Source organism: Burkholderia sp. BCC1644 (genome assembly GCF_902833225.1).
Classification (GTDB): domain Bacteria; phylum Pseudomonadota; class Gammaproteobacteria; order Burkholderiales; family Burkholderiaceae; genus Burkholderia.
Genome location: NZ_CADFEI010000003.1, coordinates 1 through 453,939, shown reverse-complemented (window position 1 = coordinate 453,939; position 453,939 = coordinate 1). Strand labels below are relative to the sequence as shown.

The following is a 453,939-nucleotide window of genomic DNA, read 5'->3' as shown; positions in this document are numbered from 1 at the left end:
TCCCGAAGTATTCAGTGCTGGTCAACGTGCGCTACGCGGGCTTCATGGATGCGTTGCGCGATGCGCGTGCGCTGCTCGGGCACCAGCCGCTGTCGATCGAGACGGTCGACTCGAAGGTGCTGATGCTCGCGATGAAGGATTTCGTGTGGAGCAGCGTCGCCGAGTATTTCCCGCAGGACGACCCGCGGCCGACGCTCGGCATCAACCTGATCGAATTCAGCGGCGACGTTGCGGACGACGTCGATGCACGCGTGCGCGCGTTCGTCGAGCATCTGCGCACCGATACGAGCGTGGAGCGCCTCGGCCATACGCTCGCGGCCGGCGACGATGCGGTGAAGCGTGTCTATGCGATGCGCAAGCGCGCGGTCGGCCTGCTCGGCAACGTGCAGGGCGAGGCGCGTCCGCAGCCGTTCGTCGAGGACACCGCGGTGCCGCCCGAGAACCTCGCCGCGTACATCGCCGAATTCCGCGCGCTGCTCGACGGTCACGGGCTGCAGTACGGGATGTTCGGGCACGTCGACGCGGGCGTGCTGCACGTGCGCCCGGCGCTCGACATGAAGGACCCGAAGCAGGCCGCGCTGGTGCGGCCCGTGTCGGACGCGGTGGCCGAACTGACGCAGCGGCATGGTGGCCTGTTATGGGGCGAGCACGGCAAGGGCGTACGCTCCGAGTACGCGCCGGCGTTTTTCGGCGAGCTGTATCCGTCGCTGCAGCAGCTGAAGGCCGCGTTCGATCCGCGCAACCAGTTCAACCCGGGCAAGATCGCGACGCCGCCGGATCACACGATGCGGCTGCTGAAGATCGACGAAGTGCCGACGCGCGGCGACCACGACCGGCAGATCGACGAGCGCGTGTGGCAGAGCTACGGCACCGCGATGCACTGCAACGGCAACGGCGCGTGCTACAACTTCGATCCGGACGACGCGATGTGCCCGTCGTGGAAGGCGACGCGCGAACGCGTGCAATCGCCGAAGGGGCGTGCGTCGCTGATGCGCGAATGGTTGCGCCTGCAAGGACAGGCCGGCATCGACGTCGTCGCGGCGGCGCGGGCGCGGCAGCCGTTCCTGCGCGGGCTGGCCGGGCGCTGGCGCAACAGCCGCGCGGCGCGCAACGGTGACGCCGATTTCTCGCACGAGGTGTACGACGCGATGGCCGGGTGCCTCGCGTGCAAGTCGTGCGCGGGGCAGTGCCCGGTGAAGGTCAACGTGCCCGAGTTCCGCTCGCGCTTTCTCGAGCTGTATCACCAGCGCTACCTGCGGCCGCTGCGCGACTACCTGATCGGCTCGCTCGAATTCACGATGCCGTGGATGGCGCGCGTCCCCGCGCTGTACAACGGGCTGATGCGTGCGGGATGGGTGCGCACGCTGCTCGAACGGCAGGTCGGCATGGTCGACAGCCCGCTGCTGAGCCGCTTCGATCTTGCGGCCGTGATCCGGCAATGGAACGTGAAGCCGGCCGACCCGCATGCGCTTGCCGCGCTGAGCGACGCGCAGCGCGCACGCAGCGTCGTCATCGTGCAGGACACGTTCACGCGCTATTTCGATACCGAGCAATTGGCGACGCTGATCGAGCTGGCCGCGCGCACGGGCTTTCAGGTGTGGCTCGCACCGCTCGCACCGAACGGCAAGGCGCTGCACGTACAGGGCTTTCTGCAGGCGTTCGAGAAGGCCGCGATCCGCAATGCGACGCAGCTGGCCGCGCTGGCGCGCCCGGGTGTCGCGCTGGTCGGCCTCGATCCGGCGATGACGCTCACGTACCGGCAGGAATACCTGAAGGTGACGGGGCTCGGCGATGTACCGAAAGTTGCGCTGCCGCAGGAGTGGTTGCTGCACGCGCTGCCGGAAGCCGGCCCGCACGGTGCGGCCGGCGCGTACCGGTTGCTGCCGCACTGTACCGAGAAGACCAACGCGCCCGACAGCGGCAAGCAATGGACGCAGGTGTTCGCGCGGCGCGGGCTGCACTTGAAGGTCGAGTCGACCGGATGCTGCGGGATGTCAGGCACGTACGGGCACGAGGCGCGCAATCTCGCGACGTCGAAGACGATCTATTCGCAGTCGTGGGCGACGCACGTGGACGGGCCGGAGGACGAAGGCGAGGCGCTGGCGACCGGGTATTCGTGCCGCAGCCAGGTGAAGCGCATGTCGTCGAAGCAGGTGCGCCATCCGTTGCAGGCGCTGCTCGATCACGTACGGGCGGCGGGGTAACGATCGGGCGGCGCGTATCGCGTGGCCCGTGAGGGTGTATCGATCGAGCGTCGCGCGGCCATCTCCTTGCCGCGTTCGACGCATGTCGTGGTTCAGGCTTCGGCTTTCGCGGCCTTCCGTGCGCGCGGCTTTTCGGCCGCGGGAAACACGCCGACGCCGCGCGGCCGTTTCGGCTCGATCCGCATCTGCCGGATCACGCGCCGGAAATCGATCTCGTGCGCGGCCAGCGTGCCGATCAGTTTCGCGATGACCGCGAGGTGGGACGGGACGGTGCCCTTGCTCGAATAGTTCGTGATCGAACTTTCGTTCATCCGGATCAGACGGGCGAACTCGCGCGCCGTCAATTGGGCTTTCTTCAACTCCTGTTGAAATTCCGCATACGCCATTGCACACATGATGCTTCGTCTCCGTGAATCAGAAATCGGCCCGCGCGGCGCCGGCGCGGACGGGTGGCGTTCCCGTCGTGCCGGCGCCGCGGCGGGTTACATCTTCACCTGGTCGAGGAAGGTCTTCTTGCCGCCCTTGTAGCCGTAGATCGAGATGATCCCGTGCGTCAGGTCGCCCTTCGCGTCGAACGTCGTCGTGCCGATCACGCCGTCGTACTTCGTCGACGGCATTGCGGCGAGGATCTTCGCCGGGTCGGTCGAGTTCGCGCGCTTCATCGCGTCGACCGCGATGTAGACCGCGTCATACGCGAACGGCGCATCGAACTTGATGCCCTGGTTGAAACGCTTCTGGTACTTCGCGAGGAAGTCCGCGCCGCCCGGCATCTTCTCGAGTGCCGCGCCTGCCTGCGAGCACAGCACGTTGTCGGCCGCCGGGCCGGCAAGTTCGGCCAGCGAGTCGGTGCACACGCCGTCGCCGGACAGGATCTTCGCGCGCAGGCCGAGCTGCTTCGCCTGCTTCGCGAGCGGGCCGCCGGTTGCGTCCATGCCGCCGTACATGATCGCGTCCGGGTTCTCGCCCTTGACCTTCGTCAGGATCGCGCGGAAGTCGACGGCCTTGTCGTTGGTCGCGTCGTGCGACAGCACCTTCAGGCCGAGCGCCTTCGCCTTCTTCTCGAACTCGTTCGCGAGGCCCTGGCCGTACGCGGTCGAATCGTCGATCACCGCGACGCTCTTCACGCCCTTCGCCTGCGCGTAGCTCGCGAGCGCCGGACCCTGCTGCGCATCGGTCGCGACGACGCGGTAGGTCGTCTTGAAGCCTTGCTGCGTGTAGGTCGGGTTCGTGGCCGACGGCGAGATCTGCACGATGCCCGCGTCGCTGTAGATCTTCGATGCCGGGATCGACGTGCCCGAGTTCAGGTGGCCGATGACGGCGACGACCTTGTCGTCGACGAGCTTCTGCGCAACCTGCGTGGCTTGCCGCGGGTCGGCCGCGTCATCCTGCGCGTCGAGCTGCAGCGTGATCTTCTTGCCGCCGATCGTCAGGCCCTTTGCGTTGATTTCCTCGACCGCGAGGCGCGCGCCGTTCTCGTTGTCCTTGCCGAGGTGCGAGATGCCGCCCGTCGTCGGTTCGACGCTGCCGATCTTCACGACCTGGTCGGCCATTGCCGTCGATGCGGCCGCGAATGCGGCGGCAGCCAGTGCAACGGTGATCAGGGGTTTGCAGCGCATGCCGACAGTGCTTCGTTCCATCTGCCATCTCCGAATTGAATGTCTTTCTATTGACGTCTCGACCGGCCGGCCAGCGTGCCGGGGCGATCGGACGAGTCTCCATACCCATCACGGGCTTCACTTGCATGGCGTCCGCTGGTGTGACGGCAGCCCGGGCGAGCAGGCGAATCGTCGCCGGACGTCATGCAATTCGTATGAATATATATGAAGCCGATTTTGCGCGCTGCGGCGAATCGCGTCGCGGGCCGACGCCCGGATGTCGAAGGCTCCGGATGCCGGAAATCGTGCGCTGCGGCGGGCCGCAGGCTGCGGTTCGCTGTCGATGGCCTTACGGCCGTATCCATTATTCGGCCGGTCGCCGGGGCGAAGCCATGCACACTGATGCGCGGTCAATCCGGAACTGTTCGGTCGATTTGTCTGCACAGTTTGGTCACTCGCGAGTGCGTATCCGGTTTCGTCGGCTGGCTTCATCAACGGTTGTATTCGTTGTAATGCAACTAACGGTCAAGCCCGGCGGCGTCTGCGAATGGGCGCGGCCAACACGGCCCGGATGATCCATTCCGCTTCGCAGATACCGCAGTGCTTTTCGATCCGCCCGTTTCCGGATCGCCGGGCCGGCACGGACATTCGCCATGGTTGCGATCCTACGAACGTCCGCGGAATGCGACGAAGACCACGCCAGCAATTGCCAGCAGGCCACCGCATGCCGTCGCGATGCCGGGCCGTTCGCCCGTCAGCGCCATCGACAGCAGCGTCGCGACCGCCGGCGTCAGATAGAGGAAGTTGGCCGCGCGCGCCGCGCCGAAGTAGCCGAGCGCGAAGGTCCAGGTTGCATAACCCAGCGCGGCGGGAAATACGCCGAGCACGACGACGGCCAGCGCCGTATCGCGCGACCCGCCCGCGAGCGAGCCGAGCGCGCCGGGCAGCCAGGGCGTGAGCAGCACCGCGCCGGCCAGCAGCGTGTATGCGGTACAGGTCAGTGCGCCGTAGACGGGAATCAACCGCCGCTGCAACACGAAATAGCTGGCCGAACACAGCGCCGCGCCGAGAATCAGCGTGCTTCCCGAACCGAGCACGAGGCCGCCCGGCTGCCCTTGCGCGATCACCGCGATGCCGGCCAGGCTGACCAGCGAACCGAGCCATCCCCAGCGATTGAAGCGCTCGCGCAGAAACACGGCGGCCAGCAGCGCGGTGAAGATCGGCAGCGTGTTCACGATGAAACTCGCCGCACCGGCCGACACGGTCTGCTCGCCGGTATTGAGCAGTGCGTTGTAAAGCGCGATGCCGAGAAAGCCGCACGCGACGAAGCGCAGCGCGTCGCCTTTCGCCGGCAGTGGCGGTCGCCGCCATGCGAGCCACGCGATCACGAGCAGCGCCGCGGTCGCGAAGCGTGCCGACGCGAGCTGCAGCGGCGCGAGGCCGTGCAGGCCGATCCGGATGAACGGGAAAGCGGACGCCCACGAGACGATCGTGAACGCGACCGCGCCTGCCGCGACGAGCGGTTGTCGCGCGCCGCGCGACGTCGATGTGGAAAGGGTATTCATGCGCCCATGGTGCGGCGTGGCGAGATGTTAAGCTAGCGCACAGATCAACACCCGGATATGAATATGGCTCACAGCTCGGGTTCGCGTCGGGCGGCCGGTCCGGGGCGTGCGCGTCAGGTCGTGGACGCGCTGCCGGTCGCCGCGCCGGCGCCCGGGCCGAGGCCGCCGCTCGCGAGCCTGGAGACGGTCTGCACGGTGGCGCGCGAGGGTTCGTTTCTCGCGGCCGCCGATGTTTCCGGCGTCACGCACGGCGCGATCAGCCGGCGGGTCGCCGCCGTCGAAAACTGGCTCGGGATGGCGCTGTTCGAGCGGCATGCGCGCGGCGTGCGCCTGACGCCGGACGGGCAGCGCTTCGTCGGCCGGATCGAGCAGGCGTTCGCGATCATCGACGGCGCGGCCGATCAGTGGCGCTCGCCGCGTACGCCGCGACTGGTCCGGATGAGCGTGGTGCCCGCGTTCGCGCAGCTCTGGCTGTTGGAGCGGCAGCATGTGCTCGAAAGCGAAGCGCCCGCGCTGCGTATCGAGCTCGGCATCGAACTGCGCAACGTCGATATCGCCGGCGGCGAAGCCGATCTGTCGATCCGTTACGGGCGCGGCAACTGGCGTCAGCTCGAAACGCGTGCGTTCATGCCGGAGCGGCTGTATCCGGTTGCGCATCCGCGGCTTGCCGAGCAACTGGCGAAGGCGCGCCGCCGGGCCGGCGACGCCGCGCTGCTCGACATGCCGTTGCTGCACGATTCCGACGTGACGGGCTGGCGCACCTGGTTCGACGGGCTCGGCATTCCGTTCAAGCCGCGGGCGCAGGATCGTCGGTTCGAGGATTACAACCTCGTCCTCGCGGCGGCTGAAGCGGGGCTCGGCGTGGCGCTCGCGCGAACGCCGCTCGCGGATGCGTACCTGAAGCGCAGCGCGCTCGTTCGCGTCAGCCGCCATGAAGTCGATTCGCTGCTCAGGTATCACTTCGTGCATGCGAAGGGCGAGAATCGGCCGGAGGTGCTGGCGCTGATGGAGCGGATGGTGAAGGCGTTGGGGTAGGGCGCGCGGCATGCCGTGGATGCGACGGAGCGTGCTGTGCCCGTACCATTCGCTCGACCGCCGTCGCCAGATCGTTACAATGCAGCCGCGGAATACGGCGAGATCGCCGCAGTGCGGCAGAATCACACCTTTGGCCGGCGGCGAGCCAATCTCCAACAATGGCAGTACGGGTTCAAATTTGCAGAAAAGGGAACCGATGAATAGACCAGACAAGTCGTCGAAAGCGCGTGCAGCGCTGGATCAACTGTTTTCGGGCATGGCGCCTGCGGACGCGACGCGCTCATCGCCGCGCCCCGGCAATCCGTTCGAAGCGGCGGGCGACGAGGTGTCCAGTGCATCCGGCGGCCGCGTCGAAGTCACGCTGTCGACCCGGATCCAGTTGCGCGGCTATCCGAGCGCCGATGCGTTCATGAAGCGCATGGCCGAAGCATGGGGGCTGGAATGGGGGACGTACGACAGCATCCGGGCCGTGGCGACGCTGCCGGCCGGATGGCGCTCGCGCCGCCTTCCGGAAGTCACGCAGATCGTCGACGAACACGACGTGTTGCGCGCCGAGAGCAGCCTGCAGGGCGGCGAGATGTCGTATCTGAAAGTGCACCCGCGCTACTTCATCGACGCGCGCAAGCGCTTCGGCTGGAGCAAGTCGTCGAAGGCGTCCGACGATCCGGATCTGGACGGCCCCGACTGGAACTGCTTCGTGATCGACCGCGAAAAGTCCGTCGACATGCACGAACTCACGACGTCGTCGCTGAAAGCCGACATGGACAACGCTCGCGCGACATTGCTGAAATGGCTCGACGAGCACTATCCGAAGCATCGCGACCCGTTTGCGTACTGGTCGGATTGCGAGCGCCCTGCGTAATGCCGCACGGCGACTCCACGCATCCGCCGGTCGCGATGGTGGACGACCATTGAAACAAATCCGTCTGGCCCCGATGCTCTGGGCGGCGTTCGGTGCGGCGGTCGGATCGACCGTCATCGAGCTGCTGCTCTGGGCGATCGTCGGCGATGACGCCGTTCGGAACCTGCTTCGCGACGCGCGCCTCACGGCGGCCATCGTGATGGGGCGCAGCGTGCTCGGTGCGCCCGGCGGTTTCGATCCGCTGGTCATGGGTGTGGCGACACTCGTGCATGCCGCGCTTTCGCTGGCCTATGCAGCCGTGCTGGCGCGGCTGGTCCATGGATGGTCGCTGCGCGCCACGCTGCTCGCCGGCGGCGCGTTCGGCCTCATCCTGTACGGCGTCAACCTGTACGCCTTCACGGCAATCTTCCCGTGGTTCATCGCGGTTCGCGGCGCGATCACGCTGGTGGCCCATCTGGTATTCGGGGTCACGGCAGCGGTTGTCTACCGCGTCGCGGCTCGCCCGGCCATGCGCTGAGCCCGGCTGCGCGTGCCGAGGGTTGCGGCCACGGCCATTCGCATCCAGACCCCAGGAATAACCCGGCAGGCCGCATCGTTTAGCCGTCAGGAGACCCTGCACGACGACGCGGCGAGCCAAGACCGCCGCGCGATCGATCGTGTGCAAGCAAACCGGTGTACCGGGCGCCGCCAGCGGCACCGGGGATCGAGTGGTCGGGGGCAACAACGCAGGAGCCGATCATGTGCAACCTGTTTCGATCCGTGGCAGGCATCGTCTGTCTCGGTCTTTCCACGTCCGTCCTTGCGCAGATGATCGACGATCCGTCGGACAACGGCTCGAACTGTCGCGCGGTCGTCGCGCAAGCGGACATCGACGGCACGGCGCAGCAAATCGTCGGACGCGCATGCCTGCAAAGCGACGGCACCTGGCAGATCGTGCAAAGTGCCGACGGTAGCGTGCTGTGGTATCCGGTGGCAGCCTATCCGTATGACGACCCGTGGTACTGGGGGCCGCCGCTGTTCATCGGCGCGGGCGTGAGCTTCATCTTCGTCGATCGATTCCATCGCTTCCACCACTTCGATCACGTCGACCACTTCAACCCGATCGGTCATCGCCGCTTCGGCGTCCCGGTGGGCGCGGGCTTTCACCATGGCACGTTCCCGGTCGGTACGAGTCACGAATTCGGCGGCATGCACCGGTTCGGCGGCATGGGCGGGGCGGGAGGCATGCGGCGACATTAGGCCGGCAGTCGGAGGTTCTCGAGACCTTCCGGCAAGCCGTTCCGCTGCCGGCCCGATGCCTGTCAGTCGAGCTTGCCGCGCAGGTCGTCGAACGGGATCATCACGTGCGTGCGATACGCGGGCCGCGTCTGCAGGCGTTCGTACCACGCTTGCACGTGCGGTATGTCCGGCCGCGCGATGTCGAGTTCGAAGTAGCGATACAGATGCGTGCCGACCGTGATGTCGGCGAGCGTGATCGCGTCGCCGGCGAGAAACGGCTGCCCGGCCAGCACCGCGTCGAGCAGCCGGAAATGCTGCGCGCACTGCGCGATGCTCTGCTCGACGCGCACGGTGTCGCGCTGCTCGGGCGGCGTCCGGTAGTAACCGCGGAACACGCCATTGAGGAACACCGGTTGCAGCGTCGTCTGCGCCCAGTCCATCCAGCGGTCGGCGCGCGACTGTTCGGCAGGGTCGTCGTGCCAGAAGCCGGGGCGTCCGTAACGCGCGGCTAGGTAGCGCAGGATGCTGTGCGATTCCCATACGACGGAACCTTCGTCGTCGATCAGCGGCACGCGTCCGTGCGGATTCATCGCGAGAAATTCGGGCGTATCGAGCACGCCGAACCGGCCGCCGGCCGGTACGTGCCGATGCGCGAGCGCGAGCTCGTCGACGAGCCACATCACCTTCTGGACGTTGAACGCGTTGCGTCGTCCCCATACCGTCAGCATGCCGGCCTCCTTGCGTCGTGTGGAACCTGAAGCAGGACAGTGTAAACGCCGCAGGCGCGCACCGTGGTGCGCGCCTGCCAGCAGTCGTCGTGCGACGATGCGATCAGAACTTGTGGCGAATGCCGACGATCGCGAGTTCCTGCGTGTCGGTGCCGGAGTTCACGCCGTACGAGCCGACCGACGCGGCCGCTTTCACCGTCGCGCCGCTCGCGTTGAGCGTGTTGCCGCTCGCCTTCTGATAGCCGAACAGCGCATACAGGTCGGTGCGCTTCGACAGTGCGTAGTCCGCGCCGAGGTTGACCTGGTTGTAGTGCGCGGAAGCCGGGCCCGTCAGCGACGTGTAGTTATAGCCGACGCCCGCGCGCAGCGTCGGCGAGAACTGCCAGTTGAAGAACGCCGAACCGTTATTGAACTTCGCGTTCTGGCTGAACGCCGACAGCGTGTCCGCACCGTACTGCGTATTCGAATACGCGAGACCGAAGGTCGCCGGACCGGCCACGTACTGGCCGGCCACGCGCACGATCTGGATCGACTTCGCGCTCGAGAAGCCCTGGTTGATCACGGTGTTGAACAGCGTGTCCGAGCTGCTCGACCACGTGCGCACGCCATTGGCGACCGTCGTGCCGCCGTTTGCGTAGAAGAAGCCGGCGCCGAGCGACAGCGGGCCGTTCGCGTAGCTCGCGCCGAAGCTGTACGTGCGACCGTTGCCGGTCGAGCCCGCGACGCCGCCGAAGCCGTACAGGGCCGCGAACTGGAAGCCCGAGATCAGCGGGCTCGTGTACTTCACCGAGTTACTGACGCGCAGGCTGTTGTCGTAGTTGTCGAGGTCGCCCGGCGTCGCGAACACGCCGCCGAAATAGTTGTCCTGCGTGAGGCCCTGCACGAGATCGACGACCGGATCGTACTGGCGGCCGAGCGTCACGGTGCCGTAGGTGCTGCTCGCGAGGCCGACGACGGCCTTGCGGCCGAATTCGCGACCACCCTGGCCGAGTGCCCCGGTGCCGATGTTGAAGCCGTTTTCGAGCTGGAACAGCGCGGACAGGCCGCTGCCGAGATCCTCGATGCCGCGCAGCCCCCAGCGGCTGCCCGACAGGTTGCCGCTGCTGAACTTGACGAGGCTCGACGCGTTGCCGCCGGTCCCGTTCTGCGCGTTGTGTACGTACGCGATGCCCGCGTCGGCGATGCCGTACAGCGTGACGCTGCTTTGCGCGTGCGCGCCGGCGGCGTAGAGCGCGGCCGGCAGCGCGAGCAGTGCGAATGACCGGATTCGTTTCATTGTTGGATTCCCCCGTTGGTCGATTGGTCTGACGAGTCGGTGAACGATACGGACGGCGCATCGTCGAGGGAACCAATAAATTGTCGAATCGTTATGAAGCGGCGCGGAGATGGATGCGCGCGCAACGGGTGCGACGTCGGGAGCCCGATGTGCCGGACCTACGCGTCGTGCCGTCGCGACGCGTTTCGCAGCACGAGCGTCATCAGTTGCCGCCGCGACTCGACGCCGAGTTTCGCGAATGCGCGCTTCGCGTACGTGTCGATGGTGGACGTCTTGAGCCCCATCGATTGCGCGATCGCGGCCGACGTCATGCCCTGGATGAACGATGCGCACACGTGCATCTCGCGCGCGGTCAGCCGTTCCTGCCATTCGGGCAGCCATTGCGCGACGAGGTCGAGATCGAGTTCGTCGCGCGACGTGTCGTCGGCGCAGATCGCGCCGAGCAGCCGCTTGTGCGCGGACGCCATCGGCAGCACGACCTGCGACAGGTGCTTCAGCAGACTCAGCTCCTTCAGCGAGAACGGCGGCAACCGCCGCGAGCGCGCGATCGAGATCGAGTAGCGCGTGCCGCCCGTCACGCCCGCGATCACGCATTCGTCGTGAATGTCGCCGGCGTCGAAAAACAGGTGCCGGAGTTCGCTCGCGACGCGCTGCGCGGAGACCTGCAGCAACTGCACGTCGCTTTCGGTTTCGATCGCCGCGTACGTTGCATCGTCGCTCGCGTAGCTCCGGTAGTAGTGACGCATCACCTGCGCGACCAGCTCGGGCTCGCGGCCGAAGCTGCCGATCCAGCCGACGTTGCGCCGGCCCGCCGCCGCGCCGCGTTCGTAGTCGAGGTGCACGGCGTCGAAGTCGACGTAGCGCACGAGTGTGTCGTAGACGGCGCGCATGAACTGCGGCGTCCCGACCGCTTGCGCGATATCGCCCAGCGTTTCGGTCACGAACGCGACGTGGCTCAGCGGGAGATCGGGGGCGGGAAGCGCAGCGCTCATGGCGTCGGGTGTCGAAGATTTCAGGTGGCGCTACAGGTATCACGAATATTTTCGACTGCCTACACGGGAATCTACCCAAGCAGCCCCGCACGACGTCGCCGTTTGTCCCGGTTTTCGGGACTGACGCTGCGGGCCGCGATCTCTACATTGACCCTTGTGCCGAATACCGCTTGACGGCGTTGACGCGAGTCCGGACCCGGACCGGGCGCGACGGCCGATCCCCATCACAAGGAGAATCCCCATGCGTATCCCTATCCGTCGTCAACCGGCCCTGCGTGCCGCGCTCGTCACGTCGGCGGTGCTGGCTCTCGCGGCCAGCCTGTCCGCCCGCGCGGGCGACACCAACCTGAACGTGTACAACTGGTCGGAGTACGTCGCGAAGGACACGGTGCCGACCTTCGAGAAGCAGTCGGGTATCAAGGTGCGCTACGACAGCTACGACAGCGACGACACGCTGCAGACCAAGTTGCTCGCGGGCAGCTCGGGCTACGACATCGTCGTGCCGACGTCGAACTATCTTGCGCAGCAGATTCAGGCCGGCGTGTACCAGAAGCTCGACAAGTCGAAGCTGCCGAACCTCGCGAACCTCGACCCGGTGCTGATGAAGATGATCGCGAAGGCCGACCCCGGCAACCAGTACGGCGTGCCGTGGGCATGGGGCACGACGGGGATCGGCTACAACGTCGAAGCCGTGCGCAAGCGGCTTGGCGACAGCGCGCCGACCGACAGCTGGGCATTGCTGTTCGATCCGGCGAATGCGGCGAAGCTGAAAGGCTGCGGCATCTCGCTGCTCGATGCGCCGGACGCCGCGTTCGCGGCGGCGCTGCAGTACATGGGCAAGGATCCTGAGAGCAAGAACCCGGCCGACTACCAGGCCGCCTACGACGTGCTGAAAAAGATTCGCCCGTACGTGACGCAGTTCAGTTCGGCCGGCTATGCGGACGATCTCGCGAACAACGACGTGTGCGTCGTGCTCGGCTGGTCGGGCGACGTGAGCATCGCGCGGCGGCGCACGCTGGACGCGAAGCGGTCGTACGAGATCCGCTATGTGAATCCGAAGGAAGGCGGCCTGCTGTGGTTCGACGTGATGGCGATTCCGAAGGATGCACCGCACCCTGAGGCCGCGCTGAAGTGGATCAACTACATCGAGGATCCGAAGACCAACGCGGCGATCACGAACGAGATCTTCTATCCGAGCGCCAACAAGGCCGCGCGCGCATTCGTGACGCCGGCGATCGTGCAGGACCCGAGCATCTACCTGTCCGACGCGACGATCGCAAAGACATCGCTCGCGATGCCGCGAAGCGCCGACATCGCACGGATGCAGAACCGTTTGTGGCTGCAGCTGAAGTCGGGCGGTTGAGGGAGACGACGATGATCCGAATGCTCCCCGCTGCGCCGGCCGTGGCCGGCGCACGCTCCGATACGGCCGCGTTCGTGCGTATCGAAAACGTCGTGAAGAAATTCGGCGACAGCACGGCCGTCGACAACGTGAACCTGACGATCGCGAAGAACGAATTGTTCGCACTGCTGGGCAGCTCGGGCTGCGGCAAGTCGACGTTGCTGCGCATGCTCGCCGGGCTGGAAACGGCGACCTCCGGCAAGATCTTCGTCGACGGCGAGGACCTCGCGTCGCTGCCGCCGTACCGCCGCCCGGTGAACATGATGTTCCAGTCGTACGCGCTGTTCCCGCACATGACGGTCGAATCGAACGTCGCGTTCGGCCTGAAGCAGGAAGGCACGCCGAAGAACGAGATCAAGGAGCGCGTGGCCGATGCGCTCGCCCTCGTGCAGATGAGCAAGTATGCGCAGCGCAAGCCGCATCAGCTGTCCGGCGGCCAGCAGCAGCGCGTCGCGCTGGCCCGTTCGCTGGTCAAGCGCCCGAAGCTGCTGCTGCTCGACGAGCCGATGTCGGCACTCGACAAGAAGATCCGCCAGAAAACCCAGCTCGAACTCGTGAACATCATCGAGAGGGTCGACGTGACCTGCGTGATGGTCACGCACGACCAGGAAGAGGCGATGACGATGGCCAGCCGCCTCGCGGTGATGAGCGAAGGCAAGATCGTGCAGATCGGCGCGCCGGGTGAAGTCTACGAATTCCCGAACAGCCGCTTCTCGGCCGAATTCATCGGCTCGACCAACCTGTTCGAAGGCCGCGTGGTCGAGGACGAACCCGATCACATCTTCGTCGAGAGCGACGACCTCGAAGCGCGCATGGTCGTGAGCCACGGCATCACCGGCCCGCTCGGGATGCCGGTCGGCATCTCGGTGCGCCCGGAGCGTATCCACGTGTCGCGCGAGAAGCCCGGTTCGAAACACAACTGGGCGCGCGGCGTCGTGACCGACATCGCGTACATGGGCAGCTACTCGCTGTACCACGTGCGCTTGCCGAGCGGCAAGACGGTGGTGTCGAACCTGTCGAGCTCGCACCTGATGAGCGACAACGCGCCGGCGTGGAACGACGACGTGTTCGTGTCGTGGTCGCCGGCCGGCGGCGTCGTGCTGACGCAATGAGGACGACATGACGAAACCTTCCGTTTCCACCTTGTCGCGCTGGCTGCCGTCGGGCCGTAGCGTCGCGATCGGCGTGCCGTACCTGTGGCTCGTGATCTTTTTCGCGCTGCCGTTCGTGCTGGTGCTGAAGATCAGCTTCGCCGACCCGATGCTCGGCATCCCGCCGTACACGGCGCTCGCGCGGCTGGAGGCCAGCACGGTGCGGTTGGTGCTGTCGCTGAAGCACTACGCGCTGCTGCTGCAGGACGACCTGTACCTGAACACGTACGTCAGTTCGCTGAAGATGGCCGCCGCGTCGACGCTGATGTGCCTGCTGGCCGGCTACCCGATCGCGTACTGCATCGCACGCGCGGCGCCGGCGCGCCGCAACCTGCTGATGATGGCCGTGATGCTGCCGTTCTGGACGTCGTTCCTGATCCGCGTCTATGCCTGGGTCGGGATCATGAAGGACGACGGGCTGCTGAATCACGCGCTGGCGGCGCTCGGCATGATCGCGACGCCGCTGCGCCTGTATCACACCGACGCGGGCGTCTACATCGGGATGGTCTATTCGTACCTGCCGTTCATGGTGATGCCGCTGTACGCGCACCTCGTGAAGATGGACCTGACGCTGCTCGAGGCCGCGAACGACCTCGGTGCGACGCCGTGGTCCGCGTTCTGGCGCATCACGCTGCCGCTGTCGAGGAACGGCATCGTCGCGGGCAGCCTGCTGGTGTTCATCCCGGCCGTTGGCGAGTACGTGATCCCCGAACTGCTCGGCGGCGCGAACACGCTGATGCTCGGCCGCGTGATGTGGGATGAGTTCTTCAACAACATGGACTGGCCGATGGCGTCCGCGGTGACGGTGACGATGGTCCTGGTGCTGCTCGTGCCGATGGCGCTGCTCCATTACAGCCAGACTGAAGCGGAGGCACGACAATGACCCGGGCGAATCGCCTCCTGTCCGCGAGCGTGCTGGGCGCGGGCTTCCTGTTCCTGTACGTGCCGATCGTCAGTCTGGTCGTCTATTCGTTCAACGCGTCGAAGCTCGTGACGGTGTGGACCGGTTTCTCGCTGAAGTGGTACGGCGCGCTGCTGCACGATGACGAGCTGCTGACGGCCACCGCGTCGGTCGCGATCGGCACGTGGGCCGGTTTCGTGCTGGCCCGCATGGGGCGCTTCCGCGGCTTCACGCTGTATGCCGCGATGATCAACGCACCGCTGGTGATTCCGGAAGTGATCCAGGGCATCTCGCTGCTGCTGTTGTTCGTCGCGATGCAGCAGACCTTCGGCTGGCCGGCCGGGCGCGGCTGGCTGACGATCTGGATCGGCCACGTGATGTTGTGCCTGTCGTTCGTCGCGGTGATCGTGCAGTCGCGCGTGAAGGAGCTCGACCGCTCGATCGAGGAAGCCGCGCTTGACCTCGGCGCGCGGCCGGTGAAGGTGTTCTTCGTGATCACGTTGCCGCTGATCGCACAGGCGCTGGTGTCCGGCTGGCTGCTCGCGTTCACGGTGTCGATCGACGACGTGATCCTGTCCGCGTTCCTGTCGGGCCCGGGCTCGACGACGCTGCCGCTCGTCGTGTTCTCGCGCGTGCGGATGGGGCTGAATCCGGAGATGAATGCGCTCGCGACGGTGTTCATCACGCTCGTGACGATCGGCGTCGTCGTCGTGAACCGCGCGATGCTGGCCCGCGAGCGGCGGCAGGCGCGCGACGCGCGCGCGTGGCATGCCGCATCCGCGCTCGATTCGCCGGCTCCGTCTTCCGCCTTGCCCTTGCCGTCTGCCCGCCCGTCGGCCGCGCAGCCCCGGCATGCCCCCGCACCGCATCCCGTGAAGTGAATGACGACCAGGAGACTTTCCGTGAAAAAGAAATTGCTTTGCGCGCTGATCGCCGGCGCGCTGCCGGGGCTCGCCGCCGCCAATTCGAGCGCCGACCAGATCAGGGCGCTGCAACAGCAGCTCGCGGTGCTGCAGCGGCAGATGAGCGCGCTGCAGTCGCAGCTCGCCGCGAAACCGGCGGCCGCGCCGGTTGCGTCGAATGCGGCGTCCGCCGCGGCTGCGGCCGACCCGTCCGCGCCCGGCTACGGGCAGGCGCAGGCCGTGCTGACCAACGACGACGTGACGGAAATTCGCCAGCAGGTCGCGAACCAGCAACTGAAGGTCGATTCGCTGACCGATGCCGCCCGCACGGGCCCGATCGCGGGGCTGTCGGTGACGGGCTATCTCGACCCGACCTACCTGTACAACCGCGGCGGCGGCACGTCGTCGTTCCAGTTCGCGAATCATGAGAACGCATACACCTACTACAACAGCACGTTCGGCGACGTGTTCCTCGACATCAAGAAGACCTTCGGCGTCGGCCCGACCGCGCCGTCCGCGGAAATCACGCTGATGCCGAACCGCGGTGCAGGCTTGTCGATGATGACGGGCAGCGGCGCGAGCGGGCTCGACATCGTGAACACGGCGGTCGTCACGGTGCCGCTGTCGGGCACGACGTCGCTCGTCGGCGGGCTCGTGCTTGGCTTCGGCGGCTACGAGTACCAGCAGTCGAACCAGATGCTCACGCTCACGCACAACCTGCTGTACGACTTCTCCGACCCGGGCTCGTCGATCGGCGCGGGCGTCAACTACCAGAGCGCGGATGGCCACTGGGCGTGGAAGTTCTTCGTCGGCAACGAGCAGTTCCGCAGCGCGGGCGCGCTCACGCAGACGGGCGTCAACGCGCTCGGCGACCCGATCACGACCAGCAACAAGGTGCCGACCTTCACCGCGCGCGTCGACTATATGCACGGCAGCGCGCTCGACCTCGGCGGCTCGATCAACATCGGCCGCCAGACGCTGGTGAGCGCGGTCGATCCGACGACCGGCAACGTGCGTTACGGTGTCGGCGGCAATGCGCCGAGCGCGTACGGCGCGTTCTTCTTCGGCGAAGCCGATGCGACTTACACGGTGGCCGATGCGCAGTACAACGCGGAACTCGACTACGGCCAGCAGCAGCACGGCGCGTTCAACGGCGGGCTCGCGCAGTGGTTCGGGCTGTCGCTGCTCGCGCACCGCAAGTTCAATGCGCCGGTGGTCGGGCGCATGGGCGCGACGTTGCGCTACGATCTGCTCGTGAACCGGAAGAACGGCGGAGGCGGCTCGTCGATCGGCCTGAACGGCAACGGGATGGATCCATACAACGGCTTCGGCATCGACGCGGATTGCCTCGCGCAGTCGAAGGCGAACGGCGGCGTCGGCTTCGAGTGCAAGGGAGCGACACGGCAGGCGGCGGCGTTCGACCTGCTGTTCTACCCGACCCAGCAGGTGACGGTGAAGGTCGAATACCGGCACGACTGGGCGAGCAACAAGGTTTTCCTGCGTCACGACGGGTCGTATGCGAAGTCGAACGACCTGCTCGCGACCCAACTCATCTACGCGTTCTGACGCGACACCGTTCGCGAGTCTTACCTATGCTCAAGTTCAAGAACCAGCAACATGTTCAGTCGTACTATGCAGCGACGGTCAACAACCGGGTGCGTCATCCGGCGCTCGACGGGGCCGTGAATGCCGATGTGTGCGTGATCGGCGGCGGGCTGACGGGCCTGTCCGCGGCGCTCGATCTCGCCGAGCGCGGCCATTCGGTCGTGCTCGTCGAAGCGTCGAAGATCGGCTGGGGCGCAAGCGGGCGCAACGGCGGCCAGCTGATCGCCGGGTACTCGTGCGACATCGACACGTTTGCCGCCCATCTGCCGGAGGACGACGTGCGGCGTATCTGGGCAATGGGGCTGGAGTCGGTCGACATCGTCCGGCAGCGGGTCGAACGGCACGGTATCGATTGCGACCTGACCTTCGGCTACCTGACCGCCGCGAACAAGCCGCGCCATCTCGACGCGCTGCGCGCATGGCGCGATGCGGCGGCGAGCCGCTTCGGCTATCGCGGCTACGAGATCGTCGAGCGGGCCGACATGCAGCACTTCGTCGCATCCGACCGTTACGTCGGCGGCCTGCGTCACGAAGGCAGCGGCCACCTGCATCCGCTGAACTACACGCTCGGCCTCGCGCGCGCGGCACGCGAAGCCGGCGTGACGATCCACGAGGACACGCCCGCGCTCGCGCTCGATCGCGCCGCGCCGTACCACCGCGTCCGGTGCGTGCGCGGGCACGTGGATGCCCGCTATGTCGTGCTGGCGTGCAATGCGTATCTCGGGCAGCTGGCGCCGTCGGTCGCGCGCAAGATCATCCCCGTCGCGACTTACCTGGTTGCCACGGAGCCGCTCGGCGACGCACGTGCGGCGCAGACGATGCCGGCCGATGCGGCGATCAGCGACTGCAATTCGGCGCTCGACTATTTCCGGCTGACGCGCGACCGCCGGCTGCTGTGGGGTGGCAAGGCCAGCAGCTCGACGAACACGCCGCGCGACCTTGCGGCCGCGATGCGGCGCGACATGCTGAAGACGTTCCCGCAGCTTGCCGACGTGCGGATCGACTACGCGTGGGGCGGCCTGATCGACGCGACGATGAACCGCGCGCCGCATTTCGGCCGGCTCGAGCCGACCGTGTATTTCGCGCAGGGCTTTTCCGGGCACGGCGTCAACGTGACCGGCCTGGCGGGGCGGCTGATCGCGGAGGCGATCGATGCGCAGGCCGCGCGCTTCGACCTGTTCGGCCGGATTCGTCATCGCGACTTCCCGGGCGGGCGCATGCTGCGCGCGCCGATGCTGGCGCTCGCGATGGCGTGGCACCGGATGGCGGACCTGCTGTGACCCGCGCGGGCCGGCTCGACCGGCCGCGCGGCACCGAATCGTTTCGAACCCCTGATGCCCTGGAGGCAACCATGACCAACATCACGAATCTCGTCGACCTGATGCGGGCGCCGGCAAAGCTCACGCAGAGCCGCGTGCCGAGCGGGCTGCTGCTCGACGGCAACCCGATGCAGACGCTGTCGCATCACTACATCAGCCCGTGCGGGCAGTTCAGTTGCGGGATCTGGGAATGCACGCCCGGCCGCTGGACGATCGAGTACGACGAGTCGGAGTATTGCGAGATGCTGAGCGGCGTCGCGAGCGTGCGCGACGCGGACGGTCGCGAACGCGTGCTGCGAGCCGGCGACCGTTTCGTGATTCCGCCGGGCTTTCGCGGCACGTGGGAAGTCGTCGAAACGTGCCGCAAGATCTACGCGTCGCACGCACCGCAGGCTGCGCGGCCGGGCGTCTGACGCGGCCGAGTCAATCCAACCATCGAGATCAACGAGGAGCAACCCATGACCCAGGAATTGTGGCGTCTCAGCGCGGCGGAGATGGCCGCGCATGTCGCACGGCGCGACGTGTCGGCAACGGAACTCACGCGCAGCTGCCTGCAGCGGCTCGAGCAGGTGAACCCCTTCATCAACGCGATCGTCGACGTGATGGCCGACAGCGCGCTGCAGGCGGCGTCGGACGCCGATGCCGCGATCGCGCGCGGCGCGCCGGTCGGCCCGCTGCACGGCGTGCCGGTGACCGTGAAGATCAACGTCGACACGGCCGGACACGCGACGACCAACGGTGTGCGCGCGTTCGCCGACCTGATCGCGCAGGAAGACAGCCCGGTGACCGCGAACCTGCGCAAGGCCGGCGCGATCGTGATCGGGCGCAGCAACGCGCCGGCGTTTTCGTACCGCTGGTTCACCGACAACGAACTGCACGGCCGCACGTTGAATCCGTGGGATGCATCGCTGACGCCGGGCGGCTCCAGCGGCGGCGCGGCGGCGGCGGTGGCCGCCGGCATCGGCGCGATCGCGCACGGCAACGACCTCGGCGGCTCGATCCGCTACCCGGCCTACGCCTGCGGGGTCGCGGGGCTGCGGCCGAGCACCGGGCGCGTGCCGGCGTACAACCCGACACAATCGAAGGACCGCACGCTCGCGGTGCAGCTCGCATCGGTACAGGGCCCGCTCGCGCGGACGGTGGGCGACTTGCGTCTTGCGCTCGACGCAATGTCGGCCGGCGACGCACGCGACGCGTGGTGGATGCCGGTTGCGCCGGCTGCGCGCGAGGCCGCATTCCCCGCGCGCGTGGCGATGTGTGCCGAGCTGCCCGGCGTGCCGGCCGACCCGACGGTCGTCGACGCGATCCGGCAGGCCGCACGCTGGCTCGAAGACGCCGGCTGCATTGTCGAGGAAGCGACGCCGCCGCGGTTCGCCGAAGCGTGCGAACTGTGGCTCGACCTCGTGACCAACGAGGCGCGCAGCGGGCTCGGCGACGTGATCATGCAGCATGGCGACGCAGCGATCCGCACCGCGTTCGCGAGCCAGCGCAATCTCGCGGCGCCGCTGGATCTTGCCGGCTACATGAACGGCCTCGCGCGGCGCACGGCGCTGCTGCGCGACTGGCAGCAGTTCTTCGCACGCTATCCGCTGGTGTTGATGCCCGTGTCGTGCGCGCGGCCGTTCGCGGTCGACGCGGATTTGCAGGGCGATGCGGCGATGCGCGAGATCGTCGACCGGCAGGGGCCGCTGCTTGCAACCGCGCTGCTCGGGCTGCCGGGTTTGTCGGTGCCGACCGGCATCCGCGACGGCGTGCCGACCGGCGTGCAACTCGTCGCCGGACGCTTCCAGGAAGCGCTGTGTCTCGCCGCGGGCGAAGCGATCGAGGCGCGCGCGGGCCTTTTCACGCCGATCGATCCGGTTCGCGGATCGTGATGCGCGACCTGTCACGAGGAAACCCATGAATCAAACGACATTCGAAGACTGGCAGGCCCGCGCGGCCATGCTGCGGGTCGAAGGGCGCGCATTCATCGATGGCGAGGCGCGCGACGCGCATGCCGGCGCGACCTTCGCCTGTGTGAGCCCGATCGACGGGTGCGTGCTCGCGCACGTGGCCGATTGCGGCACCGATGACGTCGACCGCGCAGTCGCCGCCGCGCGCCGCGCGTTCGATGCGCAGGCGTGGGCCGGCCTGAATCCGCGGGCCCGCAAGGCCGTGCTGCAGCGGTGGGCCGCACTGATGCGCGAGCACGCGGACGAGCTCGCGTTGCTCGAGACGCTCGATACCGGCAAGCCGATCGCCGACACCACGGCGATCGACATCCCGGCCGCCGCGCATTGCGTCGACTGGTACGCGGAAGCGGTCGACAAGATCGGCGGCGAAGTCGCGCCGGCCGACCCTCATCTCGTCGGGCTCGTGACGCGCGAGCCGATCGGCGTCGTCGCGGCCGTCGTACCGTGGAATTTCCCGCTGCTGATGGCCGCATGGAAGTTCGCGCCGGCGCTCGCGGCTGGCAACAGCGTGGTGCTCAAGCCGTCGGAGAAATCGCCGCTGACCGCGATCCGTGTCGCGCAGCTCGCGTGCGACGCCGGCATTCCGGCCGGCGTGTTCAACGTCGTGCCGGGCGGCGCGGAGCCGGGCAGGGCGCTGGCGCTGCATCGCGACGTCGACTGCATCGCGTTCACGGGGTCGACGCGCACCGGGCGGCAGATCATGGCGTGCGCCGCGCAATCGAACCTGAAACGCGTGTGGCTCGAACTGGGCGGCAAGTCGCCGAACATCGTGCTGCCCGATTGCCCCGATCTCGACCGGGCCGCGCAGGCGGCCGCCGATGCGATCTTCTTCAATATGGGCGAAGTGTGCACGGCCGGCTCGCGCCTGCTCGTGCACCGCGACATCAAGGACGCATTCGTCGCGAAGCTGGTCGATGCGTCGCGGCGCTTCGCGCCCGGGCATCCGCTCGATCCCGCGGTGACGATGGGCGCGATCGTCGATCGCATGCAGCTCGACCGCGTGATGGGCTACATCGGTCTCGGGCGCGACGAAGGCCGCCTCGTGACGGGCGGCTCGCGCGTGCGCGAGGAGACGGGCGGGTTCTATGTCGAGCCGACGCTGTTCGAGGTGAAGCCCGATGCGACGATTGCGCGGGAGGAGATCTTCGGGCCCGTGCTGTCGGTGATCGCGTTCGACGATGTCGACGAAGCCGTACGCATTGCCAACGATACCGAGTACGGGCTCGCGGCGGCCGTCTGGTCGGCCGATCTGTCGACCGCGCATGCCGTCGCGCGGCGCTTGCGCGCGGGCACCGTATGGGTCAACTGCTACGGCGACGGCAGCGACGACATGAATTTTCCGTTCGGCGGCTACCGGCAGTCGGGCAATGGCCGCGACAAGTCGCTGCATGCGCTCGACAAATACACCGAGCTGAAATCGACGATCGTACGGCTGTAACGTCGCGATGCGCGGCACGCTTGCAAGAACGTGCCGCGCGAAACGCCGCACGGGTCAGTGGCGATCGTCGCCCGGCACGAACAGCCGCGGTTGCGCGGCGTTCAACGTATCGTCCGCTTCCGGCTGCCACGGGAAAACCCCGTCGCGGTCGGGCCACAGCAGCTGGACGCACGGGAAGTCGTCGTTGCCGTAGAACCAGCGGTTCCAGCCGAGATGGGCTGCGTAGTGTTCTTTCGCGACCGGCATCAGCAGCGCGTTCGCATTGCTGTAGACGGAATCCGTGACTTCGCCGACCGGTGGTGGCGTGCCGGCCGCGACCATGCGGTAGACGTCCCACAGTACGTCGTGGACGATGCGCGCCGGCAACGAGAACACGATGATTTCCGGGAAGCCGTGGTTGACCCACAACCCGGTCGTGAACGAGAAGCCCGGTTCGCCGCCTTCCGCAAACACTTCCGTGCGGAACCATCCGTGCTGGCGAATCTGATGCACGAAGCGTTGCTCGTCTTCCTCGAGCGCCGAATCGGGTGCATTCAAAGCAGTGGCGATATCCGGTCGCGTGGTCATGCGGGCTCCTTGGGTGGGCGTCGGTCAAATCCGCCGACAACCGATGTGCCGCCATGTTGCCATGGCCGTCGCGCTTACTGAACCGCTTCCTCCGTTTCGCCGAGGAACCCGCCGCTCTGGTGCGCCCACAGCGCCGCATAGATGCCGCCCGCGTTCAGCAGCTGCTGGTGCGTGCCTTCCTCGACGATGCGCCCTTCGTCGAGCACGATCAGCCGGTCCATTGCCGCGATCGTCGACAGCCGGTGCGCGATCGCGATCACCGTCTTGCCGCTCATCAGCGTGTCGAGGCTGCGCTGGATCGCGACTTCGACCTCGGAATCGAGCGCGCTGGTCGCCTCGTCGAGCACGAGGATCGGCGCGTCCTTGAGCATCACGCGCGCGATCGCGACGCGCTGCCGCTGGCCGCCGGACAGCTTCACGCCGCGCTCGCCGACCTCGACGTCGTAGCCGCTGCGCCCGTGGCGGTCGCGCAGCCGGTCGATGAACTCGGTCGCTTCGGCCCGCACGGCCGCCTCCTGCATCTCGCGCTCGGTCGCATCGGGCCGCCCGTACAGCAGGTTCTCGCGCATCGTGCGGTGCAGCAGCGACGTATCCTGCGTGACCATCCCGATCGCGCTGCGCAGGCTGTCCTGCGTCACGTGCGCGATGTCCTGCCCGTCGATCCGGATCACGCCGCCGCCGACGTCGTAGAAGCGCAGCAGCAAGTTCACGAGCGTCGACTTGCCGGCGCCCGAGCGGCCGATCAGGCCGATCCGCTCGCCCGGCCGGATCGTCAGGTTCAGCCCGTCGAACACCGTGCGGTCGTTGTCCTCGTGCGCGAACTGCACGTTGTCGAACACGATCCCGCCGCGCTGCACGGCAAGCGGCTTCGCATCGGGCGCGTCGACCACGCTGCGCACCTTCGTCAGCGTGTTGATGCCGTCCTGGATCGTGCCGACGTTCTCGAACAGCTCGGTCATTTCCCACATGATCCAGTGCGAATAGCTCGACAGGCGCAGCGCCATCGCGATCACGGCCGCGACGACGCCCGCGCTCGCTTCGCCGCGCATCCACAGATAGAGCGCGAGCCCGGCCGAGCCGACCAGCAGCAGCGTCGACAGCAGGTGGTTGACGATCTCGAACGCGCTGACGAGCCGCATTTGCGCGTCGCCGGTCGCCTTGAACGCTTCCATCGCGCGCCGGGCGTGGTCGGCTTCCCGCCGCGTGTGCGAGAACAGCTTCACGGTCGTGATGTTCGAGTACGCGTCGGTGATGCGGCCCGTCATCAGCGCGCGCGCGTCGGCCTGCCGGCTGCCGACGGCGCCCAGGCGCGGCACGAAATACGCGCACGCGGCGCCGTAGCCGAGCGCCCACAGCAAGAGCGGAATCATCAGCCGCCAGTCGAAGCTGGCCGCCAGCACCAGGATGCCGATCAGGTACGCGGTGACGCCGATCACGACGTCGACCGACATGAACAGCGCGTCGCGCACCGCGAGCGCGGTCTGCATGATCTTGGTCGTCACGCGGCCCGCGAACTCGTTCGCGTAGAACGACAGGCTCTGGTCGAGCATCAGCCGGTGAAACAGCCAGCGCAGCCGCATCGGGAAGTTGATCGCGAGCACCTGGTGCTTGACCATCGTGTGCAGCGCGATCAGCAGCGCGCTGCCGGCGAGGATCGCCGCGAAACCGACGAGCGTGCCGAAGTGGCGGCCGCCGAAATCCGCTGGCGTCGACGTCGACAGCCAGTCGACCACGTGCCCCATCATCGCGAACAGCGCCGCTTCATAGGCGGCGAGTGCGGCCGAGGTCAGCGCGATCAGCAGGATCCAGCTGCGTGCGCCTTTCGTGCACGCCCAGACGAACGAGAAGAATCCCTTCGGCGGCGTAACGGGATCTTCGAGCGGGAAAGTCGGCAGGCGACGTTCGAACCACGAATACATTGAGACTTCTCCTTGGTGCGGCCACGCGGGACGGCGCGACCGGTATTGCCTGATGCCTGTTTCATCTGCCGCGCCATTCGCGGCGCCGCCGGGTTGCACACGTGTTCACTGCGACCGGATCCACGCCTCGATCGGGCCGAGCGTACCCGGCGCATACGCGTGGCGCCCGAGCGCCATGTACAGCCAGGTCTTCCACGTCGGCCAGTCGGACTCGAGCTGATAGTCGAACCAGCCGGCGCGCAGCAAAGCATGCGTCGCACCGGGCACGACCACGATGCGGCGGTCGGGCCGGTTTGCGAACGCACGCACGTAGGTGCCCGCTTCGTCGACCGGATCGACGTTGCGATCCAGCGCGCCCCATACGGCCAGCACGGGCCCCTGCATCGTTGCGAGCGCCTGCGAAGCGTCTTCGCGGTAGTTGCGCGCGATGAAGCCGAAGCGGCGCGGCTCGATGTCGGGGCGCAGGCGCGGATCGGCCGGCGCGCCTGCCTGACCGAAGATTGCGTCGTTGCTGCGTCGCTCGGCGGCCAGTGTCGCATCGATTCGATCCGCCTGCAGGCCGGTTGCCTGGAGCTGCTGCCGCGTCAGATAGGTGCCTTGCCGGCGCCAGCTGACGGCGCCGCCGACGATCACCGAGAACGCGGGCCGGACTGCATTGGCCACGCGCGGAATAACCCAGCCGCCCTGGGAAAAGCCCAGCAGGCCGACTTTGTGCGCGGGGCCGGCGACGGCGCGCACGCGCGCCATCGCGGCGATCGTTTCGCTCGCGCGATCCTGCATCGACTGTGCGAGCCAGTCGCCGCCGCTGCGGCCGGTGCCCTGCTTGTCCCACGCGAATACGCCGATGCCGGCGTCGAGCAGGCTGTTGACGAGCGGCAGCATGGCATCGTCGGCGAAGCGCGTGCGCGGGCCGTCGCCGTGGACGAGCAGCACGATCGGCGCGTCGGCCGCATGCGCCGGCAGCGCGAGCGTGCCGACGAGATCGGCGCCGCCGGCGCGGAACGTGAGCGTCGACACGCGCGCGTCCTTCAGCTCGAAGTCGGCCAGGCCGCGCAGCACGAGCGCACCGGCGGCGGCGAGCACGAACAGGACGAGCGCGATACCGGCAATGACGATGCGTTTCAAGGGTCCCTCGTGGTGGTCGTGCAGAGCGAATGCCGCAGGCGGCCCGTGACAGGCACGATGCCTTGACGCCTGTGCTGCATCGCAATGATAATAGATCGACTAATCAGTCTAATAAATATTCGAGCCATCGTCGAGCACGGAGTTCCCGTTGAGAAAGATCGATCCTGAAAGAGTGGAAGCGAAGCGGCGCCAGATCCTGGATGCCGCGATCGACTGTTTCGCACGCGACGGCTTCCATGCGACGTCCACGGCCGCGATCTGCAAGGCGGCCGGGATGAGCCCCGGCAACCTGTTTCACTATTTCCCGACGAAGGCGGCGATCATCGAGGCGATCGCGCAGGACGACCAGCGCGAGATGGCCGAATTGTTCGCGCGGCACGCGCACGCCGACGACGCGCTGGCCGCGATCGAGGAGATCGCGCTGGCGTTGATGGAACTGTCGAGCGATCCCGTCTATGCGCGCATCAGCATCGAGACCGCGGCCGAGGCGACGCGCAATCCCGATGTTGCCGCGCTGTTCGCGGCGAACGAGGCGCAGGTGAAAGGGCGGATGGTTGCGCTGATCAAGCGCGGCGTGGCGCAGGGGACGATCGACGGGAGCCTGAAACCGGATCTCGTCGCGACGTGGGTGCTCGCGCTGGCGGAAGGGGCGGTCTGTCGCGTCGTGTTCGAGCCGGGATTCAAGCCGCGCGCGCATCGCGCGATGCTGCGGACGATCATTCAGCGGATGTTGCGGCCGCAGTGACGATTGCTGTCCCCGATACCGCCCGACATCCTCGTCGTCGCGCGTTTCGGTCTTCGTCTCATCTGCCCTTCGGCGTACCCAGGCAGCGCACGATTGCCGAGCGCAGCTTGTCGCTCGGCACCGGCTTGTGCAGCAGCATGAAGCCGCCGTGCTGCGACCGGCCGGGCCGGCGCGCGGTGGTGTCGCCGGTGATCAGCATCGCGGGAATGGCCGCGTTGAATTCTTCGCGAATCCGTGCGATTGCGCCGATCCCGTTCTCGTCGCCGCGCAGGTGCAAATCGCAGATCAACAACGTCGGGCGTACGTCGCAGGTCGCCAAAAGCGCGATCGCGTCGTCGACCGACGACGCCACGACGACGCGGTATCCCCAGCGGGTGAGCAGCATCGCCATGCCCGCGCGGATGGCCGATTCGTCGTCGATCACCACGACGAGGTGCGCCGCCGCCGCGGCCTCGTCGAACGCGAACTCGTCGACGGCGGCCGCAGGCGGTTTCACGACCGCGTCCAGTCGCGCCAGGCGCAGTTCGAAGCACGAGCCCTGCCCGGGCGCCGAGCGCAGCGCCAGCGGGCACTCGAGCAGCTCCGCGAGGCGCCGCACGATCGCCAGGCCGAGGCCCACGCCCTGTTCGTGGCCGCGGTTGCGGTGGGGCAACTGGTAGTAGTCGTCGAACACGCGGCTTTGCTGATCGGCGGGAATGCCGCGCCCGGTATCGATCACTTGCAGGCGGACATGCGTGTGCGTGCGCCGGCAGCCCACCACGATCCGTCCCGCGTCGGTATAGCGCACCGCGTTCGACAGCAGGTTGCGCGCGATCCGCTCGATCAGCACCGGATCGGAGTCGACGACGACGGTGCTGGGCACGTACGACAGGTGCAGCCCCTTCGCGCGCGCGTCGACGGCCACGTCCCGGCACACCCGCTCCAGCACCGAATCGATCGCGAACGGCCTGCGATGGACGGGCACGACCCCCGCATCGAGCCGCGAGATGTCCAGGATCGCGGTGAACAGCTCGTCCATCGCATTGACGGACTGTTCGATGCGTTCGACGAGCAGCGCGCCATCGTCGGGCATCGGCACGTGCCGCAATGCGCCGACGAACAGGCTCAATGCGTGGACGGGCTGGCGCAGGTCATGGCTCGCCGCCGCGAGAAAGCTCGATTTGACGCGCACGGCTTCCGCGGCGAGATCCTTCTGCTGCCGGAAGCGTTCGGCCAATTGAGCGGCCTGCTGGTGTGCGTGTTCGGCGGTCCGTTGCGCGTGGATGAGCTGCAACTGCATCTCGATCTGGTCGCGCAGCTCCTCGACCAGCCGGATGTAGCGCTCCGAATAGGCGTTCTCCTTGCAGTCGAGCAGGCAGATCGTGCCGAACGTCGTCGTGTCCGGCCAGCGGATCGGCAGGCCGAGATACGAGACCATGTTCACGCGCAGGTCCGGATTGTTTCGCCAGCGTTCCGATCGTCGCGCGTTCGGCACGACCAGCGAGCGGCCGCTCTCGATCACCGCTTCGCAATAGAGCCCCGATCCATGCAGCTCGGCCGATTCGCCCGGATAGAACGGGTTGCCTTCGGATCGGCTCGCCACCAGCACGCGGATGTCCTTTCCGACGTTGCGCATGATCAGCGCGGCCGGCACGCCGACGATTTCCGCGATCAGATCGACGAGACGCTGCCAGCGCGCGATCACGTCGGCGGCCAGGTCGAACGGGACGTCAGGGGCTGCCGGTACGACCGGTGGCGGGGCTTCGCGTGGTTCGTCGGCGCGCGTCATGCACGGGCTCCCCGGGCACCACGCCCCGGACCCGGGGCCCGCATGCGGTATCGCGACCCGGCCCGGCGGCCGGAGCCCATGCCGCGCCCGCCGATTGGCACGTAAATGCGCATGAATGTCTGCCTGAGATCGTTCAAGCGTGCGAAGTGAATTGCAATCGCGCGCCTCGCACGCGGGCGCACCGGGGAGTTGAGGAACGCGCCACGGTTCGCGTATCGGGGCAGGGTTGTCATCAACACGCCCCGTTTGCATCGAGGATGCAGAAAAATTTAGGCGATCCACGCCGGCAACGCAATTCGCGCGTCAGGTCAGATGAGTCCGGCCTTCCTGCCGACGACTGCCGCCTGCGTGCGGTTGATCACGTTCAACGCCTTGAAGATCGCGGTGATATGCGCCTTGACGGTCTTTTCCGACAGACCGAGCTTGTCGGCGATGACCTTGTTCGGCACACCCTCTGCAAGATAGCGCAGCACTTCGACCTGGCGGGGCGTCAGCAACGCGTCGCGCGAAATCGTCGCCGCCCCGGCACTGTCCGGCTGCAGTGTCGCGTGTTCGTCGAGTACGAGCGGTGGCACGTAACGCTCGCCGCTGAGCGCGATCCGGATGGCGGACAGCAGCGTATGCGGGCTGGCCGATTTCGGCACGTAGCCCATCGCGCCTTGCGAGAACGCGGTGCGCACGGCGCCCGGATCTTCCGACGCCGACAGCACGATGACGGGAAGCCCCGGGCGCATCTTCGCGAACGCGGCGAGCGCATCGATCCCGTCCATGCCCCGCAGCTTCAGGTCGAGCACGACGGCGTCGAGGTCGACGTGCAGGTCGAGCAGGCGCAGCGCGTCATCGGCGCTGCTCGCCTGAACGACGACCGTGTCGGCGTCTTCCTGACGCAGCAGCATCTCCACGCCGTCACGCAGGATCGCGTGATCGTCGACGATCAGTATTTTCATGGGCGCGATCGGCCGTGGGAAAGCCGACGCCAGTCCGATATGAAGGAACTGGATTGTACAAGACGTAAGTCGTAATACTAAGGTCCTGTTTATCCGGTGTTTTCCTTGCGTCGAACGTCGCGTTTACATTCGATTGAAAAAGACCGAGACTCCATCGCGGCAGTGGGTAATGACAGGTGATTCAGGAGGTGCGGCACAGGATTCGTCAGCGTATGTCTGCCGTTGAATGCCGCCTGCAACCTGCGTGTATCGCAGTGCGAAGCAAGCGTGTGGCGGAAGGCCGTGGAGAGTCGGCGCACCGGAGCAGTCGAATCGAATATTTCACATGAAATAAAAATGGTGAAACGGCATATTTTTATTTTCCATGTGTCATTCGATGGCGAGACCATTGATTTCGATTGCGCGTCAATCGATGCGGGCGACGAGCGTTGTCAACGGCAATGACGTAATTCAGGAATCGAACATGACGTATCCCTATCCCGCGCGCGATGCCGCACCGGTTGTGCCCCGTGGTCGAAGCGGACGGGTGCCATGAGCTTCGACGGCCTCTCGATCCAACAGCGGATGGGCATCGGCTTCGTGCTCGTCGTGATGCTGACGATCGTGGCGTGTGGAACGATCGTCCTCGAAAGCTACCGGCAATACCGGCAGGGGAGCCTCGATTTGCGCGATTTCGGGCGGGTCGAGCGCGTGATGGTCGCGGCGAACCTGATTTCGGCCGAACGCTGGCCGGCCAACAATCTGCTTGCGTTGCAGCGGCGCGACCCGGCGGCAGAGGTGCAGGCCGTCGGCGATGCGCGGATGCGCTCGAACCTGGCACTCGACGCGCTTCGAACGGACATCGCGCAGGCGGTGACCATCGAGGCACCCGAGCGGCGGACCACGTTGCGTGCGCTCGAGTCGATCCGCGCCGAACTGGACGGCGCCCGCGGCGACGTCGACGCGCTCGCGGCGCGGCCGCTGGCGGCGCGCGCGGTGTGGCAGGTCCAGTCTGCGCAAGACCGGATGTTCGCGGTCGCCGACGATCTCGCGTCGCTGGCCAACGGCGTCATGGCAGGCACGGCAATGCGCAATCCGGAGACGGCGGGTTCGTTGATGCTCGCGCATCTGCTTGGCGACCTGCGCGAATACACCGGCCGGCTCGGCTCGTTGTTCGTCGCGTCGCTGATCAAGCGCGAGCCGATCGGCGAAGAGCGGCTCGCGAGCATCCTCCAGATGCGCGGACGCATCGTGCAACTGCGCGCGTTGATCGCCGGCGCGATCGCGCCGCTGCTCGCCGACACGACGCTCGCAAACGACTTCGCACGGCTGAACGACACGCTGGACGGCAGCTTCATGCCGCTTGTCGCGGCGACGATCCGCGCGAGCCGGACGGGCGCGTATACGATGAGCGCCGAGGACTTCGCGCGGCGGATCATGCGCGATCTCGGGTCGTCGGAGCAACTGCGCGACCGCGTGATCGAAATGACGAGCGCGCGCACCGTCGAGCTGCGCGATGCCGCCCGCGTCAAGATGGCCCTGTCCGTCGCGCAAGCGGCGATGTGCACGTTGATCCTGTTCCTGCTCGTGCGCGGCACGCAGCGGACGCTGTCGAAGCCGCTCGCCGAGCTGAGTCGCCGCATCGTGGCGCTGAGCCAGGGCGATGTGTCGCCGATCGCCCGGGTGCCGGGCGCGAGCCCGGAGATCGGGCGGGTGAACGACGCACTGGACATGCTGCGCGGCGCCCACGTTCGCCGTGCGGTGCTCGAACGGCAGCGCAGCGACATGCTGACGCTGTTCTCGCATGACATGCGCGCGCCGCTCACGTCGGTCGTCGTGCTCGTGAATGCGCCCGCCGAATGCTCGCCCGGCTGCACGCTGCGCGAGCGCCTGCATGAAATCGGCCGGCTGGCGCGCCATACGCTGGCGATGGCCGACGGTTTCGCGCAGGTCTCGAGGGCGGAGGCGGGCGAGTGCGTGTCGGAACTCGTCAACGTCGCTGACCTGATGAATCAGGCACGGGACGAAATCTGGCCGCGCGCGCAGGAAAAGCGGATTACCGTCGAGGACGTGCCGCGTTGCGACGAAGCGCTCGTGCACGGCGACCCGGCACTGCTGTCGCGCGCGCTGGCCAACCTGCTCGGCAACGCCGTCGAATACAGCGCACCCGATACCCGCATCGAGTGTACGGTCGGACTGAGCACGGATCGCGCATCGGTGCGCTGCGTGATCCGCGACTACGGCTACGGGATCGCCGCCGGCGAGCAGGCGCATCTGTTCGAGCGTTATCGGCGCTTTCGCCTGCCAGGGCAGCCCGATACGAAGGGCGTCGGGCTCGGAATGGCGTTTGCCAAGGCGGTCGTCGATCGGCATCGCGGCGAGATTCGCGTGGACAGCGCCGCCTGGCAGGGCACGACGGTGGTGCTGAGCCTGCCCGTGGCCGGGGCGGGCGATGCAGCGGAGAGCTTGAACCGCGAGACGCTGGCCGATCTCGTGCCGGGCTGAGGTCCGGCAACGACGAGCCGGCCGGTGCGTTCGCCGGGCGCCCGGACGCTTCATCATGCCCCCAAAAAACCCCTTGACTGTCTATCTATGAGTAGATAAAGTTCGATCCATGGAAACGAAACCGACCGTCCGCGAACAGATTCTCGACCACGCGATCACGCTGATGATGCTGCGCGGTTACAACGGCTTCAGCTATCGAGACCTGTCCGACCTGGTGGGCGTGAAGACGTCGAGCATCCACTACTACTTCCCGTCGAAGGACGATCTCGTGCTGGAAGCGGTGGCGGTTTATAGCGACGAGGTTCTCTCGGCGATGCGGGCGATCGATCCGGCGTTGCCGGCCGACGTGAAACTGAGCCTGTACACGAAGTTGTTCGGCCGCACGTTGGGCGACGGCAACCTGATTTGTCTGTGCGGGATGCTGGCGTCCGATATCGAAACGCTGCCGGAGACCGTGCGGCAGGCCGTCCAGGCGTTCTTCAAGGCCAACGAGAGCTGGCTGGCGGAATTGCTGAAGCAGGGCGCGCAGGAAGGCACGCTGCAGTTCAGCGGCGAGCCCGACACGGCGGCGCGCACGTTGTACGCGGCGTTCCAGGGCAGTGTGCTGGCCAGCCGGCTGTTTCACACGCGGGCGCGTCTCGAGGATGTCGAGGCCGTCTGGAAAGCGCGGTCCTGACGGACGGCGCAAGCAGCAAGGCGGTTCGCCGCCTTTTTATTGAGGTTTGTTGTCTATCTGTTGATAGATAGATGATTGGCGCAGATGGGGCAACCCGCTGCATTTTTTGGGGACGTTTATCTATCTATGAGTAGATAAACAAGCGTGATGCAGTCGGCAAGGCTGCCGGCACGCGGTCCCCGGTTCGAAGGCTGTTTCATTCATTTGCTGAAAAGGAGTCTGTCATGTCGATCGAAAAAGTGCTGTACCGCGCCCATGCAAAAGCCACCGGCGGCCGCGACGGCCGTGCGACGGTGCCCGAAAGCGGTCTCGACCTGAAGCTGACCACGCCGCGCGAACTCGGCGGCGCAGGCGGTGCAGGCGCGAACCCCGAGCAACTGTTCGCCGCCGGCTACAGCGCGTGCTTCATCGGCGCGATGAAGTTCGTCGCGGCCCGCGACAAGATCGCGATGCCCGCGGACGCGTCCATCGAAGGCAGCGTCGGCATCGGTGCGATCCCGAACGGCTTCGGCATCGAAGTCGAACTGAAGATCTCGCTGCCGGGCCTCGATCGCGACGTCGCGCAAACGCTGATCGACCGCGCGCACCTCGTGTGCCCGTACTCGAATGCGACGCGCGGCAACATCGACGTCACGCTCACGCTTGCCTGATTCATCGCACTGCGAATCATCCATCGTCATTCACTTGCCAACACCAGGGAACACCATCATGAAGATCGTCAAGCCGCTGCTGATCGCCGCCGCCGTTGCAGCCGCGCTGTCCACCGCACCCGCCGCCTTCGCGGCCGGCACCGACACCGTCCGTCCCGATGCGAAGACGAGCGCGTTCCTCGCTGCGCTGAACGGCCAGAAGGGCCCGGGCCTCGAAACGCTGAGCCCCGCGAAGGCGCGTCAGGTGCTGGTCGACGCGCAGAACGGCGCGAAGGTCGATCTGTCCGGCATCGACGTGTCGAACCGCACGATCGAGCAGGACGGCCTGTCCGTGCCGGTCACGATCGTGCGCCCGCAAGGCGCGACGGGCACGCTGCCGGTGTTCGTGTTCATCCACGGCGGCGGCTGGGTGCTCGGCGACTTCCCGACGCACGAGCGCCTCGTGCGCGATCTCGTCGTGCAGTCGGGCGCGGTCGCGGTGTTCGTGAACTACACGCCGTCGCCGGAAGCGCATTACCCGGTTGCGATCAACCAGGCCTATGCGGCGACGAAGTGGGTGGCCGCGCATGGCGCCGAGATCGGTGTCGACGGCAGCCGACTCGCGGTGGTCGGCAACAGCGTCGGCGGGAACATGACGGCCGTCGTGGCGCTGATGGCGAAGGACAAGGGCGGCCCCGCGATCCGCTTCCAGGGCCTGATGTGGCCGGTCACGGACCACAACTTCAACACGGGTTCGTACAACGCGTATCAGCAGGGCCACTTCCTGACGCGCCCGATGATGAAGTGGTTCTGGGACGCCTATACGAAGAACGAAGCGCAACGCAACGAGATCTACGCGTCGCCGCTGCGCGCGAGCATCGCGCAGTTGAAGGGCCTGCCGCCCGCGCTGATCCAGGTCGCGCAGTTCGACGTGCTGCGTGACGAGGGCGAAGCGTACGGCCGCAAGCTCGACGCGGCCGGTGTCGACGCGACGACCACGCGCTACGACGGCACGATTCACGACTTCGGCCTGCTGAACGTGCTGGCCGACGATGCGCCGACGAAGGCCGCGACGAAGGCGATGGCGAATGAAATCGCGACGCGGTTGAAGTAACGCGGCGGGCTCGCACGCGTGCCGCAAGCGTCGCGGTGCGCGTGCGAACGATGCGGAGGCGGGGAGGCGGGCTGATGCCCGCCTTTTTCGCATGCAGCCGGCACGCGGGATCTATCGTTTCGACCCGCGCGTCTCATGCTGGCGATCGTCCGCTACTTCCCGTCCCGGTTCAGCGACATGATCCACTTCGCGAATCGCGCCGCATCGTCGGCCGAGATTGCGTTGGGCGGCATCGTCGCGCTGCCCCATTTGCCGGTACTGCCTTCGAGCATGCTTTTCTGGAGCTTCGCGAGCGCATCGGAGTCGTCGCGGTAGTGCGCGGCGATCGCGCGGAACGGCGGGCCGATTTTCGTCGTATCGAGCGTGTGGCATGCGCGGCAGGTCTGCTCGCTGGCCGACGTCGCGGCGTGGCCGGGCGTTGCCGCCGTCGCGAGTGCGAGCGCGCACAGCAGCGGGGCGGCGAAGGGTTTGAACATCATCGGGAAAGCGTCCTTGAACGTGAACCCGCCGGTCGCCCGGCGGGGATCGATACGATGCGATTCAACGCGCGCCGGACGGTCGCCCGCCCGGCCATTGCATGGCGCGACTCAACGCGGCGGCCACGGCTTCGCCGGCTTGCCGAGCACGGGCTCGCCGAGCAGCGGCGTCGACAGCGCATACGCACCGTTCTCCGTGAAGGCCCAGATGATGTTGCGGTCGTACTCGGTGTAGATCGCGAACACGCCCTTGCCGAGCGTATAGGACGGCAGCTCCTTCTCGTCCGCGAGCGCCGGCACGAAGTAGCCGGCAATCGTCGGCTTCGCCGGGTTCTTCACGTCGTAGATCTGCACGCCCGCGTTGTAGAACGAGTACGGGACGATGCCCTGACGCCACGTGCCGGGCTGGCCGATCGCGTTCGCGCGCTTCGGCCCGAAGTTGCCGCCGCGCTGGCAGAAGCTCGTGAACGGCGCGCCGGCCGGTACTTCCGGCACCGGCAGCTTGGCCGCGACCTTCAGGTGCGACGGGTCGCGCGCGTCGACGACGAAGATGTCCTTGTACGGCTCGTAGCAGTCGCGGTTCATCGGATAGCCGTTCGTGAGCACGTAGCCGGTGCGTGCGTACTGGCTCACGTCCGCATTGTCGAATTCGGTGCCCGCGAAGCTCGGCGGTGTGTTCACGTTACCGAGGACCTTCGGCTTCGCCGGGTCGCTCAGGTCGAACGCGTAGAAGCCGAGGCCACCCATTGCGCCGAAGCCGATCTTGCCGCCGTTCTCCAGCGGCTTCGGCAGGAAGATCGGGTTGCGCGAACCCATCCACGACGTCCGGTTGCCGGCGCGCGGATTCATCAGGTACGCCTGCTCGTGTTCCTCATTGCCGAGGATCTGGCCGGGCACCGCGATCTGCGACACGAAAGCGGGGTTCGCCGGATCCGACATGTCCCATACCTGGTAACCCGGCGAGTACAGGTAGTTCGGATACTCGGTCAGCGCATAGCTGTCGTCCGGCGCGGCCGCCACGATCATGTACTTGCCGCCGTAGTACTCGGGTGCGTCGAGCGAGCCGGAACCCTGCTGCTGGCCGATCGGCGCGTCGGGGTGGCGGTAGTCGGTCGTGCGCGTCGCGATCAGCTTCCACTGGCTCGGCAGCGGGCCGTCCATCTCGTACACGCGGAAACCCTTCAGCGAGTTGTAGCGGCGCTGCGCCGCGACCTTGTCGGGCTGGTCGATCTTCTCGGTCATCAGCCCGTAGCGGCCGATCTCGAACGACGCGACGAGCACCGGCTTGCCGAGCTTGCGGCTCCACGCGACCGTCGCGCCGCCGAGGTAGTCGTGTACGTTGTTCGGATCGAAGTGCTCGCTCGAACCCTTCGGCCCCCATACACCGCCCCTCGAGAATACGACCTTGCCGTGCGCGGGGTCGGTGACGTCCATGATGCGCAGGTAATCGCGATCGTGGATATACAGGTAGCGCTTGCCGTCGAAGTCGACGATGTTGTTCCATGCGTGGAAGGGCGAATCGACGCCCGGGTAGAACGCGAGCACCTTCACGTTCTTCGCATAACTCTTGCTGTCCCAGGTCGAAAGCTCACCGGGGAAGCGCTGCCCCTGGTGGACTTCGGGCGCCGCCTTCGGCCACACGAACCGGCCGGTGGCCGGGTCCATCCCGTAGTCGACGCCGGGCTTCAGCGGTACCGGCCGGCGCTCGGGCGTAAGGCGCAGCCAGCCGGCGAGATACGGATCGGCGACGGCAGGTGTGCCGGGCGTAACGGATGCGGCAACGCTTGCGCTCGTGGCGGCGGGGGCTTCCGCCGCCGGTTGCGCGGCGCTGGCGAGCGCCGACGCCGCGATCAGGATCGATGCGGCAGCGGGGCCGATGATCCGGGCCTGCGGAATATGTCTGTTGCGTGGTCGAAGCATGAATGTCTCCTTGTCATGATTGTGTCGTGGCGTCGCGAGCAGCAGGCAGGGCGGTCGCGGCGCGCGAATCCGGATTATCAGAACGCGTGACGAATCCCGATCTGGAACCCTGACGGGTTCTGGCCGCCGTCCGGATACACCTGGAACGTGACCGGATACGCGACGGGCACGCGATGCTGGCTCTTCACGTGCGCGGCGGTCACGTACAGGTCGGTGCGCTTCGACAGCCCGTAGATGTAGCCGATCACGCCACCCGTCGCGCTCGAGATGCTCGTGTTGTTGTCGTCGTGGCGATGGACGACGCTCAGGTACACGCGGTTGATGCCGTCGATGTTCCAGCGCGCGCCGATCTGCGCGTCCCAGCCCTGCGAGTTGAATGCGACGTACGGCGGATACGCGTAATAGCCGTTGTACGTGTGATAGATCACGGTCGGCTCGAAGCCACCGAAGCGGTACACGGCCGAGAAGTAGTTGTCGCGTGACGAATGGATCTGCGACGAGCGGAAGATGTCGCGCGTGTATTGCAGCTCGCTGACCGCACCGAGGAACAGCGGCCCGTTGCGATACTCGATGCCGGTGCTGAAGAAGCGCCCGGCGCGCGTGCCGTCGCCGAGCCCGGTCGTGATCATCACGCGCCCGGTGAAGCCGTGGAAGGTCGGTGTCTTGTACTGCAGCGCATTGTCGACGCGGTAGGTCGCGTAGAAGAACTGCATGTCGTTGACCATGCTGAAGTCGGCCGCCCACGTCGGGTCCGCATAGCCGGCCAGCCAGTACGACGGCGTGAACTGGCGGCCTATCGTCAACTCGCCCCAGTTGCCCTTGAGTCCGACGAACGACTGCCGGAACTGCGTCGACTGCACGCCTGTGTTCGCGGCAAACATCGGCTCGATCGTGAAGACGGCCTTGTTGCCGCCGCCGAGTTCCTCGACGCCGCTCAGGTTGAAGCGCGAATTGTTCAGACCGCCGCTCGACATCCGCGTGATGTTGCCGCCCGGGCCCGACGAAATCAGGTGCTCGATGTTCAGGTCCATGTAACCCGAGAGCCAGATGCGCGACTGCGCATGCGCACCGGCGCAGGCGAGCAGCATGACACTGGACGCGATCAGCTTCTTTTTCATTCGGTCTCCAAATAGTCGTCGTTGTTTTCCGGGGCGAAGCGGCTTGCGCCGTACGGGCATCGTGCGAGGCGATCCCGCGGGCGGCGGCCGGTTCGCATGACGCGAGCGGGACGCGGGCCGTGCCGGTTCATGAATCGTGTCTGTGTATACATGAACTGAGAAAAATTATACGCACGGACGTTGTTGAATCCGAAGCACTTCTTTTTTATACAAAACAGCGGTTTGGTTATAGCGGGTAGACCCGGATACGCGGTGCGGCGCCCGTCAGAACAGGTGTCGGATGCCGAGCGCCCAGGTCGTCGCGATGCCGCTGCCGCCGAGCCGGTCGTACATGGCGAGCGCATAGACGTCGGTGCGCCGCGACAGCGTGTAGTCGAGCCCGGCCGCGCCGGTATTGCGCGACACGGCCGTCCGTAATGCGGTGCGGCGCGTGTACGCCCATTCGGCGAGCGCAGCCAGCCGCGATGTGACGGGCACCGACATGCCGGCCTCGAACGTGTGCGAACCCGTGTCGGTCGCGGACGTCCGCGTGCCCTGTATCGCGCCGTACAGCGTGACGCGTGAAAACGCGTACGCGAAACCTGCGAGGTACGCGCTCTGCGTTGGCGCGGCCGCGCCTGCGGCGATTCGGGTTCGTTGTGCGGCAGCGACCGCCGTGAGCGGGCCGCTCGCGTAGCGCAGCGACAGACCCGCGTTGGCCGCGCCGCTGGCACCCGCAAGCCCGCCGGGCGCGTAGACGGCGCTCGTGGTCAGCCCGCCGACGGTCGGGCTCGTGTACTGGATCGCGTTGTTCCAGACTGTGTCGCCGGCGATCGTGCCGCCATACGACGCGACGAAGGTCTGCATCACCAGCGGCGAAAACAGGATCGATGCGCGGAACGGATTGACGGCCTGTTCGGCGAGATAGAGCAGGTTGGTCTGCCGGCCCAGCGTCACGGTGCCAAACGGGCCTTCGATGCCCGCATACGCGTTGCGCCCCCAGTACGGGTCGGCCGACGTACGGCCGATGCCGCCGTTGACGGGCTGGAAGAAGCTTTCGAGCACGGCGAGCGCGCGGTAGCCGCCGCCGAGATCCTCGACCACCCGCAGCCCCCAGTACGGCGCGGTGAGCCCGGGGCTCTGCATCGCGATCGCGGCCGGCGGGCCGCCGCTGCGTTTCGAGCTGGCGACGTCGAGCCCGATCAGGCCGTACAGCGTCGCGGACGATTGCGCGTGGGAGGAACGGCCGGCCAGCAGGCCGGCGGCCGCGCAGGACAGCGCGGCGATGCACAACGATCGGACCTTCATGATGGCGATCTCCGGGGCGGCGCGCAGCCGCGCGGCGAACGAAACGGCGCGGGGATGCGCCGCTCGCACCTATGCGGCGCGTACCGCGAATTCGACGGGCAGGCGGGAGAAGTGCTGCGCGAGGCTTGAGAGCAGCGCGTCGCGCTGGGCGAGCCAGGCGGCCGGCGAGCGCCCAGCAACATGCGGCGTGACGAGCACGTCGGGATGGCCGAACAGCGCGGCCGGCACGTCGGGTTCGTGCTCGAAGACGTCGAGCCCGGCGCCCGCGAGCTCGCCCGCATCGAGTGCATCGAGCAGCGCGGCCGTGTCGAGCACCGAGCCGCGCGCGACGTTGACGACGTAGCCGTGCGGTCCGAGCGCGCGCAATACCGTGCGGTCAACCAGATGCCGCGTGGCCGGGCCGCCGTGGCACGCGATCACGAGAAAGTCGCTGTCGGCCGCGAGTTGCACGAGATCGGCGTAGTAGCGGCCGGGCGCATCGTCGTGGGGGGCGCGTGCGTGATAACCGAGTGTCGTGTCGAAGCCCTGCGCGCGCGCGGCGATCAGCCGGCCGATGCGGCCCATGCCGATCACGCCGAGCGCGGCGCCGGTCAGCGTCGGTCGCGCCGCACGCGATGCGTGCCAGCGGCCGGCCCGTACCGCGCCGGTGAGGGGCGCGTAGCCGCGCGCGAGCGCAAGCAGCATGCCGATCGCGTGGTCGGCGACGGTCGCCGCATTGGTACCCGGCGCATGCGTGACGACGATGCCGCGCCGCGCGGCGGCCGCGACGTCGACGTTCTCGTAGCCCGCGCCGAATGCGCAGACGATTTCGAGTGCGGGCAGGCGTGCGATGCGCATGTCGTCGAGCCCGCAGGTGCCGTTGGTCACGACCGCGCGGATCGTGCCGGCTTCGGGCAGTTCGGCCGGCATCCCGTCCGGGTGATAGTGCAGCACGTAGTCGCGCCGCAGCGCGTCGAGCGTCATGTCCGGCAACGGCACCAGTGCGAGCACCGCCAGCCGCGCGGTCACGATTGCGTGCCCGCTGCGCCGGCCGGCACGACCTCCTTGACCGCGCCCTTCCAGCCGTTCGACGTGATGTCGAACACGGTGCCGTCGGGCATACGGTATTTCACTTCATAGAACACGTTCGGGTCCTGCTCGTGCCGGCCGGTCAGATAGGTGCCGCCGGCCGCTACGACGCGCTCGGCCGTCGCGTCGACGTTGTCCACCCACATCCCGAAGTGGATCACGCCGCGCACGTCCTTCAGCCCCGCATAGCCGGGCACCGTCTCGTCCTTGAAGTTCAGCAGCGCGACGTTGATCGTGCCGTCCGTCATGTAGATCCCGCGCATCGCGTTGCCCGCGCGGCGCATGCCGAACGCGCGCTCGAAGAATTGCGCGGCCGCTTCCGGGTCGTCGACCGAAAGCGCGATGTGGCGAAGCTTGTCCATGGGTGTCCTTGAAGAATGTCGGCGTGCGACGGATGAGTGCATGGGCGTGACTGTCGCGCAAAAATGCCTGGATTCTCATTGGGTATACTACGTAGTGATTGTGTATACACAAAACGAAATTTATATACCAGAATGGTCCTCGTCGCCGTTCGAACGGCGGAACACCGGCTCGCGCCGGCCGCTAGTCGTCATGCAGGGAGGCAGGGATGCACGCTTGGCAGGAACCGCTGGGAAATCTGTCGGAAGCGCTGAGGGCGCGCTTTGGGGAGATCGGCGCCGTCTGGGGGCAGGACATCGACGCGCACCGCGACTGGGTGATCGACACGTACACGCCGCTCGTCGCCGCGCGTGCCGCGACCGACCTCGGATGCGAGATCGAGCGCGACGTTCCGTACGGGCCCGATGCGCGTCAGCGTCTTGACGTGTTCGTGCAGCACGCGACCCGCCAGGGCGCACCGGCCGACGTCATGCTGTTCGTGCATGGCGGCGCGTTCGTGCGCGGCCGCAAGAGCATCAACGGGCTGATCTACGACAACGTGCCGCGCTGGTTCGCGCGTCACGGCTACGTCGCGATCAACGTCGAATACCGGCTGGCGCCCGACGCGCCGTATCCGGCCGGCGCGCAGGACATTGCGGCCGCACTCGACTGGACGCGCGCGCATATTGCGTCGTATGGCGGCCATCCGGGGCGGATCTTCATCGTCGGGCATTCGGCGGGCGGTGCGCATGTCGCGACGTATCTCGGCGATCCCCTGCTCGATGCACGGCGTGGCGAACGTGTGGCGGGCGCCGTGCTGATCAGTGCGCGGCTCGCGGCCGATACGCTGCCCGACAACCCGAACGCGGCGGGCGTGCTTGCGTACTTCGGCAGCGACCCGTCGCGCTACGCCGCGCGCTCGCCGCTCGCCTACGCGGAGCGCATCGACGCGCCGTTGATGATCGTCGTCGCCGAATACGAGAACCCGTATCTCGACGCGTACGGCGCGGCGTTCTTCGAGCGCGTCGCGCGTGCGCGGCAACGCGAACGCCGCCCGGGGCGCGCACCGCGCTTCATGCAGATGCCGCATCACAACCATACGTCGGTGGTCGCCCATTTCGATTCGGGCGAAACGCTGCTGGGCGACGCGATGCTGGATTTCTTCAGCTTATGCGCATGACTGCCCGCCGATCGGCTCATCCAACCGGAGACTCCCGCATGTCTGCCTTTGCCACGCCGCGCGTGTTCGCGCCCGTCCTCACGCCGTTCCGCGCCGACCTGTCGATCGACGCGCCGCGTTTCGTCGCGTTCTGCCGCTGGCTCGTCGGGCAGGGCGCCGGGCTCGCGCCGTTCGGCACCAACAGCGAGGCGAACTCGCTGAGTGTCGCGGAGCGCTGCATGTTGCTCGACGAGATCGCGGCTGCCGACATCGATCCCGCGCAGGTGCTGCCGGGCACCGGCGCGTGCGCGCTGCCGGACGCGATCGCGCTGACGCGCCATGCGGTGGCAACCGGCTGCGCAGGCGTGCTGATGCTGCCGCCGTTCTTCTACCAGGGTGTGAGCGATGAAGGATTGTTCGCGTACTACGCGGGCGTGATCGACGCGGTTGGCTCGGAGCAGCTGCGCGTGCTGCTGTATCACATCCCGCAACTGACGGGCGTGCCGATCACGCACACGCTGATCGAGCGGCTGGTGGCCGCGTATCCGCGCACGGTGGTCGGCATCAAGGACAGTTCGGGCGACTGGGCGAACACGGTGACGCTGCTCGAACGCTTTCCGGGCTTCGCGGTGTTCCCGGCGTCGGAGGCGCTGCTCGGTCGCGCGCTGCCGCTCGGTGCGGCCGGCTGCATCTCGGCGACCGCGAACCTGCAGCCGCACGCGATCGCGCAGTTGCTCGCGGCGCCGACGGTCGTCGAACGCGCGACATGGGAAGGGCGCGTGTCGACCGTGCGCACCGCGCTGCAATCGCCGTCGATGATTCCAGCGTTGAAAGCCGTGGTCGCGCATTTCACGCGGCACGGCGACTGGGCGCGCGTACGCGCGCCGCTTGCATCGCATGCAGCGGCCGACACGCGTGCGCTGCTCGCGCAGCTCGACGCGCTCGGCTTCACGATGCCGTCGATCGATGCGGCGCGCGCATGACGCGGCTCAACGCACCGCGCGGCCGCGCCGGTTTGCCGTCAGATCGATTCGCGCTCGTTGCGTTGGCGCTTGAGCCGGCCGAGCACGACGATCGACAGGCGCGCGGTGTGGTCGCGCATCGCGTTGTACGCGCGCTCGGGCTCGGCGGCGAGGATCGCATCGACGATCTCGCGGTGCTCGTCGGTGGCTGCCTCGAAGCGCTTCGGCGACGCGGGCTGCGCCGCGCGAAAGCCCGCGAGGCGCTGCCGCTGCACCGCGATGATCGACGCGAGCGACTTGCTTTGCGCGCCCTTGCAGATCAGTTCGTGGAATTCGCGGTTGAGCTGGAAGTAATCGGCCTCGTCGCCGCGCGCGATCGCCTCGTTCATCTCGATCTGCAGCTCCTCGAGCTGCTTCTTCTCGACGACGCTCATCCGCTGCGCGCTGAGCCGGCAGCACAGCGCCTCGAGTTCGCACATCGCTTCGAGCATGTCGGCGAGTTCGTCGAGGCTGAACTGCGCGACGACCACGCCCTTGCGCGGCGTCAGCTCGACCATGCCGCGTGCGGCCAGCTCGCGCAGCGCTTCGCGAATCGGCGTGCGCGACGCGTTGAACCGCTCGGCAAGCGCGATTTCCTCGAGCTTCTGGCCCGGTTCGAGCGTGCCGTCGATGATCTCGTCGAACAGCAGGCGATAGATCTTGGAAGAGAGCGTGGTCATCGTGTCGTGTGTGGTGTGGACATCGCGGTCGGCAGCGCCTGCCGGCCGGAACCCGCGCGGGACGCCTCGGCCGCCGGGCCGGCCCATTATGCGCCCGCCGCCGGAGCCGCTCAATTTGCGACGCGCGGCGCCGGACCGGACCCGCCGCGCAGTGTACGCGGAATTCGTTTCCGACCCGATAGGAGTATACGAGAAATATCAAATGAATACACGAGTGATCTATTGTATACGCGTCACTCGTCCCCTCCTGACGACGACAAAAGAGGACAACCGTGATCTGGTTCGGTATCGCAACGTATGAACTGAATGGCCGCGTCGCGGCGGGGCTCGCGATGGAAGGCGCGCTGTACGACGCGCAGGCCGTGCTGCAGCGGGCGGGCGGTGAGGACGCGCCGCTCGACGTCGACACGCTGGTCGCGGACTGGCCGCTGCGCGGTGCGCAGACCGTCGCGCGCCTCGAGGCGGCCGCGCGCGAGATCGCCGCCGGCCGGCTCGACGTGCAGCCGCTGGCAGGCTACCGGCTGCACGTGCCGTATGCGCCGCGGCGGATTTTCGCGGCCGCGTCGAACTACTACGAGCATGCGCGCGAGATGGGCACCGAACTCGCGCCGCGCGAGGAAAGCTCGCCGTACATGTTCATGAAGGCCGAGACGAGCGTGGTGCCGACGCTCGCCGACGTCGTGATGCCGCCGCAGGCCGAGCGCGTCGACTGGGAGGTCGAGCTGGCCGTCGTGATCGGCCGGCCGGGCCGCCACATCGCCGTGGAGGACGCGTTCGACTACGTCGCGGGCTACACGATCCTGAACGACGTGAGCGCACGCGACCTGAATCGCCGCACCGACTATCCGTTCAAGCACGACTGGTTTCGCGGCAAGAGTTTCGATACCTTCGGTCCGCTCGGGCCCTGGCTCGTGCCGCGCGCGTGCATCGCCGAACCGCAGAACCTGCGGATGCGGCTGGCCGTCAACGGCGAAACGATGCAGGACGGCAATACCGGCGAGATGATCTTCAGTATTGCGGAGCAGATCCATTACCTGTCGTCGATCCTGACGCTGCAGCCCGGCGACCTGATCGCGACCGGCACGCCGACGGGCGTCGGCATGGGGCGTGGCATCTATCTGCAGCCGGGCGACGTGATGGTCGCATCGATCGACGGCATCGGCTCGATCGAAAACCCGCTGGTGCGCGGGTAAGCCGCGCGTGCCGCGCCGGCCCGGCCCCGAACTCGACAAGACAGGAGGAGGACATGTTTGAGCGCATCCAAGCGCTGGCGCGCGGCGCGGTGCTGGCCGCGGGCCTGTGGGCCGCGGCCCCGGCCGCGCAGGCGGCCGACGCGGTACGCGTCAATCTCGCCTGGCTGCCGCAGGGCAGCACCGGCGGGATCCTGGTCGCGCAGGCGAAGGGCTTCTACAAGGACGCCGGCCTCGACGTGACGGTGCAGCGCGGCTACGGCGGCCAGCGGACCGTCAACGAAGTCGACGAAGGGCTGTTCGAGTTCGGTTACGGCGACCCGGTCAGCGTGATCCTGAATCGCGCGCATGGCGGCCATACGGTGCTGGTCGGCGCGATCAACACGCGCTGGCCGGGTGCGATGTGCTATCTCGAGCGGCCCGGCTTCAAGCCGAAGTCGCTGAAGGATCTCGCGGGGCTGTCGCTCGGCGGCGGCAACGCGTCGGCGGTGCAGAACATCGTGCCGGCATGGCTGAAGCAGAACGGGATGGCGCCCGGCGCGATCCGCCTCGTGCGGCTCGATCCGGCCGTGATCAATACCGCGCTGCTGCAGAAACGCATCGACCTGTCGGAATGCTGGGAGGGTGCGAGCCTGCCGGTGCAGGCTGCGTTTGCGCGGCGCGCGGGGCAGACACTCGGCAAGGTCACGTACCGCGATCTCGGGCTCGACATGCTCGGCAGCGGGATCGTGACGACCGATGCGTACGCTGCACAGCATCCGGACGTCGTGAAGCGCTTCGTCGACGCGACGTATCGCGGCTATGCGCTGATGCGCGACCGGCCGCAGGACGCGGTCGATGCAATCGTGTCGCGCAATCCGCTGCTCGACCGCACGATCCTGCGCGAGCAGATCGACGAGACCAATGCGTTGATTACCGACGACGCGTCCGGCCACCAGCTCGGCTGGCTGCGGCCCGAACGCATCGACGCGACGCTCGGCTTCGTGTCGCGCGCGTTTGCGCTCGGCACGACGGTCAAGGCCGGCAGTCTGTACACCAATCGCTTCGTCAAGTAACCCGATCGGGATCGCGGCGGCGGCAGCGAGCCGCCGCCGGCGATCCAACCCGGCCCGCGCGGCGCGTGGGCACACAGGAGAACGGTAATGAACAGCTTGCGTCCCAGGCGGCTCGGACACATGGTGCTGATGGTGCGGGATATCCATCGGTCTGCGAAGTTCTATACGGAAGTGATGGGCCTGAAGGTGTCCGACTGGATCGGCGACCAGATGGTGTTCCTGCGCGCGGGTACCGATCACCACGATCTCGCGCTCGCGCAGCTGCCGAAGGATTCGCCCGATTTCGATGATCTGCCGCGCTATTCGCGCCCGGGTCTCGAACATTTCTCGTACCTGGTCGACAGTGTCGAGGAGATGGAACGCTCGGTGAAAGTGCTGCAGTCGCACGGTGTCGAGATCGTGCGCGGGATCGGGCGGCACGGGCCCGGCAACAACCTGTTCCTGGTGTTCAAGGACCCGGACGGCAACAACGTCGAGGTCTACTGCGAGATGGAGCAGATCGGCGAACGCGATCCACGCGAGCCGCAGGTGTGGGAGCGCACGATCGAATCGTTCGACCAGTACCGCTTCGCGCGCTTCGTCGTGCCGCCGCCGCCGCATCTCGTCGCGGAGAAGTCGCGCGGCAATGCGCCGGCCGCACCGGCCGTGGCTGCCGCCGACGATGCGGAAGCATCACGCCACGCGCCGGAAGGAGACCCGGCATGAAGCGGCTGATCGAAGCGGCCGCGTTCTGGGCGGTCGTCGGCCTCACATGGGAATTCGGCGTGCGCTGGACCGGCACGCGCGAATACGTGCTGCCGTCGCTGTCGTCGGTGCTTGCGGCCGGCTGGGAGATGCGCGCGCAGCTGCTGGCCGACACGCTGACGACCGCATGGGAAGTGTTCGCGGGCTTCGCGCTGGCGGTGGCCGGCGGCCTCGCGATCGGGCTGCTCGCGAGCGCGTCGAACCTCGTGCGGCGCACGGTGCTGCCGTTCGTGACCGCGCTGCAGAGCATGCCGAAGATCGCGCTCGCGCCGTTGCTGATCGTCTGGTTCGGCTACGGCTTCGCGTCGAAGCTCGCGGCGGCCGTGCTGTTCGCGTTCTTCCCGATCGTCGTCGCGACGATGGGCGGCCTCGCGGGCGTACCGCGTCATCTCGACGAGCATTTCCGCGCGCTCGGCGCGTCGGCCGCGCACACGTTCTGGCACCTGCGCCTGCCCGCGGCGCTGCCGGCGTTGATGGACGGCCTGAAGATCGCGATGCCGCTGGCGGTGATCGGCGCGATCGTCGGCGAATTCATCGGTGCGGAAGCGGGACTCGGGCATCTGATCGTGTTCGCGACGTCGAATGCGCAAACGCCGCTGTGTTTTGCGGCGATCCTGATGGTGACCGCGCTCGCGATGCTGTTCTACGGTGCGGTGGATCTGGTTTCGCGTGCAGTTTGGTGGAGAGGAGTCACGGCCTGATGACGATCGTCAATCTCGCGCGTCCGGTGCGGCGCGCTTCCGTTTCCGAAGGCGCGACGGCGGCGCCCCTCCAGGACGACGCCCGCGCGGATGCGCTGATCGCCGTCGAGCAGGCCGGCAAGCGCTTCGCGGCGCGCGGCGGCGCCGATGCGTTCAGCGCACTGGAACAGGTATCGATGCGCGTGCAACCACGCGAGTTCGTGTCGATCCTCGGGCCGAGCGGCTGTGGCAAGAGCACGCTGCTGCGGATGGTCGCGGGGCTCGTGCCGTGCGATGCCGGGTCGATCCGCGTCGGCGGCACGCCCGTGGCCGGCCCGCATCCCGACATCGGTGTCGTGTTCCAGACCAGCAACATGCTGCCGTGGCTCACCGTCGGCGCGAACATCCGGCTCGGCGCGAAGCTGCGCAACCTGCCGCGGGCGCACGTCGACGCACGGCTGCCCGCGCTGCTCGACACGCTCGGCCTCGCGCAGTTCGTCGACCGCTACCCGCACGAGTTGTCGGGCGGGATGCGGCAGCGCGCGGCGATCGGCCAGATCCTGCTGCTGGAGCCGCGCGTGATGCTGATGGACGAGCCGTTCGGCGCGCTCGACGCACTGACGCGCGACCGGCTCAACGTCGAGCTGCTGCGCATCTGGCAGCAGAGTACGCTGACGGTGCTGCTCGTCACGCACAGCATTCACGAGGCCGTGTTCCTGTCGGATCGCGTGCTGGTGATGTCCGCGCGCCCGGGCCGCGTGCTGCACGACGTGAAGATCGACCTGCCGCGGCCGCGCCAGCCGGACGAGATCAAGCGCGACCCGCGTTATGGCGAGTATGTGGCGGAGCTGTCCGCGATGATGGGCGTCTACTGATACAGGGGAGAGGTACCGGCCGTGCATCTCCCGATGCACGCCGGACGTAAAGTTGTTAGGGTCCGTCATTCCCCTTTTTTTCGACGACGAAGCAGACATGGACGCGAATCCGCTCAGCGAGATCTCCCTGATCCGCCGGCTCAAGCTGAACCAGTTGATGATTTTCGAGCGTGTGCTGGAAACGCGCTCGGTAGTGCGCGCGGCCAACGAGATGCGGCTCACGCAGCCGGCCGTGACGAAGGTGATCCACGAACTCGAATCGTGCTTCGACGGCGCGCTGTTCTCGCGCTCGAACCGCGGCGTGGTGCCGACCGAGCTCGGCCTGCTGCTCGGGCGGCGCGTGAAGTCGCTGATGGCCGAGCTGCGCTACATGACCGACGAGCTGAACGATTTCCGGCTCGGCACGAGCGGCCACGTGATCGTCGGCACGCTGATCTCGGCGTCCGCGCGGCTGCTGCCGCGCGCGATCGCGATGTTGAAGGCGCGCACGCCGCACGTGCTGGTGACCGTGCGCGAAGGCACGACCGCGCACCTGTTCCCGGCGCTAGCCACCGGCGATCTCGACATCGTCGTCGGCCGGCTGCCGGAGCGCGAGCTGCCGATCGCGAGTGCGTTCCCGCTCACGCACGAAGCGCTGTTCGACGAATCGATGTGCGCGGTGGTCGGCAACGGCTATGGCCCCGTGCCCGATCCGGCGCCGTCGCTGCGCGAGCTGGTCGATGCGCCGTGGATCCTGCCGACGCCCGATTCGCCGTCGCGGCTCGCGGCCGAGCAGCTGTTTCGCGCGGCGGGGCTGCCGCTGCCGATCGACATCGTGGAATCGCTGTCGCTGCTCACCAACATCGGGCTGCTGCTCGACACGCCGCGCATCGCGCTGATGCCGCGCGTCGCCGCGCGGCAGTTCGCGCAGGCCGGGCTGCTGCGCGTGCTCGACCTGCCCGAAGCCGGCGCGTTCGGCACGGTCGGATTCTCGGTGCGCTCGAACAAGGAGCAGAGCGCCGCGTGCCGCGCGTTCGTCGAATGCCTGAAGGAAGCGGTGCAGGAGTGCCCGGAGGAAACCTGAGCGCCGGGCTGGAACCGTTGCGGCGCAAGGCTCGCACGGGTATTCCCGTTTAGCATAGCCAGCGCCGAATGTTTGATTGTCGCTTCTCGCGCGGCTTCCCTAGACTCCTGCTGACAGTCCATACGAGCAGGAGACGTTGTGAATCGAGAAATGACTGACGCCGCGCGCCCGCCGCGGTTGTTGCGACACTACATCGACGGCGCGTTCGTCGAGACCGCGCAGACCTTCGCGGATACGAGCCCCGTCGACGGCCGCGAAATCGCCCGCGTATGCGAGGCCGACGCGGCGACCGTCGACGCGGCCGTGCACGCGGCACGCGCCGCGCAGGCGGCCGGCTGGCGCGACACGACACCCGCGCAGCGGGCCGACTGGCTGCACCGGATTGCCGACGGCATCCAGGCGCGCTTCGACGATTTCGTGGCGGCCGAAGTGGCCGACACCGGCCGCCCGCTCGCGCAGGCCCGCTCGCTGGACATCGCGCGCGGCATCGCGAACTTCCGTACGTTCGCCGACCTCGTCCGCACGGCCGGCGACGACTGCTTCGAATCGCAGACGGCCGACGGCGCGCAGTACCTCAACTACGTGACGCGCAAGCCGCTCGGCGTGGTCGGGATCATCTCGCCCTGGAACCTGCCGTTGCTGCTGTTCACGTGGAAGGTCGCGCCGGCGCTTGCGCTGGGCAACTGCGTCGTGGCGAAGCCGTCGGAAGAGACGCCCGGTTCCGCGACGCTGCTGGCCGAAGTGATCGACGCCGTCGGCCTGCCGCGCGGCGTGTTCAACCTCGTGCATGGCCACGGGCCGGCCGCCGCTGGCGAATTCCTCACGCGCCACCCCGGCATCGACGCGATCACGTTCACCGGCGAATCGCGCACCGGCAGCGCGATCATGAAGGCCGTCGCCGACGGCGTGAAGGACATCTCGTTCGAACTCGGCGGCAAGAATGCAGCCGTCGTGTTTGCCGACGCCGATTTCGACGCGGCGGTGGACGGCATCGTCAAGTCGAGCTTCACCAACGCCGGGCAGGTATGCCTGTGCAGCGAGCGCGTGTACGTCGAGCGGCCGATCTTCGAGCGCTTCGTCGCCGCGCTGAAAACGCGCACCGAAGCGCTGCGCGTCGGCGCACCCGACGATCCCGCGACCACCATGGGGCCGCTGATCTCGCGCGGCCATCGCGACAAGGTGCTGTCGTATTTCCGGCTGGCCGTCGAAGAAGGCGTGACGGTCGTGACGGGTGGTGACGTGCCGGCGTTCGGCGATGCGCGCGACGACGGCGCGTTCGTGCAGCCGACGATCTGGACCGGGCTGCCCGACACCGCGCGCTGCGTGACCGAGGAGATCTTCGGGCCGGTGTGCCACGTCGCGCCGTTCGACAGCGAGGACGAAGTGATCGGCCGCGTGAACGACAGCGCATACGGCCTGGCCGCCAGCGTGTGGACGACGCACCTGGCACGCGGCCACCGCGTCGCGAAGCGGATCGAGACGGGCATCGTGTGGTTGAACGCATGGTTCGTGCGCGACCTGCGCACGCCGTTCGGCGGTACCAAGCTGTCGGGCATCGGCCGCGAGGGCGGCCGCCATTCCCTCGATTTCTACTCCGAAACCACCAACGTCTGCGTGAGGGTCGCATGAGCGAATTCGACCGGAATGCAGTGCAGGCGATCGCCGACACGTTGTGGGCGGCCGAGCGAGACGGCGTGCCGTGCGCGCCGGTACGCGACGCGATCGCGGCGCTTGGCGGCGATGCGCTCGATGCCGCCTATGCGGTGCAGCGCGCGAACACCGCGCGCAAGCGTACGGCGGGGCGCCGGCTCGTCGGCCGCAAGATCGGCCTGACGTCGGCGGCCGTGCAGAAGCAGCTCGGCGTCGATCAACCCGACTTCGGGATGCTGTTCGACGACATGGCGGTGGCCGACGGCGAAGAGATCGCGCTGGTGCGCACACAGCAGCCGAAGGTCGAGGCCGAGATCGCGCTGGTGCTCGAGCGCGACCTGCCGCACGAACGGCACACGATGGCGGACCTGATCGGCGCGACCGCGTATGCGCTGCCCGCGATCGAAATCGTCGGCAGCCGGATCGCGAACTGGGACATCCGGCTGACCGACACGGTTGCGGACAACGCGTCGAGCGGCCTGTTCGTGCTCGGCAGCCGGCCGGTGACAGTCGGCGCGTTCGATGCGATCCAGTGCGGGATGGCGATGGAGCGGCGCGGCGAGCCGGTGAGCGTCGGCGCGGGCGTCGCGTGCCTCGGCAATCCGCTGCATGCGGCGCTGTGGCTCGCGAACACGATGGCGCGCGTCGGCGCGCCGCTGCGGGCCGGCGACATCGTGCTGACGGGCGCGCTCGGGCCGATGGTCGGCGTGCAGCCGGGCGACGTGTTCACCGCGCGGATCGACGGGCTCGGCAGCGTGAGCGCGTATTTCTCCACCCAACCGGAGCGTGAATGATGAAAGACCTCGACAAGCTCGCCGTGGCCATCATCGGCTCCGGCAACATCGGCACCGACCTGATGATCAAGGTGCTGCGCCAGGCGAAGCATCTGGAAATGGCCGCGATGGTCGGCATCGATGCGGCCTCCGACGGCCTCGCGCGCGCCGCGCGGCTCGGGGTGGCGACCACCGCCGGCGGGATCGACGGCCTCGTCGCGATGCCCGGGTTCGCGAACGTGCGGATCGCGTTCGACGCGACGTCGGCCGGCGCGCATGCACGCCACGCGGAGGTGCTCGGCCGTCACGGCGTGCAGGTGATCGACCTGACGCCGGCCGCGATCGGCCCGTTCGTCGTGCCCGTCGTCAACCTGTTCGAACATCTCGACGCGCCGAACCTGAACATGGTGACCTGCGGCGGCCAGGCGACGATCCCGATCGTGCATGCGGTGTCGCGCGTCGCGCCCGTGCATTACGCGGAGATCGTCGCGTCGATCTCGAGCCGCTCGGCCGGCCCCGGCACGCGCGCGAACATCGACGAATTCACCGAAACGACGTCGAAGGCGATCGAGACAGTCGGCGGCGCCGCGCGCGGCAAGGCGATCATCGTGCTGAACCCGGCCGAGCCGCCGTTGATGATGCGCGACACCGTGTACTGCCTGACCGACGAACACGCCGACACCGCGGCGATCGAGCATTCGATCCGCACGATGGTCGATGCGGTCGCGAGCTACGTGCCCGGCTACCGGCTCAAGCAGGCCGTGCAGTTCGACCGCTATACGGCCGCGCAGCCGCTCGCATTCGACGCGGGCGAGCGCCGCACGGGGCTGAAGGTCAGCGTGTTCCTCGAAGTCGAAGGCGCCGCACATTACCTGCCGTCGTACGCGGGGAACCTCGACATCATGACGTCGGCCGCGCTCGCGGCCGCGGAACAGATCGCGGCCAGCCGCGTGGCAGCCTGACGGGAGATCGGCGATGACCGACCACACGAAGAAAATCCATCTGTCGGACGTGACGCTGCGCGACGGCATGCATGCGATCCGTCACCAGTATTCGCTCGACAGCGCCGTCGCGATCGCACGCGCGCTTGACGACGCGGGCGTCGACAGCATTGAAGTCGCGCACGGCGACGGGCTGTCGGGCTCGAGCTTCAACTACGGCTTCGGCGCGCATACCGACCTGCAGTGGATCGAGGCGGTAGCGGGTACGGTGAAGCGCGCACGCGTCGCGACGCTGCTGCTGCCGGGCATCGGCACCGTGCACGACCTGCGTGCCGCGTACGACGCCGGAGCGCGCATCGTGCGGATCGCAACGCACTGCACGGAGGCCGACATCTCGAAGCAGCACATCGCGTATGCACGCGAACTCGGGATGGATACCGTCGGCTTCCTGATGATGTCGCACATGACGTCGCCCGACGCGCTCGCGCAACAGGCGAAGCTGATGGAAAGCTATGGCGCGCAGTGCGTGTATGTGGTCGATTCGGGCGGCGCACTCGGCATGCGCGACGTTGCCGCGCGCTTCGATGCGCTGAAGGCCGTGCTCGACCCGGCCACGCAGACGGGCATGCACGCGCACCACAACCTGTCGCTCGGCGTTGCGAACTCGATCGTCGCGCTCGAACACGGCTGCGACCGCATCGATGCATCGCTGACGGGGATGGGCGCGGGCGCCGGCAACGCGCCGCTCGAAGTGTTCGTCGCGGCGGTCGACCGCCTCGGGCTGAATCATGGCTGCGACGTGAAGCAACTGATCGACGCGGCGGAAGACATCGTGCGGCCGCTGCAGGAGCGCCCGGTGCGGGTGGACCGCGAGACGCTCGCACTCGGCTATGCGGGCGTGTATTCGAGCTTCCTGCGTCACACGGAAGCGGCCGCCGCGAAATACGGGCTGTCGGCGTTCGACATCATGGTCGAACTCGGCCGGCGGCGCATGGTCGGCGGACAGGAAGACATGATCGTCGACGTCGCGCTCGACATGCTGAAGGCACGGGAGGCCGCATGACCGATCTCGACAGGCTGGCGGCTCGCGTCGACGACGCCGCGCGCCACGCGGAGGCGATCGCGCAGCTGACGACCGGCGCCGCGTTCTCGCTCGACGAGGCGTACGTGATCCAGCGTGCGTCGATCGAACGCCGCATCGATCGCGGCGAGACGATGGTCGGCGTGAAGCTCGGCTTCACGAGCCGCGCGAAGATGGTCCAGATGGGCGTCGACAGCCTGATCTGGGGCTGGCTCACGGACACGATGCTGGAAGAGGACGGCGGGCACGTCGCACTCGAGCGCTTCATCCATCCGCGCGTCGAGCCGGAAGTGTGCTTCCTCACGCGTCGCGACATCGACCGGCCGCTGACGCTGCTGGAAGTGGCCGGCTACCTGGAGGCCGTCGCGCCCGCGATGGAGATCATCGATTCGCGCTACCGCGATTTCCGCTTCACGCTGGAGGACGTGGTGGCCGACAACTGCTCGTCGGCCGGCCTGACGATCGGCCCGTGGAGCACGCGTTTCGACGGGCTGCGCAACGCGGGTGTCGTGATGCGGATCGACGGTCGCGTGGTCCAGACGGGCTCGACCGCCGCGATCCTCGGCGATCCGCTGCGCTCGGTCGTGCAGGCGTCGCACCTGATCGCGGCGAGCGGGCTCGTGCTGCCGGCCGGCTCGCTGATCATGGCCGGCGCCGCGACGGCCGCCGCCGCGTTACCTGCCGGCGCGCACGTGCACTGCACGGTGCATGGGCTCGGCAGTACCGAATTCACCACCACTCGACCATCATGAACCAAGACCAATCGATCCAGGGCCGTGTCGTGCCCGGCAAGGCCACGCCGCGCGGCCGCTTTCCGCACATCACGCGTGCAGGCGACTTCCTGTTCGTGTCGGGCACGAGTTCGCGGCGGCCCGACAACACGATCGCCGGCGCGTCGGCCGATGTGCTCGGCACCGTGCAGCTCGATATTCGCGAGCAGACGCGCACGGTGATCGAGAACATCCGCGACATCCTGCGCAGCGAAGGCGCCGACCTGTCGTCGCTCGTCGAGATCTCGTCGTTCCTCGTGAACATGAACGATTTCGGCGGCTACAACGCAGTGTATGGCGAGTATTTCGACGAGACCGGCCCGACGCGCACGACGGTCGCGGTGCACCAACTGCCGCATCCGCATCTGCTGATCGAGATGAAGGCGATCGCGTACGCGCCGAAGCGATGACATGCACGGCGGGTTGGCGTGACACGTCACCCGCCCGGAGGAGACAACCATGCTGAAGTACGGCAACCCGTTCAATTTCTTGCGCTGGATCGACGAGCATGCGCACTTGCTGAAGCCGCCGGTCGGCAACCAGCAAGTGTGGCAGGACAGCGATTTCATCGTGACCGTCGTCGGCGGCCCGAATCACCGCACCGACTATCACGACGATCCGTTCGAGGAATTCTTTTACCAGCTGCGCGGCAACGCGTACCTGCACCTGTGGATCGACGGCAAGCGTGAGCGCGTCGACCTGAAGGAGGGCGACATGTTCCTGCTGCCGCCGCACGTGCGACATTCACCGCAGCGCCCGGAAGCCGGCAGTGCGTGCCTCGTGATCGAGCGCCAGCGGCCGGCCGGCGTCGTCGACGGCTTCGAGTGGTATTGCGACGCGTGCGGGCATCTCGTCCATCGCGTCGAGGTGCAGCTCAAGAGCATCGTCGCGGATCTTCCGCCGCTGTTCGACGCGTTTTATGCGTCGGACACGCTGCGCCGCTGCGGGCACTGCGGCGACCTGCATTCCGGCAAGGCGGCCTGAGCCCGCCACGCCCCTACACCGACACAACGACGATGACACTTCGAATCGACATGCACTCGCACTTCTTCCCGGCGATCTCGCGGGAAGAGGCCGCGCGCCTCGACGCGCAGCGCGCGCCGTGGCTGCGCATCGACGCGGACGGCGAACACGGGATGATCATGACGGGCGAGCGCGCGTTCCGCCCGGTCTACCGCGCGCTGTGGGACCCGGTAGCGCGCGTCGCCGAGATGGACGCGCTCGGCATCGGGATCCAGCTGATGTGTGCGACGCCCGTCATGTTCGGCTACGACAGCGCACCGCACGATGCGCGCGACTGGGCAATGCGGATGAACGACCGCGCGCTCGAACTGTGCGCGCATGCACCGGGCCGGATGTTCGCGCTCGCGCAGGTGCCGCTGCAGGATGTCGAGCTCGCGTGCCGCGAAGCGACGCGCGCGCATCGCGCCGGCCATCGCGGCGTGCAGATCGGCAACCATCTCGGGCCGCTCGATCTCGACGACGACCACCTCGTCGCATTTCTCACGCATTGCGCGAACGACGGCATTCCGGTGCTCGTGCATCCGTGGGACATGATGACCGACGGCCGGATGAAGAAATGGATGCTGCCATGGCTCGTCGCGATGCCGGCCGAGACGCAGCTCAGCATGGTGTCGCTGATCCTGTCCGGCGCGTTCGAGCGGATTCCGCGCGCGCTGAAGCTGTGCTTCGCGCACGGCGGCGGCAGCTTCGCATTCCTGCTCGGCCGCGTGCAGAACGCGTGGGAGCAGCGAGACGTCGTGCGCGAGGACTGCCCGCATCCGCCCGTCAGCTATCTCGACCGCTTCCATGTGGACAGCGCGGTGTTCGATCGCGGCGCACTGCGCCTGCTGGTCGACACGATGGGCGAGGACCGCGTGATGCTCGGCTCCGACTATCCGTTCCCGCTCGGCGAGCAGCGGATCGGCTCGCTCGTCGAGCAGCATCCCGATCTGTCCGACACCGCGAAAGCGAAGATCCTCGGCGGCAACGCGTTGCGCTTCTTCGACCTGCCGCCAGCGGCGGCGTCGCGTGCAGCCTGACACCTTCAACGACATACGTCATTCCATAAGGAACACTGATTTCATGACCACACGCGAACACTGCGCCGCGCTCGATGCGGCCGACCCGCTCGCCCATTGCCGCGCGCGCTTTGACCTGCCCGCCGACACGATCTATCTCGACGGCAACTCGCTCGGCGCGATGCCGTCGAACGTGCCGGCGCGCATGCAGCGCGCGCTCGAACAGGAGTGGGCGCACGGACTGATCCGCTCGTGGAACGACGCCGACTGGTATCCGGCGCCGCAGCGCACCGGCGACAAGATCGCGAAGCTGATCGGCGCCGGCACCGGCGAGGTGATCGTCGCCGATTCGACGTCGGTGAACCTGTTCAAGGTGCTCGTCGCGGCCACGCGGATGCGGCCGGGGCGCCGCGTGATCGTCGCGGAGCGCACCAATTTCCCGACCGACGTCTATATCGCGGCGAGCGTCGCCGAGATGACGGGGTGCGAGCTGCGCTGCGTCGATCCGGGCGACATCGTCGAGGCGATCGACGACACCGTCGCGGTCGTGTCGCTGACGCACGTGAACTACAAGAGCGGCAAGCGTTACGACATGGCGGCCATCACGCGCCACGCGCACGAGGCCGGCGCGCTGAGCGTGTGGGACCTGTGCCACTCGGCCGGCGCGATGCCGATCGAGCTGAACGCATGCGAGGCGGACTTCGCGGTCGGCTGCGGCTACAAGTACCTGAACGGCGGCCCTGGCGCGCCGGCCTACGTGTTCGTCGCGTCGCGGCATCTCGCCGATGTCCGGCAGCCGCTGACGGGCTGGCACGGCCACGCGAAGCCGTTCGACTTCACGCACGACTATGCGCCGCATCCGGCGATCGACCGGATGCTGACGGGCACCGCGCCGCAGCTCGGCGTGATCGCGCTCGAAGCGGCGCTCGACGCGTTCGACGGCGTCGATCTTCGCGTGCTGCGCGACAAGAGCGTCGCGCTCGGCGACCTGTTCATCGCGCTCGTCGACCAGGAACTCGCGGGTCTCGGCTTCACGCTCGCGTCGCCGCGCGATGCCGCGCAGCGCGGCAGCCAGGTGTCGCTCACGCACGAGGAGGGCTATGCGATCGTGCAGGCGCTGATCGCGCGCAACATGATCGGCGACTTCCGCGCACCGGACATCCTGCGCTTCGGATTCGCGCCGCTGTATGTGCGCTACGTCGACGTGTGGGACACGATCGCCGCGTTGAAGGACGTCGTGACGACCGGCGCATGGCGCACCGATGCATTCCGCGCGCGCAAGTCCGTGACCTGACGGCCGGCGCGGTGCGCAGTACGACACAACAGATCGAGATCGAACGACGTCCCGCACGACGCAGGGCGCGTTCGGCGAAGGAGACAAGGCATGAACCAGCGTCAGGGATTCGACACGATCGTCGAACGTGAGAAGGGGTTGCATCGCGGGCTGTCGACCGCGCAGTTGTCGATGATCGCGATCGGCGGTGCGATCGGGACGGGGCTGTTCCTCGGCAGCGGTTTCGCGATCGGCTTCGCGGGGCCGAGCGTGCTCGTCAGCTATGCGATCGGCGCGCTGATCGCGCTGCTGCTGATGGGCTGCCTCGCCGAGATGACGGTTGCGCACCCGACGTCGGGCTCGTTCGGCGCGTATGCCGAGCATTATGTGAGCCCGTGGGCCGGCTTCCTGGTGCGCTATGCGTACTGGGCGTCGATCGTGTTCGCAGTCGGCACCGAAGTGACGGCGATCGCCGTGTACATGAAGTACTGGTTTCCCGCCGTGCCGGGCTGGTACTGGATCATCGGCTTCTCGGCCGCACTGATCGGGATCAACCTGGTCAGCGTGAAGGTGTTCGGTGCGGTCGAGTACGTGTTCTCGATGCTGAAGATCGCCGCGATCGTCGCGTTCATCGCGCTCGGCGCGGTGGTCGTGTTCGGTGCGCCGGCCGGTTCCGGCATCGGCTTCGCGAACTATACGGCGCACGGCGGGTTCTTCCCGAAAGGCGTGTGGGGGATGTGGGTCGCGGTGATCGTGTCGATCTTCAGCTACCTGAGCATCGAGATGATCGCCGTGGCGGCCGGCGAGGCACGCGATCCGCACAAGGCGATCACGCGCGCATTCCGCGCGACGATGTTGCGCCTGGTGTTCTTCTACCTGCTGACGCTCGCGCTGATGCTCGCGATCGTGCCGTGGACGGCTGCGGGTTCCGACGAAAGCCCGTTCGTCAAGGTGATGGCCGCGACGCACGTGCCGGGCGCGGCCGGCGTGATCAACTTCGTGATCCTGGTGGCTGCGCTGTCCGCGATGAACAGCCAGCTCTACATCACGACGCGGATGATGTTCAGCCTGTCGCGCGCGGGCTATGCGCCGAAGGCGCTCGGCCGGCTGACGGCGCACGGCGTGCCGGCTGCCGCGCTCGGGTTGTCGGCGATCGGGATTGCGCTCGCGACCGTGCTGAACGTGCGGTATCCGGACACGTCGTTCGTGATGATGATGTCGGTGTCGATGTTCGGCGCGATGTTCACGTGGTTGATGATCTTCGTCACGCACCTGTTCTTCCGCCGCCACCATCGCGGCCAGGCACTGGCGTTCCGGATGTGGGGCTTTCCGGTCACATCGCTGCTCGGCGCGACACTGATGCTCGCGGCGCTGGTCACGACATACTTCACGCGCGAATTCCGGATGACGCTGTTTTGCGGTGTGCCGTTCATGTTCGTGCTGTCGGTCGTCTACGCGGTGTGGTATCGCGGCAAGGGCGATGCGCCGGCGGGCGAACGCGAGGGCGTTCACGCGCCGGGGCAGTGACGGCGCGCGTCAATAGATCGCGTAAACCTTTCGCACCGGCTCGATGATGTCCCAGCGTCCGGTCCAGCCCGGCGGCAGGATCACGAGATCGCCTGCGCCGATTTCGACGACTTCGCCGCTCGCGTCGTCGGTCAGGTTCGCGCGGCCCGAGATGATGTACGTGAATTCGGTGTCGGGCCGGTCGACGACCGGCCAGCCGCCCGGCTGGCATTCCCAGATGCCGAGGTGACCGACTGCGTCCGGCGCGAGCGCTTGCGTGGCGACCTGCGGATCGCCGCGATCCGCGCCTGCGCGCCGGCCTGCGGCGGTCAGCGTGGCGGCGGCGATCTGACCAGCCTTGACGACGGTGAATGACTTCATCGGATGACGCTCCTGTTCAGTGGGCGCCGGTCAGCTTCTCGAGAAGCCGGGCCGTGCGCGAGGGTTGACGGGTCAGCTTCTCTTCGAAGTCGCTGAACCCGGCGGCCATCAGGCCGCTGTTGATGCCGAGCCAGCGCAGCGGTTCGCGCTCCCACGCCGGCGATCGATGGTTGACGAACGGCAGCCGGTTGACCGGTTCGTCGATGTCGAGGATCAGGTTCCGCAGCACGCGGCCGGCGAGGTTGCTGGTCGCGACGCCGTCGCCGACGTAGTTGCCGGCCCACGCGATGCGCGAGCGCTCGTCCATGCTGACGGTCGGGCACCAGTCGCGCGATACGCCGAGCGCGCCGCCCCAGCGGTGCGTGATCGTCGCGTCGGCCAGTTCCGGGAACAGTTCGACCATCGACGCGTGGATCTTCGCGTGCGCATTGCCGAGCTGGTCGCCGGTGTCGGACATCCGCGAGCCCCACTGGTACGGGGCGCCGCGCCCGCCGAACACGAGCCGGCCTTCTGCCGTGACCTGCCCGTAGATGCGCAGGTGTCGCATGTCGTTGAACGCGAGCCGGTGGTCGAGCCGCAACGTCTGTCGCAATGACGGCGGCAGCGGCTCGGTGGCGAGCACCAGCGAGTAGAGCGGAATCACGGAGCGGCGATGGTCGGCCTGCTGGCACGAGAACGCCTCGGTCGCGCGCACGACGGTGCGGGCGTTCACGCTGCCCGCGGCGGTGCGGATCAGGCCCGGCCCGATCGCCGTCACTTCCGAGCGTTCGTAGATGCGCGCACCGAGGCTTTCGACCAGCCGTGCCAGCGCATGCACGAGCTTGCCGGGATGGATCAGCGCGCAATGTCCGGTGTACAGGCCGCCGAGTACACCGCCTGCTCCGATCCGCGCCTGCGCCTGCCGTGCATCGAGCGCGTGCCATTGATCTGGCAGGCCGAAGCGCGCCGATGCATCGACCGCCGCCTTCACACGCGAAAGTTGCGCGTCGCTGCGGGCGAGCGACAGGAAGCCTTCCTTCTTGTAGTCCGCATCGATGTGTTCGAGCGCGAGGACCCGGCCGATCTCGTCGACGGTTTCGTTCATCGCCATCTGCAGTTGAAGCGCGCCGTCGCGCGACACCATCTGCGCGACCCGCGACAGCGAGATCGGGAAGATTGCTGACGCCCATCCGCCGTTGCGCCCCGATGCGCCGAACCCGACAACCTCGCGCTCCACCAGCGCGACGCGCAGTGACGGTTGCGCCTTCAACAAGTAGTAGGCCGTCCACAACGCCGTGTAACCGGCGCCGACGATCGCGACGTCCGCATCGACCTGGCCAGCCAGTGCGCTGCGCGCCGGCGCGGCCTGGTGCCAAAGCGGCTTCAGCGGCAATTTCAACAGTTCTGCTTCAGATTGCATGTCCGTTTCCCGGTTTCGATGGCGCGGAGCGCCTGTTATTTGCCGACGGTGCCGGTCGGTCGCGGTGCAGGTGCCGCATGATCGATCGACGGCGACCGCCCTGCACGAACCAGCTTCAGCACGCCGTACGCGATGACGATGACGGCGATCGCGACCAGGCACTGCGCGAGACTCATCCGCGTGGCCGGGTCGAGCGCCATGCTGACCAGTACCGCGACGATCGAGCAGGTGACGAGGATCGGCAGCCACGGGTGCAGCCACATCCGGAATTTCAGCGTGCCTTCGCGTTCCCACTGCTTTCTGAGCTTGAGCTGCGACAGGCAGATCATCAGGTACACGAACAGGAACACGGCCCCCGACGAATTCAGCAGGAACTGGAATACGGTGTCGGGCCAGAGCGCGGCGATCACGACGCAGCCATAGCCGACCAGCGTCGATGCAAGCACGCCCCAGCGCGGCACGCCACGGCGGCTCGTTTTCGACAGCAGCTTCGGCGCCTCACGGTTGGTGCTGAGCACGTACAGCAGCCGCGACGACGTGTAGAGACCGGCGTTCAGCACCGACAGCACGGCGACCAGGATCACGGCCGTCAGCATCGTTGCTGCGCCCGGGATGCCGATCCTCTCCAACGTCGCGACGAACGGCGACTTGCCGGGCACGATGTCGGTCCACGGCTGCGCGACGACGATGAAGAAGGTCGACAGCACGAAGAACACCAGGATGCGCGCCATCACCGTGTTGACCGCGCGGCGGATGTTGCGGGCCGGATGATCGGATTCGGCGGCCGCGATCGTTGCGACCTCGACACCCGTCATCGAGAAGATCACCGACACGACGCCCGAGAACAGCGTCAGTGCGCCGTGCGGCAGGAAACCGCCATGCGCGCTCAGGTTGGAGAAGCTGGCGGTGGAGCCGGGCCACAGCTTGAACACGTACGCGCCGGCAATCACAAGGAAGACGACGATCGCCGCGACCTTGATGCCCGCGAACCAGTATTCGGCCTCGCCGAACGAATTGACGGACAACTGGTTCAGTGACGTCATCATGACCATCAGCCCGAGCGAGATCGCCCACACGGGCATCTGTGGCAGCCAGCCGTGGATGATCTGTCCGCCGACCACCGCCTCGAAGCCGACCACGATCACCCAGAAGTACCAGTACAGCCAGCCGGTCGAGAAGCCGGCGAGTTCGCCGTACGCCATCCGCGCATAGTCGACGAACGAGCCCTTCATCGGGCGCGCGGCGGCCATCTCGCCGAGCATGCGCATGATGAGGCCGACGATCACGCCGGTGATGCCGTACGTGATGAAGGCGGCCGGACCGGTCGACGCGATTACCGCGCTCGAACCGACGAACAGCCCGGCGCCGATCACGCCGCCGAGCGCCAGCATGCTGATGTGGCGGGTCTTGAGTGCGCGTTTCAGGCGCGGATCGTGTTCCGTTTGAATGGGCATTGCCTGTCTCCGTCGTGACGTGTCTGTGCAGTCGTTGTCGACGGATACTAGGCAAGCGGCCGGCGTGTGCCTATGCGAAAAATGCTGGCGTCACGCAGCCGGTTTGTACAAATGTATGAAGCCAGCAGCCCTTTGCTGAGGGCGCTCCATGCCGGGAAGGTTTCAAGCCGTCCCTTTAACCGCTCAATGTCTGAGCGGGAAACAGCTTTGCGTTCCGGCCGGCCTGCAGTGCGATCCAGAACCGCGCGGTGCCGTTCGTGGTCGTCGGTTTGAGGCCCGTGAGCTGGTCGACGAGTTTCAACCGATAAACGAGCGTCTGGCGATGGATGCCGAGGTCGTACGCCGTGACCTTCCAGTTGCCGTCGTTTTCGAGAAACCGCATCAGCGTTGCGAGCAGCGCCGTTTCGTGCAGGCGGTCGTGCTCGATCAGCGGCCCGAGGTAGCGGCCGACCAGCGCGCGCGCTTCGGCGAGCGACTTGGGCGCCATGATCAGCCCGGTTTCGGCATCGCCGTAGCGCAGCACGGCGGTGTCGAGTTCCAGCGCCTGCGTCATCGCGAGGCGCGCCTGCCGTACGCTTTCGCGGAACCCGGTCGCGACCGCGATCGGGCCGCTGACGCCGATGACCGTACCGTCGCCGAGGTTGCACAGCAGCGCGTCGATCGTGTCGCGGTCGTCGCGGGAGAGCGCGAGCAGCACGTCGTCATCGAGCAGCAGCGGGGTCTTCTCCTGCAGGCCGGGCGCGTGGTGGATGTCGCCGGGCGCCCAGCGGCCCGTGCCGCCTGGCCGGATCGACAGGCACACGAGCGTGCCGGTCAGCCCGCGCCGCTCCAGCAGCGGCCGCACGAACGCAAAATCGGTTTCGTTGTCGAGCAGGCTGCGCAGCAGCGCTGCGCCTTCGTCGCGCTGCGCGTCGCGCGTGATCATCAGGCGTTCGAGTTCGACGCCGAGCAGGCCGACGAGCGAACGCACGAACAACGGGTCTTCCGGTGTGCTGCGGCCGGCGCGGCGGATGACCAGGTTCGCGCGTGCACGGCCGGCGAGCGGCACGCGCTCCGCATCGCGTGCATCGTGGGCGGAACGCGTCCCGCCGGTCGCGACGAGCGTCGCGCCGCTCGCGGCATCCTCGATGGTCAGCGCGAGCCCGAGGCTCGCCGCGAGCGCGGTGAGTCGCCCCGTGAAATCGGCCGCCTTGCGCATCGCGTCGGCATACGTCTCGAACAGCCGTTCGCTCGCCTTGAAGCTGTCGCGCTGAGCGCGCAGCACGCTTTCGATCACGTGACGCGACAGCTTCACGAATTCCAGCTCGAAGCTCGCGCGCAGCACCGGGAACATCAGCGCGTCCGCGGCATCCAGCAGCTTGCGCGACAGCTTCGGCGCATCGGCCTGCGGCGCAACGACCAGCGCGCTCGCATTCGTCTGCGCGATGCGTTCGAGCCACGCCACCTGGTCCCTCGGCGTGCGCGGCAGGCCGACGCCCGTCGTCATCACGAGGTTGCCCGCGCTGACCCAGCGCCACGGATCGGGAAGATCGACCGCGTGCGCCCACGTGATCAGCCGGTGCGTACCGGCGAGTCCGGCCACGCCCAGCAATCCCAGCGACGGGGTGTCCAGCAGTTCCTGCACGGTCATCATCGGCAAACTCCGTGGTTCGCGGGCCGGCTTGCCGGCACCCGAAAGTGCATGATGATAGTGGCTGTGTGCGGGCACGTACGACCGAGTGGGTTCACGCCACGAGCATTGTTGGTACGATCGCGCGTATGTCCACGCCGGCGCCGCAAGCCGCCGGCTCATCGGCCGCGCGGCTGCACGCAGGCTCGGCCACGTTCGGGAGAAGCGGTTCATGTTGCAGGCGTTCGCGGTCTTGCTGACCTTCCAGTGTCTCGGGGAAGGCGTGTCCTATCTGTTCGGCCTGCCGGTGCCGGGCCCCGTGATCGGCATGCTGCTGCTGTTCGGTTTCGTGATGCTGCGCCCGCAAGTGGCCGATGCGATCGAACCGACCGCGCTCGAGCTGCTGCGCCACCTGTCGCTGCTGTTCGTGCCGGCCGGCGTCGGCATCATGGTGTCGGCCGACCGCGTGCGCGGCGATGCGGTCGCGGTCGTCGTCGCGCTGGCCGTCAGCACCACGCTGGCGATCGCGGTGACGGCGCTCGTCACGCGCGCGCTGCTGCGGCGCCAGCGCCGCGCGGGCGGCAACGCGGAGGGCGTGCAATGACGGCCTTCCCGAAACTCGGCGCGATCTGGGTCTATCTCGCCGCGAGCCCGTTGCTCGGCCTGACCATCACGCTGGTCGCGTATCTGTTCGCGCAGGCCGTCTATGCGCGGGCGCGCTTCAACCCGCTCGCGAATCCGGTGCTGATCGCGGTCGCGCTGATCGTCGTGCTGCTGACGATCACGCACACGCCGTATCCGACGTATTTCGAAGGCGCGCAGTTCGTCCACTTCCTGCTCGGCCCCGCGACCGTCGCGCTCGCGCTGCCGCTGTATCGCCAGTGGTCGAAGCTGCGGCGCACCGCGCTGCCGCTGCTCGTCGGCCTGCTGGCGGGCTCGCTGACCGCGATCGTGTCGGCGGTCGGCATCGCCGCGCTGTTTGGTGCGTCGCACCAGACGATCGCGTCGCTCGCGCCGAAATCGGCGACGACGCCGATCGCGATGGCCGTCGCGGCGGAGATCGGCGGCATTCCGTCGCTCACGGCCGTGCTCGTGATCTCGACCGGGATCTTCGGCGCGGTGTGCGCACGCGGGATCCTCAATCTGCTGCGGGTCGACGAGCCGGCCGTGCGTGGCTTCGCGCTCGGCGTCGCGTCGCACGGGATCGGCACCGCGCGCGCCTTCCAGGTCAGCGAGGAGGCCGGCGCGTTCGCGGGGCTCGGAATGGGGCTGAACGGCGTGCTGACGGCCTTCGTCGTGCCGATCCTGCTGCCGATGCTGTCGCGCTGGATCTGAGCGGGCGCCGGCCGGCGCGGGGTATCGGTTTCCCTGATGGCGCGGAAGATTTGCCGAAAAGACGGCGCACACGGCGCGCATGTATCGTGGCCGTTATCGGGAGAATTCAGGAACGCACACGGACATTTGTGCAGTGATCGGCTAACGTTGCATCGGCGCCGTTGTCGCAAGCCGTCGCGTGCGCGCAGGTGTCCGACCCACAATCAACAATCGACAAGGAGATCCGGCCATGAAGCAGTCTCGCGTGGTTTCGGTGGCAGTAGCAGTAACGGCGTCGTTCGGTCTGTTGTTGACCGCCGTGCCGGCGGCATACGCGCAGGATCCGGCGTCCGCGCCGACACAGAAGCAGCTCGACAAGGCGCAGAAGAAGGCGGCGCGCAAGGCAGCCCGCGCGCGGCACGCGTCGGACCTGAAGGCGATCGGCACCGGCAGCGGCTACCGGTTGACCAACGACCAGAGCAACTATCCGCAGAACGCCGCGCAGAAGGCGCCCGCGACGAAGGCGGCGCCGGCCGCGCCGGCTTCGGGCCAGTAACGCCCGCCAGCCGTGCACAGGACGAACGGCGCCGGTTGAACCGGCGCCGTTCGTTCGTGTGCGCGACTGCGGGAGCGCGAGGCTGCCGCGTTACGACGCGAGCTTGCTCGCGATTTCCGCGACGTGCTTGCCCTGGTAGCGCGCGATGTCGAGCTCGTTCGCGCTCGGCTGACGGCTGCCGTCCGCGCCCGCGAGCGTCGTCGCGCCGTACGGCGTGCCGCCGGTGATTTCGCTCATGTTGACGAGCCCGCTGCACGCATACGGCACACCCACGATCACCATCCCGTGGTGCAGCAGCGTCGTGTGGAACGACGTGATCGTCGTTTCCTGGCCGCCGTGCTGCGTGCCGGTCGACGCGAACACGCTGCCGATCTTGCCGACGAGCGCGCCCTTCATCCACAGGCCGCCGGTCTGGTCGAGGAACGTGCGCATCTGGCCGGCCATGTTGCCGAAGCGGGTCGGCGTGCCGAAGATGATCGCATCGTAGTCGGCGAGTTCGTCCACCGTGGCGACCGGCGCTGCCTGGTCGACCTTCACGCCGATCGCGCGGGCCTGGTCGACGGGAATCGTTTCCGGCACGCGCTTGAGCGCGACCTCGACGCCGGGCACCGATTTCGCGCCTTCCGCGATGTGCTGCGCCATCGTTTCGACGTGCCCGTAGGACGAGTAGTAAAGAACGAGTACCTTGGCCATGTTGCGAATCTCCGATTAAAAGGGCCCCGCGTTCAGCGGGGCCCGGTTTCCCGAACGGGCGTTATGCCCACTCAGCCGTCACTTCGACCGGACGCAGGTCGAACACCAGCACTTCGGCATCCTTGCCGTCGGCGATCGTCAGCGCCTGTTCGCCGCGGATACGCGCGCCGTCGCCTTCGCCGAGCGTCACGCCGTTGACCGTCACGCTGCCGCGTGCCACATGCACGTAAGCAAAGCGGCTCGGGTCAAGTTCCAGCGTAGTGCTTTCATCGCCGTCGAACAGGCCCGCGTAAATCCGGGTGTCCTGCCGGATCTTCAGCGAACCGGCATCGCCGTTCGGCGACACGACGAGTGCGAGCTTGCCGCGCTTGTCGCCGTCCGCGACATTCGTCTGCTGATAACGCGGCTCGGCACCCTTTTCAGACGGCCCGACCCAGATCTGCAGGAAGTGGACCGGCGTGTCCGGCGAGTGGTTGAACTCGCTGTGGCGCACGCCCGTGCCCGCGCTCATCAGCTGCACGTCGCCCGGCACGATCACCGAACCGGTGCCGATCGAGTCCTTGTGTTCCAGCGCGCCGTCGAGCACGTACGACAGGATTTCCATGTCGCGGTGCGGGTGCGTACCGAAGCCGCGGGCCGGGGCGACGCGGTCATCGTTGATCACCAGCAGGTCGGAGAAGCCGACTTGCTTCGGATCGTAGTAATTCGCGAACGAAAACGTATGACGGGAGCTGAGCCAGCCATGCTCCGCACGGCCACGTTGGTTTGCTGCACGGATTTCGATCATGATTTTTTCCTTGAAGTCGCCGGACCTCGGAAGTGGGACCGGCCGTTCGTTGAGATGAATCTTAGGTCAATCGATTTGACAAATAAATCGCTGTAGAGATAATGACTGTCGCTATGGAGTGGACAATATGGAACTCAACGACCTGAGAATCTTCGTCGCGACCGTCGATGCGGGCAGCTTCACGGCGGCGGCCGACCAGCTGATGCTGTCCAAGCAGTTCGTCAGCCGGCGCACGATGGCGCTGGAGGCGTCGCTCGGCGTGCGGCTTCTGCACCGCAATACGCGCAATCTCGCGGTGACCGAATCGGGGCAGGAGTTTTATGCGCGCGCGCAGCGCATCCTCGCGGAGATCGCCGACGCCGAGCAGGCGATGTCGGTGCGCAGCACCGAGCTGCACGGCTCGCTGAAGATCAGCGCGCCGCTGTCGTTCGGGATCACGCACGTGTCGCCGCTGATCGCCGAATTCCTGTCCGCGCACCCGGCCGTGCGGCTGAACCTCGATCTGACCGACCGGCGCGTCGACCTGATCGGCGAAGGCTTCGACCTCGTGCTGCGGATCGGCTCGCTCGAGGATTCGACGTTGATCGCGCGCCCGCTCGGCGCGTGGCGGATGATCGCGTGTGCGAGCCCCGCGTACCTGAAGCGGCAGGGCGCGCCGCAGACGCCGGCCGACCTCGCTGGCCACACCTGCCTGCTGTACGGGCGCGAGCGGCGCGTCGGCTGGGAATTCCGCATCGACGGCGCGTCGCGCACGTTCGACGTGCAGGGGCCGCTCGTCGCGAACAACGGCGAAGTGGTGCGCGACGCGGCGATCGCGGGGCTCGGCATCGCGCTGCTGCCGCACTTCATCGTCGGCGCAGCGCTCGACAGCGGCGCGCTCGTGCCGGTGCTCGACGCGTTCGTGCCGCCGCCGATCACGCTCAATGCGGTGTTTCCGCAGCATCGCGAAGGGTTCGTCACGCTGCGCACGTTCATCGGATTTCTTGCCGAGCGGCTCGGCGACGCGCCGCCATCCGGTAAACGCGACGCGGGCCGGACGCGGTAGCGGGCCGGCGTGCGGCGAATAGGGCGATTATTCTCCGCAAAATATGCGGAGAATATTGGGCCATGCGGTGAATCGATGAGATAATCTCCGCATCATGAGCGGAGATTACACTTTCATCTGGGAGTCGGCCGACTGGCCGACGTGGCGCTTCGACCTCCCGGCACTCGCCACGCCACTGGCCGACGTCAGCCGTGCGCAAGGCATGCTGGCCGGGCGGCTGGCGGATCTCGGCCTGGCGCTGCGCGACGAGGCCAGCCTGGCCGCGTTGACGGAGGACGTCGTCAAGACCAGCGCCATCGAAGGCGAAACCCTGAACGTCGCATCGGTCCGCTCGTCGATCGCGCGCCGGCTCGGGGTCGACATCGGCGCGCTGGCGCCGGTCGACCGCCACGTCGAGGGCGTCGTCGACATGGTGCTGGATGCGACGACCCATGCGGCGGCGCCAGTCACCGAAGCCCGCCTGTTCGGGTGGCATGCGGCGCTGTTCCCGACCGGCTATTCCGGATTGTCGCGAATCACGGTCGGCGGATGGCGTACGGATGCGAGCGGGCCGATGCAGGTGGTGTCCGGGCCGATCGGCCGGCAGCGCGTGCATTTCGAGGCGCCGCCGGCCGCACGCCTGGCGCACGAGATCGCGCGCTTTCTCGCGTGGCTCAATGCCGAGCCGGCCGAGCCGTTGCTGATCCGGGCCGGCCTGGCCCATCTGTGGTTCGTCACGCTCCATCCGTTCGACGACGGCAACGGCCGTATCGCGCGTGCGCTCGGCGATCTGGTGCTGGCGCGCGCCGACCGGAGTCCGCAGCGCTTCTACAGCCTGTCGGCGCAGATCCAGCGCGAGCGCAACGCGTACTACGACGTGCTGGAGCGCACGCAACGCGGTTCGCTCGACGTCACGGAATGGCTCGCGTGGTTTCTGGATACGCTGGGCAGGGCCATCGATCACGCGCACACGACGCTCGACGCGGTGTTGATCAAGGCGCGCTTCTGGCAGCGATGTGCCGGCTTCGCAATGAACGCGCGTCAGGTCAAGGTGATGAACCGGCTGCTCGACGGCTTCGAAGGGAAGCTGACGACGACCAAGTGGGCGGCCCTCGCGAAGTGTTCGCCGGACACCGCGCTGCGCGACATCACGGAGCTCGTCGAACACGGCGTGCTGCGCCGTTCGTCGTCCGGCGGCCGGAGCACGAGTTACGAGCTGGCGCCGTTCGACGGCTGATAGCCGTTCGTGCGATCACCAGCGCGTGCGGCCCGTCACTGGCCCAAGCGATTGCCTGCGTCTGGCACTATCCCGCGCCTTTTTGTCTTCGAATACTGGATTCGCTGCCGGATGTCGCGCAGGCGCCGCCTGCCGCATCCGTGCACGGTCATTCCGTACGAACCCGCTTTCGAGGAGACACGCATGCTCAGGTACCTGATCGGCATCGGTATTCCGTATCTCGGCGTGCTGGGCGTGCTGCCCTGGGTGGCCGCGCAGGACCGCTACGTGCTGGGCGTGCCGTTCGTCTTCATGTGGATCTTCGCGTGGTTCGTGCTGACGTCCGGCTGCCTGTTCGCGTGCTGGATGCTGTTCGATCGCCGCGCGGGCGGCACCGCGTAGCGCGCCGTCGCTTCGTTGCGGCGCGCCGGCCGCAAGCGCTTTCCGGCGAACCCCACGCTTTCCGTCCCTTCGCAGAGGTGCGCATGTCAACGGTCGTCTTCGCCGCGCTGATCGCGCTGTCGCTCTATCTCGCCGTTCGATCCGGCCGCGGTCGCGGCAAGCAGAGCGTGCATGACTTCTTCGTCGCGTCGCGCCAGTTCGGCACGGCGCTCGTGTTCTTCCTGACCGCCGGCGAGATCTACAGCATCGGCACGATGGTCGGCTTCCCCGGCGGCATCTACGCGAAAGGGCCGACCTACGGCGTGTGGTTCCTCGGCTATATCCTGCTGGCTTACCCGATCGGCTATTTCGTCGGCCCGAAGATCTGGGAGGCCGGCAAGCGCCACAACGCGATCACGCTGCCCGACCTGTTCAAGGGCCACTACCGCAGCCGCGGGCTCGAACTCGTCGTTGCGTGCGCATCGATCCTGTTCCTGATCCCGTGGGGGCAGCTGCAGTTCACGGGGCTCGTCGCGGCGCTCAAGGGGCTCGGCTGGCATGTCGAGCCGCTGTACCTGATCCTCGTGTGTGCGGCGCTCGCGTTCACCTACATCGCGATCTCCGGCGTGCGTGCGTCCGCGTACATCGCGATCCTGAAGGACATCCTGATGCTGCTCGCGATCGTCGTGACGGGCATCGCCGTCGCCTGGCAGGTCGGCGGCGTGCATCCGGTGTTCGACGCCGCGAGCCGGCAGGTCAGCAACACGATGAGCGGATCGCAATTGCGCTTCTCGATGAGCACGATGCTGTTCCAGTCGCTCGGCTTCTACCTGATGCCGTTCGCCGCGCAGAATTTCTTCACCGCGCGCGGACCGAACGCGATCCGGCGCACGCAGGTCGTGATGCCGCTGTACATGCTGATGTATCCGTTCCTCGTGATCGCGTCGTACTACGCGATCACCGCGAACCTGAAGCTCGCGTCGCCGAACGACGCGTTCTTCGCCGCGGTCACGCACCTGCTGCCCGACTGGCTGATCGGGCTCGTCGCGGCCGGCGCCGCGCTGTCGGGGCTGCTCGTGCTGGCCGGCATCTGCCTCGCGATCGGGCCGATCGTCACGCGCAACCTGATGCCGAACCTGCCGGAGTCGCGCCAGAAGCGTGCGGCCAAATACGTGATCGTCGGTTACCTGCTGCTGTCGATCGCGACCACGCTGCTTACGCCGAACCTGATGCTCACGCTGATCAACACCACCTACTACGGCGTCACGCAATTCCTGCCGGGCGTGCTGATCCTGCTCGCGCGGCGCCAGGTGCGGCCCGTCGCGGTGGGCGCCGGGATGATCTGCGGCCAGGTGCTCGCGATGATCTTCTACGTGTTCCACGTCGATTTCGGCGGCATCAATCTCGGCCTCGTGTGCCTCGTCGTCAACGTACTCGTCGTCGCGGCCGTGCATGCGATGCTGCACGGCCGTCCCGTCAAGCAATACGCCGTATCCTGACGCAAAGGAGAACCGCCCCTCATGCAAGCATCCGCCACTCCGGCCGCACCCGTGACGGTCTTCACCGCGCGCCGCATCCTGACGATGAACCCGGCGCAGCCGTCGGCCACGCACGTGGCCGTGCGCGACGGCCGCATCCTCGCGGTCGGCGACGCCACCGACGCGGCTGCGTGGCAAGCGCGGTTCGGCGCGTGTACGGCCGACGACACGCTGCGCGACAAGGTGTTGATGCCGGGGCTCGTCGAAGGGCATTGTCATCTGATGGAAGGCGCGATGTGGGACGCCGTGTATGTCGGCTACTACGACCGCCGCGGCCCCGACGGCACGCTTTGGCCGGGCCTGCGCTCGCTCGACGCGGTGCTCGACCGGCTCGCCGACGCCGAGCGCGCGATGACCGACGACGGGCCGTTGCTCGCGTGGGGCTTCGATCCGATCTTCTTCGGCACCGCGCGGCTGGCCGTCCGCGAGCTCGATCGCGTGTCGGCGCAGCGGCCGATCGCGATCCTGCACGCGAGCGTGCACCTGATGAACGTGAACGGCGCGATGCTCGCGCGTGCGGGCATCGACGAGGACACCGATATCGACGGCGTGTCGCGCGACGCCGACGGCCGCCCGACCGGCGAGTTGCAGGAGTTCGCGGCGATGCTGCCGGTGTATCAGACGATCGGCGGCAAGCTGGCGATTTCCGCGAGCGAGAAGCCGCACGCGGTCTGGAATTTCGGGCGCGTCGCGCAGCTCGCGGGCGTGACGACGGCCACCGATCTCGTCAACGACCTGTCGGCCGACGGTAATCGCACGCTGCACGAGGTGACCGCCGATCCCGACTACCCGGTGCGGATCGTGCCGGCGTTCGCGCCGCAGCGCAATCCGGCGCGCTCGGCCGACAGCGTGCTCGCGGAGATCGAACGCAACACCGACAAGCTGCATTTCGGGCCCGTGAAGTTCATCGTCGACGGCTCGATCCAGGGCTTCACCGCGCGCGTGCGCTGGCCCGGCTACGCGGGCGGCCAGCCGAACGGGCTGTGGCTGATTCCGCCCGCGCAGATCGTCGACGTGTTCGAGCCGTTCCATCGCGCGGGGCTGCAACTGCACGTGCATACCAACGGCGACGAAGCGACCGAGGTCGTGCTCGATGCGATGACGACGCTGCTTGCGCGCCATCCGCGCCCCGATCATCGCCATACGCTGCAGCATTGCCAGATGGCGGACGCCGCGCAGCTCAGGCGCATTCGCGCGCTCGGGATGTGCGTGAACTTCTTCGCGAATCATCTGTACTACTGGGGCGATGCGCACTACAGCCAGACGATCGGCCCCGATCGCGCGAACCGGATGGACGCGGCCGGCTCCGCGCGGCGGCTCGGCATTCCGTTCGCGCTGCATTCGGATGCGCCGATCACGCCGCTGAATCCGTTGTTTACCGCATGGTGCGCGGTGCAGCGCGAGACGGCGTCCGGGCGTGTGCTGGGCGTTGGCGAGCGGTTGCCGGTGGACGATGCGCTGCACGCGATCACGCTCGGCGCGGCGTATACATTGCGGATGGATCATCTCGTCGGCAGCATCGAGATCGGCAAGTACGCGGATTTCGCGGTGCTCGACGACGATCCGTCGGTCTGCGCGCCCGCGCGTTTGAAAGAACTCGCCGTATGGGGCACCGTGCTCGGCGGGCGCGTGTTCCGGTCGCCGCGATGAGCGCGCGCACTGCAGTCGACTCGGCCGCGCGTGCACCGATCGACCTCGCGGTGATCGGCGGCTATCTCGGCGCGGGCAAGACGACGCTCGTCAACGCGATCCTGCAGGCGCCGCACGGCCGGCGCATCGCGGTGCTCGTCAACGATTTCGGCGCGGTGAACATCGACGCGCGGCTCGTCCGCGCGCGCGGCGACGACGTGATCGAACTCGACAACGGCTGCATCTGCTGCACGATCGGCGGCGCGCTCGTCGATGTACTGACGCGCGTCGCGACGCGCGACGTGCGGCCCGAACTGCTGCTCGTCGAGGCGAGCGGCGTGGCCGATCCCGCGAAGATCGCACAAATCGGACTACTGAACGGGGCGTTCCGGTTGACGTCGGTGCTCGTCGTTGCCGACGCGCTCGCGTGGCGCGACACGCTGGCCGATCCGCTCGTCGGCGCGATGGCGCAGCGCCAGCTCGACGGTGCGGGCGCGATCGTCGTGACCAAGCTCGATCTCGTCGCGCCGGCGCAGCGCGATGCGGTGCTCGACGATGTGCGCGCGTGCGCACCGACCGATATCGTCGTCGCGGCACGGCAGGGCGAGATTCCGCTCGCGTTGCTGTTCGACACGGCCGTGCCCGATCGCCGCGCGATGCCGGCTGACATCGCGCGTTTGCACCAGCCGATCGGTCATGCTGCGATGCCGGCGTTCGCGAGCGTCACTGTCGCCGTGCCGGACGTGCTCGACAAGGCGCGGTTGCGCACGTGGCTGAAGACGTTGCCGCGCACGATCCTGCGTGCGAAAGGGATCGTGCGCGTGGCCGACGCGGAAGGTGCGGTCGCCACGCGCGTTTGCCAGGTCGCCGCGCGGCGCCTCCGGTTCTCGTCGATGGAAGGCGAAGGGCGGGCGCCGCACGCGGGGGAGGGCGCGATGGTGTTCATCGGGATGTTCGATCATGCGACGGAAGCCGTCTTGCGTGACGGAATCGTGCAATGCAGCGTGGCTGCCGAAGCGGTTGCCATGACATCGAACGTCGATTGATCGGCGTCGCGCATTCGGGTTACGCTTCGGCGGGCGGCGGCATGCGTGGCATGCCGGGCCGGGCGTTTTTACCTCGAATGTCGCGTGCAGGTAGCTTCTACAGGCGCGCGACCCAGCGACGATCAAGCCGATGACCATCCAGAACCGATCGAATGCGCGCGGACACGCCGCGACTTCCGCATCTGACAAGCGGCGCACACACCTGCCATCCGTCGCGGCGGCCGCGCTGCTGACGCTGCTGCCGGTTGCCGCGCATGCGGCCGGCTTCGACTGCGCGAAGGCTGCTTCGCCGACCGAGAAGGCGATTTGCGCGGATACCGCACTGTCGAAGCTCGACGGCGACCTGTCGGCCGCGTGGAAGAAGGCGCTCGCAAAGGGCGGCGATACGGCCGCGCTGAAGGCCGCGCAACTGAAGTGGCTGAAGCAGCGCGACCAGTGCGGCAGCGATGCGCCGTGCCTTGGCGACCGCTACCGCGAACGGCTCGCGAGCCTCAACGGTACGCCGCTCGCCGCCGACCGCTGGCAGCAGACCTGGTACATGACGAGCGACAACCCGTCGTTCGGCGGCGTGCTCACGTTCACCGGCACGGCACCGCGCCTGCATTTCGAGCTGGGCGCGAACAACGGCGCGAATACCGGCGGGCTCGACGGCGACATCGTGCTGCACGGCGACAGCGGCACCTATCGCCAGGACAAATGCCGGCTCGATTTCGACCGGAAGGGCACGCGCATCCGCGTCACGCAACAGGGCGCCGATTTCGATTGCGGCGCGGGCGCGGGTGTCGTCTACGGGGGCGAATATGTGACTGCGTCGCAGTTTCAGGCCAAACCACCGGCCGACCTGCTGAGTCTCAAGGTCGTGACCGACGCGACACAGAACGCGACTGCGCACAAGCTGCTCGGCGCCGACTATCAGACGCTCGTCGACATGGTCAACTACAGCGCCGACGAGAAGGATCTCGACGGGCTCAACGCACACGTGACGTCGTACTGGGTGCGCGGCATCGCGACGACGAACGCGGCGATCGTGATGCGCCGCGGCACCGACCTGTGGATCGGGCTGCTCGTGTTCGATGCGAAGAACAACGTCCGGATGCGCTATTACTCGAACGTGCCGGCGTGGAAGAAAACCGTGCCGAAGACGATCAACGCGTGGCGCGACAATCTCGACAAGACGCTGCCGGTCGGCGTGATGCAGTAAGCGGGCGCCGCCGCCCGGCGGTGCTTCATGTCTTGCGCACGGCACGCACCTGCGCCGGCGGCGCGGCGGATTCCCGCGCGCGCAACTCGGGCAGCACGGCACTGCCGGGCCCCGTGGCGCCGTTCTCGAGCGCGTCGAGCAACGCATGCGCGGCCTGGCGCCCGATCGCGTCGGTGTCGACCCACATCGTCGTCAGCGGCGGCTGGATCTCGCGTGCGAGCGCGATGTCGTCGAACCCCGTGATCGACAGTTGCGCGGGCACGTCGATGCCGAGCGCCTGCGCTTCGAGCAAGGCACCGAGCGCGAGCGCGTCGTTGCCGCAGATCACGGCCGTCGGCCGCGTCGCCGCGTCGCTGCCGGCGATCGCGCGCAGGCTTGCTCGCCCGAACGCGATCGTTGCCGCGCCTTCGTGCTGATGCATGGGGCGCACCGCGAGGCCCTGCGTGGCCAGCGTGTCGTGAATGCCGCGCAGGCGGGCTTGTACGCGGTCGTTGTCCGCCGACGGCTGCATGATGATCGCGAAATCGCGGTGGCCAAGGTCGAGCAGGTGCGTGGTGAGCCGCGCGAACGCCGCGCGGTTGTCGAAGCCGATGCAGCAGTGCGGGCTGTCGTCGCGATACGCATAGGTGACGACGTACGGCACGCGATGCATCGCCAGGAGTTCGAACAATTCCGGCGGATACGCTTCGCCGACCAGCGACACGGCTTCCACGCCGCGCGACAGCATCGCGCGCACCTGCGCCAGCGCCTGCGCGGGATCGTAGTTCGAGCAGCCGAGGAACAGCGTGATGCCGTGTTCGGCCATGACCGTCTGCATGCCCGCGACCTGCGACGCGAACACCTGGTCGTCGAGCGTCGGAATGATCGCGCCGGTGATGTGCGTGCGCGTCGACGCGAGTGCGCGGCCGGCCGCATTCGGAATCCAGTTCAAGGTGCGCGCCGCGTCGCGCACGCGCTGCTGCACGTCGGCCGACACCTTGCCGGGGTCGTTGTACACGCGCGAGACGGTCGCGGTCGACACGCCGGCCAGTTTCGCGACATCGCCGAGCACCGAACGGCCGCTGCCGCGGCGCGCCCGCGACGCGCCACCGCGGGACGGGGGCGTGCTCATTGGCTGTCTTCCGGCGCGGTGGGCCTGCCTGCGCCGTGCGTTGCCAGTCGCGTCATTGTTTACCCTCGATTCATGATGGTCCCGCTTGCATCCTCATTCGATCCTGTGAGAATGTAAGCGCTATCTTCCAGCTGCTTCGTATTATGTCAGACATGGATCTCACCCGCATTGCGAAATTTTCCGAGACGACGGCCTTTTCGGCCATTTTGTCGGCCACAAATGTAAGCGGTTACATTCGGGCATGAGCGAGACCACTTCACCGCGTATCGCCGTCGTCGGCAGCGTCAACATCGACCTCGTCACGCGCGCGCCGCGCCTGCCGGTGCCGGGCGAAACGCTGCTTGGCACGGCATTCCAGACCGTGCATGGCGGCAAGGGGGCGAACCAGGCGGTCGCGGCCGCACGCCTGGGCGCATCGGTCGCGATGATCGGCTGCGTTGGCGACGACGCGTTCGGTGCGCGCCTGCACGGCGCGCTGGCGGCGGAGCGCATCGACGTGACGCATCTGCATCGGATCGGCGGCACGGCGACCGGCGTGGCGACGATCACGGTCGACGACGGCGGCGCGAACAGCATCGTCGTCGTGCCCGGGGCGAATGCGTGCCTCGATGCCGACCGGATCGACGCGGCGCGCGAAGCGATCGCGGGGGCGGCGCTGCTCGTGTGCCAGCTCGAAGTGCCGGTTGCCACCGTCGTGCGCGCGATGGCCTGTGCCGGTGCGCACCACACGCCGGTGCTGCTCAATCCGGCGCCCGCGCAGCCGCTGTTCGACGCATTGCTGGCACGGGTCGACTACCTCGTCGTCAACGAAACGGAAGCCGAGTCGCTGACCGGTATCGCCGTCGGCGACGACGCGTCGGCCGTGCGCGCTGCCGACGCGCTGTGCGCGAAGGGCGTCGCCAACGTGCTGGTCACGCTCGGCGCGCGCGGCGTCTGCTGGCGCGGCAGTGCAGGGAACGGCCGTCATCGGGCGATGAAGGTGGTGGCCGTCGATACGACCGCGGCCGGCGACACGTTCGTCGGCGGGTTCGCGGCGGCCCGCGCAGGCGGCGCGTCGATGGACGACGCGATCGGCTTCGGCCAGCGCGCGGCCGCCATCAGCGTCACGCGCTACGGCGCACAGACCTCGATCCCGACGCGCGACGAAGTCATGCGTATGGAGACCTGAATTCCGCACACGACGGAACGGCCGGAACCGGCCGATACCAGTGACATGGAGACAACCGACATGAACGAAAACCAACCTGTTCCGCTCGCGCCGCCACGCATCCGGCGCGGCCAACGCATCGCGCTCGCGCTGTTGATGGCGAGCGGGATCGTCAACTACCTCGATCGCGGCACGCTGGCCGTCGCGAGCTCGGCGATCCGTGGCGATCTCGGCCTGTCGCTCGCACAGATGGGGCTGCTGCTGTCCGCGTTCTCGTGGAGCTATGCGCTGTGCCAGTTCCCGGTCGGCGGGCTGGTCGACCGCATCGGCCCGCGCCGGCTGCTCGGCATCGGGCTGATCGTCTGGTCGTTCGCGCAGGCGGCGGGCGGCATCGTGTCGACCTTCGGCTGGTTCATCGTCGCGCGCATCGTGCTCGGCATCGGCGAGGCGCCACAGTTCCCGTCGGCCGCGCGCGTGGTCAGCAACTGGTTTCCGCTGCGCGCGCGCGGCACGCCGACCGGCATTTTCAACGCAGCATCGCCGCTCGGCACCGCGCTTGCGCCGTTGCTGCTGTCGATTCTCGTGGTGTCGTTCGACTGGCGCTGGGCGTTCATCGTGACGGGGGCGCTCGGTCTCGTCGTCGCGGTCGTCTGGTTCGCGCTGTATCGCGATCCGGTGCGCGCGCAACTGTCCGCCGCCGAGCGCGGCTATCTCGATGCCGACGCGCAAAGCGTGGCCGCGGCGCCGAAACTGACGTTCGCCGAATGGCGCAGCCTGTTCTCGCACGGCACGACCTGGGGGATGCTGATCGGCTTCTTCGGCTCCGTGTACCTGAACTGGGTCTACCTGACCTGGCTGCCGGGCTACCTGACGATGGAGCGGCACATGAGCCTGATCCGCACCGGATTCGCCGCGTCGGTGCCGTTCCTGTGCGGGTTCGTCGGTTCGCTGGTCGCCGGCTGGCTGTCGGACCTGGTCACGCGCCGCAGCCGTTCGCCGGTCGTGAGCCGGCGCAACGCGGTGGTGGTCGCGATGCTCGGAATGGTCGCCTTCACGATCCCGGCCGCGCTCGTGCAAAGCAACACGGTTGCGCTCGCGTGCATTTCGGTCGTGATCTTTCTCGCGAACGCGGCGTCGGCCTGCTCGTGGGCGCTCGCGACGGCAGCCGCGCCGCCCAGCCGTGTCGCGTCGCTCGGTGCGATCCAGAATTTCGGCGGCTTCATCGGCGGCGCGCTTGCGCCGATCCTGACGGGCATCATTGCGCAGAAGTGGTCGTTCGTGCCGGCGCTGCTGACGGCCGCGGCGATCGCGTTCGCCGGTGCAATGGCCTATCTGCTGCTGGTACGCAAGCCGATTCCCGAGCAGGCCGCGAACGCCGCGCCCGGACCGTTACCGGCGTGAGCCGCGGTCTGCTCCCCGCATTCACTGAAGCAAGGAGAAACAGATGCAACACCCGCAGCAATCGAACGTGACCATCGAGGGGATCGTGCCGGTGATGCTGACGCCGTTCGACGACGCCGGCGCGATCGACTACGCCGGGCTCGAGCGGCTCATCGAATGGTATCTGGCGCACGGCTCGGATGCGTTGTTCGCGGTCGCGCAATCGAGCGAGATGCAGTTCCTGAGCCTGGCCGAACGCGCGGAACTCGCGCGCTTCGTGGTCGATCGGGTGGCCGGACGCGTGCCCGTCGTCGCGTCCGGGCACATCAGCGACGATCTCGATGCGCAGGTCGCCGAGCTGTGCGCGGCGGCCGAATCGGGCGCGCAGGGCGTCGTGCTCGTGACCAACCGCCTCGATCCGCAGCGCAAGGGCAGCGCCGCATTGCTCGACCATCTGCACCGGCTGCTCGCGCGACTGCCGTCGGATCTCCCGCTCGGCCTGTATGAATGTCCGGCCCCTTACCGGCGGCTTCTTTCGGATGACGAACTGCGTGCATGCATCGACACGGGCCGGTTCGTGATGCTCAAGGACGTGAGCTGCGATCTCGACACGGTGAAGCGGCGTGTTGCGCTCGCCGCGGGATCGCCGCTGAAGATCCTGAACGCGAACGCCGCGATTGCGTGGGATGCGATGAAGGCCGGATCCGCCGGCTTCAACGGCGTGTTCACCAACTTCCACCCGGATCTCTACCGGTGGTTGCGCACGCAAGGCGACACGAATCCGGCGCTGGCCGATGAACTGTCGACGTTCCTGGTCGTATCGGCGGTGTCGGAGGCACTCGGCTACCCGGCGCTCGCGAAGATTTACCATCAGCGGATCGGGACGTTCGGGTCGATCAGGTGCCGTGCGATCGACTACGACGTGCGCGAGCGATTCTGGGCGCTCGACGCGGTGCTCGACAAGATCGTCGCGGGAACCGAGCATTTCCGCCGGCGGATCGCGGCGTAATGGGCGGTGGGGCGCGTCGGGCGGTGTCGACGGCGCGCCGGCATCGTCGTGGAGAACGTGTAGCGCACGCGCCGTCCGGGCCGCGTGCGCAGCCCGGCGTCGCAGCCTGTCGTGCCGTCATGCACGCCGTGACGCGTCACAAAGCCCTTGTTGCACCCAATTGTCCACTAAATTGAGACAGCGAATCATGTTTTGACGGATTGATGATTTCCGGTGAGACAGTAGACTGCACCCGTGCTTCGCCAGAACCGATTCGAAGCGCGCCGCGAGCGGCGCGACCGGACGGATTCTTCGGCAAGCTGGCCGCGGTATCGGCCAGCGATCCGATCGAGCGAGGAGTGGTCCGTTGCCGGCCACGTGCGCCGCTCCGGCGTGCCTCGGCAACGGCCGCATCAAACCGTCAATTCAAGGGTGATTGCTATGCGTTACGTTTCGCTGGAGTCGAAGAAGGACGAGCTGTTGCTGGCGGCTCGCGTGCTGATGATGATCCTGTTCGTGCTGTTCGGCTGGCAGAAGCTGAACGGCTTCTCGGGCACGGTCGCGTACATGGCGTCGACGGGGAACCCGGCGCCCGAACTGGCGGCCACGATCGCGGTGGCGGTCGAGCTGGCCGGCGGCGCGCTGATCGCGATCGGTTTCTATACGCGTCCGCTCGCGCTGGTGGTTGCCGCCTATACGCTCGCGACCGCGCTGATCGGCCATCGCTACTGGGCGCTGCAAGGGATGGAGCAGTACATGGCGACGATCAACTTCTACAAGAACGTGAGCATCATCGGCGGGTTGCTGTTGCTCGCGCTGACCGGGCCGGGGCGGTATTCGGTGGATCGGAAGTAAGGCAGGGCGAAGTTGCTGTCCGGTGTGACTCGCGCGGTGCACGGATGTGTACCGCGCGCTGCATTTTGGGGGATCGATGACGCGTGGCATGCGGATTCGACTGAAGCGGCGAGCATGACGCGCGTCGGCCGCAACGCTTCGTGTCTGTCGCGCAGATGTGTGCGCTGCCAAACTCGGCTATCCTCGGCACGTTCATCGTTCGAACGTCGAGCCGGACCTTCGAACGTGGATCGCGACCTCGCGCTGCCCCACGACACCCGAATCGCCGCTCATGCCAAGCCCAACTCCGTCGACCGAACTTCCCACCATCCTCCTCATCGGCGCTTCCGGCCTCCTTGGCCGCGCGGTTGCCGCATCGCTGGCCAGCGAGTCGTCGCTGACGCTGCTTGCAACGATCCGGAACCCGCAAAGCGCAGGCGCGAAACTTCTGGCATTGCCACCGGAAAACATCGCAGAGCTCGACGTCCTCGATCAACCGGCCCTCGAACAGCTCTTCGAAACCCGCCAACCGGCCGCCGTCATCCTCTGCGCCGCCGAACGCCGCCCGGACGTCTGCGAACGTGACCCGGCCGCTGCTCGCGCGATCAACGTCGACGCACCGGCCCGCGTCGGCGCGCTGGCCGCCCGATACGGCGCATGGACGCTCGGCATCTCGACCGACTACGTCTTCGACGGCAAGGCCGCCCCGTACACGGAAGACGCCGCGCCGAACCCGCTGAACATCTACGGCCGCACCAAGCTGGAAGGCGAGGCGGCACTCCTCGCGGCATCGTCGCTCTCCTGCGTGCTGCGCTTGCCGTTGCTCTTCGGTCCGATCGCCGACTGGAGCGAATCGGCGGTCACGAGCCTCGTCCCGGCGACCGTGGCATCCGCCCGTCCGGGTGCGCAAGCGGTCGGCATGGACGCGTGGGCGATCCGCTACCCGACCTACACGCCGGACGTCGCGAAGGTCATCCGCGACCTGACGCTGCGCCATCTCGCGGGCGAATCCGTCACGGGCATCCGTCACTGGTCGGGCGAGGAGCCGATGACGAAGCACGACATCGCGCAGCGCATCGCTGCCGCGTTCGGCGTCGACGCATCGCTCACGCCGATCGACCAGCCGGCCGACGCGACGCCGCGCCCGTACGATTGCCATCTCGACGCGTCGCGCCTGCGCGCGCTCGGCATCGACCATGCGACGCCGTTCGACGCGGCGTTGCGCACGGTCCTGCACGGCGCGCCACCGCTTCCGTAACGCCGCCACGACGCCGAACGGGCCGCCCCGAAGAATTGTGCGAACGCGGCCCCTATGCGATGCTTTCTCCGCGGTGCGCGGGGCATCGGCCATGCGCACCGCGCGACGCATGGCCGCCGCAATCCCGTCGCCCCCGGCACCCGAACCCGACAACAACCATGACGACCTCAGCTTCCCGCCCGCTGACCCGCCTGCGTGCCACGTTTCGCCAGTACTTCAGCCTGCGCGAAGGCCAGGCCGACCGCGAAACGATCGACCAGGACATCCGCAGCGGCGTCGGGCTGCGTGGCACGAACCTGTGGATCCTGATCTCCGCGATCTTCGTCGCGTCGATCGGCCTCGACGTGAACTCCACCGCGGTCATCATCGGCGCGATGCTGATTTCCCCGCTGATGGGGCCGATCATGGGGCTCGGCTACGGGATCGGCATCTACGATTTCGCGCTGATCCGCCGGTCGCTGAAGACGTTGGCGATCGCGACGCTGATCAGCCTCGCGACGTCGGCGCTGTATTTCTCGCTGAGCCCGCTGACGGGCGAACACTCCGAACTGCTCGCGCGCACGTCGCCGAGCATCTGGGACGTGCTGATCGCGCTGTTCGGCGGCCTCGTCGGGATGATCGGCGCGACCCGCAGCGAAAAGACCAACGTGATCCCCGGCGTCGCGATCGCGACCGCGCTGATGCCGCCGCTGTGCACGGCCGGTTACGGCCTCGCGCACGGCAGCCTCGCGTATTTCGCCGGCGCGTTCTACCTGTTCTCGATCAACTCGGTATTCATCGCGTTCGCGACGCTGGTGGTGACGTGGGTGATCCGCGCGAAGCCGGTCGCGCCGGTCGACGAAACGCTGCAGCGCCGCGTGCGGCGCGTCGTGCTCGCGGCGGTCGTGCTGACGGCCGTGCCGAGCGTGATCCTCGCGTACCGGCTCGTCACGCAGGAAGTGTTCAACGCGCGCGCCGAGCAGTTCATCAAGGCCGAGCTGTCGCTGCCGCTGTCGGTGGTCGCGAGCAAGCGCGTCGATCCGCGCGGCCGCGTGATCGAGGCGACGCTGGTCGGCCAGCGGGTCGACCAGGCGAAACTCGACCGGCTTGCGGACAAGCTGCCGGCCTACGGCCTGCAGAACAGCCGGCTTGTCGTGCAGCAGGCGGGCGACGAACGGATCGACACGGGCTCGCTCGCGTCGTCGCTGAAGGCGAGCATCGCGCAGGACCTGATCGCCGCGAACGACGCGACGCGCACTCAAATGGACGCGAAAGACCGGACGATCGCGCGCCTGCAGCACGAAATCGATGGCCGTGCGGCGCAGCAGGCCGAACTGTCGCGCGTCGCGCGCGAGCTGCGCACGCAGTATCCGCAGATCCGCGAGATCCTGTACGGCGCGACCGACGGATGGGACGCCGGCGCGAGCACGCCGGACGCGGAACCGTTCGTGACCTTCGTCGTGTCGACCGCGAAGCCGCTGGCGCGCGCGGATCGCCAGCGAATCGAACGCTGGTTGAGCGTGCGGCTCGATTCGCCGCGCGTGCGCGTCGTGACGACGGGGTGATGTCGACCCCATGCACATGACTTGTCGCCGTCGATCGAACCGGGAACGCCGGCCGGAGCGTCGCGCTCGCGCGGCGCTGCCCGGCATCCCGTCGCATACCTGCCCCGGAGCCACGCCATGCAACTGAAATGGCTCGAAGACTTCGTCGAACTGGCCCGCACGCGCAGCTTCACGCGCGCAGCGGAAAACCGCTTCGTCACGCATCCGGCGTTCGGCCGCCGCATCCGTTCGCTCGAGGAATGGGTCGGCACGCGGCTGATCGCGCGCACGAAGCCGCTCGAGCTGACGGCGGCCGGCACCGTCTTCCTCGATGCGGCATCGAATGCGCTCGACATCCTGCACGGCGCACGCACGCAACTGCAGGAAGCGTCGCCGGTGCTGGAGAACAACCTGCGGATCGCGACCGGCCGCACGTTGTCGGCCACCTTCTTCCCCGACTGGTACGACGAGACGGTTGCGCGCGCGGGCTTTTTCACGGCGACCGTCTCGACCGGCAGCGCGGAGGAAGCGATCCTGCAGCTCACGGCCGGCGAAGCCGACATGCTGATCGTCTATTCGAGCCCGCACACGCGGTTGCTGATCGATCGCGACCGCTTCGACTGGCTGTCCGTCGCGCGCGAGGTGCTGGTGCCCGTCAGCGCACTCGATGCGCGCGGCAGCGCGCGCTACCGGCTGCCGGCCGGGCAGGCGCCGGTGCCGTGGCTCGCGTTCGCGCGCACGCTGACGCTGCGCGCGGTGCTCGCGCGGCATCTCGCCGAAATGCCGAACCGCCCGACACTGCGGCCCGTGTACCAGGCCGACTCGTACGAAGCGATCCTCGCAATGGCGCGGCGCGGGCTCGGCCTCGCATGGCTGCCGCAACGGCTCGTCGCGGACGACGTCCGGCGCGGCGAGCTCGCGATCGTCGGCGGCGCCGACTGGCAGATCGGCTTCGACATCGCGCTGTACCGCCGCCGGAACGAACCGCACCCGGTGCTCGACGCGATCTGGCGCACCGCACCGTCACGCGACGACGACGGCGCCCCGGCCGCCTGAGCCGGCCGCCCGAACCGGGCGGCGCACGCGGTGCGCCGATCAGCACGCTTGCGTGCCGAAACGGCACGAACGCGCGCACCGCGTTGCCTACACTCCGCGCTTGACTGGCCCGAACGGCCGCCGGCAATCGCCGCGCGCCGTCTTTCAAAATCCTGACGGCCAGCATTTACCGGAGGAGCACAGGGATGACCCGCAACACGCACGCCGCGACGCCGGCCCCGCACAACCCGTGGCGCGAGATCTGCGCCGCGAGCATCGGCAACGCGCTGGAGTTCTACGATCTGCTGATTTACGGTTACTTCGCGATCGTCATCGGCCAGCTGTTTTTCCCGACCCACGACGCGGCGACTTCGCTGCTGCTGTCGGTCGGCACGTTCGGCATTTCGTTCATCACGCGTCCGCTCGGCTCGATCGTGCTCGGCAGCTATGCGGACCGCGCGGGCCGCAAGGCATCGCTCACGGTGTCGATCGGGCTGATGATGGTCGGCACCGCGATGATCGCGTTCGCACCGACGTATGCGCAGATCGGCATCGCCTCGCCGCTCGTGATCATCGTCGCGCGGATGCTGCAGGGCTTTTCGACCGGCGGCGAATTCGGCGCGGCGACCGCGTTCATGGTCGAGCAGGCCGACGCGAAGCGGCGCGGCTTCTTCGCGAGCTGGCAGATGTCGACGCAGGGGCTCGCGACCGTGCTCGCGGCCGGCGTGTCCGCGCTGCTGAGCCTGCTGCTGACGGCCGATCAGCTGCATGCGTGGGGCTGGCGCGTCGCGTTTTCGGTCGGGCTGCTGATCGGCCCGGTCGGCCTGTACATCCGCCGCAACATCGACGAACCGGTCGATTTCCGCCGGCTCGGCGAGCAAGGTCGCGCGAAGTCGCCGCTGCGCGACGTGTTCGTCCGCGATCGCGCGAACATGCTGCTCGGCGCGGGCGTCGTCGCGACGGCCACGGCCTTCAATTACGTGCACAAGCTGTACATGCCGACGTATGCGGTCAAGCAGCTGCATATCCCGGCCACGTCGTCGTATCTCGGCGCGGTCGTCACGGGCGCGATGCTGATGGTCGCGGCGCCGGTCGTCGGGCACCTGTCGGATCGCTTCGGCCGCATCCGCGTGATGCTGGTCGCGCTGATCCTGGTCGGCGTCACGACGTGGCCGCTGTTCGTCGCGCTGAACCGCTATCCGACCGTCGAAACGCTGCTCGCGGTGCAGGCGCTCGTCGGGCTGCTGATCGCGGTGAGCCTCGCACCGTTGCCGGCGCTGCTCGCCGACATCTTCCCGACCAGCACGCGCGGCACGGGCCTCGCGCTGTCGTACAACTTCTCGGTGACGCTGTTCGGCGGCTTCGCGCCGCTGATCGTCACCTGGCTGATCGATGCGACGCACAACAAGCTGGCGCCGAGCTTCTACGTGATGGCGACGGCCGTGCTCGGCATCACGTCGGTGATCTCGCTCGGCCGCCGGATGCGCGGTGCAGCGGCCGGTTCCGCACCGTCGACGCGCGCGACCGAGGCGTGACCGACCCGACACGAACCCGATTCGGGCGCGGCCGGCATGTGCCGGCCGTGCCTTTCCCGAACCCTGACGAATCCTTTCGACATGACTACGCTTGAAGCCATCCGCGCCGCGTTGCCGGCCTATCCGATCGAAGTGGCGTTCCCCGACATCTCGCGCTGGCGTGCGGGCAACGCGGGCATCGATTACCTGCATACGTTCGACAGCGGCAAGCCCGGCAAGCACGTGATGATCCTCGCGCTCACGCACGGCAACGAAGTCAGCGGCGCGATCGCGGTGGATGCGCTGCTGGCCGCCGGCCTGCGGCCGGTCGCGGGCCGGCTGTCGCTCGGTTTCGGCAACGTCGGCGCGTACGAGCATTTCAGCGCGGAGAATGCCGACGCGACGCGCTATCTCGATGAGGACATGAACCGCGTGTGGACGCCGGCCGCGCTCGACGGCACGCGTGACAGCCGCGAGCTGGCCCGCGCGCGCGCGATGCGGCCGCTGCTCGATACGGTCGACCTGTTGCTCGACATTCATTCGATGCACGAAGCATCGGCGCCGCTGATGATGACGGGTCCGCTCGACAAGGCGATCGCGCTGGCAGCGGCGATCGGCACGCCCGAGCACGTGATCGTCGATCGCGGCCATGCGAACGGCACGCGGCTGCGCGACTACGGCGGCTTCGGCGATCCGGCGAGCGCGAAGAATGCGCTGCTGATCGAGACGGGCCAGCACTTCGCCGCGAGCGCGCGCGACGTCGCGCTCGACAGCGCCGCGCGTTTCCTGCTGCATGCAGGCGTCGTCGCACGCGACGACGTCGCGGCGTTCCTCACGCAAGCCGCGCCGGTGCGGCAGAAGTTCATCGAGATCACGGAGCCGGTCGTCGCGCGCTCGATGGATTTCCGGTTCTCGCAGCCGTTCACGGGGCTCGAGGTGATCGAGAAAGCCGGTACCGAGATCGCGCGCGACGGCGATGACGTGATCGTCACGCCGTACGACAACTGCGTGATCGTGCAGCCGTCGATGCGCCATCTCGGCGTGAACGTCACGATGATGCGGCTGGGGCGTTTGCTCGACCGCTGATCCCGCCGGCCCCCTGCGGTCGGATTCATGCCCGGCGCAGCCGCCGGGCAACGGACGCCGCCGCATGCGAGCAGCTGCTTCTGGAAGTCTGGAAGAGCGGCACCCGTCGGGCCGATGCCTGATGGTCGGGGCGGGCTGATCGTAGCGGCCGCAGCGCGGGGCGCGTTCCACGATCCGCGGGGTTTTGATGCGCTGCGGCGGACAGTGCCCACGACGCTGAAAAGCCCGGGTCGAAGCGGGTTTCCGTTTGACACGGCGCGTGATCCGCGCCCACCGGGGCGGGCGGCATGCCCTGTCGTCCCGTCATCGAAAGGCGATACACTGCGCGGGTTCCCGATCCGGTCGGGAGCGTCGGGGGAGCCGGGCGAACCGGCGGCGACGGCGCGGATCGCGTCACGCACCCCGACTCATTCGAACAAATCGAGAGAGAAAGAGAGGGCCCATGCTGACACGTCTTCGTAACGGACTCGACCGCGCACGCGACCTGCGCGAGTCCGGACCCGCTTCAACCCTCTCGCTCCGGCCGACGGCATGCGAACTGGTCGACCTGAGCGCGAAGCGCGCGATCTGGCGCGTGCCCGTACCCGGCCAGGTCGACTGCTATCTGGCGGCCGAGCCGGGCGGGGTGGAGCGTTTCGTCGTCCATCTCGACGCCGAGGCGTTCTATCGCCGCTGGCTCGAAACGAGCCCGGCGTTCCCGAAACAGGATTCGCAGGACTGCGTACCGCGCCGGGCCATGCCGCTCGACAGCAAGTTCGCGATCGCCGCCAGCGCGTTCAGGGGCGGCCGCGACGCGCCGGTGGCGCTGCCGCCGGTCGGCTACTGGCCGGCGGGAAGCGGGTACGAAGTCGCGATGAGCGACGGCATGACGCGGACTTTCTGGCTGCTCGCCAATCGCGTGCGGTCGTTTCCGGTCAGCGTGGCCGACGCGACCTGGGCGACGATGCTGAGCGGCATGGCCGGCATCGGCGTGGCGCCGATCGCGTACAGCGCGCTGTTCGCCCGGGGCGTGCAAGCGCGTTAAGGGGATGCCGGGCACGGGCCGGCGATACGCGCGGCCCGCCGCGCATCGAATGCCGTCCCGCCCGATTTGACACCTGGCGTGCGCGCCGATTACAGTCGCGACGCGGGCCGGTGGGTCAAGCACACGCCCGGAACAGGCAGCCGATGTTCCAGGACCACGGGGCTACCCCGTGGATCAGATCGACACACCGATGCGTCGCAAGGGGACCGGTTGCGCGTTGCGTAACGTATCCCCTCGCAGCACCAGCCACGTTGACTCATCGTCCCGCCCATTCCTGGCCATGCACGCATCCCTGCGCGATACCACCCGCACGATTGCCGAGGCGATGCTCGCCGGCCCGCCCGAGCGAGGCGGCGTCATCGCGCGGATGGCGGCCGTGCTCGGCGACGCGCCGGCATGGGCGCATGAAGTCGCGGATGCATCGCTCGCGCGCTTCGGCGCGCACTGGGCCGGCGCCGACATCGATGTGCTTGCGGACGTCGTGGCCGAGGCGCCCGGATTCGTGCGCGCGTGGTACGGCGAACCTCGGCCGGTCGTGATTCGCGTGGTGCGGCGGCCGCCGGTCCAGCGGCCGTTGCCTGCGCCGCTCGCCGGTTGCGACGTGCCGCAATGGGCGACACCCGGCGATCTCGCCGGCTGGCTCGGCGTGAGCGCGCCGGAACTCGACTGGCTGTCCGATCACTGGCGCGTCGACGCGCGCAGCAGCGCGACACCGCTGCATCACTACACGTACGTCGCGGTCGACAAGCGCAGCGGCGGAACCCGGCTGGTCGAGATCCCGAAGGGAAAGCTGCGCGAAGCGCAGCGCCGCATCCTGCACGGGCTGCTCGACCGCATTGCGCCGCACGGTGCCGTACACGGTTTTCGCAAGGGGCACGGGATCGTGTCGTTCGCGGCGCCGCATGCCGATCGCGACGTCGTCGTGCGCTTCGACCTGGCGGATTTCTTCGTGTCGGTGCGCGCCTCGCGCGTCCATGCGCTGTTCGTGACGCTCGGGTATCCGGTCGAAGTCGCCCGCACGCTCACCGGGTTGTGCACGAACCGCGTACCGTCGGCGCGGCTGCTCGCGCGGGACCTGCGCGACCGGTTCGACTGGATCGGCCGCCAGCGCTATCGCGAACGGCATCTGCCGCAGGGCGCGCCGACGTCGCCGGCGCTCGCGAACCTGTGCGCGTTCCGGTTCGACATGCGGCTCGCCGCGCTCGCGCGTTCGCTCGATGCGACCTACACGCGCTATGCGGACGATCTCGCGTTCTCGGGCGGCGGCGCGCTGGCGCGCAACGTCGAGCGCCTGCAAATCAGGGTTGCCGCGATCGCGCTCGAGGAGGGCTTCGCGCTGCACCTGCGCAAGACGCGCGTGATGCGGCGCGGGTCGCGGCAGCAACTGGCCGGCGTGGTCGTCAACCGTCACCCGAACCTGGCGCGCGATGAGTTCGATCTCCTGAAGGCCACCCTGACCAACTGCATCCGGCGCGGTCCGGCTTCGCAGAATCGACGCGCGCATCCGGATTTCCGCGCGCATCTCGCCGGACGCGTCGCCCATGCCGCCGCGCTGAACGCGGCGCGCGGCGCGAAGCTGCGCGCGCTGTTCGACCGGATCGCATGGGATACCGGCGACGCAGGCCGGTAAGCCGCCCGCTCCGCATCGATTCCGTCGCACGACTTCTGCAACACGATGTCGCGCACTGCTATCATTCGCGCCATGCCGCGCCCGTGCCAGGGGCGGCGCCTGACTTGCCGCAGCCGTTCGCCATGCCTGTTCGTGCGCGACGTGCCGAGCGTCGCCGGCCCGGTCCTGCGTGTCGATGACGCACGACGTCGTTTAGTGCGCATCGCGCAAATCATGCCGGCTCGGGCAAACGATTCACATATTTGACAGCACCGATCGACGGAACTTCGTGGTAGGTTCGCGCATCGGAGTTTTTTGCAAAAACATGCCCAAAGAGGATGAATACATGACTCAGGCCCTACAGGAACTCGAAGCACAACTTCGGGACCTGAACATCAAGCTGTCGGATGCGAAGCAGAAGGAGAAGCAGGCCGCGCTCGCGGCATTCAAGGAACAGGTCGAGCTTTTGGGCATTTCGCAGCAGGAAGTGCTGAGCGCGCTCGGCTACATCGTCCAGCGAAAACGCAAGGCGCCCGCCAAGTACTACGATCCGACGACCGGCCGTTCGTGGTCGGGTCGCGGCCCTCGGCCGAAATGGCTCGAAGGCAAGGATCTCGATTCGCTCGCCGTCGACCGCGAGGCCAAGGCCTGGTGGCCCGGCGACGATCAGGGCTGAAGCAGGCCGCGCCGCAGGGCCACAGGGCGCCGTCCGGTTCGCGCCGGCGGGCCCGCCGGTAACACTCCGTCCGTCCGCAGTCTTTCATCCGGTGTCCGGCATGGCCGCGACATCGCCGGCTTCGCCGCCGACACCGGATCGACGTTTTCCCCGTTCATTGCCCGCCATGTCGCGCTTGCCGTTCCGGCAGCGGCGCCGATGCGCGCCCGCGTCCGTCGTTGGCGGGCACAGGCCTTAAAATGTCGCCGGACATTCGTGGCAGGACACCATGGCAGCAAACATGAAATCTTCGACGCTCGGCGGCCCGTCGGCCCCGCGCGTGGAGCAGGTCGGGTCGTATGCGTGGAAAGCGCTGGCCGGGTCGGCGATCGGCTATGCGATGGACGGCTTCGACCTGCTGATCCTCGGCTTCATGCTGCCGGCGATCACGGCGGCGCTGCATTTGACACCCGGGCAGGGCGGCGCGCTCGTCACGTGGACGCTGATCGGCGCCGTCGCGGGCGGCATCGTGTTCGGCGCGCTGAGCGACCGCTACGGGCGCGTGCGCGTGCTGACCTGGACGATCCTGCTGTTCGCGATCTTCACCGGCCTGTGCGCGTTCGCGCGCGGCTTCTGGGATCTGCTGGCCTACCGCACCATCGCAGGCATCGGGCTGGGCGGCGAGTTCGGGATCGGCATGGCGCTCGCGGCGGAAGCGTGGCCGGCGAGCAAGCGCGCCCGCGTGTCGTGCTACGTCGCGCTCGGCTGGCAGGCCGGCGTGCTGCTGGCCGCGCTGCTGACGCCGCTCTTGCTGCTCCACATCGGCTGGCGCGGCATGTTCCTGGTCGGCGTGCTGCCCGCGCTGCTCGCCTGGGCGATGCGCAACAAGCTGCACGAGCCGGAGGCGTTCGTGCAGCGCGCGACGCAGCCGAAATCCAATGCGTTCCGCATGCTCGTCGCCGACGGCCGCACCGCGCGCACGAGCCTCGGCATCGTGATCCTCTGTTCGGTCCAGAACTTCGGCTACTACGGGATCATGATCTGGCTGCCGACCTTCCTGTCGAAGCAGATGGGCTTTTCGCTGACGAAGTCGGGGCTGTGGACGGCGGCGACCGTCGTCGGGATGATGATCGGCGTGTGGGTGTTCGGGCAACTGGCCGACCGCATCGGGCGCAAGCCGACGTTCCTGCTGTACCAGGTCGGTTCGGTCGTCACGGTCATCGCGTATGCGCGGCTGACGGACCCTACTGCGATGCTGTGGGCCGGTGCGCTGATGGGCATGTTCGTCAACGGGATGGTCGGCGGCTACGGGACGCTGATGTCGGAAGGCTATCCGACGGCCGCGCGCGCCACCGCGCAGAACGTGCTGTGGAATATCGGTCGCGCGGTCGGCGGCTTCGGCCCGGTCGCGGTCGGCGCGCTGGCTGCGCACTACTCGTTCCAGACGGCCATCGCGCTGCTCGCGGGCCTCTACGTGCTCGACATGATCGCGACGCTGTTCCTGATCCCCGAGCTGAAGGGCGTCGAACTCGAATGAGCGTGGTGCCCGCGCGCACCGCAACGATTTCACCGGAAACCACGATGCAACAGAAGAACAGGACGATCGGCGTGATGGGCTCGGGCAAGGAGCCGTGGCTCGCGTTTTCGGACCCGCTCGGCGCATGGCTCGCCCAGGCCGGCTTCAACCTGCTGACGGGCGGCGGGCAGGGCGTGATGCTGGCCGTCGCGCGCGCGTTCGCCGGCGTGCCGGGGCGGGCCGGCCGATCGATCGGCATCCTGCCGACGCAGGCCGATCCGGTCGCGGGCTTCGTGCCGCTCGACGGCTATCCGCATCCGTTCGTCGACATCCCGATCCTCACGCCGCTGCCGCGCCGCGAACCGGATGCCGATCCGCGGACGATCAACCGCAACCACGTGAACGTGCTGAGCAGCGACCTGATCGTCGCGTTGCCGGGCGGGCACGGCACGGCCCAGGAAATCGCGCTGGCGCAACGCTGGCGCAAGCCGCTCGTCTGCTTCGGGCCGGACGGCGCGTTTCAGGCGCTGGCGGCGGATGCCGTGTGCACGTCGTCGCTCGACGACGTGATCCGGTTCGTGGAGACGGCGTTCGCGGGGGAGCACGCGCAGGCGCCGAGATAACTCACGCGACCGGCTTCGACGGCATCGTGATGTTCTCCAGCGGTTGCCGGCCGTCCAGCATGTCGAGCACCTGCGCCCAGTCGAACGGCAGCAGTGCTTGATAGTCGAGCCCGCGCGCGGCCATCGTGTCGACGAAGCGGTCCTGCACGCGTGCGCATGCTTCGCTCATGTCCGGTGCGATGTCGCCTTCGCGCAGCGTGTCGGCGACTTCGCGCATTTCCGCCGCGCGTCGGCGGCCGTGCTCGGCGACGCGACCGATCAGGTAGCCGGGCAGGTCGGGCGACGTCGCGAACCGGTCGAACGTCTGCCGCAACGATGCGAGCACGAGCGCATCGGCCCCGTACGCGCGTGCGGCGGCCAGGCATTCGACGGTCAGCGCCTCGATGCCCTTGATCATCACGCTGCGGCACATCTTGGCCGCCGACGCGACGCCGACCCGGGCCGCCACGGCCCGTGCGTTGAAGCCGAGCGCCGTCAGTTCGTGCGCGACCGCTTCGGCCTGCGGGCCACCGAGCAGCATCGGCACGGCGAGCCCTTCCGGCGGCACGGGCGCCATCACGGCCGCTTCGACATAGCGGCCGCCGGCGGCTTCGATCCGTTGCTGGCCCTGTTGCTTCATCGCGGGCGATACCGAATTGATGTCGACGAAGGTCTGGCCCGGCCTGATACATGCCGCGACCGCTTCGACGACTTCGGCGTCGGACGATGCCGTGACGGCGGAGACGATCCACCGCGCATCGCGGATCGCGTCGGCGACGGTCGGCGCGGCCGCTACGTTCAGGCGCGCGGCCTTGTCGCGCATCGCACGCGCGGTGCGTGCATCGTCGAGCTGCCGGTCGTACATCGTTACGCGTACGCGGCGCGCGGCCAGCGCACCGCCGAGCAGGCCGCCGGCCTCGCCGAAGCCGATGAAGGCGATCGTCGCTTCGTGCATGCTTTGACTCCCTGGGCGTACGAGTGGGGCGTGCGCGGGACGACGGTATCGCCGTCGCTTATGAGCGCAGGTCGACGCGGCGCCGTGTGGCTCTGCCTGTCTTGGATATTGTGCGGGGGTGTGTACCGCGTGGGCAATGCGAACCGGGCGCGATCGCCATGCATTTTCCTTATCGCGCGACGGTGGCGTGCGGCGAGCGCGCGACTTCGGTCGCCACGATGCGGAGCGCGTCGATCAGCGCGCGCGCCGCCGGCGACGGCGGGCTGCCGGTGCGCGTCATCAGGCCGATGTCGCGGGTCGTCTCGCGCATCGGCGGGACGTCGAGAACGGCCAGCAACCCCGATTCGCACTCGTAATGCAGTTGCTGCGCGGACAGCACCGCGAGCATGTCGGTGTGGAGCAGCAGGCCGCGGATCACGGCGAGGTCGGCCGATTCGACCGTCGGCATCGGCGGCTTGAGCTTCATGCGGCGGAACAGCGTGTCGAACAGGCCGCGCGCGGGCGCATGGCTGCGCGGCAGGATCCATTGCGCGCCGGCGAGGCTCCTGATGCCGAGGTTGCGTACGCCGGCGAGCGGGTGATCGCGCCGCGCGAGCACGACGAGGTTCTCCGACATCAGGCGCTCGTTTTCGAGGTCGCTCGTCGGGTCGCCGGCGCGCAGCGCGCCGAGGATGAAGTCGATGTCGCCCGCGCGCACGCCGGCGACGAGCGCTTCGTACGCGCTTTCGTCGGTGATCACGCGCACCTTGGGGAAGCGCGTGACGACGCGGGCGACGGCCTCGGGCAGCATCAGCGTGCGGCCGAGCGGCAGCGCGCCGACGGTCACGACGCCCTGGATGCTGCCGTGCAGCGCGGCGACGTCGTCGGCGACATGTCGCAATTCGTTCAGCGCACGCCGCACGTGCAGCAGGAACGTCTCGCCGTCGTTCGTCAGCAGCAGGCCGCGCGGATGGCGATGGAACAGCGCGAACCCGGCGCCGCTCTCGAGAATCCGGATCGCGCTGCTGACGGCCGGCTGCGTGACGCCGAGCGTGCGGGCCGCGCTCGGCATGTGGCGGTGCCGTGCGAGCGTCGAGAGCAGCTGCAGCCGCCGCGTGTTGAGCAGGTACGCGGGCAGCCCGCCGTCGGCCGATGCGCGCCGGCGCGACTGGCGCAGCGCGCACCAGTTCGCCAGCTCGCCGAGTTCGGCGAACACGCGCTCGCCGCGCTTCAGTACCGCGCGCCCGACCGGCGTCGCGAGCATGCCGGACGGCTTCCGTTCGAACAGCGGCTCGCCGAGCGCCGTTTCGATTTCCTGCACGGCACGCGTGACGGCGGACTGCGCGCGAAACAGCGTTGCGGCCGCGCGGCTCACGCTGCCGGCTTCGGCGACGCGCTGCACCGCATACAGGCAGGCGAGGTTCGGGAGATCGGTGTGGTCCATGGGTCGGTCACGCGCGGACGAGCCGCAGTGGAGGCCGGCCGGCGCGCGGCGCGCCGGGGCGGCAGGTGTCGACCGACTTTACCGGAACGGTGGCGCGGCAGCTTGCGTCGTGCTTATCGACCTATCTGTTTTGTTTATCGGGATTGAATCGCCAGGATCGGTGTTCGCACCGACCGAGCGCAACGTGGCCAGCCGTGGACGCCATATCCGGCGGGCTTTTCGGCTATCCGTCAGCGGAATGGTTTCGTTAGAAAATGCATGACGGTCATGCCGATTCGATCGTATGCAAGGGTTTACCCCGACTATTTGCCCCTGCCAGCGAATGCGTAATTTCGACTCCGGCAACCGCATCGATGCAGTTGCCGGCGTGTCGGGCCGCCATCTGATTCATTGTTTGTCCGATCACCCCGGGGGTCCCGCCGTGCGCGACACCCATCTGACGAGCGAGGCAGGGCAATGGGACAGCAGCACACGTTGGGCGCCGGCAAACCGGCGGGCGGCAGGCAGGCCGACGCGGCGCCGGGCCGTGTCGCGTGGGCCGACACGGTGCGGGCAGGCATGCGCGGCGGGTTGACCGGCGCGGTGCTGATCTGGGTCTACGAGGCGCTCGTGTGGGTCGGCGCGCAGCATCTGATGCCGCTTGCCGGCATCCCGCGCAACGCGACGGGGCTCGTGTTCGGCAAGGCCGTGCAGGACGCGCTCGGCATCGGGTCGTACTTCATCGGTACCGCGATTCATTTCGCGTTCGCGCTGTCGTGGGGCATCGTCTTCGCGGCGATCTGGCCGTGGTTCCGCCGGCGCGGCTACGAGGCGACGTTCGTCGCGCTGTTCTTCGCGATCGTCGCGTGGATCGTGATGCACGTGCTGATCGCGATCGCGTCGAGCAATCACCCGAACTATCTGGATCCGAACGTGATCATCGGCGGGTTCATGTCGCATTTCGTCTTTGCGGTTCCGCTCGCGCTGGTCGTCAAGCGCAGCCTCGCGCCGCGGCAATCGGCCCGCGCGTAGGCAGCGGGCAGGGCACGCATTCATTCTGTCGCGGACGGCCGGGCCGGACCGCATTCGAGCATCACGAAGGAGCACTGGCATGGCACGGATTATCGGAGGCATCGCGGCCTCCCACACGCCCACGATCGGGTTCGCGTTCGACAAGAACAAGCGCGACGATCCCGTGTGGGCACCGATCTTCGAGAACTTCGCGCCGCTGGCCGCGTGGCTCGCCGACAAGCGTCCGGACGTGCTGCTGTTCATCTACAACGACCACGTCACGTCGTTCTTCTTCGACCACTACTCGGCATTCGCCCTCGGTGTCGGGCCGCAGTGGCATCCGGCCGACGAAGGCGGCGGCGCGCGCGACCTGCCGCCGATCGCAGGCCATCCGGCGTTCGCCGCGCATGTCGGCCAGTCGCTGATGGCCGACGAGTTCGACATGTCGTTCTTCCAGAACAAGCCGCTCGACCATGGCTGCTTCTCGCCGCTGTCGGTGCTGTGCCCGCACCGGCCCGACTGGCCGGTCCGGCTCGTGCCGCTGCAGATGGGCGTGCTGCAACTGCCGGTGCCGTCCGCGCGGCGCTTCTACCGGCTCGGGCAGGCGCTGCGGCGCGCGATCGAAAGCTACCCGGAGGATCTGCGCGTCGCGATTGTCGCGACCGGCGGTCTGTCGCACCAGGTGCATGGCGAGCGCTCGGGTTTCAACCACCCCGAATGGGACGAACGCTTTCTCGACCTGCTCGAACGCGATCCCGAACGCCTGGCCGGCATGCCGCTCGCCGAATACGCGACGCTCGGCGGCTACGAAGGCGCCGAGGTCGTGATGTGGCTCACGATGCGCGGCGCGTTGCCAGCCGGCGTCGTGTGCCGTCATCGCAGCTACTACCTGCCGTCGATGACGGGGATCGCGACGGCCGTCTACGAGCCGGCCGATACCGACATCGACGCGGCGGCGGCCGAACGGCACCGCCAGCGGATCGCGGCCGAGCTGGCCGGCGTCGAGCAGTTGCCGGGCACCTACCCGTTCACGATCGCGAAGGCCGTCGACGCGTATCGGATCAACGACTATCTGCACCGGATGATCGAGCCCGCGCATCGCGCGCAGTTCATCGGCGATCCCGAAGCGAGCTTCGACGCGGCCGGCCTCAGCGCGCAGGAGCGCGACTTGATCCGCCGGCGCGACTGGCTGGGGCTGCTGCGCTACGGCGTGATCTTCTTCCTGCTGGAAAAGCTCGGTGCGGTGACGGGCGTATCGAACCTGCACATCTACGCCGCGATGCGAGGCGAATCGCTGGAAGATTTCCAGCGCACGCGAAATGCGCCGGGCGCGCTGTACTCCGTCGCGGGCAAGAGTGCGGCGCCGCTCGGCTGGGATGGCGCGGAGAAGCCGGAAAACACGTGACGGACGACGAAGGTGCGCGTGACGTCGCGCGCCTTCATGTCCGCCGATCCGGGCGGATTACCAATCCATATAAATAGGATGACGAATCAAGATGAATGATCGTCGCCAAGGAGACAGATGATGGGAAGCGGAAAGACAGTCGACATCAAGTCGTTCATCGACGACCGGCCGGTGACGCGCTACCAGTGGCTGCTGGTCGTGCTGTGCTGCCTCGTCGTGATCGCCGACGGGATGGACGTCGCGATCATGGGGTTCGTCGCGCCGTCGATCATCCACGACTGGGCGATCTCGCGTCCCGAGTTCGGCCTCGTGATGAGCGCCGCGCCGATCGGGCTCGTGATCGGCGCGCTGGTGGCCGGCCCGAGCGCGGACCGGTTCGGGCGCAAGCGCGTGCTGATCGCGTCGGTGTTCCTGTTCGGCGTGTTCACGATCGTGACCGCACACGCGCGCTCGCCGTTCGAGATGGCGGTGCTGCGGCTGCTGACGGGCATCGGCCTCGGCGCGGCGATGCCGAACACGACGACGCTGCTGTCGGAGTACGCACCGAAGCGGATGCGCGCGCGGATGATCACCGTGATGTTCACGGGCTTCAACCTCGGCTCGGCGCTGATCGGCTTCGTCGCCGGCTGGCTGATTCCGCTGCACGGCTGGCGCACGGTGCTGCTGTTCGGCGGCACGCTGCCGCTGCTGCTGATTCCGCTGCAGCTGTGGCTGCTGCCCGAATCGGCCCGGTTGCTGGCCGTCCGCGGGGCGCCGTCGCAGCGGATCGCCGCCTTGCTGAACCGCGTGTGCGGCGGGCAGTTCAGCGGCAACGAGACGTTCGTGTCGAACGAGCCGCCGCTGCCGACGCGCAAGCCGATCGGCGTGCTGTTCTCGCAAGGCTACGGGTTCGTCACCGTGTCGCTGTGGATCACGTATTTCATGGGGCTGCTCGTGATCTACCTGTTGACGGGCTGGCTGCCGACGCTGATCAAGGACGCGGGCCTGTCGGTCAGCACGGCCGCGAACGTGACCGCGATGTTCCAGATCGGCGGCACGATCGGCGCGATCGGGGTCGGCTGGCTGATGGACAAGGTGCGGCCGGCACCGGTGATCGGCGCCGCGTACCTGGGCGGCGGGCTGTGCGTGGCCGTGCTCGCCTGGGCCGGCGCGCTGTCGTCGTCGCTCGCGCTGCTGGTGTTCGCGGCCGGGTTCTGCATGAGCGGCGCGCAGACGGGCCTGAACGCGTATGCGCCGGGACGCTATCCGACCGTCGCGCGGGCGACCGGCGTGAGCTGGATGCTCGGGATGGGGCGCTTCGGCAGCATTTTCGGCTCGGCGATCGGCGGTGCGCTGCTCGGGCTCGGCTGGAAGTTCGACGCGATTCTGTCGATGCTCGCGGTGCCGGCCACGCTGGCCGCGATCGCGATCATGACGTCGCGGCGCGCACCCGCGCCCGAACCGCAGGAACTGGAAAACCCGGCGCACTGACCGGGCCGCGCCGAACCGGCGCGGAGCTCGGCACGCGCCGGACACGTCATCACACGCAGGAGCATGCATGATCATCGATATTCACGGCCACTACACCACCGCGCCGAAGGCGCTGGAAGCGTGGCGCAATCGCCAGGTCGCGGCGATCAACAGCCCGTCGGAGCGGCCGAAAGTCTCCGAGCTGCACATCGGCGACGACGAGCTGCGCGAATCGATCGAGCTGAACCAGCTCCGGCTGATGCGCGAGCGCGGCCTCGACCTGACGATCTTCAGCCCGCGCGCGAGCTTCATGGCGCATCACATCGGCGATTTCGCGGTATCGAGCACGTGGGCGGCCGTCTGCAACGAGCTGTGCCATCGCGTGCACCGGCTGTTTCCCGACTGCTTCGTGCCGGCGGCGATGCTGCCGCAGAGCCCGGGCGTCGACGTCGCGACCTGCATCCCGGAGCTCGTGCGGTGTGTCGAGGAATACGGCAACGTCGCGCTGAACCTGAACCCCGATCCGTCCGGCGGCCACTGGACGAGCCCGCCGCTGTCGGACCGCTACTGGTACCCGGTCTACGAGAAGATGGTCGAGTACGACCTTCCCGCGATGATCCACGTGAGCACGAGCTGCAACGCGTGCTTCCACACGACGGGCGCCCACTACCTGAACGCCGATACGACGGCGTTCATGCAGTGCCTGACCTCCGACCTGTTCCGCGATTTCCCGACACTGCGCTTCGTGATTCCGCATGGCGGCGGCGCGGTGCCGTATCACTGGGGACGTTTTCGCGGGCTCGCGCAGGAGCTGAAAAAGCCGCTGCTGAAGGACCATCTGCTGAACAACGTCTTCTTCGATACCTGCGTGTATCACCAGCCCGGCATCGACCTGCTGACCGGCGTGATTCCGGTCGACAACATCCTGTTCGCGAGCGAGATGATCGGCGCGGTGCGCGGGATCGATCCGGAGACCGGCCACTATTACGACGACACGAAGCGCTATATCGAAGCGTCCGCGCTCGACGCGAGCGCGCGGCACAAGATCTATGAAGGCAATGCGCGGCGCGTGTATCCGCGCCTGGATGCGCAACTGAAAGCGAAGGGGCTTTGACCATGAATGAACTTGGCGTGGTGTACCGCACGATCCGCCGCGCGGATCCGGACGTTGCGGCGCGGCTCGGCGCACTCGGCTCGGCGACCGTTCACGAGGCGATGGGCCGCACGGGCCTGATGAAGCCGTACCTGCGGCCGATCTATCCGCGTGCGCTGGCGTCCGGCACGGCCGTCACCGTGCTGCTGCATCCGGGCGACAACTGGATGATGCACGTCGCGGCCGAGCAGATCCGGCCGGGCGACGTGGTCGTCGCGGCGATCACCGCGGATTGCACGGACGGCTATTTCGGCGACCTGCTCGCGACGAGCTTCAAGGCGCGCGGCGCACAGGCGCTGATCATCGATGCAGGCGTGCGCGACGTCGCGGTGCTCGACGCGATGCAGTTCCCGGTCTGGAGCAAGGCGATTTCCGCGAAAGGCACGATCAAGGCGACGCTCGGCTCGGTGAACGTGCCGGTCGTCTGCGCGGGCGCGCTGGTCCAGCCCGGCGACGTGATCGTCGCGGACGACGACGGCGTGGTCGCGGTGCCGGCCGCGCGCGCGGCCGACGTGCTCGACAAGGCAATCGCACGCGAGAGGAACGAAGCCGCGAAGCGCGCGAAGCTCGCGTCGGGCGTGCTGGGCCTCGACATGTACGACATGCGCGAGCCGCTGCGCCAGGCCGGCCTGCGCTACATCGACTGATGCGGGTGGCGAAGATGGAACAGACCGCATGGGCCGAGGTGGCCGTTTCGGGCATGTCGTCGATGGCCACCCGTGCGGTGCTGGCGCGACTGGCTGCGGCGTACGAGGCAGAAACCGGGTGCCGCGTGACCGTCGCCTCCGTCGGCGGCGTCGACGCGGCCCGGCGCGTGCAGGCCGGCGAGCCGTTCGACTTCGTCGTGCTCGCTGCGGATGCGCTCGCGATGCTCGCGGCCGACGGCCATGTCGATGCGCGCAGCCGTGTGGAAGTCGCACGCTCGCGGATTGCCGTCGCGGTGAAGGCGGGCGCGGCGCGCCCGGCGATCGGCACCGACGCGCAGGTGCGCGACGCGATCCTGCAGGCCGGCCGGATCGGCTATTCGACGGGACCGAGCGGCACGCACCTGAATCAACTGTTCGCGCACTGGGGCATCGCTACCGCGATTGCGCCGCGTATCGTCCAGGCGCCGCCGGGCGTACCGGTCGGCGCGTTGATCGCTTCCGGCGAGGTCGACCTCGGCTTCCAGCAGTTGAGCGAGCTGCTGCATGTGCAGGGTATCGATGTCGTCGGCGAGCTGCCGGAGGCGGTTCAGGCCGTTACCGTGTTCGCCGCAGCGGTGTGTCGTACGGCGCACGATCGCGCCGCCACCGAGGCGTTTCTCGCGTATCTGGCTTCGCCGCGGGCCGATCGCATCAAGCGTGAATGCGGGATGGAACCGGCGTAGCGCCGGCGGGCAGCATGACCGCCACTCGTACCGGGATCGATAAACGAATCAGATGGGATTCGGCTGTCTTCGCAACGAGTTCAGGACACTAGATTAGTTATGCTGAGTAAAAGGTAGGGGGCGATTCGATCCGTTTCGCCCGATGTATCGCAGGACGCTCGCAATGGTGCCGCACCGCCCGTTCCCGGCGATCGGCACCCCAATCAGAACGACAGGAGACAGACATGCAGATGAACCGCAGGGCAGGGTGGATGTGGCGCGCGTGGCATCGCGCAGCGGGCGTCCGGCGCGATGCGCTGATCCGGATGCTGGCGATCGGCATGGTGTGGTTGTGCGCGGCGATGGCCGGCTGGCCCGGCGCCGCGCGTGCCGCGACTGCGACGGGCGGTCTCGCGAGTCTGCCGGCCGTGATGTCCGTGATGTCGTGCCCGTCCGTCGCGGCGCTCGACCTGAGCGGCGTGACCGACGGCACGGTCACGATCACGTCGGCCGTGCTGCTGCCCGCCGGCACGGTCGTCGGCAACAACACGCTGCCGGCGCCCGTGTGCGACGTGAAAGGCACGATCGGCCCCGGCGCGTCACTGTTCGAACTGCAACTGCCGACGCAGGGCTGGACGCAACGCTATCTGCAGACCGGGTGCGGCGGATTGTGCGGCAACCTGTCCGTCAACGCACCGATGGCGTCGACCTGCGTACCGGTGACCAACGGGACGATCGCGATGGCCGCGACCGACATGGGCCACGAAGGCGGCAACGACGGCGCATGGGCGCTCGACCCGAAGGCGAAACTCGACTTCGCGTATCGCGCCGAGCACGCGACCGCGCAGGTGGCGAAGGCGATCATCGGCAAGTTCTATGCAAGGCCCGCGCGCTACGCCTACTTCGACGGCTGCTCGGACGGCGGTCGTGAAGCGCTGATGGAGGCGCAGCGTTTCCCCGACGATTTCGACGGCATTGCGGCCGGTGCGCCGGCGAACGACCTGATCGTGCAGAACACGTTCCATCACGCATGGCCGGCCGCGGTCAATACGGACCCGAAGACGGGCAACGCGATCCTGCTCGCGGGCAAGCTGCCGATGCTGCATGCGGCGGTGCTGAAGGCGTGCGACGGGCTCGACGGCGTGGTGGACGGCGTGATCGACAACCCGCGCGTATGCCGGTTCGATCCCTCGACGCTGGTGTGCGCGGCCGGACAATCGACCGCGACGTGTCTGACGCCTCAGGAAGCCGACGTCGTGCGCAGGATTCACGACGGCGCGACCGCCGCGAACGGCGTGCGGCTCGAACCGCTCGTGTCGCGCGAATGGGGTTCGGAGCTGAACTGGAGCCTGTTCGTTCCGGCCACCGCGACGGCGCCGAGCGGCACGATCAGCTTCGTGCTGCCGTTCCTGCGCTATCTCGACTACTACAACGCGTCGTATCCGTCCGCAACGATCGGCGACCTGAAGTTCACGCTCGACGCGTTCATGAGGACGGTGCCGGTGTCGAACTACCTGGCCGCGACCGACCCGGACCTCGGCCGCTTCGCGGGCCGTGGCGGCAAGCTGCTGTTGTGGCACGGCCTGGAGGATCAGCATATCTCGCCGCGTTCCAGCATCGCGTACTACGAAGCAATGAAGAAGACCATGGGCGATGCACAGGTCGACCGCTTCGCGCGCTTCTACCTGTTCCCGGGCGTCGCGCACTGCGGCGGCGGGCAAGGGCCGGACGTGTTCGACGTGCTCACGCCGCTGATGGCGTGGACCGAGACGGGTGCGGCGCCGGGCAGGATCGTCGCGTCGATCGTCGACGCGAACGGCAACACGACGCGTACGCGCCCGGTGTTTCCGTACCCGGCCACCGCGCGCTATACGGGCAGTGGCAGTACCGACGATGCCGCGAATTTCGTGGCCGATACGCCGAGGGCCGATCCGTATGTCGACCTGCACTGGGCCGGGGAATGGCTGTATTCGCCGGGCTACGAGGCGCAGTGCCAGGCCAAGGGTTCGCAACTCGTCTGCACGGGCGGCAACGGCTGGCGCGCGTATCGCCCCTGAGCGAGCGGCAGGTCACGATCACGACAATTCACTTACTCAAACAGGCAAGGAAGGAGACAGTTCGATGAAGAAGCAGGCAATGCGGGCGGCACTGGCGTCCGGCGTCGCGATGGCGGTCGTCGCGCCGGCGTTCGCGCAAAGCAGCGTCACGTTGTACGGGATCGTTGACAACGGCATCGGTTACCAGAGCAACGCGACGACGGTCGGGTCGACGAGCGGCGGGAAGTCGGTCGTCAGGATGAACCAGGGCGTGTGGGCCGGCAGCCGTTTCGGGCTGAAGGGCAGCGAGGATCTCGGCGGCGGCACGAAAGCGATCTTCACGCTCGAATCGGGCTTCAATTCGGCCACGGGCGCCGCGCAGTACACCGACGCGATGTTCGGGCGCCAGGCGTGGGTCGGGTTGACGAACGCGACGTACGGCACGCTCACCGCGGGCCGGCAATATGCGTCGTACTACCAGACGATGTCGACGTTCAGCCCGACCACGTGGATTACCGGTTACTACGGCGCACACCCGGGCGACGTCGACGGGCTCGACACGATCTACCGCGCGAACAACACGATCGAGTACACGTCGCCGAAATGGTATGGCGTGACGCTAAGCGGGTCCTACTCGCTCGGCGGCGTGGCCGGCAGCACGAACGCCGGTTCGACGTGGGCGACCGGCATCCAGTATGCGGCCGGCCCGCTCGGCGTCGGTGTCGCGTTCGAGCGCGTGAACAACGCGAACACGGCCGGCGGAACGTGGGGCGCGAATTCGACGACATCGAACGGCGGTGCGCAGATCGGCGTCTCGGCGGTCACGAACGGCTACCAGACCGCGAAGGCGCAGCAACGGTTCGCGGTCGGGCTCGCGTACCGGTTCAGCGATGCGTGGGACGCGACGGCCACGTACACCAACACCGAGTACATCCCCGGTGCGGCGTCGAAGTTCTTCAATACGGCGATCTTCAACACGGCCGGCGCGGTGCTGCACTGGAAGCCGTCGGCGGTCTGGGATTTCGGCGCGGGCTATGCGTACACGCGTGCGACGGAGTCGAACGGTATCACCGACAGCGCGCAGTATCACCAGTTCAACCTGTCGCAGTACTACTCGCTGTCGAAGCGCACGGGGCTGTACCTGCTCGAAGCGTACCAGCATGCGAAGGGCAAGACGCTCGGCACGAGCGGTGCCGGCAGCATCGTCGATGCGACCGCGACGCTGGGCGACGGGTTCAATACGGCGCCGTCGTCGACCGGCAACCAGTTCGCGTTCGGCGCGGGGATCATTCACCGGTTCTGATGCGCGCGTGCCTGCGGCGCGAGCCGCCGCAGGCACGGTTCGGTCACACGCCGTTCAACGCCCCGTTTTCAGCTGCGCCCACAGCCGGTTCTGCAGCCGGCGGATCTCGGGCGACATCGGCTTGAGCAGCGTCATCTTGCTCAACACCTCGTCGGCCGGATACACGGACGGGTCGCGTGCGATGGCAGGTTTCACGTATTGGCGCGCGGCCTTGTTCGCGGTCGGGTAGAACACCGCGTTGGTGATACCCGCGTTGACCTTCGGGTCCTGCAGGTAGTTGATCCACTTCAGCGCGGCATCGCGGTTCGGCGCGTCCTTCGGGATCACCATCATGTCGAACCACAGCAGGCCGCCTTCCTTCGGATTCGCGAAGCGGATCTCGTACGGCCGTTTTGCTTCGGCGGCGCGGCGGTGCGCGATGCCGACGTCGCCCGAATAGCCGAACGACACGCACAGGTCGTTGTTCGCGAGATCGTTGATATAGCCCGACGAATTGAATTGCGTGATGTACGGGCGCACCTTTTTCAGCACCTCGTACGCGGCGCGGTAGTCGGCCGGGTTCGTGCTGTTCGGATCCTTGCCCATGTATTGCAGCGTCGCGGCGAACACGTCGACGGCCTGGTCGAGGAACGACACGCCGCAACTCTTCAACTTCGCCATGTTGGCCGGATCGAACACGAGCGCCCAGCTGTCGACCGGCGCCTTGTCGCCGAGCGCCTTCTTCACGGCCTGCACGTTGTAGCCGATGCCGTCGGTGCCGTAGGCCCACGGTACGCCGTACTGGTTGCCCGGATCGGCGTCGGCGACCATCTTCATCAGCAGCGGATCGAGGTTCGACAGGTTCGGCAGCTTCGACTTGTCGAGCGTCTGGTAGACGTTCGCCTGGATCTGCTTGGCCATGTAATTCGACGTCGGCACGACGATGTCGTAGCCGGAATTCCCCGACAGCAGCTTGGCCTGCAGCGTGTCGTCGCTGTCGTAGTTGTCGTAGCGGACGTGCAGGCCCGTCTGCTTCTGGAAGTTCGGGATCGTGTCCGGCGCGATGTAGTCGGACCAGTTGTAGATGTTCAGTTCGCCGGCTGCACGGGCGGTCGTGACGGTGACGGCGGCCAGCGACAGGATGGCGGCGGTTGAAATGGCGCGGCGAAGCGTGCGGATTCGCATGACGTAGTTTTCCCTGGCGGTGCGCGTGTCGAGCCGCGATGAGCGGATCGTCACGCGACGGTTCGTCGGATGGAGCAGGCATGCATGACCGGTGCTGACAGCAAGCACCGGCGATGCAAAAAATCAGGAGTCCGTTCGAAGCTGTGCGTGGATGGCTGGCGGTTGCAGCGCGAGCCGATCCCTTCACCGGTCAGGCGATACGACGCGCAGGACGAACGGACACGGGGAAAGGGCGTGGAGCGCTAAGGCAAAAGCGACGCCACGTCGTCGGTACGGATCGCGACGGGCGCGCGGGCGGCGACGGCGTTGTGACGGCGAACGGAACGGCGCGACAGGATGGTGTAGATCGACAGAGGCAGGCGAGGGCTTCGCCAGCCGTCACTGTCGTCGGGGGACGCGATCGCGGCGCGCAAATTGCGCGCATCGCCTCGTCTCCACCGCACCAGCGGGCCACGGATTCTCACGATTACTCTCGACCGGGTTGTTGAAAGTATTGAACACCTGACGATTCGCCAACGGCTGCCGTTCCGGGGCGCGATCATCGCCTTTGCCGCCTGGCGGCATCGACTGCCTCACTCGGACTGAAAGCATGACATTCAGCGAAATCGTCGAAACATGACGCTCCCGTGAATCATCAGGTAAATCGCTGTAAGGATGTCTCCGGATTTTCCCTAGTGATTTGCACGCCGATGAGAGGGTTCGGTACGGGAAACGGCCCGCCGCGCATGGCATGAGAATAAGGGTTTTCGCTGATCCGAACGCATCGAAGGTGATGAGAATATTCGACGGTCTGCCGCTTGCGCCGCGACGCGCCAATGCACCGGGAGGGAATGTGTCAGCCTTTGAAATCCGATCCGCGAACGAATCCGACACGCAGCGGATCTTCGAAGTCCATCTGGATTCCGTCACGCGACTGTGCGCGGCGGATTACTCGCGCGAGCAGATCGCAAGCTGGCTGGACGGGCGCACGCCGGCCATGTATCTCGATGCGATCGGGCGCCACGCACTGTGGGTTGCCGACGACGGCGACGTGCTCGGGTTCGCGGAAACGGCCGGCGAAGAACTGACCAAGCTGTTCGTTCGCGGCGACCGTGCGCGCAGTGGCGCGGGCCAGGCGCTGCTGGAGACGGCCGTGTCCGGCATCGCGCGCGACGGATGCGCTCGCGTCTATCTCGAGGCGACAACGAATGCGGTGCCGTTTTACGAACGCCACGGCTTCGCCGTGATCGGCACCGGCCATTTTTCCCATGGAAACAGCCCGATTCAACTTGAAATCGTGAAGATGGAGAAATGGCTGTCGCGAGAATAGCCGTGTCCTCAGGCGACCCGGATCCCGAAGTTCTCGATCATCATGGCCGCCTGATCGTAGGAGACGATCGCTCCGCGCAGCACGCCGGATGCGAGCAGTTTGGGCATGGCGCCCAGATCGACGTCGCGCAGGTCGGCGCCCTCGAAACGGGCGTCGTTCAGGTGTGCGTTGCGCAGGCTGCCGCCTTCGAACACGGCATCGCGGAAGTCCGCGCCGGCGAGGTCGGCGTCCGAGAAATCGAGTGCGACGAGCCGGGTCTTCCGGAACGAGAAGCGCCGGAGGCTCGCGCCGACCAGCAGCGTGTTCGCGAATTCGAGGCCAAGCGATTTGCATTCCTCAAAATCCGCCCCGGTCAGTCGGCATTCGTCGTACCGGACCGAACCGAGCTTGCTGCGCCGCCAGCTCGTATTGTTGAGATCGCATGACTGGAACACGGCGTCCTCGAGGTCGCACGACGCAAAGTCGGCCTGGCGGGCGCGGCAGCGGATCCACGATGTGTGCGCGAGCGTGGCGCCGACGAACGACGCTTCCGCGAGCGCGCATCGTTCGAAGCGCGCGCCGCGCAAATCCAGGCGCGACAGGTTCGCGCCTTCGAGGTCGCAGTCCTCCAGATGAAGGGGCGCCGTCGAGCCTTCGACGAGTTGCATCAATTCGGCGCGATCCAGCGTGCGGCCGGTCACGGAGACACCAAGGGTCATGAGGCGATCCATAGTCATGTGAATGGGCGGGGCAAACATTATCCGGATTTCGGTCGCATCGTGCGACCGGCATCGCCTACTGCGCTGCCTTCCTTTTAACCGCAGCCGGCTTGCCGGCCGGTTCGGCGCGCGTCGGCCACAGAATCCGCATCTGCGCGCGCATCGCTAGGTCGTCTGCCGGAACCAGGCAGTATGCGAGACCGATGCGGCTGACCAGCGCGATGATGTCGTCGAGCGCGGGCGCCGACGCGCCGCGAACGGCGACGTACGCGCGGTAGGGCTCGTCCAGCACGCGCCGCCACATCGGCGCGATGTTCTCGACGATGAAGCCGAACACGTCGGTCGACAGGCTCGTGGCCAGGTAGTTGTGGTGAAAGCCGCCGTGATGGCGATCGCGGTAGCGTACCGCGAAGCACACGCTCTCCTCGCAGTAGGCCTCGAAATCGTGTTCGAAGCCGACGAGCGCGCGGTGCATCTCGTCGAAGAATTCGGCGTTCTGGACGCTGATCACACCCTGGATCAGTTCCTTCTTCGTGCCGAAATACCGGTACAGCGTGCGCCGCGAAATGTTGGCGCGCCGCGCGACATCGTCGATCGACAGGCTGTCGATCCCGTGCTCGATCATCGCGTCGAGCGCCGCGCGCAGGATCGCGTTTCGCCCGTCATTGACGCTGTCCATCCTGCTGGCGTCGCCCCAGCGCAGTTGCCGATCCATACCTTTCCTCGATGCCGCATGCCGCGCGGCGTGTGTCGATCCGCCGACCGGTTCCGGCGGTGCGGAATTTTCGCACACGTTGTCACAGAAATCGAATTTGTGCCATTATGCGGCACAAATAAGATATTTTGTGACATAGCGTTCCGGCCGGATTCTCCGGCCGGCGCATTCGCGGGCAAGGTCCGGCCACGCAGGTGTCGGCCGGTGCCCACCTTTGACTGGAGGAGACGATCCATGACCGATTCCACCGTGCTGGCGACCCAGCGCCCCATTCACCGGATTCACGCCGCACCCATCGACGCGCGCTACGCACGCGGCTGGCATTGCCTGGGGCTGGCCGACGATTACCGCGACGGCCGCGCGCATGGCCTGTCGATCTTCGGCACCCGCGTGGTGGTGTTCCAGGGCGAGGACGGGCAATTGCGCATCCTCGACGGCTACTGCCCGCACATGGGCGCCGACCTCGGGCGCGGGCATGTCGAAGGCGACACGCTCGTGTGCCCGTTTCACGGCTGGTCGTGGGCCGGCGACGGGTCTTGCGCGGCGATCCCGTATTCGTCGCGCATTCCGCCGAAGGCGCGCATCAAGTCGTGGCCGGTGATGGAGCAGAACCATCTGCTGTTCGTGTGGAACGATCCGGAGGGCAACGCACCCGATCCGTCAGTCGCGATTCCGCGGATCGACGCGTGCTTCTCCGACGCATGGAGCGACTGGGCCATCGTCAAGTGGGTGATCAACACGAACTGCCGCGAACTGATCGACAACCAGTCGGACAAGGTGCACTTCGGCCCCGTGCACGGCGCGCCGATCGACTATTTCTGCAATACGTTCGCGGGCCCGGTCGCCTACCAGAAGTTGCGCGGCGCAAGCTCGCGGCTGGCGGGCAGCGGGCGGCTGACCGCGGATTCCGCGTACTTCGGCCCCGCGTACCACGTGACGTTGATGACGGGCGAGGCGCAAGGGCAGGCGGTCAACTCGATCCTGCTCAACAGCCACGTGCCGATCGACACGAACAGCTTCGAGCTGCGCTTCGGCGTGATGGTCCAGAAGGATCCTGCACTGTCGGACGAGCAGAGCCGCGCGATGATCGACGGCTACGTGCTGGCCGCGCAGTCGGCGTTCCGCGAGGATGTCGCGATCTGGGATCACAAGACGCGCGTCGACAATCCGCTGCTGTGCGAAGGCGACGGCCCCATCTACCGGTTGCGCGAGTGGTACCGGCAGTTCTACACCGACGTCGCCGCGCTGCCGGCGCTGCATGCGCGCGTCGAGGTGCACGAGTACCGCGGCGAGAACGCGTGCTGGCGCCAGCTGACCGATGTACCGGCCGACGCGGCGAGCCGCCTGTCCACGATCTGACGCGGGGGCGGCCATCATGCACGACGATCGATACGATTCCGCCGACGACGCCACGTACGACGTGGTGGTGGTCGGCTCAGGCGCGGGCGCGATGACGGCGGCGCTGCGCGCGCACGATCAGGGCCTGTCAGTCCTGGTCGTCGAGAAAAGCCCCGTGTATGGCGGGACGACGGCTGTTTCGGGGGGCGGCATCTGGATTCCATGCAACGACCAGATCGCGGCGCTCGGTGGAAACGATTCGTATGACGAAGCGATTGCGTACCTGCGCGAAGTCGTTCGCGAGGACTTCGACCGGCCGCGCATCGATGCGTATCTCGAGAACGGTCCGAAGATGGTCGCGTATCTCGCGCAGCACGCACAAACGCGTTTTCACGCGGTGCCGCGTTATCCCGACTACTACCCCGACCGCGTCGGCGGCAAGCCGGGCTTCCGGACGATGGAACCGGCGGCGTTCGATGCCGCCCGTCTCGGCGCGCATTTCGACACGTTGCGCGCGCCGTCGCCTGCCACGCTGATCGCCGGCCGCATCGCGATGACGCAGATCGAAGCGCACACGATCGTCACGAAGGAGCGCGGCTGGTTGCGGCTCACTGCGCGCCTGATGCTGCGCTATGCCACCGATTTCCGCTGGCGCCGCCGCACCGCGCGCGACCGGCGCCTCACGCTCGGCAATGCGCTGGTCGCCAGCCTGCGCGCGGCGCTGGCGCAGCGCGGCATCGCGCTGTGGCTCGACACGCCGATGCGCTCGCTGCAGTCCGACGGCGCGCGCGTGAACGGCGTGGTCGTCGAGCGGAACGGGCGCACGGTCGGCATCCGCGCGACGCACGGCGTGGTGCTCGCATGCGGCGGGTTCGAGGCGAACCAGGCGATGCGCGAGCAGTACCTGCCGGCGCCGACGCGCGCCGAGTGGAGCGCGGCGCCGCCGATCAATACGGGCGACGGCATTCGCGCGGGGCTCGCGCTGGGCGCCGGTGTCGCGCTGATGGATTTCGTCTGGGGCGTGCCGACGGTGCGCGTGCCGGGCGAGGAGAAGCAGCGCGGGCTGTTCGTCGAGCGCTCGGCGCCGCGCTGCGTGATGGTCAACGGGCTCGGACGGCGCTTCGTCAACGAATCCGCGCCGTATCCGGACGTGATTCACGCGATGTATGCCGATCATGAGCGCACGCAGGCGAATGTGCCCGCGTGGTTCATCTTCGATGCCGAGTATCGCAAGCGCTACCCGTGCGGCGTGCTGCTGCCCGGCAGCGTGCAGCCGGACAGCCGGATCCCGGCCGGCTGGCTGGACTCGGTCATCTATCGCGCGGACACGCTGGCCGAACTCGCCGCGAAGATCGGCGTGAACGCCGACGGCCTGGCGCAGACCGTCGCGCGGATGAACGGCCATGCGGCCACGGGCGTCGATACGGAATTCGGCAAGGGCGGCAACGTGTTCGACCGCTACTACGGCGATCCGTCGTCGAAGCCGAACCCGTGCCTCGGGCCGATCGAGCGCGCGCCGTTCTACGCGCTGCGGCTCGACCCGGGCGAGATCGGCACGAAGGGAGGGCTGCGCACCGATGCGGATGCGCGCGTGCTGCGACCCGACGGCTCGGTGATCGACGGGCTGTACGCGCTTGGTAACACGTCGGCGGCCGTGATGGGCAAGACCTATCCGGGCCCCGGCTCGACGATCGGGCCGGCGATGACGTTCGGCTACGTGGCGGCCAACCACATTGCGGCCGTGCGGCAGCTTGCGGGCGAGGCGTCGGCGGCTGGCGCGTGATCGAGTGAGCGCGCGGATGCAACGCGTCAAATGAACGGCGGCTGCGCGCCGCCGCGTCAGTCGGCGCCGATCTTGTCTTCGGCGTACACGAGCTGCCGCAGGCGCGCGGCGGCTTCATCGCGCATCTCGATCGAGACCTGCGGCGGCACGCCGGACGCACCCGCTGGCGCGTAAAGCGCGCCGATCAGCGGCGGCTGGGCCGCGACGAACGCGCGCCATTTCCGCGACGACGCACGCATCGCTTCGCGCGATGCAGGCGGCAGGCGGCGTTCAATCGCCGCCGTCACGTCGTCGATATCCCGCAGGTACAGCGGCGTGGCCTGCGCCGCGCAGCGGCCCTTCGCGTCGAGATCGGCGAGCGCCGTGCAGTGCGTACGTTCGAAGCGCGCACCGCGTCGCGGAACGGCGGCGACGCGCTCGGGCTTGTCGTCCGTCGCGGGCGGCAGGCGCGTGGCCAGGCTGAAGCCGCGCGCCGTGCGATCGGCGTCGAACCGCTGCAGCGACAGCGCGCGTTGCCGCGTCAGTTCCATCACGTCGTTCGCATTCATCGGTGCGTAGACCGTGCCGCGTGTCGTCGCGTAGACGGCGCCGATCAGCTTCAGGTCGGCGTCACGGCGCGCGAGCCACGCGCGCTGGGCGCGCAGCAGCGCGGGCCGGTCCGCCGCCGGCAGCGATGCCTGCAGCGCGCGATAGCTGGCGTTGAGCCGTGCGTCCCATGCGTGGTTCGCGTCGACGATGCATTCGTCCTGGCCACCTGTCGACGCGTGTGCGGGATCGTTCAGGCACTGCGTCATCGTCTGGTCGATCGGGTCGAGGCCGGTTGCGGCATCGGGTTGCGCGGCAACGGCGGCAGGCGCGGTGACGACCGCGCAAAGCGCGAAGGCCGCGAGACGTTCGAGCATGGACGGCGTCCTTTTTTGTGGTGAGCGTTGGTGTGCGCTTTGGATCGAAGCGGGACCGTTGAATATCAGCTGCCGGCGGGCCCCGGCCGGCTGAAACGCTGCTCGACCACCTCGGTTCCCCAGTGCGTGCCTGCGGATTCGTCGGTCAGCGTAAAGCCGAACGACTCGTACAGGTGGCGCGCCGAATCCAGTCCCTTGAACGTCCACAGGTAGGTCTCGTGAAACCGGTGCTCATCGACGAAGCGCATGGCCCGCGTCATCATCTGGCGCCCGACGCCGGACCCGCGCAACGCGTCGTTCACGATGAACCAGCGCAGGTGCGCGACGCCGGTGGTCGGGTCGCCGTCGATCGCGAGCGACGCGAGCGTCCGCCCGTCTTCCCGGCAGAGCCACAGTGCCTTGCCGTCGGCCGGCAACGCACCCGCGAACTCGGCCAGCTCGGTCGCCACCCGCTTCTCGAAAAAGGCGCCGAACCCCCAGTGCTCCGAATAGAAGCGTGCATGCAGGCTCGCGATATCGCCGATACAGCCCGGTTGGTAGCCTTCGAGAATCGGCGGCGTGTCGGTTGCTGCCGCGGGCGCCTTGGCGGCGTTGTCCTGCGCGAGTGCATCGGCGTACAGCGCGAGCGAACGCAGCAGCGCCTGCTGGTCGGCGGGAATCATGCGACGCAGCGCGTTCGACACCTGATCGGTCGCGAACGTGTCGATTCGTTTCTGGAGCTTTTTTCCTTCGGCGGTCAGGTACAACTCGATCGCGCGTGCATCCTCGTTCGACACGCGGCGCTCCACGACACCGGCCGCCTCGAGCCGCGCGAGTTGCCGGCTCGTATTCGATTTGTCGAGCCGCAGGATGTTGCCGAGATCCTTCGCGTTGATGCCGGGCGCCATCCCGATCTCGAGGATCGCGTGTACGGCCGATGGCGCCCAGTCGCTGTCGGCGAGCGTCGCGCGCATGAAGCCGAGCTCGCGCACCAGTTTGCGGGAGAAGTCGCGCAATTCGAGGATGGTCGCGTCGCGAGGCTTGGCAGGCGGGTCGATGAGGTCCATGGGGTGCCCCAAATGGTTGCGTATCGCAATCGATAATAGTTGCGATGCGCAACTTGTCAAGGCGAATTTGCCGGCGAGCGGGAGTGGTATTGGCGCGGATGGCGGCGTGCCGCCGGGTGGACGCATACTGCGCATATCGGGCGACCGGCGGCCGGCGACCGGCGGCGTTGCCCGATCATCGATCCAGGTCCGCGGACCACGGAGGCCACCATGAACAAGCTGTTGCCGATGTCGATTGCGTTGCTTGCCGGATGCGGCATCAGTGCCGGATCGCTCCACGCGGCCGGCGACATGGATGCGCCGCCCTGCAGCGCCGCGCATGCGGCGGACCAGGGCGGGAATGCGGCAACGTCGGGTACGTCGGTCCGCAGCTTTTCGACCGCCGGGTGTTCCGGTGCAGTGCTGCAGGGCGACCACGCCACCGCGACGGTCAACGGCGACCGGATCGAACTGCGCAACGGCATCGTCTATGTGAATGGGCGGTCGTACGGCCCCGTCACGCCCGCGCAGACGGTCGAATACGAGGCCGCGCGCGACAGGCGCACGTTGAAGGTCGACGGAAAAGTCCGCACGCCGCTGCGCTGATGGCCCGCCGCGTCGGCCACGTGGCAGCCGCGGCGCGTGAGGTCACGTCGTCTTCGGGTAGCTGACTTCCATGCCCGCGCGCACGTCCTGCTGGATGCCGTACTGCGCGAACGGATAGCGCAGCCCGTTGCGCGACAGCGCCTCCATTCCGGTAATGGCCAGTTCGAGCGCGTCGGGCGCCAGCGCCATCAGCATCTCGTCGTCGAGCACGCCGCCGTAGCGGCGCTCCGCGTAGCACGGAATCGACAGGCTCGGCTGCCCGGTCGACAGCGCGCGGCCCCACGAATCCGCGCAGGCCGATTCGCCGACCACACTCCAGTCGAAGCGCTTGTATCCCGACCATTGCAGCCCGTTGATGAAGTACATCATCGCGCCGGGCGTCGCGTAGAACAGCGCAATGTCGGGCTCGATGCGGCCGGCCGCGAGCGGCGACACGACGAGCGCGTCGTACTTGCCGTCGGCCACGCAGTGCATCGCGGCCTGGTGGGCGCGAGAATCTTCCTGCGTCGCATACCAGACGCCCGCCATCTGCTGGCCGGACGCCCACTCGGCATCCTTCGCGTGACCGAGCCCGACGACCGACCGGCATTGCGCGCCGACGAGGTCGTCGGCCGTGATGCCGACCGTGAAGCCGAGCCGCGCCGTTTGCCCGACGATCTGGTCCAGCGAATGGATCGCCTTCGGGCGGCGAATGCGCGGGACGGCTTCCATGTCCTCGCGCCGTTCGAACAGCTTCATCCCGAACGGGATGCTGCGCAGCTTGAGCAGCCGCTCGAGGTTCGCCGACAGTCCGGCAAGCGTGTCTTTCATGTGGGGTCTCCGGGATTCGCCGGACCAGTGTAGCGATCCGCGCCAGCCCCTTCAACACGCCGCCGGGCGCTTATTCGACCAGTGTCAGCCGGCCGTCGCTGAGCCGCACTTCGCGTCCGATCCACGCCGCATCGACGCGCGGCAGCACGGCCGACGGCTTGCGCAGTTCGCGCAGCAGCGTCGCGCCGTGCGACAGCCGGCCGCCCATGCGGGCGACGACTGCGCGCGCGGCCTGGTACTGCGCGTGCCGGCCCGGGTCGAGCGAATCTTCGAGCAGGATGTCGTGGCCGAGCACGCCCTGCGTGTCGCCCGGATAGATCATGAAACCGGCGGCCTCGTCGGTGCCTTCGCTGCCGTCCTGCCAGAAGCTGCCGTTGCGTTCGCGGCGCTCGGGGTGGGGCGCGAACCAGGTGTCGCGGTCGGCGGCCGGCATCGCGTGATGCAGGCGGAAGAACACGCGCATCAGGTTGTCGCGGTACCACTCGCGTACCTGCAGATACCAGCCGCGCATGCCGGGCGCGCCGAGCGTGTGCAGCACGCGGACCGGCAGCGGCCAGTCGGGAAAGGGCTGCAGCGGCAGGTCGGTGGCCGCGGGCCGCGCGGTGCCCGGATCGGTTTCCCACGGCAGGCGGTGCGGGCTGTCGTCGAGCTGGCCATAGGCGGTCGGCGGACGTCCCCACAGGGCGCCGCCGCTGCTGGCGAGCGATGACGCGATGCACAGGTTGCCCTGCACGACGAACACGTAGAAGCGCGTGAACCAGTCGGCCAGTTGCTGGCCGTCGGCGCGCCGTTCGACGAGCGTCGCGAGCTCCCGGTCGAAGCGCTGCAGGCCGCGCGCGAGCGTCGGCAGGTGCCCGCGCGCGACCCGCAGCATGCGCCAGAACACCGGCAGCGAGCGCAGCAGGCGCAGCGGACGCCAGCGCAGCGGCGGCGTCGCGCCGCCGATCTCGCCGCTGTAGTTCGCGGCCGATACGCCCCAGTCCGCGAGACGGGCGAGGAACAGGTCGTTGTTGATGTACGACGCGCCGCCGTACAGCGCGGTGAACGGCTCGTTGTCGCGCAGCACGCGGGCATCCCAGCGCGCCATGATGGCCGGGATGCTGCCGGCCGCGCGCCGTTGCGCGTACTCGACCAGCCGGCTCGGCTGCGGCGGCAGGATCTCGGCGATGTTGGCCGAGGTCAGGTGCCGGTGCCAGCCGTAGCTGCTGATCGGGCGGTACTGCAAGAGCCAAAGCTGTGTGCCGTCCCACGCCCATTCGACATCGCCGGGCACGTAATGGAACGCGCGCAGCACGCGTTGCAGGAATGCCCACAGCCGCTGCGCGGTCAGCCCGTGAGCGGGCGCGAAGGTGCCATGCCGCCACGGTTCGCCAAGGCGCGACAGGATCGCGCGCCGCGGGCTTGCCTGTCCGTCGGCGAGCGATTCGAGGTGGCCTTCCACCCATTCGACTTCGACTGCGAGATGGCGCACGAACGCGATACCGGACAGGACGGGTGTGACGAAGCGCTGCACGACCGCTTCCTCGAGGCCGCCGTCGAGCAGCTCGGCCACGCGGCCGGCCGCGTGCGATGCCGGCACGCGCAGGAACGTCGTGTGCAGGCCGGCATTCGCCGCGTCGGCCTGGTCTTCGCCGTGGCTCGACGAGCGGATCGCCCATTCGGCGCCGGGCTGGCTCGCGAGAAAGCCGGGCAGGCGCGGATCGTCGGCGCGGGTCAGCGACAAGGCGGGGGGCACGGGGAGGCCGGCCAGCGTGGCCAGTGCCAGGCGTCCGCCCTTCGTGTGCGCGACGAAGCCCGCGTCGCCGGCTTCGAGCCACTGCGCGAATGCGGCCGGCGCATCGATCCACGGATAGTGTCCCCAGCCGGGTTGCAGCGTGACGGTGAGGTCCGCACGCGCGAGGATCGCCGACCACGCGGCGGCCTGGCGCACGCCGAGCACGGCGTCCTGGTCGCCCCATACGAGCTCGATGCGGTCGGTGACCCACTCGAGCAGCGGCAGCGCGGTATCGGCGCGCACGAGATCCCAGTGCGGCAGGAACGCGCGGCAGCGCGCATAGCCGGCACCCATGCGGCGGTACTGCGCGGGCGTCCAGGTCTGGTTCGAGAACTTGCGGGCGAACAGCGCCGGATAGTGCGCAAGCAGCCAGTGGATCGTCTTGCGCAGCGGCTTCGGCGCCATCAGTTTCGGCAGGCGCCGCTCCCACAGGAACGCGCCGACGGGCGCGAGCAGCACGCTGCGCGCGAAGTGGCCGGGACGCCGCTGCAACGCGTGCAGGACCAGCAGCGCGTTCACGCCGACCGCCATGATCGCGTGGCCCGGTTCGGTGGCGTCCAGCAGCGCTTGCGCATACGCGGCGAGATCCTCGCACGGCGGCGCGGGGTGGTCGCCGAAGCCCGGCAGTTCCAGCGGCACCGGCCGGTAGTGCCGGAAGTGGGGCAATGCATCGTCCCACCAGTCGGCCGCGCTGCCGTTGCCGGCGAGGAGGTACAGGATCGGTTTGCTCATGAATGCTTCGTCGGTCGACGATCGTCGCGGTCGCGCGCGCCCGATCGGGGCGGCGACGTCGGCGGATGCCACGGCTCTCGTTGGTGTTATGCCGATGCGAGTGGAATGGAAGGGCGGCCCGCTCGGGTGAATGGTTGCGGGCATTCTACGCGAGTCGATTCCATTCGATTCGCGATTCATTCCGGGTGCGGGTTGTTTCGACGCGCGTCCGTCGCGCAAGCGCGGCACGTAGAATCACGCCACCGGAATTCACCGGACGGGATGCAAGGAAAGACAATGAAAAGAAGCTGGATCGCGGGGGGATTGATTGCACTCGCCACCCACGGCGCATGGGCCGTGAACTGGGTCACGCTGGGCCCGGGTCCGGCTGTCGGGCTTGATGTCGATCCCGCGTCCGTCCAGCGTGGCCCGCTCAATTCGTGGGTGACGGTCAGGATCGCCTATGCCGAACCGCGCCGGTACTCGGCGCCGTTTCCCGTGCGAAGCATCGTTTCCGACTGGTCGTTCGACTGTGCGAACAAGACGTGGGCGATGGGCAAGACGATCATGACCGGAACACAGCCGGGCCAGACCCATGTTTCGCGCGAAGACCCGGACGATTACCGCTATGTCGAGCGCGATTCCATTCAGACGCTGGTCATGAACTACGTGTGCAAGCAATCCTGATGACGGCAATGCAGTCCGCGTTGCAGGCCGTTCGAGCACCGTTTGGCTCTCAAACGGAATCGCACGTTTTTGCGATGGCGCACCGTGTCGATTCGTTTCCAGGGGCCGGTGCGATGGCGCACCGGCCCGCCCCGGGGGCGACGAATCAGTGCGCCGCGGCCGCCGCGACCGCATCGGCAGGGCTGCCCGGCGGCTGCCCCGTTTGCCGGCGCGATCGGCCCGAGCTCAGGTACGCGGCGATCGAATCCTGCGTGACCTCGCCGATCCACACGCCGTCGGAGTCGAGCACGGGCATCCACGATGCGCTGTACTGGTACATTTTCGACAGCACGATGCGCAGGTTGTCGTCGGCCGAGACACCGGCCGGGAACGGCGTCACGCGTTCGCCGCATACGCCGCCGCCGGTGCGTGCCGCGCGGCGCGTTACGTAGCCGAGCGCGCGGCCCGCGTCGTCGAGTACGGTCAGGTAGCGGCAGTCGGTTTCGTCCATCACCGCGAGTGCGTGCGCGAGAGGCGTATCGACGCGTGCCGTTTCGGGCTGCGTCGCGGCGTCGCCGGCCTTCACGAGCAGCAGGCGCTTGAGCGTGCTGTCCTGCCCCACGAACTGCGCGACGAATTCGTCGCGCGGGCGCGCGAGCAGCGTGTCGGGGTGATCGTACTGAACGAGCTGGCCGCGCCGGAACACCGCGATACGGTCGCCCAGCTTGATCGCTTCGTCGATATCGTGGCTCACCATGATCACGGTCTTGTTCAGTTGCCGTTGCATCTGGAAGAACTCGTTCTGGATCGATTCGCGATTGATCGGATCGACCGCGCCGAACGGTTCGTCCATCAGCAGCACGGGCGGATCGGCAGCCAGCGCGCGAATCACGCCGACACGCTGCTGCTGCCCGCCCGACAGCTCGCGCGGATAGCGTTTCAGGTACAGCTTCGGATCGAGCGCGACCATCGCCATCAGATCGCGTGCGCGCTCGGTGCAACGCTTCTTGTCCCAGCCCAGCAGGCGCGGTACGACGGTGATGTTCTCTTCGATCGTCATGTTCGGAAACAGCCCGATCTGCTGGATCACGTAGCCGATGTGGCGCCGCAGGTCGACTTCGTCGAGCTGCGCCGTATCCTCGCCGTTGATGAGCACGCGGCCCGACGTGGCGGCGATGAGCCGGTTGATCATCTTGAGCGTGGTGGTCTTGCCGCAGCCCGACGGGCCGAGGAACACGCAGATTTCCCCTTCGGGCACCGACAGGCTCACGGAGTCGACCGCGCGGACGGCCTGGCCGTCCTTGCGCGTGAAGGTCTTGGTCAGTTGGTCGAGTTCGATCATGTCTTCTGCACTCCCTTCGGTGTCAATGCGCGCTGCAGCATCTGCAGCAGCCGGTCGGCGACGATCGCGAGCAGGCTCACGAGCACCGCGCCCACCAGCAGTTTCATCATGCTGCTTTGCCCGATCGCGCGCAGGATCAGCGTGCCGAGCCCGCCCGCGCCGACCACGGCGGCGATCGTCATCACGCCGATGTTCATCACGACCGCGGTGCGCACGCCCGCGAGAATCACGGGCACCGCAAGCGGCAGATCGACGAGGCGCAGGCGCTGCCACGAGGTCATGCCGATGCCGGTGCCGGCTTCCTTGATCCCCGCATCCACGTTGTGCAGCGCGAGGTACGTGTTGCGCATGATCGGCAGCAGCGAATAGAGGAACACGGCCGTGATCGCGGGCGCGGCGCCGATGCCCAGGCCGAAGCGCGAGAAGAACGGGATCATCAGGCCGAACAGCGCGATGGACGGCAGCGTGAGCACGATCGTGGCGATGCCGAGCAGCGGCCCGGCGAGCCAGTCGTGGCGATTGATGAGGATGCCGAGCGGCACGCCCGCGACGATCGCGCAGCCCACGGCGATCGCGACGAGCCAAACGTGTTGCAGCGTGAGCTGCAGCAGCTCGGGCCAGCTCGAAGCGAGATAGTCGAATACGCTCATCGGGTCTCCTTCAAGGTAGCGGATGCGTGCGCAGGAACGCGTCGGCGACGTCGCGCGGCGATTGGCCGTCGAGGTCGACGGCCTTGGCCATCGCCTGCATCACGTCGTTGTCGAGTGCGGCCGACAGCGCGTTGAGCTGCGTGGCGAGTTTCGGATTGCGTTCGAGCGTGTCCTTGCGCACCACGGGCGTCGCGTTGTACGGCGGGAAGAAATGCTTGTCGTCTTCGAGCGGCACGATGCCGAAGCCCTTCACCCGTCCGTCGGTCGTGTAGACGAGGCCGATCTTCAACTGGTTGTTGTGCAGCGCCGTGTAGACGAGCCCCGGATCCATCTGCTTCAGCTGCGCGCGGCCGAACTGCATGCCGTACGCGGCGAGCAGCGGCTTCAGGCCGTCGGGACGGTTCGCGAATTCCGCATCCATGCCGAACACGTAGTGCTTTGCGGCCGGATCGGTCTTCAGGTGCTCGGCGAGCTGCGACACGGTCCGGATGCCGGTGGCCTGCGCGAGCTGGCTCGGCAGGCCGATCGCGTAGGTGTCGTTGAGCGGCGACGCGTCGAGCCACACGAGCCCGCGCGGCACGTCGAGCGCCTTGACGCGCCGGTACATCGCTTCGGGAGAAAGCTTGTCCTGGATCTTGTTGTAGACGAGCGCGGCGGTGCCCGTGTAGTCCCACATCAGGTCGAACTGGCCGTTCTCCAGCGCGCTGCGTGCGAGCGTGCTGCCGAGGCCCGAGCGGACTTCCACGTCGTAGCCGCGCGAGCGCAGGTACTGCGAGGTGACTTCCGCGAGCACGTATTGCTCGGTGAAGTTCTTCGCGCCCAGCACGAGCTTCGCGGCGAATGCCGGTGTGCCGGCCGCGAAGCACAACGCACCGGCCGCGCACAGGCGGGCGAACGATCGAAACGTGCGATGGCGCGTCATGCCGCACCTCCGTGACGCGCGAGCCAGTGGCGGCTGCCGGCCGCGACGATGCCGTCCAGCACGAGCGCGAGGATCGCGGTGAGCGACGCGCCGAGCAGCAGCAGCGGCTGGTTGTCGAGGTAGATGCCGGGGAAGATCAGCGAGCCGAGGCTGTCCGCGCCGATCAGGTAGGCGAGCGGCGCCGTCCCGACGTTGATCGCGAGCGCGGTGCGCACGCCGCCGACGATGATCGGCAGTGCATCGGGCAATTCGACGCGAACCAGCGATTGCCAGCCCGTCATGCCGATGCCCTTGGCCGCTTCGCGCAGTGCGGCCGGCACGTTCTTCATGCCTTCGTACGCATTGCGCGTGATGGGCAGCAGCGACGCGAGGAACAGCGCGACGATCGCGGGCACGTCGCCGATGCCAAAGATGCCGAGCGCGATGGCCAGCACGGCCAGTGACGGGATCGTGTTGCCGATGTTGAAGACCTGCATGAAGCGCTCGGCCTGGTGCTGAAATCGCGGCCGGCTCAGCAGCACGCCGGCCGGTACGCCCACGGCGATCGCGAGCGTCATCGAGTAGACGACCAGCAGCATGTGCTGGCCCGCGTAGTAGGCGAGATCGTCCGCGCGCTGGTGGAACGTGTCGGCGCCGATGCCGCGCGCCAATGCCCAACCGACTGCGATGATGGCTACCAGGCTGCCCACCAGCTGGACAGTGCGTCGAGTCATGAAGATACGCCTCCTCAATCCCGGTGCGGCGCGCGCGCAGGCGCGCGCCGCGATGACGCCGGATGGCGTCGCGATGGAAGTTCGTGATCCCGGCATGGCCGCGATTGAACTGACGGAAACAGTGCTGCCGGCTGCACGGATGTGCGGCTGGCGGTCGGGTGAACGCGATGCTGCGTTCTTCTGATTGTCAGGTTCAGCCCGGCGGCGCCGTAACGGCGAGGCGCGTTCGAGCAGGGCGCCGTCGAGTGAAGACGGCATGGATGCGGGCGACTTGACGCCGACCGCTGGGGCCGGAGGCCCCTTTGACGTGGCGAAACGGATGCATGCGCAACAAAGTGCGAAATGACATCACGTTGCGCACGAGATCATGCGTTTTGTGATGAAGTTGGGGCGAGTATAGAGCAATCGAAAGATCGCGTCTACCTTGGGCGAGGCGCGCGCTCGTGTGGCGGCATCGAGATCGACGACGTCGCCGGTCTTCGTGAAAATGATTCGAATTCCAAACTAATAGACGGCGCCGTCGTTCCGAAACGGAATGCGCGAGCGACGTTACGTGTCGATTTCGGTGTCCGCGCGCGGCGTTTTTCCCGTCCAGCGCCGGTACGCATGACGGAAGCTGCGCGGCTCGCTGTAGCCGAGCCGCTCGGCGATCGCCGCGACCGTCAGCGTGTGGTCGTCGAGCATCCGCGCCGCCTCGTCATGACGCACTTCGTCGAGCAGCGACTGGAACGTGATGCCGTCCTTGTCGAGCCGCCTGCGCAGCGTGCGCTCCGTCAGGTGCAGTGCGTTCGCGAGCGACGTCATCGACTTGAAGCGCGCGAGGTCGCGCGCCATCAGCTCCTTCGCGCGATCGGCGAAGCGCGTGCCGACCGACGCGGCCCACTGTCGTTCGAGCACTTCGCACTGGCCATGCAGCGCATTGAAGCTGACTTCGTTCGCGAGACGCGGCGCTTCCGTGCCGTTCACGGACGTGAACACGAGACGGTTGTCGGCCGCATTGAATGCGACCGGACAGCCGAAGTGGCGCGTGTAGTCGGCCGCGTTGCGCGGCGTGCGCCGCACGAGCTGCACCTGTTCCGGCCACACCGGTTTGCCGACGAGGTCGGACACGATCAGCCGCAGGCTCGACAGGCACATGTCGACCTGGAATCCCTCGAGATCGGGTTCGCCGTTGTAGCGGCCGATGGTCACGCTCATGCCATCGGCGTACGTATCGATGCGCACGTCGAAATACAGCCCCATGAACAGCGGAAACTGCCCCATGCAGCGGAACGCCTGCATCACGGAGCCGCAGATCAGCATCGCGTAGCCGGCGAGGCCGAGCGTCGACACGTGCAGCCGCGCGCCGATCGACAGCCCGATCGACGGTACGCCGCTGCAGCGCAGCAGGTTGCGGAAGCAACGCTGCTCCTGGCCGCGATTCACGTGCAGGTTCGGCGACGCGACTTCGTCCGCGCCAAGCCCCGTGCCTTCGAGCAGCGCGGCGCCGTCGATGTGCCGCACGCGGCACTCGTCCAGCGCAACCGCGATTGCGTGGACGGTGGCCGGAATATCCTCCTGGCGCCCGGCCGGGCGCGCGAGGCCGAGCGATGTGCGCAGGCTGCGCTCGGCACGGCTCTGGTTTCGTTGGGAGCGGCTGTCCATGATGCCGATACGGTGACGGGGTCGCGTAGAACATAGCCGGAATGTCCGCAAAATGCCAGTGCGGCACAGCAGCATGCAGGGCCGGACGGTGCGATGCACGACATCGTGTCCGAAAATATCCCTCGATTACGTCCGCATTTCTCATTCGTCCTCGATTTTTTGGCGCTCCACACTTTCTTCCAGTCGTGCCCCGCCGGCAGCGCCGGACGCACGCGTGTTGAGGTCATGAACGCCACCGACGTGAGGACAGCATGGACAACGACAGGCCAGGTCGAACCGCATTCGCCGCCGCGACGCATGATGTCGGCGCGCCCGCGCATCGGGGCGACCCGGACGAACGCCGCAAGCCGCACCTGCTCGGCCTCTCGACGCTCGTGATCTTCGGTCTCGCGTACATGCTGCCGATGACGGTGTTCACGACCTACGGCCTCGTCACGAGCGAGACGAACGGGCATCTGACGGCCGCGTATGCGGTCACGCTGGTCGCGATGCTGTTCACCGCGCGCAGCTACGGCCACATGGCGCGGCTGATGCCGAGCGCCGGTTCCGCCTACACGTTCGCGAGCCGCAATTTCGGCACGTCGGCCGGCTTCATGGTCGGCTGGGCATTGCTGATGGATTACCTGTTCATCCCGATGATCAGCTACCTCGCGATCGGCATCTACATGAAGCAGCTTTTCCCCGGCGTGCCGGCCAGTGTGTGGATCGTCGGCAGCATCGCGCTGATCACCGGGCTGAACATCGTCGGCATCCGGCTCGTCAACCGCGTGAACCTGATCCTGATCGCGAGCCAGCTCGTGTTCATCGCGATCTTCGTCATCGCATCGGCGCGCGTCGCCGCGAACGAAGGGCTGGCGATGGCCGTCGCGTTGCCGTCGTCGGGCGATGCGCGCGCGATCTTCGCGGGCTCCGCGATCCTGTGCCTGTCGTTCCTCGGCTTCGATGCGGTCACCACGTTGTCGGAGGAGACGCGCGAGCCGCGGCGCACGGTGCCGCGCGCGATCCTGCTGTGCACGCTGGCGAGCGGCTTGCTGTTCATGTTGATCGCGTATGTCGGGCAAGTGGTGTTTCCCGACTGGCACGCGTTCAAGGATCTCGATTCGGCCAGCCTCGACCTGATGCGGCGCATCGGCGGCGGCACGCTGTCGGCGTTCTTCGTCGCCGTGTACGTGGCCGGCTGCTTCGCGAGCGCGATGGCCGGGCAGGCGAGCGTGACGCGCGTGCTGTTTGCGATGGGCCGCGACCGCGTGCTGCCCGAATGCGTATTCGGCCACTTGCATGCGCGGCTGCGCACGCCGGTGCGCGCGACGCTCGCGGTCGGCGTCGTGTCGCTGTCCGCGCTGTTCATTACGCTCGACCTCGCGTCGACGATGATCAGTTTCGGCGCGCTCGTCGCGTTCGCGATCGTGAACCTGTGCGTGATGCGCAGCTATCTGGGCCGGCCCGAGCACCGTCACGTCGCGGGCTGGGTCACGTTCGGCGTGATGCCGGCGATCGGCTTCGCGATGAACGTGTGGCTCTGGTCGGGACTGTCGCGCCAGACGTTCTACGTCGGCATCGGCTGGCTCGTGCTCGGACTCTGCCAGCTCGTGTGGCTGACGCGCGGCTTCACGCGCCCGGCACCGACGCTGTCGATGAATTGAATGACTGGCCGTGCGGCGCCGGTTCTGAAACCCTGAAGGAGGAGTGACCCATGAACGCTGTTGACGTCAATCTCGATGCGGACCTGCAGGCGCTCGGCAAGCGCCATCTGCTGATGCATTTCACGCATGCCGATGCGTATCGCGAGAACGCGCTGACCGTGTTCGAGCGCGGCGAAGGCTGCTGGCTCGTCGATCGCAACGGCAAGCGCTATTTCGACGGGCTGGCCGGGCTGTATTGCGTGCAGGTCGGCTACAGCCACGGTGCGGAGATCGGCGATGCGATCCGCGAGCAGATGGTGCGGCTGCCGTTCGCGACCAACTGGGGTGTCGGCCACGAGCCGGCGATCCGGCTCGCGCACAAGCTCGCGGCGCTCGCGCCCGAGGGCCTGAACCGCGTGTTCTTCACGTCGAGCGGCTCGGAGTCGAACGAATCGGCGATCAAGCTGGTGCGCCAGTATCACCAGTCGCGCGGCGAGCCGCAGCGGCGCAAGTTCATCGCGCGTCGCGTCGCGTATCACGGCACGTCGTTCGGCGCGCTCGCGCTGAACGGGATGACGAACTTCCGCAAGCATTTCGAACCGCTGATGTCGGGCGTGCGGCACGTGGGCAACACGAAGCGCTACGGCCGCCCGGCGGGCGAGACGGAAGCGCAGTTCACGCGCCACCTGCTCGACGAGATCGAATCGCTGATCGTGCAGGAGGGGCCGGATACGGTGGCCGCGATCGTCGTCGAGCCGCTGCAGAACGCGGGCGGCAGCCTGACGCCGCCGGCCGGCTACGCGGCGGGGCTGCGCGACATCTGCGACCGGCACGGCGTGCTGCTCGTCGCGGACGAGGTGATCTGCGGGTTCGGCCGGCTCGGCGAATATTTCGGGTCGGCGCGCTACGGGTTGAAGCCGGACATCATCACGTTCGCGAAAGGCATTGCGTCGGGCTACGTACCGCTCGGCGGCGTGATCGCGAGCGATGCGGTCGTCGACACGGTGCTCGACGGGCCGCAGCAGATGTTCCTGCACGGCGCGACGTACGGCGGCCATCCGGTCGCCTGCACGGCAGCGCTCGCGAACCTCGAGATCATGGCGCGCGAACGCGTACTCGAGAATGTCCGCGCCAACGAAGCCGTATTCCGCCAGACGCTCGACGGCCTGCTCGAGTTGCCGTGCGTCGGCGACGTGCGCGGCGACGGCTACCACTATTCGCTCGAACTCGTGACCGACAAGGCCGCGCGCCGCTGGGCGGCCGGCATCAGCGCGCAGGCGTTCGTGTCGACGCTGCTCGCGCCCGCGATCTTCGACGCCGGGTTGTTGTGTCGCGCGGGTGTCGATCATGAAGGCACGCCGATCCTGCAGTTCTCGCCGCCGCTCGTGATGTCACGCGACGAGATCGTGTGGTTCGTCGCGCAGATCCGCGACATCCTCGTCGACACCTACGCACGGGCGACGCGCTGAGCGCGGCGTCCTCCAGTCAAGGAGCATTCGATGCGAACCTCGCAGCAGTCCTATATCGACGGCCAGTGGCTCGATCCGGCCGATGCACGATCGATCGACGTGATCGACCCGGCCACCGCGCGGCCGTATGCGCAGCTCAGGATCGGCGTCGCGGCCGACGCCGATCGTGCGGTCGGCGCGGCGAAACAGGCCTTCGACACGTACTCGCGCTGGTCCGTGGACGAGCGCGTCGCGCTGTTGAAGCGCGTGCTCGAGATTTACCAGCGCCGCTACGAAGAGGTCGCGCAGACGATCAGCCAGGAAATGGGCGCGCCGATCGCGTTTGCGCGCGCGGCGCAAGCTGCAGTCGGCACCGCGCACCTCGAACAGACGATCCGCGCGCTGCAGTCGTTCCGCTTCAGCACGCAGACCGATGCGCTGCTGGTGTCGCACGAACCGATCGGCGTGTGCGCGCTGATCACGCCGTGGAACTGGCCGATCAACCAGATCGTCTGCAAGGTCGCGCCTGCGCTCGCCGCCGGCTGCACGATGGTGCTCAAGCCGAGCGAGATCGCGCCGTTCAGCGCGATCCTGTTCGCGGAGGTCCTGCACGAGGCCGGCGTGCCGCCCGGCGTGTTCAACCTCGTGCATGGCTACGGGCATGAGGTGGGCGATGCGCTGTCGCGGCACCCGGATGTCGACATGGTGTCGTTCACGGGCTCGACGCGCGCCGGTGTCGAGGTCGCGAAGGCGGCCGCCGATACCGTGAAGCGCGTGCACCAGGAGCTTGGAAGCAAGAGCCCGAACCTGATCCTGCCCGACGCCGATATCGAGGATGCCGTCACGCGCGGCGCGCGCAGCTGCTTCAGCAACAGCGGCCAGTCGTGCAATGCGCCGACGCGCATGCTCGTGCATGCCGATCATCTGGCGCTGGCCGAGCAGGCGGCGCGGCGCGAAGCGGAACGCACCGTCGTCGGCGATCCGCGTTCGACGGAAACCGGCATCGGGCCGGTCGTCAGCCGTACGCAGTTCGACCGCATCCAGCACTTCATCCGGCTCGGGATCGAGGAAGGCGCAACGCTCGTCGCCGGTGGCCCCGGCCGGCCGGAAGGGCTCGGCGACGGGTTCTACGTGCGGCCGACGGTGTTCTCGAACGTCACGCCGGACATGACGATCGCGACCGAGGAGATTTTCGGGCCGGTGCTGGCGATCATGACCTACCGGACCGAAGAAGAAGCCGTCGCGCTCGCGAACGATTCGGTCTACGGGCTCGCGGCTTACGTGCAGTCGAAGGATCTCGAGCGGGCGCGCCGCGTCGCGGCAAGGTTGCGGGTCGGCAACGTCCACATCAACTACCCGGCGTGGAACCCGGCCGCGCCGTTCGGCGGGTACAAGCGCTCGGGCAACGGGCGCGAGTATGCGGAGTTCGGCCTCGTCGAATATCTGGAGACGAAGGGCACGACGGGGTACGCTTGAGCGGCGCGCAAGCGCGCTGACCGGGTGGCGGCGTCCTGCGGGACGCCGCACCTTTTGATCGATTGCGAGGAGGTCGACGATGCAGGTTTCGCAGATGAACGACGGCATGTGCGGGGAGGGCCGCGCGCGATGAAGATCCTGATCGCCCGGATGAACCACGAGACCAACACGTTCTCGCCGGTGCCGACACCGCTTGCCGCGTTCGGCCGCAACGGCCCCGACTGGGGCGAGGAGGCGTATCGCGCGAACCACGGGATGCGCACGGCGATGGCCGCGTTCATCGACGCGGCGGCGCGCGAAGGCGCCGACGTCGTGACGCCCGTGTCGGCGGCCGCGAACCCGAGCGGGCCCGTTGCGGCCGGCGCGTATGCGGCGATCTGCGACGCGATCGTCGCGGCCGCGCCCGGTTGCGATGCCGTGATGCTCGACCTGCACGGCGCGATGGTCGCCGAGCAGAGCGCGGACGGCGAGGGTGACCTGCTCGCGCGCGTGCGCGCGGCACTGCCCGATGCGCCGATCGCGGTCGCGCTCGACCTGCACGCGAACGTCACGCAGAAGATGATCGACCATGCGGACGTGATCGTCAGCTTCAAGACTTATCCGCACGTCGACATGTACGAGACGGGCGAGCATGCGGCGCGCGTGCTGTTCGACCGGCTGCATGGTCGCGCGCAGCCGGTGCTCGCATGGCGGCAGCCGCCGTTGATGACGTCGACGTTGCGCAGCGCGAGCGCGGAAGGCGCGATGCGGCGCGCGGTGGAGGCCGCGCGCGCGGCCGAAGCCGACGGGATGCTGGCGGTATCGGTGCTGCCCGGTTTCTCGCTCGCGGACATTCCCGCGCCGTGCATCAGCGTGGTGGTGGTGGGCGATGGCGACCGCGCCGCGGCTGACGCGGTGGCCGAGCGCATCGCGCGGCAGATCTGGGACGCGCGCGACGAGTTCGTCTATCGCAGCGCGCCGCTCGACGAATCGGTCGCGCAGGCCGCGGCGCTCGCGCGTGGCGCGAACCGCCCCGTGCTGATGCTCGATCACGGCGACAACTGCATGTCGGGCGGCCCGTGCGACACGATGGACTTGCTCGAGGCTGCGCTCGCGCACGGGCTCGACGGTATCGTCAGCGGGCCGTTGTGCGACCCGGAGGCCGTCGCGGCGTTGATCGACGCGGGCGTCGGCGCGACGGTCACGGTGCCGGTGGGCAACCGGCTGCCGTCGCATGGCGGCGTGCGGCGCGAACCGTTCCGCGCGACGGGCGTCGTGCGCGCGATCACCGACGGCGAATACGTGATTACCGGGCCGACCTACACGGGGCAGCGCGCGTACATGGGCCGCGCGGCCGTGCTCGACATCGGCGCGGCCACGCTGGTCGTCACCGAGCGCACGCAGGAGCCCTGGGATCTCGGCGTGTTCGAGAGCGTCGGCGTCGATCCGCGCCGCGCACGCTTCCTGCTGCTGAAGTCGCGGATGTATTGCCGGCCGGTGTTCGTGCCGATTGCGGCCGCGCTGGTCGAGTGCGACAGCCGCGGCGTGACGGGCTCGGACTACGGGCTGTTCCGCTACGAGCGGCTCGCGCGGCCGGTTTATCCGCTCGACGATGTCGCGCAGTGGGAGTCGGGCGTGCGATCGGCAGCGTGACGGACCGCGACGCGAGACGCCGGATTTGCGCGCTTTCCGGCATCATGCGATGGCATCGACCCGTCGAGCAGCAGGGTCGTGCCATCCATTGCGTCCGCAACCGATCCGGAGAACCGACCGCCATGCATTCGAATCCCTTCCGCCTGCGCAGCGCGCGCCTGCTCGCCGCGCTGACCCTCGCCACGACGGCCGTTGCCGTACACGCCGCCGACTGGATCGTGTCCGGCAACGACGGCAAGTATCAGCGCGTCGAGGGCCGCGACACCTATCTGCCTTCTCCGCCCGCCGACACGCTGACGCTGCTCGACGCGAGCACGTTCCCGCCGAAGGTCGCGCTGCAGGTCGACGTCGAGAACGGCATCCAGGGGCCGCCGCAGGCCGTCGCGATCACGCCTGACGCGAAGCTTGCGCTCGTCGGCGCGCCGACGCGCTACGACACGGCCGCGAAGCAGCTCGTGTTCGACACGTTCCTGCAGGTCGTGAAGCTCGACGCCGCGCCGCCCGCGATCGCACGCATCGAGCTCGGCACGCATCCGCAAGGGATCGCGATCGACCGCTCGGGCCGGCTCGCGCTCGTCGCCAATGTCGACGGCAGCGTGTCGATCCTGCGCATCGACGGCACGCAGGTGACGCTCGACGGCAACCTGAAGATCGGCAAGAAGCGGCTGGCCGGGATCAGCTTCACGCACGACGGCAAGCACGCGCTCGTGTCGCTGCGCGACGAGCAGGGCGTCGCGGTACTGAACGTCGACGACGGCAAGGTGACCGACAGCGGCACGCGCCTGAGCACGGGCGTCGCGCCCTACACGATCGACGTGTCGAGCGACAACCGCTGGGCCGTCGTCAGCAACGTGGGGCTGGCGGGGCTGCCGGGTTATACGGGCACGCTCGCGGGCGATGCCGATTCGATCGCGCTGATCGACGTATCGCGCGTGCCGTTCCGCACGGTCCAGTACCTGACGGTGCCGTCGCTGCCGGAAGGCGTTGCGATCTCGCCGGACGGGAAATGGATCGCGGTGCAGGCAATGGACGGCTCGAACCTGACGCCGGACAACCCGGGCCGCCACAAGCTCGGCAAGGTGCTGCTGTTCGCGATCCGCGACGGGCAGGCCGTGAAGGTGAGCGAGTTGCCCGGCGGCGAGGCCGCGCAAGGCATCGTGTTTACCGCCGACAGCCGGCACGTGATCGTGCAGTTCAACGTCGAACGGCAGCTTGCACTGTATGCGGTGGAAGGCGGCAAGCTGCGCGATACGGGCAAGCGGATCGCGCTGACGGGCGGGCCGTCGTCGTTGAGGACGCTGCCGCGTTGACGCGCACGGCATCCCGTTCGTTCCTCTCCGTGAGTTCATGCGGCGCCCGGATTCACCGGGCGCCCGTCGATGCACGCCCCTCTGCACGGCCGCTGCAACGCAACAAATGGTGGAAATTTGTACCCAAAGCCACTTAACGCCTGATTGTTTAGTTAAACAAACTGAAAATTCGGGAAACTTCCTGTAGTGAATAAACAGTCATTGGGGCACTGTAAGCCTGCGGGAAGCATGTGACATTCCCGGAAACAGGAGGAGGGGGCAACGGTTGTGGCAGCAACGATCGTTGCCGGGCACATGCCTGTGGCAATCAGCGCGATGCCGCCTGGGGGGACCATCCGGCATCGCGCCACGTGGCGCCGATGTGCTACGCCAGGTCACAAGCATGGCGGCGCTTCGAACCATCATCGACGCCGGATTAATCGTTTTAATTAACGGTACTAATCAAAAAATGAAAAATCCACGATTCTTGCTCGTCGCTGCGCTGACCTGTGCAGCGCTTGCCGCGTGTGGCGGTGACGACGTGAGCAGTGTTCCGACGGCCAGCAACGGCGCCGGCGATACGCCGTCGACCGTGCCGCCGACCGCGGGACCCTCCCAGCCGTCGCAGCCCGGCCAACCGGCGCCGCCCAAGCGCGTCAACATGCAGCTGACCCAGTTCGTCAACCCGTTGATCGGCACGCAGGTCAACGCGGATTCGGGCTACGCGGGCAACGTGAGCCCGGGCGCGATGGTGCCGTTCGGCATGGTGAACTTCGGGCCGAACACGCCGCGCTACAACTTCAACGGCTCGGGCGGCTACCTGTCGTCGGGCGGCTCGGGCGGCACGATCGACTTCTTCAGCGTCACGCACCTGAGCGGCGTCGGCTGCCCGGGGCAGGGTACGGTCGCCATGCTGCCGACCGATGCGGCGACCGCGGTGGCGTCGGGCGGCCGGCCGATCGGCATCGGGTACAGCTATGCGGATGAAACGGCCCAGCCGGGGTATTACAAGGTGCGCCTCGCGAACGGCATCGTGACGGAGCTGAGCGCGACGGCGCGCTCCGGCATCGCGCGCTTCACGTACACGAACAAGGACAAGGGCTTCTTCTCGATCGATGCGAAGCTGAACGGCAACAGCGATTCGGGCAGCACGAAAGTCACCGCGAACAACGTCTCGCTGGCGCTCGCGAGCGACGGCAAGTCGCTGAGCGGGCAGGCCGTGGCGCCGGCATTCTGCACGCCGTACGGCACGGTATGGAATGCGCCCGTGTATTTCTACGCGACCTTCGACAAGCCGCTGCGCAAGCAGGCCGGCGCGTCGTCGGTGAACACGGCCGGTAACGGCGCGGCGACGCTGCAATTCGACCTGACCGATGCGGACAGGACGGTAACCGTGAAAGTCGGGATCTCGTCCGTCAGTATCCGGAATGCGCAGGCCAACCTGAAAGGCGAGGGTGAAAAGCTCGCGTTCGACGACGCACGGACGAACGCGTCGGGCTTGTGGAACGACCGGCTCAACACGATCCAGATCGACCAGGCCGCGAATCCGTCATCGCTCGATGCGACGCAGAAGGCGAACCTCACGAAGTTCTATACCGCGCTCTATCGCGTGTTCGGCACGCCGACGCTCTACAGCGACGCGAACGGCGAATTCCGCAGCATGCGTCAGCCCCGGAACGCGGACGGCAGCTATCCGAAGTCGGTCGACCAGACCGGCACGATCCCGCCGCGCGCGACGGCGAAGGTCGGCGACTACGCGTTCCGGCGCGCCGACGGCTCGCAGGGCGGCGCAGGCGATCACTACACGGGTTTCTCGCTGTGGGACACGTACCGGTCGCAGGCGCAGCTGCTGGCGATGCTCGCGCCGAAGGAATCGAGCGACATGATGCAGTCGCTCGTCGTCGACGCATTGCAGTGCGGCGCCTTCCCGCACTGGGTCGACGGCAGCGACGACTCGACGCCGATGGCCGGCGACAACGCATTGAACGTAATCGCCGGCGCGTACAAGTTCGGCGCGACCGATTTCGACCTGGTGTCGGCTGCGCGGCTGACGAAGCAGTCCGTGTTCGATCCGTCGAGCGCCTGCAACGACCGCACGAGTGCGGCGGGGCTCGCCAATTTCCTGACGGCCCACTACCTGTCGCAAAGCGACGACGGCCATTCGTCGTCCGCGACGATCGAACGCGTGCTGAGCGACCGCTCGGCCGCCGCGTTCCTGCAGGCGCTGCCGGCCGGCGTGCTGAACGCGCCGTCGGTCGGCGTGACGCCGGACAACATCGGCACGCTGTACACGCGGGCGGGATGGTGGCGCAACATCTTCGACTACACGAACAAGGTGATCGCCGCGCGCAACGCACCGCCGTCCGGTTCGGCGCCCGGCACGCTGGGTACGCTCGTGCAGGGTTCGTTCCATGAATCGACGGAACCGAACTACTTCTGGACCTTCGCGCAGGACTGGACCGCGCTGATCGACGCGATCGGCGGCAAGCAGGCGGCCGTCGCGCGGCTGAACAACCTGTTCGCGATCACGACGCCGTTCTCGACCGTGCCGGGCTCCGCCGACCTGAACGGCGGCGAGTCGTCCACCAACCTGTACATCGGCAACGAACCGTCGTTCCAGTCGCCGTGGGGATACAACTGGGCCGGCCAGCCGAGCGGCGCGCAGTACATCCTGCCGATCATCATGTCGAAGGCGTTCACGACCGCGCGCGACGGCCTGCCGGGCAACGACGACATGGGCGCGACGTCGAGCTGGTACGTGTGGGCCGCGCTCGGCATGTTCCCGGTCATTCCGTCGGAAGCCGGGCTCGCGTTGTCCACGCCGCAGTTCGGCGGGATCACCGTCTGGCTCGGCAACGGCAAGACGCTGCGGCTCGATAGCGACAAGCAGGTCGCGATGGACGCGTCGGGTCATCCGTCGTTCGCGTATATCCAGTCGCTGAAGGTCAACGGCGCGGACTATGCGGGTTCGTGGCTGCCGCTGGGCACGATCGCCAACGGCGGGACGATGACCTACGCGCTGTCCGCGACGCCGACGCAATGGGCGGCCGCCGACAACCTGACGCCGCCGTCCGGGCCGAACGCGGACTACACGCGCATGACGGCAGGCGCGTCGCCCTCTGCAATGCGACTGGGCCAGGCTGGCGCGCACTGACGACGACACCATCAGGGAGGAACGCAACGTGACATCGAAAGAACGCCGCAAATTCCTGTCCTACGGTGCCGCGCTGGTCGGCACGAGCTGGCTCGCGGGCTGCAACGGCGACATCGATTCGCCTGCCGCCTCGTCGGGCATGCCCGGCGCCGACGGCCCGGCGACGGTCACGCCCACCGTGCCGGGCGTGCCGGCCGACCCGGAGCACAGCCTGCTGGCGGCGCAGGATCTCGCGCAGAACTGGACGTTCGCGCCCGCAAGCAGCCTGCCGGGTGCGAGCGGTGCGCAACTGTCGGGCGTCGGCGGCATGACGGGCATGGCGCCCGCGACGGTGCCCGGCACCGTGCTCAACAGCATGATCGTCAACGGCAAGTATCCCGATCCGTTCTACGGCCGCATTGTCACGGACACCGTTCCCGATACGCTGAAGGACACCGACTACTGGTACCGCACGACCTTCGCGGCGCCGGCGCGGCGGCCGGGGCAGCGGTTGTGGCTGAACTTCGGCGGCGTCAACTACTGCGCCGAAATCTGGCTGAACGGCGCGCTCGTCGGCCGTCTCGAAGGGGCATTCAAGCAAGGCGCATTCGACATCACGCGGCTCGTGCCGCAGGCGGGCGGCGCAGCGAATCTGGCGGTGCGCGTCGTCAAGCTGGATTTCTCCGAAGGGCCGCTGCTGCCGAATTACAAAAGCGGCGTGACGCGTGGCGGCCGCAACGGCGGGCCGACCGGCGTCACGCTGAAGAACGGGCCGACCTTCTTCTGCTCGGCCGGCTGGGACTGGCTGCCGACGATTCCCGACCGCGATCTCGGCATCTGGCAGCCGGTCCGGTGGTTCACGACCGGCGCGGTGCGCATCGCCGCACTGAATGTCGCTCATACGCTGTCGGCCGATCTCTCGCGTGCCGAGTTGCGGCTCGATCTCGAACTGGACAACGGCTCGGGCATCGACCTCGTCGCGACGCTCGTCGGCAGCATCGGCAACGGCGCGACGTTCAGCCATGACATCGCGATTCCCGCATCGAGTACGACGACGAAGGTGTCGCTCACGTCGTCGGACATCGCGGCACTGTCGATCAGGCGGCCGCGCCTGTGGTGGCCGAACGGGTATGGCGATCCGGATCTCTACGCGGTGACGGTGGGGATCAAGGTCGGGCGCGTGCTGTCCGACGAGCGCAAGCTGAACGTCGGCCTGCGCTGCATCGAGTATTCGCGCGATATCGGCATGGGCACGCAACTGAGCATCACCGTCAACGGCTTGCCGATCCTCGTGATGGGCGGCAACTGGGGGCTCGACGAAGCGTTGAAGCGGATTCCGCGCGAACGGCTGTTCAATCAGGTGCGACTGCATCGCGACGCCAACCTCAACCTGATCCGCAACTGGAACGGGCAGAGCACGAGCGACGATTTCTTCGACGCGTGCGATCGCTACGGGATCCTGGTGTGGCAGGATTTCTTCTTCTCGACCGAAGGCGACGGTTCGGGCGCCGCCAACGTGCCGCGCGATCTCGACAACATCCGCGACGTGATCGCGCGCAACCGTCATCGTCCGTCGATCCTGCTCTGGTGCGGCGGCAACGAGGGCTCACCGCCACCGGCGCTCGTGAAGGGGCTCGACGCGCTCGTCGCCGAGCTCGACCCGCAACGCCTGTGTCTCACGAGTTCGGCGGGCGATACCGGCGCCGGCGCGGTCAACGGCTATTCGTCGGGCGGCCCGTACAACTGGGCGTCGCCGCAGGCCGCGTTCGGCCGTGGCTACGGCACGACGTCGGTCGCGTTCCACAACGAAGTCGGTTCGCACTCGATTCCCACACTCGAATTCGTCGAATCGATGCTGCCGCCCGGTTCGTACGAATGCCCGGACGACTTCTGGGCCGACCGCGACATGAACGGCAACGGTGCGTACTACGCGCAGGTCGGCCAGCAGGGCGGCGCCGGCTACATCGCGATGACGGCGCTGCGCTACGGTGCGATCCGGAATCTGGCCGACTTCGTGCGCAAGGCGCAGATGATGAACTACGAGTGCATCCGTTCGATCTACGAGGCGAATGCGGCCGTGATGATCGGCCCCGTGGCCGGGAAGATCACGTCGCCTGCCACCGGCGTGATCATGTGGATGACGAACCCCGCGCAACCGAGCTTCGTGTGGCAGATGTACAGCCACGATCTCGAGGCGCATGCGTCGTTCTTCGCGGTCCGGCACGGATGCCGCCGCGTCAATGCGATCCTCGATGCGAATACGTCGGACGTGACGATTGCGAACCACACGGCGGCGGCCGTCACGGGCCGCGTCGAGATGCGCGTGTACAACCTGGACGGCACGCTGAGCAGCCGGACCACCGCGGATGTCGGCGGCGTGGCGAAGGCGTCGTATCGTGTGGTGGCGAACCTGAAGGCGGCGATGGCTGCCGCGAAATCCGACGTGTGCGTCGTCGCGCTCGCGCTGACCGATGCAGGCGGCAATGCGCTCGCGGAGAACGTGTACTGGCGGCAGCGCGACGGCGGCGACACGGCTTACACGTCGCTCGATGCGATGCCGGCGGCGGCAGTGGCCGTCGGCGCGACGGCATCCGAGGCCGACGACGCGACGACGCGCATCACGGTCGACGTCGCGAACGTCGGGGCCGGCATCGCGCTGATGACGCACCTGCAGGTATTCGACCCGTCGACCGGTGCGCGCGTGCTGCCCGCGTTCTACAGCGACAACTACCTGAACCTGGTTCCGGGTGCGAAGCGGCGGATCACGATCGACCTGCCGCATGCGAGTGGCGCACCGGTGTCGCGCGTCGCGCTGCGCATCGACGGGTGGCGGCTCGATCGTCCGAACTGCAAGCTGGGACTCGGCGGCGTGCCGGTCGTCTTCAACGAGCGTGCGCTGGCGGTCGATCCGGCGGTGGCGACGTTCGCGGCCTGCTGACGTGCGTTACGGACGCAGCAGATCGAAGCCGCCGAACACGACGACACCGCTCAACGCAATCATCGCGACGGAGTGCTGGCCGAAGTAGAGAATCGCGGCGGCAAGCCACGTCGTGATGCAGAAGGCGCCGATGCGGGCCATCGTGTGTTCCTCGAATACGTAATGAATGGAGCGCGCGCCGCACGGCGTTCGCCGCTCGAACCGGCGAGCGGGTCACGAAGGCGGACGGAAAAGGCGACCCGCTGCGCCGCGATTGCGGCGTCGGCACGCGTGGCATGCCGCGCCCGACGGGGCGGGAGTCGAAACCGGCGACGTTGCGCGCGGGCGCCCGAAGGCGGTCGACGCACGATGCCGGCCGGCGAAACCGCAATTTTACCAGCGCCGCCGTGGCGCCAATCTGGCCCTTTCGCGCGTGGAATGCGGCGATCTGCTCGGCATTCGTCCGACCCCGGCATTCAAGTTTCGTGTGACGAATGCCGTAAACGAGTTGGAAGGCATTTCCCGCCCCGTCACGATTCGTTTACCGACACACACGGACCGACACGATGCAGATCGATCTCTCCACGACCGCGCGCGCCTCACTGGCGGACAGCAGCGTTACCGCAAACACGTCGGCCACCCCGGCCGCGGCTTCGTCCGCCGACGGCACGACAGCTGCCAAGGGCGGCACCGGCACGACGGGCGCGAGCAGCGCCACCGGCACGAAGGCGGCGGCCGGCGACACCGGCGAAACGCTCGGCGCGGCGGGCGCATCGTCGGCGGAGGATCCTGCCGTCACCCAGTTGAAGGCGCTGATCGAGCGGCTGCAAAAGCAGCTCGCGACACTGGAACGGCAGATGGCGGACGCGGCCCAGCGCGCGAAGGACGACCCGTCCGCGGTCATCGAGCAGCAGACGCTGAGCGCGGAAGCCAGCTCGATCTCGGCGGCGCTGTCGACGGCGATCTCGCAGCTCGCGGCGGCGCTCCAGAAGTCGGGCAACTCGTCGTCGGGCGGGCTGGTGTCGACGCAGGCCTGACGGCTTCGGGCTGCGCAGCCGTCACGGCTGCGTCGGCCACACGCATTACAATCGCAAGCTCGTCTCCCTCGACAGGACGGCAGAACGATGAATGCGGAACTCGACGACGACGAACTCGTCCGCTTCGACGCCCATGGCGGCACGCCGCTGCCGGCGGCCGATGCCGAAGGCTGGCTTGCACACGACGGCGCGCGCATCTGGCACGCGTCGTTCGGCCATGGCCCGCCGGTCGTGCTGCTCCATGGCGGCCTCGGCCACGGTGGCAACTGGGGCAACCAGGTGCCGGCGCTGCTCGCGGCCGGCTATCGCGCGATCCTGATCGACAGCCGCGGCCACGGCCGCAGCACGCGCGACGCGCAACCCTATTCCTACGAACGCATGGCGTCAGACGTGCTCGCGGTGCTCGACGCGCTGCACGTCGACCGTGCGCGCTTCGTGGGCTGGAGCGACGGCGCGTGCATCGCGCTCGTGCTGGCGGCCCGCGCACCGGAGCGCGCGGCGGGCGTGTTCTTCTTCGCGTGCAACATGGACCCGGGCGGCACGAAGGAGATGGTGCCGGGCCCGCTGATCGAGCGCTGTTTCGCGCGGCACCGCAAGGACTACGCGCAGTTGTCCGCGACACCCGGCCAGTTCGACGCATTCGTCGCGGCCGTCAGCGAAATGATGCGCACGCAACCGGATTACAGCGAGCAGGATCTCGCGGCGATCGCGGTGCCGGTGGCGATCGTGCAGGGCGAGCACGACGAATTCATCCGGCCGGAGCATGCCGCGTATCTCGCACGCACGATTCCCGGTGCAACGCTGACGATCCTGCCCGGCGTGAGCCATTTCGCGCCGCTGCAGCGACCCGCGCGATTCAACGCGGCGATGCTGGCGTTTCTCGACCGGCTGCCGGGGTAACGCGCGGGTGACACGCGCGGCCTGTTGCCGGGCACGCGCGCATCGTCGGCGCTCAGACCATCGCGTTGTCGGCGCCGGGGATCTCGTGCGCCTTGATCTGCTTGCGCTGCAGCTTGTACCGCAGCTTCGCGAGCATGCCGTCCTCGTGGCTGACGCGCGTGATGTTGAGCACGTATTCGTCGTCCGGGGCGATCGCCTGCGCGCCCATGATCCAGCGCACGCTTTCACGATAGTCGTAGAGCGACTTGTCGCTGATGTCGGCGAAGAAGAACGACAGTGCGGCCATCGCGGCCGGGTGGCCGCCGTCGGCATGCCGGCGCAACTCGTCGACATAGCGGTGGCGCGACGAATGATCCTCGATGTCGCCGATGAACATCAGCATGCACTCGAGGCCGTCCGTGTGCCCCATTTCGTGCGCCTTGCGAGCGGTTTCGACGGCCTCGACCTGCATGCGCGCGCGTTCGTCGCGGTCCGTGCTGTTGAGTCCGATGTGGTGGTACGTGTACCCGAGCCGGTACGCGGCCATGTTGCCGCCGGCGTCCATCGACTCGCGGAAGTAGTGGGCGGCGCGGTACGGGTCGGCCTCGACAACCGTGCCTTCCTTGTAGAAGCAGCCGAGCAGGTAGCCGCACGAATCGCCGCCCGCCTCGTAGCCGAGCTGGCAGAGTGCGACGGCGTCGGCGGGGCGCCGGTTGTTGTATTCCAGCGCGGTGGCGAGCTGGTTCCATGCGAGCGAGCCAGGCTCGTTCAACCGTGCGGCTTCGAGCCATGCGTCGCCGCGCGCGTCGTCCTGTGCGAAACCGAACGTGCCGGTGCGATGGGCATAGCCGCGCAGGATCATCGCCGACGTGCATGCGCGTGCGTCCGATGCACGTTCGATCGCACGGGTCAGCCAGTCGCCTTGCGGGTCGAGGCCGAGCGTCAGCCGCAAGCCCATCGCCATCGCGCGATTGTCGTCGATCGGCTCGTGGCGCTCGGCTTCCTGCAGCCGCGCGTAGGCCTGTTCGTCCTCATTGCGCTTGAAATGGCTGTACGCGAGCCAGTGCAGCGTTTCCCAGCGGTGATACGGATGCAGCGCGGCCTTCGCACGCGCGAGCGTCGCGGCCATCGCGCGGCGCGCATCGTCTTCGCCGTCATCCGGATCGAGCGTATTGCCGGCGTAATCGTCGCGCCAGATCTCGTGGCGCAGCCGGTCCTTCTCGACCGCATCGAGGTGCGCGCATGCATCGGAGTCGACGAACGCGCGGACATGGTCGTGCGAGCCGCCCCAGCGCGGCTGCATGTACCAGATGAACGTGCGCATCGGGAAGAACAGGCTCCGGTGGACGTGCAGCGTCGCTTCCATCCAGTACCACTTCTCCTTGCGCAGCTTCTTGCCCTGGACCGGGCCGGGCAGCGCTTCGGGAAATTCGGCCGGGCACGCGACCGGCACGTCGGGATTCAATCCCGAGCGCGCGAGCATGCGCTGCAGTTCGGCGCGCGTGGCCTCGTCTTCGGCGCCGACGTTCAGGTGCAGTTCGGTGATGGGCCAGCGGCGCTCGCGCACGAGCTGCGTGAGCCACTCGGGCTCGCCGAACGACGACACGCTCGTGAAGATCACCATCGGCGCGCTCCACATCGTCGGCGCGAGCACCAGCGCGCGCAGCGCGGCGACGACTGTCATCGCGGCGCATGCATGCGCACAGATCCAGCCGGATTCGGTCACCGTCTCGGCCCAGCCGGAGCCGCGGTATTCGTAGGCCCAGTGGTGCCAGTAATGCGCTTCGCACAGCCACGCGTGCGCGGAGCGCGGGTTCGCGGCCTGCCATGCGCGCAGGCGCGCGAGGCCGTCGGCGCCGGCGTCGATGCATGGCTGAACGTCGGCCGGCAGCGCGTCGACGTACAGCGCTTCGGCCGTGCGGTCGGCGAAGCTGGCGGCGAGCGCGGCGTCGAGCTGCGCGTCGAGCGCGGCAAACTCGCCCGCGCGCAACAGCGCGTCGACGTCGCAGATGAACCATCGGGACTTCGCGGGCGGAATCAGGTCGGCGGGAGCGGAGGACATGTCGGTGTCGGTGGTCATGACGAAACGGGTTGGGGATCGAAGATGCGATAGCGCTTCCACGGCAGCGAAAGCCAGTTTCCGGACGGATTGCGCAGGTGCTCGCGCACTTCCTGCGTGGCGCGCGACGACGCGGGGCCGTCCTGGCCGCTGCCGCGCAGCCAGTGCTGGCGTGCTCGCGCATACGCGAGCCCGAAGTCTTCCCAGCTGTCGAAACTGTCCTGCGCGCGCTGCGCGTTGAGCAGCAGCACGACCCACGCGTGCTGTTCGGATGCCCAGCCGAGCAGTGCGATGCAGCGCACGAGAAACGCGGTGCGGGCGCAATCGAACGCCAGCGCGTCGCGCACGCGGCCAACGGCTGCGAGCTGTTCGTAGAAGCCTTCGTGTGAGCGGCCGACGCCGCGGATCCAGCCCGTGAGGATCGGCGGCACGCGCTGCACGATCTGCCACTCGGGCAGGTCGGCCGGCAGGTCGAGTTCGCGCCGCATCTGGCGCGCGAGTTTCTCGCGCTGTGCGTCCGGGAGCGCGTAGACGAGGTCGTCGCAATCGCAGCGCAGCCCGTTGCGGATCAGCAGGATGTCGGCGAGCGCGAGCGCCCAGCGGCGGCGGTTCGGCGGCGCCTGGTCGGCCAGCGAGTGCGCGAGCCTGACGGCCGTGGTTTGCCGCACCGGGACCGCGCCGTCGGCCCCCGCTTCCTGGTCGGCATCGACTTCGCGCACCATCCGCGCGGCGGTTCGGAACGATCGCCACACGTACCACGCGAACCACAGCACGGCCGCGCCGATCAGCAGTTTCAACATGACGTGCTCCCGTCGACCGTCGCAGGCAGTGAGAATGCCGCGCACAGCGCGGGATCGATCGCGATGCCTTCGATCGCGAACGCTGCCGTTGCCGGCGGTGCATCCGGTTCGCGCGCGGCCGGCAGCGCATCGGCCGGCAACGCATGGCGCGCGGCAGCCGCGACGGCCGGGTCGATTTGCCGGAGCTGGCCGAGCGCATACGGCGCGTTGCGCAGCAGCAGCCATTGCAGCACGGCCGGTGGCTGCGGGAAATGCTCGATCAGGTGGAAGTTCTCGCTCATCACGCTCAGCAGATGGTCGGGCGAGCGCACGTCGGTGACGAAGGTCCAGGCGCCGACGTCCGCGCCCGGCGCGTCCGGTTCGAACACGAGCCCCATGCCCTCGCAATCGGGATGACGCTCGCCGCGCGGTGCGAGCGTGCGCAGAAACTGGCGGACGTCGTCCGCATAGCGGCGTACCGGATGGCGGTTCTGCTTGCCCTTGATCTGGTCGACGCGCAGGCCGTCGCCGGTCACCTGCAGGCTGATCGTCACGTGCGGCTGGTTGCCCGCGCCGCGCAGCGTGAACAGGCGCAGCCGGCCCTCCTGCGCGGCCTGCGCGTACTGTTCGCCGTAGCCGCCGCGCAGCCGGCGGCGATCCGCGAACTGGCCGAGGCAGTGCTGCATGTAGAACGACTCGTAGGCGAGCTCCTCGCGCAGCGCCGCGTGATCGCCGATGAATTCGAAGACGACGCCGTTCGGCGTGCGCATCACCTCGCGCAGCGCGAGGCCGCTGCTCGGCACCCAGCCCTTGTCGCGACGCGCCTGCATCCGCTGGTGCTCGCGCTCCCACATGTCGAGCGCCATCGTGCACGTGATGCGTTGCAGCTTCTGCGCGAGCCGCGTGCCGGCGCGCGAGCGCAGGAATTCGACCAGCACGCGCTCGCGGTCGATCAACAGCAGGTGATCGGGATCGATGAAGTAGAGCGGTTTCGGTTCGACGGCCGGCGGCGCCGCGTCGGCCGCCGCGCCGGATGCCGGCGATACGCGGAACCGGCGCACGAGCCAGTCTGGCGCCGGCCGGTCGGCGCCGGCAAGCGCGCGGTAATCGGCGAGCGACTCGAGCGGCCGTGCCTGCTCGAACGCGCCGACGACCCAGCGGAAGAAGTGGTTGCCAAGCCACGCGAGGATGTCGGCCGGATCGCCGCGCTCGGCGCTGCGGCGCGCGATGGCCGCCTTGATGTCGGGTGCATTGACGACATCGCGCGGCCGATAGGCGGACGCCGCCACGGTTTCTGTCACGAGGTCACTCTCCGGTCAGGCAGGGCGTGCGCGGGCAGTGCGCGAGAGACCCTGGCGGTGCGTTCGGCTGGCGGGCGAAACGGCGAACGTGCGCGCGAGCGATGCGCGGCAGCGTTGAGGTGTCCCGATGCAGGTTGGCTGGCGCGTGAAAATCACGCGACCGGCCGGCATCCAGTGACGCGTGAGCGGGCGATCAACGAGTGGTGATTCATTGTTTCTCTCAGGATGGATTTTATTTTTTACTTTTGCGAGTCTACTGCGATCCGCGCGGGTGAATCAATCGCGCGGCGTGCCGGCGTTGGCGAATCTGACAAGAGTTATCTCTTTTTCATGGATTTTTTATGCGGCGCTATTCGTTCGCCGGATTCGGTGCTGTTAAAACCGACAGGTTTCCCGTGCAAACCGGGCGGCGACCCGCGATTGCGACGGTGCAATCCGGCGCTTCGTGTATCTCATAAGATTTTCTTTAGGCTCGCGCAACATATCGTCGATTGTTGGCGGCCGGCCGGCAGCGGATAGTCCTGCTTCGACAGGCCGGCACGATCGCCGTGTGACGCGTACCGGCCTGTTGCTCACGCAACCATTCGATACCAAAGGAACCGCAACCATGCGATTCAACGTGACACGCTTCGCCGCGACGCTGCTCGTCGCCGCATGCGCAATCACAACGGCCAGCCGCGCGGCCGCTGCCGCGCAGGACGACATCCACGACACCGTGACCCGCCACATCGCGCCGCTGATGAAGCAGTACGCGATTCCCGGCATGGCGATCGGCATCGTCGCGGACGGCAAGCCGTACGTGTTCGACTACGGCGTGCTGTCGAAGCAGTCCGGCAAGCCCGTCAACGGCGATACGCTGTTCGAGATCGGTTCGGTCAGCAAGACGCTGACCGCGACGCTCGCGTCGGATGCGCAGGAGGGCGGCGAGCTGTCGCTGGCGGACCCGGCCGCCAAATATCTGCCCGAACTGCAGGGCAAGCCGTTCGGCGTCGTCACGCTGCTTCAGCTCGGCACGCACACGCCCGGCGGGACGCCGCTGCAGGTGCCGGACAGCATCCGCGACGACGCCGGCCTGATCCGCTATCTCGACGCGTGGCGGCCCGAGTATGCGCCGGGCACGTACCGCAAGTATTCGAACGTCGCGATCGGCATGCTCGGGTGGCTCACCGCCAAGGCGCTGCACAAGGACTTCGCGACGCTGATGGAGCAGCGGCTCTTTCCCGCGCTCGGGATGACGCATACGTACATCAACGTGCCCGACGCACGCATGACCGACTATGCGCAGGGCTATACGAAGGACGGCAAGCCGGTCCGGATGACGCAAGGCATGCTGTGGCAGCCGGCCTACGGCGTGCGGACCACGGCAGCGGACCTGCTGCGCTTCGTGCAGGCGAACATGGGGATGATCCAGACGGCGCCGCGCCTGCAGCGCGCGATCGACCGCACGCACACCGGTTATTTCCGCGCGGGGCCGCTGACGCAGGACTTGATCTGGGAACAGTATTCGTACCCGGTCGCGCTGCCGACGCTGCTTGAAGGCAACGCGCCGAAGATGCTGTACGACGCGGTACCGGCCAGCGCGATCAAGCCGCCGCTGGCGCCGAATCCCGCTACGTGGATCAACAAGACGGGCTCGACCGGCGGCTTCAGCACGTATGTCGCATTCGTTCCGTCGAAGCGGATCGCGATCGTGATGCTCGCGAACGGCAGCGTGCCGATCGAAGACCGCGTGAAGGCCGCGTACGGGATTCTCGGCTCGCTTGGCGACGGGCGGTAACGTTTCCACCAACGGGCCGGCGATGTCGCCCGGTCCGGCTCCCCCCAAAAAAGCCGATACCTGTATCGGCGCGCTTCTGCAAAACGAAATACGCGCATCGCATCCCCTGAGCAGAATCCGGGCAGATCTCCGGGCCTGTCCGGATAGTCCAGTCAGGGGGAAACATGAGGAAGACCACTCTCGCGCGGCTGCTGTGCGGGCTGACCTTGGTCGGCGCGCTCGGTGCGTGCGGCGGCAACATGGATGGCTCGGGCGGCACCGGCAGCGCGTCGACGAACGCGGCCGGCGGCACCGACAACGGCAAGGGCAACAACGGCACGCCGCCGGGCCAGCAGGTCGCGAACCGCGCGCTCGTGATCGAGCTCGACGGCGTCACTTATGCGGCGCTCGCGGCCGGCATCGCGGGCGGCACGTTGCCGAATCTCGCGAAGCTGCAGGTCGCGCCCGCGTATAGCGGCGGCGTCAACGGCCAGCTGTCGCAGCAACCGAACCTCGATACGCCGAGCTGGGCCACGCTGCTCACCGGCGCGTGGGGCAACCGCCATCAGGTGCTGTCCGACGCACCAAACCAGGCGCTGCAGGCGCCGACCGCCTTCGACACGCTGAAGACCGCGAACGCGGGCCTGCTCGGCGCGGCGGTCGGATCTCCGGCGCTCGCGGCGCTGCTGACGGCCGGACGCAACGCGGGCAGCCTCGACACGCTCGCGAACTGCGCGGCGGTCGACAGCTGCGTCACGCAGCAGGGCGCGACGATGATCCAGCAGGGTTACTCGCTCGTCGTCGCGCAATACCATTCGGCGCAGGATGCGGCGCTGAACTACGGCCTCGGCGCAGCGGCGTACGCGAACACGCTGAAACAGCTCGACGCGGCCGTCGGCACGCTGGTCGCCGAAACCGCGAAGCGCAACAAGGAGAACTGGCTGATCGTCGTCACCGGCGGTCATGGCCTGAACGCGGCCGGCGGCAGCGACGGCCTGCCGCTGCTGTCCGAATCGACGACCTTCATCGCGATGAACCAGGCCGACAACGGGCGGCTGGGCAGCGCCGCGCAGCCGGCGTCGCTGGCCGACCTGCACACGCGTGCGAGCATCGCGGACATCGCACCGACCGTGCTCGCGCAGTTCGGTGCGTTGCCCGCGCCGTCCGCGTACGAACTGGACGGCGGCGAACTGATCGGCGCGCAGCCGGTGTCGCAGCTCGCCGGTGCGGCCAGCACCGATGGCCATAGCGTCGTGCTGACGTGGGCGGCGCCCGCGAGCGGCGCGATCGCGGTGTACCGCGCGGGCCAGCAGATCGCGACGCTGCCGGCCGGCGCGACGACCTATACCGACAGCGATCTCGGCCTGACCGCGGCTGGCACCTACAGCTTCGACTACGTGGTGACGGCGGGCGGCGCGCCGCTCGGCAGCATCGCGCGGATCGCGTACGTGCCGCCGCCGCCCCCGCCGCCGCCGCTCGCGACGACGCTGAAGAACGGCCTCGCGTCGTACTACCCGTTCGGCGCGCTGCCGGCCGTCGATGCGCTGAACGCGAGCACGATGGGCCCGTTCTCGGCCGCCGCGAACGGCGGCTCGCTGAGCGCCGATCCGTTCGGCGGCCAGGCGCTGCAGGTGACGACGCAGACCGTCGACACGAACGGCTACGACGGCTACAAGCTTGTACAGAACGCCGACATCGCGACGCAATCGCAGTTCACGATCGGCATGTGGCTGAAGACGCCGTGTACCGACGTGGTCGGCTTCGGCACGCCGGTGTTCGCGAACAAGAACTGGCAGAGCGGCAAGAACGCGGGCATCGCGATCGGGCTGTTCCCGCAGGCGTCGGGCGCGCCGTCGGGTACCTGCAACATCCAGTACAACGCGGGCGATGGCTCTACCCGCAACGACCTGAAGACGATGAGCGTGAGCGCGAACCAGTGGGTGTACGCGGCGTTCGTGATCGACACGGTCGGCAAGACGATGACGGCCTACACGTTCGACCCGGTGCTCGGCGAGCAGAAGCAGAGCACGCCGCTGACGGTGTCGGCGGCCGCGCTGCCGGGCCTCGGCACGAAGACCTTCGGCGTGAACGAGGACGGCACGGGCCAGTACCACATGCTCGCGTGCGGCTACCCGGCGAGCCACTACAGCGGCGGCTACACGGTCAACGCGTGCACGACCGTCAAGCCGAACGTCGAGAGCTTCTCCGACGTCGCGATGTGGAACCGCGTGGTTACCGAAACCGAACTGCAGTCGGTCGCGGGCTCGGGCAAGCCGCTGTCGACGATCCTTCACTGACGGAGTGCCGACATGAACCTCACCCACCTGCGCCGCGTGCGCGTCGGGCTCGCCGCCTGCGTGTTGAGCGCGCTGGTTGCCGGATGCGGAGGCGACGATTCGGGCGGTACGGCCGCCGGCGCCGCGAAGGCGAATGCCGCACCGGCCGGTGCGGGCGGCGCGAGCGCGCCGGTGCCGATCGTCGCGCTGCCGGGCGCCGGCCCGTGCGCTGCATCGGGCACGGCCGCGCTGCCGTCGCCGTTGCTGAACTCGCAGCTGCGCTGCGCGCCGTGACGCGCGCGCCTTTCCGCAACGCTCTTCTTTCCCGATCATGACTTCCATCGACCGCCGCTCGTTTCTCCGTGCCGCCGCTGCCGGCACGGCCTTCTCGATGTTCCCGCCGGCGATCCGGCGCGCGCTCGCGATTCCCGCCAACAACCAGACGGGCACGATCAACGACGTCCAGCACGTCGTGATCTTCATGCAGGAAAACCGTTCGTTCGATCATTACTTCGGCACGATGCCCGGCGTGCGCGGCTTCGGCGATCGCCTGACGATCCCGCAGCCGGGCGGCACGCCGGTCTGGCAGCAGAACGACGGCAAGCGCCCGGTGCTGCCGTTCTATCTCGACAGCACGAAGGGCAATGCGCTGCTGGTCGGCGGCGCGCACTCGTGGACCGATTCGCATTCGGCATGGGACAACGGCCGGATGACCGCCTGGCCCGCGTCGAAGGGCGATGCGTCGATGGGCTACCTGCGCCAGTCCGACCTGCCGTTTCACTTCGCGCTCGCGAATGCGTTCACCGTGTGCGACGCGTACCACTGCTCGCTGCACGGCGGCACGAACTCGAACCGGATCTTCCTGTGGACCGGCACCAACGGCCCGACGGGCTCGAACACGGCCGTCGTGAACAACGACGGCTGGGACGGCCTCGGTTCGTCGAAGACGGGCCTCACGTGGACGACCTACCCGGAGCGCCTGCAGGCGTCGGGCGTGAGCTGGAAGGTCTACCAGAACATGCCGGACAACTACACCGACAACCCGCTCGCGGGCTTCGCGACGTTCCGCAAGGTCAACGAGACCGTGCCGGGTTCGCCGAACGCGCCGTACTCGCCCGCGATGGAGGCGCTGTCGCCGCTGTACAAGGGGATCGGCAACACGATGCCGGACGGCGGCTTCCTGCAGTCGCTCGCCGACGACATCGCGGCGAACCGGATGCCGCAGGTGAGCTGGATCGTGTCGCCGACCGCGTACTGCGAGCACCCGGGCGCGTCGACGCCGGGGCAGGGCGCGTACTACCTGCAGCGCCTGCTCGACACGCTGACCGCGAATCCGGACGTGTGGAGCAAGACCGTGCTGTTCGTGAACTACGACGAGAACGACGGCTTCTTCGATCACATGCCGCCGCCGAACCCGCCGTCGCGCAACACGGACGGCACGTATGCGGGCAAGTCGACCGTGACCACGCAGTACGAGTACTTCACGCTGCCGAACCCGCCCGGCGATTCGTCGCCGCTCGCGCCGGACGGCCGCCCGTACGGGCCTGGCCCGCGCGTGCCGATGTTCGTCGTGTCGCCGTGGAGCACGGGCGGCTGGGTCAACTCGGAAGTGTTCGACCATACGTCGGTGCTGCGCTTTCTCGAGCAGCGCTTCGGCGTGCAGGAGCCGAACATCAGCCCGTGGCGCCGCGCGGTGTGCGGCGACATGACGTCGGCATTCAACTTCAGGAATCCGAACGGCAACCCGACAGCGTCACTGCCGGCACCGACCAAGGCCGCGGCCGACGCGCAGCACGTGCAGCAGGCCCTGATGGGCGCGGTGCCTGTGCCGTCGGTCGCGTCGCAGCAGATGCCGGTGCAGCCGCAGGGCACGCGGCCGTCGCGTGCATTGCCGTACGAACTGCATACGAGCGCGAGCGCCGACGTATCGGGCGGGCTGCTGTGGCTCACGTTCAGCAACACGGGCACGGTCGGCGCGGTGTTCCATGTGTACGACAAGCTGCATCTCGATCGCGCGCCGCGCCGCTATACGGTCGAGGCGGGCAAGCAGCTGTCGGATTCGTGGCGCGCGGTGGCCGACAACGCAGGCAACTACGACCTGTGGGTGCTCGGGCCGAACGGCTTCCTGCGCGAATTCCAGGGCAACGTCGCGCAGGCCGCGAGTGGCCCCGTGCCGGAAATCCGCGTGTGCTACGACCCGGCGAACGACGCCGTGTACCTGACGATCATGAACGTCGGCAACGCGGCGAGCCAGGTCACGGTCACGTCGAACGCGTACCGCACCGACGGCCCGTGGAGCTATGCGGTGCCGGCGGGGATGCAGGTCGAGCCGTACTGGACGCTCGCCGCGTCGAGCGGCTGGTACGACTTCACGCTGACGGCCGAGAACGGCCTCGTGCGCCGCTTCGCGGGCCGCGTCGAGACCGGCAAGGACAGCATCAGCGATCCGGCGATGGGCGTGTCCAGCTGACGGGCGCCGGCCGTGCGGCCGGCGTCGCATCACCGGGTGCCGGCGGCGCGCCGATTCGCGCCGGCGGCTTTTGTGCGCGGCTTCGCGTGGGCGAGGCCGCGCGTTTTTCATTCCTTCCTGTTCACACGACGCTTCATTCGATGACGCAACTCGCGCTTTTCGATCTCGACCTCACCCTCATTCCGTTCGACAGCGACCAGGCCTGGGGCCGTTTCATGGTCGAGCACGGCCTCGTCGACGCGGCCGAATTCGACCGCATCGACGCCGCATTCGCGGCCGGCTATGCGGCCGGCACGCTCGATATCCACGCGCATCTGTGCAACATGCTTGCGCCGCTCGCACGCTATTCGCGCGAACGGCTCGCGCACTGGCACGCGTGCTTCATGGCCGACGTCGTATGGCCCGCGATCTCGCCGACCGCGCTCGACCTCGTGCGCCATCATCGCGAGCGAGGCGACCTGTGCTGCGTCGTCACCGCGACGAATGCGTTCATCACGCGGCCGATCGCGCGCGCATTCGGCATCGAGGCGCTGATCGCCTGCGAGCTAGAGACCGTCGACGGCCGGCCCGAGTCGCGCTATACGGGGCGCCCGGCCGGCGTGCCGAGCTATCGGGAGGGGAAGATCGTGCGTACCGATGCGTGGCTGGCGTCGCTCGGTCTCGCGCGGACGGATTTCGCGCGCAGCTGGTTCTACAGCGATTCGCACAACGACGTGCCGCTGCTCGAGCAGGTGACCGATGCGATCGCGACGAATCCGGATGAACGATTGCGTGCCGTGGCGATGCAGCGGGGCTGGCAGATCGTCGACTTGTTCGAAACGGTATGAGCGTGCGCGTCGCTATGCGCGCGCAAACGTGCGGTCGTCGCGGCGTTCGACGTTCGCCATGAACGCCGTGATCAGCCGCGTATCGGCGCGCGCGTCGAGGTAGTACAGGTATTCGTGCATCGGCGGCAGATCGTCGGCGATCGCGATCGCGCGCAGCTCGGGATGCGCGCCGACCTCGCCGCGCGGCATCAGCGTGCAGCCCATGTCGTGCCGCACGGCTTCGCGGATCGCTTCGCGGCTGCCGAGCTCGATCGCGTTCGCGGGCACGTCGATGCCCGCGTGCTTCAGCACGTGTTCCATCAGCGCACGCGTGCGCGAGCCGGCCTCGCGCAGCAGCAGCGTCTCGCGGGCCAGCATCGCGAGCGTCACCGATTCACGCGCGGCGAGCGGATGCGAGCGGTGGACGACCAGCACCAGCGGATCGTTCGCGATCGTATGCCGGACGAAGCGCGGATCGTCGTCGCGCTGCGACGACACGGCGACGTCGACGCGAAAATCGACCAGTGCATCGAGCACCTGCTGCGAGTTGCCGATCTCGATGCTGATCTTCACGGCCGGATACTGGCGGCGGAACGCGGCGATCGCCGGCAGGATGTAGAACGGGCCGGTCGTGCCGACGCGCAGGTTGCCCGTGTGCAGTTCGCGCTCGTTGCGCAGCGCGAAATCGATGTCGTATTCCATCTGCAGCATCTGGCCGATCATCGGCATCAGCGACGCACCGGCATCGCTGAGGTCGAGACGGTTGCCGCGACGATGAAACAGCTCGACACCGTAGTGGCGTTCGAGCTGCTGGATGCGCGACGTGATCGTCGGCTGGCTCACGTCGAGGCGCTTCGCGGCCGCGGTCACGCTGCCCTGGCGGGCGGTTTCGTAGAAGGCGGCGAGAAGCAGGGCAAGCATGGCGGCACACGGGACGGGACGACCGGAAATTACCGGCCGCGTGTGTCATTTCCATGTCATCGGCGTGGAAATGCGTGGCGAATTGGGGAGCGATGTTGCGCGCGACCCGCGCCGCCGCCGCTTACCCGGCCGGTTGCTCGTCGTACGCGACGAAGATCTTCCGCGTGCGTTCGACCACTTCCCACGTGCCGCGAAAGCCTGGCGGAATCACGAAGCGGTGGCCGGCACGCAGGGTTTTCCGGTTGCCTTCGAGGTCGGTGATCACCGACGTGCCTTCGAGGATCTCGCAGTATTCCGCTTCGGTGTACGCGACGTGCCAGCATCCGGGCGTGCTTTCCCAGATGCCGGTCGAGAAACGGCCGCACGGACTCGCGAAGCCGGGCGTGAGCGTGTGCAGCGGATCGCCGGAAATCAGCTTCTCGGGCGATACGCGGTACTGCGTCGGCTCGCCGCTGGGGGCAAACGCGTCGGTGATGGAGGAAACGTCGATCATGATGGTCAGGTTGCGTCGAATTGAAATGAACGCGCCGACGGCGCGTTCGCATGATTGCACGGTTGAGGGCGGCGCGGTCAGTTGCCGGTTTTCAGTTGCTGCCACAGGCGGTTCTCGAGTCGCGCGATGTCGGCCGAACGCGGCTTCGACAGCGTCATCCTGTCGAGCACGTCGGCGGACAGATACACGTTCGGGTCGTGCGCGACGGCCGGCGTCACGTACTGATGGGCCGCCTTGTTCGCGCTCGGGTAGTAGATCTCGTTGGTGATGTCCGCGTTGACCTTCGGGTCCTGGATGTAGTTGATCCACTGCAGCGCGGCTTCCGGATGCGGCGCATCCTTCGGAATCGCCATCACGTCGAACCACAGGATGCCGCCTTCCTTCGGGTTCGCGTAACGGATCTCGTAGCCGCGCTTCGCCGCCGCCGCTTCGCGGCGTGCGACGCTGACGTCGCCCGACCAGCCGAGCACGACACAGACGTCGTTGTTCGCGAGGTCGTTGTTGTAGCCCGACGAGTTGAACTGCGTGATGTACGGGCGCACCTTCTTCAGCATGTCGAATGCCGTGTGGTAATCGGCCGGGTTCTTGCTGTTCGGGTCCTTGCCGAGATACTGGAGCGCGGCCGCAAACACGTCGTCCGGCGCGTCGAGGAACGACACGCCGCAGCTTTTCAGCTTCGACACGTTGGCCGGATCGAACACCAGCGCCCAGCTGTCGAGCGGCGCGCCGTCGCCGAGCGCCTTCCTGACCGCCTGCACGTTGTAGCCGACGCCGTCGGTACCGTAGGCCCACGGTACGCCGTACTGGTTGCCAGGGTCGGATTCGGCGATCTTCTTCATCAGCGCGGGATCGAGGTTCGCGAGGTTCGGCAGCTTCGTCTTGTCGAGCTTCTGGTACACGCCGGCCTGGATCTGCTTGGCCATGTAGTTCGACGTCGGCACCACGATGTCGTAGCCGGAACTGCCGGCCAGCAGCTTCGACTGCAGTGTGTCGTCGCTGTCGTAGACGTCGTAGCGCACGTGCACGCCGGTCTGTTTCTGGAAGTCCGGGATCGTCGTTTTCGCAATGTACTCGGACCAGTTGTACACGTTCAGTTCGGTGTCGGCCGCGCGGGCCGGCGATACCGACAGCGGCGCGAAGCAGGCAACGGTCGCGATTGCAACGGGGAAGGCGAGACGAAAAACGCGGACGATCATGGTCACTCCCTTTCGGAACGAGGGCGGCGCACTGCGGGGCGCGGACGCGCCGCGGGTCGGTCGGCGAGGCGCGCGGCGGTCCGCTTCGAACCGGGAACGCGCCGACGGGCCTCGCCGGATATCGGGAACGACTGTATGTGGCGGCCGGCCGGATGTCTGTCCATGAAATCCGTACAGCCGGGCGGCCGTGCGTACGGGAACCCGGCGCGAGGGAATTGGCAGCGCACTTTTGGCGTGGTAACGGTAAGCGTCCCCATTCCCCGTGCATCGTATGACCGACCATGACGCCGCCGCGACGATCGATATCCAGTTGAACCAGCTCGTGTTCATGTCCGACGCGCTGTCGGCCGTGGCCGGTGCGATCGGATCGCCGGATTTCGTCGCGGTTGTGTTCGAGAACCTGACGCGCATCGTCGATTGCGATTCCATTCATCTGGATTACGAAGACGAGTCGCTGCTCGAGCGTCGCGTCGGCTGGATCGGCAGCTACGGCACGTATCCGGACCAGATCGAGCGCACCATGACGCGCTATTACCGCGATTTCGCGCAGATCGATACGACATTCGACTGCATCCGCGGCGAACGCGATACGCAGTTGCTGCAGCTGTCGACGCTGCGGCTGAACCCGGAAATCCGGTGCGCGTTTTACGATACCGAGGACATTCACGACGAATGCGTGGTCACGTATCGCGTGGACGAGCTGACCTATGCGCTGTCGGTGTGCCGTGCGCGCCGGCTGCCGCCGTTTTCGCTGAAGGAGCTGAGCATCGTGCGGCATGTCGCGCTGATCGTGTTGCCGCTGGCGGTCGCGCATCGGCGCATCGTCGGCGACCGGCCGGCCGATGCGGGCGCGGCCCGGGTGCGCGAGGGCATCGCCACGCAGCGGCTGCACGACGTGTTCGAGAAGCTGACGTCGCGCGAGTCGGAGGTGTGCGTCCGCCTGATTCGCGGCCGGAAGACGCAGGATATCGCGCACGAACTCGGCATTCGTCCGTCGTCGATCGACACCTATGCACGTCGCGCGTTCGCGAAGCTCGGCATCGAATCGCGGCGCCAGCTGCTGAACCTGCTGGTCGATCACGATGCGCTCGACGCGTCGTCGGCGGCGCGCCGGAGCGACGCGTGACGCTGCTGCCGTGACGCATACGCGATACCCGAGGAGAGCCGATTGAGCATGGCATGGGATGGCATCACGGGCGCCGATGTGCTCGGCGACGCGCAGGTCGCGAGCCGGCACGCATTGGCCGACGCGGCGCGCAATGGCGAATGGGCGACGATGCTCGACTGCGTCGCGCGACAGCCTGACCTCGTCAACGCGACGCGGCTCGGCGGCACGTCGCTCTTTACGCCGCTGCATCAGGCCGCTTACGGCGGCGCGCCGAACGCTGTCGTTGCCGAACTGCTGCGGCTCGGCGCATCGCGCATGCTGCGCGATGCGCAACGCGAGCGCGCGATCGATATCGCCGTGCGGCGCGGGCATCGGCATCTGGTCGAGTGGCTGACGCCGCAGCCGCAGCGCTTCGTGCCCGACGTTACGCTGCTTGCCATCCAGCGCCATTTCCACGCGATGATCCTGGGCCGCATCGCGCGCCTGCGCGTCGATGCACTGCGCCTGCCCGAACTCGAACCGCTGCTGGAACTCGACGCGCGGGCCGGAAGCACGTGGTTCGCGGTGCCGGGCATGTACGGCGGCTTCAGCTATGCGTTGCGCACGGATGGCGAGGCGGCCGTGCTCGTGTCGGCGAGCTGGAGCCGCGTGGTCGGCGGCTCGGGCCAGCGGCACGAGATCACCGCGAACGGCTGTACGCTGGTCGAAGAAGGATTCGTCTGACGCGGCCGATCATCCCGTTGCGCTCAAAACTGTTTTGGCGATTCGTGCCTTTCCCGGGCAACGCTGGCCGTCGATACTCCGACACACGACATTTCGCGAGACGTGTCACGCACTGACTGTCTCGCTCTCGGAGCAGTGGATGAAAGGCATCAGGATATTCGTGACGGGCGCAAGCGGCTACATCGGCGGCTCGGTGGCCGCACGGCTCGTGTCGGCCGGGCACGTCGTCACCGGCTTGACGCGCGACGGCGACAACGCCGCGAAACTCGCGGCGGCCGGCATCATGCCGGTCGTCGGCTCGCTCGACGATGTGGCGCTGCTGCATGCGTTCGCGCGCGACGCCGACTGCGTCGTCAACGCGGCGAGCAGCGATCATCGCGAGGCCGTCGAGGCGATCATCGCGGCGCTGAGCGGCACGGGCAAGACGTTCCTGCATACGAGCGGCACCAGCGTGATCGCGGACGACGCACAGGGCGCCCATGGCGATGCCGCCGTATTCGACGAAACGACGCCCGTCGTCGAGCCTGCGAAGGCCGAGCGCCACGCGATCGACCGGCGCGTGATGTCGGCGGCGAACCTCGGCATCCGCTCGGCCGTGATCTGCAACAGCATGATCTACGGCGACGGCCTCGGCATCCGCCGCGACAGCGCGCAACTGCCGCTGCTCGCGGCCATCGCGCGCGATGCCGGCGCCGTGCGCGTGATCGGCAAGGGGTTGAACCGCTGGTCGAACGTGCATGTCGACGACGTTGCCGATCTGTATCTGCGCGCGATCCACGCCGCGTCGCCGGGCGCGTTCTACTTCGCGGAAAATGGCGAAGCGTCGTTCGCGGAAATCGGCCGCGCGCTTGCCGAACGTCTCGACTTGCCGTCCGTCGTGGAATGGGACGTCGCCGCGGCAGCGCAGGCGCTCGGTCATTCCCGCGCGCATTTCTCGCTCGCATCGAACAGCCGCGTGAAGGCGCGGCGCGCGCGGCAGGAACTCGGGTGGGCGCCGAAGCATGGCGCGATGCTGGACTGGATTCGCGACGAGATGCCCGTCGCCGCGTGAAGCCGCTGCATCGACCCGTATGAAGAAACGCGCGCCCGCCCGGGCGCGTCCGCGCGACCGGCCACGGGGCGCATTCCGGATTGTTCCGACAATATTCGCCGCGCATTGTTGAATCGAAATCAACTGTGATTCGCGTCCGCGCCCGCTTATCAAACCGGCGCGGCGGCACTATCGTGACGGTTCCCGAAACCGCTGATGACTGCCGACCATGAAGACGACCCTCGACGAGATGCTCGCGTTCGTGACCATCGCCGATACCGGTTCGCTGACTGGCGCGGCCGACAAGCTGCATCAGCCGACCTCGGTGATGAGCCGGATCCTGCGGCGCCTCGAAGAGAAGCTCGACACGACGCTGATCCGCCGCACGACGCGCCGCCTCGAAGTGACCGAGGAGGGCAAGCTCTTTCTCGACTACGCACGCGACATCATCGCGTCGGTCGAATTTGCCGAGGAGCAGATCGTCAGCCAGCGCGAGACGCCGTCCGGGCGCTTGCGGATCAATGCGGCGATGCCGTTCATGCAGCATGTGATCGCGCCGATGATGCCGGGCTTCCGCGAAGCGTATCCGGCGATCGCGGCCGAACTCCATACGAGCGACGAAATCATCGACCTGCTCGAACAGCGCACCGACGTGGCGATCCGGATCGGCGAGCTGCGCGATTCGACGCTGCACGCGCGCCGGCTCGGCAGCAGCCGGTTGCGTATCCTGGCGAGCCCCGCTTATCTGGAGAAAGCCGGCGTGCCGACGAGCGTCGCCGATCTCGCGAACCATACGCTGCTCGGCTTCGTGCAGCCGGAAACGCTGAACCACTGGCCGCTGCGCACTGCGGACGGCGACAGCTATCGAATTCATCCCGCGCTGCAGGCATCGAGCGGCGAGACGCTGATGACGCTGGCGTTGAATGGCGCCGGCATCGCATGCCTGGCCGACTACATGACGAGCCATCATCGTATTGATGGCAGCCTGGTTGAATTGCTCGTCGACGAAACCGTCGAGTTCCGTCAGCCGATTCATGCGGTCTACTATCGAAATACCCGGTTGTCCTTGCGCATCTCGAGCTTTCTTGACTATGTCGCCCTGCAATTGAAGAGCAGCGGCGATATCGACTGACGCTAATCGTCCGCCTGCCGTGCATCGCTGTCGGTCGTGCGATGCAGTCGTCTACTTTCCTGTCGAAATTCCGATCCTTCCGTTTGTCGATGTGGTGCATCGATGCCGCCGTGGCGCCGATTGCATTCGAACGACGCGCGGCCCGAATGCCTGTTCAGGCGATTCGGGCCGGCCATGCGGAGAGGAGGGACGAGCGTTGGCGCGTATCGAGAGGCATGCTCTCCTGCGCGTCGACGCGACTCAATGACCGCGATAGATCGAGTCGCGGCCGTTGATCATTGTCGCGCGGCCGGATTCGCTGGTGGTGCGGGCTTCGCTGCCGTAACCGGTCGTCGCGGCGGCCGGTGCGGTGCCCGGCGTACCTTGTGCGACGGCGTTTTCACGCACGCGCTTTTCTGCGGCGAGGATCGCGACCGGATACTGGTTGTGGTCCAGCGCCGGGGTGTAGCCGACGGCCGCGAGGCGGGCCATTTCGGCCTTCACTTCGGCGCGGGTCAGTTGATGGCCGGCCTGCTGCGCGAACGACAGCGCCGGTGCGGAAAGGATCAGTGCGGCAAGCGTGGAAGAGATCAGCGTTTTCATCATGGGTACCTGTCAGGTTGAGTGAACCGCAACCACGTTGATGTCGTTGCGAGTGCAGCCAATATAGGTATCGCGGCGCCCGGGAAAAACGGTTGCCGGCCCAAATGATTTTTGATCTGGAATCACGAATCGGACGTGGATTAGGGCGAAAGCCTTGCCGGTCGGGCGTCCTGTCTGAACGGGGTGTCGGCGTGGCTCGTCGAGGCAGGTCTCAAATCGACCCATCAGACCTCGCGGGACTCAAGTGTGTCGAATTCCGTCTTGGACAGACTTAACCTGCGTCCCTAGACTGAACTCGCTTTCCCTCACTCCCTGGAGAAAATCATGAGTCTCAAAGACAAGCTGCCCGGTAACAAGATCCTTGGTTTCGGTACTGCGCCGCTCGGCAACATGTTCCGCAACATCCCCGACGCGGAAGCCGCGGCCACCGTCGAAGCGGCGTGGCAACACGGCATCCGTTATTTCGATTCGGCTCCGTTCTACGGCGCCGGCCTGGCGGAAATCCGCCTCGGCGACGCGCTGGCGAACCACCCGCGTGACGAGTATGTCCTGAGCACCAAGGTCGGCCGCGTGATCCTCGACGAAGTCGAAGACGTGTCGGCGCGCGATCTCGGGGAAAAGGGCGGCCTGTTCGAACACGGCCGGCCGAACCGCATCGTCAACGACTACACGGCCGACGCGACGCTGCGTTCGATCGAGGACAGCCTGAAGCGCCTGCGCACCGATCGCCTCGACATCGTCTGGGTGCACGACATCGCGCAGGACTTCTACGGCGACGAATGGCTCGCGCAATTCGAAGTGGCGCGCAAGGGCGCATTCCGCGTGCTGAGCAAGCTGCGCGAAGAAGGCGTGATCAAGGCATGGGGCCTCGGCGTGAACCGCGTCGAACCGGTCGAACTGGTGCTCGATCTCGCCGAACCGCAACCGGACGGCATGCTGCTGGCCGGCCGCTATACGCTGCTCGATCACGAGCGTGCGCTGCAACGCGTGATGCCGGCGGCTGCCGCGCAGAACGTCGGGATCGTCGTCGGCGGCCCGTACAGCTCGGGCGTGCTCGCAGGCGGCACGCACTTCGAATACCAGAAGGCTTCGCCGGAAATCCTCGCGAAGGTCGAGCGGATCAAGGCGATCGCCACGCGCTACGACGTGCCGATCAAGGCCGCCGCGCTGCAGTTCTCGATGTCGCATCCGGCCACCGTCGCGGTGATTCCGGGCGCGAGCCGTCCGGAGCGGATCGCGGAAGACCAGGCTGCGCTGAACGTGGTGATTCCGGCCGACTTCTGGCGCGACATGCGTGAACAAGGTTTGATTGCGGCCAATGCGCCGCTGCCGACCGATCGTTGATCCTGAAAGGTGATGACATGGCACAAGCAAATGCAAGCATCGAACTCGCGGTTTCGGCCGAGACCGTCTGGCAACTGATCGGCGGCTTCGGGTCGCTGCCCGACTGGCTGTCGTACATTCCGGCCAGCGAGGTGAGCGAAGGCGGGCGCGTACGGCGTCTCGCGAACCCGGCCGGCGAGGCGATCGTCGAGCGGCTGGTCGCGTTCGACGAAGCGGCGCGCAGCTACACGTATGCGATCCTCGAAGCGCCGTTCCCGGTCGTGAACTATCGCTCCACGCTGCGCGTGCGCGAAAACGGCCCGAACGCGTCGACCGTCGAGTGGTCGGGCACGTTCACGCCGCACGGCGCGACCGACGACGACACCGTCAAGCTGTTCCGCGGAATCTACGAAGACGGACTCGCGGAAGTGGCGAAGCGGTTCGCGGCGGCCTGACGGCAGCGCATCGCATCGTGCGAGCAGGAGCCTGGCGATATCGGGCTTCGTCAGCGCCTTCGTTGCGGGTTCAGGCTCGCAGCGAAGGCGTTGGCATGTTTGCTTCGCATGCGCGACGGCGTCGATGCGCGGGAACCCCGACCATCCAGGCAGGGAGTCACTTTCCGACCGCCGCGACGACTTCCTCGCCGGTCAGGATCTCGCGGAAGGTGCCGACCAGCGGCCGCAGGTTGACCTTGTGCCACGCGGCCCACAGCGGCGTGCGGTAGCTGAACCACGGCAGCTCGCGCAGCACGACGCCTTCCGGCACCTGATGGCGCAGGCTCTGCTGGATCATCGTCACGCCGAGCCCGGCGGCGACGAGCCCGAGCGCCGCGAGCGGCTCGGTCGCTTCCACCGAAATCTCCGGCGAGAAACCGGCCTTCGCACAGGCCGCGACGAACGCGCCGTGACGCGGCGCGCTTTCCTGCTGCGTCACGCCGATCCACGCCTGCGCGGCGAGGTCGTCGGCGACCAGCGTCTTCTTCTTCGCGAGCGGGTGCCCGTCGGGCATCGCGAGCAGCATCGGATCGTTCAGCACCATCGTCGCATCGAGTTCGGGATCGTCGGGCGCGGGCGGCTCGGTGACGAGCGCGATGTCGAGACTGCGCTCGCGCAGGCCTTCGAGCTGCGCGGCGGACGTGTAGTTGTACAGCGCGATATGGACGGCAGGGCGCTCGGCGCGCAGCGTTTTCAGCGCGCGCGGCAGCACGCCCGAGTGCGTGGCCGTTTCCAGGTAGCCGATGCACAGGCCGCCTTCGTCGCCGCGGCCGAGCCGTCGCGCCAGCGACTCGAGCCGGTTCGCGTGGCGCAGGAACGCGTGCGCTTCGCTGAGGAATGTGCGCCCGTCGCGCGTCAGACGAATGCGCTGCTGGCTGCGTTCGAACAGCGTCAGGCCGAGCTTTTCCTCGAGCTGCGCAATCTGGCGGCTGAGCGGCGATTGCGAAATGTGCAGGCGTTCGGCCGCGCGGCCGACGTGTTCTTCTTCCGCGACCGCGATGAAATACTGAAGCTGGCGGATGTCGAGCATATAAGACCTTATGGGACTCAAGTTTGATGAATTATGTCTTGGACAGACTTATTCACGCAACCTAGACTGGGCTCACTTTCCTGTCAAACCCGGAGCAACACATGAGTCTCAAAGACACGCTGCTGGCCGGCAACCGGCTCGGCTTCGGCGCGGCGCCGCTCGGCAACATGTTCCGCGACATTCCCGACGAAGAAGCGCGCGCGACCGTCGAAGCCGCATGGGCGCGCGGCATACGCTACTTCGACACCGCGCCGTCGTATGGCGCGGGCCTCGCGGAATCGCGCCTCGGCGACGCGCTCGCTGGCCGTTGCCGCGACGACTACTTCATCAGCACGAAGGTCGGCCGCATCGTGCTCGATGAAATGGAAGACGCGAAGACGCGCGACTACGGCGAGAAGAGCGGAATCTTCGCGCACGGCCGAGCGAACCGGCTGGTGAGCGACTACACGGCCGACGCGACGCTGCGCTCGATCGAGGGCAGCCTGAAGCGCCTGCGCACCGATCGCCTTGATATCGTCTGGGTGCACGACATTGCTCAGGACATCTATGGAGACGAATGGCTCGCGCAATTCGAAGTGGCGCGCAAGGGCGCGTTCCGCGTGCTGGGCAAGCTGCGCGAGGAAGGCGTGATCGGTGCGTGGGGCCTCGGCGTGAACCGGGTCGAGCCGATCGAACTCGTGCTCGACCTCGCCGAGCCGCAACCGGACGGCATGCTGCTGGCCGGCCGCTACACGCTGCTCGATCACGAGCGCGCGCTGCAACGCGTGATGCCGGCGGCCGCGGCCCGTCACGTCGGGATCGTCGTTGGCGGCCCGTACAGCTCGGGCGTGCTCGTCGGCGGCGCACACTACGAATACCAGAAGGCACCGCCCGAAATCGTCGAGAAGGTCGAACGGATCAAGGCGATCGCCGCGCGCCACGATGTGCCGGTCAAGGCGGCCGCGCTGCAGTTCGTGCTCGCGCATCCGGCGACGGTTTCGGTGATTCCGGGTGCGAGCCGGGCGGAGCGGATCGCGGAAGATGCCGCGGCGCTGGCGTTCGATATCCCCGCCGATTTCTGGCGCGAGATGCGCGAGCAGCAACTCGTTGCTCCCGATGCGCCGTTGCCGCTCGCTCGCTGAGCGGCAAGCGATGCGGCCGCGCCGGCCGGCGCGGGTTCCGTCGCTTCGGTGAACGTCGATCGTCGCGATGCCGGTCGTATGCGCACGGCGGCAGTCAGTGCTGCCGCCGTTCGATCATCCCGCGTTCGCCGTCAATTCCCGTACATGTCGAAATCGAAATACTTCGACTGGATCGTGTTGTAGGTACCGTCGCTGCGGATCTGCGCGATCGCGCGATTGAGTGCGTCGCGCAGGTCGCCGTCGGCCTTGCGCACGCCGGCCGCGTCGCCGTTGCCCATGATCTTCGGGTCGTACACCACGCCGCCCGCGAACGCGAAGCCCTTGCCGCGCGGCGTCGACAGGAACCCGAGCTGGCCTTGCACGGCATCCATCAGCACGCCGTCGACGCGCCCGGTGACGAGATCCGCATACGCCTGGTCGTAGCTCGGGTACGGGACGACCTCGACCTTCGCCGCGGCCCACTTTTCACGCGCATAGGTTTCCTGGATCGTGCCCTGTTCGACCGCGACGCGCTTGCCGGCGAGCTTCGCCGCTTCCGGGAGCAGCCCCGAGCCGGTGCGTGCGATCAGCCGCGTCTGGTTGCGATACAGGCGGTCGGTGAAGTCGATCTGCTGGCGCCGCTGTTCGGTCGCGGCCATCGACGACAGGATCACGTCGAACTTGCGCGCCTGCAGCCCCGGAATCAGCCCGTCGAAGCTGCTCGATACCCACACGCATTTCGCATTCAGCTTCGCGCACAGCGCGTTGCCGAGATCGATGTCGAAGCCCTTCACGCTGCCGTCGGTCGCGGTCGATTCGAACGGCGGGTAGGTCGGGTCGACCCCGATGCGAATGGTCGTCCATTCCTTCGCCGACGCCATCGACGCGAAAGCCATCGCGGCGGCGGAAAGGAGAATCGTGAGGCGCGTCTTCATGGTCTGGCTCCGTTCGTGTGGGGATGAATATGCTCATGCGTCAGCTCGGAAATTCGCCGCGCTGGAAATCGTTCGACAGTTCGAGGGCGTCGGCCATCTCGCCGACGGTGACCGGCTTGATCGGCGCGCGGATCCGGTAGTACCCGACATCGTCGACGCTGCGCTGCTGCACGTCGGCGATCAGCTCGCCGACCGTCGTGCCGCACCAGCGCCCCTGGCACGGGCCCATCCCGCAGCGCGTGAATGCCTTCATCTGGTTCGGCCCCTGGCAGCCGCGCGCGGCGAGCTGGCGAACCTCGCCGGCCGTGATTTCCTCGCAGCGGCACACGATCGTGTCGTCGTCGGGGCGGCGCAGTGCGGCGGGCGGCGTGTACAGCGCGTCGAGCAACGGGCGCACCGCGAGATGACGGCGCAATGCGCGCAGCACCGGGCGTTCGCGGGTGGCGCGCCGTTGTGCGTCGAGTGCGCCGAGTTGCGCGGCGATGTCGAGCGCCGACACTTCGCCGGAGAGTGCCGCGGCCTGCGCGCCGCCGATGCCTGCGCCATCGCCCGCGATCCAGATGTGCGGCACGCTGCTGCGGCCGCGCGCGTCGCACTGCGGACGCCAGCATGCCGACGATTCGTCCCATGCATGCGCGCAGCCGAGCGAACGCGCGAGCTGCGTCGACGGAATGACGCCCTGATGGAGCAGCACGAGCGACGTGTCGAGCGTCTGCACGACGCCGTCTTCGTCGCGAAAGCGGATGCGTTCGGCGCGCGTGTCGCCGTCGATGCCGATCTCGGTCGCGCGGCGATACACGGGAATCCCGGCGTTGCGCACCGCGCGAAGCATGCGCCAGCCCTTGAGCAGGTAGTCGGCGCCGCGCAGTGCCGGCAACGCATGCGGGAGCGCACGCCGCCATGCGTCGCGCGGTGTCGTGTCGACCAGTGCGCGCACGCGCCGGCCCGCATTCAGCAACTGCGCGGCGAACAGCCACGGAAGCGGACCGCTGCCCGCGATCACGGCGTCGGCCGAGGGCGCGAGGCCCGACGATTTCAGCAGCGTCTGCGCGGCACCGACGCCCATCACGCCGGGCAGCGTCCAGCCGCGCACCGGCCACGGGCGCTCCTGCGCGCCGGTCGCGATCAACACCGCACGCGCGCCGACTTCGAGCGTGCCGCCCGACGGGCCGCTTTGCGTGAGCATCGCGACGGGCGCCGGTTCGAACGCGACCTGCCAGACGACGCTGCGCGGCAGATAGTGCGCACCGCTCGCGAGCAGGCCGTCGACGAGCGGCCGGCCGGCCGTGTAGTCGGTGCCGAGCCATGACGCGAGCGGCGCCGGTGCATCGGTCACGTTGCGGTAGATCTGGCCGCCGGGCGCGCGGCCTTCGTCCGCGACGACGACCGACAGCCCGGCCGAACGCGCGGCGGCTGCCGCCGCCATCCCGGCCGGCCCGGCGCCGACGATCAGCAGGTCACACTGGCGGCGCGTCATGCGAGCCTCGCCTTGCCGTGCATCGCACGCACCTGCATGCCGTCGGAGACGGGCGTCATGCAGCCCTGCACGTTGGGCACGCCGTCGACCTCGACGAGACAGTCGAAGCACACGCCCATCATGCAGAACGGGCCGCGCGGCGCACCGCTCACGGCGCTCGCGCGGCACGCGGCCGAACCGGCGGCGAGCATCGCGGCCGCAACGTTGTAGTGCGCGGGCACGTCGTGCGGCGTGCCGTCGATATGGATGCGCACGCGTTCGAACATCGCGGCGGCGGGAATGAGGGATTCAAACATGCCGGGCTTCCGTGGGCGCGGCAAAGCGCGCGGTGGTAAAGGCGGACAAGTCGGCAGGCGCGGCGCCGCCCGCGATCCATGGCGCGACGAGATCGGCGTGGGTCGCCGCGAGCGTCACGCCGCTGTGGCAGATCGCGAGGAACGCGCCGGGATGCGTGGCCGACGCTTCGTAGACGGGCAGGCCGTCGGGCGTCATGATGCGCAGCGCGCCCCATGCGCGCACGACGCGCGCATGCGCGAGCGCCGGGAACGCGGTGCGTGCGCGGCGCGCGATGTCGACCATCGCGGGGCGCGTCTGTCCGTCGTCGAAGCCGACGTCCTCGGCCGAGTCGCCGAGCAGTACCGAGCCTTCCGGCGTTTGCCGGACGACGAGCGTCGGGTAGTCGAGAAACGGCGCAAGGCGCTCGGTGACCATGATCTGGCCGCGCAACGGCGAGATCGGCGCGAGCAGGTCGACCATCGGCGCGAGCCGTGCATTGTCGAGGCCGGCGGCGAGCACCACGCGCCCGGCTTCGAGCCGCGCAGCGCGCGTGTCGATCTCGAAGCGCCCGGCGCGCGGACGGATCTCGGTCACGTCGCTGCGCGGCAGATAGGTGCCGCCACACTGCTGGAACGCCTGCAGCATGGCGCGCAGCGTGTAGAGCGGATTCGCGTGGCCGTCGTTCGGCGACCACAGCGCGCCGGCCAGCGATGGCGATGCCGACGGGATGCGCCGGCGCAGCGCCGCCGGATCGAGCACTTCGTACGACAGTGCGGCTTCCTGCCGGCGCAGCGATTCGAGCAGGTCGGTTGCGCTGTCGAGTTCGGCGCGATGCTCGAACAGCTCGATGCCGCCCGGGCGCTCGAAACCGCAGTTCACACCCGTTTCGCGCTGCAACTGTGCGGCGAACGCATGCCAACGCTCGGACGATTCGCGCGACCAGCGCGCATACGGCAGGCAACGGCCGCCTTTGCCCTGCACCCACACGAGCCCGAAATTGCCGCGCGCCGCGCGAAACGCGATGTCGTCGCCGTCGCAGACCGCGACGCTGTTGCCGAGCCGCGCGATACCCCATGCGATCGCCATGCCGACGAGGCCGCCGCCGGCCACGACGACGTCGAAGCGGCGCACGGTCATGCACGGCTCCGGTGTCGCTGAAACAGCGGTTGCGTGTTATATCCCATGACGGCGCGGCTCCTTGCTTTCCATACGTTGCGGAACCGATGTTCGGACAGGCAAAATGCACTGTCCAATACAGCTTGATCAACGACCCATAATCCAGTGTTATGACCACGCCATCGCTGAGGATTCGTCAGATCGAAGCGTTCCGTGCGGTGATGCAGCGCCATACCGTCACGCGCGCGGCGCGCGATCTCCATATCTCGCAGCCGGCCGTGAGCCGGCTGATCGCCGATCTCGAGGACCGGATCGGCTTCGTGCTGTTCGAGCGGCAGCAGGGGCGCTTCACGCCTACTGCGCAGGCGCGCGTGCTTTACGAGGAGGTCGAGCGCGCGTTCGTCGGGCTCGATCGCGTTGCGCAGGCCGCCGAGCAGATCCGCGCGATGCGGCGCGGCACGCTGCGCGTGGCCGGCTCACCGGCCGTCGCGCTCGACCTGCTGCCGGAGCTCGTCACGCGGTTCTCGCTCGCGCATCCCGGCGTCGACATCACGCTGCTCGCGCATAGTGCATCCACCGTCGTCGACAAGGTCGCGTCGGGGCAGTGCGATGTCGGGTTGATCGCCGAACCGGTGCCGCATCCGGCCGTGCGCGGCGAGCGCCTCGCGGAAAGCGCGATGTGCTGCATCGTGCCGCGCGGGCATCGGCTCGCGCGCAAGCGCGTCGTGCAGCCGGCCGACCTGCGCGACGAATCGTTCATTTCGTTTCCGCCGAGTTTCGAGGCGCGCAGCGCGATCGATCGCGTGTTCGTCGAGGCTGGCGTGTCGCGGGTGCTGTCGATCGAGGCGCAGCTGTCGCAGACGATCGTCGCGTTCGTCGCGAACGGTGCGGGCGTCGCGCTGATCGATCCGGTGACGGCCGCGTACGCGGGCCAGCGCGTGGCCGTCAAGCCGTTCGAGCCGGCCGTGCCCGATCACTTCTATCTGGTGACGTCTGCGTCGCAGCCGCTGTCGATGATCGGCGACGCGTTCTGCGCGGATTTGCGCGATGCGTTTGCGAGGATGCGCGAGAAGGGGGCCGGGTGATTCGGCGGGGAGGGGGATGCGACAGCGAGCGCGCCGGGTGCCTTCGGGCACCGCGGCGCGCGATCGATCAAGCGACGGCCGTGTCGGTCGCTTCGACTGCCGAGGGGGCTGCCGCCGCCGCGCCGACCAGCCGCCGATAGCGCGCGAGCGCCCACAGCGGGAAGTACGCGGTATAGCCGTGATACTTCAGGTAGAAGATGCGCGGGAAGCCGGGCGCATTGTGCGAGCGGTGCCACCAGAAGCCATCTTCCTGCTGCACCGACTGCAGATACGCGATGCCGCGCTTCACCGAATCGGATTCGCAGTCGCCGAACGCCATCTGCGCGAGCAGCGCCCACGCGGTGAAGTTCGACGTGCTCTCGCCGCCATTGGTGCCGGCGAGCTTCGGGTCGATGTAGCTGTCGTTCGTCTCGCCCCAGCCGCCATCCGCATGCTGTTTTGAACGCAGCCAGTCGATCGCGCGTGCGATATACGGCTGCGACTTGTCCTCGCCGGCGAGCGCGAGGCCGGCCAGCACGCTCCACGTGCCGTAGATGTAGTTCGTGCCCCAGCGGCCCCACCAGCTGCCGTCGGGTTGCTGCGTGCGCTTCACGTAGTCGATGCAGCGCGCGAGCGACGCGCGTTCTTCCGCGCGTTTCGTCACGCCGAAGCACAGCAGCACGCGGCCCGACACGTCCTCGGTCGGCGGATCGAGCAGCGCGCCGTGATCGGCGAACGGGATCGCGTTCAGGTACATGCGGTCGCAGTCGGCATCGAATGCAGCGAAGCCGCCGTTGCGCGATTGCAGCCCGCGCATCCAGTCGAGCGCGCGCGCGACGCGTGGCGCATGCGGATTCGTGCCGTCCGCGTTGCGATGCGTGCGGCCGCGGCGATCGAGCATCGCGGTGACGACCGCGGTGTCGTCGATGTCGGGGTAGTACGGGTTCGCGTACTGGAACGCCCAGCCGCCCGGTTCGACGTCGGCCGGCGCGTTCTCGATCCAGTCGCCGCGCAGGTCGTTTACCTGACGCACGGCCAGCCAGTCGTACGCGCGTGCGATGCGTTCATCGAGTTCGCGCAGCGCGCCGTCGGGCTCGCCGGCGTCCGGCGCCGCGACGCCGCGCGCCTGTTCGAGCGCCATCGTGCTCCACGCCGTGTCCCACACCGGCGACAGGCACGGCTGGCAATACATGCTGCCGTCCGGACGCGTGACCAGCAGTTTCTCCAGCGCGTTTTCGCAATCGCGACGCAGCGGATGGTCGTCCGGGTAGCCGAGCACCTGCATCATCTGATAGCTGTATACGATCGGCGGGAAGATGCCGCCGAGCCCGTCCTCGCCGTTCATGCGTTCCGCGCACCACGCTTCCGCATGCCGGATCGCGCGCTGCCGCAAGCCCTTCGGCATCAGCGGCTCGATATGGCGGACCGTGCGGTCGAGCGCGAGGAACACCTTGCGCATGCCGCTCGCGGGCGGGAAGTACTGACGTTCCTCGTCCGGTGGCGTGACGAACAGCTCGCGGATCGAGATGTTGCGCGGATTGCGCGCACGCGCTTTCAGCGAGCAGAGCACCAGCAGCGGCACCATGGTCGTGCGCGCCCAGTACGCGACCTTGTACATCGAGATCGGCACCCACTTCGGGAACAGCACGAATTCGATCGGCATGAACGGCGCCGCGCGCCACGGCACCTGGCCGAACGTCGCGAGCAGGATGCGCGTGAACACGTTCGCGCGCGCCGCGCCGCCGAGCTTCAGGATGGCGTCGCGCGCGCGGATCATGTGCGGCGCCTGTTCGCTGTCGCCTGCCGCTTTCAACGCGAAATACGCCTTCACGCTGCACGACACGTCCGGCTCGCCGTCGACGTACAGCGCCCATGCGCCGTGCGTGTCGAGCCGCTGGTTCGCACGCAGGTAACGCGCCATCTTCTCCTGGCGATCGTCGTCGATCTTGTCCATGAAATGCATCATCAGGATGTATTCCGCGGTGATCGTCGCATCGGATTCGAGTTCGAAACACCAGCTGCCGTCGGGTTGCTGAAGACGCACGAGCGCGTCGCGTCCACGGGCGATCGCGGTGTCGAGCGCGGACCAGGAGAAGGGGGCAGGTTTATTCATGCGGCGGATCATACCATCCAGCCGGAATGTTTATATCGAGACGCCTGGTGCTACCATCCGCACCATGAAAAAACGCCTCGAACCCGCGCCGCACGACGTGTCCGCGCCTGTTGAACCGGCTGGAACGGCCGGCGCGCGGGCGCCTGAAGGAGCATCGGCGCCGGCCGGAGCCGTTGCCGGCGTGCGGCGAAAAAAAGCGCCGGACCAGGTGCGCGCGCAGCTGCTGGCAGCCGCATCGGAAATCGCGACACATCACGGCGTGGCCGCGTTGACGCTCGATGCGGTGGCCGAGCGCGCCGGCGTGACGAAAGGCGCGCTGCAGTATCACTTCGCGAACAAGCAGGGGCTGCTGGATGCGCTGTTCGGGCAGGCGACCGCGCGGTTCGGCGCGCAGATGGACGCGCGGATGGCGGCGGATCCGAGCGGCGACGGCGCGGCGGCGCGCGCTTATCTGCATGCGGTGCTCGATTCGGCGAATCCGGCCGCGAGTACCGATGTGCTGCGCGTGCTGGTCGCGTCGATGATTACCGAGCAGGACACGCGCGAGCGATGGTCGGTGCCGATGCGTGAATGGACGCGGCCCGATCCCGTGCCGCTCGAGCAGGCTGCCACGCTGATGATCTGCCGGCTCGCCGCCGACGGGTTGTGGATCTCGGAGCTGCTCGACAGCGTCGAGGTGTCGGTCGAACTGCGCGCGGAGATCGTGCGGCAGCTCGATGCGATGAGCAAGGGGGTGTTTCCGAAGGGCGGCTGAAGCAACCTGTATCACACCGGCTTGCTCACGCCCGGACGGTTCGTTATTCTGATGCGCATGAACCGATCGCCTGCCCATTCGATTATTTGCGCCGCACTTTTGCCGGCGGGGTAGCCATCGACTGAAAGATTGTCGTCACAACCCGCCCGGAAGGCGGGTTTTTGCTTTCTGGGCTCTTCATGGAGTACCTGGAAATGCAGATCGAGCATCCACTTCAAGCGGCGTCATCGAACGACGCGGTGTTGCTCCACATGGTGTGCGGCAAGATCGCGTCGGGAAAATCGACGCTGACCGCACGGCTGGCGAACACGGAGCGGACCGTCCTGATCAGCGAAGACACGTGGCTTGCTCGCCTCTATCCGGGCGAGATCCTGTCGATCGACGACTATGTCAGGTGTGCAAAACGTATCAAGGACGTGATGGCCGATCACGTTGGTGCCATGCTGCAGGCCGGCGTGTCGGTGGTGCTCGATTTTCCATTCAATACCGTGGCGGCGCGCGCATGGGGGCATCGCATCGCGCAGGTCGCCGGCTGCGGCCATCGTCTGCATTATCTCGATGTCAGCGATGCGGTGTGCAAGGCGCGCCTGCGTGCGCGCAATGCGCTAGGGGAACATCCGTTCCAGGCGTCGGATGCCGAGTTCGAGCAGATCACGCGGTACTTCGTCGCGCCGGATGCGGCGGAGGGGCTGAATGTCGTGACCTACGACGACGCGGGCGGCGTGAGTGATCAGCCGGGTGGCCCGAACCAGGTGTTCATCGCGTCCTGAAGACCGTCTTGCGTGCGGGTCCCCACCCATGCCACATAGCCATCGGGGCGGATCAATACTGCCGTCGGTGCGGCCACCTGACCCAACGCAGGCAGTTCCCAAGGACCGTCGTATCGGGCGTGAACCAACGTGACGCGATCCAGCCAGCGCGTGATGTCGATGCTGTCGGGTTCGTCGAGATTCAACAGCACGGGCCGGGCACGCCGGAGCAGCGCAAAGACGCGGACGGGCCCGTCAGGCGTGATCAGGTCGAGGTCCGGCATGCGGCGGCCGAGCAGCGGATGCCCGGTACCGAGGTCGTAATGGACGCCAAGTCCGCACATCTCGGCGGCGGTTCGCTTGCGGGGTTCCTCCATGCGAAACAGCTCCGCGGCGATTTCACGCAACGCTTCGGTGCTGTCGTCGGTGCGCTGCAGGGCGACCTGCGCCATCGTCGTGCGCAGCACGCGGGCCGCGACCGGATGTTGCTCGGCGTGATACGTGTCGAGCAGGCTGTCAGGTGATGTGCCTTTCACCACCTGAGCCAGTTTCCAACCCAGATTCACCGCATCCTGAACACCGATGTTGAGGCCTTTTCCGCCCACCGGGGAATGCACGTGTGCAGCATCGCCGGCGAGGAGAACGCGGCCCTTTCGGTAGGTCGCTGCTTGCCGTGCCATGTCGGTGAACCTGGAAATCCACGTCAGGTTATACGCGCCGTAGTCGGTTCCGCATGCGGCAACGAGGGCTTCCTTGAGATCGTCCAGCGTGGGTTCGGTCTTCGCGCCGACCGCTTTTTCAGTCACCATCACGCCGACAGGTCCTTCAGTGGCAAAGACGATCTTGCCATCGCGAATTTCGTATTCCTCACGGCCGAAGGCATGAATGCCCAACGCAGTGCGATGGACGCCCAGTGGCGGTTCCTCTGTCATCTCGCACTCGGCGAGAATGCTGCTGGTCGTTGCGTCCCAGCCAGGAAACTCGATGCCGGCGGCTTTGCGCACGAGGCTGCGGCCGCCATCGCACCCGAGGAGATAGCGTGCCCGCAGTGACGGACGACTGGACAGTTCGATGGTGACGCCCGTGTCGTCCTGGGCGAAACCCGTCAAGTCGCAGCCGCGATAGATCGGCACGGCCAGCTCGTCGACCCACCCGGCGAGAATGCGCTCGATATGTTTTTGCCGTAACCCCAGCACGTAATTGTGCCGGGTCGGAAAATCGCTGATGTCCAGGCGGATCGACGCAAAGCCGGTGACTTGCGCCTTCTGTCCTTCAGCGAGGAAGCGATCCACGATGCCGCGTTGATCGAAAATCTCGAGTGTCCGGGCAATCAAGCCGCCGGCGCGCGAACCTGCAAGCGTCTGGTCGGGGCGGCGTTCGACGATGGCGACATCGACGCCAGCGAGCGCCAGTTCGCCAGCCAGCATCAAACCGGTTGGCCCGCCTCCGGCAATGACAACTTCGTGTTCCGATACCTGCATTGGCTACCTCGCGGAATCGATGCTGCCTGTCGAGCCGTTGCACGTCCGAGGGCAGGGGTCGGAGCACAATGGTCACGCGTTTCGACGATCCGAAAGCTTGCCCTTTCTTGGCGGATCGGTTGCAGCCGCTGAGAGCCCGACGTGACTCCAGCCCCGCACCCGGCACGACTGGAACGCCCCATGGCAAGCAGTTGTCAGAGATCGCCGCGCACTTCGCCGGTTCCCAGCGCGCTCCGCTGCCGGTTGACTTCCGCCCAAAGCTCATCGCTGTCGTCATTACGCAGCAGGACCATGCAGTCCAGTTGATCGTCGGTCACGCCGAAGTATTCCAGGATTTCCTGGCGAACCGCATCGACGAACTGCGCGTATTCCGGGGTTGCCTGGGCCCGTGCGTGCAAGGCGTCGTATTCTGCATCGTCCACACCGCCGCCGTGCTCGTCGATGTAGCGCGAGATCCACTGGTCTCGTTCGTGGTCGTAGTCGGCCTCGGCGCGCATCGCCTGCACGGCCGTGTAGAAATCCAATTGGGCAAACGCGGCGATCGCCGCCGTTGTTGCCTCGTCGAATGTAGTCGTCATGCCATTTCTCATGTTGATCGTGGCACATCATCGCACAGGCCGCACCCAGGCAGGTGCTTCGAATCCGGATGGTGCAACACACACCTTGGCGCCGACATTGGCGCCCGTGCAAACGCACCGTGGCCGGGAGATTCATGCGTTCGAGTGCGCCACGCATCGGAGGCGCGAGGGCGACAAGGCATGCGTTTTGCCGGGACGCAAGCGCAGCGATGAAAACAACTGCGCGCGGTAGATCGCGGAACACGTTTCGAGCTTATCGCCACGAGCGCCACACCGGCACTCAAGCGCCAATGCGGGCGCCGGTCGTGAATTGCTCATCATGGACGAACTTCTCCGGATACCGCCTCGGCGGTACGTTACCGGCTCGAAGCGACCCTCAACCGCCGTTCAGACTGCCTCCACCGCAACGACTGCTTTCAAGTGCGGAACCCGCTGATCAACGCAACAGATTGATGAAATCGCTCGATTCGCGAATTCTCGACCACTATGGGAGTTCGGCCGAATTGCGGATTCGACCTGTAAGCCTTCGCTGCTGCTCGATGTCACCAACTTCGGACAGCTTCCCCTCACCCATTTACCTCCGCAGGGCTCAAGCACAAACGATTGCTATGCGCGATCAGATGTCACGCGTGCGCGGGATGACAACCGCCTGGCCGTGCAGTGTGCCGTCGGCGTCGAGCAGTTGCCACAGCGTGGCTTCCTCGATCATGAAGCGCTGGCCTGACTTGGTGACCCGCACGCCCTTGTAGCCCGCCTCATAGCCGAGCCGCTGTACGCGTGCGAGGAATTGCTGCCGCTCCTCGCGATTCGGGGCCTCGGCCGAAAGTCGGGAAGGCAGGCGGATGATTTCATCCCAGCTATACCCAAACCTGCGCTGCGCGGCCTTGTTGCCGTAAATAAAGAGCGGGTCGGGATCGGTGTTGTGCGCGAGTACGGCGAACGGCGCACGCTCATAGAGCCATTCGGTAGCTTCAACCACATGCATGGCCTGAGGCACCAGGGGGCGGCCAAGCAGCCGGGCGTAGCTGTCGGCAAGGAGCTGATAGAAGGCTGGGTTGTGGTGGAGTGGGATCATCTGAGACATTTCGACGGAGATCGTGGGGCCCGTCTGCGCGACTGTGGTGATGCTTACGATACAGCATCTTCAGGCCCAGGTTTCTTGTTTCCCGGCGCCCAGCGGTAGCAGAGATCAGTGATTGATCAATCGGCCGGAAAATGGTGCGGGCGGACATTCCTCTGTCCATGGTACGCAAGCGGTCATGGACCGCTCCTGGCCGAAAACTGCCAATAAGAGCACTTGTCTTCGCTGCCTCATTCCCTCGTCGCCGATGCCGCCAGTTCACGGCGGACCCGTCGCAGATCGCGAACCTGACGGATGCCCCAAAGCAACGTGGCAACCAGCCCGACCGAGATGACGGAGAGCGTCACTGATTGCTGCACGACCCCGCGTAACGTCATGCCGAGGCCTGCTGCAGACCAGATACAAAGGAAAATGGGTCCCCCCAAGGATTCGCACACAATCTCGCCGCTCTCGTGATCACGCCAGCCGACTAGCGTCTGCCAGTTACCGGCCTCCGACAAATAGGCGGTAATTGTGATCCCAGACTCGATGCGGGGCTTTCCTGGCGCCGCGACCGAACATTCCTTCCGGTTTTCGCTTTCGAATCCGAACAGCGTAACGGGCTTACGGTTTTGCGACGTATGTGTGACGCCAAAGACCCGATCAAAGTGGACAGTTTCGAGAGGCATGTTCAGCAACCCGTCCTATCTATGTTGCAGTGCATTCTTGTTGGTGCACGTACTGATCGAACGAACCTTCTCCATTCCGCTCCGATCGAGTACCGACTTCGAGAACCACTTGCGCGCCCGGTTATCGGGCCTTGAAAAACGTCGCAAGTATGTCGTTTTCCGGACCCGCATGTTGCGCCACTGACCCCTTTCCGGACCGCCCGCGTGACCGCGGCTGACCCGTGCCGGCTTCAACACTGTCCGGCCGCACCCCCGTATAAACCGCACGAGGCCTGATCAACTCCGGATGTTCTCGCTGCTCGAGCCCATGCGCGACCCAGCCGATCGAGCGACCAAGCGCGAACAGGCCGAATGCTGCACCGACCGGAAGCCGCAAATGCCTGCGTAGCGCGACGAGCGCGAGATCCAGAGAAGACTTCTGGCCGACCAGCAAACTGCCTGCATCAATCATCGTTTTCCATTGAGGATGGCGCGGCAGGATGCGCGACAGCAGGTATGCCGCCCGCACGTCGCCACCGGGATACAGCGAATGTCCGAACCCCGGCAGATCGTCGCCTCGGTGCGGGCGCTCGCGCATTTTTCGCTCGACGTCCCGGTTGCCGATTTCATCCCACATCGCCTCGACACGCGCGGTGGTCGCGCCGTGCCGCCCACCGGACAGACCGGCGAGGCCGCCGATCACGACCGCGCGCAAACTCGCGTTCGTCGACGCCACGCATCGGCCCGTGAAGCTCGATGCGTTCAGTTCGTGATCCGCGCACAGGACGAGCGCGATCCTGATGAGTTCCGCCCCCGACGGCCCGACGCCCCATGCGCGCGCGCATTGCTCGTGGACGGGCGCCGTATCGAACCCGGTGCGCAACAGGCATGCCGCGAGGATCCGTACGAGGTCGCCGCAGCCCTGCGCCTGGCTGTCGGCCGATTGCTGCCACGCTGCCGTCGGTGCGTCTTCGGTGGCGACGGCGAACAGCGACAAGAGCGCCTGTTCCGCGCGTTGATCGCCGTAGTGTTTGAAGAGGGTTCGCAACACCGTGGGTGCACGAGGGACGCGAGGGCCGAAAGCAGTCCGCTCGTCGCATTGCCAAAGCAGCGCGGCGACTTCCTCGAGACTCGCGCGGCCGGCGAGATCGAGTGCGTCCACGCCGCGATAGAAAAGCTGGCCGCCCTCGATCAGCGTGATGCTCGATTCGAGCACGGGCGAACCCCAGTTCAACGCGGCTTTCGCGACTTCCTTCGGTTTGCGGCCGCGTGCACGTTCGGCCGCGAGCCGGTCGACGTCCGCTGCGAAGTAGCGGCTTTCACGTGGATTGCCGGAGGGTTCCGCGCGAAGCAGGCCACGGCTGACGTATGCGTAAAGCGTCTGTCGCGAGACGCCGAGCCGCGCGGCCGCTTCGGTCGAATTCAGGTAGGGCGACATGGTACGAGGCTCGATTCGTTCGGCAGGTTGATCAGAATAATCAACGTTGACAATAAATGCGAGCGAGCCGATCTTTGCTTCACCAAAACGATTCGAGGCGAACATGCGTGTCGATCAAATTTCCCATGTTGCGGCTACGGCCGATGAGGGCCTGATGCCGCGTCATCTGCAGGAATTCTGGGCCGCGCTGGGTGGCGCACGGCAGTATCTTGAGCGTTGCAGTTTCAGCGGCTCGGGCGAATTGCCGTCAGCGTTTCGCGTCACCGATTTGGCCAGTGCGGCGATTGGCGCGGCGGGTGCGGCCGTCGCCGAATTGCTGCTCGAATCGACCGGCACATTGCCGGCGGTTCACGTCGACCGGCGCATGACATCGCTGTGGTTCGGCACGTCGCTTCGTCCGTCGGGATGGACGCTACCGCCTCAATGGGATCCGGTGGCCGGCAACTATCGGGCGCGCGATCGCTGGATCCGATTGCACACCAACGCGCCCCATCATCGGCAAGCCGCCTTGACGGTGCTCGACTGCGCGGCAGACGCACGAGCGGTCGCGCAAGCGGTCAGCCGCTGGGATGCCCATGCGCTCGAAGACGCGATCGTCGAGCGCGGCGGGTGCGCGGCGGTGATGTATTCACGGCAGGAATGGGCCGCGCATCCGCAAGGCAAGGCTGTTGCATCCGAACCGTTGCTGCACGCTCATACCGCGACGGCGGTTGCGGCGCGCGAATGGCAGCCGTCGCGGGATCGGCCGCTGCGCGGCATCCGCGTGCTCGACCTGACGCGCATACTCGCCGGCCCCGTCGCGACGCGTTTTCTGGCGGGCCTCGGTGCCGACGTGCTGCGCATCGATCCGCATGGCTGGGAAGAACCGGGTACGGTGCCGGACGTTGTTCTCGGCAAGCGCTGCGCGCGACTTGACCTGAAGCAGCCTGCGGATCTCGATATGCTCAAGCGGCTGCTGCGCGACGCGGATATCGTCGTGCACGGTTACCGGTCCGACGCACTTGCGCGTCTCGGTCTCGACGCCGTGCAACGGCGCGATCTCAATCCCGCGCTCATCGACGTGTCGCTCGACGCGTACGGCTGGACCGGCGCGTGGCGTGGCCGGCGTGGCTTCGACAGCCTCATCCAGATGAGCACGGGAATCGCCGACGCGGGCATGCGCGTGACGGGAAGCGACGAGCCGGTGAGCCTGCCCGTCCAGGCGATCGACCATGCGACGGGTTACCTGATGGCGGCGGCTGCCATCCGCGGGCTGACGGCGCGGTTGAAGGACGGTGTGGGTACCGAAGTCCGCGCTTCGCTGGCGCGTACGTCGGCCGTCTTGCAGTTGCGTCCGGAGCCGATGAGCGACGTGGTTCCCGTGGTTCCGGATCCGCAACACGACCACGCCGATCACGTCGAAGCGACGTCATGGGGGCCGGCAACACGGCTCCACCCACCGTTGCAGATCGCGGGGGCACCGCTTGCGTGGTTCCATCCGGCACGGGCACTGGGAGCATATGAACCGCAGTGGCTGGAGTCGAACGTCAGCCTCTGACGAGCGGCGAAGGGGCGTGCGGTATTTGAGCAACCCTTCGCATTCCTTTGCAGACCACCGGTGCGCGGAGGACAATACGGCTGACGCCCGCATCGGAGGTTGAGCACCATGGCCACATTCCAGCCCGCTGGATGGCATACCGTCACGCCGCGCATTGTCGTGCCGGATCCGGAAAACCTGGTCGAATTCATCCGGACGGTGTTCGACGCCCGAGGCGAATTCCGTGCCGGTTTGCCTGCCGAAATCCGCATCGGCGATTCGGTCGTGATGATCAGCGGCGGGGACGGTCTGCGCGATCCGATGCCGGCGTTCCTGTACGTGTATGTCGAGGATACCGATGCGATCCATCGGCGCGCGATCGCGGCGCACGCGATCTCGCTGGAAGCGCCCGCCGACATGCCGTACGGCGACAGGCGCGCGATGGTAAGGGATCCGTGGGGAAACATCTGGCAGATTGCCACGCACCAGCGCGACCTGTCGGCCGACGAGATCCGTTCAAGGCTGGCCGGCGGGGAATAGCCGCACGCTGTCATTGCCTACCTCGCCTGTCGTAATCGTCAAGATTCACGTCGCGTACAGGTAAAACCTTCCCGTTCCCCCCGCCGTTAACCCGTTCGCAGCCCCCGCGCCGCGTGTTGCGACGTGGCGCTCGTCTTTCGTGATCCGGAATCCACATCCGCCGCTGGCCGTGCCTGGCCCGCGCAAGGGAACGTCATGCGAAAACAACTCACCATCCGCGGTGGACTCGTCGCGACCATCGCCGGCTATACCGTGCTGCTCGTGCTGGTGGTCGGCGCCTGCATTGCGGCGCTCTACATGGGCAACGGTTCGCTCGAGGCGATGTACCGCGACGACACTGCGTCGCTGCTGCACCTGAAGACAAGCTCCGAGCGGATGCTCGTGCTGCGCGAACGCATGAGCGACGTCGCGCAGGTCATCAGCGCGGGCCAGTCGGGCAAGGAGGGAGCCGCGCAGCTTCACACGCTCCTCAAGCAGAGCAACGACGAACTGGATGCGTATGCGCGCCTGCATGCGCGCGACGCGAACGAGCAGGCATTGTTCGACGCGTTGCAAAGCCACCGGCGAGCGCTGCTCGATCGCGTGTTCCTGAAAGCGCTGTCGCAGCTCGACGGCGACGACGCGTTCAACTTTCTCGACACGCAGCGCACCGCGCCGCCGGCGCTGTTCGCCGCCTACCAGGATTCGATCGACGCGCTCGAATCGTTCCAGGTCGCGCGCCAGAAGGCCCGCTATGACGCTGCCGGCGTGCATTTCCACCGGATCGTGTGGGGGATGGCGGCGGTTGCCGGGCTCGCGCTCGTCGTCGGTTTCTTTGCGCAGCGCGTGCTCGCGAAGGCGATCATCGAGCCGATCAATCTCGCGGTCGGCCAGTTCGAGAAAATTTCGAAAGGCGACCTGACGGGCACCGTCGTCATCGCGGGCGAAAATGAAATGGCCTATCTGCTCAATGCGCTGAAGCGGATGCAGGACGGCCTCGTCGACACCGTGAACCAGGTGCGCGCGAGCACCGAGACGATCGTCGGCGACGTTCGCACGATCGCGAGCGGCAACGTCGACCTGTCCGCGCGCACCGAGCAGCAGGCCGTGTCGCTGCAGCAGGCGGCCGCGAGCGTCGAACAGCTGACGGCGGCCGTGCGCCAGAACGCGGACAACGCGCGCGATGCGCGCACGTACGTCGAAGGCGCGGCCGGCATCGCGTCGCGCGGCGGCGAGGCGATGCGGCGCGTGGTCGAGACGATGTCCGCGATTTCGCACAGCTCCGCGCGGATTTCCGGCATCGTCGGCACGATCGAAAGCATCGCGTTCCAGACCAACATCCTCGCGCTGAATGCGGCGGTCGAAGCCGCGCGCGCGGGCGAGCAGGGACGCGGGTTCGCGGTCGTCGCGACGGAGGTGCGCGGGCTCGCGCAACGCTGCGCGTCGGCGGCGAAGGAGATTCGCGACCTGATCGGCAATGCCGCGCGGCGTGTCGAAGACGGCAGCGGCCTCGTCACGCTGGCCGGCTCGGCGATGAGCGAGCTCGTCGCCGCGGTCGAGCGTGTCAACGCGATCATGGGCGAGACCAGCCATGCATTCGAAGAGCAGTCGTCGGGGATCGAGCAGGTGAATGCCGCCGTCATCCAGATGGAGCAGACGATGCAACGCAATGCGGCGCTGGTCGAGGAGGCGGCCGCCGCCGCACTGTCGCTCGACGAACAGGGTTCACGACTGAGCGCGGCGGTCGCGCAGTTCCGTTTGCGTGACGAGGCCGTTGCGTGATGCGGGAATGTGTCGCCGCCGCGGTCCCAGCGCTAACGCCGTGAGCGACTCACTGTGCCGCATCAGGCAATCCATAGTCGAAGCTGTATGAATGCCGGCCGTTGTCGATATGGATGATCATCGAACCGGAAAGCCCCAGCAGTTCCCCCGTCCCGGAATCGGGCACGACGGTGATCGACTGCGTCGGCTCCCCACGCGTCATCGTGGAGCTGTGCTGCAGGACGAAGCTGCCCTGGCGCCCGCCGAGCACACCCTGTACCGTTTCCATCGCCACATAGCCTGCCGAACCCTGGACGCTGCTGCGAAACGCGAGCATCTCGCCGTGGCTGACGGCTTCCAGGTCGCCGTGAAACTGCTTGTCCAGCGACATGCGGCCGAGCCCGGAATTTTCCGCGACGGTGCTCAGGGATTCAGGATTCAGCTTCACTTCGAACGGACCGTTGGCCAGCAGTTTCATTGCAGCGCTCCTCGTTGAATGGTCACTCCGCACTATAAGCCAGCCGGTTCCAGCCGGAGGGAACGATTTGCTTGACGCGCGGACAGCGCGGAAGCCGGATGCGACGTCGGGTCCTGACCGTGTGGCGCATGGGGGATAATCGGCTTCCAGTCGTCGACCATCCGCCCCGTGACTACCTCTGCGTTTGCCCCCTTTCAGGATCTGGCTCACACCTTGCTCGCCCATTGGCACGACGCCCATGGCGACGGTTCCCATGACACGTCGCATCTGCAGCGCGTGTGGAAGAATGCCGCCGCGATTCATGCCGAGGAGGGCGGCGATGCCGAAGTGCTGTGTGCGGCAACGCTGTTGCATGACTGCGTAGCGGTCGAGAAGGATTCTCCGCTGCGCGCACAGGCGTCGCGGCTGTCGGCGGAAAAGGCGCGGCGGGTGCTGAAGTCGCTCGACTGGCCGGATGCGAGGATCGACGCCGTCGCACACGCGGTCGAGGCGCACAGTTTTTCCGCCTGCATTGCGCCGAAGACGCCGGAAGCCAAGGTGCTGCAGGATGCAGACCGGCTCGATGCGATCGGCATGGTGGGCGTCGCGCGCTGTTTTTACGTCGCGGGCCGGATGGGCAGCGCGTTGTATGACCCGGCCGATCCGCATGCAGCGGATCGGGCACTCGACGACACGCGATTCGCGATCGATCACTTCCGCACGAAACTGCTGAAGCTGGCAACCGGTTTCCAGACCGTCACCGGTACGCGCATGGCGATCGTCCGTCGCGATCGGTTGCAGCGATTTCTCGACGAGTTTTCCGACGAGATCTGAAGGCGATGCTTCAATCACCGCCGGATCGATAAAGCGCTGTCACTTGCGACAACTCGTCGATGAACTGATCCTTGAGCGCCTGCGGCCCGAGGATCTTTACGTGCGCGCCGAAGCCCAGCAGCTTGCGCGCACCATGCTCGATCGATTCGATCGGCATCAGGAATGCTTTCCATCCTGGCGGCACGTCCGTGCCGTGTGACGCTTCAGAAGCCGGTTCGGTCTTGATCCGCGCATTGGCCAGCCACGTTTCGCCGCGCGGCGATACGGCGATATGGGCGGTCAGCCGATGGAGATCGGCTTCGTACCGGCTCATCGCGTCACGCCAGTGCGTGGCCAGATCGAATCGCGCAGGGCGCTTGAAACGGCGGCGCGTCGCGTTGAGTTCGCGGATGTTCGCGAGCCGGAAGGTGAGCGCGCCGGGCTTGCCGACCACCTTCGCAATCAGGTACCAGGCGCCGCCCTTGAGCACGAGGCCGAGCGGTTCGAGCGCGCGGCGGGACAAGCCGCGCCAGCTCTGGTACGTGACGTCGATCCGGTACGCACCCCACACCGCGTCGGCGGCTTCACGCAGGAACTCGGGCGTTTCCTGCGCGCGGTACCAGTCCACGGTATCGATGTGCAACCGGCTGGCGACGCGATCGGCCCGCTCGCGCGAGGCCGGCGGCAGGCTGGCAATCATCTTCAGCCGAGCGGAAGTCGCCATGCCGTCGAGCCCCAGTTCGCTCGCCGGCCCGGGCAAACCCGCCAGGATCAGTGCGTGCGCTTCGTGTTCCGTGAGCCCCGTGAGATCGGTGCTCCAGCCGTCGCGCAACTGAAATCCGCCGTTGCGGCCGCGATCGCCCCAGATCGGTACACCGGCCGTGGAGAGCTGGTCGATGTCGCGCAGGATCGTGCGCTCGGACACCTCCAGCGCTTCGGCCAGCGCCGGCGCGGTCATCCGGCCGCGCGCTTGCAGCATCATCATGATCGACAACAGCCGGCTCGCTTTCATACGCGACACGTTACCTCAAATACATGACATCAGGTGTCATGTTTTTGGGCTTATGCTTTGCGGCATCCCTGACCCATTCCATTGAAGCGGAGACGAACCATGAAGATCATTTCAGGACCGCTGAGCATGTTCGGCGCCAAGGTCGAGATTGCTGCGCACGAGAAGGGCATCGACTTCGAGCTGGTGATGGTGCCGTTCAGCCAACAGCGCGGCTACGACCCGAAGCATCCGGACGTCTTGCGCATCAATCCGAAGCGCCAGGTGCCCGTGCTGATCGACGGCAATCTGGAGATCTTCGATTCCACGCAAATCTTCGAATATCTAGAGGACCTGAAGCCGGAGCCCGCGTTGTGGCCGGCACAACCTGCGGCGCGCGCCGTTGCGCGTCAGCTCGAACACGGCAGCGACGAAGTCTATTTCCCGCATGTCGTCCGGCTGATGGGGCTGGAGGGCACGCCGGACATTCCGGCGGCGCAGGCCGCGCGTGCCGAAGCGGCCCAATACTATCGGCGCATGGAGCGCGTGCTCGCGGAGCGGGACTTTCTGGCCGGCACGTACTCCTACGCCGACATCGCGTTCTACATGGCGCAATTGTTCGGTGCGCGCAAGGGCGCGCCGATGACTGACGAAACGCCGAAGCTGCTGGCGTGGCGCGAACGGATGACGGCGCGTCCCGCCGTGCGCGAGGTGGCCGGTGCGATGGCGGCGTATCTCGCGTCGATTGGCGAAGCGGTTCCCGATTTTCTTCGCGAACGTCGGTAGCCGCGTTCGGCAGCCGTTCAGGGCGGCCTTCAGCCCGCGACTCCAGCCTGAAGGCCGCACCGTCATCCGCCGCGTTCAGCTGCGGATGAACGCGAGCAGATCGGCGTTGATCGTATCGGCGTTCGACGTCGGCATGCCGTGCGGGAACCCCGCATAAACCTTCAGCGTGCTGTTCCGCGCCAGCTTCGCCGACAGCAGGCCGGAATCGGCATACGGGACGATCTGGTCGTCGTCGCCGTGCATCACGAGCACCGGAATCGTGGTGCTTTTCAGGTCTTCGGTGAAGTCGGTCTGCGAGAACGCGACGATGCCGTCGTAGTGCGCCTTCGCGCTGCCCATCATGCCTTGTCGCCACCAGTTCCAGACGACGCCTTGCGACGGTGTCGCGCCGTCGCGGTTGTAGCCGTAGAACGGGCCGGCCGGCACGTCGTAGTAGAACTGCGCGCGATTCGCCGCGAGTTGCGCCTGCAGGTTGTCGAACACCTCTTTCGGCAGGCCGCCCGGGTTGCTGTCGGTCCTGACCATCAGCGGCGGCACGGCGCTGATCAGCACGGCCTTGGCGACGCGGTCTTCGCCGTGGCGCGCGACGTAGTGGATCACTTCGCCGCCGCCGGTGGAGTGGCCGACGTGGACGGCGCCCTGCACGCCGAGGTGGTTCACGACCGCGGCGACGTCGTCCGCATAGTGATCCATGTCATGACCGTCCCAGACCTGGCTGGAGCGTCCGTGGCCGCGACGGTCGTGCGCGATCACGCGATAGCCCTGGGCGAGGAAGAACAGCATCTGCGCGTCCCAGTCGTCGGCGCTGAGCGGCCAGCCGTGATGAAAAAAGATCACCTGGGCGTCGCGCGGACCCCAGTCCTTGTAGAAGATGTCGACGCCATCTTGCGTCGTGACGTATCCCATGTCTGCTCCTGTTCGGTGGGCGATATCGATTCGTGACGGTCTTTCCGGGTGCCGCGATCGCCAGGCCCGTGCAACGTGCGCGACGGCATCGGCCGTCCGTCCGGCTTGGCGATGCAGTCACTCTAGGTTTAAAGTTAGGTTTAATGTCAACACGCTGGCGAGGCAGGTATGAGAATCGGGGAGCTCGCGAAGCTCAGCGGTCTTTCGGCATCGCGGATCCGCTTTTACGAAGCTGAAGGGCTGATCACGGCCGTCGAGCGCAGCACGAACGGCTATCGCGACTACGCCGAGAGCGCCGTGTGGATGCTCGAGATCATTTCCAGCGCGCAAAGCGCGGGTTTTTCGCTCGAGCAGATCCGTCATCTGCTGCCGGTGAAGGCCGGCAACTGGCAGCACGACGGGCTGGTGGCGGCGCTCGAACGGAAAGTCGCCGAGATCGAAGCAATGCAGAAGCGCCTCAAGGAGAACAAGGCGCAACTGCTGGTCGCGATCGACAGCATCAGGAACCGGCCGACCGACCTGAACTGCACCGAACGCACACGCTGGGTGATGGACCGGCTGCGCGATCGCGGCGTCGTATCGATCCGCGGCAAGGGGCGCCGCACGACGGCCAAATGATCCGCCGGCACGGCGGCGATCGCCGGAAATCGTCTCGAACGACGTCCGACGCGTTCCTCTATTCCGGGCCTTGACCTTAAAGTTGACTTAAAGCTTAGAGTGCTTGCTGACGGCAGTGAATCAGCAGGCTTCGGGTGTTGCCTGCCACGGTCAATCATCGACGAGAGGCGACGAGCATGGACAGGCGTTTTACACAGGTCGAATTCGGGCCGCATACGGTCGACGTGCCGGAAGGCGGGTACTACGACCGGTTCCGGATGAACCCGGACCTGGACGAAGTGGCGCGCGACCCTGCCGCGGGGAACATCGATTTTTTCCGCCGGATTCCGAAGCGTCAGGTCGCCTCGCGAGTCGGGCCGACCTGGGCGCCGAACTTCTATTACCGCTCCAGCAGCATCCAGCTGCTGTTTCTCGCGCCGCTCGAACGCCTGCGGACCACGCTGCCGGTACCGCTCGAACCGCTGCGGGCGCTCCCCGGCTACGGGCTGGTCGCGCTGACGTTCTTTTCATATTCGGTGTGCGACAACGATCCGTATGACGAAGTATCCGTCGCGGTGGTGATCCGCCGGCCGGGTGCGAAAGGATCGCCTGCGCGGGAGCTGATCGATTCGATGCGCCGCCGCAGTTTCTTCGCGCACGTGCTGGCGCTGCCGGTCACGACGGAAATCGCGCGAGTGCGTGGCGTACACGGTTATCAGTTGCCGAAATGGCTCGCCGATATCGACGTGAACATCGGCGCCACCGCCCGAGCAAGCATTGCCGGCCCCGGTGGCCGGCCGGACCTGAGCCTGAGCGTGCCGCTGCCGACGCTGACCACCGTGCCATCGCAATCGCACATGGGCACGACGACGATGGTCAACCGCATCGACGGCGAATGGCATCAGTCGACGGTGCAGACCAACATGCTCTCGTTCGCGCAGCGCCTGCTGCCGCGCAACGTCGAGCTGATTCGGCACGGCGGGCCGTTGAGCCAGTTGCTCGACGGGCTCGGTGCGTCGACCATCATGCGGCTCGACGTGGTCAAGGACGCGCAGCTGGTCCTGAACCTGCCGACGCCGTTGAAGACCTTCGATGAACCCGGAAAGTCACGCTAACCATGCGGATGCGCGCGACACGCGCGCACCGAAGGAGACGCCCATGCCGCAACCCGCCTACGATCTCGTCGTATTCGGCGCCACCAGTTTTGTCGGGCAGATCCTGACCCGCTATCTGTCCGACTATCTGTCGAGCGCAGGCGAGACGCTGCGCTGGGCGATTGCCGGCCGGTCCGACGCGAAGCTCAGGCAGGTCAGAGAGGCGCTCGGCGCGGCCGGGCAGTCCGTGCCGATCATCGTCGCGGACGCGGCCGACGAAGCGCAGCTTCAGGCGCTGTGCGCGCAAACGCGGGTGGTCGTGTCGACCGTCGGGCCATACGCTCTTTACGGCGAGCCGCTCGTCAGGGTCTGCGCGCAAACCGGCACCGACTACTGTGACCTCACCGGCGAGACGCAGTGGATCAAGCGGATGATCGACCGGTACGAGCCTGCGGCCCGGCAATCGGGCGCGCGCATCGTGCATTGCTGCGGCTTCGATTCGGTGCCGTCGGACATGGGCGTTTTCTTCCTGCAGCAACAGGCGCGAGAGCAGTGGGGCGTGCCGGCCGGGCAGGTGAAGATGCGCGTCAGGACGCTGAAGGGCGGCGCGTCGGGCGGCACCGTCGCGAGCGTGATCAACGTCGTGCGGGAAGCGGCGGCCGATCCCGCGTTGCGCAGGGAGCTGCTCGATCCTTATTCGCTGTGTCCGCAGGGGCATGGCTTTACGGCGCGGCAGCATGTGGTTCGGTCTGCCGAATTCGATCGCGATTGCGACGCATGGATCGCGCCGTTCGTGATGGCGGCGATCAACGAGCGCGTCGTGCACCGCTCCAACGCGCTGGCTGGCAATGCGTACGGCAGCCGCTTTACCTACGACGAGGCCGTGATGACGGGGGCGGGCCTGAAGGGCCGCCTGACCGCGCTGACGATGGTCGCGGGACTCGGCGCGTTCATGGTGGGCGTCCTCATCAAGCCGGTACGCATCCTGATGGAGCGCTTCCTGCTGCCGAAGCCCGGCGAGGGGCCGAGCGTGGCGGCTCAGCAGGCCGGCCGCTACGACTTGCGTTTCTTCGGCCGTGCCGACGACGGGCGGACCGTGCGCGTGAAAGTCACCGGCGATCGCGATCCGGGTTACGGCTCGACCGGCAAGATGCTCGGGCAGGCCGCGATCAGTCTCGCGCTGGATTGCAGCAGTGAAGGTGTCAAGAACGGGCGCGGCGGCGGTTTCTGGACGCCCGCGACGATGTTCGACGAACGCTATGTCGAACGTCTGGTTCGCCATGCGGGGTTGGGCTTCGAGGTGATTTGAGTGCAACCCGGCCTGCCACGGAAGAGGCAAGGATAAAGATCGGATTGCGAATCAACGTGAGGAGACTGCTTGCCGTCACGGTTGGTTGAATGGCCGGATCCGCTCCGGCCGGGGAGTATCGGAACATGAAGATCGGGGAACTGGCGGAACGCACCGGCCTTACCCCTTCGCGCATCCGCTTCTACGAACGCATCGGCCTGTTGACGCTGGTCGAGCGCGAAGCGAACGGCTATCGCACGTATCCGCAGGAAGCGGTGACGGTGCTCGACCTGATCACGGCGGCGCAGAAGGCGGATTTCAGCCTGGACGAGATTCGCACGCTGATTCCGTCCGACTTTGCACAATGGCAATGCGGGTCGTTGCTGGATGCGCTGTACCGCAAGGTGCAGGACATCGAGGCGCTGGAGGCGCGGCTCGCGCGCAGCAAGGCGCACGTCGTCGCGCTGATTGCCGGGATCGGCGCGAAGCCGGATACGGTAGATTGCGCAACCAACGCCAAGCGGCTGCTGTCGGCGATCCCGTCCGCGGATGCGGCGCACACCGGCGCCGCTGTCGCCGCCGACGTGCGTGACGAACCGCTGCCGCGCCGGACGACCGCCCGTTAGGCGGCCGCCGGTGCATCGCGTTACAGCAGCGCGACGACCTGTTCGGCCGTTGCCTTCGCCGATTGTGGATTCTGGCCCGTCACGAGGCGGCCGTCGACGACGACGTTCGACGTGAACGGCAGCAGCGCCTTCTCGTAGCGCGCGCCACGCTGCTGCATCTGCTGCTCGACGTTGTAGGGCACTTTCTTCGCGACGCCGGCGAGGATTTCTTCCATCCACGAGTAACCGGTGATCCGACGCCCGGCGACCAGCAGCGAGCCGTCCGACAGCCTGGCGTTCAGCAGCCCGCAGTAACCATGGCAGACCGACGACACGACGCCGCCGCGCTCGTAGATCTCGCGCGTGAGCCGCTGTAGCCCCGCATCGTCCGGGTAGTCCCACATGACCGCATGGCCGCCGGTGAAGTAGATCGCATCGAAATCGGCCGGATCGATTTCGTCCGGGCGCGCGGTGTTCGCGAGCAGCGCCTCGTTGGCCTTGTCGGCGCGCCACGCTTTCGACGCGGCGTCGGCATGCGGCCATTTCAGCGAGCGCGGCTCCAGCGGCGACACGCCGCCCTTCGGGCTCACGAGCCGCTGCTCGTAGCCTTTCGCCGCGAAGATCTCGTGGGCATGGGTCAGCTCCGACAGCCACAGGCCGGTCGGCTGCGACGGATCGGCGTAGTGCGCGACATTGCTGACGACGTGAAGGATGCGCCTGGTCATGATGCGGTTTCCTCTTGATCGGCCACGGGCGGACGTCGTCGACGCGCCGCCGGATTGTCGGATGGCAGTACCCATACCCATGGCCTCGATACGCTGCCAAGGCAAACCATAACCCTTAAGTGAAGTTTAAGGTCAAGACCTTTTCGCCTTGGTTGCGCGCGTGCGCGTGTCGGGCAGCACGAGTCCGTCCAGCAATGTCGTCAGGGCATCTTCGATCGCATGATCGCCTACCTTCTCGCGCACCAGACGTCCGTCGATCGCGAGCATCGTCAGGCCATGGAGATGGGCCCAGCACGCGGTTGCCTGGCCGAGCGCCGAGCGCGGGCGGATCGTGCCGGCGCGCTGGCCGTGCTCCAGGATGTCGACGACCAGCAGGAAGGGCGCCTGCACCCGCGGATCGAGATGAATGTCGGACGGCTCCCCGGCATCCGCGGCGAACATCAGGCGATACAGGTCCGGGTTGCGCTGCCCGAACGCGAGATGGGCATAAGCGAGCGCCAGCAGCACGTCCGGTGCGCCCGCTGCGGGATCGATGGATGCGGCAAGTTCGTCGCGCAGGCGATCGAAACCGATCAGCGCGAGTTCGTGCAGCAACGCGGCCTTGTCGGGGAAATGCCGGTACGGCGCGGAGTGGCTGACGTTCGCGCGCCGCGCGATCTCGCGCAGCGTGAACTGCCAGCCTTGCTGCTCCTGCAGCGTGTCGAGCGCCGTTTCGATGATCGCGCGACGCAGATCCCCGTGGTGATAAGTCTTTTGCCCGGCGTCCGCATCCCCATCCGACGACATCGTGTTGCTCCTATGTTGACAAGGAACACATTGTGGTCCTATGATCCGTCGCATGCAAGTTGACAGTGTCTACATCGACGCAACCTCGTGAGGTCCACCATGGCCGTTTCCGCAGAATCCAGCTCGAGCATCGACCCGGCGGCGTTGCTCGCCCGTCAGCGCAAGGCATTCGTCACCGAGGGGCCGCCGGGGATTCAGCAGCGCAAGGCGAAGCTCGCGCGGCTGCGTGCCGTCGTGCTCGCGCATCGCCGCGATGTGGAAGAGGCCATCAGTGCCGATTTCGGGCATCGCTCGCATCACGAAACCGCGATCATGGAACTGATGGGCGTGGTCCAGGCGATCGATTACCTGACGCGCAACCTGCGCCGTTTCATGAAGCCGCAGCGCCGGCACGTTGGTCTCCTCTATCGGGCCGGGCAGGCGCACGTGGAATACCAGCCGCTGGGTGTGATCGGCGTGATGGCGCCGTGGAATTACCCGTTCGCGCTGACGTTCATTCCGCTGGCCACCGCGCTGGCGGCCGGCAACCGCGCGATGCTCAAGCCGTCGGAGCTGACGCCGCGCACCAGCGAAGTGATGCGCCGGATGCTGGCGGACACCTTTCCGAGCGAAGAAGTCGCGGTCGTGCTGGGCGGCCCGGAAGTCGGCGCCGACTTCAGCGGCTTGCCGTTCGATCATCTGCTGTTTACCGGCAGTACGCAGGTGGGCCGCAAGGTCATGAAGGCGGCGAGCGACAATCTCGTGCCGGTCACGCTCGAACTGGGCGGCAAGAGCCCCGCGATCGTCGCGAGGGGACATGTCGATGGCAGGACGATGTCCAGCATCGTGTTCGGCAAGCTGTCGAACGGCGGGCAGACATGCGTGGCGCCCGATTACGCGCTGGTCCACGAAGACGATCTGGAGGCGTTCATCGCACAATACGATGCGGCCGTCGCGCGGTTCTATCCGGACGGGCCGACCAGTCAGGATTACACATCGATCGTCAGCGACCGGCATTTCGATCGCCTGAAGGGACTCGTCGACGAAGCACGCAGCAAAGGTGCGCGCGTGATCGAGGCGGGCGTGAACCCGCGGCACGCGGCGACCCGCAAGCGCACGCTCGCGCCGACGCTGATCGTCGGGGCGGGCGACGACACGGCCGTCATGCAGGAAGAAATCTTCGGGCCGATCCTGCCGGTGCGCACGTATCGCACGATCGACGAGGTCGTCGACTACGTCAACGCGCGCCCGCGGCCGCTGGCACTGTATTACTTCGGTGTCCGGGACGGCGATTGCGAGACGCTGCTGACGCGCACCACGTCGGGCAATGTCGGCATCAACAACACGATCCTGCACGTCGCGCAGGAAGACCTGCCGTTCGGCGGCGTCGGGCCGAGCGGGATGGGCGCATATCACGGCATCGAGGGATTCCGAGCGATGAGCCACGCGAAAGGCGTGTTCGTGCAGGGCCGCTGGAGCCTGCCGACGCTGCTGCGCGCGCCGTTCGGCAAGCTCGCGGATGTCACGCTGGCCGCGCTGCTCGGGCGCGGGCAGGAGCCTGCCGGCGGGCGCGTTGAATGGAGTGCGAAGCGGTGAGTCGGGCGGGGCGCGGAGCGTGCCCCGCGGGTATTCTCGCGAGCGCTGTTCGTCAGGCTCGATTGCGTTTGCCAGCGGCTGTTCGAACGGCGCTTTCGTCGACAATCGTCGCCGCGAATTCGACGGCCGCCGGTACCGCGGCGTCGTGCATCATCACGAATTCCATGTCCGGCAGCTCTGGCAATCCTTCGGATACGCCCAATTCACGGAGCGTGTCGTCGATCGCGCTGCGCGGCAGCGGCGCGATCGCGATGCCGGCGCGCGCGAACGTCAGGATGCCGGCGACGCTCGGGCTTTCGCACGCGATGCGGTAGCCCATGCCGGCCAGCGCGAGCGTCTTGATGGCGGCGCCCCGGTACGGGCACGGATCGGGGAAGCAGGCGAGCGGCACGTCACCTTCCGGAAGCGGCTCGTGGCGCGCGAATGCCCAGACGAGCGATTCCCGCCACAACGTCGTGCCCTGGCCCGAATGCGAGCACCGGCTGCCGATCACGAGATCGAACTCGCCGTTTGCGTGACGTCGAAACAGGCTGTCGCCGATGTCGACCACCAGATCCAGCCGCAGGCCGCGTTGCGCGGCGCAATAGCGGCGTATCACGTCGGGAAGCCAGTCTCCGGCAAAGTCTTCCGATGCACCGATCCGCAGTTTGATGTCGACGGCGTTGCCGGTTCCCAGCCTCGCCCGTGCCTCCTCGCTCAGATTGAGCATCGCGCGCGCGTAGCCGAGCAGTGTCTCGCCATGCGCGGTGAGCGTGACGCTGCGCGTATTGCGCACGAGCAGCGCGCGGCCGACCTGTTCTTCGAGCCGAACGATCTGCGCGCTGACCGCGGATTGGCTGAGGTTCAGACGGTGACCGGCGCCGGTAAAGCTTCGCACGTCGGCGACCGCAACAAACGTATGAAGCAGCGTCGTGTCGAGGGGAGGGCTCATTGATTACCAATCCGGGTTAATTCGATCAATTAATATCGTTTCCGGATTATAGGCCGGCCCGATAGGCTGCGAATCGCAGTGGGCGATCGCGCATCCCGTGCGTCGCCGTCACTCGTCGCAAGGATCGGCTCCATGACACGCGTGCTTTATATCGAAGGCTCCCCCAACAAGGCATATTCGGCGTCCATCGACGTGTGCAGCGCATTTCTCGATGCGTACCGGCACGCGCATCCCGATCACGAGATACGGACGCTCGACATCTGGAACGTGACGCTACCGGAATTCGATGCAGCCGCGCTGGCCGCGAAATATGCCGGACTGAGCGGCGCGGCGTTGACGCCGGAACAGGTCGTGGCGTGGCAGCAGATCGAACGGCTCGCGGCGCCTTTTCGCGAAGCGGACAAGTTCCTGTTCGGCGTGCCGCTGTGGAATTTCAGCATTCCGTACAAGCTCAAGCACCTGATCGACGTGATCTCGCAGAAGGATGTGCTGTTCACGTTCGACGGATCGGGGTTCAGCGGCAAGCTGGCCGGAAAAAAAGCGGCGGTCGTATACGCGCGCGGGCTCAGCTACGAGGCGCCGGGTTCGTTTACGCCGGCTGCCGAGTTCGACCTGCAGCGTCCGTATATGGAAATGTGGCTGAAGTTCGTGGGCGTGACGGACATCACGGGGATTGTCGTCGAACGCACGTTGTTCGGTCCGGACGGAAAGGTCGATCGCAGTCGCGCGATTGACGAAGCGCGGACGATCGCGCGCGCGTTCTGACGTTGCAACTCGTCGCGGGCGGTGAGGTCAGCGCCCGCCGCGCGCGATGGCGAGCGCGACACCGAAGCCCACGAGCAGGCATCCGAAGGTGCGGTCGATCCAGTGGCGCAGGGACAGCAGGCGATCGCGGACAACCGTCGCTGAAAAACAGACGGCCACCAGGCTGAACCAGCCGGCATGCGCCACCGCGATGAACGAGCCATAGCCGATCTGTACGATCAATGGCGTGTCGAGCCGGACTGCCTGCATGAACAGGCTGACGATGAACACTGTGGTCTTGGGATTCAGCGCGTTGGTCAGGAAGCCGGTGCGCAGCGCGGCGAGATCGGACAGCGGCGCTGCCGGTGTGTCGGGTTGCCCGTCATGGGCCTTGGCCATGAGCATCTTGACACCCAGGTAGATCAGGTAGATCGCGCCGATCAGCTTGACGGTGTTGAAGAGCCACAACGATTGGCGGATCAGCAGCCCGACGCCCAGCAGCGTGTAGCTCACGTGAACCGTGACGCCCAGCCCGATTCCCTGCGCGGTGAGCACGCCGGCGCGGCGCGACAGCAACAGGCTGTTGCGTGTGACCATCGCGAAATCCGGGCCTGGGCTGATGACGGCCAGCAACGTGATGGTGACTACAACTATCAGTTCGGTCATTGCCTTTTCCTTGCGACGGGAGTCTTGATGGCAGAATATTAGCGACCGTGTTTCATCAGGAAAAACGATGATTTCTGACCAGGATGGTGAGGCCGACTCACAGTCGACTCGTACGAGCCTGCCTTCGCTGATGGCGTTGCGCTGTTTCGAGGCGGCGGCGCGTCACGAGAATTTCAGCCGCGCCGCCGACGAGCTGTGCCTGACCCACGGCGCGGTCAGTCGCGCGGTGCGTCTGCTCGAAGACGATCTGGGTGTGGCGTTGTTCCTGCGGCGCAGTCGTCGTGTATTCCTGACCGATGCGGGGCGCAAGCTGGCGCAGGCCGTCCATGACGGCCTCGGCCTGATGCGTCACGCTGCGCGGGAGTTGCGTAGCGAGGCTGCGCGTGCGCGGCGATGGGTGCTGTCATGCGAGCCGACGCTTCTGATGCGCTGGCTGATCCCGCGCTGGCCGGATTTCCAGGCGCGATATGCGGGTGTCGATATCCACCTGGTCGCTGCGGGCGGGCCGTTTTCGTTTGACAGCGGGATCGACATGGCGATTCGACGCAACGATTTTGCGTGGCCGGCGGAGTATCACGCGGCGCCGTTGTTCGCTGAGCGGGTGGGGCCGGTTTGCCGGGCCGACAAAGTCGGTGCGTGGTTTGCCGCGCGTCGCGGTGCGCGTTCGTTGAAGCAGGATGCGGCGCTATTGCATACGCGGACCCGGCCGGATGCGTGGAAGGAATGGGCGGCGGCGGCCGGTCAGCCAGCGGCGGGCGGGCGCGGCCAGATGTTCGACCATTTTTACTTCAGTCTGCAGGCGGCTGTCGCGGGGCTGGGGGTAGCGATCGGGCCGTGGCATCTCGTGCGCGACGACGTCGAAAGCGGTGTGCTGGTCGCGCCGATGGGGTTCGTCGAGGATGGTTCGCATTACTGCCTGTTGACGCCGACGCCAGTGGTGGAAGGGAGTGCGCAGGCGGAGTTGTTGGAGTGGTTGCGGGCGGAGGGGTGACGAGGGGAAATCGGATGCGCGGTAAATGGGGGCTGGTGCCCGGAGGTGGGCGGTGGGTGGTGAACTTGATTGGCTGGTAGCGACCACTCCGGTGGTTCGGTTTGCTACAAAGCGGCCGTTCAGCGCCAAAAACGCTGGCGTATTGAGCATTTCAACTACTAGCCTCTAACCATACCTTGTCGTCGCCGATTCCCGTAAATTTCGGTTTTCCAATTAAGTAGCAATTCGGCGACGCGCTTCGAATGTTCCGGATTTGCGTTCAGGCCCATGCTCTCGGTCGCGACGCTGTCTAAGTACGTCGCGAGGTGCGCCGCGTCCATTTCCTCCCGCAGCATGGCAAAAACCCTGGGCAGATAGCCTTGATATTCGTCGCGTGCCGCCGGACTGGTTGCGACGCCAATTGGGTCCCATACGTAGTGCAGAACCTCATCCACTCGCCTGTACAGCTCCAGCTCGGAATCGCTCAATTTCTGGCCCATCGCACATTTCCTTTTGTTTGCGCCCGGCCTTCCACAGACCGGCACGGTAATTGTCGATAATCTAGGCACTGACGTCGACCGACTGCTCGTGGGCGGTCGCTGTCACTCGCCAACGCCAACAATTGGCCGAACGACGAACTTTGCGCAGACGCGCCCGGACCGCTGGTAAACTCGGGCAACCGACATGGTCAGCCTCGCAGAGAGAAGTATTTCGATGGGAGGGGATGATGCTTAAAACTCACAAGTCGCTTGGTGTAGCAGCCTATCTTCTTCTGCTCTGCTTGAATCGCAACGCGCTTGGGGCCGGGGTGGACTCGTTTGACGAGCGATATCGCCTTGGGCAGATGGCGGAGGAGAATGAGCCGACCCGCAGCTATATCAGGCACTCGATGCCTCGAGCAGTCGGTCCCGCAGCTGGCCAGGCAATGCATGATTGCCTGGAACCTTCCGGAGCCAGCACTACGCCGTTCAAGGTAATCGCCGACATCTCCGGGGATGGTCGGTTCACCCGCATCGCATTTGAGCCCAAGACGGACACTGCTGCCTGCTTCGCGGCTGCAATGACCTCATTTCAGGCACCGCCACCACCGCCAACCCAAGATGGCGGGCCGCTCCCAATCTCCATCTATATGACGATTGTGCCCTAGCGGGCGGAATTCGTGGCCAATGTGAAGGCCCGAGTAACCCACGTGCACATAAGTGCATTGCCATGAGCAACTCCGGCGCGATGTTTTTCGTGTTATTGCCATGGCCCCAAGTTGTGAGGCGCCTTCAATTTCAGCGGAATTTTGGAGCCCGGAATTGGCGGCGATCTACCCAATGGCCAGGAATGACCGCTCCTTGCCGCGCCCTGACGCTGGCGGATGTAACCAACGCGAGCGCTTGTTGTCCATGCGCTACCTCCCGATCATGCAGCATCACCACATTGCGGAGTCTCTTTCCGCGTGGGCCGATGGGTTCGGAAAGTCAACGGACAAGCTATCCGAAAACCCGAGCCCATACGGCCCGAAGGCGTCGTGCGCGATCTTCGAGGAGATATGAGGCCGCCAGCGTCAAGAGACCTGAAATTGCACCGGTCACGATGTGCTCGACGTAAGGGATACGATAGTGACTCGTGTGCGAGTAGGCGTCGCCCAACGTTGTCAGGACACCCACGACCAGCGCATTGCCGTATCGATGCGCGTAGAGTTTCACCGCCGGCGTGAAAGTCAAAAGTACAGCCAGGAGTCCCGTAAGCAGGCCTGTATGAAATGCAATAGTCCAGTGGGCAAGGCTCATGATATTGCCCCAGCTCCCCGGCATGCAGGTCATGCACGCACTGGTCGGCTGCCAGAAGCGCTGGATAAACAGTCTGACGCGGTGCTTCCACTCGGTTGACATCATGCGTTCCCGTCAATGCTGTCGTTATGGCCGACGCCATCACACCTAATGTTGAAGCAGTTCGCCAACCCTTTGACGAGCTTGCCGCCGCCGTCACGGATGGGTTGGTGGTGAGCCGTAAGTCCGAGCAATAACCTGGACATGGTGGAATACTACTCCACGATCAGAAGGCCTCAGTTTCGATCGAGACCGGAATTCGACGCTTGCGGCTGTCGCTGCGGTTTCGTTCATGACGGGTATCGAACGATGCGTTTTGGCGCGAAGGCGACGTTCGGCAAAACGTCAGCAAAGCGGTCCGACGTCCGCTTCGACGGCAGGGCGAATTGTCTCCGCGCCTTCGAAGCGCTGGCACGCGATTTCCGGTTCGGAAGCAATGGAGGGCCAGCCGATTACCGTCGGCAGGCGTGGCGTGCCGCCGGCTGCGTAATTGGCCCTCCATGTGCGTAAGTCATGTCCTGTTCCCTGCGCCCGCTCGGGCGCAGGGAGCGGACTTAACCGGCGTACTCCCGATAGATGTCAGGAAGAAACTGACCAAGACACGTAAATTCGGTCATGTCGTGCAGCGCCATCTCGTATGCGAAGTTTTCCAGCGCCGCCTTGTCCAGGCCCATCTTCCTCGTCAATTCTCGCGACAGATGCGCGCCCCCCGGGAATTTTTTGAACCGGTCGAACGAAGCATGCGTCCCGATCCAGTAACGATTGATCATTTCAAGTCCAGCCGGGGTATCCCGTCCCAGATGGATCATCAACACGAGCGGCGTGTTCCTTGCCGAGACGGGCGAAACAATACCGCTTGCATTGAATGTGAACCGGTTCGCGTCCAGCGCGCTGCGCTTGACGCCAAGACTCTCGGGAGTGTCGAAGCTGATGATGCCGTCGAGGAGCATGTTCCCGATGTACTCGGTGACGTGATTGGGATTGCCGTAAAGGCGTTCACCGTAGCCGAGGCTCGTGTCTGACAGCCGTGCTGGGTCTGCGACCGAGTTATGGATATGCGCGTGCGGGAACCACAGCATGTATCGCTCGCTTTCGATGGGGTGCCATGTGAACCACCATTCAAACATCTTGGCCGTCACGCCAGGGAACACGTGCCGACTCTGTGCGTACGCCAGCGGCCCCTCTTCGACGAGGGCATAGCCTGACACCGGGGCCTGCTCGAAAGTTCGCATCATGGTGTCGAGCCCGTCCACGGATGGCGGTATGACGTACTCCGGCGGAAGCGGTCCTTTTTCCAGGGCGTTGACCATGTCGACAGGTGCAACCAGATCCTTCGTGAAATATTTCGCGTAGGGCTTGGATTCGACAAGGCGAGCGTTGAGCGGCCAGCGCTTTTGCATGGGAACCTGGAAATACGTTATCAGCGTGCGGTCGGCATTGCGCTGTCCCGCGGTAGCGGTCGACGCGGCATGCACCACACCGGAGGACAAGGTGTTTGCCAGCGCGGCACCGGCGAGAAGTGCCGGGCCGCTTCCGAGAATTTTCCTTCTCTTGAGATCGAATTCCATTTTTTGATAAGTAGTACTTTATGTTAAGAAAAAAGAATGATTGAAGCACCGTTCAATCCCTGGTCAGCTGTGCGGCCGCGCAAGAGAATCCGCGATCGCTGCCACTGTCTCGCGCATGCGCCCTACCAGGGCAGCGCGATATCTAACGTGTCCCGATGTTTCCCGATGTATACCGACGGCAGGAATCGCGAGAGGAATACGAATTCGTTATAGCAATGCATGAGCGGTGCTTCCGCGAACGAGTCGGGGAACAGTTCTTTAATCTGCGAAGGCGAAAGTCCCATCGCAGGCAGATCGTGTCCCATGTAAAAGTGGCTGCGCAGAGCGAACCCCCATTCGGTATCACGGCCGATGTGCAGGAGCCGGCTGCCGATCATTTCACCGTCTTTTCCGCGAATCGTTTCGGGTGCGCTGCCGACGCGCGCGCATACCGCGGCAGATATGAAGCCGTCTTTCCGCGCCGTGTGATAAGCGTTCGCATCAAAGAATTCGGTGGCGCTGCGGAACTGGATCGCCAGCTTTTGCGACGGCAGTGCGGTGAAGTACTCTTCCGCATGGTGGATGGAACCGACATGGGTATCATCCGTTCCCTCGCTCCAGCTGCTCGATACGTGATCGACTGGATGCCACCAGATGTAGCGCTCGGTGTCGGGGCGCGAGCGGAACCACCATTCGAACATTTCGCCTGTGCAATTGTGCAGATCCGTTCGGCAGGCGACATGAACGGTACCGTCGTCAAACCGCTCATAGCCCGTTTCGAGCTTCAATGGCGCGGGATCGAGAAGGGGGGCAACTTCAGTCAATTTCATTGGCAGACCTTTGGAGAGCCGAGGTGTCGGGTTGGGCCTTGTGAAACTGCGCAACCCAGGAGATGGCCACAACGGCTGCCAGCACAGCCGCCGCAGAAAAGATCCTGACGTAGCCTCCAGGCACGAACTCCATGAAGGAGGATGCGAATTGCCCGAGGAAGATGGCGACGGAAAGAAGGGCAAGGTTGCGACCTCGCGCAGCCGCATTGCTGCGTTCGACGGTCATGTGATTCACAAGCGGTGTGAGCAGGCCGAAGCCGGCACCCAGCAGTACCCCGCCAGTGAACAGAACCGGCATTCCGTCCGCCATTGCGAAGCAAAGATGTCCCAGCGCGTAGCACGCGAACGCGATCGCGAGCGTGGCGCTTTCGCCGACCCGCCGCACGACCCTCGGGAGTATTGCTGCGAGGAGTACGGCGATGAACGAGACGAAGGAAAGAAAGTAGCCGACTGCGGCTTCGGAGAATTCGACTCCGCCAACGCCGGCTCCGAGCCGGAACGGCAACACGATGACGGCCGTAAAAAAGCACAGCATCCCGAGAAGCGCTGCGCCGAATACCTGCGGCATTCTGCCGGGCGCTGCATCCTCGTGGGTGCCGGCCCGCTCCGTGATCGCATCGTGGCGTCGTTTGGGAACGAACGCGATCACCATCGCCAGAACGACGAGCGCGACAAGATAAAGACCGAACGGAGCGGCCCATCCGATATGAGTCAGCGCACCGCCTATCGTCAGGAAAACAACCCCGCCCAACTCGATGGCCATGCCCTGACGCGCAATCATTGCGAGACGCGCGTCGCCGCTATAGAACTCCGAGATCAGCGTGGTGCCCGCGGCCATGACCAGGGCCGTCGCGCCACCAAGCAGGAACCGGTCGACAAGGACGACCGGCCCGCTGAGTAACGCGCCACCGGCGCCCAGTACGGCGTACAGCGCCAGTCCAATGACCAGCGCACGGTAGGCGCCCGCTTTGCCGATGAGGTTCCCGGCTGCAGCGCCGAATACCACCACGCCCAGCGACGGGAGCGTAACAAGCCAGCTTGCAGCGCCGGCGACATTCAGCGCCGGTGCAATACTTGGCAGGCCGGGGACGATGACACAGCCGACCATGATGGTCAGACACGCCACAAAGAGAAGGGTGAATGCCCCTGCTTTGCCGAGCGGCTGAAACGAGTTGTGCATAAAAGCTCCGTATCGATCGTACCGTTAAACGATACTGTGGTACCATTGATCGGTACGAATCAAAGTCTCATCCTGTTTTAGGGATATGTCAAGGGAGTCGTGAAGTGGTGGACGAAGCAGCGGACAATGGCGGGAAACAGGTCGTCGCGCGCGCGGCAGCCGTGCTTCAGGCGCTGGAAGGGCAAACGACCGGGCTAAGCCTGGGCGACATAGCAAAAGCGACGGCGCTTCCCAAGAGCACCGTCCAGCGACTCGTGGGCGCGCTCGAAGCACAAGGTCTGGTCGTTGCGGGGCAGTCGGGTGTGAGACTTGGCCCCGCCATCACCCGGCTGGCGGCGTCGATACATACCGACTTCGTCGCGATTGCGTCACCGTTTGTCGAGGCGGCATCAAAGCGAAGCCGGGAAACGGTCGACTTTTCGGTCTTTCGGGGATCACACGTACTGTCGGTCTTTCAGCACTCGTCGGATCGTGAACTGCGAGTCGTTTCACCCGTCGGCACGGCGTTTCCGGTCTACTGCACGGCGCACGGCAAGGCGATTCTTTCCCTGTTCACCGATGACGAAATTCGCACGCTACTGAGGAACGATCTCGCGGGTCGAACGCCCCGCACGATTACCGACATGTCGGCGCTGTTGCAGGAAATCGCCGAAGTCCGGGATACCGGCGTAGCGTTCGATCGTGAAGAGCACGAAGAGGGCGTCTGCGGAATAGGTGCGGTTGTCGAATGCGGTACGAACGAGCGGTATGCGCTCTCCATCGCAGCACCTGCCGTTCGCTTCGAACGGGATCTCGGTACGCTGAAGGCGACGCTTCTTCGATGCAAGGCAGAGATCGAGGCTCAGGCCTGATAATTGTGCGAGCGTCGCCTCGCCTGGCTGGCATGCGCGAGTCCGCAAAGTCGCGCGTTGGGGGCGCGCGAATGACTGTGTGAGGCAAAGACGAACGACTGCAGATGGCCAACTGCGGCCAGACGCTATTCGCGCTGGCCACCCCACAGGCCTTTTCCTTGATGTCGCAAGACGGATAACTCCGCGCCTCGACTCCGTGACGCGTGCTCTCGATTCGTGAAGCTTCCCCACAATCTCGCGAGGCGCCCCTCATATAACTGTGCAGAAGCAAATCGGCGCCACTGTACATTTCATTGCGCTTTTACATAAAACACACTTCCCGTGAATACCGGGGCCGGGAATTTGAAAACGTCCATCGTCCCGCTATATGCAGTCAAGCAAGCCGATGAAAGAAAACCGCTCCGCTCACGACATCGCGGCGGCGATAAAAACCGGACGCCCATTCCATGAACACACCCGCTGACCCACTGCCGTCATCGCTTGGTGCCGCCACGTTCATTCCATTTCTCGGTGCGAGCATCGCGCTTGCCGCCGCATACGGTGCGAGCTTCCTGCTTTCCGAGCATTTGCGTCATTGCGGACTCGATGTGTCAATGGCAGGGGCAGTCATCTCGACCGGCATCCTGACCATGATCGTCAGCTCCCTGCTTGCCGGATGGATCGCGCAGCGAATCGGGCTGATGCGGACGATCGTTGCCGCCGCCGTCGTGATGTCCCTTTCCATGCTCGCGTTCAGCCTGGCCGCGATCGATCCGGCGATTGCGTTTATCGGTGGTCTGCTGCTCGGAATGGGATGGTCGGCGTTCTACACCCTCGCGCCGCTTCAAATCATTCATCATCTGAGGCCCGACGCACGGATCAAATACCTGACCTTGCTGTCGGGCGGTCAAATGGTCGGGCTCGGTCTCGCGTCTCCGGTCGGCCATTTCGTTGCCAGTCGATTCGGGTCGTATTCCATCGTTTATGGCGGCCTGGCGTGCATCTGCCTGATTGCAGCCGCCGCATTCTCCGCGGTCGGAAAACAGTCGGCCCACACGCTGACACCACAAATGACCGCAACCGGCCTGACGCCTGCACGGATCGCCGAGATCCTGCGCAACGTGACGCGGCTGCCGATCATCATGATTGCGCTCGCCGCTTGCGTCTTTTCCGCGCTGTCGAATTTTCAGGCGACCTATGCGGAATCGCGCCACCTGTCGCCGGACCTGTTTTTCGTGACTTTCACGCTGACGACCGTTGCGTGCCGCTTCACGCTGGCGAAAACGATCAGCCGCTTGCCCGTTCGAAAACTCGCTTTAGCGCTATTCAGCGCCACGCTCCTTGCGCTGGTGCTGTTCGTCTCCAACCGGGGCAACGAAACGCTGTACGTGATCGGCTCGATCATCTTCGCAATCGGCTACGGGCTCAGCTATTCCACGTTGAACGGCATGGCCGTCAATCTGGCCAGCGAAAGGGGATTGTCCGCATCGGCGAGTTCCCAGGTTTTCACGATTGCCTACTTCATCGGCTTGTTCGGGTTTCCATACATGGCGGGCGTACTGGTTACGCGCGGCGGCGTGAATCTGATGATCGATGCGACCATCGCCGTTGTCGTCATCAACCTGTTGATGCTCACTCACGCCAGCCTGCGAACCGTCAACGCGCAGACTGCGGCGCGCTGACGGACGCAAGCGATCAGTTTATTGGATGCCTTCTGGAAGTCGTTACTCGGCGCTGCAGTTCCATTCTTGCGGAGCGGTATGCGTACGGTCGCGTTCTTCCGCGTACAAGCGCAACGCAAATTGTCCGGCGGCCGTATCCCGCAAACGCAGGACTTCGTCACGCATCGCGGCGGGCACGTGATCGAGCGCCGGGTAAGCCGCGCGATAGCCGGGCGGAAAGAGCACGGGCGCGGCGAGTGCCGCGAATGTCAGATCGGCGGCCGTGAAGCGTTCGCCGACCAGGAATCGTCGGCCATCGGCCAGCCGTCCGTCGATCTCCGTGAAGACGCCGCGTACGCGTTCGATCGAGCGCGTGGCGCTTGCCGGCGTAATCCTGAGCGCCGCACGAATGAGCCGCTCGACGCCTGGCAGAATGATCGGCAGCAATACGGCTTCGAACCGCGGCACGCCTCGTGACATCACGTGCAGCAGCAGGCTGCGCTCCGGCAGCAATTGCGCATACGCCCAACGCCTCGCATGCGGGCCTAGCACTTCGTCGAATTGCGTCTCGAGCGCCTCGACTTCCGGCCGCAAGTCGACGTCGCGCGGGTACAGGCAATCGCCGCCGTGAAGCAGATCGATATGTACGAGGATATCGGTGGAGTCGGTGAAGCGTGCGCCTCGATGAAGCAGCAAGGGCACGCTGCTGCCGCCATTGGGTATCGTGGCCAGCCGGTGCAGCAGCGGGGCATGCGGCTGTTCCTGGTAGGCCAGCTCGAGCCTGTCGAGCGCCCACCGCGCCTTCTCGCTGTAATGGCTGTGCGGCATCGTGATCAGTACCGCTGGATGAACGCTATCGGTGCTCATTGATATCGCCCTCGCTCGTCACTGCATCGCGCATGCGATAAATGCGGGTTGCCTTCCGAATTGTGGCAAGTTCGAAGAACCGCTTCAAGGCGCTTTCCGTGTGCCGGCCCGTGGTCGTCGCGAAAGGTCGGTTCAAAGCCTGAGCGTCCGTCTAACTGCAGACGAAAGCGATCGATTCCAGCGTTGGAGATCTCTCGGTCTCCGGAATTGGCAGCGCTGTTGTTCCGCGATACGCTCGTGAGCGATGATCGACGCAGATGCCAGGCCGGTCAAAGGAGAGTCAAATGGCGATCGAATATATTGCGGAGCGCAATCCGCTGACACGAAACCTGCCGCGCTCGCTGGCGACCAAAGCCGGCGACCTGGTATTCGTATCCGGTCAGGTCGCGAGAAACGAAGACGGGAGCCTCGTCACCGGCGGGATCGACGCGCAGACGCGCCGGACGTTGCAGAACGTCGCGCACGTACTGGCGCTGGCCGGATGTACGCTGGACGACGTCGTCAAAACCACCGTATGGCTTGAAGACGCAGGCGACTTCGCGGAATTCAATCGCGTTTACGCAGAATTCTTCCCCGGGAACAAGCCGTCACGATCGACATTGCAGGCGACGAATATGGTCGGCACGAAGATAGAAATCGAAGCGATTGCATGCAGGCCTTGAATGCCGCCAGCGGCGCGGCAACAGCTGGACTGCAGTGAACTGTTTCCGGCGCCTTTAAATCCGCTTTCATCATCAGAAGGTCAATGACGAGGTCGAGCGATGCAACTTCAAACCGGTAACCTTTTCGGCGTCGACGGGCAACGCGGCGGCGACGAGCGGATCGATCTCCTCGTCACGGGGCAGCGCCTGAATGTCGAGCGGATCGTGTCGATGGGGCACGCGAGCCCGGATGGATTCTGGTATGACGACTCGCGTGCCGAATGGGTCGTATTGCTGTCGGGAGCGGCCGTGCTCGAATTCGAAGAAGATTCGACACGGCACGAGATGCGCCCGGGCGACTATGTGCTGATCGAGCCGCATTGTCGCCATCGCGTTGCGTGGACGCATGAAGAAACGCAAACCGTGTGGCTTGCGATTTATTACGAACGATGAGGAAAGAATGGGCGTGCGACGTGCCGAATGACGCAAATCGGCATTAACCCGGAGCGGTCTTTGAATCCCGCCGGTATCAATGCCCAACATGCCGGACGGCGCACTGAACCGTGCGCCGGTACGCGCCGAAAATCTTATTCCTGAATCAGGAATCGATTGCGGTTCTTCGCATCCTTGATCCATGCCGGCGCGCGACCGCGACCCGACCAGGTCGCACCGGTCTTCGGATCGCGATACTTCGCCTGCACGGGTGCCGATGCCTGCTTGGCCGGCCGACCACGACGCGTGCCGAAAATGTCCTTCTCGGTAATGCCGAATTCCGCGACCTTGGCACGGATGTCGTCGACGATCGCCTGGAATTCCGCGACACGCGCTGCTTCGGCTTTCTCGGCCAAAGCGTCCATTTGGGCTTTCAGTTCCTTGTAAGTCGCCATATATCGCTCATCAGGTTATGTACTCACATGATAGCGGTTTCAACCGGAAATGATGAAGAAAATCTCGCCGACTACGAATTACGGCATCGATATGGCGTGCAGGACTGCTTCGAACACCTGATAAGTGTGTCAATTTTGTCATTTTTCGCGGATCGGCTCCGCCGGGACAAGATTCGGAGACTCAATTATTCTTTATCTTTTTTATGAAGGATCGGGGAATTCACTGATGAACAGAGACGATAAGCTGAAACAGGTCGCGGCCGATTTCGGATTCGATCCGGACGAGGAAATCAGGATCGGCGGAAAGTACACGCCCGTTCTGGTCGATGGAAGGACGGCCTATATCTCAGGCCAGATTCCGCGAATCGGGGAAGTCGTGCACTTCGTCGGCATCGTCGGCGAATCCGTTTCGCTGGATGACGGCCGCCGGGCGGCCGGCATATCGGCGCTGCGTGCGCTGTCGTTGATCCGCAAGCATTGCGGCACGCTCGATGCGATCGCGACGGTGCCGCGCATCACCGTCTATGTGCGGAGCGCGCCCGGCTTCACGATGCAAAGCGAAGTGGCTGACGGCGCTTCCGACGTCCTGTATGCAGTGCTCGGCGACGCCGGCGTACATACGCGTTCGTCGGTCGGTGTGCTGCAGTTGCCCAAAGGCGCGGCGGTAGAGGCCGATTTCATTTTCGGGCTGAACCGCAACGACGCCGCGCGCTGATTGCGCTTCGGTTCAACGACGGGGCGACCTTGCGCGTCAGCGTGGCGTCGTCCGCGAGCGTGCGGCGTCGGGTGTCATGCCGGTCCATTCATTGAACGCGCGGAAGAACGAGTTCGGATCCTGGTAGCCGAGCAGGAACGCGATCTGGCTGTAGGGCAGATCCGAGCGATCGAGGTAGTGCCACGCGAGCTTTTCGCGGACATCGGCCAGGAGGGTCTTGAAGTTCGCGCCGTCGTCACCGAGCCGGCGCTGCAGCGTGCGCTTGCTGATGCCGAGCGTGCGTGCAACGTCGTCCGCGGTGGCGAGGCCGCCCGGGATCAACTCCAGCAGCGCCGCACGCACGCGCTCGACGATGCCGGCGCCGGCCGACAGCGCATCGAGGCGGCGGCGCAGATCGGGTTCGAAGATCGCCCACATCGCATGGTTGGCCGTCACGAACGGACGTCGGGCATCCTGCAGCGCCACGCTCACGGAGGGGGAGTCGCCGTACTGCGGCGTCACGCCGAAAAACCGCGCATAGCCGGGATGCTGCTTGATTTCGCGCGGTAGCGTGACGGCGCGCGCGGGCAAGTCGGTGCGGGTGGCCAGCCGTGCCAGCTTCACGAAGAAGCCGAGTTCGAACGCGAGCAGCATGCCGGGCGGCGGCACGTCGCGTTCCAGGAAGTCGATGGCGAGGGTCAGCATGTCGGCCTCGTGCGCGACGCGCAAGCGGATCGGGCCGATCAGCGGCTTGAACTGGCTGATGCGCCGAATCGCAATGTCCAGGTTCGGGCTGCACAGCGCGGCGAACAGCGGCGGATCGAAGGTCTCGACCGACATGAGATCGAGGATGCGCAGCGCGATGGCCGGTGCGTCGGCCAACTCCTCCATCGCGCGCCACATGCGGAAGTATTCGCGGGTCGTCAGCCCGCTTTCCGGCCGCTTGAACAGATCGGCGGGCAATTGCGCGTGCCGCAGCAGCTCGTCGATGCGCAGGCCGAGATCGACCATCACGACCTGCCAGCCCGGGGAGATCACGAAACGGTTCATCGCCGCAATTGCCCGGTTTCGACGAGTTGCTGAAAGAAATCATTCATCGACTCGGCGAGCGGGCGATAACGGATGCCGAGCTCGTTGCGGCTGCGGCTGTTGTCGCCGCGCCAAGGGAGCCCGACGTTGCGCGCGATCATGCGGCGCGTCACGCCCTTGTTCGCGAGCGGCCCGACGAGCCACACGAGCCATTTGGGCAGGATGCGCCGCGGAATCGGGTAGTCGGCGCCATACCGTTCGAGCAGCGTGGCGGCCATCGCCGGCAGGTTGGTGTCGTGACCCGAGACGATGTAGCGGCCCTTGGCGCTCGCCAGAAACGCGGCACGGAGGTGCGCGTCGGCCACGTCGCGCACGTCGACCGCGCCCATGCCGAGATCCGGTATGCCCATTTTCATCGTGCCGTTGCCCATCTGCCGCACGATCTCGAAGCTTTCCGACGTTGCATGCGGATTGATGCCGGGACCGATCACGAGCGTCGGATTGATCGTCACGAGATCCCAGCGTTGCTGCGCGGCGGCGATTTTCCACGCTTCGCGTTCCGCAACGGTCTTCGAATACGAATACGGCTGATGGGCGAGCGACGAGCTGGTGTTCCAGATCGCTTCGGTGAACACACCGTTCGGCGTCGCCGCGAGATCGGCATTGTCGCCGTAGATCGCCGCGCAACTGCTGGTCAGTACGACGCGTCGCACCGATGGCGTGCGGTTGGCCGTTTCGAGCACGTTGCGCGTGCCAAGCAGCGCCGGGTCGACGAGTTCCTTCTGCGGGTCGCGAACCGTGACCGTGAACGGCGACGCGGTGTGGAACACGGTGCCGCAACCGGCCATCGCGTCTGCGTATGAGCCGGGTTCGAGCAGGTCGGCGCGGAAAAAGCGGATCGTGCCGGGCTTGCCGGCCGCGATGCGCTGAAGGTGCTTCAGCTTGTCCGGGCTGTCGGGGTCGCGGACGGCCGCGTGGACCGTCAGGCCGGCCTCGAGAAGTCGTTGCACGAGCCAGCCCGCGACGTATCCGGTTGCGCCGGTCACCATGACAGGGAGGTCGGTATCGATATTCATGGGCGTGGGTTCCGTTGCAGAAGTGATGCGCCATGATGACGCCTTTTGCGCGCCAGTTCACTCGCAAAGCGCGCCAATCGACATGCAAGGTGCGACATCGGCCTCGCATGCCGAGGCGCGCGACAGTGACCGGATACGGACGTTCCGGGACGGACATTGACGCGTCGCCCCACGTCCTATTACGCTCGTCCGCGATCCCATTCCGAGGAAGATCGATGAACGACGCCGCAACAGAACGGCTGGTCGAGCTGGCCCGGCATGTCATCGGCTACATGCAGGCCGCGTTTCCCGGCTGGAGCGAAGTCTACGTTCGCTTCAACGCGCCGAGCGAGGTCCAGTACGGCGTCCGCGCGTCCTGCGCGACGGCGGCCGGCGTCGAGTTGATCTCCGCGATGCGTCATCGCGACTTCATCGACGGCATCATGCGCATCGGGCCGCCGCTGCGCGACGCGCTGGCGAATGACGGCAGGAAATTCCGCGCCGCGCTGTTTCGCGCCAATGCCCGGTTTTCCTATCGAATGGATTACGACTGGGATGACGCCGCTCGCTGGAACATCACGAAGCTGGATGGCGCGTCCGGCCGGCCGGACGGACTTGCGCTTCTGGCGCCGCTGGACTGACGCGCGTGCCAGGGTGCGCTGCGTGCCCGCAGCGGATGCCAGGCCGGTTTATCACATTGACGAAATGCCGACGATGCGCGCGCGTTCGAAGGCAGGAGGCCCACGATGCCGAAAGCAAAAAAGAAACTGCTGCCGAAGGACTTCGACGCACTGCTCGACGAGGGCGACCTTGCGAAACTGCAGGCGGTGTTCGACACCTGCGACGTGAATGCGCGTGGCGGGTCGAGCAAGCGGACCGCGCTGTCGTTCGACCGGTGTCCCGACGATCTCGCGCGCTGGCTTGTCGCACAGGGCGCGGATATCGGTGCGGCCGACGCGTACGGCAACACGGCGCTGCACGCGCGCGCCCGCAGCCGGCGCAGCCGCTTCGACGTGCTGTTCGAACTGGGTGCGGACGTTCACGACGACGGTGCGTCGATCGGCACCGCGCTGCACGCGGCGGCCGATTCGCGCCATGCGCGGTCCGCCCGGCTGCTGCTGGAGCACGGCGCGCGCGTCGACGCGTTGAACCGGGACGGGCATACGCCGCTCGAGCGTGCGTTGCGCACTTGCGGCAATGCGGATCTCGAGCACATGGTGGCGCTCGCCGACGTGCTGCTCGGCGCCGGCGCGGCGAAGACACCGTCAATGCAGGCCAGCGTCACGGCGATCGGCGAGCGTTTCGAGTTCATGCGCGAGCGTTTCAATCCCGAGACGGTCGACGCGGCCAGTGCTGCGCTGGAGCGGCTCTATGCGTTGTTCGACGTGCGGCCAGTGCCGCGCCGCCAACTGCATGACGGCCGGTCGCCGATCGTCGTCGCGGACGGCACGTGGCAGGCGCAGCATCAGGCATTGTGGACGCAACTGGTGCCGGGAACCGGGCACGCTGCGACGGTGCAGGGCGAACTCGTCCGGATCGCGGGCCGCATCGCGCATGAGCTCGATCACAACGGCGGCGGCAACTGGGACGCTGACTTCCGGAAGATGGCCGATGCGTTCGCGTCGATCGTGCGCACCGGCACGTCGCTGCCGGCAGCCGATTTGTCGGACGTGGACGCTGTCGTACACGACGTCAAGCGCCAGGCCGGCGATCCGGCGCAACTGTGTCGCCTGGCCGTTGCATGGGTGCGCCTGAACCCCGATCCACTCGAACTCGCGCCGCCGTCTTATCGGCGCTAGGCCGTCATGCTCCGTAATTTCCGGAAACCACCGCGCAAACGATATCGGCCAATATCCCCACTTTTGGGGATGCCGGCGCGGGCCGGTGCGCCTACGATTGGCAGCAGGGCACCGGGGACTGGGCGGAACGAAAACAAACGAACAGGCCTGCCGTCGAATGTCGATTGCCGCGCTCGTCCGCGCATTTGACTGACACAGCCGCTGCGTACGCTGACGCACAGCGTGAGCGGCGCGTCGTTGGCGCCGCGACACGATGGCGCGTTGATGACGGAAGGCCTGATGTCGTATTTCGGGGAATTTCAATCAATATGCTGGCAAGAGACTATGTGGAACGAGAGCTCTCTCATATCCAGAGAATGGTGGCTCTCCTGGACAGCGACGCGGTCGCTGACGACGTATCGATGTCGGGCGCGGGGCGCGTCAGGCATCCGAGTTACTGGCGCGGGCGCCTCGAGGAACTGATGTCGGCGCCCGACGTGCCGCGTCACGTCAGGAAGCTCGGCGAAGCCGTGCTCGCGAAGATCGACGAGCTGGAATCGCGACTCGCGACGATGAAGTAAGTACACCGTCGGATCCTGCGTTGACACGCATTCCATTGCGTCGTCGATCGCTTCGATCGTGCCCGTTGCTCAACCGGGCGTCATCACATCAAGCAGCGCCGCGCGAAACGCGGCCATCTCCGCCGCGGTGCCGATCGATACGCGAAGGTACTCGGGCGGCCCGGACTCGCGAATCAGGACGCCGTGGCGCAGGAGTCCGCTCCAGATCCGGTGGCGATCCGCAAACTTGCCGAACATCACGAAGTTGGCGTCCGAATCGGCCACCGCGAGGCCCAGGCCGCGCAGCCAGCAAACGGTTGCGTCGCGCTCGGCCTTGATCGCGTCGACTTGCGACAGCATCTCGTCACGCGCGACCAGCGCCGCGCAGGCGGCCGCCTGCGTCAGCGCGGACAGGTGATACGGCAGGCGAACCAGCTTCAGCGCGTCCACGATCGCCGGCGCGCATGCGCAATACCCGACGCGGCCACCCGCAAACTTGAACGCCTTGCTCAACGTGCGCGTCACGATCAGCCGCGGATGGTCGGGCAGCAGCGTCACCGCGCTGCGGACGCCGTGACGCCGGAATTCCGCATAGGCTTCGTCGACGACGACCACGCCCGGTGCGAGGTCGAGGATCGCGCGGATGTCGTCGACCGGCAGCGCGGTTCCCGTCGGGTTGTTCGGTGACGTCAGCAGGATCACGCTCGGCCGGTGTTCGCGGATGCTGGCGAGTGCCTGATCCACATCCAGCGCGAAATCCTCGGTGCGCGGCAATGTATGCAGGTGCGTGAAGGTCGTTCGGCAGTATTCGTCATACATGGGATACGCGGGCGTAAAGGCCAGCGCCGAGCGCCCCGGGCCGCCAAACGCCTGCAGGATCTGCTGGATCACCTCGTTGGAACCGTTGGCTGCCCAGACGCTGGTCGCGTCGACCGGCACGCCGGTATCGTGCGTCAGGTAGGCGGCGAGATGCGATCGCAATTCGGCGAAGTCGCGGTCGGGATAGCGGTTCGCGTTGCGTGCCGCGTCGGCCACCGCGGCCGCGATGCGCTCGACGAGCGCCGGCGACGGCGGATACGGATTCTCGTTGACGTTCAGGCGGACCGGCACGTCGAGCTGCGGCGCCCCGTATGCGTGCAGCAACTTGAGGTCCTCCCGGAGCGGCAAATCCGACAGGACAATGTCTTTCCACGGTTGTTGCATTGAAAGCACTCCGTACGTGATCGATGGGGCTGCGCAGCAGGTTTTTCAGGCGGCAGAAAACAAAAAAGGCGCCGGAGGCGCCTTGGTTGTCGTCTTGATCGGGACGCTGCCCGATGCAATGACTAGATACGAAACGAACCACGGCGCAATGGAGGGCGGCCGTGGTGATGGTGCAGCGAGGGCGTGGCGTTTCGGATCGTCATGCGCTGCATCATGGCATACCGTGGTCCGGATGAAAAGCCGGCCGCGACACGATCCGTGCCGACGTCGATTGCGCATTCACGTCGGGAATGACCGATACATCAGACGAGAAACGGTAACAAACGTGGTATTTCGAACCAAACGCACATGGAGAATTTGAACGATCTCGTTCATTGAGTAAGATGCGCTGAAGACGTTCGACAAAAAACGCACGGCGCGGGGTAGCCAGATGCAACTGAACGGAGTGATTCCATCGGCGTGGATCGACGACCTCTACGCTGCGGCACTGGGCGATCAACGATGGGAAGCGGTGCTGGACGGGCTGCGATCGTCGGTCGGTGTGCGCATGGTCACGCTGCTGTCATTCGACGAAGCGGCGAGGCTGCCGGCGATCGAGCAGGCGGCGGGCGACGACGAATCCTGGGTCGCCGAGTGCTACGGCACCTACAACACCGAGTTCTACCGGTACGACCCGGTCGTGCCGGTCGCCGGCAACTGGCCGGCGGGCCGCTGGTTCGAGGACGTCAAGCACCTGTCCGCGCACCAGCGCGCACACAGCGTGTTCTACCAGGAGTTCCTCCGCCCGTTCGGGCTCGGCAGCATCTCGGGCCTGTACATCCATCGCGGCGAGGGCACCGGCGCATTCCTCAGCGTCCAGGGCGGCCCCGACTCGCAAGGCCTGTCCGACGAGCAGCGCCTCGCCATCGAAATCATGGGCACGCATATCAGCCGCGCGCTGCGGATCCAGGCGCGCATCGGCGAACTCGAGGCGCGCGTGGCCGCGGCGGAATCGGCGCTCGATGCGATTCCGGTGCCGGTGTTCCTGCTCGGCGCGCAACGTGAACTGCGCTACACCAACCGCGCGGCCGATCAACTGATCGCGGCGGAGCCCGCGCTGCGGATCGTGAACGGGCGTTTCGCGCCGGAAGGCTGCGTCGACGATGCGCAATGGCGGCACGCGTTCGCGCGCGGTGGCTTGTTGCTGCGGCGTGCGACGGGCGAACCGCTGTCGCTCGCGCTGATGCCGGTTCCCGAGCAGTCGCGCCTCGTGCGCGAACGGCCCGGCGTCACGGCCTTGATGACGGCCGCCGACCTGTGCTCGCCGGCGGCGCGCGCGCAGCGGCTGCGCGTGTTCTACGGCCTGTCGTCGGCCGAAGCCGAACTCGCCGTGCTGCTGTGCTGCGACGGGCGCTCGCCGCAGGAATGCGCTGCGCTGCGCGGCGTGTCGATCGGCACGATCCGGACGCAGATCAAGGCGATCTACGCGAAGACCGACGTCACGCGCGCGGCGCAACTGACGTCGCTGGTCATGCAGACGTGACGGCGCGGCAGGCGCTCGAGCCTGCGGATTCCCTGCCGGCCGCTGGCGGGGCCGACGCATGGGCATTGCATCGACACGGGTGATTTGTGGTCAGTCATCCTATGACGAAATTAAGTAACGTGAAAGCCGGCTGTCCGGCATCGCGAAAGGCGGCTGCGCGGCCGTCCGGAGTGAAAGCGGATCGGTCGCCGGAAAACGTTTCGCTGAAAATCACCTGAACAGAGAAAGAGATTCCCCAAATTTCGCCCCAAACCCTTGTTGACGGCGGTCATAGGGGTATGCACCAAGTGAGTTAAACGATTAACCGACGTACATTCGCTCAACACGTCATACGACGTATGACTCTGCGGTTCAGCGGCGCGTCTCGCCGACGCCTGTGCCTGCCGACGGATCGCCACACAACAACGATCGACCATCAAGGAGACTCACCATGAAGCACCGATTCACCGGCTCCCGTACCGTTCTGGCCGTCGCGCTGATGGCCGGCTTTGCGATGTCCGCACAGGCGCGCGTGTTCCGTTCGGCGGACGTGCATGGCGACAACTTCCCGACCAACATGGCCGTGAAGTTCATGGGCGACGAACTGTCGAAGCAGACGGGCGGCAAGGATTCGATCAAGGTGTTCGGCAACAGCGCGCTGGGCTCCGAGAAGGACACGGTCGACCAGGTGCGGATCGGTGCGATCGACATGGCGCGCGTGAACGGTGCGTCGTTCAACGAGATCGTGCCGGAATCGCTGATCCCGTCGTTCCCGTTCCTGTTCCGCGACGTCGACCATTTCCGCAAGGCGATGTACGGCCCGGCCGGCCAGAAGATCCTCGATGCGTTCACCGCGAAGGGGATGATCGCGCTGACGTTCTACGAGAGCGGCGCGCGCTCGATCTACGCGAAGCGCCCGGTGCGCTCGCCGGCCGACATGAAGGGGCTGAAGGTGCGCGTGCAGCCGTCCGACCTGATGGTCGACGAGATCAAGGCGATGGGCGGCACGCCGACGCCGATGCCGTTCGCCGAGGTGTACACGGGGCTGAAGACGGGCCTCGTCGACGCGGCGGAAAACAACATGCCGTCGTACGAGGAAACCAAGCACTACGAAGTGGCGCCCGATTACTCGGAGACGCAGCACGCGATGACGCCGGAAGTGCTGGTGTTCTCGAAGAAGGTGTGGGACACGCTGTCGCCGCAGGAGCAGGCCGCGATCAAGAAGGCCGCGGCCGATTCGGTGCCGTACTACCAGAAGCTGTGGACCGCGCGCGAGGCATCCGCGCAGCAGCTGGTGACGAAGGGTGGCGCGAAGATCCTGCCGGCCGCGCAGATCGACCGTGCGGCGTTCGTAAAGGCGATGCAGCCGCTGTGGACGAAGTATGAGAAGACGCCGCAGATGAAGCAGATCGTCGACGAGATCGAGGCCACCAAGTGACGCGTCGCACTTCCCTGAACAGCGCGGCGGCCGCGGGTTCGTCGGCCGCCGCCCCGGACGGCGCGGCGCCGGCGCGGCCGCATGCCGCGCCGTTCCTGCGCTGCGTGAACGACGTGTTGTTCCGCGTGCTGGCCGTGATCGCGTCGGCGTGTCTCGCGGTGCTCACGGTGCTGGTGTTCTACGCGGTCGTGATGCGCTACGTGTTCGAGAACGCACCGGATTTCGTCGAGCCGATCGCGCTGCTGCTCGTGATCGTGATCGCGATGTTCGGCGCGGCGATGAAGGTGCGCGACGGCGGCCATATCGGCCTCGACTCGCTCGTCCGCCGGCTGCCGCCGAAATCGCGCAACGTGGTCGTCGCGATCCAGCACCTGAGCCTGATCGCGTTCGCGATCATGATCATCGCCGGCTGCGGCAGCATGGCCGCCGAGACGATGGGCGACCGCATCCCGATCATCGGGCTGCCCGAAGGCGTGCGCTACCTGATCGCGATACCCGCGGCGATCGCCATCATTCTCTTCTCGCTCGAGCACCTGCTCGCGCTTCGTCGTTCTTCGTCGGGACAATAACGCCATGGAACTCGCGATCCTGTCCGTCAGTTTTCTGATTTTTCTCGTACTCGGCGTGCCTGTGTCGTTCGCGCTCGGGATAGCCTGCGTGCTGACCTACATGGTCGAAGGCCTGCCGATCGCGACCGCGATGCAGGCGATGATCTCGGGAATGAACGCGTTCTCGTTCCTCGCGGTGCCGTTCTTCATCTTCTCCGGCGAACTGATGCTGCACGGCGGCATCGCGGACCGGATCCTGCGCTTCGCGCAAGCGACCGTCGGCCACTTTCGCGGCGGCCTCGGGATGGCGAACGTCGTCGCCTGTACGCTGTTCGGCGGCGTGTCGGGTTCGCCGACCGCCGATACGTCCGCGATGGGCGGCGTGGTGATTCCGCTGATGAAGCGCGAAGGCTACAGCGCCGCGTACGCGGTCAACGTGACGACGCACGCGTCGCTCGCCGGCGCACTGATGCCGACGTCGACCAACATGATCATCTACGCGTTCGCCGCGCAGGGCATCACCGGGATGCTGCACGGCCAGCCGGTGAGCGGCGTGTCGATCGGCGACCTGCTGTTCTCGGGGTTGCTGCCGGTGTTGTGGGTGATGGGCTTCGTGCTCGCCGCCGCGTACTGGCAGGCCGTGCGCCACGGCTATCCGCGCCGTGAAGACGGTTCGTCCGCGCTGCCCAAGTTCCCCGGCTGGTATGCGGTGCTGCGCAGCTTCGTCGGTGCGGTGCCCGGGCTGATGGTGATCGCGATCATCCTCGTGTGCGTCGCGAAGGGGATTGCGACCGCGACCGAAGCCGCCGCGATCGCCGTCGTGTACTCGCTCGTGCTGACCGCGGTCGTCTACCGCACGCTGACGGCCGAGAAGCTGCGCCGCGCGCTGTCGCATGCGGCGCGCACGACGGGCGTCGTGCTGCTGCTGATCGCGGTGTCCAACATGCTGCGCTTCCAGATGTCGTACCTGGAGATTCCGGATGCGATCGAAGGGCTGCTCAAGCAGTCGACCGCCGCGCCGTGGCTGATGCTGCTGTACATCAACATCATCCAGGTGTTTCTCGGCACGTTCGTCGACATGGCCGCGCATATCCTGATCACGACGCCGCTGTTCCTGCCGATCGCGATGGCGTGCGGCGTCGGGCCGGTGCAGTTCGGGATCATGCTGCTGCTGAACTGCTCGCTCGGCCTCGTGCACCCGCCGATCGGATCGGTGCAGTTCGTCGGCTGCGCGATCGGCAACGTGTCGATCGGGGAGACCACGAAGATGGCGTGGCCGTACTACCTCGCGATCTTCAGTGCGATCAACATCGTCACGTACCTGCCGTTCTTCTCGACCTGGCTGCCGAGCCTGATCAGCGGGCACGCGGTGTTCTGATTCCACGATCACGTGCTGCTCCCGTCGCGGCGCCGGACGACCGAGATTGTCCGGCGCCGCGGTCGCATCTGCGGTTCTCTTTTTTGTTGCAGGAAAACCCGTGAACACGAAGACACTCTGGCGCACCGTCGCGGCGGCCGCCTTCGGGATGGTCGCGTCGCTTGCACACGCGGCGACGTATGCATACGTATCGAACAGCGACAGCCGCGATATCTCGGTGTTCCGCGTCGACACGTCGAACGGCGCGTTGACGGCGATCGAAACGGTGCCGGTCGGCGGCGCCGTGATGCCGATGGCGCTCTCGCCCGATCGCCATCGCCTCTATGCGGCGCTGCGCTCGACACCGTATCGCGTCGTCAGCTTCGCGATCAATCCGCTCGACGGGCGGCTGATCGAGCTGGGCCGCGCGCCGCTCGCGGAGAGCATGGCGTATGTGTCGACCGATGCTTCGGGCCGCCATCTGTTCTCGGCGTCGTATGGCGGCAACTTGCTCGCAGTGAACCGGATCGGTGCCGATGGCGTCGCGGGCGACGTGCAGCAGACGGTGACGACGGGCCCGATGGCGCACGCGATCCGGCAGTCGCCGGACGGTCGTTATGCGTTCGCATCGGTACTTGGCGCCGATGCATGGCTGCGCTTGCCGTTCGACGCGGCGACAGGAACGCTGACCGACGTCGCGACGCCTGCGTACCGGTTGCCGGACAAGTCGGGCCCGCGTCATTTCGTGTTTTCGTCGAACGGGCGGGTCGCATACCTGATCGACGAACTCGACGGCAAGCTGCATGTGCTCGCGCTGTCGCGCGACGGCACCGACGCACGGCCGATCCAGGCCGTGTCGATCTTGCCGCCGGATTTCCACGGCGACAAACCATGGGGTGCCGATGTGCACCTGACGCCCGACGGGCGCTTCCTATATGCGTCGGAGCGTACGTCGAGCACGCTTGCCGCATATCGGGTCGACGCGGCATCGGGCAAGCTCGCGCGGATCGGCACGTTCGCGACAGAGAAACAGCCGCGCGGCTTCGGCATCGATCCGTCGGGCAATTATCTGCTCGCGGCCGGGCAACTGTCGCCGACGCTTGCCGTGTACCGGATCGATCGCGACACGGGGCATCTCGACGAGATCGGGAAGTATCCGGTCGGCAACGGCGCGAACTGGGTCGAGATCGTGTCGTACGACGGAACGAACTGACCGCCGGCGGGCAGATCGGAATCCGTTGCGCGTGGCGGCATGCAACACGTGCGCTCCGTCACACCCGACACCCGCGACCTGTGCGATGATGCGCCGCTTCGCGTTCGTTGCAGAACGCCGCCGACTGCGGCGCCCGGTTCCGGGTCACCGCCGAGTCCTGACACCCGGAGACGACATGCCCGCACACATCATTCAAGGCAGCACGCTGCATTACCAGGATCACGGCACCGGGTTTCCGGTGCTGCTCGGACACAGCTATCTGTGGGACGCGGCGATGTGGGCGCCGCAGATCGATGCGCTGTCGCGCCGGTATCGCGTGATCGTGCCCGACCTGTGGGGGCATGGCGCATCGGGTGCGCTGCCCGACGGCACGCAGACGCTCGACGATCTCGCCGGGCACGCGAGCGCGCTGCTCGATGCGCTGGAGATCGACCAGTGTGCGGTCGTCGGGCTCAGCGTCGGCGGCATGTGGGGCGCGCGGCTCGCGTTGCGCGAACCGCAGCGCGTGCGCTCGCTCGTGCTGATGGATGCATCGCTGGAGGCCGAGCCCGAAGCGACACGGCTGCGCTACTTCGGGATGCTCGATGCGATCGCCGCGGCCGGCAGCATCGTGCCGCCGCTGCTCGATGCGATCGTGCCGCTGTTCTTCCGCCCGGACGTCAATCTGGCGGACCCGGTGCCGACCGCGTTTCGCACCGCGCTCGCGAGCCTGCCCGCGGACCGGCTGCGGCAATCGATCGTCCCGCTCGGCCGGCTGATCTTCGGCCGGCCCGACACGCTGTCGGCATTGGCCGCACTCGATGCCGAACGCACGCTGCTGATGTGCGGCGCGGGCGACATGGCGCGCCCACCGTCGGAAACCGTGAAGATGGCAAGCGTGATCGGTTGCGCGCATGCGCTGGTGCCGGATGCCGGCCACATCTCGAATCTGGAAAATCCTGCGTTCGTCACGCGGACGCTGCTCGACTGGTTCGACGCGCAGCAACTGTCGTCGAACTGACGAACGCGTGGGCGGCGGCGCCGGCGCGGGCCGCGCGGCGTCGCGTCATGCCGGATCGCGTCAGGCGCGCTCGCCGACCGGCGTGAACTTCCGGCCCGGTACACGGGCTGCGTCGGTACCGCCGCGCACGAGGCTCAACGCTTCCGCGCGGCTTGCGACGCACGGCCCCGAACCGGGCAGCGGCTGGCCCGCCGTCTCGCTTAGCGCGAGCACTGACACGATGCCGATGAACGAGGCGCCCATCAGGTAGTACGCGGGCATCATCAGGTCGCCGGTGCGATCGACCAGCCACGCGGTGACGAGCGGCGTCGTGCCGCCGAACAGCGACACCGACACGTTGAAGCCGATCGCGAGCGCGCCGTAGCGGATCCGCGTCGGGAACAGCGCCGGCAGCGCCGACGGCATCACGCCCGTGAACGTCGACAGCAGGATGCCGTAGATCAGCATCCCGCCGAACACCGGCAGCATGCCGCCGGTGCGGATCAGCATCAGCGCCGGCACCGACAGCACCAGCAGGCCCACGCAGCCGGCCATCATCACCGGCTTGCGGCCGACCTTGTCCGACAGGTGCCCGGCGTACAGCGTCATCGGCATCATCAGCACCATCACGAGCAGCACCATGAACAGGCCGTGCGATTCGCGGAAGTGCAGCGTCGCAGACAGGTAGCTCGGCAGGTACGACAGCGCCATGTAGTCGGTCACGTTGAAGATCAGCACGAGGCCGACACACTGCAGCAGCGGCTTCCATTGCTCGACGAGCAGCGTCGCGAAGCGTTGCTTCGGCCGCGTGCGTTCGTCCGCTTCGCGCGCTTCGGCTTCCTTCTTGAATGCCGGCGTTTCCTCGAGTTTCAGACGGACGTAGAGGCCGACGAGGCCGAGCGGCCCGGCGATGAAGAACGGCACGCGCCAGCCCCACGACAGCAGCGCTTCCTGCGACAGCGTCGCCGTGAGCAGTGCGACGGTGGCCGCGCCGAGCGTATAACCGATCAGCGTGCCGAATTCGAGGAAACTGCCCATGAAGCCGCGGCGCTTGTCGGTCGAGAATTCGGCGATGAAGGTGGCGGCGCCGCCGTATTCGCCGCCGGTCGAGAAACCCTGCACGAGACGCGCGACGAGCAGCAGCACGGGCGCCATGATGCCGATCGACGCGTAGCTGGGGATCAGGCCGATCGCGAAGGTGCCGACGGCCATCATGATCATCGTCGCGGCGAGCACGCGCTGGCGGCCGATGCGGTCACCGAGCGGGCCGAACACCATGCCGCCGAGCGGGCGCACGAGGAAGGCGGCCGCGAACGTGCCGAAGGTCGCGAGCAACTGTGCGGACGGGCTGCTGGACGGGAAGAACACCTTGCCGAGCGTGACGGCGATGTAGCTGTAGACGCCGAAGTCGAACCATTCCATCGCGTTGCCGAACGCCATCGCGCCGACCGCGCGCTTGAGGACGGCAGGGTCGACGATGGTGATGTCATCCAGCTTGACGGACTTGCGCGAAGACCGGGCTTTCGCGGGGTGCGCTTGCGACGGGCTCAATGAACTCTCCTGGAATTGCCTTGGCAGCCGGCCGGGCTGGAATGCAGTGGAGTCGTGCGGGCCGATGGTCAGCGAAGGCGGATGTCTCGGGGGCCTCGGTGTCGGTGAAGTGACGCGCGCTGCGGGCGACACCGGGCAAGTTTGTTGTGAGAGCCAGTTTAGAGAAACGGTCGCGGCCGACTATCGGTCATGCGCCCGGAACCCGGTTGTAAACGACATGGAAGGAACGGCGGCTGTCGTGCTGAATCGGGTACGTGCGGGCTTGTCATGCATGGATACAGCCCGCGATGGCGGCGGCCACGCATCGACCGCGACTGACGCGACGCGAGTACACGAGAGAGCGCGTGCGCGCTTACACGGTCGGCAAACGCCACTCGGCCGCGGTCAGCTTCGCGATGAAGAATTCGGCCAGCGCGCTGACCTTGGCCGGCCGCGCGCGGGCGGACGGCGTGACGAAGTACAGGCCGCCTTCGGGCAGGCGCCAGTCCGTCAGCACCGGTTCGAGCTGCCCGTCGGCGAAATACTGCGTCGCGATGAACTCGGGCAGTTCGGTGATCGCGACGCCCGCGAGCACCGTCGGCAACAACGCTTCGACGCTCGTGCCGCGCAACATCCCGCCGGGCGTGACCGCGCACGTTTCACCGTTCGGACGGGTGAAACGCCACACGTCGCGCTGGCTCCGGTTTGCGTACGTCAGGCACGGATGGGCGCCGAGTTCCTGCGGATGAAGCGGCCGCCCGTGACGCGACAGATAGGCCGGCGACGCGACGACGAAGCGCCGGACCGGCGCGATGAGCCGCGCGACGAGCGACGAATCCTCCATGATCGCGATGCGCAGCGCGGCATCGAAGCCGTCGCCGATCAGGTCGGATTGCGCATCGGTCAGGTGCAGATCGACCGCGATGTCCGGATAGAGATCGAAGAACTCGGGCAGCAACGGCGCAACCCAGCGCGCGCCGAACGACAGCGGTGCGGCCAGCTTGACGAGGCCGCGCGGCCGGCTCGACGTCTCGCGCGCGAAATCCTCGGTGTCTTCCGCATCGGCATAGAGCTTCGCCGCGCGCTCGATCAGCGTATGGCCGTAATCGGTGAGCGCGAGCCGTCGCGACGTGCGGTTGAACAGGCGTCCGCCGAGCCGTTCCTCGAGGCGCGTCACGGCGCGCGACACCGTCGCGACCGAGACGCCCGTCGCCGCGGCCGCGGCGGCGAACGAGCCTTCTTCGGCGACCTTCGCGAACATCGCGAAACCTTCAAAATCAGGCAGTCTGGATAGCGACATTTTTGCAATGATGGTTTGCAATCGTTTCTATTTAGAAAAATAGCACGGCGCCCTACATTTGTCTCACCTCAACGGAGATGAATCATGGAACCCCAATTCGCAGGAAACGGTGCCGTCACGGCTGGCGGCCTTCCCGGTACGGCCACGCTGGACGTGTTTGCATTCGCGACGCCCAACAGCGTCAAGGTGCCGATCGCGCTGGAAGAGATGGGCATCGACTATCGGCTCGTGGCGGTCGATCTGCGTCGCGGCGAACAGAAGACCGACGCGTTCCGGGCCATGAATCCCGACGGCAAGGTGCCGGTGCTGGTCGACCGTGCAGTGCACGCCGAGGGCGACGTCGTGCTGAGCGAGTCGGCCGCGATCCTGGTGTACCTGGCCGAGAAGACCGGGCAATTGCTGCCGAAGGATGGCTTGCCGCGCGGCAAGGTGTTCGAGCAACTTTTCTTTCACGCGTCCGCGTTGAGTCCGGCCTTCCTGCAGGCGTTCCGGGTGGCGATCGGGGCGGTGCCCGAAGCCGATGCGAAAGCGCGCGCGATGGCGGACGTGGACCGCGCGCTGGGCGTACTCGAGCGCGTGCTCGAACGCGGCCGCTACGTGGCGGGCGATGCATACAGCATCGCGGACATCGCGCACTTCGGCTGGCTGTGGCGCCATCAGGCGATCGGCGCGACGCTCGACCGCTTTCCGTCCGTGACGCGCTGGTACGACGATGTTGCCGCTCGCCCGGCGGTCGTTACCGCCGTCGAAAAGACACTGGCACTCGCGCAGTAATGCAACCGCACGTTATTTGATCAGGAGAACGATGATGAATGACCGTATCCATGAACTGCTCGAACGCAATCTTCAGGAGGTGTTCGGCGAAGGCGACGCGGTGCGCCGCCGTGCCGCGATCGAAGCGCTTTATACCGATGACTGTGTGCTTTACGTGCCGCCCGGCACGTTCGTCGGGCACGAAGCGCTCGACAGGTTTGCCGGTGACTTGCGCGCGACGCATCCGCATTTCGTCTACACCGCGCATGGCCAGCCGCAGGCGCTGCACAACGCCGGCCGTGTGTCGTGGGGTTCCGGCCCGCGCGGTGAAGCGCCCGAATATACGGGCGTCGACGTGATCATCGTGCGTGACGGAAAGATCGCCGCGCTCTATGTGTTTCTCGACTCGGAACCGTCGTAAGCGCACGCGCTCGACGCGTGACAGCCACGCACGGGCCGCGGAACGACGCTCCGCGGCCCGTTTTCATCGGCGCGCGCCGCGTTCCTGCTGATCCTGCTCCTGCGATTCGAACAGCGCCTTGAAATTGCCTTCGCCGAATCCGTCCTCGCCGCGCCGCTCGATGATCTCGAAGAACACGGGGCCGATCTGACGCTGCGTGAAGCGCTGGAGCAGCACGCGCCGCGGGCCTTTTCCGTCGGCAAGAATGCCGCGCGCGGTCAGTCGTTCCAGGTCGAGGCCATGCCGGCGCGCCGTGCATCGCCGACAGCACCGGGCCGACCTTCGGATCGGACAGCGCTTGGAGCCAGCCGTTGGCCACCGCACCGCTCGCGATCGCGGCGCGCAGCGTCTGCACGAGCACGAGCGTCGCAAGGCTCGTTTTCGCGATATCGGTGCCGGGAGAAGACGCGCCGGTTTCGATCCGCAGCAGCGCCAGCACGTGCGACAGCGCGTGCGCGGCGACGTCGCACAAGCGGTGCCGGCCGAGCATCGCCCGCTGGACGGCGTATTGCCGTGGGCGATCGATGCCGGCGCGGCCGAGCGGTTGTGGGCATTGAGCGAGCAGCTTACGGATAGTCACTGAACCGCGACGTCGGCGCCGGCAGCGTCGGCGTCGAATATCCGGGCACGTTCGCGCGGAATTGCTGCTGCAGCCCGTTGTCGATGCGGCTCAGCCCGTTGAGCTGCAACTGCACCAGCACGCGCGTGCCCGTGGTCGGCGACGTCGTGCCGTTGTAGTTCGTGTATTTCTGCAGCGCGAAGCTGACGGCCCAGCAGTCGGTCGCATATTGAAACCCGAGCAGCCCGCTGACGAGCCGGTGCGCGGCGAGGTCGTAATCGACCGTGCTTGAAAAAGGATTCCGCCGGCGCGGCAGCGCGCGCCGCGGAATATGCAGAAACATGCAGGGCGGGCACGACATCGGGTTGTCAGCCGGCTGTCGGTAATGTGCCGAGATCAATTTCCGGTCGAAGCCGTCGCGACCGGCGCCGCATCGGGATGCGCGAGCGCGTAAAGCTGGCGGTTGCGCGCGATTTGCGACTGCGACGGCGGATAGTCGTTGCGGTTCGACGGCAGCAGACCGTTTGCTTCGGCATCGATCAGCTGCTGGCGCACTTCCGCGCGCGTGATCGGTGCTTGCGAGGACTGGGCGAAGGCCTGCGTGCCGAACGGCAGGCTCAGGGTGGCGACGACGAAAGCGGCGACGAGTTTCATGGCGAACTCCTGGGTGGTTGAACGAACGGGCAAGTGGGGCGGGCCCACGTATCCCATTCTGGTTTCCGCAGCAGTCACGACACTGACCCGCTGATTACAGTTTCGTAATCAGGCTGTCTCGCGCGGGCGCGGGGCGGCGCGCCCGCCCCGTTTCCCGGTAACATCGGCGCATGTCATCACCGAATGCGACGGAGCCGATCATGCGCATCCTGATAGTCGAAGACGAACCGAAGACCGGCGCGTACCTGAAGAAGGGGCTCGAAGAATCCGGTTTCAGCGTCGACCTCGCGAAGGACGGCGGCGAGGGGCTGACGCTCGCGCAGGAAGAAAGCTACGACGTGATCGTGCTCGACGTGATGCTGCCGGTGCTCGATGGCTGGAGCGTGCTGAAGCGGCTGCGCGACACGCATGCGACGCCCGTGCTGTTCCTGACCGCGCGCGACGACGTTCAGGACCGCGTGCACGGCCTCGAACTCGGCGCCGACGACTATCTCGTGAAGCCGTTCGCGTTCGTCGAACTGCTCGCGCGGATCCGCACGCTCGCGCGCCGCGGGCCGCCGCGCGAGACGGAGCGCATTGCGGTGGGCGACCTGGAGATCGACGTCGTGCGCCGCCGCGTGAAGCGCGGCACCGTGCGGATCGACCTGACGCCGCGCGAGTTCTCGTTGCTGCAGCTGCTCGCGCGCCGGCAGGGCGAGGTGCTGAGCCGCACGCAGATCGCGTCGTACGTGTGGGACATGAATTTCGACAGCGACACCAACGTCGTCGAAGTCGCGATCCGGCGGCTGCGCGCGAAGATCGACGACGATTTCGCGGTCAAGCTGATCCATACGGTGCGCGGCGTCGGCTATGTGCTCGAGCCGAAGGACGGCGCATGACGCTCGGCCGCTCGCTCGGCGCGACGCTCGCGCTCGCGTTCGGCGCGACCACCTTCGCCGTGTTCGCGCTCGTCGGCACGTATGTATACACGGGCCTCGAACGGCAGGTCAGCTCGCAGGACGACCTCGACATCGTGCTCGCCGCACGGCATACCCGGCGGCTCGCGGGCGAACTCGATTCGCTCGACGCGGTGCGCACGCATGCGGACCGGCTGACGAGCCAGGTGCTCGGCAACGCGGCGCTGTCGATCGCCGTCGTCGACGCGCAAGGCAACGTGCTCGCGCGCCACAACGTCGAGCGCACCGAACTCGAGGATTCGCCGGATGCCCTGCCGGGCACGTCGTCGCCCGCGCGGCCCGCATTGCCCGATGCCGACCTGTTGCCGCCGCACGCGACGCCCGTGCCCGCGAACGAACGGATCACCGCCGACCGGATCGTGACGTGGACCGCCGACGGCGGCACGTCCGTGCGTGGCGTCGTCACCGATGCGGTGCTGCGCGACCATACGACGATCCGGATCGCGATCGCGCGCAACATGAGCGATCGCGCCGAGCTGCTCGACGGCTACCGCGACAAGCTGAAGATCGCCGGCGGCCTCGGCGCGCTGTTCGCGATGCTGTTCAGTTACTGGCTGATCCGCAAGTCGCTCGCGCCGCTGCGCGAGATCGTCGCGAACACGGGCCGGATCACCGTCGACAAGCTCGATACGCGGCTCGACGCGTCGCGCGCGCCGCGCGAGCTGACCGCGCTCGTCGACGCGCAGAACGCGATGCTCGGCCGCCTGCAGCAGGCGTTCGGACACCTGTCGCAATTCAGCGCGGATCTCGCGCACGACTTGCGTACGCCACTGAACAACATGCGCGGCGCGACCGAGGTGGCGCTCGCGCGGCCGCGTTCCGTCGACGAATACCAGACGCTGCTCGAATCGAATCTCGAAGAATACGACCGTCTCGCGCGGATGATCGAGAACGTGCTGTTTCTCGCGCGCGCCGAGCACCCCGGCTTCGTCACGCGGCAGCGCGCGTTCGACGTGCATGAGGAGCTGGAACGCATCGCCGGCTATTTCGAGGGGCTGGCCGACGAAGCGGGCTCGACGCTGCGCGTCGACGGGCATGGCCGGCTGACCGCCGATCTCGAACTGTTTCGCCGCGCGGTCAGCAACCTGCTCGCGAACGCGCTGCGTTACACGCCGGCAGGCGGCGTCATCGCACTGGGCGTCGACGAAACGGCGGACGCGGTGCGCGTCGTCGTCGCGAACCCGGGCGAGCCGATCGATCCCGCGTTGCTGCCACGCATCTTCGATCGCTTCGTGCGCGGCGATCCCGCGCGCAGCGGCGGCGTGCCGGGCGGCACGGCCGGGCTCGGGCTCGCAATCGTGCGCTCGGTGATGGAACTCCACGGCGGCACCGCGCGCGTCGAAAGCGACACGGCCGGCACGCGGTTCATCCTCACGTTCGTCAGGACGCCGACGGCGTAACGGCCGCGGGCGCGGCAGTCGTTGCCTCCGCATCCACCTGCTTGTTCCAGCCGCCGCCGAGCGCCGTCAGCAGCGTAACCGCTGCCTCCATCCGGCGCGCGTCGATCTGGTCGGCAAGGCGCCGGTTCGACAGCGCGATCGTCTGCGCGGTCACGACGTCGAGGTAGCTGACGGCGCCCGCGTTGAAGCGGTTGGTCGTCAGTTTCAGCGACAGGTCGGCGGCATCGGTCGCGCGCTGCTGGCTGTTGGCTTCCGACGCGAGCGCATCGAGCGCGGACAGTTGATCCTCGACCTGCTGGAACGCGGCGAGTACGGTTTGCCTGTAATCGGCGACCGTGCCGTCGTATTGCGCATGCGCGGCGCGCAGCGACGCGCTGCGGCGTCCGCCGTCGAACAGCGTGCCGGCAAGCTGCGAGCCGAGTGACCAGAACAGGCTCGGCGCGGTGAGCCACGGCGCGAAGAAGCCGCTTTCGAGCCCCGCGCTCGCCGACAGCACGAGATCGGGAAAGAACGCGGCGCGCGCCTCGCCGATCTGCGCATTCGCAGCCGCGACGCGGCGCTCGGCCGCCGCGATGTCGGGCCGCCGTTCGAGCAGTTGCGACGGCATGCCGGCCGGGATCGCGGGCACGTCGAACGCCTGCACGCGCGGCGGCAGCGTGAAGGTCGACGCGCTTTCGCCGACGAGCGTCGCGAGCGCATGCTGGAGCTGCGCGCGCGAGGCGTCGATGTCGGTGTCCTGCGTCTGCGTCGCTTCGAGCTGCGTCTCGGCCTGCGCGACCGCCGACGCATCGATCGCACCGGCCGCGAGCTGCTGTTTCAGCAGCTTCAGCGCATCCGCATACGCACGCACCGTATCGTCGAGCAACTGCTTCTGCGTATCGAGCGAGCGCAGCGCGAAATAGTCGGTCGCGAGCGTGGCCGTGACCGACAGCTTCACGGCCTGCAGGTCGGCCGCGCTCGCATCGGCGTTCGCCTGCGCGCCCGTCACGGCGTCGCGCACGCGGCCGAACAGGTCGGGCTCCCAGCTGGCGGCCACGCCGGCCTGATAGTCGGGTGTCGTCTTGCCGGCGAGCGACGAGCCGAGCTTGTTCTGCGAGATGCGCGCGCGGCTCTGCGCGACGCCAGCCGTGACGGTCGGCAGGAACCCCGCATGCTGGTAGTCGACCATCGCCCGCGCCTGCTGGAGATCGGCGACGGCTTTCTTCACGGTCTGGTTTGAGATGTCGACGCGCGCTTCCAGTGTGTTCAGCACGTCGTCGTTGAAGACGGTCCACCACGCGCCGCGCGAAGCGGCATCGGCCGGTGCCGCGACATTCCAGCCGGACTGGGCGTTGGGTGCGCCCGATGTCGGTACGCCCGATGCCGGTATCCCCGATGCCGGTATGCCCGCATAGTGCGCAGGCACCACGACAGAGGGCGGCGAATAGGCGGGCAGCGTCGAGCATGCGGACAACGCGGCCAACGCGGCGGCGACGCCGAGCGCGACAACGCGGCGGGCGAACGGAAGTGGGCGAACGAAGCGCATGGCGGATATCTCGCGGGTATTCATGGGCGGATCAGCCTCGGGCGTGCGTTGAAGTCGCTGCCGCCGGCATCGAGGCCGGCATCGATACGGCTGCGCCGGACGCTGCCGTCGCACCGGTTGCCGGGGCCGCCTGCACCGCCGGTGCGGCTGACGCGATCTTCACGGCCTCGCCGGCGGCAATCGAATCGCCGGGGTTGTCGATCACGCGATCGCGCGCCGCGAGCCCCGACACGATCTCGACACGCGTGCCGAAATCGCGCCCGATCTGTACGGTCTTCAGCACGGTGGTGCCGTTCGCGGCGACGGTCGCGACCGTCACGCCGTTCGGCCGGAACAGCAGCGCGCTGACCGGCAGCTCGAACGCCGGGGCCGCGCTCGGCACGAGCAGGTGCGCCTGCGCATACGCGCCGGGCATCAGCGCGCCATCGCCGTTGTCGACGTCGATTTCGACGCGCAGCGTGCGCGTGACCGGATCGATCGCGCCTGCGCTGCGCGCGACGCGCGCGGAGAAGCGCCGGCCCGGATACTGCTGCGTGGTGAGGAACACCGACGTGCCGGTCGTCACGCCGGCCGCGCTGTCCTGCGGTACGTCGACGAACACGCGGAGCGTGCCGGTCTGCTCGAGATGGAACAGTTCGCCGGACAATCCGGGGCTGCCCGGCGTGCCGCCGGCGGTGACGAGCGTGCCGACGTCGACGTTGCGCGCGGTGATCACGCCATCGAACGGCGCCGTGACCGATTCGTACGACACCAGCTCGGTCAGGTGCGCGACGTTGGCCTGCGCGGATGCGAGCATTGCGCGCTTCGCGTTCATGTCGGCGACCTTCGTGTCGGTGTCCTGCTGCGATACCGATTGCGTTTTCAGCATGTCCTGCCAGCGCTGCGCGGTCGATTTCGCATAGTCGTAGTTCGCCTGCGCGGTCGCCGCGTCGGCGCGCGCCTGCCGCAACTGCGCGTCGAGGTCGGGCGCCGTGATCTGCGCGAGCGTCGCGCCGGCCTTCACGTGCGCGCCGATGTCGGCGCTCCAGTGCGCGATATAACCGCTCGTGCGTGCGTAGATCGAGGCCTCCGCATACGGCATCACCGCGCCCGGCAGCGTGAGCGTCTGGTCGGCGGGCGCGGTACCCGGCAGGATCACCGACACCGGCAGCGCCTGCTGGGCGGCGACCTGCACGCGCTGCGCGGCGCGCGCGTCGATGCGCGGCACGATGCCGGCGGCGAGCAGCGCGGCCGCCGCCGCGATCGCGACGAGCGGCACGGTCAGCTTGCGGCGCCGCCGGGATGGCGCCGCAGCGGGCGGCGTGTCGCGTGCGACGGGCGGCGCAGTATCGGCTTCGGCGGCCGGCGGCGGGGCGAGAGGTTCGATCGAGTCGTTCATGATGGTTCGGGGTCGGGCGAGTCGAAGGGAGTCGATGTGAAACCGCGCTCAGGACAGGGCCGGCGTGTCCGGCGCACGGCGTGCGGCAGCCGCGTCGCGGCGTCGTTCGAGCCATGCATGAACGAAGCCGAACAGAACGGGCACGAACAGCAGCGTCGACAGCGTGCCGAACGCGAGCCCGCCGATCACCGCGCGGCCGAGCGGCGCGTTCTGCTCGCCGCCGTCGCCGAGGCCCAGCGCCATCGGCAGCATGCCGATCAGCATCGCGAGCGCGGTCATCACGACCGGGCGGAAGCGGCTGAAACCGGCATCGAGCGCGGCCTGCCACGGCGGCGCGCCGCCGGCGATCAGCTCGCGCGCCGCGTTGACGACGAGGATGCTGTTCGCGGTCGCGATGCCGATGCACAGGATCGTGCCGGTGAGCGCGGGCACCGACAGCGTGGTGCGCGTGATGAACAGCATCCATGCGATGCCGGCAAGCGACGCGGGCAGGCCGCCGACGATCACGAGCGGGTCGAGCCACGACTGGAAGTTGACGACCATCAGCAGGTAGACGAGCGCGATCGCGAGCGCGAGGCCGCCGAGCAGCCCGGCGAACGATTCGTGCATCGCCTGCACCTGGCCGCGCAGCACGATCGACGAGCCGGGCGGCAACTGCGCGCGCGCATCGTCGACGAGCTTCGTCACGTCGGCCGTCACGCCGCCCAGGTCGCGCCCCTGCACCGACGCGAAGATGTCGAGCACGGGCTGCACGTTGTAGTGCGACACGACCGCCTGCTGCGTCGCGCGCGAGAAGCTGCCGAGCGCGCCGAGCAGATTCTGCGCGGGCGCGCCGGCGGCCGGGCCGCCGGCCGGCGTCTGCGGCGAACGCGCGGTGCCGGCCGGCAGCGGCACGTTCGCGAGCGCCTGCAGCGAATCGACCGAATACTGCGGCGTCTGCACCATCAGCGGATAGCTGACGCCGTTGCGCGGGTCGAGCCAGAAATTCGGCGTCGTCTGCGAACTGCCGGACAGTGCGATCAGTAGGTTCTGCGCGACGTCGCGCTGTTCGAGGCCGGCCTGGATCGCCTTCGTGCGGTCGACGTTCACGTTGATGGCCGGTTCATCGCCGGGCTGCTGGATGCGCGCATCGACGAGGCCGCGCACGCCGCGCAGCTTCGCGAGCAAGGCATTCGCGACAACGCGGTTCTGGTCGAGCTTGTTGCCGACGATCTGGATGTCGATCGGCGCGGGCAACCCGAAGTTGAGGATCTGGCTGACGATGTCGGCCGGCAGGAACGCGAACGTCACGCCGGGGAACGACTGCGCGAGCAAGTTGCGCAGCTTCGCGACATAGGCGGCGGTCGGCGCGTGGTTCGGCTTCAGCGTGATCATCACGTCCGCATCCTCGGTGCCGATCGGGTCCGACGAGTCGTACGTGAGGTTGATCCCGCTCACCGGCACGCCGATGTTGTCGAGCACGCTGGCGATGTCGCTCGCGGGAATCACGTCGTGGATGCGCGCTTCGACTTCGTCGGTCAGGCGCGCGGTTTCCTCGATCCGCGTGCCGGTCGGCGCGCGCAGGTGCAGGCGGATCTCGCCGGTGTCGACCGACGGGAAGAAGTCCTGGCCGGCGAATGCGAACAGCGCGGTCGATGCGGCGCACGCGAGCAGGAACGCGGCCGCGAAACGGCGGCGGCGCGCGATCGCGGCCGACAGCAGCGCGCGATAGCGCAGCCGCACGGCTTCGAAACGATGTTCGAACGCGGCCTGGAAACGCGCGATCCGCGCGAAGATGCCGCGCGGCGGGCGGCCGTGCCCCTTCGCGCGCATCAGCACCATCGCGAGCGTCGGCACCAGCGTGCGCGAGAAGAAATACGACGCGACCATCGCGAAGATCACCGCCTCGGCCATCGGCACGAACAGGTAGCGCGCGACGCCCTGTAGCAGGAACATCGGCACGAACACGATGCAGATCGACAGCGTCGACACGAAGGTCGGCACCGCGATCTCGCCGGAACCCGTCAGGATCGCGTCCTCGAGCGGCGCGCCGCGTTCGAGGTGGTGCGTGATGTTCTCGATCGCGACGGTCGCGTCGTCGACGAGGATACCCACCGCGAGCGCGAGCCCGCCGAGCGTCATGATGTTGATCGTCTGGCCGAGCGCGGCGAGTGCGAGCAGCGACGTCAGCACCGCGAGCGGGATCGATACCGCGATGATCAGCGTCGCGCGCCAGCTGCCGAGGAACAGCAGGATCATCAGCGCGGTGAGGCACGCGGCGATCAGCGCCTCGCGCACGACACCCTGGATCGCCGCCTTCACGAACACCGATTGATCGCCGAGCGCCGAAATGTGCAGCGCCTTCGGCAGGCCGGCCGCGATCTTCGGCAGCATCGCCTTGACCTGCTGGATGATCGTCAGCGTCGACGCGTTGCCGGTCTTCTCGACGGTCAGCAGCGCCGCGCGCTTGCCGTCCGCGCGCACGATGTTGGTCTGCGGCGCGTAGCCGTCGCGAACGTGCGCGACGTCGCGCACATACACCACGCTGCCGCCGATCGTCTTCACCGGCAGGTTGTTCAGCGCGGCGACCGTCTGCGTGCTGCCGTTCATCTGCACGTTGTATTCGCGCGTGCCGATCTTCGCGGTGCCGCCCGGCAGGATCAGGTTCTGCGCGTTGATCGCGTTCACGACGTCGATCGGCGCGAGCCCCTTCGCCTGCAGCGCGCGCGTGTCGAGATCGACGACGATCTGGCGGATCTTGCCGCCGAACGGCAGCGGCACGGCCGCGCCCTGGACGGTCGCGAGCTGCGTGCGGATGAAGCTGTTGCCGAGGTCGTACAGCTGCTGCTCGGCGAGCGTGTCGCTCGACAGCCCGAGTTGCAGGATCGGCACCGTCGACGCGTTGTACGTGATGATGTTCGGCGGCAGCGTGCCGGGCGGCAGGATCCGCAGGATCGACGCGGAGTTGCTCGCGGCTTCGGCGATCGCGCGATTGATGTCCGCGCCGGGGTGGAAGAAGATCTTCACGACCGACACGCCGTTCAGCGACTGCGATTCGATGTGCTCGATGTCGTCGACGTCGGACGTCAGCGCGCGCTCGTAGTTCGACGTGATCCGCTTGGCCATGTCTTCGGCCGAGAAGCCGTTGTACGACCACACGATGCTGACGACGGGGATGTCGATGTTCGGAAAGATGTCGGTCGGCGTGCGCAGGATCGCGAGCGGTCCCGCGATGAAGATCAGCAGCGCGAGCACGACGAACGTATAGGGCCTGCGCAACGCCAGCCGGACGATCCACATGATGTTGTTCCTCGAAGCAGGGCAGGGGCGCCGCATGCGATGCGACACGAGCCTGAAGTCTGACGGCGGCGCGTTGACCCGGCCCTGACTCGAAGATTACGAAGCTGTTATCTGCGCGCGATGCGGCAGATTTCAGGATTGTCATCCGGGCGTCAGCGTCGTGCCGGCTGCGATCACCAGAATGAATGTGTCAGGCGGCGAATCGCATCCGCGGTTCCGCCGGCGGCGCATCGACGATGCGTCCTCATCGAACCGTTCTGGGGAGTTTCATCATGAATCGCAGACTGATCGCAGCCGCCGCGCTGCTCGCCCTCGCCATCGGCACGCCGGTTGCCGCTTTCGCACAGATGTCGTCGTCGGGTCCGACCCGCGCCGACGTGATCGCCGATCTCGTCCAGGCGCAGCGCGTCGGCACGGTGCCGACGTCGAACTGGGACTATCCGCCGAGCACGCAGACGATCGCGCGCAATCGCGAACTCTATGCGATCGCGCATGGCGAACAGGGCACGGCAACGGCGTCGGCGTCCGTGCCGGCCGCCAGCGCGCAGTAAGCGGGGAGTCGGGCGATGAAAAGCCTTTCCCGACTGGCGATCGCCGCGCTGCTCGCGGCGGCGGTCGCGCCCGCCTTTGCACGCGGGATGCCGCAATTGCCCAATGACGACGGCAGCCGCGTGAGCGTGCTGCGAGAGCTGAATCCGACGCGCGTGACCGACGACGCGCGGCCGCACGCGGCCGGCGTCGTGTCGAGTCAGGGCAGTGAGACCGACAGGAAGGCGGCGCCTTGCCGGAGCTGAGTGACGCCGAGCGCTGTCGCGACGACTATCCTGTCGTTACGTATTCGCGGAAACCTCCGCCGCAGAAGTCACGGCCGCCCCCACCGACTCATCCGTAAGCGCCCGGCGCTTCACGAGCCCCGCGATCACGAGCACGGCCACCGCGCCGGCCAGCGGCGCGACGGCCATCAGCGGGAGAATCTGGCCGAGGCCCAGCCCCGCGCTCAGGAGGGCCGCGCCGGCGAATGCGCTGCCGATCGCGCCCAGCCGTCCGAACGCGTGCATCCAGCTCAAGCCGGTCGAGCGCGCGACGGTCGGATAGAAGCGCGCGGTCAGCGCGTTCATTCCGGTATTCGTGCCGGGAATGAACCATCCCCACGCAAAGGCGAGAATCTGCAGGACCCAGAACGTCGACTGCATTCCATGCACGGCCCAGAGCGACAGTGCCGCCAGGCAGAAACTCGCGGCGATCACGCGGTAGCGGTCGAAGCGATCCATCAGCCAGCCGATCGCGACCGAGCCCAGCGTGCCGCCCCAGTTCAGGAAACCGACCATGATCGCGCCTTGCGCACTCGTATAACCGGCGTCTTTCGCCATCGTCGGCAGCCAGTTGTACAGCAGGTAAAGGACGAACAGCCCGACGAAATAGCACAGCCAGATCAGGACCGTACCCGCGACATAGCGCGTCGACAGGATCGTGCCGATCGCGCCGCCTTTCACCTTCGGTTGCGCGGGCAGGAAGAAAGTCGTATCAGCCGCCACGCGCGTGCGGCCGATCGCGGAAAGGATCTTCGCAATCAGTTCGGGGCGCTTGTGCTGAACCGTCAGGAATGCGACCGATTCGGGCAGCCAGCGCATCAGGACCGGAACGCAGACCACCGCCAGCGCACCGCCCACCGTCAGCATCGCGCGCCAGCCGTAGCTCGGAATGATCCATGCCGCGATGAACCCGCACAGCGCGGCGCCGACCGTGAACCCGCTGTATACGACCGTCACGAGGAACGAGCGCCGGCGTTCCGGCACGTACTCGGACCACAGCGTCACGACGTTCGGCATCACGGCGCCGAGGCCGAGCCCGGTGACGAAGCGGATCGGCAGCATCGTCGCGAGCGACGTCGCGTGCGCGGTCGCCAGCGTCCCGATGCCGATGATCAGCACGCTCGCGACCAGCACGCGCTTGCGGCCGAAGCGGTCGGCGATCGGCCCGCCCAACAGCGCGCCGGCCGCCAGACCGAACAGCGCGGCGCTGAGCACCGGCGCCAGTGCGCTCTTCGTGACGCCCCATTCCTTGATGAGTTCCGGCACGACGAAGCCGATGATGACGGTGTCCCAGCCGTCCAGCGAGATCACGACGAACGTGAGCAGCCCCACGAGCCACTGAAACGGGCTGACGGGGCGTTCGTCGATGAACTCCCGGACGTTGATGGCGCTTCCTGATACCGGCATGGCTGTCTCCTGCGATGGGGCCCCGGGCCCTTGCATGGGCGTCAGTTGCGACCTGACGCGATGCCCCGCAGTGTTCGTGCGCCGAAAATCCGCGTCCAACAAGAAATTCCGTTCGCCGCGACAACGAAACCTTATCGGTCGGCCGCGGGCTCCGGGTACCCCGGAATCCCCTGGCCCAGCTTTTCCAGCAGGAACTCGGCGACGAGCGTGACAGCGGGCGGCAGGGGCGGGCGGCTCGTATAGACAAGCTGCAATCCGAGGCCCGTGCTCGAGCGTCGATAGGACGGCAGCACGCGCGCCAGTTTGCCTTGCTCGATCGCCGGCGCGACGAGCAGTTGCGGCACCAGCGCGATGCCGAGCCCGGCGATGCAGGCCTGCACGACCACGCGCATGTCGTTGACCGAAAAGCGGCCGGCGATCGCGATTTCCTGCGTGCCGCGCGGCCCCTGCAGCCGCCACATGCTGCGCCCCTGGCGGCTCGATACCGTGAGGCAATCGTGGTCGGCCAGGTCGCGCGGCGTGCGCGGCGCGCCGCGCCGTTCGAGGTAGGCAGGGCTGGCGGCGAGGATCATCGTGCCCGGCGCGATCCGGCGCACGCGGAAGCTGCCGCCCGTCTCGACGCCGATGCGCAAGGCGAGGTCGATGCGCTCCGCGATCAGGTCGGACGGGGTGTCGTCGAGCAGGAAGTCGATGCTGATCTGCGGATAGCGCGCGTAGAACTCGGCGAGCCATTCCAGCTTGAAGAATTCGAACAGGCCGGCCATCGCCGTCACGCGTACCGTGCCGGACGGTTCCTGCCCGTCCGCATGCATCCGCTCGATCTCGAAGATCCGGTCGAGCGCCGGCGCATAGCGCTCGAACAGCGCCTGGCCTTCGGTGCTCGGCGCGAGCTTGCGGGTCGAGCGATGCAGCAGGCGCGTGCCGATCTGCCCTTCGAGCTGGTCGATGCGCCGGCTCAGCGTATTGGCCGGCATGCGCAGGCGCCGCGCGGCCTCCGAGAAGCTGCCGGCCCGGACGACCTGGACGAACAGCGCGAGATCATTCAGATCGAGCATCGGATTCCTCCAAAAATGGATTAATCAAATCCTATTTATCCGTCTAGTGTAAAGCGGATTCACTCTCCATACTGGTCTCACGCTACAAACGAACCCCCTGATGTTTCAAGGAGATTGAATTGAACAAGACCCTGACGATCGCGGCCGGCGCACTCGCCGCATCGCTGTCGTTTTCCGCATTCGCCGCCGCATCGACGTACCAGCTCGATCCGGACCACACGTACCCGAGCTTTGAAGCCGATCACATCGGCGGCCTGTCGGTGTGGCGCGGCAAGTTCGACAAATCGAGCGGCACCGTGACGCTCGACCGCACGGCGAAGACCGGCACCGTCGAGGTGACGACCGCGATCGCGTCGGTTCATACGGGCAGCACGAAGCTCGACCAGGACCTGCAGTCGAACCAGTTCTTCGACGCGTCGAAGTTCCCGGAAGCGACTTACAAGGGCGCGATCACGTTCAACGGCGACCGGCCGGCGACGGTGGTCGGCAATCTCACGATGCACGGCGTGACGCGTCCGCTCACGCTGAAGATCGATTCGTTCAAGTGCATGCCGCATCCGATGCTCAAGCGCGAAGTGTGCGGCGTCGACGCGGTGGGCGAGTTCGACCGCAGCGAGTTCGGCGTCGATTTCGGCAAGGCATACGGCTTCAACATGAAGACGCGCCTGCTCATCACGGCCGAAGCCCTCAAGCAGTAACCCCGTCATCCCGTTCGGAGAATCCTCATGAAACTGCTGCACATCGATTCCAGCATCCTCGGCCAGGGCTCGGTCAGCCGCGAACTGTCGGCAGAGATCGTCGCCAATTTCCGCGCCCGCGATCCGGGCCTCACGGTGACGCGCCTCGACCTCGCCGCCACGCCGATCGGCCATCTGACGGCCGGCCACCTCGCCGCCGCGCAAGGCGCGCCCGTCGACGACGCGCTGAAGGCGGACGTCGAAATCGGCCAGCGTGCGCTCGACGCGTTCCTCGCAACCGACATCGTGGTCATCGGCGCGCCGATGTACAACTTCGGCATCGCGTCCCAACTGAAGGCGTGGATTGACCGCATCTCCGTGGCCGGCAAGACGTTCCGCTATACCGAGAACGGGCCGGAGGGGCTGTCCGGCGGCAAGAAGCTGGTCATCGCATCGTCGCGCGGCGGCGTGTACAGCGCAGGGTCGCCGGTCGCGTCGTTCGATCATCAGGAAACCTATCTGCGCGACGCGTTCGGTTTTCTCGGCATCACGGACATCACCTTCATTCGCGCGGAAGGCGTCGCGATGGGGCCGGACAAGCGCAGCGGCGCCATTGCATCGGCGAAGGAAGCGGCGGCGGCACTCGCGGCCTGACGCAACGGGCCGGCAGCCGGCCACAGGAGAACCACCATGTTGAATGCCCTCGAACCCGTTTCGCAGGCCACCGTCGCCGGTCGTCACGTCGTGTTCCGCACGCACGGCCACGCGCATGGCCCGGTCGTGCGGATGGCGAGCCCGTCCGACGTCGGCGAGATGATCAAGCCGTTCGTCTTTCTCGACCTGATCGACACACAGGCGCCGATCGGGCAGCCGGCCTTCGGCTGGCATCCGCATTCGGGCATCGCGACGCTGACGCTCGCGATCGACGGACACGGCACCTACGCCGAATCCACCGGCCACGAGGGCACGATGGCGCCCGGCGACATCGAATGGATGAGCGCCGGGCGCGGCGTCTGGCATACGGGTTCGGTCGTGCCGCCCGTCAAGGCGTTCCAGCTGTGGGTCGCGCTGCCGCCGGGGCGCGAGCTGGCGCCGGCGTTCAGCCAGCATCTGTCGATCGACGACATCCCGACCGACGGCCCTGCGCGCGTGCTGCTCGGCCGCCACGGCGACGCGGTCAGCCCGATCGACGCGCCGGCGGGCATCAACTACCTGGTCGTGCAGCTGAAGGCCGGCGAGCGCTGGACCTGCCGGCCGCCGCAGGGCCACCGGGTCGGCTGGACGGCCGTGATGGACGGCAGCCTGCGTACGCCGGATGCGGTCCGCCAGGGTGAACTGGTCGTGTTCGACGCGTCCGACGCCGCGATCGAATTCGAGGCCGTGGCCGATACGCGCTTCGTGGTCGGCACCGCGATCCCGCATCCGCACGAGCTCCATCTGGGCTACTACTCGGTGCATACGAGCGCGGCCGCGCTGGCGGAAGGCGAACGCGAAATCGTGCGCATCGGCCACGAACTGCGCGCCACGGGCGTGATGCGCTGATTCGACGGGAGCCGTTTCATGACGACGCACGGGATCGACGAACGCAAGCGCTGGCTGGCGCTGGTCGTGCTCTGCCTGGGCATGCTGATGATCGTGCTGGACACGACCATCGTGAACGTCGCGCTGCCGTCCATCCGGGCCGACCTCCGCTTTGCCGAGACGTCGCTCGTCTGGGTGGTGAACGCGTACCTGCTGACCTTCGGCGGGTTCCTGCTGCTCGGCGGGCGGCTCGGTGACCTGTACGGCCACCGCCGGCTGTTTCTGCGCGGCATCGCGCTGTTCACGCTCGCATCGGTCGCGTGCGGGCTCGCGAACACGCAAGGACTGCTGATCGCGGCGCGCGCGGTGCAGGGGCTCGGCGGTGCGCTGGTGTCGGCCGTGTCGCTGTCGATCATCATGAACCTGTTCACGTCGCCGGCCGACCGCGCGAAGGCGATGGGGGTGTACGGGTTCGTCGCCGCGAGCGGCGGCAGCCTCGGCGTGCTGCTCGGCGGCGTGCTGACCAGCGCGTTGAGCTGGCACTGGATCTTTCTCGTCAACCTGCCGATCGGCGTGGCCGTGTATGCCGCGTGCGCGGCGCTGCTGCCGGCGCGCACAGCGCCGGCCGAACGCGCACCGCTGGATCTCGCGGGCGCGGTGACCGTCACCGGGTCGCTGATGCTGGCCGTCTATGCGATCGTGCATGGCCATGCGGCAGGCTGGACGTCGACGCAGACGCTCGTGCAGCTCGGTGTCGCGGTCGTGCTCGCGATCGCGTTCGTCGTCGTCGAATCGCGTGTGCCGCATCCGCTGATGCCGTTGCGCCTGTTCGCGCGGCGCAACGTGGCCGCTGCCAACGCGGTGGGCGTGCTGTGGGCGGCCGCGATGTTCGCGTGGTCGTTCATTTCCGCGCTGTACCTGCAGCGCGTGCTGCACTACGGCGCGATGCAGGTCGGGCTCGCGTTCCTGCCGGCCAGCGTCGTCATGGCGGGTTTTTCGCTGGGCTTGTCGCCGAAGCTGGTGATGCGGTTCGGGATTCGCGCGACGCTGTCGTCCGGCCTGCTGGTCGCGGCGTCCGGGCTGATGCTGCTGGCGCGCGCGCCGGCCGGTGGCCGCTTCGTCGCGGACGTGCTGCCCGGCATGCTGCTGATGGGCCTTGGGGCCAGTGCGGTCTTCAACCCGGTGATGCTGGCCGCGATGAGCGACGTGACGCCCGACGAGTCGGGGCTTGCATCGGGCGCCGTCAACACGTCGTTCATGATGGGCGGCGCACTCGGGCTCGCGATCCTCGCGAGTCTGGCGGCGGCGCGCACCGAGGGGCTGGTGGCGGCCGGCGCCGACGCCGTTGCCGCGCTCAATCGCGGCTACCACCTCGCATTCCTGCTGGGCGCCGGCGCGGCGGTCGCGGCGTCGCTGCTGGCCTGGGCGTTCATCCGGGCGCGCATGCCCGCGCCGGCGCCCGGCGATGCGCGGTCCGCCGCGTCGATCTGAAGCGGGCCCGCAGCTTCCTTTTTCCTGACGGCATCACGATCCGGCCGGCGCATTTCACGCATGCGCCGGCCTTCGCGTATTCGTCACCGCTAGGCCGGTGCACTGCAACCGAGCCGCTATCCGGCGCGTTTAGGTGTTTATACGTATGCCGATTCCGATATCGCCTCAATCCAATATTTCATTGGAAGGTTATCGGACTTGTTCCTAGACTGATGCGGGGCAGGCAGACCGGGCCGGCCGCACGCGCCGGCCGGCGCAGCCCCGATCCGCGCCAGCGCCAAGCAGAACCAGAACAGCGCCGCGGCAGACAACGACATCATCGGAGACGGACCATGACATTCATCAGGAAGCTGGCGGCCGGCGCGCTCGTCGCCGCGGCGACGGTGTTCGCGCCCGGCGCGTTCGCGCAGCAGAAGCCGATCACGCTCGGGTTTTCGCAGGTCGGCGCGGAAAGCGCATGGCGCACCGCGAACACCGTGTCGGTGAAGGGCGCGGCGAAGGATGCCGGCATCAACCTGAAATTCTCCGATGCGCAGCAGAAGCAGGAAAACCAGATCCGCGCGATTCGCTCGTTCATCGCGCAGAAGGTCGACGTGATCGCGTTCTCGCCGGTCGTCGAATCGGGCTGGGAGCCCGTGTTGACCGAAGCGAAGGCCGCGCACATTCCGGTGATCCTGACCGACCGCGCGGTCGACGTGAAGGATCCGTCGCTGTACGTGACGATGATCGGCTCGGATTTCCTCGAGGAAGGGCGGCGCGCCGGCCACTGGATGGAAGAGCACTACAAGAACGACGCGGGCCCGATCAACATCGTCGAGCTGCAGGGCACGGTCGGTTCGGCGCCGGCCAACGACCGTCGCGCGGGTCTGCTCGAAGTGATCAAGAACAATCCGAAATTCAAGGTGATCGCGTCGCAGAGCGGCGACTTCACGCTCGCCGGCGGCAAGCAGGTGATGGAAGCGTTCGCGAAGACCTACGGCAAGCAGATCAACGTCGTCTACGCGCACAACGACGACATGGCGCTCGGCGCGATCCAGGCGATGGAGGAAGCCGGGATCAAGCCCGGCAAGGACGTGAGCGTCGTGTCGTTCGACGCGACGAAGGGCGGCTTTCAGGCGATGGTCGCCGGCAAGATCAACGTCGACGTCGAATGCAGCCCGCTGCTCGGCCCGCAACTGATGAGCGCGGTGAAGGACGTCGTCGCCGGCAAGCCGCTGCCCAAGCGCATCGTCACGAACGAGACCGTGTTCCCGATGAACGTCGCGGCGCAGGTGATGCCGACCCGCAAGTACTGACCGGTCCGGCAGGTTCGTCACGGGGCGCCGCGTCGCGCCCGCCCGGACGATGGCAACCGCTTCTAGGGGAGGCTGCATGGAGAGTCCGCCGGTGGTCGAGATGATCGGCATCGACAAGTCGTTTCCGGGCGTGAGCGCGCTGCAGCGCGTGAACTTCCGGCTGTTTCCGGGCGAGATCCACGCGCTGATGGGCCAGAACGGCGCGGGCAAGTCGACGCTGATCAACGTGCTCACCGGTGTGCATGCACACGACGCGGGCGAGATTCGCGTCGGCGGCCGGCCGGTGCGCTTCGCCGCGCCGCGCGAGGCCGAGGCGGCCGGCATCCAGACGCTCTACCAGGAAGTGAACCTGTGCGCGAACCTGTCGGTTGCGGAGAACATCTTCGCGGGCCGGCAGCCGATGCGGCGCGGCGCGATCGACTGGAACGCGATCCATGCGCGCTCGCGCGCGGCGCTGGCCGAACTCGACCTGGCGCTCGACGTCACGCGCTCGCTCGATGCGTATCCGATCGCCGTGCAGCAGATGGTCGCGATCGCACGCGCCGTGTCCGTCGACGCGCGCGTGCTGATCCTCGACGAACCGACGTCGAGCCTCGACGACGGCGAGGTCGCGCGGCTGTTCGACGTGCTGCGCCGGCTGAAGGCGTCGGGTATCGCGATCCTGTTCGTCACGCATTTTCTCGAGCAGACCTATGCGGTGTCCGACCGGATCACCGTGATGCGCAACGGCGAGCGCGAAGGCGAGTATCTGGCGCGCGACCTGCCGGTCGACGCGTTGGTCGCGAAGATGACCGGCCGCGAGCGGATGTCCGACAAGTTGCAGGCGGGTGCGGCGGCGGTCGAACGTACGGCCGGCGACGCCGCGCCGTTCCTGTCGATGCGGCAGGTCGGCCGGCGTGGGATGATGAGCGCGCTCGATCTCGACGTGCGTCCGGGCGAGATCGTCGGGCTGGCCGGGCTGCTCGGCTCGGGGCGCACCGAAACCGCGCAGCTCGCGTTTGCCGCCGAGCGCGCGGACACCGGCGCGATCGAGATCGACGGCGCGCGCAAGCGGCTCGCGTCGCCGCACGATGCGGTCCGGCACGGCATCGCGTACTGTCCGGAGGATCGCAAGAAGGAGGGCATCGTCGCCGCGCTGTCGATCCGCGAGAACATCGTCCTCGCGCTGCAGGCGCGACGCGGCTGGTGGCGGCTGATCGGACGCGCGCGCCAGCGCGAGATCGCCGACACCTACATCGCCCGGCTCGGCATCAAGGCGCGCGACGCGGAGCAGCCGATCGGGCTGCTGTCGGGCGGCAACCAGCAGAAGGTGCTGCTCGCGCGCTGGCTCGCGACGGACCCGAAGCTGCTGATTCTCGACGAGCCGACGCGCGGCATCGACGTCGCCGCGAAGTTCGACATCATGGAGCGCGTGCTCGCGCTGTGCGCGACCGGGCTCGCGATCCTGTTCATCTCGTCGGAGATCGGCGAGGTCGTGCGCGTGAGCCACCGGATCGCGGTGTTGCGCGACCGGCGCAAGGTCGCCGAACTGACCGGCGCCGACGCATCCGAGGAGCACGTGTACCGGCTGATCGCGGGAGGCCAGTCATGACGTGGCTACGCACGCTGTTTCGTCATCCGCTCGCGTGGCCGGCGCTGACGCTCGCGCTGCTGTTCGCGCTCGACGTCGCGCATCGTCCGGGCTTCCTGTCGATCGCGCTGCTCGACGGCCACCTGTTCGGCGCGCCGATCGACATCCTGAACCGCGCGGCGCCGCTCGTGATCGTGTCGCTCGGGATGACGCTCGTGATCGCGACGCGCGGGATCGACATCTCGGTCGGCGCGATCGTCGCGATTGCCGGCGCGGCGGCGGCGATCGTGCTCGATGCGGACCCGTCGCGGGTCGGCGTGGCGCTCGCGGCCGCACTCGGCGTCGGGCTGCTCGCGGGCGCGTGGAACGGGCTGCTCGTCGCGTTCGTCGGGATGCAGCCGATCATCGCGACGCTGATCCTGATGGTGGCCGGGCGCGGCGTCGCGCAACTGCTGACGGGCGGCCAGATCATTCCGATCGGCGCGCCAGGCTACCTCGCGCTCGGCGGCGGGTATCTGGCGACGGTGCCGTGCTCGGTGTGGATCGCGGTCGCGACGATCGCCGCGACCGCGCTGCTGGTGAACCGCACGGCGCTCGGGCTGTTCATCCGCGCGATCGGCGTGAACCCGGTCGCGACGCGGCTCGTCGGGCTGCGCTCGGGCGCGGTCGTGTTCGGCGTGTATCTGTGCTCGGGCGTGATGGCGGCGCTGGCCGGCATCCTCGCGAGCTCGAACGTGCGCAGCGCCGACGGCAACAACGCGGGGCTGCTGCTCGAACTCGACGCGATCCTCGCGGTGACGCTCGGCGGCACGTCGCTGCTCGGCGGCCGTTTCAGCCTCGCCGGCTCGGTGCTCGGCGCGCTGATCATCCAGACGCTGACCTACACGACCTATTCGATCGGCGTACCGCCGGAGGCGACGCTCGTCGTCAAGGCGGTTGTCGTGATCGTCGTGACGCTGATCCAGTCGGAGGCGGCGCGTGCGCTTTTCGTCCGGCACGCGTCGCGGCTGCTGCCTGCCGCGCGTTCGCGAACCACCACCGGAGTGACGCCGCGATGAACCGATTCCTCGCACGGCTCGCCGACCCGCGTACGCTGCCGATCGCCGTGACGATCGTGCTGTTCGCCGCGCTGTTCGGCTTCGGGTCCGTGATGTACACGGGATTTTTCTCGATGCAGGTGCTGACGGGGCTGCTCGTCGACAACGCGTTCCTGCTGATCGTCGCGATCGGGATGACGTTCGTGATCGTGTCGGGCGGCATCGACCTGTCGGTCGGCTCGGTCGTTGCGCTGACAACGATATTCTGCGCGGTCGGCGCCGAGCGGCTGCACTGGCCCGTATGGGTGATCGTGCCGCTCGTGCTCGCGTTCGGCGCGCTGTACGGCGCGGCGATGGGCGCGCTGATCCATTACTTCCGTTTGCAGCCGTTCATCGTCACGCTGGCCGGGATGTTTCTCGCGCGCGGCGCGTGCTTCCTGATCACGACGCAGTCGATCACGATCAACGAGCCGGTGTTCCATGCGATCGCGGGCATCAGCGTGCCGGTCGGCGGCGGCACGCTGAGCGCGGGCGCGCTGATCGCGCTTGCGACGCTGGCTGTCGCGATCTACGTCGCGCATTTCACGCGTTTCGGCCGCAACGTGTATGCGATCGGCGGCAACGAGCGCTCGGCGCTGCTGATGGGCTTGCCGGTCGCGCGCACGAAGATCGGCGTGTATGCGCTCAGCGGGCTGTGCTCGGCGCTCGGCGGCGTGGTGTTCACGCTGTACGTGCTGTCGGGTTACGGGCTGCAGGCGCAGGGGATGGAACTCGACGCGATCGCCGCGACCGTGATCGGCGGCACGCTGCTCACCGGCGGCGTGGGCTACGTGGTCGGCTCGGTGTTCGGTGTCGGCATCCTCGGCACGATCCAGGTGCTGATCACGTTCGACGGCACGTTGAGCTCGTGGTGGACGCGGATCGTGATCGGCGCGCTGCTGTGCGTGTTCTGCGTGCTGCAGCGGGTGATCGAGCGGCATGCCGCACGGCGGCGCACGGGCGGCACGGGGCTGGGCGAGCGGCCGCAGCCGGCCGATGCGGCATCGGCACGGCCGGCCGGAGCGGGCGAGGACGCGGCGCTCGTATCGGCGATGCGGCGCGTGTAGCGGATCGCACGACGCGTGTCGTGCTGCGGATCAACAGGGCAGCGGCGCACGGCATAGTCGCGCCGCACCGCCGGTGCGTGTCGCAGGCGGCGCGCAACGCGTCATGCGCGAACGCCAACACGGTACTGCGTGGTCTGTCGATAGACGGTGCCCGGATGAACGATGACGTCGTCGCGCAGGCCGGCCATGTTGACCTGATCCGGGAAGCCGCCGGCTTCGACGCACAGCGCCGCATGGCGTGCGCACCGCGTGCCGCCGCTCACGCGCACGTCGTCCAGGTAGTTGCCCGTATAGAGTTGCAGGCCGCGCTGATCGGTCGACACGACCAGCTCGCGGCCGCTTTCCGGATCGTAGATGGCCGCGACCGGCCTGAGTGCATGCGTGCCGTCGCGCAGCACGAAACAATGGTCGAATCCGCGCGCCCGCGCGAGTTGCGCGTGCGGCCAGTCGAGGCGTGCGCCGAGCGGCGCGCTCTGCCGGAAGTCGAACGCCGTGCCGGTCACGTCGGCGGTGCCGGTCGGGATCAATGCGTCGTCGACTTCGAGGAACGCGTCGGCGTCGATGCTCAGCACGTGGCCGCGCACGTCGCCGCCCGCGCGGCCGCTGAGGTTGAAATAGCTGTGATTCGTCAGGTTGAGCGGCGTGGGCGCGTCGGTGACGGCGGTGTAGTCGATCGTCAGCGCGCCGTCGTCGTCGAGCGCATAACGAACCTGCACGCTCACGTTGCCCGGAAAACCCGCGTCGCCTTCGGGCGAATCGAGCTGCAGCGTCAACCCGCCGCAATCGTCGACGACGGCCCAGCGCTGCCGGTGAAAGCCGTTCGCGCCGCCGTGCAGCAGATTGCCGCACTCGTTGCGATCGAGCCGGTAGTCGACGCCGTCGAGCGTGAAGCGCGCGCCGGCGATCCGGTTCGCCCACCGGCCGATCGTCGCGCCGAGGTAGACGCCCGACTCGACGTATTCGGCGGGTGTGTCGTGTGCGAGCACGATATCGGCGAAGCGTCCGGCGCGGTCGGGCGCGAGCCACGACACGACGGTCGCGCCGAGATCGCTGATGACCACGCGCACCCCGTGCGCGTTACGCAGCGTATAGCGTCGCACCGCGTCGCCGTCGGGCAGTGTGCCCCACGGTTCGGAAGGCACGCGTGCGACGCCGGGCGCCTGGCGGGGAGAGTCGGTATCGATATGCATGGGTGGATTCGATGGGTAAGGCCGGCTTCACTGCGCGGCGGTCGTGCGTTCCTGGTATTCGCGCGGCGTGCACCCCAGTTCGCGGCGGAATACCGCGTACATGTACTGGAGCGACGTGAACCCGCAGCGGATCGCGACTTCGGCGCTCGACGCCTGCCGGCCGGCGAGCAGCGCCTGCGCCGCTTCGAGCTTGTGGCGCAGGATTTCCTGGTGCACGGTGCGCTGCAGTTCGCGCCGGAAGTGTTCCTCGAGCAGCGAACGCGACACGCCGACGTAGTCGGCGACCTGCTCAGTCTTGATGCCCTGGCACGCGTACTGACGAATGAAATGACGTGCGCGCATCACGTACGGGCTCGTGAGCGGCTGGTGGCGCGTCGATTCGAGCACGTTGATCCCGACGGGCGGCACGAGAATGCGCCGGTCGGGAAAGCGCGCGCCGCGCAGCATCTGGTGCAGCAGGTGCGCGGCGGTCCGGCCCATTTCCTCGGTGCCCTGGATCACGGACGACAGCGGGATGCGCGTCAGCGTGCGCGTGAGCGGATCGTTGTCGATGCCGATGATCGCGACCTGTTCCGGCACCGCGAGACCAGCGATCAGGCACGCCTGCAGCAGGTGCCGCGCGCGCGCGTCGGTCACCGCGATGATGCCGACGGGTTTGGGTAGCGCGTGCAGCCAGTCGATCAGCTGCTCGATCGCGTGGTTCCATGCCGATGCGCTCGTCGACAGCCCGCGGTAGATCGGCGCGTCGAGCCCGTCCGCGCGCGCGAACCGGTCGAACGCCAGCTCGCGCTGCTGCGCCCAGCGGTTCTGCTGCGCGACGGGCAGGCTGTACATCGCGAAGTGTGCGAGCCCTGCGCCGATCAGGTGCGTGTACGCGAGCGACACGAGTTTCGCGTTGTCGGTCGCGATATACGGCACACCATCCGGGTACTGCGCCGGATCCTCGTAAGACGAGCCGAGCGCGACGACCGGCAGCGGCGAGCCGGCGAGCGCGTCGGCGACAGCCGGATCGTCGAAGTCGGCAATGATGCCGTTGCCGTCGAAATGCTCGATGCCGGCGAGCCGGCAGCGGAAGTCGTCTTCGAGGAACAGGTCCCACACCACGCGCGTCGAGCGCAGGTACTGGCCGATGCCGCTGATGATCTCGCGGTCGTAGACCTTGTTGGCGTTGAACAGCAGCGCGATGCGGTGCGGTGTCTGGCTGGAAGGGGCGCGGGTCATCTCGGTCTCGAGGCGCGCACCGGGCGGGGCGTCGCGCCGTTGTCTCCGGGGGCGCGGGCGGCGCCGCGCGGTTGTCGGGTTTGTCTGGTGTCCGGCGATTGTAGGACGGAACGCAAGCCGTGCGCAGTGTGCTGGCAAGAAACGTTAAGCATCCTGCGCAATTTCGCAATTGCAGGCGCGGGGGCACGCGGGCACGATCCAGCCAGATCGAATTCGGCCCGCACGCCAACGCGCCGCGCGCCGCACTGCAACAAGAAACCGGACGGAGACGCCATGTCGTATTTCGAACAGATTCCCGCAATTCGCTATGAAGGTCCGCAATCGGACAACCCGCTTGCCTACCGTTATTACGACCGCACGAAGCGGGTGCTCGGCAAGACGCTCGAGGAGCACCTGCGCATCGCGGTGTGCTACTGGCATACGTTCGTGTGGCCGGGCCACGACATCTTCGGCCAGGGCGCATTCCGGCGGCCATGGCAGCAGCCGGGCGACCCGCTCGAGCGCGCACGACTGAAGGCGGATGCGGCGTTCGAGTTCTTCACGAAGCTCGGCACGCCGTTCTATACGTTCCACGACACCGACGTCGCGCCGGAGGGCGACAGCCTGCGCGAGTACGTCGAGAACTTCGCGCGGATGACGGACTATCTGGGCGAGCGTCAGCAGGCCACGGGCGTGCGGCTGCTGTGGGGCACCGCGAACCTGTTCTCGCATCCGCGCTTCGCGGCGGGTGCGGCGACCAACCCGAATCCCGACGTGTTCGCGTGGGCGGCGACCCAGGTGCGCCACGCACTCGACGCGACGCATCGGCTCGGCGGCGAGAACTACGTGCTGTGGGGTGGCCGTGAAGGCTACGAGACGCTGCTCAATACCGATCTCGTGCGCGAACGCGAGCAGTTCGCGCGCTTCCTGTCGATGGTCGTCGAGCACAAGCACCGGATCGGGTTCAAAGGCGCGCTGCTGATCGAGCCGAAGCCGCAGGAACCGACCAAGCACCAGTACGACTACGACGTCGCGAGCGTGCACGGTTTCCTCACACAATACGGATTGCAGAATGAAATCCGCGTGAACATCGAGGCGAACCACGCGACGCTCGCCGGCCATTCGTTCCATCACGAGATCGCGAACGCGTTCGCACTCGGCGTGTTCGGCAGCGTCGATGCGAATCGCGGCGATCCGCAGAACGGCTGGGACACCGACCAGTTCCCGAACAGCGTCGAGGAGCTGACCCTCGCGTTCTACGAGATCCTGCGTCACGGCGGCTTCACCACCGGCGGCATGAACTTCGACGCGAAGGTGCGACGCCAGAGCGTCGATCCGGAAGACCTGTTCCATGGCCATGTCGGCGCGATCGACGTGCTCGCGCTGGCCGTCGAGCGCGCAGCCGTGCTGGTCGAGCACGACCGGCTCGACGCGCTGCGCCGGCAGCGCTACGCGCAGTGGGACAGCGCATTCGGCCGCGAGATCCTGTCGGGCGGCTACACGCTGGAGGCGCTCGCCGCCGACGCGCTCGCGCGCGGCGTGAACCCGCAGCATGCGAGCGGCGGGCAGGAGCGGCTCGAGAACATCGTGAACCAGGCCATCTACGGGTTGCGCTGACGCCATGTACATCGGAGTCGACCTCGGTACGTCGGGCGTGAAGGCCGTGCTGCTCGACCGCGATGGCGCGGTGCGGGCCAGTGCGAGCCGGCCGCTGGCGGTAAGCCGGCCGCGGCCGCGCTGGTCCGAACAGGCGCCGCGCGACTGGTGGGAGGCGGCGTGCGGCACGCTGGCGGCGCTCGTCGCCGATGCGCGCGCGGCCGGTATCGATCCGCGCGATATCGAGGCGCTCGGCCTGACCGGCCAGATGCACGGTGCGACGCTGCTCGATGCACGCGGCGACGTGCTGCGCCCCGCGATCCTGTGGAACGACGGCCGCGCGGATGCAGAGTGCGCGGAACTCGAGCGGCTCGCGCCCGCGCTGCGTGCCGTCGCCGGGAATCTCGCGATGCCGGGCTTCACCGCGCCGAAGCTGCTGTGGGTGCGCCGTCATGAGCCGGACGTATTCGCGCGGATCGCCCATGTGCTGTTGCCGAAGGATTATCTGCGCTACCGGTTGACCGGCGCGTTCGCGACCGATCCGTCGGATGCGGCGGGCACGCTGTGGCTCGATGTCGCGAAGCGCGATTACGACGACGCGCTGCTCGCCGCATGCGGGCTGTCGCGCGCGCAGGTGCCCGCCGTGTTCGAGGGCAACCGCGTCACCGGCATGCTGCTGCCGGCCGTCGCGCGCGCGCTCGGGTTGCGCGACATCCCCGTCGTCGCGGGCGGGGGCGACAACGCGGCCGGGGCGGTGGGCGTCGGCATCGTGCGGCCTGGCGATGCACTGCTGTCGCTCGGCACGTCGGGCGTCTATTTCGCGGTGTCGGACGGTTTTCGCGCGAATCCCGAATCGGCGGTTCACAGTTTCTGTCATGCATTGCCGCGCACCTGGCACTTGATGTCGGTGATGCTGAACGCGGCCGGCTGCGTCGATTTCACCGCGCAACTGGCCGGCTACGACGGCGTTGCCGCGCTGCTCGCCGACGCGGAAGCGAACGCGCGCGCGAACCGGCCGTGGTTCCTGCCTTACCTGAGCGGCGAGCGCACGCCGCACAACGACGTGAATGCGAAGGGCGTGTTCTACGGGATGACGCCCGACACGCAGCGTGCGGATCTCGCGAACGCGACGCTCGAAGGGGTCGGCTTCGCGCTGCTCGACGGGATCGACGCGCTGCATGCGGCCGGCCTCGCGCCCGACGGCATCACGGTGATCGGCGGCGGCTCGCGCAGCGCGTACTGGACGCAGATGCTGGCCGACCTGAGTGGCCGTGCGCTGACCTTGCGCGCCGGCGGCGAAGTCGGCCCGGCGCTCGGCGCCGCGCGGCTCGCGCATCTCGCGCTCGAACCCGACGCGCCGCTCGACGCGGTGTGCCCGCAGCCGCCGGTCGTCGCGGTACGGGAGCCCGACATGGCGCGCCACGCGTGGTATCGCGACGCGCGCAGGCCGACGTTTCGCGCGCTGTATCGGGCGCTCGAACCGGTGTTTGCGGCAGGTGCGTGACCCGCCGCACGAAACCGTGCCGCGCGGTAGCAAGACGATGGGCGACCGGCTTCGGCGGCCGCCCGGCGTTCGTGGAGTGGTCCAATAAAGAGAGGAATGGAGACATGAAATCCGTGAAACGTCGTACCGTATTGAGCTCGCTTGCCGGTGCCGCCGCGCTGACGATCCTGACGCTGGGCGCACCGCTCGCGCATGCGAGCAAGGACAAGCCGGAAATCGGCTTCTGCATCGACGACCTGCGCGTCGAGCGCTGGTCGCGCGACCGCGACTACTTCGTGGCCGCCGCCACCAGGCTCGGCGCGAAAGTGTCCGTGCAGTCCGCGGACGCGAGCGAGGAGCGGCAGATCTCGCAGATCGAGAACCTGATCTCGCGCGGCGTCGACGTGATCGTGATCGTCCCGTTCAATTCGAAGACGCTCGGCAACGTGGTCGCCGAAGCGCGCAAGGCCGGCATCAAGGTGGTGTCGTACGACCGGCTGATCCTCGACGCCGACGTCGATGCGTACATCTCGTTCGACAATCAGAAGGTCGGCGAACTGCAGGCGCAGGGTGTCGTCGACGCGAAGCCGAAAGGCAACTATTTCCTGCTCGGCGGCGCGCCGACCGACAACAACGCGAAGATGCTGCGCGAAGGGCAGTTGAAGGTGCTGAAGCCGGCGATCGATCGCGGCGACATCAAGGTCGTCGGCCAGCAGTGGGTGCCGGAGTGGAGCGCGTCGACCGCGTTGCGGATCGTCGAGGATGCGCTGACCGCGAACAACAACAAGATCGACGCGATCGTCGCGTCGAACGACGGCACCGCGGGCGGCGCGATCCAGGCGCTCGCCGCGCAGCACCTGGCCGGCAAGGTGCCGGTGTCCGGGCAGGATGCCGATCTCGCCGCGGTCAAGCGCGTGATCGCCGGCACGCAGACGATGACCGTCTACAAGCCGCTCAAGCTGATCGCGAGCGAAGCGGCAAAGCTTGCGGTGGATCTCGCGAAGGGCACGAAGCCCGCGTTCAACGCGCAATACGACAACGGCAAGAAGAAGGTCGATACGGTGCTGCTGCAGCCGACGCTCCTGACCAAGCGCAACGTCGACGTCGTCGTGAAGGACGGCTTCTACACTCAGGCGCAACTGGCGAGCCAGTAACGGCGCGGCGCGCGGGCGGCCCACCGGCGTGTCCGCGCGCACACTGCGAGGCATGAGCGAATGACCGAACCCTTGCTGACGATGCGCGGCATCGTCAAGGAATTCGACGGCGTGAAGGCGCTGGACGGCATCGACCTGATGGTGCGGCCGGGCGAGTGCGTGGGGCTGTGCGGCGAGAACGGCGCAGGCAAATCGACGCTGATGAAGGTGCTGTCGGGCGTGTATCCGCACGGCACGTGGGATGGCGAGATCCGCTGGGAGGGTGCACCGCTCGTCGCGTCCGGCGTGCGCGACACCGAGCGCGCGGGCATCGTGATCATCCACCAGGAACTGATGCTCGTGCCCGAGCTGTCGGTGGCCGAGAACATCTTTCTCGGCAACGAGATCACGCTGCCGGGCGGGCGCATGAACTATGCGGCGATGGTGCAGCGCGCCGAGGCACTGCTGCACGAACTGCGGATCGACTCGATCAACGTCGCGCAGCCGGTGATGAACTACGGCGGCGGCCACCAGCAGCTGATCGAGATCGCGAAGGCGCTGAACAAGCGCGCGAAGCTGTTGATCCTCGACGAGCCTTCTTCGTCGCTGAGCGCGTCCGAAACGCGCATCCTGCTCGACATCGTGCGCGACCTGAAGCGCCGAGGCGTCGCGTGCGTATACATCTCGCACAAGCTCGACGAGGTCGAGGCGGTGTGCGATACGGTGACGGTGATCCGCGACGGCCGCCATGTCGCGACCGCGCCGATGCGTGCGCTGACGACCGACCGGATCATCGCGATGATGGTCGGCCGCGAGATCCGCGACCTGTATCCGCGCGAGCCGCACGAGATCGGCGACGTCGTGCTGGAAGCGCGCAACGTCACCTGTCGCGACGTGACGAATGCGCACCGCAAGCGGGTGGACAACGTGTCGTTCAGCGTGCGGCGCGGCGAGATCCTCGGCGTCGCGGGGCTCGTCGGCGCGGGCCGTACGGAGCTGATGCAGGCGATCTTCGGCGCGTATCCGGGCGCGTGCACGGCGACCGTGCTGATGAACGGCCGGCCGCTGTCGATCCGCACGCCCGCCGATGCGATTCGCGCCGGCATCGCGATGGTGCCCGAGGACCGCAAGCGTCACGGCATCGTGCCGCAGCTCGGTGTCGGCCACAACATCACGCTGGCGGTGCTGCGGCGCTTCGCGGCACGCGGGCGGATCGACGCGGCCGCCGAACTGGACACGATCCGCACAGAGATGCAGCGGCTGTCGGTGCGCGCCGCGCATCCGTTCCTGCCGATCGCGAGCCTGTCCGGCGGCAACCAGCAGAAGGCCGTGCTCGCGAAGATGCTGCTGGCCGAGCCGCAGGTGCTGATTCTCGACGAGCCGACGCGCGGCGTCGACGTCGGCGCGAAGGCCGAGATTTACCGGCTCGTGTTCGCGCTCGCGAAGCGCGGCGTCGCGCTGATCGTCGTGTCGTCGGAAATGCCCGAGGTGCTCGGGCTCGCCGATCGCGTGCTGGTGATCGGCGAAGGGGAGTTGCGCGGCGACTTCGTCAATGACGGCCTCACGCAGGAACAGATCCTCGGCGCCGCGCTCAAATCCGGCCGGCGGCCGACCGAACCCACCGCAGAGAGTGCGACATGAATTCCGAACTTTCTTCTTCTACCCCGGCGACGCAGGACGCGGATGCGCGCCGTTCAAGCGATCACGACACGGGGCGCCCGGCGGGTCGCGCAACCGGCAGTCGGCTTCGCCAGATATTCGTGCGCTACAAGATCCTCGCGCTGCTGCTCGCGGTCGCGGCGATCTGGGCGTTCTTCTCGGTGCTGACCGACGGCGCATTCGTCACGCCGCGCAACGTGTCGAACCTGCTGCGGCAGATGTCGATCACCGGCATGCTCGCATGCGGGATGGTGTTCGTGATCATCGCGGGCGAGATCGACCTGTCGGTCGGCTCGCTGCTCGGGCTGCTTGGCGGCGTCGCGGCGATCCTCGACGTGAACCGTCATTGGCCCGTCGCCGCGACGGTGCCGGCGGTGCTCGCGCTCGGCGTGCTGATCGGGCTCTTCAACGGCTGGTGGTCGACCTACCGGCGCGTGCCCTCGTTCATCGTCGGGCTCGGCGGAATGCTCGCGTTTCGCGGGATTTTGCTCGGCGTGACGGGCGGCTCGACGATCGCGCCGGTGTCCGACGGCTTCGTGTTCCTCGGGCAGGGCTACCTGCCGCGCGTGGCCGGGGATGGCCTCGCGCTGCTGCTGTTCGCGCTCGTCGCGCTGCTGGTCGTGCGTCAGCGCGGCACGCGGCGCCGCTACCGGCTCGCGGTCGCGCCGCTGTGGCAGGACGTCGTCAAGATCGCGGGCGCGGGTGCGGTGCTGTTCGCGTTCGTTGCGACGCTGGATCGCTATGGCGGCATTCCGGTGCCGGTGTTGTTGCTGCTCGCGCTGCTCGGCATCTTCTCGTGGATCGCGACGCAGACCGTGTTCGGGCGGCGCATCTATGCGGTGGGCTCGAATCTCGAGGCGACACGGCTGTCAGGCGTCGATACCGACCGCGTGAAGCTCGCGATCTTCGCGCTGATGGGGCTGATGTGCGCGTTCGCCGGCATCGTAAACACCGCGCGGCTCGCGGCCGGCTCGCCGTCCGCAGGCACGATGGGCGAACTCGACGCGATCGCCGCGTGCTTCATCGGCGGGACGTCGATGCGCGGCGGCTCGGGCACCGTGTACGGCGCGCTGATCGGCGCGCTCGTGATGGCGAGCCTCGACAACGGCATGTCGATGCTCGACGTCGACGCGTACTGGCAGATGATCGTCAAGGGTGCGGTACTGGTGCTGGCGGTGTGGATCGACGTGGTGTCGCGGTCGAACCGGCGATGAGGCGGCGCGCCTCGGTCGTTCGTCAACGAGAGGTGGACATGAAACGGAACACGGTGCCGATGCCAGGGATCTCCATGCTGCCGGCGTCGCCGCTTGCGACGCCGGTCGTCGACTACGACCACGGCGTCGCGCTCGGCTTGGGCGATCCGCGCGACCGCCGCGTCATCGCGGATGCGCTGCGCACGCTGTTGCGCGAGCGCTCGGAAGCGCTCGCGTTCGCGATGCGCGTGGCGGACGAGCACGATCGTCCGAGGCCGGACGCGAACGATTTCGCGCTGACCGACATCATCCGGATCGCGCGCATCGTCGAGCGCGCGGAGCGATACGGCGACGCGATGAACGAGGCCGCGTCCTCGGGCGCTCGCTGACACACGAGGGGCGCGATCCGGCTGCGAAGGAGACCCTGCGGATGCTCGCCGAGACACGCGCCCGTGCGCCGGCACCCTGTGCCGAGGTGAACCGGCGGCAGGGCGGCGCTCGGTCGTTTCGCATGGAAGCCGCCGCCGGTCGGCGGCGACTTCGCTGGATCGGTACCGCCGCCGGTTACGCCGCCGACAGCACGATCGACACCCCCGTCGCCGTATAAACCGGCGTCGCCTTGAAACCGTCGACGGTCACCGTCGCGAATTTCGCCGCACCCGCTGCCGCGTCGATCAGTGCGATGGTGTCGCCGGCTTTCGGCGCATAACCGTTGACGAACTTCACGTGCAGCGTGCCGCCTGCGATGGTGAACGCGCCGCCCACGCGCAGCCGTCCGCCGCCGTTGCCGTCGATGTCGAGTTCGAGCGTCGTGCCGTCGAGCTGCGTATAGCGCGTCGCGATCGTGACGGGCGCACCCGCCGCGATCCTGACGCCGCCGCCGGCGCCGACATACACGTCACCGTTGCCGAACGCCGTCGCGGACGCGGCGGCGAGCGTGCCGCCGCTGACCTGCGTGCCGCCCGTATAGCTGTTGTTGCCCGCCAGCGTCAGCGCGCCGCTGCCTTGCAGCGTCAGCTTGCCGGCGCCTGTGATGTCGTTGCGCCACAGGTCGGCCGCGTTGAGGCCGCCCTTCGACGCATCCATTGCGACGATCACGTTGCCGTTGAATGCGCCGTAACCGTCGGCGGCCGCGAACAGGTTCAGCCGGCCCCAGCCTTCCGCATCGTCCATCACCGGATAGCCGGACGGCAGTTCGGTGGTCTTCAGCACGACGCGCCGCTGATCCGCGCCCAGGTACGGGAAACGCGTCTGCAGCAGGATCTCCGCCCCCTTCGGCACGACCGGCGGCGCGCCGGTCGCGTCGAGCGCGCCGAAGCCGTAGGTCATGCGGCGCGCGAAGGCCGCCTTGTTCGTCGTGTAATCGGCGAAGCGGTCGGTTGCCGTCGTGCCCGAGCGCGCGAATGCCGGGAATGTCGAATCGGTCGTGCCGGTGAGCTGCTGCAGCGTCTGGTGCGCCTGGCCGTAGGCAGCCTGCGCGTCGTTCGCGTACGCCGCGAGATTGGCCGCGCTGACGGCCAGCGCGAGCATGCGCCCGCCGATCACGTCGAGCGGCGAGTGCATGCCGGCGAGGATGCGGTTCTCGCCGAGTTCGAGGCCGCGGCTGACCATTTCCTGGAAGCGCTCCGGCACGAGCCACGCCATCGTCACGGCGTCGCGCATCGCTTCGGCCTGGTGGCCGCTGATGAACCCGCCGTCGGTCGCGGGCGTCGTGCTTTCCGCGGGGACGAGCGTGGGATCGACGACGACGCTCGTGCTCCAGCGGTGCGGCCGCGCATATTTGTAGAAGCGCTTCGCGGGTTCGGTCGACGCGTTGTTGCCCATCTCGTTGAGCAGGTCGACGACTTTCCCGAAGCTCGCGTTCGCGCTGCCGCCCACACCCACGTTGTTGCCCGAGTCGTTGTACAGGACGGTCGTCGCGTCGGCCGGCACGCTGGTGATGCTGGTCGTCTGCTGCGCGGCGGTGCGCCACGCGGAGGTGAGCGGCCCCATGCCGTCGGTCACGCTGTAGCCCTTGCCGCGCCGGTCGTCGTAGTACGCGGCGTCGGCTTGCTGCGGCGTGCGCGCGGTCGTCGCGTTGACCACGTATTGCACGTTCGCCTGCAGCACCGCGTCGTTCAGGCTCGTGCCGCACGGCGTGCCGTTGCCGGGCAGCCCGGTGCAGGTCGATGGCGAAATGGCCGGAAACGCGCCGTTGGCCGGCGCGCTCACGCCCGCATCGACGAGCATCGTCGACGGCTGCCACAGGTCGAGGAAGCGGCTGACCACGCGCACCGCGGCGTTCGTCGACAGCGTCGCGTAGCGGGCGTCGCCGCGCTGGTTGGTCGCGACGTTGTCGACGAAGGCGGGCACGCTCGGAACCGGCGCATTGTCGACGAAACCGGGATCGGCCGGCGGCGCCGGCATGGCCGCACTGGTCGGGGTGGTCGACGCGACATCGTCGCCACCGCCGCACGCGGCGAGAACGATCGCACTCGACAGCGCGGCGACATGCAGCGGGAAACGGCTTCGTGACGCAAACATGCAAGACTCCATCCTGATGGTCGAAGATGGCGAATTGTGGTGACGATTCGTTACGCAGCCGTTAAGGATTTGTTGCGCGCCGTGCTCGGTGCACGAAAATTCCCACTATCTGGTTAATTTCTGCTACTGAACATGGCGAATGCCATTTTCGACGTGCCTGGGACGGGTATGCGGTGGCGTGCCGCTATGTGCCGGCCAGGCGCATGGATGGAAAATCGGGCGACCTCGATATCGAAAGCGATCCCTATTGCCGGAACGACACGTGACAGGTCCGCGGCCCAGGGCAATCGTTCGTGTGCAACCTGCGGCCCGGAACCGCGACTCGACCCATGGCCGTCATGCCGAGCGCACGAGCGGCTCCGTTTCCTCGCAACATACCCGGTTTCTGCCTTCGCGCTTCGCACGATAAAGCGCCATGTCCGCCTGATGCGACAGCGCGTGCACGGAGGCGGGGCGTGCGCGATGGCCTGTCGCGCAGCCGATGCTGACGGTGAAGGGCGGAACGGCTTCCTCGAATCCGTCGAGCCGGTTGCGTTCGACCTCGCGGCGAATCGCCTCCGCGACCTTCGCGGCACCGCGTTCGTCGGTGTCGGGCAGCACCGCGACGAACTCTTCGCCGCCGTAACGCGCGGCGAGGTCGCCGCGCCGCTGCGTGTGCGTGCGGATGCATTCGGCGAGAAAGCACAGCGCTGTGTCGCCCTGCGCGTGCCCGTATCGGTCGTTGTACTGCTTGAAGTGGTCGGCATCGATGAACAGCACCGACAGGCTGCCGTCGTGGCCGCGCTGGAGCCGTTCCCATTCGTCGGCCAGCGCGACGTCGAGCGCACGGCGGTTGTGCAGGCCGGTCAGCGGATCGGTGCGTGTGAGGCCGGTGAGCAGCGTCTGCTTGCGAAGGTTGTCCCGCAACGCGAAGGCAAGCAGCCAGACGACCGCGCAGAAAAGCGCGCAGAGCAGCGACGCCGACACGCCGACCGACCACGACATCCGGATGAAGCCGGCCAGCACGTCGCCTTCGGCCGGAGCGACGACCGCGATCAGCGGTGTGCCGGGTACCCGCTGGAACGTATAGAGCCGCAACGTTCCGTCGATGCGCGAATACGCCGCGTAGAAGCCCGAGTCCTGGTTCAGCATGCGATCGAAGGTGTTCGACCGACTCAGGCGGATCATCTGGTGATCGCTCACCGGCGGATTGCGGGCGAGGATGGTGCCGTCCGCGCGCAGGATCGCGCTGATGCCGTGCGGCCCGACGTTCAGCCGGGACAGCAGCTGATCGAAATAGGCGAGGTCGATCGCGACCACCGCAATTCCGCCGAACGTGTGATCCGGCCGTTCGATGCGCCGGGAAAGCGCGATCGATTCCGTGCCGCCGCGCGAGCGCGCACGATAGGCCTCCGATACGTACAGGCCGACATCAGGCGAATCGCGATGGACCTTGAAATAGTCGCGATCGCCGAAGTTCCAGTGGTGGGACGGGCCGCAACACGCGTCGATCAGCTGGCCGTCGCGGTCCGTCACGCCCATCCCCGTCACGTATTGCGCGGCCGCGCGCTGGAACAGCAGGTCGTGCCGCAGCCCGGCGTCCATGCGCCGCACCGCCGGCTTGCCGAGATCGGCTGAGAGTGCGATCAGCGCGTTGTTGGACGTTTCGACGGTTCGCGCGATCTCGCTGACCAGCACGGCGGCGACATTGCGCGAGGTTTCGTGCGCGTGCTCGACGACCTCGCTTCTCGTGGCCCAGAGCGTGACCGCGCTGATGCCGATCGCCGCGAGCGACATCAGCGTGCCCAGCGCGCCGACGGCAAGATGGTTTCGTCCCGCCCAGTCGGCGATTTTCTCGATGGAGGTGGATGCGGACATGCTGGCGCTCGTACGGGGAGGCCCGGCGCGATGAACCGGGCTGCGCTGAAATCCGGGTTAACGGCAGGTCATCCGCGAAATCGAGGCTCGCATGCAACGCAATTGGGCGGGGGCGGCACGCAAACGTGTGCGTCCGACATCGCTCGACAGGGCGCGTAGCGGAAAGCGCGAGCCGGCGAGCAGATTGCGCCGGCGGCGAAACCGGGAGCGGGAAAATGCGCGACGAGTGCCGCGCGCGCCTGCCCGTCGACGATCCGCCGCCCTCAGGCGCTTTGCCGATCGACGATCGTGAAGCCCGTATCGATGCGCACCTTGTTCGCGGGCGCGCCGGGCTGCGCGTCGACCGCAAGGCGCGCGAGCAGCGCCTCGGCTGTCTTCGCGCCGATCGTCGTGCCGTCGATGCGTACCGTCGACAACGAAGGATGGACATGTGCAGCGGTGGAGAGATCGCCGAAGCCCATCACGGCAAGATCGCGCGGTACGTCGAGCCCTCGGCTGGCGGCCTCGGCCAGCACCCCTTGCGCGAGCGTATCCGAGCTGCAGACGACGACGTCCGGCGCCGCTGTCGCCAGCATCCGGCGGAGTCCCTCGCGGCCGGCCTGCAATGTCGCCGGCGCGGGCAGGACTTCGAATGCGGGCGGCGCGAGGCCTTGCCGGGCCAGCTCCAGCTTCACGCTTTCGCACCGGCGCAAGCCGCGCGGATCGTCGACCGACACGATGCCGAAGCGCTTGTATCCTTTGCCGACCAGATGGCGCGTCACGTCGGTGCCGACCTGTTCGTGCGAGAACCCGATCATCATGTCGATCGGCTTGTCGGTGAGGTCCCAGATTTCGACGACCGGAATATTCGCTTTCGACAACCGCTTGATCGTGGCCCGCGTGTGGTTCGTGCCCGCCAGCACGATGCCGTCGGGCCGGCGTCCGAGAATGGCTTCGACGAGCGCCTCCTCGCGTGCCTTCGAATATGCGGTCAGGCCGAGCAACGTCTGGTATCCCGACGCGGCGAGGCCGTCCATGATCGCCTGGACCGTGTCGGCGAAGATCGAGTTCGCGATCGTCGGCAGCAGGATGGCCACGAGCCGGCTCCGATTGCTTGCCAGGCCGCCGGCGAGCAGGTTCGGCACATAGCCGGTCGCGCGCACGGCATCGAGCACCTTCTTCTGCGTGTCGCTGCGAACGAGTTCCGGACGATTGAGCGCGCGCGATACGGTCATCGGCGCGACGCCCGCCACCCGTGCGACGTCGATCAGCGTCACGCTTCCAGTTGCGTCGGCCACGTCGGCCGGACGGCGTACGTTCTTTTTTGACATCTCCATGCGTCCTGCGTTGGTCGGTTCTCACGTCGCTGCGCGGGCGGGCCGGGTTTCGTCGACATCGTGCGGCGGAACGGGCGGGGTCCGCACCAGACCGGCATTAGAGCACGAAGCCGGGCGTCGCCGGGGAAACAGGGCGGCAGCGCCCGGCGCCCGGGCATCGGTGTAAACGATGATGATTGCGCAATCATTTCTGCGTTGAATGATTGCGCAATCATTGTATGATCCTGTTCACCGACACGAGATGCATCGAACATCAAGGAGACGACAGTGACAACCGACCCGCGCGCCGGCAGGCGAACGAACGTCCGATGGTTCATCCTCGCGATGATCTTCATCGTTACGGTGTTCAACTACGTCGACCGCGCGACGTTGTCGATCGCGGCGCCCAGCATGCGCCACGACCTCGGTTTCGACGCACTGACGATGGGGATCGCGTTCTCGGCGTTCGGGTGGGCCTATACGGCGCTGCAGATCCCGGGCGGGCTGGTCCTCGACCGGTTCGGCGCGCGGCTCGTGCTCGGCGTGAGCCTGATCGTCTGGTCGGCGCTCACGTTCGTGCAGGGCTACGTGCATCTGTTCGCGTCCGCGTTCGCCGCGCTGTTCGCGTTGCGGTTCCTGATGGGGGTGGCGGAGGCGCCGGCGTTCCCGTGCAACAGCCGGCTCACGGTGATGTGGTTTCCGAACGCGGAGCGGGGGCTCGCCACGTCGATCTTCCAGCTGGCGCAGTACTTCGCGCTCGCGGTGTTCACGCCGGTGATGACCTATACGGTCAGCCGCTGGGGCTGGCACTACGTGTTCTTCACGACGGGCGCGGTCGGCGTGCTGATCGGGCTCTGGTGGCTGAAGGCGGTTCGGGAGCCGCGGCGCGACCATCGCGTGAACGCGGCCGAGCTCGACTACATCGCGTCCGGCGGCGGGCTGCCGGCGATGGGCGACAGCCCGCGGCCGTTCAAGTGGCGCGAGGCCGGCGCGATCGCGGCCAACCGGATGATGATCGGCATCTACATCGGGCAGTTCTGCCTGACGTCGATCACGTGGTTCTTCCTCACGTGGTTTCCCACGTACCTGATCGAAGCGAAGGGCATGTCGATCCTCAAGGTCGGTCTCGTCGCGTCGCTGCCGGCCATCGCGGGGTGCGTCGGCGGCCTGATCGGCGGCCTGTGGTCCGACTGGATGCTCAAGCGCGGCTTCAGCCTCACGGTCGCGCGCAAGACGCCGATCATCAGCGGCCTCGTGCTGTCCAGCACGATCGTGGCCGCGAACTACGTCCATTCGACCGCGATCGTCATTCTGGTGATGTCCATCGCGTTCTTCGCGAAGGGCGTCGGCAATCTGGGCTGGTGCATCGTCGGCGACGTGTCGCCGAAGCACGCGATGGGCATCAGCGGCGGCATCTTCAATTTCTGCGGCAACCTCGCGAGCATCGTCACGCCGCTCGCGATCGGCTGGATGATCGAGCGCACCGGCACGTTCGAGGTCGCGCTCACGTATGTCGCGGCGCTTTCCCTGCTCGGTGCGTTCTCGTATCTCTTCATCGTCGGCAAGCTCGAACGGATCGAAGGCGATGCATCCGATCCGGCGACCGCGGACGCCGCTGCGCCGGTCGCGCCGGCCGCGCTGAAGCCGACGCGCGGCAACTGAACGCACGTACCGATTTTTCTTCTGCAAGGGTCTTGTTCATGAATACCTCGTCTTCCCTCGTTTCCGGCACGTCGAACGACCGGATCAAATGGATTCGTGTCGCGTCGACGTTGCTGCCGCTGGCCAATCCGATCAGCGACGCGAAAGTGCTGACCGGCCGGCAGAAGCCGATGACGGAAATCGCGATCCTGTTCGTCGAGATCGAAACCGCCGACGGTCACCGCGGCCTCGGCTTCAGCTACTCGAAGCGGGCGGGCGGCCCCGGCCAGTTTGCCCATGCGAAGGAGATTGCGCCGACGCTGCTCGGCGAGGATCCGAGCGACATCGCGCGCCTGTGGGACAAGCTCGCGTGGGCCGGCGCATCGGTCGGCCGCAGCGGCATCGCGGCACAGGCGATCGGTGCGTTCGACGTCGCGCTGTGGGACCTGAAGGCGAAGCGCGCGAACCTGTCGCTGGCCAAGTTGCTCGGCGCGCATCGCGATTCGGTGCGCTGCTACAACACGTCCGGCGGGTTTCTGCATACGCCGCTCGATCAGTTGCTGGTCAACACGGATGCGTCGCGCGAGAAAGGTATCGGCGGCATCAAGCTCAAGGTCGGGCAGCCGGATTGCGCGCTCGATATCCATCGCGTGCAAACCGTGCGCCGGCATCTGGGCGATGCGTTTCCGTTGATGGTCGATGCGAATCAGCAGTGGGACCGGCCCACCGCACAACGCATGTGCCGCACGTTCGAGCAGTTCGGGCTGGTCTGGATCGAGGAGCCGCTCGACTGCTACGACGCGGAAGGCCATGCGGCACTGGCCGCGCAATTCGACACGCCGATCGCGACCGGCGAGATGCTGACCAGCGTGTCCGAGCACTGGGAATTCATCCGGCTACGCGCGGCCGACTACCTGATGCCGGACGCGCCGCGCGTCGGCGGCATCACGCCGTTTCTGAAAGTGGCGGCGCTGGCGGATCACGCAGGTCTGATGCTGGCCCCGCACTTCGCGATGGAACTGCACGTGCATCTGGCCGCGTGTTATGCGCGCGAACCGTGGGTCGAGCATTTCGAATGGCTCGAACCGCTGTTCAATGAACGACTCGAAACCCGCGACGGCCGGATGATCGTCCCGACGCGCCCGGGGCTGGGCCTGACGCTCAGCGATCGCGTCGCGGGCTGGACGGTTGATGCGGCGGAATCGGGAACGCGGGCCTGATGCGGTGTCGGCGATGTCGCCGTGTGGCGGCGGGGGCTTGTCCCTTGCCGTCCCGCATGGGGCGGCCCGCATGAGGCGGCCCGCGGCCGAGACCGGTGGATATACGGTGGCGCCGCAATAGCGGCGGTCTGAGTCTACGGCGACTCGGCGAAGGCGGTGCTCCGCGTCTGCGCCTCCGCGTATCCAGATCCCGGGTCATGGTCGCCAGCGGTTTGCGCGCGATGCTCGGCATCCTGGCCTTCTTCGATTACGCCGATATGGCCATTGCCGGCGTTGTTCACGAGTGCGTCGTCTGGCCGAAGCGCCGATTCGTTCCGGCGCGGGTGCGCCGCGTGACGGAGTGCTTTGCGAGGGCGCTGCCGCAGTGCGTTTGAGCAGACGGCATCATGCCGCACGGCCCGGCGCCGCGCGACCGGTGCTCGCGCCACACGCGATCAAGCAGGCCCGGCCGCGTCCGCCTCGTTGTCGAACGAAGCATCCGCGACACGCGCACGTTTGAGCGAGCCGGCCAGCTTCTCGATCGCGTGCAAGTCCAGCGTATCGAGATGCTCGCGCACGTGCTGCACGAAGGCCTCGTAATCCGGCGCATCCGCAACCTGACCGAGCCATTCCTCGATATCGGTGAGCCGCCCGTCGCGGGCGAGCAGGATCAGTTCGTCGAGCGCATCGTCGGGCGGGCCATCCATCGCGGGCGCGACACGTTCCGGCCCGGCTTCGTCGCCCGGATGAAACCGCCGCACGAGTTCCGACGCCGGCACGAGCGCATGCCCGACGGCCGGTGCGACGATCGCGAACGAGAACGCCGTGCCGACGCCCGGCTGGCTCGCGACGGCCAGTTCGCCGCCCATCGCGCCGACGATGCGCTGCGCGATGAACAGGCCGAGCCCGGTTCCGCCGTTGACGGCCTGCACCTGCTGGTACGCGCGAAAGATGCCGCGGGTGCCGCTGATGTCGATGCCGATGCCCGTATCGGCGACCTCGAACAGCAGACGCCATGCGTCGCCTTCGCGCGACGCATGCACCGACAGCGTGACCGTGCCGTCGCGCGTGAACTTCGATGCGTTCGACAGCAGGTTCAGCAGCACCTGCTGCAGCCGCATCCCGTCGATCGACATCGTGCGCGGCAGCGGCGTGGCCGGACGGTACACGAACCGGTTGTCCTGCTGCGCGCACAGCGCGAGTGCATAGTGGGCGATGTCGTCGAGCAGGCCGGGCAGGTCGGTCGCGTCGGGCGACACGCCGAGCGGCTGCAGTTCGGCCTTCGTGAACGCGAGCAGTTCGTCGATCAGCGTGAGCTGGTAGCGGATGCTCCGGTCGATCGAGCGAATCAGCCGCGCCTGGCCGAGCGTCGCGCCTTGCAGCAGCAGTTTCGCGTAACCGTTGATCGTGGACAGCGGCGCACGCAGGTCGTGGCTGACATAGCCGAGCGTCTCGATCTTCTGCTGCATGTGGGTGGTGACCTGCTGCAGCGCGTCGTTGAGCGCGACCGTGCGTCTGGCGACTTCGTCGCGCAGGCGATCCTGTTCGGTGAGCTGCCAGTGTTCGAGCCGCTTGCGCGCCTCGGTGCGCTGACGGCCCACGTGGTGGATCCACGCGGCCAGCACCAGCAGGTGCGTGGCAAGCCCGACGATCGCGATGACGGGGTTCGGATAGATGTCGGACTTCAGCCAGGACAGCACGGGCGGCAGCGCGTTCATGCCGTCGAGTACGCGGATCAGCATGTTGAAGGTGGCAATCGCAATCGCGATCAGCATCACGCGGCCGGTCGGCGTCCGGCGGATCGCGAGCAACAGCGCGAGGCTGATGTTGACGATCCCCAGCACCGCGTTCAGCCGCAGGCAGAACCACGTGAAGGTCAGCAGGTCGCCGCATGCGGCGCCGGCCATGCCGATGCATTCGAGCGCGAGGAATGCCATGTAGACCGCGCGCATCGGCAGCCTGGCCTGCTCGCGCCGGGCGACCATCAGGATGAAGGCGATGAAGCACGCGACCGCCACGTACGCGAAGATCACCTCACCGCGCGCGGACCATTCACGCAGCGCGGGCGGCAACGCCATTGCCGTATAGCCGCGGTACGCCGCTTCGAACAGCGTCGTGCCCAGCGCAAGCGCGGCCAGCACGTAGAACACGCCGCTGCGCGAAAAGAATCCGATCAGCAGCGCGCACCACACGAGCGCGAGCAGCCCGCCGAAGAAACCGAAGTCCCACATCGTCGCGCGCCGTTCCAGCGCATCCCATGCCGCACGTGTGAATGCCGCCGGCGCGAGCCGCATTTCCTTGCGTGACGTGACGCGGATCAGCACGGGGAGGCTTTCGCCGGCGGGCAGCGTGACGTCGAGTGCGGGGTAGCGCGAGGGCTGCCCGGCTGCATCGCCGCCGGAGTCGGCGGCCGGGAAACGGCTGGCGAGCGCCCACCGGCCGTTCTGGTCGACATAGAAGTCGGCATGGTCGACGCGCGCGTCACGAATTACCAGCACCAGCGGGCGGTCGGCGCTGTCACGGTTGACCAGCGTCGCGCGGACCCACCATGCCGACCGCGAGAACTCGATGTTGAACGTCGATGCGCCTGCCGCGGCCGCGCGTTGAACCGGCTCGGCGATGCGCGCGGCGACCTGTTCGGCGGTCATCGTCGCGCTCGCGTCCTCGAACACCGACACGGCTTCCAGTTGCGCGGGGTTCGGCGTCGATGCCGCGCGGGCCGTCGCGCAGGTGACGGCCAGTGCCATCAGAAGCAGCAGCACCGCGCGCCACCCGGCTGCCCGCGCCGCGTCGCGCCTACGCATCGGGATGATGCCCGCCGGGTGTGGGCGGCGCGTCGACCGCATGGCGCTGGCGCCGCCAGTCGGACGGCGTGATGCTGAAGCGCTCGCGGAACGCCGTCGCGAAATTGCCGGGCGTGGAGAAGCCGATTTCCTCGGCGATGTCGCCGATCCCCATCGACGTCTCCGCTAGGAAATGCATCGCGGCGCGCAGGCGCGTGTCGCGCAGGTACTCGAACACGGTCTGGCCGAGCTGGTCGCGGAACACGCGCGACAGCCGCTTTTCGTGCGTGCCGACCTGCCGGGCCAGATCCTCGAGCGCCGGCGGATGGCGCAGGTCGCGCAGCAGGACCTCGGCCGCCGCGCGCACGAGGGCCGCATCCGCGTTGTCGGGCATCTCGGGCAGGTGCGCGAACGGCTGGTTGCGCCGCGCGCGCTTCAGGTGGTTGCGGATCCGGGCCAGCACTTCGGTCGGCTCGAACGGCTTGACGATGTAGTCGATCGCGCCGGTTTCGAGCCCCGCGATGCGATCCTCGAGATCGCCCGCGGCCGTCAGGATGATGACCGGGATGGATTGCGTGGACGGCGTCGACGCCAGCAGCCGGCAGGCAGCGAAGCCGTCCATGCGCGGCATGCGGACATCCATCAGGATCAGGTCGGGCGCGATCGCCTGGGCGCGGTGATACGCCTGCAGCCCGTCGAACGCGACGCTGATCCGGCATCGCGCGGCACGCAGGATTTCGGTCAGGAGCCGCAGGTCGTTCGGGCGATCGTCGACGACGAGAATATGTGCGTCTCCGAGATCCGGCGTGGTGCGTGGCGGCGCCGAACTGGACGAGCGGGATGACATGGTGGCGGACGCGGTGGAAGGGTGGTCGGTCGGATTGAAAGCATCGCTTTCTGCTCAATTGTTGCGAAAAATTATATGTCGACAACAGTACCGATTGTGAGGATTCCGTGCGGCCTGTGTGGGCATATCCGGCAGGTCGCTGCGCGGTTTCGGCACCGATGTTCGGCCGAACGAAATGAGAGTGGAAAAACATGCCGAATTGAATTTTAATATCGGTCTTTATTTCCGGATTTTATCGATTGAAAAATTGAATTGGCCCGAAGGATAAGTTCGGGTTGATTGTGTCGAGAGACGATGCCTTTCAATGTGAAATGGATGGGTCGAGTCAGCCCTGATTCGGTGAATGCCTTTTGTTTTGTTGGTCAAGCGTTATTCCCGTAAAAACCGGATTTCTAACCGGAGCGTATGAATGTAAATATCGTCCGCTCGGGAAAAGCTTTTTTCCGTTCTGGAAAAGGTTTGTTTGAACGGATACCTGCACACTAGACCCGGAGCGGCTGGAATCGGTTCTTCGAGGGGAACGGTTTTGCGTGGATTCCCTGCCGCTGCCATATTCGGATGACGCGATATTCAATGTGACATCGAATGATGGCAATTCTCAGGATATGGGAATGCGATGGCGGACAAGAAAATTGGCACGAGGGTAATACAAATTTCATAATTTTCCGAATGTGTTCGTATACAAGATAAGCGGAAAAATTGTGAGGTTGGTCAGGGTGTGACGCATCGACTGGAAAAATCGTCAAGAAAATTCGACCGATCAATTCGATGCGGGGGTCGTTCGGCAAGTCAAGCGCTATTTCCGGAAATCCGGAAAGGCGTTTGACTGTCGGCGGAGAGGGTGAGCGGCTGCGCGTGCAGCCCGGCGGTCTGATCCGTCCGGGCGCGATCGCGCGGCGCGTTCTCGAATCAGGCGGGCACGAAAAACATGAATACAACAGGCATGGCAGGTCAACGCACCGGTTCGAGCGAACCGGATGCGCATGCTTCATACCCGGGGACTACTCGGCGTCATCCTCCTCCTGAATGAATCGTGACGGGCTGGCCCGGGGCACGGGCCGGCAGCCGTCCATCCGGCGTCTGAACGACGCCTTCCCATGCCATTCAAGGTCGCCGCCGGCTCGGCGCGACGGCGCGCGCACGCGGATTCGCGATGCGCGGGGCAGCATGCCGCCGTCTTTCCTGCGCCATCGGCTTCCGTAATCCGATAACCGGCGAGTGTCGTCGCACGGCGTGCCGATGCACACGTGCGGCGTGCATTCGCGCGATCGTCCTGGCGATCGCGAGTGCCGAGCAGCGTTGTTCGATCGTTTAGTTAGTCATCCAAAGTGAAGCGCGAAGCGTCGCGGTACGGGCGAAGAAGCAGACGGATGCGTCATCGCCTGCCGTCGTGTTCGCTGCCGCGTTATCCAGCACATGAGAACCGAGGGAACACAAGATGAACAAGTCGTTCAAGTCGATCTGGAATGAAGCACTGGGAGCCTGGGTCGCGGCTTCCGAGCTTGACCGTGCGCGCGGCAAGCGTGTTGCGTCGGCAAGCGGCACGGCGGAACGCGCCGCGCTCGGGGGCGCACCGACACACGCGGGAATGCCTTCCACCCCGTCGCTACGGCGGCTGGCCGTGCTGATGGCATCGGCGTATCTCGGCTTGTTCCATGCTGCCGCGTATGCGCAATATGCTCAGGATGGCGGGTCGGCAACCGGCGGCATCAGTTCGATCGCGATCGGTGTCGGTTCGAGTGCCGCGCAACAGAATTCCACCGCGTTGGGCAACCTGGCGACGGCGCAGGGTTTGTCGGCCACGGCGCTCGGCCCGGGCGCTCATGCGATGGGTGATGCATCGACGGCCGTCGGCATCAACGCGCAGGCAACCGGCGTCAACAGCTCGGCGCTCGGCGTGCAGGCGATCGGCAGCGGCGATTATTCGGTGGCGATCGGCAATCTGTCGAGCGCGACCCAAAGCGGCGCGGTAGCGATGGGCAGTGGCGCGGCAGCGACCGGCGTGTCGGCCGTCGGGCTCGGCAACAATGCGCTGGCGTCCGGCCAGTATGCGGCCGCGCTCGGTCTCGGGGCGAGCGCGGTCGGGGTCCAGAGTATCGCGCTCGGCTACGCGTCGCATGCCACCGATACGGGAACGGTATCGATCGGCAACCAGTCGACGAGTTCGGGCGCAGCCGGCGTGGCGGTGGGCAGCGGCGCGCTGGCGTCCGGCAATTCGGCCGTCGCGATGGGCGTCAACAGCGGTGCAAAGGGCGGCACGTCGATCGCGATCGGCTGGGGCGGCACGGCCGGTGTACCGGGCTCGGGCACGCAGTCGCTCGGCACCAGTTCGATCGCGCTGGGCTCGTCCACGACGGCCGGTGCCAATCAGGCGATGGCGCTCGGCCTGAGCGCGAATGCATCGGGCGTCAGTTCGATCGCAGCAGGCGTGCAGGCGACCGCGACGCAGCAGTTCGCGGTCGCGCTCGGCAATCTCGCGCTCGGGAGCGGCGTATCGGCGACGGCCTTGGGCCCCGGTGCGACGGCGTCGGCCACGAATGCGACGGCGATCGGCATCAACAGCGTCGCGGCGGCGGGTTCCACCATCGCGATCGGCGACAGCAACTCGGTCGCAGCGGCCGCGGGTGCGGGCTCGATCGCCGGCGGCAACAGCTCGAAGGTGCTGAGCGGTCTCGGCGCCGTCGCGCTCGGCCTGGGTCAGACGGTCAGCGGCAACGGCGCGGTGGCGATCGGCGATCCGAGCACCGCGATCGGCACCGGCGCGGTCACGATGGGGTCGAACAACACCGCGAACGGCAACGGTGCGGTCGCGATCGGCAATTCGAACATCGCGCAGGGCACGGGCTCGCTCGCGCTCGGCAATACGTCGACGGCCGCGGCGGCCGGTGCGGTGGCGTTCGGCGCGTCGGCCGTGGCGAACAATGCAAACGACGTTGCGCTCGGCTCGGGTTCGACGACGGCCGCGCCGAATCCGACGGCCAGCACGACGATCGGCGGCGTCACGTACAACTTCAACGGCATCAACCCGACCAGCGTCGTCAGCGTCGGTGCGGCGGGCACCGAGCGCCAGATCACCAACGTCGCGGCCGGGCGCATCAGTTCGGCCAGCACGGATGCGATCAACGGGTCGCAGCTCGCTGCGACGAACCAGGCGGTGAATTCGCTGTCGACGTCGACCGCGTCGAGCGTCAGTTCGTTGTCGACGGGGGTGTCGTCGTTGTCGACCGGGTTGTCGTCGGCTAACAGTGCGATCACGTCGCTGTCCACGTCGACATCGACCGGCATCAGCTCGTTGTCGACGGGGTTGAGTTCGACCAATAGCTCGGTGACTTCGTTGTCGACGTCCACGTCGACCGGGTTGTCGTCGGCCAATAGTGCGATCACGTCGCTGTCCACGTCGACGTCGACTGGCATCACCTCTTTGTCGACCGGGTTGAGTTCGACTAACAGCTCGGTGACTTCGTTGTCGACGTCCACGTCGACCGGGCTGTCGTCGGCGAATAGCTCGATCACGTCGTTGTCCACGTCGACATCGACCGGCATCACCTCGTTGTCGACGGGCCTGAGTTCGACCAACAGCGCCGTAACGTCATTGTCGACGTCCACGTCGACCGGGCTGTCGTCGGCGAATAGCGCGATCACGTCGTTGTCCACGTCGACATCGACTGGCATCACCTCTTTGTCGACGGGGTTGAGTTCGACCAATAGCTCGGTGACTTCGTTGTCGACGTCCACGTCGACCGGGCTGTCGTCGGCTAATAGCGCGATCACGTCGCTGTCCACATCGACATCGACCGGCATCAGCTCGTTGTCGACGGGGTTGAGTTCGACTAACAGCACGGTGACTTCGTTGTCGACTTCTACGTCGACCGGGTTGTCGTCGGCCAATAGTGCGATCACGTCGCTGTCCACGTCGACGTCGACTGGCATCACCTCGTTGTCAACGGGCCTGAGTTCGACCAACAGTGCGGTGACTTCGTTGTCGACTTCTACGTCGACCGGGTTGTCGTCGGCGAATAGCTCGATCACGTCGTTGTCCACGTCGACATCGACCGGTATCAGCTCGCTGTCCACCGGCCTGTCGAACACGAACAGCTCCATCACGTCATTGTCGACCTCCACGTCGACCGGCATCGGTTCGCTGTCCACCGGCCTCAGCACGACGAACAGCAGCGTGACGTCACTGTCCACCGCCACGTCGTCCAGCATCGGTTCGTTGTCCACCGGCCTCAGCTCGACCACGAGCTCGATCTCGTCGCTGTCGACGTCGACCTCGACGATCGTCGGCTCGTTGTCCACCGGCCTGTCGAGCACGAACAGCAACCTGACGTCGCTGTCCACCGCGACGTCGACGGGCATCGGTTCGTTGTCGACCAGCCTCAGCTCGATCGCGTCGAACAACACCAACCTCGGCAACAGCACGGCCGGCGCGATCGGCGGCGGGGCCACCTACGACCCGACGACCGGCACGATCTCCGCGCCTTCGTATGTGACGTACAACAGCGACGGCTCGACGACGATCAACAACAACGTCGGCTCGGCGATCGACAACATCAACGCGCACGGCATCAAGTATTTCCACGCGAACTCCACCGCGCCGGACAGCCAGGCGCTCGGGCTCGACAGCGTCGCGATCGGCCCGAACGCGGTCGCGAAGGTGGACGGCAGCATCGCACTCGGCGCCGGTTCGGTGTCCGATCGCGCGACGGCGCCGGCCTCGGGGACCATCCGCAACGGCAGCGCGTCGATTCCGTTCAACACGACCGACCAGACGCTGCTGGGTGCGGTATCGGTCGGCGACGCGACGAGCAAGACGTATCGCCAGATCACCAACGTCGCGGACGGCACCGGCCAGCAGGACGCGGTGACCGTGCGGCAGCTGGCCGGCGCACTGCAGTCGTTCGCGGTCACGACCACGAAGTACTTCCACGCGAACTCGACGGCCGTGGATTCGCTCGCGGTCGGCGCAGAGTCGGTCGCGGTCGGCCCGACGACGGTAGTCAACGGCGACAACGGCGTGGGTATCGGCAACGGCGCGATCGTCGATGCCACCGCGCCGGGCGGCGTCGCGATCGGCCAGGCGGCGAGCGCCGCGCAGGCCGATGCGATGGCGCTGGGCAGCGGCGCGACGGCCACCGGCGCGCAATCGGTGGCGCAGGGCGCCAACGCGGTCGCGGCAAGCGTCGGCAGTGTCGCGCTCGGTTCGGGCGCGCACGCCACGGGGACCGATGCGCTTGCGCTCGGGGCCGGTGCGTCGTCGACGTTCGCGAACAGCATCGCGCTCGGCGCGGGTTCGCTGACCACCGTCGGCGCGCAGACGAACTACATCGCGTACGGCTTGAGCAGCCCGCAGTCGTCGGCCGGCGAAGTCAACATCGGCAACCGGCAGATCACCGGCCTCGCGGCCGGCAAGAACGGCACCGACGCGGTGAACGTGTCGCAGCTCGACTCGGTCGCCAACCAGTTGACGACGCTGATCACGCAGCGCACGTCGAACCTCGGCGGGTCGTACACGACGAATCCGACCGGCACGAACGTGCCGCCGGGTTCGACGGGATCGAATTCGTCGGCGGGCGGTTCGGGCTCGGTTGCATCGGGCTCGAACAGCACGGCGGTCGGCAACAGCTCGCTGGCGTCCGGCAACGGCTCGACCGCGATCGGCGTCGGCTCGACGGCAACGGGCAACGGCTCGACCGCGATCGGCACGGGCAGCAACGACGGCGGGCGCTCGAACGTCGTCGCGGTCGGCTCGGCGGAGTCGGCGCGCCAGGTCGTCAACGTCGCGGCCGGTACGCAGGGCACCGACGCGGTCAACGTGAACCAGCTGAACGCGGTATCGAGCCAGTTCACGCAATCGCTGAACACGGTCAACAACCAGCTCACGCAGATGCAGCAGCAGATCCAGCAGACCGATTCGATGGCGCGCGACGGGATTGCCGCGACGGCCGCCATGGCGTCGATCCCGCACATGGACCGTGACTCGAACTTCGCGATGGGGGTCGGTACGGCGACCTTCCTCGGCCAGAAGGCGATGGCCGTCGGCATGCAGGCGCGCCTCACGGAGAACCTGAAGGCGACGCTGAATGGCGGTTTCGCCGGCAGTCAGCGCGTGGTCGGCGCGGGCATGTTGTATCAGTGGAAGTGATCCGTGCGCACCGAACCGCTCCGGCGTACAGCGCCGGAACGGTTCGCGCTGAACGAGAACGCATCCGCATGCGGTCGCACTGCCGCGCCGCATGCGCGATATCGAATCGATTTTCCGGAGTGAATCAGTGAACAAAATCTCTCTTGCCCTGCTCGTGTCCGTGGCCTCCCTTGCCGCTTGCACGAGCGCGTCCGGGCCGACGTTCAATGCGTACGAACTGCAGCCGAGAAACGGCGTCCGGACGTTTCGTGTCGATTGTCACGGCATCCTGTCGAGCGAAAAGACCTGCATGAAGGTCGCGACGCGCATGTGCGACAAGGAGCCGGTTCGCCGGGTCGATTCGGAGGCGCCGTTCCGCGACGGCGCGGATCCGCGGTCGATCGAGTTCCAGTGCGGCGCGGCACCCGCGCCGCTTCCGGTACCGGTGGCGGCGCCGCCGGCCGCCGCGGAAAAGGTCAGCCTGACCGGCGACACGTACTTCGCGACCGACTCCGCAACGCTGACGCCTGCCGCCCGTGCTTCGCTCGACACGTTGCTGGGCCGCCAGGCGGACCGGCATTTCTCGGTGGTGAAAGTGACCGGCTATACCGACTCGGTCGGCTCGGATGCGCACAATCTTGCGCTGTCGCGGCGCCGCGCGGAGGCAGTTGCAACGTATTTGCGCGAGCATGGCGTGAACGCGGATTCCGTGACGGCCACCGGAAAGGGGGAGGCCGATCCGGTGGGCTCCAACGAGACCGCCGAAGGGCGTGCGAGCAATCGTCGCGTGGAGATCCTGCTGCAGAACTAGCGGGCGGGGCCGCGGGCGGTACCGGCGAAGGCGGCCGGCTCGCGGCCACATCCATCGCGACCGTTGCGTCGCCGCGATGGCCAATGCGGGTCGAGCACGGCAGTCGATGCCGTGCTCCGAGGTCGTCGCGCGCCGCCGCGACAATGGCGAACCGGGACAGCCGACACCGGACTGAACGCGGAGCGTACGACCGTCAGGTTTCCCGATCCTGTAACCTGTCCATGTCTTACGCGCGTTCCGCGGCGGTCGTCGGCATGACGACCGCCGTGCCTTCCGTCACGATGCGCCCGTTCAATCGGCGCCGTGATCGCGGTCGACTGCAAGTCGATCCGGTCGCAGACCTCCAAGGCAAACATGGAAATCAAGTGGATCGAGGATTTCATCGCCCTCGCTCAATATCAAAGCTTTTCCCGGGCGGCGGAGTTCCGCAATGTCACGCAGTCGGGCTTCAGCCGTCGCATCCAGTCGCTCGAACAATGGATCGGCGCCGAACTGATCGACCGCAGCAGTTTTCCGCCGGTGCTGACGCCGGCAGGGCGGCTGTTTCGCGAGACGGCGGAAGACGTTCTCAGCCGCCTGTTCGACACACGGGCGATCATCCGCACCGAACAGCGTATCGCGGGCAAGAGCCTGCAGATCGCGGCCGGCCACACGATCGCGCTGAATTTCCTGCCGTCCTGGCTCAAGGCGCTTGCGCCGCATTTCGGCGAGGTGCGGGCCCGCGTCGTTCCGACGAACGTCCACGATTCGATCCTGATGCTCGTCAACGGCAACTGCGAGCTGATGTTCGCCTATCACCATCCGGAGCTGCCGCTCCATCTGGATCCGGCCAGGTACGAGCACGTGACGGTCGGACTCGATACGTTGATGCCGGCCTGCCGGCCCAACCGCCGGTCGGCGCCCGCGTTTCGTCTTCCCGGAACGAAGCAGCAACCGCTGCCGCTCATTTCCTATACGGAAACCAGCTACTTCGGGCGCTGCCTCGCGTTGCTGCTCGACCGCGCCGCGGATGCGCCGGCGTTGCAGCTGCACTATGAATCCGACATGGCCGAGGTGCTGAAAAAGCTCGTGATGGAAGGCGAAGGCGTGGCGTGGCTGCCGCGCAGTGCGATCGCCGCCGAGCTGGCGGCCGGCGAACTCGTGCCGGCCGGGCCCGCGGCATGGAACCTGGAAATCGAGCTGCGCGTCTATCGCGACGCGTCCAATCGCAGCGAGTTCCTGGAGACGCTCTGGCAGCATCTGCGCGCCGAACCGTCGCGGCGCGGCTAGGGTTTTCCCGCCTTATGCGAGTCTCGCATACCGCCATGATGCACCGGCATCATGGCGGGTCCGACCGTCCCTACCATTCGTTCCAACGGCAAATGTGACGCGTGGCGCGGCCCGTTTCGCCGCGCCTGCTCATCGCCTTCCGGCGGTCGAGCGTCACCCAAGGACGGATGGACATGAAAAATCGCCTTACCTTAAGCATCGCAATCGGCATGATCCTCGGCGTCGCCGCCGGCTATGCGTGTCATGCGAGCATCGCGGACCCGGGCACGCTCAAGATGGTCGCAGGTTATTTCTCGATCGTGACGGACATCTTTCTTCGGCTGATCAAGATGATCATTGCGCCGCTGGTGTTCGTGACGCTCGTTTCCGGCCTGGCCGGAATGGACAGCGGCGAAGACGTCGGACGCATCGGCCTGCGCTCGGTTGCGTGGTTCGTCTGCGCATCGCTGGTGTCGCTGGGCCTCGGCCTCGTCATGGCCAACGCCTTGCAACCCGGCGCCGGACTGAACCTGACGGAACCCGCGAGCGAGGCGAGCCTCGGCCTGAATACCGCCGCGCTGAACGCCAGGGACGTGATCACGCACGCGTTTCCGACCAGCCTGCTCGATGCGATGGCGCGCAACGACATCCTGCAGATTCTCGTTTTCTCCGTCTTTCTCGGCATCGCGCTGAGTGCGCTGAAGCACGATCCGCGCGTCGGCCTCGTCATCCGGTCGATCGACGGCATGGTGCCGGTGATGCTGCGCCTGACGAACTACGTGATGCGCGCCGCGCCGCTCGGCGTCTTCGGTGCGATTGCGTCGTCCGTCGCGCTGCGCGGGCTCGACGTGATCTACACGTACGGCAAGCTGATCGGCGCGTTCTATCTCGGGCTGCTCGTCCTCTGGGCGATCCTGATCGGCGCCGGATACCTGTTTCTCGGGCGGCGCGTCGGAACGTTGCTGAAGGCCGTGCGCGAACCCGCGTTGATCGCGTTTTCGACCGCCAGCAGCGAAGCGGCGTATCCGCGCCTGACCGAGCAGCTCGAGAAGTTCGGTGTCGACAAGAAGGTCGTCGGCTTCACGCTGCCGCTGGGTTACGCATTCAACCTGGACGGGTCGATGATGTACCAGGCGTTTGCGGCCATCTTCATCGCGCAGGCATTCGGCGTGCAGATGCCGCTTTCGCAACAGGTGTTCATGCTGCTGATCCTGATGCTGAGCAGCAAGGGCATGGCAAGCGTACCGCGCGGGTCGGTGGTCGTCGTCGCGGCCGTCGCGCCGATGTTCCATTTGCCGGCCGCCGGCGTGGCCATGATCCTGGCGATCGATCAGGTGCTCGACATGGGCCGCACGATGACGAACGTGATCGGCAACAGCGTGGCGACGGCCGTGATCGCGAAGTGGGAGGGCGCGCGGGCCGCGCAGCCGGACAGCGCCGCGCTCGATCCGCAGGAGCTGAACGCATGACGCACCGGGAACTCGCAGGCACGGGACGGAAGTTCGGCGTGGTCGGCGGCCTCGGGCCGCTGGGAAGCGCCGACGTGTTCTTCAAGCTGGTGCGGGCGACGCCTGCGTCGTCCGACGAGGATCACGTCGATCTGATCTTCGAGCAGCACCCGTTCAGGGGGGCGGGTTCGGGCAGTACGGCGACGACGGCACGCAAGCTGTACGTGTTCGACATGATCCGCGCGTTCGAGAAACGCGGCGTGACGACCGTGGTGTTGCCGTGCTTCCTGAGCCACACCTTTATCGACGAACTGAAGGCCAATACGCGCCTGCCGATCGTGGATATCGTCGAAGCCGTTCGCCACCACGTGCGGCGCACGTACCCCGGCGCCACGCGCATCGGCGTGCTGGCTTCCGACTATGTGCGGGCCGACGGGCTGTTCGAGCGGTATTTCCCGTCGCCGCAGTTCGAGATCGTCCATCCGCGGCCGCGCGGCGGTGTCGATCGCGTTACCGAGGCGATCTACGGGCCGGACGGCATCAAGCGTGGCCATCTTCGCGGCCGGCCGGTGGAACTGCTGCGCGACGCATGCGAGGATCTGGCGGACCAGGGCGCGCAGGTCATCGTTCCGGGGCTGACCGAGATCGCGCTCGTCGCGGATGAAATCGGGCCACTGCGGATACCGTTGATCGATTCGAATCTCGCGTATGCGCAGTACGCGGTCTCGGCACGATGCGGGGCCCGCGCACCGGTGTTCAAGATCGGCGTCGTCGGTGGCGTCGGGCCGGCCGCGACGGTCGACTTCCTGGACAAGATCGTTCGAAACACGCCGGCTTCGCGCGATCAGGAGCACATCAAGCTGCTGGTCGAACAGAATCCGCAGATCCCGGACCGGACGGCGAACCTCGTCGGTGACGGTACGGACCCCACGATCTCGCTGTATGCGACGTGCAGGCGGCTCGAGGACGGGGAGGCGGATCTCATTGCGATTCCGTGCAATACCGCGCATGCGTTTGTCGAACGGGTTCAGCCGCACCTCGGCATCCCGATCGTGAACATGCTGACCGTCACGGCCGCGCATCTGCGCGATGCGTATCCGGGGCTGCGCGAGGTCGGCGTGCTGGCAACGTCGGGCACGATCGAAAGCGGCGTGTATGAAAAGGCGCTCGAATCGTACGGATTCCGACAGGTTGCGCCGGCGCTGGCGCTGCAGGCGCGCGTCATGGAGGCGATCTACGGCGAGCGTGGCGTCAAGGCCGGTTTTACGACCGGCCAGTGCGAAGCGGATATCGGCGCGGCCGTCGACGCGCTGATTGCGGACGGCGTCGAGGTGATCGTGCTCGGCTGTACCGAGCTTCCGATCCTGCTGCCGGGCCGCGAATATGTCGCGCCGAGCGGTGCGCGTGCGACGCTGGTCGATCCGACCGACGTGCTCGCTCGCCAATGCGTTGCGTACGCGACGGCTGCGGGCGCTTGAGCGGCCCCGCCGGCCATGCCGCGTTCAACGCAGCGGCCGGTGGATGCCGGATGTGTCGCGCCGTTCAAGCGGCGCACGCGTGGATCGGCCGGTGCCGGCCTTGTTCGATTGCGCGGCGACCGCGCGCGTGATGAAGCCGTTTCCGGAGGCGGACAAGCCGGGCGCACGGCTGCGCACGCCAGGTCAGTGTCTGAGCACGCAAACGGCCACGATTTCGTACCCGGGGTCGGCATGCACGTGCGCCGCCTTTTCCGCTTCCTCATACGAACGATACGACGTGGCATCTTCAACCGCCGGCGCCATGCCGATATCGCCATCCTCGGCGGTGCAGAGGAACTGCTCGCCGGTCTTCACGACGTAGACGGACAACATGATTCCCTCCATCGGTTTGCAGGGGGGAATTCCAGTCTAGCAGGCCAGAAAAGGGGCGCAGGCGGTTTGCAGCGTCCTTTTCCGCGAGGTCGGTGCCGCAGGGTTTGCCGCGTCGCATATCGACGCGGCATGCGACAGAAGCGGAAAGCCATGCACAATACGCGCATGCAGACCCCAGACCTTGAACACCTCGTCACCGTCATCATGCCCTTTGGAAAATACAAGGGCCGACTCATAACCGACCTGCCCGGGCCGTACCTCAACTGGCTGGCCCGCGAAGGGTTCCCGCGCGGCGAAATCGGCCGGCAGCTTGCGCTGATGCACGAAATCGATCACAACGGCCTGCGGGACTTGCTGGAGCCGTTGCGCAAACGCGGATAGCGTCAATCGGGGGCGAAACGCTTCGCATGCGGCATCGGTACTGGCCCGCATACACCTACCACGTCGCCGTTGCTGACATAGAATGGAAAGAGTAGTTGACGGCAAAAAGGGGTGCCAACATGAGACGCCTTTATTTCCTCGTACCCGATACGCAGATGGCCAAGGCGATCGTCGATGACCTGCTGCGCGCGCGGATCATCTGGCGACATATCCACGTCCTCGCCGACCACAGCGTCACACTCGATCAGTTGCCCGAAGCATCGTTGCTGCAAAGCAGCGATGTCGTGCACGCGCTGGAGCGCGGCGTCGCGCTCGGCGGCGCGGCCGGTGCGCTGATCGGCCTCGTCGCGCTGGTATTTCCCCCGGCGGAGCTCGTGATCGCGGGCGGCGCCGTCGTCGGGTTGACGTTGGCCGGAGCGGGTTTCGGGGCGTGGACCGCCGCGATGATCGGCATCGCCGAGCCGAACGCGCGACTCCAGCGATTTCGCGAGGCCATACAGGAAGGCCAGATCCTGATCATGGCCGACGTGCCGGCATTGCGAGAGCAGGAAATCGAAGAGATGGTCGCCCAGCATTTTCCGAAGGCGGACCTGGAAGGCGCCGAGCCTACGACACCGATCTTCCCCTGACGCGCGACAGCAAGCCGGCCTGCCCGATACCCGGGTTCATCGACGCATCTCGTCGATCGCACGGCCGCGGGCGGCGCGCGGAGGGGGCGTACGCACGTTGCGCAGGCAACCCGGTCCGCGCTTCCGGATCGCGCAAGTGACGCAGGCCCGACGCGCGTGACGCCCTCGGCGCCGAAGCGCCGACGTCGAACCGTCGGCAAGGAGGTCGTATGGAACTGCACATTCAATCGCATCATTGGGAGCGTCGTACGCCGGACTGGGGCGCCGCCGCCGTGGCCGGTCTCGCAGGCGGTGCGCTGGTGATCGCGCTGGAATTCGTCTGGTCGACACTCGTGCTCGGCTCGAGCCCGTGGCAACCGACACACAAGATCGCGGCGATGGTGATGGGCCGCAGCGCGCTCGGCCAGATGACGCAATTCAACCTTGAAATCGTGGCGATGGCGCTGCTGCTGCACTACGTGCTCGGCGCGGTCATGGGGATGATGCTTGCCGCGATCATGGCGCCGTTCCGCCTCGATTCGAGCGTGGGCATGGAAGCCGCCATCGGGCTGGCGTTCGGGATCGTCGCATATGGGTGGAACTTCTACGTCATGACGGCCGTGTTCCCGTGGTTTGTCTCCGAGCGGGGTTCCGGGCCCTTGCTGGCCAACCTGTTGTTCGGCGTGGTGGCGGCCATCACCTACGGCAGGCTGGAGCGATTGCGCAAGCAGAACGCGGACGACTGACACATCGCGTTTCCCGCCGCGCCGAGCTTGACCACGCAGCGTTCGCGGGAGACACGGAACCCGGTGTCGGCGGCTCCGGCGAGTGACATGCAACGAGGCGGCTTATGGCGCTTGCGATTGCCCTGATCCTGATCGTCATCCTGGCGGTGGGGTTTCACTTTGCCAGTCCCTGGTGGATCACGCCGATTGCGTCGAACTGGGTGCGCATGGACGACATGCTGACGATCACGCTCGTCATTACCGGCGTGCTCTTCATCGCAATCAACCTGTTCATCGCGATCGCCCTGGTGCGCTATCGCCATCGCAGCGGGCATCACGCGGCCTACGAGCCGCACAACCGGCGGCTCGAGTGGTGGCTGATCGGCCTGACCGCCGCCGGCGTCGCGGCGTTGCTGGCGCCTGGGCTCTTCGTCTATGCGGACTACATCCGGCCGCCGCGCAACGTGCTGCAGATGGAGGTGCTCGGCCAGCAATGGCAATGGCGCTTCCGCTTCGCCGGCCCCGGCGGCAAGCTCGGTACGACGGACGTGCGCTACATCAGCGACGACAATCCCTTCGGGCTGAACCCCGCCGACCCCAACGGCCGCGACAACTACCTGATCGAGACGCCCGAGGTCCACCTGCCGCTCAACCGGCCGATCCAGGTCCTGGCACGGTCGCGCGACGTGCTGCACGACTTCTATGTCCCGCCGTTCCGGGCGCGCATGAACATGGTGCCCGGCATGGTGACCACCTTCTGGTTCACGCCGACCAAGGCGGGGCGCTACGACATCCTGTGCGCGCAGCTCTGCGGCATCGGGCACTCGAACATGCGCGGTGTGGTGGTGGTGGAAGACGAGGCATCGTTCTCGCGCTGGCTGGCGCAGCAGGCCACGTTCGCGCAGCGGCAGCAGGCGAGGGTGCAGGCTGCGCCCGCCGCCGCCGGCGGCAGCGCCCAGGCGCTTGCCGATCTGGGCAAGACGCTCGCGGCGGCCAAGGGCTGCGTCGCGTGCCATACCGTCGACGGCACCCCGCGCGTGGGCCCGACCTGGAAGGGCCTGTACGGCAAGACCGAAACGATGGCCGACGGCAGCACCGCGAAGGTGGACGAAGCCTATCTGCGTGCGTTCATCCGCGACCCGACGGCCCGTGTCGTGAAGGGCTTCTCGCCGATCATGCCGCACTTCGACCTGAGCGATCAGGAGCTGACTGCGCTGGTGGCCTATATCAAGGCGCAAGGCGGCCCGCCGGCCAACACTGCGGCCCAGCCCTGACGGAGCAGACCTCATGCCCTACGCCCATCACGACCACCTCCCGCACAGCTTCTGGACGCGCTATGTCTGGAGCCAGGACCACAAGGTCATCGCGGTGCAGTATGCGCTGACGGCCATCGCCATCGGCCTGGTCGGCCTCGTGTTGTCGGACCTGATGCGGTTGCAGCTCGGGTTTCCGGGCAAATTCAGTTTCATCGACGCGAACCACTACTACCAGTTCGTCACGATGCACGGGATGATCATGGTGATCTACCTGCTGACGGCGCTGTTCCTGGGCGGCTTCGGCAACTACCTGATCCCGCTGATGCTGGGCGCGCGCGACATGGTGTTCCCGTTTCTCAACATGTTGAGCTACTGGGTCTACCTGCTGGCCGTGCTGGTCCTGCTGGCGAGCTTCTTCGTGCCGGGCGGGCCGACCGGCGCGGGCTGGACGCTGTATCCGCCGCAGGCGATCCTGCCGGGCACGCCGGGCGTGGAGTGGGGCATCGTGCTGATGCTCGTGTCGCTCGCGATCTTCATCGTCGCGGCGACGATGGGCGGCCTGAATTACGTGACCACCACGCTGCAGGCGCGCACGCGCGGCATGACGCTGATGCGCATGCCGCTCACGGTATGGGGCATCTTCATTGCGACCATCATGGCGCTGCTGGCATTTCCGGCGCTGTTCGTGTCGGCGGTGATGATGCTGCTCGACCGGACGCTCGGCACCAGTTTCTTCATACCGGCCGTAGTGTCGATGGGGCAGACGCTCAAGCACGCCGGCGGCAGCCCGCTGCTGTTCCAGCACCTGTTCTGGTTCTTCGGGCATCCGGAGGTCTACATCGTCGCGCTGCCGGCCTTCGGCATCGCGTCGGACCTGATCAGCACGCACGCGCGCAAGAGCATCTTCGGCTACCGGATGATGGTGTGGGCGATCGTGATCATCGGCGCGCTGAGCTTCGTGGTCTGGGCGCACCACATGTTCATCGCCGGCATGAATCCGTACTTCGGCTTCTTCTTCGCGACCACGACACTGATCATCGCCGTCCCGACCGCCCTCAAGGTCTACAACTGGGTGCTGACGCTGTGGCGCGGCGACATCCACCTGACCGTGCCGATGCTGTTTGCGATCGGCTTCATCAGCACCTTCGTGCTGGGCGGGCTGACCGGGCTCTACCTCGGCAACGTGAGCGTGGACATTCCGCTGTCGAACACGTATTTCGTGGTCGCGCACTTCCATATGGTGATGGCCGTGTCGCCGATCCTGGTGGTGTTCGGCGGGCTCTACCACTGGTACCCGAAGGTGACGGGCCGCATGCTCGACGACACGCTCGGGCGCGCGCACTTCTGGATCACCTTCGTCGGCACCTATGCGATCTACTTCCCGATGCACTATCTCGGGATTCTCGGCATGCCGAGGCGGTATTACGCGTATCAGGGCTACAGCTTCATTCCGCATTCGGCGCAGACGCTCAACACGTTCATCACCGTCGTCGCGCTGATCGTCGCGGCGGCGCAGCTGCTGTTCCTGTTCAACCTGGCGTGGAGCCTCGTGCACGGCAAGCGTGCCGACGGCAATCCGTGGCGGGCCACCACGCTGGAGTGGCAGACGCCGCAAACACCGCCCGCGCACGGCAACTGGGGCGCCGCGCTGCCCGTGGTTTACCGCGGGGCCTACGAATACAGCCCGCCGGGGCAGGCGGAAGACTTCGTCCCGCAAAACCAGCCGCCCGCGACGGTGCCTGAACCGGCTCACCCGGCGCTTCACCCCGGCGAGGCCCGCGAATGACCACGCTGCCGCGCCCCTTCGTTCACGACGCGCCACCCGGCTTGCCGAATGCGGGCCGCACCGGCCTGGTCGTCTTCATGGCGGTCGCCACGACGTTGTTTTCGCTGCTGCTGCTTGCCTATGCGATGCGCATGCGCGAGCCTGACTGGCAGCCGATCCCGCATCCGGTGCTGCTGTGGTGGAACACCGGCGCGCTGGCGCTGGCCAGCGTCGCCATGCAGCGCGCCCGGCAACTGACGTTGCACCGCACGGCGTGGCTGGTGTGCGGCGGCGTGCTGGCGGCCGTATTCGTGGCCGGGCAACTGACCGCGTGGCACATGCTGTCGGCGGCTGGGCAGACCGTCATCGTCAATCCGTCCGACAGCTTTCTCTACCTGCTCACCGGCCTGCACGGAGTGCATGTGCTGGGCGCGCTGGTGGCCTGGGCCATGACGCTTTCGTATCTCCGGCGCGCGGACCCGTTCCGGGTGCAGCACGCGATCGCGCTGTGCGCGCTCTACTGGCATTTCCTGCTCGCGGTCTGGCTCGTGCTGCTGGCGGCGATGTGGTGGCTGACGCCCGGGATCGTCGCCGCCGTCTGCGGGCCGCTGTATGGAGTCGCGCCGTGACCTCGCTCCCCACCGAATCCGCGCCTATCCCGCCGGACGAAGCCGGGCCCGACGGCTGGCGCGGCGTCGTCACGGACTGGTCGGCCGACCGCGAAGCCTTCAAGGTGCCGTGGGGCAAGGCGATGATGTGGATCTTCCTGCTGTCGGACACCTTCGTCTTCAGCAGCTTCCTGATCGGCTACATGACGGTGCGCATCTCGACCACGGCGCCGTGGCCCGACACGTCGAAGGTGTTCGGGCTTTCGGTCGGCGGCCTGGATGTGCCGTTGCTGCTGATCGCCATCATGACGTTCATCCTGATCACCAGCAGCGGCACCATGGCGATGGCCGTCAACTTCGGCTACCGGCGCAACGCCCGGCGCGCCGGCATGCTGTTGCTCGCGACCGCGCTGCTGGGCGCGGCCTTCGTGTCGATGCAGGCCCTCGAATGGACCAAGCTGATCGTTCATGAAGGTATCCGTCCGTGGGGCAACCCGCTGGGCGCGGCGCAGTTCGGCGCGTGCTTCTTCACGATCACCGGGTTCCACGGCTTTCACGTGACCTGCGGCGTGATCTACCTGCTGCTGGTTGCACGCAAGATCATGCGGCCGGGGTTCATCGAGCACGGCAACTTCCAGATTGTCGAGATCGCCGGCCTGTACTGGCACTTCGTCGACCTGGTGTGGGTGTTCATCTTCGCGCTGTTCTATTTGTGGTGAGGCAGGCCATGGACCACACCGATCCCGCCGATCGACCCGACGCCGCGCACGGCCAGCAGCATCCGATCGGCCTCTACCTGAAGATCTGGGGCCTGCTGTTCCTGCTGAGCACGATGTCGTACCTGGTCGATTACTTCCACGTTCAGGGCCTGCTGCGCTGGGTGCTGATCGTCGTGCTGATGATCGCCAAGGCCGGACTGATCGTGTCGATCTTCATGCACATGATGTGGGAGCGGCTGGCGCTGGTGTACGCGATCCTGGTTCCGCCGCTGTGCCTGCTGGTGCTCATGGTGCTGATGGCGGCCGAGGCGCATCACACGTTCGGGATGCGGGAGCTGTTCTTTCGCTGATGTCTTCGCCGGCCGCGCGTGTCGGGATTCACCTGACCTGGAACCGCTCGCACCGCTACGCCGGCGCGCTTCGGCGGTGAGGTTCATGCAGCGTCGAACCTGCGGTTCGCTCACGTGCGAACCATCCGCATTCCGGCTCGTTTGACGCGGAACTTCCCGGGTGATGTCCATTGATCACGCGATCACGTGTCGGTCGCTCGACTCGAAGGAGGGGGCGCGACGCCGGGCACGTAGGGAAATCCGGGTGCGTCGTTGATGAATCGGGCGACGCGCCACGAAGAAGCGATGCGATCGCTTCAGGGACGTTCCCGCGTCATCCACTTCATGGCGCTCCCCCTGTCCGGCCGTATGGGAGATGCGTGGTCGCACGGCTGACGGGTCAGTCGTCGTCTTCTTCGTCGTCGCCGGCCGGGCGGCTGCTGACGAGCTTGCCGTCGTCGGCCAGAATCAGGCGCTGTTCCTGGTCGCCCTGCACAATCGTGACGACATAGAGCGACCGGCCATTCTTCGCGCGCCGTTGAATCGTTTCGACGTGGCCGCCTTGCCGTTGCCGCTCGATCGTCGTTCTTACCGGCGCCGGCACTTGCTCGAGCGCGACGGTCTCACCGGAAGCCCGGTCGGGCGTGCCTCTTCCGCAACCGGACAGGGCAATCGAGACGGCGATCGCCATGACGACAGCCATCCATCCGCAGGGCCTTCGCATGACCGCTCCTTAGAGTGGACGAGAACCCGTTCGACAACGCAGCGTCCGCCCCCGTGTACGCGGGTCAGTGATGGAGCAGCGGATACGCCACGAGGCCGACGAGGGCTGCAGCGGTCACGATCACCGGCTCCTGCAGCTTCTTGAAGCGCCATAGCAGCAGTACGGTTGCGAGCGCGAGCAGGGCGGTCGGGACGTCGACGATCGATCGCTTCGCGATGACGAGCACGGAGCCCGTGATCGCGCCGACGGCCGCGGCCGTGATACCGTCGACGAACGCCTTCACGCCGGGCCGGTGGCCGTACTTCTTCACGTACGGCGCGGGAATGACGGTGAACAGATAGCAAGGCAGGAACGTGCCGAGCGCGGCAACGCACGCGCCGGGAAAACCCGCCACGAGATACCCGATGAAGCCGACGGTGATCACGACCGGGCCGGGCGTGATCATCGCGACCGCGACGGCATCGACGAACTGTTTGTCGTTCAGCCAGTGATGCTCGGTGACGACGCCGCCGTACAGGAACGGCACGATCGCGAGTCCGGAACCGAATACGAATGCGCCCGCCTTCATGAAGAACGCGCCGATCTGAACGAGTTGCGGCAGATCGATGCCGCTCAGCAGTCCGCTGGCTGCCGGCAGGTTGGCGGCGGCCACGGCATTCAGTCCTCCCTTGTGCAGCCATTTGGGCGGTGCGCGCCACAGCCAGCCGATCAGCCCGGCGACGACGAACAGCCACGCAATTTCCGATTCCGTGATGAAGGTCACGACGGCCAGCGTCAGGAAGATGGCCCAGAGGAGTTTGTCGTGGCCGACGGTCTTGGTCGTGAGCTTGTATGCGCTCATCGCGATGATGCCGACCACCGCGGCGCCGACGCCGTAGAACACGGCCTGCATCCACGACAACCCGCCGAAGTGCGCGTACGCGAAGCCGAGCGCGAGCACCATCACGAACGACGGGATGACGAACGCGAAGCCGACGAGCGTCGCGCCGAGAATCCGGTAGTGGACGAAGCCGAGGTAGATCGCGAGTTGCGCGGCCATCGGCCCCGGCGCGAGCTGGGCCAGCGTGAGCCCTTCCTTGTAGTCGGCTTCAGTGATCCAGCCGCGCCGCTCGACGAGGTCGCGACGCATGTAGCCCGCGAGCGCGACCGGTCCGCCGAATCCGAACGTGCCGAGACGCAGCATGTAGCCGATCAGTTGGCCCAGCGAATAGGTCGGTTCGGTCGCGACGATAGCGGTGGTCATGGCTTGGCCTCGGTCCCGTTCCGGTCGTTCGACGCGAAATGCGCATACAGGGCGTCGAGTACCGCGCTCATCTGTTCGAGCAGTTGATCGTCGTTGTCCGTACGTTGCCGCATGCCGGCCATCACGGCCTCGAAGCCGACCGCTTCCGGCGCGGTGGTGCCGCCCACATCGAGAGCGTGCACGATCTCGCCCAGCCGCATCAGCGCCGGGTCCTGGTCGAGCCCGAAACTCGCGAGCAGCACTTCGAACGTCACGCGTTCGCCGACATGGGTGAACGTTGCGCCGTCGAAATCGAAGCCCAGCGCATCGACCGGACAATCGGCCGGCGACGCCAGCCAGATGAAGCGCGCGCGCGCGTCGATGAAACGGCGGATCAGCCACGCGCTCGCGACGCGGTCGACCCACATGCGCTGACGTGTCGCCCACGCGCGGCCCTGATATGCATCGATCGCGAGCGGCCGGATCTCGCGGTCCGCGGCGTGCGGTTCGCCCGGCGACAGCACGGTGTCGACCAGCGCAACGAAATCCTGCAGCGCGACTTCGGCGCGAACTGCCGCGTCACCGGGGAAATAGTCGATCGCGTGGAGTGCGTCGAAATCCTTGCGCAGGCGGCGCAGCAGGCGGGCGAGTTCAGCGGCGGACTGCCCGGCCACCGTCTTGCGTGCGTCGGCGAGCGTGCGGGCAAATGCCGCGTAGTCTTCGTCGCGATTGAAGAGCGCACGGAATGCCTGCTCCTGCGATGTGTCGAGGCTCGGTGCGCGCAGCAGATAGGCCGTGCCGCCGCTTTCCTCGATGGCGTCCGCGAGTTCGCGCAACGTGCTTTCGTGTTCGTCCGTGTACGGAAGCAAGTAGATGCCGTCGCGTAGCACCGCGCAGCCCTTCGCCTTGAGCGCGCGCCAGAACCGCATGCGGGCCGTGGCGTTTTCCGTCGGCAGGGTAAGAACGAGAAGCGACCAGATCGAGATGGCATCCATGTAGAATATTCTACGTAGATGTTGAATTATCTACAAAGGAATTTTGGTCGCTTTCCCGATCGTATCGACTCGATGGTCGGGATCCGATGACGGATAACCGGCGGGATGGAGGGCCGAATCGGCATCCGGGGGCGTTGCGCCGGCAAGGGGAGGGAGGCTTTCGAGTGGACGTTGTGCGCCATCCCGCCCCCGTCACGCTTACGGTGTCACGGCCAGTACCGTGTGCATGCCTGCCGCATAGTGTCCGGGCTTGTTGCAAATCAGGACGTAGCGTCCAGGAGTGAGCCTGAATGACGCGGATTTGGTCTTGCCCGGCGCGATGTCCTCGACTTCCCCGATCTTGGTCAGCTTGTGTTCGAGCACCTGTTCCTTGCCGACGGGCAGCGCGTTATCGTCAAGGTCCGTTTTGAACACGACGAGTTCGTGCTCCATGTTGTTGTTCGCGGTGTTCGCGACGACAAGTTTGATGCGGCCAGCCTTCACGCTATGCGTTTCAAGCTTGATCGAGTTCGACAGCAAGGTCGCTTTGACGGATTGCTGAGCCCAGCCCGCATGCGAAATCGTGCAAAGCATGACGACGCCGGCAATTCGGTAAACAACACGCATGACAGCCCCCTTTGAATGAAAGTTGCGCAGGCGCGCTTCGAGCGATTGCGCCCGGCGGCGCCGGCGAGCACGAACGTGCCCCTGCCATGGCAACGGCACGGGTCTTTCAACTGCGTGGGATACGTGCAGTAAACGCGCGGCGCGGGCGACTTATTCCTGTCGATTTCGGCGTACTTGCCGCGATGGCGTCTGAACGTCACCCGCCGCGTTGCGCGGCACCGCGTGCGGCGTATTCGACCTGATAGACGGGCGTTGCATGTTGCTTGCCGGCGCCATGGCAGGTGCCATGTGGGAGCGCATTGGGCCGTGGGCCACTTGCTTCGCTGGAGCGCCATTGGTTTTCGTACGGCCATGCCGTTGCTGCTGCGCGCCGAGGCTCCGGCCGCCTGCCCATGACGTCCGCAGGGTCGTCGTGTTGATGATCGCCAAGGCCGGGCCGATCGTGTCGATCTTCATGCACATGATGTGGGAGCGGCTGGCGCCGGTGTATGCGATCCGGGTACCGCCGCCGTGCCTGCTGGTGCTGATGGTGCTGATGGCGGCCGAAGCGCATCACACGTTCGGCATGCGGGAACTCTTCTTTCGCTGATTCCCCTGGCGGCCGACTCACGGATGATGTACCGCAGTGCGGGCCGTGTGACGCCCCGGAATTCGGTGCGTCATACGGCACATCGCGACTCTTTCAGTTGTACTCCCCGTGTGCCACGACACGAGGAGAGCGTGATGCGGGTGCGTCAGTTGCCGATCTCAGTTGCCCTCGTGCTTTCCGGGAAGGGCCACGAGCCGTTTTCGAACGACAGGACGAGCAGACCATTGTCCTGGCACGCCGTCGTCAGCAAATGCCGGTCGAAATCGAAATCGAGGCGCGAGGAACACCAGTCGGGGCCGCCCTCCCGATACTGGCCGAGCATGAGGTGCCCGGACCCGGCGCCGGGAGCCTTGGCGGAAGGCGGGTTGTAGTAGGCAATCTCCCTGGGTCTGGACGGATCGCGAATATCGAACACGCGCACGCCCGAGTTGAAGTAGCTGCAAGCCAGCGCAGTGGCGTTCTGCCGGTTATCCACGCTGCAGTAGTGGCTGCCGTAGGTGAACGTAGTCAATCCCTTGACGTCGGGAATGACCTTGCTGCAATTCTGGACCGCGTGTGTTTCGAGACGCAGTTCGGAGACCAGTCTGGGCGAAGCTTCGTTCGACATGTCGTAGATATGTCCCAGCGGAAACGGCGTCATGCCCGCATTGCAGGCGGCTTGCACGTCCGTTGCCGCAGGGTCCTGAAATCCGCCCGATCCTCCTTCGTCCACTTCGATCAGATAGGGTTTGCTTCCGACCAAGAATGAGATCGTGTGCTGTGCCGCACTGCCGTCTCGCACCGGTACCGTCGCGATGCGGTGCATTTGCGCATTCGGCCGGCGACGCTGGACTTCGCTGGTATCGATGACGAAGAACCCGTTATCCCCGTTGGCGTTCGCGTCGTTCAACGGCGCCGGGCCCTGGCGGTATGCGGGGCCACCGTTTCCGGCCGCGACAAAGTACGCCCGTGTTCCGTCCTGACTCACCGACAGGCCGTGGGGCAGTGATCCAAATTCCAGGTCGGACATGCTGATCGAAGCAATCAGCTTCGGTTGCGTCGGCACGGTCAAATCCACCGCATAGTAGGTCTTTGCGGCGCTTGCCCCGATGTAGTAGGTAAAACCATCCGGCGAGAATGCCCCTTCGTGGCCCAGTGCTTTGACCGACGGGACGATGCCGCCGTCCGTCCCCGTACCGACGGGCACGCTCGCAAGCAGTTGGGGCCGGGTGCAGTCGGTGGAAATGTCGTACAGGTCGATCTCGGGCCCGCCGGCGCCGCCCAGTCCGTTATCAGCCGCGAGGATCCCGCGGGCGACGTTGACGCGCAGTGACTCCCAGGGGTCGATCATGGACGTGGACGTCAATGCGCTCACCCGCATCGGTCGCGCAGGGTCGGTGATATCGATCACCGGCACGCCGGGGTTCACACGCGGTGGCGCAGACGGATTGTTGAATATCGGCGTCGCGCCCATCGTGGCGTGATAGAAGCAGGTCTGACCTTGCCTGTCGGTGTAGGTGGCAGAAGACCACGATGCGCCTTCGCCCTGCAACTGGCTGACGAGCTTCAGGTTGCAGTTGAATCCACCGAACCCGGACTGACGAAGCGCAGCCGGCACCTGGCCTTGCAGCGCCGTCTCGGGCCGGTCCCCGGAGACGCAGTTCGACACCCGCGGAACGACGTAGTCGGCCACGGAAACGTCGGCTGCCTGACCCGCGGTTTCGTCCTCGTGTCCGCCGCAGCCAGTGAGCACGAGCGTGCCGAGCGAGATCACGATCGCCAACCGGTTCCGTAATTGCATTTTGTCTTCCTCCGTATCGATGGAAACCTGCCGCTTCTTATCGAACAACAGCCATGCCGGCGCCTGCGATGGGTGCGGACAGAATCCACAGTCCCGTCGTTGTGTAAAGCAGCATCACGACGAGCGTCGGGAACTGGTTGAGGGCGGCCATTTTCCCCGTACCAAAGATCTGGAGTGCGATTCGATGGGCGAAAAGGATGCCGATTACATGGCCGACCAGAATCGCGGCAACCTGGATATGCCAGACGAGATCTGCCGGAAGGATCAACGTGACAGGGTGACGATATGCGGTGCCGAACAGATCCCAGCCTTGTCCGAACGGATCGGACAGGAGTCTTACGATATCCGGCCCTTGCATCGCGACAAGCATGAAGTAGTGCGCGACGTTGTATCCGACGGCCACGGGAATGATCGCTGGGGCAAAGGCGTGCGCGAGCAGGACGGAGGAAATGCGCGTCCGCATCAGCGCTTTGCCGCACCGGCACGCCAGCCAGAGGACAAATGCAAACGGCAGCGGAGAAAAAAACAAGACGATGTACTGAAACGCGTGATAGCCCGTCTGCAAGCGCGCAAAAGATTGGGTGATATCCGAACCCACCAGGGGCGTCAGCCATCGATAAAGGCGAACCCAGTAAAGATCGACAAAGACGCGCGTGTCGCGAAGGCCGTCAAAGGCGGTTGAGGACAGCAGGAAGAGGATGCACAACACGAGCCCGGCAGGGGGCGCGCACAATGCGCCGCCGTCGGCACACGGCACCATGACGGGATCGACGATCTTCAGATGTCTTCTGGCAGGGCGCAGCAGGGAGAGCGAGCCGACGATGTCGAATACCACCGCAAACGCCTCGAAGTTCCCGAACCAGACGCGTGTGCCGAGTGCGAACGCACCAAGGATGTTGATCGTCGTGTATGCGAGCAACGCAATCCCGAGTTCGCGGGGATTTCCTGTCCCGAACAGCTCAAGGCAGATCAATGCGTACATGAAGGCGAACGCGACGTAGTAGCCGCGTGAATCGCCATGTTGCACAGGTTTGCTACCGCTCTCCGCAATCCCCATGACTTGCGCAGTCGTCTGCCACGGATTGATGTTGCGATAGAGATTCCCGAAGCATGCGCAAGCGTACTGAAAGCCGAGAAGGAACAATACCCAGAACAACGTCATGCTTGCATTCGCGCTGGCGACTTGTGAGCCACCCAACCCGCACACCGTGCTGAAAACCAGGGCCGCCGCCCAGCCGGCGCGATGCCAGCGAGGGCGGGAGGCGCCGATGCCGCGATGACCGAGCACGAGATCGGCCCGCTGGAGGTGAGATTGCACGCCAGGCCGGTGCCCATCCCGTCCCACGACAATTGCGACCAAGAACGACGCAGCCAGCGCGGCGATACAACCGTATAGATACAACCAGAGCGGCAAGGGGAGCGTGTAGGTTGCGCCAAATGCGTGAGCGTCGACGTCCGACGGGACCAGGCAGGCGAGGGTGGCGAAACCCGTCGCGCCTCCAGGCGACAGGCTCCGTTGCGGTTTCCGGTGTTGCATCGCGACGGTCCGTTCAATGTACGCTCAGTCCGTTCGGGCCGGCAGACGTCGTGACATGCGCGACGTAGAAGCCGCCATTCACACCCGCGAACCAGATATTTCCCGAACGCGTGTCGTAGTGAACGTCGCTCATCAGGAATTCGTTCTTGGTTGCGCACATGAAGCCGCAGAAGACGTTGTTGGGATGCGCGGGAGGGTTGTAGTACGCGAACTCCCTGATATGGAGCGGGTCCCGGATGTCGAGCAGGCGTAAGCCGGAGCCGTACCAGGTGACAAACAGCGTGGTGGCATTCGACACATTGTCCACGCCGGTGTAGTGGCCCCAGTACAGGACGTTGTCGTTTGCCACGGCGGCTGCGTTTTTCGGGTCGCTGGCCTCGGTCGTGTAAGTTGCTGCTACCGTCATGTGCGCGGGATCGGTGACTGGAATGACGTGATACTGCACGCCCGGACACTCGGCACCCGCGAACAGATACGGCACGGAATTGACGGTCGCAAACTGAACCGTGTGTCCCTGTGCGTCCCCGCAGTCGGTCCAGTCAACTTTCCCGAGCAACCTGAAGGACGCATTGGCGGAACGGTTTTGAATCGACGTGACGTCAAACGCGCGGACGCCCGTATGTTTGACTGGCTCGTTCGCGAAGGATGCAGCGGTTCCCCAATAGAGCGTGTTGCCGTCCGAGCTGATGTCGCCGTCATGCCATGCCTCGGCGCCAGTGTTCTCTGCATCGTCGCTCCAGTTCCACGTTGCGATGACCTTCGGCGCCGAGGGCACCGAAAGATCGACGGCAGCGAGCGTGGCTTGTGATTCCGGCGCCGAGGATCCCTTGATCGTCGAAATGTAGGCAGTCTTGCCATCCGGGGCAATTTTCAGGCCGTGCATGCCGCCGGGGAAGAGGCCACGGGTATTCAGCGTGGCAACGCGGATCGGATTGCGACAGTCCTGCGAGATGTCATAGACGTCCAGTGCGTCCGCGGCGATGGCATCGTTGTTCGGATTGTCCGTTCCGAAAAGGCTGACGTATAAGGGATTCGTTCGTGAGGTCGCGAACGCCACCATGACGCCGGTGGCCGAACCCACTTCCAGCCCTTCCCAGCTGTTTCGCCCCGTGGGGCTCGAGACGATCTTGACGAGAGAAGGCTTCGTTGGATCGCTGACATCAACCACCGCGAGGCCCTCGAGGGGGTGGTCTCCCGCCGAGCCGTTGTCAACGTAGGCACAGTTCCTGTACCACGCGAGTTGCATGTTGGCGCCCCGATCCATCAACGTCGACTGACCCACGAGCGCCACGCCTTTGCGATAGCCTGCAGCCGAGCGACCGCTGTTCTGGTCGGCGAGCGGTACTTGACCCTGAAGCCCCGTTTCCGGCAAGTCGTCTGCTGCGATCGTTGCATGGGCGGCGTCGACGCCATCATGACCACTGCAAGCCGCGAGGCCGGCGACAATGGATGAAGCCAACAACAGGACTGCGCATAGGATGTTGCAGCGTCGCATGAATGTCTCCCAGGAGTCGTAGCTCCTTTATGGTTTGCGCAGAGAAATGACGTGAAACTGCTCGAATGCCCCGGCCTTCCTTCTGCTGTCGTTCATCGCGGTCACGGACGGTAATGACGTCGGCGGGTCGAGCATTGCCGACCGGGACCCTGTATGGCATCCCATCGGTTTTCGCCGCATTCCGTGTCGTCGCGCCACCCGTCAGCCTGCGTGCCTTCGGTTTGATGAAATGCTAGTGACCTGCACACTTCATCGATATCGGCTAATTGCGGCGCTTTCGGAAAATTGCGTCCGAAGTTACCCGGGTGCCGACGCGGCTCCCTGACGGCACGTCCGGATCGAGTCGGGGTGTGGAATCGACGCGTGGAACACACGCGGGAAAAGGGGGCGTGGTCGACCGGAACGTCACGGTGGGTCTGGATGGACTGTCACGCAGTGAAAAAGGGCGACGACTGACCTGACGTCCGCATCGCTACCCATGGCAGGCCCAGCCCCGTACCGAGCCGAATTCTGCGGGACGTGAATCCCGACACCCGGCCGCCTGCCCATGACGTCCGCAGGGTCGTCATGGAAAACTGTATGAATATACAGTATAGTACCCGTCGAACTCGAGCCGCACAGGTGCAACCCTTGCGGCACGTGCGCCGCGCCTGCGGGTATCCGCCGCAGCGTTCCGGCACCGTGAAATCCGGCTAACTCATTCAGACGGGCAGGCAAATTGTCATCCAGCAATCTGATCCGCATTCGCGGAGCACGTCAGCACAACCTCAAGAATCTCGATCTCGACCTGCGCACCGGCGAAATGACGGTCGTCACCGGCCCGTCGGGCTCGGGCAAGTCGAGTCTCGTGTTCGACACGCTGTACGCGGAAGGGCAGCGGCGCTACGTCGAGACCTTCAGCGCGTACGCACGCCAGTTCCTTGACCGGATGGACCGCCCGCAGGTCGAGCGCGTCGACGGCGTGCCGCCCGCGATCGCGATCGACCAGACCAACCCGGTGCGCAGTTCGCGTTCGACCGTCGGCACGATGACCGAGCTGAACGATCACCTGAAGCTACTGTACGCGCGCGCGGCCGAGCTGTTCGACCGCCAGACCGCGCGGCAGGTGCGGCACGACACGCCGGAGACGATCTACGCGGATCTCGTCGCACGCACGCTGGCGGACGATCCGCGCGTCGTCGTCACGTTCCCGGTCGAGCTGCCGGAGGCGGTGTCCGACGAGGAAATCGCGCAGTGGCTGTCCGCGAGCGGTTACACGCGCGTGCAGGCGCAGCGCGAAGTCGCGTCGCCCACCGGGCCGCGCAAGGTGCTCGACGTGGTGGCCGACCGCTTCCGCGTGCAGCAGGCCGACAAGGTGCGCGTGGTCGAGGCGATCGAGGCGTCGCTGAAGCGCGGCGGCGGGCGCGTGAACGTGTACGTGCTGGCACCGGAAGCAGAAAACGCGATTGCCGAGCCGCAGGTGTGGCGCTTCTCCACCGGGCTTCACGATCCCGACAGCGACCTGCGCTACGCGGAGCCGCAAGCGGCGCTGTTCTCGTTCAATTCGGCGTACGGCGCGTGCGAAACCTGCCGCGGCTTCGGCCGCGTGATCGGCGTCGATCTCGGCCTCGTGATTCCGGACGCGCGCAAGACGCTGCGCGGCGGCGCGATCAAGCCGATGCAGACGCCCGCGTGGAAAGAGTGCCAGGACGACCTGATGCGCTACGCGGCGAAGGCCGGCATCCGGCGCGACGTGGCGTGGTCCGAGCTGACCGATACCGAACGCGACTGGGTCGTCAACGGTTCGCCGGACTGGAACGGCAAGTGGCAGAGCCAGTGGTACGGCGTGAAGCGCTTCTTCGGCTACCTCGAATCGAAAGCGTACAAGATGCACATCCGCGTGCTGCTGTCGAAGTACCGCAGCTACACGCCGTGCGACGTGTGCGGCGGCGCGCGCCTGAAGACGGAATCGCTGCAATGGCGGCTCGGCTCGAAAGAGAACGCCGACGGCGTGCTCGCGCCGGCCGATCGTTTTTTGCCGCGCGGCGTCGACTGGAGCCGCGCGCAGCTCGAGGCGCTGCCGGGCCTGACCGTGCACGACCTGATGCTGCTGCCGATCGAACGCATCCGTCGCTTCTTCGACGGCATCAGCCTGCCGAGCGCGCTGCTCGACGATGCGCTGAAACTGCTGCTCGCCGAAGTGCGCACGCGCCTGAAATACCTGTGCGACGTGGGGCTCGGCTACCTGACGCTCGACCGGCAAAGCCGCACGCTGTCGGGCGGCGAGGTGCAGCGGATCAACCTGACGACGGCGCTCGGCACGTCGCTGACCAAAACCCTGTTCGTCCTCGATGAACCGAGCATCGGGCTGCATCCGCGCGACCTGACGCGGATCGTCGAGGCGATGCAGCGGCTGCGCGATGCGGGCAATACGCTGGTCGTGGTCGAGCACGATCCGTCGGTGATGCTCGCGGCCGATCGTCTGATCGACATGGGGCCCGGCCCGGGCGAGCGCGGCGGCACGATCGTCTACGACGGCACGCCGTCCGACATCCGTTCGGCGCACACGCTGACGGGCGAGTATCTCGGCGGCCGCAAGCAGGTCGCGCATGCGTCGAACTGGGCACGCCGCGTCGTCGACGCGAATACGCCGCGCATCGTGCTCGAAGGCGCGAGCGAACACAACCTGCGCGACGTGACGGTCGAGATTCCGCTGCAGCGGCTCGTCTGCGTGACGGGCGTGTCGGGTTCCGGTAAATCGACGCTGCTGCAGGACGTGCTGTATCCGGCGATGGCGCGGCATCACGGCAAGGCGACCGAGTCGCCGGGCGCGTACCGCAGCCTCACGGGCGCCGACCAGGTCGGCGACGTCGTGTTCGTCGACCAGTCGCCGATCGGCAAGACCACGCGTTCGAACCCGGCGAGCTACGTCGGCGCGTTCGACGAGATCCGCAAGCTGTTCGCGAAGGCGCCGCTCGCGTTGCAGCGCGGCTACAGCGCCGGCACGTTCAGCTTCAACTCGGGCGACGGCCGTTGCCCGACCTGCGGCGGCTCGGGCTTCGAGCACATCGAGATGCAGTTCCTGAGCGACGTCTACCTGCGCTGCCCGGACTGCGACGGCAGCCGCTACCGCGCCGAGATTCTCGAAGTGCGCATCGAGCGCAACGGCCGCGCGCTGAACATCGCCGACGTGCTCGACCTGACCGTCAGCGAAGCGGCCGCGTTCTTCGCGACCGACGCCGAGGTGCTGCGCGTGCTGCAGCCGATCGTCGACGTCGGCCTCGAATACGTGAAGCTCGGCCAGCCGGTGCCGACGCTGTCGGGCGGCGAGGCGCAGCGCCTGAAGCTCGCGGGCTTCCTCGCCGAATCCGCGGCGGCGGCCAACGGGCGCCGGGTTGCGACGGAAGAGGCGCGCGTCGCGCGTGCGAAGCTGTTCATGTTCGACGAGCCGACCACCGGGCTGCACTTCGACGACATCGCGAAGCTGATGCAGGCGTTCGGCAAGCTGCTCGCGGCCGGCCATTCGCTGATCGTGATCGAGCACAACCTCGACGTGATCCGTGCGGCCGACTGGCTGATCGATCTCGGCCCGGAGGGCGGCGACGGCGGTGGCCTCGTGCTGTGCGCGGGCACGCCCGACGACGTGAAGGCCTGCGCCGAATCGCATACCGGCGTGGCGCTGCTGCAGTACGACCGCGCGATGGATGCCGAAGCGGCGCTCGCCGACGAAGGCAAGCCGCTGCAAGCCGTGCTGAACGCGGCGCGCGAGCGGCGCGCGATCGAAGGCGAGGACGTCGTGCGGATCGTCAACGCGCGCGAGCACAACCTGAAGGCGCTCGATGTCGACATCCCGCACGGCAAGTTCAACGTGATCACCGGCGTGTCGGGGTCCGGCAAGTCGACGCTCGCGTTCGACATCCTGTTTCACGAAGGCCAGCGCCGCTACCTCGAATCGCTGAACGCATACGCACGCTCGATCGTGCAGCCGGCCGGCCGCCCCGAAGTCGACGCGGTGTATGGCATTCCGCCGACCGTTGCGATCGAGCAGCGGCTGTCGCGCGGCGGGCGCAAGAGCACGGTCGCGACCACGTCCGAGGTGTGGCACTTCCTGCGGCTGCTGTACGTGAAGCTCGGGCTGCAGCATTGTGTCCACGACGGTACGCCGGTCACGTCGCAATCGGTCGAATCGATCGCCGCGCAGCTGCTGCGCGACCATCGCGGCGAACACGTCGGGCTGCTCGCGCCGCTCGTCGTCAACCGCAAGGGCGTGTACACGGATCTCGCGAAGTGGGCGAAGGCGCGCGGCAGCACGCATCTGCGTGTCGACGGCGAGTTCGTGCCGGTCGATCCGTGGCCGAAGCTCGATCGCTTCCGCGAGCATACGATCGAGTTGCCGGTCGCCGATCTCGTCGTGTCGCCGGACAACGAAGCCGAATTGCGGCGCAGGCTCGACGAGACGCTCGAGCTCGGCAAGGGCGTGATGCATCTGCTCGCGCCGCTCGACGGGCTGCACGATGCGATGCAGGGTGACCGGTCGACCGCGCGCGTCGGCACGATCAAGGTGCTGTCGGTCAAGCGTGCGTGCCCGGTGTGCGGCACGAGCTATCCGGAGCTGGACCCGCGGATGTTCTCGTACAACAGCAAGCATGGCTGGTGCACGACCTGCGTGGGCACCGGCGTCACGCTCACGCGCGAGCAGCGCGCCGCGTACGACGACACGGTGCTCGCCGGGGACGATCGCGGCCGCGAGCAAACGCTGCCGTCGGACGAGCAGGAACCGGAAGGTGTCGGCAACGAGCCGTGCCCGGATTGCAACGGTACGCGGCTGAACCCGTCCGCGCGCGCGGTCACGTTCGACGCGCATCCGATCGTCGAGGTCGCGCAATGGACGGTGTCGGACACGCGCCGCTGGATCGACGGGCTGGAGCTGACGGGGCGTGACGCGCAGATCGCGCGCGACATCGTCAGCGAGATCGGCAGCCGCCTCGCGTTTCTCGAGGAAGTCGGGCTCGGCTACCTGAGCCTCGATCGCGCGGCGCCGAGCCTGTCGGGCGGCGAAGCGCAGCGCATCCGGCTTGCCGCGCAGCTCGGCAGCAACCTGCAGGGCGTCTGCTACGTGCTCGACGAGCCGACGATCGGCCTGCATCCGCGCGACAACCAGATCCTGCTCGACGCGCTGCGCAAGCTCGGCGACAAGGGCAATACGCTCGTCGTCGTCGAGCATGACGAGGACACGATCCGCCGCGCCGATCACATCATCGACGTCGGCCCGGGCGCCGGCAAGCGTGGCGGCACGCTGGTCGCGCAGGGCGCGGTCGCCGATCTCGCCGCGCAGGCCGATTCGGTCACGGGCCGGCTGCTCGCGCAGCCGATGACGCACCCGCTGCAGCCGCGCCGCAGCGTGAGCCTGCCGGGCAAGAAGGGCGGCGCGGCCGTGCCGGAGGCGTGGCTGACCGTGCATGGTGCACGGCTGCACAACCTGCGCGACGTCACGGTCGGCATTCCGCTCGCGCGGCTCGTCGCGGTGACGGGCGTCAGCGGTTCAGGCAAGTCGACGCTTGCGCGCGACGTGCTGATGACGAACCTGCTCGACGCGGTTGGCCGCTCGGTGCTGTCGTCGCCGGCCACGCGGCGCGCGCGCAAGGCCGCGCAGCAGGACGCACCGGCCACCAACCGCCGTTCGAGCGTGCTCGCGCGCAGCGCGCCGCGGCCGTCGCTGAATGTCACGCATGCGTGGCAGGGCTGCGAGTCGCTGAGCGGCTGGGAGCAGATCGACCGCGTGCTCGAAGTCGACCAGACGCCGATCGGCAAGACGCCGCGTTCGTGCCCGGCGACCTATATCGGCGTGTGGGACACGATCCGCAAGCTGTTCGCCGATACGCTGGAGGCGCGTGCACGCGGTTATACGGCGTCGCGATTCTCGTTCAATACGGGCGACGGGCGTTGCCCCGCGTGCGAAGGGCAAGGCGTGCGCACGATCGGCATGAGCTTCCTGCCCGACGTGAAGGTGCCGTGCGACGTGTGCCACGGGCAGCGCTTCAACCCGGAGACGCTCGCCGTCACGTGGCGCGGCCGGAACATCGGCGACGTGCTGACAATGGAGATCGACGAGGCCGTGGAATTCTTCGCGCCGATCTCGAACATCGCGCATCCGCTGCAGCTGATGAAGGATGTCGGGCTCGGCTACCTGACGCTCGGCCAGCCGTCGCCGACGTTGTCCGGCGGCGAGGCGCAGCGCATCAAGCTCGTCACCGAACTCACGAAGGTGCGCGACGACATCACGCGGCGCGGGCAGAAGGCGCCGCATACGCTGTACGTGCTCGACGAACCGACGGTCGGCCTGCACATGGCGGACGTCGCGAAGCTGATCCGCGTGCTGCACCGGCTCGTCGATGCGGGGCACAGCGTCGTCGTGATCGAGCATGACCTCGACGTGATCGCGGAAGCCGACTGGATCATCGATCTCGGGCCGGAAGGCGGCGTGGGCGGCGGTACGATCGTCGCGGCCGCGCCGCCCGAAGCGCTCGTGAAGGTGAGCGCGAGCCATACGGGGCAGGCGTTGAAGCCGGTGCTGGCGCGGACGGCCAGCGAAGACGTTGAAGCGGAGCAGCAGGGCGCGGCACGGGTCGGCTGAACGCGTTGTATCCGGCGAGCGGCTCCGGTGCCACGAGCGGCATCGGGGCCGCGCCTGTTTCATCATTCAGGTCGCTGCGCTCATTCCCCCTTCACGCCGATCGTCTCGATGATGGTCTCCAGTTGCGGGCTCATCGGCAGGTTGAGACTCAAGCCCGACGGAAGCGGGCGCAGGAACCAGCGCTTGTACTGACGCGCGATCTCGCCGTCGGTGGCCAGTTCCTGGAACGTGCTTTTCACGACCTGAGCGAGCTGCGGATCGTCCTTGCGGAACATGATGCCGTACGGGTCGTAGGACAGGAAGTCGCCCACCACGTCGTACTGGCCGCCCTTGCTCGCATTCTCGGCAATCAGGCCGTACAGCAGTACGTCGTCCGTCGCGAACGCGTCGGCGCCGCCGTTCGCGACGAGTGCGAAGCCCTGCGCATGGTCCGGCACCACCTGTAGCTGGATCCCGAGCCTGAACCGGTCGTTCAGGTCGCGCAGCGCCTTCTCGTTGGTCGTGCCGGCCGTCACCGCGACTTTCCTGCCCGCGAGATCGCGGAACGAGCGGATCGGCGCGCCGCGTTTCACCATCACCTTCGTGCCGGCCACGAAGAAGATCGGCGAGAACGCCACGCGTTTCTGGCGCTCCAGGTTGCTCGTCGTGGAGCCGCATTCCAGATCGATCTTGCCGCCGACCACCGCGTCGATACGGTTGTCGGACGTGACCGGCACCCAGCGGATCGTCAGGCTCTTGTTGATCGCATCCTCGATCGACGCCACGAGCGCCTTGCACAGCTCGATCGAATAGCCGATCGGCTGGTTGCGCGCGTTCAGGTACGAGAACGGGATCGACGCGTCGCGATAGCCGAGCGCGATCGTGCCGCTGCCGCGCACCTTCGCGAGCGTGCCGGTCAGTTGGGCCGGCGCGAACGGCTCGACGCGCGGCAGCGTCGACGGCGCATCTTCCGCGCGCGAGGTCGCGCCCGTGGCGAGCAGGCCCGCGAGCGCGAGCGCACGCCAGAATCGCTGCATCTTCATCGCCGGGCCTCCGTCAGACTTGCGTCGGATGTGCGATTGACGCTTCCTGTTCCGCTTCGATGCGCGCCGCGTTGGCTTCGGCTTCCGCTTCCGACAGGAGCTGGCCTTCCCACTTCGCGACCACCGCGCTCGCGATCGAGTTGCCCACCGCATTGGTGGCCGAGCGGCCCATGTCGAGGAACGTGTCGACGCCGAGAATCAGCAGCAGCCCGGCCTCCGGCAGCCCGAACTGGTGCAGCGTGGCCGCGATCACGACGAGCGAGGCGCGCGGCACGCCGGCCATCCCCTTCGACGTGAGCATCAGCACGAGCAGCATCGTGATCTGCGTGCCCAGCGACAGGTGCATGTTGTACGCCTGCGCGATGAATAGCGACGCGAACGTGCAGTACATCATCGACCCGTCGAGGTTGAACGAATAGCCCATCGGCATCACGAAGCTCGAGATCTTGCGCTTCACGCCGAAACGGTCGAGCGCGTCGAGGATCTTCGGGTACGCGGCTTCGGAGCTGGCCGTCGCGAACGACAGCATGAACGCTTCCTTGATCAGCACCAGCAGCTTGAACACCCGCGGCCCGAGGAACACCAGCCCGGCACACACGAGCAGGCCCCAGAGCAGGAACAGGCTGACGTAGAAGTCGCCCATGAACACCGCGAACTTCAGCAGTACCGACAGCCCGTTGACCGCGACGGTGGCGGCCATCGCGGCCATCACCGCGAGCGGCGCGAGCTTCATCACGTAGCCGGTGATCTTGAGCATCACGTGCGACAACTGGTCGATCGCGGCGATGAGGACCTTGCCGCGATCGCCGAGCGCGGCGAGCGCGACGCCGAAGAACATCGAGAACACGACGATCTGCAGGATTTCGTTATTGCTCATCGCCTCGGCGAACGACCTCGGCACCATGTGGCCGACGAAATCCTTCAGCGTGAACTTGGACGTCGCGAGGTTCGCGGATGCGCCGATGTCCGGCAGCGGCAAGCCGAGATTGTCGCCGGGTCGCAGCAGGTTCGCCATCAGCAGCCCGAGCAGCAGCGAGACCAGCGACGCGGTGATGAACCAGGTAATCGATTTCGCGAACACGCGCCCGACCGAGGCCGCGTCGCCCATGTGCGCGATGCCGACGACCAGCGTGGAGAAGACGAGCGGCCCGATCACCATCTTGATCAGGCGCAGGAACACGTCGGAGACGAGCGAGATGTATCCGGCGACTTCGGCGGCGGCCTTCTTGTCCGGAAAGCTCGTGAAGACCATGTAGCCGATCGCGATGCCTGCCACCATCGCGATCAGGATCCAGACGGCTGCAGCATTCTTTTTACGCATCGTAAGCCTCCCATGCAGCGGTTTCGCAATCGGGAATGGGAGGACGATACAGGACCAGAATGGCGATGAACAGTGCAACCGGGTTCGGGTTTGCGCTAGCGCCGGGTCACGCTGATCGTGGCGACGGTGATGGCGCCGGTGGCGCTTCGTGCATGATTCGTGCCCGAAGCCGGCGCAACCCGATACCGCTTTGTGCGGAGCAGCACACTGGCGGTTCGACGTTCGCGACGTTGCGGTGACGGCGGCTCGTTGGCGTCGGAATATGCGTAGCGAAGCCGCCGGCGCGTCGCGTCAAGGTGATTCCGTTCAATCCTGAATGCGCAGCACGTGATCGATGACGCTGGAGATCTGACCGTGTGCCTCGGTGTGCAGCGATGCACGCGCATCGCGTCATGGGCCGGTCGGGCCGTTCCCGTTGTCGGGATGCTTCGTTATTCATGCGCCCGGGGATCCAGCAGGCTCGTGCTGAAATCGCACGCCTGCGCCGCGAGCCCGACGATCTCGGCGGTCAGCGAATGGGCGCGTTCGGCGCGATGCAGCGCGACGTAGCGAACCGGCGGCAGCGCCGGCTGCGTGCGCACGATCTCCAGCGCGTCGCAAGCGACGAGGTGCGCGACGCACGCCTTGGGTAGATAGCTGACACCCAGCCCCGACAGCGTCAGGCCGATCTGCGCGAGCAGGCTGTTGCTCGACAGCACGCGCTGCATCGCGACGCCGTGTTCCTGCAGAAAGCGCGTGTACAGGTGCCCGGTGCCCGACAGGTTCCCTTGCAGGATCAGCGGAAACCGCGCGATGTCCGTCAACGCAAGGGCGGCCCGGGACTTCGGCATGAATCCGGACGCGCACATCCACGCGTTGTCGACCTCGCCGACCACCGTCGCCGTGAACGCATCCGTCGCATGAATCTGCGGGACCACGATCAGATCGATCGTGTCGGCCGCGAGCCGGTCGCGCAGCGTCGCGGTCAGGTCCACCTCGGCTTCCACGTGCACGCGCGGATACGCGGCCTGGATCGCCGCGATCAGGCGCGGCAGCCACGTCAGCGCGGTCAGCTCGGTCACGCCGATCCGGACATGCCGTACCAGCGCTTCCTTCGAACTCATCCGCTCGACCACGCGATCGCGTTGCTCGAGCAGTTCCTTCGCGTGATCGAACAGCTCCGCGCCCTTGTCGGTGAGCCGCGCGCTGCGATGCGCGCGATCGAAGACGGTTAGCTCGAACGCGCGTTCGAGTTCCTGGATCCGCTTCGATACGGCCGACTGCGTCGTGTTCAGGCGCGTCGCGGCCGCGTCGAACGAGCCGAGCTGCACGATCCAGTACAGCGCTTCCATCTGCTTGAACGTCAGCATCGCGTGTCCCTCGATAGATGAATAAAAGCGATATGTTCGCATGTCAAAAAATCGCTTTTTTTACATATTTCGGCTGTTTAAGGTGCTCCCGTTGCGTCGCCTGGCGAGTGCGTTCATCAGAAAACGCGCCGCATCGCACCCAGCGTTCAATCGAACCCCCATTTCCTGGAGATTGCATGGACACCGTCATCGATTCCCCGCCCGTCGCCGACGCGGCCCGCAAGCCGCGCGTCGGGCTCGCGTGGCAGATCGTCATCGGCCTCGTCATCGGCATCGCGACCGGGCTCGTGCTGAACCGGTTTCCGCAGCTGCGCGACACGGTCGTGTCCGGGTTGCTGCAGCCGGCCGGCGACATCTTCATCAAGCTGGTGCGGATGATCGTCGTGCCGATCGTGTTCACGAGCATGGTGATCGGCATCGCCGGCGTCGGCGACGGCAAGTCGCTCGGCCGCCTCGGCCTCAAGACGCTGCTCTATTTCGAGGTGATCACGACGATCGCGATCGTGCTCGGGCTCGTGATCGGCAACGTGCTGCAGCCGGGCGTCGGCACCGACATGTCGCAACTCGGGCACACCGACATTTCCCGTTACCAGCAGACCACGCAACAGGTGCAGCAGGCGCATCACGGGCTGATGGCGCTGGTGCTCGGCATCATCCCGGACAACATCGTCGCGTCGATGGCGAAGGGCGACCTGCTGCCGGTGATCTTTTTCTCGCTGCTGTTCGGGCTCGGGCTGCAGTCGGTGCCGGAAGAACATCGCAAGCCGGTGCTCGCGATGCTCAAGGGCATCGCCGATGCGATGTTCAAGGTGACGAACATGGTGATGCGCTATGCGCCGGTCGGCGTGTGCGCGCTGATCGCGGTGACCGTTTCGAGCTTCGGCTTCGGATCGCTGCTGCCGCTGCTGAAACTCGTCGCCGTCACTTACTTCGCGATCCTGCTGTTCGCGATCGCCGTGCTCGGCGTGATCGCGCGGCTGTTCGGGTTCCGCATCCTGACGCTGCTGCGCGTGATCAAGGACGAGCTGATCATCGCGTTCTCGACCTGCAGCTCGGCGACCGTGCTGCCGCAGTTGATGAAGAAGATGGAGGACTACGGCGTGCCGAAGAGCATCACGACGTTCGTGGTGCCGACCGGCTACACGTTCAACCTCGACGGCGCGTCGATCTATCTCGGCATCGGCACGCTGTTCGTCGCGCAGCTCTATGGCGTGCATCTCGGCTGGCAGCAGCAGGTGCTGCTGACGCTGACCATGGTCGTCACGTCGAAGGGCGCCGCCGGTGTGCCGGGCTTCATGTTCGTGATCATGCTCGCGACGCTCGCGAGTGCGGGGTTGCCGCTCGAAGGGCTCGCGTTCATTGCCGGCGTCGACCGGATCATGGACATGGGCCGCACCGCGCTGAACGTCGTCGGCAACGCGCTCGCGCCGCTCGTCATCGCGAAATGGGAAGGCCGGTACGACGCGGAGAAGGGCCGCGCGTACGTCGAATCGCTGCGCGGCTGAACGCCGCCATGCACGTATCGCACAACATTCCGAAGCAAACAGGAGCATCGAAGATGAGCAGTCCCCGTGGTGCACTTTTTCCCGACGCGTTGATACAGCAAATCAAGTCGCGCTTTCATCACGTCGATCGCGACGTCGACGGCCGCGAGCGGCTGTTCTTCGACAACGCAGGCGGGTCGTTCCGGTTGAAGGCCGCGGTCGACGCGTACGCACGGGTCGATGCGCTGCCCGATTGCCCGGAGCGGATCCACGCGCGCGCGCTCGATCTGCAGGCGATCCAGTCGCGCGGCGAGGACGACGTGCGCACGATCCTGAACGCGCAGGGCGGCACCGTGTATGCGTCGCTGACCGCGTCGGGCGCGATGTTCGACATGGTGCGCGCGATCATGGAGCACGTGCCGGGCACCAACGCGGTGACGACCGTGCTCGAACACCCGTCCTCGTACGACGCGATGACGGTTTACGCGCAACGGACCGGCAAGACGCTGCGTATCGCGCCGAGCAATCCGGAGACTGGCGGCGTGGACGTCGACGCGATCGTGTCGCTGGTCGACGCGGACACCGCGCTGCTCAGCGTGATGGCTGCGTCGAACATCTCCGGCGCGAAATTCGACATCGAGACGATCGTCGCGCGGGCGCGCGAGAAGAACCCCGATCTGTTCATCGTCGTCGACGCGGTCCAGCATGCGCCGCACGGGATCATCGACCTGCAGCGCACGCCGGTCGACGCGATCAACTTCGCACCGTACAAGTTCTTCGGATGCCGCGGCTCGGGCATGTCGTGGCTGTCGCCGCGTGCGGCCGCATTGCCGCATCACCGGCTCGCCGCGAAGGAGAGCGGCGTATGGGAACTCGGCAGCCCGGCGCCCGCGCAGTTCGCGGTCGTGACGGCGATCGTCGACTACGTGGCCTGGATCGGCCGGTATTTCATCGATTCGGACGACCGCCGCACGCTGTTCGTCGAGGGCATGCACCGGATCGAGCTGCACGAGCGCGCGCTGCTGGCCGCGTTGCTCGACGGGTTGCGCGCGATCGACGGCGTCGACGTGTATTGGGATCGTGACGACCTGACGCAGCGCGACCTGATCGTCGGGATCGGCTTCGCGCACCTTGAACCGACGCAGGCGGTGCGGGAATACGAGAAGCACGGTGTGATCGTCTATGAGCGCGTCGCATCGAGCCTGTATTCGGGCCGGATGCTGAAATCGTTCGGGCTCGGCGGCGCGGTGCGGATCTCGCCGCTCCATTGTCATGCGCCGGACGATATCGCGCGATTCGTCGCGATTACCGACGCGCTCGCGGCGCAGCGCTGATCGGCGAGACGGCCCCGATCATCCGGGCCGTCTCGCATCCAGCGCGGTTGTCGATCAGCCTGCCGGCGCGACGGATGCGCCCGTGATGCCGTGCCGGCGCAGCGAATCGGCGACGAAACCCGACGCCTTCATTTCCTCGACGAATTCGTTCAACACCGCTGCGGCTGCTTCGCCGCGGCTCTTCGGCACGCCCATTGCCTGCCGGATCACCATGAAGCGCTCGTCGAGCAGGCGCAGGCCGGTCGTTTTCGCGGCGTCGGCTTCGAGCTGCTGCTTCACGCCGGCGGCGACCTCCAGTGACTGTTCGAGAAACGTCGGCACGACGGCCGGCGACGTCGGCGCGCGCACGATCTGCGCGGCTTTCAGTTCGCGGGTGAGGAACAGGTCGTACGCGCTGCCCTTGCCGACGACCACGCGGTTGTGCGGCTGGTCGACGTCGTCGTTGGTGCGGATCGGCGAAGCGTCGGGCACGAGATAGAAGCCCTCGATCAGTACGTACGGGGCGGTGAACGCGACCGTTTCGCCGCGCAGCGGATCGACCGCGAAGAAACCGAAATCGGCGCGTTCCTCGGTCAGCGCCTGTACCGATTTGCCGGCGGCGTCGAACACCACGAGTTCCAGTTCGGCCGACAGGCGCTCGGCGAATGCGCGCGCGAGGTCGATCGATACGCCGAACGGTTCGCCGGTCGCCGGATCGAGATTAGCGAGGATCGGGTTGCCGAGGTTGATCGACGCGCGGAGCTTGCCGGTGGGGGTGAAGGCGGAGCGGACGGAAGGGGCGATGGGCATGATCAGGCTCGTGGGAGGCTTAGGGTCGGCAGGGCGATCGAGGGCACGCAACGGCGTGGCGATGTCGAGCTTATCACCAGGACGTCGGGGGAAGCGTGTTGCAGGGTGTACCTGTTCAGCCTGCATGGCCCGGATTCAATGGCGCCGAAAGCCGTGGCGCCCGTTTTTCATCCGGGTGAATCTCGCTTGCTTCCGGGCGCCGACTTTTTTAGTATGCAGAATGCTCGACCCGGCCCCTTTCGGCGGTTCAAGCGCGGTCTAAATCCACGAGGACGGACATGCAACAGCGGTCAGCGGCTCCTCTTTACGTCGTGCTGGTCGGCGTCGCCATCGCATGCGTATTGATGGGCTTGTGCACACTCCAGCTGCTACAGAGCCGCGATGACGCGCTCGATCGCGCGCGGGAGACGTCGCGTAACCTCGGCTTGATGGCGGAGCGCGACATCGAGCGCAATTTCGAACTCTACGACCTGTCGTTGCAGGCCGTGATTCAAGGATTGCAGCGCCCGGACGTGATGGCGGCCGCCCCCTCGCTGCGCAACGGCGTGTTGTTCGATCATGCGATGACTGCCGAGTTTCTCGGCTCGATGCTGGTGCTGGATCGTGACGGCAACATCCAGCTGGACTCGGCCAACGATGTACCACGCAAAGGCAATTTTGCGGATCGCAAATACTTTACGATCCACCGCGATAATCCGAATATCGGGCTGTACGTCAGCGATCCGTTCGAGTCGCGATTGCGCCGCGGAATGCCCAGCATTGCGCTGACGCGCCGAATCTCCCGACCGGACGGCTCGTTCGCCGGGGTTGCGTTGATTGCGATCAACCTCGATTACTTCCACAAGCTGTTCGCCGGTCTTGCGCTCGGGCCACATGGCTCGATGTCGCTGATCGGCAAAGACGGCATCATGTTCATGCGACAACCGTTCGACCCGCACATCGTCGGTCGCGACCTCGGCAAGGCCAGCACTTTCAAACGATTCCTTACGGCACCGGAGGGTACGTTTTCGGAAACCGCAACGATTGACGGGGTGCGCCGGCTCTACTATTTCAAGAATCTGCCGAATCTTCCGCTGATCCTCATGGTCGCGGAAGCCGAACAGGATATCTACGCGGCGTGGCGGCATCGTGCGATCACCATCGGGACGCTGGTGGCCGCGTTCGGCGTCGGGTTTGTTGCGCTGGCGGTCGTGCTCAGTGCGCAACTGCGTCGACGCATGCGCGCGGAATCGGAGCTTGTTCTGCTGGCGCGCACCGACGGGTTGACCGGTCTCAACAACCGCCGCACGTTCGGTGAAATCCTCGATCGAGAGTGGCGCCGGGCGTGCAGGTCACGTAGTGTTTTCTCGCTGCTGTTCCTCGATGTCGACCGATTCAAGGCGTACAACGACACTTACGGCCATCAGGCAGGCGACGATGCGCTCGCCGCGGTCGCACGGTGCATCGGCGAGAATATCCGCCGCCCCGGCGACGTCGCCGCGCGATACGGTGGAGAGGAGTTTGTCGTGTTGTTGCCCGATACGCCGGCTGCAGGTGCGGAACTGATCGCGGAAAAAATCCGCACGGCGATCAGCGACCTGGCCATCGAGCATGCATGCAGTGAATTTGGCCGTGTGACTGCGAGCATCGGGCTGGCGAGCTGGACGTCGGAACAGGACGGCGACGCGGGTGGAGCGATCAAGGCCGCGGACGAAGCGCTCTATCGCGCGAAGGCGACCGGCCGGAACAAGATTGCCAAAGTTTAGCGTCCGGCTTGAATGCCGCGAATCTCATGGTGGGCAATGGCGGCCAACGTCGACTGATACGGGACCGTGAAGGCCGATATCGAACGGAGGGCAGCGCAGCTTTGTGCGCCGAGCCTTGTCCGATCATGTGCAGGTAGGGCTGAAGCGTTGGGGGGGCGGTTGCAGGTGCCGTGGTGGGGTGCGTGCCCACGTGACCGGGAAAAGTTGCTTTGGCAGCCCGAGTTTGCCAGCGGTATGGGGCTTGTCTGCTGATGCAAGGCATGAAAAAGGCCCGCTGTTCGCGGGCCCTGTGCAATCAGCAATTGCCTTTCTTCGCCTGTCCGGGCGGGCAGAATCCGTTCCCCGGTCCACCCTGCGGTGCGACGACCACCGGTGCGCCCGGAACGTATGCGACGCACCCGCTGAGCGCGCCGACCAAACTCGCTGCTGCGAGCAATGCGATCACCCCTTTTTTCACTTCGTTCTCCCGTTATTGATGAAAGGGCCCTGCGGCCCTTTCGATGGCGCTGCCGTGCGTCAGAAGGTGAAATTGACGTTCGACTGGCTGGTCGTTGCGTTGACGTTCGCCGATTGGGTCGCCCCCGACGCTGCATCCGCTTCGATCGTATATTGCCCTGCAGCCGCCGGCGCCGCAGCCAGCGCGACCGGCAGCGAGCCAGAGTACGTGCCGACGATCGGTGCGGCCGCGGGTACGTTGAGCGCATAGGCGCCCGTGTCCATGTTCGCGTTGACCGACGTGATCTCGTAGGCGTTCGCGTCGATCGTTTGCAGCGCGCGCACGAACGCGTTCGCGCTGGCCGTTGCCGTACCGCTGACGGTGCTCATCGTCGAGGCCGGCAGCGTGATCGGTGCGGTCGATGCAGACACCGCCGTGGTCGTGTTCACCACAACCGGCACCGAGCGGACGATGCCGGACGCGAAGCTGTTCTGCACGATGACGACGTCGTAGTTGCCTTGTGTCGAGCTCTGAATCAGCGGCGACAACACGAATTTCCCGGAACTGTCCGCAACCGTACCCCTGACGACCTTGCCGCCTTGTTCGGCGTACACGGTCGCGCCGGCTTCGGCGGGGGCGACGTAACCGGAGATCGCGCCGCTCACGACGGTCGGGGTTGCAGTGACGACAGGCTTCAGCGCATACGAGCCGTTGCCGCGCTGGACGATCGACTTGCACGCGTTGAAGTCGAGCACCAGATCGACGAGCGTGTTCGGCTGGACCGTGAACGGCTGGATGATCTTGTAGCCGCTTTGCGTCGCGCTTGGTGTGGCGAGCGCCTGTTCCGTCCCGCCCGTCGGGACGATCGAGTTCGCGAGATTGTTGCCCTGGTTCTGCGCGAGCACGAGACGGACTTGCTGATACTGGCCGGCGGGCAGCGCAGTCTGGCCGAGGTCGGCGAGCACGCCGTTGGTGAGCGACAGCAGGTCGATCTTCTGCGGCGAGGCAAGCGCAATCGTGGACCAGCCCGCGTCGTTGTCGCCTGCATTCGCGTTCGCATTGACGCGAACCTGCGAGACGGTCACGTAGACATGGTCGTATCCGCAGGACGGCGCATCGGTCATCGCAACATGCAGTGTGCCGGTTTGCGGGCTGCTGCCGCCATCGTCGCCACCACCACCGCAACCTGCCAGCAGGAATGGCACGAAGGCGGCGCAAAGGGCGCTCTTGATGATGTTATTCATATGTCCCCCTTGTGGGCATTATTGTGGGTGACGGAAGAATAGCGGGGCCGCAGCTTACTATTTGGGTATCTTTGAAACGAACAGTAACAAACTGTTCGATCGGTAAATCTTTACCGGGATTGATGTCGAATTGGATGGCGTATGTCGGGCAACAGGCGCGATTGCTTCGTGCCAGTGGCACTCGATGCGAGCATCGGTGACGCGTGCCTGATGTGGCACGGCGTAGCTAATGCAGTATCGTTGGAGAGACGTTTGCAGGCGCGGTGGTGGGAGGCTGTAGCCGGGAAAAATGGCCTGTGCGCCGTGAGTTTCCCGGCAGCCTTGGCATAGGCATGGTTACGGCTTGATATCCGAAAGGCGCACTCACTCGACTGCAGATGCACCATGCGTCCGACGTCGCCGAACTGCTCCTGAATCGTTGGACGACGAGCGCCACCAATCTGGCAAGACGGGGGCGCCGGTGCTTACAATCAGAAGAATCAGTATGCCGATTCTGGAAGAAGCCTTGGCCAATCGCCCTGTATCGCCGACCTCGATGTCGGCTCGCGGGCAGCGGCGCCTCGATTACCGTGCAGCAATTGGAGAACCCGATGATCAAAGTCAGTGTCATGTACCCGTACGCCGCAGGCGCACGATTCGATCATGCTTACTACCGCGAGCGACATATGCCGATGGTGAAGCAGCGGCTCGGCGCGGCATGTCTGTACTACACGATTGACAAGGGCGTCGCAGGCGGCGCTCCGGGCACTGATCCTGTCTACGTGGCCAGGTGCGACTTCGTCTGCACTTCCATCGAAGCTTTCCAGGCAGCCCGCGATCCGCATGCGCAGGAGATCATGGCCGACATAGCCAATTACACGGATATACAACCCGTGCTGCAAATCAGTGAGGTGATAGTGGAGCGTTCGGGAGTTTGACCAAGGTTCGGGTATCGCCAGGCACCGCATCCGCGTACGGCATACCCGAGCTTACCAGTGGCGGCTGAGGTGCAAGTGCGAAGCTCGCTGTTCGGCCAGGTGTCGAACATGGCGACCGGGAAGTCATTTGTTGACGCTTTCAGCAATCGCGCGAAACGCCTGTATGTCCTGCTCGGACAAGCGCCTTTTTAAGGGAGCAACCTGCTTTGCTCCAGGGGAGTGTTCGTAAACGTAGCGATAGACAACCCCGCCGCCGCCGCGGGGATCCTGCCAAACCTCGAATGAACCATCCTTGCCATTCGAATATTTCACAGCGAGAGAGACGGATGGTGCCGGTGGCGTTTCCCACAGTCCCCGCCAACCGGTGCGGTGCGCGTCGATCCAGCGCGACAAAACGAGAGTTTCTTCCCGCGTAAAAGGTGCAGGTTTCCCCTGTCGATACCCGGTTGCCGACACGATCGGAGGCGTGTCGATATTCTCAGTGCAACTCGCACTGCCCAGGATCAATGTCGCGGCAATCAGCAGGCGGAGGCAACGCAGCATGCGACTGGGAAAAATTGCTCGGGTTGCCCGAGTTTACCAGCGAGTCGGGCGGGTAAGTGCAAAGCTCGCCTTGCCGCGAAGCACTGTACCAAGAACCTGCTAAGGAACGAAACCGTACCCTCGAGTGACCGATTCCCGAAAGCGCGAATGACGGCTGGCTGCCGAGACGAAGCGGCCATGAAGGGGCATATGCCCCCGTCTGCAAAACTCGCCGTCGGAAGCGCAAGGTCTATGGATGGAAGGTTTCGCCCCGGTTCAGCATGTCGATGAATTCGCCGATTTTACGCGCCCGTGTTTCCGGCTTTTTGGCATTCTGTATCCGAAACAGAATGGCATAACGGTTACGGCTGTTCAGTGTTGCAAAGAACTTCCTGGCTCCTGGATTGGCGTCCAGAGCAACCTGCATGTCGTCCGGCACGGTCGAGTTGCTGGACGACGTATACGCAGCCTTCCAGCGGCCGTCCTTCCTGGCCCTCTCGATTTCACCCATGCCGGACGGGCGCATTCTTCCTGCGGCGATCAGCGCTTCAGCCCTATCTTTGTTGAGTTTGGACCAGATGCTTTTTGCCGTGCGCGGGGTGAAGCGCTGTAACCAGAATGTTTCGCTCTCGGCCCGCTTTTGACCATCGATCCAGCCAAAGCAGAGCGCGCTTTCCAACGCTTGTTCGTAAGTGACGGTTCGCTGTCCTGTGCCTTTTTTCGCCAGACGCAGCCATGCTCCGCTCGAAGTGCTGCCGTTCTCGCCTAACCAGCTTTCCCACTCGGACTGACTGGAAAACGTTAGAGCGCATTCGGTCATGTGGCTATCCTGAATGGTTGAACATGGGCGGGGAGGGTGTCCGCAGTCCGACAGTGTCGATGCGGACACCAGCGTCCGTGGCGCGCTCAATACGCGAGCGCTTTACCCGAGGCATCCTTGATTTTCGTCTTCCACTGCGTGCGGATTTCAGATACGACCGAATCCGGGAGTGTGATGTAGTCGAGGTCCGCGGCAGTCTGGTTGCCTGCGCGGAATGCCCAATCGAAGAACTTCAGCGTTTCCGCGCCCTGTGCCGGTTTCTCCTGCTTCGCGTGCAGCAGCACGAACGTCGCGCCGACAACCGGCCATGCGTCCTTGCCCGGCTGGTTCGTCAGGATCTGGTAGAACGACTTCGACCAGTTCGCGCCGGCAGCAGCGGCCTTGAACGTTTCCGTCTTCGGCTCGACCACCGTGCCCGTCGAGTTCTTCAGGGCCGTGTAGACCATGTTGTTCCGCTTTGCGTATGCCCATTCGACGTAGCCGATCGCACCCGGCAGGCGCTGCACGAAGGCTGCGACGCCGTCGTTGCCCTTGCCGCCCGTGCCCGTCGGCCAGTTGACCGTCGTGCCTTCGCCGATCTTCGACTTCCACTCGCCGTTGACCTTCGACAGGTAGTTCGTCCAGATGAAACTCGTGCCTGAGCCGTCAGCGCGGCGAACCACGGCGATGTCGGTATCCGCCAGCTTGACCTTCGGGTTCAGCGCAGCGATTGCCGGGTCGTTCCACTTCTTGATCTTGCCGAGGTAGATGTCGCCGAGCACCGGGCCCGACAGCGTCAGTTCACCGGCCTTCACGCCGGGAACGTTGACGACCGGCACCACGCCGCCGACCACCGTCGGGAACTGGAACAGGTCTTCCTTCGCGAGATCGTCATCCTTCAGTGGAGCGTCCGATCCGGCAAAATCGACCGTCTTCGCGACGATCTGCTTCAGGCCGCCCGATGAGCCGATGCCCTGGTAGTTGACCTTGCCGCCGCCCGACTTCCGATAGGCATCCGCCCACTTCGTGTAAACCGGTGCGGCGAACGTGCTACCGGCTCCGGTGATGTCGGCAGCATGAGCGGTGATGGCCACGACGGCCAGGGCGCAGGGAACCAGCATCCGGATGTTCATGAAACACCTCCTGTCTGCTTTCGATTGCAATGAGCAACTGCGCGGATGCAGTTGCGGGCATGTCGAACTTCTCCAGAATGACATCCGCCGCAAGTCTGGTCGCGATGTCCCCACCCGGTCAGGGGCGCCAGCAGAGAACGGCAGGTCAGGATCGACCTGAACGATCGGATGGGTCATACCAATGGCGGAATCCGTCAGGACGGACGATAGGTAATCTCGCATCGAATGGTGATGGGAGTATTGCATCCGGATGCGAAAACTCAAGGAGCGCGTCGGCGTTCGATACGCCAATCCTGGCTGGCATCGCTGGAGGCAATGATCGCCGGTGCGCGATCGCCGGCACGTTGGACGGTGTCTTCGGTCGTGAAGATGTGCATTGCCGGACGCGATCGGTTTGAACCCGCAGCCCATGACAACCCACAAGACATGTCCGAGCCGGGTCGGCCCTCGCGATCACGGGCGGGCCAGTTGGGGACTCGCACGTCGCCGGACCGCGCTGCCTGAAGACCAACCGCACGGATAGCTTGACAAGCGGATCGGGTTGGCAACATGATTAACCTATCAGCTAATTAACCAATTGGAAAAGTAATTGGAAGCGGACCATCTCAGCGTCACATTTGCCGCGCTTGCCGATCCGACTCGACGCGCCATCCTCGCGCGACTGGCGCAAGGCGAGGCCACGGTCGGCGATCTCGCCGATCCTTTTGACATGAGTGCGCCGGCCATCAGCAAGCACCTGCGCGTGCTCGCAAAGGCCGGCCTCATCACGCAAGGGCGCGACCGGCAGTTTCGTCCGTGTCGAATCGCGCCCGAGCCGCTCAAGGAGGCTGCCGACTGGGCGCTGCAGTACCGCGCTCTGTGGGAGCAGCGTCTCGACCAGCTCGATAGCTACCTGCAGCAATTGCAACAGCAGCCTGACAAGGACGCCGCCAAAAAGGCCGCGCCGAAAGCCGTGTCCAAAGATTCCTCAACCCGAACCAGGAAGACTCGTCACCATGACTGACAAACTGTCCGCTCCCTTTGTCATCGAGCGCCGCTTCGCCGCGCCGCGCGAACTCGTTTATGCCGCGCTGACGGAGGCTGAGCATTTGAGCAAGTGGATGAGCCCGCCTGGCATGGAAATATCCCATTGCACGGTGGACGCGCGTGTCGGCGGCGTCTTTCACTACGCGATGAAGCCGCAGGGCGCGCCCGACGCGCAGGCAATGTGGGGCAAATGGACGTTTCGCGAGTTGACGCCGCCCGAGCGCATTGTCGTCGTCGTGCAGTTCAGTGATGCCGACGGCGGTGTGACGCGGCATCCGATGGCGGCGCAATGGCCGCTCTATACGCTCTCGACAACCACGCTTGGCGAAATCGAGGGTGGCACGTCGATGCGCCTTGAGTGGCGCGCGCTGGACGCCAGCGAGGCCGAGGAAGCCATCTTCGACGCGTCGCACGCCAGCATGACTCAAGGTTGGGGCGGCACGATGGACGCACTCGACAAGTACCTCGCGCAACAGCAAGCGGGGCACTGAGTCGGGGGATGCGAAACGAGGCGCACTTCGGTGCGCTTTTTTTCATTCGTGGTGACGGAGGATCGTATGTGTTGCCCGGCAACGATCGGTTTTCCCATCCGTAGCCATCGTGCTTGCTGGCACCAGTCGCGTCTGTCCGAATGAACGACCGAGGACTTTCGAGACGGAGCGTGGGCAGCCGATTGCATCGGAGGACCGCTTTGAGTTCGAGGGATGGGTGTAGGTCTTCGTGTAGATCTGTGTGCTTTGCCGTGTCACATAAGGCGACGGTACTGCGGCATCATTGGCGTGATGTTTGCGGGTGCGCCGGTGGGTTGGGCGCCATGTGGTCGATAAAGGCTGATTTGGCTGGCGATCGAGGACAGATGCGACATGAAATACTTGCGCGATTTGGCAGAAAAATACGAAATCGAAGTAGCGCAGCTGGATCGACTCTTGATCGCCACCACGGCGACACCATGCAATATCGACGTTGACGTGGGTTTTGGTCGAAGCGATCTTAGAAAATCGATATTTTTTCCCCACTATGACATCGGCGCAGATGTTTATGTCTATGGGTTTGGGGCAAAGGAATTTTCGGCTCGCTTGCGGGAAATTGATCGCCTGCCGGAAATGCTAAGGCATCTCTTTTCGGAATACGCATTTGCCGTAGAGTGGGATGGAAAAAATCTGACTGCAAACATCAATATGTACTATTACGACCCGTATAAAGATGGGTTGCAGGTCGAAATGTTTTTTTCGGAGCTGCGGGACGTTTCAAGATATCTTCAATCTGCCGCATCATCAGTCCACTTCGAGCCTCAGAATGTCCAATGCAAAATCGGACCTCGGTGGGTTAGAAGGGCAACCAACGTGGCCGCATTTTTTCTTCCCTTCCTGCTCTTTTTTTTGGTGATGATATTCGTTCTCATCGATTTGAAGAAGCGGTAACCATTTCGTTGTCAGCGTAGCCCGATTGCTTTTCGCGGACGAAAACGCCCCCTCTCGCTCTCGTGCATGCCATCAAGCGGAAAACGCACGTTACGACACTTCACGATTCGTCACGTGCTCGAGCAAATGCGCAACAAAGCGGGTGAGCTTGGGCAGCGGGCGCCGGTCGTGTCGATACACGATATGCACGGGGTGCGGCTTCGGCGAATAGTCTTGCAGCACTTGCACCAACGCACCGCTTGCCAGATCGGGGCTCACCAGGACTTCCGGTTGCAACAACAATCCGGCACCTGCGATTGCGGCCATCCGTAGGCCGTTGCCGTCGTTGCATGTGAACACCGATTCCGTCGAGAAGTGCGGGCTTTCATCGTCCCCGAGCTTCCAGCCGTTACGGCTGTTCCACACCGTGTGAGACAGGCAATGATGCGCACCGAGATCCTGCGGTGTCTCCGGGCGCCCGTACTGGGCGAGATAGCCCGGCGATGCACAGATCACCATGCGATACAGCGTCAACGGCTTTGCAACGAGATCGGCATCGCCCAGGTCGCCAATGCGGATCGCCAGATCAAAACCCTCGTCGATCAGGTCGACGTTGCGATTACTCAATTCCAGCTCGACACGCACCTGCGGATACATCTGTCGGAAAGTCGCGGCCAGAGGCGCGATGACGCAAGCGCCAAAGGTGATCGGCGCGCTGATCCGCAACGTTCCGGACGGTGACGCGCGAAGCCGTTCGATCGACGTTTCGGCGATTCGCATGTGTTCGAGCGCACGCTTCGCGTCTTCGTAAAACACACGGCCAGCATCTGTCAGGCTCTGGCGCCGGGTAGTGCGCTCCAGCAGGCGCGCACCGAGACGTTCTTCCAGTTCGCGGACATATTTTCCAACCATGACCGCCGAGATTTCCAGCCGCTCCGCTGCCTCGGTGAAGTTGCCGCCTTCCACAACGGCAACGAAGGTTTCCATGGCGCGCAGTCGGTCCATATTGCGAACTGTAGGTTAGTAGTGTCGGAAATTAGAGCATATTTATTGGTCTGTTGGTTCGTGAAGAATGGCGACATTTCAACCTGAACGCGAAAAGGAGTGTTCGATGAAGATCGTCGTAATCGGTGCCAGCGGGGACGTGGGCCGTTCCGTGGCAGATGAGCTTGCACATGACGGCAAGCACGAAATCATTCGTGTCGGTCGTACCCGCGGTGACCGTCAGGTCGACATCACCCGTGACGACAGTGTGGGTTCGCTATTCGAGCAGATCGGGCGAGTCGACGCCATCGTTGTCGCGGCGGGCAACGTCATTCTGGCACCCATCGACAAGATGACAGCGGCCGATTTCCACCAAGGCCTGCAGGACAAACTACTCGGTCAGGTGCGTGTCGTGCTGGTTGGTCAGCACTTCCTGAGCGACGGCGGCTCGATTACGCTGACGTCCGGCATCGCGGTCGATGATCCGATTGCGCAGGGCGCCCATGCCGCAGCGTCGAATGCCGCGATCGAAGGGTTCGTGCGTGCCGCCGCATGCGATCTTCCGCGCGGCATCCGCATCAATGCAGTGAGTCCGACCGTGCTGACAGAATCCATGGGCCGGTTCGGGCCGTTCTTTCCCGGCTACGAAGGCGTGCCGGCGACACGTGTGGCATTGGCCTATCGACGCAGTGTGGAGGGGGTACATAGCGGCCGCGTCTATCGCGTTGGTCATTGACGTTACGGGCGGCGCGGATCCTGGCACGGCCCGCATGCCGGACACACGCCGGCATGCGCCGGGCCGGTCCCCCGGAAACCGACGCGCGCGCGTCATGGCGCTCGGGTATGCTGCGTCACTATTCGTTGGCCTGGTGAACACATCACACACGGCGATGCATGGTGCGCTCGATACCGCGCTTGCATCGCCCCGTTCGCCGCACGACGCCAATTCCATTTCCGGGAAAAAGGACCCTTCATGGCAGAACTGGACAACGCACTTTACGAGCAGATCGGCGCGCTGAGCGAGGCGGGCGACGCGTTGGCGGAAGACGAGGACTACGAAGGCGCGCTCGCGAAATACTGGGAGGCGTTCGACCTACTCCCCGAACCCAGGACTAACTGGGAAGCCGGCACCTGGCTCATGGCCGCGATCGGCGACGCGAATTTCTTTCAGGAAGACTACGCGGCCGGCAGCGACAATCTCGGCCACGCGATGCATTTCCCCAACGCGATCGGCAACCCGTTCCTGCACCTGCGGCTCGGTCAGTGCCAGTTCGAACTCGGCGCTCTCGACCGCGCGGCGGACGAACTGATGCGAGCCTACATGGGCGGCGGGCCGGAGCTTTTCGAGGACGAGGACGACAAGTACCTGCGATTCCTGGCCACGCGGGCGGACGGGATCCAGGCGCCCTGACGCGCAGGCGTGTTGTCCGGGGCGCTCCAGTCCCAGCCAGTGAACCTGGCCTTCGTTCGGACCGCACAATCCGACATTGACACGCTGGTCGCGTTGCGCGGCAGCGCGTCGAACCGCTTCTACGAACGGCACGGCTTCGTGCGAAGCGACGAAGCGGAATGGGACATCTACTACGTGCGCGAGCCGGGTTCGGCAACCGTGTAGCACTCGCCGGATCTACGCCGGTCGAAACCGGCACGCACGTATTAGCGTTTTCACCAATATGGAAAACGCGAGGCCGGCCGATGTTGCAGAGAGGATGTGAATAATTGATCCGAGGCCAATTATGACGGCATCTGCAACAAACGGCGTGAATGCCGTGCCACCCGAAACTCCGGACGCAACAGCGGCAACCGGCGACGCGGACCGCGCACCGTCGATCCTGCTGGTCGACGACGAGCCGAACGTGCTGTCGGCGCTCAGGCGCGTATTGCGGCCCACCGGCTACGAGATCCTGACCGCCGACAGCGGCGAGGCCGCGCTCGGGATCCTGGCGTCGACGGAGATCGACCTGATCGTGTCCGACATGCGGATGCCGCACATGAGCGGCGCGGAATTTCTCGCGCGCGCTCGGGCGCTGTATCCGGACACGATGCGCATCCTGCTGACCGGTTATGCGGAGATCGCATCGGTCGTGCAGGCCGTCAACGAAGGCGGCGTGTATCGCTATCTGAACAAACCGTGGGACGATCACGACCTGCTGCTGACCATCGAGCAGGCGCTGGAGCAGCGCCGTTTGCGCCGCGAAGCGGCCCGGCTCGCCGCGCTGACGGAAGCGCAGAACGACGCGCTGCGCCTGTTCAACACGGAACTCGAAACGCAGGTGCGCGCGCGTACCGAGGAACTCGGGCAGACGGTGATGTTCCTGGAGGCTGCGCAACGCGACCTGAAACGCAGTTTCACGGCGATGGTGCAGGTCTGCGCAAGCATGATCGAGCTGCGTTGCGGAGCGGCCAGCGGCCACGCGATGCGGGTCGGCGAGATCGCGCGCCGGCTCGCGCTGGCGGCGGAGATGAGCGAGCTGCACGCGCAGGATGTCTATTTCGCGGGGCTGCTGCACGGCATCGGCAAGCTGTCGCTGCCGGACGACTTGCTGCACAAGCCGCTCACGCGGATGACGACGGACGAGCACCGGCTGTTCCACGAACATCCGCTGCGTGCGCAGATGGTGCTGACGCCTGTCGCGCAATTGCACAAGGTTGCGTCGATCGTGCTGCACCAGTATGAGCGCTTCAACGGGCGCGGCACGCCGGACGGACTGATCGGCGACGCGATCCCGCCCGGCTCGCGGATCGTTGCGATCGCACGCGATTTCGAAGGACTGCGCCACGGCGAGATCGGTGCGCCGCATTCGATCGAACAGGCGATCGACGTGTTGCGCTCGCAGGCCGGCGTGCGTTACGACCCGCAGCTCGTCGAGCGCTTCACCGAGCTGATGCGCGATCCCGCGAGTCTCGGCATCGCGGCGTCCGTCGCCGAGATCCGGTCGGCGCAGCTGCGCGAAGGGATGCGGCTCGCCGACGATCTGCGCACGCATCGCGGCGTGCTGCTGATGACGAAGGGCAGCGTGATGTCGGCGCACCAGATCGAACTCGTGCGGCGCTTCGAAACGCGGGAAGGCACACCGTTCGACATCCTCGTGCTGGCCGGTCCGGCGGCGCAGGCGCAGGCGCCCAACGCAGGCGCGCCGCCGGCCTGACGTTGCGTGGTGCGCGATCGACCGCGCACCGCGCAATGCGAAGATGCCTTCACCCTGCTTGGGGCGTCCGATCATGCATGGCACCTACAACGTCACGCTCGTCCTGCTGTCGCTCGCGATCGCGACGCTGGCGTCCTATACGACGCTCGACCTCGCGGCGTTCATTTCGCTGCTCGACAACCCGAAGCTGAAGCGGGCGTGGCTGGGCGGCGGCGCGGCCGCAATGGGCACCGGAATCTGGTCGATGCATTTCGTCGGGATGCTCGCGTTCTCGCTGCCGATCCCGCTCGGTTATGCGTGGCAGGGCACGGGCATCTCGCTGGGAATCGCCGTGCTCGTGTCGTATTTCGCGCTGAACGTCGTCACGCGCGCGCGACTGGGCTGGCGGCGGCTAGGCGCGGGCGGCGTGCTGATGGGCGGCGGCATTGCCGGCATGCATTACACGGGCATGGCCGCGATGCACATGCAGCCGGCCATTCGTTACGATGCCGCGCTGTTTGCCGCATCGATCGGCATCGCGGTGATCGCATCGACGGCTGCGCTATGGATCGCGCAGGCATTGCGCGCGCGGCAGGCACGCCATGCGACCGTGCAACGCGTCGGCGCGGCCGTCATCATGGGCATTGCCATTACCGGCATGCACTACACGGGGATGGCCGCTGCGCATTTCGCGCCGGATGCGCGATGCGGCGCCGCGCAAGGGGTCGACGCACCGTGGCTCGCGACGACCGTCGCGCTGTTTACGATGGCGACGCTGGTCGTCACGCTGATGCTGTGCCGTTTCGATGCGCGCACCACCTTCCTGCGCGGGATGACCGACACGCTCGAACGGCTCGTGCGGTTGCGAACCGACGAACTCGAGCGCGCACTGCGCCGCTACGAGCAGACGACGCAGATGCTGCAACGCACGCGCGAGAACATGGCGGCCGAGATCGACGAACGCAAGGCCGCGCACGCGCTGCTCGAACAGGAAAAGGACGAACAGCGGCGCCTGCTGCATGCGCTCGCGGAAACGCACGAGCAGTTGCTGCAGTCGGAAAAGCTCGCGTCGATCGGCCAGCTCGCGGCCGGCGTCGCGCACGAGATCAACAATCCGATCGGCTTCGTCAGCGCGAACCTCAATACGTTGAAGACGTGGGTGCGCAGCCTGCTCGACGTGGTCGCCGCGCATGAAGCCGCGCTGCCGCAGCACGACCCGGCCGCCCGCGATGCGCTGGCAGCCGTGCGCCGCGCCGCGGATCTCGACTACGTCCGCGACGAGATCGTGACGCTGATCGACGAATCGATCGACGGCGCGCTGCGCGTGCGGCGCATCGTGCAGGACCTGCGCGATTTCTCGCGTCCGGCCAGCGACGAATGGCGCGTCGTCGATCTGCATGCCGGCTTGGAGAGCACGCTCAACGTCGTCCATAACGAACTCAAGTACAAGGCCGACGTCGTGCGCGACTACGGCGACGTCCCGCACGTCGAATGCCTGCCGTCGCAACTGAACCAGGTATTCATGAACCTGCTGGTCAACGCGGCGCAGGCGATTCCCGAACATGGCGTGATCACGATCCGCACGTCGAGCGACGGCGACCAGGTGTCGATCGCGATCAGCGATACCGGCACGGGCATGGCGCCCGATATCGTGCGGCGGATCTTCGATCCGTTCTTCACGACGAAGCCGGTCGGGCAGGGCACGGGGCTCGGGCTATCGGTATCGCACGGCATCGTCGAACGCCATCGCGGTGCGATCGACGTGACCAGCGAGCCCGGGCGCGGCACGACTTTCCGCGTGCGGCTGCCGGTGCGGCAGGCAGGCGACCACGCGAACGCGGCCGCGCTCACGCAACGCGCATGACGACGTGGCTACCGCCGGTCCAGCAGCGTATCGCTCAACACGCTGAACGCCGCACCGGGCAGTTCGTTCAGGTGTTCGACCACGCTGCTGACCGGATAGAACGACTCGACCGAATCGTCGAGAATCCCGACACCGATCAGCTCGACGCGTTGCTCGCGCAGCGCATCGACGCGTGCGCGCAGGTCGGTGCGCAGGATCGCGGGGTTGCCGTCGCCGGTGGCCGGATAGCCGTCCGACAGCACCATCAGGATCCGCCGGCGCGCACGCTTCGACAGCAGCCGTTCGGCGGCCCAGCTCAATGCCTCGCCGTCGGGATTCTCGTGACCGCATTCGATGCACGCGAGGCCGCTCGGGTTATCGGACTCGAACCGCTTGTAGACGCGCAGATCGAGCCGTTCGACGAACCGGTTGTAGCCGAACGTGCGGTGGCCGTCGTCGATCCAGCGCTGGTAATGCGCACGCATCGCGGCATCCTCGACCGAGCTGTAGCCGAGCACTTCGCACGCGAAGCCGAGCTGCATCAGCGCGTCGCACAGCGCCGCTGCGCAGAGTCTGGCGAGTTCGATTTTCCGGCCGGCCATCGAACCGCTGCAGTCGATCAGCAGGCTGACGGCCGCGTCGCGTCCTGGTGCCGCGCGTTGGGTGCGGAACGGCGTGCGATAGCCGGGGATGGTCGCCAGACGGACGAGTGAGGTCCGGTCGAGCGCGCCGCGCTCCTGTTCGCGCATCCAGCGCGTCTGCTCGTCCACTTTCAACGCACGTTCGAGCCGGAGCTTGAGCGGTTCGGTCTGCGCGCGGGCCGCCGCGCGCAGACGATGCCAGCAGGCCGGTTCACCCTTGCCGGTGAAGTCCGTCACCGTGTCGAACGCGGTCGTCAGCGGAACGGAGAGCAGCGGCCGGTTGTCGGCGGACAGGCGGATCGCGCCGGGCGCGGCATCGCCCGGCGCGGGCGATTCGGTTGACGACGCCGTGTCCGCGATCGCACCGGCGTCGGATTCGGCCGCCACCGGCGCACGCGCGTCGTCCGACGTGCCCTGTCCGTCCGATTCGAATTCGGCGGCGATGGCCGTGCTGTCGATCGTGCCGCCTGGATCGGCCGTGAACATCATGGTGTTCGCCCCGGCCGATGCCAGCGCGCGCACCCGTTCGACGATCCGTTGCGCGGCGCGGATGCTGTCGGCCGTCGAAGTCGCCACACGCGCTTCGTCGACGAGATCGTCGGACGCGGCCAGCGTGGCGTCGAGCGACGGAACGTGTTCCGTGGACGAAGGCGGTTCGCCCCACAGCGCGCGCTCGAAGCGCCACAGCAGCTTGTCGCGCCACGCCATGCGCGGCCAGCGGCGCAGCGTGTCGGCGGCCGACATCGCCCGCATCCGGCCCAGGAACGCGTTCGAGCCGGGATAGATCGCGACGAGACAACCGGCTGCGCGGCGGTCGTCGATCGCTTGCGCAATGGCCCGTACGACCGGCGACACCAGCGCGGCGATGTCATCGATCGCGCCAAAGCGCACCCGTGCCGCATGGAGGTCGACAAGGCCGGTCATTGCATCGTCGTCGATCTCGCCGGCGAGCAGCGTGTCGGGCAACAGCAGCACGTCGCGCTGCACGGCCGGCCCGTGGCGCGCGAACCGCACTTCGATGCCGTGCCGCTGCGTGAGCGTCCGGGCCAGCCGCGTCAGATGCTGCGAGCGCGCGTCGTCGTCCCGGTCCATCGCATCAGGCCTCGACGTCGATGTAGTGGCGGATGATGGTGCGGATCAGGTCGGCGTCTTCCGTGCTGACCTTCGCGTAGATAGTCGGGCCGGCGGCCGATTCGGGGTCGCCCGTGCGCAGCATCAGCTCGGCCCAGTCGAGCAGGCGGCGCGTCGAGAACGCGCTGGCCAGATCCTCGCGGACGAATGCGGCGCGGCAGTCGGCGGCGATCGACGCGAGCGTGCCGGCCATCGCTGCCGACATGGCCGCACCGAAGGTCCGCTGCAGCACGTGCGCCTCGTCGGCCGGCGGCAGGTAGTCGAGGTGGTACACGCGCCAGCGATCGAGGAACGCCTCGTTCATCACGTTGGCGCCCTGGTACAGGTGGCGGAACTGACTCATTGCACCCACCGCGTTGGCGGTCGCGAACAGTCGGAACGACGGATGCGGGACGACGATCTCGTTGCCTTTTTCCTTCAGCAGCAGGCGGCCGCCCGGTTCGAGCACGGCGGTCAGCACCGCGAGGATCGCCGGTTCCGCGAAGTCGATCTCGTCGACGATGAGCCACAGCCCTTCGCGCATCGCGGTCGGCAGCACGCCGTCGACCCAGATCGTCTCGCCGCCCTTGACAGTCCAGAAGCCGACGAAGTCGCCGACCGTCGTCTGCCCGTTCATGTTCGAGCGCAGCACGCCGTGGCCGGCTTGCGCGGCGGCCTGTTCGATGAGGCTCGTCTTGCCGGTGCCGGTATGGCCGATCAGCAGGATGCGGCGGTTCTCGACGATGTCTTCGAGCACGTTCGTCGTGCGTGCGGTGAACAGGTAGGCCGGGTTCGGCAGCGGCACGAGCGGCCCGCCCGGGCCGCGCGGCATCGGCACGCCGCCCACGTGCACCCGATCCGCCGCCTCGCCGGCTGCCGCCGGTCGCAACGCCTGCGCGCGGCGCAGATCGTGCATGAACCCGATGCGATGGGCAGGGGCCGCGCGGTCGCCGGTTTCGCGCTGGACGAAGCCTTCCTGAATCCACTTGTGCAGCTTTGCGTCGAGGTTGTCCGCATCGACGACCGTGTCGACCGATGTGCTGCCGTCGGGCCGGTGATGCTGGATCCGGTACATGTGCGCGCGTTCGGAACGGCTGACGACCCATTGTCCGGCGGACGGGTCGGCCAGTTGCCGATAGACGCCGAGTACCGACGGGGCGGAGGAGGAGGAGGGGGCAGCGGGTGCGATCATGGTGGCAGACGAGATTGGGCGGCCGGCGCTTCATGTCTTCGATGCATCGCGTCGATTGTATAGTTTTGCCGCGCCGGGCGACATGGGCGGGGGAAGCGTCCTGCCTCCATCCCGTATGGAGCCGGCGGCGCGTCGGCGTGCCGGATCGAGCGGACGTCACGGGTCGTGCGCTGCAGCATGGCTGCTCCGCACCCCCGCCATGTCTTGATCAACCGGGTTGAATTTCAGTACCGTTGCAGGCTTGATCGCCTGGTCTCCTTTGCACACCCACGGACGGCCCGGCGTTGCCATCAATCGTGCGCCGGTCGTTGAATCCGGCGAAGGAGTATGGAACGTGAAGGTGACAGGAACGGACGAACGGGTGATACGCCGCGCCAGCGCGCTTGATGTGCCGGCGGTGCTGGGGATCTTCGACGAGGTGATCGCCTGGTTCGTCGCCATCGGCAACGAGGGGCAATGGGGCCGCGAGCCCTGGTCGACGTCGCCAAAGCGGATCGCGCTCGTGACCGAAGCCTGTGCGCTGCCCGACGCGTGGGTGGCGGAGGGGCCGGAGGGCCGCGTTCTGGGCGCGTTGATCCTGGGCGAGTCCATGCCCTACGTGCCTGCCGCCACCGAGCCGGAAATCTACGTGAGAGTGCTGGTTGCGGGGCGTGATGCACAGGCGCGCGGTGTCGGCCGGCGTCTGATGGCCTTCGCGGACGAGCGCGCCCGGGCTGCCGGGGTGGCGCGCCTTCGCGTGGACTGCTACGGCGGCGGGACGGGGGCGCTGGTGCGTTTTTACGAGTCCTGCGGGTATGAGCGGATTTCAACCTTCGACGTGGAGGGGTGGCCGGGGCAATTGCTGGGGCGTCGTTTGTGACGGCGTCTGGCCCGGCTACCAGGGTGACGCAGGATCAGGAAGATGCTCTCGGGAATCGACCAGCGTTCGTTGCCGCGCGGGACGTAGTCGGTGTGGGCGATACGCTTCGGTTGTGGCCATGCTGAATCCATCGTTTTCGACGTGTAGGTCACTATGACAACCGCCAGACGCCTGCTTTGGATCTGCCTTGCGCTCGTGATACCCGGCGTCCACGCTGAACAACTCAGGTCGGACCTCCACGAGTCTGTTTCGACAATCGACGTGACCGTCAAGGATTTGTACGGGACGGAACGAACGGGCAAGGTTGCGATCACCCAATTCTTTCCGGATGGCGATGGGCCATTTCCGATCCTGATTCTCAATCATGGTCGCAGCCCGTCGGATCGCGGCACGCCGCCGCGGTTTCGCTTCACCCGGCAAGCCGCCTATTTCGTGAAACGGGGCTTCGCCGTATTCGAGCCGACGCGCATCGGCTACGGTCAGTTCGGCACGCAATTCGATCCGGAATACAGCGGCAAATGTCGTCAGAAAGACTATGCACCGTTGATCGAGGCGGCGCGCACGGAGGAGCTTGCGGTACTGGACTACTCGAGGCGGCAGCTCCATGTGGATCCGCATCGCATCGTCATTGTCGGGCAATCGGTCGGTGGCTTCGTCACGACGGCCATGGCGGCCGACAATCCGGACGGTGTGGTCGGCGCGATCAACTTCGCTGGCGGTTCCGGCGGCGATCCGGTCGAGCATCCCGGCGTCCCCTGTCAGGGTGAACGGCTGGAAGCCATGTATTCGCGATTCGGAAAAACGGCGCGCGTCCCGATGCTGTGGATCTATACCGAAAACGACCAGTACTTCGCACCGAGGTACAGCAGCGCCTGGCACGATGCATTCGTTCGTGCCGGAGGCTATGCCGACTATCGGCTGCTTCCGGCGTTCGAGAAAAATGGGCATTTGCTGTTTGCGCACGGTATCGACGTTTGGGAGCCCGTGGTATCCGAGTTTCTCGAGCGTCAGGGATTTCCGGTTCGATGAAAGCCATGGCCGATGCGGAGGTTTGGTTCGGTATGGGGCGATTTTTGATGATCTGTTCGGGGTAGGCGTGGTGGCAAGAGGCCGGGTTAGGAGCAGAAACCGGACACAAAGCGCCACTCGAATTTCCATTGCGAACGTCAGCGTGTATGTGCCTAACAGTCCTTCAAGAAACTAGCGAATCGATTCGACGGGACGGCAGCAGGGTCTGCGGTAAACTTCGCCCGACTCTTCATATAAATGGCGCCGAGTTTGGTGCACTCAACCATCGTCGAGGATAGGATCCCGTGGTTGAAAACTCCTAATCACCCGGAAGTGGACCGCTACACCATGAGTTCAGGGTGTCCGTTAGTGTGCGCCGAACGAATAATCTATACATCTCACTCGAAGTGCGCCCATGATCGATCCAGTTCCGGCGCCAGCGCGTCAGGTAAGGTGGTGCCAATTCGTGCCTTCTCGGTGTCGGGCGAGGTATTTCAGGATTCCCGGACGCACTGTGCGAAGCCGCATATCTGGGAGCAAACCCAAGGCGACAGCGTCGTCCCGGTTGAGATCGCCGCTGACCAAAAGGGCACCGTCGTCCGCGAACGAAATTAGTCCGCGGTCGAATAGCTTGTCCAGATTCGGACTCAGCAGCAGACCGTTGTTCACATCGAGCCTTTCCCGATTGTTCAAACAGCTTCGCCAAGGGACAATGTGCGACGCGACCAACGCAGTGTCGGGCCCGCAGCCTAGGACACTGCAAGTTCCCCACCGAGACAAAAGCTGCTTTCTAAATTGCCCTTGCCCAACTCGCGCTAACATGAGGCGCTCTTTCTCTGTGCCATTGACGTGCGGACCGATAATTTCCTCGGCGGCGTCGTCTGGCATGTAGTCCGTGAATGCAAACTGATTGGACGAGCGTGGTGTCTCGACGGCATGGGGGTGACGCGATCGCGTGCCAGAAAAACCCTTGTACACAAGTGAGCAACCAGAATGTGACGGACGATGCTCGAAGTGAGCTTCATTACGCCCATTATGGCTCCCCTTCATGAGCACGACGGGCCCGTGACACTCTGGGCATCGGATTGCCGTTTCTTTGCGATGCGCATGCGCAGCCGATACGGACCAGACCTCCCATTGCTTGCCTGTCCATATCTCACAGCGCTTCTTGTCGTCGATCGCATCGCCTCTGTCGTTCATCCGTGTTCATCCTCATTAGGCACTCGCACAACTTCAAGTGTTGGTCTTTGCCTCGGTTGTATGTTGTTGTAACGGCCGCCGCCGGATAAACTTTACGACCGTTAATGCTTTTTTCATGGGATCCTATTTTCCCAGCATAACGACGGTTTCGTGGCAATATCTCTAAGAATATCATTTCGGCACGGAATATCGCTATGCACTTGTTCATCGACACAAACGCATACCTCAGCTTCTACCAACACACGAGGGATGACGTTCCTGCTCTGGAAAAGCTCTTTCAAGAAATCACGAAGGGGTCCATCGTTCTGCACATTCCACGTCAGGTTCGCGACGAATTTACACGCAACCGCGATGCGAGACTCGCTGCGGCTGCGAAGGATTTCAAGAGCGTGTCGTTCAAGACTGACATTCCTCGACACATGCTGGGACTGTCGAAGGCCGAGTCTTACCAAAAGGCAATCCTTGAAGCGAGAAAGGCACGGGACACATTGATTGCGGAGGCGAACTTGAAGGCGCGCACGCATCAACTAGATGTCGACGTGTATATCAAGTCGCTCTTCGAGGCTGGAGAAGAGTATGAACACGATGACACGGTTTTTTCCGCCGGAAGGTTCCGGGCCGAGCGTGGAAATCCGCCTGGGAAGCCAGGTAGCAACGGTGATCAATACAATTGGGAAATGCTCCTTGCACGCGTACCACAGACGGACCTATACGTCGTAACAAGGGATGGCGACTTCATTTCGGCTCTAGACGGACAGGATGAAGGCGGAATGACATATCCCAACGCGTTTCTTCGTGAAGAATGGCAGACAAAGAAGCCGGGCTGCAACTTATATGTCTTCGAGACGTTGAAAGCATTGTTGTCGCACTATGATAAGGCGATCGCTGTCAACGCCGCACCCCAGCCAGTGGTTAAGTTCGAACTAGATCTCAGGAAACCGGAACACGCCCCAGACGGTGATTTCGAGCTTGATCTCAGGAAGATCGATCTGCCGCAGGAGGGGCTTCCTGCACTAGACGCGCGGCATTTTTTCGAGCCAGTGGAGCAACCGACAGCCGCAGAACCCATGCCGGTAGAGCCTGAAGCACCAGTAGCCGAGCCGCAAGATCGTGCCGAGATCGAAGACGACGGACTCACGCCGGGAGACCGCGCCTTGAAGCATGAGGCAATGAAGCGGTTGATTGAATCGGAGAGCTTCGCCATAACCCACGCGGCAATCGCCGAATTGAAACGTTTCGTGCATAACTTCACGACGTTTGAGGCAAATGTCCTATGTGAGGTCGCACAAGACAATACGCAGATCGCTTGGATTTTTGACGATAACGATGTAACGGATTTCTACTCAGCGCTCGTATCGCACCACTTCAGTGATTTGAACCCGTCTACTTTAGACAATATGATCGAAATGCTCGGCTTGACGCCGGATACGGAGGAAGACGCGTATATCCCGGACTAAACAGGGCACGCATGGATGAATTGCATGGGCAAAGCACAGAGTCGTGGTCGCCGCATTGCGATCAACTGCTTGAACTGGCTCCCTGGCGTGTTGTATGCGTAGGCGAGACGTATCGTTCGATGCGGTCAGCACGCGTTTCCCACTCAACTCACCATGACAACCTTAGGGCCGAACGGATGTAGAAGTCTGGCGCAGGAGCGTTTGATCTGCAGTGTCTTTGGCGAACATGTCCGCTTCTCACACGAAAGCCGTCGTTTGATCGATACATCGCGAACTACCGCTTAGGGTCGAGAACCGTCAATCCGCAACAGCGTGAGCATAGGTCTTGGCGTAGATACTCCGAGTTGACACTGAAACATGACAGCCACGCTCACCGCCATTCGAAATGAACCCAATCGCGATCGTGCTGCACGGCCCGACCAGTGCCGGCAAGAGCAGCCTGGCGAGGGCCCTCCAGGACAGCTCGGACGTACCCATGTTTCACATTTCACTGGACGCGTTTGTCGAAATGTCGCGCAGGCGTGACATGCGGTCGGACGACGAACTCAACGACGCGATCAGACTTCATCATCTGAACCTGCAGTCGACGCTCCGCTGCGTTGCGGGCAGTCATTTCGACATCGTCGTCGATCTCGTCCTTCGTGATACTCCGGCACTGGACGCGTGCATTGCCGCACTGTCACCTCGCCACACAGTCGTCGTTGGCGTTTCGTGTCCGTTGGCCATACTTGAGCAGCGCGAACGTGCGAGGCCGGATCGGCGCGAGGGAATGGCCAGATCCCAATTCGGACATCCAGCCTATTCACGGTCGTACTCGATGCGCATCGACACATCGACATGCAGCCCGGACGAGGGCGCTCGCCGTATCCGCGCCCACATCGACGAACGAGGCGCGTGATTGCGCGTGAAGTGCCTCACGGATGCGCTCAGGCAACGCAGCAACCATTCCTGAAAACCCGATGAATGTGTCAGGGCACCTTTCCGGCTGAAGGCTCCGGATAAGGAGAAGGCGCCGCACCCAGCGTCGACCGCACGGCACCGATGTGTCCGGCCGACAATCCCGCGTGTTCCGCCAAACCGTGCACCGCCGTCAACGCAACCCGTACATAAAGAAACGCCCGCCTTTCTCGATCGGGCAGCACCTGCGGTCCGTAACTGAGCGTGACCGCGCCGTCATTAATCTCGCCGGCCTGCGCGAAGCGCCACGCGCGCGGATCACTGTCGAGCAGGAATTCGGCGCGCGCATACGCGTGCGGCTCGAACAGCTCGGGGATCGCCACCGCCCGCCCGTCGAGTTTGTCGAGCAACGCTTCGACGACATTGAAACCATACCCGTCGCGCACGATGTCACAGATGAAACTGCCCGCGATGCGCGGATTCAGTTCGATGACGTGCGGCACGCCGTCGTGCACGATGCAGTCGAGGTGCACGGGCCCCCACGTGAGCCCGGCCGCCGCGGTCGCGCGCGTGCCGACCTCGATCAGCGCGCGCAGCGTGTCGGCATCGAGATCGAGTTCGGACGTATAGCCGCGTTCGAGAAAACCGGCGCCATGCCGCTTCAGCTTGCGCAGCGCGCCGACATAGCGGCCGTCGAAATACTCGACGCAGTATTCGCTGCCGCTCAGGAATTCCTCGATGACGATCCGTTCGGTCGCGAGCGCCTGCGCATCGGTTTGCGCGGCGGCAAGCGCATCGAGTTGCACTCGCACGCCGGCGATGTCCTCGCAGCGCCGCACGCCGTCGCTCGCCGATCCTTCCGACGGCTTGACGACAACCGGAAAACGCAGCGGGGCGGCCGCGGCCACGAGCGCCGCCGGCGCGGCCAGCGTGCCCGTGACGAACTGCGCGGCCGGGATGCCGTGCGCGGCGAGCAACGCCTTCTGGTTCGATTTCGACACGGCGTGCGAGACGTGCCGCGCATCGGGGCCGGGCAGGCCGAGCGCGTCGGCGACCCACGCGGCGGTGCGCGCGTAGGTGTCGTGCGCGGTCGTCACGCGCAGCGTGTCGAGTTCGTCCGGAAATCGCGTGCGCAGCCAGCCGGCGAGCTGGCCGGCGTCGGGCTCGAGGTTCACCGTCTCGACCGCATCGGGAAATACGCCGTCGAGACGATGGCCGGGCGCGGTGATGACGGTCACGGCCAACTGGCGTGTCAATGCGGCGCGCACCAGCGCGACGCTGCTGCCGGTGGCGCGCGCGCCGATCACGATGAGTCGCTTCATGTCGGATCCTTGATCGGGAACGGAGGAGGGGGCTAGCGCGCGCGCCGGCGCAGGCGTTGCGCTTCGAGGCGCGGCAGCAGGTGCTGGATGACGCGCGGCAGCGTATAGATCGGCAACTGCGCGCACGTGAACACGAGCGCCATGGTCGGCGTCGCGGCCAGCCCGAGCGCGGCCCACATCAGGCCGACGTTGCGATTGGCGACGATCAGCGCCACATTGAGCCGCGTGCGGACGTCGCCGGGCGTCAGCCCGTAAGCGAGGATCTGGAAGCCGGCATTCACGGCGAACGCGAGTGCGATCGCGGTCAATGCACGATGCGGCGCGTCGATGATCGATTGCTGCATGCCGGCCATCGTGCCGAGCGCGAACACCAGCAGCGCGACGACGACGATCGCGTCGATCGGCGTCGCATAGCGGTCGAGCCGCGAACCGGCAAACCGCCGCACGAGCAGCGCGACACCTTCGGCGCTGCCGATCAGCAGTGCCAGCCGCAACGCGAGACTCAACGGCGAGATCGACACGGCGGCATCGTGGCTGAACCACGCCGTCAGCAGCGGCGCGGTGAGCGGCACGAACACCATCGACGCGAGCGTCGCGACGAGCGCGACACTCGCGTCGAGCGACAGCATTCGTGCAATCGTCGACGTGCCGCTCGACGGCGGCGCGCAGTACGCGATCACCAGTGCGACGACCCAGTCGTACGGCATGCCGGCGAGGCGCGCGGCGATGCCGAGCGCGACCGGGCACGCGATCATCGTCACGGCGGGCAGCAGCAACGACACGGCCGGCCGGCGCGCGACCGCGCGCACGGCGCTGGGTTCGACGCGCAGCAGCGTGCCGAGCACGAACAGGAACACGGTGACGGGCATCAGCGGCCGCGCGAGGTCCGCGAGTGGCGGCACCAGCAGCCCGAGGACGACGCCGCCCGCGAGCACGGTCGGCCCGCGCCGCACGGTCGCGGCGATCAGTGCGCGCACGGGCGAACCTCGGGCCGGCGGCGAACGGAGGTGAAGCCGGAACAGACGGCGGATGGCATGCGGATTCCTGGGAAGAGGCGGCCGGCATCGAATACCCGCTAGGCTAATCCGGATGATGAGCGAAGTAAAATGATATAAACTGAATCGGTAACAAGAGAAAGTGATATGAACATTCCTCTGCTCGAAACCTTTCGCGCCGTCGTGCAGGAAGGCAGCGCGTTGCGCGCGGCCGATCGGCTCGGCTGCACGCAATCGAACGTCACCGCGCGGCTGCGCCAGCTCGAGGAGTCGCTCGACGCGCCGCTGTTCGACCGGCACGGCAAGCGGCTGGTGCTGAACGATGCGGGGCGCCGGCTGATTCCGTATTGCGACCGCATCCTGCGCCTCGTCGACGAAGCGACGCAGGTGGTGCGCGAGACGCCGGTTGCGCGCAGCTTCCGGCTCGGTTCGATGGAAAGCACGGCGGCCACGCGGCTGCCGGCGCTGGCCGCCGCGTTGAAGGAGCGCGAGCCGGCGCTCGGTCTCGCCGTGCAGATCGGCAGCGAGCCGGACCTGGCCGACGCGCTGCTGCGCGGCCGGATCGATGCCGCGCTCACCGCGCGCGCGGTCGTCCGGCCCGGGTTGCGTTACGAGCCCGCGTTCGCCGAGGACATGGTGCTGGTCAGCGCGGCCACGGTCACGCGCCGGCAACTGCTGGCCGACAACACGGTGCGGCTGCTCGCGTTTCACGACGGCTGCCCGTACCGCGCGGTCGCGGAGCACTGGCTGAAGGCACGCGGCGTCGCGATCGAATCGGTGTCGTCGTTCGGCACGTTCGGCGCGATCCTCGGCTGCGTGGCGGCCGGAATGGGCGTCGCGATCCTGCCGAAACGGATCACGACCGAGCACGTTGCGCGCAAGGAACTGCGCGCGCATGCATTCGACGATCTCGACAGCGTGACGACCTACCTCGTCACACCCGACGAAGCGCCCGCGCTGCCCGAACTCGATGCGTTGCGCGCCGTGCTCGGCCGGCAGGCGGGCGCGCTGCTCGCGCGCTAGGCCGGCGCGACCGCGCGTTCGTCCGCGAAGAAATCGGCCTCGATCTCGCGGATGCGCCGGCAATCCTCGAGCAGCCGCTCGAACGTCGGGCTGTAGAGGCCGACGGTGCCGAGCGCCGTCTGCAGGTCGGTGGTCACGCGCAGCGTATCGCCCACCTTGATCCATTGCTTGAGGCCGACGAACGACGGCAGCGCCTGGATCGCCTGCCACGTGAAGTCCTGCCGCAGCACGCCGTTACGCGACGACAGCAGCAGCACGTGCCCGCAGTAGCCGCGGAAATCCGTCGGCGCGGCGGTTTCGCCGAACAGGCGCTCCGGATGCAGCACGGCTTCGACGGCGGCCGACACGTGATTCTCGCCGCTGACCGCGCTCGTCAGCCGCGGGTCGAGACTGCCGTGAAGCCGCGCGTTCAGCTCGACGATCGTCGGGCCGTCGGCCGTATCGAACAGCTCGAGATGCGTCGGCCCGAAGCGCACGTCGAGCGCGTCGAGCACGTCGGCCGCGTAGTCGAGCAGCGGCGTGTAGCGCGGATCCGCGTGATTGAGCACCAGCATCTTGTCGAGCCGCGGCGCGTGCGTGCGGTCGCGATGCACTTCCCACAGGCTGACCACGCGATGGCGGCCCTCGAACGACACCGAGTCGACGATGTATTCCTGTCCCTCGGAATAGCTCTGGATCACGATGTCGTCGTTCGGCTGGTTGTACAGCGAACGGGTGGCCAGCACGTCGCGCGCGGCGTCCTCGACCTGCGCGAGCGTCCGGCAGATCTTCACGCCGGCGACCCCTGCGCTGCGCGCCGGCTTCACGACGAGCGGCAGGGTGCCCTGTGCTCGTGCCCATTCGAGCGCTTCGTCGACCGACGTGCTGTGGAAGTGCACCGGTGCGCGCAGGCCGGCCTGGCGGATGCGTTCGTTCATCGCGAACTTGTCGCGCCGCGCGGCCGAGGTCGCGAGCGGGTTGCGACAAGGCACGTCGAGCCGCTCGGCCAGCGTGTCGGCCAGCTCGAGCGCCGCGTCGAGGCCGTGCAGCACCGCGCCGATCCGCAGGTCGCCCAATTGCGCGAGCGTCGCGTCGATGTCGCCGCGATGCTGGACCTGGCGGATGTAGTCGGATGGCACGAACTGGTTCCGGTAGATTTCCGGCAGATCGGGATCGCTGATCACGTGTACGCACCGGATGCCGTACGCACGAAACGCGGGCGCCAGGTAGGCGGCTGTCGACGCGCCGTCGACGATCAGGACGGTATCGATGAAGCGATGCTGCATGGATTCCTCGCTCGGCTGGGGGATCGGTTGAAGGGTGTCGGCCGGAAGCGGCTCAGGGCCGCACGCCGGTGTCGGGTGCGTCGCCGGGCCAGCGCACGGCCACCACGATGCAGACGGCGACGAGCACGGCCGCGACGGCGAACGCGTGCGCCGCGCCGGCCACGATCGCCGCGCCCTGGCCCGCGACCAGCGCGCCGAGTGCTGCGACGCCGATCGCGGCGCCCACCTGGCGCGCGGTATTGAGGATCGCGGACGCGGTGCCCGAGCGGCCGGCCTCGACGCTGCCGAGCATCGTCGACGTCAGCGCGGGAATCGCGATGCCGCCGCCGATCGCCATCGCCGCAAGCCCCGGCGCCAGCAGGACGTATGGCGTGTGCGCGGCGAGCGTGTGCCATAACCACGCGTAGCCCGCGAGCGACACGGCGAGGCCGATGATGACGGTCGCGCGGAACCCGTACCTGACGGCGAGTCGTGCACTCGCGATGTTGGCGAGCATGATGATCGTGAGCGGCGCGAGCGCCAGCCCCGATTCGGTCGCCGTGAAGCCGCGCGCGTTCTGGAAATAGAGGCTGAGCGAGAAGATCAGCCCGTAGAACGCGGCGTTCGTGACCGCGCCGATCGCCAGCACGCCCGGCACACGCGCGATCCGGAAGAACGCCAGCTGCAGCATCGGCGCGGCCACGCGCCGTTCGATCGCGACGAACAACGCGCCGAGCACGGCCGATGCGATCAGCGCGCCGGCGGCATACGGATCGCCGACGCCCTGTGCGCCGGCCCGGATGATCCCGCCGGTCAGGAGCCCGAGTGCCAGCACCGCGACGATCTGGCCGGCCGGATCGAACAGCCGCGTGCGCGCGGCGGCCGAATCCTGCACGTGGCGCAGCGTGAGCCACAGCCCGATTGCGCAGATCGGCAGGTTGATGAAAAAGATCGCGCGCCAGCCGAGCGAATCGATCAGCAGGCCGCCGAGCGTCGGCCCGGCCGCGCTGATTGCGCCGCCGGTCGCGCTCCACCACGCGACGGCTTTCACGCGCGCGGCGGAGTCGTTCGCACACGCATGCGTGATGAGCGCGAGAGAGGTGGGCAGGATCATCGCGGCGCCGACGCCCTGTGCGACCCGCGCGGCGATCAGCGCGACGAGCGAAGGCGCGAGTGCGCAGCCGAGCGACGCAAGCAGGAACAGTGCGAGACCGTACGCGAACAGCCGGCGGCTGCCGAAGCGGTCGGCCAGCGTGCCGGACGTCAGCAGCAGCGCGGCGAACGACAGCGTGTACGCATCGACGATCCATTGCAGCCCGTGAACGCTCGATCCGAAGGAATGGCCGAGGCTCGGAATCGCGACGTTGACGACGGTTACGTCGAGCTGGACGATCGCGAAGCCGAGGCTCGCCGCCGCGACGGTCGGGAAGATCGCCCGCAGCGACGTACGGGGTGCCGGCGCGGCGGCGGCCAGTGCGCTGTCGAGCGCCGGAGCACGGTCGCTCATTGCGGCTCCCGGGCAGGTTGGCTGGCGGGGCGGCACACCGGCAACGGCGCGTCGTATCCGGCGTCGTCGAAGAAGCAGCAGCGCGGCAGGCGGCATCGATTCATCTGGCGGGTTTCCGTGTGGCGGATGAAGGGAGGCGGCTGCGCGTCGGGCGCCGGCCGCATCGTCGGATCCGACAGAAAACTAGCATCGACTCGCTAGCGAATACAAATAATAACCAGCGATTTTTTAACAAGTATTCGTGTTAAAGGCCGGCGTGATCGATGCGGCCTGCCGCGGCTGCGTTGCTGAACTTATATCGATAATTTTTGTTTGCAATCGAATTAATATCATTTCGCAATGCAATGACGGTCTCCTAGTCTTGTCGAGCGCTTCGCACCGAGGACGGCTGAGCGCGGCGGTGGTGCCCTACCGCTCTTCGACCCAGAATCTTTATACGAGAGACCTATGACCTATCTCGCAGATGAACGCATCGCCCTGACGGCAGTGGAGTCCGCTCATATCCGCAAGACGCTCGGCGCGCTGGCCTACGACCCGGCCGGCGGCGCCGGTTACATCAGTGCGGTGCGCAAGCTCGCGTACAACGCGTTTCCCGACCGCATCGTCGACGCGTTCGACCGCGCCAAGGCGCCGACCGCGGACGCACACGGTTCGATCGAGATCGACAACCTGCCGATCGACGACGACGTGAAGGGCAGCCCGCGGTTCGAGGAAACCGGCCGCTCGTTCAAGGCCGGCGTGCTGAGCGAGAACGTGCTGGTCGCGCTGAGCACGCTGGCCGGCGAACCGTATTCGATCGCGCACGAAGGCCGCGAACTCGTGAACAACCTGACGCCGCACAAGACGACCGCGCGCGAGTACACGGGCCTCGGCTCCGAGGTCGAACTCGATTTCCATATCGAGAACGCCGCGCAGGCGCACATGCCGGAAGGCGATACGTCGCCGTTCGCGTTGCTGCTGCTCGGCGTGCGCAGCGAAGCCGGCGGCGGTCCGTACACACGGCTCGCCGATGCGCGCCGTGCGCTGGCGCTGCTGTCGCCGGACGACATCGCGCAGCTGTACGGCGAGCACTACATCATCCGCGTGCCGTACCGGTGGCGCGGCGCCGCGCCGACGCCGCGCGACAACACCGACCTGAGCGCCGTGCTGTCGGGGCCGCTCGACGCGCCGCGCGTGACGGTCGCGTTCTATCCGGACATGGTGCTGGCCGTCAACACGCGCGCCCAGGAGGCGCTGGCCAACCTGTACCGCGCGGTGCGGGAAGTGTCGTTCGGCGTCCAGGTGTCGCCGGGCAAGCTGGTGCTGATCAACAACCATTTCACGCTGCATTCGCGCGACCGCTTCGATCCGCAATACGACGAGAACGATCGCGCGTTCCGCTGGGTGCAGCGCGTATTCGTCGCGCGCAGCCTGTGGAATTTCCGCTCGTTCACGCCGCTGCAGGCGCGCGTGTTCGATCCGAAGGCGCTGTACGCGGGCGAGTCGCCGCAGGCGAGGCAGCCATCGCGCGTCGCGCAACCGGCGCCGCAGCGCACGGCCGCGGCCGAACTCGAGGCGACGCCCGCGTGAGAGACCGGGCGGGGCGGCGATGCGCAACACATCGCCCGCCCCACTCGCGGTTACCCGACGCATCATCGAATAACAAAGGATTGCACAAGACATGAGAAGAACGACTTTTCCCGTTGCACGCGTCGCTCGCGTGCTGGCTGCAATTGTGATCAGCGGCAGCGTCGCCGCGCAGGCCGCGACGTTCGACCTGAGCCCCGAGCAGCCGGGCCGGCAGCGCGGCGCCGTGAACCCGGCGGTGGAACAGGCGGTGCCGGGCGGCTTCAAGTTCGCCGAAGCGAACACGCTGACGATCGGCATCGCACCGAACCTGCCGCCGCTCAGCACGTATGCGACGGATGCGCGGACCGTCGTCGGCTTCGATCCCGATCTCGCGCAGCTGATCGCAGACAGCGTCGGCCGCAAGCTGAAGATCGTACCGCTCGCGTGGGCCGACTGGCCGCTCGCGCTGCAGTCGGGCAAGGTCGATGCGGTGATCTCGAACGTGACGGTCACCGAGCAGCGCAAGGAGAAGTTCGACTTCTCGACCTACCGGAAGGATCAGGTCGGCTTCTACGTGAAGAACGGCAGCAAGCTTGCCGCGATCCGCGAGCCGAAGGATGTCGCCGGGCTGCGCGTCGTGACCGATTCGGGCACGAACCAGGAAAAGATCCTGCTCGAATGGAACCGGCAGAACGTCGCACGCGGTCTCGCGCCGGTCGAGATCCAGTATTACCCGGATGCGGCGGAGCGCTGGGTCGCGCTGCAGTCGGGCCGCGTCGACACGATCTTCAGCGTGAATTCGATGCTCGCGTACCAGGCGTCGCTGCGCGGCGATGCGAAGCTGATCGGCACCGTGAGCGGCGGCTGGCCGCGCACCGCGGACATCGCGATCACGACGCGCAAGGGCAGCGGCCTCGCCGAGCCGCTGACGCTCGCGATCAATGCGCTGATCGCGAACGGCAGCTACCGGAAGGTGCTCGGACGCTGGAGCCTCGATGCCGAAGCGATCGACCAGTCGCAGACCAATCCGCCGGGGCTGCCGCGCACCTGAGCGCCGCGTGCGGCGCCGCTCACGTGATCGGCCACTGCAGGATCACGATTCCGTCGTTGTAGTCGCGGTCGGCGCCGTCTTCCGCACCGAGCCAGCCGAGCCAGACCGTATCGCCTGCGGACAGCGGCGCGAGCCGCGCATCGGTCGCGGATGGCCTGCCGTTGGCCGACGCGTCGATCCGGATCTTGCCGCCCCGCGAGTTCAGCGTGAACTGCCTGACGCCGTCGTTGCCGTTGCCGGCGAACGACGCGGCCGGTTCCGGCGCGTCGTCGATGAACAGCTTCAGGTCCTGCCGGTCGGCGGCGTTCGCGTAGAAGGTCGCCTTGAAATCGGTGTTCGGCGGCAGCGTGAAGTTGCCGTTGCGGTCGGACGACGGCTTGAAACCGGGCTGCTTCTTGTCCGGCTGGCTGCCCGCGATCTCGATCGTCGTTTCCCAGCGAAAGTAACCCGACACGGCGCCGTCGCGGTCGAGCACCGCGAAATCGGCCGTGCAGGTGGTGGTGCCGGCGGCGAGCACCTCGCTGCGCCAGAAATGGTCTTTCATCGGCCGGCACGACGGTTGAAGCAGGTCGTCGCCATCGGGCACCGGCGTGGCCGCATCGCGGATTTCCGCTTCGATCGGCGCGACGATGCCGGCGTCTTTCAATCCGAACCGGACGAACAGCACGCTCACCTCGGCGCGCAGCGCCAGCGCGGTTTCGCGCAGATGAAGCTGGTCGCCCGGCGACAGGCCGGCAAACAGCCGGTTGTCGTTGTGGCCGACCTGCCCGGCATCGCCGGGGCTCAGCACATAGATGTGCCGGCCGTCGATCACGGTCGGCGCGTCGGCGTTCCGGCTTGCATCGGGGTAGGTCGACAGCAGCGTGACGGCGTCGACGACTGCGAGCACATCGCAACGAAGACCAGACATGAGCATCTCCTCCGCAACAAGGGAGCGGTACGGGCGGCCGTCGCACGGCCGCCCGCCGGCCGCAATCAGTTATGGATCGAGATGAACGGATCCCACGAGAAGCAGCCCTGGCTCTGGCAGTTGCGATCGATGATCTGGAACTGGAAGTGGTAGGTCACGCGGCCGACCTTCAGGCATTCCGACGACCAGTAGTAGTTCGCGACCTTCTGGCACGTCGGCACTTCCGGCTTGCTGGTGTTCGGCACCGGGATCGACGCTTCCGCGACCCGCGGCGTGGGCGTCGAGATCAGGTCGTTGCCGACGTTGCCGATGAACTTGTAGAACACCACCTGGTTCTCGAAGCCCAGCGACAGGCTCGTTTCACGCCAGCGGATCAGGTCGCCGACCTGCGCCTTCAGATCGAGCTCGCCGCCCGCCTGCCCGGAGATGACGTTGTCCTGGTTGGTCACCATATAAACATAGCGCCAGTCGATCAGCGTCGGCGCGGCCGGGTTCTTGCTGGGATTCGGATATTTTTTGAGAATGGTTTCGGTATCGAACGAAACGAGCACATCGGTAACGCGTGACATGGAAGCTCCCGTTTGAAGTAATGGGACTTATCGTTGCGCGAATTGCTTCGTGCGGCCGCCATCGCCTTGTGCTGCAAGGACTTTCGTCGAATCAGGCAGGTGCTGAGGCGACGGCGAATGCAGATTATCCCGTTTGATTAATTGTGGAAGCTGTAAATGTAAACAGGTCGTTAATATTATTCCTGGCGGTAATTTTAAAATCGGAATCAATCGATTCGATCCGCTACTTAAATACAGCGACATTGAATCTGTTAATCGATTGGCCGATTATCTGCGGGGAGGATGAAAGGCGGGGGCGCCGCTTACCGGTACGTCCACATCCGGTGCAGCACGAACGTCGTCGGCGGGATCAGCAGCGCGATCGCGACGATGCTCATCCCGCGCGACAGGTCGAGCGCTTCGGCACCGCGCGCGAGCAGCATGGTCTCGACGAAGCCGGCCAGCGTGACCGCGAGAAAGCGCATCACATTGCGCGCGCGCACCGTCGACGAGAAGCTCCACAGCGTATTCGCGAGATACGAGAACGCCGTGGCGCACAGGAAGGCGACCGCGTTCGCGGTCACCAGCGTTGCATCGAACAGCGCGAACATGGCCGTGGCGACCAGCGTGTGGATCGCGGTCGAGCAGAGTCCGGACACGCCGAAGCGCACGAGCCGCGTGCGTTCGGCGTAAAGCAGGTCGATCATGGCGGCTCGCGTGCGTCAGCGGGTGCCGATCCGTGCGCGGGTCGGCTGCGCGCGGCGGCGGGCGGCCAGGCGGCGCGCGTCACGCGCAACCGGGAGCTCGATCACCTTGCCGTGCGCCTGGTAGCGGCGGCGGATCAGGTAGACGGGCCGTTGCTTCGACTCGTCGTAGATGCGCCCGACGTATTCGCCGACGACACCGATCCCGATCAGCTCGATGCCGCCGATGAACAGCGTGACCGAGATCAGCGACGCGTAGCCGAGCACCGGATTGCCGAACAGCAGCGTGCGGAAGATGATGAAGCTGCCGTACAGGAACGCGAGCGCGGCGATGCCGACGCCGATGTAGGTCCAGCTGCGCAGCGGCACGGTGCTGAAGCTGGTGATGCCTTCCAGCGCGAAATTCCACAGCTTCCAGCCCGAGAACTTCGAGTGCCCGGCGCTGCGCGGGTCGCGCTGGTATTCGACGATCACGGTCTTGTAGCCGACCCACGCGAACAGCCCCTTCATGAAGCGGTGCCGCTCGGGCAGGCTGCGCAGCGCATTCACGACCTTGCGGTCCATCAGCCGGAAATCGCCGACGTTCTCCGGCAGCTTCACGTCCGACAGCATGTTGTGTACGCGGTAGTAGATCGCGGCGGCGGTACGCTTCGCGAACGAATCGCACGCGCGGTTGCTGCGTTTCGCGGCGACGACTTCCGCGCCGTCGCGCCAGTGTTCGATCATCACGGGGATCAGGCTGGGCGGGTCCTGCAGGTCGGCGTCGAGCGGAATCACCGCGTCGCCGCTGGCTTCGTCGAGGCCGGCCGTCAACGCCGCTTCCTTGCCGAAGTTGCGGGTGAGGTCGATCACGCGCACGCGCCGCTCGGTGGCGCTGATCCGCACCAGGCGCTCGAGCGTGTCGTCGCGGCTGCCGTCGTTCACGCAGACGATCTCGAAGCGGATCGCGTCGATGGCCGTCAGCAACGGAATGACGACGTCGAAGAAGCGCTCGACGGCCTCGCCTTCGTTATAGAACGGCACGACCAGCGAAACGAGCGGTGTATAGAGTGGTTCCCGCATGATGACTCCCTTGTAATGTCGCGTCACCGGTCGGCGTCGATGGTCGGGCGGCTGGTGCGGCGCATTCCGTACGCCGGGCGGTGGTGCGGCCGGAGCGGATGAGCAAACCCGGTCTCGGTCGATTGGTCGCGCGCGTCGGGCATCGACGGCACGTCGTGTCTTTCCCGTGCGATCCGGCCGACGAGCAGCGCGAGCGACGCCAGCGTGACGAGCGGCATGAACTGGAACGGCAGGTGCGGCATGACCGCGAGGCCGGCGAGCGGCATCAGCCACAGCAGCATCAGCCATTCGCGATCGAAGCGGCGCCAGCCGTGGGTCCACGCATAGCGGGCGTACCACGCGATCACGAGCCCGTACCAGGTCAGGTCGTAGTCGTACAGGTAAGGGCTGACGAGCAGGCATGCGCATACGAGGGTCGCGGCGCGCAGTGCGTAGGAACATGCGCCGCGCCATGCGTAGACGACGGCGATCGCGGCGGTCGTGGCCGACAGGAGTTGCAGGCCGCGCGCGACGAGCACGGGCCAGCCGGCCATCGTCGCGAGCGCGAACACGGACGGCATGCGCGAGAGCTTGGCTTGACCGGTGCCGACGACCGCGTAGACGTTGCCGATCACATGCGCGAACGTGACCCACGGGCCGACGCCGAACGCGAGCGTCGCAAGCGCGGCGCTGCCGGCGATCGTCGCGGCCCACGCGGCCAGTGCGCGCCACTGGCCCGCGCACAGCAGCGCGAGCGGGAACAGCACCGCGAGCTGCGGCTTCATCGTCAGCAAGCCGAAGCAGATGCCGGCGACGACGGGGCGGCGGTTCAGCGCGAGCAGGCCGACGCCGGCGAGCATCGCGGTGAAGAGGCTGGTCTGGCCGACGATCAAGGTAAGGAATGCGCCGGGGAACGCGAGCGCGCACAGCCAGGCGGCATCGCGCTGCACGGTCGCGCGGATCGTCGCGGCGAACAGCGCGTAGGTGACGGCGAGCCACAAAACGAGCGCCAGCGTGTACGGCAGCCAGCCGAGCGGCAGCACGAGCAGCAGCATCGTCGGCGGATAGAGCCACGGCAGCGCGCCGTCCGTGAGCGTCATCGTCGGAACGGCCAGCTTCTGGACCGCGAACAGCGTGGGGAAATGCCACGCGTCGGCGCCGTGACCGTGCGCGGCGAGCCACGCGGCGCTCCAGATCGGCGAGAAGTCCTGTGACAGTGGTTCAAGCGCGCCGTTGTGCGACAGGAGCACGCGGGTCACGTAGATCACGATGAACAGCAGTTCGGTCAGCAGCGCGGCAGCCGCATAGAGGCGCACGCGGTCGCGATTGAGCCAGTGCGGGTAGCGGCGCGGGCCGGCGATCGGGAGTTCCGGATGCACGTCGACGGACGAATGCATGTGGCGGGCGAACGAAGGCGTCTTCATCGTGCGCTCCCGGATGCAAGCGCCGTGCGGCGCACGACGACGAACAGCACCGCGAGCAGCACGATCGGCCCGACCTGCGGCAGCTTCATCAGCCGGTTCAGCATCTCGAAGATCGGCAGCAGCCACGCGAGCACGAGGATGCCCTGGTCGCCCGGCAGCCAGCCTTCGTCGAGTCCGTGCGCGATCAGGCAGAAGACCGCGATGCCGAGCCACGTCAGTTCGTAGTTCCACAGATACGGTGTCGTCAGCAGCGTGGCGACCGCCAGCACCGCACCGCGCAGGCGCATGTCGCGCGTACGGCGCCACACGCTGACGGCCGCGGCGATCGCGAGCAGCGCGACGGCTGCCTGCGCGGCGAGCGCGGCGGCCACCGGTGCGCCTGCGAGCCGCAACGCGGCGAACGGCGTCGGCGATGCGAGCCAGTACGACGCGAGCATGAAATGCTGCTCGCGCACCGTCGACATGGCATGAGACAACCCGTGCAGCGCGGCCGGGCCGGCCAGTGCGACGCCCGCCGCCGCGAACAGCGTCGCGCTGATCGCCGCCGCCGCGAACGTGCGCCACGCACGCGTCGCGATCAGCACGAACGGGAACACCACGGCCAGTTGCGGCTTGATCGCGAGCAACCCGATCAGCACGCCGGCCACGACGGGGCGCTTGCCGAGCAGGTGCAGTGCAAGCGCGGCGAGGCCGGCCGTCAGGATGCTGTTCTGTCCGAACAGCGCGGACATGCACACGGCCGAGTACGCGACCACGACGAGCGCCGCGGCGCGCGGCACGGGAAGATGCGCGCGCAATCCCGACAACCGCGAGACGGCGAACGCATAGCATAAAAGACTGCCCGCGAAAAAGAGGAAGTAAGCGGGCAGGAAAGGCACGAGGGCAACCGGGGCGATGAACAGCAGCATCGTCGGCGGATAGAGCCAGGGGAGCGGCCGGTTTTGCAGATACGCACCGAAGTGCGCGAACTCGGCCCGCACGAATGACGAAGGGTCGTAGGCCGATGCGGCATGGCCTTGCAACACGAGATGGGATGCAGTCCAGAAGACCGAGAAGTCGGTGCCCGGACGGGCGGTGGTGTTCGATGTGAAGCCGTCGGTCACGACGCCCCACACGACCACCAATGCGACGAAGAGCAGCAGCATGATGCAGCTGTACGGAATGATCCGGTCCGCTGTCAGCCATTGAGCGCAGCGTATGGCGCGATCGCGCGTTTCACGATTGGCTGTGTACATGATGCCCCGTTTGTCGTAGTGGCTGCGTGGTCTGTCGCAGCCGTTTGATGTTGTCGTGCCTGCGGATCGAATCGCGTTGAAACGGCGTTGTCCGGTGAATTCATTGTTGAAGAAAAAATCGCGTGATGCAAACCACGCACTGAAAGCCGGTATTGAGATTGTCGAGTGACGGGCTTGAAAACCGCGTTTTCAGGTATGAGAAATCCGTGCGGTCGGGTTTCGTGTTTCTGGCTTGAAACATTCCGCGATTTTCGCCGGCGTTGCATCCCGCCGAACGCACGGCGCGGGACCGGCGTGCCGCGTCCGGGAAAGTCCCGACGAAATTTTTTCCGCCCTTTGTGCAGCGCGGCGGCGGGCATTCCGACCGGCCGCGCCGGCCGCCGCGGGCCGTTCAGATTTGAAACATTTCGGGCATCGCACCGTTGGCCGGGGAAGGGGGGAATCGCCGGAACCCTTGATACGCCGTGATTTCACTCGGGATGGCCTGCTCTTTGCGTAAGCGTTGGCACGGCAGTCGACGATGTGACGACCGGGCGGTTCCGAAAACAGACACATGGAACCGGCTGCGGAGTCAGCGGAAAAAATGACCGGAGCGCGTCGGGGAACACGCAGCGCCAGGCCGATGAACCGCGATATCAGTCGTCGATCGACCAACCAGACCCGGAATCTTCAGGGCAATAAGAAATCGGCATGGCAGCACATGGGGAATAAAAATGAAAGACCACAGCACATCGCGGATCGCAAGCCGCGTTAAAGACACATTGCGGATTTGCCGGGAGTTCATTTCCCGTTCAATTGAATTCCATGCGTCGAACGGCCGTCGTGCCGTTCCGGTCCGTCGACAAGCCCGGTTCATCCGGCTGGTCGCACCGTACACGCCTCTCTCGCGCTCCGCTTCACTGATTCCCGTTCGCACGGACACGGGTGTGCATCCCCGTTCCCGCAGCTGAGCGTCGCGTTCCGATTTTTCGTGTAGTGCCGGTGGTGCCCACCCCCGACGTCTTGACCGACGAAGGGTATTTCATAGCAGTCCGAAAGGAGAATGCTCATGTCAAGAATCATCGAAAAGATCGCCTGGTTCGCTCAGGATCAGGACGGCGTGACGGCCATTGAATACGGCCTGATCGCCGCGCTGATCGCGATCGGCATCGTCGTTGCGTTGACGACGATCGGTACGGATCTGAAGACCGTGTTCAGCACGATCGCCGCGGATCTGGACTCGGCGGTAGCAGGCATCTGATGGACGGTACGACGAACGGCTCGTCCGAATCGTTCGTCGGCACCACACGGCATCAACAACCTGCCTGGACGTATCGATGCACGGTCATCCGACCAGCCGGTACGCGAGGGTTTTGAAAGTCACCACGAAAGGAGATTCATCATGTCCAAGTTCATTCAACAAGCCGGCCGTTTCATTCGCGACGAAGACGGCGTGACCGCCATCGAATACGGCCTGATCGCCGCACTGATCGCAGTCGGCATCATCCTCGCGCTGTCGACCATCGGGAAGGACCTGAAGACCGTGTTCAGCACGATCGCGGCCGACCTCGATTCCGCGGTCGCCGGTATCTGATGGACCGTGCCGCGGACGGCTCGGCCGGTGCAGTGCTCGAGCCGTCCCCGGCCATCTGATCAACCTGGAACCGGAGACCATCATGCAAGCCACGATGCGTGCCGTCTATCGCTGGATCGTCGACGAGCTGGGCGTGACGTCGATCGAATATGCGTTGCTCGCGGCGATGTTCGCCACCGCAGTGCTGGGCAGCGTCGTCACCCTGAAAGGCTCGCTTGCCGACACGTACGAGGTGATTGCAGCGGCCGTGACGGCTGCGGTCACCACCGCGCTGGCGTTGGTTTCCTGATTCGACGATTCGATCCGAGAGGTTCGCCATGTTACCTGTTGCGCCGCCTTACCCGGTCCCGTTGTGCGTGACGCTGCTCGCCGTCGCCGCGGCCAGCACGGACATCGCAACCCGCCGCATTCCGAACCGCCTCGTCGCGGTCGGGCTCGTCGGCGCGCTGGTCGCGCAGTGCATGCTGCACGGCGTCCTCGCCGGCGCACTCGGGTGGCTCGCAGGGGCAGCGACCGGCTTCGGACTGCTGTTGCCGTTCTACCTGTTGCGCGGGATGGCGGCCGGCGACGTGAAGCTGATGCTCGCGATCGGCGCATGGGTCGGGGCGGAAATGACGTTCTACATCGTGCTGGCCACGTTCCTGGCCGGCGGGATCGGCGCCATCGCGTTCGCGCTGCTGCGCGGCCGGATGCGCCAGATGTGGGCGAACGTCCGCGCGCTGATCGCGCGTCGTTCGCAGGGAGCGCACGCGGAGGCCGCCGGCGGCTCCGTGGAAATCGCATCGGTCGGCACGCTGCCGTATGGCGTGGCGATCGCGGCCGGCACGCTGGGCATGTTGTTCGTGTCGTGCGCATAGCGCGACGAACAAGCAACGAGGACGGAGCGATCATGAACACGAATCACACCGAACCGAGACGCGACGCGCAGGTGGCGCACCTGCCCGACCCGTTGCCGTCGCGGGAAGCCCATACGAAACTGGGTACGCAGTTGCCGGCCGCGCCGCGCACGCTCGAGGAAACCGGGCTGAGCATGACGTTCGTCGCCGGGCTCGTGCTGAAGTCGACGCTGATGCTCGGCCGCCCGTCGTACGGCGACCTGGTCGAGCGGCACTGCCTGCCGCTCGCGGTGCTCGACGACGTGTTTGCGTTCCTGGTGCGCGAGCATCTCGTCGAACTGACGCATCGCGGCGCGACCGATCTCGACGTGACGTTCCGCCTGACCGACGCGGGCCGCGTGCTCGCGCTGGAGGAACGGGAACGCAGCGGCTACAGCGGGCCCGCACCGGTGACGCTCGACGCGTATCTCAAATGCGTGAACGCGCATTCGGTCCGCGCGCTGCACATCGGCCAGAGCGACGTGTGGGCCGCGTTCGAAGGAATCGTGATCGACACGTCGGTGCTCGATGCGGCGGCCGCGGCGCTGAACGCGGGCCGTCCGCTGCTGATCTACGGCCCGGCCGGCAGCGGCAAGACCTTCCTCGCCGAACGGCTCGGCTCGCTGATGCACGGCCGCGTGCCGGTGCCGTACGCGATCTGCGCGGCCGGCGAAGTGATCCAGATCTACGACCCGCTCGTGCATGTCGATGCGGACGCCCAGTCCGGCGGCCGGTCGATCGATCGCCGCTGGCGCCTGTGCCGTCGGCCGGTCGTGATGTCGGGCGGCGAGCTGACGCTCGAGGAACTCGACCTGCGCCGCGATGAAGCCTCCGGCTTCTACCAGGCGCCGCCGCACATGAAAGCCAACATGGGCATGTACGTCATCGACGATCTCGGCCGCCAGCGCGTCGAGCCGCGCGACCTGCTCAATCGCTGGCTGCGTCCGCTCGACCGCGGCGTCGATTTCATGACGCTCGAATCCGGCAACCGTTTCGTGATGCCGTTCGATGTCTGGCCGGTGTTCTCGAGCAACCTGTCGCCCGAGCAGTTCTGCGACGACGCGTTCCTGCGCCGCCTCGGCTCGAAGCTGCACGTCGGCGCGATGTCGATCGACGATTACCGCGCCGTATACAACGCGGCCTGCGCATCGCTCGGACTCGTCTCGGCGAGCGATGCCTTCGACTACCTGCTGCATCGGCTGCACCTGCCGACCGGCAAGGCGTTTCTCGCGTGCTTTCCGGCGGACCTGCTGCGCCTCGTGGCCGCCGGCGCGCGTTACCGCGGCGATCCGCCCGAAGTGACGCACGACGCGCTGTACGACGCGTGGGCGAGTTATTTCGGCGCAGCGCCTGAACGGGACGGCAGCCATCCGCCGCCCGTCGAGCGCGGGGGCCGTACGTTCGTCACCGGTTGAGCGGTTTCTTTCACGATTCGTCGAGGAGCATTGCCATGAAAAACAGTCGAGCGGTCTTGATGCTGGTCGTCGCGATGGTCGCGGGTCTTGCCGCGGTCGTGTTCGCGTCCCACTGGCTGGTGCAGACATCCACGAGCTCGGTGACGCCGGTCGCGGTCGCCACCACCGACCTGAACCTGGGCGAACCGCTCGGGCCGAACCAGATCCACATGGTCAGCTGGCCGTCGGGCAGCGTGCCGACCGGCGCGTTCACCGATACGAAGGCCCTTGAAGGGCGCGTCGTGCGCACCAGCCTGTCGCGCGGCGAGCCGGTGATCGAGTCGAAGCTCGCGCCGGTCGGCACCAAGGGCGGGCTGTCCGCGGTCATCGCCGACGGCAGCCGCGCGATCACGGTGCGCGTGAACGACGTGGTCGGCGTCGCGGGCTTCGCGCTGCCGGGCAACTACGTCGACGTGATCGTCAACACGCAGGAACAGCAGGGCAAGACCGACGGGCAGAGCATCTCCAAGATCGTGCTCGAGCACATCCTCGTGCTGGCCGTCGCGCAGCAGGTCAGCCGTGACGACACCGCACCGAAGGTCGTCAACGCGGTGACGCTGGAAGTCACGCCCGACCAGGCCGAACGGCTCGACCTCGCGCGCAGCGTCGGCACGCTGTCGCTCGTGCTGCGCAACCAGGTCGACCAGAAGACGCTGAACACCGATGGCGCGACCAAGCTGACGCTGCTCGGCAAGGAACCCGTGCCCGAAGCGCCGCCGGCTCCCGCACACGTGCGGCCGGTACGCGTGCACGTCGCATCGCACGCAGCGCCGGAAGTGCGGCGCGACTGCGTCGGCGTGCTGACGGGCGTGAAGGGCAGCGTCGAGTGTTTCTGAAACAGATCAAACCAGCCAGATAAACAGATCGGCCGCCGGCCAGGCGCGGCGGCCTTGGAAGTCGATAACCGGCACGGCGCCGGTCTCTCGGGGGATCAGACGAAATGAAGATCAAACCGCAATGCACAGGTACCGGCCCACTGCGGACGCGCGTCGCACGGGGCACGATGATGGCCGCGATCCTCTGTTCGGGATGGCTGACCGTTTATGGCGCACTCGCGCAGGAAGGCGTCGAGTCGGCCGTGCTGACGAAGGGCGGCGCCAGCGCGCCGGCCGCGGTCGGCAAGGGGCCGATGCAGATGACGATCAGCATGGCGCCGGTACCGGCCGCCGCGCCCGCCGCTTCGGCAGGGCCGCTGCGCGGGCCGAACTGCGTCGGCGCCGTGCGCGAGTCGACCAGCGTCAGCGTGCCGCTCGGCAAGTCGCTGCTGGTGCCGATGCCGGAGCCGGTCCGCAATCGGACGATCGGCAATCCGGCCGTCGCGCAGGCCACGATGGTGTCGCCGCAGACGCTGTACATCCTCGGGCTCGCAGTCGGCACGACCAACATGATCGTGCAGGGCAAGAGCGGGGCGTGCCGCGTGATCGACGTCGCGGTCGGCGCGGATGCGGGCGGCCTGCAGGCGTCGCTGCTGCAACTGATGCCGAACGAGCGCGACATCCACGTGTCGACCGCGGCCGGCACGATCGTGCTGGCGGGCACCGTGTCGAGCTCGCAGGCCGCGCAGCAGGCCGTGCAGATCGCACGCGCCTACGGCGACAGCGCCGGCGATCCCGCCGCGGGCGGCAAGGGCGGCGGCGGCGTGCTGAACATGCTCAACGTCACGTCGCCGCAGCAGGTGATGCTCGAGGTGAAGGTGGCCGAGGTGTCGAAGACGCTGATCAACCAGATGGGCAGCGCGTTCAACATCCAGGGCGGGTTCGGTTCGTGGAGCGGCGCGCTGGTCAGCAACCTGCTCGCGGGCGTCGCCAGCGGGGCCGTCTTCAACAAGGCGAACAACAAGCCGTTCAGCATCTCGGCCGACGCGCAGAACACCGACAACCTCGTCAAGATCCTCGCGGAGCCGAATCTCGTGACGATCAGCGGCCAGGAGGCGACCTTCCTCGCGGGCGGCAAGATCTTCATCCCGATCCCGCAAAGCAGCGGCAACGGCACGTCGTCGATCACGCTGCAGGAAGAGGAGTTCGGCGTCGCGCTGAAGTTCACGCCGACGGTGCTCTCGAACGGCCGGATCAGCCTGAAGGTCGCGCCGGAAGTGTCGGAGCTGTCGCAGACGGGCGTCACGCTGAGCGCGACCAACATCGGCGGCACGTCGATCCTGCCGCTGATCACGACACGACGCGCGTCGACGACGGTGCAGATGGGCGACGGCGAATCGTTCGCGATCGGCGGGCTGATCAAGGACAACGCGACCGGTGCGCTGAAGGCGATCCCGGGTGTCGGCGAAGTGCCGGTGCTCGGCGCGCTGTTCCGCAGCACGTCGTTCCAGCAGGACCGCACCGAGCTGATCTTCCTGATCACGCCGCACCTGGTGAAGCCGCTGCAGACCGCGGACGTCGCACTGCCGACCGACAGCTTCTCGAAGCCGAACGAAGTCGACGTGTATGCGACCGGCAACATGGAAGGCCGCGGCGGGGTTCGCAAGGCAGGCGCGCAACCCGCGAACGGCGCAGCAGCCGCACCGCAGGCACCGGCCCAGGCGCCGGCCCCCGCACCGGCGCCGCAATCGGAAGCGCCCGTCGGCCCGGCCGCCGCGCTGCCCGCACCGCGCGCGCCGCAAGGCACCGATGCGCAACCGCCGGTGCTGGCCGAGCCGCAGAAGGTGCCCGCGCCGGTGGTCGCCACCGCACCGCTGTCCGACACGTCGAACGCGGCCCGCATCGCGCACATCGAGGCCACCGCCGCGCGTCTCGCGGCGGCCGGCCCCGACGCGCCGGCCCGGCCGGCGGCGCGGCTCAACCACCGGATCCCGGCAGCAGCGCGGGCGCAGGTTGCGCACGTGAGCGCGGCCCCCGAGTCCACCGATCGTTGAAACCAGTCAAGGGGACACTCATGAAAACCGCCTACCTCGTATTCGTGCGCCGCGCGGCGCTCGCCGTCCCGCTCGCGTTCGCGCTTGCCGGCTGCATGTCGTCGACACCGGTGTGGGACAGCCGCTTCGGCGACTCGGTCCGCACCGTGATGCAGGCCCAGATCATCGATCCGCATGCCGGCGAACACGCGGCCTCGGCGTCGTCGTCGGGCGTCGACGGCGGCGCCGCCGCGGCCGCGCTCGACAACTACGACAAGTCGTTCAAGCAGACCGTGCCGCCCGCCAATGCGTTCGTGATCGGCATCGGCAAGGCCACCCAGTAACGACGGCACGCTCAGGGAGAACGCCATGAACAGCGCAGCTCGCCATCCGAAAGTCACGCGTCGCGGCCTGCATCGGCAGCGCGGTGCCGTCGCGATCATCGTCGGTCTCGCACTGGCGGTGATGATCGGGTTCGTCGGTCTCGCGCTGGATCTCGGCAAGCTGTACGTCACGCGCAGCGAACTGCAGAACAGCGCCGATGCGTGCGCGCTGTCGGCTGCGCGTGACCTGACCTCGGCCATCAGCCTGTCGGTAGCCGAGGCCGACGGCATCGCCGCCGGCCACCTGAATTTCGTGTTTTTCCAGAACAACGCGGTGCAGTTGTCGACGAACGCGAACGTCACGTTCAGCGATTCGCTGTCCAACGCGTTCCTGACGAAGAATTCGGTCACGACGCCGGCGAACATCAAGTACGTGCAGTGCACGACGAAGCTGAGCAACATCGCGCACTGGTTCATCGAGGTGCTGAACGTGCTGCCCGGCACGAAGCTCGCGAACGCCGCGGAAGTGTCGGCGAGCGCGATCGCAACCGTCGGCGGCGGGCAGACGACCTGCGCGATTCCGGTGTTCGTGTGCCGCACGACGGGCTCGCCGTCGTACAACGTCGGTGACTGGATCACGTCGCCGTCCGGTTCGTCGTCGACCTACGGGCCCGGCAACTTCGGCTGGGCGGCGCTCGACGGCTCGACGAACGAAACCACCCTGGCCGGCGAGCTGTCGGGCAACACCTGCAACATCACGAGCCCGCCGGACCTCAGCACGACGGGCTTGAAGTCGGCATCGCTGCGTGCCTGGAATACGCGCTTCGGCATCTACACGAACGGCGCGAACGGCTCGAGCGGCCAGCCCGACTTCACCGGTTATGCCTACGTCGGGCCGAACTACGGGCCGCCGGGAACGGCGGGCATCAAGGGTGACGCCTATACGCAGTTCGTCACCGACCGCGCGAATTTCAAGCCGTACCAGGGCGATGGCGCGCCGCCTTCGGGCAGCGGGATTTCCACCAACGGCACGGTGACGGCGAGCAACTACCAGACCTACGGTGGCGACCGCCGCGTTGCGCTCGCGCCGGAGGGCGACTGCTCGACGCTGAAGGGCAACAGCGGCAAGGTGCACGTCACGCAATGGGATTGCGTGCTGATGCTCGATCCGCTTCCGTTCAGCGCCGGCAGCGGTGCTGTCGTGGCGCACCTCGAATACCTCGGCTCGTCGGTGTCGGGCAACAATCCGTGCGCGACGCACGGCCTGCCCGGCAGCGGCAGCGCATCGGGGACCCAGGTTCCGATGCTCGTTCAATAGCGGAGAGACGATCATGAAAAAGCCGCCGTTTCGCCGTTCGCGCACCCGTGGCGTCGCCGCCGTCGAGTTCGCGCTCGTGCTGATACCGATGGTCACGCTCGCGACCGGCGTGGCCGAGTTCGGCCGCATGATCTACCAGTACGAGACGCTGACCAAGGCCACGCGGGATGCGGCGCGCTACCTGTCGGTCTGGCTGCCGACCGACAGCGCGTATCCGGTGTCGCAGGCGCAATGTCTCGTCGTCTACGGCAGCACGACGTGCGGTTCGTCGGGCACCGAGCTGGTGCCCGGGCTCAAGACATCGATGGTGACCATCTGCGACGCGCAGCGCACGACCGGCTGCAGCGACGCGTCCGATCCGACGCAGTTCGCGAACCTGCCGACCTACGACTCGAACAACAACGCGGCAGGCGGTACGGCGACGGGCGCAATCAACGTCGTCGAAGTGAAGATCACGGGCTACAAGTACCAGCCGATTCCCGCGTACCCGTGGCTGCCGTCGATCACCTTCAACAACATCGTCACCGTGATGAGGCAAGTGTCATGAACGCGCGCAACGCTTCCCCGTCTCGCCGGCGCGCCCAACGTGGCGCGACGATCGTCGAGTTCGCGCTGATTGCGTCGGTGCTGATCATGCTGCTGATCGGCATCTTCGAATTCGGCCGCGTGCTGTTCTACTGGAACACCGCGAGCGAAGCCGTGCGTCTCGGCGCACGCACGGCGGTGGTCTGCGACGTGAATGCCGCCGGCGTCGCGAAGCGCGTGACGGCGCTGCTGCCGCTGCTGTCGAACGCGAACGTGTCGGTGAACTACTCGCCGACGAACTGCGACGTGAACTCGTGCGCGTTCGTGACCGTCAGCGTCACGAACGTCACGGTCAAGACGATGATCCCGTTCGTGAATGTCACGGTCACGATGCCGCCCTTCACGACGACGCTGCCGCGCGAAAGCCTGACCTCCGCGACCGGCGGCGCCAACTGCAACTGATCGAACAAACGAGGCACACGACATGATCAACATCCTCGTAGCTTCCGACGATACCGCGCGGCTCACGCAGATCGCGCGTCTCGTGGCCGACTGCGGACGCTATCGCGCGACGCGCGCGACCGGCCGCCCGTCGCAGATCGAACATCGCACCGACGGGCTCGACGCGTTCGACATCCTGCTGGTCGACGGCACGTCGCTCGACCCGTCGGAGCTGTCGGCGATCGAGCGCATCTGCCGCGCGCACGCGAACCTGACCTGCATCCTGTTGACGGCCGACACGTCGCCGCACGTGCTGCTCGACGCGATGCGCGCCGGTGCGCGCGACGTGCTGCAGTGGCCGCTCGATCCGCAGGCGCTCGGCAATGCGCTCGACCGGGCGGCCGCGCAAAGTACGCGGCGCGACACCGACGATACGCGGATCGTGTCGTTCATGTCGTGCAAGGGCGGGGCCGGCACGAGCTTCGCGGCGAGCAACGTCGCGTTCGAGATCGCCGAGGGCTTCAAGCGCCGCGTGCTGCTGATCGACCTGAACCAGCAGTTCGCCGACGCGGCATTCCTCGTCAGCGACGAAACCCCGCCGTCGACGCTGCCGCAGCTTTGCGCGCAGATCGAGCGGCTCGACAGCGCGTTCCTCGACGCGAGCGTCGCGCACGTGACCGAGCACTTCCACGTGCTCGCGGGCGCAGGCGACCCGGTCAAGGCCGCCGAAATGCGCGAGGACGCGCTCGAATGGATCCTCGGCGTCGCGGCGCCGCGCTACGACTTCGTGATCTTCGACGTCGGCGTCGGCATCAATCCGCTGACGATGGTCGCGCTGGATCGCAGCGACCAGATCCAGCTCGTGCTGCAGCCCGCGATGCCGCACGTGCGCGCCGGCCGCCGGCTGCTGGAGATACTCGTGTCGCTCGGCTACTCGACCGACCAGTTGCGCCTGATCGTGAACCGCGCGACGCGCGCGAGCGACCGGACCCGCACCGCGCTCGAGGAAGTGCTCGGCCTGCAGGCCACGTGCACGATTCCCGACGACGCCGAGACCGTGCTCGAAGCGATCAACCAGGGCCATCCGGTGTCGCGGCTCGCGCGCGGCACGGCCGTCGTACGTGCATTGCAGGCGTGCGCAAAACAACTCGTCGACGGCGAAGTACGCGCGGGACACGGCGCGAAGCCGAGCGAACCGCTGATGTCCCGGCTGTTCGGCCGCAAGGCCACGCCGAAGCTCAAGTCCATGTAAATTTTTCGGGGAACCATCATGTCACTGCGCGAACAGATGTCCTTGCACCGGGCCCAGCCGCTTTCGGCGGGCAGCGAACCGGCCGGCCCGGCCCATTCGTCGGTGCGCGACGCGTACCAGAAGCTGCGCCGCGAAATTCACCTGACCGTGCTCGAGCGCGTCGAGCTCGAACGCCTGTCGCGGATGCCGCAGGATCAGGTCCGCATGGAAATCGGCGCGCTGATCGCGCGCATCCTCGACGAGGAGCGGCTGCCCGCGAACGACATCGAGCGCCGGCAGCTCGCGATCGACGTGTACGACGAGATGTTCGGTTTCGGCCCGCTCGAAGCGCTGCTGCGCGATCCCGGGATCTCCGACATCCTCGTGAACACGTATCGGCAGGTCTACGTCGAACGGTGCGGCCAGCTCGAGCTGACCGACGTGACGTTCTACGACGACGCGCACCTGATGAAGGTAATCGAGAAGATCGTGTCGCGCGTCGGGCGCCGCATCGACGAATCGAGCCCGATGGTCGATGCGCGGCTGCCGGACGGCTCGCGCGTGAACGCGATCATCCCGCCGTCCGCGATCGACGGGCCGCTGATGTCGATCCGGCGTTTCGCGGTCAATCCGCTGAAGATGGACGACCTGGTGCGCTTCCACAGCCTGACGCCGCCGATGGCCGAGCTGCTCGACGCACTGTCGCGCGCGAAGGTGAACGTGCTCGTGTCGGGCGGCACCGGCAGCGGCAAGACGACGCTGCTCAATATCCTGTCCGGCTACATTCCGCGCAACGAGCGGATCGTGACGATCGAGGACGCCGCCGAACTGCAACTCCAGCAGCCGCATGTGCTGCGGCTCGAAACGCGCCCGCCGAACATCGAAGGCAAGGGCGAGATCACGCAGCGCACGCTGGTGCGCAACGCGCTGCGGATGCGGCCCGACCGGATCATCCTCGGCGAAGTGCGCGGCGCCGAAGCGCTCGACATGCTCAACGCGATGAACACCGGCCACGAAGGCTCGCTCGCGACGATCCACGCGAACACGCCGCGCGATGCGCTGACGCGGCTCGAGAACATGATCAGCGTCTCCGGGCTGTCACTGCCGCCGAAGACGATGCGCCAGCAGATCGCGTCGGCGATCTCGGTGGTCGTGCAGGCCGCGCGGCTGACGGACGGCAAGCGCAAGATCGTCAGCATCCAGGAACTGACCGGGATGGAAGGCGACATCATCAACATGCAGGAGATCTTCACGTTCAAGCGTACGGGCGTGGACCGCGACGGCTCGGTACGCGGCCACTTCTGCGCGACCGGCGTGCGGCCGAAGTTCGTCGAGCGGCTGCAGGCGTTCGGCATCAACCTGCCGGATTCGCTTTACGACCCGTCCCAGCGGTACGAGACGGACTGACGACAGGGCGCGTTTGCTGCCGGGGAGGCTTCATGAACACGATCTTTTACGGTTTTGTGATTCTCACCTTCGTCGCGGTCGTGCTGACGATCGAAGGGGGGTATCAGTGGTGGAACGCACGGCACGGCTCCGCCGCGCGCCGGATCGAATCGCGCATTCGCTCGATGTCGGCCGGCGGCAACGTGCAGCAGGAGCGGCTGTCGATCCTGAAGAAGCGGATGCTCGACGAATCGAAGCCGTTCGACCGGCTGCTGCTGCGCGTGCCGCGCGTGCACCGGCTCGATCTCGTGATCCAGCAATCGGGCCTCGACTGGACGCTGCCGAAGCTGATCGTGCTCAGCGCGGTGTTCGCGGCGTTCGCGTGGCTCGCGATGAGCTTCGCCACACGCATGCCGCTCGCCGCGCTGCCGGTCGCGCTGTTTGCCGGCTTCCTGCCGCTGATGTACGTGATGCGCTGCCGCGGCCGCCGGATGCGCAAGCTGGAGCGGCAGTTGCCGGACATCTGCGACATGATCGCGCGCGCGCTGCGTTCCGGTCATTCGTTCACGAGCACGCTCGGGATGGTCGGCGACGAGTTTCCCGACCCGATGGGCGGCGAATTCCGCGTCACGTTCGACGAGGTCAACTACGGCGTGTCGCTGCATGACGCGCTGATGAACCTCGCCACGCGCGTGCCGGTGCAGGACCTGCGCTATTTCGTGATCGCGGTGCTGATCCAGCGCGAGACGGGCGGCAACCTGGCCGAACTGCTCGACAGCATCGCCGCGCTGATCCGCGAGCGCTTCAAGCTGTTCGACAAGGTGCGCGTGCTGTCGGCGGAAGGGCGGTTGTCCGCGTGGATTCTCGGGCTGCTGCCGTTCGGTACCGCCGCGGTGATGGCGGTGCTGAACCGCGAGTTCCTGTCGGTGCTCTGGGAGGATCCGGCCGGGATCCGGATGGTCGGCACGATGCTCGTGTCGATGGCGTTCGGCCTGTTCTGGATCCGCCGCATTGTCCGCATTCGCGTCTGACGCGCGAGTCGAATAACGAACCGTAGCGAGGCTGTCATGCAAAACCTGAGCGTGGTCCAGGCCGTGATGCTGGGCGGCTTGTTCATCTTCGTAGCCGGCGGTGTGCTCGTCGGGATGCTGCTGTTCGCGCCGCGCAGCATCCAGCGCCGGATTCAGCAGGCCGGCGGTGCCGGTGCGGGCGCCGTCGCGGGCACGGGCACGGGTGGCGACGACGACCTGACGTCGCGCTGGGTCGCGAAGCTGGTCGAGCTGTCCACCCCGATCTCGAAGCTGTCGGTGCCGAAGGACGGCTGGGAGAATTCACCGCTGCGCATCCGGCTCATGAATGCCGGCTGGCGCAACCAGAGCGCGGCCGCGCTGTATTTCACCGCGAAGACGATGCTGGCGCTCGCGTTGCCGTGCGCGGCGCTGCTGGTGCTGATCACAACCTCGCTCGGCGACGAGCGCGCGTTGCTGTCGGTCATCCTCGTGGTGCTCGCCTGTATCGGCTACTACATCCCGAACATCGTGCTGTCGCAGCGGGTCAAGGTGCGCCAGCAAAAGATCTTCGAGGATTTTCCGGATGCGCTCGACCTGCTGACGGTATGCGTCGAAGCGGGGCTCGGGCTCGATGCGGCGCTGATGAAGGTGAGCGAGGAACTGCGCTTCAGCAGCGAGGTGGTCGCGAGCGAACTCGACTTGCTGCTGCTCGAGATGCGCTCCGGCTTCACGAAGGAAACCGCGCTGCGCAATCTCGCACTGCGCACCGGCGTGGAAGACATCGAGTCGTTCTGCGCGATGCTGATCCAGGCCGATCGCTTCGGCACGAGCATCAGCGAATCGCTGCGCGTGCTGTCGGACATGCTGCGCACGCGGCGGCGCATGCGCGCCGAGGAGCGGGCCGCCAAGATCGCGCTGAAGCTGCTGTTTCCGCTGATCTTCTGCATCTTCCCCGCGCTGATGCTGGTGCTGCTCGGACCGGCGATGATCCACGTCTATCGCGTGCTGCTGCCGACGTTCGTGGGCATCGCGCAGTGAGCGGCGAGCCGGCGTGACGCCGGGCTCGCCGTAAGGAATGAACGTGCCGGCCCGACTCACCCGCCGGCCGGCACGGCAACAGGCTTCATGGAGGCTCCCTCCCCAGGCGGCGCCGCGAGACAGGTTGACCATAGCGGCGTCAATGCATCCTGGACCCATGGTTGGCCATGGAACAAGCCGTAGTCCACCGCCTTTCCGGCTGCCCCCTACTGCTAACCCGAAGGCCGTTGCCGGCATGACGCCCGCACGGTTCGAGGCGATGGAAAAGGGATCGAATGCCCGCCGCCGGATCAAACCGGCAGCCCTCATGCGCGGGATGATTCATCGCGCTGCCGATTGCGATTGCCTTGCGTTCGTTTCGCGCGCGATCCGACGGGCGGCTTCACGCCGCCGGTGCAGGCAGGGAAACAAGCCGCCATCACCGCCTTCACCGCCTCACGGCCGCCCCTCGCTCGGCACTTCCGCCGCCTTGTTGAGCTCGCCCATGACGATCTGCGCGATCACGTTGGCCGGTGCCCGGCCGTCGGGCGCGGCAGCGGTGGTCGCCCACGTGACGATCGTCGTTTTCGTCGCCGGGTCGTAGCCCATGAAGGTATTGAAGCCCGGTATTTCGCCCGTGTGGCCGTAGAACGTGCCGAACTTCGCCAAACCCATGCAGTAGCTAGCCGACATCGGGTCGGACGCATCGATTGGCGTACAGCTGGCGAGCCGCTGCGCCTGCAGGTCGGCGCTCAGGTAGCCGCCGCCGACCATCCGCTGCACGTAGGCGGCCAGTTCGGTCACCGTCGAAATGCCGGAGCCGGCCGTCCACGCCCACGACGTGTTGACACCGGTCACGTCGGTCGGCTGCAGCGTGCCGTTCTTCGCTTCCGCCTGGCGTTCGGGCGACAGCGCGTCGCTGTTGGTCGTCTCCGCATTGGTGCCCCATTGATAGCCGTGCGGCGCGGGCGCCGGCAGCGCCGTATTCGCCTGCGGCGGGAGAAACGTATTGCTCAGGCCGAGCGGCGCGAACAGGCGCGCGTTCATCGCGTCGGCCGCGCTCATGCCGGTGAGTTGCTCGATGATGAGCCCGAGCAGTACCGTGTTGGTGTTCGAGTAGCGGAAATCGGCGCCCGGCGCGAAATAGACCGGCTGGCCTTCGGCGATGTTCAGCAGTTCCGCCGTGGTCCAGACCTTGTCCGGCTGCGCATCGAGCGTCTGGTTGAACGCGAGGCTGGTCGAGTAGTTGTAGAGGCCGCTGCGCATCCTCAGCAACTGCTCGATCGTGATCGTATTGCCGTTGGGCACGTTGGCGACGAACTTGTCGACGGTGTCGCCCAGGCTCAGCCTGCCTTCCTGCACGAGTTGCAGGATCACCGTGCCGGTCCACGTCTTCGTGATGCTGCCGACGCGAAAGTGCGCGTCGGTCGGGATCGGCGTGTTCGTGCCGCGCACGGCCGTGCCGAACGATTCGAGCCAGTTGCCCTGCGGCGACTGCACGTAGACGACCGCGCCGGCCGTCATCGTGTCCGACAGCAGTGCATTGATCTGCGGGCGCGCCGCGTTCGCGAACGCGGGCCCGCCCGATGCGGGCGAGCTGTCGCCGCCGCATGCGGACACCGTGAGCCCGATGACGACGGCCGGTGCGACGGCAACCATGCGCCGCACCAGCCGTTTCGCCGCGCGCGGCACGCACCGGAAGGTTGCTGAAGTAGCCATGGCGCGGTCCCTCCGGGTTCGTGACGAACTTCTTTCCTGCCTTCTCCAAAAACTATAGGACAGGCGCGTCCCGGCCGGCAGCGCGCGTTGCCGCCGGCCCGATTCGTCGGCGGAAAGCGATCCGGCCGGTTCGCGGGGTTCCGCAATCGCCACGGGATCACGCCGATGGGTTTCGTGCGGCAGTTGCGGCTGCAACATGTGCGCGAGGAACTGCTGGCCGACCAGACATCGGGGCTCGCATCGGTGACGGACATCGCGCTGAAATGGGGCTTCGCGCACCTCGGGCGGTTCGCGATCGAGTACAAGCGGGCGTTCGGCGAATCGCCGTCGGCGACGCTGAGGATGCGGCGCGTGCGCGGGTGACGGGCGACGCGATGGGTCGGCCGCTCGCTTGCGCGGCCACGCCGCACATTCGACATCGTTGCCGGGATCATCGACAATCCGTCGTGCACACCGCGCCCGTCGGCGCGACGCCCCCGGGAGAATCTTCAATGACTGGCCTATCCATCCGGCCCGCCAGGATCGACGATGCGCAGGCGATCGCCGATTTTCATGTCAAGGTCTGGCGGCATACCTATCGGGATCTCGCACCGGCGCAAGCGCACGCCGTTCTCGACGAACGCTATCGCCGCAAACAATGGAAGGAAAAGCTGTCGTCGAGCGACGGGAACCAGCTTGTGCTCGTTGCGGAGATCGACAACACGATCGTCGGCATCGGAGCCGCCGGCGCGCCGTCCGAACCGATCTTCAACGGCCGTGGCGAGATCAAGTTCCTGTATGTCGATCCCGGATTCAAGCGTCGCGGCATCGGCCGCGAGTTGCTCGCCCGGCTCGCCACGCATTTGAGCCGGTTGCGGTATCAGGGGGCCGCGTTGAGTGTCGTCGACGGCAACGACGCGGCGATCGCGTTTTATGCGGCGCTGGATGGTCGGCCAGCCGGCGAATACATCGATCCGGGGCCGGTCTGGCGATCGCACAACATCGTCATGGTGTGGGACGACCTCGCGCGCCTCGGTGCCTGAGCAGGCCCCGCGCGGCGCGGCGCTTCACGCGAGGCACGCCCGCAGCCAGGACGTGAACGCGGTCACGAGCGGCGACTCGGCCAGCTCATGACGCGTGACGAGATAGTACGCGTGGCGTGACGGCACGGTTGCGCTGAACGGCCGCACGAGCGTGCCGTCGATCAGGTCGTCGCGCACCGACAGGCTGTCGCCGAGCGCGACGCCTTGCCCGTGTACCGCGGCTTCGACGCCGATGTGCGCGTTGCCGATTTCGAGAATGCGGATGCCCGGCAGCCTGTCGGCGTTCGCCTCCGCCAGCCACCGCGTCCACGAGCCCGCATGCTCGCAGAACAGCGTGCGTCCCGCGAGATCCTGCACCTTGCGGATCGCATCGGGCCCGTTCATCAACGCCGGGCTCACGACCGGAAACAGCGCCGGATGCTCGAGCAGTTCGACGCGCCGGTTGCGCCAGTTGCCCTCTCCGTAGCGAATGCAGACGTCGACGTCCGGCGAATAGATTTCGCGATCGTCGTTCGACGGAATCACTTTCAGATGGATACCCGGATAACGCTCCAGAAAATCGCCGATGTGCCGGGCGAGCCAGCGCGACGTGAGCGACAGCGGCGTCGACACGACGAGATCGCCGGCGGCGGCCGGCGAATCGAGCCTGACGGTGGCGTTCGCGATCATGTCGAACGCGGTGCCGACCGGCTCCAGCAGCGCCTCGCCTTCGGGCGTGAGCTTCACGCGGGCCTTTGATCGGACGAATAGCGCGACGCCGAGCGTGTTCTCGAGAATGCGGATCTGGTGGCTGACCGCGCTCGCCGTTACGTGCAGTTCGTCGGCGGCGGCCGACACGGTGCCGCACCGGGCGGCGGCTTCGAACGCGCGGAGCGGGTTCAGCGGGGGCAGGCGGTTGCGCATCGGCGGGGCGTGTCGCAGGCGACGGTGCTGAGAAAAATTTCATTAAAACGGATTCAATTTCTCGCTACAACAAAAAAAATTGAATGCCTACAGTGGGGGCAATCCAACCGAGTCGAGGTCGACCGCAATGAGCCTTACCGAACCGATCGAACGCCTGTGGGGCGGCCGTTTCCAGTCGAAGCCGTCCGATGCGCTGCAGAATCTGTCCCGCTCCGATCCGAGTTTCTTCCGTCTCGTGCCGTACGATCTGGCGGGCTCCCGGGCCCATGCGCGCGAGCTGAATCGCGCGGGTATCCTGAACGACGACGATCTCGCGCAGCTGCTGGACACGATGGACGGCATCGCACGCGACTATGCGGCCGGCGCGATCGCGCCGTCGCTCGCCGACGAGGACGTGCACACCTTCCTCGAGCGCGTGCTCACGCAGCGGTTGCCGGCACTCGGCGGCAAGCTGCGCGCCGGGCGCTCGCGCAACGACCAGGCCGCGAACGACCTGCGCCTGTACCTGCGCGACAAGGCGCGCCAGCTCGTGCGCGGCATGCTCGACCTGCAGGATGCGCTGATCGGCCAGGCGAGCCGGCACGTCGACACGGTAACCGCCGGGTTCACCCACCTGCAGCCCGCGCAGCCGATCGTGTTCGGCCATCAGTTGCTCGCCCATGCGCAATCGCTGTATCGCGATGCCGACCGCCTGGTCGACTGGGACCGTCGCACCGCGCGTTCGCCGCTCGGTGCGGCCGCGCTCGCGGGCTCGGCGATCTGCATGCGGCCCGAGCTGTCGGCGCAGGAGCTGGGTTACGACGCGCCGTGCGAGAACTCGATCGACGCGGTGGCCGCGCGCGATCACGTCGCGGAATTCGTGTTCGTCACGAGCATGCTGGCCGTGAACCTGTCCCGCCTGTCGGAAGAAGTGATCCTGTGGACGTCGCGACAATTCCGCTGGGTGGAACTCGACGACGGCTACGCGACCGGCAGCTCGATCATGCCGCAGAAGAAAAACCCGGACATCGCGGAACTCACGCGCGGCAAGGCGGGGCGGCTGATCGGCAACCTGACGGGGCTGCTCGCGACGCTGAAGTCGCTGCCGCTCGCGTACAACCGCGATCTCGCGGAAGACAAGATCGCCGCGTTCGATTCGATCGACACGCTCGAACTCGTGCTGCCCGCGATGGCGGGGATGATCCGCACGATGCGCGTGAACGTCGACGAGATGCGTCGCCAGGCGCCGCTCGGCTTCACGCTCGCCACCGAGGTCGCGGACTGGCTCGCGCTGACGGGCGTGCCGTTCAGCGAAGCGCACGAGATCACCGGCACGCTCGTGCGTGCGTGCGAGCGGGACGGCATCGAGCTGGCCGACGCGAGCGCCGAACAGTTGCAGGCCGTCGACACGCGCCTCGCACCGGCGGTGCGCGCGCATCTGACGCTCGACGCGGCCGTCGCCGCGCGCGGCGGCGCGGGCGGCACGTCGCCTGCGCGCGTGCGCGAACAGATCGGCCGTCTGAGCGACGCGATCGAACGCCAGGTGGCGTGGGCAGCAGATTACCGGGGGCCGTCATGCTGAGCGCATCCGATTCCCGCCGCCTCGACGGCGCACCGGGGCCGGCCGATGCGCCGGCGGACGACACCGCCGGCCTCGTGCGCGTACGCCGGCGCTACTGGGGCCGCTACGTCGCGTCGGTCGCGATCGTTGCCGCGCTCGCCTATATCGCCGCCGCGTTCGCGCGCGGCCAGATCGAGTGGCGTGTCGTCGGCCAGTTCCTGACCGCTCGCTCGATCATGACGGGGCTCGCCAACACGATCGTGATGACCGTCCTCGCGATGACGCTCGGCGTCGTGCTCGGGGTCGTCACCGCGGTGATGCGGCTGTCGTCGAACCCGGTGCTCGGGGCGATCGCGCAGGGCTACATCTGGCTGTTCCGCGGCACGCCGATCATCCTGCAACTGCTGCTGTGGTTCAACCTCGCGCTGGTGTTTCCGACGCTCGGCATCCCGGGTATCGCCGAATTCCGGACCGTCGACGTGATGACGCCGTTCCTCGCGGCGGTGCTCGGACTCGGCATCAATCAAGGCGCGTATACATCGGAAGTCGTGCGGGCCGGGCTGCTGTCGGTCGACACCGGCCAGTACGAGGCCGCGAAATCGATCGGCATGCCACGCCTGCAGGCGCTGCGCCGGATCATCCTGCCGCAGGCGATGCGCGTGATCGTGCCGCCGATCGGCAACGAGCTGATCGGCATGGTCAAGCTGACGTCGCTCGCGAGCGTCGTGCAGTACGCGGAGATGCTGCACAACGCGCAGAACATCTACTACGCGAATGCCCGCGTGATCGAGTTGCTGATCGTCGCCGGCATCTGGTATCTCGCAGTCGTCACCGTGCTGTCGCTCGCACAGGCGCGTGTCGAACGGCGCTTTGCACGCGGCGCGGGCCGGGCGGCGGGCCGCAAATGAACCGCACGACCCTCAACCATCGGGAGAACGTCATGACGAACGCAGTCGTTCGCGCGGTCGACGTGCGCAAATCGTACGGCGATTTCCAGGCGCTGCATGGCATCACGCTCGACGTCGAGCAGGGTGAAGTGCTGTGCATCATCGGGCCGTCGGGTTCGGGCAAGAGCACGTTCCTGCGCTGCATCAACCAGCTCGAGACGATCAGCGCGGGTGCGCTCTGGGTCAACGGCGAACTGGCCGGCTACCGCCGCGCCGGCCACCGGCTCCACGAGCTGTCGGAGCGCCAGGTCGCGCGCCAGCGACTGGCCACGAGCATGGTGTTTCAGCGCTTCAACCTGTTTCCGCACAAGACCGCGCTCGAAAACGTGATCGAGGGCCCCGTCCAGGTGCTCAAGCGCCGCCGCGCGCAAGCGGAGGAAGAAGCGCGCGCGCTGCTGGCCCGTGTCGGGCTCGCGCACAAGTGCGACGCGTTTCCGGTCGAGCTGTCGGGCGGCCAGCAGCAGCGCGTCGCGATCGCGCGGGCGCTCGCGATGCACCCGCAATTGATCCTGTTCGACGAACCGACGTCGGCGCTCGATCCCGAACTCGTCGGCGAAGTGCTGGCCGTGATGCGCGATCTCGCGAAGAGCGGAATGACGATGATCGTCGTCACGCACGAGCTCGGGTTCGCGCGCGAGGTGGCCGACCGCGTCGTGTTCATGGACGGCGGCCGGATCGTCGAGAGCGGGCCGCCCGACCAGGTGCTGTCCGCGCCGACGCATGCGCGCACGCGCGATTTCATTTCAGCGGTGATTGCATAAGCGGGCCGGACGCCCGCCCCGTAGCGCCCGAGCGATCGAGCCGCCGACCCGAGCGGCGCAGCACCCCATTACTCCACCATGACAAGGCGACATCCCATGAAAGCATCCGTCCTGACCCGCACGCTGGCCGCTGTCGCATTCGGCGCACTCGCGCTTCACGCGTCGTTCGCCGTCGCGCAATCCACGAGCGCGAAACGCACGCTGAACGTCGCGATCGTGCCGAACTACCCGCCGTTCGAATACAAGGATCCGGCGACCGACAAGCTGGCGGGCTTCGACGTCGATCTCGGCGAGGCCCTCGCCGCGAAGATGGGCGCGAAACTGAACTGGGTCGAGACGAGCTTCGACCAGATGATGAGCGCGGTCGCGACGCAACGCGTCGACATGATCCTGTCCGGGATGACCGACCTGCCGACGCGCCGCGATGCGGTGACGTTCGTCGACTACATCGAGACGGGCCCGCAGTTCTACACGCTGAAGGCGCGCGCCGGCGAGTTCGCGCAGATGAACGCGCTGTGCGGCAAGCGCGTCGGGTCGAGCCGGCGCACGTCGTTCCCGGACAACACGACCGCGTGGAGCGCGGAGAACTGCGTGAAGGCCGGCAAGCCGGCGATCGTCGTGGTGGGCACCGACGGCTCGTCGGATGCGCGGATGCAGCTGCGCCAGAACCGTATCGACGCGGCCGTGCAGGGTGGCGAGACGCTGCCGTATCAGAACAGCCTCGAGCAGAACGCGTATGCGCCGGTCGGCAAGCCGTTCCTGTCGCAATACACGGGCATCGGCGTCGCGAAGAGCAACACCGCGCTGAGCAGCGCGCTGACGACGGCGCTCAACCAGATGATCGCGGACGGCTCATACCAGAAGCTGCTCGCGAAATGGGGGCTGCAGGAGCACGCGGTGGCGAAGGCGACGATCAACGGCACCCACTGAGCGCGCGATGACGGATCTGGCTCCCCGCTGGCCGGACGCGCAGCGCGCGTGCGTCGCGCTCGCGTTCGATCTCGACGGCCCGACCGGCGACGCGATGCTGAACGGGTCGATCTGGCGCAACCCCGCGTATTTCACGCTCGGCAGCTACGGGCCGTGGCGCGCGCTCGGCCGGTTGCTCGACATGCTCGCGTCGTTCGAGCTGCCCGCGACGTTCTTCGTGCCCGCCTGGGTCGCGCGGACGTGGCCCGCGCAATGCGCGGCGATCGTCGAGCGCGGCCACGAGATCGGCTATCACGGCTACCGGCACGAAGCGTTCTGGACGCTCGCGCCCGATCGGCAGCGCGAGATCATGGCGCAGTCGGCCGACATCTTCGCGCGCACGCTCGGCGTGCGGCCCGTTGGGTTCCGCACGCCATCCGGCGACTGGAGCGCAGCGACGGTGGCGGTGCTGCGCGAAGCGGGCGTGCGCTATTCGAGTTCGATGCGCGGCGACGACCGGCCGTACCTGCTGCATGGTGAGGAGGGCGAACCGCCGCTCGTCGAGATCCCCGGCCGCTGGGAGACCGACGACTACGCGTCGCTCGCCTACCACCGCAACCCCGACTACCCGGCGGGCCTCGACCGGATCGCCGGATACGGTGCGACGCTCGACAACTGGACGCGCGAATTCGACGGCGTATACCGCGAAGGGCTGTGCCTGACGACGCTCCTTCATCCAAAGGTGTGCGGCAAACCGGGACGCATCGCACTGCTGGAGACCTGGCTCGACCACATGCGCGCGCAGGACGGCGTATGGTTCGCGCGCTGCCGCGAGGTAGCCGACTGGTGGCTCGCGCAGGCCACGCGGGATGCAGCACCCACGCAATGGAGCGGCAATTGACCCACCTTCCTTCCTGGCCTGGCGGCGCGCGATACGCGGTCGCGATCACGGTCGACTTCAACGACATTCATGGCATCCAGACGCGCGAACCGCGCATCGTCGGCCGCGAGAAATCGCTGTCGGTGTGGCGTTACGGCGCGACGCGCGGCGTCGACCGGCTGCTTGCGGCGTTCGACGCATTCGGCGTGCCGGCGAGCTGGTTCGTGCCCGGCGCCGTCGCCGAAACGCACCGCGATACGGTGCGCGAGATTGCCGCAGCCGGCCACGAGCTCGGCGTGAGCGGCTATCGCTGCGAGGATTTCGATGCGTTGCCGCTTGCCGCACAGGTCGACGCGTGCCGCGCGGGGCGTGCCGCGCTCGCGGACGCAATCGGTCGCGACGCGGACGGCTTTCGATCGTTCACCGGCAACTGGGCCCATGGTTTCGCGGATTTTCTCGTCGCGGAAGGTTTCACGTGGTCGTCGTCGTGGCGCGGCGACGATCTGCCTTACGTGCATCCCCGCGACGGCGGCGACGCGAACGGCGCGCGGCTCGTCGAGCTGCCGCTGCACTACGAACTCGAGGACGAACCGTACTTCGAGTTCAACCTGTCACCGCCCGTGCCGGCAGGCCAGCCGCGCATCGCCGCGTACCGCGACGTGCTCGACAACTGGCGGCGTGACGTCGACGGGTTCAGGCGTTTCGGGCTGTGCTGCGTGCTGCGCCTGCATCCCGAGATCATCGGCACGGCCGGGCGGATCGATCTGCTGCACGCGTTGCTCGCGCACCTGCGCGGCACCGGCGATGCATGGTTCGCGACGGGGCGCGACATCGCGCGCTGGTGGCATGCGCAGGCGCCCGTCAACGCGCCGGGCCATCCGGTCGACGTGTTCGCACGCTGCGTGGCAGAGGAGGCGGCACGATGACGACCGACACGCAAGCGCGCGCCACCCGGCTCGCGGCATTCGTCGCACGGACCTCCGCCGATGCAGTGCCGGACGACGTCGTCGCGAAAGCCAAACGTCATGTCCTCGACACGTTCGGTGCCGCGCTGGCCGGCACGTCGGCCGTCGAGACACGCAGCGCCCGCGCGCTGACCGGCGCCGTTGCGCGGGGTGGCGCGTCGTTATGGGGCACGCGACGCAGCGCGAGTGCGCGCGACGCGGCGTTCGTCAACGGCATTGCCGCGCACGCGCTCGAGCTCGACGATTCCGGCGGCTGCGATCATTCGGGCGCGGTCGTGCTGCCCGCTGTGCTTGCCGCGCTGTCGTGCGCCAGCCAACCCGTGACGGGCCGGGAATGCGTGGCCGCGATCGTGCTCGGATACGACGTCGGCCGGCGCGTGCTCGAGGCGGCGGGCGGCTACTCGGCCCATAACGGTGCGGGCTGGCATTCGACGCTAAGTTGCGGCGTGTTCGGTGCGGCGGCCGCGAGCGCGCGCGTGCTCGGGCTCGACGCCGCACGCACGCGTGACACGCTTGGCCACGCGGCGAGCTTCGCCGGCGGCCTGTGGAGCTTCATCCACGACGGATCGCAGACCAAGCGGCTGCACGCCGGGCGCGCGGCGGAAGGCGGCGTGCTGGCGGCGTTGCTTGCCCGGGAGGGCGTGAGCGGCCCCGCCCGCGTGTTCGACGACGTGTGGGGCGGCTTCTTCAACACGTTCGCCGCGCAATCGCATGCGCCCGACGCATTGACCGACGGCCTCGGCACGCACTGGAAACTGATGCGCTGCTCGATCAAGCCGCACGCGTCGTGCCGCAGCGCACATGCGGCGGTCGACGCGGCGCTGCAACTCGCGCGCGGCCGCACGCTCACAGTCGGCGAGATCGAACGGGTGGTGGTGCGTGCAAGCGCGTTCGTTGCGCGGATGTGCGGCGGTCGCGATCTGTCGACGCTGTCGTCCGCGCAGATGAGTCTGCCGTACGCGGTTGCGGCGGCGCTCGTGTTCGGCGACACCGGGATCGACGCCTATCGCGCGGACCGGCGCACCGACCCGCGTGTGACCGCGCTGCTCGCGCGCATCACGGTCGACGTCGATCCGGAACTTGGCGATCTCGACGAGCCGACGGTGACCCTGCAGCGCGCGGACGGGACGCGGGAATCGCGTCACGTTCCGATCGCACTCGGCGATCCGCGCAATCCGCTGCCGGATGCGACGCTGCTGGCGAAATATCGTGCGCTGGCAAGCACGGCGCTCGACGGTGCGCGCGTCGATGCGTTGAGCGACCTGTGCCTGTCGCTGGACCGGCTAGCCGACGCGCGCGTGCTCAACGAGCGGCTCGCAGGCGATCCGGAAAGCCTCGATTGAATGGGGCGATGGGCTGCGTGTGGCAGTTGCGGCTGCAACATTCGCGTGAGAAGCTGCCGGTCGACGATACGGCAACGCACAGGATGCGCCGCATGAGGGGGTGACCGGGCTCATGACAGCGGCGCACCCCACGCCGCCGTCACATCGCCGCCCAGCCGCCATTCGCCGAACGGGCGGCGCGGCGCGATGATCGCCGGCAGGCGACGATCGTGAAAGCGCGCGTAGTACGGCTCGACCCAGCTCAATTCATCGCGAAACGTCCACGGGAACAGGTCCTGCCTGACCGGCGTGATGGCAGTGAAGCTCACGGGATTCTCCACCGCGGCGATCACGAGATTCGCGAGGCGGCCGATCGCGCCGTCGTTTTCCCGATAGAGATCGATATGGCGCCGCTGCACGAGCTCCGCGGCGAACACGAGCGGCAGCAGCGCGAACGTGTGATAGTGCAGCGCGCGGTTACCGCGCTTGACTTCCCGCGCGAGCGAACCGTCGGGCCCGATGTCGCGAATGCCCTCGCGCACGCGCAGCAGCCCCGAGTCGACGAGGCTCGCATTGCCGGTCACGGTGCCGATCGCGATCAGGTCGAGTCCGGCCCAGTAGACGAGGTTGTTGTGCAGGTGGTTGATCGCTTCCGCATCGCGGGTCGCGATCGCGATGCGTTCGAGCCACGGATCGATCGTGTCGAAGCGCGCGCGATTCGCATCGCGCACGTCGCGCGGCATGCGCAGGATCACCATCGCGAAATCGGTGCCGGCCCATGAGCGCTCGTAATGGCCCTGGTAACCCGAGATCCGGCCCATCAGTGCATCGGCACGCGCCCAGCTTTCCAGCAGGTTCAATGCGCACGACCAGTCGCCGTGATCTGCCGCCGCGTTGAGCCGCGCGATGAAATCGCGCATCGGCTTCACGGCGCGCGCATAGCCGGCGGCGGCGTCGTAGTAACCGGGCGGATCGATCGTCGTGACGGCCGCCGGCAGGTCGCAGGCGTGGGCCGACGGCGCGGCGCCGAATAACGCGCCCAGGGAGAGCAATACGGCGAACAGCGGTCGAGTCGACAGGCGGCGCATACGGTCCCCGGTGGTAACGGTCGTGACGCCGGGCGCATCGGGTCGACGCATCGCAATGCATCGTGCGGGGCCGCGTGGTCCGCAGCCGTTTCCGGGTCGAACGCAGTCTAGCGTTCCCGTCTTTCATCCGCCTTTCCCGGCGGCAGCCAGCCGGATCGATGGCGTGCCTGCGCCGTTTTCGCCGCGCGATCGCCGGATTCGCGTGTCCGCACACTTTTTTTGAAGACCGCGCCATATTCGCCCGGTATGATCGCTGCGCTCGCGAACGACGGCACTGGCCATCGGATTCCGGCTCGCGCGCAATCGACATCACAAGCATGACAAAACAGGGCGGACGCCGTTCGATGCGTCGCGCCGCGATCGGGCCGAATCGGCCACCAGCACGACGGAGCAGGGAACGATGGTAACGGGGACGAAGGCGGCGCGACACGCGAGGGCGATCGCGGCCGGCGGAGCATTGTGCGTGGCGGCGGCAGGCAGCGCGCCCGCGCAGGCTTCGGATGCAGGGGGCGCGCCGCAGGCCGGCGCGGCGGCGGCCGTGCTGCCGGCAATCGACGTGAACGGGGCGGCCGACGGCGCGTCCGTCGGGCTCGTCGGGCGGCGTACCACGGCCGGCACGAAGACCGACACGGCGGTGGCCGAGATCCCGCAAACGATCAATATCGTGACCGCGCAACAGATCGAGATGACCGGCGCGGCCGACCTGAACCAGGCGCTGCGCTACGTGCCGGGCTTCTCGACCTTCGGCGCCGACAGCCGGACCGACTGGTATGCGGCGTTGCGCGGCTTCACGCCGACGCTGTACGTCGATGGCATCGCCGCGCCGAATACGGCCGTGATCGCGAACTGGCGCGTCGATCCGTACACGATCGATTCGATCGCCATACTGCGCGGGCCGACGTCGGTGCTGTACGGCGCGGGCGAGCCCGGCGCGATCGTCGACGCCCATACGAAGCTCGCCGACGGCGAACGCGTGCGCGAGGCCGGCGTGCAGATCGGCAACGATGCGCGCAAGCAGGTCATGCTCGATGTCGGTGACAAGCTCGACCCGGACGGCAAGATTGCGTACCGGTTTGTCGGCGTCGCGCGCGACGGCAATGCGCAGACGGGCCCGAACGGCGACCGGCGCGTCGCGCTGGCGCCGTCGTTCCGGTGGCGACCGAACGCCGACACGTCGCTGACGGTCTCCGCGACGTTCCTGCAGGACAGCGGCGACATTTCGTCGAACTTCCTGCCCGCGTCGGGCACCGTATTGCCGAACCCGAACGGTCGCCTGTCGCAGGACATCTACATGGGCGACCCGTCCTTCAACGACTACCGCAAGAAGCAATGGTCGCTCGGCTACGCGCTGGAACATCGTGTGAATGCGATCTGGACGCTGCACCAGGACGTGCGCTGGTCGCACCTGTCGCTCGACGATGCGACGGTGTTCGGCAACGGCTTCGCGCCGCGCAGCACGACCGACATGATGCGATTCGCGGGGCTGTTCCAGCTCAACTACAGCCGGCTCGACATCGACAATCACGCGCAGGCGCGCTTCGGCACGGGGCCGCTCGAGCACACGCTGCTGTTCGGCCTGCAATTCGACCGGCAGACGACGACCAACAGCGTGTGGCTGGCGCTGGCGCCGTCGCTCAACCTGTACCACCCCGTCTACCGGCCGGTGACGGCCGCGATCTTCTCCGGCCCGACGTCGCTCGGCCATGTCGACCAGTACACGGCGCTGAACGCGTTCGGCGTGTACGCGCAGGATCAGATCCGCTGGCAGCGCTGGACGCTGACGCTCGGCGGCCGCGAGGATGTCGTGAATGCGCGCTTCGACGACCGGACGGCCGGTACGCAGGCGCGGCAGGACGTCAGTGCGTTCTCCGGGCGCGTCGGGCTCACCTATCAGGGTGACGCCGGGTTGTCGCCGTACGTGAGCTATTCGACGTCGTTCGATCCCGTCATCGGCGTGCGGATGTTCGGCGGCGGCTTGCCGAAACCGACGCGCGGCGCGCAGACCGAGGCCGGGCTGCGCTGGCAGCCGCCCGGCAGGAACCTGATGCTGAGCGCGGCCGTCTACCGGATCGACCAGACCAACGTCGTGACGCCGACACCGGTGAATCTCGACCCGACCGGCACGACGTCCGTGCAGACCGGCAAGGTGCGCTCGCGCGGCATCGAGCTGAGCGCGGTCGGCAAGGTGACGCGCGAGTTGTCGATCGTCGCGTCGTATGCGTATCAGGACGTCAAGAACGTGCAGGCGAACGATGCGTCGCTGAACAACTGGCCCGTCTCCGTGCCGCTGCCACGGCAGATGGCGTCGATGTGGGCCGACTGGACCTGGCGCACGGGCGCGCTGTCGGGGCTCGGAATCGGCGGCGGCGTGCGGTACCAGAGCGCGTCGGCCGGCGCGCCCGACAATTCGCTCACGGTGCCGAGCGCGACGCTATACGACCTGGCGTTGCATTACGACATGCCGCACTGGCGTTTCGCGCTGAACGTCGCGAACCTGTTCGACCGGCGCTACGTCAGCGGCTGCCAGTCGTACGCCGTGTGCGTGTTCGGCAACGAGCGGACCGTGCTGGCCAGCGCGAAATACAACTGGTGATCGCGAGCGTGGCGAAGGCGCCTACGCGCCGCGTTGCGGCCCGCGGGGTGCGTTGCGCGAGCGCGCCTGGCGCTGGCGCCGCCATTCGGTCGGCGTGATGCCGAAGCGTTCGCGAAAGGCCGTCGCGAAATTGGCCGGCGTGGAAAAGCCGATTTCCTTCGCGATGCTCGCAATGCTGAGCGACGTCGAATCCAGCAGATCCTGCGCGATCCGCAGCCGCTCGTGCCGCAGGTACTCGAACACCGTCTGCCCGAGATTGTCGCGAAACGCGCGCGACAACCGCTTTTCATGCGTGCCGACCGCGCGCGCCAGCTGCTCCACCGTCGGCGGGTCGTTCAGCGTGCGCGACAGGTGGCGGATCGCCGCGCGCACGATGATGTCGTCGTCCTTGCCGGCCGCGAACGGGCTGTCCACCTGCTCCGCATCGGCGGGCCGTTCGCGCGTCGTCCGCGCGAGCTGCACGCGAATCCGCGCGACCACTTCCGCCGGCTCGAACGGCTTCACGACATAGTCGACGCCACCGATTTCCAGCCCTTCGAGGCGTTCATGCAATTCGCCGGCCACGGTCAGGAAAATCACCGGGATCGCGCGCGTGGCCGGATCGGCGGCGAGCAGCCGGCACGCGGTGAAACCGTCCATCCGCGGCATGCGGACATCCATCAGGATCAGGTCGGGCAACAGCGCCTGCGCGCGCTGACATGCCTGCATGCCGTCCGACGCGATGCTGATCCGGCAGCCCGTGTCGCGCAGGATGTCGATCAGCAAGCGCAGCTGGTCGGGTTGATCGTCGACGACCAGGATATGGGCGTCGCTCAATGCGGAGATCGATGAAGGCATCGTGCACCTGTTGTGGAATGGCGGTTGACTGCGTTTCCGCGGGTGGCCTGCCCGGTTCGGAGGAAACGTCGTGTGCCGCTCTATGACGACGCATACATGCATCGCACGCTCGCATCGATTCCGGAGATTGCCGGCACTGCGCGGCAGGCAACCGTTCGTCGCAAGCCACGGCGTTCGTTCTTTTTTGATCACTGAGCCGGCAAAGACTCGGACGATTGCCGTGCTCGCGTGGTGAAGATCGCGACTGCGGAAATCAATGCGAGCGGAATTGTAGGAGCTTATTTCGAATCCCGCCAGACGCGACAACTGTATTCGCGTCATTCCGCTTTCATGATTATAAAAATGGCGGTTTACGACAGGAACGCCGCGCGTTGATATGCGTCGAAGCTCATGGTTTACGCGAACAACCAGCGCACAACCGATGCTGTCGGCCAGCTCCGAGATTATCGTCTCGAGATCGAATTGAATTTAAATCCGCTTTGGCAAAGTATTTATCCGCCGCGCAAAACATTTCGAATAATATCGACTGCGCGAAATCGTTTGCGAGGCGCGGATATTTCACGTAAACCATTGAATGCATTGAATTTTACAATCTATAAAGAATGCCGCCTTTAATAATTCAAGCTCGTGTCCCATAATTCGTCCGAACTTTGAATGCCGGGTGGCACAGCGCAACGGAAGGCGCCGCAAGCGGTGACGGACGTTGTGCGATTCGAGTCCGGCGCATCAGTTGATGCGCATCCGAGCGAATGCTCGTGGCATGGAAGCGAAACGCCGGTTGCCGAAGATGAAATAAAAGAAGCGGGGTTGGTCGCGGTCGGCGCGACATCACATCAGAGGTGTTTATAACGGCAGGTCGAATCTCCGGATTCAGCCGGGGAAAGGCTCGCCCATAAACAGTATTACGCATTCCTAATTCAGTTTACAGATTAACGGAACGGGCCGCAAAGAGACGGCGTGCCCGGAGGCTTCGATCGTCCTGTCGAAACGAACGGTCGATGCAAGTCACCACCGATGTGGCCGGGCCGGATGCCGGAATCGGGTTCCGCACTGAAGTCGCAATCGCAATCGAAGTCGAAGCTGTCAATAAAGGTAAGTAGTCCGTATTCAAACAAGACGCTATACAACGGAGCAGAAGGCCATGAAGAGGAAGCAGATTTCGGCGCTCGCCGCCGCGATGTTCACGGGTGCAGGTGTGCTGATCGCCGGCGCCGCGCACGCCGACAATTTCGTCGACCGCGGCAACCCGGACAACGCGCTGACCGGGCAGTGCATCGACGGAACCAACCCGCTGTGCGTTGCAACGAAGAGCGGGAACTACGTGGCGGTGAGTACCGCGAACGTGACGCAGGGCACGAATGCGAAGGCCGGCACCAGCGGCATCGCGATCGGCGACCAGTCGAACGCGAGCAGCAACGGCGGCAGCAGCAGCGGCGGCGCGATTGCGATCGGTGTCGGCTCGCAGGCGCTGGCGAACTCGTCCACCGCGATCGGCACGGTGGCCGTCGCGCAAGGCAACACGGCGCTGGCGATCGGCCGTCAGTCAGCCGCGATCGGCGATTTCTCGATGGCGCTCGGCAACGTCGCGGATGCACACGGCACAAGCTCGATCGCGCTCGGCCACTCGGCGCTGGCCAGCGGCGATCGCTCGATTGCGATCGGCGGCGCGAACCCGACGTCGAGCGATGGCGTGTCGGCCGGCGCGTCGTATGACGCGGCGACGCAGACGCGCGCCGGCGGCACGCAATCGGTGGCGATCGGTGCGGGTGCGCAGACGAACGGCAACAACCAGGTCGCGATCGGGTCGGGGAGCATCGGCGCGAACAATGGCGGCACGCCGGTGTTCGGCGGCACGGCCGCACCGGTCGGCGGCGCGGTATCGTTCGGCGCAACCGGCAGCGAGCGCCAGCTCAAGAACGTCGCGGCCGGCGCGGCCGATACGGACGCCGTCAACGTCCAGCAGCTGAAGAACGTGAACAACACGCTCAGCACGGGCATCGGTAACGTCGACGCGCGCGTGACGTCGGTCGGCAATTCGCTGTCGACCACGATCTCGAACGTCGACCAGCGTGTGACCAACGTCGGCAACAGCCTCAGCACCAGCATCGTCGCGGCCACGCAGAACGTCGTGAAATACACCGACAACACGCATGCGGCGATCGCGCTCGACGGCGCCGGCGGCACCACGATCGGCGGCGTCGCGGCCGGCGTGGCCGATACCGACGCGGTCAACGTCGGCCAGCTGAAGGGCAGCGTCGCGCCGCTGCAGACGTCCATTTCGACGGCGGCCTCGAACATCGCGAACCTGCAGACCAGCGTGACCGGCATCAATACGTCGCTGAGCACGGCCGCCTCGAACATCGGCAACCTGCAGGCGGCCGATACGCGCAACGTGAAATACGACGGCGCAAGCGGCTTCGACTCGGTGACGTTCGCGGGCACGAACGGCACGACGCTGCACAACGTCGCCGACGGCAAGGACGCGCACGACGCGGTCAACGTCGGGCAACTGGGCGGCGGTCTCGCGTCGCTCAGCACGAGCGTGACGAACAACCTCAGCACGACGCTCGGCAACCTGAGCACGTCGATCACCAGCCAGATCGACAACGCGACGAAGAACGCCGTGCAGTACGACAGCGACGCCCACACCGGCGTCACGCTCGGCGGGACGGCGGCAGCGGCGCCGGTCGGCCTGCACAATGTCGCGGACGGGGTTGCCGCGAACGACGCCGTGAACGTGGGCCAGCTCGGCAAGGCGACCGACGCGCTCAACCAGTCGATCACGACCGTCGGCAACCAGGTGACGACGAATACGGGCAACATCGCGGCGCTCCAGCAGGATGCGCTCCAGTGGAACCCGGGCCTCGGCGCCTACGATGCCAGCCACGGCGGCCATGGCCCGCAACGGATCGGCAACGTCGCGGCCGGCACGAACGGCACGGATGCGGTCAACGTCGACCAGCTGACCGCGGCGATTCACGACGGCACGAGCCAGCTCGATGCGCTGGCCGTGAAGTACGACGATGCAAGCAAGCGGCAGGTGTCGCTCGGCGCCGGCAACGGCGGAAGCCCGGTGCACTTGACCAACGTTGCGGAAGGCAATGTGGCGGCCGGCAGTACCGACGCGGTGAACGGCGCGCAGCTGCGCCGCGCGACCGACGGGACGGCGGCCGCGCTCGGCGGTGGCGCAACCGCGAACCCGGACGGCTCGATCAGCGCGCCGTCCTACAAGGTCGGCGGCGGCTCGTTCAACAACGTCGGCGATGCGCTGACGAACCTCGACGGCCGCGTTGGCAGCAACACGACGACGCTCGAGAATCACGAAACGCGCCTCGGCAACGCTGAAACGAACATCGCGGGCAATACGGCCGCGATCGCCGGGCTGCAGCAGGACGCGCTGCAGTTCGACCCGAAGCTCGGCGCGTACAGCGCGGCGCGCGGCGGTGCGCCGACGAAGCTGACGAACGTGGCAGACGGCAACGTCGCAGCGGGCAGCACGGACGCGGTGAACGGCGGCCAGCTGTCGGGCGTGAAAACCGCGCTCGAACAGCAGATCACGAACGTATCGAACCAGGCCGGCGAGGCCGTGAAGAACGTCGTCAAGTACGACGTCGACACGAACGGCAACCGGCTGAATTCGGTGTCGCTGGTCGGGGGTGACGTCAATTCGGCCGTCGTGCTCAAGAACGTCGCCGCGGGCACCAGCGATACCGATGCGGTGAACGTGAAGCAGCTGAAGGACGTGCAGTCGAACCTCAACCAGCTCGGCGCGCTCGCGGTGCAGTACGACGACAGCTCGAAGAGCACGATCACGCTCGGCGGCGCAGGCGGCACGCGCATCACCAACGTGCAGGCCGGCACGCTCGGCGCCACCAGCACGGATGCGGTGAACGGCTCGCAGCTGTACGCGACCAACCAGCAGGTGTCGAAGAACACGACCGACATCTCGAACCTGCAGGGGAGCGTGACCAACATCGCGAACGGCAAGGCCGGCCTCGTGCAGCAGCAGGATCCGAACGGCGCGATCACGGTCGGGAAGGACACGGGCGGCACCAGCGTGAACTTCTCCGGCACGGCGGGCGACCGCGTGCTGACCGGCGTCGCGGCGGGCGTACACGACAACGACGCGGTGAACATGGGCCAGTTCAACACGGCACTGCAGAACGCCGCGGCCACCGACAAGATCCGTGCGGCGGCCACCGATGCGAACACGACCTGGATCGCGCGCGCCGATGCGGGGTCGATCGGGTCGACGGCAACGGCAACCGGCAAGAACGCCGTGGCGGTCGGCCAGGGCTCCGTCGCCGATCGCGACAACTCGTTCTCGGTCGGCGCGAAGGGCAGTGAGCGCCAGGTCACGAACGTCGCGGCCGGGACGGCGCCGACCGACGCGGTGAACGTGCAGCAGCTGAACGACAACCTGTCGGCGGCGTCGACGCAGGCGAAGGGTTACACCGACCAGCGCATCGGGCAGGTGTACAACTCGTTCAACGACCTGAAGAAGGACATGTACGGCGGCGTCGCATCGGCGATGGCGGTGGCCGGCTTGCCGCAGCCGACGGGCGCGGGGCGCTCGATGGTGTCGGCGGCAACGTCGAACTATCACGGCCAGCAGGGCTTCGCGGCGGGGTACTCGTACGTGACGGAGAGCAACCGCTGGGTCGTCAAGGCGTCGGTGACGGGCAACACGCGGTCGGACTTCGGCGCGGTGGTCGGCGCGGGTTACCAGTTCTGACCGGCGCGTTTTAAGTGATGTAACGAACAGCCTGTTTCTCATGCGAGTGACAGGCTGTTTTCCTGTTTGGGCCGGCCAGCGGTTCATGGGCATTCACGACACCGGTCTTGCCCAGGATCCGCCGGCGGCTTTCCGCGCGAATGCCGAGCTTGCTGGCGATGATCGCGTTGCCGGCAACGTGACGACACCGGTTTCTCCGTATCATGTGGCTTCGGATGACGCATTCACACTCTGTGGAGTTGCCCCTTGAATGAAGCCAGCAAAGCAATAGCACGCCGTTTGCACGACGCCCGATTCGCTACGCGGTACTTCGTCGGCGACGGAATCGACGTCGGGGCGGGAGACGATTCGATTGCTCAGTATCAGGAATTTTTCCCTGGCATGCGCTCGGTTCGCGCCTGGGATATGCCCGATGGCGATGCGCAACACCTGGCAGGCGTGCCCGACGAAAGCCTCGATTTCGTGCACTCCTCTCATTGCCTCGAGCACATGCGCGACCCGACGCAGGCACTGCACAACTGGTTCCGGGTTTTGAAACCCGACGGTCATCTCGTCTGCATGGTGCCCGACGAAGATTTATACGAACAGGGCCATTTCCCGTCCACGTTCAATGGCGACCACAAGTGGACGTTTACGTTGTGGAAGGCGCAGTCGTGGAGTTCCCGCTCGATCAACCTGTTCGACTTGCTGCAGGAGCTGGGACCATCGGCGCAGCCTCTCAAGGTCGAGTTGCTTGATGCCACGTTCCGGTTCCGCTTGCCTCGATCGGACCAGACACTGACGCCTGTCGGTGAAGCGGGCATCGAATTCGTGATCCGGAAACGTCCACCGCAGGAAATGGCCGCGCGCGGGCGACTTCCGGAAGCCACCTGATCGGGTTACCCGGCTTGATACGCATCTCGAGCGGGGTCGGCCAGCCCAGCCGGTCGAGCAGCGTTGAGCGCGAGCCGCCGGCAATGCAGGTGATGTCGGGTGCCGGCCGGAAATCGAAGGCCCGAGGTCCGTACGCGGATCTCGGGCCTTCGACGTTTGACGCGGGCGCAGATCGGGCATCTCGCATCAGGTGGGCCCGTCCCGAATGCGAGTAGCGCAATCCACCGCGATCGTCTCCATGCTCCAACCGGCGGCCCCGCACGGGTTTCACGCGCGGTCCGGGGCGCCCTCCAATGCGAGTTGTTGAATGTGAGCCTTCGCTCGTATTCTGAAGTCGTCGGGCGGGACGGCATGGGGCCACCGCCCATCACCGCATGTGAGAGCACGACAATGACCGGAACGACACACACGATGAAGCTCAACCACCTGAGCTTCCCCTCGGCCGATACGCTGGCGACGGCCCGATTCTTCGAGCGCTACCTCGGCTTCACGATCGCGGGAAACTGGGACCAATCCTGGATCCTGAAGCGCCCGGGCTTCGACGTCGTGATCGATCACGTCGGCGACGGCGTACCCGCATGGCCGAGGAATTTCCACGTCGGGTTCGAACTGCCGAGCCTCGAAGCCGTTCGCGCACTGTTCGAGCGCTTCAGGGAAGAGGGCGTTGCGATGGAAACGGACATCTTCAACAACGGGCGCGGTTCGCGATTCTTTTGCCGGGAGCCCGGCGGCGTGATGTTCGAACTGAACACGCGCGCGGATGCCTCGCCGGAATATCAAGGCACGTTCGACGACTGACGCGGGCGTCCGTCACGTCTTGCTCAACGGCCGGCGCGGGCGTGCATGTCGATGAACGCGCGAGTGTGCGATGGCTCGGTGATTTCCGTCCATTGCAGGTGCGCGTATTTCGGATCCTCGCGCAGCTTCGCGAACTTGACGCGGTTTCTGGTGAACGTGCCGTACGACCACAGCAGTACCGAGTCGCGCGAGCAGAACGCCATCCGCAGCGATTCCCGGTTGCCGTGGGAAAGCTCGGTACGCATCAGCCCGCGGCTGATCGTCCGCCAGAGCACACGGGAGAATACGGTCCAGCGTCCGAAGTTGAGCCAGACGACGTGCGTGGCGCGCGACCACAGCACGTCGCGCACGGCGCTGTAGTTCCCGTCGGCGACCCAGCGGTCGCCGGTCGTCGCGGCACGTACGGCTTGCTCGAACTGTTCGGGCGGCACGGCTGTCCAGCCGGGGCCCCAGTAGAGCCGGTCGAGTTCGATGTACGGGCAGCCTGCTGCAGTAGCCAGCGCGCTGGAGAAGGTGGATTTTCCCGCTCCGCTTGTTCCGACGACGATGAAGCGCATGGGTGGACCGTGGTCGATTTTCGAGGCCGCGTATTGTGCCTCATGCACCGAAGCCGCGCGCCGGTCCAGCCCCTACTTGGCGCCACGCGGCGCGCGCCGCGCTTTCCCCGCTCGCGGCGCCGGCGGTGCGCTGTCCGCGTCGTCGGCGTCCGGTGCCACCAGTTCCTCCATCAACGCGAGCGTGCGCAGGCAGAATTCGTTGCCGGCCGCGCGCTCGGCATCGGAGAGATGCGCCATCGCCGGTGCAATCGACGATTCGTTCGCGAGCTTCACGACGGCCTTTTCGACGATGTCGAGCCCCTTTCGCGTCAGGTGCACGATGAATCCGCCGGCATGGCCCGGATCGGGGCGGCGCTCGACCATTCCGAGGCTCGCCAGGCGGTCGATTTTCTTGGTGATCGCACCCGACGTCACGAGCAGCGCACGGTACAGGTCGGTCGGGCGTTTCGCATAAGGTTGCCCGCTGCGGCGCAGCGCGAGCAGCACGCGCATGTCGGAGCCGCTGATGCCGCACATGCGCTGGCACATCTTGTCGAACGACTGCTCGACGAGCGTGCCGATCCGCATGAAGTAAATCGCCAGCAGGAAATTCGACAGGTCGAGATCGCTGTGCTCGTGCTGCCACTGCAGCGTGATCAGTTCGATCAGGCTGTTGCGCGGCAGGCTCGCCTTGGCGGCGGATTCCGTCTGCGCCGGGGCCGCCGGGGCCGCCGGGGCCGTTGCGGTGCCGGCGGTTCGGCGACGGGCGGGCTGCTTCGCGTCTGCGGTGCTCATCTCGATGGCTTCCTTGGAAGGGGTGCGACCGGATCGATCGTAACGGGGCGGTGACTGGTGCCGCTGTCCGCCATTGTACGTAAGTTTCCCGGTCGCACGTCCATGTGCATCGCTACCCGGCCTGCACGGCCGCCCGCAGCATGTCGGCCACCTGCCGCTGGGCGAGCGCGGCGGCGTCGACCTCGCCGCGCATGCCGTAGAACGTGTGCAGCATGCCCGCATAGCGCACGCAGGTCGTCGGCACGCCCGCATCGGCAAGCTTGCGCGCATACGCTTCGCCGTCGTCGCACAGCACGTCGCACTCGGCGGTGATCACGAGGGCCGGCGGCAGGCCCGCGTGGCTCGTTGCATGGAACGGCGACAGCGTCCAGACCGACGGCGACACGCCGTGATCGAGCGCGTACTTGCGAAACGCGTGCGCGACGTCGGCCGTGCGCTGCACGAAGCCTTCCGCATACACCGACCGCGACGCGTGCTGCTGGCGCGCGTCCGTCGCCGGATACACGAGCGCCTGTGCGAGGAGGCGCGGCTGCGCATTCTCTCGGGCGAGCAGGCACACGACGGCGGCGAGATTGCCGCCCGCCGATTCGCCGAATACCGTCAGCCGCGCGGTCGGCAGCCCGTGCTCGTGCCCGTGCTCGGCCGCCCAGCAAGTCGCCGCCCATACGTCTTCGAGCGCGGCGGGGAACGGATGCTCGGGCGCGAGCCGATAGTCGACGCTGATCACGGCCAGCCCCGAGTCGTTGGCCAGGTGCCGGCACACGGCGTCGAAGCTGTCGAGATTGCCCATCCGCCATCCGCCGCCGTGAAAGGCCAGCGTCACGCCGGTCGCGCCGTCGGGATGGTAGATGCGCACCGGGATGCCGCCGCCCGGGCCGGGCACCGCGAGGTCGAACACCTTGGCGATGCGTGGGCCGGCGGCCCGTGCGGCCGTGCGCGCGGCGATGCCGGCGCGCGCGTCGTCGGCGCTCATCTGCGCGAGGCTCGGCCGCGCGGCAGCCGCGTCGGCGAACGCGCGCAGAGACGGATGAATCAGGTCGCGCGGGGAGGGCTGTTTCATCGTGCTCATGGGGTGGGCGTGGCCGACGGGGCAAACGTGATCGCGGGAATCGCGGCCTTCACGCTCAGGCCGCCGTCGACGGTGACGATCTCGCCGGCCATGTGTGCGCTCAGGTCGGACGCGAGGAACAGCAGGTGGCCGGCGATCTCGGCGGGCGTGGCCGCGCGCCCGATCGGGATCGCTTCGCCGACGCGCGCCCAGGTCGCGGCGTCCAGCCGCTGGTTCAGCCGCGGCGTGCGCACGAACCCCGGCGACACCGCGTTGATGCGCACGTTGTACGGCGCATACTCGACACCCGCGCAGCGCACGAGATGGTGCAGCGCGGCCTTCGACGCCGCATACGCGACCTCGCTCGGCACCGCGCGATCGCCCGCGAGCGAGCCGACGAACGCGAACGTGCCGCCGCCGTCGCGCTTCATCATTTCGCCGCCGATCTGCAGCGCGAGGTACGCGTGGCGCACGACGATGTCGAACTGCTGCGCCCATGAGGCGTCGTCGACGGCGGCCAGCGGCTTGATGCCCGCCACGCCGATGATGTCGACCACGCCGTGGATGCGGCCGAATTGCTCGCGCGCCGTGTCGAACACGCGCTGCATGTCGTCGCGAGATGTTGCGTCGGCCGTGCACGGAATACCGTCGACCGCTTCGGCGATGCGGCGCGCGAGCGTCTCGTCGCGGTCGACGCAAAGCACGCGTGCGCCGGCCTGCGCAAGCGCATGAACGGTCTGCTCGCCGATGCCCTGGCCGGCGCCGAGTACGACGAAACCGCGTCCGTCGAGGCGCAGCAGGGACAGGTAATCCGGCGTGTGGCTGGGGGATGGATCGTGGGTCATCAAGGTTCTCCTCAGGCTTCGACGGCTTCGGTGGTATCGCGATGCGCGGGCAGCAGATCCTGCCAGGCCGCATCGTCCGCGAGCGGCCGGTCACATGCGCTCACGCCGCGCAGATCGAGCCCGAGCGCGGGCGGCTGCTCGTTGTTCATCACGCGCCTGACCGCTGCCAGCAGTGCGCGGCGCACGCGCACGACGGCCTGGTCGGCGGGCACCAGATGCTCGCGCGAGCGGTCGTACAGCGGCCCCTGGGACAGCCCGATCGTCGCATCCTCGACTTCGACGCCGCGCAGGCCGGTCCAGTTTTCCTGCATCAGCGCGCGGCTCTGGCCGAACGAATCGGCCCAGCTCGCGTTGAACGTGCAGTTCTTGCGATCGTAGTACTTCGGATCGTCCAGGCCCAGCAGCTCGATGATCTTGTCCTCGGTGACCGGCGAGTCGCCGTGCACGACGATATAGGTGCTCGTGTGCATGTCGTCTTCCGGCACCTCGAGCACGGTGAACAGGAACGCCGGCGCGGGGATGATGCGGCCGTACGGCACGATGAACGGCACGACGCGCGCGTTGCGCACGCCCGGCTCGCCGGTCTTGCGCAGCGCAACATAGTGAAAACCGAATGCCGTGTCCTCGATCTTCAGCGACGGTTCGAGGTCGTTCGACGCGAGCGCGGCCGGATTCACGACGTCCGGATTGCGCGTGAACGAATCGTCCTTCCAGCCCGGCCGCGCCATGTTGGTATGCAGCACGCCGACGTGCGAGCTGTCCTCGCCGCCTTCGACCAGCTGCAGGTAGTTGCACGCGACGTTGATGCGCAGCACGACGCGGTGGTCCGGCGCCGCATCCATGAACGCATAGCGCGAGAACGCGGGTTCCAGCTCCTTCGGGCCGACGTACGCCCACACGATGCCGCCGGCTTCGCGCACCGGGAACGCGGGCGCCTTCATCCGCGCCGCATACTTCGGGTCCGCATGGTTCGGCGTCTCCAGCACGGCGCCGGACACGCTGAACTTCCAGCCGTGATACAGGCAGCGTATGCCGCCTTCCTCGACGCGGCCGAGCGCGAGCGATGCGCCGCGATGCATGCACAGCTCCTCGAGCAGGCCGACCTCGCCGTTCGAATCGCGGAACGCGACGTACTGCTCGCCGAGCAGTCGCACGCGCAGCGGCGCGCCGTCCGGCTCCGGCAGTTGCGCGGACGTGCACACGGGGTGCCAGTAGCGCCGCATCAATGCGCCGCCGGGCGTGCCGGGGCCGACACGGCACAACATCTCGTTATCTTCGTGGCTCAACATGTTGGACTCCTGTTCAAATGGTGGTCATGCATTGCGCTGCGTGCGCGTGCCGGCCGGCGACACGATCCGGTGGTGCGGCACCAGCCGGCGCCAGTCTTCGCCCGGGCCGATCTCGCCGGATACGCCGATCGCGCCGCCCGATTCCGCCCGCAGCGCCGGAATGTCCTGCTGATCGCGCTCGGCACGGGCGCACGCGAGCAACGTGCGGTGAAGGCGGCTGATCGCGAGATCGGCGGTCGACAGCATTTCCTGCGAGCGGTCGCGGATCGCGCCGCTCGAAATGCTGCATGCGGCGTCTTCCTGCGTGATGCCGTCGAATCCGGTGAAGTGGCCGTCGCGCTGGGCCCGGCGATCCTGCCGGTAGCCGTTGACGAACGACATCGCGGCCGGCGAATCGCAGGTGTCGAGCGTCATCCCGTACTTGCGCAGCGTCGGTTCGTCGAGACCGACGAACTTGAGTTGCGCGCTGCGCAGCGGTTCTTCGCCGACCGGTTTCTCCGCATCCCACCACACGTGGAAGAAGTAGCAGCGCTCGTCGTTGATCGGCACCGCCGCGAGCCATACGTCGCCGTTCGCGTTCGCGATGAAGCTCGGCGCGATGAACGACGTGACGCGTGCGATGTGGTTGTCGCCGGCCTGGCGGATCGCGACATAGTGAAAGCCGAAATCCGTCTCGTCCGCCTCGATCGTCGGGGCGGCGTCGAACTGCATGTGCGTGATCTTCCCCGCGTAGTCCAGGTCGGACGCGTTGGTCTGCGCGAGCGCGGAGCTGTGCAGCACCGTCAGGTGCGACGAATCGACGAGACCCTCGATCACCTGCACGAAGTTGCAGTTGACGATCGCGCACACGTTGATGCGGTGGGCATCGGGCTGGTCCATGAACGCACGGTGCGGGAACGGCGGCGCCTTGCCTTCGGGGCCGAGGTACGCCCACATCAGGCCGCCCGCCTCGCGCACCGGATACGTGCGGCCGCGGATGCGGCTCTTGAACTTCGGATCGGGGACGTTCGGCGTTTCGAGCACCGTGCCGTCCACCGCGAATTTCCAGCCGTGATAGATGCAGCGCAGGCCGTCGCCGTCCGCGCGGGCGAGCTGCATCGACGCGCCGCGGTGCAGGCAGCCTTCGTCGTAGAGGCCGGGCCGGCCGTCGCGGTCGCGCCAGACCACGAACCGCTGCCCGAGCAGCTCGATCGTTTCCGGATCGCCGTTCGGCTGCGGAAGGTCCGACGACTGGATCACCGGCAGCCAGAAGCGGCGCATCGCGTTGCCCATCGCGGTGCCCGGGCCCGTGCGGCACATCAGTTCATTGTCCTGCTTGGTCAGCATGTTGAGTTCCTCGTTCCAGTGTTCAGTGGCACGTGCGCGGCGGCATCAGAGATCGAGCACCAGCCGTGCGGTCTTCGCACGCGAGCAGCACGGCATGAAGCTGTCGTTGCGCGCTTTCTCGTCGTCGGTCAGGTACAGGTCGCGGTGATCGGGCTCGCCGGCCAGCACCGCGGTCATGCAGGTGCCGCACACGCCTTGCTCGCACGACAGCGGCAGGTTGAATCCGGCATCCAGCAGCGCATGCGCGGCCGTCTGGTCGGCACCCACCTGGATCACCTCGCCGCTGCTGCGGATTTCGATCTCGAACGGGCCGTCTTCGTCCGACGGCTCGACCGGCGGCCCGGCGAAATATTCGCGGTGCAGATGCGCGTCGTCCCAGCCGAGCGCGCGCGCGGTCTGCAGGACGTGATCCATGAAACCCGTCGGTCCGCACACGTACAGATGCTTGTCGGCCGACGGTGCGCCGATCGAGGCGTGCGCATCGAGATGCTGTCCGTCGGGACCGTCGTCGACATGAACCTGCACGCGGGCGTGCGGATCATCCGTGGACGACAGTTGCTGCACGTGTTCGACGAATGCCATGCGCGACAGCGAGCGGCCGCAGTAGTGCAGATCGAACGGGCGGTGCTCGCGCGCCAGTTGCTGCGCCATGCAGAGGATCGGCGTGATGCCGATGCCGCCCGCGAATAGCAGCGACCGCTCGGGGCCACGGTGCAGCGCGAAGTGATTGCGCGGCGCGCTGATCGACAGCGTGTCGCCCGCGCGGACCTCGTCGTGCAGGCGTGTCGATCCGCCGCGCGATTGCGGATCGCGCAGCACGCCGATGCGGTAGCGCGACCGTTCGGCGGGCAGCTCGTACAGCGAGTACTGGCGCACGAGCCCGCCGGGCAGGTGCACGTCGATATGCGCGCCGGCTTCGAAGTCGGGCAGGCGGTCGTCCGACAGCGGCGTGAGTTCATAACCGACGATGCCGTCGGCGAGCCACGTCTTCGCGGATACGACGACTGGCAGCAGCGCGTTGGACGACGGAGTGTTCTGTTCCATGATGGACGCTCGTATGAGAAGGGACGCGTGCGTCAGGCCGCGACGGGAAGGCGGCGCCGGATGACCACCGGCGACGCGCCCAGTTGTTGCTGGACGAGCCAGCGCGCGAGACCCTGGTCCATGACGCGCACGTGCTCGGGAAACCACCCGGCCAATGCGCGGGCGAATGCACGGACGACTTGCGGCCGGCCTTCGGCCAGCGCGGCGCGCACCTCGCCGGTCGACTGCAGCACGGCCGCGTGCTCGTCGATATGGCAGCCCGCGGAGCCGTAAGCCGTCTCGCGCATCGCGGTGTCCTCGTCGCCGAAATGGCTGTGTGCGTGCGCGGCAAATGCGTCGAGCGCGCGCCCGAGGTCGTCGTCCGGCGTCGTGAGCAGCGCGTTCACGCACGCGACGAATTCGTGATGGGTGTCGTCCATCGGCCCGTGACCGAGCGCGTAGTCGTCGTTCCAGATGAAGCCGGCAGCGCTCGCCGGCGACTGCGCATACCCGTTCCGGGCAGCGGTCCGGTGATCTTCTGACTCTTTCATTTCCATACCTCGTTCCATGAAGCGGATCAGACGAATCATTATCGTCTTCCGTGGAAGATAGATTGGTGTGTGTCAAAAGTCGAGGTAGGGAAAACTATGACTGACCAGGATTCCGCGGTGAACCCCCGTTCAGGCGTCTTCGCGAGCCGGCCTAGGGGTAACTCACGATCCGCCGTGCGGTTGACACGGAAGATGTGTGATTACTATCTTCCATGGAAGAACAGAATCACATGGAGGCATCAAAATGAGTCTGCGGACAAACAGGTTTGGAGAAGGATTGGCACGGTACAAGGCGGTTTGCGCCGGACTGTCGGCGCTCGCGGCATGTGCGTCGGGCGCCGTGCACGCGCAATCGAGCGTCACGTTGTACGGGATCATCGATACGGGCGTCGAATACGTCACGAACGTCGGCCCGCAGAAGCAGAGCGTGGTGAAGGTGCCGCAGCTCACCGGTTCGCTGCCGTCGCGATGGGGCATCCGCGGCAAGGAAGACCTGGGCGGCGGCATGAGCGCCGTCTTCGTGCTGGAATCGGGCTTTTCGCCGGGGCAGGGGACGCTGAACCAGAGCGGCCGCCTGTTCGGCCGGCAGGCGTACGTCGGCCTGTCGGGGCGGTGGGGCACGCTGTCGTTCGGCCGCCAGTATTCGCAGATCTACTGGGCGATACCCGGCGACACGATGGGGCCGAACATCTATGCGGCGGGGCTGCTCGACACGTACCTGGCGCAGGCGCGTCTCGACAACACGATCGTCTACAGCATTACGGCGTCGGGCCTCACCTTCGGCGTCAGCTATTCGCTCGGGCGCGATGCGGTCGCGCCCGCGGCCGCCGGCGGATGCGCGGGCCAGTCGCCGACCGACTACCGCGCGTGCAAGACGATCGCCGCGATGCTGAAGTACGAGTCCGACAGCTGGGGGATCGCCACCGCGATCGACCGGAACAATGGCGGCGGCGGCCCCGGCTCGCCGCTGCCGAGCAGCTCGCAGACCGACACGCGGGCCGTCATCGACGGCTACGTGAAGTTCGGCACCGCGACGATCGGCGGCGGCTTCCTGCACCGTATCGATCACGGCGAGCTCGCACCGGGCGTCGTCGACGCGAACAGCAATTACTGGTGGCTCGGCGCGACCTATCTGCCGGTGCCGAGGATCGTCCTCGACGCGCAGTACGGCCATCTCACCGTGAGCGGGCACGACGCCGGCGCGTCGGTCATCGCGGCGCGTGCGATGTATCTGCTGTCGAAGCGCAGCTCGGTGTACGTGACCGCGGGGCGCATCTTCAATCAGCGCAATTCCGTGCTGACGATCGACGGCGGCACCGCGGGCACGTCGTCATGGCCGGCCGCCGGCGTGGACCAGACCGGCGTGATGCTCGGCATTCGTCATATGTTCTGACGGAACGGCGCACGCGTCGTGACGCGTGTGCCGGTAATCGTTCTGGCGGGCAAGCGCCACGGCGCGCGACACGCACGGAGCGACTTCCATGGATGATTTTAGGCGGATCTTTCGCAGAATACCTGTAGGCCGCCACGCGCAATACAGCGTTGCAGGAGCGGAACATTCGCGCCAAACCCGCGAAATATCAGCGTTCATGCGGTTAAAGACCATCCGCACGATTCAGGCCAATTCCGTCTTGACGTCTTCCATGGAAGATACGATGATGATTTCCAGAAACATCCCGGAGAGAATCTCACGCGCCTGGTGCGGTGAGCCCGTCTCCGCCGAAACTCTGGAGACACGCATGAAGATGCAGACTGCAACGCCCGACCTGGGCGCCGATCCGACGCTGCCGGTCGGCGGACTGTCCTACGTCAGGGGCGCCGGCGATTCCGCGTTGAGCGAACTGACGGTCGCGGCACTGCTGGCGGACACCGTGAAGCGCCACGGCGAACGTCCCGCCGTCGTCTTCCGCGAGCAGGGCGTGCGCTGGACCTGGCAGGCATTCGCGGCGGAGGTCGATGCGATGGCGGCCGGCCTGCATGCGATGGGCCTGCGCCAGGGCGACCGTATCGGCATCTGGTCGCCCAACCGGTTCGAGTGGACCGTGACCCAGTTCGCGACGGCCCGGCTCGGCCTGATCCTCGTCAACGTCAATCCCGCGTATCGGCTCGCGGAGCTGGAGTATGCGCTGAACAAGGTCGGCTGCAAGGCGATCGTCGCGCCCGAATCGTTCAAGACGTCCCGTTACCTGGACATGCTGCGGACGCTGGCGCCGGAGCTGCCGCACTGCGAACCCGGTGCACTGGAAGCGGCGAGGCTCCCCGCGCTGCGCTGGGTGATTCGCATGGAGGACATCCCCACGCCGGGCATGCTGACGTACCGGCAGGTGCTCGCGCGCGGCGCACATGTTTCGACGGACGAACTCGACGCGATCGCCGCGACGCTCGACGCGAACGACCCGATCAACATCCAGTTCACGAGCGGCACCACCGGCGCGCCGAAGGGCGCCACGCTGACGCACCGGAACATCGTCAACAATGCGCGGTTCGTCGCCGCAGCCATGAACCTGGGCGAAGCCGACCGGCTGTGCGTGCCCGTGCCGCTGTATCACTGCTTCGGCATGGTGATGTCGGTGCTCGCGTGCACGGCAAGCGGCGCATGCATGGTCTTTCCCGGCGAGGCGTTCGACGCGGCAGCCACGATGGCGGCCGTGAGCGACGAGCGTTGCACCGCGCTGCACGGCGTCCCGACGATGTTCATCGCGCAGCTCGATCACCCGGACTTCGCGCGGCACGACTTCTCCAGCCTGCGCACCGGCATCATGGCCGGCGCGCCGTGCCCGATCGAGGTGATGAAGCGGGTCGTCGCGAACATGCACATGACGGAGGTCACCATCGCCTACGGCATGACGGAAACCAGCCCGGTGTCGTTCCAGAGCGCGACGGACGATCCGCTCGACAAGCGGGTCTCGACGGTCGGGCACGTCCAGCCGCATCTGGAATGCAAGGTCGTCGACATGAACGGGAACGTCGTGCCCGTCGGCGAGACGGGCGAGCTGTGCACGCGCGGCTACTCGGTCATGCTCGGCTATTGGGACGACGACGCGCGCACGCGGGAATCGATCCGCGACGGCTGGATGTATACCGGCGACCTCGCGACGATCGACGCCGACGGCTACTGCAACATCGTCGGGCGCGTGAAGGACATGCTCATTCGCGGCGGCGAGAACGTCTACCCGCGCGAGATCGAGGAGTTCCTCTTTCGCCATCCGAAGGTGCAGACCGTGCAGGTATTCGGCGTTCCCGATCAGAAGTACGGCGAGGAAATCTGCGCGTGGATCGTGCTCAAGCCCGGCCAGGATGCGTCCGAGGACGAGATCCGCGCGTTCTGCCGCGACCAGATCGCGCACTTCAAGATTCCGCGTTACATCCGCTTCGTCGACGACATGCCGATGACCGTGACCGGCAAGGCGCAGAAGTTCGCGATGCGCGAAAGCATGATCCGCGAACTCGACCTGCACGCAGGCAGCCCGACCTGAACCCCCGCACCCATCCCGTCAAGGAGACACCCATGACATCCGTCCGTTTCGAGCGTCACGGTTCCGTTGGCCACATCGTGCTCGACAATCCGCCGCTCAACCTGATCGCCAACGCGTTTTCCGAACACCTGAGCGACGCGATTCACGCGGCCAGCGAATCGGATATCCGCGTGCTGCTCATTCGCGCGGCGGGCCCGAACTTCAGCCAGGGCGGCGATATCCTCGATTTCATCGACAAGGAATTCAACGCGTGGCGCACCTTCATCAGCGACATGCATCACGCATACCGCAAGATCGAGGCGCTGCAGATTCCGACCGTATGCGCGGTGCGCGGCCGGGCGTGGGGCGGGGCGTTCGAGCTGGCGCTCGCGTGCGATCTGGTCATCGCGGCCGACAACGCATCGTTCCGCTGCATCGAGCCGTCGGTCGGCACGATACCCGTCTGCGGCGCGGTTCAGCGGATCGCAGAGCGGGCAGGGCCGGCGCGTGCGGCGCGCTACGTGATGTTGAGCGAGGTGATGTCGGGGGCGACGGCCGGCGATCTGGGTATCGCCGCCTTCGTGGTGCCGGAAGACGAGGTCGAGCAAGCGGCGCTGGATCTGGCGGCGCGGCTCTCGAATGGCCCGACACGCTCGTATGCGGCGATCCGCGCACTGCTGAAAGCCTGGTCGGCGGGCGGCGTGCCGGGCGCCGACCAGGTCGTGCTCGATCTCGGGATGCCGCTGCACAACACCGAGGATGCGCGACGCGGACGGACCGCGCGCGTCGACGCGATGCGGGAAGGTGTGGAACCGGAACCGGTCGTCTTCTACGGGCGCTGAGGCGGCGCTGCAACCGCGCGCGCGGATGCGTGACGGTCGTGCGAACGATTGTCCGTGCCGTCCACACGATCGTGAAAGCGCTGGAACGCACCGAGCAGCCGCGCGCGCAGCGCGGCCAGCGACGGGTCGCGCCGATCGCGCGGCCGCGCGATATCGACGTGGATCTCGTCGTCGATGCGCCCCGGATTCGGCGCGAGCATCAGCACGCGATCGCCGAGATACAGTGCCTCGTCGAGATCGTGCGTGACGACGATCGCGGCCATCCGGTGCCGGTGGACGACGTCGAGCAGCAGCGTCTGCAAGCGCATCCGCGTGATCGCGTCGACCGCGCTGAACGGCTCGTCGAGCAGCAGCAGATCCGGCTCGCCGAACAGCCCGCGCGCGATCGCGGCGCGCTGGGCCATCCCGCCCGACAACGTGGCCGGCAGTTGCCGCGCGACGCCGGCCAGGCCGACTTCGTCGAGCAGGCGCGTGACACTCGGCTCGCGACCGCCGCGCGGGCCGGCCGCGAAACCGACGTTGTCCGCGATCGACCGCCACGGCAGCAGCCGCGGCTCCTGAAAGATCACGCCGACGCGCGCGGACGGCCCGTCGAGCGCGATGCCGTCGAGCTTCACGCTGCCGCGGAAGTGCGCGTCGAGACCGGCAACGATCCGCAGCAGCGTGCTTTTCCCGCAGCCGCTCGGACCGACTATGCTGACGATCTCGCCGCGCGCCACTTGCAACGCGATGTCGGCGAGGATCGTGCGATCCCCGTATTGCTTGCGGGCAATCCGCAGGTCGAGCAGCGGCGTATCGGTATCCGCCGTCGTGCGCGCAGAAGCCACCGTACTCATTTCGATCCCTCGCGCGATGCGCCGTCGAATGCGTCGCGCCAGCCGAGCCAGCGCGACTCGATGCGCCGCATCGCGCCGTCGGTCAGCTTGCCGAGCAACGCGAGCAGCAGGATCGCACCGAACACGAGATCGGGGCGCCCGGTTTCCCGGCCGTCGCTCAACAGGAAGCCGAGGCCGCGCGTCGCCGCGATCAATTCCGCAGCCACCATGAACATCCACGCAAGACTGAGGCCGGTACGCAGGCCGGTGACGATCTGCGGCAGCGCGGCCGGCAGCAGGATGCGGCGGAACAGCGCGAGCGGGCCGAGCCGGTACACCGCGCCGAGCTCGACGAGCTTGCGGTCGACGTCGCGGATGCCGGCGACCACCGCGAGGTGAACCGGGAAGAATGCGCCGATCGCGATCAGCGTGATCTTCGGCGCTTCGTCGATACCGAGCCACAGCAACAGCACGGGCACCCATGCGAGCGACGGAATCGCGCGCAGCGCCTGGAAGGTCGGCTCGAGCAGCGCGTCGATCCGGCGGCTCAGGCCCATCGCCGCGCCGACGACGAGCGCGAGCCCGGCGCCGGCCGCAAAGCCGGCCGCGACCCGCAGCGTACTCGCGCCGACATGGCGCGCGACCCGCGTGACGCCCATCCGCGCGAGCGTATCGAGGATCTCGCTCGGCGCCGGGACGAGATGATCGGGCAGCCAGCCGCGCCGCACGACGTACTCCAGCAGCACGAGCGCGGCGAACGGCAGCGCGAGGCCCGCGATGCGCCACGCGCGAAGCGGGTCGCGGTGGCTCGCACGGGGCGGCGCGGTGCGATTCGTTGCGAGCGCGTCGCCGCGTGCGGCGGTATCCGTCATGGCGGCAACCTCAGTGCGATGCGGCGACGATCGGGCGCGCGAACGACGGATCGATCAACGTATCGACGATCTTCGCGGGATCGACACCCGGTTTGGTCAGTTGCTCGGCCGTCAGCACCGGTGCGGCAGCCTTCAGCGCCGCGCGCTGGGTGTCGCCCGGCACCGGGTCGCTGAAGTCGTTGCGCTGCAGCTGCAGTTTCGCGACCGGCAGCGACACCTTCGATTCGTCGGCGACGATCTGCGCGGTGTCGGCCGGATGCGCGATGATCCACTGGCGCGCGCGGTCGTAGACCTTCAGCACGCGCGCGACCGCCTGCGGATACTGGCCGGCGAATGCGTCGCGGACGTTCAGAAATCCGTACGTATTGAACGCGACGTTGCGGTACAGGAGGCGAGCGCCGTCGTCGAGCTGCGCCGCGGCCATGTGCGGATCGAGCCCGGCCCAGGCATCCACCTGACCGTTCGCGAGGGCCGTGCGGCCGTCCGGATGCTGCAGGTTGACGATCTCGACGTCGTCACGCGTCAGGCCGGCCGTGTGCAGCGCACGCAGGGTGAACAGGAACGGATCGGTGCCGCGCGTCGCGGCGATTTTCTTGCCCTTCAGGTCGGCGAGCGTGCGGATCGGCGAATCCTTGCGCACCACGAGCGCCGTCCACTCCGGGCGGGAGAACACGTAGACCGCGTGGATCGGGTTGCCGTTCGCGCGTGCGAGCACCGACGCGAGCCCGGCCGCCGAGCCGAAATCGACCGCGCCACTGTTCAGGTACTCGAGCGCGCGATTGCTGCCGAGGCTCAGCACCCAGCGAATCGACGTACGGTCTGCCTTGAACTCGTCGTCGAGCCAGCCGAAGTGGCGGATCACGAGACTCTCGGGCGAGTAGTACGCATAGTCGACGCGGATTTCGGCGGGTGTCGCCGCGTGCGCCTGCATCGATGCGAGGCCGGCAAGCGCGGCGACGACGAGGGCCGCGGATTGCCACGCGCGGGACCAGAACAGCTTCATCGGGGAATCTCCGGAAGAGCGGCAACGCGCCGCGAACAGGCAGGTGATCGACTAATGTAACGAAGCGCCCGCGATCCGATAACGAAGAAATCCGCGATTGAACATGCGCGCTGCTGCTAAGCGAGCCGGCCGGGCAACTTTATGACGCAGGCCGATTAATTAATCGCTTTATATCGCTTGGGATACCCGGATCGGGGGAACAGAATGCCCGCTGCCGGAACGCAATGACGGGCGTCGGTCGACGAGCCCGCGTTCCGTTGAAGCCCCGCCGATCGCGAATGCACAAGCCCGGTTCCCGGCTTCACGCCGACATCGCCGTGCATTCCGCCCAACACCAAGGAATGCGATGAGTTCGATCGATCTAAGCCCCGCCACACCCGTTTCTTCCCCCATCCGCTCGGCAAGCGACGTCGCACGCCTGATCAATACGGTCGACAGTTCGGTCAGCCATGCGCGGATGATCGTGCTGCTGGCGCTCGGCGGCGTGTTTCTCGACGCATACGACCTGACGACGCTGTCCTACGGCATCGACGACGTCGCGCGCGAGTTCGGCCTGACGCCCGCGCTGACCGGGCTGGTCGGTTCGGCGATCATGATCGGCACGATCTTCGGCAGCCTGATCGGCGGCTGGCTGACCGACCGGATCGGCCGCTACCAGGTGTTCATGGCCGACATGCTGTTCTTCGTGGTCGCGGCGATCGCGGCCGGGCTGGCGCCGAACGTCTGGGTGCTGATCGGCGCACGCTTCGTGATGGGGCTCGGCGTCGGCATCGACCTGCCCGTCGCGATGGCGTTTCTCGCGGAATTCTCGAAGTTCAACGGGCGCGGCAACAAGGCGTCGCGGCTCGCTGCGTGGTGCCCGATGTGGTACGTCGCGTCGTCGGCCTGCTTCCTGCTGATCTTCGGCCTGTATTTCCTGCTGCCGGCCGAGCATGCGGGGTGGCTGTGGCGCGCGTCGCTGATCTTCGGCGCGGTGCCCGCGCTCGTCATCATCCTGTTCCGGAACCGGTTCATGAACGAATCGCCGCTGTGGGCCGCGAACCAGGGCGACCTGGCCAATGCCGCGCGCATCCTGCGCGAGTCGTACGGCATTCACGCGCACGAAGCCGAGGATGCGCGACCCGAGCCGAACCCGCCGCCCGTGCGGATTCGCGTGCTGTTCCAGCGCCCGTATCTCGGGCGCACGATCGTCGCCAGCGTGATGAACCTGTGCATCCCGTTCGAGTACACGGCGATCGCGTTCTTCCTGCCGTCGATCCTGTCGCAGTTTCTCGGCGCGGGCGTGTTCGAGACGATCGCGGCCTCGCTCGCGCTGAACGTGCTGTTCGCGTTCACCGGCGGTTTGCTGGGCATGCGCCTCGCGTATCGCTATCCGTCGCGCCATGTCGCGATCGCGGGCTTCGCGCTGCAAACGGTGGCGCTGGTCGCGCTTGCGCTGGCGGGGCATCCGCACGGCGCGCTCGCGGTGGGCGTCGTGCTGCTGATGCTCGGCACCTGGCTGTTCGCCGAAGGCTTCGGGCCCGGTGCGCAGATGATGATCTATCCGACGCTGTCCTATCCGGCCGCTATCCGCGGTACCGGCGTGGGCTTCGGGCGTTCGCTGTGCGGCATCGGCCAGGCGCTTGCGCTGTTCGTGCTGCCGATCCTGCAGGCCCGTCTCGGCACGGACATGTTCTGGGTCGTCGCGATCAGTGCGGTCACGCCGATCGTGTTTCTGCTGATCGTGCGCCATGAGCCGACAGCACGCGACATCGACGACGAAAGCGTCGCGTGAACGCGCGCGGGGGCGTCAGCGCTCCCTGGAAAACGCAAACGGCTTCGTCGAACCGCACGAAGCCGTTTGTGCTGAAGCAGGTCGACCCGCGCGAGGGCGGATCGGCCTCCACGTCTCGCTACGCGCTGACCGCCTCCCGCTCGGCTTCGCGCTTGACCTGCTCGATATCGCGAAACTGCGCGGCCGGATGCTCGTCCGGCAGCCGCGCCGTGCCGCCGAACAGCTTCTCGCGCAGCGTGCCCGGCGCATACGCGCTCGGGTACACACCGCGCCGCTGCAATTCCGGAACGAGGTGACGCACGACATCCTCGAAGGTCTCATGCGCGACCGCGTACGCGAGATTGAAGCCGTCGACGTCGGTCGCCGCCACCCATTCCTGCAGGATGTCCGCGACAGTTTCGGGCGATCCGACGAACACCGGACCGAGTCCGCCGATGCCGCCCCAGGTGGCCAGCGCCTCGATCGTCCACGCGGTGTCGCCGCCTGACAGGTGCTCGACGGCCGACACGATCGCATTCGTTTCGACGCGCCGGACGGGATCGGCCGGCGCATATTGGCCGAAGTCGATGCCGGTCCAGCCCGACATGAACACCAGCGAGCCGTCGTACGACACGTAGCGGCGGTACTCGTCGAACTTCGCCTGCGCCTTCTCGTCGGTTTCGTCGACGATTACCGTGACGAGGTTGTAGATCAGCACCTTGGCCGGATCGCGTCCCGCGGCCGCCGCCTGCGCGCGCACATCGGCCACGTAGCGCGCGAGCTGTTCGCGGGTCGGCGCGGCGACGAACACGCATTCCGCGTGCTGCGCGGCGAACGCCTTGCCCGGGCCGGACGCGCCGGCCTGGAACAGCACCGGCGTGCGCTGCGGCGACGGTTCGCACAGGTGGTAGCCGGGCACGTCGAAGAAGCGGCCCTTGTGGCCGATCTCGTGCACCTTCTCGGGATGCGTGAACACGCGGCCGTCGCGATCGCGCACCACGGCGCCATCCTCCCAGCTGCCCTCGAACAGCTTGTACAGCACCTCGACGTATTCGGCCGCGACCGCATAACGGTCGTCGTGCGTGCGCAGGCCGTGATCGCCGACGTTCTTCGCGCCGCTCTCCAGGTACGACGTGACGATGTTCCACGCGAGCCGGCCCTTCGTGTGATGATCGGCCGTCGACAGCCGGCGCGCGAACGTGTACGGATGCTCGAACGTCGTCGACGCGGTAATGCCGATGCCGAGATGCTCGGTCGCCATCGCGATCGGCGCGGCGAGCTGCAGCGGGTCGTTGACCGGGATCTGCGCGGCCTGGTGCAGCGCGTGATAGTTGCTGCCCTTGTAGACGTCGTAATAGCCGATCACGTCCGCGATGAAGATCGCGTCGAAGATCCCGCGTTCGAGCACGCGGGCGAGGTCGGTCCAGTAGTCGAGATCCTTGTATTGCCACGAGCGGTCGCGCGGATGCGCCCACAGGCCCGGCGACTGGTGGCCGACGCAGTTCATCTCGAACGCGTTGAAGCGGATCGTCTTGCTCATCGTGCGGCTCCCGTTTCCGCGCTGGCGCCCGCGCCGTTGCCGACACGCCAGACGAACGGCGGCGTACGGCCGTTGATGACCCAGTCGCCGACGATCCGCGCCTTGTAGACGAGCGGATTGTGCGACGACACCGTGCGCGCGTTGCGCCAGTGCCGGTCGAGCGCGGTCGTGGTGCGCGTCGCGGACGCGCCGAGCGCGTCGAACAGGCGCGTCGCCGCGCGCAGCACGAGTTCGGACACGACGAGCTGGCTCTGCGCGGATTCGATCTCCGCGGCGACGTTCGCCGCGTGCTCGGCCGCTTCGTCGCCGCCGAAGCGTGCTTCATAGGCCTGCTGAAGCGGCTGCGCGGCGCGCAGCGCGAGTGCGTCGGCTGCGTACGCCCATGAAGCGATCTCGCCGATCACCTGCTGCAGCTGCGCGTCGTCGCCCGCCCGCGCCGCGTTGCCGTGGCTGTACACGCGCGTGCGGTTGCGCACGAGCTCACCGGCGTCGCGCACGATCGCATGACCGATGCCGGCCAGCGTCGCGACGTGGAACAGTTGATAGAACGCGGTCTGGTACTTGAAGCGGCGCGCGAAGTCGATCACGTTGTCGGCGTCGACGCTCGCATCCTCGAAGCGCGTCGTGCCGCTGCCGGTCGTCGTCTGGCCGAAGCCGTCCCAGTCATCCTCGCGAATCACGCCGGGCTGTGCCGTCGCGACGGCCACGATCACGTCGCTGCCGTCGTGCGCGCGCTGTGCGAACACGTCGATCCAGTCGGCGAACAGGCTGCCCGTGCTGTAGAACTTCCGGCCGTTCAGCACGAGCCGGCCGTTCTGCTCCGATACCTTCGTGATGGTCTGGCCGAGCGGCACGTCGCCGGCCTCCGACCACGCATTGCCGACGAGCTGGCCGCTCGCGAAGCGGTCGAACCAGGTCGTGCGCTGCGGGCCGGGCGGTGCGTTCAGCCAGTCCTCGACGAACGCGAAATGTCCGCGTAACGCCTGCGGCAGATTGGAATCGGCGGCGGCCAGCTCGGTCAGCAGTCGGAACAACTGCGGCAGCGATGCACCGGCGCCGCCGGCACTGGCCGGCAGCCGCACCGCGCCGAAGCCCGCCGATTTCAGCCAGCCGATTGCCTCGTGCGGCAGTTCGCGGCGGCGTTCGCGTTCGGCGGTGCCGGCGGCGATGCGCTCGAAGATCGGCCGGAACCGGCTCGCGAGCGTGTCGTAGTCGGTACCGGTGGAAAGGTCGGGGGCTGCGTGCGACGAAGTCATGCGGTGTTCCTCGAAGAGCGGGGCCGATTGCGCCGGGAGGCCAGTATAGGAAGCGCGCGGCGAGCGTTCCAATAACGGATTCGCAGATCGTTATCGTCGATGCGTATTACCGCGACAGGCCTGGACTGCGCCGACGTTGCGACGTCGATTACGACGTGGAAGCACGACGTCGCGCGTGCGGATCGCCTGGTCGTTTGTTATCCAAAGGAATATCGTTCCGAGAATCGCTCGTTTTTACGGCTTGCGCTGCGCTGCTAGATTGAATGCTTTCGTCATTCGACAGGAGGGTCCGATGTCAGACACGAGCGCCACGATTCAGGAGCGGCCGGTTGAAGCACAACCGCACGTAGCCCGTGTGATTGCCGACGACGCGCAGGCGATCGAGGCCGCGCACGCGCTTGCACAACGGCTCGCGGAAGGGGCAGCCGAGCGCGATCGCACCCGCCGCCTGCCGCGCGACGAAATCGAATGGTTCTCGCAGTCGGGGCTGTGGGCGATCACGGTGCCGAAGGCATACGGCGGCGCAGGCGTGTCGCATGTCACGCTGACCGAAGTCATCAAGATCGTCGCGGCGGCCGATCCGTCGCTCGGGCAGTTGCCGCAGAATCATTTCGGGCTGGTCGACGTGATTACGCTGACCGGCACCGACGCGCAGAAGCGATATTTCTTCTCGGAAATTCTGAGCGGCAAGCGCTTCGGCAACGGGTTCTCGGAGAAAGGCACGAAGCACGTGCTCGACCTGAAGACGCGCGTGCGCAGCGACGGCGAAGACTACGTCGTCGACGGCACGAAGTTCTACTCGACCGGTGCGCTGTTCGCCCATTACGTCCCGGTGCTCGGCCTCGACGACGCGCATCAGGCGTGGCTCGCGTACGTGCCGCGATCGACGCCGGGGCTGACCGTGGTCGACGACTGGTCGGGTTTCGGACAACGCACGACCGCGAGCGGCACGGTCGTGCTGGACGCGGTGCGCGTCCCCGCGTCGCACGTGCTGCCCGCGCAGCGCGTGTCGGACGTGCCGACGCTCAACGGCCCGCTGTCGCAAATCATTCAGGCCGCGATCGACGCGGGCATCGCGAAGGCGGCCATTGACGATACGCTGGCGTTCGTGCGGACCCGCACGCGGCCGTGGGTCGACAGCGGCGTCGAGCGGGCAGCCGACGATCCGCTGACGATTCGCGAGATCGGCCACCTGCACATCCAGCTGCACGCGGCCGAGGCATTGCTCGAACGTGCGGCGCGCACGCTCGACGAAATCGCGGCACGCGGTGAAGTGACCGAAGACGACGTCGCGCGCGCATCGGTCGCGGTCGGCGAAGCGAAGGTATTGACGACCGAGGTCGCGCTGCTCGCGGGCGAGAAGCTGTTCGAGCTGGCCGGCACGCAGTCGACGCTCGCCGAGCACAACCTCGACCGGCATTGGCGCAACGCGCGCACGCATACGCTGCACGATCCGGTGCGCTGGAAATATCACCTGGTCGGCAACTACTACCTGAACGGCGTGCGTCCGGCACGCCATGCGTGGAACTGAAGCGCCCCGCGGGTCGACCGGCCGCCGCGCATCGCGCTAGCGGTCGGCCGCCAGCACCGCGCGCGCCAATAGCCGCGCGATTCCGTCGAGCGCAAACCCCAGTGCACCGATGACGAGAATCACCGCCGTCAGTTCGGAATACGCGAGCCGGTCGCGCGTGTCGAGGATCAGGTAACCGAGCCCCGCGCTGACGCCCAGCATCTCGGCCGGCACCAGCACGATCCACAGGATGCCGATCGCGAGCCGGATCCCGTTGAGCAGCGGCCCCGCGATGGCCGGCAGCATGATGTGGAGCAGCAGCTCGCGGCGGGTGGCCGACAGGCTCTCGCCGAGTTGCAGCCAGCGCCGGTCGATCTGGGCGACCCCGGCCGCCGTGCTCATCAGCACGGGCCACAGCGCGGCGAAACCGAGCAGGAAGTAGATCGCGCGGTCGCCGATGCCGAACGACATCACGGCGAGCGGCATCCACGACAACGGCGACACCATTCGCAGGAACTGGAAGGTCGGCGACAGCACGCGCTCGACCCATTGCACGCGGCCGATCAGCAACCCGAGCGGGACGCCGGCCAGCAGCGCCGCGCCGAGCCCGACACCGATGCGCCGCAGGCTGACGAGCGCATGCTCGACCAGATGATCGTCAGCACACAGCGCCCGCAAGCTGGCGAACGCGCTGTCCGGCGCGAACTGCCGGCCGAGCGAGCCGGGTTCGGTCAACGCATGGATCGCGGCCCACCAGACGACGACCGTCGCGACGAGGCCGGCCACGCCGAGCCATCCGGCGGTAGCGCGCACCAGGTAACGGGAGCCGGAAGGCCGGCGCGTTTCGCGCGCGGATGACCGGCGGGGGGCAAGCGCGTCAGACAACGATGATCTCCTCTCGCTTGAAGGCGCCTGGCTGACCGAACGCGGCCATCCCGCCGACCGCGTCGATACTCTTGCGCACGAACCGGTCGTCGACGAGATCGCGAGCCGCGAACGCCGGGTCGAGCGACGCCAGGAATCCACTGTCGCCGTCGACCACCGTACGTTTCAACCGCTGAACCAGCGCCTCGGTATAGCTCGGAAACGGATACGGCTGGAAGTCGATCCGTTTTCCGTTCCAGTCGGCATGGCGGATCGCGCCGCTTGCGCGATACGTATCGGCAAGCGACGCCGACGGAACCAGCACGCGATCCAGCGCCGCGAGCGTATGCGGCGAATAGCGGTGGGCGCCGTCCTTCGACATCAACTGCGCGGTTTCCTGCGGATGCGAGCGCGCCCACACCTGGGCCTTCACGATCGCGTTGACGACTTTCTGCGACCACGCGGGGCGCTGCGCCAGATCGTGCTCGTGCATGAACACGACGCAGCACGCATGGTTCTTCCAGACATCGCCGGTGAAGCGCAGGATCTTGCCGATCTTCATCAATTCCGCCGTCGCGTTGAACGGCTCGGCGACGATATACCCGGCGATCTGGCGTGCGGCGAGCGCGGGCAGCATGTCAGACGGCGCCATGACGACCAGGTTGACCTCGTTCGCCGCCGGTGTGCCGCGCCGCTTGAGCACCGGTACGAGCCCTTGCTGGCGCAGCATGTCCTGCAGCACGACGTTGTGGATCGAATACCAGAACGGAATCGCGACGGTCTTGCCGCCGAGATCGCGCAGCGAATCGACGTCGGGCGCGACCGTCAGCCCGGAACCGTTCACATGATTCCATGCGACCACCTTCGCCGGTGCGCGGCTGCCGTAGCGCGCCCAGAGCGTCATCGGCGACAGCAGGTGCACGACGTTGACCTGGCCGGACAGGAACGCTTCGACGAGTTGCGCCCAGCTGCGCAGCAGCTTCGGCTGCTCGACGTTCAGCCCTTCGTCCGCGAAATAGCCGTTGTTGTGGGCCACCAGCAGCGGCGCTGCGTCGGTGATCGGCAGATAGCCGATGCGAACGGGCGCATCGGGTTCCGTCGCGGCATGCGCGTTCGCCGCGGACAGCAGCGGGGCGGCACCCGCCGCGGTGAACAGGGCCGCAAGCTTCAGCCATTCGCGGCGCGACATCGGAATCTGGCACATGGGTAGACAGGTCAGGTCAGGAAGGGGAGTTCGGTGGCGTGCGGGCGCTTCATGCCGGCCTGCAACGCCTTCAGGATGTCGATGCGCATCGTGCCGAGTTCGCTGACGAACGCGTCGCGCGGATGCGGGAAATCGACATGCCATGCATCGATCAAGCGGCCTTGCGTACCGAGCAGCACGATGCGGTCGGCCACGAGCAGCGCTTCGTCGATGTCATGGGTCACGAGCACCGTCGCGCAGCGTGTCGACGAGACGATGCTCACCAGCAGCCGTTGCATCGCGGCGCGCGTGATTTCGTCGAGCGCCGAGAACGGCTCGTCGAGCAGCAGGGCCTGCGGTTGACGCGCCAACGCGCGTGCGAGCGCCGCGCGCTGCGCCATGCCGCCGGAGAGTTGGGCAGGGCGCAGCGCCGCGGCGGCTTCGAGCCCGACCGCTCGCAGCGCGGATCGGACCCGCTCGCGTTGCCGGTCGCGCGTGAGGCGCTCCTGATGCTTGAATGCGAGCCCGAACGCGACATTGCTTTCGGTCGACAGCCACGGTAGCAGGCAGGGATCCTGAAACGCGATCGCGATCCGCGGATGCGGGCCCTGCAGCGTCGCACCGTTGATCGACACGGTGCCCGATTGCGCTTGCTCCAGGCCGGCCAGTGCGCGCAGCAGGCTCGACTTGCCGGTGCCGCTCGGGCCGATCAACGCGACGATTTCGCCCGCGTCGACCGACAGCGAGACATCGGCAAGCACGATATTGCGCGGAGTCTCGCCGTAGCCGAGCGTCAGGTGGCGGGCATCCAGCAGCGCGGGCGTCATGCGGCGATACTCCGCGTCTGCGCCGCGAGTTGCGCCTTCAACTGCACCACGCTCGGCGTGACGATCGGAATGAACGCCGCTTCGCGCCAGCGCCGATCGAAGCCGAGCCCGGCATCGCGCAGATAGCCGCGGCCGCCGCTGGCCTCGAGTTCGAGGTTCACCGCGCTCGCCACCAGCGTCGCGAGCGTGATGCGCAGCTCGAACAGGCGGTTGGGGTGCATGCGCAGGCTACCGTCGGCAATACCGGATGACAACAGCGCACACGCGGCGCTCAATTCGGCCGCGCAGGTATCGACTTCGGGGCCGAGAATGCCGCGCGTCGTCTCCGCCGCGTGGCGCGCTTCGGCCAACGCACGACGCGCGAGCCCGATGGACAGCCCGCACTGCAAGCCGAGAAACGCCGGCCGCACCGCGGGCAGGAATGCCTGCGCGTCCGCATGGATCAGCCATGCGCTATCGGTCGGTACGTCTTCAAGCTGCAATGCGGCGGTGTTGCTGCCGCGCAGCGCGATCAGGTCGAGATCCGCGCTGCGTGTCAGGCCGGGCGCGTCATGCGGGATCGCAACGATCGCGGACGGACGGCCATCGCGAAACGACACGGCCGCCGCGACGACGAACTGCTCCGCGCGCAGGTTCGTCACCCAGGCCATCCGGCCCGTCAACCGGCAGTCTTCGGCCGCTTCCGTGCGCCGCGCCGCTTCGATCTGAAGCGACTCGATTCCGCACAGATATTTCATCGCGTTCGACAGGCCGCTTGCGCCGGCGCAGGTCCCGTCGAGCAGTGCCGGCAGCAGGCGCTCGCGCAGCGCGGTATTGGGGCTTTGCAGCAGATACTCGATGAAGCTGCGTTGGCCCCAGAGCACGAATGCCGCCGCGAGCGAATGCTCGGCCACCGCGGCGATGCTCGCGATCGCATCGGTAGTGGTGCCGCCCGCGCCGCCGAGGCTCGCCGGCACGCCGATCCGGAACAGCCCGGCGGCCGCCAGGCGCGGCACGACCTCGGCTTTCGAGTCGGCGCTCGTGTCGAGTTGCGTCGCGTTCGAGTCGAGCCAGTCGACGAGCGACGCGTCGAGGGCGGGCACCGTCAGGCGGCCTGTGTCCGGGGTTCCCATCGGTATGCCGCCAGTTCGGGGTTAAGTTCGTTGCGCGCCAGGTTGTTCGCGAAGTTGCACAGCGTCGCGAGGCTCACGCCCAGCACCACCTCGAGCGCGTTTGCTTCGGTAAAGCCGGCCGCGAGGAACGCGTCGAGCGCATCGTCGGCCACGGCGCCGCGTGTCGCGATCACTGCGCGCGTGAATTCAGCGACGGCGTCCAGCCGCGCATCGGCCACCGGCTCGCCGTCGCGCAACGCGTCGACGTCGGCGCGATCGACGTTCGCCTTTTTCAATGCGGTCGCGGTGTGTCCGGCCACGCAGAACGCACAACCGTGAACGGCGGCGGCGGTGATCTGAACCGCTTCGCGTTCGGCGAACGTGAGGCCCGCGCGGCCGTTGATCTCAGCGACGGTCAGATAGGTTTCGAGGGCAACCGGCGCATTCGCGAGCGAGCGCACGAGGTTCGGCAAAAAGCCGTTCGCGCGTTGCGATTTTTCGAGGAATGGCTGGCTGGGCGCAGGGGCTGTTTCGACGGTGGGCAAGGGCAGACGGCTCACAGGATTCTCCGGAAGGGCAGTGAGATCATTGTCGAGCCCGCACCGCCCACGGACAATGCGCGAACATCCGCGATTCCTGTGCGTTCGTCCCGCGAAGCGGCGTCACGCCGTCCGGCTAGTGCAGGCGAGCGGCCGATTGCGACGCGCCGTCGCGGTCGCGACGCCATGCGCCGGGTTGCATGCCCATCGTGCGCTTGAATGCGTGGGCAAATGCCGATTCCGACTGATAGCCGACGCGTTCGCCCGCACGCGAAATCGGCAAGCCCTGCTGCAACAGGTCTGCCGCTAGCCGCATGCGCACCAGCGTGACGAACTGCATCGGCGGATGGCCCGACGCTTCGCTGAAGTGCTTGCAGAACGCGGTGCGCGACATGTTGGCGAACGCGGCCATCGACTCGGTGGTCCACGCGTCGCCGGGCGCATCGATGATCGCGGCCACGAGCGTGCCGAAGCCGGTCCGCTGCATCAGCGATGCGAGCCCGCTGGCCACGGTATCGTGCCCCGCGGCGTCACGGACCGCGTAGAACAGCAGCAGTTCGACCAGTTTGTCGATCAGCGGCGAAGGCTCGTCGACGCCATGGCGGCCCTCGGCGCGAATGAGGTCGAACAGCCCGTGGATGCCGCGATGGGCGCCGTCGCCGCGCCGCACGATCAGGCACGCGGGAAACAGCGACACGATCGCGCGCGAGATGGCGGACCGGAATTCGATGAAGCCGCACGCGAGGCCGACGCTGCCGTCGACCGACGGGTCGAGCGGTTGCATCGACCCGCGTCGCTCGACGGGCTGGCCGTCGGCGATCGCGCAGGCCTTCGGGTTGATCGCGCTCGGCGACAACCCGTGCGGCACGTCGCGCAGCAGGAACACCGCGTCCCCTTCGGAGACGGGGATGCTGTCGCGCCCGTCGGCAAAGTGAAGCCACGCGGCACCGTGCAGGATGATGTGGAAGCTCGCCTTGGCCCGACCGGCGGTCGACGCCTGCCAGTCCCCGCAATACTGGCCGACGTGAAAGAGCTGGCTTCTGGGCTCCAGGCTGGAGAGCAGCCAATGGACGACCTTGTCTGTTTGCGCGGACATTCCGATGCTGGAAGGAGGGTGACGCGCCCATGCTACGGGCAGCGCCGCGCGGCTCAAACCAACGATTCGTAGAAAGCATTTTCCTGTCGCGGCGAAGGCGGGCCCGCCGTCCGCCTAGGACTCCCGTCGAACGCGTTCGAGCCCTTCCCGGTACGTCGTCACCTCGAACTCGGGAAACCGGCGCTTGAATTTCGTGGAATCGAAGCGCTTGATTTATATAAAGTATCGTTCGTAATACGAATTTAATGACTCGCCGAAAGGGGCGTCCGACTCGAACCCACATTGTTCACCGGGTCCCCGCCACGGTCGCCGTGCACTCCGCTGAAGCGGTCGCTTTTCCCAATCGCGGGAATATAATGTGTCGATCGTGGACAGCAGACTTGCACCTGCACTCCATACCGTCTCGACCATTGGCCAATCTGCTGAATCGGAGTCCCTTCACGTACATGGCGGCCTATCTCGAACTGAAAGCTCAAGCAGATGCGCTGGCGGAAGAAGCGCGGATTGCCGAGCTGGACAGCAGCATCACGACGATCCGTGATTAGATCGCCGAGTATGGCATCACGGCTGAGCAACTTTTCGGGCAATGACGCGCGCCTGCGTCGGGCACACGCGCTCCGGTTGCGCCGAAGTATCGCGACCCCGGAACAGGCGCGGCCTGGAGCGGGCGTGGCAAGGTTCCTCACCGGGTTGCAAACGCGAAGAATCGCGACCGGTTTATATCCAGTGATGAGTGGGGTTGTCGGTTGAGCGCGATGCCGTCAACGCTGCATGATGGAATTTATCAGGCGCTGTGCCGTGAACGGACGATCCTGGCTGCCAAGGCGATGGGACACGGCGAGGTATTTCCGTACGCCGAGATGACCGTCAAGGACGGATGGGCTACCTTCACCCGTGACGGCGTCGAAGTGTGGAACTGCAGTGCGCGGTATGCCGCCGCGCACTTTGATGTTCAGCCTGCCCAGGAAATCCGTAGATGAGCGAACTTGTACAGATTGCGCCTGGCGTTGTGTTCTCGTCCGAGGTGCTTGGTGTCGAGTGGGCGCGCAAGTATCGACCGGACGACGGGAGCACTCAGCCCACGACCCAGCAGCGCTCGGCGGTAAAGGAAAGCGATCACGCTGGTCGCACAAGCATACCGGCGCAGTTGTCGTTGCTTTAGAGAACCGCGGACGACAGACACCTGCAACTGTCGGCCTTCGCGTTACTGCCGACGTTCCCGCCGGCTTCCGATCCGAGCACCGGTTACGCGTCTTTCAGCCAGGGCATTTCCACAGGTGACACGACCAGTTGCCGGAATTCGCGTTTCAGATCGAAGATGAACCCGACCAGGATCATCGAGTCGGCGTAAGGAATCGGAAAGACCTGCGGATTCTCCGGCGTTCGCAGGGGGTGCTCGGGCGTGTCCGCCGTTGCAGCGGCGTTTTCGCGAACACTTTCCAGGTCGTCGGCCATGGCCGGACCACCGGCTTTCAGCACACGGCTACGCAGGTCGCTGAAAGGTTCGATGCGCGCAGCGTCTTCGTGGTATTCGGGCACTTCATACACGAACCAGGACATTGTCGTCTCCCATGCAAAGGGCGCTATTCTAACGCTGTGCGAGGATCCGCCGAAATCGGCCATGTTGCGCGATGGCCGAAGTTGCCGTGGCGCAGGCTGACAGGGCGATTTCCGACCCAGCGGGCCACCGCCGCGGCACCGGAAACGTTACCTCGCACACGATCGCGAGCCCGTTTTCGCGTCATCCAACCTGACCTTGTGGTGCCATGCCGCAACTGCCGGGTTTGGCCTGCACGGCGTTCCATGCCGCTCATTCGGATGAGTGGCATGGTGCCTTCGACACCTCCCGCTGATTTTGACGCAGTTTGCCAGTCCAGGCTGGCGCGGGGTGCGGCTTTTTCCGGGGACAACCGGATTCTGCGCCCCATCGACGACGATCAGGCAACACTCGACGCTGCCCATCCGCATCGAAAATCCTGTCACTGCGGCGCGTGTCGTTGGCCGCAGCGCTCAATGATCCCGCCTGAACCCCACAAGTCACCCCACCAGCGTGCCACGCTCCTCCGCAAGCAATCGACGATAGTGAGGCAGCGCGCCAAACAGCAACCATACGGCGAGCGCGGCCGCGATCGTGCAAACGATCCCGATCGAATCGCCGACCATCTTCGGATTGCCGAACACGCGATCGGTGAAGAGCGCGATCAGCGTCGGCCCGAGCCCGAAACCGATCAGCTGCGCGAAGAACGAGTAGAGCGCGCCGACGGTACCGCGCATGCGGCTGGGCGCGACGAGTTGCAGCGCCGCGGCCATGCACCCGGTCGGCAGCGTGAAGAAGAACACCGTGCCGCCGGCCGCGATCAGCGTACCCGTCGCGCCGGGCGCAAACGGGATGCTCGCGCAGCACAACAACATCGGGATCATCGCGAACGCGGCCGTGCGCAACGGTGCGTCTTCGTAGCCGCGCTTTTCGAATCGGCGCACGGCCCAGGGGCCCACCAGCGCGCCTGCAATCCCGCAGCAGACCACCAGCGCGCCGAAACGAAACCCGACCAGCGCCGCGGGCATCCCGTGTGAACGGATCAGGTAGGTCGGCATCCACGCAGGCATCCCGAGCACGACGATGGCGAGCATGCCGACGCCGAGCAGGATGCGCGCGTAGAACCCGCGGCGCGCCCACAGAAATGCAGCGGATTCGCGGGTCGAAAACTGCCGATCGTCCGCGCTTCCGCTGACGACCTTGCTGCGCATCGGTTCGCGCACCGTCAGCCATACCAGCAACGCAAACAGCATGCCGGGCAGCCCGATCAGCACGAAAGCAAGTTGCCAGGTCTCGAACCCGGCGAGCATCGGAAACTGCTGATGAACGTCGCGGGCGAACGAGATGACCAGGCCGCCGGCGACGAGCGAGAGCCCGCCGCCGAGCATCGGGCCGAGAATGAACACGCTCATCGCACGCGGCATCTGCTTCGCCGAAAAGCAGTCGGCGATCATCGACAGCGCGATCGGAAACACGCAGGCTTCGCTGGCCCCGACGCCGAAGCGCGCGAGGAACAACCCCTGGAACGTCGTGGCCTTGCCGCACAGCGCCGTGAAGATGCACCACAGGCAAATGCCGACCAGCAGGATGTTGCGCCGGTTGGTGACGTCGACGAGCCGGCCGAACAGCGGTGATGCGATCAGGTACGCGGAAATGAACGCGATGCCCTGAACGAGACTGAGCTGCGTGTCGGAAATGGCGAGCGAATGCCGGATCGGATCGACGAGCAGGTTGAGAAGCTGGCGGTCGATGTACGCGAGCGAATACGCGAACGTGATGATGCCCAGGATGTACCACGACCGGAGGCTGTCATGGACGACCCTCGACGAGGTTCGTCCCGATAGCGCGTCGTCCAGGCCGCCGACGGGCGGCACTTCATTCATGGCATTCCTCATCTTGTCTCCGATACGATCGTCTGATGCTTGTGAAAGGGGATGTCGGGACGGCATGCCGCTTGTGCGTCAGGCCGGTCATGGGCATCCGGTCAGCCTGGGTGGTCGTTCGACGCATCGGCGATTTCGCCGGCACGCACTCGATTACCAAACTATCGTTAGGTAGTTTGGCGTGACGCAAAGTGATGTGCCATGAGTGTTATCCATTAAGCACGGCCACCGTGGGCCGTGAAGCGTGTGCCGGCTGTCGCGCGCTGCGCGCCGGCATGCCGTTCGCAGCATTCGGCGCGTTCGTCGTCGATACGCAAGTGCGCCGCCATCCTGTCGGAACCGGCATCTGCGTCCGGGTTAGACCGGATGGAGCGATCGCCTGCATCGAATCAATCTATCGTTCGTTAGGTAAACGGGCGACGCCGAAGATGCCGTATCCGCTTGCAATCCGTTCCGTGTTTCGAAGTACGGAATGCGAAGTGTGTCCGGTGGAACACGAATTCGCTCGCGTTGCCGGTCGACACCGGAGAAGAGGCCGCACGAACGGCCCGGTGCCGATGCCGCGAGGTCACGTATCACGCTGTGACACGACGCAATGCGATGCGGCCCATTCCGGGCGCAGGCGTTGCGATCCGGAACTGGAGGAGCACGATGACTGACGATGTATCACGCGATTCGCAGCGCTTGCCGGAAGGCTTCGAGGCGCTCGAACCGTTTCTCGACCGATGGAATGCGCCGACGTCGCACGCGCGCTGGATCCATCGCGCGGCCACGCCGTATGCGGAGATCGTGGCGTTCTACGAAGCGATGTCCGGGCGGGCGGAGGAGGCGACCGTTTATCTCGAGCAGTTTCCGCTCGACGACATGCCGGCGCCCGCGCAGAACCTGTTTCGCCTGCTGCTCGCGATGTGCCATGCGGCGATCGCCGTCGAAATGCACGAGGCGTCGGGCATCCGGCATGCGCCGCCCGTTCACGCACTGACGATCGCGACCGGCTTTCAGCCGCACGGCTGATCGCGCGTCGTCGGGTCGATCCGAACCCGCCGTCCCCATCCCTTTCAGGAGCTGGCATGAACCACCCTGGTGAATTCAAACCGAGCTTGACCGAATCCGTCGGCCTGTCGACGAAGCCGATGCCGACCACGCTGTACACGGATCCGGAGCAATACGAAATCGAACGCGAGCGGATCTTTCGCCGCGCCTGGCTGATGGTGGGCCGCGTCGAGCGGATCCCGAAGCCGGGCGATTTCTTCGTCAAGGATCTTGCGGTCGCCAAGGCGTCCGTGATCGTCGCGCGTTCGGAGGACGGCAAGATCCGCGCGTTTCACAACGTCTGCGCGCATCGCGCGAATATCGTCGAGCACCGGCCGAGCGGCAACGCGAAGCGTTTCGTCTGCCGGTATCACAGCTGGGGGTACAACAACGCAGGCGAGCTGGCGAACGTGCCCGACGAGGCCGGCTTCTTCCATCTCGACCGGAAGAAATGCGGTCTGACGCCCGTCGCGCTCGACGTGTGGGACGGCTGGATCTTCGTCAACCTGGCGCCGGCGCCCGAGGTCGGTCTCGCGGAATTCCTCGGACCGATGGCCGACGCGCTGTCCGGCATCGACTATCCGGACGCCGACAACGCGATCGTGCTGCGCGGCGAGTTCAGGGCGAACTGGAAGGCGGTGGCCGAAAACTTCAGCGAGGTGTATCACATCGCGTCGATCCACCCGAAGACGTTCGGGCCGATCTACACCGGCAAGGAAAATCCGTTCGGGCGGCCGCTGGGCGCGAACCTGCGCGGCGCCCATCGCTCGTTCTCGCTGTGGCTGAACCAGAGCGTCGCGGTGCCGGAGCACGCGAAGGTGATGCGCTGGCTGTTCGCGGCCGGCGAGACGGTGACCGGCACGCGCAACGTCGCCCAGGCCAATCCGCTCACCGAGCATCGCGGCGTGAACCCCGAGCGGCATCCGGCGTGGTCGCAGGACGTGAACTGGTTCTTCCCGAACTGGCATCTGCAGATTTCCGCGAACCAGTTCTGGACGCACGAATTCTGGCCGACGTCGGCGAACACGACCATCTGGGAAGCGCGCTTCTACAACAAGAAACCGAAGAGCGTACGGGAGCGCCTGCAACTCGAGCATTTCACGTCGCACATCTCCGACGGCATGCTCGAGGATCTCGGCAACATCGAATCGATGCAGGCCGGCATGGAGACTGGCGCGAAACCGTTCGTCCATTTCAACGAAAGCGAGATCCTGTGCCGGCACGGGCTCGAGCAGGTGGTCCGGTGGTCGTCGGCGTCGACCGTGAAGGACGCGATCGCGTAGCGCCGGCGTCGGCGATCGGCTGCCGCCGGTCGCCGACGCATCGGTCTGCCTCCTTTTACCGACGCGCGAAAGCAGCAACGCGCCACTGCCGGGCCTGCGTGCGGCCTCCCGGCGTGACGCGATGTGCAAACGCGTGCTCAGCGCGCCGCTTTCGCATCCTGTACCAGCATGTCGGCCGCCTTCTCGCCGATCATGATGGCGGCGGCATTGGTCGCGCCCGAGATCGGCATCGGCATCACGGACGCATCGGCGACGCGCAGGCCCTGCACGCCGCGCACGCGCAGCCGCGCATCGACCACCGCCATCGGGTCGCTGTCGGGCCCCATGCGCGCGGTGCCGTTGTGGTGGTAGACGGTGCCGCCGCGCTGGCGCGCGAACGCGAGAATCTCGTCGTCGGTGCGTACGTCCTTGCCGGGGAACATCTCGTCGACGTAGTACGGCGCGAACGGCCGCGCCTGCAACACGGCTCGCGCCATCTTCACCACGGCCACCATCGCGCGCTGGTCCGATTCGTCGGTCAGGTAGTTCGGCTGCACTTCGGGCAGCTCGTCGATGTTCGCGGAACGCGCGCGGACCCAGCCGCGACTGTCCGGGCGCTGCTTGTGGCCGCCCAGCGTCATGCCCGGATAGTGATCGAGCAGGCCGGGCAACCCTTCCTGATAGCTGCCGGGCGTAAACGAAACCTGCAGGTCGGGCCGCGTCAGCGAGGGCTCGGAGCGGAAGAAGAAGCGCATCGGCACCGGGCCCATGCTCAGGATGCTCGGCCGGCCCAGGCAGTACCGGGCGATCTCCCGGGCAAGCGGCAGCCCGCGCCCGCGCTCGTTGATGGTGGCGACGTCCTTCACCTTGACGGCCACGCGCAGGTTGAAGTGATCGACGAGGTTGGCGCCCACGCCAGGCAGGTCGACCTTCGGTTGCACGCCGATGGCGCGCAGATGCGCGCTGTCGCCGATGCCGGAGATCTGCAGCAGGCGCGGCGTGTTCAGCGCACCCGCCGCGACGATCACCTCGCGGTTGGCGCGCACCTCGCGCTCGGGCGCGCCGGTGCCGCCTGCCCGATACCGTACGCCCACCGCGCGGCGGCCGTCCAGCAGCACGCGCGTCGCGGGGCTGTTGGTGCGCAGCGCCACGCGGCCCTTCCTGATGGCCGGATGCAGGTAGGCCCGCGCGGCGCTCCAGCGCCGAGGCGTGCGGCCGCGCGTGTCGATCATGAAATGCCACGGGCCGACGCCGTCCTGCGCTTCGGCATTCGAATCGGCCACATACGAATAACCGAGGCTCTCGACCGCCTCGACGAACAGGTCGCACAGCGGCGCCGGCATGACCGGGTCGGTCACGATCAACGGGCCGCTGCGGCCGCGATAACGATCGTCGCCGGGCCCGATGCGCGTCTCGGCCTTCCGGAAGAACGGCAGCACGTCGTCGTAGCCCCAGCCGGGGTTGCCGAGCGCGGCCCAGCCGTCGAAATCGGCATGTTGCCCGCGGTTGTAGACCATGCCGTTGATCGAACCCGATCCGCCCACGACCTTGCCCTGGGTCAGTTCGATGGTGCGCCCGTCCGTGCCGGCGATCGGCCCGCTGCGAAAGCGCCACACCAGCCGGTCGTTGAACAGGTTCTTGATGTAGCCCGCCGGAATGTGGATGAACGGGTTGGTATCGGGCGGGCCGGCTTCCAGCACGCACACGGTATGGCCGGCTTCGGCCAGTCGCGCGGCCACCACGCTGCCGCCGCTGCCCGCGCCGACGACCACGTAGTCGAAGGTTTCGCTCATTGATCAGGCATCCAGATTGAAATTGACGGTCTTCAGCTCGGTGAACGCCTCGATCGTCGACCAGCCGCCTTCGCGCCCCACGCCCGAGCGCTTGATGCCGCCGAACGGCGCGTTCGGAATGCTGGCGAAGCCGTTGACGCCGATCGAGCCGCTCTTCGCCGCGCGCGCGACGCGAAACGCGCGGCTGACGTCCGTGGTGTACACGCAGCCGGCGAGGCCGTATTCGCTGTCGTTGGCGATGCGTACGGCTTCCTCCTCGGTTTCGAACGGAATCACCGACAGCACGGGGCCGAAGATTTCCTCCTGCGCGATCTTCATGTCGTTGCGCACATTCGCGAAAAGTGCCGGCTCGACCCAGTTGCCATTGGCGAATGCGCCGCCCGACACACCGCCGCCGGCCAGCAGCGTCGCGCCTTGCTGCCGGCCGCTTTCGACGTATTCGAGTACGCGCGACTGGTGGCGTCGTGAAATCATCGGCGCGGACGTGGTGGCCGCATCGAACGGATCGCCGAACCGTACCGTCGCGAGTTGCGCCTGGGCGTGATGCAGGAACTCGTCCATGATCGAACGATGCACGATCGCGCGCGACGGCGTGGTGCAGACCTGCCCCGATAGAAAAGTGGAACACAGCCCCATGAGTGCCTGCGCGGTGGCCGGCACGCTGCGCGTATCGGGAAAGACCAGCGCCGCGCTCTTGCCGCCCAGCTCCAGCGACAGCCGCTTCATGGTCGGCGCGCTGGCCACCGTGATGCGTTCACCGACGAGCGGGCTGCCGGTGAAGGTCACCTTGTCGACTCCCGGGTGCGACGTGAGCGCCGTGCCCGTTTCGGTCGCGCCGGTCACGAGGTTGAAGACCCCCGGCGGCAAATCGCTGTCGGCCAGGATCTGCGCGAGCCGGCTCACGGCGAGATTGGTGAGTTCCGACGGCTTGACGACCACGGTACAGCCGCAGGCCAGCGCCGGCGCTACCTTCATCGCGAACGTCATCACCGGGCCGTTGTACGGCAGGATCGCCGCGACGACGCCCACCGGGTCGCGGAACGTCATGTACTGCATGTTCGACGCGCCTGAGAAGATCGGCAGCGTGTCGCCGTTGATCTTGTCGATCCAGCCGAGGAAATGGTCGAAGATGTCGGCGGCGGCTTTCGCCGACACGCGCGAGTTGCGGCTGAACGTGTACGGAATGCCGTTGTCGAGCGTCTGCAGCCGGGCGATTTCGTCTTCGGCCGCATACAGACGTTCGACGATCGGCTGCAGCAGGCGCTTGCGGTCCTGCGCGCGCATGCGCGGCCACGGACCTTCGTCGAACGCCTTGCGAGCCGCCGCCACCGCGAGCGCGACGCCGCGCGTGCCGGCCTCGGCGAAGCTGGTCATGACCTCGTTCGTGCAGGGGTTGATCTGGTCGAAACGCGCATCGGGCCAGTCGAGCCACTGGCCGTCGATGAAAAGGCGGCCCGGGCTGACATTCAGCGCATCGAGCCGGGAAACGAGACTGAGCATGGATTCGGAAGGGTAAGGGGGCTTACTTCGGCACCCCGGTGAAGACGTAGTCGCCGTTCGGGTCCTGGCTGATCAACCCGAACGACGGCGAACAGAAATGCGTGCAGGTAAACAGCGTGGCGCTTCCGTCGAGGCGCGACAGCAGCGTGTGCCGCGTGGCCGCCGACTGTGCGTTGTCGTAGTCCAGCACCAGCGCCATGTCCGGCCGGGCGACCTGTACCGGGTGATGCATCGCGTCGCCGCCGATGATGAACCGCTCCGTGCCCGCGTCGACCTCGACCGCGATGTGGCCGATCGAGTGCCCGGGCGTGGAGAACACCGAGATCCCGTCGCCCAGGTCGGTATCGCGTTCGATGAAGTTCGCGAGCCCGGCATCGACGACCGGCTGGATGGACTCCTGGAACGAGATGTCCTGCGCCGCGTACATCGCGTCGTTCGGGTCGCCCTGTTGTGCGAATGCGTATTCCGTCTTGCCGAAGTGATACTTTGCGTTCGGAAAGGTGGGCAGCCAGCGGCCGTCCTGCTGGTAGGTGTTCCAGCCGACGTGATCGAAATGCAGGTGCGTGCACAGCACGTCGGTGACCGCATGGCGGTCGATGCCGGCCTGTTCCAGCGTGGCCAGGAATTCGAGCCGCAGCGCGGCGAACGCGTCGAAGCCCGCGAGGTGCTTGTCGTTGCCGACACAAGTGTCGACCACCAGCACGCGCTTGCCGATCGTGACGATGAAACACTGGCTGACGGCGCGCATGCGGTGTTCGTCGTCCACGTAGGGCGGCTTCATCCACGGAATGGACTTCATCACGTCGGGCGTGGCCTCGGGCAGCAGCATGCCCAGAATGCCACTGATGTCCATTTCGACGATCTGCACGATTTCCGCGTGACCGATCCGGGAGCGAATGGTGTGCAGCAACGGCATGGCGTTCTTCCTTGGAGAGCGTTGCGTTGGGCGTTTTGCCGAAGGGCGCTTCGGTAAATCAATTGACGCCCGTCGTCGGGAAGCGCGGTGAGTGCCTGTACGCGGACAGGCGATTCGACCACACCGGGTGCCATTGCTGCCGGACTTTCCACACACTGTTCCGTACATTGAAGAATGCCGGCGCGATCGGCGCATCGCGCATGCCAGGCCACTTGATCGGCGCGAACTTCGTCTGCAGGCGCAGACCGTCCCGACAGGACGCATGGATGTATCACATTCGCCAAAGTACGGAACACCAAGCAATGCAAAATTGACGGTGGAATATTGCCGTCGATAGCATCGATCCAGCGGATTGTCGTTGCTTGTGACTGATTGCAGGCGGCGCCGTCCGCCTATTCGTCTCGGCGCAGGTGCGGCAGACGCGGGCGAAGAATGGGAACGGGGCGGCAACGCACCCCCATGCGGCCGACCCGACGGCCCGGTACCCGGCGTGACGAACATATCGATAACAGCGAGGACGGTTCCGAACGAACGGTCACGCGCCGACCGGCGCGGATCGATTCGACCGGACCAGGAGACACCATGACGAACACGTTGCTGACAGACGACTCGACACCGGGCATCCGCGTCGTCACGCTGAACCGCGCCGAGCGGATGAATGCGCTGGACGGCACGACGCTCGCGGCGCTGAACGACGCGGTGCGAACGGCCGCCGATCCGGGCCGCGACATCCGCGTGATCGTGATTCGCGGCAGCGGCCGCGCATTCTGCGCGGGCAACGACCTGAAGTGGCTCGCGAGCGGCGTGCTCGCCGATCCCGCCGCGCACATGCGGCACCAGGACCTGATGCAGGACACGTTCGCGCTGATGGAGGCGTCGCGGCAGATCGTGATCGCGTCGGTCAACGGTTATGCGGTGGCGGGCGGGTTCGAGCTGGCGCTGGCATCCGACATCGTCGTCGTCGACGAACAGGCGGAACTGGGCGACGCGCATCTGCAGCGCAACCTGCTGCCGAGCGGCGGCGGCTCGCAGCGGCTGCCGCGCAAGATCGGGCTCGCGCGCGCGATGTACTACCTCGTCACCGGGCGGCGCATGACGGGGCGCGAGGCGGAGCGAATGGGGCTCGCGTCGCTCGCGGTAAGCGGCGATGCGCTCGACTCGGCGACGATGCAACTCGCCCGCGAGATCGCGCGCACCGACGCCGATGCGCTGGCCGCGATGAAGCACATGACCCGCCGCGCGCTCGAGATGCCGCTGAACGACGGGCTGTCGATGGAGCGGTGGATGCAGTACCGCTATCGCACCGCGTCGCCGTCGCTGGTGACGGCCGTGCACGATTTCGCGCAGCGCGAACCGGGCTGAACGGCGTGCGGCGATACACGGTCGCTCATGCCCGCGTCGCGCGCGGCTTGCGGGATTTCGGCGCGGCAGCCTGCGCGGGCTTGGCCGCGCGCCTGGCCATATCGACGGCCAGGTGTTCGCGCTTCTCGACGAGGAAATCCATCAGCGCGCGCACCTTCGCGGGCATCTGCTCGCGCGACGGCGTGTACAGGTAATAGCCGGGAAACGGCTTGCACCAGGACTCGAGCACGCGCACCAGCGTGCCGGCATCGAGATGTTCGCGCAGCGCGACGTCCTGGTGCTGGATCAGGCCGATCCCCTGCAGCGCCGCGCGAATCATCCCGTCGTCGTCATTCGTGACCACGCTGCCCTGCGGTTCCACTTCGAACGCATGCCCCTCGATCTCGGGCGACGTGAACTCCCAGCGATAGATCGCGCCGCTCGTCGTATGCCGATAGCACAGGCAGTTGTGCTCGATCAGGTCGGCGGGCGTGGCCGGCGTGCCGTGGCGCGCGAAGTAGCCGGGCGAGCCGGCCACGGCCATTTCGAGCATCGGCGTGATCGGCACGGCCACCATGTGTTCGGCGAGGCTTTCGCCCAGCCGGATGCCCGCGTCGTAGCCGTCGGCGATGATGTTCGACAGTCCGTCGTCCATCACGAGCTCCACCCGCAGCAACGGATAACGTGCCATGAATTCGCCCAGGTGCGGCTCGACCAGTTTTCGCGCGGCCACTCGCGACGTGTTGATGCGCAGCAGCCCGGACGGCTCGTGCCGGACTTCGTGCAGGTTCTGGATCGCCAGCTCGATCGAGCCGAATGCCGGCCGCAGCGTGTCGTACAGCCGTTGCCCGTCCTCGGTCAGCGACATGTCGCGTGTGGTCCGGTACAGCAGCTTCACGTTCAGTTGCCGTTCGAGCGCTTTCAGGTTCTGCGACAACGCGGCGCGCGACACGCCCATTTCGGCGGCGGCCTTGGTGAAGCTGAGATGGTGCGCGATGTGCACGAACCACGCGAGGGAAGGAAGCTGGGACGGGTCCATGATGCGATTGTCAAGTGTGGCTGACGAATATAGACGATATTTGATTTTCCGGTAATCGGCGGAATGCCGGTGTCGGCCGTGCAGCGGCACGCGGCACGCGGCATGCGCTGCGCGGTGAACGTGAAACGGGGGGAGGCGGGTTGCCGCGCGCGACGTCAACGAGCGACGCGGGCATGCGGATGCACAAGGGCCGCTTGGCGTGCGGCGCAGGTAAAGGAGGGCGCGCGCACCGGCCGTCGTTGCGACGGCGGTGCGCGCGACGAAGCGACCGGTTCCGTCAGACGATCTTGCGCGACCGCAGATCGGCCACCGCACGCGCATCGAGCCCGATGCCGGCGAGGATTTCATCCGTGTGCTCGCCGGTCAGCGGCGGTCTCGTGTGGATTTCCGGCGGCGTGCGCGACAGCGAAACCGGCGTCGCGAAGATCGGCACCGGCTTCGGCGCGCCGGGATAATCCATCCAGCGGATCACGTCGGCGGCCTTGATGGTTTCGTCCTCCAGCGCCTGGCGCGGCGAGTTGACGGGGCTGGCCGGGATGCGCGCCTGTTCCAGTTCGCCGAGCGCCTCGGCCAGCGTCTTGTCCGCGCACCATGCGCTCATCAGTTCGCTCAGCAACGCACCGTTCTCCCCGCGCAACGTATCGTCGGCGAAGCGCGGATCGTCGAGCAGTTCCGGCCGGCCTACGAGCTGCGTCCAGCGCTTGAACATCGGCCGGCCGATGACCTGCGTGATGAACCAGCCGTCCGTCGCCTTGAAGATGTCGGACGGCGCGTAGCCGGACGCACGGTTCAGCGTGGCCTGACGATCCAGCCCGAGCAGCGCTTCCTCGATCAACGCGCCGCTGGCCATGTTCAGGCCCGTGCACAGCAGCGACGCGCTGACTTCCTGGCCCATGCCGCTGCGCTGGCGTTCGTAGAGCGCCAGCATCACGCCGAGCGCGCACGAAAACGCGGTGGCGAAGTCCACCACCGGCACCATCGCCTTTTGCGGCCGGTCGGGCGTGCCGGCCATGTACACCGCGCCGCTCAGCGCCTGGCCGACGCCGTCGAAGCCCACGCGGTCGCGCACGGCCTCGCTGTTGCCGAACGCGTTGGACGCGACGAGGATCACGTCGGGCTTGATCGCGCGCAGGCTGTCGTAGTCGAGCCCGAGGCTCTTGAGCGTGCGGGGCGGCATGTTGGCGATCACCACGTCGGCGTCGGCGACCAGCTTGCGCACGATCTCGCGCCCCTCGGGGCTGTCGAGATCGAGCGTCATCGAACGCTTGTTGCGGTTGACCTGCAGGAACAGCGCGCCTTCGCCGTGTTCGGTCACGGGCACGATGAAGCGGTCCTCGCCGCCGCCGACGCGATCGATGCGGATGACGTCCGCGCCATAGTCGGCGAGCAGCGCCGAGCAGAACGGCCCGGCGATGAAGCGGCCGAAATCGAGGACCTTGATGCCTTCGAGTACTTTCATGTTGCGTTCACGGTTGGGTCAGGCGGAGGTCGCGGCCGCGCGCACTTCGTCGAGCGCGCCGGGATTGTCGAGCGACGACAGGTCACCCGGCGGCTGCCCGCAATACACGCTGCGGATCACGCGCCGCATGATCTTGGAGCTGCGTGTTTTCGGCAGCTGCGCGACCACGTGCACGCGGCCGGGCCGGAACGGGCGACCCAGGCGCTTGTCGACGTGGCCCGACACGACGGCTTCCAGATCGGCGGCCGCGACGCCGGCGCCGGGCTTCGGCACGATGAACACGACCAGCTTCTGCCCCTTGTCCGCATCGGCCACACCGATCGCGGCCGCCTCGGCCACGTCGGGCAGCTCCAGCACGACTTCCTCGACCTCGGCCGGCCCCAGGCGTTTGCCGGCGACCTTCAGCGTGTCGTCGGAGCGGCCCATCATGAAGTAGTTGCCGTCGGGCGTGCGCAGCGCGAGGTCGCCGTGCACCCAGATGCCCGGGAGGGTCTGCCAGTAGGTTTCCAGGTAGCGTTCGTCGTCGCGCCAGAACGATTGCGTCATGCCGACGAACGGCGCGCGGATCGCCAGCTCGCCGACTTCGCCGGTCACGCTCCGGCCGTCGGCGTTCACCACGTCAACGGCCACGCCGGGCGAGACCGTGTTGAAACCGCTCGGCGGAATCGGCCTGATCGGGACGCTCGCGAGCAGCGCGCCCGACGCTTCGGTGCCGCCCGTGTAGTTGATGACGGGCGCCGTGCCGTCGCCGAAGCGCTGCAGGAACCAGCTGAAATGCTCGGGCGCGATGCCTTCGCCCGCCGTGATCAGCAAGCGCACGGTGGAGCGGTCGCCCGCGAGCGCGAGCGCTTCGTGGCTGGCCATCCCGCGGATCAGCGTGGGCGCCGAGCCGAAGTGCGTGACGCCGTGGCGTTCCACCACGCGCGACATGCGCGACCAGTCGGGGTAGTCGGGCGCGCCGTCGTAGCACACCAGCGTCGCGCCGCGCAGCAGCGCGCAGCCGAGCACCAGCGTGCCGGCGATCCAGCCCATGTCGGCGGGCCAGCAATACACGTCGCCCGGATGCACGTCGAAGTGGATCAGCGAATCGTGCGCGATCTTGATCGGGAAGCTGCCGTGCGTGTGCACGACGCCCTTCGGCTTGCCCGTGGTGCCCGACGTATAGATCACCATGAACGGCGTATCGGGCGTGACGGATACCGGCGCGCTGCCCTGGCCGCGTGCGATGCTCGCCGTTTCCTGCCAGTCGAGATCGCGCGCGTCCTGCGCGGTGTCGCCTTCGCCGCGCTTCCAGATCACGTGTTCGAGCAGCGGCAACTGGCGCCATGCGTCGCGCAGCGCGCCCTGGACGTCCACGCGCTTGGTGCGGCGCGAGAAGCCGGTGGACGCGATCACGATGCGCGCGTCGGCCGCCGACAGGCGCGCCACGATCGCGTCGACGCCGAAGCCGCTGAACAACGGCACGACCAGCGCGCCCAGATGCACGATGGCCAGCAGCGAGACGGTCGCCTCGATACCGTTTTCCATCAACAGGCCGACGCGATCGCCTTGCTCGACACCGCGCAGCGCGAGGCCCGCCGCGAAGTCGCGCACGCGCTGCTCCAGCGCCGCGTAGGTCAGCTCGCTGACGCTGCCGTCCTCGCGTTCGGCGACGACGGCCTTCTGCTGCGCGGTGGCCGGATTGCGCGCCCAGCCGTAAATCGTATTGACCCAGTTGAGCCGGCCGCCGGGGAACCAGCTTGGAAACTGCGGGCCGCGCGACAGGTCGACATGACCGGTGGGTGGCGCGTCCCACGCGATCGCGCATTCGCGCATCACGGTGTTCCAGTAGCGCTCGGGTTCGGCAATCGACACGCGCATCAGTTCGTCATACGACGGCACGTCCAGCGCGCGCATCAGCTTCACGATGCCGGCGTTCTGCAGTTCGCGCTCGCCGGGTTGCCAGGTCTGGCCGGATTCAGGATGGCTCATGGTCGGTCTCCAGCCTTATGCGCGTTCGACGATCATCGCGATGCCCTGGCCGCCGCCGATGCACATCGTTTCCAGCCCGTAGCGGGCTTGCCGGCGCTGCATTTCGTGCAGCAGCGTGGTCATGATGCGCCCGCCCGTCGCGCCCACCGGGTGGCCCAGCGAGATGCCGGAGCCGTTCACGTTGAGCTTGTCTTCGAGCGCGTCCATCGAGCTGCCCCAGCCCTTCACGCAGGCCAGCGCCTGGCACGCGAACGCTTCGTTGAGCTCGATCAGGTCCATCTGGCCGAAGGTCAGGCCCGTGCGCGCCAGCACTTTCTGCACGGCCGGCACGGGGCCGATGCCCATGCGGGCCGGGTCGCAACCGGCGGCGGCCCAGCCGACCAGCCAGCCGATCGGCGTGAGGCCGAGCTCGTCGAGCTTGTCCTCGGCGACGATCAGGCAAGCGGCGGCCGCGTCGTTCTGCTGGCATGCATTGCCGGCCGTGACGACACCGTCCTTCATGATGGTGCGCAGTTTCGCGAGGCTGTCGGGCGTCGTTTCGCCGCGCACGCCTTCGTCCTGCGCGACGATCAGCGCATCGCCCTTGCGCTGCGGCACGGCGACCGGAACGATCTCCGCATCGAAATACCCGTTCCGCTGCGCGGCGGCGGCGCGCTGGTGGCTGCGCGCGGCGAAGCGGTCCGACGCTTCGCGCGTGATGTCGTATTCGCGTGCCAGCGTCTCGGCGGTTTCGATCATGCCGCTGATGCGGCCGAAACGGCTTTCCGGCTGCGAACGCTCGCGGCCGCGGTCGAGCCGGTCGTGCATCGTGACCGAGCCCGCGCGCTTGCCCCAGCGCATGTCGGTCGTATAGAACTCGACGTTGCTCATGCTTTCGACGCCGCCGGCCATCACCACGTCGGCCGCGCCGGTCTGCACCATCATCGCCGCCGTGGCCAGCGCCTGCACGCCGCCGCCGCAGCGCCGGTCCAGCTGCATGCCCGCGACCTCGATCGGGAAGCCCGCCTGCAGCGCCACCCAGCGCCCGGTGCACGGCGTCTCGCCGCTCGCATAACTTTGCGCGAACACGACGTCGTCGATGCGCGCGGGATCGAGCCCGGTACGTTCGACGACGGCGCGCGCGACGGTCGCGCCGAGTTCCTCGACGGGAACGCCCTTCAGCGTTCCGCCGAATGCGCCCACCGGCGTGCGCAGCGGGGCGACGATGGCTGCTCGTTTCATTTCGAATGCCTCTTCAATGTCATCAATATTCAGCCACCCGTGCTCGCGTGTCACGCGCCGGCAGCTATCGTGGTTGCGGTGCGGGCAACGGATCAGCCGTAGCGGCCGCCCGTGACGTGCAGCACTTCGCCGCTGATGAAGCCGGCGCGCTCGCTCGCCAGGAAGGCCACCGCGTCGGCGATGTCGTCCGGACGCCCGACGCGCTTGATCGGCTGCGCGGCCACCGCGCGTTCCTTGATCGTTTCGTAGGTCGGCAGCGCCTGCACCATTTCCGTTTCCATGAAACCCGGCGCCACGCAGTTCGCGGTGATCCCGTAGCGGCCTTCCTCCATCGACAGCGCACGGGCCATGCCGATCAGGCCGGCCTTCGCGGCCGAGTAGTTGGCCTGCGTCGGATTGCCCAGGTGTGCGCGCGAGCTGATGTTGATCAGCCGGCCCCAGCCCTGCTCGATGAAGTGCGGCATCACCGCGCGGGCGGCGAGGAACGCTCCCTTGAGCATCACCGTCATCACGAAATCCCAGTCGTCCTCGCTCATCTTCACGAGGTACTTGTCGCGCGGCGCGCCGGCGTTGTTCACGAGAATGTGCACGCCGCCGAAATGCGCGACCGTTTCGTCGACGAGACGCTGCACATCAGCCGCCTGCGTGATGTCGCCCACGACGCAGTGCGCGGCCAGCCCTTCGTCACGCAGTGCTTGTGCCGTGGCCTGCGCCAGTTCGGCGTTGATGTCGGTGACGACGACGCTTGCACCTTCCTCCGCGAGCCGGCGCGCGGTGGCGGCGCCGAGGCCGCGTGCCGAGCCGGTGACGATGGCAACCTTGCCGGTCAAACCCAGATCCATGTGTGTCTCCTGAAGAATTGCGATTCAGCGCAGGTCGACCCGCGCGTTGGTCAAAACCACCACGTTGCGCTCCACGGCCGTGACGCGCAGTGAAACCGTGTCGCCGCGCACCCACATCTCGGTACGCAGCGTGTCGCCGGGCCAGGCCGGCGCGGTGAAGCGCACGCGCATGCCCGCGAAGCGTGTGTCGTCGTAGGCCAGCACCGTGCGCAGCACCGCGTGCGCGGCCACCCCCATCAGCGCCATGCCGTGCAGGATGGGGCGCGCAAAACCGGCCGCGGAGGCGACCGACGGATCGGCATGCAACGGATTCAGGTCGCCGCTCAGGCGGTAGATCAGCGCCAGTTGCGCGGGCGTGGTCAGCTCGCAGACGTGATCGGGCTCGCCGTCGGGCATTGCATGCGGCACCGGCAGCGGCTCGGTGCTGCCGCCTTCGCCGAAGCCGCCGTCGCCGCGCAACAGGCTCAGCTGCACGACGGTCGCGAGCAGGCGGCCGGTGTCGGCATCGGCGATCTCGCGCGTCTGCTGCAGGAACGCGCCCTTGTTTACGCCCTTGTCCCACAGCCCGGTGACGCGCGTCGTGCCCGTGACGCGGCCGCTGGCCGGCAACGGTGCGTGAATCCGGATTTCCTGCTCCGCGTGCAGGATCTTTTGCCAGGTGATGCCGATATCCGGTTCGCGCGCCCAGAAGCCCGGATACGCGAGCACGTTCGCCATCGTCGGCAGCGCGCGCAGCGCCGTGCCGTCCCGGCCTTCGTAGACGTAACGCAATTGCCCGGCATCGAGCGGATCGGCGCCGACGCCGAGGCCGAGCGCGTACAACTGGGTATCGCGCAGCGAGTACGCATGCTCGATGGGCGGGAACGGGCGGGACAGCAGGTGATCGGGCTGGAGCGGCATGGCGAACGTGACGGCAGTGGATTCAGGTTCCCACGATGGAACCGCCCGCTGTGCCGGTCAACGGATCGGCGGACTTTGTTCCGTACCTTGGCAGACGCCCGGGGCGCCACGCTCGCCGGGCCAATACCGGCCTCGCCGGTGCGATTTCATTCTCCGGAACGTTTTCGGCCGGGCGATTGTTTCGCGCCGGCCGCCGGCGCAGCATCGGGTCGTTTTCCCCCTCTTTTTCAGGCGTACCGACATGATTCGCGATCAAGAAACGCTCAACGGCCTGCTCGACTCCATCGCGCGGTTCGTGCGCGAGCGACTCGTGCCCAACGAGGAGCACGTGGCCGACACCGACGAGATTCCCGACGACATCGTCGCCGACATGAAGGCGATGGGCCTGTTCGGTCTCACCATTCCGGAGCGCTTCGGCGGCCTCGAGCTGACGATGGAGGAGGAGGTGCTGGCGGTGTTCGAGCTGTGCCAGGCGTCGCCGGTGTTCCGCTCGCTGCTGGGCACCACCGTGGGCATCGGCTCGCAGGGCATCTTGTTCGACGGCACGCCCGAGCAGCAGGAGAAGTACCTGCCGCGCCTCGCGACCGGCGAGCTGATCGCGTCCTTCGCGCTGACCGAACCGGAAGCCGGCTCCGACGCGGCGTCGCTGCGTACCACCGCGATCCGCGACGGCGACGACTACGTGGTGAACGGCACCAAGCGCTTCATCACGAACGCGCCGCATGCGGGCATCTTCACGCTGATGGCGCGGACCAACCCGGACGACAAGGGCTCTGGCGGCATCTCGGCGTTCATCGTCGACGCGAAGACGCCCGGCATCAGCTTCGGCAAGCGCGACAAGAAAATGGGGCAGAAGGGTGCCCATACGTGCGACGTGATCTTCGACAACGTGCGCGTGCCTGCCGCGAACCTGATCGGCGGGAAGGAAGGGCAGGGTTTCAAGACGGCGATGAAGGTGCTCGACAAGGGCCGCATCCATATCGCCGCGGTGTGCGTGGCCGTGGCCGAGCGGATGCTGTCGATGGCGCTGTCGTATGCGATGGAGCGCAAGCAGTTCGGCAAGCCGATCGCCGATTTCCAGCTCGTGCAGGCGATGCTCGCCGACAGCAAGGCCGAGATCTACGCAGCCCGCTGCATGGTGGTCGATGCCGCACGCCGGCGCGACGACAAGCTGCCGGTCAGCACCGAGGCGTCGTGCGCGAAGCTGTTCGCGTCCGAGATGTGCGGCCGGGTGGCCGATCGCGCGGTGCAGATTTTCGGCGGCGCCGGCTACATGTCCGAATACGCGATCGAACGCTTCTACCGCGATGTGCGCCTGTTCCGCATCTACGAAGGCACGACCCAGATCCAGCAGATCGTGATCGCCCGCAACATGGTGCGCGACGCGCAATAAGGCGCGACGCGCCGCCGCGCAATTTCAAAACCAGAACCTCAATTTCAGAATTGAACGAATTTTGAAACCGCGTTTGAACGATTTCCCCGCGGAGCGGGGCCGTTCGTTCGAGATCCGATGTGGCCTGCTTTTTGCGTGACCGAACCTCGACGTATTCGGCGCTCACCGGTCACGCAGGAATTGCCCTGACCCGGACGGGCCTGGCCGAAGAGCGAAAAGCTTCCATAAACGTAAGGTGATGCAATGACTGGCTACCAAAAGCGAAATGGCGTACCGCAGGACGACGCGCACGGGCTCGCGCTCGAACGAGGGCGCGCGCGCGTTCGAGCGACGACGCAGCCCGGCGACCGGCCCCGCGATGCGAACTGGGCGTGGGCGAAATCCGGGGCGGGTTACGACTGGATGGATCACGCGCCGCTGTTCGAGCACCGCGACTGACGTCGTGGCGGGCCGCGTCGTGGCGCGGGCCCGCCGTGTCCCGATCGACGACCGGCCGGCCGGTCTCCTGTTCGTCTGCCCGGTTGGTCGGCTGGATGCTGTTCGTCGTCGCGATGTCGATAGCGGCTATCGGGCGATATGACGAAGATGTTGACTGGCGAAAGCCGGGACGATGCAACAGTGCATGACCGACGCGACGATCCGTCCGCCGCCCCGTGAATCGGGCAGGCGAAGATGGCACGTCGGCGAACCTCATTCAACCATTCACACTCCATGGCTGCCGTGACGCCTACCCCCATCCAGTCCATCCTGATCGCGAACCGCTCGGAAATCTCGATTCGCGTGATGCGCGCCGCCGCCGAGCTGAACATGCGCACGGTGGCCGTGTATTCGAAGGAAGACCGCCTCGCGCTGCATCGTTTCAAGGCGGACGAAAGCTACCTGATCGGCGAAGGCAAGAAGCCGCTCGCCGCGTATCTCGACATCGACGACATCCTGCGTGTCGCGCGGCAGGCCAAGGTCGACGCGATCCACCCCGGCTACGGCTTCCTGTCGGAGAACCCCGATTTCGCGCAGGCCGTGATCGACGCCGGCATTCGCTGGATCGGCCCGTCGCCGGAAGTGATGCGCACGCTCGGCAACAAGGTGGCCGCGCGCAACGCGGCGATCGCGGCCGGCGTGCCCGTGATGCCGGCGACCTCGCCGCTGCCGGACGACCTCGATGCCTGCAAGGCGCTGGCCGCGGAAGTCGGTTACCCGCTGATGCTGAAGGCGAGCTGGGGCGGCGGCGGGCGCGGGATGCGCGTACTGGAAAACGCCCAGGATCTCGAGACGCTGCTGCCGGTTGCGCGCCGCGAAGCGCTGGCCGCGTTCGGCAACGACGAGGTGTATGTCGAGAAGCTCGTGCGCAACGCGCGGCACGTCGAGGTGCAGGTGCTCGGCGATCTGCACGGCACGGTCGTGCACCTGTACGAGCGCGACTGCACGGTGCAGCGGCGCAACCAGAAGGTGGTCGAGCGAGCGCCGGCGCCGTATCTCGACGACGCGGGCCGGCACGCGCTGTGCGAATCGGCGCTGCGCCTGATGCGCGCGGTCGGTTATACGCACGCGGGCACCGTCGAATTCCTGATGGACGCCGACACCGGCCGGTTCTACTTCATCGAGGTGAACCCGCGCATCCAGGTCGAACACACGGTGACTGAAATGATCACCGGGATCGACATCGTGAAGGCGCAGATCCGCATCACCGAAGGCGGCCGGATCGGTCTCGCCGACGATGCGACGGATGGCGACGGCACACTCGTCGCGCGCGCGGCCGGCGTGCCGGAACAGCACGCGATTCCGCTGAACGGCAACGCGCTGCAATGCCGGATCACGACCGAGGACCCGGAGAACGACTTCCTCCCCGACTACGGACGGCTCACCGCGTACCGCAGCGCGGCGGGCTTCGGCGTGCGGCTCGACGCGGGCACCGCGTATGGCGGCGCGGTGATCACGCCATATTACGACTCGCTGCTCGTCAAGGTGACGACCTGGGCGCCGACGGCCGCCGAATCGATTCACCGGATGGATCGCGCGCTGCGCGAGTTCCGGATTCGCGGCGTCACGTCGAACCTGCAGTTCCTCGAAAACGTGATCAACCACCCGGCGTTCATCACCGGCGACGTGACGACGCGCTTCATCGACAAGACACCGGAGCTGCTCGAATTCGCGAAGCGCGGCGATCGCGCGACGAAGCTGCTGCGCTACCTCGGCGAGCTGAACGTGAACGGCAACGCCGAGATGAACGGCCGCACGCTGCCGGCGCTGCCGCTGTCGAAGCCGGTGCTGCCGAAGATCGATACGACCGCGGCGATTCCGGCCGGCACGCGCGATCGGCTGCGTGAACTCGGGCCGGAGAAGTTCGCGCGCTGGATGCTCGACCAGAAGCAGGTGCTGCTGACCGACACGACGATGCGCGACGCGCACCAGTCGCTGTTCGCGACGCGCATGCGTACCGCCGACATGCTGCCGATCGCGCCGTTCTACGCGCGAGAGCTGTCGCAGTTGTTCTCGCTCGAATGCTGGGGCGGCGCGACCTTCGACGTCGCGCTGCGCTTCCTGAAGGAAGACCCGTGGGAACGCCTTGCGCTGCTGCGCGAGCGTGTGCCGAACATCCTGTTCCAGATGCTGCTGCGCGGCTCGAACGCGGTCGGCTATACGAACTACGCGGACAACGTCGTGCGCTTCTTCGTGCAGCAGGCCGCGAGCGCGGGCGTCGACGTGTTCCGCGTATTCGATTCGCTGAACTGGGTGCGCAACATGCGCGTGGCGATCGACGCGGTGGGCGAGAGCGGGATGCTGTGCGAAGGCGCGATCTGCTATACCGGCGACCTGTTCGACTCGTCGCGTTCGAAATACGACCTCAAGTACTACGTCGGCATCGCGCGCGAACTGCAGCAGGCCGGCGTGCACGTGCTGGGCATCAAGGACATGGCCGGCATCTGCCGCCCGCAGGCGGTCGCCACGCTCGTGAAGGCGCTCAAGGAAGAAACCGGGCTGCCCGTGCATTTCCATACGCACGACACGAGCGGCATCGCCGCCGCGTCGGTGCTCGCGGCGGTCGAAGCCGGCTGCGACGCGGTGGACGGCGCGCTCGATGCGATGAGCGGGCTCACGTCGCAGCCGAACCTGTCGAGCATCGCGGCGGCATTGGCCGGTGGCGAACGCGATCCGGGTCTGGATCAGAACCGCCTGCACGAAGCGTCGATGTACTGGGAAGGCGTGCGCCGTTATTACGCGCCGTTCGAATCGGAGATTCGCGCGGGCACGGCCGACGTCTACCGTCACGAGATGCCCGGCGGCCAGTACACGAACCTGCGCGAGCAGGCGCGCTCGCTCGGCATCGATCATCGCTGGACCGAGGTGTCGCGCGCGTATGCGGACGTGAACCGCCTGTTCGGCGACATCGTCAAGGTCACGCCGACGTCGAAGGTGGTCGGCGACATGGCGCTGATGATGGTCGCGAACGATCTCGGCGTGGACGATGTGCGCAACCCGGACAAGGACATCGCATTCCCCGAATCGGTCGTGTCGCTGTTCAAGGGCGAGCTGGGTTTCCCGCCCGACGGCTTCCCGGCGGACCTGTCGCGCAAGGTGCTGAAGAGCGAACCGCCGGCGCCGTATCGCCCCGGCGACCAGATTCCGCCGGTCGATCTCGACGCGGTGCGCATGCAGGCCGAGGCCGCCTGCGAGCAGCCTCTCGACGACCGGCAACTCGCGTCCTACCTGATGTACCCGAAGCAGACGGTCGACTACTACGCACACGTTCGCGCGTACAGCGACACGTCGGTCGTGCCAACGCCGGCGTTCCTGTACGGGCTGCAGCCGCAGGAGGAAGCGGCGATCGACATCGAGCCGGGCAAGACGCTGCTCGTGTCGCTGCAGGGGCAGCACGCCGACGCGCAGGACGGCATCGTGAAGGTGCTGTTCGAGCTGAACGGCCAGTCGCGCTCCGCGCTGGTCGAGCAGAAGAGCGTCGTGCAGGCGGGCAAGGAGCGTCATGGCCTGCAGCGTGCCGATCCGGCGAATCCGCTGCACATCGCAGCTCCGATGCCGGGCTCGGTGGTGACGGTCGCCGTCCAGCCGGGGCAGCGTGTGACGGCCGGCACGACGCTGCTCGCGCTCGAGGCGATGAAGATGGAAACCCACATCGCGGCGGAGCGTGACTGCGAGATCGCAGCCGTGCACGTGAAGCCGGGCGACCGGGTCGCGGCGAAGGATCTGTTGATCGAGCTGAAGGGCGCGGCGTAACGCGCGCCGCGCCGGTCGCGCGATCGGGCAGGCCGTCTCGACACGACGGCCTGCCGCGCGGCACGGCTCGAATCGACCGGGTTCGGGAGGGCCGGCCGTGCGCCGGCCGCGGCGCCGCGATGCGCTTCGGGACTCGATTCCGTGTTCCGTACTTTGATGGACGCTCGCACGCGTGTTCCGTCTCCACATTGTCGAAAAAGCCCCGTTTCAGAGCGCGGGCGTTCGATCGCCGCCCTGGTTCATGTTTCAAAGTACGGAACATATCGGCGCTACAATTGACTCGCTTCCCGGTTGGCTCGTGTAATGAAGCCATCGGACGGTCGCCTGGGCGAGCGCCGCCACCGCGTGTGGCGTCCCGCCCCGACCGATCGGACAAGCCGTTCATGGCCGCTTCCAGAGCCGGATCGAGACACATGGAGCAATCGATGTCGCCGCACGCAAACCGGGCAGCGCTGCCCCTGCCAGGACAGGAAGACGCGAGTTGGCACGACGCGCCGCTCGGAGACAGCGAGCGCGCGGACGGCGGGCAGGCGTCCGGCGCGATGGTCGTGCCGCTGGCGAGGAGCCTCGCGATCCTGGCCGCGTTCTCGCCGCACGAGCCGTGGCTCGGCAATCAGGAGCTCGTGATCGAAACGGGCATCCCCGCGCCGACGGTGTCGCGGATGGTGCGCTCGCTCGTCGCGCTCGGCTATCTTCACTACTCGCCGCAGCGCCGCAAGTATCGGCTGGCGGCCCCCGTGCTGTCGCTCGGCTACGCGGCGATCGCGCATTCCAACGTTCAACTGCTCGCGCGCCTCGAAATGCAGGCGTTCGCGAACATGAACGACACCTACGTGATGCTCGGCACGCGCGACCGTCTCGACGTGATCGTGCTGGAAACGTGCGCGGGCAAGCCGGCGTCGGTCGACCTGAAGCTGTACGCGGGCACGCGCCTGCGCATCGCGTCGTCGCCGATGGGCTGGGCGTTGCTGGCCGCATTGCCGGAACTCGAACGCTTCTACCTGCTCGGCAACATCGAACGCAAGACGGGCCGCGACTGGCCCAACCTGCGCCGCCGCATCAGCGAGGGCATCTCGCAGGTGCACAACGTCGGTTATTGCATGTCGCTCGGCGAGTGGGAGCCGGACCTGACGATCCTCGCGGTGCCGCTGGTGGTCCAGGACCACACGCCGCTCGTGCTCGCCTGTATCGGGCGCAGCGCGCGACTCGGGCGCGCGCGGGTCGAACGCGAACTCGGGCCGCGGCTGGTGGCGGCGGCCCAGCATCTGCAGGAGCAGGCGGTCGTCATCGACTGACACGAACATGAACCGGACCGACAAGCAACAGGGCGTCACGCTGACCGTCGAACGCGGGCTCGAGGTGCTCCACGCGTTCCGCGCGGCACGCGCGCCACTGTCCAACGCGGAACTGGTGCGGCGCACCGGCCTGCCGAAAGCCACGGTGTCGCGCCTGACCACCACGCTGATCTCGATCGGCTACCTGCGCAGGGTGGGCGGCGGGCGCCAGTTCGAACTCAGTGCCGGCGCATTGAGCATCGGCCATGCGTACCTGGAAGCGAATCCCGTCACGCGCCTCGTCACGCCGGTGATGCAGAAGCTGGCCGACAAGCTGAACCTGTCCGTCGCGCTCGCCGTTCCGCACCGGCTCGACATGGTGTATATCGCCTGGCGCGCGAGCGCCCGGATCGCGACGCTGCGCCTCGGCGTCGGTTCGCTGCTGCCGATGGCGACGACCTCGGTCGGGCGCGCGTATCTGTACGGGCTGCCCGACGCGCTGCGCGCGCCGTTGATTGCCGAGCTGCTCGATGCGGCGGGGGACGATGCGGACACCGTCCGTGAGAACCTCGATGCGGCGTTCGAGGATCTGAAGCAGTCGGGCGTGTGCATGTCGGTCGGCGAGTATCAGCGCAATGCGTATGGCGTCGCACTGCCGATCGTGGTCGGCCGGAACCGCACGCTGATGGCGCTGAATTGCGGGGCCGTGGAACTGGAGCCGGACATGACGGCGATCCGCCAGCGCGTGACGCCGGAATTGAAGGCGGCGGCCGAGACGCTGTCCTTCATCCTGAGCGATGTCGACTGCGAGCCCTGACGATCACGCATGAACGCGGGCGCAGGCCGGCCTTGATGGCTAACTAATGGTAGTTATATCTGTTGCACGCGGCGCCTTCATGTGCCGCTAACCGGAGACGTTCCATGCAAGCGCAAACCGAGTACGAGGAATCGGGCGTCCGCCCGATCGCCGACGCGGAAGCGATCGAGCGCCTTGCGTCCGGGCGTTTCACCTGCCGCGCGTACCTGCCGGACGCCGTGCCGATCGACGTGATCGAGCGCATCGTCGACGTCGCGAAACGCGCGGCGTCGTGGTGCAACGTGCAACCGTGGCACGCGACCGTGACGTCCCGCGACACGACCGAACGCTTCCGCGAGGCGCTCGTCGCGCATGCCGCGCAGCATCCCGGGATCGATTCCGACATTCCGTTCCCGGACGAATACCGCGGCGTGTACGGCGAGCGGCGCAGGGAAGTCGGTTATGCGCTCTATGCGGCGCTCGGCATCGCGCGCAACGACCGGCCGGCGCGCGAGCGGCAGGTCGCCGAGAATTTCCGGCTGTTCGGCGCGCCGCATGTCGCGTTGCTGACGATACCGGCCGAGCTGGGGCCGTATGCGGCGCTCGACTGCGGCGCGTTCGTCGCGTCGTTCATGCTGGCGGCGCGCGCGCACGGCATCGCGACGACGGCACAGGCGGCGCTCGCACATCACGCCCGGTTCATCCGCCGCTACTTCGGGATCGGCGATGAGCGGAAATTCGTTTGCGGCATCGGGTTCGGTTATGCCGACATGACCCATCCGGCAAACGCGTTCCGCTCGTCGCGCGTGGCCACGGCGGACGTGATGCAGATGGTCTGAACGGTGTCACTCCGGTCGGCATCCGTCGTGCGCCTGCGTGACGGCAACGGCAGGGCGGATCGGCGAGCGCACACGCTCGGCAATGGCGCCGGCAGGCGTCCCAGGAAAGGAGAGGAGTCGATGGTTGGAACGAACGACACGCCCGGCCCCGCGCTGGCAATCGTGCAGGCGGCGTGGAACGCGGCCGCGCGCGACTGGAATCCCGACGCGCTGACCAGCATCTACACGGCCGATGCGCTGTTCTTCGGCGGCCGGCCCGGCCATTCGGCCGGGCGTGATGCAATTCGCGCGTACTTCGCGTCGTACGACGGCGTGATCCGGTCGGCCACGCTGGCGCTGGTGGAGCAGCACTTCATCCGCCTGGGTGACGACTGCTTTCTCGCGCAAGGCTACGGCGAGTTCGCGTTCGTCCTCGGCGACGGCAACACGTCGCGCTCGCGTTTGCGCACGACACTCGTGATCGCGTTGCAGCAGGGCGAATGGAAAGTCCGCCAGCATCATTTTTCGACGTCGCCGGACACACCGCCGATCTGAATCGGCCCATCTGCACACGCGAACGCCCGCGCGTCCGCGCGCCGCGGTCATGCAGCGGGGGCGTGGCGCGCGAGAAACTGTTCGGCGGCCTGGCCGAACACGTCGTTGCGGTCGCCGGCAACCATGTGTCCCGCCGCGGCGACATTCACGTATTCCGCGTGCGGGCAGAGTTCGAGAAACTCGCGAACTCCGGCTTCGCTGACCACGTCGGAACTGCCGCCGCGCACCAGCAGCGTGGGGAGCGCGAGGTTGCGCGCGCAGGCCGAGAAGCGCGCGTGACGGGCCACGAGGTCGGTCGTTCCCGACAGGAAGCGCGGGTCCCAGTGCCAGCGGTAGCGGCCGTCGTCGCCGAGCCGGACATTCTTCGACAGGCCGGCATGACTGCCCGGACGCGGCGGGCTCGAGCGGTATCGGCCGATCGCGTCGGCGACTTCGTCGAGCGAGCCGAAGCCATCGGGATTCTGCTGCATGAACGTCCTGATGCGCGCGACGCCGGCCGGCTCGGTGTACGGCACGATATCGACCAGGATCAGCGCGCGCGCATCGATCCGGCGTTCTCCGATCGCGACAAGACTGGTGCCGCCGCCCAGCGATGCGCCGATGAGTACCGGACGGCGCCCGCCAAGCGCGCCGACGACGTGCCGCAAATCGTCGACGAACGCGTCCTGGCTGTAGTCGCCCGCGGCGCTCCAGTCCGAGTCGCCATGTCCGCGCGCATCGTACGCGACGGCGAAGTAGCCTGCGCTGCCCAGCAACGCGCCCGTGCCGCCCCATGCGTGACGCGTCTGGCCGCCGCCGTGGAGCAGCACGACGAGCGGCGCGTCGGGATGCCCCCACGTATCGCCCGCGAGCCGCACACCGTCCGCGGTGCGCCACAGGTGCGCGGGATCGGGGGTGCCGGGCAGCCGGTTTCCCGGTTTGGCCGGGGCTCGCAAGATGGATTCGGTTGATGAAGGCATGACGGGACGATGATCGACGGATGGAGAAGGGCGCGCCGCTCGTGCGGGCCGCCGTGCCCTCGAACTTCGCCGGTGGGCGCATGCGTGTCAACGCGAGCGGCCACGGTGTTCCGTACAGTGAGCGCGTGGACGCTGCACGACTCGACGCCATCGTGCGAACGCTGCGCAACGTCGAACCGCCGACGAGAGATTCAGGCAATCGCGCGGCCGGCGAACCCCGCGCGGCGGGCGTGCCGACCGTGTTTTGGTTCACTGGCTCGCGCCCTGAAAATACGCTACCCTCTCAAACATTAGTTTTGTGCCGCCGCGCGGCGGCATGCGAGAGGATCAGGCAGTACCCGGGGAGACGGAGACACGCCGCCGGCCGCCATCGGCGAGCCGGAACGGCAACGGGATGATCATGCGGGCGGCGCCCTCCACGACGCCGCGCGGCCGGGCACTGCGCATGCGGCATCCGGATCTCTTCACTTCATCTTGATAACAGCGGACGGCTGATACACGAACGTGCGAAAGCGAAATGTAAATCCCAGCGCGGATACCCGGGAAACCTTGCTGCGGCTGGCCGCGCGTTCCTTTGCGACGCAGGGCTATGCCGCGACGACGATGCGCGCCATCGCCGACCAGGCCGGCATCGAGGCGGCCAGCATCTACTATCACTTCTCGTCGAAGGAAGAACTGGTCGACGTCGTGATGGAGCACGGTGCGGACAGCATCGTGCAGCACATCAAGGAACACTTCGACGCGCTGCCGCCCGATGCGACGGCCGACGCGCGCTTCAAGGCAGCGCTGGTCGGGCAGATGAGCGCGCTGATCAAGTTCGGCGACTACGCGCTCGCGCATGGCCGGCTGCTGACCCAGCTTCCGGACAAGGTGCGGGAGCGTCAGGTCAAGCGGCGCGAGCGCCACCAGCAGCTGTGGACCGCGGTGTTCGACGACTTGCGCACCGAAGGTTTCCTGCGCGAGGACGTCGACATCGCGCTGTGCCGCGTGTTCGTCCTCGGTTGCATCAACTCCGTCCAGACCTGGTTCGACCCGAAGAAGGGCTCGCTGGACAAGGTCGCCGACCAGCTCGCCACGATGTTCTTCGAAGGCGTGAAGCCCGCGGCAGGCGCGAAGCCCGCGGCGAAAGCCAGGCGCGGCAGCCGCAAGGCCGAACTGGCCGCATCGTCCTGACGCCGCGCGGCTGAGCGGCGGGCGGTGCGCTGCACGGCGCACGCAACCGGCTCACGCGACCGCGCGATCGCGCAGCGCCGGGCCGCGCGGAAGCCGGCGTTCGAGAAAATCGAGCACGGTATGGGCGAACCGGTCGTTGTGTTCCCCCGCGACCGTGTGGCTGGCATCCCGCACGTCCGCATGTTCCGCGTGCGGGCACAGGTCGAGGAACTCGCGCGCTCCCGCCTTGCTGACGATTTCCGACTCCTCCCCGCGCACGAGCAGCGTCGGCAGCTTCAGGCGGCGCGCGCTGGCCGCAAAGCGCGTATGGCGTCGCGCCAGGTCGCGCGGCCACGCGAGAAAGTGTGGATCCCAATGCCAGCGATATTTCCCGTCGTCGTAGCGCAGGCTGCGGGCCAGGCTTTCCTGCGTGAGCGCATGCGCCGGGTGCGCGCGATAGTTGCGGATCGCGTCGGCCGCTTCGTCCGGTGATCCGAACCCGTCCGGCGGCTGCCGCATGAACGACTGCAGGCGCAACACGCCCGCCGGTTCGATGTACGGTGCGATGTTGACGAGCACGAGCGCTTCGGCGTCGAGATACCCTTCGCCGACCGCGAGCAGGCTCGTCCCGCCGCCGAGCCCCGCGCCCACGAGTACCGGCCGCCGGCCTTCGAACATCGCGGCGACACGCTCGAGGTCGCGGATCATCGCCCCCTGGCTGTAGTTGCCGGTCGGCGACCAGTCCGACTCTCCATGGCCGCGCGCATCGAACGCAACGGCATGAAAACCCGCCGCGCCGAGCGCGCGGCCCATGCCGCTCCACGCATGGCGCGTCTGCCCGCTGCCGTGCAGCAGCACGACCGGCGTGCCGTCGGGGTCACCCCACGAGCGGCCCGCGAGCCGGATTCCGTCGGCGCCTTTCCAGGTGTGCGTGGTGCCGGCCGGGCCGACCGCACGTGTTCCCGTCGTCATCGCATGGTTCATGATCCGATTGCATTCGCGTTGCGCAGCCCGGGCCGGAGCGCCCGCCATGGGTGATCCTCGTCCGGCCGGTTTCCGGCGCTGCATTGCCGAAATGTCATGCATGCCGAACGGAATTCGGCACGCCCCTGCATACGTTCGCGGCAGTTGGCAATCGAGTCAATCGAGTCGGCCGGAATGTTCCGTACTCCGGCCGAATGGGGCAAGGCACATCGCATCGTGCCCCATGGGGCACCGCTAGAACCGCTTGTTGATCCCGATGATCGCGCCGATCGTCGTGCCGGGCGCGCCGTACAGCGCGTTGTCGATCGACAGGCCGAATTTTTGCCGGCCGTGATTGTTCACCGCGCCGACCTCCGCATACAGCGAGGTTGCCTTCGACAGGAAGTAGCGCGTCGTCAGCGCACCGAGCAACGTGTGATTGTTCGCATCCTGCGGATCGCGGATGTACCACACGCCCGAGTTGATATCGAGCTGCGGCAGCGGATAGTAATCGAAGCCGAGATTCCAGACGTTGTTGGTGCCGCCGTTAGTCACCCCGCCGGCGACCGTCGTCGGCAGCTTGTAGCTCGTGAACGAACCCTTCACCGCGAACGTGCCGAAGTGGTAGCTGAGCCCGAGCATTCGGCCCAGGAACGGCTGCTGGAAGATCGTCAGCCCCGCGGCATTCCTGGCCGAACTCGAGTCGTACATCGCGGCGTTCACGACCAGCCCGTGAAACTCGTAGCGGGCGCTGACCGAATACTGCTGCGCCGCGCGGTAGTCGCCCGGTATGCCGCCGAATGCATACATCGCGCTGGCGGAAAACCCGGCGAACTTCGGGCTCGTATAGGTGATCGCATTCGGATTGAAACTGCCGACGAACGTATTGGCGCCGTAGACGGAAAACGCAGTGCCGAACTGGCCGGCGTTGCGCGGGTCGGCCTCGTAGATCGCCAGCACGAACGGCGAATACTGCACGCCGGCCTTCAGTTGACCGAAGTTGCCGTCGACGGCCAGCCAGGCCTGACGGCCGAAGAAATTGCCGTTGCTGTTGTCGAAGCCGCCGTTGACGACGCTCACGCCGCTTTCCAGCCTGAAGGTCGCCTTCAGTCCGCCACCCAGGTCTTCCTGCCCGAACAGGCCGAAATTGGAGGGTTCCAGCCCGCCGTTGATGAGGCTGACCTGCTTGCCGCCGTTCGTACCGGTCGTCGGGTTGTGCGTCTTGCTGGTGAACAGCAGGCCCGTATCGAGCGTGCCGTACAGCGTGACGCTGCTTTGCGCCCACGAACAAGCGGGCAGGAGAGCGACGCCAAGCGCGAGGATCGTCTTCTTCGTGCCCAACCCTGATGATCGGCTTACATTCATTTCGGTATCCGAATTTAATGAGAAGTGAAGGAGCGGAGTGTGTCGAACTGCCGAGGCTGTGCGGCGGATTCAGGACCGGACGGATGGGCCGGTTCGTTCTCGATGTCCGGGTGCGGACAGTCGTCTTTTGGTACGACGACAATCTAACGTTCGGTAGATTGAGGGGCGTGACATCGAATCTCCATCGGGTATAACCCGAGGCGGATTCGTGCTTTCAGGCAATGATCCGTTGGCTGAATACCGGTGTTCCGTACTTCAACTTGTTCATACGAACTCGGCGCCGTAAAACATGATCCGTTCTACGTAATAACGCGCGCGGAAGCGTTCCCATGCGGGTGTTGGGGGCCGTGTTTACTCGATTCGGAGGCGATGTCGCTGTCGAACGGCGTTTTACCCGACGGAACGAAATTTTTCAGGTTCGCCGTCGCTGCAAGTGCAGCTCGATCCGGAAATCGGCGCGCTCGTCCATGGACGGATCGTTCATCGCGAGCATCGAGGCGCGATCCATACCGTGCGCAGCTTCGTCGAAGGTCGGATGGGCGTGCGGATTCGCGCGGCCGATGCAACGTGTAGTGGGGGAGATGGAGCGGAGAGGGCGTCGTCAGCCGTGATCCGGGCCCGCATGCGGGGGATCAGGCCGGAGGTGCCCGCAGCCCGGTCATTCGCGTCGGGCGATGCAGGCGATACAGGCAATGCGTGCGAACGCCAGCGGCGAAGGCCCGGACGAGCCCTCGCCGCACGCGGCGCACCTGCTTCGCGGCGCGCTTACTTGCCCATCGGCTTCGCGAACATCATGTGCGACATGCCGCCGTCGCATGCGATTGCCTGGGCCGTGATGTAGCCGGCCGCGGGCGACGCAAGATACACGATCAGGTCGGCGACTTCCTCCGGCTGGCCGACCCGGCTCATCGGCAGCATCGCCGCAAGCTGGTCGAGCAGTTCCTGCGGTACCGAGCAGCGCGCCATCGGCGTGTCGATCACGCCCGGCAGCACGACATTCACGCGCACGCCGTAGGATGCCCACTCGTGCGCCATCTGCCGGCTGAGCGTGATGAGCGCCGCCTTGCTCGGGCCATAGGCGCCGCCCTGTGAATAGCCATGCACGCCCGCCAGCGAAGCCGTGTTCACGATCGCCGCATGCGGGCTCTGCTTCAGGTGCGGCAGCGCGCTGCGCGCGAGCATCAGCGCACCGTCCACGTTGACCTGGAAGCCGCTGCGCCATTCGTCGATCGACACGTCCTCGAGCATCCCGGAACGCACCAGCGCGGCCGTGTTGATGACGACGTCGAGCCGGCCGAAGCGCTCGACCGTTCTGGAGATGGCCGTGTCGATGTCCGACTGTTTCGATACATCGAGGCCGAGCGCGAGCGCGTGGCCGTCGCGTCGCGCGATCTCGCCGGCCACGCGTTCGGCGTTATCCGCATTCAGGTCGGCAACGGCGACCGCGCCGCCGTTTGCCGCGAAGGTTTTCGCACTGGCCTCGCCCATGCCGCTGCCGGCGCCGACCACCAGCGCGACCAGCCCCTTGATGCGCGAATGGACCATCCAGTCGTGCGGTGCTGCGTTGTTGAATTCGGTTTTGTTCATCGGTTGCTCCTCCAGATGTTTGTTCATGCGCCGGTACTCATTCGGCCGGCGGGCCAGGTACGACAGTCTTGACTTCGAGAAATGCTTCGAGGCCGCCCGCGCTCGATTGCTTGAAGCCCCCGAAGCCGATGGAGAAATCGGTGCGAGACGCGTTGTGTCCCACCAACCCCGCACGCAGCCGCCGCGCGACGTGCAGCGCCCGCTCTGCGTCGTGCGTGAACACCACCGTATTGAGGCCGAAGATCGTGTCGTTCGATATGGTTGCGCGCGCAGCCAATTCATCGGTCGCTCAATTGAACACGGCGCAGGTGTCGGTGTACGAGGGCGCCCTCCAGCGGCCGCAGATGCAGAGGCGATCCGCGTGCGGCATGTTGACGGCATGACGGGCCATGGTCGTGGTTTTCGAGGTTGCCGTCGGTGCTCAGTGGCCGGACGAGCGCACGAACTGGCGGATGACGGTGCCGAAGTCCTCCACCTTTTCGAGGTTCAGCACGCTGTCGACGACCTGCTCGACAGTCGATACCGGCAGCAGGCCGTCGACGAACGTGCGGAACTTGTTCACCAGTTCGTCGGTGGTCATGTAGGTCGCGGTGTCCACCGACGGCGTGCCTTTCGGGAACATCTTCTCGCCGGCGAAGACTTGCCCGCGCGCACGCACTTCCACGCGCGACGGGCGGCTGGTGATGTCCGCCGAGATCGACTGGAAATAGGCCGGATGGGTTTCCAGCGACACGCGATTCATCAGCGCCATCACGGACGGGTCGAACACGACGGCCGGATCCTGCCAGCGGGGGCCGGGCGGAATGCGATGAGCCGCGACGGCCAGGCCGTGCGAGAAGCAGAACTGCGCGTCGTGCACCTCCAGGATTTCGCGGTTGGTGAAGCAGGGCAGCACATAGGCCCAGCCTTCGCCGAACGATGTGATGCCGTCGATCTCGTGGGGCTTCAAATCGTGTTGCGTGACGATGTCGATCAGCAGGTCGAGCGGCGCGTGCATCACGCGGCAGTGCGGATACGGCTTGAACATCTGGAAGCCGGGAAAACGCCACTCGTCGCCGAGATCCCGCGTGATGATCTCGGGCATCCAGCGGTCGGTACCGATGAAACTCGCGTAACCGTTGACCGCGTCGTCGAGGATGCGCACATCGCCGCGATGGCCCAGTTCGCCCAGGTCGGCGGCCGTGAGCGCGATGTTGGTCAGGCCGCCAGCCAGCTGGTACTTGATGGTGGCGGTGGGCGCGTGCGTGAACCACGCGCGCTGCGCATTCACCGGTGCCGATGCTGCGGCCAGGCCCAGTGCGTTGGCCAGTTGCGCCGCCGACAGCCGCTTGAGCTTGCCCGCGGACGCGGTCGCGCCGAACACGGTGCTGCTGTAGCCCACGACCGATGCGGGATTGGCCGACTTGCCGTCCTTGGTGTCGCGGTAGCCGCTCATCGCGGCGCCGAAGCGATACGAAATCTCGTGCGACACCGCCACGGCGGCGATCAGGTCGCGGCCGGCACGCCGGTGCGTCTCGGCCGTCGCGAATGCACCGGGCAGCACGTAGGGGCTCACGTGGCCCGGCATCAGCACCGAGTCCGCATCCAGCGCGTTCAGCAATTCGCTGTTGGCGAACGCCGCGCCGTAGGCGGTCGAGCGTTCGCCGGTGCCGATGATGGTCGCGTCGCCCGCGCGGCCGCCGATGCGGCGGCCCGTTTCGATGCCGATGCGTCCCCTCGGATGATCGATCCCCGCCAGCGCGACACCCAGCGAGTCGAGAATGTCGCGCTTGCACTCCTGCACGACGATGTCGGGTAGCCGGGCGATGTCGACGCCGGCCGAGAAGTCGGCCAGTTGCTGGATGAGGGTCGGGTGACTCATGTGTCTCGCTCCTTGTTCTGATTCTGTTCCTGCGAATGCCTTCAGGTTTGGCGCTGAACCCGCCGCACGCAACGTTTGTGTCGGAAACGTTCCGCGCGTCGAAAAGCGCGCGCCGGAAGGCGTGCATTTGACTCGCGGCATGCGGGGATTCCCTGATGGGAAATCCCCGCAAGCAAAATAGAATAACAACTGTTAGTTAGATTGCAGGGTATCCTGACGGTCCCTTGCGCTTTCCCCGGTACCGCGAACCGACGCAGGTCACTTCATCGGCGGGCTTCGACATACGTCGCCGGCCGTTCCAGACAATCCCAGGGCCCAGCATGAAATACGAAGATTTCCAGTTCCTCCTGTTCGATCGCCAGCCGGACGGCGTCCTGCTCGTCACGCTCAATCGTCCGGAGGTCATGAACGCCACGAACAACCGGATGCACTGGGAATTGACCAAGGTCTGGGGTGTCGTCGGTGACGACCCGAGCGTGAAGGTGGTCGTCGTGACCGGCGCCGGCGATCGCGCGTTCTCGGCCGGCGGCGATCTCTCCGTGGTCGAGGAAATGGCGACCAGCCAGGAGGCCACGATGCGCGTGATGAAGGAAGCGTCCGACATCGTCTACAACATGCTCGCGTGCGACAAGCCGATCATCTCCGCGATCAACGGCACGGCCGTCGGTGCGGGCCTCGTCGTCGCGCTGCTGGCGGACGTGAGCGTGATGGCCGAGGACGCGAAGCTGACCGACGGACATGCGCGCCTCGGCGTGTCGGCGGGCGACCACGCGGCCATCGTGTGGCCGCTGCTGTGCGGGATGGCCAAGGCCAAGTATTACCTGATGACCGCGGATTTCGTCGATGGCAAGGAAGCCGAACGGATCGGCCTGGTCAGCTTTTGCGCGCCGCGCGCCGAGGTGCTGTCGCGCTCGCTGGCCATCGCGGCCAACCTCGCGCGCGGCAGCCAGACCGCGATTCGCGCGACCAAGAAATCGCTCAACAACTGGATGCGCGTGGCGGGGCCGGTCTTCGACAACTCGCTCGCGCTTGAAATGCTGTGTTTCCTGGGGGCGGACGTCAAGGAGGGCGTCGCCGCGTTGCGCGGCAAGCGCCAGCCCGAATTTCCGTCGGCCCGCCTGCCGCAGTCGTGACCGCTCGAACCCACGGACCGCGATCACGCTGCATCCTTCAATCTAACTAACGACAGGTTAAATGAGACAGCTCACCCTGCTTCTCGACGGCATGACGCATACCGAAGCCGCACGCTGGCACGACGGCCGCTTCTGGTTCAGCGATCTCTATACCGAATGCGTGTACTCGATGCGCGAGGACGGCAGCAACCTCTGCGAGGAGATGCACGTGCCCGAATGCCCGTCCGGCATCGGCTGGCTGCCCGACGGGCGGCTGATCGTCGTGTCGATGCACGACCGCGCGCTGTTGCGCCGCGAGCACGACGGCTCGGTCGTGCGCCATGCCGACCTGTCGCCGCACCTGGAATTCGAACCCAACGACATGGTGGTGGACGCGCAGGGCCGCGTGTGGGTCGGCAACCTCGGCTTCGACGTGATGAAGCTTGCGCCGCGCCGCCCGGGCCGGCTCGCGCGCGTCGATCCGGACGGCACGGTCACGATGGTGAGCGAGCCGCTGCACTTCGCGAACGGCGCGACGATCATCGATGGGCGCACGCTGGTGGTGTCCGAATCCTGGGGCAACCGGATGTCGGCGTTCGACATCCGGCCCGACGGTTCGCTCTCCGCGCGCCGCGACTGGGCGACGTTCGGCCCGGTGCCGCAGGACGAGGACGTGATCCGCTCGATGGCCGAGATCGTCGTGGCTCCCGACGGCATCTCGCAGGTCGATGCCGAGGGCGCGATCTGGGTCGCCGATTTCACGAAGACGGGCGTGCTGCGCGTGGCGCCCGGCGGCACGATCCTCGAGGAGATCCAGACCGGCGAGCGCAACTGCTATGCCTGCGCGCTGGGCGGCGAGGATCGACGCACGCTGTTCATGTGCGTGACGCCCGCCGATTTCAATCCGGAGGTGCGCCGCGCCAATCCGCTGAGTGCGGTGCTGTCGACGCGCGTCGACGTGCCGCTGGCCTGATGCATCACGCCACCCCAACTGGAGCATTCATGACGACTATCACGGACACCGCGCAAGCCGCGCGTGCAAAAGCGCTCGCGTGGATCGGGCAGGGTGCGAAGCGCCTGCTGATCGGCGGGCAATGGGTCGATGCCGCATCGGGCAAGACCTTCGAGACGATCAACCCCGCGACCGAACAGCTGCTTTGCCGGGTCGCCGAGGCCGACAGCGCCGATGTGGACGCCGCGGTAATCGCCGCGCGCAAGGCATTCGAAGCGCCGTCATGGTCGGCACTGTCGCCGCACGCCCGCACACGCGCGCTGCTGAAGATCGCGGACCAGATCGAGGCCCACATCGACGAGCTGGCCGCGATCGAATCGCTCGACAACGGCATGCCGCTGTGGTTCGCGCAAGGCGCGGTGACCGCCACGGTGGACATCGTGCGCTACTACGCGGGCTGGTGCTCCAAGGTGCTCGGCACCACGATCCCGTCGGACGGCAGCACGCTGATCTACACGCTGCGCGAACCGCTCGGCGTATGCGGCCAGATCATCCCGTGGAACGTGCCGATCCTGATGGCCGCGATCAAGTTCGCCAACGCGCTGTGCTGCGGCAACACGGTGATCCTCAAGCCCGCCGAGCTGGCCTGCCTCACGTCGATCCGCCTCGCGGAGCTGATCCAGGAAACCGACCTGCCGCCGGGCGTGATCAACGTGCTGCCGGGCTTCGGTGCAACGGCGGGCGCGGCGCTGGCGCAGCACCCTGGCGTGGACAAGATCGCGTTCACGGGCTCGACGGCGGTCGGCAAGCAGATCACGCGCGACGCGACGGGGAACCTGAAGAAGGTGACGCTGGAACTCGGCGGCAAGGCGCCCAACGTGGTGTTCGCCGACGCCGACATCGAGAAGGCCGTGCAGGCCGCCGTGAAGACCTTCTGCGGCAACTCGGGCCAGGTGTGCTCGGCCGGCACGCGGCTGTTCGTGCAGGAGAGCATCCACGAGCAAGTGGCGGAGCGCGTGGCGCAGGTGGCGGCCGCATGGAAGGCCGGCGACCCGTTCGCGGCCGACACGAAGATCGGCCCGCTGATTTCGGCGACGCAGCGCGAGCGCGTGCGGTCGTACATCGGCGTGGGCCAGGAGGGCGGCGCGACGTTGCGGCTCGGCGGCCAGCCGTGGGACGGCGCCGGCTACTTCGTCGAGCCGACGGTGTTCGACAACGTGCGCAACGGCATGCGGATCGCGCAGGAAGAGATCTTCGGACCGGTGCTGTCGATCATCCCGTTCAAGGACGAGGACGATGCGGTGCTGCAGGCCAACGACACCAGCTACGGCCTTTCCGCCGCGGTGTGGACGCGCGACGTGGCACGCGCGCACAAGGTCGTGCGCGCGCTCAAGGCCGGGCGGCTGTGGATCAACACCTTCGGCGAATCCGATCCGGCCATGGCGTTCGGCGGCTACAAGCAATCGGGGTGGGGGCGCGAATTCGGCCAGGAGTCGATCGACGCCTATACGCAAACGAAGTCGATCATGCTTCGCATGTAACTTCGTCATCCAGAACAATTCGGAAGGAGACACTCTTGAGCATCAACCCGAGCATGCCGGATTTCGTACGTGGCACCAAGAAGCTGCTGATCGGCGGGGCATGGGTCGACCCCGCCGGCGGCGAACGCATCGAGGCCATCAATCCTGCCACCGGCGAAGTGCTGTGCCATGTCGCGCAGGGCAACGCGCAGGACGTTGCCCGCGCCGTGGCCGCCGCGCGCCGCGCGTTCGAAGGGCCGTGGAGCCGTTTCACGCCGCACGAGCGGCGCAAGCTGCTGCTGCGCGTGCACGACGTGATCCTCGATCACTTCGACGAGCTCGCGCTGATCGAGACGCTCGACATGGGCGCGCCGCTCGCCCGCACGCGCGGCTACAAGGAATGGCTGTCGCAACTGCTGCAGTTCTACGCATCGCAAACCGGCGCCGGCGCGGTGGAAACGCCGCCGATGTCGATCGCACCCGGCTTCACCGCGCTCAAGCAGTTGATGCCGGTGGGCGTGGTCGGCGGCATCATCCCGTGGAACGGCCCGCTGATGGGGCTGTGGTGGATCTACGGCCCCGCGCTCGCCACCGGCTGCACGGCCGTGCTGAAGCCGGCCGAGGATGCGTCGCTGTCGTCGCTGCGCGTGTCCGAGCTGATGATGGAAGCCGGCGTGCCCGACGGTGTGATCAACGTCGTGACCGGCTACGGCAAGGACGTCGGCCAGGCGCTGGCCGAACACCCGGACGTCGATCGCGTGGCCTTCACCGGCTCGGTGGGCACCGCGCAGGCCATCGTGCGCGCGTCGGCCGGCAACCTGAAGCGGCTGCAGCTCGAACTCGGCGGCAAGTCGCCCGACATCGTGTTCGCCGATGCCGATCTCGACAAGGCCGTGCCGGGCGCGGCGATGGGCGTGTTCACCAACACCGGCCAGGTGTGCGTGGCAGGTACACGGATCTTCGTGCAGCGCGCGATTCATGACGAATTCGTGCAGCGCATGGCCGCGTTCGCCGGCTCGATCCGGATCGGCGACGGCCGCGATCCCGATACGCAGATCGGCCCGCTGATCTCGCGGCGCCAGCTCGATCGCGTGATGCATTACGTGGACATCGGCGCCACGGAGGCGCGGCTCGTGCACGGCGGCCGGCGCCCGGACGGCGCACCGGCCGGCGGCTTCTTCGTCGAGCCGACGGTGTTTGCCGATGTCCGCAACGACATGACGATCGCCCGCGAGGAAATCTTCGGGCCCGTCGCGTCGGTGATTCCGTTCGACACGATGGACGACGCGCTGCGGCTCGCGAACGACACACCGTACGGCCTCGCCGGCGGTGTGTGGACGAGCAGCCTGTCGACCGCGCACAAGGTGTCGCAGGGGATTCGCTCGGGCACCGTCTGGGTCAACTGCTACGGCGTGATCGACCCGGCCGTGGGTTTCGGCGGCACGAAGATGAGCGGCTACGGATGGAAGGGCGGGAAGGAGCACGTCGAGAGCTTCCTGTACCCGAAGGCCACCTATATCAACCTGGTCTGAGCCGGCACGACGCCGCTGCCCGACCGCACAGGAGACACAAGACATGAAAGGCGTAGTTTTCAGAGGCGAACGCACGCTGGAGATCCTGGATTTCGACGACCCGACGCCCGGCCCGGGCGAGGCCGTGATCGAGATGAAGGCATCCGGGATGTGCGGCAGCGACCTGCATTTCTATCGCAACAAGCCGGCCGACGTGATCCGCTCGCTGGGTTTCAAGGATCTCGCATCGCGCGGGATGTCGGAGGACACGCCGATCATCGGCGGTCACGAGCCGTGCGGACAGGTGGTCGCGGTCGGCGCGGGCGTCGATCCGCGCGCGTTCAAGGCCGGCGACCGCGTCGCGGTGTTCCACTACGAAGGCTGCATGCACTGCGATCACTGCCGCACCGGCTGGACGCAGATGTGCAGCCACGGCGCGGATATCCACGGCGTCATCAAGCACGGCGGCCATGCGCACTACATGAAGGTGCCCGTGACGTCGCTGGTCCACCTGCCCGACGAAGTGTCGTATGCCACCGGCGCCGCGATTTCCTGCGGCACGGGAACGGCCTGGGGCGCGCTGCTGCGCCTCGACATCAGCGCGCGCGACACGCTCGCGGTGTTCGGCCTCGGCCCGGTCGGGTTGTCGGCCGTGCAGCTGGCCGCGGCGATGGGCGTGGAAGTGATCGGCATCGACATCGCGGCCGACCGCGTCGCGCGCGCGAAGGAATTCGGCGCGACCCACGTGATCGACGGCAGCAAGCAGGACCCGATCGAGGAAATCCACAAGCTCACCGGCGGCCTCGGCGTGACCTGCGCGATCGATTGCGCGGGCGGCGACGTGCCCAAGCAGCAGGCCGTGCGCAGCACGCGCCCGTGGGGCCGCATCGCGCTGGTGGCCGTGGGCGGTAACCTCAACGTCGACGGCATGAAGGACGTGATCGGCAAGCAGCGCACCATCATCGGCTCCTACACGTTCTCGGAAGTCGGGATGAAGGATTGCATCCACTTCGTCGCGAAACACGGCGTGGACGTCGACAAGCTGTTCACCGACCACTGGAAACTGGACCAGGCCGACGAGGCTTACCGGCAGTTCGACGCGCAGGCGGGCGGCAAGGGCGTGTTCCTGTTCTGAGCACGCCAAGGCATCCCGCGACCAGGAGACGGAACAATGACGAAATTTGAACGGCAAGGGGTCGAAGACCCGATGGCCACGCTGTGCCGGATGGCGCTGCAAACGCAGTATGCCGACCTGCCGGCCGGCGTGACGCGCCATGCGAAGCAGACGCTGCTCGACGCGATGGGCGTCACCATCGGCGGCTCGGCCATGGAGGGTATCCCCGAGATCGTCGCGCTCGTGAAGGAGCGGGGCGGCAACCCGCAGACGCCGCTGCCGTTCTACGGCGGCCGCGTGCCGGCCCACGAGGCGGCGCTCGCGCTGGGCCCGATGCCGCGCGCGATGGATTGCGGCGACCTGCACGAAGAAGCCGGCCACGTGACCGAATACGTGGTGCCGACGCTGCTGGCCGCCACCGGCCTGCGCGGCAAGGTGTCGGGCAAGGAATTCCTCGCGGCGATGGCGGTCGGGCAGGAAATCCTGGTGCGGCTCGGCACGGCCTACAAGGTCATCAACCGCGCGATCAAGCATCACGAATGCGGCGGCCACTACATCTTCGGCGCGGTGGCCGCCGTGGGCAAGCTGCTCGGGCTGACCCAGGACCAGCTGGAAAACGCGCAGGGCATCGCGCGGACCATGACGCAGCCCAACACGATGGGCATCTATTCGCCGGCGACGCTGATGGTGCGCATGCATCACGGGCTGGTGAGCCAGGCCGCGATCACGTGCTGCCAGCTGGCCCAGCGCGGCATTACGGGCCCGCGCGCCGAGGTACTGACCGGGCCCAAGGGCTATCTGAGCACGGCGCGCTGGGAGACCGATCCCGACTTCATCCTGCACGCGCTCGGCGAGCACTGGGAGATGGAGAACATCATCACCAAGGGCTACAGTGCCTGCTATTTCTCGCATTCGTCGATCGACGCCATCCGCGAACTGATGAAGGCACACCGGTTCGGCGCGGCCGACATCGCCGGCATCCACATCGAGACGTCCACGCCGAGCTGGCGCGCGGTGTGCGAGCCGCAGGAGAAGAAGTGGCATCCGGTCACGGTGCCCGAGTGCCAGTTCAGCCTGCCTTACGTGGTGGCCATTGCCGCGTTCGACGACAAGGTGTTCCTCGAGTCGTACAACGAGGACGCGCGCAACCGGCCCGAGGTGCGCGAGCTGATGACGCGCATCACCGCCGAGGAAAACCCCGACGTGTCGGACTGGGGCGCGCGCCTCGCCGTCACGCTGCGCGATGGGCGCGTGCTGAAGCAGGAATGCGTGTACGTGAAGGGTCACCCGCGCAACCCGTTCACGGAAGAAGACTTCGTCGCCAAGTTCAGGCTCTGCGTGCCGTATGCCGCGATCGAGCTGTCGAAGCAGACGGTCGACACGATGATCGGCGACATCCTTCACCTCGACGAAGTGGACGACGTGGCCGCCGCGCTGCTCGATCCGCTCGTGCCGTCCGGGCACTGATCGAGACACGGACGAAACCGGCGCGGAAAGTTCGTGCCGGGCGAATCGCGGTGATCGCCCGGCACCATAAAAACATGTGAGGAGACCTCATGCATTCGCTCGAGCAGGTCACGATGGCCAAGGTGTTTCGGCGCCTCGTCCCGTTTTTCATGCTGTGTTATTTCATCTCGTTCCTGGATCGCGTCAACGTCGGCTTCGCCAGCCTGCAGATGAACGACGCGATCGGCCTCACGCCCGCGCAGTACGGCCTGGGCTCGGGGCTGTTTTTCCTGCTCTATTTCCTGTTCGAGGTGCCGTCCAACCTGTTGCTGGTGCGGGTCGGCACCCGCATCTGGATCGCCCGCATCCTGATTACCTGGGGGCTGATCTCGGGCGCCACGGCCTTCGTGACCGGCCCATGGAGCTTCTATGCCGTGCGCCTGCTGCTGGGCCTCGCGGAAGCCGGGTTCTTCCCCGGAGTCGCCTATTGCATCACGCTGTGGTTCCCGTCGGCGTACCGTGCGCGCGTGATGGGCTATCTGCTGGTGGCCGCGCCGCTGTCGTCGGTGATCGGCTCGCCGATCTCGGGCATGTTGCTGGGGCTGCGCGGGCTCGACGGCCTGGGCGGGCTGCAAGGCTGGCAGTGGATGTTCCTGATCGAGGCGGCACCCGCCGTGATCCTGGGCTTCGTCACGCTGCGCTACCTGAAGGGTTCGCCGCGCGACGCGCACTGGCTGCAGCCGGACGAACGCGCGTGGCTCGCCGAGCGCATGACAAGCGAGAACAACCGGCGCCGCGACGAACACGACATTCCGGTGGCGCGCGTGTTCAGCGACCGGCGCGTGTGGCTGCTGGCCGCGATGGCGTTCGGCTTCTTCCTGACGATCTACGGCATCGGCTTTTTCCTGCCGCAGATCGTCAAATCCTTCGGCCTGACCAACGTGCAGACCGGCTTCGTCACGGCGATCCCTTACGTGATCGGCTCGGCGAGCCTGGTGTTCTGGGCGCGCCGCGCCGACCGGACCGGCGAACGGCGCTGGAACATCGCGATTCCCGCGCTGATCGCCGCCGCGGCGCTGGTAGGGGCCGGCCTGATCGATGCACCGGTGCTCAAGCTCGGCTGTTTCTGCGTGCTGGCCTTCGGCGTGTTCGGCGCGCTGCCCGCGTTCTGGGCGATCAATACCGACCTGCTGTCCGGAGCCGCCGCCGCGGCCAGCATCGCGTGGATCGGCGCGGTGGGCAACCTGGGCGGTTTCGCCGGGCCGTACCTGCTCGGCGTGACCAAGGCCCACACGGGCGGCTACACGGCGGCGCTGCTGCTGATGGCCGTCGTCACCTTGCTGGCCGCCGGCATCGCACTTTCGGTGGGGCGGCAGCGCCGTACCTATCGCCCCGCGTGAACCGACGTGGCCCGCGCGCAGGCCGGGCCATTCATCCTTCGATCATCCAGGAGACTGCAATGACCGTCACCCGTGACACCCGGCCGGTTGCGCCGGACAACTGCCCGCCGCTCGAGCAAGCGGTGGTGCGCTTCATCCAGGAACTGAAATACGAGCATCTCGACGCGCGCGCGCATGCCGGCATCAGCCGGCTGATGCGCGACCAGATCGCGTTGCAGGTCGGCATTTCGAAACTGCCGTGGTCCGAGCAGCTGCTCGCGTATGCGACGGCCCAGCAACGCCCGGGCAACAGCCGCGTGAGCGCGTCGGCGCTGACGATGAGCGCGGCCGACGCCGCGTTCGTCAATGGCTCGTACGGGCACGGCTTCGAGTACGACGATGCGCACGGCCCCAGCTACAGCCACCCCGGCAGCTGCGTGATTCCGGCCGCGCTCGCGATCGGCGAGGAACTGGGTTCGTCGCTCGAGGAGATCATCGTCGCGATGGTGGCCGGCTACGAGGTTTACGCGCGCATCGGCATGCTGGCCGCGCCCGAGCTGCTGCAGCGCGGTTATCACCCGCACGGCACGCTGTCCAATTTCGGCGCGGCGGCCGTGGCCGCCAAGTTGCGCGGGTTCGACGCCGAGACGACGCTGCACGCGCTGGCGATCGCGCTGAGCCACGTGTCGGGCACGACCGAGTACACGTCGACCGGCGGCTCGATCAAGCGCATCCATGCGGGCATCGGCACGCGCAACGGGATGGCGGCGGCCGACATGGCGCGTGCCGGCATCACCGGCCCGCGCGCGTTCCTGAGCGGCAACAAGGGTTTCTTCCGCACCTTCCTGCAACGCACGGCCGGCGACCACGCCGAACAGCGCTTCGTCATCGACCGGCCGTTCGAGATCGGCACGGTGTGGCTGAAGGCGTATTGCGCGTGCTACTGCACGCATGCGTACATCGATGCGCTGCGGCCGTTCGCGGCGCGTCGCGACGACATCGCCGACATCCACCTGAAGATCACGCCGCACTTCAACGTCGTCGTTGGCACGGCCAATGTCAACGCGTATGCGCCGAAGAACATCGAACACGTGCAGTTCAGTCTGCCGATCCAGGCCGCGTTCACGCTGCTCGGCAAGGGCAACGGCTACCCGGTGCATCGCGACTACCTGGCCGGCAAGGTGGACATGGCTCCCGTGATCGACATCGCGCGCGGCATCCGCATCAGCGAGGCACCCGAGCTGGAGAAGCAGTATCCCGGCAAGTTCGTGGCCGACGTGACCGTCACGTTCAAGGACGGCCGCGCCGAGCACGTGTTCGTCGGCGACCCGATCGGCACCGACACGAACCCGATGCCGGAGCACGAGCAGGATGCGAAGTTCATGGACCTGACCACGGACGTGCTGGGCACCGAACGGGCACGCGCGTTGCTGGCCGCGCTGCGTGAGCTGAATCCGGCGACGAAGGCCGCCGAGCTGACTGCGATGTGGGCCGTCGAAGGCTGATCGTGATGACCGTCCGGGGCGCGCTGTGCGTCACGGGCGGGCGCCACACAAGACAATGGGCGGCGCCGGGATACCGGACGCCGCCCATTTTTTCTCTTTGCCCCTCGGATACCGGGCCGTCAACGCCGCGAGTAAATCGCGGACCGCCTGCCGATCGCGCCTATTTCCGCACGCTCGCGACGATCGCCTCGGCCGCGCGGATCACCGGAAGATCGACCATGCGGCCGTCGAGGTTGAACACCGCGCCGCCATGTTTCGCGGCTTCGTCGATCACGCGGCGCGCCCACGCCTGTTCTTCATCCGAATGGCCCAGTGCTTCGTTCACACCGGCGACCTGCGCCGGGTGGATGCACAGCTTGCCGCCGAAGCCGAACGCGCGCGCACGCCGGGCATCGGCCGCGAGGCGCTCGGCGTCGTCGGTGCGAACGGTCACGCCGTCGATCGGCGCGGGCAGCCGCGCGCGGCGCGAGGCAGCCACGAGCGCGTTGCGCGCAAAGGCCAGCTCCGGTTCTTCCGCCGATGCGCGCATGCCGAGGTCGAGCTGGAAATCCAGATGACCGAACGCGAGCCGCAGGACCTGAGGGTCGCGCGCCAGCGCATCGGCCGCATCGAGCCCGGCCAGCGATTCGATCAGTGCGACGATGCGCGCCGCGTCGCCGAGTTGTTGCGCGACGCGGCGCAGCGCATTCGCGTCTTCCGACTTCGGCAGCATCACGACGACGCCTTGGCTGGTCCAGTCGCGCAGCAATGCGATGTCCGCGTCATGCCACGGCGTACCGACGGCATTCACGCGCACGACGGTGCGCGAGCGCTGTTCCGGCGTCAGGAGCGGCAGGTGCTGCGCGAGCTGATCGCGCGCGGCGTCCTTGCTGTCCATGGCGACCGCATCCTCGAGATCGATGACGATGCAGTCGGCAGCCGAATCGAGCGCCTTCGCAAAACGTTCGGGCCGGGTGGCCGGCACGAACAGGAAACTGCGCGCGTGATGCACGGGAGAAGAGGGCGTGGACATGGTTCAGATCGCGCCCGCGGCGCGCAGGTGTTCGATATCGGCGTCGGAGCGCCCGAGTTCGCGCAGAATCGCCATGCTGTGCTCGCCGAGCGCCGGCACCGCGTCCATGCGGACGTCGAAGCTGTCGATCGTGGCCGGCGGCAGCAGCGCCTGCAGTTCGCCGGCGGGCGAGTCGATGGTGCGGAAGCGCTCGCGCGCATGCAGTTGCGGGTGCGTCCACAGATCGCTCACCTGGTTGACGGCCGCGTTCGCGATCTGCGCGTCGTCCAGGCGTGCAATGACTTCCTGCGCGGTGAGGCCCGCAAACGCCGCTTCGATCACGGCCTTCAGTTCGGCCCGATGTTCCGAGCGCCGGACATTGGCGTCGAAACGCGGGTCGGTTGCCAGCACCGGGTCGCGCAGCACGGTGTCGCAGAACGCTTTCCACTCGCGCTCGTTCTGCAGGCCCAGCATCACGACGCGGCCGTCGCCCGCCGTGAACGGGCCGTACGGATAGATCGTCGCGTGCGCCGCGCCGTTGCGGCCCGGCTGCTGCTGGCCGTCGTACGCGTAGTACATCGGGAAGCCCATCCACTCGGCCAGCGCTTCGAGCATCGAGATTTCCACGTGCGAGCCTTCGCCCGTCACGCCGCGTTGCAGGAGCGCACTGAGAATGCCCGTGTACGCATACATGCCGGCCGCGATATCCGCGATCGAGTTGCCGGCCTTGCTCGGCTCGTCGGGCGTGCCGGTGATCGACAGGAACGCGGCCTCGCTCTGGATCAGCAGGTCGTAGGCCTTCTTGTCGCGATAGGGGCCGTCGCCGCCGTAGCCGGAGATGTCGCACACGATGAGGCGCGGATATTTCGCGTGCAACGCGTCGAACGACAGCCCCATGCGCGCGGCCGCGCCCGGTGCGAGGTTCTGCACCAGCACGTCGGCCTGCGCGACGAGCTCGCCCAGCACTTCCTGGGCGGCGGGTTGCTTCAGGTCCAGCGTGAGGCTTTCCTTCGAACGGTTGGTCCAGACGAAGTGCGACGCGAGTCCGCGCGTACGGTGATCGTAGGCGCGCGCGAAATCGCCGACGCCGGGGCGCTCCACCTTGATGACGCGCGCGCCGAGGTCGGCGAGCTGGCGGGTGCAGAAGGGCGCGGCGATCGCGTGTTCGAGCGTGACGACGGTCATCCCGCTCAGGGGGCCTTTTCGAGCTTGCATGGTCGGATCGTTATTCCAGTTCGGCGCTGGCCTGCATGGCCAGCTGTCCTTGCGGGCCGCGTGCCCACACGCGGGCGGTATGGCCTTCGAGCGCGCCGTTCACCGTGAAGGGCGCGGTGTCGAACAGCGGGCTGACCGCCTTGAATTCGAAGTGGCGGACAGTCTTGCCGGGGTGCGTGCGGCGCAGTTCCTCCATCAGCAGCATCGCGATCAGCGGGCCGTGCACCACCAGGCCCGGATAGCCTTCTTCCTGCATCGCGTACGGACGATCGTAGTGGATCCGGTGGCCGTTGAAGGTCAGGGAGGAAAAGCGCATCAGCAGCACCGGGTCGGGCGTGATGGTGCACGAATACTGTTCGTCGACCGGTGCCGGCTGCGGAGCCGGGGCAGGGGCGCCGGCCGACGCGGGCGGCGGTGCGTCGCGATACACGATGTCCTGTTCCTCGCGGATCGCCACGCCTTGCGCGTCGCCGATTTCGTGCAGCACGGTCACGAACACGAGCTGGCCGCTGCGGCCGGACTTGCTCTGTACGTTCATGATCGTGGAACGACGCTGCACCGTCGCATCGACGGCCAGCGGGCGCAAGAACTGCAGCCGTCCACCGGCCCACATGCGTCGCGGCAGCGCGACCGGCGGCAGGAAACCGCCGCGCCGCGGGTGGCCGTCTGCACCGATGTTCGATTGGCGCTCGCCCGGCAGGAAGTACAGCCAGTGCCACAGCGGCGGCAGGGCGTCCGGCAGCACGGACGCGTCGTCATAATCCAGCGTCGCTCGCAGGAGCCGGATCGGCGCCCGGGTAATCCGGTCCGCGCTTTCTTCACGGCGGCCGACCCACGCGTCGAATGATTCGGGTTGTTCGACACTCATGTCGTTTCGCGCTCTCGATGATTGAAGCGTCTTGAAGGCTGCAAGGGCTCGCGCAAGCGTGTCGTTGCAGCCGTTCCCGTCAGAGTTCGTTGACCAGTTCCGGCACGAGCGTGAACAGATCGCCGACGAGGCCATAGTCGGCCACGCCGAAGATCGGCGCTTCCGGATCCTTGTTGATCGCAACGATCACCTTCGAATCCTTCATGCCGGCCAGATGCTGGATCGCACCCGAGATGCCGACCGCGATGTACAGCTGCGGTGCGACGATCTTGCCGGTCTGGCCGACCTGGTAGTCGTTCGGCACGTAGCCGGCGTCGACTGCCGCGCGCGATGCGCCGAG

Annotated in this window: 399 protein-coding genes and 6 pseudogenes (1 of these 405 only partly in view); 238 read left to right on the top strand and 167 right to left on the bottom strand. The window is 66.7% G+C overall.

Annotated elements, in window-relative coordinates; translation table 11 throughout:
* Window positions 1–2,204, top strand: partial view of an FAD-binding and (Fe-S)-binding domain-containing protein gene (locus HWX87_RS08525; RefSeq protein ID WP_176046717.1) — the 3' portion only. The gene continues 844 nt to the left of window position 1, outside the view; only the last 2,204 of its 3,048 coding nucleotides appear in the window; the start codon falls outside the window, past its left edge; its stop codon occupies window positions 2,202–2,204.
* A 92-nt stretch (window positions 2,205–2,296) separates the two neighbouring features.
* Here the strand turns inward: HWX87_RS08525 and HWX87_RS08520 are convergent, their stop codons facing one another.
* The 3 genes from HWX87_RS08520 to HWX87_RS08510 form a co-directional block, all read right to left on the bottom strand.
* Window positions 2,297–2,599, bottom strand: a complete 303-nt coding sequence (locus HWX87_RS08520) for an XRE family transcriptional regulator (protein WP_176046716.1) — start codon at window positions 2,597–2,599, stop codon at window positions 2,297–2,299.
* Between the two features lie 87 nt (window positions 2,600–2,686).
* Window positions 2,687–3,841: a branched-chain amino acid ABC transporter substrate-binding protein gene (locus tag HWX87_RS08515; protein WP_176046715.1), complete on the bottom strand. Its 1,155-nt coding sequence runs from the start codon at window positions 3,839–3,841 to the stop codon at window positions 2,687–2,689.
* A gap of 623 nt (window positions 3,842–4,464) precedes the next feature.
* Complete coding sequence (locus tag HWX87_RS08510; protein WP_176046714.1) at window positions 4,465–5,364, bottom strand: EamA family transporter; 900 nt, start codon at window positions 5,362–5,364, stop codon at window positions 4,465–4,467.
* Window positions 5,365–5,421: 57 nt separating this feature from the next.
* On the opposite strand from HWX87_RS08510, the gene HWX87_RS08505 reads away from it, so the two are divergent.
* The 4 genes from HWX87_RS08505 (at window position 5,422) to HWX87_RS08490 (ending at window position 8,500) form a co-directional block, all read left to right on the top strand.
* Window positions 5,422–6,399 carry a LysR substrate-binding domain-containing protein gene (locus HWX87_RS08505; RefSeq protein WP_176046713.1) on the top strand — a complete coding sequence of 326 codons (978 nt, stop codon included), beginning with the start codon at window positions 5,422–5,424 and terminating at the stop codon, window positions 6,397–6,399.
* Between the two features lie 196 nt (window positions 6,400–6,595).
* Window positions 6,596–7,261, top strand: coding sequence for a nitroreductase (locus HWX87_RS08500; RefSeq protein WP_176046712.1), 666 nt, complete (start codon window positions 6,596–6,598; stop codon window positions 7,259–7,261).
* Window positions 7,262–7,334: 73 nt separating this feature from the next.
* Window positions 7,335–7,778 (top strand): sodium:proline symporter, encoded by a 444-nt coding sequence (locus tag HWX87_RS08495; RefSeq protein ID WP_176046792.1) that lies wholly within the window; start codon window positions 7,335–7,337, stop codon window positions 7,776–7,778.
* Between the two features lie 221 nt (window positions 7,779–7,999).
* Window positions 8,000–8,500 (top strand): hypothetical protein, encoded by a 501-nt coding sequence (locus HWX87_RS08490; protein ID WP_176046711.1) that lies wholly within the window; start codon window positions 8,000–8,002, stop codon window positions 8,498–8,500.
* A gap of 62 nt (window positions 8,501–8,562) precedes the next feature.
* On the opposite strand, the gene HWX87_RS08485 is transcribed toward HWX87_RS08490, so the two are convergent.
* The 3 genes from HWX87_RS08485 to HWX87_RS08475 all read right to left on the bottom strand — a co-directional run bounded on the left by HWX87_RS08485 (window position 8,563) and on the right by HWX87_RS08475 (window position 11,475).
* Complete coding sequence (locus HWX87_RS08485) at window positions 8,563–9,207, bottom strand: glutathione S-transferase (RefSeq protein WP_176046710.1); 645 nt, start codon at window positions 9,205–9,207, stop codon at window positions 8,563–8,565.
* Between the two features lie 103 nt (window positions 9,208–9,310).
* On the bottom strand, window positions 9,311–10,483 hold the full coding sequence (locus tag HWX87_RS08480; RefSeq protein WP_176046709.1) for a porin: 1,173 nt from the start codon (window positions 10,481–10,483) through the stop codon (window positions 9,311–9,313).
* Between the two features lie 158 nt (window positions 10,484–10,641).
* Window positions 10,642–11,475, bottom strand: coding sequence for a LuxR C-terminal-related transcriptional regulator (locus HWX87_RS08475; RefSeq protein WP_176046708.1), 834 nt, complete (start codon window positions 11,473–11,475; stop codon window positions 10,642–10,644).
* 241 nt (window positions 11,476–11,716) lie between these two features.
* On the opposite strand from HWX87_RS08475, the gene HWX87_RS08470 reads away from it, so the two are divergent.
* The 9 genes from HWX87_RS08470 (at window position 11,717) to HWX87_RS08430 (ending at window position 22,145) form a co-directional block, all read left to right on the top strand.
* Window positions 11,717–12,838 carry a polyamine ABC transporter substrate-binding protein gene (locus HWX87_RS08470; protein ID WP_176046707.1) on the top strand — a complete coding sequence of 374 codons (1,122 nt, stop codon included), beginning with the start codon at window positions 11,717–11,719 and terminating at the stop codon, window positions 12,836–12,838.
* 11 nt (window positions 12,839–12,849) lie between these two features.
* Window positions 12,850–13,989, top strand: coding sequence for a polyamine ABC transporter ATP-binding protein (gene potA, locus HWX87_RS08465; RefSeq protein ID WP_176046706.1), 1,140 nt, complete (start codon window positions 12,850–12,852; stop codon window positions 13,987–13,989).
* 7 nt (window positions 13,990–13,996) lie between these two features.
* Window positions 13,997–14,911: an ABC transporter permease subunit gene (locus tag HWX87_RS08460; protein ID WP_176046705.1), complete on the top strand. Its 915-nt coding sequence runs from the start codon at window positions 13,997–13,999 to the stop codon at window positions 14,909–14,911.
* A complete protein-coding gene (locus HWX87_RS08455; protein ID WP_176046704.1) occupies window positions 14,908–15,810 on the top strand; it encodes an ABC transporter permease subunit in 903 nt (300 codons plus the stop codon). Before HWX87_RS08460 ends, HWX87_RS08455 begins: the two co-directional genes overlap by 4 nt.
* A 21-nt stretch (window positions 15,811–15,831) precedes the next feature.
* Window positions 15,832–17,397: a DUF3138 family protein gene (locus HWX87_RS08450; RefSeq protein ID WP_176046703.1), complete on the top strand. Its 1,566-nt coding sequence runs from the start codon at window positions 15,832–15,834 to the stop codon at window positions 17,395–17,397.
* A 26-nt stretch (window positions 17,398–17,423) separates the two neighbouring features.
* Window positions 17,424–18,716 carry an FAD-binding oxidoreductase gene (locus tag HWX87_RS08445; RefSeq protein WP_176046702.1) on the top strand — a complete coding sequence of 431 codons (1,293 nt, stop codon included), beginning with the start codon at window positions 17,424–17,426 and terminating at the stop codon, window positions 18,714–18,716.
* A 71-nt stretch (window positions 18,717–18,787) separates the two neighbouring features.
* Window positions 18,788–19,168: a cupin domain-containing protein gene (locus HWX87_RS08440; protein ID WP_176046701.1), complete on the top strand. Its 381-nt coding sequence runs from the start codon at window positions 18,788–18,790 to the stop codon at window positions 19,166–19,168.
* 45 nt (window positions 19,169–19,213) lie between these two features.
* A complete protein-coding gene (locus tag HWX87_RS08435; RefSeq protein WP_176046700.1) occupies window positions 19,214–20,629 on the top strand; it encodes an amidase family protein in 1,416 nt (471 codons plus the stop codon).
* 25 nt (window positions 20,630–20,654) lie between these two features.
* Window positions 20,655–22,145 carry an aldehyde dehydrogenase gene (locus HWX87_RS08430; protein WP_176046699.1) on the top strand — a complete coding sequence of 497 codons (1,491 nt, stop codon included), beginning with the start codon at window positions 20,655–20,657 and terminating at the stop codon, window positions 22,143–22,145.
* Window positions 22,146–22,199: 54 nt separating this feature from the next.
* Here HWX87_RS08430 and HWX87_RS08425 read toward each other — a convergent pair whose 3' ends face one another.
* From HWX87_RS08425 to HWX87_RS08415, 3 genes are all read right to left on the bottom strand, one after another.
* Window positions 22,200–22,712, bottom strand: coding sequence for a DUF4262 domain-containing protein (locus HWX87_RS08425; RefSeq protein ID WP_176046698.1), 513 nt, complete (start codon window positions 22,710–22,712; stop codon window positions 22,200–22,202).
* Window positions 22,713–22,786: 74 nt separating this feature from the next.
* Window positions 22,787–24,631, bottom strand: coding sequence for an ABC transporter ATP-binding protein (locus HWX87_RS08420; RefSeq protein WP_176046697.1), 1,845 nt, complete (start codon window positions 24,629–24,631; stop codon window positions 22,787–22,789).
* A 105-nt stretch (window positions 24,632–24,736) separates the two neighbouring features.
* Window positions 24,737–25,756, bottom strand: a complete 1,020-nt coding sequence (locus HWX87_RS08415; RefSeq protein WP_176046696.1) for an alpha/beta hydrolase — start codon at window positions 25,754–25,756, stop codon at window positions 24,737–24,739.
* A gap of 148 nt (window positions 25,757–25,904) precedes the next feature.
* Here HWX87_RS08415 and HWX87_RS08410 point away from each other — a divergent pair, with 148 nt between their 5' ends.
* Window positions 25,905–26,501 carry a TetR/AcrR family transcriptional regulator gene (locus tag HWX87_RS08410; protein WP_176046695.1) on the top strand — a complete coding sequence of 199 codons (597 nt, stop codon included), beginning with the start codon at window positions 25,905–25,907 and terminating at the stop codon, window positions 26,499–26,501.
* Between the two features lie 58 nt (window positions 26,502–26,559).
* On the opposite strand, the gene HWX87_RS08405 is transcribed toward HWX87_RS08410, so the two are convergent.
* Entirely contained in the window at window positions 26,560–28,521 is a 1,962-nt protein-coding gene (locus tag HWX87_RS08405) for an ATP-binding protein (RefSeq protein ID WP_176046694.1), read from the bottom strand.
* Between the two features lie 56 nt (window positions 28,522–28,577).
* Window positions 28,578–29,216 carry a response regulator transcription factor gene (locus HWX87_RS08400; protein WP_176046693.1) on the bottom strand — a complete coding sequence of 213 codons (639 nt, stop codon included), beginning with the start codon at window positions 29,214–29,216 and terminating at the stop codon, window positions 28,578–28,580.
* Between the two features lie 531 nt (window positions 29,217–29,747).
* On the opposite strand from HWX87_RS08400, the gene HWX87_RS08395 reads away from it, so the two are divergent.
* From HWX87_RS08395 to HWX87_RS08380, 4 genes are all read left to right on the top strand, one after another.
* Window positions 29,748–31,700: a HAMP domain-containing sensor histidine kinase gene (locus HWX87_RS08395; RefSeq protein ID WP_244137636.1), complete on the top strand. Its 1,953-nt coding sequence runs from the start codon at window positions 29,748–29,750 to the stop codon at window positions 31,698–31,700.
* Window positions 31,701–31,809: 109 nt separating this feature from the next.
* Complete coding sequence (locus tag HWX87_RS08390; RefSeq protein WP_176046692.1) at window positions 31,810–32,376, top strand: TetR/AcrR family transcriptional regulator; 567 nt, start codon at window positions 31,810–31,812, stop codon at window positions 32,374–32,376.
* Window positions 32,377–32,600: 224 nt separating this feature from the next.
* Window positions 32,601–33,026: an organic hydroperoxide resistance protein gene (locus tag HWX87_RS08385; protein WP_124448805.1), complete on the top strand. Its 426-nt coding sequence runs from the start codon at window positions 32,601–32,603 to the stop codon at window positions 33,024–33,026.
* Window positions 33,027–33,084: 58 nt separating this feature from the next.
* Complete coding sequence (locus tag HWX87_RS08380) at window positions 33,085–34,119, top strand: alpha/beta hydrolase (protein ID WP_176046691.1); 1,035 nt, start codon at window positions 33,085–33,087, stop codon at window positions 34,117–34,119.
* 152 nt (window positions 34,120–34,271) lie between these two features.
* On the opposite strand, the gene HWX87_RS08375 is transcribed toward HWX87_RS08380, so the two are convergent.
* From HWX87_RS08375 to HWX87_RS08350, 6 genes are all read right to left on the bottom strand, one after another.
* Window positions 34,272–34,598 (bottom strand): c-type cytochrome, encoded by a 327-nt coding sequence (locus HWX87_RS08375; protein WP_176046690.1) that lies wholly within the window; start codon window positions 34,596–34,598, stop codon window positions 34,272–34,274.
* A gap of 108 nt (window positions 34,599–34,706) precedes the next feature.
* Complete coding sequence (locus HWX87_RS08370; protein ID WP_176046689.1) at window positions 34,707–36,515, bottom strand: hypothetical protein; 1,809 nt, start codon at window positions 36,513–36,515, stop codon at window positions 34,707–34,709.
* 77 nt (window positions 36,516–36,592) lie between these two features.
* A complete protein-coding gene (locus HWX87_RS08365; RefSeq protein WP_176046688.1) occupies window positions 36,593–37,633 on the bottom strand; it encodes a porin in 1,041 nt (346 codons plus the stop codon).
* A 264-nt stretch (window positions 37,634–37,897) separates the two neighbouring features.
* The gene (locus HWX87_RS08360; protein ID WP_176046687.1) at window positions 37,898–38,920 is read right to left on the bottom strand and encodes a porin; all 1,023 of its coding nucleotides are present in this window, start codon (window positions 38,918–38,920) and stop codon (window positions 37,898–37,900) included.
* 69 nt (window positions 38,921–38,989) lie between these two features.
* Window positions 38,990–39,928 carry a 2-hydroxyacid dehydrogenase gene (locus HWX87_RS08355; protein ID WP_176046686.1) on the bottom strand — a complete coding sequence of 313 codons (939 nt, stop codon included), beginning with the start codon at window positions 39,926–39,928 and terminating at the stop codon, window positions 38,990–38,992.
* Window positions 39,925–40,350, bottom strand: coding sequence for a VOC family protein (locus HWX87_RS08350; RefSeq protein ID WP_176046685.1), 426 nt, complete (start codon window positions 40,348–40,350; stop codon window positions 39,925–39,927). The genes HWX87_RS08355 and HWX87_RS08350 overlap by 4 nt, the downstream gene beginning before the upstream one ends.
* A 206-nt stretch (window positions 40,351–40,556) precedes the next feature.
* Between HWX87_RS08350 and HWX87_RS08345 the strand changes: the two genes are divergently transcribed.
* Window positions 40,557–41,507 (top strand): alpha/beta fold hydrolase, encoded by a 951-nt coding sequence (locus HWX87_RS08345; protein WP_176046684.1) that lies wholly within the window; start codon window positions 40,557–40,559, stop codon window positions 41,505–41,507.
* A 38-nt stretch (window positions 41,508–41,545) separates the two neighbouring features.
* Entirely contained in the window at window positions 41,546–42,469 is a 924-nt protein-coding gene (locus HWX87_RS08340; RefSeq protein ID WP_176046683.1) for a dihydrodipicolinate synthase family protein, read from the top strand.
* Window positions 42,470–42,507: 38 nt separating this feature from the next.
* On the opposite strand, the gene HWX87_RS08335 is transcribed toward HWX87_RS08340, so the two are convergent.
* A complete protein-coding gene (locus HWX87_RS08335) occupies window positions 42,508–43,167 on the bottom strand; it encodes a GntR family transcriptional regulator (protein ID WP_059242390.1) in 660 nt (219 codons plus the stop codon).
* A gap of 272 nt (window positions 43,168–43,439) precedes the next feature.
* Here HWX87_RS08335 and HWX87_RS08330 point away from each other — a divergent pair, with 272 nt between their 5' ends.
* The 16 genes from HWX87_RS08330 to HWX87_RS08255 all read left to right on the top strand — a co-directional run bounded on the left by HWX87_RS08330 (window position 43,440) and on the right by HWX87_RS08255 (window position 58,810).
* Window positions 43,440–44,360 carry a fumarylacetoacetate hydrolase family protein gene (locus HWX87_RS08330; RefSeq protein WP_176046682.1) on the top strand — a complete coding sequence of 307 codons (921 nt, stop codon included), beginning with the start codon at window positions 43,440–43,442 and terminating at the stop codon, window positions 44,358–44,360.
* A 53-nt stretch (window positions 44,361–44,413) separates the two neighbouring features.
* The gene (locus HWX87_RS08325; RefSeq protein WP_176046681.1) at window positions 44,414–45,412 is read left to right on the top strand and encodes an ABC transporter substrate-binding protein; all 999 of its coding nucleotides are present in this window, start codon (window positions 44,414–44,416) and stop codon (window positions 45,410–45,412) included.
* Window positions 45,413–45,499: 87 nt separating this feature from the next.
* Window positions 45,500–46,117 carry a VOC family protein gene (locus HWX87_RS08320; protein WP_176046680.1) on the top strand — a complete coding sequence of 206 codons (618 nt, stop codon included), beginning with the start codon at window positions 45,500–45,502 and terminating at the stop codon, window positions 46,115–46,117.
* Window positions 46,114–46,857 (top strand): ABC transporter permease, encoded by a 744-nt coding sequence (locus tag HWX87_RS08315; protein WP_176046679.1) that lies wholly within the window; start codon window positions 46,114–46,116, stop codon window positions 46,855–46,857. Before HWX87_RS08320 ends, HWX87_RS08315 begins: the two co-directional genes overlap by 4 nt.
* The gene (locus tag HWX87_RS08310; protein ID WP_176046678.1) at window positions 46,857–47,711 is read left to right on the top strand and encodes an ABC transporter ATP-binding protein; all 855 of its coding nucleotides are present in this window, start codon (window positions 46,857–46,859) and stop codon (window positions 47,709–47,711) included. The genes HWX87_RS08315 and HWX87_RS08310 overlap by 1 nt, the downstream gene beginning before the upstream one ends.
* 97 nt (window positions 47,712–47,808) lie before the next feature.
* Window positions 47,809–48,774, top strand: a complete 966-nt coding sequence (locus HWX87_RS08305; protein ID WP_176046677.1) for a LysR substrate-binding domain-containing protein — start codon at window positions 47,809–47,811, stop codon at window positions 48,772–48,774.
* Between the two features lie 150 nt (window positions 48,775–48,924).
* Window positions 48,925–50,403, top strand: a complete 1,479-nt coding sequence (locus tag HWX87_RS08300) for a 2-hydroxymuconic semialdehyde dehydrogenase (RefSeq protein ID WP_176046676.1) — start codon at window positions 48,925–48,927, stop codon at window positions 50,401–50,403.
* A complete protein-coding gene (locus HWX87_RS08295) occupies window positions 50,400–51,218 on the top strand; it encodes a fumarylacetoacetate hydrolase family protein (RefSeq protein ID WP_176046675.1) in 819 nt (272 codons plus the stop codon). Before HWX87_RS08300 ends, HWX87_RS08295 begins: the two co-directional genes overlap by 4 nt.
* A complete protein-coding gene (locus tag HWX87_RS08290) occupies window positions 51,215–52,159 on the top strand; it encodes an acetaldehyde dehydrogenase (acetylating) (RefSeq protein WP_176046674.1) in 945 nt (314 codons plus the stop codon). Before HWX87_RS08295 ends, HWX87_RS08290 begins: the two co-directional genes overlap by 4 nt.
* Window positions 52,160–52,172: 13 nt before the next feature.
* Window positions 52,173–53,201 carry a 4-hydroxy-2-oxovalerate aldolase gene (gene dmpG / locus HWX87_RS08285; RefSeq protein ID WP_176046673.1) on the top strand — a complete coding sequence of 343 codons (1,029 nt, stop codon included), beginning with the start codon at window positions 52,173–52,175 and terminating at the stop codon, window positions 53,199–53,201.
* Window positions 53,198–53,971 carry a fumarylacetoacetate hydrolase family protein gene (locus tag HWX87_RS08280; RefSeq protein ID WP_176046672.1) on the top strand — a complete coding sequence of 258 codons (774 nt, stop codon included), beginning with the start codon at window positions 53,198–53,200 and terminating at the stop codon, window positions 53,969–53,971. Before dmpG ends, HWX87_RS08280 begins: the two co-directional genes overlap by 4 nt.
* On the top strand, window positions 53,968–54,399 hold the full coding sequence (locus HWX87_RS08275) for a RidA family protein (RefSeq protein WP_176046671.1): 432 nt from the start codon (window positions 53,968–53,970) through the stop codon (window positions 54,397–54,399). The genes HWX87_RS08280 and HWX87_RS08275 overlap by 4 nt, the downstream gene beginning before the upstream one ends.
* Window positions 54,400–54,448: 49 nt before the next feature.
* A complete protein-coding gene (locus tag HWX87_RS08270) occupies window positions 54,449–54,973 on the top strand; it encodes a 3-hydroxyanthranilate 3,4-dioxygenase (RefSeq protein ID WP_176046670.1) in 525 nt (174 codons plus the stop codon).
* A 32-nt stretch (window positions 54,974–55,005) separates the two neighbouring features.
* Window positions 55,006–56,031 carry an amidohydrolase family protein gene (locus tag HWX87_RS08265; protein WP_176046669.1) on the top strand — a complete coding sequence of 342 codons (1,026 nt, stop codon included), beginning with the start codon at window positions 55,006–55,008 and terminating at the stop codon, window positions 56,029–56,031.
* 43 nt (window positions 56,032–56,074) lie between these two features.
* Window positions 56,075–57,304, top strand: a complete 1,230-nt coding sequence (gene kynU / locus HWX87_RS08260) for a kynureninase (protein WP_176046668.1) — start codon at window positions 56,075–56,077, stop codon at window positions 57,302–57,304.
* A gap of 90 nt (window positions 57,305–57,394) precedes the next feature.
* Window positions 57,395–58,810 (top strand): amino acid permease, encoded by a 1,416-nt coding sequence (locus HWX87_RS08255; RefSeq protein WP_176046667.1) that lies wholly within the window; start codon window positions 57,395–57,397, stop codon window positions 58,808–58,810.
* A 9-nt stretch (window positions 58,811–58,819) separates the two neighbouring features.
* Here the strand turns inward: HWX87_RS08255 and HWX87_RS08250 are convergent, their stop codons facing one another.
* The 4 genes from HWX87_RS08250 to HWX87_RS08235 form a co-directional block, all read right to left on the bottom strand.
* Entirely contained in the window at window positions 58,820–59,170 is a 351-nt protein-coding gene (locus HWX87_RS08250) for a cupin domain-containing protein (protein WP_176046666.1), read from the bottom strand.
* Window positions 59,171–59,186: 16 nt separating this feature from the next.
* Window positions 59,187–60,569, bottom strand: coding sequence for an FAD-dependent oxidoreductase (locus tag HWX87_RS08245; RefSeq protein WP_176046665.1), 1,383 nt, complete (start codon window positions 60,567–60,569; stop codon window positions 59,187–59,189).
* 35 nt (window positions 60,570–60,604) lie between these two features.
* Window positions 60,605–62,023, bottom strand: coding sequence for an amino acid permease (locus tag HWX87_RS08240; protein ID WP_176046664.1), 1,419 nt, complete (start codon window positions 62,021–62,023; stop codon window positions 60,605–60,607).
* A 175-nt stretch (window positions 62,024–62,198) separates the two neighbouring features.
* On the bottom strand, window positions 62,199–63,656 hold the full coding sequence (locus tag HWX87_RS08235) for a PucR family transcriptional regulator (RefSeq protein WP_176046663.1): 1,458 nt from the start codon (window positions 63,654–63,656) through the stop codon (window positions 62,199–62,201).
* Window positions 63,657–63,864: 208 nt separating this feature from the next.
* Between HWX87_RS08235 and HWX87_RS08230 the strand changes: the two genes are divergently transcribed.
* From HWX87_RS08230 to HWX87_RS08220, 3 genes are all read left to right on the top strand, one after another.
* Window positions 63,865–64,236 carry a CidA/LrgA family protein gene (locus tag HWX87_RS08230; RefSeq protein ID WP_176046662.1) on the top strand — a complete coding sequence of 124 codons (372 nt, stop codon included), beginning with the start codon at window positions 63,865–63,867 and terminating at the stop codon, window positions 64,234–64,236.
* A complete protein-coding gene (locus HWX87_RS08225) occupies window positions 64,233–64,967 on the top strand; it encodes an LrgB family protein (protein WP_176046661.1) in 735 nt (244 codons plus the stop codon). Before HWX87_RS08230 ends, HWX87_RS08225 begins: the two co-directional genes overlap by 4 nt.
* 229 nt (window positions 64,968–65,196) lie before the next feature.
* Window positions 65,197–65,502 carry a hypothetical protein gene (locus HWX87_RS08220; protein WP_059241193.1) on the top strand — a complete coding sequence of 102 codons (306 nt, stop codon included), beginning with the start codon at window positions 65,197–65,199 and terminating at the stop codon, window positions 65,500–65,502.
* Window positions 65,503–65,592: 90 nt separating this feature from the next.
* On the opposite strand, the gene wrbA is transcribed toward HWX87_RS08220, so the two are convergent.
* Both wrbA and HWX87_RS08210 read right to left on the bottom strand, forming a co-directional pair.
* Window positions 65,593–66,195 carry an NAD(P)H:quinone oxidoreductase gene (gene wrbA / locus HWX87_RS08215; protein WP_176046660.1) on the bottom strand — a complete coding sequence of 201 codons (603 nt, stop codon included), beginning with the start codon at window positions 66,193–66,195 and terminating at the stop codon, window positions 65,593–65,595.
* A gap of 61 nt (window positions 66,196–66,256) precedes the next feature.
* Complete coding sequence (locus tag HWX87_RS08210; RefSeq protein WP_176046659.1) at window positions 66,257–66,982, bottom strand: pirin family protein; 726 nt, start codon at window positions 66,980–66,982, stop codon at window positions 66,257–66,259.
* A 127-nt stretch (window positions 66,983–67,109) separates the two neighbouring features.
* Between HWX87_RS08210 and HWX87_RS08205 the strand changes: the two genes are divergently transcribed.
* From HWX87_RS08205 to HWX87_RS08175, 7 genes are all read left to right on the top strand, one after another.
* Window positions 67,110–68,027 carry a LysR family transcriptional regulator gene (locus tag HWX87_RS08205; RefSeq protein WP_176046658.1) on the top strand — a complete coding sequence of 306 codons (918 nt, stop codon included), beginning with the start codon at window positions 67,110–67,112 and terminating at the stop codon, window positions 68,025–68,027.
* Between the two features lie 94 nt (window positions 68,028–68,121).
* The gene (locus HWX87_RS08200; RefSeq protein WP_208456522.1) at window positions 68,122–69,243 is read left to right on the top strand and encodes a Fic family protein; all 1,122 of its coding nucleotides are present in this window, start codon (window positions 68,122–68,124) and stop codon (window positions 69,241–69,243) included.
* A gap of 183 nt (window positions 69,244–69,426) precedes the next feature.
* Window positions 69,427–69,624, top strand: a complete 198-nt coding sequence (locus HWX87_RS08195) for a DUF3311 domain-containing protein (RefSeq protein ID WP_176046657.1) — start codon at window positions 69,427–69,429, stop codon at window positions 69,622–69,624.
* Window positions 69,625–69,707: 83 nt separating this feature from the next.
* A complete protein-coding gene (locus HWX87_RS08190) occupies window positions 69,708–71,102 on the top strand; it encodes a sodium:solute symporter family protein (protein WP_176046656.1) in 1,395 nt (464 codons plus the stop codon).
* Between the two features lie 21 nt (window positions 71,103–71,123).
* Entirely contained in the window at window positions 71,124–72,791 is a 1,668-nt protein-coding gene (locus tag HWX87_RS08185) for an amidohydrolase (RefSeq protein WP_176046655.1), read from the top strand.
* Window positions 72,788–73,816, top strand: coding sequence for a GTP-binding protein (locus HWX87_RS08180; protein WP_244137635.1), 1,029 nt, complete (start codon window positions 72,788–72,790; stop codon window positions 73,814–73,816). The genes HWX87_RS08185 and HWX87_RS08180 overlap by 4 nt, the downstream gene beginning before the upstream one ends.
* Before the next feature lie 130 nt (window positions 73,817–73,946).
* The gene (locus HWX87_RS08175) at window positions 73,947–75,017 is read left to right on the top strand and encodes a lysozyme inhibitor LprI family protein (RefSeq protein WP_244137634.1); all 1,071 of its coding nucleotides are present in this window, start codon (window positions 73,947–73,949) and stop codon (window positions 75,015–75,017) included.
* A 25-nt stretch (window positions 75,018–75,042) separates the two neighbouring features.
* Here the strand turns inward: HWX87_RS08175 and HWX87_RS08170 are convergent, their stop codons facing one another.
* Entirely contained in the window at window positions 75,043–76,128 is a 1,086-nt protein-coding gene (locus HWX87_RS08170) for a LacI family DNA-binding transcriptional regulator (RefSeq protein ID WP_176046653.1), read from the bottom strand.
* 241 nt (window positions 76,129–76,369) lie between these two features.
* Here HWX87_RS08170 and rbsK point away from each other — a divergent pair, with 241 nt between their 5' ends.
* The 14 genes from rbsK to HWX87_RS08100 all read left to right on the top strand — a co-directional run bounded on the left by rbsK (window position 76,370) and on the right by HWX87_RS08100 (window position 92,320).
* Window positions 76,370–77,296 carry a ribokinase gene (gene rbsK, locus HWX87_RS08165; RefSeq protein WP_176046652.1) on the top strand — a complete coding sequence of 309 codons (927 nt, stop codon included), beginning with the start codon at window positions 76,370–76,372 and terminating at the stop codon, window positions 77,294–77,296.
* Between the two features lie 60 nt (window positions 77,297–77,356).
* On the top strand, window positions 77,357–78,676 hold the full coding sequence (locus HWX87_RS08160; protein WP_176046651.1) for an MFS transporter: 1,320 nt from the start codon (window positions 77,357–77,359) through the stop codon (window positions 78,674–78,676).
* 43 nt (window positions 78,677–78,719) lie between these two features.
* Entirely contained in the window at window positions 78,720–79,664 is a 945-nt protein-coding gene (locus HWX87_RS08155; protein ID WP_176046650.1) for a dihydrodipicolinate synthase family protein, read from the top strand.
* A gap of 420 nt (window positions 79,665–80,084) precedes the next feature.
* Window positions 80,085–80,498 (top strand): DoxX family protein, encoded by a 414-nt coding sequence (locus tag HWX87_RS08150; protein ID WP_176046649.1) that lies wholly within the window; start codon window positions 80,085–80,087, stop codon window positions 80,496–80,498.
* Window positions 80,499–80,769: 271 nt separating this feature from the next.
* The gene (locus HWX87_RS08145) at window positions 80,770–81,735 is read left to right on the top strand and encodes an SDR family oxidoreductase (RefSeq protein WP_176046648.1); all 966 of its coding nucleotides are present in this window, start codon (window positions 80,770–80,772) and stop codon (window positions 81,733–81,735) included.
* A 158-nt stretch (window positions 81,736–81,893) separates the two neighbouring features.
* On the top strand, window positions 81,894–83,279 hold the full coding sequence (locus HWX87_RS08140; RefSeq protein WP_176046647.1) for a DUF389 domain-containing protein: 1,386 nt from the start codon (window positions 81,894–81,896) through the stop codon (window positions 83,277–83,279).
* A gap of 117 nt (window positions 83,280–83,396) precedes the next feature.
* Complete coding sequence (locus HWX87_RS08135; RefSeq protein ID WP_176046646.1) at window positions 83,397–84,314, top strand: LysR substrate-binding domain-containing protein; 918 nt, start codon at window positions 83,397–83,399, stop codon at window positions 84,312–84,314.
* A 185-nt stretch (window positions 84,315–84,499) separates the two neighbouring features.
* Window positions 84,500–85,828: an MFS transporter gene (locus tag HWX87_RS08130; RefSeq protein WP_176046645.1), complete on the top strand. Its 1,329-nt coding sequence runs from the start codon at window positions 84,500–84,502 to the stop codon at window positions 85,826–85,828.
* An 81-nt stretch (window positions 85,829–85,909) separates the two neighbouring features.
* Window positions 85,910–86,893: a succinylglutamate desuccinylase/aspartoacylase family protein gene (locus HWX87_RS08125; protein WP_176046644.1), complete on the top strand. Its 984-nt coding sequence runs from the start codon at window positions 85,910–85,912 to the stop codon at window positions 86,891–86,893.
* Window positions 86,894–87,335: 442 nt separating this feature from the next.
* Window positions 87,336–87,917 carry an Osa protein gene (locus HWX87_RS08120; RefSeq protein ID WP_176046643.1) on the top strand — a complete coding sequence of 194 codons (582 nt, stop codon included), beginning with the start codon at window positions 87,336–87,338 and terminating at the stop codon, window positions 87,915–87,917.
* Between the two features lie 280 nt (window positions 87,918–88,197).
* Window positions 88,198–89,547 carry a reverse transcriptase family protein gene (locus HWX87_RS08115; protein WP_244137633.1) on the top strand — a complete coding sequence of 450 codons (1,350 nt, stop codon included), beginning with the start codon at window positions 88,198–88,200 and terminating at the stop codon, window positions 89,545–89,547.
* Between the two features lie 325 nt (window positions 89,548–89,872).
* Window positions 89,873–90,202, top strand: coding sequence for an H-NS histone family protein (locus HWX87_RS08110; protein ID WP_176046642.1), 330 nt, complete (start codon window positions 89,873–89,875; stop codon window positions 90,200–90,202).
* A gap of 268 nt (window positions 90,203–90,470) precedes the next feature.
* Window positions 90,471–91,718, top strand: a complete 1,248-nt coding sequence (locus tag HWX87_RS08105) for an MFS transporter (protein ID WP_176046641.1) — start codon at window positions 90,471–90,473, stop codon at window positions 91,716–91,718.
* A gap of 44 nt (window positions 91,719–91,762) precedes the next feature.
* Window positions 91,763–92,320 carry a DNA-binding protein gene (locus HWX87_RS08100; protein ID WP_244137632.1) on the top strand — a complete coding sequence of 186 codons (558 nt, stop codon included), beginning with the start codon at window positions 91,763–91,765 and terminating at the stop codon, window positions 92,318–92,320.
* A gap of 1 nt (window position 92,321) precedes the next feature.
* Here HWX87_RS08100 and HWX87_RS08095 read toward each other — a convergent pair whose 3' ends face one another.
* Together HWX87_RS08095 and HWX87_RS08090 are read right to left on the bottom strand one after the other, a co-directional pair.
* Window positions 92,322–93,254, bottom strand: a complete 933-nt coding sequence (locus tag HWX87_RS08095; protein ID WP_176046639.1) for an NAD(P)-dependent oxidoreductase — start codon at window positions 93,252–93,254, stop codon at window positions 92,322–92,324.
* Between the two features lie 169 nt (window positions 93,255–93,423).
* Window positions 93,424–94,677, bottom strand: a complete 1,254-nt coding sequence (locus tag HWX87_RS08090) for a LysR family transcriptional regulator (RefSeq protein ID WP_176046638.1) — start codon at window positions 94,675–94,677, stop codon at window positions 93,424–93,426.
* A gap of 456 nt (window positions 94,678–95,133) precedes the next feature.
* Here HWX87_RS08090 and HWX87_RS08085 point away from each other — a divergent pair, with 456 nt between their 5' ends.
* The 8 genes from HWX87_RS08085 to HWX87_RS08050 all read left to right on the top strand — a co-directional run bounded on the left by HWX87_RS08085 (window position 95,134) and on the right by HWX87_RS08050 (window position 104,361).
* Window positions 95,134–95,688 (top strand): hypothetical protein, encoded by a 555-nt coding sequence (locus HWX87_RS08085; RefSeq protein ID WP_176046637.1) that lies wholly within the window; start codon window positions 95,134–95,136, stop codon window positions 95,686–95,688.
* Between the two features lie 79 nt (window positions 95,689–95,767).
* Window positions 95,768–97,072, top strand: a complete 1,305-nt coding sequence (locus HWX87_RS08080; RefSeq protein WP_176046636.1) for a gallate dioxygenase — start codon at window positions 95,768–95,770, stop codon at window positions 97,070–97,072.
* A 120-nt stretch (window positions 97,073–97,192) separates the two neighbouring features.
* Window positions 97,193–98,542 (top strand): aromatic acid/H+ symport family MFS transporter, encoded by a 1,350-nt coding sequence (locus HWX87_RS08075; RefSeq protein WP_176046787.1) that lies wholly within the window; start codon window positions 97,193–97,195, stop codon window positions 98,540–98,542.
* 67 nt (window positions 98,543–98,609) lie between these two features.
* Window positions 98,610–99,635: an amidohydrolase family protein gene (locus tag HWX87_RS08070; protein WP_176046635.1), complete on the top strand. Its 1,026-nt coding sequence runs from the start codon at window positions 98,610–98,612 to the stop codon at window positions 99,633–99,635.
* A 2-nt stretch (window positions 99,636–99,637) separates the two neighbouring features.
* Complete coding sequence (locus HWX87_RS08065; RefSeq protein WP_176046634.1) at window positions 99,638–100,321, top strand: 4-carboxy-4-hydroxy-2-oxoadipate aldolase/oxaloacetate decarboxylase; 684 nt, start codon at window positions 99,638–99,640, stop codon at window positions 100,319–100,321.
* Window positions 100,322–100,335: 14 nt separating this feature from the next.
* Window positions 100,336–101,043 carry a substrate-binding domain-containing protein gene (locus HWX87_RS08060; protein WP_176046633.1) on the top strand — a complete coding sequence of 236 codons (708 nt, stop codon included), beginning with the start codon at window positions 100,336–100,338 and terminating at the stop codon, window positions 101,041–101,043.
* A gap of 224 nt (window positions 101,044–101,267) precedes the next feature.
* Complete coding sequence (locus tag HWX87_RS08055) at window positions 101,268–103,079, top strand: tannase/feruloyl esterase family alpha/beta hydrolase (RefSeq protein WP_176046632.1); 1,812 nt, start codon at window positions 101,268–101,270, stop codon at window positions 103,077–103,079.
* A 64-nt stretch (window positions 103,080–103,143) separates the two neighbouring features.
* Window positions 103,144–104,361, top strand: coding sequence for a porin (locus tag HWX87_RS08050; RefSeq protein WP_176046631.1), 1,218 nt, complete (start codon window positions 103,144–103,146; stop codon window positions 104,359–104,361).
* A 54-nt stretch (window positions 104,362–104,415) separates the two neighbouring features.
* Here HWX87_RS08050 and HWX87_RS08045 read toward each other — a convergent pair whose 3' ends face one another.
* On the bottom strand, window positions 104,416–105,525 hold the full coding sequence (locus HWX87_RS08045; RefSeq protein WP_176046786.1) for a polyamine ABC transporter substrate-binding protein: 1,110 nt from the start codon (window positions 105,523–105,525) through the stop codon (window positions 104,416–104,418).
* 242 nt (window positions 105,526–105,767) lie between these two features.
* The gene (locus HWX87_RS37980) at window positions 105,768–105,989 is read right to left on the bottom strand and encodes a hypothetical protein (protein ID WP_244137631.1); all 222 of its coding nucleotides are present in this window, start codon (window positions 105,987–105,989) and stop codon (window positions 105,768–105,770) included.
* Between the two features lie 215 nt (window positions 105,990–106,204).
* Between HWX87_RS37980 and HWX87_RS08040 the strand changes: the two genes are divergently transcribed.
* Window positions 106,205–106,834, top strand: a complete 630-nt coding sequence (locus HWX87_RS08040; RefSeq protein ID WP_244137630.1) for a GNAT family N-acetyltransferase — start codon at window positions 106,205–106,207, stop codon at window positions 106,832–106,834.
* Window positions 106,835–106,842: 8 nt separating this feature from the next.
* Here the strand turns inward: HWX87_RS08040 and HWX87_RS08035 are convergent, their stop codons facing one another.
* Together HWX87_RS08035 and HWX87_RS08030 are read right to left on the bottom strand one after the other, a co-directional pair.
* Entirely contained in the window at window positions 106,843–107,571 is a 729-nt protein-coding gene (locus HWX87_RS08035) for a pentapeptide repeat-containing protein (protein ID WP_244137629.1), read from the bottom strand.
* Window positions 107,572–107,608: 37 nt separating this feature from the next.
* Entirely contained in the window at window positions 107,609–108,247 is a 639-nt protein-coding gene (locus HWX87_RS08030) for a TetR/AcrR family transcriptional regulator (RefSeq protein ID WP_176046630.1), read from the bottom strand.
* Between the two features lie 234 nt (window positions 108,248–108,481).
* Here HWX87_RS08030 and HWX87_RS08025 point away from each other — a divergent pair, with 234 nt between their 5' ends.
* Both HWX87_RS08025 and HWX87_RS08020 read left to right on the top strand, forming a co-directional pair.
* The gene (locus HWX87_RS08025; protein WP_176046629.1) at window positions 108,482–109,606 is read left to right on the top strand and encodes a Rieske 2Fe-2S domain-containing protein; all 1,125 of its coding nucleotides are present in this window, start codon (window positions 108,482–108,484) and stop codon (window positions 109,604–109,606) included.
* Between the two features lie 16 nt (window positions 109,607–109,622).
* Window positions 109,623–111,368 carry an FAD-dependent oxidoreductase gene (locus HWX87_RS08020; protein ID WP_176046628.1) on the top strand — a complete coding sequence of 582 codons (1,746 nt, stop codon included), beginning with the start codon at window positions 109,623–109,625 and terminating at the stop codon, window positions 111,366–111,368.
* Between the two features lie 56 nt (window positions 111,369–111,424).
* On the opposite strand, the gene HWX87_RS08015 is transcribed toward HWX87_RS08020, so the two are convergent.
* Together HWX87_RS08015 and HWX87_RS08010 are read right to left on the bottom strand one after the other, a co-directional pair.
* Complete coding sequence (locus HWX87_RS08015) at window positions 111,425–112,270, bottom strand: lysozyme inhibitor LprI family protein (protein ID WP_176046627.1); 846 nt, start codon at window positions 112,268–112,270, stop codon at window positions 111,425–111,427.
* 65 nt (window positions 112,271–112,335) lie between these two features.
* Complete coding sequence (locus HWX87_RS08010) at window positions 112,336–113,316, bottom strand: helix-turn-helix domain-containing GNAT family N-acetyltransferase (protein WP_176046626.1); 981 nt, start codon at window positions 113,314–113,316, stop codon at window positions 112,336–112,338.
* A 210-nt stretch (window positions 113,317–113,526) separates the two neighbouring features.
* Between HWX87_RS08010 and HWX87_RS08005 the strand changes: the two genes are divergently transcribed.
* Window positions 113,527–113,901, top strand: a complete 375-nt coding sequence (locus tag HWX87_RS08005; protein ID WP_176046625.1) for a sugar ABC transporter ATPase — start codon at window positions 113,527–113,529, stop codon at window positions 113,899–113,901.
* A gap of 42 nt (window positions 113,902–113,943) precedes the next feature.
* Here the strand turns inward: HWX87_RS08005 and HWX87_RS08000 are convergent, their stop codons facing one another.
* Together HWX87_RS08000 and HWX87_RS07995 are read right to left on the bottom strand one after the other, a co-directional pair.
* A complete protein-coding gene (locus tag HWX87_RS08000; RefSeq protein WP_176046624.1) occupies window positions 113,944–114,711 on the bottom strand; it encodes a DUF169 domain-containing protein in 768 nt (255 codons plus the stop codon).
* 70 nt (window positions 114,712–114,781) lie between these two features.
* Entirely contained in the window at window positions 114,782–117,217 is a 2,436-nt protein-coding gene (locus HWX87_RS07995; RefSeq protein WP_176046623.1) for a PEP-utilizing enzyme, read from the bottom strand.
* A 276-nt stretch (window positions 117,218–117,493) separates the two neighbouring features.
* Between HWX87_RS07995 and HWX87_RS07990 the strand changes: the two genes are divergently transcribed.
* Window positions 117,494–117,883 (top strand): surface-adhesin E family protein, encoded by a 390-nt coding sequence (locus tag HWX87_RS07990; protein ID WP_176046622.1) that lies wholly within the window; start codon window positions 117,494–117,496, stop codon window positions 117,881–117,883.
* Between the two features lie 145 nt (window positions 117,884–118,028).
* Here the strand turns inward: HWX87_RS07990 and HWX87_RS07985 are convergent, their stop codons facing one another.
* The 4 genes from HWX87_RS07985 to HWX87_RS07970 are packed head-to-tail and all read right to left on the bottom strand — an operon-like array spanning window position 118,029 to window position 121,489.
* Entirely contained in the window at window positions 118,029–119,204 is a 1,176-nt protein-coding gene (locus HWX87_RS07985; protein WP_176046621.1) for a betaine/proline/choline family ABC transporter ATP-binding protein, read from the bottom strand.
* Window positions 119,201–119,854: an ABC transporter permease gene (locus HWX87_RS07980; RefSeq protein WP_176046620.1), complete on the bottom strand. Its 654-nt coding sequence runs from the start codon at window positions 119,852–119,854 to the stop codon at window positions 119,201–119,203. The genes HWX87_RS07985 and HWX87_RS07980 overlap by 4 nt, the downstream gene beginning before the upstream one ends.
* Before the next feature lie 10 nt (window positions 119,855–119,864).
* The gene (locus tag HWX87_RS07975) at window positions 119,865–120,776 is read right to left on the bottom strand and encodes a glycine betaine ABC transporter substrate-binding protein (RefSeq protein WP_176046619.1); all 912 of its coding nucleotides are present in this window, start codon (window positions 120,774–120,776) and stop codon (window positions 119,865–119,867) included.
* Entirely contained in the window at window positions 120,773–121,489 is a 717-nt protein-coding gene (locus HWX87_RS07970; RefSeq protein WP_176046618.1) for an ABC transporter permease, read from the bottom strand. Before HWX87_RS07970 ends, HWX87_RS07975 begins: the two co-directional genes overlap by 4 nt.
* Between HWX87_RS07970 and HWX87_RS07965 the strand changes: the two genes are divergently transcribed.
* A complete protein-coding gene (locus HWX87_RS07965) occupies window positions 121,488–121,673 on the top strand; it encodes a hypothetical protein (RefSeq protein WP_176046617.1) in 186 nt (61 codons plus the stop codon). The genes HWX87_RS07970 and HWX87_RS07965 overlap by 2 nt on opposite strands.
* A gap of 365 nt (window positions 121,674–122,038) precedes the next feature.
* Here HWX87_RS07965 and HWX87_RS07960 read toward each other — a convergent pair whose 3' ends face one another.
* Window positions 122,039–123,133, bottom strand: coding sequence for an AraC family transcriptional regulator (locus HWX87_RS07960; RefSeq protein WP_176046616.1), 1,095 nt, complete (start codon window positions 123,131–123,133; stop codon window positions 122,039–122,041).
* A 251-nt stretch (window positions 123,134–123,384) separates the two neighbouring features.
* On the opposite strand from HWX87_RS07960, the gene HWX87_RS07955 reads away from it, so the two are divergent.
* The 7 genes from HWX87_RS07955 to HWX87_RS07925 all read left to right on the top strand — a co-directional run bounded on the left by HWX87_RS07955 (window position 123,385) and on the right by HWX87_RS07925 (window position 136,671).
* Window positions 123,385–124,776: an APC family permease gene (locus HWX87_RS07955; protein WP_176046615.1), complete on the top strand. Its 1,392-nt coding sequence runs from the start codon at window positions 123,385–123,387 to the stop codon at window positions 124,774–124,776.
* 50 nt (window positions 124,777–124,826) lie between these two features.
* Window positions 124,827–126,224, top strand: coding sequence for an aspartate aminotransferase family protein (locus HWX87_RS07950; protein WP_176046614.1), 1,398 nt, complete (start codon window positions 124,827–124,829; stop codon window positions 126,222–126,224).
* 30 nt (window positions 126,225–126,254) lie between these two features.
* The gene (locus tag HWX87_RS07945) at window positions 126,255–127,679 is read left to right on the top strand and encodes an aldehyde dehydrogenase family protein (RefSeq protein ID WP_176046613.1); all 1,425 of its coding nucleotides are present in this window, start codon (window positions 126,255–126,257) and stop codon (window positions 127,677–127,679) included.
* Between the two features lie 129 nt (window positions 127,680–127,808).
* Window positions 127,809–129,311 (top strand): M81 family metallopeptidase, encoded by a 1,503-nt coding sequence (locus tag HWX87_RS07940; RefSeq protein WP_176046612.1) that lies wholly within the window; start codon window positions 127,809–127,811, stop codon window positions 129,309–129,311.
* A gap of 122 nt (window positions 129,312–129,433) precedes the next feature.
* Window positions 129,434–130,621, top strand: a complete 1,188-nt coding sequence (locus HWX87_RS07935; RefSeq protein ID WP_176046611.1) for a beta-propeller fold lactonase family protein — start codon at window positions 129,434–129,436, stop codon at window positions 130,619–130,621.
* Window positions 130,622–131,261: 640 nt separating this feature from the next.
* Window positions 131,262–133,754 carry a glycoside hydrolase domain-containing protein gene (locus HWX87_RS07930; RefSeq protein ID WP_176046783.1) on the top strand — a complete coding sequence of 831 codons (2,493 nt, stop codon included), beginning with the start codon at window positions 131,262–131,264 and terminating at the stop codon, window positions 133,752–133,754.
* Window positions 133,755–133,782: 28 nt separating this feature from the next.
* On the top strand, window positions 133,783–136,671 hold the full coding sequence (locus HWX87_RS07925) for a sugar-binding domain-containing protein (protein WP_176046610.1): 2,889 nt from the start codon (window positions 133,783–133,785) through the stop codon (window positions 136,669–136,671).
* A 6-nt stretch (window positions 136,672–136,677) separates the two neighbouring features.
* Here HWX87_RS07925 and HWX87_RS38230 read toward each other — a convergent pair whose 3' ends face one another.
* Window positions 136,678–136,812 carry a hypothetical protein gene (locus HWX87_RS38230; protein WP_006405345.1) on the bottom strand — a complete coding sequence of 45 codons (135 nt, stop codon included), beginning with the start codon at window positions 136,810–136,812 and terminating at the stop codon, window positions 136,678–136,680.
* Window positions 136,813–137,216: 404 nt separating this feature from the next.
* Between HWX87_RS38230 and HWX87_RS07920 the strand changes: the two genes are divergently transcribed.
* Together HWX87_RS07920 and HWX87_RS07915 are read left to right on the top strand one after the other, a co-directional pair.
* Window positions 137,217–137,687, top strand: a complete 471-nt coding sequence (locus HWX87_RS07920) for a hypothetical protein (protein WP_176046609.1) — start codon at window positions 137,217–137,219, stop codon at window positions 137,685–137,687.
* An 87-nt stretch (window positions 137,688–137,774) separates the two neighbouring features.
* Window positions 137,775–138,587 (top strand): alpha/beta hydrolase, encoded by an 813-nt coding sequence (locus HWX87_RS07915; RefSeq protein ID WP_176046608.1) that lies wholly within the window; start codon window positions 137,775–137,777, stop codon window positions 138,585–138,587.
* A gap of 52 nt (window positions 138,588–138,639) precedes the next feature.
* On the opposite strand, the gene HWX87_RS07910 is transcribed toward HWX87_RS07915, so the two are convergent.
* The 3 genes from HWX87_RS07910 to HWX87_RS07900 are packed head-to-tail and all read right to left on the bottom strand — an operon-like array spanning window position 138,640 to window position 142,705.
* A complete protein-coding gene (locus HWX87_RS07910) occupies window positions 138,640–140,628 on the bottom strand; it encodes a DUF4034 domain-containing protein (RefSeq protein ID WP_244137627.1) in 1,989 nt (662 codons plus the stop codon).
* A 14-nt stretch (window positions 140,629–140,642) separates the two neighbouring features.
* The gene (locus HWX87_RS07905; RefSeq protein WP_176046606.1) at window positions 140,643–141,425 is read right to left on the bottom strand and encodes a DUF1266 domain-containing protein; all 783 of its coding nucleotides are present in this window, start codon (window positions 141,423–141,425) and stop codon (window positions 140,643–140,645) included.
* The gene (locus HWX87_RS07900) at window positions 141,419–142,705 is read right to left on the bottom strand and encodes a hypothetical protein (protein WP_176046605.1); all 1,287 of its coding nucleotides are present in this window, start codon (window positions 142,703–142,705) and stop codon (window positions 141,419–141,421) included. The genes HWX87_RS07905 and HWX87_RS07900 overlap by 7 nt, the downstream gene beginning before the upstream one ends.
* A 607-nt stretch (window positions 142,706–143,312) precedes the next feature.
* Here HWX87_RS07900 and ampC point away from each other — a divergent pair.
* The 5 genes from ampC (at window position 143,313) to HWX87_RS07875 (ending at window position 150,034) form a co-directional block, all read left to right on the top strand.
* On the top strand, window positions 143,313–144,482 hold the full coding sequence (gene ampC, locus HWX87_RS07895; protein ID WP_176046604.1) for a class C beta-lactamase: 1,170 nt from the start codon (window positions 143,313–143,315) through the stop codon (window positions 144,480–144,482).
* Between the two features lie 164 nt (window positions 144,483–144,646).
* Window positions 144,647–146,758, top strand: coding sequence for a hypothetical protein (locus HWX87_RS07890; protein ID WP_176046603.1), 2,112 nt, complete (start codon window positions 144,647–144,649; stop codon window positions 146,756–146,758).
* Between the two features lie 12 nt (window positions 146,759–146,770).
* On the top strand, window positions 146,771–147,031 hold the full coding sequence (locus tag HWX87_RS07885; protein WP_176046602.1) for a hypothetical protein: 261 nt from the start codon (window positions 146,771–146,773) through the stop codon (window positions 147,029–147,031).
* A 37-nt stretch (window positions 147,032–147,068) separates the two neighbouring features.
* A complete protein-coding gene (locus tag HWX87_RS07880; RefSeq protein ID WP_176046601.1) occupies window positions 147,069–149,207 on the top strand; it encodes a phospholipase C, phosphocholine-specific in 2,139 nt (712 codons plus the stop codon).
* Between the two features lie 140 nt (window positions 149,208–149,347).
* Entirely contained in the window at window positions 149,348–150,034 is a 687-nt protein-coding gene (locus HWX87_RS07875; RefSeq protein WP_176046600.1) for an HAD-IB family hydrolase, read from the top strand.
* 12 nt (window positions 150,035–150,046) lie between these two features.
* Here HWX87_RS07875 and HWX87_RS07870 read toward each other — a convergent pair whose 3' ends face one another.
* From HWX87_RS07870 to HWX87_RS07860, 3 genes are all read right to left on the bottom strand, one after another.
* The gene (locus HWX87_RS07870) at window positions 150,047–150,934 is read right to left on the bottom strand and encodes a LysR substrate-binding domain-containing protein (protein ID WP_176046599.1); all 888 of its coding nucleotides are present in this window, start codon (window positions 150,932–150,934) and stop codon (window positions 150,047–150,049) included.
* Window positions 150,935–151,055: 121 nt separating this feature from the next.
* On the bottom strand, window positions 151,056–151,427 hold the full coding sequence (locus HWX87_RS07865; RefSeq protein WP_176046598.1) for a cupin domain-containing protein: 372 nt from the start codon (window positions 151,425–151,427) through the stop codon (window positions 151,056–151,058).
* Window positions 151,428–151,504: 77 nt separating this feature from the next.
* Window positions 151,505–152,623 (bottom strand): polyamine ABC transporter substrate-binding protein, encoded by a 1,119-nt coding sequence (locus HWX87_RS07860; protein ID WP_176046597.1) that lies wholly within the window; start codon window positions 152,621–152,623, stop codon window positions 151,505–151,507.
* 271 nt (window positions 152,624–152,894) lie between these two features.
* On the opposite strand from HWX87_RS07860, the gene HWX87_RS07855 reads away from it, so the two are divergent.
* The 4 genes from HWX87_RS07855 (at window position 152,895) to HWX87_RS07840 (ending at window position 156,616) form a co-directional block, all read left to right on the top strand.
* On the top strand, window positions 152,895–153,749 hold the full coding sequence (locus HWX87_RS07855; protein ID WP_176046596.1) for a helix-turn-helix transcriptional regulator: 855 nt from the start codon (window positions 152,895–152,897) through the stop codon (window positions 153,747–153,749).
* A 48-nt stretch (window positions 153,750–153,797) separates the two neighbouring features.
* Window positions 153,798–154,454, top strand: a complete 657-nt coding sequence (locus tag HWX87_RS07850) for an ankyrin repeat domain-containing protein (RefSeq protein WP_244137626.1) — start codon at window positions 153,798–153,800, stop codon at window positions 154,452–154,454.
* 139 nt (window positions 154,455–154,593) lie between these two features.
* The gene (locus tag HWX87_RS07845; protein WP_176046594.1) at window positions 154,594–155,505 is read left to right on the top strand and encodes an NAD-dependent epimerase/dehydratase family protein; all 912 of its coding nucleotides are present in this window, start codon (window positions 154,594–154,596) and stop codon (window positions 155,503–155,505) included.
* Window positions 155,506–155,713: 208 nt separating this feature from the next.
* Window positions 155,714–156,616 carry a LysR substrate-binding domain-containing protein gene (locus HWX87_RS07840; protein WP_176046593.1) on the top strand — a complete coding sequence of 301 codons (903 nt, stop codon included), beginning with the start codon at window positions 155,714–155,716 and terminating at the stop codon, window positions 156,614–156,616.
* A gap of 240 nt (window positions 156,617–156,856) precedes the next feature.
* On the opposite strand, the gene HWX87_RS07835 is transcribed toward HWX87_RS07840, so the two are convergent.
* Entirely contained in the window at window positions 156,857–157,201 is a 345-nt protein-coding gene (locus HWX87_RS07835) for a DUF4148 domain-containing protein (protein ID WP_176046592.1), read from the bottom strand.
* A 321-nt stretch (window positions 157,202–157,522) separates the two neighbouring features.
* Between HWX87_RS07835 and HWX87_RS07830 the strand changes: the two genes are divergently transcribed.
* Both HWX87_RS07830 and HWX87_RS07825 read left to right on the top strand, forming a co-directional pair.
* On the top strand, window positions 157,523–158,542 hold the full coding sequence (locus HWX87_RS07830) for an aldo/keto reductase (RefSeq protein ID WP_176046591.1): 1,020 nt from the start codon (window positions 157,523–157,525) through the stop codon (window positions 158,540–158,542).
* A 17-nt stretch (window positions 158,543–158,559) separates the two neighbouring features.
* The gene (locus HWX87_RS07825) at window positions 158,560–158,976 is read left to right on the top strand and encodes an SRPBCC family protein (RefSeq protein ID WP_176046590.1); all 417 of its coding nucleotides are present in this window, start codon (window positions 158,560–158,562) and stop codon (window positions 158,974–158,976) included.
* Window positions 158,977–159,133: 157 nt separating this feature from the next.
* Here HWX87_RS07825 and HWX87_RS07820 read toward each other — a convergent pair whose 3' ends face one another.
* Window positions 159,134–160,045: a LysR family transcriptional regulator gene (locus tag HWX87_RS07820; RefSeq protein ID WP_176046589.1), complete on the bottom strand. Its 912-nt coding sequence runs from the start codon at window positions 160,043–160,045 to the stop codon at window positions 159,134–159,136.
* Window positions 160,046–160,146: 101 nt separating this feature from the next.
* On the opposite strand from HWX87_RS07820, the gene HWX87_RS07815 reads away from it, so the two are divergent.
* Window positions 160,147–161,166 carry an aldo/keto reductase gene (locus HWX87_RS07815; RefSeq protein WP_176046588.1) on the top strand — a complete coding sequence of 340 codons (1,020 nt, stop codon included), beginning with the start codon at window positions 160,147–160,149 and terminating at the stop codon, window positions 161,164–161,166.
* Between the two features lie 131 nt (window positions 161,167–161,297).
* Here the strand turns inward: HWX87_RS07815 and HWX87_RS07810 are convergent, their stop codons facing one another.
* Genes HWX87_RS07810 through HWX87_RS07795 form a run of 4 tightly spaced genes read right to left on the bottom strand, consistent with a single transcriptional unit; the run spans window position 161,298 to window position 164,970 of the window.
* Complete coding sequence (locus tag HWX87_RS07810; protein ID WP_176046587.1) at window positions 161,298–162,080, bottom strand: ABC transporter substrate-binding protein; 783 nt, start codon at window positions 162,078–162,080, stop codon at window positions 161,298–161,300.
* A gap of 40 nt (window positions 162,081–162,120) precedes the next feature.
* On the bottom strand, window positions 162,121–163,557 hold the full coding sequence (locus HWX87_RS07805; RefSeq protein WP_176046586.1) for an NAD(P)/FAD-dependent oxidoreductase: 1,437 nt from the start codon (window positions 163,555–163,557) through the stop codon (window positions 162,121–162,123).
* Window positions 163,554–163,853 (bottom strand): (2Fe-2S)-binding protein, encoded by a 300-nt coding sequence (locus HWX87_RS07800; protein WP_176046585.1) that lies wholly within the window; start codon window positions 163,851–163,853, stop codon window positions 163,554–163,556. The genes HWX87_RS07805 and HWX87_RS07800 overlap by 4 nt, the downstream gene beginning before the upstream one ends.
* Entirely contained in the window at window positions 163,846–164,970 is a 1,125-nt protein-coding gene (locus tag HWX87_RS07795) for an FAD-dependent oxidoreductase (RefSeq protein ID WP_176046584.1), read from the bottom strand. The genes HWX87_RS07800 and HWX87_RS07795 overlap by 8 nt, the downstream gene beginning before the upstream one ends.
* A gap of 149 nt (window positions 164,971–165,119) precedes the next feature.
* Between HWX87_RS07795 and HWX87_RS07790 the strand changes: the two genes are divergently transcribed.
* The gene (locus HWX87_RS07790; RefSeq protein WP_176046583.1) at window positions 165,120–166,034 is read left to right on the top strand and encodes a LysR substrate-binding domain-containing protein; all 915 of its coding nucleotides are present in this window, start codon (window positions 165,120–165,122) and stop codon (window positions 166,032–166,034) included.
* A 67-nt stretch (window positions 166,035–166,101) separates the two neighbouring features.
* Here HWX87_RS07790 and shc read toward each other — a convergent pair whose 3' ends face one another.
* Entirely contained in the window at window positions 166,102–168,138 is a 2,037-nt protein-coding gene (shc, locus tag HWX87_RS07785; RefSeq protein ID WP_176046582.1) for a squalene--hopene cyclase, read from the bottom strand.
* Window positions 168,139–168,190: 52 nt separating this feature from the next.
* Here shc and HWX87_RS07780 point away from each other — a divergent pair, with 52 nt between their 5' ends.
* The gene (locus HWX87_RS07780) at window positions 168,191–168,880 is read left to right on the top strand and encodes a TetR/AcrR family transcriptional regulator (RefSeq protein WP_176046581.1); all 690 of its coding nucleotides are present in this window, start codon (window positions 168,191–168,193) and stop codon (window positions 168,878–168,880) included.
* 11 nt (window positions 168,881–168,891) lie between these two features.
* On the opposite strand, the gene HWX87_RS07775 is transcribed toward HWX87_RS07780, so the two are convergent.
* A complete protein-coding gene (locus HWX87_RS07775; RefSeq protein ID WP_208456521.1) occupies window positions 168,892–169,089 on the bottom strand; it encodes a hypothetical protein in 198 nt (65 codons plus the stop codon).
* On the opposite strand from HWX87_RS07775, the gene HWX87_RS07770 reads away from it, so the two are divergent.
* Window positions 169,075–169,650, top strand: coding sequence for an ATP-binding protein (locus HWX87_RS07770; RefSeq protein WP_176046782.1), 576 nt, complete (start codon window positions 169,075–169,077; stop codon window positions 169,648–169,650). The two genes, HWX87_RS07775 and HWX87_RS07770, sit on opposite strands and share 15 nt — an antisense overlap.
* Here HWX87_RS07770 and HWX87_RS07765 read toward each other — a convergent pair.
* The 5 genes from HWX87_RS07765 to HWX87_RS07745 form a co-directional block, all read right to left on the bottom strand.
* Window positions 169,611–171,110 (bottom strand): FAD-dependent monooxygenase, encoded by a 1,500-nt coding sequence (locus tag HWX87_RS07765; protein ID WP_176046580.1) that lies wholly within the window; start codon window positions 171,108–171,110, stop codon window positions 169,611–169,613. The two genes, HWX87_RS07770 and HWX87_RS07765, sit on opposite strands and share 40 nt — an antisense overlap.
* A 194-nt stretch (window positions 171,111–171,304) precedes the next feature.
* Window positions 171,305–171,688 (bottom strand): ATP-dependent protease, encoded by a 384-nt coding sequence (locus HWX87_RS07760; RefSeq protein ID WP_176046579.1) that lies wholly within the window; start codon window positions 171,686–171,688, stop codon window positions 171,305–171,307.
* Between the two features lie 616 nt (window positions 171,689–172,304).
* Entirely contained in the window at window positions 172,305–172,763 is a 459-nt protein-coding gene (locus tag HWX87_RS07755; RefSeq protein ID WP_176046781.1) for an MEKHLA domain-containing protein, read from the bottom strand.
* Between the two features lie 236 nt (window positions 172,764–172,999).
* Window positions 173,000–173,437, bottom strand: a complete 438-nt coding sequence (locus HWX87_RS07750) for a hypothetical protein (protein WP_176046578.1) — start codon at window positions 173,435–173,437, stop codon at window positions 173,000–173,002.
* Window positions 173,438–173,558: 121 nt separating this feature from the next.
* Complete coding sequence (locus tag HWX87_RS07745; RefSeq protein WP_176046780.1) at window positions 173,559–174,854, bottom strand: citrate synthase family protein; 1,296 nt, start codon at window positions 174,852–174,854, stop codon at window positions 173,559–173,561.
* 154 nt (window positions 174,855–175,008) lie between these two features.
* Between HWX87_RS07745 and HWX87_RS07740 the strand changes: the two genes are divergently transcribed.
* The 3 genes from HWX87_RS07740 to HWX87_RS07730 all read left to right on the top strand — a co-directional run bounded on the left by HWX87_RS07740 (window position 175,009) and on the right by HWX87_RS07730 (window position 178,671).
* On the top strand, window positions 175,009–176,391 hold the full coding sequence (locus HWX87_RS07740) for a CoA transferase (protein WP_244137624.1): 1,383 nt from the start codon (window positions 175,009–175,011) through the stop codon (window positions 176,389–176,391).
* Window positions 176,392–176,499: 108 nt separating this feature from the next.
* Window positions 176,500–176,910 carry a VOC family protein gene (locus HWX87_RS07735; protein WP_176046576.1) on the top strand — a complete coding sequence of 137 codons (411 nt, stop codon included), beginning with the start codon at window positions 176,500–176,502 and terminating at the stop codon, window positions 176,908–176,910.
* Between the two features lie 195 nt (window positions 176,911–177,105).
* Complete coding sequence (locus HWX87_RS07730) at window positions 177,106–178,671, top strand: methyl-accepting chemotaxis protein (protein WP_176046575.1); 1,566 nt, start codon at window positions 177,106–177,108, stop codon at window positions 178,669–178,671.
* A 49-nt stretch (window positions 178,672–178,720) separates the two neighbouring features.
* Here HWX87_RS07730 and HWX87_RS07725 read toward each other — a convergent pair whose 3' ends face one another.
* Complete coding sequence (locus tag HWX87_RS07725) at window positions 178,721–179,128, bottom strand: DUF3224 domain-containing protein (protein WP_176046574.1); 408 nt, start codon at window positions 179,126–179,128, stop codon at window positions 178,721–178,723.
* 213 nt (window positions 179,129–179,341) lie between these two features.
* Here HWX87_RS07725 and HWX87_RS07720 point away from each other — a divergent pair, with 213 nt between their 5' ends.
* Entirely contained in the window at window positions 179,342–179,941 is a 600-nt protein-coding gene (locus HWX87_RS07720) for an HD domain-containing protein (protein WP_244137623.1), read from the top strand.
* 10 nt (window positions 179,942–179,951) lie between these two features.
* On the opposite strand, the gene HWX87_RS07715 is transcribed toward HWX87_RS07720, so the two are convergent.
* Window positions 179,952–180,932 carry a YafY family protein gene (locus tag HWX87_RS07715; RefSeq protein ID WP_176046572.1) on the bottom strand — a complete coding sequence of 327 codons (981 nt, stop codon included), beginning with the start codon at window positions 180,930–180,932 and terminating at the stop codon, window positions 179,952–179,954.
* 99 nt (window positions 180,933–181,031) lie between these two features.
* On the opposite strand from HWX87_RS07715, the gene HWX87_RS07710 reads away from it, so the two are divergent.
* The gene (locus tag HWX87_RS07710) at window positions 181,032–181,694 is read left to right on the top strand and encodes a glutathione S-transferase family protein (protein WP_176046571.1); all 663 of its coding nucleotides are present in this window, start codon (window positions 181,032–181,034) and stop codon (window positions 181,692–181,694) included.
* Between the two features lie 75 nt (window positions 181,695–181,769).
* Here the strand turns inward: HWX87_RS07710 and HWX87_RS07705 are convergent, their stop codons facing one another.
* A complete protein-coding gene (locus HWX87_RS07705; RefSeq protein ID WP_176046570.1) occupies window positions 181,770–182,600 on the bottom strand; it encodes an alpha/beta hydrolase in 831 nt (276 codons plus the stop codon).
* Between the two features lie 168 nt (window positions 182,601–182,768).
* Here HWX87_RS07705 and HWX87_RS07700 point away from each other — a divergent pair, with 168 nt between their 5' ends.
* The 4 genes from HWX87_RS07700 to HWX87_RS07685 all read left to right on the top strand — a co-directional run bounded on the left by HWX87_RS07700 (window position 182,769) and on the right by HWX87_RS07685 (window position 186,205).
* Complete coding sequence (locus HWX87_RS07700; RefSeq protein WP_176046569.1) at window positions 182,769–183,218, top strand: MerR family transcriptional regulator; 450 nt, start codon at window positions 182,769–182,771, stop codon at window positions 183,216–183,218.
* Window positions 183,219–183,394: 176 nt separating this feature from the next.
* Window positions 183,395–184,312 (top strand): acetoacetate decarboxylase family protein, encoded by a 918-nt coding sequence (locus HWX87_RS07695; RefSeq protein ID WP_176046568.1) that lies wholly within the window; start codon window positions 183,395–183,397, stop codon window positions 184,310–184,312.
* Between the two features lie 43 nt (window positions 184,313–184,355).
* A complete protein-coding gene (locus tag HWX87_RS07690; protein WP_176046567.1) occupies window positions 184,356–185,600 on the top strand; it encodes a saccharopine dehydrogenase NADP-binding domain-containing protein in 1,245 nt (414 codons plus the stop codon).
* A 125-nt stretch (window positions 185,601–185,725) separates the two neighbouring features.
* Window positions 185,726–186,205 carry a MerR family transcriptional regulator gene (locus HWX87_RS07685; protein ID WP_176046566.1) on the top strand — a complete coding sequence of 160 codons (480 nt, stop codon included), beginning with the start codon at window positions 185,726–185,728 and terminating at the stop codon, window positions 186,203–186,205.
* A 20-nt stretch (window positions 186,206–186,225) separates the two neighbouring features.
* Here HWX87_RS07685 and HWX87_RS07680 read toward each other — a convergent pair whose 3' ends face one another.
* On the bottom strand, window positions 186,226–186,909 hold the full coding sequence (locus HWX87_RS07680) for a type 1 glutamine amidotransferase domain-containing protein (RefSeq protein ID WP_176046565.1): 684 nt from the start codon (window positions 186,907–186,909) through the stop codon (window positions 186,226–186,228).
* Between the two features lie 132 nt (window positions 186,910–187,041).
* Entirely contained in the window at window positions 187,042–187,695 is a 654-nt protein-coding gene (locus HWX87_RS07675) for a TetR/AcrR family transcriptional regulator (RefSeq protein WP_176046564.1), read from the bottom strand.
* Between the two features lie 99 nt (window positions 187,696–187,794).
* Here HWX87_RS07675 and HWX87_RS07670 point away from each other — a divergent pair, with 99 nt between their 5' ends.
* Entirely contained in the window at window positions 187,795–189,270 is a 1,476-nt protein-coding gene (locus HWX87_RS07670; RefSeq protein WP_176046563.1) for a coniferyl aldehyde dehydrogenase, read from the top strand.
* A gap of 52 nt (window positions 189,271–189,322) precedes the next feature.
* On the opposite strand, the gene HWX87_RS07665 is transcribed toward HWX87_RS07670, so the two are convergent.
* A complete protein-coding gene (locus HWX87_RS07665) occupies window positions 189,323–190,201 on the bottom strand; it encodes a LysR substrate-binding domain-containing protein (protein ID WP_176046562.1) in 879 nt (292 codons plus the stop codon).
* Between the two features lie 132 nt (window positions 190,202–190,333).
* On the opposite strand from HWX87_RS07665, the gene HWX87_RS07660 reads away from it, so the two are divergent.
* Window positions 190,334–190,966 (top strand): NAD(P)H-dependent oxidoreductase, encoded by a 633-nt coding sequence (locus tag HWX87_RS07660; RefSeq protein WP_176046561.1) that lies wholly within the window; start codon window positions 190,334–190,336, stop codon window positions 190,964–190,966.
* A 27-nt stretch (window positions 190,967–190,993) separates the two neighbouring features.
* On the opposite strand, the gene HWX87_RS07655 is transcribed toward HWX87_RS07660, so the two are convergent.
* Window positions 190,994–191,611 carry a LysE family transporter gene (locus HWX87_RS07655; protein ID WP_176046560.1) on the bottom strand — a complete coding sequence of 206 codons (618 nt, stop codon included), beginning with the start codon at window positions 191,609–191,611 and terminating at the stop codon, window positions 190,994–190,996.
* A 67-nt stretch (window positions 191,612–191,678) separates the two neighbouring features.
* On the opposite strand from HWX87_RS07655, the gene HWX87_RS07650 reads away from it, so the two are divergent.
* Complete coding sequence (locus tag HWX87_RS07650) at window positions 191,679–192,602, top strand: LysR family transcriptional regulator (protein WP_176046559.1); 924 nt, start codon at window positions 191,679–191,681, stop codon at window positions 192,600–192,602.
* A gap of 158 nt (window positions 192,603–192,760) precedes the next feature.
* Here HWX87_RS07650 and HWX87_RS07645 read toward each other — a convergent pair whose 3' ends face one another.
* The 5 genes from HWX87_RS07645 to HWX87_RS07630 form a co-directional block, all read right to left on the bottom strand.
* The gene (locus HWX87_RS07645) at window positions 192,761–193,081 is read right to left on the bottom strand and encodes a hypothetical protein (protein WP_176046558.1); all 321 of its coding nucleotides are present in this window, start codon (window positions 193,079–193,081) and stop codon (window positions 192,761–192,763) included.
* Window positions 193,082–194,059: 978 nt separating this feature from the next.
* A complete protein-coding gene (locus tag HWX87_RS37975; protein ID WP_244137642.1) occupies window positions 194,060–194,461 on the bottom strand; it encodes a hypothetical protein in 402 nt (133 codons plus the stop codon).
* Between the two features lie 491 nt (window positions 194,462–194,952).
* A complete protein-coding gene (locus HWX87_RS07640; RefSeq protein WP_176046557.1) occupies window positions 194,953–195,966 on the bottom strand; it encodes a 2,4-diacetylphloroglucinol hydrolase in 1,014 nt (337 codons plus the stop codon).
* A gap of 122 nt (window positions 195,967–196,088) precedes the next feature.
* Entirely contained in the window at window positions 196,089–196,775 is a 687-nt protein-coding gene (locus HWX87_RS07635) for a hypothetical protein (RefSeq protein ID WP_176046556.1), read from the bottom strand.
* On the bottom strand, window positions 196,762–197,955 hold the full coding sequence (locus HWX87_RS07630) for an MFS transporter (RefSeq protein WP_176046555.1): 1,194 nt from the start codon (window positions 197,953–197,955) through the stop codon (window positions 196,762–196,764). Before HWX87_RS07630 ends, HWX87_RS07635 begins: the two co-directional genes overlap by 14 nt.
* Before the next feature lie 104 nt (window positions 197,956–198,059).
* Between HWX87_RS07630 and HWX87_RS07625 the strand changes: the two genes are divergently transcribed.
* Window positions 198,060–198,806: an IclR family transcriptional regulator gene (locus tag HWX87_RS07625; protein WP_208456520.1), complete on the top strand. Its 747-nt coding sequence runs from the start codon at window positions 198,060–198,062 to the stop codon at window positions 198,804–198,806.
* Between the two features lie 446 nt (window positions 198,807–199,252).
* The gene (locus tag HWX87_RS07620) at window positions 199,253–200,467 is read left to right on the top strand and encodes an MFS transporter (RefSeq protein ID WP_176046554.1); all 1,215 of its coding nucleotides are present in this window, start codon (window positions 199,253–199,255) and stop codon (window positions 200,465–200,467) included.
* Window positions 200,468–200,509: 42 nt separating this feature from the next.
* Here HWX87_RS07620 and HWX87_RS07615 read toward each other — a convergent pair whose 3' ends face one another.
* The gene (locus HWX87_RS07615) at window positions 200,510–201,313 is read right to left on the bottom strand and encodes a glutathione S-transferase family protein (protein WP_176046553.1); all 804 of its coding nucleotides are present in this window, start codon (window positions 201,311–201,313) and stop codon (window positions 200,510–200,512) included.
* A gap of 284 nt (window positions 201,314–201,597) precedes the next feature.
* Between HWX87_RS07615 and HWX87_RS07610 the strand changes: the two genes are divergently transcribed.
* Together HWX87_RS07610 and HWX87_RS07605 are read left to right on the top strand one after the other, a co-directional pair.
* Complete coding sequence (locus HWX87_RS07610) at window positions 201,598–201,975, top strand: RidA family protein (RefSeq protein ID WP_176046552.1); 378 nt, start codon at window positions 201,598–201,600, stop codon at window positions 201,973–201,975.
* Window positions 201,976–202,074: 99 nt separating this feature from the next.
* On the top strand, window positions 202,075–202,407 hold the full coding sequence (locus HWX87_RS07605) for a cupin domain-containing protein (protein WP_176046551.1): 333 nt from the start codon (window positions 202,075–202,077) through the stop codon (window positions 202,405–202,407).
* A 134-nt stretch (window positions 202,408–202,541) separates the two neighbouring features.
* Here the strand turns inward: HWX87_RS07605 and HWX87_RS07600 are convergent, their stop codons facing one another.
* Window positions 202,542–202,841 carry an H-NS histone family protein gene (locus HWX87_RS07600; protein WP_176046550.1) on the bottom strand — a complete coding sequence of 100 codons (300 nt, stop codon included), beginning with the start codon at window positions 202,839–202,841 and terminating at the stop codon, window positions 202,542–202,544.
* A gap of 226 nt (window positions 202,842–203,067) precedes the next feature.
* On the opposite strand from HWX87_RS07600, the gene HWX87_RS07595 reads away from it, so the two are divergent.
* A complete protein-coding gene (locus tag HWX87_RS07595) occupies window positions 203,068–203,556 on the top strand; it encodes a RidA family protein (RefSeq protein ID WP_176046778.1) in 489 nt (162 codons plus the stop codon).
* Between the two features lie 36 nt (window positions 203,557–203,592).
* Here the strand turns inward: HWX87_RS07595 and HWX87_RS07590 are convergent, their stop codons facing one another.
* Together HWX87_RS07590 and HWX87_RS07585 are read right to left on the bottom strand one after the other, a co-directional pair.
* A complete protein-coding gene (locus HWX87_RS07590; protein ID WP_176046549.1) occupies window positions 203,593–204,585 on the bottom strand; it encodes an AraC family transcriptional regulator in 993 nt (330 codons plus the stop codon).
* The gene (locus HWX87_RS07585; RefSeq protein WP_176046548.1) at window positions 204,582–205,640 is read right to left on the bottom strand and encodes an NAD-dependent epimerase/dehydratase family protein; all 1,059 of its coding nucleotides are present in this window, start codon (window positions 205,638–205,640) and stop codon (window positions 204,582–204,584) included. The genes HWX87_RS07590 and HWX87_RS07585 overlap by 4 nt, the downstream gene beginning before the upstream one ends.
* A 215-nt stretch (window positions 205,641–205,855) precedes the next feature.
* Here HWX87_RS07585 and HWX87_RS37970 point away from each other — a divergent pair, with 215 nt between their 5' ends.
* The 3 genes from HWX87_RS37970 to HWX87_RS07570 all read left to right on the top strand — a co-directional run bounded on the left by HWX87_RS37970 (window position 205,856) and on the right by HWX87_RS07570 (window position 207,978).
* A complete protein-coding gene (locus tag HWX87_RS37970; RefSeq protein ID WP_244137622.1) occupies window positions 205,856–206,260 on the top strand; it encodes a hypothetical protein in 405 nt (134 codons plus the stop codon).
* Between the two features lie 105 nt (window positions 206,261–206,365).
* A complete protein-coding gene (locus tag HWX87_RS07575; protein WP_176046547.1) occupies window positions 206,366–207,418 on the top strand; it encodes an ankyrin repeat domain-containing protein in 1,053 nt (350 codons plus the stop codon).
* Window positions 207,419–207,726: 308 nt separating this feature from the next.
* Entirely contained in the window at window positions 207,727–207,978 is a 252-nt protein-coding gene (locus HWX87_RS07570; protein WP_176046546.1) for a hypothetical protein, read from the top strand.
* Window positions 207,979–208,047: 69 nt separating this feature from the next.
* Here the strand turns inward: HWX87_RS07570 and HWX87_RS07565 are convergent, their stop codons facing one another.
* Entirely contained in the window at window positions 208,048–209,160 is a 1,113-nt protein-coding gene (locus HWX87_RS07565; RefSeq protein ID WP_176046545.1) for a histidinol-phosphate transaminase, read from the bottom strand.
* A gap of 430 nt (window positions 209,161–209,590) precedes the next feature.
* On the opposite strand from HWX87_RS07565, the gene HWX87_RS07560 reads away from it, so the two are divergent.
* From HWX87_RS07560 to HWX87_RS07535, 6 genes are all read left to right on the top strand, one after another.
* Complete coding sequence (locus HWX87_RS07560; protein WP_176046544.1) at window positions 209,591–210,682, top strand: helix-turn-helix transcriptional regulator; 1,092 nt, start codon at window positions 209,591–209,593, stop codon at window positions 210,680–210,682.
* 430 nt (window positions 210,683–211,112) lie between these two features.
* Window positions 211,113–212,099: a TRAP transporter substrate-binding protein gene (locus HWX87_RS07555; RefSeq protein ID WP_176046543.1), complete on the top strand. Its 987-nt coding sequence runs from the start codon at window positions 211,113–211,115 to the stop codon at window positions 212,097–212,099.
* On the top strand, window positions 212,096–212,668 hold the full coding sequence (locus tag HWX87_RS07550; protein ID WP_176046542.1) for a TRAP transporter small permease: 573 nt from the start codon (window positions 212,096–212,098) through the stop codon (window positions 212,666–212,668). Before HWX87_RS07555 ends, HWX87_RS07550 begins: the two co-directional genes overlap by 4 nt.
* A gap of 4 nt (window positions 212,669–212,672) precedes the next feature.
* Window positions 212,673–214,025, top strand: coding sequence for a TRAP transporter large permease (locus HWX87_RS07545; RefSeq protein WP_176046541.1), 1,353 nt, complete (start codon window positions 212,673–212,675; stop codon window positions 214,023–214,025).
* Between the two features lie 100 nt (window positions 214,026–214,125).
* Window positions 214,126–215,217: a lactonase family protein gene (locus tag HWX87_RS07540; RefSeq protein WP_176046540.1), complete on the top strand. Its 1,092-nt coding sequence runs from the start codon at window positions 214,126–214,128 to the stop codon at window positions 215,215–215,217.
* Window positions 215,218–215,392: 175 nt separating this feature from the next.
* Window positions 215,393–216,217, top strand: coding sequence for an alpha/beta fold hydrolase (locus HWX87_RS07535; protein WP_176046539.1), 825 nt, complete (start codon window positions 215,393–215,395; stop codon window positions 216,215–216,217).
* Window positions 216,218–216,277: 60 nt separating this feature from the next.
* On the opposite strand, the gene proP is transcribed toward HWX87_RS07535, so the two are convergent.
* A complete protein-coding gene (gene proP / locus HWX87_RS07530) occupies window positions 216,278–217,747 on the bottom strand; it encodes a glycine betaine/L-proline transporter ProP (protein ID WP_176046538.1) in 1,470 nt (489 codons plus the stop codon).
* 352 nt (window positions 217,748–218,099) lie between these two features.
* Window positions 218,100–218,987 carry a LysR family transcriptional regulator gene (locus HWX87_RS07525; RefSeq protein WP_176046537.1) on the bottom strand — a complete coding sequence of 296 codons (888 nt, stop codon included), beginning with the start codon at window positions 218,985–218,987 and terminating at the stop codon, window positions 218,100–218,102.
* A 123-nt stretch (window positions 218,988–219,110) separates the two neighbouring features.
* Here HWX87_RS07525 and HWX87_RS07520 point away from each other — a divergent pair, with 123 nt between their 5' ends.
* Both HWX87_RS07520 and HWX87_RS07515 read left to right on the top strand, forming a co-directional pair.
* Entirely contained in the window at window positions 219,111–219,800 is a 690-nt protein-coding gene (locus tag HWX87_RS07520; RefSeq protein WP_176046536.1) for a glutathione S-transferase family protein, read from the top strand.
* A gap of 34 nt (window positions 219,801–219,834) precedes the next feature.
* Window positions 219,835–220,200 (top strand): nuclear transport factor 2 family protein, encoded by a 366-nt coding sequence (locus HWX87_RS07515; protein WP_176046535.1) that lies wholly within the window; start codon window positions 219,835–219,837, stop codon window positions 220,198–220,200.
* Window positions 220,201–220,263: 63 nt separating this feature from the next.
* Here HWX87_RS07515 and HWX87_RS07510 read toward each other — a convergent pair.
* Window positions 220,264–220,482 (bottom strand): annotated as a pseudogene (locus HWX87_RS07510) (4-hydroxyphenylpyruvate dioxygenase); the annotation flags it as partial.
* A gap of 10 nt (window positions 220,483–220,492) precedes the next feature.
* On the opposite strand from HWX87_RS07510, the gene HWX87_RS37965 reads away from it, so the two are divergent.
* A complete protein-coding gene (locus HWX87_RS37965; protein WP_244137645.1) occupies window positions 220,493–220,822 on the top strand; it encodes a hypothetical protein in 330 nt (109 codons plus the stop codon).
* Here HWX87_RS37965 and HWX87_RS07500 read toward each other — a convergent pair.
* Both HWX87_RS07500 and HWX87_RS07495 read right to left on the bottom strand, forming a co-directional pair.
* Window positions 220,806–221,141, bottom strand: coding sequence for a hypothetical protein (locus HWX87_RS07500; protein WP_176046534.1), 336 nt, complete (start codon window positions 221,139–221,141; stop codon window positions 220,806–220,808). The two genes, HWX87_RS37965 and HWX87_RS07500, sit on opposite strands and share 17 nt — an antisense overlap.
* 53 nt (window positions 221,142–221,194) lie before the next feature.
* A complete protein-coding gene (locus HWX87_RS07495; protein ID WP_176046533.1) occupies window positions 221,195–221,452 on the bottom strand; it encodes a DUF4148 domain-containing protein in 258 nt (85 codons plus the stop codon).
* A gap of 200 nt (window positions 221,453–221,652) precedes the next feature.
* Here HWX87_RS07495 and HWX87_RS07490 point away from each other — a divergent pair, with 200 nt between their 5' ends.
* Window positions 221,653–222,330, top strand: coding sequence for a heavy metal response regulator transcription factor (locus HWX87_RS07490; protein ID WP_059447397.1), 678 nt, complete (start codon window positions 221,653–221,655; stop codon window positions 222,328–222,330).
* The gene (locus tag HWX87_RS07485) at window positions 222,327–223,808 is read left to right on the top strand and encodes a heavy metal sensor histidine kinase (RefSeq protein ID WP_176046532.1); all 1,482 of its coding nucleotides are present in this window, start codon (window positions 222,327–222,329) and stop codon (window positions 223,806–223,808) included. Before HWX87_RS07490 ends, HWX87_RS07485 begins: the two co-directional genes overlap by 4 nt.
* On the opposite strand, the gene HWX87_RS07480 is transcribed toward HWX87_RS07485, so the two are convergent.
* Genes HWX87_RS07480 through HWX87_RS07470 form a run of 3 tightly spaced genes read right to left on the bottom strand, consistent with a single transcriptional unit; the run spans window position 223,789 to window position 229,990 of the window.
* Complete coding sequence (locus HWX87_RS07480; RefSeq protein WP_176046531.1) at window positions 223,789–225,333, bottom strand: efflux transporter outer membrane subunit; 1,545 nt, start codon at window positions 225,331–225,333, stop codon at window positions 223,789–223,791. The genes HWX87_RS07485 and HWX87_RS07480 overlap by 20 nt on opposite strands.
* 31 nt (window positions 225,334–225,364) lie before the next feature.
* Window positions 225,365–226,711 (bottom strand): efflux RND transporter periplasmic adaptor subunit, encoded by a 1,347-nt coding sequence (locus HWX87_RS07475; RefSeq protein WP_176046530.1) that lies wholly within the window; start codon window positions 226,709–226,711, stop codon window positions 225,365–225,367.
* Window positions 226,712–226,759: 48 nt separating this feature from the next.
* Window positions 226,760–229,990, bottom strand: coding sequence for an efflux RND transporter permease subunit (locus HWX87_RS07470; protein ID WP_176046529.1), 3,231 nt, complete (start codon window positions 229,988–229,990; stop codon window positions 226,760–226,762).
* A gap of 272 nt (window positions 229,991–230,262) precedes the next feature.
* Here HWX87_RS07470 and HWX87_RS07465 point away from each other — a divergent pair, with 272 nt between their 5' ends.
* Together HWX87_RS07465 and HWX87_RS07460 are read left to right on the top strand one after the other, a co-directional pair.
* Complete coding sequence (locus HWX87_RS07465) at window positions 230,263–230,541, top strand: DUF4148 domain-containing protein (protein ID WP_176046528.1); 279 nt, start codon at window positions 230,263–230,265, stop codon at window positions 230,539–230,541.
* A 15-nt stretch (window positions 230,542–230,556) separates the two neighbouring features.
* The gene (locus tag HWX87_RS07460) at window positions 230,557–230,784 is read left to right on the top strand and encodes a hypothetical protein (protein WP_176046527.1); all 228 of its coding nucleotides are present in this window, start codon (window positions 230,557–230,559) and stop codon (window positions 230,782–230,784) included.
* Between the two features lie 36 nt (window positions 230,785–230,820).
* Here the strand turns inward: HWX87_RS07460 and HWX87_RS07455 are convergent, their stop codons facing one another.
* Both HWX87_RS07455 and HWX87_RS07450 read right to left on the bottom strand, forming a co-directional pair.
* Window positions 230,821–232,209 (bottom strand): MFS transporter, encoded by a 1,389-nt coding sequence (locus HWX87_RS07455; RefSeq protein WP_176046526.1) that lies wholly within the window; start codon window positions 232,207–232,209, stop codon window positions 230,821–230,823.
* Window positions 232,210–232,340: 131 nt separating this feature from the next.
* Window positions 232,341–233,264: a LysR family transcriptional regulator gene (locus HWX87_RS07450; protein ID WP_176046525.1), complete on the bottom strand. Its 924-nt coding sequence runs from the start codon at window positions 233,262–233,264 to the stop codon at window positions 232,341–232,343.
* Window positions 233,265–233,383: 119 nt separating this feature from the next.
* Here HWX87_RS07450 and HWX87_RS07445 point away from each other — a divergent pair, with 119 nt between their 5' ends.
* The 8 genes from HWX87_RS07445 to yjfF all read left to right on the top strand — a co-directional run bounded on the left by HWX87_RS07445 (window position 233,384) and on the right by yjfF (window position 241,961).
* Window positions 233,384–233,962 carry a YceI family protein gene (locus HWX87_RS07445; protein WP_176046524.1) on the top strand — a complete coding sequence of 193 codons (579 nt, stop codon included), beginning with the start codon at window positions 233,384–233,386 and terminating at the stop codon, window positions 233,960–233,962.
* A gap of 27 nt (window positions 233,963–233,989) precedes the next feature.
* Window positions 233,990–234,595, top strand: a complete 606-nt coding sequence (locus HWX87_RS07440) for an FMN-dependent NADH-azoreductase (protein WP_176046523.1) — start codon at window positions 233,990–233,992, stop codon at window positions 234,593–234,595.
* A 36-nt stretch (window positions 234,596–234,631) separates the two neighbouring features.
* On the top strand, window positions 234,632–235,483 hold the full coding sequence (locus tag HWX87_RS07435; protein ID WP_176046522.1) for a pirin family protein: 852 nt from the start codon (window positions 234,632–234,634) through the stop codon (window positions 235,481–235,483).
* An 18-nt stretch (window positions 235,484–235,501) separates the two neighbouring features.
* A complete protein-coding gene (locus tag HWX87_RS07430; RefSeq protein WP_176046521.1) occupies window positions 235,502–236,953 on the top strand; it encodes a DHA2 family efflux MFS transporter permease subunit in 1,452 nt (483 codons plus the stop codon).
* Between the two features lie 332 nt (window positions 236,954–237,285).
* Entirely contained in the window at window positions 237,286–238,248 is a 963-nt protein-coding gene (locus HWX87_RS07425; protein WP_176046520.1) for an ABC transporter substrate-binding protein, read from the top strand.
* Window positions 238,249–238,324: 76 nt separating this feature from the next.
* Complete coding sequence (locus tag HWX87_RS07420; protein ID WP_176046519.1) at window positions 238,325–239,839, top strand: sugar ABC transporter ATP-binding protein; 1,515 nt, start codon at window positions 238,325–238,327, stop codon at window positions 239,837–239,839.
* A complete protein-coding gene (locus HWX87_RS07415; protein WP_176046518.1) occupies window positions 239,836–240,876 on the top strand; it encodes an ABC transporter permease in 1,041 nt (346 codons plus the stop codon). Before HWX87_RS07420 ends, HWX87_RS07415 begins: the two co-directional genes overlap by 4 nt.
* Entirely contained in the window at window positions 240,873–241,961 is a 1,089-nt protein-coding gene (yjfF, locus tag HWX87_RS07410; RefSeq protein ID WP_176046517.1) for a galactofuranose ABC transporter, permease protein YjfF, read from the top strand. Before HWX87_RS07415 ends, yjfF begins: the two co-directional genes overlap by 4 nt.
* 101 nt (window positions 241,962–242,062) lie before the next feature.
* On the opposite strand, the gene HWX87_RS07405 is transcribed toward yjfF, so the two are convergent.
* On the bottom strand, window positions 242,063–243,151 hold the full coding sequence (locus HWX87_RS07405; protein ID WP_176046516.1) for an aldose epimerase family protein: 1,089 nt from the start codon (window positions 243,149–243,151) through the stop codon (window positions 242,063–242,065).
* A gap of 27 nt (window positions 243,152–243,178) precedes the next feature.
* Window positions 243,179–244,372, bottom strand: coding sequence for a DNA-binding transcriptional regulator (locus tag HWX87_RS07400; RefSeq protein WP_176046515.1), 1,194 nt, complete (start codon window positions 244,370–244,372; stop codon window positions 243,179–243,181).
* 273 nt (window positions 244,373–244,645) lie between these two features.
* Here HWX87_RS07400 and xylA point away from each other — a divergent pair, with 273 nt between their 5' ends.
* The 6 genes from xylA (at window position 244,646) to HWX87_RS07370 (ending at window position 251,804) form a co-directional block, all read left to right on the top strand.
* Window positions 244,646–245,968 (top strand): xylose isomerase, encoded by a 1,323-nt coding sequence (gene xylA / locus HWX87_RS07395; RefSeq protein WP_176046514.1) that lies wholly within the window; start codon window positions 244,646–244,648, stop codon window positions 245,966–245,968.
* 4 nt (window positions 245,969–245,972) lie between these two features.
* Entirely contained in the window at window positions 245,973–247,451 is a 1,479-nt protein-coding gene (gene xylB / locus HWX87_RS07390; RefSeq protein WP_176046513.1) for a xylulokinase, read from the top strand.
* Window positions 247,452–247,555: 104 nt separating this feature from the next.
* Entirely contained in the window at window positions 247,556–248,584 is a 1,029-nt protein-coding gene (gene xylF, locus HWX87_RS07385) for a D-xylose ABC transporter substrate-binding protein (protein ID WP_176046512.1), read from the top strand.
* Window positions 248,585–248,644: 60 nt separating this feature from the next.
* Window positions 248,645–250,204, top strand: coding sequence for a D-xylose ABC transporter ATP-binding protein (xylG, locus tag HWX87_RS07380; RefSeq protein ID WP_176046511.1), 1,560 nt, complete (start codon window positions 248,645–248,647; stop codon window positions 250,202–250,204).
* Window positions 250,201–251,436 (top strand): sugar ABC transporter permease, encoded by a 1,236-nt coding sequence (locus tag HWX87_RS07375; protein ID WP_176046510.1) that lies wholly within the window; start codon window positions 250,201–250,203, stop codon window positions 251,434–251,436. The genes xylG and HWX87_RS07375 overlap by 4 nt, the downstream gene beginning before the upstream one ends.
* 74 nt (window positions 251,437–251,510) lie before the next feature.
* The gene (locus tag HWX87_RS07370) at window positions 251,511–251,804 is read left to right on the top strand and encodes a hypothetical protein (RefSeq protein WP_347880172.1); all 294 of its coding nucleotides are present in this window, start codon (window positions 251,511–251,513) and stop codon (window positions 251,802–251,804) included.
* Between the two features lie 175 nt (window positions 251,805–251,979).
* Here HWX87_RS07370 and HWX87_RS07365 read toward each other — a convergent pair whose 3' ends face one another.
* From HWX87_RS07365 to HWX87_RS07355, 3 genes are all read right to left on the bottom strand, one after another.
* Complete coding sequence (locus HWX87_RS07365; RefSeq protein ID WP_176046508.1) at window positions 251,980–253,938, bottom strand: phosphatase PAP2 family protein; 1,959 nt, start codon at window positions 253,936–253,938, stop codon at window positions 251,980–251,982.
* Window positions 253,939–254,274: 336 nt separating this feature from the next.
* A complete protein-coding gene (locus HWX87_RS07360) occupies window positions 254,275–255,795 on the bottom strand; it encodes a GGDEF domain-containing protein (RefSeq protein ID WP_176046507.1) in 1,521 nt (506 codons plus the stop codon).
* A gap of 263 nt (window positions 255,796–256,058) precedes the next feature.
* The gene (locus tag HWX87_RS07355; RefSeq protein ID WP_176046506.1) at window positions 256,059–257,105 is read right to left on the bottom strand and encodes a LacI family DNA-binding transcriptional regulator; all 1,047 of its coding nucleotides are present in this window, start codon (window positions 257,103–257,105) and stop codon (window positions 256,059–256,061) included.
* A 273-nt stretch (window positions 257,106–257,378) separates the two neighbouring features.
* On the opposite strand from HWX87_RS07355, the gene HWX87_RS07350 reads away from it, so the two are divergent.
* The 3 genes from HWX87_RS07350 to HWX87_RS07340 all read left to right on the top strand — a co-directional run bounded on the left by HWX87_RS07350 (window position 257,379) and on the right by HWX87_RS07340 (window position 260,325).
* Window positions 257,379–258,752: an MFS transporter gene (locus HWX87_RS07350; protein ID WP_176046505.1), complete on the top strand. Its 1,374-nt coding sequence runs from the start codon at window positions 257,379–257,381 to the stop codon at window positions 258,750–258,752.
* A 38-nt stretch (window positions 258,753–258,790) separates the two neighbouring features.
* Window positions 258,791–259,951, top strand: a complete 1,161-nt coding sequence (locus HWX87_RS07345; RefSeq protein WP_176046504.1) for a mandelate racemase/muconate lactonizing enzyme family protein — start codon at window positions 258,791–258,793, stop codon at window positions 259,949–259,951.
* 197 nt (window positions 259,952–260,148) lie between these two features.
* Window positions 260,149–260,325, top strand: coding sequence for a hypothetical protein (locus HWX87_RS07340; protein WP_176046363.1), 177 nt, complete (start codon window positions 260,149–260,151; stop codon window positions 260,323–260,325).
* Between the two features lie 60 nt (window positions 260,326–260,385).
* On the opposite strand, the gene HWX87_RS07335 is transcribed toward HWX87_RS07340, so the two are convergent.
* Both HWX87_RS07335 and HWX87_RS07330 read right to left on the bottom strand, forming a co-directional pair.
* Window positions 260,386–262,734 (bottom strand): sensor histidine kinase, encoded by a 2,349-nt coding sequence (locus HWX87_RS07335; protein WP_176046503.1) that lies wholly within the window; start codon window positions 262,732–262,734, stop codon window positions 260,386–260,388.
* Window positions 262,727–263,560, bottom strand: a complete 834-nt coding sequence (locus HWX87_RS07330) for a response regulator (protein WP_176046502.1) — start codon at window positions 263,558–263,560, stop codon at window positions 262,727–262,729. Before HWX87_RS07330 ends, HWX87_RS07335 begins: the two co-directional genes overlap by 8 nt.
* A gap of 1,438 nt (window positions 263,561–264,998) precedes the next feature.
* On the opposite strand from HWX87_RS07330, the gene HWX87_RS38225 reads away from it, so the two are divergent.
* The 5 genes from HWX87_RS38225 (at window position 264,999) to HWX87_RS07305 (ending at window position 274,669) form a co-directional block, all read left to right on the top strand.
* Complete coding sequence (locus HWX87_RS38225) at window positions 264,999–269,705, top strand: YadA-like family protein (protein WP_176046501.1); 4,707 nt, start codon at window positions 264,999–265,001, stop codon at window positions 269,703–269,705.
* A 127-nt stretch (window positions 269,706–269,832) separates the two neighbouring features.
* Window positions 269,833–270,495, top strand: coding sequence for an OmpA family protein (locus HWX87_RS07320; RefSeq protein ID WP_176046777.1), 663 nt, complete (start codon window positions 269,833–269,835; stop codon window positions 270,493–270,495).
* A gap of 354 nt (window positions 270,496–270,849) precedes the next feature.
* On the top strand, window positions 270,850–271,764 hold the full coding sequence (locus tag HWX87_RS07315) for a LysR substrate-binding domain-containing protein (protein WP_176046500.1): 915 nt from the start codon (window positions 270,850–270,852) through the stop codon (window positions 271,762–271,764).
* Window positions 271,765–271,937: 173 nt separating this feature from the next.
* A complete protein-coding gene (locus tag HWX87_RS07310; protein ID WP_176046499.1) occupies window positions 271,938–273,212 on the top strand; it encodes a dicarboxylate/amino acid:cation symporter in 1,275 nt (424 codons plus the stop codon).
* Complete coding sequence (locus HWX87_RS07305; RefSeq protein ID WP_176046498.1) at window positions 273,209–274,669, top strand: amino acid racemase; 1,461 nt, start codon at window positions 273,209–273,211, stop codon at window positions 274,667–274,669. The genes HWX87_RS07310 and HWX87_RS07305 overlap by 4 nt, the downstream gene beginning before the upstream one ends.
* Window positions 274,670–274,852: 183 nt before the next feature.
* Here HWX87_RS07305 and HWX87_RS07300 read toward each other — a convergent pair whose 3' ends face one another.
* Entirely contained in the window at window positions 274,853–275,041 is a 189-nt protein-coding gene (locus HWX87_RS07300; RefSeq protein WP_176046497.1) for a hypothetical protein, read from the bottom strand.
* A gap of 165 nt (window positions 275,042–275,206) precedes the next feature.
* On the opposite strand from HWX87_RS07300, the gene HWX87_RS07295 reads away from it, so the two are divergent.
* From HWX87_RS07295 to HWX87_RS07260, 8 genes are all read left to right on the top strand, one after another.
* Window positions 275,207–275,422, top strand: a complete 216-nt coding sequence (locus tag HWX87_RS07295) for a DUF3820 family protein (RefSeq protein WP_176046496.1) — start codon at window positions 275,207–275,209, stop codon at window positions 275,420–275,422.
* A 119-nt stretch (window positions 275,423–275,541) separates the two neighbouring features.
* Window positions 275,542–276,051, top strand: coding sequence for a hypothetical protein (locus tag HWX87_RS07290; protein ID WP_043184322.1), 510 nt, complete (start codon window positions 275,542–275,544; stop codon window positions 276,049–276,051).
* Between the two features lie 209 nt (window positions 276,052–276,260).
* A complete protein-coding gene (locus tag HWX87_RS07285) occupies window positions 276,261–276,776 on the top strand; it encodes a hypothetical protein (protein ID WP_176046495.1) in 516 nt (171 codons plus the stop codon).
* A 104-nt stretch (window positions 276,777–276,880) separates the two neighbouring features.
* A complete protein-coding gene (locus HWX87_RS07280; protein ID WP_176046494.1) occupies window positions 276,881–278,029 on the top strand; it encodes a c-type cytochrome in 1,149 nt (382 codons plus the stop codon).
* Between the two features lie 13 nt (window positions 278,030–278,042).
* The gene (ctaD, locus tag HWX87_RS07275) at window positions 278,043–279,797 is read left to right on the top strand and encodes a cytochrome c oxidase subunit I (RefSeq protein ID WP_176046493.1); all 1,755 of its coding nucleotides are present in this window, start codon (window positions 278,043–278,045) and stop codon (window positions 279,795–279,797) included.
* Window positions 279,794–280,405 (top strand): cytochrome c oxidase subunit 3, encoded by a 612-nt coding sequence (locus tag HWX87_RS07270; RefSeq protein ID WP_176046492.1) that lies wholly within the window; start codon window positions 279,794–279,796, stop codon window positions 280,403–280,405. Before ctaD ends, HWX87_RS07270 begins: the two co-directional genes overlap by 4 nt.
* Window positions 280,402–281,103, top strand: a complete 702-nt coding sequence (locus tag HWX87_RS07265; RefSeq protein WP_176046491.1) for a heme-copper oxidase subunit III family protein — start codon at window positions 280,402–280,404, stop codon at window positions 281,101–281,103. Before HWX87_RS07270 ends, HWX87_RS07265 begins: the two co-directional genes overlap by 4 nt.
* A gap of 8 nt (window positions 281,104–281,111) precedes the next feature.
* A complete protein-coding gene (locus HWX87_RS07260) occupies window positions 281,112–281,453 on the top strand; it encodes a cytochrome C oxidase subunit IV family protein (RefSeq protein WP_176046490.1) in 342 nt (113 codons plus the stop codon).
* A 379-nt stretch (window positions 281,454–281,832) separates the two neighbouring features.
* Here HWX87_RS07260 and HWX87_RS07255 read toward each other — a convergent pair whose 3' ends face one another.
* From HWX87_RS07255 to HWX87_RS07240, 4 genes are all read right to left on the bottom strand, one after another.
* The gene (locus HWX87_RS07255; RefSeq protein ID WP_176046489.1) at window positions 281,833–282,123 is read right to left on the bottom strand and encodes a hypothetical protein; all 291 of its coding nucleotides are present in this window, start codon (window positions 282,121–282,123) and stop codon (window positions 281,833–281,835) included.
* Between the two features lie 97 nt (window positions 282,124–282,220).
* Entirely contained in the window at window positions 282,221–283,399 is a 1,179-nt protein-coding gene (locus tag HWX87_RS07250) for a chromate transporter (protein ID WP_176046488.1), read from the bottom strand.
* The gene (locus HWX87_RS07245; protein ID WP_176046487.1) at window positions 283,396–284,373 is read right to left on the bottom strand and encodes a chromate resistance protein ChrB domain-containing protein; all 978 of its coding nucleotides are present in this window, start codon (window positions 284,371–284,373) and stop codon (window positions 283,396–283,398) included. Before HWX87_RS07245 ends, HWX87_RS07250 begins: the two co-directional genes overlap by 4 nt.
* A gap of 198 nt (window positions 284,374–284,571) precedes the next feature.
* Window positions 284,572–284,979 (bottom strand): plastocyanin/azurin family copper-binding protein, encoded by a 408-nt coding sequence (locus HWX87_RS07240; RefSeq protein ID WP_176046776.1) that lies wholly within the window; start codon window positions 284,977–284,979, stop codon window positions 284,572–284,574.
* A gap of 167 nt (window positions 284,980–285,146) precedes the next feature.
* On the opposite strand from HWX87_RS07240, the pseudogene HWX87_RS37935 reads away from it, so the two are divergent.
* Together HWX87_RS37935 and HWX87_RS07235 are read left to right on the top strand one after the other, a co-directional pair.
* Window positions 285,147–285,271 (top strand): annotated as a pseudogene (locus tag HWX87_RS37935) (MFS transporter); the annotation flags it as partial.
* Between the two features lie 114 nt (window positions 285,272–285,385).
* Window positions 285,386–285,568: pseudogene (locus HWX87_RS07235) on the top strand (cytochrome C oxidase subunit IV); the annotation flags it as partial.
* 145 nt (window positions 285,569–285,713) lie between these two features.
* Here the strand turns inward: HWX87_RS07235 and HWX87_RS07230 are convergent.
* From HWX87_RS07230 to HWX87_RS07220, 3 genes are read right to left on the bottom strand one after another with little or no spacing between them, the layout of a single operon-like run.
* Window positions 285,714–287,396 (bottom strand): hypothetical protein, encoded by a 1,683-nt coding sequence (locus tag HWX87_RS07230; protein WP_244137621.1) that lies wholly within the window; start codon window positions 287,394–287,396, stop codon window positions 285,714–285,716.
* Window positions 287,386–288,885, bottom strand: coding sequence for a hypothetical protein (locus HWX87_RS07225; protein WP_176046486.1), 1,500 nt, complete (start codon window positions 288,883–288,885; stop codon window positions 287,386–287,388). Before HWX87_RS07225 ends, HWX87_RS07230 begins: the two co-directional genes overlap by 11 nt.
* A 13-nt stretch (window positions 288,886–288,898) precedes the next feature.
* Window positions 288,899–290,380, bottom strand: a complete 1,482-nt coding sequence (locus HWX87_RS07220; protein WP_176046485.1) for a hypothetical protein — start codon at window positions 290,378–290,380, stop codon at window positions 288,899–288,901.
* Window positions 290,381–291,098: 718 nt separating this feature from the next.
* Here HWX87_RS07220 and uvrA point away from each other — a divergent pair.
* Window positions 291,099–296,993, top strand: a complete 5,895-nt coding sequence (gene uvrA, locus HWX87_RS07215) for an excinuclease ABC subunit UvrA (RefSeq protein WP_176046484.1) — start codon at window positions 291,099–291,101, stop codon at window positions 296,991–296,993.
* 80 nt (window positions 296,994–297,073) lie between these two features.
* Here the strand turns inward: uvrA and HWX87_RS07210 are convergent, their stop codons facing one another.
* From HWX87_RS07210 to HWX87_RS07200, 3 genes are all read right to left on the bottom strand, one after another.
* Entirely contained in the window at window positions 297,074–298,015 is a 942-nt protein-coding gene (locus HWX87_RS07210) for an amino acid ABC transporter substrate-binding protein (protein WP_176046483.1), read from the bottom strand.
* Window positions 298,016–298,028: 13 nt separating this feature from the next.
* On the bottom strand, window positions 298,029–299,336 hold the full coding sequence (locus HWX87_RS07205; RefSeq protein WP_176046482.1) for a dicarboxylate/amino acid:cation symporter: 1,308 nt from the start codon (window positions 299,334–299,336) through the stop codon (window positions 298,029–298,031).
* A 431-nt stretch (window positions 299,337–299,767) separates the two neighbouring features.
* Window positions 299,768–300,685 (bottom strand): LysR family transcriptional regulator, encoded by a 918-nt coding sequence (locus HWX87_RS07200; RefSeq protein ID WP_176046481.1) that lies wholly within the window; start codon window positions 300,683–300,685, stop codon window positions 299,768–299,770.
* Window positions 300,686–300,861: 176 nt separating this feature from the next.
* Here HWX87_RS07200 and gltP point away from each other — a divergent pair, with 176 nt between their 5' ends.
* Window positions 300,862–302,190, top strand: a complete 1,329-nt coding sequence (gene gltP, locus HWX87_RS07195; protein ID WP_176046480.1) for a glutamate/aspartate:proton symporter GltP — start codon at window positions 300,862–300,864, stop codon at window positions 302,188–302,190.
* Between the two features lie 53 nt (window positions 302,191–302,243).
* A complete protein-coding gene (locus HWX87_RS07190; RefSeq protein ID WP_176046479.1) occupies window positions 302,244–303,503 on the top strand; it encodes an aminotransferase class V-fold PLP-dependent enzyme in 1,260 nt (419 codons plus the stop codon).
* 54 nt (window positions 303,504–303,557) lie between these two features.
* On the opposite strand, the gene HWX87_RS07185 is transcribed toward HWX87_RS07190, so the two are convergent.
* Window positions 303,558–304,292, bottom strand: coding sequence for an ABC transporter substrate-binding protein (locus HWX87_RS07185; RefSeq protein WP_176046478.1), 735 nt, complete (start codon window positions 304,290–304,292; stop codon window positions 303,558–303,560).
* A gap of 278 nt (window positions 304,293–304,570) precedes the next feature.
* Between HWX87_RS07185 and HWX87_RS07180 the strand changes: the two genes are divergently transcribed.
* Window positions 304,571–306,037, top strand: a complete 1,467-nt coding sequence (locus HWX87_RS07180) for a sensor domain-containing diguanylate cyclase (RefSeq protein WP_176046477.1) — start codon at window positions 304,571–304,573, stop codon at window positions 306,035–306,037.
* A gap of 516 nt (window positions 306,038–306,553) precedes the next feature.
* On the opposite strand, the gene HWX87_RS07175 is transcribed toward HWX87_RS07180, so the two are convergent.
* Window positions 306,554–307,717, bottom strand: a complete 1,164-nt coding sequence (locus HWX87_RS07175; RefSeq protein ID WP_176046476.1) for a DUF4382 domain-containing protein — start codon at window positions 307,715–307,717, stop codon at window positions 306,554–306,556.
* Window positions 307,718–308,307: 590 nt separating this feature from the next.
* Here HWX87_RS07175 and HWX87_RS07170 point away from each other — a divergent pair.
* Entirely contained in the window at window positions 308,308–308,634 is a 327-nt protein-coding gene (locus tag HWX87_RS07170) for an EthD family reductase (RefSeq protein ID WP_176046475.1), read from the top strand.
* Between the two features lie 123 nt (window positions 308,635–308,757).
* On the opposite strand, the gene HWX87_RS07165 is transcribed toward HWX87_RS07170, so the two are convergent.
* The 3 genes from HWX87_RS07165 to pstS form a co-directional block, all read right to left on the bottom strand.
* Window positions 308,758–309,177 carry a hypothetical protein gene (locus tag HWX87_RS07165; RefSeq protein WP_176046474.1) on the bottom strand — a complete coding sequence of 140 codons (420 nt, stop codon included), beginning with the start codon at window positions 309,175–309,177 and terminating at the stop codon, window positions 308,758–308,760.
* Between the two features lie 229 nt (window positions 309,178–309,406).
* Window positions 309,407–309,976, bottom strand: a complete 570-nt coding sequence (locus HWX87_RS07160; protein ID WP_176046473.1) for a YdeI/OmpD-associated family protein — start codon at window positions 309,974–309,976, stop codon at window positions 309,407–309,409.
* Between the two features lie 86 nt (window positions 309,977–310,062).
* Window positions 310,063–311,088, bottom strand: coding sequence for a phosphate ABC transporter substrate-binding protein PstS (gene pstS, locus HWX87_RS07155; RefSeq protein ID WP_176046472.1), 1,026 nt, complete (start codon window positions 311,086–311,088; stop codon window positions 310,063–310,065).
* A gap of 589 nt (window positions 311,089–311,677) precedes the next feature.
* Here pstS and HWX87_RS07150 point away from each other — a divergent pair.
* The 3 genes from HWX87_RS07150 (at window position 311,678) to HWX87_RS07140 (ending at window position 313,535) form a co-directional block, all read left to right on the top strand.
* Window positions 311,678–312,091, top strand: coding sequence for a metalloregulator ArsR/SmtB family transcription factor (locus HWX87_RS07150; protein WP_176046471.1), 414 nt, complete (start codon window positions 311,678–311,680; stop codon window positions 312,089–312,091).
* Window positions 312,084–312,605, top strand: coding sequence for an SRPBCC domain-containing protein (locus tag HWX87_RS07145; RefSeq protein WP_176046470.1), 522 nt, complete (start codon window positions 312,084–312,086; stop codon window positions 312,603–312,605). Before HWX87_RS07150 ends, HWX87_RS07145 begins: the two co-directional genes overlap by 8 nt.
* 372 nt (window positions 312,606–312,977) lie before the next feature.
* The gene (locus tag HWX87_RS07140; RefSeq protein WP_176046469.1) at window positions 312,978–313,535 is read left to right on the top strand and encodes a hypothetical protein; all 558 of its coding nucleotides are present in this window, start codon (window positions 312,978–312,980) and stop codon (window positions 313,533–313,535) included.
* A gap of 90 nt (window positions 313,536–313,625) precedes the next feature.
* Here HWX87_RS07140 and HWX87_RS07135 read toward each other — a convergent pair whose 3' ends face one another.
* Window positions 313,626–314,519: a LysR family transcriptional regulator gene (locus HWX87_RS07135; RefSeq protein ID WP_176046468.1), complete on the bottom strand. Its 894-nt coding sequence runs from the start codon at window positions 314,517–314,519 to the stop codon at window positions 313,626–313,628.
* A gap of 106 nt (window positions 314,520–314,625) precedes the next feature.
* Here HWX87_RS07135 and HWX87_RS07130 point away from each other — a divergent pair, with 106 nt between their 5' ends.
* From HWX87_RS07130 to HWX87_RS07110, 5 genes and pseudogenes are all read left to right on the top strand, one after another.
* A complete protein-coding gene (locus HWX87_RS07130) occupies window positions 314,626–315,234 on the top strand; it encodes a short chain dehydrogenase (protein ID WP_176046467.1) in 609 nt (202 codons plus the stop codon).
* 237 nt (window positions 315,235–315,471) lie between these two features.
* The gene (locus HWX87_RS07125) at window positions 315,472–315,909 is read left to right on the top strand and encodes a hypothetical protein (protein ID WP_176046466.1); all 438 of its coding nucleotides are present in this window, start codon (window positions 315,472–315,474) and stop codon (window positions 315,907–315,909) included.
* An 84-nt stretch (window positions 315,910–315,993) separates the two neighbouring features.
* Window positions 315,994–316,113, top strand: a pseudogene (locus HWX87_RS07120) (GNAT family N-acetyltransferase); the annotation flags it as partial.
* A gap of 121 nt (window positions 316,114–316,234) precedes the next feature.
* Complete coding sequence (locus tag HWX87_RS07115) at window positions 316,235–317,647, top strand: HD domain-containing phosphohydrolase (RefSeq protein ID WP_176046465.1); 1,413 nt, start codon at window positions 316,235–316,237, stop codon at window positions 317,645–317,647.
* A 73-nt stretch (window positions 317,648–317,720) separates the two neighbouring features.
* Window positions 317,721–319,490 (top strand): histidine kinase, encoded by a 1,770-nt coding sequence (locus tag HWX87_RS07110; RefSeq protein ID WP_176046464.1) that lies wholly within the window; start codon window positions 317,721–317,723, stop codon window positions 319,488–319,490.
* 8 nt (window positions 319,491–319,498) lie between these two features.
* Here HWX87_RS07110 and HWX87_RS07105 read toward each other — a convergent pair whose 3' ends face one another.
* Window positions 319,499–321,202, bottom strand: coding sequence for a cobalamin biosynthesis protein CobT (locus tag HWX87_RS07105; RefSeq protein ID WP_176046463.1), 1,704 nt, complete (start codon window positions 321,200–321,202; stop codon window positions 319,499–319,501).
* Between the two features lie 4 nt (window positions 321,203–321,206).
* Window positions 321,207–322,412: an AAA family ATPase gene (locus HWX87_RS07100; RefSeq protein ID WP_176046462.1), complete on the bottom strand. Its 1,206-nt coding sequence runs from the start codon at window positions 322,410–322,412 to the stop codon at window positions 321,207–321,209.
* 217 nt (window positions 322,413–322,629) lie between these two features.
* Here HWX87_RS07100 and HWX87_RS07095 point away from each other — a divergent pair, with 217 nt between their 5' ends.
* The 4 genes from HWX87_RS07095 (at window position 322,630) to HWX87_RS07075 (ending at window position 327,834) form a co-directional block, all read left to right on the top strand.
* Window positions 322,630–323,271 (top strand): GNAT family N-acetyltransferase, encoded by a 642-nt coding sequence (locus HWX87_RS07095; RefSeq protein ID WP_244137620.1) that lies wholly within the window; start codon window positions 322,630–322,632, stop codon window positions 323,269–323,271.
* Window positions 323,272–323,532: 261 nt separating this feature from the next.
* Window positions 323,533–324,300: a prolyl oligopeptidase family serine peptidase gene (locus HWX87_RS07090; protein ID WP_244137619.1), complete on the top strand. Its 768-nt coding sequence runs from the start codon at window positions 323,533–323,535 to the stop codon at window positions 324,298–324,300.
* A 1,373-nt stretch (window positions 324,301–325,673) separates the two neighbouring features.
* Window positions 325,674–326,936 carry a PIN domain-containing protein gene (locus HWX87_RS07080; protein WP_176046459.1) on the top strand — a complete coding sequence of 421 codons (1,263 nt, stop codon included), beginning with the start codon at window positions 325,674–325,676 and terminating at the stop codon, window positions 326,934–326,936.
* 385 nt (window positions 326,937–327,321) lie between these two features.
* The gene (locus HWX87_RS07075; RefSeq protein WP_176046458.1) at window positions 327,322–327,834 is read left to right on the top strand and encodes an AAA family ATPase; all 513 of its coding nucleotides are present in this window, start codon (window positions 327,322–327,324) and stop codon (window positions 327,832–327,834) included.
* Window positions 327,835–327,904: 70 nt separating this feature from the next.
* On the opposite strand, the gene HWX87_RS07070 is transcribed toward HWX87_RS07075, so the two are convergent.
* Both HWX87_RS07070 and HWX87_RS07065 read right to left on the bottom strand, forming a co-directional pair.
* Window positions 327,905–329,155, bottom strand: coding sequence for an ATP-grasp domain-containing protein (locus HWX87_RS07070; RefSeq protein ID WP_176046457.1), 1,251 nt, complete (start codon window positions 329,153–329,155; stop codon window positions 327,905–327,907).
* Between the two features lie 32 nt (window positions 329,156–329,187).
* The gene (locus HWX87_RS07065) at window positions 329,188–330,132 is read right to left on the bottom strand and encodes a hypothetical protein (protein ID WP_176046456.1); all 945 of its coding nucleotides are present in this window, start codon (window positions 330,130–330,132) and stop codon (window positions 329,188–329,190) included.
* 165 nt (window positions 330,133–330,297) lie between these two features.
* Between HWX87_RS07065 and HWX87_RS07060 the strand changes: the two genes are divergently transcribed.
* The gene (locus HWX87_RS07060; RefSeq protein WP_176046455.1) at window positions 330,298–331,173 is read left to right on the top strand and encodes a LysR substrate-binding domain-containing protein; all 876 of its coding nucleotides are present in this window, start codon (window positions 330,298–330,300) and stop codon (window positions 331,171–331,173) included.
* Here the strand turns inward: HWX87_RS07060 and HWX87_RS07055 are convergent.
* Both HWX87_RS07055 and HWX87_RS07050 read right to left on the bottom strand, forming a co-directional pair.
* Window positions 331,170–332,438 carry an ATP-grasp domain-containing protein gene (locus tag HWX87_RS07055; protein ID WP_176046454.1) on the bottom strand — a complete coding sequence of 423 codons (1,269 nt, stop codon included), beginning with the start codon at window positions 332,436–332,438 and terminating at the stop codon, window positions 331,170–331,172. The genes HWX87_RS07060 and HWX87_RS07055 overlap by 4 nt on opposite strands.
* A 52-nt stretch (window positions 332,439–332,490) precedes the next feature.
* Complete coding sequence (locus HWX87_RS07050; RefSeq protein ID WP_176046453.1) at window positions 332,491–333,924, bottom strand: MFS transporter; 1,434 nt, start codon at window positions 333,922–333,924, stop codon at window positions 332,491–332,493.
* A gap of 447 nt (window positions 333,925–334,371) precedes the next feature.
* Here HWX87_RS07050 and HWX87_RS07045 point away from each other — a divergent pair, with 447 nt between their 5' ends.
* Together HWX87_RS07045 and HWX87_RS07040 are read left to right on the top strand one after the other, a co-directional pair.
* The gene (locus HWX87_RS07045) at window positions 334,372–335,493 is read left to right on the top strand and encodes a TauD/TfdA family dioxygenase (protein ID WP_176046452.1); all 1,122 of its coding nucleotides are present in this window, start codon (window positions 334,372–334,374) and stop codon (window positions 335,491–335,493) included.
* A 91-nt stretch (window positions 335,494–335,584) separates the two neighbouring features.
* A complete protein-coding gene (locus tag HWX87_RS07040; protein WP_176046451.1) occupies window positions 335,585–336,523 on the top strand; it encodes an ABC transporter substrate-binding protein in 939 nt (312 codons plus the stop codon).
* Between the two features lie 19 nt (window positions 336,524–336,542).
* On the opposite strand, the gene HWX87_RS37930 is transcribed toward HWX87_RS07040, so the two are convergent.
* The 6 genes from HWX87_RS37930 to HWX87_RS07010 form a co-directional block, all read right to left on the bottom strand.
* Window positions 336,543–337,433 (bottom strand): AidA/PixA family protein, encoded by an 891-nt coding sequence (locus HWX87_RS37930; protein ID WP_244137618.1) that lies wholly within the window; start codon window positions 337,431–337,433, stop codon window positions 336,543–336,545.
* Between the two features lie 65 nt (window positions 337,434–337,498).
* Window positions 337,499–338,002 carry an inclusion body family protein gene (locus HWX87_RS07030; protein ID WP_006483191.1) on the bottom strand — a complete coding sequence of 168 codons (504 nt, stop codon included), beginning with the start codon at window positions 338,000–338,002 and terminating at the stop codon, window positions 337,499–337,501.
* Window positions 338,003–338,304: 302 nt separating this feature from the next.
* A complete protein-coding gene (locus HWX87_RS07025; RefSeq protein ID WP_176046450.1) occupies window positions 338,305–338,688 on the bottom strand; it encodes a GtrA family protein in 384 nt (127 codons plus the stop codon).
* Between the two features lie 15 nt (window positions 338,689–338,703).
* The gene (locus HWX87_RS07020) at window positions 338,704–339,747 is read right to left on the bottom strand and encodes a glycosyltransferase family 2 protein (RefSeq protein WP_176046449.1); all 1,044 of its coding nucleotides are present in this window, start codon (window positions 339,745–339,747) and stop codon (window positions 338,704–338,706) included.
* Between the two features lie 23 nt (window positions 339,748–339,770).
* The gene (locus HWX87_RS07015; RefSeq protein WP_176046448.1) at window positions 339,771–341,150 is read right to left on the bottom strand and encodes a glycosyltransferase family 87 protein; all 1,380 of its coding nucleotides are present in this window, start codon (window positions 341,148–341,150) and stop codon (window positions 339,771–339,773) included.
* Window positions 341,147–342,385, bottom strand: a complete 1,239-nt coding sequence (locus tag HWX87_RS07010; RefSeq protein ID WP_176046447.1) for a glycosyltransferase family 87 protein — start codon at window positions 342,383–342,385, stop codon at window positions 341,147–341,149. The genes HWX87_RS07015 and HWX87_RS07010 overlap by 4 nt, the downstream gene beginning before the upstream one ends.
* Before the next feature lie 1,048 nt (window positions 342,386–343,433).
* Here HWX87_RS07010 and HWX87_RS07005 point away from each other — a divergent pair.
* The 15 genes from HWX87_RS07005 to HWX87_RS06935 all read left to right on the top strand — a co-directional run bounded on the left by HWX87_RS07005 (window position 343,434) and on the right by HWX87_RS06935 (window position 356,407).
* Window positions 343,434–343,625: a Flp family type IVb pilin gene (locus HWX87_RS07005; RefSeq protein WP_176046446.1), complete on the top strand. Its 192-nt coding sequence runs from the start codon at window positions 343,434–343,436 to the stop codon at window positions 343,623–343,625.
* 141 nt (window positions 343,626–343,766) lie between these two features.
* Window positions 343,767–343,958, top strand: a complete 192-nt coding sequence (locus HWX87_RS07000; RefSeq protein ID WP_059577621.1) for a Flp family type IVb pilin — start codon at window positions 343,767–343,769, stop codon at window positions 343,956–343,958.
* 82 nt (window positions 343,959–344,040) lie between these two features.
* Window positions 344,041–344,247, top strand: a complete 207-nt coding sequence (locus tag HWX87_RS06995) for a Flp family type IVb pilin (RefSeq protein ID WP_176046445.1) — start codon at window positions 344,041–344,043, stop codon at window positions 344,245–344,247.
* 28 nt (window positions 344,248–344,275) lie between these two features.
* The gene (locus HWX87_RS06990) at window positions 344,276–344,815 is read left to right on the top strand and encodes a prepilin peptidase (protein ID WP_176046444.1); all 540 of its coding nucleotides are present in this window, start codon (window positions 344,276–344,278) and stop codon (window positions 344,813–344,815) included.
* Between the two features lie 32 nt (window positions 344,816–344,847).
* Entirely contained in the window at window positions 344,848–346,248 is a 1,401-nt protein-coding gene (locus HWX87_RS06985; protein ID WP_176046443.1) for an ATP-binding protein, read from the top strand.
* A gap of 35 nt (window positions 346,249–346,283) precedes the next feature.
* Entirely contained in the window at window positions 346,284–347,123 is an 840-nt protein-coding gene (cpaB, locus tag HWX87_RS06980; protein ID WP_176046442.1) for a Flp pilus assembly protein CpaB, read from the top strand.
* Between the two features lie 104 nt (window positions 347,124–347,227).
* Window positions 347,228–349,156: a type II and III secretion system protein family protein gene (locus tag HWX87_RS06975; RefSeq protein ID WP_176046441.1), complete on the top strand. Its 1,929-nt coding sequence runs from the start codon at window positions 347,228–347,230 to the stop codon at window positions 349,154–349,156.
* 20 nt (window positions 349,157–349,176) lie between these two features.
* Window positions 349,177–349,479: a hypothetical protein gene (locus tag HWX87_RS06970; protein WP_176046440.1), complete on the top strand. Its 303-nt coding sequence runs from the start codon at window positions 349,177–349,179 to the stop codon at window positions 349,477–349,479.
* A 25-nt stretch (window positions 349,480–349,504) separates the two neighbouring features.
* On the top strand, window positions 349,505–350,776 hold the full coding sequence (locus HWX87_RS06965; RefSeq protein ID WP_176046439.1) for a TadE/TadG family type IV pilus assembly protein: 1,272 nt from the start codon (window positions 349,505–349,507) through the stop codon (window positions 350,774–350,776).
* A gap of 13 nt (window positions 350,777–350,789) precedes the next feature.
* Complete coding sequence (locus HWX87_RS06960; RefSeq protein WP_176046438.1) at window positions 350,790–351,323, top strand: TadE/TadG family type IV pilus assembly protein; 534 nt, start codon at window positions 350,790–350,792, stop codon at window positions 351,321–351,323.
* Window positions 351,320–351,763: a TadE family protein gene (locus HWX87_RS06955; protein ID WP_176046437.1), complete on the top strand. Its 444-nt coding sequence runs from the start codon at window positions 351,320–351,322 to the stop codon at window positions 351,761–351,763. The genes HWX87_RS06960 and HWX87_RS06955 overlap by 4 nt, the downstream gene beginning before the upstream one ends.
* A 22-nt stretch (window positions 351,764–351,785) precedes the next feature.
* Window positions 351,786–352,994, top strand: a complete 1,209-nt coding sequence (locus tag HWX87_RS06950) for an AAA family ATPase (protein ID WP_176046436.1) — start codon at window positions 351,786–351,788, stop codon at window positions 352,992–352,994.
* An 18-nt stretch (window positions 352,995–353,012) separates the two neighbouring features.
* Window positions 353,013–354,380, top strand: coding sequence for a CpaF family protein (locus HWX87_RS06945; protein WP_176046435.1), 1,368 nt, complete (start codon window positions 353,013–353,015; stop codon window positions 354,378–354,380).
* Window positions 354,381–354,412: 32 nt separating this feature from the next.
* A complete protein-coding gene (locus tag HWX87_RS06940) occupies window positions 354,413–355,390 on the top strand; it encodes a type II secretion system F family protein (protein WP_176046434.1) in 978 nt (325 codons plus the stop codon).
* Window positions 355,391–355,426: 36 nt separating this feature from the next.
* A complete protein-coding gene (locus HWX87_RS06935; protein WP_176046433.1) occupies window positions 355,427–356,407 on the top strand; it encodes a type II secretion system F family protein in 981 nt (326 codons plus the stop codon).
* Window positions 356,408–356,842: 435 nt separating this feature from the next.
* On the opposite strand, the gene HWX87_RS06930 is transcribed toward HWX87_RS06935, so the two are convergent.
* Window positions 356,843–358,105: a serine hydrolase domain-containing protein gene (locus HWX87_RS06930; protein WP_176046432.1), complete on the bottom strand. Its 1,263-nt coding sequence runs from the start codon at window positions 358,103–358,105 to the stop codon at window positions 356,843–356,845.
* Between the two features lie 129 nt (window positions 358,106–358,234).
* Here HWX87_RS06930 and HWX87_RS06925 point away from each other — a divergent pair.
* Both HWX87_RS06925 and HWX87_RS06920 read left to right on the top strand, forming a co-directional pair.
* Window positions 358,235–358,468 (top strand): annotated as a pseudogene (locus tag HWX87_RS06925) (helix-turn-helix domain-containing protein); the annotation flags it as partial.
* 83 nt (window positions 358,469–358,551) lie between these two features.
* The gene (locus tag HWX87_RS06920) at window positions 358,552–359,127 is read left to right on the top strand and encodes a GNAT family N-acetyltransferase (RefSeq protein ID WP_244137617.1); all 576 of its coding nucleotides are present in this window, start codon (window positions 358,552–358,554) and stop codon (window positions 359,125–359,127) included.
* Window positions 359,128–359,151: 24 nt separating this feature from the next.
* On the opposite strand, the gene HWX87_RS06915 is transcribed toward HWX87_RS06920, so the two are convergent.
* Entirely contained in the window at window positions 359,152–360,030 is an 879-nt protein-coding gene (locus HWX87_RS06915) for a LysR substrate-binding domain-containing protein (RefSeq protein ID WP_176046431.1), read from the bottom strand.
* A gap of 127 nt (window positions 360,031–360,157) precedes the next feature.
* On the opposite strand from HWX87_RS06915, the gene argH reads away from it, so the two are divergent.
* The 7 genes from argH to HWX87_RS06880 all read left to right on the top strand — a co-directional run bounded on the left by argH (window position 360,158) and on the right by HWX87_RS06880 (window position 367,375).
* Window positions 360,158–361,591: an argininosuccinate lyase gene (gene argH / locus HWX87_RS06910; protein WP_176046430.1), complete on the top strand. Its 1,434-nt coding sequence runs from the start codon at window positions 360,158–360,160 to the stop codon at window positions 361,589–361,591.
* A complete protein-coding gene (locus tag HWX87_RS06905; protein ID WP_176046429.1) occupies window positions 361,585–362,478 on the top strand; it encodes an amino acid ABC transporter permease in 894 nt (297 codons plus the stop codon). Before argH ends, HWX87_RS06905 begins: the two co-directional genes overlap by 7 nt.
* Window positions 362,475–363,278 carry an amino acid ABC transporter ATP-binding protein gene (locus tag HWX87_RS06900; protein WP_279612953.1) on the top strand — a complete coding sequence of 268 codons (804 nt, stop codon included), beginning with the start codon at window positions 362,475–362,477 and terminating at the stop codon, window positions 363,276–363,278. Before HWX87_RS06905 ends, HWX87_RS06900 begins: the two co-directional genes overlap by 4 nt.
* Window positions 363,279–363,374: 96 nt before the next feature.
* Window positions 363,375–364,208, top strand: a complete 834-nt coding sequence (locus HWX87_RS06895) for an ABC transporter substrate-binding protein (protein WP_176046427.1) — start codon at window positions 363,375–363,377, stop codon at window positions 364,206–364,208.
* 7 nt (window positions 364,209–364,215) lie between these two features.
* On the top strand, window positions 364,216–365,088 hold the full coding sequence (locus HWX87_RS06890) for a polysaccharide deacetylase (RefSeq protein WP_176046426.1): 873 nt from the start codon (window positions 364,216–364,218) through the stop codon (window positions 365,086–365,088).
* Window positions 365,085–365,993: a polysaccharide deacetylase gene (locus HWX87_RS06885; RefSeq protein WP_244137616.1), complete on the top strand. Its 909-nt coding sequence runs from the start codon at window positions 365,085–365,087 to the stop codon at window positions 365,991–365,993. The genes HWX87_RS06890 and HWX87_RS06885 overlap by 4 nt, the downstream gene beginning before the upstream one ends.
* Window positions 365,990–367,375 carry an MmgE/PrpD family protein gene (locus tag HWX87_RS06880; protein ID WP_176046424.1) on the top strand — a complete coding sequence of 462 codons (1,386 nt, stop codon included), beginning with the start codon at window positions 365,990–365,992 and terminating at the stop codon, window positions 367,373–367,375. The genes HWX87_RS06885 and HWX87_RS06880 overlap by 4 nt, the downstream gene beginning before the upstream one ends.
* Before the next feature lie 110 nt (window positions 367,376–367,485).
* On the opposite strand, the gene HWX87_RS06875 is transcribed toward HWX87_RS06880, so the two are convergent.
* A complete protein-coding gene (locus tag HWX87_RS06875; protein WP_244137615.1) occupies window positions 367,486–368,493 on the bottom strand; it encodes a mannuronate-specific alginate lyase in 1,008 nt (335 codons plus the stop codon).
* A gap of 349 nt (window positions 368,494–368,842) precedes the next feature.
* Here HWX87_RS06875 and HWX87_RS06870 point away from each other — a divergent pair, with 349 nt between their 5' ends.
* On the top strand, window positions 368,843–371,035 hold the full coding sequence (locus tag HWX87_RS06870) for a TonB-dependent siderophore receptor (RefSeq protein ID WP_176046423.1): 2,193 nt from the start codon (window positions 368,843–368,845) through the stop codon (window positions 371,033–371,035).
* 21 nt (window positions 371,036–371,056) lie between these two features.
* Here HWX87_RS06870 and HWX87_RS06865 read toward each other — a convergent pair whose 3' ends face one another.
* Window positions 371,057–371,872 (bottom strand): response regulator, encoded by an 816-nt coding sequence (locus HWX87_RS06865; protein ID WP_176046771.1) that lies wholly within the window; start codon window positions 371,870–371,872, stop codon window positions 371,057–371,059.
* A gap of 1,141 nt (window positions 371,873–373,013) precedes the next feature.
* Between HWX87_RS06865 and HWX87_RS06860 the strand changes: the two genes are divergently transcribed.
* From HWX87_RS06860 to HWX87_RS06850, 3 genes are all read left to right on the top strand, one after another.
* Complete coding sequence (locus tag HWX87_RS06860) at window positions 373,014–376,607, top strand: YadA-like family protein (protein WP_176046422.1); 3,594 nt, start codon at window positions 373,014–373,016, stop codon at window positions 376,605–376,607.
* A 246-nt stretch (window positions 376,608–376,853) separates the two neighbouring features.
* Complete coding sequence (locus HWX87_RS06855) at window positions 376,854–377,480, top strand: class I SAM-dependent methyltransferase (RefSeq protein ID WP_176046421.1); 627 nt, start codon at window positions 376,854–376,856, stop codon at window positions 377,478–377,480.
* Between the two features lie 390 nt (window positions 377,481–377,870).
* Window positions 377,871–378,278: a VOC family protein gene (locus tag HWX87_RS06850; RefSeq protein ID WP_176046420.1), complete on the top strand. Its 408-nt coding sequence runs from the start codon at window positions 377,871–377,873 to the stop codon at window positions 378,276–378,278.
* A 23-nt stretch (window positions 378,279–378,301) separates the two neighbouring features.
* Here HWX87_RS06850 and HWX87_RS06845 read toward each other — a convergent pair whose 3' ends face one another.
* The 8 genes from HWX87_RS06845 to HWX87_RS06810 all read right to left on the bottom strand — a co-directional run bounded on the left by HWX87_RS06845 (window position 378,302) and on the right by HWX87_RS06810 (window position 385,691).
* A complete protein-coding gene (locus tag HWX87_RS06845; protein WP_176046419.1) occupies window positions 378,302–378,835 on the bottom strand; it encodes a toxin in 534 nt (177 codons plus the stop codon).
* Window positions 378,836–378,907: 72 nt separating this feature from the next.
* On the bottom strand, window positions 378,908–379,609 hold the full coding sequence (locus tag HWX87_RS06840) for a MarR family transcriptional regulator (protein WP_244137614.1): 702 nt from the start codon (window positions 379,607–379,609) through the stop codon (window positions 378,908–378,910).
* A gap of 112 nt (window positions 379,610–379,721) precedes the next feature.
* Entirely contained in the window at window positions 379,722–380,669 is a 948-nt protein-coding gene (locus tag HWX87_RS06835) for an alpha/beta hydrolase (protein ID WP_176046418.1), read from the bottom strand.
* Window positions 380,670–380,674: 5 nt separating this feature from the next.
* A complete protein-coding gene (locus tag HWX87_RS06830; protein ID WP_176046417.1) occupies window positions 380,675–381,502 on the bottom strand; it encodes an SDR family oxidoreductase in 828 nt (275 codons plus the stop codon).
* Between the two features lie 11 nt (window positions 381,503–381,513).
* Entirely contained in the window at window positions 381,514–382,791 is a 1,278-nt protein-coding gene (locus HWX87_RS06825) for a Rieske 2Fe-2S domain-containing protein (RefSeq protein ID WP_176046416.1), read from the bottom strand.
* Window positions 382,792–382,815: 24 nt separating this feature from the next.
* Window positions 382,816–384,117, bottom strand: a complete 1,302-nt coding sequence (locus HWX87_RS06820; RefSeq protein ID WP_176046415.1) for a Rieske 2Fe-2S domain-containing protein — start codon at window positions 384,115–384,117, stop codon at window positions 382,816–382,818.
* A gap of 45 nt (window positions 384,118–384,162) precedes the next feature.
* Window positions 384,163–385,161, bottom strand: coding sequence for a PDR/VanB family oxidoreductase (locus HWX87_RS06815; RefSeq protein ID WP_176046414.1), 999 nt, complete (start codon window positions 385,159–385,161; stop codon window positions 384,163–384,165).
* A 32-nt stretch (window positions 385,162–385,193) separates the two neighbouring features.
* Entirely contained in the window at window positions 385,194–385,691 is a 498-nt protein-coding gene (locus tag HWX87_RS06810) for a hemerythrin domain-containing protein (RefSeq protein ID WP_176046413.1), read from the bottom strand.
* Window positions 385,692–385,968: 277 nt separating this feature from the next.
* Here HWX87_RS06810 and HWX87_RS06805 point away from each other — a divergent pair, with 277 nt between their 5' ends.
* The 3 genes from HWX87_RS06805 (at window position 385,969) to HWX87_RS06795 (ending at window position 389,988) form a co-directional block, all read left to right on the top strand.
* Entirely contained in the window at window positions 385,969–387,084 is a 1,116-nt protein-coding gene (locus HWX87_RS06805) for a porin (protein WP_244137613.1), read from the top strand.
* Between the two features lie 352 nt (window positions 387,085–387,436).
* Window positions 387,437–389,167, top strand: coding sequence for an AMP-binding protein (locus HWX87_RS06800; protein ID WP_176046769.1), 1,731 nt, complete (start codon window positions 387,437–387,439; stop codon window positions 389,165–389,167).
* A 32-nt stretch (window positions 389,168–389,199) separates the two neighbouring features.
* Complete coding sequence (locus tag HWX87_RS06795) at window positions 389,200–389,988, top strand: enoyl-CoA hydratase/isomerase family protein (protein WP_176046411.1); 789 nt, start codon at window positions 389,200–389,202, stop codon at window positions 389,986–389,988.
* Here the strand turns inward: HWX87_RS06795 and HWX87_RS06790 are convergent.
* Genes HWX87_RS06790 through HWX87_RS06780 form a run of 3 tightly spaced genes read right to left on the bottom strand, consistent with a single transcriptional unit; the run spans window position 389,976 to window position 392,678 of the window.
* Window positions 389,976–390,824, bottom strand: coding sequence for an ABC transporter ATP-binding protein (locus HWX87_RS06790; protein ID WP_244137612.1), 849 nt, complete (start codon window positions 390,822–390,824; stop codon window positions 389,976–389,978). The two genes, HWX87_RS06795 and HWX87_RS06790, sit on opposite strands and share 13 nt — an antisense overlap.
* Window positions 390,821–391,675, bottom strand: coding sequence for an ABC transporter permease (locus HWX87_RS06785; RefSeq protein ID WP_176046410.1), 855 nt, complete (start codon window positions 391,673–391,675; stop codon window positions 390,821–390,823). Before HWX87_RS06785 ends, HWX87_RS06790 begins: the two co-directional genes overlap by 4 nt.
* Before the next feature lie 10 nt (window positions 391,676–391,685).
* Entirely contained in the window at window positions 391,686–392,678 is a 993-nt protein-coding gene (locus tag HWX87_RS06780; protein ID WP_176046409.1) for an aliphatic sulfonate ABC transporter substrate-binding protein, read from the bottom strand.
* A gap of 346 nt (window positions 392,679–393,024) precedes the next feature.
* On the opposite strand from HWX87_RS06780, the gene HWX87_RS06775 reads away from it, so the two are divergent.
* Window positions 393,025–394,452: an MFS transporter gene (locus HWX87_RS06775; protein ID WP_176046408.1), complete on the top strand. Its 1,428-nt coding sequence runs from the start codon at window positions 393,025–393,027 to the stop codon at window positions 394,450–394,452.
* A gap of 118 nt (window positions 394,453–394,570) precedes the next feature.
* Here HWX87_RS06775 and HWX87_RS06770 read toward each other — a convergent pair whose 3' ends face one another.
* Window positions 394,571–395,971, bottom strand: coding sequence for an LLM class flavin-dependent oxidoreductase (locus HWX87_RS06770; RefSeq protein WP_176046407.1), 1,401 nt, complete (start codon window positions 395,969–395,971; stop codon window positions 394,571–394,573).
* Window positions 395,968–397,227 carry an acyl-CoA dehydrogenase family protein gene (locus tag HWX87_RS06765; protein ID WP_176046406.1) on the bottom strand — a complete coding sequence of 420 codons (1,260 nt, stop codon included), beginning with the start codon at window positions 397,225–397,227 and terminating at the stop codon, window positions 395,968–395,970. The genes HWX87_RS06770 and HWX87_RS06765 overlap by 4 nt, the downstream gene beginning before the upstream one ends.
* A gap of 292 nt (window positions 397,228–397,519) precedes the next feature.
* On the opposite strand from HWX87_RS06765, the gene HWX87_RS06760 reads away from it, so the two are divergent.
* Window positions 397,520–398,758 (top strand): SfnB family sulfur acquisition oxidoreductase, encoded by a 1,239-nt coding sequence (locus tag HWX87_RS06760; protein ID WP_176046405.1) that lies wholly within the window; start codon window positions 397,520–397,522, stop codon window positions 398,756–398,758.
* A 36-nt stretch (window positions 398,759–398,794) separates the two neighbouring features.
* Here HWX87_RS06760 and HWX87_RS06755 read toward each other — a convergent pair whose 3' ends face one another.
* From HWX87_RS06755 to HWX87_RS06730, 6 genes are all read right to left on the bottom strand, one after another.
* A complete protein-coding gene (locus HWX87_RS06755; RefSeq protein ID WP_176046404.1) occupies window positions 398,795–399,622 on the bottom strand; it encodes an ABC transporter permease in 828 nt (275 codons plus the stop codon).
* Window positions 399,615–400,805: an ABC transporter substrate-binding protein gene (locus tag HWX87_RS06750; protein WP_176046403.1), complete on the bottom strand. Its 1,191-nt coding sequence runs from the start codon at window positions 400,803–400,805 to the stop codon at window positions 399,615–399,617. Before HWX87_RS06750 ends, HWX87_RS06755 begins: the two co-directional genes overlap by 8 nt.
* 11 nt (window positions 400,806–400,816) lie before the next feature.
* Entirely contained in the window at window positions 400,817–401,611 is a 795-nt protein-coding gene (locus HWX87_RS06745; protein ID WP_176046402.1) for an ABC transporter ATP-binding protein, read from the bottom strand.
* Entirely contained in the window at window positions 401,608–402,723 is a 1,116-nt protein-coding gene (locus HWX87_RS06740; RefSeq protein ID WP_176046401.1) for an acyl-CoA dehydrogenase family protein, read from the bottom strand. The genes HWX87_RS06745 and HWX87_RS06740 overlap by 4 nt, the downstream gene beginning before the upstream one ends.
* A complete protein-coding gene (locus tag HWX87_RS06735) occupies window positions 402,696–403,262 on the bottom strand; it encodes a carboxymuconolactone decarboxylase family protein (protein ID WP_176046400.1) in 567 nt (188 codons plus the stop codon). The genes HWX87_RS06740 and HWX87_RS06735 overlap by 28 nt, the downstream gene beginning before the upstream one ends.
* 115 nt (window positions 403,263–403,377) lie before the next feature.
* Window positions 403,378–404,337, bottom strand: a complete 960-nt coding sequence (locus HWX87_RS06730; protein WP_176046768.1) for an AraC family transcriptional regulator — start codon at window positions 404,335–404,337, stop codon at window positions 403,378–403,380.
* Window positions 404,338–404,783: 446 nt separating this feature from the next.
* On the opposite strand from HWX87_RS06730, the pseudogene HWX87_RS06725 reads away from it, so the two are divergent.
* Window positions 404,784–405,059: pseudogene (locus HWX87_RS06725) on the top strand (H-NS histone family protein); the annotation flags it as partial.
* Between the two features lie 33 nt (window positions 405,060–405,092).
* A complete protein-coding gene (locus HWX87_RS06720; protein ID WP_176046767.1) occupies window positions 405,093–405,317 on the top strand; it encodes a hypothetical protein in 225 nt (74 codons plus the stop codon).
* A 265-nt stretch (window positions 405,318–405,582) separates the two neighbouring features.
* On the opposite strand, the gene HWX87_RS06715 is transcribed toward HWX87_RS06720, so the two are convergent.
* Window positions 405,583–405,897 (bottom strand): helicase, encoded by a 315-nt coding sequence (locus HWX87_RS06715; protein ID WP_176046399.1) that lies wholly within the window; start codon window positions 405,895–405,897, stop codon window positions 405,583–405,585.
* 477 nt (window positions 405,898–406,374) lie between these two features.
* On the bottom strand, window positions 406,375–407,769 hold the full coding sequence (locus HWX87_RS06710; protein ID WP_176046398.1) for an MFS transporter: 1,395 nt from the start codon (window positions 407,767–407,769) through the stop codon (window positions 406,375–406,377).
* A 639-nt stretch (window positions 407,770–408,408) separates the two neighbouring features.
* On the opposite strand from HWX87_RS06710, the gene HWX87_RS06705 reads away from it, so the two are divergent.
* Complete coding sequence (locus tag HWX87_RS06705; protein ID WP_048027161.1) at window positions 408,409–408,771, top strand: hypothetical protein; 363 nt, start codon at window positions 408,409–408,411, stop codon at window positions 408,769–408,771.
* A 56-nt stretch (window positions 408,772–408,827) separates the two neighbouring features.
* Window positions 408,828–410,072, top strand: coding sequence for an SRPBCC family protein (locus HWX87_RS06700; protein ID WP_176046397.1), 1,245 nt, complete (start codon window positions 408,828–408,830; stop codon window positions 410,070–410,072).
* 137 nt (window positions 410,073–410,209) lie between these two features.
* Here the strand turns inward: HWX87_RS06700 and HWX87_RS06695 are convergent, their stop codons facing one another.
* Genes HWX87_RS06695 through HWX87_RS06685 form a run of 3 tightly spaced genes read right to left on the bottom strand, consistent with a single transcriptional unit; the run spans window position 410,210 to window position 414,260 of the window.
* Window positions 410,210–411,844, bottom strand: a complete 1,635-nt coding sequence (locus HWX87_RS06695; protein WP_176046396.1) for a GMC family oxidoreductase N-terminal domain-containing protein — start codon at window positions 411,842–411,844, stop codon at window positions 410,210–410,212.
* Window positions 411,845–411,847: 3 nt separating this feature from the next.
* Window positions 411,848–413,344, bottom strand: coding sequence for an aldehyde dehydrogenase family protein (locus HWX87_RS06690; RefSeq protein WP_176046395.1), 1,497 nt, complete (start codon window positions 413,342–413,344; stop codon window positions 411,848–411,850).
* 22 nt (window positions 413,345–413,366) lie between these two features.
* Window positions 413,367–414,260 carry an MBL fold metallo-hydrolase gene (locus HWX87_RS06685; protein WP_176046394.1) on the bottom strand — a complete coding sequence of 298 codons (894 nt, stop codon included), beginning with the start codon at window positions 414,258–414,260 and terminating at the stop codon, window positions 413,367–413,369.
* 582 nt (window positions 414,261–414,842) lie between these two features.
* Here HWX87_RS06685 and HWX87_RS06680 point away from each other — a divergent pair.
* On the top strand, window positions 414,843–415,622 hold the full coding sequence (locus tag HWX87_RS06680) for an enoyl-CoA hydratase/isomerase family protein (RefSeq protein WP_176046393.1): 780 nt from the start codon (window positions 414,843–414,845) through the stop codon (window positions 415,620–415,622).
* 25 nt (window positions 415,623–415,647) lie between these two features.
* Here the strand turns inward: HWX87_RS06680 and HWX87_RS06675 are convergent, their stop codons facing one another.
* From HWX87_RS06675 to HWX87_RS06650, 6 genes are all read right to left on the bottom strand, one after another.
* A complete protein-coding gene (locus HWX87_RS06675; protein ID WP_176046392.1) occupies window positions 415,648–416,640 on the bottom strand; it encodes a LysR family transcriptional regulator in 993 nt (330 codons plus the stop codon).
* A 277-nt stretch (window positions 416,641–416,917) separates the two neighbouring features.
* Window positions 416,918–418,099 carry a CoA transferase gene (locus HWX87_RS06670; RefSeq protein WP_048027150.1) on the bottom strand — a complete coding sequence of 394 codons (1,182 nt, stop codon included), beginning with the start codon at window positions 418,097–418,099 and terminating at the stop codon, window positions 416,918–416,920.
* A gap of 18 nt (window positions 418,100–418,117) precedes the next feature.
* Window positions 418,118–420,070 (bottom strand): AMP-binding protein, encoded by a 1,953-nt coding sequence (locus tag HWX87_RS06665; RefSeq protein ID WP_176046391.1) that lies wholly within the window; start codon window positions 420,068–420,070, stop codon window positions 418,118–418,120.
* A 15-nt stretch (window positions 420,071–420,085) separates the two neighbouring features.
* Window positions 420,086–421,291, bottom strand: a complete 1,206-nt coding sequence (locus HWX87_RS06660; RefSeq protein ID WP_176046390.1) for an acetyl-CoA C-acetyltransferase — start codon at window positions 421,289–421,291, stop codon at window positions 420,086–420,088.
* A 92-nt stretch (window positions 421,292–421,383) separates the two neighbouring features.
* Entirely contained in the window at window positions 421,384–422,133 is a 750-nt protein-coding gene (gene fabG / locus HWX87_RS06655; RefSeq protein ID WP_176046389.1) for a 3-oxoacyl-ACP reductase FabG, read from the bottom strand.
* 24 nt (window positions 422,134–422,157) lie between these two features.
* Window positions 422,158–423,033: a MaoC/PaaZ C-terminal domain-containing protein gene (locus HWX87_RS06650; RefSeq protein ID WP_176046388.1), complete on the bottom strand. Its 876-nt coding sequence runs from the start codon at window positions 423,031–423,033 to the stop codon at window positions 422,158–422,160.
* Window positions 423,034–423,274: 241 nt separating this feature from the next.
* On the opposite strand from HWX87_RS06650, the gene HWX87_RS06645 reads away from it, so the two are divergent.
* From HWX87_RS06645 to HWX87_RS06615, 7 genes are all read left to right on the top strand, one after another.
* Complete coding sequence (locus HWX87_RS06645) at window positions 423,275–424,426, top strand: acyl-CoA dehydrogenase family protein (RefSeq protein WP_175691579.1); 1,152 nt, start codon at window positions 423,275–423,277, stop codon at window positions 424,424–424,426.
* A gap of 243 nt (window positions 424,427–424,669) precedes the next feature.
* Complete coding sequence (locus tag HWX87_RS06640) at window positions 424,670–424,864, top strand: hypothetical protein (protein ID WP_176046387.1); 195 nt, start codon at window positions 424,670–424,672, stop codon at window positions 424,862–424,864.
* Between the two features lie 273 nt (window positions 424,865–425,137).
* On the top strand, window positions 425,138–428,656 hold the full coding sequence (locus HWX87_RS06635) for a pyruvate carboxylase (protein WP_176046386.1): 3,519 nt from the start codon (window positions 425,138–425,140) through the stop codon (window positions 428,654–428,656).
* 425 nt (window positions 428,657–429,081) lie between these two features.
* Window positions 429,082–429,951, top strand: coding sequence for a helix-turn-helix domain-containing protein (locus HWX87_RS06630; RefSeq protein WP_176046385.1), 870 nt, complete (start codon window positions 429,082–429,084; stop codon window positions 429,949–429,951).
* 7 nt (window positions 429,952–429,958) lie between these two features.
* Window positions 429,959–430,747, top strand: a complete 789-nt coding sequence (locus HWX87_RS06625; RefSeq protein ID WP_176046384.1) for an IclR family transcriptional regulator — start codon at window positions 429,959–429,961, stop codon at window positions 430,745–430,747.
* Window positions 430,748–430,851: 104 nt separating this feature from the next.
* Window positions 430,852–431,565 (top strand): nitroreductase, encoded by a 714-nt coding sequence (locus HWX87_RS06620; protein ID WP_176046383.1) that lies wholly within the window; start codon window positions 430,852–430,854, stop codon window positions 431,563–431,565.
* A gap of 120 nt (window positions 431,566–431,685) precedes the next feature.
* Window positions 431,686–432,099 (top strand): SgcJ/EcaC family oxidoreductase, encoded by a 414-nt coding sequence (locus HWX87_RS06615; RefSeq protein ID WP_176046382.1) that lies wholly within the window; start codon window positions 431,686–431,688, stop codon window positions 432,097–432,099.
* A 47-nt stretch (window positions 432,100–432,146) separates the two neighbouring features.
* On the opposite strand, the gene HWX87_RS06610 is transcribed toward HWX87_RS06615, so the two are convergent.
* Window positions 432,147–433,034 (bottom strand): alpha/beta fold hydrolase, encoded by an 888-nt coding sequence (locus HWX87_RS06610; RefSeq protein ID WP_244137611.1) that lies wholly within the window; start codon window positions 433,032–433,034, stop codon window positions 432,147–432,149.
* A gap of 573 nt (window positions 433,035–433,607) precedes the next feature.
* Between HWX87_RS06610 and HWX87_RS06605 the strand changes: the two genes are divergently transcribed.
* Window positions 433,608–434,231: a TetR/AcrR family transcriptional regulator gene (locus HWX87_RS06605; protein ID WP_176046380.1), complete on the top strand. Its 624-nt coding sequence runs from the start codon at window positions 433,608–433,610 to the stop codon at window positions 434,229–434,231.
* 51 nt (window positions 434,232–434,282) lie between these two features.
* On the opposite strand, the gene HWX87_RS06600 is transcribed toward HWX87_RS06605, so the two are convergent.
* The 5 genes from HWX87_RS06600 to HWX87_RS06580 all read right to left on the bottom strand — a co-directional run bounded on the left by HWX87_RS06600 (window position 434,283) and on the right by HWX87_RS06580 (window position 439,986).
* Window positions 434,283–435,182, bottom strand: coding sequence for an alpha/beta hydrolase (locus tag HWX87_RS06600; protein ID WP_244137610.1), 900 nt, complete (start codon window positions 435,180–435,182; stop codon window positions 434,283–434,285).
* Window positions 435,183–435,428: 246 nt separating this feature from the next.
* Complete coding sequence (locus HWX87_RS06595) at window positions 435,429–436,538, bottom strand: porin (protein WP_176046378.1); 1,110 nt, start codon at window positions 436,536–436,538, stop codon at window positions 435,429–435,431.
* Window positions 436,539–437,303: 765 nt separating this feature from the next.
* On the bottom strand, window positions 437,304–438,125 hold the full coding sequence (locus tag HWX87_RS06590; RefSeq protein WP_176046377.1) for an SDR family NAD(P)-dependent oxidoreductase: 822 nt from the start codon (window positions 438,123–438,125) through the stop codon (window positions 437,304–437,306).
* A gap of 37 nt (window positions 438,126–438,162) precedes the next feature.
* Window positions 438,163–438,402, bottom strand: coding sequence for an aldehyde dehydrogenase family protein (locus HWX87_RS06585; protein WP_176046376.1), 240 nt, complete (start codon window positions 438,400–438,402; stop codon window positions 438,163–438,165).
* Window positions 438,403–438,546: 144 nt separating this feature from the next.
* Entirely contained in the window at window positions 438,547–439,986 is a 1,440-nt protein-coding gene (locus tag HWX87_RS06580) for an MmgE/PrpD family protein (protein ID WP_176046375.1), read from the bottom strand.
* Between the two features lie 320 nt (window positions 439,987–440,306).
* Between HWX87_RS06580 and HWX87_RS06575 the strand changes: the two genes are divergently transcribed.
* From HWX87_RS06575 to HWX87_RS06540, 8 genes are all read left to right on the top strand, one after another.
* Window positions 440,307–441,119, top strand: coding sequence for an enoyl-CoA hydratase/isomerase family protein (locus HWX87_RS06575; RefSeq protein WP_176046374.1), 813 nt, complete (start codon window positions 440,307–440,309; stop codon window positions 441,117–441,119).
* A 61-nt stretch (window positions 441,120–441,180) separates the two neighbouring features.
* Window positions 441,181–442,071 (top strand): SMP-30/gluconolactonase/LRE family protein, encoded by an 891-nt coding sequence (locus HWX87_RS06570; protein WP_176046373.1) that lies wholly within the window; start codon window positions 441,181–441,183, stop codon window positions 442,069–442,071.
* 29 nt (window positions 442,072–442,100) lie between these two features.
* On the top strand, window positions 442,101–443,591 hold the full coding sequence (locus HWX87_RS06565; protein WP_176046372.1) for an aldehyde dehydrogenase family protein: 1,491 nt from the start codon (window positions 442,101–442,103) through the stop codon (window positions 443,589–443,591).
* A 35-nt stretch (window positions 443,592–443,626) separates the two neighbouring features.
* Entirely contained in the window at window positions 443,627–445,102 is a 1,476-nt protein-coding gene (locus HWX87_RS06560; protein ID WP_244137609.1) for an aldehyde dehydrogenase family protein, read from the top strand.
* A 43-nt stretch (window positions 445,103–445,145) separates the two neighbouring features.
* Complete coding sequence (locus HWX87_RS06555) at window positions 445,146–446,216, top strand: zinc-binding dehydrogenase (RefSeq protein WP_176046371.1); 1,071 nt, start codon at window positions 445,146–445,148, stop codon at window positions 446,214–446,216.
* A gap of 36 nt (window positions 446,217–446,252) precedes the next feature.
* Complete coding sequence (locus HWX87_RS06550) at window positions 446,253–447,662, top strand: MmgE/PrpD family protein (protein WP_176046370.1); 1,410 nt, start codon at window positions 446,253–446,255, stop codon at window positions 447,660–447,662.
* An 89-nt stretch (window positions 447,663–447,751) separates the two neighbouring features.
* Entirely contained in the window at window positions 447,752–449,041 is a 1,290-nt protein-coding gene (locus HWX87_RS06545) for an MFS transporter (protein ID WP_176046369.1), read from the top strand.
* Window positions 449,042–449,100: 59 nt separating this feature from the next.
* Complete coding sequence (locus tag HWX87_RS06540; protein ID WP_176046368.1) at window positions 449,101–450,525, top strand: MmgE/PrpD family protein; 1,425 nt, start codon at window positions 449,101–449,103, stop codon at window positions 450,523–450,525.
* Window positions 450,526–450,685: 160 nt separating this feature from the next.
* On the opposite strand, the gene HWX87_RS06535 is transcribed toward HWX87_RS06540, so the two are convergent.
* From HWX87_RS06535 to HWX87_RS06520, 4 genes are all read right to left on the bottom strand, one after another.
* Window positions 450,686–451,537 carry a CoA ester lyase gene (locus tag HWX87_RS06535; RefSeq protein ID WP_176046367.1) on the bottom strand — a complete coding sequence of 284 codons (852 nt, stop codon included), beginning with the start codon at window positions 451,535–451,537 and terminating at the stop codon, window positions 450,686–450,688.
* Between the two features lie 3 nt (window positions 451,538–451,540).
* A complete protein-coding gene (locus HWX87_RS06530; protein WP_176046366.1) occupies window positions 451,541–452,731 on the bottom strand; it encodes a CaiB/BaiF CoA-transferase family protein in 1,191 nt (396 codons plus the stop codon).
* A gap of 10 nt (window positions 452,732–452,741) precedes the next feature.
* Window positions 452,742–453,599 carry a MaoC family dehydratase N-terminal domain-containing protein gene (locus tag HWX87_RS06525; protein ID WP_176046365.1) on the bottom strand — a complete coding sequence of 286 codons (858 nt, stop codon included), beginning with the start codon at window positions 453,597–453,599 and terminating at the stop codon, window positions 452,742–452,744.
* Window positions 453,600–453,678: 79 nt separating this feature from the next.
* On the bottom strand, window positions 453,679–453,939 hold a 261-nt coding region (locus HWX87_RS06520; protein WP_208456519.1), incomplete at its 5' end, for an FAD-binding protein.

What these genes read in the sequence shown, in the direction of transcription:
- HWX87_RS08520 (WP_176046716.1), bottom strand. Translation starts at nt 2,599, where the DNA reads ATGTGTGCAATGGCGTATGCGGAATTTCAACAGGAGTTGAAGAAAGCC.
- HWX87_RS08515 (WP_176046715.1), bottom strand. Translation starts at nt 3,841, where the DNA reads ATGGAACGAAGCACTGTCGGCATGCGCTGCAAACCCCTGATCACCGTT.
- HWX87_RS08510 (WP_176046714.1), bottom strand. Translation starts at nt 5,364, where the DNA reads ATGAATACCCTTTCCACATCGACGTCGCGCGGCGCGCGACAACCGCTC.
- HWX87_RS08505 (WP_176046713.1), top strand. Translation starts at nt 5,422, where the DNA reads ATGAATATGGCTCACAGCTCGGGTTCGCGTCGGGCGGCCGGTCCGGGG.
- HWX87_RS08500 (WP_176046712.1), top strand. Translation starts at nt 6,596, where the DNA reads ATGAATAGACCAGACAAGTCGTCGAAAGCGCGTGCAGCGCTGGATCAA.
- HWX87_RS08495 (WP_176046792.1), top strand. Translation starts at nt 7,335, where the DNA reads ATGCTCTGGGCGGCGTTCGGTGCGGCGGTCGGATCGACCGTCATCGAG.
- HWX87_RS08490 (WP_176046711.1), top strand. Translation starts at nt 8,000, where the DNA reads ATGTGCAACCTGTTTCGATCCGTGGCAGGCATCGTCTGTCTCGGTCTT.
- HWX87_RS08485 (WP_176046710.1), bottom strand. Translation starts at nt 9,207, where the DNA reads ATGCTGACGGTATGGGGACGACGCAACGCGTTCAACGTCCAGAAGGTG.
- HWX87_RS08480 (WP_176046709.1), bottom strand. Translation starts at nt 10,483, where the DNA reads ATGAAACGAATCCGGTCATTCGCACTGCTCGCGCTGCCGGCCGCGCTC.
- HWX87_RS08475 (WP_176046708.1), bottom strand. Translation starts at nt 11,475, where the DNA reads ATGAGCGCTGCGCTTCCCGCCCCCGATCTCCCGCTGAGCCACGTCGCG.
- HWX87_RS08470 (WP_176046707.1), top strand. Translation starts at nt 11,717, where the DNA reads ATGCGTATCCCTATCCGTCGTCAACCGGCCCTGCGTGCCGCGCTCGTC.
- potA (WP_176046706.1), top strand. Translation starts at nt 12,850, where the DNA reads ATGATCCGAATGCTCCCCGCTGCGCCGGCCGTGGCCGGCGCACGCTCC.
- HWX87_RS08460 (WP_176046705.1), top strand. Translation starts at nt 13,997, where the DNA reads ATGACGAAACCTTCCGTTTCCACCTTGTCGCGCTGGCTGCCGTCGGGC.
- HWX87_RS08455 (WP_176046704.1), top strand. Translation starts at nt 14,908, where the DNA reads ATGACCCGGGCGAATCGCCTCCTGTCCGCGAGCGTGCTGGGCGCGGGC.
- HWX87_RS08445 (WP_176046702.1), top strand. Translation starts at nt 17,424, where the DNA reads ATGCTCAAGTTCAAGAACCAGCAACATGTTCAGTCGTACTATGCAGCG.
- HWX87_RS08440 (WP_176046701.1), top strand. Translation starts at nt 18,788, where the DNA reads ATGACCAACATCACGAATCTCGTCGACCTGATGCGGGCGCCGGCAAAG.
- HWX87_RS08435 (WP_176046700.1), top strand. Translation starts at nt 19,214, where the DNA reads ATGACCCAGGAATTGTGGCGTCTCAGCGCGGCGGAGATGGCCGCGCAT.
- HWX87_RS08430 (WP_176046699.1), top strand. Translation starts at nt 20,655, where the DNA reads ATGAATCAAACGACATTCGAAGACTGGCAGGCCCGCGCGGCCATGCTG.
- HWX87_RS08425 (WP_176046698.1), bottom strand. Translation starts at nt 22,712, where the DNA reads ATGACCACGCGACCGGATATCGCCACTGCTTTGAATGCACCCGATTCG.
- HWX87_RS08420 (WP_176046697.1), bottom strand. Translation starts at nt 24,631, where the DNA reads ATGTATTCGTGGTTCGAACGTCGCCTGCCGACTTTCCCGCTCGAAGAT.
- HWX87_RS08405 (WP_176046694.1), bottom strand. Translation starts at nt 28,521, where the DNA reads ATGCAAACGGGGCGTGTTGATGACAACCCTGCCCCGATACGCGAACCG.
- HWX87_RS08400 (WP_176046693.1), bottom strand. Translation starts at nt 29,216, where the DNA reads ATGAAAATACTGATCGTCGACGATCACGCGATCCTGCGTGACGGCGTG.
- HWX87_RS08395 (WP_244137636.1), top strand. Translation starts at nt 29,748, where the DNA reads ATGAGCTTCGACGGCCTCTCGATCCAACAGCGGATGGGCATCGGCTTC.
- HWX87_RS08390 (WP_176046692.1), top strand. Translation starts at nt 31,810, where the DNA reads ATGGAAACGAAACCGACCGTCCGCGAACAGATTCTCGACCACGCGATC.
- HWX87_RS08385 (WP_124448805.1), top strand. Translation starts at nt 32,601, where the DNA reads ATGTCGATCGAAAAAGTGCTGTACCGCGCCCATGCAAAAGCCACCGGC.
- HWX87_RS08380 (WP_176046691.1), top strand. Translation starts at nt 33,085, where the DNA reads ATGAAGATCGTCAAGCCGCTGCTGATCGCCGCCGCCGTTGCAGCCGCG.
- HWX87_RS08375 (WP_176046690.1), bottom strand. Translation starts at nt 34,598, where the DNA reads ATGATGTTCAAACCCTTCGCCGCCCCGCTGCTGTGCGCGCTCGCACTC.
- HWX87_RS08370 (WP_176046689.1), bottom strand. Translation starts at nt 36,515, where the DNA reads ATGCTTCGACCACGCAACAGACATATTCCGCAGGCCCGGATCATCGGC.
- HWX87_RS08365 (WP_176046688.1), bottom strand. Translation starts at nt 37,633, where the DNA reads ATGAAAAAGAAGCTGATCGCGTCCAGTGTCATGCTGCTCGCCTGCGCC.
- HWX87_RS08360 (WP_176046687.1), bottom strand. Translation starts at nt 38,920, where the DNA reads ATGAAGGTCCGATCGTTGTGCATCGCCGCGCTGTCCTGCGCGGCCGCC.
- HWX87_RS08350 (WP_176046685.1), bottom strand. Translation starts at nt 40,350, where the DNA reads ATGGACAAGCTTCGCCACATCGCGCTTTCGGTCGACGACCCGGAAGCG.
- HWX87_RS08345 (WP_176046684.1), top strand. Translation starts at nt 40,557, where the DNA reads ATGCACGCTTGGCAGGAACCGCTGGGAAATCTGTCGGAAGCGCTGAGG.
- HWX87_RS08340 (WP_176046683.1), top strand. Translation starts at nt 41,546, where the DNA reads ATGTCTGCCTTTGCCACGCCGCGCGTGTTCGCGCCCGTCCTCACGCCG.
- HWX87_RS08335 (WP_059242390.1), bottom strand. Translation starts at nt 43,167, where the DNA reads ATGACCACGCTCTCTTCCAAGATCTATCGCCTGCTGTTCGACGAGATC.
- HWX87_RS08325 (WP_176046681.1), top strand. Translation starts at nt 44,414, where the DNA reads ATGTTTGAGCGCATCCAAGCGCTGGCGCGCGGCGCGGTGCTGGCCGCG.
- HWX87_RS08320 (WP_176046680.1), top strand. Translation starts at nt 45,500, where the DNA reads ATGAACAGCTTGCGTCCCAGGCGGCTCGGACACATGGTGCTGATGGTG.
- HWX87_RS08315 (WP_176046679.1), top strand. Translation starts at nt 46,114, where the DNA reads ATGAAGCGGCTGATCGAAGCGGCCGCGTTCTGGGCGGTCGTCGGCCTC.
- HWX87_RS08310 (WP_176046678.1), top strand. Translation starts at nt 46,857, where the DNA reads ATGACGATCGTCAATCTCGCGCGTCCGGTGCGGCGCGCTTCCGTTTCC.
- HWX87_RS08305 (WP_176046677.1), top strand. Translation starts at nt 47,809, where the DNA reads ATGGACGCGAATCCGCTCAGCGAGATCTCCCTGATCCGCCGGCTCAAG.
- HWX87_RS08300 (WP_176046676.1), top strand. Translation starts at nt 48,925, where the DNA reads ATGACTGACGCCGCGCGCCCGCCGCGGTTGTTGCGACACTACATCGAC.
- HWX87_RS08295 (WP_176046675.1), top strand. Translation starts at nt 50,400, where the DNA reads ATGAGCGAATTCGACCGGAATGCAGTGCAGGCGATCGCCGACACGTTG.
- HWX87_RS08290 (WP_176046674.1), top strand. Translation starts at nt 51,215, where the DNA reads ATGATGAAAGACCTCGACAAGCTCGCCGTGGCCATCATCGGCTCCGGC.
- dmpG (WP_176046673.1), top strand. Translation starts at nt 52,173, where the DNA reads ATGACCGACCACACGAAGAAAATCCATCTGTCGGACGTGACGCTGCGC.
- HWX87_RS08280 (WP_176046672.1), top strand. Translation starts at nt 53,198, where the DNA reads ATGACCGATCTCGACAGGCTGGCGGCTCGCGTCGACGACGCCGCGCGC.
- HWX87_RS08275 (WP_176046671.1), top strand. Translation starts at nt 53,968, where the DNA reads ATGAACCAAGACCAATCGATCCAGGGCCGTGTCGTGCCCGGCAAGGCC.
- HWX87_RS08270 (WP_176046670.1), top strand. Translation starts at nt 54,449, where the DNA reads ATGCTGAAGTACGGCAACCCGTTCAATTTCTTGCGCTGGATCGACGAG.
- HWX87_RS08265 (WP_176046669.1), top strand. Translation starts at nt 55,006, where the DNA reads ATGACACTTCGAATCGACATGCACTCGCACTTCTTCCCGGCGATCTCG.
- kynU (WP_176046668.1), top strand. Translation starts at nt 56,075, where the DNA reads ATGACCACACGCGAACACTGCGCCGCGCTCGATGCGGCCGACCCGCTC.
- HWX87_RS08255 (WP_176046667.1), top strand. Translation starts at nt 57,395, where the DNA reads ATGAACCAGCGTCAGGGATTCGACACGATCGTCGAACGTGAGAAGGGG.
- HWX87_RS08250 (WP_176046666.1), bottom strand. Translation starts at nt 59,170, where the DNA reads ATGAAGTCATTCACCGTCGTCAAGGCTGGTCAGATCGCCGCCGCCACG.
- HWX87_RS08245 (WP_176046665.1), bottom strand. Translation starts at nt 60,569, where the DNA reads ATGCAATCTGAAGCAGAACTGTTGAAATTGCCGCTGAAGCCGCTTTGG.
- HWX87_RS08240 (WP_176046664.1), bottom strand. Translation starts at nt 62,023, where the DNA reads ATGCCCATTCAAACGGAACACGATCCGCGCCTGAAACGCGCACTCAAG.
- HWX87_RS08235 (WP_176046663.1), bottom strand. Translation starts at nt 63,656, where the DNA reads ATGATGACCGTGCAGGAACTGCTGGACACCCCGTCGCTGGGATTGCTG.
- HWX87_RS08230 (WP_176046662.1), top strand. Translation starts at nt 63,865, where the DNA reads ATGTTGCAGGCGTTCGCGGTCTTGCTGACCTTCCAGTGTCTCGGGGAA.
- HWX87_RS08225 (WP_176046661.1), top strand. Translation starts at nt 64,233, where the DNA reads ATGACGGCCTTCCCGAAACTCGGCGCGATCTGGGTCTATCTCGCCGCG.
- HWX87_RS08220 (WP_059241193.1), top strand. Translation starts at nt 65,197, where the DNA reads ATGAAGCAGTCTCGCGTGGTTTCGGTGGCAGTAGCAGTAACGGCGTCG.
- wrbA (WP_176046660.1), bottom strand. Translation starts at nt 66,195, where the DNA reads ATGGCCAAGGTACTCGTTCTTTACTACTCGTCCTACGGGCACGTCGAA.
- HWX87_RS08210 (WP_176046659.1), bottom strand. Translation starts at nt 66,982, where the DNA reads ATGATCGAAATCCGTGCAGCAAACCAACGTGGCCGTGCGGAGCATGGC.
- HWX87_RS08205 (WP_176046658.1), top strand. Translation starts at nt 67,110, where the DNA reads ATGGAACTCAACGACCTGAGAATCTTCGTCGCGACCGTCGATGCGGGC.
- HWX87_RS08200 (WP_208456522.1), top strand. Translation starts at nt 68,122, where the DNA reads ATGAGCGGAGATTACACTTTCATCTGGGAGTCGGCCGACTGGCCGACG.
- HWX87_RS08195 (WP_176046657.1), top strand. Translation starts at nt 69,427, where the DNA reads ATGCTCAGGTACCTGATCGGCATCGGTATTCCGTATCTCGGCGTGCTG.
- HWX87_RS08190 (WP_176046656.1), top strand. Translation starts at nt 69,708, where the DNA reads ATGTCAACGGTCGTCTTCGCCGCGCTGATCGCGCTGTCGCTCTATCTC.
- HWX87_RS08185 (WP_176046655.1), top strand. Translation starts at nt 71,124, where the DNA reads ATGCAAGCATCCGCCACTCCGGCCGCACCCGTGACGGTCTTCACCGCG.
- HWX87_RS08180 (WP_244137635.1), top strand. Translation starts at nt 72,788, where the DNA reads ATGAGCGCGCGCACTGCAGTCGACTCGGCCGCGCGTGCACCGATCGAC.
- HWX87_RS08175 (WP_244137634.1), top strand. Translation starts at nt 73,947, where the DNA reads ATGACCATCCAGAACCGATCGAATGCGCGCGGACACGCCGCGACTTCC.
- HWX87_RS08170 (WP_176046653.1), bottom strand. Translation starts at nt 76,128, where the DNA reads ATGAGCACGCCCCCGTCCCGCGGTGGCGCGTCGCGGGCGCGCCGCGGC.
- rbsK (WP_176046652.1), top strand. Translation starts at nt 76,370, where the DNA reads ATGAGCGAGACCACTTCACCGCGTATCGCCGTCGTCGGCAGCGTCAAC.
- HWX87_RS08160 (WP_176046651.1), top strand. Translation starts at nt 77,357, where the DNA reads ATGAACGAAAACCAACCTGTTCCGCTCGCGCCGCCACGCATCCGGCGC.
- HWX87_RS08155 (WP_176046650.1), top strand. Translation starts at nt 78,720, where the DNA reads ATGCAACACCCGCAGCAATCGAACGTGACCATCGAGGGGATCGTGCCG.
- HWX87_RS08150 (WP_176046649.1), top strand. Translation starts at nt 80,085, where the DNA reads ATGCGTTACGTTTCGCTGGAGTCGAAGAAGGACGAGCTGTTGCTGGCG.
- HWX87_RS08145 (WP_176046648.1), top strand. Translation starts at nt 80,770, where the DNA reads ATGCCAAGCCCAACTCCGTCGACCGAACTTCCCACCATCCTCCTCATC.
- HWX87_RS08140 (WP_176046647.1), top strand. Translation starts at nt 81,894, where the DNA reads ATGACGACCTCAGCTTCCCGCCCGCTGACCCGCCTGCGTGCCACGTTT.
- HWX87_RS08135 (WP_176046646.1), top strand. Translation starts at nt 83,397, where the DNA reads ATGCAACTGAAATGGCTCGAAGACTTCGTCGAACTGGCCCGCACGCGC.
- HWX87_RS08130 (WP_176046645.1), top strand. Translation starts at nt 84,500, where the DNA reads ATGACCCGCAACACGCACGCCGCGACGCCGGCCCCGCACAACCCGTGG.
- HWX87_RS08125 (WP_176046644.1), top strand. Translation starts at nt 85,910, where the DNA reads ATGACTACGCTTGAAGCCATCCGCGCCGCGTTGCCGGCCTATCCGATC.
- HWX87_RS08120 (WP_176046643.1), top strand. Translation starts at nt 87,336, where the DNA reads ATGCTGACACGTCTTCGTAACGGACTCGACCGCGCACGCGACCTGCGC.
- HWX87_RS08115 (WP_244137633.1), top strand. Translation starts at nt 88,198, where the DNA reads ATGCACGCATCCCTGCGCGATACCACCCGCACGATTGCCGAGGCGATG.
- HWX87_RS08110 (WP_176046642.1), top strand. Translation starts at nt 89,873, where the DNA reads ATGACTCAGGCCCTACAGGAACTCGAAGCACAACTTCGGGACCTGAAC.
- HWX87_RS08105 (WP_176046641.1), top strand. Translation starts at nt 90,471, where the DNA reads ATGGCAGCAAACATGAAATCTTCGACGCTCGGCGGCCCGTCGGCCCCG.
- HWX87_RS08100 (WP_244137632.1), top strand. Translation starts at nt 91,763, where the DNA reads ATGCAACAGAAGAACAGGACGATCGGCGTGATGGGCTCGGGCAAGGAG.
- HWX87_RS08095 (WP_176046639.1), bottom strand. Translation starts at nt 93,254, where the DNA reads ATGCACGAAGCGACGATCGCCTTCATCGGCTTCGGCGAGGCCGGCGGC.
- HWX87_RS08090 (WP_176046638.1), bottom strand. Translation starts at nt 94,677, where the DNA reads ATGGACCACACCGATCTCCCGAACCTCGCCTGCCTGTATGCGGTGCAG.
- HWX87_RS08085 (WP_176046637.1), top strand. Translation starts at nt 95,134, where the DNA reads ATGGGACAGCAGCACACGTTGGGCGCCGGCAAACCGGCGGGCGGCAGG.
- HWX87_RS08080 (WP_176046636.1), top strand. Translation starts at nt 95,768, where the DNA reads ATGGCACGGATTATCGGAGGCATCGCGGCCTCCCACACGCCCACGATC.
- HWX87_RS08075 (WP_176046787.1), top strand. Translation starts at nt 97,193, where the DNA reads ATGGGAAGCGGAAAGACAGTCGACATCAAGTCGTTCATCGACGACCGG.
- HWX87_RS08070 (WP_176046635.1), top strand. Translation starts at nt 98,610, where the DNA reads ATGATCATCGATATTCACGGCCACTACACCACCGCGCCGAAGGCGCTG.
- HWX87_RS08065 (WP_176046634.1), top strand. Translation starts at nt 99,638, where the DNA reads ATGAATGAACTTGGCGTGGTGTACCGCACGATCCGCCGCGCGGATCCG.
- HWX87_RS08060 (WP_176046633.1), top strand. Translation starts at nt 100,336, where the DNA reads ATGGAACAGACCGCATGGGCCGAGGTGGCCGTTTCGGGCATGTCGTCG.
- HWX87_RS08055 (WP_176046632.1), top strand. Translation starts at nt 101,268, where the DNA reads ATGCAGATGAACCGCAGGGCAGGGTGGATGTGGCGCGCGTGGCATCGC.
- HWX87_RS08050 (WP_176046631.1), top strand. Translation starts at nt 103,144, where the DNA reads ATGAAGAAGCAGGCAATGCGGGCGGCACTGGCGTCCGGCGTCGCGATG.
- HWX87_RS08045 (WP_176046786.1), bottom strand. Translation starts at nt 105,525, where the DNA reads ATGCGAATCCGCACGCTTCGCCGCGCCATTTCAACCGCCGCCATCCTG.
- HWX87_RS08035 (WP_244137629.1), bottom strand. Translation starts at nt 107,571, where the DNA reads ATGTTTGCCCCGCCCATTCACATGACTATGGATCGCCTCATGACCCTT.
- HWX87_RS08030 (WP_176046630.1), bottom strand. Translation starts at nt 108,247, where the DNA reads ATGGATCGGCAACTGCGCTGGGGCGACGCCAGCAGGATGGACAGCGTC.
- HWX87_RS08025 (WP_176046629.1), top strand. Translation starts at nt 108,482, where the DNA reads ATGACCGATTCCACCGTGCTGGCGACCCAGCGCCCCATTCACCGGATT.
- HWX87_RS08020 (WP_176046628.1), top strand. Translation starts at nt 109,623, where the DNA reads ATGCACGACGATCGATACGATTCCGCCGACGACGCCACGTACGACGTG.
- HWX87_RS08015 (WP_176046627.1), bottom strand. Translation starts at nt 112,270, where the DNA reads ATGCTCGAACGTCTCGCGGCCTTCGCGCTTTGCGCGGTCGTCACCGCG.
- HWX87_RS08010 (WP_176046626.1), bottom strand. Translation starts at nt 113,316, where the DNA reads ATGGACCTCATCGACCCGCCTGCCAAGCCTCGCGACGCGACCATCCTC.
- HWX87_RS08005 (WP_176046625.1), top strand. Translation starts at nt 113,527, where the DNA reads ATGAACAAGCTGTTGCCGATGTCGATTGCGTTGCTTGCCGGATGCGGC.
- HWX87_RS08000 (WP_176046624.1), bottom strand. Translation starts at nt 114,711, where the DNA reads ATGAAAGACACGCTTGCCGGACTGTCGGCGAACCTCGAGCGGCTGCTC.
- HWX87_RS07995 (WP_176046623.1), bottom strand. Translation starts at nt 117,217, where the DNA reads ATGAGCAAACCGATCCTGTACCTCCTCGCCGGCAACGGCAGCGCGGCC.
- HWX87_RS07990 (WP_176046622.1), top strand. Translation starts at nt 117,494, where the DNA reads ATGAAAAGAAGCTGGATCGCGGGGGGATTGATTGCACTCGCCACCCAC.
- HWX87_RS07985 (WP_176046621.1), bottom strand. Translation starts at nt 119,204, where the DNA reads ATGATCGAACTCGACCAACTGACCAAGACCTTCACGCGCAAGGACGGC.
- HWX87_RS07980 (WP_176046620.1), bottom strand. Translation starts at nt 119,854, where the DNA reads ATGAGCGTATTCGACTATCTCGCTTCGAGCTGGCCCGAGCTGCTGCAG.
- HWX87_RS07975 (WP_176046619.1), bottom strand. Translation starts at nt 120,776, where the DNA reads ATGACGCGCCATCGCACGTTTCGATCGTTCGCCCGCCTGTGCGCGGCC.
- HWX87_RS07965 (WP_176046617.1), top strand. Translation starts at nt 121,488, where the DNA reads ATGAAGATACGCCTCCTCAATCCCGGTGCGGCGCGCGCGCAGGCGCGC.
- HWX87_RS07970 (WP_176046618.1), bottom strand. Translation starts at nt 121,489, where the DNA reads ATGACTCGACGCACTGTCCAGCTGGTGGGCAGCCTGGTAGCCATCATC.
- HWX87_RS07960 (WP_176046616.1), bottom strand. Translation starts at nt 123,133, where the DNA reads ATGGACAGCCGCTCCCAACGAAACCAGAGCCGTGCCGAGCGCAGCCTG.
- HWX87_RS07955 (WP_176046615.1), top strand. Translation starts at nt 123,385, where the DNA reads ATGGACAACGACAGGCCAGGTCGAACCGCATTCGCCGCCGCGACGCAT.
- HWX87_RS07950 (WP_176046614.1), top strand. Translation starts at nt 124,827, where the DNA reads ATGAACGCTGTTGACGTCAATCTCGATGCGGACCTGCAGGCGCTCGGC.
- HWX87_RS07945 (WP_176046613.1), top strand. Translation starts at nt 126,255, where the DNA reads ATGCGAACCTCGCAGCAGTCCTATATCGACGGCCAGTGGCTCGATCCG.
- HWX87_RS07940 (WP_176046612.1), top strand. Translation starts at nt 127,809, where the DNA reads ATGAAGATCCTGATCGCCCGGATGAACCACGAGACCAACACGTTCTCG.
- HWX87_RS07935 (WP_176046611.1), top strand. Translation starts at nt 129,434, where the DNA reads ATGCATTCGAATCCCTTCCGCCTGCGCAGCGCGCGCCTGCTCGCCGCG.
- HWX87_RS07930 (WP_176046783.1), top strand. Translation starts at nt 131,262, where the DNA reads ATGCAGCTGACCCAGTTCGTCAACCCGTTGATCGGCACGCAGGTCAAC.
- HWX87_RS38230 (WP_006405345.1), bottom strand. Translation starts at nt 136,812, where the DNA reads ATGGCCCGCATCGGCGCCTTCTGCATCACGACGTGGCTTGCCGCCGCG.
- HWX87_RS07920 (WP_176046609.1), top strand. Translation starts at nt 137,217, where the DNA reads ATGCAGATCGATCTCTCCACGACCGCGCGCGCCTCACTGGCGGACAGC.
- HWX87_RS07915 (WP_176046608.1), top strand. Translation starts at nt 137,775, where the DNA reads ATGAATGCGGAACTCGACGACGACGAACTCGTCCGCTTCGACGCCCAT.
- HWX87_RS07910 (WP_244137627.1), bottom strand. Translation starts at nt 140,628, where the DNA reads ATGTCCTCCGCTCCCGCCGACCTGATTCCGCCCGCGAAGTCCCGATGG.
- HWX87_RS07905 (WP_176046606.1), bottom strand. Translation starts at nt 141,425, where the DNA reads ATGTTGAAACTGCTGATCGGCGCGGCCGTGCTGTGGTTCGCGTGGTAC.
- ampC (WP_176046604.1), top strand. Translation starts at nt 143,313, where the DNA reads ATGCGATTCAACGTGACACGCTTCGCCGCGACGCTGCTCGTCGCCGCA.
- HWX87_RS07890 (WP_176046603.1), top strand. Translation starts at nt 144,647, where the DNA reads ATGAGGAAGACCACTCTCGCGCGGCTGCTGTGCGGGCTGACCTTGGTC.
- HWX87_RS07885 (WP_176046602.1), top strand. Translation starts at nt 146,771, where the DNA reads ATGAACCTCACCCACCTGCGCCGCGTGCGCGTCGGGCTCGCCGCCTGC.
- HWX87_RS07880 (WP_176046601.1), top strand. Translation starts at nt 147,069, where the DNA reads ATGACTTCCATCGACCGCCGCTCGTTTCTCCGTGCCGCCGCTGCCGGC.
- HWX87_RS07875 (WP_176046600.1), top strand. Translation starts at nt 149,348, where the DNA reads ATGACGCAACTCGCGCTTTTCGATCTCGACCTCACCCTCATTCCGTTC.
- HWX87_RS07870 (WP_176046599.1), bottom strand. Translation starts at nt 150,934, where the DNA reads ATGCTTGCCCTGCTTCTCGCCGCCTTCTACGAAACCGCCCGCCAGGGC.
- HWX87_RS07865 (WP_176046598.1), bottom strand. Translation starts at nt 151,427, where the DNA reads ATGATCGACGTTTCCTCCATCACCGACGCGTTTGCCCCCAGCGGCGAG.
- HWX87_RS07860 (WP_176046597.1), bottom strand. Translation starts at nt 152,623, where the DNA reads ATGATCGTCCGCGTTTTTCGTCTCGCCTTCCCCGTTGCAATCGCGACC.
- HWX87_RS07855 (WP_176046596.1), top strand. Translation starts at nt 152,895, where the DNA reads ATGACCGACCATGACGCCGCCGCGACGATCGATATCCAGTTGAACCAG.
- HWX87_RS07850 (WP_244137626.1), top strand. Translation starts at nt 153,798, where the DNA reads ATGGCATGGGATGGCATCACGGGCGCCGATGTGCTCGGCGACGCGCAG.
- HWX87_RS07845 (WP_176046594.1), top strand. Translation starts at nt 154,594, where the DNA reads ATGAAAGGCATCAGGATATTCGTGACGGGCGCAAGCGGCTACATCGGC.
- HWX87_RS07840 (WP_176046593.1), top strand. Translation starts at nt 155,714, where the DNA reads ATGAAGACGACCCTCGACGAGATGCTCGCGTTCGTGACCATCGCCGAT.
- HWX87_RS07835 (WP_176046592.1), bottom strand. Translation starts at nt 157,201, where the DNA reads ATGATGAAAACGCTGATCTCTTCCACGCTTGCCGCACTGATCCTTTCC.
- HWX87_RS07830 (WP_176046591.1), top strand. Translation starts at nt 157,523, where the DNA reads ATGAGTCTCAAAGACAAGCTGCCCGGTAACAAGATCCTTGGTTTCGGT.
- HWX87_RS07825 (WP_176046590.1), top strand. Translation starts at nt 158,560, where the DNA reads ATGGCACAAGCAAATGCAAGCATCGAACTCGCGGTTTCGGCCGAGACC.
- HWX87_RS07820 (WP_176046589.1), bottom strand. Translation starts at nt 160,045, where the DNA reads ATGCTCGACATCCGCCAGCTTCAGTATTTCATCGCGGTCGCGGAAGAA.
- HWX87_RS07815 (WP_176046588.1), top strand. Translation starts at nt 160,147, where the DNA reads ATGAGTCTCAAAGACACGCTGCTGGCCGGCAACCGGCTCGGCTTCGGC.
- HWX87_RS07810 (WP_176046587.1), bottom strand. Translation starts at nt 162,080, where the DNA reads ATGAAGACGCGCCTCACGATTCTCCTTTCCGCCGCCGCGATGGCTTTC.
- HWX87_RS07805 (WP_176046586.1), bottom strand. Translation starts at nt 163,557, where the DNA reads ATGACGCGCCGCCAGTGTGACCTGCTGATCGTCGGCGCCGGGCCGGCC.
- HWX87_RS07800 (WP_176046585.1), bottom strand. Translation starts at nt 163,853, where the DNA reads ATGTTTGAATCCCTCATTCCCGCCGCCGCGATGTTCGAACGCGTGCGC.
- HWX87_RS07795 (WP_176046584.1), bottom strand. Translation starts at nt 164,970, where the DNA reads ATGACCGTGCGCCGCTTCGACGTCGTCGTGGCCGGCGGCGGCCTCGTC.
- HWX87_RS07790 (WP_176046583.1), top strand. Translation starts at nt 165,120, where the DNA reads ATGACCACGCCATCGCTGAGGATTCGTCAGATCGAAGCGTTCCGTGCG.
- shc (WP_176046582.1), bottom strand. Translation starts at nt 168,138, where the DNA reads ATGATCCGCCGCATGAATAAACCTGCCCCCTTCTCCTGGTCCGCGCTC.
- HWX87_RS07780 (WP_176046581.1), top strand. Translation starts at nt 168,191, where the DNA reads ATGAAAAAACGCCTCGAACCCGCGCCGCACGACGTGTCCGCGCCTGTT.
- HWX87_RS07770 (WP_176046782.1), top strand. Translation starts at nt 169,075, where the DNA reads ATGCAGATCGAGCATCCACTTCAAGCGGCGTCATCGAACGACGCGGTG.
- HWX87_RS07775 (WP_208456521.1), bottom strand. Translation starts at nt 169,089, where the DNA reads ATGCTCGATCTGCATTTCCAGGTACTCCATGAAGAGCCCAGAAAGCAA.
- HWX87_RS07765 (WP_176046580.1), bottom strand. Translation starts at nt 171,110, where the DNA reads ATGCAGGTATCGGAACACGAAGTTGTCATTGCCGGAGGCGGGCCAACC.
- HWX87_RS07760 (WP_176046579.1), bottom strand. Translation starts at nt 171,688, where the DNA reads ATGACGACTACATTCGACGAGGCAACAACGGCGGCGATCGCCGCGTTT.
- HWX87_RS07755 (WP_176046781.1), bottom strand. Translation starts at nt 172,763, where the DNA reads ATGATCCCACTCCACCACAACCCAGCCTTCTATCAGCTCCTTGCCGAC.
- HWX87_RS07750 (WP_176046578.1), bottom strand. Translation starts at nt 173,437, where the DNA reads ATGCCTCTCGAAACTGTCCACTTTGATCGGGTCTTTGGCGTCACACAT.
- HWX87_RS07745 (WP_176046780.1), bottom strand. Translation starts at nt 174,854, where the DNA reads ATGTCGCCCTACCTGAATTCGACCGAAGCGGCCGCGCGGCTCGGCGTC.
- HWX87_RS07740 (WP_244137624.1), top strand. Translation starts at nt 175,009, where the DNA reads ATGCCGCGTCATCTGCAGGAATTCTGGGCCGCGCTGGGTGGCGCACGG.
- HWX87_RS07735 (WP_176046576.1), top strand. Translation starts at nt 176,500, where the DNA reads ATGGCCACATTCCAGCCCGCTGGATGGCATACCGTCACGCCGCGCATT.
- HWX87_RS07730 (WP_176046575.1), top strand. Translation starts at nt 177,106, where the DNA reads ATGCGAAAACAACTCACCATCCGCGGTGGACTCGTCGCGACCATCGCC.
- HWX87_RS07725 (WP_176046574.1), bottom strand. Translation starts at nt 179,128, where the DNA reads ATGAAACTGCTGGCCAACGGTCCGTTCGAAGTGAAGCTGAATCCTGAA.
- HWX87_RS07715 (WP_176046572.1), bottom strand. Translation starts at nt 180,932, where the DNA reads ATGAAAGCGAGCCGGCTGTTGTCGATCATGATGATGCTGCAAGCGCGC.
- HWX87_RS07710 (WP_176046571.1), top strand. Translation starts at nt 181,032, where the DNA reads ATGAAGATCATTTCAGGACCGCTGAGCATGTTCGGCGCCAAGGTCGAG.
- HWX87_RS07705 (WP_176046570.1), bottom strand. Translation starts at nt 182,600, where the DNA reads ATGGGATACGTCACGACGCAAGATGGCGTCGACATCTTCTACAAGGAC.
- HWX87_RS07700 (WP_176046569.1), top strand. Translation starts at nt 182,769, where the DNA reads ATGAGAATCGGGGAGCTCGCGAAGCTCAGCGGTCTTTCGGCATCGCGG.
- HWX87_RS07695 (WP_176046568.1), top strand. Translation starts at nt 183,395, where the DNA reads ATGGACAGGCGTTTTACACAGGTCGAATTCGGGCCGCATACGGTCGAC.
- HWX87_RS07690 (WP_176046567.1), top strand. Translation starts at nt 184,356, where the DNA reads ATGCCGCAACCCGCCTACGATCTCGTCGTATTCGGCGCCACCAGTTTT.
- HWX87_RS07685 (WP_176046566.1), top strand. Translation starts at nt 185,726, where the DNA reads ATGAAGATCGGGGAACTGGCGGAACGCACCGGCCTTACCCCTTCGCGC.
- HWX87_RS07680 (WP_176046565.1), bottom strand. Translation starts at nt 186,909, where the DNA reads ATGACCAGGCGCATCCTTCACGTCGTCAGCAATGTCGCGCACTACGCC.
- HWX87_RS07675 (WP_176046564.1), bottom strand. Translation starts at nt 187,695, where the DNA reads ATGTCGTCGGATGGGGATGCGGACGCCGGGCAAAAGACTTATCACCAC.
- HWX87_RS07670 (WP_176046563.1), top strand. Translation starts at nt 187,795, where the DNA reads ATGGCCGTTTCCGCAGAATCCAGCTCGAGCATCGACCCGGCGGCGTTG.
- HWX87_RS07665 (WP_176046562.1), bottom strand. Translation starts at nt 190,201, where the DNA reads ATGAGCCCTCCCCTCGACACGACGCTGCTTCATACGTTTGTTGCGGTC.
- HWX87_RS07660 (WP_176046561.1), top strand. Translation starts at nt 190,334, where the DNA reads ATGACACGCGTGCTTTATATCGAAGGCTCCCCCAACAAGGCATATTCG.
- HWX87_RS07655 (WP_176046560.1), bottom strand. Translation starts at nt 191,611, where the DNA reads ATGACCGAACTGATAGTTGTAGTCACCATCACGTTGCTGGCCGTCATC.
- HWX87_RS07650 (WP_176046559.1), top strand. Translation starts at nt 191,679, where the DNA reads ATGATTTCTGACCAGGATGGTGAGGCCGACTCACAGTCGACTCGTACG.
- HWX87_RS07645 (WP_176046558.1), bottom strand. Translation starts at nt 193,081, where the DNA reads ATGGGCCAGAAATTGAGCGATTCCGAGCTGGAGCTGTACAGGCGAGTG.
- HWX87_RS37975 (WP_244137642.1), bottom strand. Translation starts at nt 194,461, where the DNA reads ATGTCAACCGAGTGGAAGCACCGCGTCAGACTGTTTATCCAGCGCTTC.
- HWX87_RS07640 (WP_176046557.1), bottom strand. Translation starts at nt 195,966, where the DNA reads ATGGAATTCGATCTCAAGAGAAGGAAAATTCTCGGAAGCGGCCCGGCA.
- HWX87_RS07635 (WP_176046556.1), bottom strand. Translation starts at nt 196,775, where the DNA reads ATGAAATTGACTGAAGTTGCCCCCCTTCTCGATCCCGCGCCATTGAAG.
- HWX87_RS07630 (WP_176046555.1), bottom strand. Translation starts at nt 197,955, where the DNA reads ATGCACAACTCGTTTCAGCCGCTCGGCAAAGCAGGGGCATTCACCCTT.
- HWX87_RS07620 (WP_176046554.1), top strand. Translation starts at nt 199,253, where the DNA reads ATGAACACACCCGCTGACCCACTGCCGTCATCGCTTGGTGCCGCCACG.
- HWX87_RS07615 (WP_176046553.1), bottom strand. Translation starts at nt 201,313, where the DNA reads ATGAGCACCGATAGCGTTCATCCAGCGGTACTGATCACGATGCCGCAC.
- HWX87_RS07610 (WP_176046552.1), top strand. Translation starts at nt 201,598, where the DNA reads ATGGCGATCGAATATATTGCGGAGCGCAATCCGCTGACACGAAACCTG.
- HWX87_RS07605 (WP_176046551.1), top strand. Translation starts at nt 202,075, where the DNA reads ATGCAACTTCAAACCGGTAACCTTTTCGGCGTCGACGGGCAACGCGGC.
- HWX87_RS07600 (WP_176046550.1), bottom strand. Translation starts at nt 202,841, where the DNA reads ATGGCGACTTACAAGGAACTGAAAGCCCAAATGGACGCTTTGGCCGAG.
- HWX87_RS07595 (WP_176046778.1), top strand. Translation starts at nt 203,068, where the DNA reads ATGAACAGAGACGATAAGCTGAAACAGGTCGCGGCCGATTTCGGATTC.
- HWX87_RS07590 (WP_176046549.1), bottom strand. Translation starts at nt 204,585, where the DNA reads ATGAACCGTTTCGTGATCTCCCCGGGCTGGCAGGTCGTGATGGTCGAT.
- HWX87_RS07585 (WP_176046548.1), bottom strand. Translation starts at nt 205,640, where the DNA reads ATGAATATCGATACCGACCTCCCTGTCATGGTGACCGGCGCAACCGGA.
- HWX87_RS37970 (WP_244137622.1), top strand. Translation starts at nt 205,856, where the DNA reads ATGAACGACGCCGCAACAGAACGGCTGGTCGAGCTGGCCCGGCATGTC.
- HWX87_RS07575 (WP_176046547.1), top strand. Translation starts at nt 206,366, where the DNA reads ATGCCGAAAGCAAAAAAGAAACTGCTGCCGAAGGACTTCGACGCACTG.
- HWX87_RS07570 (WP_176046546.1), top strand. Translation starts at nt 207,727, where the DNA reads ATGCTGGCAAGAGACTATGTGGAACGAGAGCTCTCTCATATCCAGAGA.
- HWX87_RS07565 (WP_176046545.1), bottom strand. Translation starts at nt 209,160, where the DNA reads ATGCAACAACCGTGGAAAGACATTGTCCTGTCGGATTTGCCGCTCCGG.
- HWX87_RS07560 (WP_176046544.1), top strand. Translation starts at nt 209,591, where the DNA reads ATGCAACTGAACGGAGTGATTCCATCGGCGTGGATCGACGACCTCTAC.
- HWX87_RS07555 (WP_176046543.1), top strand. Translation starts at nt 211,113, where the DNA reads ATGAAGCACCGATTCACCGGCTCCCGTACCGTTCTGGCCGTCGCGCTG.
- HWX87_RS07545 (WP_176046541.1), top strand. Translation starts at nt 212,673, where the DNA reads ATGGAACTCGCGATCCTGTCCGTCAGTTTTCTGATTTTTCTCGTACTC.
- HWX87_RS07535 (WP_176046539.1), top strand. Translation starts at nt 215,393, where the DNA reads ATGCCCGCACACATCATTCAAGGCAGCACGCTGCATTACCAGGATCAC.
- HWX87_RS07525 (WP_176046537.1), bottom strand. Translation starts at nt 218,987, where the DNA reads ATGTTCGCGAAGGTCGCCGAAGAAGGCTCGTTCGCCGCCGCGGCCGCG.
- HWX87_RS07520 (WP_176046536.1), top strand. Translation starts at nt 219,111, where the DNA reads ATGGAACCCCAATTCGCAGGAAACGGTGCCGTCACGGCTGGCGGCCTT.
- HWX87_RS07515 (WP_176046535.1), top strand. Translation starts at nt 219,835, where the DNA reads ATGAATGACCGTATCCATGAACTGCTCGAACGCAATCTTCAGGAGGTG.
- HWX87_RS07500 (WP_176046534.1), bottom strand. Translation starts at nt 221,141, where the DNA reads ATGTTTCTGCATATTCCGCGGCGCGCGCTGCCGCGCCGGCGGAATCCT.
- HWX87_RS07495 (WP_176046533.1), bottom strand. Translation starts at nt 221,452, where the DNA reads ATGAAACTCGTCGCCGCTTTCGTCGTCGCCACCCTGAGCCTGCCGTTC.
- HWX87_RS07490 (WP_059447397.1), top strand. Translation starts at nt 221,653, where the DNA reads ATGCGCATCCTGATAGTCGAAGACGAACCGAAGACCGGCGCGTACCTG.
- HWX87_RS07485 (WP_176046532.1), top strand. Translation starts at nt 222,327, where the DNA reads ATGACGCTCGGCCGCTCGCTCGGCGCGACGCTCGCGCTCGCGTTCGGC.
- HWX87_RS07480 (WP_176046531.1), bottom strand. Translation starts at nt 225,333, where the DNA reads ATGCGCTTCGTTCGCCCACTTCCGTTCGCCCGCCGCGTTGTCGCGCTC.
- HWX87_RS07475 (WP_176046530.1), bottom strand. Translation starts at nt 226,711, where the DNA reads ATGAACGACTCGATCGAACCTCTCGCCCCGCCGCCGGCCGCCGAAGCC.
- HWX87_RS07470 (WP_176046529.1), bottom strand. Translation starts at nt 229,990, where the DNA reads ATGTGGATCGTCCGGCTGGCGTTGCGCAGGCCCTATACGTTCGTCGTG.
- HWX87_RS07465 (WP_176046528.1), top strand. Translation starts at nt 230,263, where the DNA reads ATGAATCGCAGACTGATCGCAGCCGCCGCGCTGCTCGCCCTCGCCATC.
- HWX87_RS07460 (WP_176046527.1), top strand. Translation starts at nt 230,557, where the DNA reads ATGAAAAGCCTTTCCCGACTGGCGATCGCCGCGCTGCTCGCGGCGGCG.
- HWX87_RS07455 (WP_176046526.1), bottom strand. Translation starts at nt 232,209, where the DNA reads ATGCCGGTATCAGGAAGCGCCATCAACGTCCGGGAGTTCATCGACGAA.
- HWX87_RS07450 (WP_176046525.1), bottom strand. Translation starts at nt 233,264, where the DNA reads ATGCTCGATCTGAATGATCTCGCGCTGTTCGTCCAGGTCGTCCGGGCC.
- HWX87_RS07440 (WP_176046523.1), top strand. Translation starts at nt 233,990, where the DNA reads ATGAAACTGCTGCACATCGATTCCAGCATCCTCGGCCAGGGCTCGGTC.
- HWX87_RS07435 (WP_176046522.1), top strand. Translation starts at nt 234,632, where the DNA reads ATGTTGAATGCCCTCGAACCCGTTTCGCAGGCCACCGTCGCCGGTCGT.
- HWX87_RS07430 (WP_176046521.1), top strand. Translation starts at nt 235,502, where the DNA reads ATGACGACGCACGGGATCGACGAACGCAAGCGCTGGCTGGCGCTGGTC.
- HWX87_RS07425 (WP_176046520.1), top strand. Translation starts at nt 237,286, where the DNA reads ATGACATTCATCAGGAAGCTGGCGGCCGGCGCGCTCGTCGCCGCGGCG.
- HWX87_RS07420 (WP_176046519.1), top strand. Translation starts at nt 238,325, where the DNA reads ATGGAGAGTCCGCCGGTGGTCGAGATGATCGGCATCGACAAGTCGTTT.
- HWX87_RS07415 (WP_176046518.1), top strand. Translation starts at nt 239,836, where the DNA reads ATGACGTGGCTACGCACGCTGTTTCGTCATCCGCTCGCGTGGCCGGCG.
- yjfF (WP_176046517.1), top strand. Translation starts at nt 240,873, where the DNA reads ATGAACCGATTCCTCGCACGGCTCGCCGACCCGCGTACGCTGCCGATC.
- HWX87_RS07405 (WP_176046516.1), bottom strand. Translation starts at nt 243,151, where the DNA reads ATGCATATCGATACCGACTCTCCCCGCCAGGCGCCCGGCGTCGCACGC.
- HWX87_RS07400 (WP_176046515.1), bottom strand. Translation starts at nt 244,372, where the DNA reads ATGACCCGCGCCCCTTCCAGCCAGACACCGCACCGCATCGCGCTGCTG.
- xylA (WP_176046514.1), top strand. Translation starts at nt 244,646, where the DNA reads ATGTCGTATTTCGAACAGATTCCCGCAATTCGCTATGAAGGTCCGCAA.
- xylB (WP_176046513.1), top strand. Translation starts at nt 245,973, where the DNA reads ATGTACATCGGAGTCGACCTCGGTACGTCGGGCGTGAAGGCCGTGCTG.
- xylF (WP_176046512.1), top strand. Translation starts at nt 247,556, where the DNA reads ATGAAATCCGTGAAACGTCGTACCGTATTGAGCTCGCTTGCCGGTGCC.
- xylG (WP_176046511.1), top strand. Translation starts at nt 248,645, where the DNA reads ATGACCGAACCCTTGCTGACGATGCGCGGCATCGTCAAGGAATTCGAC.
- HWX87_RS07375 (WP_176046510.1), top strand. Translation starts at nt 250,201, where the DNA reads ATGAATTCCGAACTTTCTTCTTCTACCCCGGCGACGCAGGACGCGGAT.
- HWX87_RS07370 (WP_347880172.1), top strand. Translation starts at nt 251,511, where the DNA reads ATGCTGCCGGCGTCGCCGCTTGCGACGCCGGTCGTCGACTACGACCAC.
- HWX87_RS07365 (WP_176046508.1), bottom strand. Translation starts at nt 253,938, where the DNA reads ATGTTTGCGTCACGAAGCCGTTTCCCGCTGCATGTCGCCGCGCTGTCG.
- HWX87_RS07360 (WP_176046507.1), bottom strand. Translation starts at nt 255,795, where the DNA reads ATGTCCGCATCCACCTCCATCGAGAAAATCGCCGACTGGGCGGGACGA.
- HWX87_RS07355 (WP_176046506.1), bottom strand. Translation starts at nt 257,105, where the DNA reads ATGTCAAAAAAGAACGTACGCCGTCCGGCCGACGTGGCCGACGCAACT.
- HWX87_RS07345 (WP_176046504.1), top strand. Translation starts at nt 258,791, where the DNA reads ATGAATACCTCGTCTTCCCTCGTTTCCGGCACGTCGAACGACCGGATC.
- HWX87_RS07340 (WP_176046363.1), top strand. Translation starts at nt 260,149, where the DNA reads ATGGTCGCCAGCGGTTTGCGCGCGATGCTCGGCATCCTGGCCTTCTTC.
- HWX87_RS07335 (WP_176046503.1), bottom strand. Translation starts at nt 262,734, where the DNA reads ATGCGTAGGCGCGACGCGGCGCGGGCAGCCGGGTGGCGCGCGGTGCTG.
- HWX87_RS07330 (WP_176046502.1), bottom strand. Translation starts at nt 263,560, where the DNA reads ATGTCATCCCGCTCGTCCAGTTCGGCGCCGCCACGCACCACGCCGGAT.
- HWX87_RS38225 (WP_176046501.1), top strand. Translation starts at nt 264,999, where the DNA reads ATGAACAAGTCGTTCAAGTCGATCTGGAATGAAGCACTGGGAGCCTGG.
- HWX87_RS07315 (WP_176046500.1), top strand. Translation starts at nt 270,850, where the DNA reads ATGGAAATCAAGTGGATCGAGGATTTCATCGCCCTCGCTCAATATCAA.
- HWX87_RS07310 (WP_176046499.1), top strand. Translation starts at nt 271,938, where the DNA reads ATGAAAAATCGCCTTACCTTAAGCATCGCAATCGGCATGATCCTCGGC.
- HWX87_RS07305 (WP_176046498.1), top strand. Translation starts at nt 273,209, where the DNA reads ATGACGCACCGGGAACTCGCAGGCACGGGACGGAAGTTCGGCGTGGTC.
- HWX87_RS07300 (WP_176046497.1), bottom strand. Translation starts at nt 275,041, where the DNA reads ATGTTGTCCGTCTACGTCGTGAAGACCGGCGAGCAGTTCCTCTGCACC.
- HWX87_RS07295 (WP_176046496.1), top strand. Translation starts at nt 275,207, where the DNA reads ATGCAGACCCCAGACCTTGAACACCTCGTCACCGTCATCATGCCCTTT.
- HWX87_RS07290 (WP_043184322.1), top strand. Translation starts at nt 275,542, where the DNA reads ATGAGACGCCTTTATTTCCTCGTACCCGATACGCAGATGGCCAAGGCG.
- HWX87_RS07285 (WP_176046495.1), top strand. Translation starts at nt 276,261, where the DNA reads ATGGAACTGCACATTCAATCGCATCATTGGGAGCGTCGTACGCCGGAC.
- HWX87_RS07280 (WP_176046494.1), top strand. Translation starts at nt 276,881, where the DNA reads ATGGCGCTTGCGATTGCCCTGATCCTGATCGTCATCCTGGCGGTGGGG.
- ctaD (WP_176046493.1), top strand. Translation starts at nt 278,043, where the DNA reads ATGCCCTACGCCCATCACGACCACCTCCCGCACAGCTTCTGGACGCGC.
- HWX87_RS07270 (WP_176046492.1), top strand. Translation starts at nt 279,794, where the DNA reads ATGACCACGCTGCCGCGCCCCTTCGTTCACGACGCGCCACCCGGCTTG.
- HWX87_RS07260 (WP_176046490.1), top strand. Translation starts at nt 281,112, where the DNA reads ATGGACCACACCGATCCCGCCGATCGACCCGACGCCGCGCACGGCCAG.
- HWX87_RS07255 (WP_176046489.1), bottom strand. Translation starts at nt 282,123, where the DNA reads ATGGCGATCGCCGTCTCGATTGCCCTGTCCGGTTGCGGAAGAGGCACG.
- HWX87_RS07250 (WP_176046488.1), bottom strand. Translation starts at nt 283,399, where the DNA reads ATGACCACCGCTATCGTCGCGACCGAACCGACCTATTCGCTGGGCCAA.
- HWX87_RS07245 (WP_176046487.1), bottom strand. Translation starts at nt 284,373, where the DNA reads ATGGATGCCATCTCGATCTGGTCGCTTCTCGTTCTTACCCTGCCGACG.
- HWX87_RS07240 (WP_176046776.1), bottom strand. Translation starts at nt 284,979, where the DNA reads ATGCGTGTTGTTTACCGAATTGCCGGCGTCGTCATGCTTTGCACGATT.
- HWX87_RS07225 (WP_176046486.1), bottom strand. Translation starts at nt 288,885, where the DNA reads ATGCAACACCGGAAACCGCAACGGAGCCTGTCGCCTGGAGGCGCGACG.
- HWX87_RS07220 (WP_176046485.1), bottom strand. Translation starts at nt 290,380, where the DNA reads ATGCGACGCTGCAACATCCTATGCGCAGTCCTGTTGTTGGCTTCATCC.
- HWX87_RS07210 (WP_176046483.1), bottom strand. Translation starts at nt 298,015, where the DNA reads ATGAAGATGCAGCGATTCTGGCGTGCGCTCGCGCTCGCGGGCCTGCTC.
- HWX87_RS07205 (WP_176046482.1), bottom strand. Translation starts at nt 299,336, where the DNA reads ATGCGTAAAAAGAATGCTGCAGCCGTCTGGATCCTGATCGCGATGGTG.
- HWX87_RS07200 (WP_176046481.1), bottom strand. Translation starts at nt 300,685, where the DNA reads ATGCTGACGTTCAAGCAGATGGAAGCGCTGTACTGGATCGTGCAGCTC.
- gltP (WP_176046480.1), top strand. Translation starts at nt 300,862, where the DNA reads ATGGACACCGTCATCGATTCCCCGCCCGTCGCCGACGCGGCCCGCAAG.
- HWX87_RS07190 (WP_176046479.1), top strand. Translation starts at nt 302,244, where the DNA reads ATGAGCAGTCCCCGTGGTGCACTTTTTCCCGACGCGTTGATACAGCAA.
- HWX87_RS07185 (WP_176046478.1), bottom strand. Translation starts at nt 304,292, where the DNA reads ATGCCCATCGCCCCTTCCGTCCGCTCCGCCTTCACCCCCACCGGCAAG.
- HWX87_RS07180 (WP_176046477.1), top strand. Translation starts at nt 304,571, where the DNA reads ATGCAACAGCGGTCAGCGGCTCCTCTTTACGTCGTGCTGGTCGGCGTC.
- HWX87_RS07175 (WP_176046476.1), bottom strand. Translation starts at nt 307,717, where the DNA reads ATGAATAACATCATCAAGAGCGCCCTTTGCGCCGCCTTCGTGCCATTC.
- HWX87_RS07170 (WP_176046475.1), top strand. Translation starts at nt 308,308, where the DNA reads ATGATCAAAGTCAGTGTCATGTACCCGTACGCCGCAGGCGCACGATTC.
- HWX87_RS07165 (WP_176046474.1), bottom strand. Translation starts at nt 309,177, where the DNA reads ATGCTGCGTTGCCTCCGCCTGCTGATTGCCGCGACATTGATCCTGGGC.
- HWX87_RS07160 (WP_176046473.1), bottom strand. Translation starts at nt 309,976, where the DNA reads ATGACCGAATGCGCTCTAACGTTTTCCAGTCAGTCCGAGTGGGAAAGC.
- pstS (WP_176046472.1), bottom strand. Translation starts at nt 311,088, where the DNA reads ATGAACATCCGGATGCTGGTTCCCTGCGCCCTGGCCGTCGTGGCCATC.
- HWX87_RS07145 (WP_176046470.1), top strand. Translation starts at nt 312,084, where the DNA reads ATGACTGACAAACTGTCCGCTCCCTTTGTCATCGAGCGCCGCTTCGCC.
- HWX87_RS07140 (WP_176046469.1), top strand. Translation starts at nt 312,978, where the DNA reads ATGAAATACTTGCGCGATTTGGCAGAAAAATACGAAATCGAAGTAGCG.
- HWX87_RS07135 (WP_176046468.1), bottom strand. Translation starts at nt 314,519, where the DNA reads ATGGACCGACTGCGCGCCATGGAAACCTTCGTTGCCGTTGTGGAAGGC.
- HWX87_RS07130 (WP_176046467.1), top strand. Translation starts at nt 314,626, where the DNA reads ATGAAGATCGTCGTAATCGGTGCCAGCGGGGACGTGGGCCGTTCCGTG.
- HWX87_RS07125 (WP_176046466.1), top strand. Translation starts at nt 315,472, where the DNA reads ATGGCAGAACTGGACAACGCACTTTACGAGCAGATCGGCGCGCTGAGC.
- HWX87_RS07115 (WP_176046465.1), top strand. Translation starts at nt 316,235, where the DNA reads ATGACGGCATCTGCAACAAACGGCGTGAATGCCGTGCCACCCGAAACT.
- HWX87_RS07110 (WP_176046464.1), top strand. Translation starts at nt 317,721, where the DNA reads ATGCATGGCACCTACAACGTCACGCTCGTCCTGCTGTCGCTCGCGATC.
- HWX87_RS07105 (WP_176046463.1), bottom strand. Translation starts at nt 321,202, where the DNA reads ATGGACCGGGACGACGACGCGCGCTCGCAGCATCTGACGCGGCTGGCC.
- HWX87_RS07100 (WP_176046462.1), bottom strand. Translation starts at nt 322,412, where the DNA reads ATGATCGCACCCGCTGCCCCCTCCTCCTCCTCCGCCCCGTCGGTACTC.
- HWX87_RS07080 (WP_176046459.1), top strand. Translation starts at nt 325,674, where the DNA reads ATGCACTTGTTCATCGACACAAACGCATACCTCAGCTTCTACCAACAC.
- HWX87_RS07075 (WP_176046458.1), top strand. Translation starts at nt 327,322, where the DNA reads ATGAACCCAATCGCGATCGTGCTGCACGGCCCGACCAGTGCCGGCAAG.
- HWX87_RS07070 (WP_176046457.1), bottom strand. Translation starts at nt 329,155, where the DNA reads ATGAAGCGACTCATCGTGATCGGCGCGCGCGCCACCGGCAGCAGCGTC.
- HWX87_RS07060 (WP_176046455.1), top strand. Translation starts at nt 330,298, where the DNA reads ATGAACATTCCTCTGCTCGAAACCTTTCGCGCCGTCGTGCAGGAAGGC.
- HWX87_RS07055 (WP_176046454.1), bottom strand. Translation starts at nt 332,438, where the DNA reads ATGCAGCATCGCTTCATCGATACCGTCCTGATCGTCGACGGCGCGTCG.
- HWX87_RS07050 (WP_176046453.1), bottom strand. Translation starts at nt 333,924, where the DNA reads ATGAGCGACCGTGCTCCGGCGCTCGACAGCGCACTGGCCGCCGCCGCG.
- HWX87_RS07045 (WP_176046452.1), top strand. Translation starts at nt 334,372, where the DNA reads ATGACCTATCTCGCAGATGAACGCATCGCCCTGACGGCAGTGGAGTCC.
- HWX87_RS07040 (WP_176046451.1), top strand. Translation starts at nt 335,585, where the DNA reads ATGAGAAGAACGACTTTTCCCGTTGCACGCGTCGCTCGCGTGCTGGCT.
- HWX87_RS37930 (WP_244137618.1), bottom strand. Translation starts at nt 337,433, where the DNA reads ATGTCTGGTCTTCGTTGCGATGTGCTCGCAGTCGTCGACGCCGTCACG.
- HWX87_RS07030 (WP_006483191.1), bottom strand. Translation starts at nt 338,002, where the DNA reads ATGTCACGCGTTACCGATGTGCTCGTTTCGTTCGATACCGAAACCATT.
- HWX87_RS07025 (WP_176046450.1), bottom strand. Translation starts at nt 338,688, where the DNA reads ATGATCGACCTGCTTTACGCCGAACGCACGCGGCTCGTGCGCTTCGGC.
- HWX87_RS07020 (WP_176046449.1), bottom strand. Translation starts at nt 339,747, where the DNA reads ATGCGGGAACCACTCTATACACCGCTCGTTTCGCTGGTCGTGCCGTTC.
- HWX87_RS07015 (WP_176046448.1), bottom strand. Translation starts at nt 341,150, where the DNA reads ATGAAGACGCCTTCGTTCGCCCGCCACATGCATTCGTCCGTCGACGTG.
- HWX87_RS07010 (WP_176046447.1), bottom strand. Translation starts at nt 342,385, where the DNA reads ATGTACACAGCCAATCGTGAAACGCGCGATCGCGCCATACGCTGCGCT.
- HWX87_RS07005 (WP_176046446.1), top strand. Translation starts at nt 343,434, where the DNA reads ATGTCAAGAATCATCGAAAAGATCGCCTGGTTCGCTCAGGATCAGGAC.
- HWX87_RS07000 (WP_059577621.1), top strand. Translation starts at nt 343,767, where the DNA reads ATGTCCAAGTTCATTCAACAAGCCGGCCGTTTCATTCGCGACGAAGAC.
- HWX87_RS06995 (WP_176046445.1), top strand. Translation starts at nt 344,041, where the DNA reads ATGCAAGCCACGATGCGTGCCGTCTATCGCTGGATCGTCGACGAGCTG.
- HWX87_RS06990 (WP_176046444.1), top strand. Translation starts at nt 344,276, where the DNA reads ATGTTACCTGTTGCGCCGCCTTACCCGGTCCCGTTGTGCGTGACGCTG.
- HWX87_RS06985 (WP_176046443.1), top strand. Translation starts at nt 344,848, where the DNA reads ATGAACACGAATCACACCGAACCGAGACGCGACGCGCAGGTGGCGCAC.
- cpaB (WP_176046442.1), top strand. Translation starts at nt 346,284, where the DNA reads ATGAAAAACAGTCGAGCGGTCTTGATGCTGGTCGTCGCGATGGTCGCG.
- HWX87_RS06975 (WP_176046441.1), top strand. Translation starts at nt 347,228, where the DNA reads ATGAAGATCAAACCGCAATGCACAGGTACCGGCCCACTGCGGACGCGC.
- HWX87_RS06970 (WP_176046440.1), top strand. Translation starts at nt 349,177, where the DNA reads ATGAAAACCGCCTACCTCGTATTCGTGCGCCGCGCGGCGCTCGCCGTC.
- HWX87_RS06965 (WP_176046439.1), top strand. Translation starts at nt 349,505, where the DNA reads ATGAACAGCGCAGCTCGCCATCCGAAAGTCACGCGTCGCGGCCTGCAT.
- HWX87_RS06960 (WP_176046438.1), top strand. Translation starts at nt 350,790, where the DNA reads ATGAAAAAGCCGCCGTTTCGCCGTTCGCGCACCCGTGGCGTCGCCGCC.
- HWX87_RS06955 (WP_176046437.1), top strand. Translation starts at nt 351,320, where the DNA reads ATGAACGCGCGCAACGCTTCCCCGTCTCGCCGGCGCGCCCAACGTGGC.
- HWX87_RS06950 (WP_176046436.1), top strand. Translation starts at nt 351,786, where the DNA reads ATGATCAACATCCTCGTAGCTTCCGACGATACCGCGCGGCTCACGCAG.
- HWX87_RS06945 (WP_176046435.1), top strand. Translation starts at nt 353,013, where the DNA reads ATGTCACTGCGCGAACAGATGTCCTTGCACCGGGCCCAGCCGCTTTCG.
- HWX87_RS06940 (WP_176046434.1), top strand. Translation starts at nt 354,413, where the DNA reads ATGAACACGATCTTTTACGGTTTTGTGATTCTCACCTTCGTCGCGGTC.
- HWX87_RS06935 (WP_176046433.1), top strand. Translation starts at nt 355,427, where the DNA reads ATGCAAAACCTGAGCGTGGTCCAGGCCGTGATGCTGGGCGGCTTGTTC.
- HWX87_RS06930 (WP_176046432.1), bottom strand. Translation starts at nt 358,105, where the DNA reads ATGGCTACTTCAGCAACCTTCCGGTGCGTGCCGCGCGCGGCGAAACGG.
- HWX87_RS06915 (WP_176046431.1), bottom strand. Translation starts at nt 360,030, where the DNA reads ATGCGCAACCGCCTGCCCCCGCTGAACCCGCTCCGCGCGTTCGAAGCC.
- argH (WP_176046430.1), top strand. Translation starts at nt 360,158, where the DNA reads ATGAGCCTTACCGAACCGATCGAACGCCTGTGGGGCGGCCGTTTCCAG.
- HWX87_RS06905 (WP_176046429.1), top strand. Translation starts at nt 361,585, where the DNA reads ATGCTGAGCGCATCCGATTCCCGCCGCCTCGACGGCGCACCGGGGCCG.
- HWX87_RS06900 (WP_279612953.1), top strand. Translation starts at nt 362,475, where the DNA reads ATGAACCGCACGACCCTCAACCATCGGGAGAACGTCATGACGAACGCA.
- HWX87_RS06895 (WP_176046427.1), top strand. Translation starts at nt 363,375, where the DNA reads ATGAAAGCATCCGTCCTGACCCGCACGCTGGCCGCTGTCGCATTCGGC.
- HWX87_RS06890 (WP_176046426.1), top strand. Translation starts at nt 364,216, where the DNA reads ATGACGGATCTGGCTCCCCGCTGGCCGGACGCGCAGCGCGCGTGCGTC.
- HWX87_RS06880 (WP_176046424.1), top strand. Translation starts at nt 365,990, where the DNA reads ATGACGACCGACACGCAAGCGCGCGCCACCCGGCTCGCGGCATTCGTC.
- HWX87_RS06875 (WP_244137615.1), bottom strand. Translation starts at nt 368,493, where the DNA reads ATGCGTCGACCCGATGCGCCCGGCGTCACGACCGTTACCACCGGGGAC.
- HWX87_RS06870 (WP_176046423.1), top strand. Translation starts at nt 368,843, where the DNA reads ATGGTAACGGGGACGAAGGCGGCGCGACACGCGAGGGCGATCGCGGCC.
- HWX87_RS06865 (WP_176046771.1), bottom strand. Translation starts at nt 371,872, where the DNA reads ATGCCTTCATCGATCTCCGCATTGAGCGACGCCCATATCCTGGTCGTC.
- HWX87_RS06860 (WP_176046422.1), top strand. Translation starts at nt 373,014, where the DNA reads ATGAAGAGGAAGCAGATTTCGGCGCTCGCCGCCGCGATGTTCACGGGT.
- HWX87_RS06850 (WP_176046420.1), top strand. Translation starts at nt 377,871, where the DNA reads ATGACCGGAACGACACACACGATGAAGCTCAACCACCTGAGCTTCCCC.
- HWX87_RS06845 (WP_176046419.1), bottom strand. Translation starts at nt 378,835, where the DNA reads ATGCGCTTCATCGTCGTCGGAACAAGCGGAGCGGGAAAATCCACCTTC.
- HWX87_RS06840 (WP_244137614.1), bottom strand. Translation starts at nt 379,609, where the DNA reads ATGAGCACCGCAGACGCGAAGCAGCCCGCCCGTCGCCGAACCGCCGGC.
- HWX87_RS06835 (WP_176046418.1), bottom strand. Translation starts at nt 380,669, where the DNA reads ATGAAACAGCCCTCCCCGCGCGACCTGATTCATCCGTCTCTGCGCGCG.
- HWX87_RS06830 (WP_176046417.1), bottom strand. Translation starts at nt 381,502, where the DNA reads ATGACCCACGATCCATCCCCCAGCCACACGCCGGATTACCTGTCCCTG.
- HWX87_RS06825 (WP_176046416.1), bottom strand. Translation starts at nt 382,791, where the DNA reads ATGTTGAGCCACGAAGATAACGAGATGTTGTGCCGTGTCGGCCCCGGC.
- HWX87_RS06820 (WP_176046415.1), bottom strand. Translation starts at nt 384,117, where the DNA reads ATGCTGACCAAGCAGGACAATGAACTGATGTGCCGCACGGGCCCGGGC.
- HWX87_RS06815 (WP_176046414.1), bottom strand. Translation starts at nt 385,161, where the DNA reads ATGGAACAGAACACTCCGTCGTCCAACGCGCTGCTGCCAGTCGTCGTA.
- HWX87_RS06810 (WP_176046413.1), bottom strand. Translation starts at nt 385,691, where the DNA reads ATGAAAGAGTCAGAAGATCACCGGACCGCTGCCCGGAACGGGTATGCG.
- HWX87_RS06800 (WP_176046769.1), top strand. Translation starts at nt 387,437, where the DNA reads ATGCAGACTGCAACGCCCGACCTGGGCGCCGATCCGACGCTGCCGGTC.
- HWX87_RS06795 (WP_176046411.1), top strand. Translation starts at nt 389,200, where the DNA reads ATGACATCCGTCCGTTTCGAGCGTCACGGTTCCGTTGGCCACATCGTG.
- HWX87_RS06790 (WP_244137612.1), bottom strand. Translation starts at nt 390,824, where the DNA reads ATGAGTACGGTGGCTTCTGCGCGCACGACGGCGGATACCGATACGCCG.
- HWX87_RS06785 (WP_176046410.1), bottom strand. Translation starts at nt 391,675, where the DNA reads ATGACGGATACCGCCGCACGCGGCGACGCGCTCGCAACGAATCGCACC.
- HWX87_RS06780 (WP_176046409.1), bottom strand. Translation starts at nt 392,678, where the DNA reads ATGAAGCTGTTCTGGTCCCGCGCGTGGCAATCCGCGGCCCTCGTCGTC.
- HWX87_RS06775 (WP_176046408.1), top strand. Translation starts at nt 393,025, where the DNA reads ATGAGTTCGATCGATCTAAGCCCCGCCACACCCGTTTCTTCCCCCATC.
- HWX87_RS06770 (WP_176046407.1), bottom strand. Translation starts at nt 395,971, where the DNA reads ATGAGCAAGACGATCCGCTTCAACGCGTTCGAGATGAACTGCGTCGGC.
- HWX87_RS06765 (WP_176046406.1), bottom strand. Translation starts at nt 397,227, where the DNA reads ATGACTTCGTCGCACGCAGCCCCCGACCTTTCCACCGGTACCGACTAC.
- HWX87_RS06760 (WP_176046405.1), top strand. Translation starts at nt 397,520, where the DNA reads ATGTCAGACACGAGCGCCACGATTCAGGAGCGGCCGGTTGAAGCACAA.
- HWX87_RS06750 (WP_176046403.1), bottom strand. Translation starts at nt 400,805, where the DNA reads ATGTGCCAGATTCCGATGTCGCGCCGCGAATGGCTGAAGCTTGCGGCC.
- HWX87_RS06745 (WP_176046402.1), bottom strand. Translation starts at nt 401,611, where the DNA reads ATGACGCCCGCGCTGCTGGATGCCCGCCACCTGACGCTCGGCTACGGC.
- HWX87_RS06740 (WP_176046401.1), bottom strand. Translation starts at nt 402,723, where the DNA reads ATGGGAACCCCGGACACAGGCCGCCTGACGGTGCCCGCCCTCGACGCG.
- HWX87_RS06730 (WP_176046768.1), bottom strand. Translation starts at nt 404,337, where the DNA reads ATGTCCGCGCAAACAGACAAGGTCGTCCATTGGCTGCTCTCCAGCCTG.
- HWX87_RS06720 (WP_176046767.1), top strand. Translation starts at nt 405,093, where the DNA reads ATGCCGTCAACGCTGCATGATGGAATTTATCAGGCGCTGTGCCGTGAA.
- HWX87_RS06715 (WP_176046399.1), bottom strand. Translation starts at nt 405,897, where the DNA reads ATGTCCTGGTTCGTGTATGAAGTGCCCGAATACCACGAAGACGCTGCG.
- HWX87_RS06710 (WP_176046398.1), bottom strand. Translation starts at nt 407,769, where the DNA reads ATGAGGAATGCCATGAATGAAGTGCCGCCCGTCGGCGGCCTGGACGAC.
- HWX87_RS06705 (WP_048027161.1), top strand. Translation starts at nt 408,409, where the DNA reads ATGACTGACGATGTATCACGCGATTCGCAGCGCTTGCCGGAAGGCTTC.
- HWX87_RS06700 (WP_176046397.1), top strand. Translation starts at nt 408,828, where the DNA reads ATGAACCACCCTGGTGAATTCAAACCGAGCTTGACCGAATCCGTCGGC.
- HWX87_RS06695 (WP_176046396.1), bottom strand. Translation starts at nt 411,844, where the DNA reads ATGAGCGAAACCTTCGACTACGTGGTCGTCGGCGCGGGCAGCGGCGGC.
- HWX87_RS06690 (WP_176046395.1), bottom strand. Translation starts at nt 413,344, where the DNA reads ATGCTCAGTCTCGTTTCCCGGCTCGATGCGCTGAATGTCAGCCCGGGC.
- HWX87_RS06685 (WP_176046394.1), bottom strand. Translation starts at nt 414,260, where the DNA reads ATGCCGTTGCTGCACACCATTCGCTCCCGGATCGGTCACGCGGAAATC.
- HWX87_RS06680 (WP_176046393.1), top strand. Translation starts at nt 414,843, where the DNA reads ATGACGAACACGTTGCTGACAGACGACTCGACACCGGGCATCCGCGTC.
- HWX87_RS06675 (WP_176046392.1), bottom strand. Translation starts at nt 416,640, where the DNA reads ATGGACCCGTCCCAGCTTCCTTCCCTCGCGTGGTTCGTGCACATCGCG.
- HWX87_RS06670 (WP_048027150.1), bottom strand. Translation starts at nt 418,099, where the DNA reads ATGAAAGTACTCGAAGGCATCAAGGTCCTCGATTTCGGCCGCTTCATC.
- HWX87_RS06665 (WP_176046391.1), bottom strand. Translation starts at nt 420,070, where the DNA reads ATGAGCCATCCTGAATCCGGCCAGACCTGGCAACCCGGCGAGCGCGAA.
- HWX87_RS06660 (WP_176046390.1), bottom strand. Translation starts at nt 421,291, where the DNA reads ATGAAACGAGCAGCCATCGTCGCCCCGCTGCGCACGCCGGTGGGCGCA.
- fabG (WP_176046389.1), bottom strand. Translation starts at nt 422,133, where the DNA reads ATGGATCTGGGTTTGACCGGCAAGGTTGCCATCGTCACCGGCTCGGCA.
- HWX87_RS06650 (WP_176046388.1), bottom strand. Translation starts at nt 423,033, where the DNA reads ATGCCGCTCCAGCCCGATCACCTGCTGTCCCGCCCGTTCCCGCCCATC.
- HWX87_RS06645 (WP_175691579.1), top strand. Translation starts at nt 423,275, where the DNA reads ATGATTCGCGATCAAGAAACGCTCAACGGCCTGCTCGACTCCATCGCG.
- HWX87_RS06640 (WP_176046387.1), top strand. Translation starts at nt 424,670, where the DNA reads ATGACTGGCTACCAAAAGCGAAATGGCGTACCGCAGGACGACGCGCAC.
- HWX87_RS06635 (WP_176046386.1), top strand. Translation starts at nt 425,138, where the DNA reads ATGGCTGCCGTGACGCCTACCCCCATCCAGTCCATCCTGATCGCGAAC.
- HWX87_RS06630 (WP_176046385.1), top strand. Translation starts at nt 429,082, where the DNA reads ATGTCGCCGCACGCAAACCGGGCAGCGCTGCCCCTGCCAGGACAGGAA.
- HWX87_RS06625 (WP_176046384.1), top strand. Translation starts at nt 429,959, where the DNA reads ATGAACCGGACCGACAAGCAACAGGGCGTCACGCTGACCGTCGAACGC.
- HWX87_RS06620 (WP_176046383.1), top strand. Translation starts at nt 430,852, where the DNA reads ATGCAAGCGCAAACCGAGTACGAGGAATCGGGCGTCCGCCCGATCGCC.
- HWX87_RS06615 (WP_176046382.1), top strand. Translation starts at nt 431,686, where the DNA reads ATGGTTGGAACGAACGACACGCCCGGCCCCGCGCTGGCAATCGTGCAG.
- HWX87_RS06600 (WP_244137610.1), bottom strand. Translation starts at nt 435,182, where the DNA reads ATGACGACGGGAACACGTGCGGTCGGCCCGGCCGGCACCACGCACACC.
- HWX87_RS06595 (WP_176046378.1), bottom strand. Translation starts at nt 436,538, where the DNA reads ATGAATGTAAGCCGATCATCAGGGTTGGGCACGAAGAAGACGATCCTC.
- HWX87_RS06590 (WP_176046377.1), bottom strand. Translation starts at nt 438,125, where the DNA reads ATGAACAAAACCGAATTCAACAACGCAGCACCGCACGACTGGATGGTC.
- HWX87_RS06580 (WP_176046375.1), bottom strand. Translation starts at nt 439,986, where the DNA reads ATGAGTCACCCGACCCTCATCCAGCAACTGGCCGACTTCTCGGCCGGC.
- HWX87_RS06575 (WP_176046374.1), top strand. Translation starts at nt 440,307, where the DNA reads ATGAAATACGAAGATTTCCAGTTCCTCCTGTTCGATCGCCAGCCGGAC.
- HWX87_RS06570 (WP_176046373.1), top strand. Translation starts at nt 441,181, where the DNA reads ATGAGACAGCTCACCCTGCTTCTCGACGGCATGACGCATACCGAAGCC.
- HWX87_RS06565 (WP_176046372.1), top strand. Translation starts at nt 442,101, where the DNA reads ATGACGACTATCACGGACACCGCGCAAGCCGCGCGTGCAAAAGCGCTC.
- HWX87_RS06555 (WP_176046371.1), top strand. Translation starts at nt 445,146, where the DNA reads ATGAAAGGCGTAGTTTTCAGAGGCGAACGCACGCTGGAGATCCTGGAT.
- HWX87_RS06550 (WP_176046370.1), top strand. Translation starts at nt 446,253, where the DNA reads ATGACGAAATTTGAACGGCAAGGGGTCGAAGACCCGATGGCCACGCTG.
- HWX87_RS06545 (WP_176046369.1), top strand. Translation starts at nt 447,752, where the DNA reads ATGCATTCGCTCGAGCAGGTCACGATGGCCAAGGTGTTTCGGCGCCTC.
- HWX87_RS06540 (WP_176046368.1), top strand. Translation starts at nt 449,101, where the DNA reads ATGACCGTCACCCGTGACACCCGGCCGGTTGCGCCGGACAACTGCCCG.
- HWX87_RS06535 (WP_176046367.1), bottom strand. Translation starts at nt 451,537, where the DNA reads ATGTCCACGCCCTCTTCTCCCGTGCATCACGCGCGCAGTTTCCTGTTC.
- HWX87_RS06530 (WP_176046366.1), bottom strand. Translation starts at nt 452,731, where the DNA reads ATGCAAGCTCGAAAAGGCCCCCTGAGCGGGATGACCGTCGTCACGCTC.
- HWX87_RS06525 (WP_176046365.1), bottom strand. Translation starts at nt 453,599, where the DNA reads ATGAGTGTCGAACAACCCGAATCATTCGACGCGTGGGTCGGCCGCCGT.